This window comes from Paenibacillus sp. EB106-06-01-XG199 (genome assembly GCF_058791575.1).
Genome location: NZ_JBYTDQ010000001.1, coordinates 223,977 through 685,349, shown reverse-complemented (window position 1 = coordinate 685,349; position 461,373 = coordinate 223,977). Strand labels below are relative to the sequence as shown.

Below are 461,373 nucleotides of genomic sequence, written 5' to 3'. Positions count from 1 at the left end.
TCATCTTTAGAGAAATTTTGGAGACCAGGTCCTGTAACTGTTCTGCATTAGCGGAACGGTTAGCTATATTAATGGAATCAGAATAATAAAAGAAAGGATCATTATTGTCTAGCTTGGCAGAGTCCAGCAAATTTTCTAAATTAGCTTTGGGAAAAGTTACGCGAATGGTATACTGCTCATATTTCCTGTACATGGAAAATAATTTTTGAGACTCGTCAAGAATCCATTGTCCCTCTACTACATTCACAGGTGGAGCTGTGCGGTCCTGGAAAGATCCTACCCACTTGCCTAATAATATGGAGTAGATGTCAATTTGTACATTCCATCCTTGAGTGAAGCTTTGTAGCTTCATCTTGTCTGTGAGATTGAGCATTAGCTGATCTTGTTCGTAATTTTCCATCAAATCTACCGATTTCAGTAGACCCATCATAGAATCCGTAGTTAGTGCAACGGAAAGCATATCTAACTGGTCGACGTTATAATCTAAAGAGTTAACCAGGATACGCAGCCGGTTAAGGTTGTTCGTTTGAATATCGTTTTTTACTGTACTTAGGCTTGTCTCCACGGTATACGAGTACATCATTAATACAACAATAGTTGACAAAAAAATGATAATTACCGCGCTGAGGAAGGTCCGGTATTGTTTTAACATGACAACAATCCTTTACGAAGAGGTAATCCAATTATAAGAATTTGTGCTTTAGGTAGCAATGTGAATAGATTGGAATTAAACTTAAACTTTAGAATGAGTTATCAATGTTTAAATACCGACATGCATCGGGTTGTTATCAATGGAGAACATATTTTTGCCTAGAGACACATCACCAGACTATTAATAATGAGATATAGAATGTTGAGAATACGTTATTTATCTAGTGAAAGCGCATTCCTATAATGGAGAGGTAATCACATCAATTTATTCAGGGGGTTTGAATGAACATGAAAAAAAGAGTGCTGGTGACAGCTCTTACTGCAGCGCTGTTAACAACAGGAGTGCTGGGCTGCAGTAATAATAATACCCAGGACAGCGCCGCGAGTAACCAAGGGAACACGGAAACGAAAACACTAAATATCGTAAATGGAAAGATTGAACCGACTGCGTCGTTCTCCACAATAAGGTTGGACAATCCGGCGCTCAAATTCAGAGACGGGGAATCAATTTCAGACAATACATTTACACGCTGGACAGAGAGTTCCCTAGGAGTGAAGATCAAAACATTATGGACCGGTGGAGCTACAGACGGCTCCTTTACTACCAAATTGAAGCTCATGCTTTCATCAGGGGACGAGATGCCGGATGTTATCAGTTTAGGTGATTCCACTTCTATTAATATGTTAATCGATTCAGGCAAGTTTATGGACGTGGAGGAGGCTTTTGAAAAATATGCTTCTCCTATTTACAAAGAGGCAATGGCCGCAAAGGAAGATGCATGGCAGCCATTTATCCGGGATGGTAAAAAAATGGCGCTTCCGACTACCGATGCGGAATTCGGGCAGGGACAGTCGGTAGTGTGGTTCCGTCAGGATTGGCTGGATAAATTGAAGCTGAAGGCACCGACGACGATTGAAGAATTGGAAAACGTCATGGATGCTTTCGTCAATCAGGATCCGGATGGAAATGGGGCCAAGGATACCTTTGCTCTTGATTTTTCAATGAAGGATAAAATGGCGGGAGCGCCGATCGGAGATGTTACCTGGATATTCGGATTATTCGGAGCTGTACCGGAAAGATGGTATCCGGGAGAAGACGGCACACTTCAATACGGTTCTATTCAGCCTGGAATTAAACAGGCGTTGGCAAAGCTGAATGAGTGGAAGACTAAAGGATATGTAGCAAGCGATATCGCTTTACACGACACCAATTCCATTGTTCAGACGGTCGCCTCAGATAAAGTCGGTATTGTATGTGCCCCTTCCTTTTTCTGGGGGTATCCAGGCGCACTTTTACTCGCAAACAACCCGAAAGCTCTTTATGTTCCATATCCCATGCCTGAAGGTGTGAATGGCCAAAATATGCGGACGAATATGAATCTAATGAGTGCAATTTTAATCAATAAAGATATTTCAGATGAATCACTGCAAGCCTTCTTCCATTATATGAACTCGATGTATAGTGTATTTGAATCGGACGATCCATTTTATTTTAGAGGGTATCAAGAAGGTTACGATTATGTTGTCAAAGATGGAAAAATTGTAACGGATGATAAAGAAATCCCCGGTGGAAAGATTAATACCATAGAATATGTCTTTGGGTCGGCTTTAATGCATTCTACTAAGATTAAAGAGCTCTTTGACAAAATTTCCAATCGAATTGAGCTTACAGAGCAAGAAAAGGCATTAGCAATTATTACCGGGACTCAGGATGATTCTACACCGTCGGCAAGATCCGGTTTTGATGCCTATCTGGTTAGTAATAAGCAGGCATCAGCAAATGTCAGACAGTACTATGTGGGACCAATGACATCTACAATGTCGGCCAGAAACGAGCTGCTGCAAAAGATGCAGATGGAAGCTTTTACGAAAATTATTTATGGAGAAGCTCCAGTGGATTCGTTTGACCAGTTTGTGGAGAAATGGAAGTCCTCCGGCGGTGATACTATTACCAAAGAAGTAAATGAGTGGTATGAATCAGTAAAATAGCTTTAACGCAAATACGGCTTGGTGTGATCGAACACACCAAGCCGTATTTTTTTATTAGCCTCGGTTCCGGTAATCCTGTGGCGTTGTGCCGAAATGTTCTTTGAAGATTTTAATGAAATGAGGAGTTGCCTGGAACCCCAACCGATCACTGATTTCAGCTATTTTCAAGTCTGTATTCCGGAGGAGATGAATCGCACGCTCCATACGAAACTTATAAATATAGTCCCCAATCGTTTCATTCATAGCCGTCTTGTATATTTTGGAAAGGTACACAGGATGTAGCCCCACATAATCAGCAATGATTTGCAGTGAAATGCCGTTGGACAAATGTTCATGAATAAATGTTCGGACTTTGGAAGCAATTTGCTGATGCGTATTTTCCATTTGGGTTGACGCATTAGATTTTAGGGTGAAAATGATTTTGTTGGCCCACTCGTGAATACGTTGCCGCGAAAGGTGCCCTTTCTTGTGAAGCAACTCATCGAATTCCGAGCCCATCTGATCATACAGGTTGGTGCTATTTGGCTGTAAGCAGATTGTAAATGAGGAAGAAAGGTACAGCAGTACCGTAAACAATTGGTCCTGAGAAAGTTCAAGCGATTGTTCGTCTGCATTCCCGTTAATAAGAAGGAATTCATCAATTTTGGCAATTGCCTCATCCCAACTGCCTGAATCCAGTAAAGTCGATAGTGCAGGCGGAGCATTTAACTTCTTGATAATGGAGCTCTGGGGCTGATCGCTTGTTTCATTGATAGTCAGGAAGTAACTTTTGTTACTTCCAATTTTCCGGTTTATGGCGTTGATTGAGGCCAGATACAGGTTTTGAAGATCTTCAGGAAACTTTGCGATATTGCTTAGGCAGACCGAGAGGGAGCCTTTCAGGAATTTCTGAACATGGCTCTGAAGCTTCACCGCGAACGAATCGACCAAAAGCAAAGCGTCATCCTGGTTACCTTTGATAAGAAAAACCAGATATCCTTGTTCAGTAACGCAGTGCCATAAACTAAAAAGATTCTCAAATACTTCTTCTGCGATGTTCGTTACTGCATATTCCAGAAGTGATAAGGAGTGGAGATCATACCCCGAGAAATCCTCCTCCATGCGGACAACCATCATCATATAGGGGTCATCCAACCGGAATGGAACGCCAACAAGGGCAAGGCGTTCTTCCAAAACTGCCTTGCGTATACTCTTATTCTTAAGCAAGTCATTAAGCAATTGAGATCTCAGCAAAGGCAAATTAGCTTCAAGTGTTTGTTTAATCCGTTGGAAGGATATCACTTCCTTCCATTCTTCTTCAACCAGTTGGACCGCTTTTTTGACGGAATTGATAAGCTCTCCATAATCAATGGGTTTCAGCAAATAATCCAGTGCCTGATAAGCCATGGCTTTTTTAGCATATTCGAATTCGTCGTGTCCAGAAAGAATGATGCAGCGAATTTTGCGTGAGTAGTGCTGCATGACTTCAATCAATTCTAACCCGGACATTTCCGGCATCTGAATGTCAGTGATCATAATATCAATGGAGTGTTTGGCCGCAATATGCAATGCTTCTTTGGCAGAGTATGCACAGTGCACTTCTTCAATCCCGTAATCCTTCCACGGTACAGTCAGTGCCAGACTGTCTACGACTGAGGTTTCATCGTCAACGATTAGAAGTTGGTACATTATTTTACTCCTCCGGATATTTGGCTTTTTCCATTTTTGCTTTGGGGTAACCCTATTATAAGAATCGGCAGACCAACTGGCAATGTAAGCAGGTCTAAATTTAGCCGTATATTCTGAATGAGATACGTATGTTTGGATTCCTTTATATCAAGTTCTAAAGATAAAAACCAATGGGAGTCCTCGGGCGGTGAACCCATTACTAAAAAATGGTCGAGTGGAATAAAAGCTTTACAATAGGTTTGGAGCAAATAGCGGCTTGTTAATCTAACATGCCAAGCCGCTATTTTTTTGCGGATTCCAATATTTAAAATGCGCTATCGGTCTTTGTATTGCTTTATATCAAGCGAAATAGCCCGTCTCTATAATAAAAGTAGAACATAAAGAATGAAGTGGGAGGATTTATTGTATGGGCATGAATTCGGCTGTACCAGCGGTACCGGTAAAAAAGTCAAAAAAAATATCCAGGCAAAAAGGAGGATGGGGGCTTTATCTTATGCTCCTGCCTGCCGTGGTGCTGACAGCTATTTTTGTCTATGTACCCATGAGCGGCCTGCTAATGGCGTTTCAGGACTACAAACCTTATCTGGGAGTCTCCAAATCGCCTTGGGTCGGGCTGGATCAGTTTAAATTTTTGTTTGAGTATCCTGACAGCATTCAAGTGATCTGGAACACGTTGAAAATTTCGCTCCTCAAATTGGTTGTGGGCATAAGCTGTACACTAACGTTTGCGCTCTTAATCAACGAAGTCAAGAATCGATTTCTGCGCACATCCGTTCAGACCTTTGTATTTCTGCCCCACTTCATCTCATGGGTCGTTCTGGGCGGTGTATTCATTCAGATGCTGAACCCTGAGTATGGACTTGTAAACCAACTAGTGAAAGCCCTAGGCTACGATCCGGTATTCTTCCTGGGTAGCAATCACTGGTTTGTACCAATTGTTATTCTTACGGATGCGTGGAAGGAATTTGGATACGGTTCGATTATTTTTCTGGCGGCTTTGGCCGGAATCAACCCCGCATTGTATGAAGCCGCACAGATAGATGGAGCGGGCAAGCTGAAGCAAATGCTGAACGTTACCCTTCCCGGCCTGATCCCCACGCTGTGCGTGGTATTGACAATTAACCTGGGTTTGGTGCTAAATGCCGGGTTTGACCAAATCTTCAACCTGTACAATCCGCTGGTCTATGAAAGCGGTGATATCATCGATACCTTCGTCTACCGCATCGGGCTCATCGGCGGGAACTTCAGCTTCGGTACGGCAATTGGACTGTTCAAGTCTGTGGTCGGTCTGATCCTGATTTTAGGCGGTTACCGCATTGCTTATAAAGTTGCCGGATACAAGATTTTCTAAGGAGTGTACACATGCAAACAACAAGTAAATTCAATGCTTTCCAGCTGGTTAATAATCTCGTCATGGTTTTACTTGCGGCAATTTGCATCCTGCCGTTTCTTCACATCTTATCCTTATCTTTGAGTTCAAGCGTAGCCGTTTCAGCTAATAAAGTGACCTTTTGGCCGATTGGCTTGAATTTTAATTCCTACGCCAAAGCGATGGAAGACTCTCAGATGCTTCGTTCCGTATGGATTTCGGTGCAGCGGACCTTTTTAAGCGTAACCTTAGGTCTGCTAGTGACCAGTATGGCGGCTTACGTGCTATCGAAAGGCGGAGGACGGAATGGGATTGCGGGCTATCCGTTTTTCGTCGGATTTTTCATCGTGTCCATGCTGTTCAACGGAGGGATGATTCCCACATACCTGTTGGTTACGAAAATCGGTTTGTATAACTCGATATGGGCTCTCGTTCTGCCAACGATGGTAAACGTTTTTAATATTATTTTGATCATGAATTTCTTCAAAGCCTTGCCGAAAGAGCTGGAGGAGGCGGCCTACATCGATGGGGCGGGACACTGGAGAGTATTTCTGAAAGTGATGCTGCCTTTATCCTTGCCGGTCTTGGCAACAGTCGGTTTGTTTGTGGTGGTAGGGGTATGGAACGAATGGTTGAATGGACAAATTTATATGAAACCGGATAACGTGCCGCTAAGCACTTTTTTGAAAGCCGCCATAGCGATGCCAAATATCGATTCCAATAACACGGAGGAGATGGCGAAATATAACTTCCTGTCCATGACTTCGGCGCAAATTTTCATTGGAGCATTGCCTATTTTGTTAATCTATCCATTCCTCCAGAAATTCTTCGCCAAAGGGATTGTTATCGGTGCTGTGAAGGAGTAGTCGAAGCAATACTTAGAAGGGGGAGCGAAGGTGTGAAGAAAAAACTACAGTCCATGGTATCTCTAGCATCTCTAATATTGGTAATGCAGGATCAAGAAAAGGATCCCTTGTTATTGATGCTAAGAAACTTAAAGAAATCAGTATACATGTAACTCATTAAGCATAGGAATCATCGCTGATGAAGGAAGGAGTTTGCTTTGCTTCAAATCTATGACTTAAAAACAGAGTATATGTCTAATCCAATGGGGCTCGATGAGCTGCGACCGCGGTTATCTTGGAAGTTGAAGAGTGACAAGATTGGTGTCATGCAATCTTATTATCAGATTGTGGCTTATTGGAACGGAAAAGTAATTTGGAATAGCGGAATTGTCAAAAGCAGTGATAGTCAGTACATTCGCTATGAAGGAGCAAATTTGGTAAGCAGACAGCAAGTGAGCTGGAAGGTTTCAGTCACGGCAACAGACGAATCCGGTATGAAAGAGACTGCCCACAGCGAAATAGCCCGATTCGAGATGGGGCTTCTTCAACCTGAGGACTGGCAAGCGAAATGGATTGAACCAGAAGCGGATGTAAATGCCGATGAACGGAAGCCCGCCCCCTATTTGCGGAGAACATTCGAAGTAAAGCCTGGACTCCAACATGCACGCATTTATCAGACGGCGCATGGGCTTTATGAGTTCTGGATTAATGGAAGGAATGGAACGGAAGATAAATTCAAGCCCGGATTGACCAGTTATTATGCGAGATTACAATACCAGGTTTATGATATTGCCGCGCTGCTCATGGAAGGCACGAACAGCTGGGCAGTCATGCTGGGTGATGGCTGGTGGCGGGGAGTGACCGGGGGAACGGTTAAGAATAACTTTGGCTATAGGCTGCATTACTTCGGCCAAATTGAATTGACCTATGAGAATGGTGAGAGAGAAGTTATTGGTACAGATGAGTGTTTCAAGCACTCAACAGGCGGGATGCTCGCTTCTGATATGCTGATGGGCGATATCTATGATGCCCGCCAAGAAGTTTTGAAATGGAAGTCTCCTTCGTATGATGATAGTTCTTGGATACAGGTACATTGCACAGCTGAACATGCAGATACACGGTTAATTGCCAGCAGTAGTGTACCAGTCAGAGAGAAAGAACATTTCACTGCCAGACCATTCCGGGATGCAGCCGGACAACTGGTTATAGATTTTGGTCAGAATATTGCCGGATATGTAAAAATGAAGCTCAGAAGCTGCAAAGCTGGTCAGAAAATACGTTTGGTACATGGTGAAGCTCTCAAGGACGGCTGTTTTTCCTTGGATAACATTAAGGATACCCCACTCCTGACTGCTGCATTTCAGGAAGTGGTGTATATCTGTTCCGGAGAACCAGAAGAAGATTATTGTCCTTTATTTTCGATTTTCGGTTTCCGGTATGTGCTTGTTGAGGGCTATGATGAAGAGATCCAGGAAGTCGACTTTACGGCTGTTGCCGTTTATTCGGATATGGAAGAGACAGGATTCTTTAGTTGCTCAAATCCGCTCATAAACAAACTTGTACAGAATAGCTTGTGGAGCCAAAAAGGAAATTTTATGGATGTTCCCGTGGACTGTCCGACTAGGGAGCGGAATGCCTGGACTGGTGATGCCCAGATTTACGTTCGGACGGCCGCCGACTTTATGAATGTGTATTCATTTTTTGAAAAATGGCTGAAAGATCTGACATTGGAGCAATATGCGAGCGGAAAGATTGGCATCACCTTTCCTTCTACAAGCAGCGTTCATAATCCGGAGGAACTGGAACGAAACATCAAAGACAATCCTTTGTGGGCGCTAGCCGGCCCAAGCGGAAACGGAAGCATCGGTGAAGACAGTGCCGGCTGGGGAGATGCTGCGGTGTGGATACCGTACATGATCTATCTATGCTACGGGGACAAGCAGATTCTGGTCAACCAATATGAAACAGCCAGAAAATGGGTAGATTATATGCTTGCATGTGCTAAGGAGCCTAATCCGCTTTATGAACAGGAACCGCAGTATCATAACTATGAAGACGGGGAACTGGATGCCTGTTATATTTTTGATACAAAAATGCATTATGGAGAATGGCTGGAGCCGATTCCTAAGAAAGTAACGGGTGAATCTGTTGCTGATGCCATTATGCGGATGCGGACACATGGAAACCCTCGTGTAGCTACTGCTTATATGTTTCGTTCCGCTGGGAATGTGGCACATATGGCACAGATTTTGAACAACGAAGAGGATTACAGGAAATACAATAAGATTGCAGAGAGAATCCGTAAAGTTTATGACAAGTATCTAATCGGGGATGATGGTGTAATCGAACCGGGACATCAGGCAGCTTATGTCCGCGTACTGGCTATGAATATCTGTTCCGAGGGTAAACGCACTAAAGTTGTAAATCAGCTAATTCAGGAAATTAAAAATAACGATTATCGGTTAAACACAGGGTTTTTGTCAACACCATTCTTGCTTCATGTGCTGGTAGATTGCGGATACCCGGAAGTGGCCTTCCGGATCCTGGAGCAAACCGAGAATCCAAGCTGGCTGCATGCCGTGCTGCTCGGCAGTACAACTATTCTTGAAAGCTGGGACGGCATGGACCGCTACCATGGTTCTTTTAATCACTACAGCTATGGCGCTGTCTGCGACTTTTTATTTAGCAGAGTGGCGGGAATTACTCCGCTATTTGAGGAACCAGGCTATCGGATGTTTGAACTCCGGCCAGTTCCGGGCGGAACGCTGACTTACGCAGAGGCAACTTACGAAAGTCTTTACGGAAACATACGCTCCAGGTGGGAGCATACAGAAAGTGGTCTGAATTATGAATGCAGTATCCCTGTAAATACACAAGCAAAAGTGTATTTACCGGATGGTCAATGTCATTGTGTAGGCAGCGGCGATTACAAATTTACAGTTAATGCATAAGAGAACTGCGCTTATTTGGAGGTATCTGTTTGAAGAATAACTACGAGAAAGAAATTCAAGCATTACTGATGAAAATGACGGTAGAAGAGAAAGTGGGTCAGCTGCAGCAATGCGGACCCTCGCTGGTAGGCGCCTTTGGCGTAAGCTTTGAAGAACTGGTCAACATGGTATTTGACGGGAGAATCAGCAAATCTGAATTCCAGAACATGATGAGCTCAGCCAAACAGGATTTCCATGAAGAAGACCTGCGGGCTGGGAAAATCGGTTCTTATAATGGACTAAATGATGCAAAAACTGCGAACGAACTGCAAAAAATTGCGGTAACGGAAACACGTCTGGGCATTCCGCTATTGTTCGGATACGATGTCGTTCACGGTTATCGCACTGTGACACCGATTCCACTGGCAGAAAGCTGTGCGTGGGAGCCGCAGCTTTGGGAAAGAACAGCCAGAATCGCGGCGGAAGAAGCGACAGCAGGTGGTGTTCATATGACCTTTGCCCCCATGGTGGACGTATCCAGGGATGCCAGATGGGGAAGGGTCAGTGAAGGAGCAGGTGAAGATGTGCTGCTCTCTTCCATCTATGGTGCTGCCAAAGTAAAAGGATTTCAGGGCGATGATTTGACCAAGGAAGATGCTATGGCTGCATGTGTAAAACATTTTGCTGCTTATGGGGCCGCTGAAGCAGGGAAAGATTATAACCGGGTGGATATGTCGATGCAGCGTCTGTTCGAGGAATATCTTCCGCCGTTCGAGGCTTGTGTCAAAGCTGGTGCAAGAGCGTTCATGCCGGCTTTTAATGATATCAACGGAATCCCCTGCACAGTGAGCCCGTGGCTCCTTACGGATGTACTTCGTAACCAGTGGGAATTTGACGGAATGACGATTAGCGATGCCAACGCCATTGCTGAATGTGTCACACATGGCATTTCCGAGAATATTGCAGATGCAGCCAAACAAGCGATTGAGGCCGGACTTGATATGGATATGACGTCGAATGCTTTCAGTGAAACGCTGGCTAAACTGATTGCAGAAGGTGCTGTGGGTGTGGAAGTTCTAGACAGGGCTGTGGCTAATGTGCTGCGAGTTAAGTTTGAACTGGGATTATTCAATCATCCCTACCGAACTTCCGAAGATCGTGAGAAGATGACCATGCTAAAACCAGCCTACCGTTTCCTGGCCAGAGAAGCTGCTGAGAAATCCATCGTTCTGCTGAAAAATGAGGCAGTCCTGCCTTTGAAACAGGGCATCAAGTTGGGGATTGCCGGTGAACTGGCCAATAACCGGGGAGAAATGACTGGTGCATGGGCCATTAAAGCAGACGGGGAAGACTGTGTAAGCCTTGTGGATGCTTGCACGGCTCAAGGCATTGACTATGTTTACCTTGATGGAACCACGGCTACTTCGGAAGAATGCGATGTTTATATTGCTGCAGTTGGTGAGTTGAAAAATCAGAGCGGGGAGGCAGCCAGCCGTGCTTCTATTGAGCTGCCCGCGGAGCAAATAGATCTACTGAAGAAACTAATAGAAACCGGTAAGCCGGTCATTGCGCTTCTTTTTAATGGAAGGCCCTTGGCGATTCCTTGGGTTGCTGAACATGTACCGGCAATTATCGAGGCATGGCACCCTGGTGTCGAAGCCGGAAATGCCATACTGAATATACTGTTCGGAAAGGTAAACCCTTCGGCTAAATTAACCACGACGTTCCCTTATGCTAGCGGGCAATGCCCGGTATATTATGCGCATATTAATACCGGCCGCCCAGGCGGTAAAAGTAAGTTTACTTCCAAATACCTGGATACACCGCTTGTGCCAGTGTTTGCTTTCGGGCATGGATTAAGCTATACAACCTTTGCCTATTCCGAACTTCAAGTGAGTGAAGAGCCAGAGGGCGTTACAGTATCAGTTAAGGTAAGGAATACCGGAAATCGCGAAGGGCTTGAAATTGTCCAGTGCTATATTCGCGATATTGTTGCGAAGCGTGTCCGTCCAGTAAAGCAGCTGGTTGATTTTTTGAAAATCCCACTGCAAGCAGGAGAGGAAAAAGAGGTTTTCTTTGATATTCCATACGATAAAATGGGCTACTATGATCTGAACATGAAGCATGTTGTTGAAGAAGGGGAATTTGAATTTTTTGTTGGCGGAAATTCAGTAGACTGTTTGTCCAAAACATTTAGGCTGTATAACTAGAAAGGGCTCTTATTGCTTGTTTTTATAAGAGGAGGCCAAGTTAATATGGAGATTCAAAAAATTACACTTAATCAAGAACGAAATGTCAGTTTGACTGCCATCCTCCAGGACGTGGGAGGCGAATTCATTAAAATTAAGAAACGCCCGGCGGTGTTAATACTCCCAGGAGGCGGATATAATATTTGCTCGGATACAGAAGCTGAGCCTGTGGCTTTGGCTTATTCAAAAGCGGGATACCAGGCATTTATTCTAAGGTATTCCGTAGGAGTGCATAAACAGTGGCCAAACCCTCTAAATGACTATGAAGAAGCGATGAAACTTATCAAGGCAAACTCAGCGGTGTGGAATATATATGATGACAAAATTGCAGTGGTTGGATTCTCGGCCGGAGGCCATTTAGCTGCCTGTGCTGCTACCATTTCACAGAACCGTCCTTCCGCCGCCATTCTGGGATATGCTGCTTTGGACCAAGATACTTGTGATATGTGCCAGGAAGGGCTTCCACTGCCGGTAGAGACGGTCGATGAATTTACCTGTCCTTGTTTTCTATTTGGAACGCGAGATGATGTCATTGTGCCTATCAAAAATACAATTGACTTTCAGCTTGCGCTTGCCAAATGGAATATTTCCTTTGAATCTCATATATATGCATACGGGCCACACGGATTTTCTGTCGGTGAGTCGTTCCTATTACTCGCTGAAGCTTGCGACCGTGTATCGAATTGGGTAAACGATAGTATCAAATGGCTGAAGGATATGCTGGGAGATTTCGGGGATCAAGAAATGACTAAGCCGGTATGCGAGCCAAAAATAAATGGGGATCTGAAGCCTTATTTGTCCGTTGACTGTACTATCGAGCTGGTGAGAAAACATAATGATTCTCTCGATACCAGATTGACAACCATTATAGGGAAGTTCGATGCCTTTAATAAAGAGCGTAACAAAAAGGGAACCAAACTTACTCCATTCCAGGCGAATATACGAATAAAAGATTGGCTTGCAATGCTACGGATTTCAGAAAAAGAGCAGAGTGAGATAGATATGTTTTTGAATAGAATCTCGAATCAAGCCATTTAATTCTTCTACAAGACCTTGGATCATCTAAACTAGCTGATTCGAGGTTCTTTCTTTAAATCTCACTAAAACACTATATTCGTGAAGGAGATCCTATGAAGATTACTCGTTTAAAAACCAATCGTATATATAATCCGCTGGGCTTTGACCTGGGGAAGCCGAGATTATCCTACACAGTAACCGATACAAAAGGCAAGAGACAGACAGCAGCACGTTATGTTGTTGCGTTAGATGAAGAGTTCCGTAACATCGTATTTGACAGCGGAGTAAGCGAGGATACCAATAGCCGTGCCTTCGAGCTTCCGCTGGAATTAAAGCCGCGGACACGATATTTTTGGCAGGTAGAGGTATGGGCCGACAACGGGGAACATGCTGTGAGCGAACCGTCATGGTTTGAGACAGCCAAGTTGGATGAGCCGTGGAGCGGGAAATGGATTACTCCGTTAATGGATAAGGATATTCATCCTGTACTGAAAAAGACCTTTGAGTTGCATGGTCCCATAGCATCAGCCCGGGTATATATTTGCGGATTAGGTCTTTATGAGATGTACATTAACGGACAAAAGGCAGGGAACGAATTCCTGACACCTAACTTTAATAATTATCATAAATGGCTGCAATACCAAACCTATGATGTAACCGGATTGCTGCAACCTGGTCAAAATGAGGTGGCGGTTAGCCTTGGAAACGGATTATACAAAGGGCGTTTTGGTTTCGACGGCCATTCGAGCGAGCTCTACGGTGATGCATTTAAGCTGCTGTACGAGATGTCAGTGACTTACAGTGAGGGTACAACAGATATCATTGTTTCCGATGATTCCTGGACTGCCGTACAAAGTCAGATTGTATCAGGGAATTTGTACGATGGGGAAATTTACGATGCTACATTCCATCCTTCTGTAAGCTACCCCGTACAAGAAGCTGACCTGAACTATGAACGTCTTAAGGCCAGACTGAGTCTTCCTGTTGTGATCAAGGAGACACTTAAGCCTATCAAGATCATCCATACTCCTGCGGGCGAAACCGTTCTGGATATGGGGCAGAACATGGTGGGCTGGATCGAATATCAGATCAGCGCTCCCAAAGGAAGCGTCATTCGACTTCAATATGGCGAAGTGCTGCAAGAGGGAAACTTTTACCGGGAAAACTTGCGTACCGCTAAAGCGGAGCACCAATATACTGCAGACGGACGGACAACGATAGTACGTCCCCACTTCACCTTCTACGGATTCCGGTATGTAAAAGTAGACGGCTGGATTGGAGAACTGAAGGGAGAGGATTTTACCGGATGTGTTGTGTATTCGGATCTCGAGGATACCGGACATTTTGAAACCGACAATCCTTTAGTCAACCGGTTGTTCCTTAATGCCAAGTGGGGACAAAAAGGCAATTTCCTCGATGTTCCTACAGATTGTCCACAGCGGGATGAACGAATGGGGTGGACTGGAGATGCTCAGATGTTTTCCGGTACGGCCTGCTTCAACATGGATTCTTATGCATTTTTCAATAAATATAGTGTTGACATCGCAAGTGAGCAGGAGCAGCGTCACGGAGAGGTGCCATTCGTTGTTCCTTCCGCAAGTGTCCAGGAGGGCGGGTCTAGCGCCTGGGGCGACGCAGCCGTAATTATCCCATGGAATGTGTATCTTCATTATGGGGATATAGCGATTCTTCGGCAGCAATTTGAAAGTATGAAAGGATGGGCCGACTATATTATTCAAAAAGATACGGAGTCGGGTGGACAAAGACTTTGGACGGTGGGTTTCCACTTCGGGGACTGGCTGGCTCTGGACAGCAGTAATCCAAATTCACCTTTTGGTGGAACAGATAAGGATTTCATCGCTTCTTCCTACTACTGTTACTCAACGAGTATTGTGGCAAAAGCAGCAAAGCTTCTTGGTAAAGAAGCAGAAGCTGAATACTACAGTCGTATCTCTAATGAAGTCAAGGCTGCTATTCAGGATGAGTTTTTCACTAAAAAAGGCCGGTTGGCGATCGACACACAAACTGCATATGCTGTCGCACTGTATATGGATCTGGTTCCAGCGGAGCATATCGACAAAGTCGTTACAGCACTGCGGAAACGCTTAAAATCTGACCGTAATCATCTCAAAACAGGGTTCGTCGGCACCCCTTACCTGAATCACGTTCTGACACGACATGGCTGCAATGATCTAGCTTATACCCTGTTGCTGAATGAAGATTATCCAAGCTGGCTATATGCCGTGAATCTGGGAGCAACAACGATATGGGAGCAGTGGAATTCTATTCTCCAGGATGGAACCATTAGCGGAACAGGTATGAATTCTTTGAATCATTATGCTTACGGTGCCATCGTGGAATGGATGTACCGTAGCATGGCGGGTATTAATCCCCTTGAAGAGGCTCCGGGCTTTCAGCGGGTGCTGCTAGCACCTAAGCCTGATGCACGGCTGAGACGGGTGAACGCTACTTTGGAATCTGTCTCCGGAAACTACCGGAGCGGATGGGAGATTAGTGAGGAAGGGCGACTGGAATTTGAATTTGAAATTCCGTTTAATGCTTCCGCCCATGTCCGGTTACCACATGCCAATTTGGAGGACGTAGAAATCCATGGCCTGAGGTTGAGACTGACTGACATCACCGGCGTGCAGCAGGGAGAAGAAGTCCAATTGGAATTACAGAGCGGCAGCTATTCGATCAGCTATTCGCCATTAAAGAGTTACTTAAAGGAATTAAGTACAAAAACACCCCTGGTTGAACTTTTGCGGCACGAGGAGGCTGCGAACCTAGTCCGTACGATGATGATTGAACAGACTGGAGTGAATCCAGATGATTTAGGTGCTTCGTTAGGCGTTTCCTCACTCCGGGATCTGGCATCTGTCTACCCTAAGCTGGAACAGATTCTAGATCAGATGGATGAACGTTTAGGCTCAATAAAATGATGGCGTGCAGACAATCATTCTGTGGATGATCTTGATTCTGGATACTTGGGAAAAGACTAGGTTACCAATATTATAGATAAAATATACACTTTCCAGTTTATGTCCGAGTATAAATCAGGATATGAACTGGAAGGTGTTTTTGCGTAAAAAGTCGTTTAACCGATACCACAAAGTCGGATAAGCAATGGCGGGCTGACCCGGAATTTTGTAGGATAAATCTATGGATCTTCCGTCTGACTTAAGTTGAGAAGCTTCATCCATTAAACGTATGTGAAAGCGAGTTGACTATAAATTCATGATCTATTTAGAGCATAAAGATTCAGCTGGTTTTTTTGCCGTAGAAGTTAAGCCGGATACTTATTTAATCGGATGCGAAGTTGTAGAGAACGGAAGCCACTGGGGCCGCAGCTTAGAATTTGGGAGTCCTACAGGGAATTCCTGGTTGATTAAGGGGGAAGAAATCTCACTATTAATTGATGCAGCGTTACCGTTGCCGGGCTTTAAAGCATTTGCAGAACGAATTGCACAAACACCGGTACAGTTGGTACTTTCCCATACTCACCCCGATCATATATACCGGCTAACTGAATTTGATGAATGCTGGATTCACCCAGATGATGAGGGCCTGCTTAAGGGAGAGTATGGATTAAATGATTACGAGGGCATTCCAGAAACCCTACATTATCTACGAGAAGGAGATGTTCTGGATATCGGCAATAGCCATGTTATTCACATTTTTCATGTACCGGGTCATACGGACGGAAGTATCTTGCTATTGGATGAAAAGACAAATTCTTTATTCACCAGTGATACTATTGCCAGACGCTTGTTGTATGGACTCGGGAAATGGATTCCAATCGACCAGTTTATCCATGATTTGGAGAGAATCAAAGCTTTGGATTTTACCTCTATTTATACCTGTCATGACCGCACCGCCCTGTCTAGAACGTTTATTGATTTTATGATTGACAGCCTAAAACAACTCCCGCAAGTCCAGCAAAGGATAGAACTCCTTGGGCAGGAGTTTATTCATTTGGTACGGGGAAATCAGAAAGAAGAAGCTTATTTCGATTTCGTAGTTCCTGCAGCCAGGAGAGAAGAGTGCATTGCGGCGCTAAAAAGAGTATAAAACTAGTTTCAGGCTGCCATTGTCTCATATGGAAGGTACACGTTGAGATCTCCTATATTTTCAAGTGAATTTACTAGCCATCGCTTAGTTTGTGGAAAGCTAAAATACAATAACCTGAGGGGTATTATGAAGATATTTCTTTTAAAAATTAAACCGTATGTTAATCCTTTGGGATTTGATCTGGGTAAATCAAGATTCTCATATGTATTAACGGATGCCAAAGGAAAAAAGCATACGGCTGCCCGTTATGTCTTGACACTTTACTAAGAATTCCATCAGACCATTTATGATAGTGGAAGAAGAGAGGGGTCAATTCGCTCGCCTTTGAGCTTCCGCTGGAACTAATGCCCGAAACCGTCACTATTAGTGTGTGGAATTATGGGCGGATAATGGAGAACATGTCAAAAGCGAAACTGCATGGTTTCAGACAGCGAAATCTGGAGAAAGACTTTTTCTTACATTAAACTTTAGAGGTTTACGACGAGTGGTGGTACATTATTCTGCAGTGAACCTACGGCAAGTCCTGCTGGCGAACCGCTCCACAACTCAGTGCTGGCAGTATTGATTCGCATTCAAGACCATAATAAGAGGTTATGGTCTTGATATGGTTATATTTCACTTTAAAAAGTAAAATCCTATCAAATAGCATGACTAAAGTCTCTTGATAGAGCAGAAGACCAAACACAATTAAGCAATTTCATTCGTAGACTGGTCATACCGATTTTGTTTTTTTAATATTTGTATCAAATAAATCATTGAAAAAAACATCATAGCAAATAATGATATGAGAAAATAAGGAAATATACTAATACTCAGGGTTTGGACGAGCAGTCCAAACAGTAGAGGCATTAACGTAATACCGACATAGGAAGCGGCCATTTGAGCGCCCATCATCGACTGTGAAATTTCTCTTCCGAAATTTTTCGGAGTCAAGTGAATAAGGTTGGGGAATATCGGTGCATTACCAAGACCTATCATAAATAAAGCAATAGTCAAAACCGTTACGTGTACAGGAAGCATCAGTACCACTATTGCGGCAAAGAGGACCCCCTGTCCAATATGAATTAATTTCCAACTCGTCAGCTTACCGGCTAATAATCCTGAAATTAGCCTGCCTACAGCTATGCCAACATAATATAAGGTGATACACTTTGCTGCATTATCTGCAGCTAATCCCTTCGTATGTACCAAAAATGTACTCCCCCATATCCCAGCAGTAAATTCAATTGCACAAGAACCGATAAATGTTAACCATACTACTCTTGCTGAAGATATCTTGAACAAATATGCTAAACTGACTGTTTTAAGGGTTGTGTTCTTTACTTCCAAATCATTCTGATTTAATCTTTTCCAAACGGGCAAAGATAACATGGCAATAATTGCAATAGCTCCTTGGATGAAAAAAACGGTTTTGTAGCCTCCCCGCCAGTTGTTTTGCTCAGTAAGGGCGAGCGACATTAAATATGGACTAACTGAAACTCCAACTCCATAAAAGCAATGTAGCAGATTCATATGGCTTGCCTTATAATGAAGCGCTACATAATTGTTGATCCCCGAATCTACAGCCCCGGCCCCCAGTCCGAGTGGAATTGCATACAGGCAAAGCCATACTATATTTTGTGAGTAAGAGAAACCAAGCAAGGCAATCGCAGTCATTGTGACACTAATAGCAGTAACCTTGCCTGTACCATATCTGCTAATTAACCTTGCACTGAATAAACTAGAAATTACCGTACAACCTGAAATGGCAAACGTTACATAACCTGCCGCAGAAATAGGCAAGCCGAACTCCTGGTTAATAGCAGGCCAAGCAGACCCGAATATCGAATCCGGTATTCCAAGACTGATGAATATAATGTAGATAATCACTAAAAGCAGTGTAGCCATAATGCCCTCCTGAGATTGTGATATTGTAGTGAATCCAGCTATAAACATCTAGACAGGAATATAAATATAACATAGGAAAGCATTGTTTTCTTGCAGTATCAACCGGAATTATAGTACAATATCGCCAAAAACAAAGAGGTGTCTAAATTGCAGTCAGTGGTAATCACAGATGAACAGCTGCGGGAAAAGGCAACACATGGTCCCAGGCAGTTCCCGATACAGATCTATCTTGACGACACCGACTATTATCCTAATCACACAATTAATCGCCATTGGCATGAAGAAGTGGAATTTGCCGTTATCCAGGAAGGGCAGGTGGATTATCGGATAGGTGAAGCGATTGTTAGTCTTCGTCAGGGAGATGGGATATTTATAAACGCGAGGAATATTCACGGTTATGAAGCGATGAACAGGGCGCTTGTGCCCAACATAGTCTTTTCCCCAGAACTGATTTCGGGCGGAAACCAGTTGGTGTATCAAAAATTTGTGCAGCCAATTGTGAGCTCTCACATATCGTTTCTTTATTTGAACAGTCAAATCGGTTGGCAAGAGGAAATCTTGCATTCCTTACATAAAGTCTTCCGCTCATTAAGTTCAGAGGAAGAGACTAGGGAGATTGATATACAAATCAACATTTCCTCTATCTGGCGTACGTTATATATGAATCGACACTCCTGTACTGAGTTGCGGCAGAGCACCAGTTTACAATCCACTCAGGCTAGGCTACGAATAATGATGGAGTATATTTATGAGAACTATACGGGAAAGATCCGTCTTGCGGACATAGCTTCTTCGGCCAAGGTAAGTAAGAGTGAAGCACTGCGCTGCTTTAAGGAGGGAACAGCTACTTCTCCCGTAGATTATCTGATTCATTTTCGATTAAACAGAGCCCGAGAATTACTGCAGACAACTGATTATACTGTTACCGAAATTTCAGGAATGGTTGGTTTTGACAACATAGGTTACTTTGGACGGATGTTTAAAAAAGTATTTGGTATTACGCCCCAACAACTACGAATTCTAGAGTGATTATAAAAAGAATATGGTATCTGTGCTCCTAGGATTGCCCATTTGCTAGTTAAGCCACATGACTTGAACCGAATTCCCCTTTCTGATTCGTGAGCGCTTCCGAATGTAGGTTGATACACTTGTCCTTTGCACTTATCTTTGAACGCAGCATTTCATAGTGGAGAATATCATTGAAATCTGTGTCCGCATATTCATCAGACTCAGTTTCACTGTATTTGAGCCTGTACACAGTCACAATAAGTTAATTTAAGTGAGCGTACAGCAATCATTTTAGTGCCGGCGTTATCAAAAGTCGTTTATGAATGTAATTGCTGCATAATGGTTTCAACTGATCCGTTGCGGTCAAATATTGTATAGTAGGAGGAAGTATTACTCCCGAGAGCAGACAAATGATCTCGTATTTCCTGCTCCTGTAAATCAGATAATTGTGCAAAAAGTTAGGAATCAAACAAGCAATTGTAAACGATAGGAGGCTTACTGGTCTGCCCATGAGAACCAGGTCTGAACACATGTGAACACTAATCGGAATAACAAAGGTTTTGCAGCTACTCTTAGACAATTAGACAATTATCAGCAACATTGAGAATGAAGCACGACGTATTATTCAAGAAAATGGAACACACAATCAGGGATATAACTTGCTGCACATTGTGTCACTCCAATTTCTTATTAAATATTAGTTGCTTATGTTAACCTCGTACTTGCACGGGGTTAACTCTGAGGTTTTCATTTTTATAAAAAATAAAAAATTTATTATAGTCGAGCATATTGCTTCGACCGGTAAGCATGCATAAAGTCAAAGTTTTCACGCTGGAAGTGGAATGAAATGAATACACTTTATAGCTGCCCCAAATACCGAAAGCTTTCTTCAATGGGAAAGGATAAATGTAGAGAAATAGCAGGGGAGAAGAAAAAGTATATAAGAAAGTTTTTCTGGCATAAAGAGAGATGTTCTTCAATTGAAGTAATATCTCTCTTTATGCTAAACTCATCTAAAAATCTCTTCCATACGATATGTCAGTCTTTGTGCATTTGACCAACCTGCTTTAACAAATATGTCTAGTACCTTTATTAATGAATGAAGACAATCAGGATTATCACGGAATATCACACGATATTCTGCTAAATACCGTTCAACGAGTTTAACAAGTAGATCAGCTGCCATCGATTCATATTGATATTCTCCATTTTGTCCAGCATTTATTGTGCGAACTATACGCATGAATATATTAACTGGATCCACTGGTATTAAGAACTCTAGTGTTTGAAGTAAGTGGTGAGTTACCGCAGGGATGGAGAAGTCAGCTAATTCATCTATTGTTTTATCAGCTTCCGTAAAGAATACCTTAGTCTTTTCCAGATCAAACGTAATAGTCTGCAGCCCCTTTGTAGCGCGTTTATTATTATGTGCACCAGAAGAAAAGTACACCGCCATATTAGCGGAATCAACGATTTCATTAATATCAGATAGTCTTTGCTGAAGCTCTTCGGACCACTGACCTTCGTTTTGTAACTGATCTAAAACACTCTGCCACTCTACCTTGACTACTTGAAGAATTTGTAACAGGGTATTCCAGCTTCTTGCCCGTATCGCGACATACTCACTTTTTGTATATTGCTGTTCTTGAAATCCTTTATTTAAAGCGTCTCGTAGCTGAACCACAAAGTATCGACATTCTTTAGAGCATTCTAATGGATTCAGAATGAAAGATCTGACCCGTTCCTTAGCTTTGGAATGATCATATAAAAGATATAATTGTTCGAAAATATCAATACATGAGTGCCGAAGACGATTATCTGGAGAGGTTCGGTCATAAATCTTCTCTGCAAGTGCATTGATTCTATCAGGGAATTTTGATGTTAACCGTTTTAGTACACCCTGAACTAGACCATAGAGAACTCCACGATTCATTTCCTCATTAGCTACACGATCAATTAACTCCCACATATAAGAATGAGCAGTACTATAAAGATTTAATAGCCGAATCGTGACTTGAAAACGCACAGCTGGAACTGGATCGGTTATTAAAATTTGCAATTTAGTTAACAAAGTAGGTGTCACAAGCGATTTAAAGCGAGCGAGCTCTGTTAATGCTTCAGCAGCATCAATACGTGCAGCTGGCTTACCCCAACTAGCAGTTTCATTAAACTGATCGTCATGTGTACTACTCATAGGCTCTGGGTTTATTGAAGCTTCTAGTAAAACAGAGAAAATAAATATTCCCATCTCCTCATCATAATTGATATTTTCGCATTTGGAAGCTTTAGCACAAGCTTCAGCCAAATACCCCCAAGTGTGATTCAGTTGTTTAGGATGTACTCCATCAATTTCGGCTCTTGAAAGAGCTGTCCAAAGAGCCTGTAACTGTGGCAATATTAGCTCAACATCTTCTAAAGTTGGTAGCGAGTTGCTATGTTCTTTGCAAAAAAACTCGACTGGTCGTTCTAATGATTGAATTCGAATGTTTGCTGTTTCATCTATCGGGACACCTCCATCAGCGAGGTACTCTCTTGAGCTATACTCCTCTGATTCCCAAACGGGAGAAAATGACTGTTCAGGCACAGCCTTTTCAAGTAAGTCAAGTTCAGTTATGCGCTGTCTAGCTTCTGAAGTACAAACATATTGAAGCGGTAGACATTCAAGAAGGCGATCACGTATACGTTCTCCTTGGCGTAAGTTTTCTGTTTCAAAGGTTAAGGGAATAGAGTCGATAACGTATTCGATTTTCTCCCTGTCTTCAAGTGTCAAATAACGATATACAGCTCCTAGATAATCCCCAGCTGCATTGCTTGTATCTCGATACATTAAAACAGGCAGTGCCCAACCCAAGAAACGAATTTCTATGCCTAGAGTGGAGGGATACTCAGTTCCGCAAATTAGCAACCGCCTCCATAGAGCCGCCATTCGATTATTCTTAATTAGCAGGTTAACAATTTGTTGGAAACCTCCAATCTGACTCGGATTTTTACCTAAATCAGATAAATAGGATTGGAAGGTGTCCAGCATATTGTGAATTTCATCTCCAGGAGAATGGAGCCCAGTGTCCCAAAAATAGCTTTTGTCAGCATGAATACTTGCGTTGAGACCATTTGCATAAAATCTTTCTTGTAATACGTCTACATTACGATCTTTATGTCTTGTTATAACATGATTCTCAACAATTGCAATTAATGCATCGATAGCTTCTATGGGTTTTACTTCAACAAAATTTTTAAACTCCGTGGCAAGTAGATACAATCCGCCTTCATAGTCTTGACTACGGTTTGATCTTAAAGAAACAATTTTACTATTTCCAATTGACGTAGTTTCCTTACTATCCTCAATATAGTTAAATGCGGAAATATATATTTCTTTTACAAAGGCGGGATCATGAATCATGATGGTCTTAACGTTGTCCGCCAATCTGGGCATTTCCAAAAAACCATACTTACTAAGTTGTTCTTTTTGAAGGATACGACTTAATAAATTGCTGGACTCAGGTGTATTGCTATGATAACTCTGACACACCCAGTTAATTGCAAGTGGTATCACACCTACAAATCTAATATCTTGCGACCAAGCAAATTGTAAGTAATTCCTAGATGCTCTACCGACGGATTCAAGTTGTTTTTTCGTCAAAATAATTAAGCGCTCAGATAATAAAGAAAGCAACATACGAACAATGTACTCGTTTTTATCAGAAAGCTGCTTACTCAAATATTCGACTATATCTACCCAGAGCTCTGCGGCTTTTCCTGATATTATACGTGTTAATTCCGCAGGGGGCATTGCAATTAATGCTCCTACCGTATGACGTAATGTTGCTTCTGCAATGTTTTTAGTAGACAAGGATTCAATTCCTTGAATCACTGGTAATATATCAGATATATTTGTGCTGAATTTTGCAGCAGTTACTGGGCCTATTAGTTTAGCGATCTCTGGCACATCACTGTTTTCAATAAAACCAAAAACTATATCCCAAAAAAGATAACGTGAAACGTCTTGGGACCATAAATGTTGGAAATGCATATCGAAGCTCGGCCTGATCGTTATGACAAGCTCAGATTTAGAAGTCAGTATTCTTGTAATATCAACTTGACTACGTAGCAGTATTCGCTCTACCGCGTAGTCAAACAGAACATGGTGTGCAAACGTTAAGTTTGAAGAATCTGGGTATAGTGTAGGCGAAGGCTGCCATTCAATTAACAAATGTTCACTGAGTATATGATCAAGATCTCGGGTTGTCTCCGAAGTAACTGCATAACCTCGTGAAACACGAAGTGTCCGATTCTCCACCATGTAGGAGACAACTCTGTGAATAACAGATTCTCTAGCATCACGGCGCCCATCATGAGGTTGAATGATTCGTTCTTCCCAATAATGATCAAGTAATTCTAGTTGTGTCTTAATGGGAGTGAGGTATTCAATTGTCGTGCCCTGACCGATTAGCTCTCCCATGAGTCGTAAATTAAACGGCACATGCAATAGTCTCTTCATTGATTCGTCCGCAGCCTCGATTAAAGATTTTAGTTCAGGAGATTGCATAGAAATGATACATAATTCTTCATTTGAAAATTCAGGGATTTGCACATGACATGTATTCTTTAATTCAGATTCACTGTACTTCTCGAGAGGAGGTTGACCAAAAAAAGCATTACGGATTTCCCTGCTGTGCCGCAAATCAAATTTGCGAATAGAAGTGAGTACTTTCCAACGATCGTTCCTTCGAACAACTCTAGTTACAAGATTTGTGAGTAGATGTGCTGTCTGTTCAGAACGTGCAGCATCAAGAGCATCAATAACTAGAAATCCAGGTTTATCTCCACTCCAATTTGTAAGCACATCTTCTAGAACATGACTTATCCCTAGTTGTTCCTTGAATTCAGAATGCGTCTGAGCAGTAATGTGATCTACTGCGAGAAATATCGTATCTCTACCTTCTTCTATAAATGAGGTTACCAAGTCGTACAGTACACCAGATTTACCGGTTCCAGGTTCACCAACAACTACTATTGATTGCTTTTCGATTTGATCACGTATTTCTTGAGTGCATCTTCGCTTAACTTTTATTTCATTTTTACCAACGCGTAGGATGGATAACTCACTTAAATCTGCTAGCGTCGCTTTAGTTTGCTTTGTGAGAATTTCGATATCGGATTGATTGCCTTGAACAACTGTAGGACCTATTAATTCAGAGCCTACCAAACACTCTTGTACAAGTATCTTTGCAGCAGCATATACCTGTGAGCTTCGATTAAGTGGTTTAGCGATGGACAAATGATCTTCATCCAGGGGGACAGGGTTAGCTCCAATACCAGGATGAGAAGAAGAAGGGTTAACAATTAACAGAGCGTCTCTTACTCGCCGTGATTCATAATAAGTTCGTGTTTTGAACCCTTCGACTACATGATTGCGATACCAATCAAAAAGATCACGCAAATGTGCATCATGCGCTTTTAAATCTTCAATAGCTAAAGTAGGGAACGCAAGACGGAATTTTGCTACTAATGTTGCGAGTTCCGCGCCTTGATGAGGTGTTGCAAGAAAGAGTACCCCACGAGTATTTTCAAATACTAGCCGTTCTGGAAAGCCTTCACCTGCGTCTGATGCCACTCTTAAGATTTGCTTTGTGAGCAGACCTCCTAAACTATGACAAATGAATACAACTGGTCTTTTGCCAAGGCCGTGTTGTACCAGTAAATCTAAGACTTGACGTGCGCGATCGGGGAGTGCCATAGCATATCCTGATTCCCGTTTTCTTTTTGGTAACCAGTTACAAAGACGAGCCAATTTCAAAATAGAAGCTGCATAACCAAGAGACCATACCCCAACTTCAGGAAAGTCTTGACCGAGCCAACTTGGCCAGAAGTAATCAGCGTTATTACTATAACGCCAAGTATTAAACGCATCCCCGCCAAGACCATGGACGAAGACAACATCGGCTTTGCGTTCTACATTTTCACATCCAGATATTGGGTGTAACTGACTCAAAGTAACTACCTCCTAAATTTATTATGTATATCTGACAGTTATTTGAATATGTATTTTATTTTAATATACTTTTAATTGGAATAATATGTGTATGAGTATGTCATTTGGTTTTCTATGATAAAATAGAGAAATAGTGAAGTACTCACTTTAAAAATGCTGTGGAGATGATAACTTGAATAAACATTTTAATCCGTATTTTACTATTGATGAAACGATATATTTTACTGATAGAGTAGAAGAGGTATCTATCTACAAAGCAAATCAAAGCAAATTAGCTCAGGAAATCAGCACCTTACTAAATGAAGCATATAACGCTGCTTATCAGGACGGTCTTTCAGCATCTTTAAATGATCATAATAAAGAACTGATTCAAAAAACGATGATGTTAACAATCGAGAATTCACGATTAAAGAAACAATTAAATATTAAAGAAAAATAAAACAGAGCACCCATTCCGGGGTGCTCTGTTTTATTAACCCAATTTCTCATTACTTTTAATTTGAGTTGCTTGTTTTGATTTAGATTTTGTACTTTTATTCATTTTAACACTTTTTTGTAATGCCTCTAGTAAATCAACAACAACTTCAGATTCTTGAACTGGTTTAGAAACGATTTGTTGACCACCAATTTGGCCCTGTTGCTTTACCTATGAGAAGAGGGATTATAGAACGGTTTTTCGAAATTCTAGAAGAAACAGGTTTCCATCGGTTACCGAATACAACAGGAAGCAATCCAGATGATCCACGAAGAACTGAACCTGAAAAAAATGCGTTGAAATTTAAAATGACGTTTGAACATTTAAACGAGCTTACTGACGTACTGATTTCTGATTATAATGGTAGACCACATGGAGGGATCTATCACCAGTCACCTCTAGAGCTCATGGGAAAACGCTTAGATTCCGGTTTACTTCCGAGGTTGTTGGAAGAGGATAAACGAAAGGAGGTACTATTTATGCAAATTACAAAGCCATGCACAGTAAGAGGTTCTTTGAAATCGGGAAAGAAACCATACATACAGTATCAAGGTGTTGAGTACAGAAGCGACAAGCTTGCTGAATCCGCTCATCTGATTAATAAAGAGCTAATCATTCACGTAAATGTAGATGATTTACGTACATTAAGAGCATTTTTGCCAGATGGAAGTGAATTTGATTATTTATCTGCTGCAGGAAAATGGTCTTTAAGTCCTCACACATTACAAACACGAAAAGCAATAAATTCTTTAGTTCGCCGGCGATTGATATTTCTTACGACTTGGGATGATCCAATTTTTATTTACACTGACTATCTCATTAAGAGTGCAGCTAAGGGAAACCGGCGTGATGCTAACAAAGTTACTCAAGTAAAAGAATCAGCAAAAAAACAAAGCACGGTAAATGAACCCGATGGCCAATCCATTTCTATAGAGAACGCCCGGGAAAAAAATGCTGCCTTAGAAAGAGCCAGAGAACACGCAAAAAAAACAACAAGTGGATAAAGAATTCACTGAATATAAGGAGTTAATGAAGCTATATAAAACAAAAATTTAGATAGGAGATTTTTATGGATACTCCACAAATAAAGTATGGGACACCTCCGATTGAAACAGGAGATTACATTATTCCAACCAAAGAAGTTATACGGTTAATGGCAGGAATAAAAAAGATAGTCAATAATCGCTTACCTGGAATGATTGTATATGGAAGACCGAGAATCGGGAAGACATGGGCATTACGATTTGCAATGGATCATTTGCCCACAAGCTTTGGTGAACCCTTACCAATTCTTTTTGCAAACTGTAATTCTTACAGAGTTCTGAGTGAGGAGCGATTTTAATCAGACCTCCTTAATGATTTCGATTTCCCATTTGAGGCGAAGCGTAATCCATCAGAGTTACGCAGATAAATTGTCAATTTAATGTGGGAAAAGGCTGATAAAACAAAATTGCGTCGCTTAGTTCTATTAATGGATGAAGCCAATCGACTAACTGTTCTTGTCCTCCGACATATCTTCTTATATTGTATATATTTGAACCGAACTGATAATAATTACGTAAAATTCTGATTTGACGAATAAATAAACCAATAATATAATTTGACTAGTACTTGATTTCGTTCAAGGGGTGTAATATGGATAAACACGTGAAGCTAAATTACATGAAACGGATAGACGAAAAGCTGTTAGAATTACCTTGGTACGTCACTGAATACATAGACAGTCGTAAGCGGAAATTATCCCACACTACACTTTTAAATTATTGTCACGATTTCATTATTTTTTTTGACTGGATGGTTAGTGAAAATCTATCTGCAGATATGCGAATTAATGTAAGCCTATCACAACTTGAAACTTTGACGGTGCGCGAAGTAGAAAATTTCTTGTCTTTCCTAGAGTACAAGTTAGGCAATTCTAAAATAACAATAAATCGAAAGCTCTCCTCTCTAAAATCGTTGTTTGATTATCTCCAGAACAAAGCAGAGACTTCCGAATTGAAACCATATTTACAGCGAAATGTGATGGCCAAAATGGAATTGAATGCTGTTAAAGAAAGTCAGGAAACGATCGCTAACCGAATCGAAGGTAAGATACTACGGGACGACGATTTCGAATCTTTCCGAAAATTTATTGCACATGATTATGGAGAAATATTCAAAGCAAACAAACGAATTTATAATTTCCACCAATTTAATCGTGAACGGGATACTGCGATTGTATCCTTAATTCTGGGTTCTGGTCTTCGGTTATCTGAAGTTGTAGGATGCAATTTAGAAGATCTTGATATTCATAAAGGTCTGGTGAGAGTAATTCGGAAGGGAAACAAAGAGCAGTATGTGTATTTTAGTGAACAGGCTTTAATGGATCTTAATAATTATCTTGAAGTTAGAGAATCAAGGTATAAACCAGACAAAACAGCAACATATCTATTTATGGCTGCACCAGTTGGGCGTAAAGGGACAAACCGTCGCTTAAACCAAAGGTCTATTGAGAAACTCGTTGAAAAATACGCTATCGCTTTTGGCAAGCCAGCACTGACCGTGCATGCGTTAAGGCACTCATTTGCAACACGATATCATAAAGAGAATAATGATGTACCACGGTTAAAAAATCAATTGGGGCACTCATCAATACAGACTACGATGATATATACTCATTTAACTGACGAAGAGATGCGAATTGCAGTTAATAAGATGGATATGTAGAGTTTAGCAGTATAAAATGACACAAAGTCGCATACTCGCTTGGAGGAATGACACAAAGTCGCATACTCGCTTGGAAGAATGACACAAAGTCGCATACCTGCTTGGAGGAATGACACAAAGTTGCATTCTCGCTTGGAGAATGACCATGGGGTTATAGATAAATAATTCAAAAGCAAAAATACTTAGGAGTATTTTTGCTTGAAGAGCGTAAAGTATGCGACTTTGTGTCAAAAGGGTATGCAACTTTGTGTCAATCAACAGAAACAGGCTTCAAAAAGGCTGCTGCACTTTATGAGCTTACTTCTATAGACATATGTACAAAATACGGGTTTTGTGAATAAGTATCAAGTAAATAAACCGGACCAGTCTAATTCAAGCAGTTTTTGCATCTGATCCGGCTTATTTATGCCTGTGGTATTATATAAAGATATTTTACAACTCTTTATCATTTTTTTAGAATATTAATTTCTTTTACCTATGATACTTTTCATTTATTTAATGTGTTCATTCAAGACGATATTCTGTAATTAGACTGTACTTGGTTATGTAACTCGATTCGTCTGAATTATCAAATGAATTTCTCCGGATCTTACTTAATTCTGATCATGCAGTCCCAACTGCACGATTTGTGAATATTTTGAATTCATGTCAGGTATTTTAAATTCTTCATCCTTCTGCTGCCTAAACCAAAATTTCATACTGGTTGTAGCATGAAATATCTGTTTACGCGATCTAATATGCACTCTTATACACGGAATAAAGTAAAACAGGCTGCCTCTTGGGCAGCCTGTCGTAGTTAATGTTATTTCCGAACCGAAAAAATGAACTTCTCCAATGATCCTATATCGGTAATGCTCTGATTACAAGCATCGCTCTCCAGACATACGTACTGGCCAATAGAAGAAATATTATCCGGCGAAGCGTTCGCTGGCTTGGTCTTAACCGTGAGGAATGCAAGCTCTTGATGACGATTACAGAACAAGCAGTACCCTTTCTTGTTAGTGGGCGTGATTCTTCCCTCGATACCAATGAACTGTCCTTCGAACGGATAGACAATAAATAATTTGTTCGTAGCTATGTCTACCCAACTCAGATACGTTACATATCGGAAGTCGATAGATCCTAAGTCAGGCACCTTCAGCTTCTTATTCTTAGGGAATAGTTTCTGAATCTGCTTCAACGTAATCGGTGGAAATGGCTCCAGACAGGGTTCTAATGCGCTCAGGTATCTCTGGAAATCATATGCACTTTCGAAGGTCGTTATTTGTTCGAGCATTTGCTGCTGATCATTTGTAAGATCAGGAATGGCTTCAATAATATTCGCTGCTGCACGATATCTTACAGTCTTCAAGACGTTTCGATCCGCGACGGTTCGCAGCGTTTTCTGCAGAAAATCCGTTTGTTTCTTAATGACGTTATATTGATGGTTTCTAATAAATGGTGTATTCATAGCTCTTCAGCCCCTTATTTTTTATATAAAAAACATAAGGTGCAAAGCCTATTATTAGAAACGATAAAGTTAAGGTTGGGCGATCGTATCCATCCTACCGCCCCCACGCAAAGTATCGCCCCAGATTAGGCTTTGCATGAGGACTTCCTAGCTAATGAGCAATTCTGCTTTGCCATCAGTAAAACCCCCAATCAAATTCACATGTGAAAAGTATATCAAGAAACACCAGGAGGTGCAATTTCTCTGTTTCCCTCTCACCTATTTTATTACTAACACATGTAGCGGTATCAAGATAAAAATACTCCCCGCTCTCTTGAAAATGTACCTGTAAGCTTCAATTCCTCTCCGCTCTGCATGCTCATACCTCAGCTCAAATGGAGATAAGCTCTTTACAATAAAGGGACCGTATAAATTATGCGGTCTTTTTAGCATGTTATCTGTAATAGTCAATGAGTGCGTCACTCAAGCTTAAGCAGTAAGCTCGTTCAGAAGGGATATATTGAACGTGTGGTATCTGAAACTGACAGGCGCCAGGTGCACTTGAAGCTTGGAATTAAGGGGCAAAACGTTGTCTCCGAAGAGGTTGGGCACGGGTCGTTGATGAGACCTTGAAGGCATATGGCCACATCGACATTCTCGTCAACAACGCCGGTGTTTCTGACCCGACTCCATTTATGGAACAAGCCGTGGAACGCTGGGAGAAAACGATGGGCATCAATGTAACCAGCATTTTCCTTGGACAAAACGCAGTCATTCCGCACATGATCGCGCCGGCGGAAGCGGCACAGGTCCATACACTGCCAGTAAAGGTACCGTACGTATGTTGACCAAAGCTACTGCTGTAGATTATGCCAAGCGTAACCTCCGCGCCAATTCTATACATCCAGGCTATATTGAAACTCCAATGACCGAGGATCTGCTCAAGGATGAAAAAATGAAGCAGTGTTTCTTCGCACAGACTCCGCTTATGCGCCTGGGCACAGCTGAGGACATCGCCAAAGGCGTTCTGTTCCTGGCTTCGGATGATTCCTCCTACATTACAAGTGTTGAGCTGCAATTGACGGCGGATACTACGCCAAATAAATAATTATTGGGCGCGATTCTGTCCTCCACGGCTGCAGGTTCCGGCGGCTTACCTTGAGTCGATCAGCGCCAAAGACCGCCAATAAGGTGAAGCTGGAACTGGCCGATGGGAGCATTGTGCTCACCTGTATGTCCCTCTCCCCAAAATGACGGAGAAATCTGTACGGATCAAGGGATGGCATTGAGCAGAACAATACGTTGCCCAGTATCTAATTAAATAATTAAATAGTCACATAGCAAAGTGTCCTCCTGAGACGAGTATCGTCTCCCCTGTAGGACACTTAAATCTTGTGATGCACCGCTATACCGCCAAATGTACTGCACCGTCTTTGTAAATATCTACTCTTTGCGCGCAGAGCAGCATGCCCAGTCCATTAGCTTGACCTTTTTCTCTTAAGTCCCTCTCTCTGCGTTCCCAGATTTCCCTGTCATGGATAATGTCATATAAATAGTAGCTCTCGGATTTAGCACCTTCCATCTCTTCCACGAAGATGAAGCTGCCTGGAAAAAGTGCCTTGAACCACTCAATAGCTTCCGTATGTGAGCTGAATACAGGGAGATCCTGTTCAAACCGCTCCGACAAATAACGTTGCTTCAGCCTGCCGATTCTTACGTAATAGTCATCAAGCGTTTGTGAAGTAATCATATCAAATCCCCCTTATGCTTCACTAAAAACTTTTTCCAAAAATATCATGTTCTTCAGCAGAGGGATATGATATTCTTCATTCTCGGGCACCAACAATCACTGGCACCACACCATTTATAATAGGGAGGCTATCTCTTTGGAAAACACGGATTGGATCTCACTCGCGGCAATGGTATTCACGTTGCTGCTCATGCTCAGGGTAATCAGTCTCAATAAGCGAGTCAACGAATTGCAGTCACAGCTGGAACGGATCGGCAGCCGGTCAGCGATGGATGGAGGTTTTATCAAGACGGGGATCGCTGCCCCGACGCCGCAATTTGTGCAGAATATGGATTTAATGCCGGATTTGGAGAACAGGCTGCGCCTGCTGCTGGCCGAAGGCAAGAAGATACAAGCCATTAAAGTACTTCGTGAAGCGCGGGACTTATCCCTAAAGGATGCCAAAAATTATATTGATGATATGGAGCGGGGGAAATAAGAAAAGCAGTACCCCCTGAATCAGAAACGGCTGCGCCTTCCTTAAAGGAATGGCGCAGCCGTTTCTTTGCAAGTATAAATAATCCTATATATCCTTACTCGAGAAGATACGTAACGAAATCAGATAAGAGCCAAATAGGATAATAATATAGGCCAGACCGCTGATAACCGGGATCAGAATGCTCTCGGTCTTGCCCGTGGTGACCCAGTTCGCCAGATCAGGTAACCATGTCATGAGCTTGGTCAAAGCGGCGAAATTAAGCATAATTAACATGATGAAAATAAAATTGACCACCTGAGTCCCTTTTTGGCCCAGCCAGTAGTGCAGCGGCAAGTACACTGCGGCTAGCAATGGGAAGCTCGCAATGCACAGGGCAAGCTCTCTCCAGGCAATAGGCTCTGTGGCCCGCCCGGCAATGAAAGCAACACCATACAGCAGCAAGGTACAAGCTAAACTGAGCAGGCAAGAAGGAAGCAGCACCAAATATTTGGCCATTACAATCTGCTGCCTCGGCATAGGAAGACTGATCAGGAATTTCTGATTGTTCTGCTGCACATCCACTGTACATGAATTGATTAAAATCAGCATGGCCGGAAACAAGGCGAACATGGTGTAGTTGTCAAAGTTGGTGTAGCCCATAATGATATAGTATGGAACAAGCAACAGCAGGAATTTTTGCAACAACATGAAGTCTTTACGGATTAGATACAGCGAGTTATACATGCACATCACATCCTTTAACAGTAAAATACATGATTTCCTCCAGCGTTGGCGTCTCACAAATTGCATTATCCTTGAAGAAGCGCTCCCCCTCTGCCCGGTTCCCGACCAGACCCTCGAAGCCGAGCGCACTTTCCCGAATCCCAAGGAACAAGCGGCGGACATCGCGGTCAAGCAGCTCCTTGCCGCCTTTGACCAGCAGATATTTCTCAGTCAGCGCTTCCTTCATCTCATTGAAAACTATCTTCCCGTCATTGATAAAGACGATATAATCGGCAATCCGGTCAAGATCTGTTGTGTTATGCGTGGAGAACAGAATCGACTTCTTCTCATCCTGGATATGTTCAGTGAGCAGATCCAGCATTTCTCTGCGGAACACAGGATCTAGACCCGATGTAGGTTCATCCATAATGAGTAAATCGGCTCCATGTGATAAAGCAATTGCCAGCGAGAATTTAATCTTCATTCCTTTGGACAAATCCTTAATCTTCTTGCCTGGCGGAAGCTTGAACAGCTCCTGGTATTTCAAGTATGTATTCTCATCCCAGCGGCTGTAAAAAGGAGCAATAATCTTCTTCATCTGCTTAACGGTAAGCTGCTCGTAGTAAATATTCTCATCTGACACATAACCGATTCTGCTCTTGATGTCCGGTTGATGCTCCTGGTTATCAAGCCCGAATAGGGTGATCTCTCCCTGATCCGGATGAACCATGCCCATGATCATTTTAATCAGCGTTGTTTTGCCTGCTCCGTTCGGGCCGATCAGACCGGTAATATACCCTTCCTTCATCGCCAGTGAAATATCCTGCAGCGCAAAACGGTCATAATGCTTGTGCAGGTGATTCAGCTCTATACAGTTACTCATCCCTTCTCCTCCTCATATAGCAGTTTCAGCATGTCCACAATCTCGGTGTATTGGAGTCCAAGCGCCCTGCTCTCATCAATGACTTCCTTCAGCTTAAGCTCCATAATCCGCAGCCGCTGCTCCTTGATAAATTCCTGATCAGCCCCGGACACAAAGGAACCCTTGCCGACGATGGAATTGATCAGCCCTTCTCTCTCCAGTTCCTCGTATGCCCGCTTCGTCGTGATGACACTGATCTGCAGCTCTTTGGCCAGCAGGCGGATAGACGGCAGCGGTGTCCCGGATACCAATTCACCCTGTAGAATCAGTTGGCGGATCTGCCCCACAATCTGGGCGTATATCGGCTCACCCGAGGTACTCGAAATCAAAATGTTCATGTTGCTGCACCATCATCCTTTTGTAACAATGTAGTTAGTGTATATATGTAATATATACATTATATATAAGCATGTCAATAATATCCTATTATAGGATGCAAACAGGCTGAACCCTCAATTGCTTGCGGGTTCAGCCTGAAGTGAACAGTCTCTTCTCATCATCTTCAACCAATAAATCCGGTTGTTCTTAAGAAATGGCACACGATGTCCAACTGGTACCCTACCCGTAAAGAGAAGTCCAGACTCCAGCAGGTCTCAACGGTGACCGCCTTCGTACCGAGAATTTCCTGAACCGCCTTCCGCGAGGTTCCATTTCGCTCACGCCGCCGGATATTGAAATGATAGGAAGACTTAGTTATGGACCGATTCATTCGTTTAACGATTTGCTTAGCCACTCTAGCTGTACGGCTTCCTGGGCTAATAATTAAAGTCTGGCCAACCCGTTTGGGATTTTTTTGTGAAAGTCCGTTCGCTTCATGCAGATCCAGATACCACGAAGGGCCATGGTGCTGTGCCAGCTGAAATAAGGCTCCTGCCAGCGAATGGCTGGCCTTCGATTTACCACGGTAAGGAAAGGTCCGGTTTAAATCCGGCTTGCCTCTGATCTTCTTACGGTAAGCCTTTTTATTCACCAGAGGGACTATAATAAGTCTGCCTTTTAGGAGGATCAGTTCTCTGCGGGTGAACATTCCCGCCAGATTTTGCGCTGCACGGATGCTGGCCGGTTCATTCCCGTGTATTCCAGACACCACCATAAAGACCGGGCCGGGACGTGGGCCACTTACGATATAATAGGGAGTTGCATAAGACGTATCTGGCGCAAGCATACTTTTCTCGACGAACACCAAATCTCACCTCCGGAGCGGTTCCGTAAATGAATATCTATATATAAGTATTCGTATTGCTGCTTAAAGTTTGGACACTCCGGGAAAAACATCGTCCATTAGCCTCAGCAGGCTCCTGTCTAGACACAAAAAGCCCGGTTTCCCGGGCTCTGTTAGTCATACTTTTATGCTATTGATACTGCGGGAGCCAGTCGCCGTGGGCAGCTATCAATTCATCACACATGTTCACAATATCATCCATCGACAGCTCTGCCGCCGTATGCGGGTCTAGCAGGGCCGCGTGATAGATATGCTCTTTTTTGCCGGTGATTGCCGCCTCGATGGTCAGCAGCTGTGTGCCTATGTTCGTGCGGTTCAGAGCGGCGCATTGCGGAGGCAGATCCCCTACAAAGGTAGGTGTAACCCCGCTGCTGTCCACTAGACATGGAACTTCGACACAGGCCTCCCGTGGCAAGTTGGTGATCAGCCCTGTATTCATTACGTTTCCGCCAATCTTGAACGGTACATTTGTCTCGATTGCTTCCAGAATATAAGAGGCATATTCATGCGAGCGTTCATGCTGAAGCTCGTGGTTGCCGACGAGTTCCTCACGCAGCTGCTGCCAGCGGCCAATCTGCTCCACACAGCGGCGCGGATATTCGTCGAGCGGAATCTGGAAGCGTTCGATCAGCTCCGGGTAGTTCCTTTTTATAAAATAAGGATGGTATTCCGCGTTATGCTCAGACGATTCTGTAATGTAGTAGCCGAACTTCTGCATCATTTCATAACGTACCATATCTGTGTGAGGCTCCAGCTGTTTCTCTGCTGCACGGCGCTTAATCTCCGGATAAAGATCCTTCCCGTCCTTCGTGACCTCCAGCAGCCAGGCCATGTGGTTGATTCCGGCGATCTTCGCCTGCACTCCCGTCTGGTCGATTCCAAGGTGGCCAAATAATCCGGGGATACACTGCTGCACACTATGACACAGTCCTACTGTCTGCACACCGCCATAGGTGTTCATTACATTCGTCAGAACAGCCATTGGATTGGTATAGTTCAGGAACAGCGCATCCGGGCAGACCTCGCGTACATCCGCAGCAAAATCCAGCATCACCGGGATGGTGCGCAGATTGCGGAAAATACCGCCGATGCCCACCGTATCCGCAATTGTCTGCCGCAAACCGTATTTCTTTGGAATTTCAAAATCGGTTATGGTGCAGGGATCGTAACCTCCGACTTGAATCGCGTTAATGACATACTTGGCGCCGCGCAGCGCTTCTTTACGGTCGGAGTAAGCGTTAATCCTGCATGTGCTGCCGCTGCTATTCTTAATGGAGTTAAGCATGTTCTCTGAGTCCTTTAGCCGCTGATGATCAATGTCGAACAAGGCAAGCTCGAAACCCTGCAGCGCCGCTGTCGCTATGCAGTCACCCAGAACGTTTTTGGCGAAAACAGTGCTTCCTGCACCGATAAATGTAATTTTGGACATGAACAATACGCCTCCTGTTGGTTGCGGTAAGAATGCCTGCCTTAAGCAAATAAGGAGTTTATGCAGTGGTGAATAGGGCAGATGATTGCAGTAATGGCAGTCATTATCCGCTGTTTTCTTGCTATATTCACTATAAATTAGAACGCCGGAAATGAGTATGGAGAAATACAAGTGAGATATGGATCTTTGTTGCATTTGGAATCGTGATGTAGTAGCCTGAGATTAATTGCAATATCAATATGACTCAGTCATTTATGTATGGGAGGCCCATCAATGAATCTCGAACATTCGTACTTCACTGCCAGCTTTAATCTCGTACCAGAAGAGCAAGACATGGCCGTATTATTCAGTGGTGAAGGCAGACCCGTACCCGGTCACAAGATCGGCCCCTCAGTGCATGATTATTTTTTGATCCATACCGTGCTGGATGGTGAGGGCTTCTTTCAAAGCGGGAATGTCTCGCTGCACTGCCGGACCGGAGACACGTTTGTTATTTATCCGGGGTCCCTATTCAGTTACCAGGCAGACAAGGACAGCCCTTGGCACTACGTATGGGTAGCCTTACAGGGTGAAGCTGTTGCGGCACTGCTCTCCGATGCCGGGATTACCAAGGAACGTCCGCTGCTGCATTCGGGGAATACCCGTGAGCTGCACAGCCTGTACGAACATATTCGCTTGGCCTTCCAGCAATCCCCTTATCCCCGCCTGGAAAGCCTGGAGGCCTCCGGCTGGACCCGGCTGCTGCTCCACCAGTTTGGTCTGGCCAACCTCAGTGTCCTTCCAGCCCGTCCCAAAGAAATGCCTGAGGTCATTGACCGCCAGATCGACCAGGCGATCCGTTGGATCTCGCTGCAGTTCCACCAGCAGATCAGCATCGACCACATGGCGGCGACGTTGGGCTATCACCGGGTGCATCTGTCCAAGGCATTCAAACAAAAGACCGGTTTGTCTCCCAAGCAGTATCTGCTGAAGATGCGGATGGACAAAGCCAGGGAACTATTGGGGGGAACACTCACCATCGATCAGGTGGCCTCATCCGTCGGATTCAACGACGCCCTCTACTTCTCTAAGCAGTTCCGCAAATACACTGGCATGCCGCCGAGCGAGTATCGCGCCGTTCTCCGTGAGAGTTAAGGGGAAATGCTGAACAACCCTGACGGAATTCACCGGCAGGGTTGTTTTAAAACCTATTACTTTCTTACCGTCTTGTCAACATATTGACCTGTCAATGGATCATAGTGAGGACGTTCCCCGGCGATCTTAAGCTCAATTCGTTGCACCGAATACAGCAGCTCCCCGAAACCGATAAAAAACACGCCAATCAGGCAGGACCAGATGAACAGATAGATACCGGCAGATAATGTACCCATATTCATGGCGACAGGAATCGAAGCAATCAATCCAAGAACAATTATACCGCCGCCTAAATATTTTAAATGTTCGCCTTTCATTGACTTCCTCCTATCTGCAGAACAGACTCATTATAATTTGTTGAAATTCATCCCGATTAGACCTGCGACAAAACTAACCAGCAAGTAGACAATGATCATCACAAGCGAAACTTTAAACAGGTTAACCGAGCTTTTCATTGTTTACTTCACCTCCTGTTAGCCCGCCTAATGGGTTTCTTATTTATCCGATGAAAGAAAATGAAATCCTAAATTATTCCAACGGCTACTCGTGCTAATTGTAGTGTTTCAATACCTTCCCGTCAATGTTGCTCCTTGCAGCGTATTAGTTAATTGATGCAATTAGGGTGATGCGGTATACTGCTGTGTAGACTTTATACTAGTGCAGAAAAGATTAAGGAGGTTGTCTAATTGAAGGAGATTCGTATGCAATCAAAAGACCGCGCCGTAAGCTTCAGACTCATTGAAGAGTCTGGAGAATTTATAGTGTTTGACATGTCATTGTCTGGCCCTGCGCGGGATAGAACAAGCTACAGCGGAACAAGTTTTGAAGCGGCCTGGAAAGCTGTCGAGGCTATAGTAGGGGTAACGGCTATACCGGACGAATTCAAACCATATGCAACATTGAAGTAACAAGCAGAACGCAATTTTTTATGACATGAACATATAAATTTTAAAGAAAGGGTCCCAGGATTGGGACCCTTATTTATGTAGTCGCTTGAATAACATCGTCAATCATAATCCAATCATATTCAAACTCAATCTGTAATTTGACCTGTCGCATTTGCAGGTCCACTGACATGACAACGCCCCTGATCTTATGATCTTTCTCTGGATCGAACAGCGTGATCGTGATCTGTTCGTTGTAACGCTTGGAATAAGCAAGCACTTGATCTATCAGCTCCCATTCCTGAGCATCGAGCACGGGTTTGCTTCGCAGGCGCTGTCTTTCTTCATCCTGGATGATCCGGCGCTTGTGCTCCGGAGTCATCACCCGGCTGCAGTCGAATATGCTGTCAAATTTCTTCATGTTGTCTGACCTCCTCAGTCCCTATAAATAAGAACACTTGTTTGTATTATAACCATCTTAGAGAAATTAAAGCAACGGAAAAATCCGCCAGTTGAACACTGGCGGACTGAGAGCTAAACGTTATTAGATTGAATATTACACCAAGAAAGGTATGCCCGATTCACCGCGACGACCAGGTTATGGGGACAATTATTTCATGTTCTCCACCGGCAGATTCATAACGAAGTACTGAATAGCCAATTCTTTTTCAATCGTCTTCAATACATCTTCTTTCGTACTCTCGTACACAAACGTTTCCTGCTTTAAATAAGTCAATACAATATTGCAGCTATGGTCAAAACTGGCGAGAGCTTTGCTGTCTTTCTCTTCAAGCTCCAACCGCATTTGGGTAACCAGAATCAAATATTCTTCAATCAAAGCCATCCGGTACGCATCTTTCAATACGTCAGCTTGTCCCCAAGCATACATGCCCCCCTCTATTACTTCAGAAGAGTGCTCCACATACTCAAGACTTGAGTTCAATAGCAGCAATTCGATCCGTTCAAGGATTTCATGATAAATCCCTTTGATAACATTCCTTGTATCCACAGCCATTCACCTCTCCAACTCCATTTTTCTGAGAAAATCAACCTATCCGTCCTAACTGGAGGGTGCTTGGGTCTAGATTCACTGTAAACAGTTTCTTTAAGAATAACCCGGTTTCAAACTAATGTATATAATAATAATACAATATTGTAACCAATAGGTCTGTTAAATTCTTCTAATCCTGTTTAATGATAAGTAGAGATCATAATGCCACAGTTTCAAAAGGAAGTGAAACGAATGAGAAAAATAGAAATACAGTCGGCCTTGGAGCAAAGTATGAAGCAGCGTGTTCATCTTGTGAGCGGTGAAACTTTTACCGGCCTTTGTGAAATTGATCATCCTTCGGATTCTTTAAGCATTTCAACAAATAAAGGTATCCTTACGGTACCTTTTTGGACCATAAAACGTTTTGTTCACAGCAGAACATAGTCAAACCAGCCTTGCTTTTTTAAAAAAATCAACCCGCCAAGATACGGACTGGCGGATTGTTTAATGTACGCATTTCATGCAATTATTAGCTGAATTTCAATCCCAAACTTATATCTATAATTTACCATCCAAATGCCATGAATACAAGAAAATTCAACTGTAGCCTGAGCACCACCCGTGTGACGGGCAAGCCCGCCCATATCGGATTTTCACTTCAGCTCTTCGGCCGGTATGACGGCATGAATGACGAAGGTCTCAGCGTGACCATGACCTCCGGCAGAATCCGGCCAGAAATGACAGGTGAGGGTTTTGTGTTCCCGGGAGTGGTTCGGGCCCTGCTCGATGACTGCACTACAACCAGAGAAGCTGTTACCCTGCTGCGCAGCATGCCGATCTCCGATTACAGGAACTTTCTGGTTTCCGACAGGCACGGTTCAATGGCATTGATCGAAGTAGCTGGGGCACATAAAGAAATTAAGGTTTATGATGCCAGAGCGGCGAGCCTTCCCCAGCTTATCGTATCCACCAACCACTATACGCTGCCAGCCATGCAGCAACATAACCTTCAGCTGATGCATAACTCGCAAGCGAGACAAGAGGCGATGTACTCTACTCTCTGGAAAGCAGGAACGGACTACAATCCGCAGGAAGCAATGAAACAACTGGCAGAGCGGCAGCCGGCTGGCCTGTTATTCAGGTCCGGTTGCCGCTCTATTCATACTTTTTTTTCCGCTCACTGCATGGCTTTGTTTAGGATGGAATGTACAAAAGCTGTCTTGCCCTCCGTATAGGCTTCTCTGTCATTGCGGTATTGTTCTGCCAGGGCCAGCTTTACTTCCTCATACGCCCGAACCGCAGCAGGATGACTCCGCAGATAGTCCCGGAAAGCAATATGCTCCAGATAACCTTTACCGTCCTTGGGACATACATAAAGATGATATTGCATCAAACCGTCATCCTTCTCGCACTCAAATACCTCTCTGCCCTCAATCCCAAGATTTCCAAGATGCACATAACCAAATTCCCGGAACCTCTCGACAATACCAGGCAGTGCCTCATAGCTCTCCATCACAAGATCCAGGTCTATAATCGGTTTGGCCGCCAAACCTTCAATTGAGGTGCTGCCCACATGCTCGACAGCAATGACAAGATCTCCAAGGATCTCAAGCATCCGCTTTTTGATTCTGCTGAATTCGGCCTTCCAAGCGGGATTATAAGGAACCACTTCAATAGGAACAGGGCTTACAGCGATGACCGTCACCTTCTTTGCTGGGTTAGTTATTTTATTGTCAGCTTACTCTAAGCCTTCGCTCTTTGTAAATGATCCGGTACACACTCCAGAGAGGCTACGCACCCCCGATTTCAGATGGCTGGGATAAAATGCAAACCAGTTTCTCATACTATCTGTTAGCAGATGGAGGTGAAATCATGCCCAAAAATAGTGCCGATCCCAAACACGACCGTGCAAATAATAAAGCAGATAAGAAAAACAACCAGCAAAACCATGCACATCTTACTGAAGAACCCCAGATGTTAAACACCAATAAGGCTGAAGATTATGTTCCCAGTTTGAATGGTGTCACCAAAAATGAAACTTAAGCTGTAAAATTGTACAGCACACAGGCTGCTCCCCCGTCGCTGAATAACGGGGAGCAGCCTCTTCTTGTCTCCAAGTAAATATTTTTAGTTTTTCATTCAGTTGACTTGTCCCGTGGCTGAATGATAGGCTTTTCTTCTAAGCCTTGTTAAGGAGAATGCCCGATGAAAAAAGCGACCATGAAGGATATTGCCCGTCAGGCGAACGTTTCAGTAGCTACGGTCAGCTATGTGCTGAATAATGTGAAGAACCAGACAATCCCTGACCCGACCCGGCAGATTATACTGCAAATTGCCCGGGAGCTGAATTATGTCCCGAATCTCGCGGCGCGTTCCCTGGTCAAACAACGGACCGGACTGGTCGGCATTCTGATTAACCGGACATCCGCTTTGCCCTATTGGAAACGCCAAAATTACATGTCGCTGGTGGAAAGTCTGGAAGCGATGCTAACAGAAGCCGGTTATCATACTCTGCTTGTCCGTTTAAATCCCCTTAATCCTGCGATGGATGTAATCCGTGAACGCAAGCTGGATGCTGTCTTTGTGCTGGACGTTATGGATGAGATGTTCTACCGGATATCCGCCAATTTTGTGGAAGGCGTTCCTCTGATTCTGCTCGACAGCATCATCGATGACAGTCTTTTTAATCAGGTTAATTATAACTATCCCCAAGCGTTGCAGGCCGCTGTATCTTCCTCCACAGCTCCCTCCTGTCTGGTCATGGAGAGTTATCATAACAAGGCGTTAGCGGAGTGGATCCTTGCTGGATCGGGATTGCCGCGGGAGCAAGTTCATATTGTCAACAATTCCCAAGAGGCACAAAGTGAACTCGTGAGCTTTTTGACCCTTAACCGGGATAAGCATATCATCGCCATCAATGAATATTTGGCAAAAGCTGTTGAAAAAACTGCCTTGGCCTCTTCAATTACAGCCATTTGCACCTGCGGAGTACCGGAAATCCTGCTGGACAGTACGACAGTCATTCAGTTTCAGAACGATAGAGCACTGACCGCCTACGAATTAATGACATCTGTTATTCGCGAACAGTACGATTCCAGTCTGACAGGCAGCAATCAATTTTTGGTTGAAGTTCTCCAATAAATTCTTTATAATAACTTAAACGTTTAAGTTAAGTGATTACGAGGAGGTTTTGTTGATGAATTCTACCAGCGCTGAGATCGTGAATGCCCCTATGCCCCAAGTGAACTATCCGGTTTTACGTAAAAACAAAGTTTTCCTGCTGTTGTTCACAGCCAGTACGCTTACGATACTGGGAAATGCCTTTCACAGTCTCGCTCTTAGTCTATGGGTACTGCAGGAGACTGGCAGTGCAAAAATGATGAGCATCATGACTGTCAGCAACCTTGTCATCTGTTCGTTGCTGGGCAGCGTAGCGGGCACCCTCGCCGATCGCGTCAACCGCAGAACACTGATTGTATGTGCCTATCTGGTACAGAGCATCACTGTACTGGGAATCGCTTACGCCCTTACCAGCCCTAATCTCTCCTTCGTCCTGATTGTTTGTCTTACCGGAATTGTAACCTCTGCCGGACAATTTCAGTCTCCTGCCTTTCAGGCTTCCCTGCTGACTGTTGTCGGCAAAGAACATATCCAGCAGGCAGCAGGCTGGATGACCTTGTCAGAGAACATCTCCCGTACTGTTGGTTACGCGCTCGGCGGAATCTTTGTCGCTGCCTTCGGTGGCGCTTGGGCGATCTTTGTAGATGGGATGACCTTTCTGTTAGCCTTCCTGCTGGTGCTAGCCTCAGGCTCATTCACTGGTGTTACAGCCGCACGTGGACCCAAAAAAACGTTCAAGCAGGATATTTTCAGCGGTTTCCGTTATATTTGGAGTAATCCATTTGCTAGAGCTGTTACCTTACTGCTTCCCGTACTCACACTATTTTTCCTCTCCTGCCTCATGCTGACACAAGTCATGGCCGTGCAGGTATGGAAGGCAAGTCCGTTTCAGTTCGGTCTGATGGAGAGCTGCATCCCGCTCGGGTACATGCTTGGATCGGGCTTGATATTGACTGCCGGGAACAGGATCAGGCACCGTGGTCTGCTGGTCGCTGTCAGTCTCCTGCTGCTGGGTCCGCTGTACGCCCTGCTGTCGGCTATTACCTCAATGATGCTGGCCATCCCGCTCATTCTGCTAATCGGCTTCACCTTCTCATTCAGCACTTTACTAATTAATATCATCCTGAGACTCGAGGTGCCTGAGGACCTGCAAGGGCGGATGTTCGGTGTACTGGGGTCCTTAATGAGTGTAGGTCCCCCTTTGGGACTTGCTGTCTTTTCTTCGTCAGCCGACCATTTTGGAGCCTCTGGAACCATGCTTGCTGCCGGTCTTATCCTTTTTCTGTTCGGCATCGGAGCTGTATCCCGACTTAAAGTAGTTCGTGAATATAAATAAGAACTGGAGTGAAGTTCATTGGGACATACTGAATTGATTATGAAGTACTTGCGTGAAAATCCGCTAAAAAATGTAACCCCGTTAAAGATGATGACCGCTTATCATCAGGTGATAGACAGCTATCTGGTTCAACAGCAGGAACACTGGGGTATTCTGTTGCTTCTGCCTGCAGACGCTTACTCTTTTGATCAACGGATATATCCGGATGCCGAGAAAATAGTGCTGATGGATTACAGTAGCCCCGAAGTGCTGCCCGAGCTGCTACAGCGATTGCCCAGAGAAACGAATCTAGTCTTCAAAATTCAGGAGCAGACACGGATTGCGATTGCCGGTCAATTTCCGCTGCACAAAGTACGATGCTTTTATTCCTATAGTTCTACAGCAGAGCAACGTTTCGATCCGTACGCCGAAGCTGTACTAAACGAACAGATGGATGAACGGCTGCTCCCATTATGGCGGGCGAATGATTACAGCAAGGAAGAAATTGAGCATTGTTTTGCAGACGGCGCTTTTTCCATATCTATATTCATGGGAGACACGCCACTCAGCACCTGCCTCGTATTCCGCAACGAGGAACAAATCTGGGAAATCGGGGCCGTGCGTACGGCCGAAGCCGGCAGAAGAAGCGGACTTGCACAGCGGGTCGTCCGCACTGCGGTATTCCATACGCTGCAGAGAGGTTATATTCCAAGATATCAGGTGGAGGATACCAATATCGCCTCCATTCGTTTGGCCGAATCCGTCGGCCTTACGCTAGCTGTGAAGCTGGAGCATTGGCTAAATTATATAGAACAGCCGAAATGATCAAAAATTAATCACCGTAATATTCTGGAAATTGTTATATAATGCGAGGAGCAGCAATAACAATTTACTTATGAAGGAGTTTGTTCATGAGCTATCAACCGTTTGGACATCAGGACTATTACACGCCGCCACCGCCGCCGGCACAGACAAATGGTAAATCCATTGCCTCATTGGTGCTTGGGATTCTGTCCATTGTGTCACCATATATCGGGATTCTATTTGGGATTATTGCGATTATACTTTCTGCGATTTCCCTGAAAGAGATTCGTACCCGTTATGAAGAGGGAAGAGGTCTAGCCATCGCCGGCCTCGTCTGCGGGATTGTCGGGACGATTATTTACACCTTACTTATTTTACTGTTTTTATTCGCCCTTTTTGCTTTGAATGAAATAGATTCTGGTAGCATATTCCACTTCAGCACCAACAACATCTGATAGGCTGTAAGAAATGCAGGATTTTCGAGTAAATGGACTAAAAAGGAAGCTGAACCGGTTTCGATATTCGGTGTCAGCTTCCTTTTTTATTGCGGCGGGCAGCCTTTGGTCAGATGAATATTGATATTTTGCTGCTGGCGGTATTCAGTCGGAGTCAGTTGGAACCTTTTACGGAACATCTGAGTGAAATGGCGCATGTCCTGATACCCCACACGTTCTGCGATTTCAGCCAGCTTCAGCTTGGGGTTCAGCAGCAGCAGCTTTGCTTGTTCCAGCCGCAGTGAGGTGACGTATTCTTTGTACCCCTGCCCTGTCTTTTGCTTGAACAACTGGCTGAAGTACGCCGGGTTCAGGAACACGACAGAGGCCATCTTCTCCAGCGATAGATCCTCGTTGTAATGCTCCCTGATAAAATGCAGTGCAACGTCAATGGCCTTCTCTCCGCTTCCCTTTAGCGGTTCCGCCTCAAAAGCTTGTGAAGCGGATGCTTCCCTCATCCGTTTCACGACCTGCGGCACGGTATTGAAATCATAACTCAAGCCGGAATGCAGGATTTGAAAAGGCATCTTCAGATAATGGTTGAGATGGGCACGAAGCTCCTCCCGAAACGGTTCAGTCCGCTCGTTCTCCCTCAAGGTAACCAGGCCGAGTAAACTCTGCCGGTCGAAATTGACGACAAAACCGTTCCCATGCAGCTCGATCAGCTCGGAAAGTACATTCTCCACGATAAAATGCTCCAGGCGCGCGCTTTTTTCCCCCGGGTCCAGCTGTACCATCACCAAGTAAAAGTTGTGATAATCTTCGATGAACGGACCAATATCCAAATTGCCGATATCAAGGCCAGAGGCCAGCCGCTGGAATACACCTTCCCGCAGAAATTTGAGGCTAGCCTTCAGCCTTTCCCCCTGCCGTGAAATGTCGTTGTCCTTCTGGATCTCCAGCGTCAGATTATTGATAATCTCCTCCAGCTTGTTTTTGCCGATCGGCTTGAGCAGATAATCCCTCGCTCCAAGACGGATCGCCTCCTGTGCGTAGGAGAACTCACTATGAGCGGAGATCACGATCCATTTCACATAGGGATATCTGCGTCTGGAAATTTTCATAAACTCAAGGCCATTCATACCCGGCATTAGGATGTCAGTCAACACGATGTGGATACGCTGTTCTTCCAGCACCTTGACGGCTTCTTCGGCCCTTTCAGCCACAAAAACCTGATACTCCGGATACAGATGCTTAATCGTGCGTTTGATGCCTTCGCGGATAACCCGTTCATCATCGGCTATGAGAATGTTCACTTGTATGTGTCTCCCTCCACTCTAATCGGAAGCATGATGGCAACCTGTGTCCCTTCTCCGGGTAAACTTTGAATCTGCAGACCGTAACTATCCCCTAACATATACTGCAGCCTGCGGTGGAGATTCTGCAAGCCGATGCCGCCTTTGCCGCCTTCTTTCGGACTGTCTCCGTTTAGCGAATCCTGCAGCCGCTCCAGCTGTTCCGCATTCATGCCATTGCCGTTATCTTCAACGAATAACTTCAGAACATTCCCTTCCTCACGGGTGTACACCTTCAGGATACCCTGACGGTTAAGCGATTCCAATCCATGCTTGACAGCATTCTCGATCACCGGCTGTACCGTCATCTTCGGAACGCGGATATTCAGCCAGCGCTCATCGACTTCGGCGACAATCTGCAGCCTGCCTTCAAGACGGATGGAAATGATCTTTAGATAATGGCCGATCTGCTCCATCTCTTCCTCAAGGGTAACTTCCGCGCCGTCTTCCCACTGGCTGCTGTAACGGAACATGGAGGACAATGAGAGTACAAGCTCTCCCAGTTGCTCATTCCCCTCCTCATCAAGCATCCAGTAAATCATATCCAGTGTGTTGTAGAGAAAATGCGGGTTCACCTGGGACTGCAGCGCATGTAGCTCGGCGTTCTTCTCACTGACGGAAGAGAGCTTGACCCGTTCGATCAATTCCTCAATCCGCCGGACCATCCGGTTGAAAGAAGCGACGAGAATATTGATTTCCTGATAGGAAGACACATTAACCACGCCCCGGAAGTTTCCGATTTCCACCTGTTTCATCTCCCGGATCACTTTCTTGAGCGGTGAGGATATGGTCTGCGACACAATCGAAGCAATCAGGGTGGATACGATAATCAGAATGGAAATAACAATCAGCAGATATCGCTTCATCTCGATCAATTCCACATTGAGATCTTTGTCCGGAGTGATGCTCATTACCCACCACCCGGAGAAAGACAGCTTGGAGGCTACAATTAAGCGGTCTCTTTCCTGCTGCACAATGACATCCTTATCCCCCTGCAGGGACGGCAAATTCTCCACGACTGGTGACGGGTCCGTAGCCGAGGATACAAAACGCCCATCCTGAGACATCAGATAAACCTGGCTGTGCGCTCCCAGCTTCAGATTATCCAGCGCATCAAGAACAGGCTGCGGGTTCGTTTCGTACAGAACGATGCCTATCGGCTTGTGTTCATTGAGATCATAAATTTGCCGCCCGAAAGCGAATACAGGACTGTCCTCGACCTCATCAATGAGCGAATGCTCGTACACGCCGAGCCAGACCATTTTCCCCGTAGAAGCCTTAAGCTCATGGTACCAGTCCTCGGTGTGGTACTCCGGGTCAACCACGTTCATGTAGTTGCCGTAATTATAAATTTTGCCTTTGTCCATGATGACATGGATGCCTACCAGATCGTCCCGCGAATAAAAAATCGAGCCAATGATATTTGTGATAGTCTGTTCATTGATAAAAGCCACTGCCGGTTCATCAGTTGTTTCATTAAGCAGGCGAACCATCTCAAAGTTATTGCTGAGTGATTTGGACAGGGAATCATACCCCTTGTAGAGCAGGGTAAACAGCCCGGCCGTTTGAGCGACGTTCTTCTGCGACAGATCACTGATCTTTTCATGCAGCTGAACAGTAGTCCGGTTATAGTACAGCAGGCTGACAATCAGCAGAATACTGGACATGCAAAAAAGAAACAGCAGAAACAACCGATGGTGGATGGAATGAAAGCCATTTTGCATAGGACTCTCCTCCTTTCAACATCTTGTGTCTGCCGTTCCCTATTATAAATCCAATACAAATTTAATTGCAACGCCCATTAACCCTTAACAGCTCCTGCCACCATCCCTTTTGTAATCCGGTTGGACAGGAAGAAGTAGATCAGGATGACCGGCAGCGCGCCCATGACGAGGAATGCGCCGATATTTCCATAGTTGACTGAATACTGGCTGACAAAAGTGTAGACCCCGAATGGCAAGGTCTTCAGTTTCTCGGAAGAAATGAAGGTTGCCGCCAGAATATATTCGTTCCAGATGTTGATGAAGGTCAGGATGCACACCGTCATCACCGGCGGGATTGAAACCGGAAGAATAATGCTGCGGAAGATGCGGTATACACTGGCTCCATCGATAAATGCAGATTCCTCAATTTCATGCGGAATGTCTCTCATGAACCCGGATAGGATGAACACGGCAATTGGCGTGGAGAATGCAATATAAGGCAGAATCAGTGATAAATGTGTGTTCAGGATATGCATATTTTTGAAAATGATCATCAGCGGCAGCAGAGTCGCCTGCATAGGGATCATCATACCCATCAGAAAGACCATCATTACAATGTTTCCATATTTCCAGCGGAACCGTGAAATCGCATAGGCAACCATGGAGGCCAGCACAATGACGAAAATCATCGTAACCGCCGTAACAAACACACTGTTGGACAAGTATTTCAGATAACTCCCCGAAGTATAAGCTTCGCTGTAGTTATGCCATTGAAACGATTTTGGAAAGGAAAAGAAGCTGCCATCCATAATTTCTTCGTTGGTCTTCAGGGAATACAGCAACAGCCATAACAAGGGATACAGCTGGGTCACTACAGGAATGGCGAAAAGAAGATACACGATTCCTTTTTTGAATTTTCGCATGATCGCGCACTCCTTTTCTAATTGAATTTCCGCTCGATTTTATTGAATACGGTATTGATGAATCCGGTAAAGACCAGGCAGACCACAACCAGGAAGGTGGCAATCGCACTGCCGTATCCATACTTGAAGGACATAAAGGAACTGTTATACATATGGGTAGAGATTACATCGGTAGCATGTGCCGGGCCCCCCGCTGTCATGACCATGACCAGATCGAAGGCCTGCAGTGAACCGATAAACGCCAGTACAATTGATATTTTAAAGATCGGAACGATCAGCGGCAGGGTGATGTAACGGTCCGCCTTAAATCCATCTGCTCCGTCAATTTTAGCCGCTTCATAAAGCTCATCTGGAATATTGGACACCCCGGTATACTGAATCAGCAGATGGTAGCCGAAGAACTGCCAAAGCGATACGAAATAGAGTGCGAACATGGCAATCTTGGGTTCAGTGAGCCAGTTATGTGTCCAGCTGTCCAGTCCCAGGGAGATCAGAACCCCGTTCAGCATACCTCCTGCGGAAGCCGGATTGTAGACCGTTTTCCACAATTGGCCGATAATGACGACGGAAAGAATAACCGGTGTGAAATAGATCGAAACCAGAGTATTTGCTCTTTTCAAATAACGGTTAAGTAAAATAGCCATAAACAGGCACAGTGGAATTTCCAGCATGGAAGCCACCGCATACAGCAGTGTTCTTCTTACTGATGGCCAAAAGACAGGATCATTAAAAAACATATCTTTAAAATTGCCGAAACCGATAAACTCTGCAGAAGTGAGACCGTCCCACTTCAATAAGCCTGTATACAATGAAACCAGTATGGGAACAAACACAAGGCATACATATAAGAGCAGACCTGGCAATACGAAGACGGCTATTGTTCGTCCTGGCACCTTTAGTACTTTCATCTTTCCCGCCTCCTAAACAAGCAGATTTCTTTTTCTATGTCCATCATAGATCGATGCGAAGAAGCTCTGGTCAGCTCGCTTCGCATCGATAGATCATGGGAATGTTTCTATTGCTTCTTATTTATTAGCTTCGAATGCGGTTTGATGTTCCTTGCCCACTGCGGCGGAATCCACTTTTTGCACAAACAGGTTCTGAATGCTGCTCAAGTGAACTTGCGCCGTTGCCGGATTCATCGTATTGTCAAACGCCAGGTCACCGCCTTTGACTTCATTGAACAGGCCTGCAATGTTAATCGCAAGATCGGAGTAACCGGCAGCTTTCAAATCGCCATCTACTTTTTGGCCCAGACCTACGGCATTTTTCAGTTCAAATTGCTTCTTAGGATAGTTGGATGCGAAGAAGTTGAGGAAATCCTTGGTTTCCTGCAAATGCTCGCTGTTTGCGGAAATGGCAAATGCGCTGCCTGGTGCAAGCATAAATTCATTAGGGTCGCCTTTACCGTTAACTGTAGGGAATTGGAAGGCCCCTACTTTGCCGGCTACAGATGAAGCATCAATGGCTCCGGTTTCCCATGAACCGATAGACCACATTGCCGCTTTACCTGTTTTGAAGATATTGCCGCCTGCATTGGCATCAATGGATGTTGCACCATCAGGGAATGCGCCGGCTTGGACCAACTGCTGGAAGGCGTCTACTGCTTCTACGAATGCTGGATCTTCGAACGTTTTCTTGCCGTCAAGCACCTCTTGCAGGAAACCCGGGCCGCCGTTGGTACGGAGCAGAATGTTCATGAACAGGAATGAGCCTGTCCAGGAGTCCTTTTCACCGATCGCTAGGGGTGTGATTCCTTTCTCTTTGAGAATCTTTACATCCTTAAGCATTTCTTCGAATGTGGTTGGCGGGTTTGCAATTCCGGCTTGCTCAAACAGCTCCTTGTTGTAATACACCACCTCGATATTGTTGCCGTCAGGCAGTGCGTACACATTATTATTGAAGCTGTAGTAATCGAGCAATCCAGTTTGATACGTATCCTTCAGTCCGTTCTGCTCCAGCATATCGTTCAGTGGTGCGAACAATCCGGCATCTACAAACGGCTTCATTTGTGCAGCAGGGTTAACAATGGTGATGTCTGGCACTTCTTTGGAGGCCGCTTGTGTTTTAAGCTTTACTTTTTGCTGGTCTGTGTTCAATGTATCCAGTTCAATATGAACGTTCGGTTTTTCTTTTTCATATTCGGCCACCAATTCGCGGATCATTTTGTAGGCAGGTGTTGCAGGGTCAGGATAGATGTTCTGGAAGGTAATCGTTACTTTTTTGCCGCTGTCTTTGGTAGCTTCCGCAGCGCTTTTGGTGCTTTCCGGAGCTGCGTTGTTACCCCCTTTGTCATTGTTGTTGTTGGAGTTGCCGCATGCCGCCAAGGTTAATGCCATAGCAGCAGTTAAACCGATGGAGAATGTCTTTTGCATTTTTCTGTTGACCATTTGTTTGTTGCCCCCTGTCTTCGTGATATGTTCATTATCTTTCGATTAAGCGCTTCCAACAAGGTGGGAACTGCAGAATAAAGGTTTGTTTTTTCTATATATAAAATAAAGCTGTTCAGTGAAAATAAAGTATTAGACTAGAGTTGTTGATTTAGACTGAACAATTAATATAAAGCAGCGGCAGACCAAGACTTGATAAATAAAGCCTTAGACTGCCGCTGTTGTCATTAAACTATCGTTCCCCATTAGTTTAATAAACCACCTATTCAATTATCAGCTATCAATAACTTTTTCGATTCCATCCTCTTGTAAGTGTCGGATTAGACAAATGCACAATCAGCTGGACATCCCAGGTTCTCGAAAACTGTGCGCGCGGCAGAATCTACCGGCAGGAAAACCTCAATTTGCGGATATAAGCGGCCGCCTGCAGAAATCGAAATCTGTCTGTAGCGTACGGGAATAAGGTCTCCGGAGCTTTCCATTCTGGCTAGAATTGTTTGTATTTGATCAACATTTCCCCCTACATCCGGCACACTCAGATATTCGCACGCGTTATATTTCTGAACTCTATCCAGCATTTTTTGATACCACGCATCATAACGCGAGAGTATGTGCTCGCTCTTAAAGGCTTGTATTCCGTTTATAATGTGCTCCTCCCACTGCTTAAACGACGCCTTGTCAAACGTGGAGCGGGACCGGATAGGAAAACCAGTATTAAAATGTAAATCGACCCTATTCATTAAACCGTCATATGAACGGTCGAGAGGGATTTCGAACAATTGATGAAAAGGCTCGTTTAATCCCTTGATGTCCTGAGTATGTGTTACGACCATGGCTGGAAAAGGAATACTCCTCATCGTTTGCTGAGCCCACTCTAATGCACGCTCCAACGACCGTCCATACAATTCGGTCTGAATTGGAAGAAAACCGGCTGCCATAAGCAAATCGTTACGCTCGTCGGATGTACACTCAAGATATTCTGCAATATTTATTATCGTCTGGCGGGTCGGTATGCGGCGGGTACGTCCAACCAGCAGATTTTTATACGAAGGAAAAGCCTCGTCGTTCAGCTCTTGTTGAGTAAATCGTTTCAAGGACGGTTGAGGTCGATCGACAAGCTTTTGCTGGCGTTTTATCCGCAGGGCTTCAATTTCTCCCATTACGATTCTATGTCTGGAATTCTCCGTATCCATCTTCTCTTCCTTTCTCTTATGAAGTGTAGTTCTGCACTTGGGCCGAGCCTTCATTTAAAGTATACTCCTCATTGAAATGAAGGTCATCTAATGACCATAACCAACATGGAGGAAAACCGATATGATTCGTACTATTGTTGTTGATCCGCGTGCCCCGTCTCATTTGGCCTTCAAGGAAGTTGACGCCCCGCAGCCTAAGCCATGGGAAGCGCTTGTGCAAGTGAAGGCCGTCTCACTCAACCGCGGTGAAGTGAGTGACGCTAAAAATCAGGAAATATCTAGCCGTCCTGGCTGGGATCTCGCCGGGATTGTCATCAAGCCGGCAGAGAACGGCGCAGGACCGCAAAAAGGGGCCAGGGTTGTTGGTTTGCTCCCGATGGGAGCCTGGAGCGAGCAAGTGGCTGCTCCCGTATCGTTGTTGACCGAAATCCCAGACAAACTCACTTTCACTATGGCGGCTACCCTCCCCGTAGCAGGGCTCACGGCTCTTTATGCACTTCGAAAAGGCGGCATGCTGCTTGGCAAACGAATTTTCATTACAGGCTCTAGCGGCGGAGTTGGGCTATTCGCCCATCAGCTTGCAGTCCAATCCGGCGCATACGTTGTAGGTACGGCAAGCACGGAAGAGAAGGCTGAGCTTGTTCGGGAGGTTGGATCCGACGAAGTGATCATTGGATATTCCGCAATTTCATCAGCCAGCAAATTTGGGCCGTACGATCTGATCATCGATTCAGTAGGCGGCAATACACTGGCGGCGTTGCTGCCGCAGCTAGCGCCCCAAGGGATTTGCGTTGCAGTAGGATTTTCTTCCTCAAATACCGCAATGATCGATATGAAGAATATGGTGACCAGCGGAGGAAGAACCTTGTACAGCTTCTTTTTAGGTGAGGAACTCACTCGTCAATCAGCCGCGGACGATCTGAGTTTGCTGGCCCGGCTGGTCACAGATGAGCGGTTAATCCCACGAATCCAAGTGGAGGCGCCCTGGACCGAAATTGACACGGTTGCCCGTAATCTTATGGAACGGAAATTCTCGGGCAAAGCCGTGCTTCACTTAGATTGATTATATAAGTTTGCAACTATAATCCCAGGAATCTAAAAACGAATCTGAAAAAGAAACGGCAGTAGTACACCCTTACTCGTTTGAGTGGGAGTACCGCTGCCTTTCAATGAACCCGGCTATTTGACCTTTATATTTCGGTTGGCTTAATGAAGTGCTCACCAGTCTAATACTTTATGTTTCAGTCTGACACTTTATTTCTTCGGACAAAAGCATGCATATTGGGATTTCTCTTCCCTATATTGGCATGCCTTTGCAGAAAAATAGCAGCAGCCCGGGATGGATCATCCGTGGCTGCTGCCGCATCATTAATGCTATGAAGTTTAGATTTCATAGTGCTTCCGCAATACAGATTGTAGTAAACGCTCTAGTTCTCCACCCGCCACTGCTTAATCACATTCAGAAGCCCTGGCACATCCAGCCCATCCAGTGAAAAGGCTTTGCGCAGCAGCTCATGGGGGATGAATTCATCATATTTGCCGAGATATGGCGCTTCATCCTTGCTCAGCAAGGAAAGCGGGTCCGTCGCAGCGGTTGTTTCAGCCATGATCTCTTCCTCCAGCGTATCCGCATCTACACTGCCGGCGACTACCATATAATAAGGCTCCATCGATGTGATGGAACGAAGCCCCAGCCGGCCTTTCAGGTTATTCTTCAGCAGCCGTTCCAAAGTCCGGAACTGCCGGCTTCCCGCCCACGGCAGGATGAACATGGAATCGCCGCCTGCCGGCAGGACGGATCGCGTGAGCAGACCGCTCTCCTTGGCCAGGCGGCGGGCCCGTTCCAACCGGGCCGCTGCGCTTGGCGCCAGATACGGATACAGCGCCGTCGCTCCCAATACCTCACGGATTTTGGCCATGATCCGGGTATGCACATCACCGCCAGCACCAAGCCAGAGGGTATCAACCTTGCCGCGCGAGCCTTTGACATAGACGGCCTTATGTCGGTTGTCTACCTCCTCCACCTTCCACAGCTTGCCCGCCAGCGTGAAACAGTAGCCCGGTGGGGGTACGGTGGTAATGGAGCCGATTTCCTCGGTGCCATTATAGACGACATGCTCCTCATCGTCTTTGAATACAGCAAGAAAACGGAAATTGTTGACGATCTTCTCACCGGCCAGCCCGATCAGCAGTCCGCCTTCCTCCAGTGTCTCAATATGGCCCATGCCCACCATGTACTCCATGAAGGTATCGTAATCCGCCGGGTCAATTCCCCGGAAGGACGGCAGGCTCAGAACAGCTGCTTTCAAATCCTCCGGTTCGGCTTCCCCCATGCTCTTAAGAATGCTCATCGTCTGATGGTACAGGAGCCCAACCGGCAGCTGGCGCACATTCAGCGGCTCTACCCACTTCTCCCGCACATACAGCTCAATGACCGCAATCGCCCGCAGCAGCGTCCAGGGCATCCGCGCGGGCAGCTGCGCCTCCTCATCATCCTCCTCCGGGGTGACGAAGATCATCTCCGAAGCAGAGTCACCGCGTCTGCCGGAGCGTCCCAGCCGCTGGACGAAGCTGGCGCAGCTGTAAGGTGCCCCGAGCTGCAGCACCCGCTCCAGCTCGCCAAGATCTATGCCCAGCTCCAGGGTAAGCGTAGCTGCGGCTACCGCCGGGCCGGGACCTTGCCGGAGCGCGGCTTCCGTCTCTTCGCGCAGCATCGCGGAGATGCTTCCATGATGCACATGGAACACATCCCGCTCGCCGCGTTTGGCTGCCATGCGCCGCATCTCCAGAATCGCCTCCTCGGCGTCCGTGCGGCTGTTGGTGAAGATCAACGCCTTCTTCAGATGCGTATGATCGTAAATGAACCCGTAATAGGCCTGGCGGGCCCGCTCCAGGTGTTCAGCCTGCACCTCATCCCGCGCATCAGGGAAGGAGAAATGCTCCACACTCAGCCGGAGCTTGCGCCCCCCTTGCGGTGCGGATACCTCCACGCTCTCCCGCGTTCCGGCGGCCAGCCACTCGGTCACGGAAGCATAATCGCTCAGTGTGGCCGAAAGGCCGATCCGCCGGGGATGGCAGCCGGCCATCCGCGAGATCCGGGCCAATTGGCTGAGCACCTGGATGCCGCGGTCCGCCCCCATAAAGGCATGCACTTCATCAACAATAATGAAGCGCAGATCATGGAACAAGGCGGGGATCGCATTCGGGCGGTTCATGAGCAGCCCCTCCAGCGATTCAGGGGTAATCTGCAGCACCCCGGAAGGATTCTGCATCAGCTTCGTTTTATCCGCTTGCGGTACATCGCCATGCCAATGCCAAACCGGGATATTGCCTTCCCGCAGCAAATCATTTAACCGTGTGAATTGATCATTGATCAGCGCTTTGAGCGGCGCAATATAGAGAATCCCCACCGAATCGGACGGGCGCTCATAGAGCTCAGTTAATGCGGGGAAGAATGCCGCCTCCGTCTTGCCTGAGGCCGTACCGGAGGCAATCAGCAGGTGGTGCGGGGTATCAAACAACACGCGGCAAGCATCTACCTGAGCCTCGCGAAGCGTCTCCCACCGGTTCTTATAAATAAACTCCTTGATGAAAGGAGCCAGCCTGTAGAACGGATTGTCGCTCATAGGTCAAACTCCGCAAGAAATCCGTCCAGTTCGTTTTGCTCAGTCTCCGCCGGGTTTGCGGTGCGCTCGCCCACCAGCTTCTCGAACGAAATCTCCGGATGCTGGTGAAGGGTGTGTAGCAGATCCATGAAATCACGCACGACCTCGCGCGGGGTCAGCAGTTCGTCAGCGCCCAGTCTGCCCACGGCTTCTTCCATGAAATGCACCAGCTGCTCTTGGGCAAGTCTCGCTTCATAGCCGTAATGCAGTGCGTGGATATCCCGCAGCTTCTGAAGCAGCACCAGAATTTCCTCATGGGACAGCATGTCCAGCGCAATAATCGGTCCGGTGAAATTATTCAGCTCGGCTGAGCCGTAACGGCCCGCCACCAGCCGTGAACGCAAAGCCTCGTAGCTGAACAATCCGCGCCGCCCGTCTTCAACGAACTGCGGGGTACCTCCAATAAAGATGCCCAGCCGTTCCGCTTTGCCCTGCATCGTATCATTGAACATTGTCAGCAGCTTTTCGTAGTTGCTCTGGCGGGAGATACTGTTGGTAATCTTGTAGAGGTTAACACCCTCATCTATAAAGAGCAGCAGACCTTTATAGCCGATGGCACCTGTAAATTCGGCCCATAGCTTCATATAATCGTACCAATTGTCATCATCAATGATGACGCCTACGCCAAGTGCCTTGCGCGCCTCGGTGCGGGTGGCGAATTCACCGCGGAGCCAGCGCAGCGCATCCTGCTTCAGCTCATCATCGGCAAGCTTATGACCGTTCCAGTAAGCCGCCAGCACCTTGGCAAAGTCAAAGCCATGCACAAGACCGCGCATCTCAGAGGCTACTGTATAAATTCGCTGCTCCACCTCTTCGCCAAGCTGCAGAGAGTCAGGTCCATACCCCTTCTCCTGCATCACCGCCTGCTGAAGCGTCATAATCCACTTCTGCAGCATGATTTCGAGTGCTCCACCGTCTGGACGGGTCCGGGTCGACAGGTGGCTCATCAGCTCCCGGTAGGTTGCGAGGCCTTGCCCCTTCGTTCCTACCAGCCGCCGTTCCGGCGAAAGATCGGCATCCGCGACCACAAAGTCCCGGTCCATGGCGTAGTTGCGGATAATTTGCAGCAGAAAGCTTTTGCCGCTGCCGAATTTACCGGTAATCAGCTTGAAAGCCGCTCCGCCTTCAGCAATATTGTCCATATCCCTGAGGATGGCTTCCACCTCGGGACGCCGGCCGACAGCAATATGTTCCAGTCCGATTCGCGGCACTACACCCGCCGTGAGCGAGTTTACGAGTGCGGTTGTCATCCGTTTCGGTATTTTCAGTTCATTCATCTAGGGATTCACCTCTTCAAATATTGCAGCACGGGAATAAATTCCTCAGTCAATTCCTCACCGTCGATCAGCAGATCGCCGAGCATGTCCATGGCAAGTTCGTTAATTTCGTCAAACAGCAGCTCCGGCATCGTCCCCCCGGCAGCGGCCAGCTTCTGCACAGCCTTCATTCCATCCTCATCCGCGAGCGCGGACACCGCTTGCCGCTGCAGAGGTGTCAATACGAAAGCAAATGCCTCCCACTCATTGTCTGTACTGCTCGCGGCAGCGGGCGATACTGGAACACTTAGGGTCTCGGGAACAGCATAAATCTCTTCTATAGGATCCTCTTCTATAAAGGAAGGGACAGCGTAATCAAGCTCCGAATCCCCGGAATTCTCTGAATCCTCCAACTCTGCTGAATCCTCAGGCTCCTCTATAGTGAGCAGCGTCCGGACAATCTCGGAATCGTTCTCCAGCCGTTCAAGCTTCCTCTTGTCAATAACGACAGCCGGACCTTTCCCGGCTTGCTCTGCCTTGCGGAATTCCCGTTTCAGAAAACGGGTCACCAGCTCGTCCATATCCGCATCGACCTTAACGTCTTTCAGCCGTCCGCGGAAGCCCATCAGCTCACGCAGCTTGTTCTCGGTGAGCCGGAAAAGCCGCGTAATCAGGCTGCGCAGCGGCGGAGATTTACTGATCCTTACGACAGGCACAAGTACGGAGTAGCCGTAGAGCGATATATCATAAACTGCACTACGGAACAGGTAACGCTCCCGCAGTACCGGCGGGCCGGGCGGGAACATCTCCACCAGCTTGGACCCATGTTTGCGGGCTACATAGGCGTCTATTAATGCAACCACTTGAGGAATATAACACTCAGCCGCCGCTTTGCCTTCACCGGTGTAGAACTTGGATTTGCTGATATCGTAATCCGACATGACCGTCAGCACTGCAAAGGTCAGCTGCTCCGGTGCAGTAGTCAGGCACCTCATCAGCTCCAGCTCTGCCAGATCTCCGGCAAGTCCGCGCGTACGGGCAACGATGCCTGACAGCGGCACGTCTAATTTATGCACGAAGATGAAATCGGCAATCCAGCCGCCAAGATATTGATCCAACCGCTTGTATTGATCCCTGTAAGCTTCCCATAGCAAGGACAGCTGTCTGTACCCTTCCTGTGGTTCTTCCCAGCCTACTCCGTTAATCAGTTCATAGACATGCAGAAAAATATAAGAGAGATCAGTCTTCGGATATCTGCCATGTCGGACTTCATCCCGCCAGAAGAAATACCATCTGTATTGCGCTCCCGTCATATGCCCGTATGTAGGCCAATAACTCTTAAATGGAACAAACAGTGTCGCGGCTTCCCTTTGTTCCGCCAGTTCACGTGCCCGGTGTACAAATTGGCTTTCCGTAGTAGTTACCGGTTCCTGCTTCTCTTCCATATCCCAGAGCTGAAGCTGTACCGTCTCCTTCGGCGGTTCTTTCTTCTTCATCTTGGCGGCGGCTGACTGCGGCTGCACATTCCCGGCAGCTTCCCGTGGCGGAATCGGCATATTACTCTCCGTGCTTTCCCAGACCAGCTCTGTAAAGTGCGGCAGCTTCCCTTCATTATTCATTCTTCCATCGCTCCAATCCTGAAACGTAATCCGAGAAGACCCTGCTCCTGCTCTTATGAAAAAACGGTCCTGTTCACATGGTGTGAAGGAACCGTTTTGTTCTTCTCGAATTATCCGAAACCGCTGTACATTTCACATCTAATATTAGCATTGTTGCAGGATTAACATCAAGTAGATCCGGCAAGGAATACTCTCTTAGAGCAGCTCAGTTCCTTTCGTTTCCTTACCCAGAAACAACACTGCCAGCGCACCGATAATAATGGTTACGAAGAACAGCATAAAGATTGAACTGATGCCGACCTTATCGCCTACCAGAAAACCTACCAGCAGCGGTGCGATCACACCGCCGATCCGGCCAAAGGAGGTGGCCAGCCCTGCTCCCGTCGAGCGGATTGATGTCGGGTACAATTCAGGGGTATAAGCATACATGCCGCCCCATGCGCCAAGGTTAAAGAATGAGAGGCAGATCCCTGCAGCCATCAGCATGCCCTCGGTTGTCGCATTTCCGAACCAGGCAGCGCTGACTGCTGTGAGCAGCAGGTAGATTACCAGTACAAACTTGCGCCCGAACTTTTCAATGAAATAAGCGGCTGTGAAGTATCCGGGCAGCTGGGCAAGCGTCATAATCAGTACATACTCAAAACTCTTAACAAGGCTGAAGCCCTTAATCACCATTACCGTAGGCAGCCACAGGAACATGCCGTAATAGGAGAACACCACCGTGAACCATAAAATCCACAGCATGATCGTTGATTTACGGTACTCCGGCGACCAGACGATAGCAATGCGTTTACTCAGCGAAACCGGAGCTTTCCTAATTTCCGCAAACCGCGGGGAATCATCTATGGCACGCCGCAAATATAGCGCATAAAGTGCCGGTACGGCACCTATGCCGAAGGCGATACGCCAGCCGTAATCCGGAATAACAAAGTAGGCAATCAAAGCCGACAAGATCCAGCCTACCGCCCAAAAGCTCTCCAGCAGCACAACCGCCCGGCCTCTCTCTTTTGCAGGCATGCTTTCCGACACCAGCGTTGAAGCAACAGGCAGCTCTCCGCCCAGCCCGAACCCGGCTACAAAGCGCAGTACACATAATATCCCGAAGCCTGTAGCAAAAGCCGATAAGCCGCTGGCCGCCGAGAAGATCAACAAGGTCCATAGCAATACTGACTTGCGTCCGAAACGGTCGGCCAAAATCCCCGCCGCTGCCGCCCCTGCTGCCATGCCCACCGAATTAATACTGGTCAAAAATCCAATCTGCTCCGGTTCAAGCGACCACTCCTTGGCGAGCGCTGCAACCACAAAAGAAATCATTCCGACATCCATCGCGTCAAACATCCAGCTTAATCCCGCACTGAACAGCAGCTTCCTTTGCTTCGGATTTCGCAGTAGCGTCATTTGATTCAAGATCAAGCACCTCTTCCCTTACTCCGACTATTCTACCCTGATATTGCTAGTTTCTCTTACACATTCTAAGAGTGCTGCTTCTAAAAATCAAGGAATAAAGCAGCATTAAAGTATTGCCGGGCCAGGGCTTGAAAATAACAGGTTTGTACAGAAATTGCCGAGATCATCAGCATATTTTGCACAGCATCCCTTTGCGGTCTTGTCAGATGGCTCAGCCGGTTCATCAATTTATCCATTGCACTTCTTAGTGAGCTGTCCGTTTTCCAGGAATAATCTCTGTTTGCACTGCGTTCAGCCATCCCTTGAGCCTGCAGCGCAGGGCTGCGCTTAATCTCTTCGAACAGCTCCGCATACCCGTGATACAGCTGCGCCGGTTCAACCAAATCATCATCATCCCGTTCCGGTTTCAGGAAAAGCAGGCGGAATAGCTGACGTATACTTTCGAAATCAAGTGCTGCTTTTAGGTCATCAATGATAAATAGCAGCGCAGCCTGATTAACCGAATACTTTTTCCCTTCCCTCGGTGAGCCGAGATATTCCTTAAAGTCGCGCTTCACCCAATTTTGCATAGCGCTGGCACTCAGTGTGGAATACTCTATGAGATGTCCAAGAGCAGCAATGTCCGAGAGCGAGAACCCTTTGACGTTCCCTCTTTTTATGATCTTTTGCAGGATCGGCGGGATATCCGTAGAGAGGAACGCAGGCAGGGACATCCCCTGTTTCACCTCTTCGTGATGAAATTTCGTCCAGACCTCCTGAAGAATATGCAGCGGTTTTTGCTCTGAGCTTCCGGTCAGCGAGAGCAGCAGTCCAGACATTTCTTTTCGGCTTAAAGTAAAAGCTTCCATAGATGGCACCCCTTCGCCATTTGATATTTTAATGAAAAGTTCGTACAATAGGTTCAAGTGAACTCATAATATGAGTATAACCTATTTTAATAACGAGAGGGATGGTAAAGATTTTATGGGTATAGGACTTAGTTTGATGTTGGTGGCCATTTTGATTATTTTAACCGCTTTTTTTGTAGCCACGGAATTTGCAGTAGTAAGATTGAGAGGCAGCCAAGTAAGTCAAATGGTTCTCGAGGGAAAGAAGAATGCTTTAGCTGTACAAAGAGTTGCAGCGAACCTTGACGGTTACTTGTCTGCTTGTCAGCTTGGGATCACAATCACTGCCCTCGGTATCGGGGCGTTGGCAGAACCTGCATTTGAGCAGCTGCTGATTCCTTTATTCGATTTGGCTGATATCAGTCACAGTGTGAGCGAACCTATTGCCTTTGCATTGGCATTTATTATTGCCACATTCCTGCATGTCGTAGTCGGAGAACTTGCACCGAAGACGGCCGCTATCAACATTCCGGAGAAAATCGGTCAAATTACAGCCCCGCTGATTATTTGGTTCTACAAAATATTGTACCCTCTGATCTGGCTCATGAACGGTTCCGCCAATCTGCTTGTCAGCTTGTTCGGGATGAAGCCAGCCAGCGAGCATGGCGATGCGCACAGTGAAGATGAGATTCGTCTGATTCTGTCCGAAAGCTATGAAAGCGGCAAAATCAACAAAGCCGAATATGGCTACGTGAACCGGATCTTTAATTTTGATGAGATGCTGGCCAAAGAAATTATGGTGCCGCGGACAGACATGGTGTGCTTGTTCACCGACCACTCGCTGGCGGAGAATTTCAACATCATCCGTAAAGAGCAGTACACCCGATTCCCTGTCGCTGACGGCAGCAAAGATAATATTATCGGGATGATCAATACCAAACAGCTGTACCTGCAGTATGACAACAACCCGGATTTCGATTTCAAAAGCCTGATATTGCCGCTTCTGACTGTGTCTGAGGTAACCCCGGTGAAGAACTTGTTAACCCGTATGCAGTTAGAACGTGTGCATATCGCCCTGCTGCTTGATGAATACGGCGGAACATCCGGTCTGATTACGATTGAAGATATTCTCGAGGAGATTGTCGGGGAGATTCGTGACGAATTCGACGGGGATGAACGCAAGAATATCGAGAAGCTCAGCGACGTCAATTACTTGTTCGACGGCAAGGTTTCTCTCCTGGAGATCAAGCAGCTGACAGGTCTTGACTTCCACGATGATGAAGTAACAACCATTGGCGGCTGGTTATACAGTCACCTAAGCGAGCCCACTATCGGCAAAAGCATGAATTACGAACATGTTACGCTTACCGTCCGTGAGATGAACAAAAACCGCATCCGCAAGGTTGAGGTGCTTATCGGGGATAAGGACTCCCTGGAATCTGGGCAGAAAACGGAATAATAGCTAAATATATATCAATAAGGCAAAGGCGCTCTGTCAGGGAGCGCCTTTTGTTGTAGCTGAACTTAGTTAGACAAAATCCTGCTCATATAATATTCGTCCACCCAATCCCCGCTGACCATCAGTGATTTCTTCTTGATGCCTTCAATTTCAAAGCCGCGCTTGGTGTATAATGACACCGCTCGATCATTATGTGTCATAACGGTCAGCTCCAGGCGCACAATGCCGACGCCGGTTGCCCAGCTCTCCATCTCCCGGAATAAGCCGCTGCCGATACCCATTCCCTGATAATCCGCCAAGATGCCAATCACAATATACGCGCTATGCTTATTACGTCTTAGGCTTCCTCCACGGACGGATAAGTAACCCGCCAGCCTGCCATCTGCCACGGCGCCGAGCAGAATCGAAGTTTCGGCTTTGGCGAAGCTCTTAATCATCTCTGTTACTTGCTGCAATCCAGTCTGCCTCTCATCCGGCTCCAGCAGCATAAATGAAGATTCCTCATCCAGCCGGTGCTGCAGACTCAGGAGTTCAGCAGCATCCCCGGGAACCATCTCTTTCAGCGTTATATTCATCATTTCCCCCTGCTCGATCTTGCTCGGCATAATACTAATTGCTGATGTACTTCTTGAACAGCATACTCCCGCTCCCGTCATACCCGAGCGCCTCGTAGAATCGGTGGGCGGCTTCTCTGCTTGAATTGCTGGAGAGCATCACTTTAAGCGCACCTCTGGCAGCCGCAGCTTCTTCGGCAAATCTCATAAGCGCGGTGCCGTAACCCTTACCTCTCAACTGAGGGGCGATGATCACCCGCTCGATGACTGCGAATGGAAGGTCCCCACTCAGCGCATCCATGCAAAAATGCAGATGGACTGTACCAACAACCTGCCCATTATCTTCATACACATACAGAAAACTGTCCGGATTGCCGCCAATCTGTTCAATCCTCCGCGGGGATACATTAACACCCGGATGCTCCGGCAAAAGAATGCGGTATAGCGTTTCTATCGCGGCAGCATCCTGGGGCAATGCCTCTCTAATCATGTCGGAGTTCTCCTTATCATCCATCTAATATAGATGTTAATCTCCTTTAAAGACGGCAAATCATTAATACATTTTCGTCAGGGTCCTTGAAGTTAAACCAGTGATCATTCTCAATGTCAGTCAGGATCTCCGCACCGCTGGCTTTGACAAAATCATAAGCAGCATCGATGTCTTCCGTATTTAAATGAAAGGACGGCACCTTCAGAACCGACTCGGCCGTGAAAATTCTGCTGTCCAGCACAATACCCGGTCCTTGCATCGGCACCACATACAGATGACCGAACAATACCTCACCGTCTAGCGGAAGCCCCAGCAAGCTGCAATACCAGTTCTTTGATCTTTCAATATCACTGACCGGAATGAAGACGGCGCCAATCTGATTCAGAATCGGACTTGTCACAGCAAGTACAGCCTCCTCTATGCTTTCTCAGAATAGGTATTACTTTTTAGTAATTCGATAAAATATGCCAATTTCCTCCCCCCGCAAGTTGATCGATTGGAACTTATGATATAATCTGGACAGATGATATCAAGACGTCAGGAGAATGAATTTGGCTAATCTATTCCTCGGGCACCTAAGGCTGACGCCACCAAAAATACTATCGCTCGGATTCATGCTGCTGATTGCGGCAGGAACAGTACTTTTATGCCTCCCGGCAGCTTCGACAGGAGACCGAATCTCCTTTATCGACGCCCTCTTTATGGCAACTTCAGCGACCTGTGTCACCGGTCTCGCTGTCATCGACACCGGAACACAGCTGACGGTGTTTGGACAAATTGTCCTCCTGGTGCTGTTCCAGTTCGGCGGTCTCGGATTTGTGACCATGGCCACGCTGATTACACTTGTACTCAATAAACGGATCTCACTCAAAGAAAGGCTGCTGCTACAGGAATCCATGAACCAGAACTCCATGCAGGGCATCGTCAAGCTGATCCGCCGGGTACTGATCTATTCCCTGGTCATACAGCTTAGCGGATCAGCCCTGCTTGCCGTAAGATTCATGCTGGATATGCCTTTCGGAAAAGCGGTATATTACGGTTTGTTTCACAGCATTTCTATCTTTAACAACGCCGGATTTGATCTCTTCGGAGATGTGCACGGGCCATTCAGCGGTCTTACCCGCTACGTGGAGGATCCCATTATCAACATCACTTCCATGCTGCTCATTTTCCTAGGCGGTATTGGGTTTATCGTGTTATCCGACGTAATCGACTTCCCCAAACGCAAACGTCTGACCTTGCATTCCAAGGTGGTTCTCTCCACTTCAGCCATCTTGATTCTGGTCGGGGCGGCAATTTTTTTCTGGCTTGAACTGAACACCACGCTAAAACCGCTGCATGCCGGCGGCAAAATAATGGCCTCTTTCCTGCAGGCGATCACCCCCCGCTCCGGCGGGGTGACAACCATTGAGATTCCGCTCTTGCGGGAATCCACTCAGTTTCTGATGATTCTGTTGATGTTCATTGGTGCGGCGCCTGGATCAACCGGTGGTGGGATTAAGATTACTACCTTTGCCATACTGGTAAGTACAGCATATGCCAAACTGCGCGGGAAGGAAGACATCGTCATGTTCCGCCACCGGATCTCCAAAGAAAACGTGTACCGGGCCATCACGATGACACTGCTCTCATTGATGCTGGTAGTCATTGCCACCATGCTGTTGTCCGTGACGGAGAGTGCGGATTTCCTGACCGTGTTGTTTGAGGCGGTGTCCGCTTTTGGGACCTCAGGCATTACAATGGGGCTGACTACGGAGCTGACGACTATAGGGAAGGTTATGGTGATCATTCTGATGTTTGTCGGACGTACCGGACCGCTGACACTTGCCTATGCGCTTAAACCGAAGAACAGCAAGGAGCTCTACCGTTATCCTGAAGGCAATATTACGATCGGGTAGAGCTTTCGAACTTATACCTATATAAATATAAAATGCGACCGTTCACCGGCAGTGGATGCCTTCGTCGGTCGCATTTTTGCGATGCTATTCTTCTTCCTGAATGTCCTGGGTATCCAGTGCGGCATCCAGCAGCTGATTAAACAGATCGTCATCATTCTCCAGCAGCGTGTCAATCTCCAGGAACTGCTCTTCGCTCCCCGGTTCGCCGGCAAAGCTGAAGCTGTAATCCCATTCGCTTCCCCGTTTGCTGAAGAACGTAATTTCATACGGAGACTTATGATTGTCGAGCGTGAACACCGTCCTCCCGACATAGCTCTTATCTTCTTCGCGTTTCAATTCCGCTTTTATAATTTGTACGTTCATGCGCTTTCCTTCCTTTCATCTGATCGTCCACACTCTCCCAGTATAGCATTGAAATGAAAGCAAATCCCTCTCTTTCCGCTGCAATTGACTTTTTTCATCCGGCGGTTAATAATTTAATACAATGCTCATACAGCACTAAAATATAGTAAATGGAGGAAACCCAATGCTCAATTTAGAAGCGAAGCTTAGCAAATATGCAGATCTGGCAGTCGAAATCGGCGTCAACGTTCAACCGGGTCAAATACTGGTCGTCAACGCTCCCGTTTCAGCAGTAGAATTCGTACGGCTTATTACGGCCAAAGCCTATGCCATAGGGGCAAGTCTGGTCAAAGTAAACTGGAGTGACGAGAGCATTACCCGCCAGCAGTTTGAACATGCCGCACCGGAAGTCTTCACGAAGGCTCCAACGTGGTACGCGGGAGAAATGACCGAATTCGCCGAGAATGGAGCCGCTATTCTGACAGTAATCGCCGAAGATCCCGACGCACTAAAAGGCATTGATCCGGAACGTATCGCCAATTACCAAAAAACACGCGGTGCTGCGCTTACGAAATACCGTGATTACCAAATGTCCGATAAAATCAGCTGGAGTATTGTTGCCATCCCTACACAAGCTTGGGCCGACAAAGTGTTCCCTGATGTTCCGGCCGAAGAACGTGTGGATAAACTATGGGAAGCTATCTTCCACACTGTCCGTCTTGACCGCGAAGATCCGGTTGCCGCCTGGCAGGAGCATCTTGATACACTAGAACAGAAGGCTAATGTGCTTAATGCCAAGAAGTATAAAAGCCTGCATTACATAGCACCCGGCACAGACCTGACTATCGAACTGCCAGAAGGTCACATTTGGGCGCAAGGAGACAGCATCAATGCCAAAGGCCACACTTTTGTCGCCAATATGCCAACAGAGGAAGTGTTCACAGCACCGCTTAAGACAGGTGTTAACGGCACGGTCAAAAGCACCAAGCCGCTCAGCTACGGCGGCAACATTATTGATGATTTCTCCATCACCTTCGAGAACGGCCGCATCATCAGTGTAAGCGCCGGTAAAGGCCAGGATTCACTGGAGTATCTGATCAGCCTGGATGAAGGAGCCAAATATCTCGGCGAGGTTGCTCTGGTGCCTCACCAGTCCCCGATCTCCGAATCGAATATTTTATATTTCAATACCTTGTTTGACGAGAATGCTTCCAACCACCTGGCTATCGGTACAGCTTATGCCTTCTGCCTTGAGGGCGGTAAAGAGATGACCCAGGATGAGCTGATCGCCCATGGCCTGAATACCAGTGTCACCCATGTTGATTTCATGATCGGCTCACCTGACATGGATATTTACGGAATTACAGCTGACGGTACACGGGAACCGGTATTCAAAAGTGGAAATTGGGCGTTTTAAACACAGACTACAGATAGCGGAGGAGCAAAATCATGTTGAGTTTCAAGCAAAAGCTGGAGAATTACGCACTGCTGGCTGTAAAGATCGGAGTCAATATACAGCCCGGGCAGACGCTCGTACTGAATGCAGACATCGTTGCCGCAGAGCTTGTCCGCCTGATTGTGCGGAAAGCTTATGAGGCCGGTGCTAAGCTGGTCAAGGTCAATTATACCGACGAGTTCGTCACACGGACCCGCTATGATCTGGCCCCGTCGGCCAGCTTCCTTGAACCGCCGAAATGGCAGGCGGATGAGCTGGAGGATCTGGCACGCAACGGCGCGGCCATCCTGACGGTAATCTCCGCCAATCCGGATCTTCTGAACGGTGTAGAAGCCAGCCGGATATCCGATCATCAGCGCACCGCAGGCCAGGCTATGGCCCCGTACCGTGAAATGATGATGAACAATTACATCAGCTGGAGCGGCATCGCTTTTCCGTCTCCATCCTGGGCGGCCAAGGTGTTTCCCGATGCACCGCCGGAAGAACAGGTTGGCCTGCTCTGGGATGCGATCTTTAAGGCGGTGCGTGCAGACCAAGAGAACCCCGTTGAGGCTTGGAGCCAGCATTTAGGCGGCTTAAAGCAGCGCTGTGATCTTTTGAACGCCAAAAAGTACCGCAAACTGCATTATACCGCTCCCGGAACAGATTTGACTATCGAATTACCCGAAGGCCATATCTGGTGTCAGGCCGGAGCCGTGAATGGACGCGGGGTCTCTTTCCTGGCCAATATTCCGACAGAAGAAGTATTCACTGCCCCGCTCAAGACTGGCGCTAATGGCAAAGTCAGCAGCACGAAGCCGCTCAGCTATGGAGGCAACATCATCGACCGGTTTACGCTTACCCTGAAGAATGGCAAGGTCACTGACTTTACGGCAGAAGTCGGCCAGGATGCACTGGCTTCCCTGCTGGCCATGGATGAAGGAGCCGCTTACTTCGGTGAAGTAGCGCTGGTCCCTTACCACTCTCCAATCTCGGAAAGCGGCATTCTCTATTACACTACACTGTATGATGAGAATGCTTCATGCCATCTGGCACTTGGTGCTGCTTATGCATTTACCTTGCTGGAGGGCATCTCTATGACCAAGGAACAGCTTGCTGACAAAGGGATGAATCAAAGTCTGACCCATGTGGACTTCATGATGGGTTCCCCGGAAATGAATATAGACGGAATTACAGACGATGGAACTGCTGAACCTATCTTCCGCGCAGGTAACTGGGTTTAAGCAAGTTCTTAGGCCATTATGTCCTTTCGATGAATACCTTATTGCTACACCCCATTACTCTCTGTAGAGAGGGTAACGGGGTGTTTTTGCGCTTGCCTGAAGATAGTTAAAGGCATAATTAACCCAAATTTAAAGTTTTGTTCAAATAATATTCACAATATTGTTGAAATTAATTCACAAATATGTCACAATACAATTAAGGATTGTATTTCCAATCCAGTTTAGGTGTTGGATGAAGCCAATCAGTGCTGAATGATACTCACAAAACTTTTAGGAGGTCATCCTGATGAAAGAGTCGATATCCCAAGAGCTGGAACGGCCGGAGCATGAACGTCCAAGTGTTCAAGCCCCTACAGACTCAAGCATTATCGCATCCAATGCAATCAAATACACAGCTTACATCATGCTACTATTCGGTTTCTTATACTTTCTGATTGCATACCTGGCTCCTATGCTATGAGGTTGCTTCATTATATAGCTTTAATAGAAAGCGCTTACGGCTTTTGAGCTCCTGCTGGAGTCCATTAGCCGTTTTTATTTTTGCGTTGTTACATCTTACTGTCATCCAATATGAACCAAGTTCATATGGTTTTAATCTTTTATATTGATATTAATATTTCAATACTACTTGACATGTGAATAAATTATCGGTATGGTGTGAATGAATTCACACTTCACAATAAGGAGTAATCTATGCCAAAAAATACTTTCTTTCGTTTAGATGAAGCAAGGCGCGAGGAAATATCTAATAGTGCTATGCATCTTTTTGTTGATAATCTTTACGAGGATATAACTATGAAGATGGTTTTGGATAGTTTGTCCATGCACCCCGGAACATTTTATCGGTATTTTGAAGACAAAGATGACCTTTATTGTCTCTTAATACGTAATGTGACCCAGAAAAGAGCTGCGTATTTTAATAACAGTAATGAAGATTCCCTTTTCCGGTTTTTCCTTACTGGCTTATTTGGTAACGTTAATGGCATTGTGACCGAGCCACTGAATGAGTTGGAAATCAAACTCACTGCAACACTTTTTTACATTCCCGAGAACATTTTACTTAAAATATATCTGAATGTGCTAAAGGGCGAGTCATTCCCCTTAATCAAGGACATTTTACGCCGAATGAGAGTTGATGGATATCTCCGACCTGATATTGACGACGACCTGATTTCTTTTATGTTTGAGTCAATGCAGTTTAATTTAGTCATGTTTTTTAGGGAATTCGATATTAAGGACTCTATGCTGCAACATAAGATTAGCAAGTACTTTGCTGACTTTATGGGTCATGGGCTGCTTGAAGATCATAAATATTCTGAAATTGTTAGCGATATCAAGAAAGCCAAGGAGTAGATATGATTCACTGAAGATAGGATGTAATAGTTTCACAGTTTTGATAAGCGCTCATAACGCAATGTATGTATTTCACGCTCGCCACTTTTCTTAATTAAGGGGGAACAAGAAATTGAAAACTTATGACGCATTTCCAGAACCAATTGGCGGCTATACTGTCGGTCGAACCCAGATGGATTTTGAGTACACGGCATCAGATCACTCAAAAAGAGAACTGACGGCGTTTGTGTACTATCCGTCCGACAGTAGCGAAGGTAAGACTACATCAACGTACATGTTTCCTGAAGTCTACGAAATGTTTAATGAGCAGCCACTTGTCACTGCGTATCTTAAAGGGAAGGATGTTTTCTCTATAGATATCCAGACCCAGTGTTACGACGACCTTGCTCTCTCCGGGATGGAAAAGCGGTACCCGGTGTTATTCTATGTTTGCGGCGGGGGCGGTTCTCCAGAATGGGGTACAGTGATCTGTACAGACTTGGCAAGCATGGGATATGTTGTGGTAAGCATCGGCCATCCGAATAGCACGATGTATAAGCGTAAAGATGGGCGCCTGTTTAATGTATCAAAGGATTTTTCGGATGTCATTATGGCGTTTTCTGAAGATCCGGAGATGCTGGCGTTGGCTGGTAAGATGGAGATGCGGCCTGACGATGAAACTGCCATTGAGATGTGCCATAACGTGCTTACACTGCCGATACTTGCCAAGTTAACAGAGTATAGTGAATTACAGGCAGAAGATGTAAGGTATGTAGCCGATTATCTTTACAAACTGGACTCTGGAGAGCTGAATTCCATCTTTAAGGGCAGATTGCTCTTTGACATCGGCATGGGCATAGTCGGACATTCTTATGGAGGGCCTACGACGGCGATTGTTTGCCGGGACGACGACCGGTTCGCCTGCGGGATTGGCTTGGATAGCGGTGCGTTTGGCCTTCTCGACAGCGACCTTAAGAAACCCTTCTTGCTACTGTTTTGTGAACCTAACTATAACATGAATGCGATAATTGGCGCTAACAATAGCATGGAAACCTATTACTTCTCTGTTGATTGTGTTGCGCATTTAGATTACTGCGACATCGTGTTTACCAGTGTTAATGAGGAACTCAGAGGCGAACGGCATGCTATGGAGATGCGAAATCTTGTTACAGACTATACGAAGAACTTTTTTGATCATTACTTACTGCAGAAGGCTGCGAGTGTGGAAAGCCTGGCATACGATGGCGTGGACTTGATCAAGAAGACCAGCAACAAGTGACATAACCGGGAGGTTGCTGATAAACGCATCTCAAAGAGCTAGCCGTACAGACACAAAGCCGATAACCCTATTACGCGGGTATCGGCTCTCTCATATTTCAGGCTATGAAAATTTCTGTTCGATAAAAGTTTTAAAATACCACTGCTCACGGTACAGATGTCCTTGCAGTGCTGTCCAATATAGTCCACTACCCGGCGCAGGGATAGGTTGTAATCATTGGCAGAATAAATGTCGCTTATGACTGTTTCCCCTTTGTTTTGCTGAATGAGGCACTCCAACAAAAAACAACGCTTATCATCTCTTTGCAGTTTGCAATAAGTTCTTCCTGCGATTCGCCCAAGGCTTGTTTGAAAACTCCATATAAATGGAGCCGCATCTGTAGATAATGGAAAGGCATTAAAACAAACTTCTCAAGATCACACAGGTGCAATATAAATTACAAATTGACAAGTGATTACCAGGACAAGGCTTTGCTGATCCAGGCTATGGCAGCAGGCGACCAGTTGGCATCCATTCTGGAGCGCAGCCAAGCTATAGCTTCCTCGCGGGAACCTTCATAAGGGGTAAGGCCGTGAATTTCCATCCAGTGGCCTACGGTCTCAAACGAAGTGCTGCTCCAGCCATTTACTTCTCCCAAGTCATTTTGGCGTGCCTGAACTCCGGAGATTACAATATCAAGGGTGCCTTGCAGCTCTGTGACCGCATTGTCAAAAGCAGTCTTCTTTTCCTTTGCTTTCATATCACCCAAAGAACGCAGCTGGCGGGTATCTATACCCTCGTTGGCACGGATCACCTGCAGCAATGTCAATGCTTCTCTGCTGGCCAAGCCGTTATTGTACCGTTCTTCCAGTTCTTTAGCGCTGCCAGCGGCTTTTACAAATGCCGGAAACCAGTCCCGCGAGACGAGAATTGCCTTTTTCTTAATAAATTTGCCGTAGCCGGCCAGTCCCTCACCCGGAAACTGTGCACGCCAGCCCCATGGATCCAGCTCTGAACCGGTATGCCAGTTCTCGGCTTTGGTCAGCCCGTTTAATGACGGATGCTCCGGAATCAGCGAAGCAAGAGGTACAATACCCAGCTTGGCAATGACCTCACTCATCTCCTTATATGTTGTTACACCGCCCTGCACTTCCACGTTTTCCATCTCACTTTCCCCCTAACGGAATGGTTAAATCACTTAATGATGTTGTTCTGGACTGCTTACACTGTCTTCATGCAGCTGATCCCTGCAATAAATGTATCAATCAGCCGGGATAAGGTGATCTCCAAGTCGAGCGGCAGGCCGAAGCCTCCCTTGTTCTCCAGTGCAGTAAAGCCGTGCAGAATACTCCGCAGTCCCCGAACAGCATGCAGTTCTCCTTCTTCCCCAAGCCCGTAACCGGACAGCACATGCAGGATTAAGGATAAAATCTGCTCACTTGTCTCTTCCAGCAATGTGTTCCCTTGATCTGGTGCTCGCAGCGTTGTTTCGTATAGACCCGGATGCTGCCTTGCAAAGTCCACATAAGCCTGCCCTATAGCGTGAACGGCTGCATCACCGGCTATCCCCTCAGAGGCCTTAGTCATCGCAGCGTGAAGCTGTTCCAGGCCGTGGACGGCCAACAGAGTCCGTAGCCCTGCCAGTCCGTTAACGTGATTATACAACGACGGAGAGCGTACGCCCAGCTTGGCCGCGAGTGAAGCCAGAGTGACTTCTCCCATCCCCCGCTCATCCGCTAATTCTGCCGCAGCCAATACCAGCGTACGTGTATCCAGTCCAGCCCTTGGTGACATCTTATCTCCCTTCCTTTCCTAGTTGCAATTGAGCTTTGCTCACAGCTTGTTTCATGGCTTCCCCTGGCGCCTTCAGCAGGTTGCCGTGTCCAACGGCAAGCACCGCTGCAGACGTCCCTGCAAGCTTAATTGCGCTGGCCACAGCCTGCTCCTTATTCCAGGTAGCCATTGCCGGAAATGGAAACCATGGTACAACCGTCCCGGCCACCGCAATTCCCCTAAAGGTCTGAAAAGCATCCCCTACAATCAGGGCCCCGCTTCGCTGATCCAGAAAAGACATTGAGCCTGGTGTATGGCCGGGAGTACTGATTGCGGTTAAAGAGCCGACGGTATCTCCGTCATGGAGCAATATATCCGGTTTGGTGGATATTTTAGGTAAACTCCCTTTAATCGGAGTCTGCGGTTCACCTTGTCTAAGCGAACGGTCCCCGCCCAGTAAAGCTGCATCCCGCTCAGATATATATACTACAGCGTCAGGAAGCCGTTTCTTCAGTTCATCCAGCGCTCCAACATGATCTCCATGAGCATGGGACAGCACGATTCGGGTAAGCGGCAGGTTTAATTTAGCAGCTGTACGGAGGATCCCTTGGACACTAAAAGACATCGCCGCATCAATCAATGTTAATTCCTGCTCTTCTACAACAAGATAGCAATTGACCGGAAACCATCCTGGCATCCACGTAAGCTGCAGCAAATTTCCTTCTTGAGTAATTCTCATAAATACACCCCTTAAAAACTAATGATATTAGTTACAATATAAACTAATGTTATTAGTTTTGCAAGAGACAGCATCTTTAGGAGCTCATCCGTCTATTCCAGGTGCTTATCCGCATTTTGATTGGAGCGTTTAATCATGAACCATTGCATCCAGGTAATCCCGAAGAAAAAGACAACAGAGCCAACCAATGTGCTCATTACACTCGCAACTACATCAACTTCGTCCTTACCCAACAGGTCATAGCTGATCATCAATATTGCCCATATCAGCGCACCTGCAGCTCCACTGATCAAATTGGTTTTCTTGAGCCGCTGTACTTCCCCGGCCTTGCTCGGCAGGAGGAATAGTCCACCACGCATGCTCCGGAGCGTAACATAGAAACAAGCTGCCATCAGGATTAGGAAGCTGTCCAGCCAATACTTCAGATCCAAGTGCAGAACAAATACTTTAACAAAAACACTGGCCGCTATGCCCACAAACACAATCGTAAACCCGTGCGCCATTAACTTATGTACTTCACCTTGAATCCGCTCATCCTTGATCCCCTTACCTTTCATAACTACTCCTCCCAAAATATATCGTTTAAAGTTGTTCCCAGTTCCTTGCAGATGGCAATACATAACCGGATTGTCGGGTTGTAATTTCCCGCTTCAATCAGTCCTATCGTCTGTCTCGTCACGCCCACCGCCTCCGCCAGCTGCTCCTGGGACAGGTCCTTCTGAATCCGCGCCAGTTTCAGTTTGATGTTCTTCTCACTCACCAGAGCCCTCCCGGAGAATAAATTCACTTACCGCTCCATTGTAATCTATAACCGTCATTATGTACAATATATATTGCATCTACATTTCAATCCCATAGAAAAAAAGCATCCCGCAGGATGCTTCAATAAGAGCTAGTCCAGGTGTTAGTCCGGATTTTTGTTCCTAACAGCGGCTTAGGTGTTTATTCCACAACTCCACTCTCCGGATAGCTGTCTACAACTGTAAGTAGCTGAGCGGCTTCCTTGCGTGGACGGCTGGCGGGAATAATCTCCGGATAACCGGCATGGATCATCGCAATCACTTTCTCTCCCGGCTTCACACCAATCTTGCTGCGGAATTCCGGAGCGTAAATATAAGGATCCGTCTTCCAAATCGTACCTACTCCCCGTTCCCATGCCGCCAGCTGGAAGTTCTGCACAAGTGCGGATGCAGCGGCAAAATCCTCATCCCACTCTCTTTGACGCGGGTCCTCAGGGATCACGACGACTACTGTTAAAGGAACCGATGAAAGATATTCTTTGCGTTTGGCTGCAAATTCCGGATCAGCTGCCCCGCGCTTCAAGAATGAATAAGCAGCATCCCCAAGGAATTCCGCCCCTTCCCCCTGAAAAGCAATAAATCTCCACGGCTGCCGAAGTCCGTGATTTGGCGCCCATACCGCGATATCCAGCAGTTCCTCAAGCAGGCCTGCAGGCAGAGGTTCAGACTTAAACTGTTTAATGGAGCGGCGCTCCTTGATCACTTCGGCAATGCTGCCGTAAGCTGCAGACTGGTTCTGATTCATAAGGATTCCCTCCAGCACTAAGTTATGATAACCATTCTCATTGATTGTACATGATTCCAATTGCTTTTTCAAACTTGGGAATGTCCTGATCATGCGCTTCAAGCCTATCCTGTATCTTGGAGGTAAATACGCTTCTTTGCTGTACAGCCAAAAAAAAGCACCACCCGAACGGGCAGTGCCTGTAGCTCTTTTCGATCAGCCGAAACGGCCCATGATATATTCCTGGGTCATTTGATTCTCCGGATTGCTGAAGACTTTCTCTGTCTTGTCGTATTCCACAAGTGAACCTAGGTAAAAGTATGCGGTAAAATCCGAAATCCGCGCAGCTTGCTGCATATTATGCGTAACAATAACAATGCGAAGCTCTTCCTTGAGTTCCTTGATCAGTTCTTCCACTTTACCGGTCGATACAGGGTCGAGTGCCGATGCCGGTTCATCCAGCAGCAGAATCTGCGGATTAACTGACAATGCGCGGGCGATACATAACCGCTGCTGCTGTCCGCCGGACAACGCCAACGCTGAATCCTTCAGGCGGTCCTTGACCTCGTCCCATAATGCCGCACGGCGCAGACTGCTTTCCACAATTTCGTCCAGTGCCTGCTTACCTTTAATGCCATGGTATTTTGGACCAAAAGCAATATTGTCATAAATCGACTTATAGAAAGGATTCGGTTTCTGCCAGACCATGCCGATCTTTTGCCGCAGCTTGATCACATCAGTACCTTGAGCGTTGATGTCCACGCCGTCAATCCAGATGCTCCCTTTCGTTGTCGAACCGGAGATGTCGTCATTCATACGGTTAAGGGAACGAAGGAAAGTCGATTTACCACAGCCCGACGGGCCAATAAGTGCAGTAACAGTATTCTGGCCAAAAGGAAGACTGATTCCCTTCACTGCTTCATATGTGCCGTAAAATATACTTAGGTCCTCTGTTTGAAATGATTCACGCACCACAGGTTCCGCTATCCCCATCTCTTACTCCTCCTAAAATGTTTCTATAATCAAAGTTTTAGTTCATTCTTTTGGAAGCAGTCAGCTTGCGGTAAATATATCTGCCGAAATACCTTGCGGCCAGATTGAAGATCAATACTGTAATAACGAGCACGGCCGAAGCTCCGGCTGCGATTTGTACGGCATCAGGCGCCAGCCCTTCGCTGTTGACTTTCCAGATGTGAACAGCCAGGGTTTCAGCCGGACGGAAAGGATTAAGCGGTGAAGTTTGACTAAGCGGATTCCAGTTGGTGAAATCCAGACGCGGGCTGCTCATGCCAGCCGTGAACATCAGAGCGGCCGCTTCACCGAAGACACGGCCAGCGGAGAGGATCGTACCAGTGATAATCGTCGGCAGTGCCACGGGAAACAGTACAGAGGTAACAATCTTCCACTTGGATAATCCAAGGGCAAACCCTGCCTCTTTCTGCTGCTTGGGCACTGTACGGAACGCCTGCTCCGTAATACGCACCATCAGCGGCAGATTAAATACGGTAAGTGCGAGAGCACCGGATATTAAGGAGAACCCCAGATTGAAGGTGTTTACGATCAATAAGAGACCGAACAAACCTACGACAATGGAAGGGAAGGAAGACAGGACTTCCACGATCAGGCGGATAAAGTTCGTTAGTTTGCCTGGACGTGCATACTCCGCCATAAAAATCCCCGCTCCAAGACCTAGCGGTACAGTTATGATCAGCGTCAGCACCAGCAGGAACAGTGAGTTGAACAGCTGCGGCCCCACACCTCCGCCTGCGCGGATTTTTTGCGGTGCGGAAGTCAGGAAATCCCAACTGATATGGTTTAAGCCACGGATCAGAATATATCCAAGCAATCCAACCAGAATGGCTACAATGAGTAATGCGAAAAAGACGATAACGGTGGTGGCAACCTTGTCTGCTGTTCTCGGCTTCAAATTTTATTTCTCCTTTCGAGCATTCTTACGATGAGGACAAAAGCAAAGGTCATCAGCATAAGAACCAGCGCCATACTCCACAGCGCATTATTGTGCGTTGACCCCATCGTTGTATTCCCCATGCCAAGCGTAATTACGCTGGTCAAGGTTGAAGCCGATTCGAAAAGTGACTTCGGCACGAAAGGTGCATTTCCGATTACCATTTGTACAGCAAGGGCTTCACCGAAAGCACGGGCCATCCCCAGCACTACCCCCGTCATAATTGCAGGGAATGTAGTCGGAAGAATCACCCGGGAGATCGTCTGCCACCGTGTAGCACCGAGCGCAAAGGAGGATTCTTTTAAGTTTTGCGGCAAAGAAGCCAGCGCGTCTGCAGCCACGCTTGTAATCGTCGGCAAAATCATTACCGATAGGACAAGCGCGCCTGCAGCAACCCCGATGCCCTGCCCTGGCAAGGTATTACGCAGAAACGGCACAATGACGCTTAAACCCACAAAGCCGTAAACGACTGACGGGATGCCTGACAGCAGTTCGATAACCGGCTGCAGCAGCTTTTTACCCCAACCCGGTACAATCTCAGTCATGAACAGAGCAGCGCAGATACTGAGTGGACTTGCGATAAGCGCTGCAAGCAGCGTAACCAGAAATGAGCCGGTAATAAAAGGCAATGCTCCGTAAGAGGGATTGTCACCTTCCGGGGACCATTTTTTGCCGAACAAGAAATCAGAAAGCTTAATTTCACCGCTGGTAAAGTTAGCAATCCCTTTGGACGCCACAAAATACACCATCGATACAATGATTACTATCAATAGGAGTACACAGAAGGACATATAAGAACGCCCGATAAAATCTTCGATATGATGTTTTTCAATTTTGGATTTCTTAGGTTTTACACTCAAGCTGCTCCCTCTTTCTAAAGTGAAAAGAGAGGCAGAAGGATTCCGCCTCTAATCACATGAAGTTCTAATGGATGAAGTCTGTAAAGCTTGTCAGCCGGGAATTACTTGGTTGATACTTTGCCTTCTACATCACGGGAAACCTGCATTTTCGAAGCCGGGATATATCCAAGCTCTACTACATCGCCGTTCTGCACTTCATCTGTCATGATGTAGTCAAGGAATGCTTTGACATGTTCAGCAGGCTCACCATTTGTGTACATGTGCTCATAAGCCCACACCGGATATTTACCGGAGATAACATTGTCTACAGAAGGCTCAACACCTTCATAGTTCAGCGTTTTTACAGTTTCATCAAGGTAAGACAATGCCAGATATCCGATAGCCCCTGGAGTTTCACCGATCATTTTCTTAACAGTACCGGAAGAATCTTCTTGAATCGATCCTTCTTGGTCTTCTGTTTTAGTTCCAAGTGCAAAGCTTTCAAAGGTTGCACGTGTACCCGAGCTTGCTGGACGGTTGATGATTTGAATCGCTTGATCCGCTCCGCCAACTTCACTCCAGTTCTTAATTTTTCCTGTGAAAATGTCAACCAGCTGCTGTTTAGTCAGGCTGTCTACTCCAGCTTTGGGGTTGCTTACTGCTGCAATCGCTACAACTGCAACTTGATGGTCAACAAGTGATTTTGCTTTTTCTGCATCTGCATCCTTCAGCTTCTCTTCTGCGAACACATCAGAGTTACCGATATCTACTTGCTTCTCAGCAACCTGAGTTAAGCCCGTGCCGCTTCCTCCGCCTTGCACTTGAATATCAACGCCTGCGTTTGCATCCATAAAGCCTTCAGCTGCCATTTCAACAAGTGGCTGAAGCGCTGTGGAACCCGAAGCCAGAATCGATCCGCTTAATTCTGCGCCGCTGCTTTCTGTAGGTGTATTTGTCGCAGCTGCATTAGTTCCCCCATTATTAGTTGCCGCATTATTTCCTCCGTTACCGCATGCCGAAAGTGCTACTACACTGGTTAAAGCCAAAGCCATGATCCACGATTTTCTGAATTGCATTTTTGTTTGTTCCTCCTAAAGGTTTTGTGTGTGTCTGACCCATTGAATCTGCTTCTTACAAAACTCACTTTGGAAGCATTCCTCTTTGTGTATCTCTTATGACTCTTCCTATTCTAGAGCTCGTTCGTTAGAGAAAAAGCTTATGTTTGTAAAACGAAAGATAAAAATTCTAATAGAAAATGTATAACAGTATAGATATAATCTATACTAAGAAGATGTTTTATTAACTTATTGCCATCCAGACCGGAGGAAATTCATGAATATTGTGAAGCTGCAAATTGTAGTCCTGATTGAAAAATACAAAAAAGTAACGGATGTCGCTGCCGAAATGGGTCTAAAGCAGCCTACCGTTTCCTTTCATATGAAAAGCCTTGAAAATGAGCTTGGAGCCTCCCTCTTTCAATACCGCAGCGGGCGTGTGCTGTTAACCGATGCCGGACGGGCGCTTTTTCAATATGCAGTTCGTATTGTTTCCCTCGCTGCAGAAGCGGAACGGAGCGTCAAACAGTTCTCCTCCCTCACATCGGGGAGCCTTACGCTTGAGGCCGGGTACATGCCTGGTACTTACTTTGTTCCTAATATAATGTCACAATTTATCAATCTTCATCCGGGGATAGATGTGTCGCTTACGATACAATCGGATCACCTTGTGCGTGAACGGCTGAGGGGGCGGGAGATCCAACTGGGGGTACTGCAAGACAGTGATGGTGGAGATGACTCCTTTCATACACAGGTGGTTGCCCGGGATGAGGTTGTTCTTATATTTGCACCCGGTCATTCGTTTGCTCAAATTAAAGTGCTGTCCCCGGAGCTGGTGGCGCAGGAGCCGTGGATTCAGCATGATCCCGCTTCCAGCCTGAGAGCAACAGCCGACCAATGGGCACAGCTGAACAATGTGCGTGTATGGAATAATACTGTTGTGAATTCACCGGAGGCTTTTAAAGGGATGATTAGCGAAGGCGGAAATGTGGGACTATTCTCCAAAACAGGAGTTAAAGACGAGGTGGCCTTGGGCCGTTTAAGTTATGCTCCGCTTCCGGGGGTTTCGCCCGGGCTTGCAACTTATGTACTGGCTTGGCGGAAGGATTATACCTTAACTCCCTTGCAGCAGGCATTTGTGGAAATGGCTGCTGCTGAGAGCGTGTTGGTCTGATAACAGAACAGTTATATTGTAGTTAAGCACTATAGTATCTGGACGAAAACAGCAGCATCCATAACAATCTTAATTTACGCATTTTTTTTCAATCTTCGTCTACGCACTTCTTTTTTATTTAATGTCGTTAACTATATATATTAATTAATGATGTGAATTAAATAAACCGGTGATCCACTCAGGCTGATTGATTCAGCTCAAAGCAGACCACCGGTTCTATGATGAACATTTCTTATTAATTCATGCCGTTAACTATATTTCGATTCTCCGCAGAAACAGCCACCGTCCTTAAAAGGACACCAAAGCTATTCGTCGTAAAGTCAACGTTTCTCTGCTACCAGCGCAAACGTCTTGGGAATTCCTTTGTCGTAAACCTCAGACGACAGGTTGGGCTCCTCCACCAGTTCACGGATGACTAGACCACTAGCAGCGGCTGCCGTAACGATCTCCCCCAAAGTCCAGCGCCGCCAATAAACAACACTATGCTTCTCACCCGTCTGACCGCCTGAAGCAGGCATATACTTCGAGTAAGACACCTTCTTCTGTTCCAGCGCCGTATCAAAATAATCGCCGCTTACCTTGTGCTTCCGTACTTTAGCGGTTGATCCTTTAGAAGAAATCAGTTTGGTCGTCACCGGATGAAAATCACGCAGCACGAAGGTTCCCCCCGGAGCCAGCAAACGGCAGACAATTTCCATAAATGGGCTCAGGTCAGTGAAATAATGGACAATCCCCATTTCAGCAAAAACGATATCATACGTGCTGTCCAGCACTTCTTCGGGCAGCTTCAGCACATCCGAGATGATATAGGACAGCCCGACTCCGGCTTCCTGCGCCAATTCCTCCGCATACCGGGCGTTAGCTTCTGAGAAATCGGCAACAGTCACTTCAGCCCCCAGCAGCCCTAGGGCTACCGCCTTCATGCCGTTCGAGCCCATCAGATTCATCATCTTCTTCCCGCGAACCTCACCGAAATAAGCGTTTAACGGGAACAACCGGGACGCCGGGTCTTTAGTCAGCTTCGCTGCTGCCTCTGACGGAGTGCCGAATCTGCTGGTCCATGCGGCATAGGTATCCTCATTCCAGAGTTCTTCACTGGAAGGCGCAGCTCCCGGATTGTCTTGCGGTTCTTGCTCTAAGTCTTGATCCTTCATACTGTGAAATACCCCTTTATATTGATAAGTTGTCTGTTAGAATGTGTGCTTTAGGAGACGCTGGGCAGAGCCTCACTTCTCTTCGCCGCTTTCCTGCGTCCTGCATACAAATAGACTGCAAGTCCTCCCATTACCAATACTCCACCGGACCATTGGAGGATTGTCAACTGTTCGCCAAGCAGCAGGAAGGCCAGAATACTTGCACCAACCGGCTCTCCCAGAATATTCATCGAGACGGTAGTCGCCGAAGTGTACTGCAGCAGCCAGTTAAACAGAATGTGACCGAAGACGGTCGGGACGACTGCCAGCAAGACGAAGATTCCCCACTCCCTTGGCGGATAATCAAAGAACGGAATGCCCGCCAGCAGATTATAGACCGCAAAAACAATAACCGCTGCGATAAATACAATCAGGCTATACAAATACGGTGGCATGCGGGCAACCAGCTTCTGTCCGATCAGCAAATGAGCGGCAACCGCTGCTGTGCCGCCAATGGACAGCAAATCACCTTTTAAATTGTCAGAGGACAGGCCGATATCTCCCCAGCCAATAAATACAACACCAAAGATCGCAATGGCAAGTCCCGCTATGGCGGCCATACTGCTTTTTTCTTTATACAGCAAATAAGCTCCAAGCATAATAAACACCGGCTCCAGTGCCATGATCATCGTCGAGCTGGCTACAGAGGTGAATTTCAGTGAACCCATCCATAATAAAAAATGCAGGGCAAGCATCGCCCCGGACACAACCAGCAGCAGCCAGTCTTTACGGCGCAGGGCAAAAGCGGCACCGCTGTAAGGCCGGGCAAAGGGCAGCATCAATAGAGAGGTGAACAGCAGCCGGTACATCCCCTGAACCGATACCGGAGCGGATGACCATTTTATAAAAATAGAAGAAAAAGAAATAGCCACAATTCCAATCAGCATCAATAGCGGAATGGGAACAGGCGGTTTTTTTGAAGTCACGGCAGGCATCCTTTCGGCTCAGATAAAAGTCACTTATGTAAATTTACCTCAGAATCCGGAAAAAAGCAGCTTTTTTCATGAAAATCCGCAACAGAGGCTGCAGCTTTCTGAAAAACAACAAAAGCATGGCCTCCCGACCTGCGGCGGAAACCCATGCCTTCGTATGTTCCTCCGGTAACCGATGAACTCCTCTAACGTTAAGGTCTAAGTACGACCTTGATACAATCCTCTTCCTTGTCTCCGAATACCTGGTAGCCATACTCCGCTCTGCTGATTGGCAGCCGGTGAGTAATGATGTCTGTCGGATCGAATTTGTTCTCCTTAATCATCTTATAGAGCATCGGCATGTAATGAATAACTGGAGCCTGACCCATCTTGAGCGTAATGTTGCGTTCAAACAATTGCCCCAGCGGGAACATATTATAATTCAGCCCATACACGCCGACAAGCTGGATCGTTCCGAATTTGCGAACCACCTGGGCGGCCGTCCGAAATGCACTGAGTGATCCGCCTTGCAGCATCAGCGTTGTTTCGATTTTCTCCACTACAGACATCTTCGCATCTAGTCCTACACAATCAATCACCACATCCGCCCCGCCACGGGTAATCTCCTTCAGATGCACCTCTAAGTTCTTTATCTTAGCAAAATTAAAAATCTCGACATTATTCTTCTGCTTGGCATGTTGCAACCGGTATGGGATATGATCTACCGCAATGACCCGCGAGGCTCCCTTCATCCAGGCGAATTTCTGCGTGAGCAGTCCGACAGGCCCGCAGCCTAGTACAATGACCGTGTCTCCAGGTTTTACCCCGGCACTTTCCACGCCCCACCAGGCTGTTGGCACAATGTCCGAAAGGAACAGGAGTTTCTCATCCTCCATCTCGGCATCCTCGGGAATAACAAAAGGACCAAAATTACCGTAAGGAACACGCAGCAGCTCCGCTTGTCCGCCGGCAAAGCCGCCGTACGAATCGGAAAAGCCGAGATAACCTCCGGTATCCTTGGCCTCGTTGGCATGGTCACACTGGCTCTCCATTTCATGCTGGCAGAAATAACATTGTCCACAGGCTACATTAAAAGGAATGATGACGCGGTCGCCTTTTTTGACTCTGGTAACGTCCGGTCCGATATCTTCGACAATCCCCATCGGCTCATGGCCAATAATATAGTCGTCGTGCATGCCGGGGATTTCCCCGTTATAGATGTGAAGGTCCGAACCGCATATCGCTGTCGAGGTGATGCGCACAATGATGTCGTCCTTCTTTTCCAGCTTAGCGTCGGTTACTTCTTTAACTTCGACTTTCTTCTTCCCTTGATAGGTTACTGCCTTCATGTTGAGGACCACTCCTTCGGAAGTAGAGTTAAGAACTTAGCAAGGCTAAACTTGTTAGCAGCATACTATGTTATAACCCCAAAGTCCCGGTGTTTATCCGTTATCCTCCGAAGTCTCTCCTAAATGCCTAAGTACTCAAAGAAATCAAATATTTCTTGTAGCACCAGCCAGCCTGCAAGCGCAGCCGCTGCCAATAGAGCAGTAAGTAACACAGTCCATACCCTAATATTGCGTTTCAGTCTGCTTGAGCGTTCCATCCCCACTTCATCATCTGATTTCCAGTACCAATCACTGTCAAGTTTCATTAACTCATCACCCTTCCGCTAATCCAGTGGGCGGATGCAGCAGCGGAGAGTACATCATCAGGGCATGATTTTCGGCCACCGCTTCATCCCCTGCAAGCTCACCACTGCGCGTAAATACTCTGCGGCGGATGCTGTTGCTGCGGACATAACCGCCCCATGGCTTCAGACGGATTACATGATCAGCCTCGTATATCTCATAATGATAAAGCAGCTTGTCATCGCATCTCCATTCGCCGTACAGATGAGTATCATCCAGGTGCAGCTTCAACTGATATGTCCGGTCTGTATTGTTCTGAAGCTGCAGATCCAAATAATTATATGCACAAGTGGCCCCGCTGCCGAAAGGTTGCGTCCGCTGTTCGTCGGGAAATACATCATAGCTGTGGCGGTGCCGCTCGGTCACGGTCAGCGGGGTGTGCAGCGTCATCCAGTAGATCAGATTGGACAGCTGGCATAATCCGCCTCCTGTGCCGGAACGAAAACCACCGTAATATAGAACCATTCCGTCCAAGTAACCTTTACGCCGGGTTGGCTTACCGATCGTTTGCCAATACGAGAAGGTCTCTCCCGGCGAGATCACCAGACCATCCAGCCTGGCGACGGCCAGACGCAGATTTGTAATCTTATTGTACTGTAGCTGCATGTCCACATTTCGCAGTCTGCGCAGGAGCGGGGTTGAATGCCCGGCTGCCTTATAGGGCAGTGCCTCAGACCGATGTCTTGTTGCCTTGTTACCGCGCTGGATAAACCATGTCCAGTATCTTTTCCAGGTGAAATATCGCTTGCCGGCGAACAATCTCAACCTGGACCGGCGCACTGGCTTCATCGCAGATTTCCCTGCATTCATTGGAATTCTACCTCACGCTCCGGCCGAAGCACAGCGAATCTCCCGCCCAGCACTGAATTATGATGCCTGACAATCTCTTCACCGCTAAAATTGGCGTTGCCGAAAGTGCTATGCGCATCCTGGACCAGTACGCTGGAATACCCCATGCTGTAGGCCCGTCTGGTGGTTGTATCGACACAGAATTCGCTTTGCATCCCGCATATGACAAGATTGGTCACACCCAAACGCTGCAGCTCCTCATGCAGCCGGGTACGGTGAAAAGCATCCCAAGTCGGTTTCTCGACTATGGAGTCTTCCTCCTTCGGTGTAATTCGGCCGCTGATCTGCCAGGTGGGCAAACCCTTCGTATACTCCTCATCCTCGGTGTGCTGGATATAGACAACCGGAGCCCCTGCGGAGCGGGCTTTATTCAATAGCGATATAATCCGGTCCATCACGCCTCCTTCATCATGCAGCTTCACATTATAAGAGAACATGGCCTCTTGGACATCGATAATTAATAAGGCTGTTGTCATGTATGATCCCTCGCTATTCCCTGGTTTTCCAATAATTATACCAGAAGACTGCCTGAAGAATCCCCCTTGAGATTTTACAAATTCATCTTTAAACATTATGAAATTGTCATCCTTTTTATTTCCCGCGCTTATTATGCCAGATGAGTGCATGAAGCTGAGGGAGCACCCGTGCCCGGTTCATCTCTGGATCGGCGATCACCTGATTAAACAGCCATTCCAGCCTACCCAGTAGACGTACGGAAATGTCACCTTCCTCCGTGACATCCTCATTGCCCGGCTGCAGGAACAGTGGCACCTCAGGGTATCGTTTATGCACTGCTTTGGCATATTCATAATCGCCTCCGTTAAAGACAACAACCTTCAGGCTATGGGCAGCTTTGCCTTTATCATGCAGCTTCCCCATAATGCCATCAAGGATCTCCCAATCTGTCTTCATGCCCGAGCTTGGCGGCTTGGGGCTGATTGTCAGCACATCCACGTCGTTGAACCATTCCTGCCAGCGGCTGCCCTGGGTTTCGATTGCTGCTTGAATGCCCCGCTCGTGCAACCCCATGATGAAGGTACCCATCGCCTCACCAATTAGTGCAGGATTGCCACCGGAGATGGTTACACAGTCAAAATTATTTCCGGCTAGTGAGAGCAGTTCGGCCATAATCTCCTCTGGTGTAAGCATCCGCACCTTATCCTTGGCCGAACCATCCCATGTGAATGCGGAATCGCACCAGCTGCAGCGATAGTCACAGCCATAGGTACGGACGAACATGGTTTTCACTCCGATAACTGCGCCTTCCCCCTGAATGGTTGGGCCGAACATTTCTATGACCGGAATCTTACTCACAGTCACAACCCCCATGCATCCGGTAGGAGGGTCCATCCTCCGGAATATCCTCAGCCAGCACTTCCGCCCAGGAAGTGGGCGTCTCCCACAGCTTAACGGAATATAACGGCAACGCCACCTGCTTCAGCTTGTAGGCTATATAACACGCCATGTTCTCCACCGTCGTTCGGAAGGAGAGCATCGCTACCTTCGATCCCGTATTTATCAATGTATCCAGCACAGGCTCGTTACCCATCGCCAGAAAAGCGTGATCCAGCCGGTCGACCAGACTCTGCTGTACCGTGCTTTTAATATCGCTGAAATCAATCACGAAGCCTTCGTCCGAATGCCCCGCCTCCACGGAAGGTTTACCCTTCAGGACCACTTCAAGCTTGTAGGTGTGGCCGTGGAGATTGCTGCATTTCCCCTTATGTCCAATCAGCTGATGTGCAGCGTCAAAAGTGAATATTTTACAGACCGATACTTCGCCCAGCATTATAAGCCAACCTTCTTTCGCTCAGCCACATACTGCTCAAGACCACGCTTGCGAAGCAAACATGCCGGGCAGGTACCGCAGCCGCTGCCAATGATACCGTTGTAGCAAGTCAGTGTGTGCTGACGGATGTAATCAAACTGGCCCAGCTCGTCGGCCATCTTCCAGGTTTCTTTTTTATCCAGCCACATCAGCGGTGTATGAATGACAAACTCATAGTCCATAGACAGATTGAGGGTTACATTCAATGATTTCACAAACACATCGCGGCAGTCAGGATACCCGCTAAAATCGGTCTGGCATACGCCGGTGACGATATTGGCATATCCCAGCTGCTTCGCCAGAATTGCCGCAAAGGACAGGAACAGCAGGTTCCGGCCATCAACAAAGGTGCTGGGCAATTCATCCCCTTCACCGGATACAATTTCTATATCATCACGGGTCAAAGCATTGGGTGCCAGCTGATTCAGCAATCCCAAATCAAGAATATGCTGCTTCACATTGAATTTGGCGGCAATTCCCTTGGCAACCTCAATTTCAGCGGCATGGCGCTGGTTATAGTTAAAGGTAACGACCTGAACTTCCTCAAAGTGCTGGATAGCCCACACGAGGCAGGTTGTACTGTCTTGTCCGCCGCTGAATACGACGAGCGCTTTTTTATTCATTTCACACTCTCTCCTCTCCACGATCTGGGATCATCGGTTATCCACTTTTTCTGGATATAGGTCATGATTGATCAGCCGGTGTTCGGCCATCGCCTCATACTTGGTTCCCGGACGCCCCCAGTTGCAGTAAGGATCAATGGATATTCCGCCACGCGGGGTAAATTTGCCCCATACTTCGATGTAACGCGGCTCCATGAGCGAGATCAAGTCATTCATAATAATGTTGACACAGTCTTCATGAAAGTCACCGTGATTGCGGAAGCTGAACAGATAAAGCTTCAGGGACTTGGACTCGACCATCTTTTGCTCCGGAACGTACGAAATGTACATCACGCCGAAATCCGGCTGTCCGGTTACAGGGCACAGGCTGGTGAACTCGGGGCAATTAAACTTCACAAAATAATCGCGGCCGGGATGTTTGTTGTCAAACACCTCGAGAATTCCCGGATCATAGCCGAATTTGTACTGCGTCCCTTGATTGCCCAGCAGGGTGACCTCTTGCATTTCCTCTTTCAATCTGCCTTCTGACATGACAAAAAACCCCTCTCTTTTCCCCCGGCTTACTGCCGGAACTGGAAAGAAGAACGAGATTTCGAAAACATGGCCCTACTAAGAAATTACGCAGCATAGCAGGAAATAAGTATAGGCATCTCCCTATACTCCCTTAAGCCCCCTTCAACCGGAGACTTTACCTATGCATCAAGATGTCTTAGTTTTTTATAGAGGGAGTTTGCGAACCTCTCCTGCGATGTACACGCAGACTTCTTCTTAAGCTTATTATTAACGTCTTGAACTATAACATGATTGGCAGATGATTGACAACCCATAAGAATTTGCCTGCTAACAGACTTATTGCCATAGCTACTCTTTGCCGGTTCTCAGATCCATAGTACCAGAACGGTCATCCACAGCGGGAGCAGCAGACTCTCGAAAAGTAGCAGGCCATCACCGTTTAGAATACGATTTAAATTTTCCACGATTTCAATGCTTGGCAAAGCGGCGAAGAACGGATAAGTCCAGTCCGGCAGTGCCTGATATACGGAAGCATGCAGGAAAAAGACAAGCGCAGCAGGCTTCTGGCGATTAACACACGCTGCTTCCAGCCTTTGGACAGCTGCCAACCTTGGATTTCTGTCGGCAGGCTGCCAATCACTTCATCCACCCGACCCTTGGACACACCGTATTAATCGGCAAAAAGTTCAAGATTGTCGCGGATGAACTGCGTACATATAGATTTGGCAGCTCAAAGACAACCCCAATCTGAGCGCGAACCTTATTTTTTATATTGTGAAATATTCATGCCATTAATTAATATTTGTCCTTCACTGGGCTGAAGCAGGCCGGTCATCATGCGAATGGCTGTTGTTTTCCCCGCCCCTTTAGGGCCTGGAAAGCCAAATACTTCCCCTTCCCCAACTGAAAAGGACAGCCGGTCTACCGCCCGCTTCTCCTGAAACGATTTCGATACTTCCGTAAGCTGAATCAATGGCCTACCCACCTTTGCCTAAGGTTTGCTTTCCTTCAAGCTTATTCGTAGAAATTGAGAATATCCCAAGGAACTAATTAGATGTTGCAGAAATATGGATTCAATTTCAACAAAAGGGGTAACTTAGAATTTATAATCTCTTAAATAAGGATGGGATCAACTTATGGATCAAACGGTACAGAAGCTTCTAGATTGGCTCGATGCTCACGCAAACCAAACCATTGTAATCAAAAAGCAGGAGCTTGAAGATCTCGATACAGTCCACTTTCAATTGGAAAACGTAGAGTACCGCACCGCTGAGGATAAGATCGATAATTATCTGGATGATGCGCTTATCTTAAGAGGATCAGGCAATACCCTGAATGGTGATGGTGAACTTGTGCCGCTTCCACAGCATAGTTATGAAATTGCCGTCAGCGGACTACATTTGGATAATATTGGTGAAGATAAAGCGGAACTCCAGACAGACAGAGCCAAGTATGCTCTCTCCACAAGCTAATCGGAATACTGAGAGTCCACTGCACATAACTTAATGCAAAAAAATAGGCCGCGGTAATTGCTACCGCGGCCAACAAAATGAAGTTATTCTTCTCCGATAATTTCTACTTCAGTCTCCAGCTCGACTCCGAATTTATCCTTCACTGCAGCCCGCACATGCTGAATAAGTCCGATATAATCGCTCGCAGTGGCATTATCTGCGTTGACAATAAATCCGGCATGTTTACGCGATACTTCAGCACCGCCAATCCGGGTCCCTTGAAGCCCGCTTTCCTGGATCAGCTGTCCGGCATAACGGCCCGGCGGCCGCTTAAAGACACTTCCGCATGACGGATATTCCAATGGCTGCTTGGATTCACGCAAATAGGTCAGTTCATCCATGGAAGCTTTAATTAAAGCAGAATCCCCCGGAATCAGCGCGAATCTGGCTTCCAGCACGATATATTCACCGCTCGCAAAGACACTTTGTCTGTATCCCCACTGAAACTCATCCCCTTGCAGGGTGACCAGCTGCCCTGCCTTATTGATGGCAAGCGCACTTTGCAGCACATCCTTAACTTCGCCTCCATACGCGCCAGCATTCATATAGAGAGCACCGCCAACTGTTCCGGGGATGCCGCAGGCAAACTCAAGACCTGCCAGTTCCTGCTCCAGGGCATACCTGGATACATCAATGATCTTGGCACCGCACTGGGCGTACAGAAGATCTCCATGAATTCCCATACCGCTTAAGCCTGAGGTCTGCAGGACGATCCCGCGGATTCCACCGTCACGGATAATTACATTTGAACCATTTCCCAGTACTGTAAGAGGAATATCATTCTTCCGGGCATATGTAACAATATTTTGAATTTCCTCATAAGTGGCAGGTTCAGCCAGTATATCTGCACAGCCGCCCATTTGGGTGAATACATAATCCTTAAGCACTTCATGGCTTTTTACCGTACCGGCTGGAGCCAGTTGCTGCAGATCCTCTTGAATTTTGCTGATATTCATCCTTCATGCTCCTTTTACGCTATGAAAATAATAAATCTTACCTTCTATAATGTTTATGTTGATTCAGCTTTACTTTGAACTATGGCAACCACAACTTTAACAACGAACAGGCTCCCTTGTCAATGACGGGAGCCTGCTGTGGTATGCCTGCTATTTTAAGTATGAAACAATTCTTACAGTTATATCCTAAACCTGTGACGACGCAGCTTGAATACGGTATTCGGCTCTACGTGCGGCTCGTTCCTCTTCTTTAAGACGGGGGCAGGTATAGCAGACACTTCCACCTTCGGTTCGATAATACAGACAGCAGCGGTTACGCATGTGTACCCTCTGCTCTGGATCGGCAAGGGATTCAATCTTACGTACCTCTACATCAAATGGATTTCTGGGAAGCTGGAACACATCCGCAGCCAGGCCTTTCCTCAGATAACTGTAGTCGTCCTTCACGTGAATCAGAAATTCCTTATTGCTGTTGCCTGCTGCAAGCATTTCAATGTAGTAGTTGAACTTAGACGGGAGCTGACCCCAGATCTCCCCCAGTCTCAAACCGCTGGCGGCAGACATTGTACGCAGCAGCGGGCTTGCTGTGTTCCTGTAGAACTCTGTAAACACTTTATTACGCCAAGTAACCCGACCCTGTTCGTCAGCAGGCGCTGGCTCTATCACCCAGGAATTCAAAGAGAAGGCAATACGGCAATACCCGCTCGCCGGAATGAGATGAATGCGCAAATTAGATAAGTTGATCGCCGGCACATTGGAATATAACGAGACCGAATATTGTACTGCCAGCGCCACGCTAGAGAACCAGCCGCCGAAGTATGCAGCCACAGCCTTATCGTCCAGTGCCTTCATCAGCGGTCTGTAGCAGTCCATAAATGCTCTCATACCCTCTACATTGATCAAATCCTGCGCTGTAAATGAATATCTCGCCTCCTCTGGGGGAGATGGATAAAGATCAAATTTGCTGCCTATGTCCTTTATCTGTGCCTCATTCATTCGGTTTCCTCCTTAATTCCCCTAGCTAATCCTTCAATTGTCAATTACATGCCGACAGCTTTATAAGCAGCAAGCTCGTAAGGAAGGCATAAAGGTACACCTGTACGCGGATCGGGAACGATATCACATTCGATTCCGAATACTTTGCGAAGCACATCTGGTGTCATAACCTCCATCGGGTTCCCTTCGCTGATTACGGTGCCCGACTTGATCGCTACCATATGCTGCGCGTAACGGGAGGCATGGTTCAAATCATGCACCACCATAATGATTGTGCGGCCCTCTTCCTGGTTCAGCTTCTGCAGCAGCTGTAGTACTTCCAGCTGGTGAGCCATGTCAAGGAACGTCGTCGGCTCGTCAAGGAACAGGATATCTGTCTGTTGCGCCAAGGCCATGGCAATCCAGGCACGCTGGCGCTGTCCGCCGGAGAGGCGGTCGATTGGACGATCATGGAACTCTTCCATCCCGGTAACGGAAATCGCATTGGCGATAATCGCACGGTCTTCAGGGGTCATAGTGCCGAAGCCTTTCTGATGCGGGTAACGCCCGTATCCAACCAGTTCGGATACAGTCAGTCCGTCCGGAGCCGTCGGGTTTTGCGGCAGAATGGCCAGTTGACGAGCCACTTCTTTAGTAGATAGGGTATGAATCGATTTACCGTCGAGCATAACATTGCCGCTCTTAGGCTTCATAATCCGTGCCATCGTCTTAAGAATCGTGGATTTCCCGGAGCCGTTCGCTCCTACCAGCGCTGTGATCTTTCCTGTTGGGAGAGACAGGTTCAAACCTTTAACAATCGTAGCCTCCGCATAACCAATACTCAGCTGTTCTGTATTCAAACGTTCCGACATGATCTTCACTCCTTGAAAGTTTTATGGAGCATGAGCTCCTTTTGGATTAGCAATGTAATAAAACTGACTTCGTAAGCATCCGCTTAGTTTTATGGAGCATTTTGCTCCTTTAGATAATCAGGCCTTTGATTTGGCCAGTAAATATAGGAAGTAGGGAGCGCCGATCAGCGCAACTACAATACCTGTCGGTATTTCAGCCGGCTGCAGAATCCAGCGGCCGATAGTATCCGCGGTAAGCAGCAACAACGCGCCGATTAAGGCACAGGCAGGCAGCAGCACCTGATGCTTCGGTCCAACGAGCCTGCGGGCGAGATGGGGCGCAATCAGCCCCACAAAGCCTATGCCGCCGCTTACGGCGACACAGGAGCCAGACAGCGCAACTGCGGCGGCCAGCAGCAGAATGCGTTCCTTCTCCACCGGCATGCCCAGCCCGGCCGAGGTTTGGTCCCCGAGGTTAAGTACATTCAGCACCCGGGCTTTGTAGAACGCAAATGGCAGCAAAATGGCTATCCATGGTGTCAGCGCAAGCACAAATCTCCAGTCACCGCCCCAGATTTTACCGGCCATCCAGATCGCCACAAACTGATAATTCTGCGGATCCAGCCTTAACGACAGGATCAATTGGAAAGCATAGATGCCCGCACCTACAGCGATCCCGATAAGTATCATTCTTGTCGGCGAGAGGCCATCCTCGCGCCGGAAAGACAGGAGATAAATAAGTGCAGCCGTAAGACTTGCTCCGGCCAGCGCCAGCAGCGGAAGAACAAAGATTGGAGCTGCCGAGGTTGCCGGAACAAATGAGATAAAGATAATCACCGCAAACCCGGCACCGGCATTAATCCCCAGTGTGGAAGGCTCTGCCAGCGCATTGCGCGACAAGCTTTGCAGAATGCAGCCGGAAACCGCAAACCCTGTGCCGACAAGCAGCGAGATCACTATGCGCGGCAGCCGGAAATCAAAGAGAATCAGCTTTTGCTGCTGCGTTCCCTCTCCAAGGACTGTGTGTAAGACATCCAGCGGTGATAATCGCATCAACCCGGTGTTCATACTGACAACAAAGATGACCACGATAAGAACCGCAAGTGAGGTTAATATGGCTGCTTCCCGGATACGGCGTTGTTTCCCGGTGGGTGAGTGCAGAGCTCTGCTCATGACAGCTCCCCCTTCCGTCTACTAGCCAAGTAAATAAAAAACGGCACGCCGATCACTGCGATTAAAGCACCTAGCGGTGTTTCATAAGGCGCGTTAATCATTCTGGCTGCAATATCAGCAAATACAATCAGTAGACTGCCGAGTACTGCAGAGCAGGGAATAATCCAGCGGTAATCGACACCAACCAGATAACGTGTAATATGGGGGATGATCAGCCCCACAAAAGCAATCGGTCCAACCGTCGAAACCGCGGAACCGGCGAGAATCACTACAATAATAATCCCGGCTGTTTGCACTAGCCCGGTCCGCTGTCCAAGTCCCGCCGCTACATCGCGTCCGAGACTAAGGAGAGTAATGGATCGGGAGATCAGCAGAGATCCTATCAGAGCTGCCGCAATCCAGGGAAACAAAATACGAAGCTGTGTCCAATTCGTCCCGCCGATCCCGCCTGCCATCCAGAAGGCAATATCCTGGGACAAATGAAACAGAATCGCGATTCCCTGGCTTACCGCCAGCAGCATAGCACTTACGGCGGCTCCGGCAAGAGTCAGACGCAGCGGGGTTAAACCGCTATGGGAGAGTGAGCCAATCCCGAACACAAGAATGGCTGCCGCTGCAGCGCCGATGAAGCAGTACAGCATAATGTAGAGAAAGGAAGCAGATGGCGCAAAAGCAAAAGCTAACGCCAATCCTGCACTAGCACCGGCATTCAGACCCAGTAAGCCGGAATCTGCCAGCGGATTGCGGGTCATGCCCTGCATGATTGCTCCTGCGACGGCGAAACAAGCACCAACCAGCGCTCCCGCCAAAGCACGGGGAATCCGCAGTTCCCGAATAATCTGATGCTGCTGCAGCTCCGGATTAAACCGGAAGACTGCCTCCCATACCGTCGCCAGTCTAATATCCGCGGCACCTACAGAAACGGAAAGTGCCAGACCAAAGACGACAGCGGCAAGGCCCAAAATCAAAATAACTACCGCAGCAACCGGCCTTGTCTTCAGCGGTTGATCTCTTGACGAATTTGTATTGTCAACTATAGAACGTGTGGATGACACCATAAGTTTTCCCCTTAATAGGATGAGTTCAATGTTTTAATGAGAACAAATATCATTCTCATTATCGCAAATATCTGAATTATGTACAAGCTTTCACAGCTCGCACTTTCACTGTGAACGATTAAGTCAATGTCCTAAAAAAAGGTGCAGGCCATTGTATCTCAAGATACAAGAACCTGCACATCCCTCCACCGCTGAAGAGTTCTCTCTACACACAGTTAAGGCTGATTATTTCACGAGAAAACTCAAGACATCATCAATGGTTTTGGAGTTGGCAATGGCTCCGCTGTACAACCAGCTGCTGTCCGCGCTAAGTTCATGAACTTTTCCAGCCTTAACCGCAGGGATACCCTTCCAGATTGCACCGTTAAGAATGTCAGAGGCTTCGGTCTTGTCACTGTTCACCAGGAAGATATGATCTGCGGTCAGTTCAGCCAATTTCTCCAGCGTGATCGGATTCCAGGTCGCTCTGGATGCCGCAGGGATATCAGTAACCAGGTTGGGTTGCTTCAAACCCAGATCCCCGTACAATACAGCACCACTGCTGCGTGTTTCATCTACTATAAAGAAGTTCTTCGACACCAGCCACAGAATGGCGACCGAATCATCACCAATGGAGCTGCTGATTTTGGCTTTTGCATCTGCTGCTTTTAGATCGTAGTCTGCAATGGCTTGTTCAGCCTCAGTGCTCTTGTTCAGGAGCTCACCGATTTTGAGCAGCGATTTGCGCCAGTCTTTGCTAATCTTGTCACCAAGGACATAAGTAGGTGCGATTTTGTTCAACTGGTCATACAGACCGTTCTGCACACTCGACTCAGACTGCACAATGTGGAAATCCGGTGCAAAGCTGGTCACAGCCTCCAGCGGAAGATCATAGCTGATGGTTGGCACATCTTTAAGCTCAGCAATCAGATATTCCTGGGTTCCGTTTGTCACGGACCACTGCGCTACCGGGGTAACGCCCAGTGTTACCAGGTAGTCTTCCATGTAAGAAGCAAGGACGCGCTGCGGATTCGCTGGTACTGTGACTTTATGTCCCATGGCGTCTGTCACCGTTTTCTCTGTGGCCGGTGCCGTTGTTTCCGTTGGCGCTGCCGTTGATTCAGCCGTAGCCGTAGGTGCGGCGGTAGCTTCCGTTCCGGAATTTGCAGCTTTCTCATTATTGCCATTGCCGCAAGCGGACAAGAACAAAGTCATAGCCATACATCCGATCAATGCGAGCTTCATGCTGCCTGATCTCTTATTGTTCATCGAAAACATTAAATACCCCTCCTGTATGCACATGCATTAATGGTCAAAGGTGTCCGAGACCTTCGCCTTACTTTTTAAATGATATTGATTCTCATTATCCCTGTCAACAAAATTATTCGTTCTATAAAAAAAGGTTGCCTCCGCAAGCTACGGAAACAACCTCTGCTAACCATATTTAACTGCCTATTTGTGCAAATGATAGGGTACTGTTGATACAACTATATCTTTTTGATTCATTAGATAAGAGCGAATGAACAAGCTGGTCTGATTATGCAGGATCGCCTGCCACCAATGTTTGGTAATGAACTGTGGAATCAATACGGTAATATGATCTGTAGAAGCGGTCTTCCACTCTACGGTATCGATAAATTTCACCAGTGGGCGGATAATGCTGCGGTAACGGGAACGAAGTACAATCAGGCGTACACCCGGGTTCCATTCCTCCCATTTTTGCTCCATCTTGTGAATTTCCTCTTCATCAAAACCAACGTAGACTGCCACCACATTATCTGTTAATGACTTCGCATAACTGATCGAATGCAGCACAGCGCGTGTCACACCCGCAACCGGAACAACAACGGTACTTCCTTTAATCAGCGGTTTATCCGTAGCAGGACAAATGCGAAGCTGATCGGCTATATTCATATAATGACTATGAATGCGGTGGAATACGAACATGACAACCGGCAGGAAGATGAAGGCCATCCACACGCTGGAAAACTTAGTGATGATAAAGATAAGCGTAATCGTCAGGGTGGTCAGCATACCGATTGTATTGACTACAAATTTATTCTGCCAGCCTTTCGGCTTCGTTTTGAACCAGTGCACCATCATGCCAAGCTGCGACAGCGTAAAAGGGATAAATACGCCGACTGCATACAGCGGAATCAGCCCTTCTGTATTTCCGTGGAAAGCAGCTACAAGCACAGCCGACAATACTCCGAGAAAGATAATACCATTAGAGAAGCCCAGGCGGTCTCCCCGGACCATGAAGGCATGAGGCAAATATTTATCTTTGGCAAACATGAACGCGAGCAGCGGAAACGCCGAGTAAGCTGTATTCGCCGCCAGGAACAAGATGACGGCCGTTATCCCTTGGATGAAAAAGTACAAACCGCCCCGGCCAAACGTAGATTCGGCAATTTGCGACACGACGGTGGATTTCTCATTAGGAGTAATCCCATACCAGTATGCCAGCAGCGTAATGCCGGTGAACATCAAACCGAGGATGCCTCCCATCAGCATCAAGGTTTTGGCGGCGTTTTTTTCCGCTGGAGCTTTGAAGTTCGGAATGGCATTCGATACCGCCTCTACCCCGGTGAGTGCCGAACAACCGGAACTGAAGGCTTTGAGCAATAGGAACAGACTGACGTTGGAAACGGCGGAACCGATCTCCGGGATTTCGGCATGAGCCCCGCCTGTAATATATTTGTACACCCCGGCAATGATGAGTACAAAGATAGAGACCACGAACAGATACACCGGAATGGCAATAAATGAAGCGGACTCCGTCACCCCGCGGAGATTGATAATCGTCAAGATCAGAATGACGGAGACTGCAATAAGGACAGTATGATTATGAAGACTCGGAAAGGCCGATGTGATCGCATCCGTTCCCGCCGAAGCACTAACTGCAACTGTAAGAATGTAATCTACTAATAAAGAGCCGCCAGCCAATAGGCCGGTAGGAACGCCGAGATTGCTTTTTGCCACGATATACGCTCCGCCGCCTTGCGGATAGGCAAAGATAGTCTGGCGATAGGAAAAAATAAGGATGGCCAGCAGGCCCAATACGGCTAATGCAATCGGCAATGAATACCAGATGGCGGTGAAGCCCGCGGCCACCAGTACAATGAGAATTTGCTCCGTTCCGTAGGCCACAGACGAGAGTGCATCGGAAGACAGAACAGCCAGTGCTTTCACCTTGGATAACTTTTCATGATCGAGTTCGTTCGACTTCATCGGACGCCCGATCAATAGTCGTTTTACCTTGCTTACCATTGTAGTAACAGTTCCTCTCTTTGTTGAGTTGAAACGGTAATACCGCGCGCCGTTTTCATTGGCAGGTTTCATAAATGCAGGCACAAAAATAAGCATACGGAAATGATCCGCATGCTTACGCATGCTCATTATCCCACCCTTGCTTACGAGGTTAGCTGGCGGATTCGGGCTGTGGTAGCCCTACGGTTCCGGTCAAATTGACCTGCCTCCGATTCACCCCATTGACGTTGCCGCCAAATTTGGTTCCCCCGTTTTTCCTTGCGGAAAATTCAGCGCATATTCAACTTCTCACAAGGACTAATGATAGTCTACAATAGCTTTTCAGTAAAGCGGTGAAAAAAATGAAAAAAGAATGAAAAAACATCCAAAAAGCTCAAATCCAAGACCCGGGATAAGTGGATCTTTCATTCTCTTTCATTATCCCAGCGTTCCGTGATTTTTGAGTGTTTTGGATGTTAATTGTGACAAAAATTTAGGGAATATTTATGCTCTAAATTCTGCTTAGCCTTTTCTTATTCAGCTGGCTCTTCTTGGCGCCCGGTCCAGAGCAAAATTGCGATTAGAGCAAAAGCAATCAACGCAAGCAGAGGTACTGTAATGAACCCTAAAAAGTTCAAATAATCCTCATTGCAGGGTACACCAATTGTGCATGGCAAGATTTTACTGAGTGCAGGAATTTTCTGCTCTGCGTAATGGTACAGGGAGATACTCCCGCCTATCAGACATAAAGGCAGCACATAAGGAATGATGCGTTTATCTCCCCGGTATGTGGCAATTCCGAGCAGAATCAGCTGAGGATACATAAAGATACGCTGGAACCAGCACAGCCTGCAGGGTTCATAATGCAGCACTTCACTAAGATACAAGCTTCCTGCTACAGCAATTACCGAAACAAACCAGGCCAGATATAGGCAGTGGCGTCTGCAGAAGGTAGAGAATTTCATCATTTGGCATCCGCCGAATCAAGGGCGATTTGCACCTGTGAGTCGATAGCTTCGATATCAAAGGCCTTGTCTACTTTCACTCCATTAACAAATACAGTAGGAGTAGAGGTCACTTTGCTGTCATCGGCTAACTTCATATCTCTCTGTAGTTCACTTTCATAGGTGCCTTCCTCAATGTCTTTACGCAAGAGGTCAAAATCTATCGGCAGGTTCTCCTTCTGCGCCAGGCTTACCAGGAAATCAGCGGTCGCCCACTCTTCGCTCTCCTCGCCCTGATTAGCATAGATTGCGTCAGAATAGGTCCAGAAAGCTTCACTGTTCTGATGATAGACAGACAAAGCTGCTAATGAAGCTGTTTCGGAATCCGGTCCGATAAAGGCCATATTTACGAAGTAAAAGGCCGCTTTGCCCGGAGTTACGTATTTTTCAACAAGCTGAGGTTTGATGGTACCGGTAAAGTCTGAACACGCCGGACATTTATAATCCCCGAATTCAACAATTTTGACTGGAGCATCCTCTTTTCCAAGTCTGTGCATCTCGCTGTAATTAAAGTCAGAGTTCGCTTTTGGAATCAGCATGATAAGAGCGACAAAGATAATGATAACTGCTGCTACAGTGCTGAAGATCAGTATTTTGGTTTTTTGCTTCTGCTTTTCCTGTTCTGCCCTGCGTTTCTCCTGCTTGCTCTGTTGGGGAGCCGCGGCACTGTTTCGTTTGTTTTTGCTCAAAGAGAGTTCCTTTCCGTCCACTCAGGACCCGGGTAATGAAAGTCATATAATTTAAAATTATATAATTAAAGTTCTCTCTTTGGCAAACTTCCATAGCAAACTTCAGCTCACACCATCAATATTATAAAAGGTAAACTTCCTCACAGGATAGAAATGCTATCGCAATGGAAAAGAGGACCAGCAGATCATTATAATTATTCTGATGATTTAGCATTTGGACCTTCCTTTCTCGGATAGATAAGTACAATTACACACAAAAGGCACTGCGCTTATTCTGCGCTAGTGCCTTTTGTGTGTAATGCTTAATAAGTTTATGCTCCAGCTTCCTCCGTCAAAAACTGCAGCTTCAATAGCTTAATCCGGGAAATCCGCTTATTCTCGGTTTCCTCTACCACGAACAGATGGCCGTCGAATTCAACGGTTTGCCCTTTTTGCGGCGGATTGACTTCTAACTTGGAGTATAGCCATCCGCCTATAGTATCATAGTCTTCCGTCTCCATATGAAGCCCCAGTGAGTCGTTGATCTCTTCAATCAGCATGAGGCCGTCTATGGAAAACTCATCCTCCCCCAGTTGCTCAACACCGGGACGCTCTTCATCGAACTCATCCTGAATTTCTCCGACAATCTCCTCCATAATATCCTCAAGCGTAACCATACCTGACGTACCGCCGTATTCGTCAATCAGAATGGCGATTTGAGTCTTCGCCCGCTGCATCACCTTCAGGAGTGCACTGATCTGAATGGACTCTGGAACGGTAAGAATCGGACGAATCAATTCATTGTACTTCGGCGCCTGATCCCGGATGAGATCCTTAATGTGGATAAAGCCAAGAATATGGTCCTTATCGCCATCACAAACCGGATAACGTGTTCTCATTCCGTCAAAGGCAATCTCAAGGTTCTCTTCTGCCGACAGATGACTGTTTAGACAGATCATTTCGGTTCGGGGGATCATAATCTCTCTGGCCATCGTATCGGCAAATTCAAAGATATTGTCCACCAAAGTCATTTCTGTATTGTCGATCAGCCCGCTCTTGTTGCTCTCCTGCATGAGGATGCGGATTTCTTCCTCTGTATGCGCAGTGGCCAGCTCTGAGGCCGGTGCCAGACGGAAGAAACGCAGCAGTCCGCCTGCTAACCCATTGACGAGCCAGATAAATGGATACATGATCCTGTAAAAGACGTTCATCGCACCGGCCGTTAGCAGAAGCACCTTCTCCGCTTTGTTCACCGCAATCGTCTTGGGTGCCAGCTCGCCTAGTACAATATGCAGCACCGTGATGAACATAAAGGCAATAATGAGGGAGATCACATATACGGTTGTTTCACCGAAGCCTAGGCTTGTTACAAGCGGTCCCACAATCGTAGCTATAGCCGGTTCACCCAGCCAGCCGAGTGCGAGCGAGGCAAGCGTAATGCCAAGCTGGCAGGCGGACAGATAAGCATCTAGATTGTGGACAATCTTTCTTGCTGCGGGTGCTCTTTTACTGCCCTCCTCAATCAGTGCTTCAATGCGGCCGCTTCGTACCTTGACCATCGCATATTCAACCGAAACAAAAAAGCCATTAAACAGCACAAGCAAAAGAATAAGACCTACATGTAATATACCGGGTAAAGGGTCGCTCAATTTATACTCCTATCCACCGTTCTTCGTATCAGGTGGATAGGCCCACCTCCTTCGATTTTTCAAAATGTTAGCTAGTGAAACGCCAAACGTTCCTTTCAGTTTCAATTTCCCAATGCCTTCAACTCCTGACTAGAATCACGGATTATAAATATATACATTATTATATTATTACTCACTCCATAAAAACAGGTGTAAACCGGAGTAAAAATATGATCTAGTTTTCCTTCTTATGGACATACTCCGTATAAAAGGTATAAAACAAGGTTAACGAATGCAAAAAAGGTTGTTGATACGCTTTTATATATGTTAAATCTTTCGCACCCGCTCCGTCAAACTTGTTGCCTTCAGCGTGATTATCTAATCCTCCAATTTCACACAAAAAACGGCATCCCCCATTTACAGGCGGGCTGCCGTTTGCAAGTTGTGTTCTATGGATAGTTGTTCAGGTGGATTAACGGAAGTTTCGGGCGACCGGTGGATTTCCGATGACTCCCGGATACTGGTAAGCAAGCGGCTCATCGAAGGTAGCATAATCGAAATAAATCATCAGCAGCACAGTTCTCTGTCCGGTAGCCGGATCACTGATAATGATATGATCCCGCCCGGCTGCTTCCAGCACACCTTTGTAAACCTTGGCATTCCAATCCTTGTTGTTCTCATATGTGAAATAAAAGGTCCCGATCTTGCCCAGGTTGAGGCGGAAAATGTTCTCAATGTAGGATTGTTCAAAGGCCGGGGCTGTGGTAGGCACCACGCTTCCTGTAGGCGTCATGGGGCTCCCGCTGGTGACCTGAGGTGGCATGCTGCCCATGCTCCCCATGCTGCCCATGCTGCCCATACTGCCCATGCTGCCCATGCTGCCCATGTGGCCGCTGGCAGGCATTCCACCTCCGTTCATGCCAGTGGAAGAAGAAGTGCTGCCAATCATATAAGTAACGGGACGGTAAGGTTGACCTATCATTTGTGTAAAACCTCCTAAAAGTTTTGTCAGCATTTGCTTCCTTGATTAACTTCGTGTAGAACATGGTGCGACAGCACAATTTTCGCTTGCCAGTTTCAGCGGGAGAGACAGATTACGGAAGCACGCTGACTCTCCCCGCAGGGCCGGCTGTACTAATATACAGCCGGGCAATCCGCGCTGGTTGGTGTAAAGAAGCAATGGGCTTTGTAGCGGCCGGTGTTCTGCTGGTTATACCAGGTGGCAGGACAATCGCCTACAGGACGAAAGAACCATAAGGCATTAGAGGCCGGCCATCGTCGTTCTCCGGCAATCACTCTTTTGGCCAGGCGAATGTCGGATTCCCGGGCACGCTGATAGAAGTACCCCTTCTGAGGCGCTTCAAAGCCACCTGGACTTTGAAACACCATATCGTTCATATTGCGGATATTGTTGAAGTCCAGGCAATTGCCGAGAATCCGGTTGACGCCGACATTCCCGACCATAAGCATCCCGGCTTCTCCGTCCTCTTCGGCTTCCGCCCGCATCAGCCGCGCAAGCACCTTCACATCTTCCGAGTTCGCTTTGATGACGGCCACACATTCTCCTCCTTTTGCTTCGTAGCAGTTCTGAAGGCATCCGCTCCTTACCGGACTTCTTACCTGCCTCGCAAGCTTCCACATCTCTTGACTGCTCGATGTATTGTATGTGCATTCGCCTAAGAGGTGACAGTTCACGCCTATTTTCTTCCCGTTACCTGGATAGCTTAGTTATGGCTCATAAATCATTTTGCGCGTCATTCCGCCGTCAATGATAAGCTGTGCTCCTGTAACGAATTTATTATCCGAAACCTCATCTCTATTGTAAACCGAACCAAATACATATCACAGACAGTTAAATTAGTCAGCTGTGGAGTAATGCAGGCTGCGCTGAAACCCGTGATACCTTGTGCCTTGGTAAGTCAGCACACCTCTGTCTCCCTCAGCGCTCATGCCGAACTCATTTCCGTCCACTTTAAATTCCATCCTGACACCTTCGTCCGTCTCATAGGTTAAATAGTAGGTTGTACTGGTGCGGCTGCTCTGATTCTCATCCTGAAGCTGCTGCTGGCGGACTTCACTGCGCTTGCTGACGATCCGGGCAGGAACGGTCAACAGGGGTGAGCTGTTGTTCCGGCTCCATTGAAGCAGCCCCCTGCCAGCAGATACAGCGACAATGCCAATCATCAGGGCGAGAAAAATCGGTATTACCGTCCCGGTAAGATCAAACATCCAAGAAGAATCCGGGCCTATCCCCATGACTTATTCCTCCTTAATCCCCATTTTTCAGCTTTCCGCATAACTGCAGTCGCTTCTGTACATGTATATGCCTGTTCCGGTTCATACAGCATCACAAATAGATGAAAACCATATTCGCCGTCAGCTGACGACAGGCTACAAACCAAAAAGACCACCCGGCTCTCAGATTTGAGAACACAAGTGGTCTTTAAAAACGTTCATTCTGCCTATCAATATTAAGCATGTACAAGATCTAAGAGTTGCTTGGTTTCGTTCTCTTCTTCCGGAAGCATTCCGTTGTCCGCCCAGCAGGCTCTGCATTGTTCTTCAGTTTCACAGAGGTGTGCATCATCACAGTTATAGCATAATTGCAGAAGGTTTCTAGTCATATAATCCGTTTCAAAAGTTGTCATTGTAATCTCTCCTATTCGGAATGAAAGTTTGTGAAAAAATGAACTTGCTTTCTATGTGTTAAATATATCACACGGACAGCGCTTTGTCATGTGATTTTTTTCACATTTTTAAAGAAAATTTTAAATACGTTTTTTTGCTTCATTTAAAGCCCAGAGCATCAATACATTCGGTGGGTATAGCTGTCTTGCAGTGAAGCTTTTACTTTTTCTGCGTTCATGCCAGGAAGTTTGGCGTGGTCAGATATCATCTGAGGAACATTCGGCAATTCAGCCTTCGCAATCCAAGAGTCTGGATTCCACAAGCTGGAGCGCTTTAACGATTTTGCACAATGCATATAGCATTCTTCCACTTCAATGACTATGCCTACCAGCGGAGTCCGCCCATGAGATTCCATTCGGACAAGCAGCTCTTCATCACGGACAATATAAGCACGACCATTCACTCTGAGCGTTTCTTCCAGACCCGGAATGAGGAAAATAAGGCCCGCGTTTGGATTGGACAGAATATTCCTTAACGAATCCATTCGGCGGTTACCCGGCCGTTCAGGTATGACAAGATGGTTGTCATCCAGAACAAGCACAAAACCCGGCGCATCCCCTCTGGGTGAGACATCACATAACCCCTCCGCATCGGAAGTGGCCATGATCAACAATGGTGACTTAGCGATAAACTGGCGGCAATGCTCATCCAGGGCATCAATCGCTTTGTTCTTCACCAGTTCGCTTGGATAACCGAGTATAGCACGTAATTCCTCTTCTGACTTGATTGTATTAAAATCATGCATCTTCTTCACTCCATATGTATGAATTTCATAGATTCACCTGCTACTTATTGTAACACAGGGAAATAATGACAAGTGGAAACGGTTGAAGCTAAAATTCTTATATTTTGAAAAAAAGAGACTGCAATCTGCAGCCTCCCCGCTAAATCAACTTACATTACCTTCCAGCTCACGCCCCCATTGGTTGTCTGCAGCAGGATAGATCGCCGAGTTTCTTTTTTCTCAATTAAGAGCCAGCCAACATCCCTTGAAATAAACTGCAGCTTCACAATCTCCGGATATTCCAAGAGCTTGGATTGCAGAACGCTGCTGGCCGGAAGTGTTGTCCAGGTTGCTCCCGCATTAATCGTCTTGTACATCAGATTTCCTTTCAAAGCCCAGCCGAGTTGAGAATTTAAAAAAGCAGGAGCCAGGTGGCGGTTGATCCCTGTCTGGATGCCCAGACCGAACGTAGTAAATGTCCAGCTTGCTCCGCTATTGGCGGTAAAATATCCGTTATATGTGATGGTAGCATCCTTATCTTTCTGGCAGGCCACCGGCAACCACCCGGATGCGCTGTTATTGCCGAAGAATTCCGGTTCTCCGGTGACCACTTTGTCGCAGCCTCTCCACTGTTCATTCACTAGAAACTCCGGTCCCTGACTCCATGTTGCTCCACCGTCTTGAGTCATGTAAATCTTGGGCAGCGCTCCGGTCTGGAGTGTCACGAATCCACGGTCTGTATCCTTAAAGATCATCCCGGTCGTCACGCCCGCCATCGGAATTGCAAGATTTGGCAGCTTCGGATTATATTGCTCGTTCTGCATAACCATATTCCAAGTGGCCCCCCCGTCTGCCGTTGCATACAGCGCTTTGCTTGCTTTAGTGGCATTAATATCCCAGGAGGTCATCAGCCAGCCATGGCTCGGAGAACTGAAGTAGATGGAAGAGATCGTATTCGCATCCGGAAATGAAGAGATTTTCCAGCTCAGTCCCCCATCGGTTGTTCGGAGCACAACGGTTTCCGTCGTTCCAAAAGCACTTCTTACAATCCAGCCGTTCTCTAGATCCGTAAAGAAGATCTCTTGGCTGTACACCGGATTAGACAGAAACTGCACATTTACAGAAGGTGAAATATTCGCCCAGGTTTCCCCGTTATCTTTGGTCATGTAGATCCGAAGTTCATTTTTGGTAACACCCCAGGCCAGTCCTGCAGAATCGGTTAACAATCTGAAATCCGTAAGCCGGGTCTGAATTTGATATTTAGGTGTATCTTTATTGACTAAGTTTTTGGCGTCGGGTGTAATCAGGGTAATCGTCTGCCCTTCTTCCGGCGCTTCCGTCGGCTGAGGTGGCTGAGTGGGCTCAGGAGCAGGAGAAGAAGAGCAAGCCGAGAGTATGAGTAGGCTCAGGAGAACCACCAGTAGCGTTCTCAGAACCTTGAAATCTGCTGTTTGGGATGACAAAGCTCTCTCTCCTCTTCTGTTATCGTTTATTTTTGATTCAGTTTGCTGTTTTTGTATCCGTACAGAAAATAGATCAGTAGTCCGACAGCCAGCCAGATGACAAAGCCGATCCAAGTCTCTCTCCCCAGATTATACATTAAATAAGCGCAGGTTGCCGCACTAAGCAGGGGGATGTATGGCACCCAAGGCACCGTGAACCCTCTTTTCAGATTCGGATGGGTACGGCGCAGCACAATTACACCCAAGGACACCACGAGAAAAGCGAACAGTGTTCCAATGCTGGTCAGGTTAGCCAGCCGGTCCAGTGGAACAAATCCGGTGAGCACGGCGATCAATCCTCCGACCATCCAGGTGCTGCGCACGGGGGTATGCGTTTTGGCGCTTACTTTGGACCAGCTTTTCGGCAGCAGCCCGTCCCGTGAGATCGCGAACAAGAGACGGGTCTGGCCGAAGAGCATAACAAGCAGAACCGTGGTCATCCCGGCAATAGCGCCTACAGAGATTAGACCGGCAATCATATTCTGGTCCACGAATCGCAGGGCGTAGGAAACAGGATCACTGACATTCAGGCTTTGATAAGGTACGATCCCTGTCAGAACCAGCGAGACAGTAATGTACAGCACGGTGCAGATTGCAAGGGATGAAATGATTCCGATAGGCAAATCACGCTGCGGGCGCTTCACCTCTTCCGCAGCAGTCGATATGGCATCAAAGCCGATATAGGCGAAAAAAACGGTAGCCGCCCCATTCACCACCCCATGAAAGCCAAATGGTAAAAATGGCGTCCAGTTCTCCGGTTTCACATAGAAAAATCCCGTAACTATGAAGAGAAGCACTACAGACAGCTTAATCACAACCATAATTGCATTAAAGCGGGCCGTTTCCTTGACTCCGCGAGTCAACAAATAGGAGATCAGCAAAATAATGATCATGGCGGGCAGATTTAGATAAGTGCCTTTGTCCGCATTATAAGCCCCGGAGAGTGCTGTGGGCAAATGCAGGCCGAAACCATCCAGCAGGCCCTGGAAGTAACCGGACCATCCACTGCTTACCGCCGCTGCCGCAACCCCATATTCCAGCACCAGATCCCAGCCCAGAATCCAGGCCAGTAACTCGCCGAAAGCGACATAGCTATAGGCATAAGCGCTGCCGGACACCGGGAGCGTTGAAGCAAATTCTGAATAACACAGTGCGGACAGCACGCAGGCAAACCCGGCGAGAATGAAGGAGAGCACAAGGCCCGGCCCGGCATGCTCCGCGGCTGCGACTCCTGTCATAACAAATATCCCGGTGCCGATAATGGCCCCTACACCAAGTGTTGTAAGATCCAGTGCACCCAGTGTCTTGCTCAGTTTAGCGCCATCGGCGCTTTGAGGCGCGGTCAGCGGTTTTTTGCGGAATAAATCCATTCTTAAATTCTCTCCTGTCGATGATATGAATGTGGAACTCCTAGGGTGCCGTGGTCAGCAGCTTCATGCCCAGTCCGACAAATATAACTCCGGCTGCGATGTTGGCGCCTTCCTGCACACGGGGCTTCTCCAGAAATTTGCTGCTGAAGGCACCGGCAAAATAAGCAAGCGCTCCGAAGATCAGAGCGGTCAGCACAATAAAGATAAGTCCAAGCACAAGCATCTGCAAAGGTACAACACCATAGTCATAATTCACGAATTGCGGCAGAAAGGTCAGAAAGAAGATGGCCACTTTGGGATTGAGAATATTCATAATCAGTCCTCTTCGCAGCAATGCCCTTTCATCCTTCTTCTCGCCATCGTTCACTAAGAGCGTTGCTTTACGGTGCTTCAATGATTTGTAGGCCAGGTTAAATAAATACAGTGCACCGGCAATCTTAAACAGGGTGAACAGCAGCGGAGATGTCTTCACAATGATTGACAATCCCAGTGCTGCAGCCAAAGTATGTACTGTATTCCCCAGTGCCAGTCCAACAGCGGTGTAGACACCTGCTTTCCGGCCATTCGTAATCCCCTGGGTAACAGCGAAAATAAGATCCGGACCCGGAATAAGGATCAGCAGAATGGCAGCCCCAAGGTACATAAATAGTGTAGCAATACTAAACATAGCTACCTCCTCTCTGCGAAAGCACGTTGTTAGCTTGCCCGTTTTCGGGTAATGGATTAAAAACAAGCTGCTTGAAAACACTAACTCCAGAGCTTATGATGGATAGGATTGGACACAAAAAAATCGAAATTCGGAGGAGATGGAACAATGGCCCCCCCATTTAAGCCCAATCGTGTCGTAGTTATCGGTACCGGTGCAGTCGGTACAACAACCGCATATACGCTGCTTCTGCGCAGACGGATGCCTGAATTGGTACTTATCGATGTCAATCACCAGAAAGCGCTGGGTGAAGCACTTGACATGAACCACGGCATGCCGTTTGTCGGCGGTGTAAAACTGTGGGCAGGAACCTATGAAGATTGCCGGGAAGCGGATATTATTATCGTAACCGCCGGCGCCTCCCAGAAGCCGGGTGAGACCCGGATTGATCTTCTGCGAAAGAACATCTCGATTTTTAAAGATATCATCCAAAAGATTACGAAATACAATCAGCATGCCATTCTGCTGATTGCAACGAATCCGGTAGATATCCTGGCTTATGCCACTCTTAAGATCAGCGGCTTCGACCGCAGACGGGTCATCGGTTCCGGTACGGTGCTTGACAGTGCACGGTTCCGCTATTTGATCGGTCTTCATAAAGAAATAGATCCCCGCAGCATTCATGGTCAAATAATCGGTGAACACGGTGACTCCGAGCTTCCGGTATGGAGCCTTGCCAACGTGGCCGGCATCGATTTGGGCTTTGATGAAGCGGAACGCAAGGAGATCTTTGAAGACACCAAGAACGCCGCCTATGAAATTATCGACGCCAAAGGTTCTACCTCATATGCGATTGCTCTTGCCCTGGACCGGATCGTGGTTTCCATTCTGAACAATGAAGGTGCTGTGCTGAATGTCTCCACGCTGCTGAACAACTATAACGGAGTTTCAGATGTGTTCCTCGGTGCTCCATGTGTCGTTGACCGATCCGGCGTTCGCGAAGTGCTGGATCTGCCGCTGAGTGAAGACGAAAAGGCAATGTTCCAGAAATCTGCAGAGAAGCTCAAAGCGGAAATTTCCAAGCTTGAATTGTAACCATTTTACTGGTTAGCACGGGGTTGTCCTGGTCATTTCAATGACTGGGACAGCCTTGTTTTATGCTTCCCGCACGCAAAAGAAACCGCCCTTCAAGCGGATGGAATATTAACCCCGCGAATAGAAGGACGGATTTTCCTTAAGTACTATAACATGAATCTTTTTTGCCTGACAATGATATTAATCTAATGCTTTAAATTTCCAAGAGCGTTCCCGACCCTTGAGACAGAGTTATTTTGTGACTGGCAATTTGTAATACTCTTTCAGCACTTGTTCCGCTTCCTTACCGTAAATATCAAATCCATTGTTGGACGAAGCCTCTTCCAGAGCGTAGAGCTTTGTACTCCAATCCCACCAGAAGAAACCGGCGAACCAAGGCTCATTCCAAAAGGTTTCAAGTGCCGAACGATAAAAGTTAGCCTGCTCGCTTTCCGAATGAGGCAGATCCTTATGCGTAAAGTCCCACGGCATAGTGGCACAGCCGAGTGCGCTGCGGCAGCCAATTTCGATAAAAACAAGCGGCTTGTTGAATCTTTCGGCTAAAGCCTTAAGCCGGGGTTTCTGCTTCTCCCAGACAGTGAGCATATTCGCATAGGAATCACCCGGCACAGAGGCTACAGGATAATATGCGCTGGTTCCGATGAGATCGACCGCATCGAGCCACTGAATCCCTTCTTCTTTGCCATGATTGGCATTGTAAACGATGGGGCCGGTATATAGGCTCTTCACCTCACGGATAACTTCCCGCCATTCTGCTTCCCTATATTCTGTAGCTACCATTTCACAACCTATACAGAACATTTCGCAGCCCAGCTCCTCTGCCAGCTCCGCATAATGCTTCAAGAAATTCGTGTAGGACTCGAACCAGGCTGCCCAATAGGCGTCTCCATCCTCAGGAAATCCGATCCGCGCTCTCCAAATCCCGTCTCTGGAGTTGACTACAGGCTTCAAGCAGACCTTCAGGCCCAGCTCCTTCGCGTTTCGCACCGCATGTTCGATATCCCGATCTGTCGGCGTATAACCGTAATCAAAGTGAATATCTGTTGAGAACACTGTATCCTGCCAGGTCCAGAAGGACAAAGCGATCCACTCACTTCCGGTATCCGCCAGCTTTTTCATCGAATCCGCTGCATAATCTTTCCGGTACTCTCCTCTTTTTGTTTCCCAGCCATAAGTCATTCCTTTAAAAAAAACTTCCTTCATCCCCAAGTCCTCCTATTAGTTAGTAATAACATGTTCTTTCGTGTACCATTTTCCGTAAATCATTGCTACAGAAATTAAACATTAGATGTAGTTCTTTAGTTCAACTAATATAGTTATTATTAAAAACCTTAATAACAGTTAGAATAAATCAAACAATTAATAATAACAAGTTATTTTTGTTATAAAAAAAGGCCCGAACCGCGTGAGTCATTTAGCGGCCGTGCCTATCAGTGAGGATAACAATTATTCTATTTGCTGGTTGACCTCAAGATAGGATGCGAATTCTGCATCCACTTCCAAAATGACCACATATCTGTGTTTAAGCTGGCAATTGTACAAAACAAGATATAATTAACATATTATTAGTTATGTAAACAATTCGAAATAATGATTTTTCTAGTTCTTCTGCGGAAACTGAATCTGCAGCCTGGACATGGCTTCTTCCTTCTCCCGGCTTGTAATATGCGTATAAACCGTTGTAGTCTGTATGGACGAATGTCCCAGCAGCTCCTGCACAGTACGCAAATCCGCCCCCTTGCGCAGCAGCATTGTGGCAAAGGAGTGACGCAGCTTATGGCTGGAGTACGGCCGGCGGTGAACCATCGGCACTTCCTGCTGAAAACGGCTAAAGGTGTCTGCAGCTATGCCCTGTATTCCCCGTATCGAGAGTCTGCGTCCTTTCTGAGAGATAAACATCGCCTCCTCTTTGCTAAGCCAAGGGGTGAGACGTTCGTTCAAGGCTTGCTGCAGAAAAGGGGCGACATCCTCCGGCACTGGCACATTGCGCCATTTGCGTCCTTTGCCAAATACACGCAGTGTACGCCGTTCTGCATTATAATCACTCAAATTCAGCGTATGGACTTCCCCCACCCGCAACCCCATATAGGACATCAGTAAGAAAACAGCCAAATTGCGGCTCCGGTATTTGCCTTCTACAGCAGACAAAAACCGCTGCAGATCCACTTCATCCAGATAGACCGGCTCACGGTTTTTTTCGGTTTTGGATTTCTTGATCCCGGCCGCCGGATTGGCTGTCAGCAATTCCAGCTCGATGAGTGCCTTAAACAAACAATTAACCGAGGCATGCTTGCGGTTACGCGTCGCATCACTTACCCCGCGTTCACGGACCGAGGTCAGATAGGATACTACTTGAAGCTTTTTAACGGATTCCAGACTTCTGCCATTCAGGCTCCCAAGAAACTCCCGCACATCAGCAAGATAGGATTTCTGTGTGTACGCTGTAAATCCGGCATCCTTCATCCAGATCAGAAAGGCCTCAAGCTCTTCTTCATAGTCAGGCCCCAATTTGTTCATGTATGTCCTCCTCCCCCATGATTTCAACAACTTATTGTACCACGGAATTTAATACACCTTCATTTGTATTTGTACTTCTCCACATTGCCGCATGTTTCTCTACCGTCAGCAAAAATTCCTGAAGTGCCGGCGATTTCCATTTCTTTAGATGGTAGACAGTCTGTGTAGCAACCCGCTGCGATTCATCATTCCAGTTCAGCCGGGCCAGCTTGCCGGCGGCCAGCTCGCTTCTTACCGAAATCAGCGGCAGGAATGAGATGCCGAGGCCGGACATGACACACTGCTTGATCGCCTCGATACTCCAGAATTCCAGCTTAGGATCGGGAAACACCCCCTGGCTGTTCAAATGACGCTCAAACAAAATCCGGTAAGTACAGCCTGTTTCTGTAAACAGGATGGTTTCATTCTTAAGGTGCTGCGGTTCGACACTCTCCTGCTGTAGCAAAGGATGATCCGGCGGTGCAATAAGCGTCATCTCTTCATGAATCAATGTTTCACTGCACAAGTCTTTATATTCCGCCTCCGGCTGCAGCAGAAAAGCCAAATCCAGCTCACCGGAGCGGACGGACTCTGCCAGCTCCCAGCAGACGCCTGGTTTCAGTGTGATTTGAACCTGCGGATATTGCCCGCGGAATTCCTTAATGATGCCCGGCAGACGGAAGGCGGCCAGCGATTCTGGCGCACCAATCCGCAGGACTCCCGATACTTCATTCTCTGCACGCAGGGCATTCTGGGCCAAAGAGTGCATCCGGTGAATTTCCTGCGCATAAGGCAGCAGGCGGCGGCCGGCATCGGTCAGAATAATTTTTTTGCTGATGCGGTCAAACAAAGGCTGGCCAAGCTCTGCCTCCAGCGCTTGAATTTGCGCAGTAATACTGGACTGGGCATAGTCCAGCTTTTGAGCAGCACGGGTAAAACTGCCTGCCTCTACGACTACTAGAAACGTAAATAAATGCCGCGATTCCATATGACTCTCACCAACCTTCCCGGAAGGAATGTATCATCGGTTTTTCGAATGGATAATATTCAAATTTCCCGTTTTTCCTATGGATACATTATCTGATACTCTATAACTAAATTCAAGGTAAAAGGAAAGCGGGATCTTATTTATGAAGGAAACTCATACATTGCAACGAAACATCGGTATGCCGCAAGCCATTGCCCTATACATTGGAGCTGTGCTTGGTTCAGGTATATTAATCGTACCCGGACTGGCCGCGGAAATGGCCGGTCCGGCTTCCCTGCTGGCCTGGGGATTCATGACCCTGCTGATTCTGCCTCTGGCTTTGTCTATGGGTCTCCTCTCCGCTAAATTCCCAAATGCCGGAGGTGTGTCCCATTTCGTCACTTTGGCCTTCGGTCCCAAGGCCGGAGCCTTGGTGGGCTGGTTCTTCCTGATGTCGGTGCCCATTGGCGGACCTGTGGCTGCGCTGACAGGAGCCGGGTATATGACGGCCGCCATGGGCTGGGGAGATGGAGCCCGAATCGCTATCGCCGCCGTGATGCTGGCCATTGGCCTGATCACGAACTGGATGGGCATGCAGGTCGCAGGCAAAGTACAAATTGCCGTCGTAATCGCAATCATTGCTGTGCTGGTATTCTCGTTTGCCACCGCACTCCCCCGCATGGAAAGCACGCATTTCACGCCTTTTGTTCCCCGTGGCTGGTTAAGCATCGGGCAGGCGGCAGCTATTCTCTTCTGGTGTTTCATCGGCTGGGAGGCAGTCTCCCATCTTTCAGAAGAGTTCAAGGACCCGCAGCGTGCAGCTGTTAAGGGGGTCACCATCGCCGCTATTATCGTAGGGGTGCTCTATTTCTTATCCGCGCTGGCTACAGTTGGAACCCAAAGCTACCTCCGTGGAGGCGCTGATTCCTCGCTCGTCTGGATCATCAGCCAGCCGCTTGGCGCATGGGGCGGCTTCATCGCCGGTCTTACCGGCCTGTTCATCTGCACCGCGACGATTATCGCCTATTCCAGCGCTGCATCACGGGTGGCCTTTGCCTTGTCCCGTCAGGGCTATGCTCCCAAGTGGATGGGACGCCTGTCCAACCGGTACAAGACGCCCACTGGGGCTATTGGTTTCTTGTTGCTTTGTTTTGCTGCAGTACTGCTCCTTTACGGCAGTGGCCTGCTCTCCATCACCACGCTGATCCAGTTCCCCAATGCCACTTTCATCCTGACGTACATTGGAGGCTGCGCAGCCGGAATCCGGCTGCTCAAAGGCAACAGGCTTGGAGTAACGATCAGCTGGATATCTTTTATCGCCACATTGGCGGTGTTTCCATTTACGGGGTGGGCAATACTGTATCCGCTGCTGATTACGATCGTCTTTATCGTCGTCGCCGTGTTGGGCAATAAACGCAGCTCCGGCAGCGGTTACTCTCAGACACTGGAACATCGTTAGTCGGCGCACAGGACCCTTGAATAGAGCAGGCCGCATCCTCTTTGCTGGGCAAGGAAGGTGCGGCCTGTTTTCTTTTGAAGGGACTGTCCAAATAACGGAAAGGATGCGCAAGCGGGAAGATCAACTGGAATGTAAGCGAATCTCTGCTGACTGAGGCGGTTTCCGGCAGTGGAAGTGCGGCATAATAAATGAAGGGTAACGACTTTACGCTGATTCTAAACAAGCGACCGCCGCCCACAGCAGCTGGTCACTTTCACTCTGCAGGGCAATACTTTCAGCGGAATCGTATGCGGAATGCTCTTCGAACATTTCATTGGCCTGCTGTTCAGTGATCGGATAGTCTTTCAATCGTTCTTCCTCCCCGGTTAGTCAATGAATATACGCTTTATCCCTAGCAAACCGTTCGCTTTTGGGCTAAAAGTTTTAGGGAGGTTAACGGGGACTGCTACGCGTTTCGTTTCAGGAAGGCCGCATACGGTTATGGATTGAAGAGAGATAGAACCCATATTTCATTAAAGGAGACGATAAACATGCCCGAAAATAAAAAGATCGTTCTCGAACCGGCAGCGCAGAAGTTTGCCGATGACAATGCAAAGCCCCCTTTCCTTCCAGACCTCGGTCCTGAAAAGGGCCGAGAAACGGTGGATACCGTTCAATCCGGTGAAATAAAAAAACCGGAGACCGATATCCAGGATCTCTCTGTTCCCGGTGGACCCAAAGGTGAGGTTCCGATCCGAATTGTTCGTCCGGTTAACTCTTCTGCTTCATCACTTCCTGTTATCTTATACATTCACGGTGCCGGTTGGGTATTCGGTAACAGCCATACTCACGACCGGCTCATTCGTGAACTGGCCGCCGGCGCGGATGCGGCCGTTGTTTTTCCGGAATACAGCCTGTCCCCGGAAGCTAAGTATCCTACAGCAATTGAGGAAATTTATGCGGTGCTGGAATGGATCTCCAATCATGGTTCCGAACATGGTCTTGACAGGGGTCGATTAACTGTAGCTGGTGACAGTGTCGGAGGCAATATGACTGCGGCCATCACGCTGATGGCCAAAGAACGCAAAGGCCCGGCAATCAGCAAGCAGCTGCTGTTTTATCCGGTAACCGACGCTTCATTCGATACGGAATCGTATCACCAGTTCGCCGAAGGTTATTTCCTCCAGCGTGAAGGGATGAAGTGGTTTTGGGATCAATATACAACAGATCCGCAGGAACGGGCTCAGATTACCGCTTCCCCGCTGCGGGCCAGCCTAGAGCAGCTCAGCGGTTTGCCGGAAGCCCTGATTATTACGGGAGAAGCCGATGTACTGCGGGATGAAGGCGAGGCCTATGCCGCCAAATTGCGTGAAGCGGGCGTAACGGTAACAGCGGTACGGTTTCAAGGCATCATCCATGACTTTGTCATGCTGAATGCGCTCGCGGACACGAATGCTAATAAAGGAGCACTGCTCTTAGCAACAGCGTGGCTGCGGCAGTAGTGCTGAAAGAAACAAGACAAGATATATGTAACGTGAAATCAGGCCAGCTTCGGGTGTATTCCGAAGCTGGCCTGATGCCTTAAAAACGGCTTAATTTCAGTAAAGTGTGCAGCTGCTCAGCAGTTATTTTTACAAATAAAATATTTAACCGCCTTCCCGCACAAATCCGCTGAAGCTGTAGCCTGGGTTAGTTCCGATTGTTATTTACGCTGACTGTAAAATTCCGCCGCTTTGGTCAGCATGTCCTTCAACGAACTGAAGGAAGTCGTATGACTGACATGCTCATTCAACTGATCCTGGGGCAGGGATTTCAAATCCTCCGCCGAAGATGCAGAGAAACCTCCGCTTTGCAGCAGCTCCTGCAGTGACTCAAAAGGCGTAAACTGTTGCAGAAACGATCCTGACAGCAACTGATCCAAAGGGAGTTTCTCCATCAATTGATCCAGCGGCAGCTGATCTAGTGGCAGCTTTTGCAGCAGATCGCCCACTCCGCCTTCTTTAACCGTATCCACCAGACCTTGTATTTTCTCACCGAATCCTCCAAAATTGAATCCCATAACAAGCCCTCCTGTAAAATCTTAGTTGCCCCTTATTACCCCAATCTGGACCGGTTGAATTACTTATTTACATATTAATTATTATGTTAACTAATAAACAACTTCCTTATTTTAGAAACTTAATGAGCATTTATACGTCTAACTAAATATGAACATTCACAAGGAGATGACTCTTTTGCCACAAGTAAAAACAATTCTCACATCACTTCTCGCTGTTTCCCTATTGTCATCCGGTACCACCCTAACGTTGCAAGGAACGGCCACTGATACCGCCTATGCAGCATCCGCCAGCGCCACTTCTGTGAAACCCGCCAAGGACACCTCACTCCCCTTAAAGTGGTCCACAACAACGGACGGCATTGGCATGTATGACAAACTGCCTATCTTGAACGGTATCCTCTATTACTCCGCCTACCCTACACTGTACGCCAAAAATATAGCTACCGGCCAAGTGAAATGGTCCTACAAAAATGGCGGGGAGCCTCAGATCGTGACGAACAACTCCGTCTTTTTTATTGACAATAACGAACAACTCGTAAAAGTATCCGCTGACACGGGGAAACTGCTGTGGAAGGTGAAAGTGTCAAAGTTCCCCATAGAAATTGGTGCTCAGGTCCGTCTGATTAACGGAAAAATATATTTCTCCAATGAACGTGGCGGTGTAGCTGTCTACCATCCGGTTACAGGAAAGAAAATTTGGGAGAATACGGATATTCCCATGTATGTAGGGACCATTTACGGAGAATATAAAGGCGCACTCGTCGTCTCCAGCACCGTAGATAATATACGCACACAATTTTTCGGACTAGATCTTGCTACTGGCAAGAAGTTATGGAGAACAGAAGGCTTTTACGAATATGTGGGTGTTCAGGATGGACATTTGCTGCTGCGGAAACAAGTAAAAGAACATTATGATGCTGAAACCACCCCTGTTGCGGGTCATGTATTAACACTGGTCCAATTGGACCCGGCAACAGGCAAAATATCAGGCCAAGAAGACTACAAGCCTCTGAATGACATTGACAGAATGAGCAATTACTACACTTCCATTCAGAATCCATATATCTACACGGTAGTTGGAAATCTTGATAAAGATGAATATACGCTAACACGGTTTACACGCAGCCAGGACAAAGAAACAGCGGAAAAAAGCTATGAAAGCTATGGCAGATGGCTGGCCGGCCCTACAAACGGAATGGCATTTTTTCAAAAAGGAACCCAAATCACCGGAGTCAATCTTAAGAATGACCGTGTTGTGAATTTCAACAATCCGGCAAGCAAGGTTGAACGTCTGCAGCGGGTTGGCAAGGCTGTTTTCGCCATTTACGAGAACGGGTACCTCTCCATTAATCATGCGGATACCGGAGCCTTGTACGGGATTATCAAAACCGGAGCCGGCTACCACTATTTTGGCAATGTTACGATCGAAAAAGGAATCGCACTGATCCCGACAGAGCGTAAATTGCTGGCCGTAGCCTTGCCTAAAGAATTGCAGTAAATGATCTTTACGTTTAGCGGTTCCTGCGAAGAAACTCCCCGATTCTCCGGGCAGCTTCCAGGAGCCGCTTTTCTTCTTCAACCAGCGCGATTCTGACGAACCCTTCTCCCTGCGAACCAAAAGCATCCCCCGGGATTACAGCAACACCAGTCTTCAGCAGCAGCTCTTGAGCAAACTTGCGTGATCGGCCAACTTCACCTGGAGTTCCCCAAGCTTCCGGAAGCCGTGCCCAGACAAACATTGTTGCTTTGGGCTTAACAACAGACCAGCCTTCCAAAGACAAAGCTTCAATGAACACATCGCGCCGATGCTCATAGAGCGGAGCCACCTCCAGTTCCCCACCTCCAGCCATCGCCAGCTCCAGCGCACATACCGCAGCCTCCTGTACCGGATTAAATACCCCATAGTCTACATTGCTCTTCAGTTCACGGAGTGCGCCAACAGCTTGGCGGTTGCCGGTCATAAAACCAACGCGGCATCCGGCCATATTAAAACTCTTGGAGAACGAATGAAATTCAACCGCCGTCTCTAGGGCTCCAGGTACTTGCAGGATACTTAACGGACGGTAGCCGTCAAACCCCATCTCCGAATACGCCAAATCATGAATAACCAGCACCTCCCATTTCCCGGCTAATGCAATCAGTTTCTCCATGTAAGCCAGATCGGCCGTAACCGCAATCGGATTGCCGGGAAAGCTGAGCAGGATAAAAACCGCCTGCTGCCATATCTCATCAGGAATGCTGTCCAGATCAGGCAGAAAGTCATTTTGTTCCAGCAAAGGGAGCTGCCAGGCCTTGACCCCTGCAATCGCCAGTGAGCCGGAATAAATTGGATACCCCGGATCAGGGACAATCGCCAAATCTCCGGGGTTGCAAATGGACAAAGCAAGATGGGCCAGCCCGTCCTGTGAACCCATCAGCGCCACCAGCTCTTCCTCATCATCCACTTCAACATCAAACCGCCATTTCATCCAGGCTGCCGCTTGCTTGCGGAACAAGTCACTTCCTTTGGAAGCGGGATAGGAATAACTGTTCTCCCTGAGAACTGCATCACTTAACGTTTGGCGAATCTCAAGAGCAGGTGCCTGATCCGGACTGCCGATCCCAAGGTCGATGACCTCAATGCCCGACCTCCGTGCTTCTGCTTTCCATTCGGATACCTCGGAAAATATGGAGGAACCTAAATTCGATAGTTTATCCGATCGCCATCCCCGTTTGGAACTGCTTTCTGTCAAAATCAAAACCCCCAGCTGTTTTTCCAATTAGTATAGCATGATTTCTTTCACCCGGTTTTACACAAAGCTCACATCAGGAGGTTGCAAACAATTAAACCATAATATAGATTAAAAACCTTGTTAAACCAATACCATCCCTCAAATCGGCACAACCACATGGTTAGATGAACCTATTAAAATGGATCTCAGATGAAACAGCGTATAATTTATGTTATACGCTGTTTTTTTTGGCGTTAAATAGACTATTTGCATATACTCTCTAAATCTCAATTGCGGCAATCATTTGGATTTCTCTGACATCATTTCACAATGCGTGAAGGATAAGAACTTGTACCCTTAGCCGTAATATTTGCGTTAACACTACCAAATACAATAAGCTTTTATTTAGGCACGTTCTTATATTATAAATTTAGATCGTTATCTAATCTGAAATAGCACCATGTTGTTGTCCTTCGACACCTCGGTTCAGCAAATCCCAAAATTGTTCAACCATGACCGATGCCGGATACGGCATCGAACGGATTATCCACCATTCCAATACACCCACTGCCGCTGAAATTAAAAATTGGACCGTAATGTCCCTGTTCAACTCCCCATCGAGTTTGATCGAATCCAGATGCTCGTTCAGTCTTTGCCGAAACATTGTCTCCATTTGGTTTCGAAAAACCGTGTTTCCCTTGCTCGTCAGCATTAAGGAATAGAAAGGAGCATGCTGCTCCAAATATTCAAACGTGCGTAATAGCGTAGTTTTGGAAGGGAGATGAACCATCTTATCATCTTCAGACATACAATTGCGTAGTAACTGGTTAATCTGAGCTTCCATGTGTTGATCGCGCAAATCGTACTTGTCATTGAAATGCAAATACACCGTTCCTCGATTGACATTCGCTTCCTCAGCAATTTGATTGACCGTTATGCTCTCGAATTCCTTTTCTGACATCAGCCTCATAAAAGCATCAAAAATCGCTTGCCTCGATTTTTGAATACGCCTGTCCATATCCTTCTCCCCTTTATCCCATACAGAATGAACACATCGAAGTCCTCTGTTGAAAAATCAACAACCGAGCTTATTTTAACCATTGAACACCATTTATCGCTCTGGTACATTCACTATATAAAACATATGTTATTAATTCAACACATGTTCAATTTAAGAGGAGGTATACAAAAAATCGATATTTTAATTTAAAAGAAATCAGGAGGGTTTACAAAATGAAACTTACAGGAAACACGATTTTCATTACAGGCGGCGGTTCGGGAATTGGACGTGCATTAGCAGAAGCTCTCCACAATCTTGGGAATAAAGTTATTATCGCTGGTCGGAGTAGAGAACGTCTGGAGGAGACAATCAAAGCGAATCCCGGCATATCCGCAGTGGAATTGAATGTACAAGATCCTGCCAGCATAAAGGCGGCCGCTAAGCAGTTAATCGAAGAACACCCGGATTTAAATGTTTTGTTTAACAACGCCGGCATCATCCAGTCCGATGACGCGGCGGGCGTGATTGATGAGGATGTTTTGGTTTCGACTGTCAAGACAAACTTGCTAGGTCCAATTCGTATGACTTCTGCATTGATCGAGCATTTGAAGTCCAAAGAAGAAGCGGTTGTCATCAACACGACTTCGATACTTGGATTTATGCCATTAGCGGCGACTGCTCTATATTCCGCAACGAAGGCAGCACTTCACACCTATACGCTGTCCCAACGGTACATGCTTAAAGACACAACGGTAAAAGTATTAGAAATTGTGCCACCATGGGTTCAAAGCAACAACGATGAACCGCGTGCGATGCCACTTGCATCATTCATTGAAGAAACGATAAAGGTACTTGGTACGGATACGGATGAAGTTCTGGTTGAAGAAGCAAAAATGTTTCGAAATAATCCTGGCCCGAATGAAGGTGTTTTTGTGACCCAGTTTAACGATACGATGAAGTCTAAACCTCCAAAGATTCATTGATCCACCTATAATTCTTTGAATCTGCCAGTAACCCCGGCATCAAGCGCTTTGACTCAGAAATGGCTTGGCTTGCGGCCCGTTCAATTATCGTTTATTTTGATCTCAATAGCGACAGGTCCTTTGCATTAATATTAATAGACACCTCTTTCTCCCTTCGTTCCTTTCACGCTGCCCTCAATTTGGGCATACGATAAGATATCAAGCGCGAAGGTGGAACAGAATATGTCTAAGAACAAACGCGGCAAAGCATTATGGCGGACTCCCTCCCGGAGCAGAGGAACCTGCCCGATCTGTGGCAGTACGCGAATCAAGCTGCTCTATATCGGCAAAGGTGTTACCGGCGAGAAGCTTAATGTCTGCAAGAAATGCGAGGGCAAACAAGCAGGTTGAGAAGATTATGCCGGAGAAAGTAATCTTCTTTCTGAATCATAAGACAGGAAGAACAAAGGGGAGTGCCGGTGTTGCGGCACTCCCCTTTGTTCTTCTAATTAATTCAATTCATGCTGGGGCACCCAATTGCGGACACTGTTATCTTCAAGAATTCCCAGAGTAACATCCGAGATATGCGGGTCGGCCAGCAGCTTGTCCCTTACCTTGAACTTGATATCATCTGCGTCGGCAAGTGTCATTCCCCGTCTCAGCTCAATCAGTCCCTCTACATGGTAATTCCCTTCACCACAGCAATGCATGTATTGCCGATGGCAGCCGAGCCTGAAGATTTATTGTCTTTTTTGATCAAACTCCCGTTTGCACCTCATTCGGCTTTATCTGCCGCAAGTGATTTGATTTGGCCTTTTGCAGTTGGTCTATGGTTCTAATTAACCCGTTGCGGCCAAATTCTATCACTGGCAGGGGAGGCATTGAATTAACCTGTTCTCTTCTGCTACACGCTCATTTCAATACAATCTGATGGTACGCTCCCCGCTTGCCGTATCCAGAATCACTTCCCGCTCATGCTTCCAGGTAGGGCTGCTCAGCCCAAGCACGTTCTCCGGATCCCGATCCTCACCCCGAATCATAACCGAGTAGTCCTGGTTTTTCAGCTTATGCATGAATAATCCAAAATACCGGCTCCGGTAAAATTCTGCGAAATATTGGCTTTCCCCTAGTGTAGCGATCCGGTATTTCACAACCAGCAACTCTTGATTCCGGGGGGAATGCAAATATTCATATTGCCAGCCCATAAACGACGAGCAGAAGTATTTCACCCCGAACAACAACAGGATTAAGGAAACTGTCGGGAACAGGAGCAGCTGTTTTTGGAGCAGAGCCAGAGACACACTTAGCAGGATTACATGATAAAGGACAATATATCCCCCCGATGGGTGAAGCCGCGGTCCAGGCGAATAATCCAACAGTCCAAGAAGGACAAGTAGTACATCGGAAGCAAGTAAGATTCCAAGTAAACGAAATGCTATTTTTTTGCGGGCAGTCAGCTTGGACAATATAAGGCCCTCCCTTTTCCATCAGTAATATGCCTAATGATATAAGCAGGAGCAGATGCAATAAAGAGAAATTACCAGGTTTTTCTTTCCTGTTTTATTGTTTTAATTGCCAGGTTAGTCATGCTTCACATACGGGTCTCGGGGAAACCCGGTTTGATCCACAGCCTGGAGATGTCCAGAAAACCAAAAGATCCCGTATGCAAGCCGAACAGACTCTGATTCAGCTGGGCTCTTTTGTTCATATGACAGCCATAGAGGACCCAACAATTCTCGCGCAGAATCGCTTCCGTCCGCTCCAGAAGTTCGCCTCTGCCTTCTGCAGGCAGTTCTGCAAAATGCTCCAGTTCCCGCTGTAATTGATCCCGCTGACTGTCTTGAAGCAACGCGTGCAGATGGTTGGACTTGTTCACAAAGTAATTAATCATTCCCCACTGCCAATCATCTTCGAGTACCTCTTCCGCAAACAGGAAATCCGCCTGCTGCTTGACTTCCTCCATGTTGTATTCCTTGTAGGATATCAGGCAAATATGCAGACCGATTCGCTCCGCACGCTGCTGCAGCCACTCAGCTTCTTCAAGCTCATCCTTTCTGGGAACATAAGCAAGCGTTATCTCTTCTCCGCTGTACCCGCTGGATTCCAGCAGCTTTGCCGCCTCTTCAAGTGAATGCTCTTTCCAGATTATGCGGCGGCTATTCCAAGGCAGGAAGCTGTCTGCCGGTGTAATCCGGTTACCGCCCAGTTCCCTGATCAGCGCAGAAGGGTCATAAAGAAGACGCATCGCCTGGCGAAAAAGCAGATTGTGCTGAATGCCCTCTTTGCGAAAATTCACGATGATATATCTGCAACCCAGCGCCGGGTAATCAATACTGTTGCCGGAGCAACCATCCGAATAGGAGCCTGAAACGGCGGCATCCGGCAGCTGGTATTGGCGTGTACCGGAGCCCTGATCCGGCAAATACCAGATTTCGACCCGGTCCAACAGCGGACGAATGCTGTAGTAATCATCAAAGGCTGCAAGCACAAGCACATCTTCATTCAAATTCATCAGCCGGTAGGGACCTGTTCCAAGGGGTTCCTGGTCATTATCAGCATCAAAGGGCAGAATCGACATGTGAATGGAGCTTAAGAGATGAAGAAAAAAGAGATTGGGAGATGATAGATTGAAGCGGATCCGGTGATCCCCCTCAAGCTCTACTTCTTCAATCCCCCGAAAGTGCCATAATGCCGAACTGTCCAGCTCCACCAGCCGCTGCAGCGTACTTTTCACATCCCGCGAGGTCATCACCCTGCCGTGATGGAATCGAACACCTTTGCGCAAATAGAAGATATAGCTGGTATGGTCCTCATTCGCTTCCCACATATGGGCCAGAGCCGGATGAAAGGAATCACTGACGGCATCATATGTAACTAAAGTACTGCAGATTTGTCCGATCAGATAGGCTTCAAAAGCTGTGTACACAAAAGCGGGGTCAAGCTTCTCCATGCTGCGGTTGCGGGTAATCCGCAGGACATCAAGTCCTGTAGTCGATTCTGTCTCGCTCTGATAGCCCATTTGTCTATTTAACAAGGTTAATAACCTATCCTTTAGCGGACCTTTGACCTCAGGCAGCCCAATTAACTCGATTGCCTGCTTTATCTTCCCGCTGCTAATCAGCTCCAAAAGATAATTCTCCAATATCTCTTCCACAGTGCGTAAAAAAGTCATCGCCGAGGTGTGGCCTCTTCCCCGTCCTGCCTGCCACTGGATGAACCCCTTCTCCTCGAGCTTGCGCAGAATAAATTTCACGTTGCGTGGCGTGCAGCACAGCACAGATGCCAGCAGCTCAATTGTCACCGGAATAGGCACATGTATAGTAAAGGGATTATTAATCTCTGAGGCAACCCGTAAATAATGTGTAACGTTATTGTCCATGATCCATGCTCCTTTAAAGGTGAAACGGGGAACGCAATCCTTACACTTTTACTTCCCCCTTTTATCATTACAATTATACATAAAGCAGCTTTGATTAGCAGGTTTAAAAATTCAGCAACCAGAGTAGGAGATTCACATTATATGAAACAACATTTGCAGCACATCCATCCCTTAGCCTGGACCATTATTATCGGGACAATGTTTGGACGCCTGGTTACCTCCATGAGCATCCCCTTCTTATCCATCTATCTCACCCAGGTGCTTGGCGCTTCCGCGACCCAGACAGGCTTTACGGTAGCTGTCAGCTCACTGGCTGGCGTGCTGATCAGTTTCTATGGAGGTTATATCTCCGATGTTATCGGGCGTAAAATCGTAATGCTGGTCTCGGTCTTCGGCTGGGCCTGTGTATTCTTCGGCTTCTCTGCCGCCCAGCATTTATGGGTATTCTTCCTGGTTAATACCCTAAACGGCCTATGTCGTGCCGTATTTGAACCTACTTCTCGCGCCTTACTGTCGGATATTACCCCACCGGACCATAAACTGCTCGTGTTCAATTTAAGATACGCCGCCGTCAATCTGGGTGTTGTTTTTGGTCCGATTATTGGCCTGCAGCTGGGATCTGCAAAATCGACCTTCCCGTTTCTGATTGCCGGAATTGTGTATATCGCTTATGGGCTTGTGCTGTTTATGCAGTTCCGCATCCATCATTCCACTCTTCCGCAGCGTTCCGAAGTCCGTGCTCCAAAGCTGCGCGAAGCACTGGCAACGACCACCCGGGACCGGGTATTCCTGCCCGTACTGCTGGGTACAATCTTCTGTGTACTGGGATATGGGCATTTCAGTTCCACACTGGCCCAGTATTTAGCAATGAATACCCATTTCACGAACGGAGGACAGGTCTTCTCCTATATGCTGTCCCTAAATGCCGTAACTGTACTGGTGGTCCAGTACCCGATTGTCCGCACGGCAAGCCGATTCTCACCGATTGTCCCTTTGATTCTGGGGAATCTTTGCGTAGCGCTGAGCCTGCTGCTGTTCGGAATTGCCGGTGGAGTGGCACTGCTGATGTTCAGTGTCGTATTGTTCACCATTGGCGAGGTACTGCTCTTTACAATGATGGACATGCTCATTGACCGGATTGCCAAACCGGAATGGAAAGGTACATATTTCGGAACCATAGGCTTTAATAATCTCGGCAATGTAATAGCTCCTATCCTGGGGGGGCTGCTGCTGGATCAATTCGGCGCCGCAAATGGACCGGCTGTCTTTGTGCCCCTGGCCTTAACCACCGCCTTGGGGCTGCCGTTCCTCATTACAGCCCACAAACGACTCAAGATCAGAGAAATGGGCGCTGGTGATGTAAACGTATAGTAACCAAAAACCCGGATAAGCTTAGAAGCTTGTCCGGGTTTACTAATGATGAACATTGCACACGCAGAGTGGAATTTGTTCGTTTAATCACACATTAAAGACATACTTTGAAAATAGCCCCCAGTAGTCGTAATCATATTCTTGCGGATAGCTTATCAAATGTTTTGAACGATAAATCCTAGTTTTAAGATACTTGCCCATCTCTTAATTTCCTCTTGAGTCGGGTTCCACGCATGTTCAATATCTCTGAACAAAATCCAATCTCCCTCAACTATAGTTTACATAATATTATTTATGTAACCTTATTCTCATAAACTTTCTTTCTGGTAACCAATGTCATCCGGTTCAAGAGTTCCGTTCACATAAGCATATCTCATCAACACATTGCCAATGAACATCCCGGGGGAAATCTGGATAGACAGTTCAGCCGTAAGGACATGATCCTGAATGAAGTATCTGACAATGTTTCCGACAACCGGTTGATCAAACCATATACCTGCATCACTTTCATTGAACTTAAAAGGATAATCCTTGCCAGAAACTGAGATCGTGTATTCCCGCTCGCCGTTTCCCTTTTGCAGCACAGAGGAAATTTCATTTCTTACACTGTCTTTAGGATCGGAAACCGGAATCTCTGTAAAATCAGCAGTCAACACATGAACCTCCGATTCACGTACACCTGTACCAGTAGCTGTCGTAAGTACAACAGCAATTTCATCTCCCTCTACGCCGTTCAAATCACTGAGGATGACCTTCGGATAAAAAGAGGGGTTGGAGGTATTGCTCCATTCATAATCTCTGGACTCATTATCGAGTTGAACAGTCAACGGGGAGTAGCCGCTCTCCGGCTTGCTGACCCCGTACACAGCGATTTTCTGAGCTTTATCTTCCGTCAAAAGAACCTTATGATTACCTGTACTATTATTCTGCTCCGCATTCTGTGACTTGTCCGTTGTACATCCGCTAAGTAAAATAACCCCTGCTGCTACAGCGCTAGCAATCTTGTTCACATTACTCCTCCTCGCACTGCCCCCAATAGGATTGATAAAATGTCAATGCTTAAATTATCGCATAAGCTTTAGAGGATAATGTGTAATTTTAGTTGCAAATCATTTAAATTCCAGTAACTATTTGCAGAGCTTGATCATAGATACTTATGCTGCAAAGCAGTTATTTTCTGCTTAATGTACTCTCTGAGTAGGGGCGGTTCAAGAATCTCGATATCGGTGAGCAGCGCCAGCGCCTTCAGACAGGCATTCTCATAGCTGTACATATTTACAGTCAACAGGAGAAATCCATCCTCTTCACCCTTTTGCATAACCTCAAGCCCGTTAACAAGTTCCTGCTTACCCTGTTCTATGCGAAGGACCACCGGATAGTGTTCTTCAGCCCTCCGGCTTTGTTTAAAGCTCTCCTCCCCGCTGCTCCAATACTTCTCCAAAGAAAACTCCGCCGGAATTCTATATTTTTCCTCCAGTAATTGTACCGCTTCGAACCGCTCGCATTTAAAGGTGCGCATGCCCTCTGCCTCCTCGCAATAAGCGGCCAGATACCAAGCCCCTTGTTTGACTACGAGGCCGTAGGGAAGCAGTAACCGGGAAGAAATTTCGTTATTGACCTTTCGGTATTGAACGCTAATCTTTTGTGATTTCCACAGCGCAGCACGCAGAGTCTCCAGACACGGCACCGCATTCCGTTCCGTCCACCAAGGGGTATCATCGAAATAAAAGACATTTTGGGCTTTGCGGATATCCTCCTGATAAGCGGCTGGCAAGGACTTTTCCAGCTTTAATAACGCGTTCCTCAACTTGAGGCCCGATTCGCTGTTCCTTCCTGATTGAAAGCCCATTCCCGTTAAATAGAGCTGAACCATCTCGTCCCCGTGCAGCTGCCGCAGGTTGACCGTGTAGCCCTCCATTAGCGAAATCCCGCCACTCGGCCCAGGTGCAGATATCATGGGAATTCCAGCCTCCGCCAGAACGTCTATGTCTCTATAAATGGATCGTACCGAGGTTTCTAGTGCGGCCGCCAAGTCACTTGCTTTCATTTTCCCCCTGGATTCTACCAGTAACAATATCCCAATCAAGCGATGCAAGCGCATATATTCACTCCTGTCCTGCCCACGAAATTATTAGGGTTTGAAGCTTCTCGAATTCTTGCCACTCTGTTGTCAACAATAGCAGTGTACTATGAAATATATCAGAGAGAAGGAGCTGCTGCAAATGAATATTGGTATATTAGGAACAGGTTTCGGAGCATATCATGCCGCCATATTAAAGAAACTGGATAGCATTGACCGGGTTGTCATCTTTGGGAGGAACGAAGACAAGCTGCATAAGCTGAAGGAAGAGCTTGGGGTTGAGATCACATCGTCAATAGAGGACATTATGCAAGATTCCAGACTGGATATCATTGATATCTGTCTACCTTCCCCACTACATAAGAAATACACTCTAGAGGCAATGAAAGCCGGCAAACATGTAGTTTGTGAAACTCCGGTTGTGCTAAGTTTAGAAGATGCGACGGCAATGAGAGAGGCTGAGCTTCAATATGGGAAAAGAATTCTCGTCAATCAGTTCATCAAATTTGATCCGGCCTATCAATATCTGTATGAAACCACACAACAGGAGAAGTATGGCAAGCTGCTGCATGTGTCTGTCAAAAGAGAAACCCCACCACTTTGGGGGAATCTGGGGCTTGGCACCCTCCCTACAAATCTGATGATCCATGAGCTGGATTTCATCACCTGGCTGCTGGGTTCAACTGCTCCCTCCTCCGTATGGGGAACAAATGGCGGCAAGGAGGAACAAGCACTGGTCCGTGTATCCTTTGAGGAATCCGGGGTCTCGGCGGAAGTTAGCGTTTCTTCGTTTATGCCTGATTCTTACCCCTTTACAGTTGGATATGAGGCTTACTTTGAACAGGCAAAGCTGGTCTTTCATGAAAGTGATGACATGCAGGGAAACATCGATTCTGCATTGTATGAATACAGCAAGGCCGGCAAGCAAGAGATCGTTCTGGAGAAACAGGATCCATACAAGCTAAGCCTCCAGCATGCGATTCACTGTTTACAAGACGGCTCGGAATCCGTCCTTTCGCTGAATCTAGCACTCCAGTCCATGGAAATAGCGCTTGATTTGAAGCAGCGGTTAACCGGCTCTACAGACTAAGTACGAAATCAGTGAATTAATTTTTAACGATCGGGGCTGTGCCCCGGTCTTTTTCCTGGGTTTAGTATGCAAGTTCGGTGTGTGTAAGGTATGGCTCTGGAGTATCAAAGAAACGCTGTAGTAAAGGGTTTCTGTTGTGAATTTTTCATATGTTGAAATATTATCTAATAAATACAAGCATCAGACCTAAATAAAAGAAACGGCGGCAGCCATGGACGAAATAAAGTCCTAGACTGCCGCTGTTTTTTGAGCTATCGTTTCCCTTTAGATTAATGACCTGTCTGAAATCGGAATAAAATGCTGCCAACTACACAAATGTCAAAACAAATGGACTCCGCCTCTACCGGAAATTTTCTACACGCTCATGCAGAAAGGCGCCTAGCGTGCGTGGCTCTCTGCCGAGCAAGCGCTTCACAGTGTCATTTGGACTTTCTGGAACCACCGTAGACATGGTTTGAATTTCCACAACGTGGTTCGCAAGCCAAGGAGGCATATGACTGTGCTCGATAAGATTACGGAGTAGTACTTGAGGTTCCATGTTGATGTAACTTATCGGCCGATTAAGCAGGGCGGATAGTTGACTCGCGATCTGGGGATAACTGAAAATCTCCGAACCAGTAAGCGTATATATTTGGCCTGATACCTCGCGGTTGGTTAGGACTTCTGCGGCAACATCTGCGATATCGCGACAGTCAATGAAGTTACACGGTGAATCGCCCATGGAGCCAAAGAATACATTTTGGGTTGTGATCGTTGGTGCAAGGCGCATTAAGTTTTGCATGAACGCATAAGGGCGCAACACGGTGTGGATGAGGCCCGATTCCCTCAGCGTTTTCTCAATTTCTTGATGCCAGCCCGCCACAGCCACTGGAGAGCTCTGCTCAAAGGCAGGGCTGGATATTTTTACGATGTGTTTGATTCCAGATTCGGCGGCAATCTGAATGATCGAAGTTTCCAATTCGATTTGTCTTGGACTGTTAGACATAGCAAGGAAGAGCTGGCTAGCACCTGTAAACGCGCGGCGCAGCGATTCTGGGTCGGAAGCCTCCACCCATGCGACCTCGATAGTCAATCGGCCTTTTTCTCCGATCTGATCACGCAACTTCTCTGGCTCTCTGCTCAGCGCCCTGACAGGTACGCCTAGATCAACCAAACGTTCCAAAAGCGCACTGCCTATCGTGCCTGTTGCTCCCATAATAACTATCATTTTTTTCTTCTCCTTTTGGATGAAAAATTAGTTGTGACGGCAAGACGCCACCGCCATGTCACTATCGTGCTTGCTATGAATCCAGACAACGGGAAATCGATCCAGACACGTTCGGCCCAGGCCAAGTGATAGCTTGGAATCATGATTTCTAGTGAAACAGATGTCACCCATGCAGCGTATAGGCCAACCGAGGACCCGGCCAATGCGAACACCCCTACCACAACCAAGTGAGGTGCACCGATGACCCATCGCATATGCCCCACCCGGCTGCGCAACAAAAGGCCAATCATCAAGGCCATCAAGGCCGATGCACCGCCGATTGTGGTCAATGCCCCTATTTGAAGCCCCCTATTGGCACTAACCAATCCCCCGATACCTGCCATGATGGCGGGAGCGGCATAGGCCATTACAACTTCACGCCATAGTACAAAAGTCTTTTTCTTGGAGCCAACAGCCTTGATGCCGTAAACATCATCTGACTGATTCGGGTATTTCATCTGGTTCATTTAGTTGCTCCCTCCTTCTTTGAAATAGTTCAATGATTGCTTTCAGTGAAATATAATTAGGTTCCTAACTATATAAGAGTAAAAATAGGCTAGCATCACTAGCCCATTTTACTCATTACTGATTTTTCCTTTTGGTTTCGGGCCTAGTTCGCCCGTAAGTGCTGAGATGCCTTGTGTAACTCGGCCTAGCAAGTCAAGAAATACGCTGCGCTCCTCGATATTAAGTAAGCCCACCATTGCTTCCAGCCAAGCGAAATGCTCAGGAGCCATTTCACGGAGCTTCTTCGCTCCTTCTTCCGTCAAAATGACCGTTCTCTGACGGCCATCGTCTGAGCTTAATCGCCGGGAAACTAGGCCATCCCGTTCAAGAATGTCGATAAGACCAGTCACTGTAGCACGTGTAACGCCTAGATGCTCCGCTAATTGCGAAGGCAACTCTTCTCCTTCGTTGTCTTCAAGATCTGCCAATAAACGATATCGCCCTGTTGATAAACCGAATCTAGAGAAATGAATCTCCGAGGCATGCCCAAGCTTGGCTCCCGCTGCCATTAGCCTAGACGCGACGAGTATAGCCTGTGCGTCTATGTCTAGGTTATAGCGATCAATCTGACGCTTAGATTGTACAAGTGATGGAATAGCGTCAATGTCATTTATTATTTTATTATTGTTGTTCATATATATAGTATGGTCCCTAATTACTTTTGTGTCAACACATTTTAATAACACATCAACACAATTTCCAGATATGAAGAAAGGCGGGGCCTCATCAACCGAAGATGATACCAAATATAATGGAGTTATACAGTTGTATTTGGTTATGTAGTCCTGCCCGTTAATCCTTTACAATATAACGATAAAATAGAAAAGAGCTGCTAAGACAAAACGGTATAGCGCAAACCATTCCAATCGAAGCCGTTTAATCAGTTTGATAAACGTCACTACTGCAATCATTGCCACAATAAAGGATGTCATAAAGCCAAATAACATTAGAAAAAAATCGTCAGAATTCAGCAAATCGCGACTATCGTACAAATCCAACAAGCTTGCACCAAACATAACAGGCACGGAAATGAGGAACGTGAAATCTGCAGCGGCTTTTTGGCTAGTGCCAAGCAAAAGACCACCCGAAATCGTCGAACCCGATCTCGAAAATCCCGGCCACAATGCCAAACACTGGAACAGGCCAATCCCGAAAGCCTGTTTATAATTAATCCCATCAATCGTATCAGCGGTTTCAGTTCTCCTACTCCGTGCAGCAATGATCATCAATACTCCACCCACAACTAGACCGATCAAGACAGGGGTTGGGCCGAATAATTTGCTTTTTATTGTGTCCTTGAAGAGAAGATATAGGATTAATGCTGGTAACATAGCCAAAATCATATGAATGACATTTAATCCCTTACTTTTGGAAAAGTCCATTCTAATCATATTAGCCCCAATCTTCAAATATCTCCTCCAATAAAGAATTAGAACTGCCATCACTGCACCCAACTGTATAACAATTTTAAATGTTATTGCCGCGTCTCCCTCAAAGCTAAGCAAATTGCCTGCTAAAATAAGATGTCCAGTAGACGATACCGGTAAAAATTCAGTTAAGCCCTCAATTATGCCGAGTATGATTGCTTTAATTACATCACTCATCAGTGGATAGCCCCCTTTCGAAAATAAGCTCGTACAACAATTTCTAGTATAAGGGGGAGCATATCTATATTCCCATCGCTTAACATAACAATATTCAATTTAGTATGACATAATTGTCACATTGCTCATATTCTCTATTGAATAAGTGATCATTAAACAAAGACGACTAGTTAACATAGTATTGATTATGTTAACTAGTCGTCTTCGTCTTCTTTTATTAGTCAATTCATCGCCTGAGCAAAGCTCGTTATCCTGTCCAAAGCTAACCCTGTATTGCCTTTTTCCTTTCCTTTGGCAAGCCGGAGGATTAATTTGTCCGCTGCGGACATTTTATCGGTGTAAATCTCATCTCCGAATACTTCCTTCACAAGGGCTTTGCTGTACAATTCTTCAGGAAAAGCAAGTCGGAGCTCTTGCTCCGCCTGCTCTCCCTTCAAGCCTGCGCAAATGAACAGCCCGAGACGTTTGCTCTTCAACATCTCCTTATTTTCCTGGGAGAATTGCGCCATTTCCTTGCGGATTTTCCCGTAATAGACGGAGCCGCCTAAAATAATATTGTCATACGCAGTAAGCGGCGGAACTTTGACGTACTTAAGATTGATCGCTTCCACTTCGCCCCGCAGCTGGGATTTCAAAAGATAGGCTGCCTTCTCCGTACACCCGTATTTAGTGGCATACAAAATCAATGTCTTCATTATACCCGCTCCTTGTCAGCTTCCAGAATGGAACTATCCTGATGCTATCGCTAGCATCGCCTGCAAATGACGTGAAATCAAGGCTTCCTTCTGTTCCTCCGGGGGATTCTCCACAGTCAGTCTGATAATCAACCCGAAGGCTGCGCTCCAAATAACTTGGGCAGTCAGCTCCAGTTCACGCTCACTTTGTGACCCCAAGCCCTTGAACCTGCGGAGTGTTGCGCACAGCATGCCGATTGCTTTCCGTTCCTGTGAAGCCCCCATATGCAGCACCGCAGTATGCCTGAGGACTGCCGCAGAATCATTAAGCAATATATTGCGGTATTGTGTCCCCTCCGCTATAGCCATATGGATAAACTGCGACAAAGAGCGGCTCAACGCCTCCTCCGGTAATAATTCTTCACTGTTATGTGCCGTGGCAGCGTTCAGTTTCTGAAGCAGATTGCGATACCCTTGCTCCAGCAGTTGCCCGATGATATCCTCTTTCCCCTCAAAATAGTGATAAATAATCCCAGGTGAATACTCCATACGTTCAGCTATTTTGCGGATCGACAGCTTCTGTATTCCATTCTCGGCCACTAATTGGCCTGCCGTTTCCAGAATCAGTATCCGCATAGCTTCCCGCTCACGCTCTTGCCGGCCTTCTTTGCTCATGGTGACTCCTTTCAATAATCCGATTAATTAAACAATGTAATGTTATTAAACAACGTTCAATATGTAATTCAAATATATATCTGTACAACTCGTATTGTCAACATGTATAAAACTTTTGAATGGATCAGCAGCGGTGCATATAATGAAATAGGCTAACTTTACAGCGGCTACAAAACAACCGATGCCAAGCTAGCCCATGTACTGCTCTATGAATTAATCCGCTCCAATACGCTACATCATCCCCGTTATCAGCAAATTTACGCCTGTTACGTTTACAAGCACTCGCATGATCTATAAAGTATGGATCACGCCTCTTGCTCAAGCTATAGTGGATAATGATGCTTCAGACTAATCTCCTTATGAAATAGATGTTTAATTATCGTACCTCTTTTTCCAATCGTCAGACCATTCCTTAAAGGTTAGACCTGTCACTTCTTCAAGCGTCCTTCCGTCCAGCGAATAGGCGCTTCCCATCAGCAACTCGCCTTCTTTAAGCGGAAACGAAGTCCCGCCAATCACTTCTCCATCGGCCATCAGGATGTTAACATTGGTGGTATCCGTCAGATATATTTTTTCGAGCGGATGATTAGATACGGTGAACTTATAAATGGTTATTTTTTTCCCTAGATAATCATCCGGGGAAGCGGCTTGAACACCCCACATCTGCTGATAAGGGGTCGATTCTGGACTTCCATACAGCAGCTTTTTAGTCAACGTGTATTCAAAAGCCTCGTCTTCTGTAGAGATGATCTTATAGCCTTGCGCCTTAACATAGTCATATGCAGTTTGTTCATCCCTTGCAGGTTCTTTACTGCAGCCCATTAGAATCAGTAACATAAAGCCGATCCATATGCCAAAATATCTGTGTGATCTCATTTCACCCCTCCATTTCTTCAGACCAAGCAGGTGCTGGAGTTGCTACAAAGACGCCCTCCGCCGGCATCAACACTCCGAGCGGCAAGGTCCGATGGGCGGAAAAATCAGCAGAGATTTCTTCCCCTTCAATTATGTATGTCCTTCGCAGCTGCCGTTGGCGAGAGTTCAGAAGTTGAGGATACTCCGGTCTGAATCGCTTCTTGCGCTACATCAGAAGGCATATTCGCAAGCTTGTCATCACCATTCTTACAACCCGTAAATAACGCAGACGATAGCGCAATACAGACGATCCACAATTATTGTTTCGTCATATCCATCTAAAACTGCCTCAATTACCAGACGCTGGAAAACAGCAAAAGTTGCGATTTCAAACAGTATCAGATATACCGTTGTGGATGAAAACACTTAGAGTGAAGCGCAATTTATTTTTTAATCTTATTAATACTTAATGTACTGAAGTACTGACTTGGGTTACCTTGCTTTGGATTAAAGCGCTCTTTAAATTCTCCATGCGTATAGCTGCCGATCACCCGGTGCCAAAAGTTGCGGGCAGGCGTATTGGCGCGGATCTGCGACACCTTCCAGTCACCCGGAAACATATCAAACAACCGGTGGGCTGCCCATGTGCCTACACCGCTGCGGCGGTATTTCTGCATCACAAAAAATTCAGTCATGTAGTACTGCCCTTCCGGGTTGCGAAGCAGACGGTCCACCAGTGCGAATCCGGCAATATGCCCATCCACCGTAAACAAATAAGCGAATTTATTGTTGCCGCTGTTCCAGTAAGCTTCAAGTCCGGGATACGCCGGAAAGCCGCCATCACGGTCTACCTCAAGATCCAGGTAACGGGTAAAGTCATACAGATAGAATTGCATGAGTCTGCTGATCGTCTGCTTTTGCTCCTTGGGAACCAGTTCGATTCCAAGCTCCATTAGGTTCACCTCTGCCATTCACGTTTACTTCACATCATATAACTTTGTCACTTCTGGAGCAAGCGCACCGCCCTCTCCGTTTACCGGAATCAGGCCATATGTCGATAGAAGACATTATGTCTGATCCCAGAATGGATGTAATAGATATCTGCCTGCCCTCTCCGCTGCATAAGACTTACACTGTGGAGGCGATGAGATGCGGCAAACATGTATTTTGCGAAACGCCGGTTGCCCTTGAACCGGAAGATGTATAGGCTATGCTCCCGGATGAGCAGCAATACGGCCGCAGAATTCTCGTCAATCAATTCATCATATTCGATTACGTCTATGAGTACTTGTATAAAGCGCTATACTTCCGAGGGCCAAGTAGATATTCCCGCTAATCCCGAACAATTTCTATGAAAAAAGCTTGCTACTTGAATGGAAGTACATCGCGATTGAATCCGTTGACTTTTGCCGCCCGTTATGTGATTTCATCCTTTTTCCTGGTGATTGTGATTAGGTAAAGATATGTGTTGTAGGTGGGCGAATGGGCTAGATGAAGCATTAGGTTTTGATTTTTCTATTGTGAAATATTCATATAATGAATTTTTATAGTAATGTGGAAAAAGGGGACTTATTCGTTGATGCCGACGGCTCGTGATTTATCTCTTTTAGACAAAACCGGAAGATTGTTAACATAATTATTATTATGTGAATTCGTGACCTTCCCAAAATCAATACAGCGGCAGCACTTCAAGCAGAAACCTATACATCCTTATATTTGAACAGAATCATCTGTTCTTGCTGCCGCTCTTTTGCTCTTTCATCGCATCCGTATGATACTCCTTGCCATTGGCTTGCTTCCCCTCAACTCCGGGACATTTTAAGCACGCATTTGTCTAGCTTATCCACCGATAATCCAGCTCCAGCTTCGTGCCCCTTCCCCTTGACCCTGCGCAGAATCCATCTGTCCAATGTTGATGTTTTCTCCGGATCAATCTCATCACCCAGGATCTCCTTGAAGATGCCCTGTTGTACAAAACCTCAGAATGAGCTTGCTTCAGTTCCTCCTCCGCCTTCTCCCCTGTCATTCCTGCATAGACGAACAATCCCCAGCCGCTTGTTTAACAGCTCCTGCTGATATTTGGACGTAAACAACGCCATTTCCTTGCGGATTTTGCCAAAGTAGATGGAGTTGCCCAGAATTACCGTGTCATATGAAGCCAGGGCCGGCACTCTGGCCTATTTTAGATTCATAACCTCAGCCTCTCCAAGCCTGGATTTCAAAAGTATTGCGGCCTTCTCTGTACATCCATATTTACTGGCATACATAATCAATGTTCTATTCCTCATAATATCCGCCCCTATTCTATGGGTAATGAGTTTGAAGACTATCCCGGTTCCTGTACATTGCTCAATACAAGGTACAAACAAACAATAACACCCAAATGAAACGCAGGGAACGCTACCAGCTCTACTGTAGATACACTTACTCCCGCCCTCAGCATCCCAATGATCATGGCTGTGATGGAGGTTAGGAGAGCAGCGGCTTTCACTATGACTACAGAAGCAAGCAGATAACCATAAGGCCGCCTGCGAATGAGCAGTACCCCGGTAATTGCCGTGAGCGGAACAACAATAGCTAAATCGAGTGCCTGAATCACTAATGTGCTGTAATGCTCCAACCCTACAGGGGCTGTCTCTTCCCGTAAAGAACTAGCAAGCCTGCCCAGCCATAACATCATAATCATAAACGCGGTAAACAGCAGGAAAACGCCGATGCTTGTGGCCGGTAAACTGTGTTTAAAATAACGTTCTACCTTCTCCCGCTCTAGGGACAACAGTGTCAGAATAAAAGCAAATAAGCTGGCTGAGAACAACATGACATAGATTAGAAACAGCTGATTGTACATAGACAGGAAGCTGTAAGACGCATAAGTATATGTAAAATATCCCAAGGCTCCAGCTAACAGCAAACGTCCTCTGACCCTCCCTCTGAAGCTCATAACCAGTGACACAACCAGCAAAGGAACCCCCAATACCAGCGTAACTCCATCCTGGGCTATCGCCTGAGCAGCAGCGGAAACTGAATCGTGTTTATATATCCCACTACCATATAATTCGACCTTGTCACCCCAGATAGAGGTAAAAGATTCAGACCTTCTTGCCGCCTCCGGGCCGTGACCTGACAGCAATCCGTACCCCGACGCAATTATCGCAAGGAGAATAATTAAACCCGTTAAAATGCCAACTGATCGTCTATATTCCATTGGCGTCTCCCCCTGGTCGAATAGTCAAGCAGAAACGGCTTTGCCGTCCTTTAAAGGACGGAACCGTTCCAGCCCCCGATTCCTCCGCTGTTGTCACCCGAATGAACTGCGGCAGCGACTGGCTTAGCTTCTCCTCAGCCGATTCTTCATTCTGCGAAGTGTGTAATCGGGCTGTTAGTCCATCAATCAACTTCCTGTACCCCTGCTGTAGAAGCTGCTCCACAATAGCCTCCTTTCCCTGAAAATAGTGATAAATGATTCCGGCGGAATAGTCCATCCGTTTAGCAATCTTGCGGATAGATATCTGCTTCATCCCCTTCTCGGCCACCAGCTCACCGGCTATTCTCAGAATCAAATGACGCATCGCTTCGCGTTCCTGCTCTTGCCTTTGTTCTTTGCTCATGATTTCAAAATTCCTCCATTTGCGTTTAGAGCAGTGAATTTAACACTGCAATGTTTTTGAACGCTGTTCAATATACATTATATGGTACTATACTGCTGCGGGATGTGATTATTTTGATATTCTTAAGGAATCTCATTTCCAAATTGTATAATTTCCTAACAGAAATAGAGCCTGAGATAGCCCCGGCGGGCATCCCAAGCTTTAGATTTATCATTCAGTTGCCGAATTAAGTTAACATAATTATAGGGTAGCATTAGAATGAATTATGAAGATTACACACCCTGCTGATCGTCTGCTTTTGCTCCTTGGGAACCAGTATTCCAAGCTCCATTAGGTTCACCTCTGCCTTTCACGTTTACTTCACATCATATAACTTTGTCACTTCTGGAGTAAGCTGCCTGCCTCTCATTCCCGGTCCAGCACAAAACATGATATGATAGATTTAGACCGCAACACTTCAAACCTAAGCAAACTATGAAAAAGGTGATTGTTATCAGCATCCAAAAAAACAGCGACCGGAAAAATCTCGACCAGAGGCTGCATCTTATGCCATGGTTTGTACAGCAATTCATTGACTATAAACGGCCGGATCTGTCGCCTTCAACCCTACTGGAGTATATCCGTGATTATGAATCTTTTTTTGGGTGGCTGCGTGTGGAAGGTCTGTCAACGGCCGGCAGTAATGCTGAAATCACTCTGCTTGATCTGGAAACACTCCATATGGACAGTATTGTCGGCTACCGGCTGCATTTAACTACCCGCGCCGAAGGAACGAACACCCGGGTGACGGTATCCCGCAAGCTGTCTGCTCTGCGCTCCCTGTTCCATTACCTGAGCCAGATTGCCGAAGATGAGAATTTCTACCCGCTGCTGAAGCGCAATATTATGGCCAAGGTGGAAATCAAACGCATTCATAAACCGAAAGATACCGCAGCCAAGCTAAAGGGGAAAATTCTCGAAGACGAGGAACTGCTGGAATTCGTAGGTTACATCTATGAGGGTTATGGCAGGGACGTTGAGGCTAACAAGCAGGCATATTACTCCTTTCAGTTGAACCGGGAACGGGATGCCTGCATCGCCAGTCTGATCTTGAATTCCGGCCTGCGTGTATCCGAGGTGGTTAATCTCAACGTGGATGATCTGGATGTGAATAACAAGCTGCTTTATGTATACCGTAAGGGCAATAATGACGAGACCTTCAAAACACCTGTGTATTTCCGCGAGCAGGCCAAGGATGATCTCTCGCTCTATCTAAGTCTCCGCCAGGCCCGCTACAAGACGCCAAAGAGGGAAAAGGCGTTGTTCATAGCATTGCCCAATGGCAGCCAGGAAGGGAAACGGATGACAAAACGGGCGATTCAAGAGATGATTATCAAATACGCCAAACGTTTCGGAAAGCCGTATTTGACTGTGCACAAGCTGAGGCACTCTTTCGCCACGGACTATTATCTGCAAAATGATATCTACAAAACCAAGGAGCAGCTTGGACACGCTTCGACCGAAACTACCGAAGTCTATGCCCATCTTACGGACAAAACGATGTCCGAAGCGATTGAACGGCGTGTAGAGAGCTGATGGCATCACTGCTGCTCTGAAGGAAACATGTGAAGCTGCATTCGAGCGGAGTTTTGTTCTAATGCTGAAGAGTATTTAATTTTTATTATTGTAAGGAGCATACCCATGTCAGAGAATTACAATTATTCACCATCCGGCCCGGCCGGAGCTTCTCTCGTTTTGCAATCTGACTGCGAGAACTGTTTTGGCTTGTGCTGTGCGGCGCTGCCCTTCGCGGCTTCGGTAGACTTCGCGATGAACAAGAACGCCGGACAGCCCTGTCCCAATCTGCAGACGGACTTCCGTTGCGGTATTCATACTGCTCTGAGAGACAAGGGCTTTCGGGGCTGCACAGTGTATGACTGTTTCGGGGCAGGCCAAAAGATATCCCAAATCACCTATGGCGGCAAGGACTGGCGGCAGGCTCCCAAAACATCATCACAGATGTTCGAGGTATTCCCGGTAATGCGTCAGCTACATGAACTGCTGTGGTATCTCACCGAAGCACTTCATTTCCAGTCTGCTGCCCCGCTTCATAGTGCGCTGTCTACCGCTCTGGAGAAGACCGAACAACTCACGAACCTGAAGGCCGAGGCGCTGCTGGCACTGGATGTTGCTGCACACCGGGGGGAAGTCAACGAATTGCTCCTGCGTACCAGTGAACTTGTGCGTGATACGGCCCGGAGGGAGCTGAAGTCGGTTCCCAAACGACAAGCAAAATATGGCCGCGGCGCGGATCTGATCGGCGCCAAACTGAAGGGTGCGGATCTGCGGTGCGTAAGCCTGCGGGGAGCCTATCTCATTGCCGCTGATCTCAGCGGTGCAAATCTGCAGGCTGCTGACCTCATTGGCGCAGATTTCCGGGATACTAACCTAAGCGGAGCTGATCTGACCGGCAGCCTGTTTCTTACACAAGCACAGCTTAATGCAGCCAAGGGCAATACCTTAACCAAGCTGCCTCCAGCGCTTGCCCGTCCTGGTCACTGGACATAGGATCTTCAACAATAGCAGCCCCAGTCTTCCGTTACCATGGAGGACTGGGGCTGCTGCTCCTTATGACTTGATTTTGAAGAGACTGTTCAATGAAGCGCGGATAGAATTTTTTGGGTTTTCTATTGTGAATTTTTCATATGTTGAAATTTTGAAAATAATTCCGTTGCTGCCACAAAAAATCAGCGATTGCCGCACTGTCGTTGATGCTGAATTGCCGGATTCCCGGCTCAATCCACACGTTGTCCTTCATTTCCTCCCAAAATGCGGCAGCGACCTTATTCTGCGCATTGTTCAGCAGGCTCAGGTCTTCTTCGTTATGAACCAGTACTATTTTAGGATAAGCTTCGTGTTTGAAGCCCTCAACGAGCACATAATCATAGCTGGAAAAAGCTGAAATCAGCTCTGCCAAACTGCTGCTGCGTTCTTCGATCACCGATGTTTTTCTGCCGCTGGTGATGGCAATTGCGGATGCTCCGGCCTGCCGTTGCTGCCAGGTATCTGTCCCCGGATGATCCATTTCATAGTCATGGGCATCATGTTTAATCACCGCCACAGTGCAGCCGTGCCGCTGCAGCAGCGGAATCAAGCCACAGATCAGCGTAGTTTTGCCGCTGTTTTTATAGCCGACAATCTGGCATACGGCAGGTGGACTCTTGTCGCCACCGCCATTCGATTCCGCACCCGTTCGAAGACTTCCCACGGGAAACCGGCTTGTCCTGCCTGCATTTCTGCTGCAGGTATGGCTGTTCTTGCTTTTTCCATCCCTGCCTCTTCCTAGCCTTGAGTTGCCAATGTTCAGCCGCGCAAAGTCCCGGCCTGTCTCACTTCTTTTCTTGCCCCGCTTCATCATGTTTCTGCTTCACCCCTGATCTCTAATTCACGCACGCTCCCGCATGGCTGGTAGAGTCCATTCAGCCCTGAAGTTCTCCCGGCAGCTTTAGCACCCTTACCTTAGCGCCGGCGCTCAAGCCGCGTTCTTCCGGCGGAACGACAATCAGACAATCGCTGTCCTTGATCGTTACCATGACCGAAGATTCGTCGATTGCTGCCGGATAGGCATACAAGCAGCCGTCACGGAATTCCAGCCTTGCGCGCACATAACGTGTATAATTGTTCACCTTCGAATAATCTGCGCCAAGCACAGCCGTCCATTCCGGCAAAAAAGGCAGCGTAGCCCCCTGCATCAGGGAAATGACCGGCCGCGCAAACAGATGAAAACCTACGAAGCAGGCTCCGGGATTTCCGGACAGTGCCAGCAGCAGCTTGCCTCCGCGAACAGCAGCTGTTGTGACGCTTCCCGGGCGCATCGTAACTTTATTAAATAGCATGTCGCCGCTGTTCTCCCGGACCAGATCACCCATAATATCGTAGTCCCCCACCGATACACCGCCCGTAGTGATCACCATGTCATAGCTGTCCAGAGCCATTTGCACTTTGCTCCGGGCCAGCTCCAAGTCATCTATGATTGCACCCAGCATGAAAGGCTCACCCCCGGTCTCCCGCACCAGCGCTTCCAGCATCGGTGAGTTGCTATTACGGATTTTTCCGGGTTGAAGTGGCTCATCTACCTCCAAAAGCTCAGTACCCGTAGCGAAAATCCCGATCTTAGGCCGTCTCAGTACTTTGACAGTATGTACTCCAAGCGCTGCCAGCGCAGCGATCTCACCCGCAGCAATCTTCCCTCCTGATTGAAGTACAATCGCCCCTTCTTTCAGTTCAAAACCCTGCGGGGTAATATTGCGGCCGGCCTGCTGCGGCTTGCGGAGTCCGACAAAACTTTTGCCATCAGCTTCCCGGGTTTCCGTGATCTCCAGCATCACAACCGCATCCGCACCTTCAGGCACCTGCGCCCCTGTCATAATTCGCGCGGCTGTTCCGGACGTTATACTTACAGCAGGTACAGCTCCGCATGGAATATCATCCACGACTTCCAGCCAGACCACGTGGTCTGGCCCGCAATCCTTAGTATCCCCGGCGACCAGCGCATACCCGTCCATCCCTGACCGGTTAAATGCCGGAAAAGGATGCGGCGCAATCACCGGCTCGGCCAAAAAACGCCCGCAGCTCTGATTCAGCGGTACTTCCTCACCATCCAGCAGTTTTGCATATTCAATCACCCGGGCTTGTGCTTCTTTAACCTGGAGTGCTTTTCGATGAAATTTACGATCCGGCGTATCCTGTCTGCTATTCATAAGAACCCTCCGTCCTCTGTCTCATGTGGCATCATGTGCCTACTGTTTGCTGCTCCGGTACAGAACTATTTTAACATGAGGCCCGGGAAAGTGATATTGGATATGAGTGTCTGTTCTCGGTATTTCCCGCTTAGCTTTACAAGACAAAGAAAAAAGGATACCCGCTATAGAAGCGAAGGTATCCTCTAATCCCCATTTGGGATGCAAAAAAAACAGGTGTTGAATTACGAAGCCCGGATCACTTTGACATCTCCCGGAATTACTTTCTCGCCCTCATAAAGCATAAACCGCCCGTTCTGCCATTCCACCCGCAGCAGCCGGTAATCATCGGACTGGTACTGCCAGACATGCTGCTCTCCGCCATTGGTATACGGCGTCTGTCCTGTTACCGCTGCGAACCCTTCGTATTCTTCCTCAAGGTGGAACGTGTAACCATCCAGCTCCAGCGTAGAGGGTACCTCAGCAGGATCATCCAGCCGGCCGTCAATCGGTTGATACAGACTGTACTGCAGCTGTTCACGCTCCTCGATATAGAGATAGGAGATCTTGCTTCCGTCACGGAGTGTCAAGACAACCGCATTGCGGCCGCTGGTTTTCGTCCGTCCCGTTACTTCATAAGTAACCAGCGACACTTCGCAAATATCTCCCGGGGAGAGATGCAGCATACTTTTTGGTGCAGCCGGTGCTTCTGTTTTGGAAAAAAGATTACCTATACGTTTCCATATACTCAAACTCCATCATCCTCCTGCTATATTTAACCTCGTATATAAGCCGCAATAATTAATGCCCCCGTTACATGCAGCGAGCCAGCCAATAATCCATAACCGATTTTGCCCAGCTGGGTGCCATAATCAAGATTAAGCTTACCCCAGCGGCTCAGCAGCAGGCGGACTGACTTTTCAAGGAAAAACAAAAGAACAAAAGATACTATCGAGACAATAAGCGCATCTCCCAGACCCTTTGAAGTGGAAATGGATGCCGATAATATGTAGGCTTGGGCCAGCAGTTTCAGTACGAAACGCGTTGTGACCGCCATATTACCTGCCTTCAGTTCCTCCAAATCATTATAACGGGTAAACAGCGAATCCACGAACATCAGTACACATAGAAGCACTGCGCCGCTCACCGTCCATACAACCATGGACACCAGTGTTTGGAAATCCATTGCTTTAGCCCCCGCTTATTCAGATTGCTGCTCCTATCCGACCACATAGAGAAGGCGAAGGAGAAACCGCTAGTTCCGTCTCCCCTTCGCCTGTGAACACCGGCTTTAGGACCGGTAAGTCCATATCCTATTGTTTGTCGTATTGCTTCATCAGCGCAGCCAGCTCATCTTCTACAGCTTGGTCCTTGCCCAGCTTCTCGAATTCATCGTCAAGCGATTTGTTCCCCGAGCTCATCTCATTGCTGGCTTCTGCCTGAGCTTCAGCTTGCAGCATTTTTTCTTCCATGCGCTTCAATCCGGCAGAAGCCGAGTCAGAGCTGAAACCGCTCATTGCCTTATTAATTTCTGTTTGCGCCTTTGCGGCATTGAAGCGGGCTACCAGAGTCTCACGTTTGTTCTTCATCTGTGTGAGCTGCTTGCGCATTTCATCCAGCTTGGCACGCAGGTTGTCGGCTGAAGCTTTATTCTGCTCGAAGCTTGTTTTGTACTCCACCAGCTTGACTTCAGCGGATTTCTTCTCTTCCAGCGCGCGGCGGGCCAGATCGGCATTGCCGGCTTGGGCTGCCGTATGCGCCTGCTGGTTGCGCTTGGCTACAAGTGCTTCCTGCTCTTCATACAGCTGTTTGAATTTCTTCTCGATGGCGATCTGGGCAGCTACCGCTTTCTCAGCATCCTCCAAATCCTCGGTCATGTCACGGATATATTGGTCCGTCATTTTGACCGGGTCTTCCGCCTTGTCAATAATCGCATTCACATTGGACATGGTCAAATCACGCAATCTTTTAAATATAGACATCGGTTCATTCCTCCAAAATAAAAGTTAATTTCTCATTTGGTATCTTTTACGCAGAGTGGCGAGAATCGTTTCAAATTTATTGCGTTAAATATTGATCCACCTTGCTGTATACGATTTCTACAACTTTAGTGATGTCCTCTTTGCTCAAATCATCATAATGAATGCCCATAACCACCGTGACCGTCTTACCCAGTGCAGCCGATACCTTGAGCGCGATGGCTTCACTGATTGTATGTTCTTTGTGATGGGGGACGGCAGAGGTGGATACGCTGATGTTATCACCGTCAACATATGCGGTGCTTGCCGCACCGATATGGCGGACTCCTCCGGTAATGAGCAGCAGTAAATCACGGCCTACAGCTATTGCAGACAGTTCAATGTCCTCTGGATGGAACTCATAAGCAACCAACCCGATCTCCCCCTTCCCATTATATTAACCTTGAAGCACGAAGATATCTCAGGTCAGCGGAAAAACAGTACCTGCAAAACTTGGGAGAGCTCACACAATACCGCGGATCTCGTCCAGGGAAGAGATGTTCTCTGTTAGCATGAACTGCTGCAGTTCCTCCACAAGCGTGCTGCCTGCCCGCAGGTTCATGAAATTATAGGTTCCAACCTGGATAACCGTTGCTCCGGCCATAATAAATTCTATAATATCCGTTGCCGAGGTAATTCCGCCCATACCGATTACCGGAATGGACACCCGTTTGGCTACCTGATGCACCATACGCAGCGCCACTGGCTTGATCGCCGGACCGGACAGTCCGGCATACAGATTATTGAACACGCTGCGGCGGCGGCGGACATCGATCTTCATCCCTGAGATCGTGTTGATCAGCGAAACCGCATCCGCTCCCTCTTCCTGGCACATCACAGCCATTTCGGCGATATCCTCGGCGTTGGGTGACAGCTTCACGGCGAGCGGAAGTTTCGTTGCTGCTCTGACCGCACGCACGACCTCCTGTGCAGCAGGAGTCTTGACACCGAAAGCGATGCCTCCTTCTTTTACATTGGGGCAGGAAATATTAAGCTCAATCATGTCCACCGCAGTTGTACCGGCTAGACTCCGGGCTTCGGCATCCCGCTGGATCAGCTCGGCACCGAGCACATAATCATGCAATGTATTGCCGCCAAGATTCACAATCCGCGCAGTATCCAGGGTCTCCCAATAGGGAAGTTCCTTGGCCAGAAACCCTTCCACTCCAGGGTTCTCCAGACCCACACTGTTCAGCATACCGGAAGCCGTCTCATAGACACGAACACCGGGGTTTCCGGCCTTGGCGTTAAGAGTAAGACCTTTGCCGGAGATTCCTCCCAGCATGGACACATCATAAAGCTTGCCATACTCACGGCCGAAGCCGAAGGTACCAGAAGCCATGACGATCGGATTCTTGAAATGTACGCCTGCTATATTGGCAGTTAAATTAATCATGGAAGAGCACCTCCTCCGCCAAAAAGACCGGCCCGTCCGCACATGCCTTACGCTGCCCGTCTCGGCAGGACACACTGCATACAAGACATGCACCTATCCCGCAGGCCATCCGGTTCTCCAGTGAAAGATACACGCCCGGTATTTTGCCTGCAGTCTCGGCTGCGAAGCCTTTTAATTGTGCTGCTTTCAGCATAGGGTGCGGTCCACAGACAAAAATATGATCATAGCTGGTAAAATCAACATTGTCGAGAATCAGGCCGCCGACATTGACCGTCAGCTCCGCCGCCAAGGGACGAAATGCTTCCGTACGGAAGGCTTCCCGGCTGAATCCCAAATAAATGTCGCTGTTCGGAAGCTTCTGCGCACAATAATAAAGCGGAGCAATGCCAATCCCCCCGCCTACCAGAGCAACCTTCCCCTCAACTTCGGGAAAGCCATTGCCAAACGGCCCTTCAAGATCAATGTTATCTCCGGGTGTCAGACCGGCAAAGATTTCAGTGCCTTCCCCGACCACATGATAGAGAAATTCGACACCGTCATCGTTTACTTGATGTATGCTAAGCGGTCTGGACAACAGCGGATAGGCTCCCCATGCCCGCAACATGTAGAATTGACCCATTTCACCGCCGTAATTCCCTTCAACCCGAAGGTGGTACACTCCATCAGCCAGCCGCTCGTTAGTTATAACTGTCGCCACGTTATCAAGCTCCTTCAAATTTAATCTTATTAACCATGCCCTAGAAGGAATTTAAAATCTGTGACATATTTCACATTGGTAGAGTGCTATTTTCTGTGCCATACCCCGCGCTCATAGGGTTTCGGCACATTCGCTTCGTCTACCCCGCCAAGCGCTTCCTCTGCATGCAGCGCCCAGTAAGGGTCACTGAGCATTGCCCGGCCAATAGCTACGAGTTCCGCCTTCTCTTCGGCAACTATGGACTGGGCTTCTGCGTAGTTCTCAAGACGTCCTACCGCTATAACCGGAACCTGCAGTCCGCTTCTGATATATTCAGCGAGATCCACCTGATAAGCCGGACCCGCGTTAGGTCCGCCATTAGAGCCGACCGGTCCTTCTCCGCCAGAAGATACATGGAACATATCTACGCCAGCGTCTTTATACCGGCGGCAAATGTCCAGAGCATAGGCTTCATCATAGCCGCCTTCGACATATTCTCTGGCTGATACTCTCATCAGCAGCGGCATCTCTGCGGGCAGTACTTCTCTAACTGCTTGGACCACCTGTTCGCCGAACAGTGCTAAATCAGCTCCGTACTCATCCTCTCTAATGTTGGTGAGCGGTGAATGGAACTGATGAATCAGGTATCCATGGGCACCGTGAATCTCTACCGTGTCAAAACCGGCTTCCACTGCCCTGCGCGCGCCCTCACGGTAAGCCAAGACAAGCTCTGCGATCTCTTCTTTAGAGAGGGCCTGAGGTGTTTTGGACTTCTCATCGAACGGAATTGCCGACGGAGCAACCGGCGGTTCCGCATCCAGAGCCTTGCGGCCTGCATGACCTAACTGAATAGCAATTTTGGCGCCGTACGCATGGACCCCATCCGTAATCTTACGGTAGGCCGCTATCTGGTCATCGCTCCAGATCCCGGTGTCGTGGTTAGTGATTCGCCCATCTGGATGCACACCGCTCATCTCTACAATAATAAAGCCGGTTCCGCCAACGGCGCGGCTGACATAATGCACGAAATGCCAATCATCCGGTATTCCGTCCTGCTTGTGCACCGCATACTGGCACATTGGGGGCATAACTATCCGATTCTTTAAAACTAAAGCCTTCAATTCATAAGGCTTGAATAAATCAGTCATTTCCGATTCCAACCTTTCCGGTTATCCGATTTATAGTGGAAGCGAATCTCCCATTTCATTAGTATACACGTAAAATTCACGGCAATAAATCTCAAACTGTGAGCATGGAAGTCCAGCATAAATTAGCCTCCGCTTGGGGATAACAAGGGAGAAACAGCAGTGCGCGAAGTTACATAGGAGGTGTGGATGAATGGATAAGCTGCTAAAAGGGCGGAAACTGCTCATTCTCTTAGCAATTACAATGGTTCTGCTTAGCCCCGCGACCTCTGCAGAGCTTGTTTCAGCCTCTTCTCCCCTGCTGCAGCAACCGGAAGAGCACGGAACCCCTCAGCCACAAAATGCTGCCGAAGACGAAGTAGAGGCTATCGCACCCGGTTCTTCTTCTTCCGCAGCGGCTGCCCGGCGGCAAAAACGCAGCAGAACTCTGACTCTAAGCCAGCTGATGCGCAAATATCCGGAGACGATTATGACCAAGGGGCCCCGGAACAGGATGATCGCCCTGACGTTTGATGATGTTCCTGACCCGCGTTTCACACCGCAGCTGCTGGATGTTCTCCGTAAATATCATGTGAAAGCGACCTTTTTTGTCGTCGGAAGCCGGGCGGAGAAACATCCTGCACTGGTGCAGCGGATGATCAGGGAAGGCCATGTTGTCGGCAACCACTCCTATAATCATCCGGAATTCGGGAAGCTTAGTGTAAATGAATTCCGGACACAAATTGTGCGTACCGAAAATATTATTGCTGCTCTTGCCGGGTATAAGCCACGATTAATTCGCCCACCGTATGGAGATATCAGTGAGCAACAACTCAAATGGGCAAAAAGTCACGGCTACAAGCTGATCCATTGGAATGTTGATTCTTTGGACTGGCGGGGGTTGTCAAAATCACAGGTGAGAAACAACATTCTGTCCCATGCGGGCAAGGGGGCGATTGTGCTGCAGCATGGCGGCGGCGGCCAAGGAAGCAATCTTCGGGGGACGATCCAGGCGCTCCCGGAAGTTATTAATATCTTGCGCAAGCGGGGCTACACTTTTGTAACGGTCCCCCAGATGCTTCAGGTGGATAAAAATAAGTAACTATTTAATTGGCTTTAGCCTCTACGTTGTTCATTATTTCAACTGATAATAGCAAAAGCTTCGCCGTCCATTTAGGAACGGTGTTCGTATGAAATTAAAATAAAAAGGAAACGAGCTGCCATGATCTCCGGCATTCATCGTTTCCTTTTGAGTGTGGCTTAATAGCGGCGTGGAGCCTTAAAAGCAGACTATTCAATAATGTACAAATTCACGTACTGAAATCCAAAATCCGATACGAAGCTTTGGCTTCCGGGAATAAAGATATCTATACGGTTGCCTTTGATCGCACTTCCCATATCCGTGGCCGTGGCCAGAAATGCCTGCTTCGGCAGCCCGGGATGCGAATGTCCGGTCACCAGCACCTTCGTGCCGAGCGGAATCACATTCGGGTCTACAGCAATCGTGCCCAGCTTAAGCGCATCGCCGAAATAATCGACCGCCCCCCATTTGCCGTTCTCACTGGCTGCTGAGGAGTAAGCTGTAGCTTTGGCCTGAATAATCTTGGCATAGTTGAATTCTTTCCCCCAGGCTTGTACTATATTGGATTCCTTCTCCACGTTCAGGCTGGTCGAAATGACGGAAGCTGGGAACGAGGTGTCTGCAGCAGCAATAAGTTTATTCTCACGTGGAATGGTGAGCTTAAGCCCCGGATAAATATTCATGCTCGCAACCGACTTGTTGGCGTTCATGAGTTCATCGACACCGATACCGTAGTAGTTCGATAGTGTATAATAGGTGGTAGTTTCTCCTGCAATATGTACGCTGTCCGCCTTGGCGGGGACTGCATGCAGCAATGTACTGATGCCAACAGCAGCAGCAAGGGCTGTAATGGCTCTGAATCTGATCTTCATATTTGCCTCCTTCATTAGTGGGTGCAAGAGGGTTCCCGTGAGGGAATATCTCGCACCAAGATAACTCTGGACGTATGTACCTTCTTCTTATGCCTTATGCCGGCATATCCAGTGCAGTAGTTTGTAAACTAACAGTATTGAATATATCACAATTTTGTAACCAATGCCTAAGAAATTGTTACCATTCTGATAGAATTTACTTTTTCTCCACGCATTCAGAGGAATACTTTTACATAGTAATTATATTTTCCCATTACATTAAGAGGTTTTTTAAGATATTCGGATATTATCCGCGAAAATTTTACACAGATTTAACAATTCCCCCTTCGGCAAATAGTAGAATGGTAGAATACGATAAAGTTATTAAGACATTGAAGCACACTTGGAGGGTCTATGAACGCAGAAGAGAAAAAAAACAACCATAGCAGTCCAGCTACTGCTTACCTCAACCGGGACTTAAGCTGGATCGAATTTAACCGCCGTGTACTGCTTGAAGCGCAGGATCTGGATAATCCGCTGATGGAACGCGCCAAATTCCTCGCGATCGTATCCAGCAATCTGGATGAGTTCATCAGTGTGCGTGTAGCCGGAATTCAGGATCAGATTAGAGCCGGCTATACGAAAAAAGATTTTACCGGCTATACCCCCTCCGGATTGTATAAACGTCTGATCAAGCGGGTCACCAAAATTATTGCCGACCAATACCGCACCTTCCGCGATATCTCCCGGCATTTGCATAAAGAAGGCATTGTCTTTGTTAACTATGAGGATCTGACCCATGCTCAGGAGTTGTCGATTGAGCAGTATTACCGCGACATTATTTTCCCTGTTCTGACTCCGATGGCCGTTGATCAGAGCCGTCCGTTTCCGCTTGTGCACAGCCAGTTCATCTATCTGGCTGTGGTGCTGACCCGTAAGAACAGCCAGGAAGAGGATCCCTATTTCGCCATCCTGCAGATCCCTTCCAACCTGCCGCGGTGTATTCCGCTCCCTCACCGTTCCAACAGCAAAAAACGGCAGTTCGTCTTTATTGAGGATGTTATCCGCCATCATATTCAAACGTTATTCAGCGGTTATGAGCCGGTAGCAGTCAGCGAGTTCCGGCTAACCCGCAACTCTGATCTGACGATTGATGAGGAAGGCGCAGAGGATTTGCTCGAAGAGATTGAAAAGGAGCTGCGCAAACGCCGCCGGGGTGTTCCCGCCCGGCTTGAGGTGCAAAAAGGGATTCATCCTTATGCCCTTGAACAGCTGCAGGCCGAGTTCGAGCTTGAGGATTTTGTCTTTGAAATTGACGGGCCCCTTGACCTAGGGTTCCTGCGGGGATTCGCAGGCAGCCTAAAGGGCTTCAGTTACCTGTTTGATGCTCCGATAGTGCCGCAATATCCGGCGGAATTTGAGGAGAATGAGGATTTCTTCGAAGTGCTGCGCGAGCGCGATGTGCTAGTGTACCATCCATACGAATCCTTTGATGCGATGAGCGACTTTATTATTCAGGCTTCCGAGGATGAGCATGTCATGGCCATCAAGATGACCCTGTACCGGGTCAGCGGCAACTCGCCGCTGATTACCGCCCTGGCCAATGCCGCAGAATCGGGCAAACAGGTTACCGTGGTAGTAGAGCTGAAAGCCCGGTTTGACGAAGAGCGGAACATTGCCTGGGCACGCAAGCTGGAACAATCCGGCTGCCATGTTGTCTATGGCCTGGTCGGGCTCAAAACGCATGCCAAAGTAACGCTGATCGTCCGCCAGGAAGGGAACGAACTGCGCCGCTATGTACATGTCGGTACCGGGAACTACAATGACAGCACAGCCAAAGCCTACACCGACCTCAGCCTGTTCACTGCCAATAATGAAATTGGGCTGGATGCCTCAGAGCTGTTCAACCAAATGACCGGTTATTCCGCCAATTATGACTGGAATGCCTTCATCGTCGCTCCGACCAACATGAGCCTGTCGCTGCAAAAGCTGATTCTCCGCGAAGCCGAGCACGCGGCAGCCGGCAGACCGGCACGGATTATAGCCAAGATGAACTCTTTGTCCAATCAGGAGGTCATCGACAGCCTGTACAGTGCAGCCCAGGCCGGTGTTTCCATCGATTTGATTGTACGCGGCGTCTGCTGCCTGCGCCCGGGCATTGAAGGCCTGAGTGAGCGGATCACAGTCCGCAGCATCGTCGACCGTTTTCTTGAGCATTCACGCATCTATTATTTCGAGAATGGCGGCAAGCCGGAAGTGTATTTATCCAGCGCCGACTGGATGACCCGCAATCTGACCCGGCGGATTGAACTGATGTGTCCGGTGTTAGACAGTGGCATCCGTAAGCAGATCGTCAAGATTCTTGATCTGTCGCTTAAGGATAACGTGAAAGCCAGCTTCCTTCAGCCGAATGGATACTACGAAAGGCCGGACGACAAAAAGGCTCCCTTCCGGAGCCAAGTAGCCGCTTTGGAGGTCAGTCATTGGAAAGGGAGCCGAGCTTTACCTTCACCGACCAAGCATTCTTAAATGCTTTTAGGGCGTTCTCAATGTCTTCCTGTCCGATATGCACCTCACCTACACCTTCAAGCTCCAGATGAAGAGTATTGCCGTGCAGCTCCGCATTCAATCCGCGGATTACACCGATCTCGGTGCTGTCCAGAGCAATGCTCAGCTGTACGAGCGTACCCAGCTTATGAATCCACTCCTCGTCGGAAGCCAGTAAAATGTCCTTATGTGTCTGGGACAATTTCTGCTTCCGGCTTTTTGTGCTGTAGGAAGCAATAAGCGCACTGAGAATCAATTGCCGGTGGGTAAGACCCCGAATCGGTGAATTCATCAGCCAGTAGCGAGTATGCCGTTTCGACTGGTAGTAGTTAATATTCGACCCTGTACGATGCAGCATGATGGAGACATAGATCAGCATCTTCTGCTCTTCGCGGTCACCTTCATGTCCCAATGCGCCAAACAGACTCATCGCAAGCTTGCAGATATGTTCCAGATGCCCTTTAGAAGTGCGGATATCGAAGCGGATTATCGTATCCAGACTGAACTCCAGCGCACTGTCACACACCGGCTGCTCAGGATTTAAGAGGTCATGCAGCATGCCTTCCCGCAAACCTTCCCCGCTGATGAGTGCCTGACTGGCTCGGATATAGTTGTAAACTGTATGGAAAATGACCAGCCCCGACACAATGATGTCCGCCCGGCTCTTGGACAACCCTTCCATATCTTTCCGTTTCTCATAAGGCGTATCAGGCAGTATCTCCATAAACCGGTCTATCATTTCACTGGAGAGTACATAACCATGAGAATTCGGCAAGGAATACTCCCTCATCTTCTGGTCCAGCTTGCCTAATGAACGGAGCGTTCCCCCGAGGCCGTATAACGGCAGACCAGCACTGGTGCCCAGCCACTCATGCTCGACTAGCCTGCCAGTCACATAAGCCTGGAGCTTCTTCACTTGTTCGCTGTTCCAGTTGCCTTGGTGGCTGAACATGAGGTTGGTGTTGACCGCACCGAATGGAAAGGAAATGCTGTGCTGATAGCGCCGTCCGCGGAACAGGGTAACCTCCGTACTGCCGCCGCCAATATCAATCACGAACCCGTCCTGAACATCAAAGGCATTAATGACACCAAGAAATCCAAAGTAAGCTTCCTGATAGCCGCTGATCACCTCAATTGGAATCAAGGAAGCCTCTGAAAGGTATGTAATGATCTCGGAAGAATTTGCGGCGTTGCGGATGGCCGCTGTCGCTCCTGCACGGATCCTATCCACCTCAAAAGCGCTGCAAATCTCCTTGAACTGGCGCAAGACAGGAATAATGGTGTCCATATCTTTCCGCTCGAGCCTGCCCGCTTTTGTAATCTTCTCACTTAGCCTTGCAGAGTATTTGCATTCCTTGATGATTTTGTAACCTCCTTGCCGCGTTGTATCATAAATCACAAGACGAATGGAGTTGGAACCAATATCAATGATGCCTATCCGGCAGAGATCATCGCTCATCTGTATGTACCCCCTTCAAGTTGATCGAGCATATTTATATACTATATCACCCATTTAGGTCTTAACCAAAAGCAAAACGGCCGCCGGAGTTATTTCCAAGGGCCGTTTTGTGCGTTTATAAGACTTTGCTGAGGAAATCGCGGGTCCGGTCATGTTTCGGATGGCCGAAGACTTCCGCGGGTGTCCCCTGTTCTACGATATAGCCGCCATCCATAAAAAGAATCCGGTCACCCACTTCACGGGCAAAGCCCATTTCATGAGTGACAATAACCATCGTCATCCCATCTTCGGCCAGCTTCTTCATCACTTCCAGCACCTCGCCGACCATCTCAGGGTCAAGCGCCGATGTCGGCTCATCGAAGAGCATCACATGCGGCTGCATGGCCAGTGCACGGGCGATGGCGATCCGTTGTTTCTGCCCGCCGGAGAGCTGAGCCGGGTAAGCATCGCGTTTATCTTCAAGCCCAACCGTCCGCAGCAGCTGCATCGCAATTTTTTCAGCTTCCGCCGGCTGTTGCTTTTTTACTTTGAGCGGAGCCAGCATGATATTCTGCAGCACCGATTTGTGCGGGAACAGGTTGAACTGCTGGAACACCATGCCCATTTTTTCACGCGTTACATTAATATCATGTTTCTTCGCTGTGATGGACTCGCCTTCAAAGGTGATTTCTCCCCCAGTGGGCTGCTCCAGCAGATTCAGACACCGCAAAAAGGTGCTTTTGCCGGAGCCGCTGGGTCCGATGACCACCACGACTTCGCCTTTTTGGATTTCTAGGTCAATGCCCTTCAGGATTTCCAGCTTGCCAAAATGTTTTTGCAGGTTGTTAACGGCGATCATCCGTATTCAGCCTCCTTTCGAGAATGCCAAGCAGCTTAGATAAAGTAAATGTAAGGATGAAATACATAATGGAGATAATAATCAGCGGTGTAAGCCCCTCATAAGTAATGGCTGTAATATTTCTGGCCTGGAAAAGAAGATCCGCCACCCCGATCATCGAAACAATTGACGACTCCTTAATGATCGTAATGAACTCATTGCCGATAGCCGGCAGCACATTCTTCAACGCCTGGGGAAGCACGATGTAGCGCATGGTCATCCCTTGTTTCATCCCGAGAGAACGGGCTGCTTCCATTTGGCCGCGGTCCACGCCTTGAATACCGGCACGGAAGATCTCGGCCAGATAAGCGGAACTATTAATCGTGAGTGTAATCGCACCGGACTGAATCGCCGAAAATTCCAGACCTAACTCCACTAAGCCGTAATGGATAAGAAAGAGCTGTACCAGCATTGGCGTACCGCGCAGAAATTCAACCCATGCAGTAGCTATAAACCGCAGCACGCTCCACTTGGACATGCGCAGCAGGGAAACTATAATTCCCAGGACAAAGCCGCAGAATACCCCAATCAATGCCAGGAGCAGGGTATATTTTAAACCGGAGAGAAAAAGATTGCGGTATTCATATGCCATATCGAATAAATTCATTGCAGGTCTAACCTCCTGTCTTCAAGTAGGATTTCAAAAAAATAGAAAACAGCGGATCACCGCCATTTTCTGAATAGTGTAACTGTACTCTGCATAACTGTCTTTACTTCTGAAAGTGCCGGAACCCGAGCTTCCTTTATTTGCTTATGGAAAGGTCACTTGCAGCCGATACGTACTCTTCAATTTTGCCGTCTGCCGTCAAACGTTTCAAGGTTGCATTCACTTGATCCAGCAATTCTGTATTGCCTTTCTTCACTCCGATAACGTATCCGTCATCTTCTACCACAGGTTTGGCGTCAGTAATGACGAGGCCCTTCACGTTCTTCACGAACGATTCGGCAACAGGCCCTTCCATAATAGAAGCATCTACACGGTTAGATTGCAGCTGCATAACAATCTCAGTCATTTTGGTCAGCGAGGTCAGCTTCGCCCCTTCAATTTCTTTGGCGATATCTTCCTGAATCGAACCTGTCTGAATGCCAATCTTGGTATTCTTCAGGGCATCCATAGTAGCAAATTTATCTTTATCAGCTTCACGAACGACAACCGCTTGCTCTGCTTTAAAGTAAACATCAGAGAGGCCGACTGCTTTTGCACGTTTTGGTGTATAGCTCAGTCCGGAGATAACAATATCCACTCTTCCGCTCGACAGCTCATTCAACAGGGAATCAAAAGGAAGATCCCTGATAACCAGTTCAGCACCCATATCAGCAGCGATGTCCTTGGCAATCTCGATGTCAAAGCCTACGATCGTATCCTTGCCATCTATCATTTTATGGAATTCGTAGGGCGGAAATTCTGCGCTGGTTCCCAGCGTCAGTGTTTTGGCTGCAGTTTCGCTGCCCGCGTTGCCATTCGATGCCGCAGTTTTATTATCATCATTGTTATTGGTACCACAGCCGGTCATAAGTCCTACCGCCAGCAGCATGCCTAAAGAAAGTTTACCCCATTTTTTCATCTGTATATCTCCCCTATCCTGTTTTGGTACTCTAAGTTGTGCCTTTGACCGATTTATTATAAATCACTCCGCATGAATATGCAAAGACAAATTTGTGACAAAGCCCCCGTAAATCAAGGTTAGAAGAATATGGTGTAAGCATGCATTACGTTCCCTCATTTTGCACACACCCTGACTTGAAGTATATACTATTTACTATCTCCAGCTACTTCCTGGAATAAACGGAATTGGTTCACAACGACCTCTGGAGTGGTAATAACATGCAAACTGTGTGAAAAGGATGCCTGCGAGGTCAGTTTGTTCGAAGTGGTTTCAATACTGAGAATGCTCACAAACATAAGCTTATGCTTTCGATGTCAGTTTATTCGAAGTGTTTCAATGATGAGAATGCTCACAAACATAAGCTTATGCTTTCGATGTCAGTTTGTTCGAAGTGTTTCAATGATGAGAATGCTCACAAACATTTAGGAGGTGCAGGCCATGCTGTTGGAAGCAATGTACCATGTTCCCCGTGACAAATGGGCTTATGCCTACGATACAAAAACTATACATCTGCGTGTTCGCACCAAACGTGACGATGTGGACTGTGTAGCAGCCCTTACAGGTGATAAATATGATTGGGATCATACTTTTTATGAAATCATGATGGAAAAAGCCGCTTCCGACGACAGATTCGATTATTGGGAGGCTGCGGTCCGGCCTAAATATAAACGGCTCAGCTATACTTTTCGCGTCAGCAAAGGACAGGAAAATGTATATTTGCTTGATAACGGCATCCGTTCGGAATGCCCTCAGCCACCTAACCACTTCTACGAGTTTCCCTATATACATCAAATTGATCTGTTCAAGGTTCCCAACTGGGCCAAGGATGCGGTGTTTTATCAAATTATGACCGAACGTTTCGCCAATGGCGATCCCACCAATGACCCGGAAGGAACCGAAGCCTGGGGCGGAACTCCGAAGCTGGATAATTTTTTCGGCGGAGACTTGCAGGGAGTACTGAATCATCTTGACGATCTGGATGAGCTGGGTATCAATGCTGTATATTTCACTCCGCTCTTCCTCTCCCCTTCCAACCATAAATATGACATCATGGATTATAAAAAAGTCGACCCTCATTTCGGAGATAATGAGCTGCTGAAACATGTAGTCGAGGAATGCCACCGAAGAGGAATACGGGTGATGCTGGACGCCGTCTTCAATCATTGCAGCGACAAGTTCCCGCCTTTTCAGGACGTGCTGGAGAAGGGTGAATATTCGGTTTATAAAGATTGGTTCCATATCAACTCCTTCCCGGCTGAGATAGTCGACGGTATTCCTACGTATGACACTTTCGGCTTTTTTGGCAATATGCCCAAATTCAACACAGCTAACTTCGAGGTCAGAGCCTACCTGCTGGAAGTCGCCGAATATTGGATCAAGGAGATCAAAGTAGACGGGTGGCGGCTGGACGTTGCCAATGAGGTGGATCATCATTTCTGGCGCGACTTCCGCAAAGTAGTGAAATCCGCCAATCCGGAGGCCTATATCGTTGGGGAGGTGTGGAGTGACTCCCTTACGTGGCTGCTGGGCGATCAGTTCGACTCGGTGATGAACTACCCGTTCTCAGGAACGGTGCTGGAATTCTTTAATGGCGGTATGGATGGTATCACCTTCGGACAACGGATCGGCGCTTTGTTGATGAGATATCCGCAGCAGACAAACGAGGTGGTCTTCAATTTGCTCGGCAGCCACGACACTCCCCGTTTGCTGACGGTGGTAGGAGAAGATAAACGGCGCCTCAAGCTGGCGGTTGTTTTCCTCTTCACCTTTATGGGAACACCTTGTATTTACTACGGGGATGAGATCGGCCTGACCGGATCAGAAGATCCCGACTGCCGTAAATGCATGGAGTGGGATGAAAAGAAGCAAGACCGCGAGCTGTATGATTTTTACCGGATGATGATCTTCCTGCGCAAAGAGCACAAAGCCCTTCGGGAAGGCAGATTCCGCATTCTGGTAGCCTGTGAAAATGACCCCTGCATCGTGTACGAACGTGCGGATGAAATCATTCATTTCACGGTCTGGATGAACAATTCCCCGGAGCCTCGCACGCTTAGACATCCGATGGAAACTGATGACTGGCAGGATGCGCTTACCGGCGAACCGGTTGCCCCGAAAGAGGGGATTATGCATATCTCGCTTGACCCTTATGGTTACCGGATTCTGTGCCGTGCGTTAAATTGAAGAAACAGGCGTCAGCCCATAATAAAACCAGTCAAGCACGATAAAGTGTCTGACTGGTTTTGTTATGCTATATCCACTCGAATTTAATTATTGTGTAATTTTGTTGTATATGTCGATATACTGCTGGGCGGAAACATTCCAGCTGTAGTCACCGGCAAAAGCGTTTTTCGTAACTTTTTTCCAGTGTTCCGGCTTGCGGTAGAACGATACAGCCCGGCGCAGTGTATGCATCATGTCATGTGCGTTGTAATCCTTAAATGTGAAGCCGTTGCCTTCGCCAGTTTCCTCGTTATAGGCATGAACGGTATCATTAAGTCCCCCCGTCTCACGGACTACAGGAATACTTCCATAACGCAGCGCCAGCAGTTGGCTGATTCCGCAGGGCTCGAACTTTGATGGCATCAGGAACAGATCGCTGGCCGCATAAATTTTGCGCGATAAAGCGTCATTGAACAGAATCTGCGAAGAAAGCTTGGTCGGGTACCGCCATGCCGCTTCACGGAACCAGCGTTCATAGGATTCGTCCCCTGTGCCAAGCAGTACAAATTGAATATCATCGTAATACAGCAGCTCATCCAGCACGCGTGTCAGGAGATCAAGGCCCTTGGAATCAACCAGCCGCGTAACCATTGCGACCATCGGAATATACGGAGCTACCGGTAGCCCTAACTCCTGCTGCAGGCCCAGCTTATTCTCAGCCTTCTTCGCCAGATTTGAACGGTAACGCGTAAAGATTTGCGGATCGGTGTTGGGATTGTAGCTCTTGGTATCAATGCCGTTAACAATCCCGCTGAGACTGTCTGCCCGGGAAGAGAGCAAGCCATCCAGACCATATCCATAATAGGCCGTACGGATTTCTTCCGCATAAGTCGGACTGACCGTAGTCACATGGTCACTGTGGACAATCCCGCCCTTCATATAGTTCACGTTACCGTAATACTCTACACCGCTGAAGTAGCTGTCATCCAGGCCAAGCAGCTCACCCAGCACGGAATAAGGAAACACGCCTTGGTATAGCAGATTGTGAATGGTAAAGACAGTGCGCATTTCGCTGTAGAACGGAACATGCCGGTAATGGCCCTGAAGCAGCATCGGAATGACTGCAGCATGCCAATCATGGCAATGCAGCACATCCGGCTGAAAATTAATGGCCGGCAGGCATTCCAGAACCGCCCGGTTGTAGAATGCAAACCGTTCACCATCATCCAGATATCCATAGATGCCGTCACGGCCAAAATAATATTCATTGTCGATAAAATAGACCGGAATACCCTCGTAAATAATCTGTTCAATGCCGCAATACTGATTTCGCCAGCCGACAGGAACATCCACTACGGCTACATGCTCCATTTGCGAAGTGAACTTCTCCGGAATTCCCCGGTATTTTGGCAAAATCACCCGTACATCCACTCCTGCGCCCTTTAGCGCCTTGGGCAGAGCTCCAATGACATCAGCCAAACCACCTGTCTTAACAAAAGGATGGGCTTCGGCTGCAGCAAATAAAACTTTCATTCAGATTCCCCCTTAAATGTACGAATTCTCTATTTCAAGCTTGTTTGACCACCTTGCGGCCGGATTTCTTGAGCACCAGAAATCCAAGTGCCGGAATGGTCAGCTCTATGCTGTTCAGCTGGTTATGCCATTCTTGCTTGCTGCTCTTCATAGGCTCATTGCTGGCACCCGAGCCGCCAAACCGAATATCCTCAGAGCTGAATATCTCCTCATAAGTTCCCGGGCGGGGTACGCCAATCCGGTACTGACGCCGTTCCACCGGCTGAAAATTGATAATTACAAGCAAGGTATCAACGGGTCTCTTGCCTCTGCGGATATAGGACACAATACTTTGGCCATTATCGTCGGCATCAATCCACTGATAGCCTTCCATATCATGATCCAGCTCCCACAATGCTTTTTCCGCCAAATACAGCTTGTTCAGCGCAGCGGTATAGGCCAGCATTCCGCGGTGGCTTTCATAATCCAGCAGCAGCCAATCGAGCTGCTCCTGATCCTTCCACTCGATAAATTGTCCGAATTCTCCACCCATGAACAGCAGCTTTTTGCCGGGATGGGTAATCTGGTAGCCCAGCAGTAACCGGAGACCGGCAAATTTCTGTTCATAAGAGCCTGGCATCTTGTCCAGCAGCGATTTCTTGCCGTGGACCACTTCATCATGAGAGAGCGGTAACGTATAGTTCTCGGCATAGGCATAACAAATTGGGAAGGTCAACAAATTATGATGAGCGGGCCGTACCCCGAAATCATGTTCTATGTAGCCCAGTGTGTCATTCATCCAGCCCATATTCCATTTGTAATTGAAACCGAGTCCCCCTTGATGAGCTGGAGACGTAACGCCAGGCCAGGCGCTGGATTCCTCCGCCATCATCAATGCTTTCGGATAATACTGGAAGATTGCTTTATTCAGCTGTTGTATGAAACGTATGGCTTCAAGATTCTCAAGACCCCCGTTTTGATTGCGTCTGAACTGATGGCCTTGCTTCTCAAAATCGAGCCGCAGCATGCTTGTAACCGCATCAACTCTCATGCCATCTATATGATACTGCTCGAACCAGAACAAGGCATTTGAAATCAGAAAGGAGGAAATTTCCGGCTTGCTGAAATCAAAGGAAAGCGTGCCCCAGCCCGGCTTCTCGGCCAGCATAGGGTCCGCATACTCATATAGTGGTGAACCGTCAAACATTCTCAGTCCATGTGCATCCTTCGCAAAATGGGCCGGAACCCAGTCAAGAATAACCCCAATGCCTGCCTGATGCAGCTGATCAATTAAATACATCAGCTCATGCGGCTCTCCGTAACGGCTCGTTGCGGCAAAATATCCGGTTCCCTGATAACCCCAGGATAAATCATAAGGATGTTCAGCCAGCGGCATAAACTCCACATGGGTATAACTCATCTCCTGCAGATAAGGGATCAGCAGATCGCTCATCTCCCGGTAAGTGTAGAATTCTCCGTCTTCCTTCTGACGCCAAGTCCCGAAATGCATTTCGTAAATGTTCATCGGCGCGTTATAGGGTGCTTTATTCCGCCGCCTCCAGGCAGCGTCTCCCCAACTGTAGCCGCTAAGCTCCGCCACCACTGATGCCGTCGCCGGACGCACTTCAGCCTTGAAAGCATAAGGATCAGCTTTAAGGAAGCTTTCGCCATTCGCTGCGACAATCCTGTATTTGTAAAAAGTTCCCGGCTCTATGCCCGGAAAAAAACGACTCCAAAATCCTGAATCGGGTATCTTATATAACGAGTCCACGTCCTGCGTTCCATCCCAGCCGTTATGATTACCAGCCAGTCCTACATATGTCGCATGAGGAGCCCACACGGTAAAGCGTACGCCGGTCATTCCTTCTTCAGCGGCAATGTGCGCGCCCAGCATCGTATAGCTGCGATAATTCGTGCCCTCATGGAACAGGTAAATATCATCAAATGACGGGAGGTTTTCTGCTTCTTGTATGTCAGGCAAATCATCACCACCTTATTATATAGGATGCACCTATAACATTACCCGAATGTTGGGCGTTTGAAAATGATTTTACAAGCAAAATAAGCTTTCACAGAATAAAGAAAATATTCATGTAATCTTTCTTGCGGTAACGCAATATATTTCACCTATGTCGTTTCAAGCGCTTGTGGGGAGTTTATATTACAAGCATTGACAAAAAAATGGGAGGGATAACAAATGAGTAATAAAAAATGTATCGCCATGCTCCTGGCGGGTGGTGAAGGCCGCAGATTGGCCCCCCTGACCAGCACAATGGCAAAGCCTGCAGTCCCTTTCGGAGGACAGTATAGAATCATTGACTTTCCCCTCAGCAACTGTGTGAATTCCAATATCGACACTGTAGGCGTACTGACGCAGTACGAAGCTACTTCCTTGCATCAACATATTGGTGAAGGGGAACCCTGGGGGCTTCACAGCACAACTGATCAGGGGGTCAGACTGCTTCCTTCGGGAGTTGAAGGCCGTGAGAGCTATTCTGGAACAGCTGATGCCATTTATAAGAACATTGAGTTTATTGACAATCAAAATCCTGAGCATGTACTGATCCTCTCGGCAGATCATATTTACCATATGGACTATCGAAAAATGCTGGATTACCATATCGACAAATCCGCCAAAGCCACCATCTCGGTAATGGAAGTGCCTTGGGATGAAGCAAGCCGCTTTGGTGTGATGAACGTAAATGAGAAGCTGCGAATTTCTGAATTTGCCGAAAAACCAAAAGTCCCTAAAAGCAACCTCGCTTCGATGGGGATTTATCTATTCGAGTGGAAATACCTGAAAGAACATCTTCTCCGTGATGCCGCAAATCAGGCTTCCAGCCATGACTTCGGCAAAGATGTGATCCCGACGATGCTGGAGGCCAATGATGAATTGTTTGCCTTCCGTTTTGAAGGCTACTGGAGAGATGTAGGTACAGTAGGCAGCCTCTGGGAAGCGCATATGGATCTTCTGCAAGCCGATAATGGCTTTAAGCTCGACAACTCGAAGTGGCCAATGTACAGCCGGGCCCGCCGGACCAAACCCGCTGCAGTTAAACCACGTATGCCGTCGCAGATCAAAACAGCAGATTGCCTCATAAATGAAACTTGCCTTCTGGAAGGCAGCCTGCAGCGCTCTGTAGTGTTCGGCGGCGTGGAAATCGGCAAAATGACCATGATTAAACAAAGCGTTATTATGCCGGGTGTACGTATCGGCCGGGGCGTAGTAATTGAAAATGCAATTATCGGTGAAGGAGCTGTTATCAAAGACGGTGCTGTAATTAAGGGCAGTGTGGACAACATTGTCGTTGTCGGTCCTAATGAGATTGTGGCCGCCAAACCTGTCATTCGTACTCAGCCTTCCCGCCTATTGCAGGAAGTGTACGAAAAAACCGGACGTCTGCGGGCTGAAGGACTTCCTTCTTAAGTTATCAGCATCCCGTCAGTCTCCAACCTATACAAGAAAAAGCAGCAGTCTCTGATAACCGGAGCTGCTGCTTTTTTCTTGTATATTTACTTCCTGTCGCTTTACACTCATAAAGAGCCTATTACAGTAATTCGGGTCCGGTTCCACCCTCTGCTGCAACTGGAGGCTGTTCCTCGGTCAGCGGCAAAATAACAGTAACCTGCGTTCCTTTGCCCAGCTCACTATCCAATTCCAGCTTTCCGTGATGAAGCTCCACAATTTGCTGGGAAATGGCAAGCCCCAGTCCGGTTCCTCCGTTCAGCGCGTCGACCTGGAAGAAACGATCGCGGACTCTGGAGAGGTGGGCTTCGCTGATGCCAATCCCGCTGTCCCTGACAATGACAGCCAGCTCCTCCTTGGAGAGAATGTGGGTGGACAAAACAATGCTGGAATCTTCGGGGGAGAATTTCACGGCGTTGTCCACCAAATTCAGGAATACCTGTTTCAGCCGGTTGGCATCTCCTTTGATATAGATCGTCCCTTCACATTCCAGCAGCAGATGTATACGTTTCTTCTCCGCTTTGGCCCATACATTCAATATCGTCTCCTGAAGCACCACTTTGATATCGATAAGAGCAATGGATAACTTCATCTCATTCTGCTGCAGCTTGGAGAAGTCGAGGATTTCCTCCACCAACCCGATCAGCCGGTCGCTTTCCTTAGATATAATCCCCATACCCAGCTTAGTTTCCTCCGGGTCGTAGCCACCTGAAACCAGTGTTTCGCTCCAGCCTTTGATACTGGTCAGCGGCGTCCGCAACTCATGGGAAATCGAGGAAATGAAATCATCCTTAATCTGATTGCTGCGGATAATTTCATCTGCCATATAGTTGAGTGTGGTTGCCAAATCACCAATCTCATATTTGTAGTCACCTTTGATCCGGGTCGTAAATCTGCCTTTGGCCATCTGCGCCGATACTGCCGTAATATTATTGAGCGGCTTTACGATGGAATTGGCAAGACCGAAGCTGAAGAGCATAACAATAGCCATTACTGCTCCACCGATACCGATGGATACCAAGGTAAGATTCAGCAAATCTGAGTTGATTCTCTCCATGGACGTAAGGTACCTTACAATAAAAGAATCGCGGCCGTTAATGTGCAGCATTTTGGATACCGCCATAACGCTCTCATTCGTCCCTGCTTGTCTGCCTACCCAGCGTCCGATGCTTCCGCCAACCGCTTCTGATACATCGCTGGTAGTAATCGTACGGTCAGGCTGAAATGGCGTAGATCCGGTAAGGATATCACCGTTTAGGGTCAGTATTTCCAATTCCGTATTATCCATATCGAAATATTCAAGCAGCTTCTGAAAATGAACGGGCGAACCCTCGTTGGAAAATGTAAATTTATAGAAGTTTTCCGATATTCCGATCTGGGTAGTGATTTTATTATAAACACTATCGTAATAATACGTCCGGATGGCCAGCAGAAAAATAACCTCAACGAGGAGGAGCGCCACGAAGACTACAAGAATATAGTGCAGTACAATCTGTCTGCGCATCCCCTTCTTGATCATTGTCCTTGACCCTTCCATTTATAGCCGTGTCCCCATACGGTCTGTAGGTATTCGGGTTCTGAGGGATTATTCTCAATCTTTTGGCGCAGCCGGCGGATATTTACATCAACAATTTTTGGATCGCCCATGTACTCCTTGCCCCAGACATGATCCAAGAGCGAGTCGCGGCTGAGCGGCGTGTTTTCTTTTTCCAGGAAAAATTGTACCAATGAAAACTCAGTTGGCGTCAGTTCGATGCCTTCTCCGCTGCGCTTAAACTGTTTAGAAATCAGATCGAGCGTAAACGGCCCCGAATGAAATGAGACCTTTGCAGACTGCTCCCGGTGAACATTGACACGGCGCAGCAGCGATTGTATACGGGCGATCAGCTCCGTAGGACTGAATGGTTTGCTGACATGGTCATCCGCACCGACTGAAAGGGCGTAAACCTTATCCTGCTCCTGGACTTTTGCCGTAAGAAAGATAATCCCAAGCCGTTCATTCGTTTCCCGGATGCGTCTGCACACCTCAAACCCGTCAATGCCGGGAACCATTACGTCCAGGAGTGCAATATCAATATCAGGAACCGTAGTCAGCTTGTGCAGTGCTTCATTGCCGTCAGCGGCTTCCAGCACCTCAAATCCGTTGCGCTTGAGATTAATAACTATAAAACTGCGGATGGATTCTTCATCCTCCAGGATTAATACCTTACTCATCGATTCCCTTCCTTTCTATAGGCGAGGTGATTTTATTGTTGTCGCCCCCGCTTGTGTTCTGCTCAACTTCTCCCCGGTAGCCGATAAACTTATCAAGATCAAATCCCAATATTTTCCATCCACTGCTCTTTACACGCTCCCACTCCGCCGGAGAAAAGAATGAGATTTCTGCAACCGTCTCACCGGTATTAGACAAAATAAATTTAAGTGATTTGTCCTGAACCGACTTGGTATCCACTGTAACATTCTCATGCCATTCCGGTAAAAGATCAATCCTGAAGCGGTCCGACGGATCACGATATTGCAGCGCGGAAAAGGTTAAGCCGTTTTTGCCGTCCCATTTGTAATAAGAATTAAAATAGGGAATCGTTTCAGGATCAAAATATTCCCAGCCCTTCGGCGGCTCCAGCAATCCGATTTCGATAACACCGTCGCCGTCGATATCCTCGCTGACAATCTTCCTGTCTTTAAAGGTCCGGGCATCTCCGGGGATCACCACACGCAGCTTATTATTCTCCATCACTACCACTGTCGTGTATGCTGAGCGTGAATCCACTGCCGAATCCAGTACTATACCTTCTTTATGCTCTGCCACTTTACCTGAGACAATATTGTAATAATTACTGAAATAAGGATCAAGATCGTCAAGCTCATCCAAAACCTTAAAGCCGTCGTTGTACTGATAGGTAGTAATTGTCGCAAACTCATTGCGTTTAAAATATACAACCGTGATGTCTTCAATCCCGTCTTCATTGAGATCATCGACCATATATTTCGTGTAGGGCTGGGAGAGCACTTCCTCCAGTTCTCCGCCGGAATAGGAGTAGACCACCATCCCTTTCTCTACACCGCGTGAATAACCGGCAATGATATTCTGCTTCCCCTCACCGGTTACATCCCTTAAATCAACGGAATCCAATTCCGTTCCGCCACCGTCAAATACCAGCTTCTTCTCCCAGACATCATCCCGCTTCTCCAGGATCATGCCGTGAATCAGTACGGCCTCGTTCTTCGTCGAATAGAAGACGAGCGTCTCCATCGTTCCGTCCTTGTCCAGATCCTCAGTGAAAATAGAGCTGTCATCGTCACTCACCGGACGGATCAGCGAAGCTCCCGCCGGCATGTGGGACGTGATCGCCGTCATCAGCGAAGCCTTGTCGGCAGACAGCTCCGGCGCCTTCATCCGCAAAACAGGATCGCTGATGAAGGTGCAGCCCGACAGTATGGACAGAGAAAGAGCTACCGCCGCCAGACGTCTCAGAACTCGATTATTCAACTTCATCACTCTTTCCTTGTTTCGTGGTGTAATGTTTACAGATGCAAGCGTTCTTGTGATGTCAGACGGCGGCCCTTTACATCATGTTTGATCCGGCCGTCTTCAAGCACCCACAGCCGTGTAGCATAACGTTCCGCCAGCTCTAGGGGCAACACCGTCACTACCGTCAGCCCTGTCTCTTTGCAGAGCTTGCGCAGGGTTTCCAGCACTCCCTCCGCTGTACGCGGATCAAGACCGGTAACCGGTTCATCTGCCAGAATCACCTTGGCTCCGTGAACCAGTGCCCGGGCAATCGCCACCCGCTGGCGTTCTCCGCCGCTTAGCTGGCTTGTCTTCATCTTGGCCTTATCCAGCAGACCCAATAAATCGAGCTCGTCCATCGCGCCCATGTAGTCGTCTGAACGGACCATTCCTGTTACCATCCGCCAGAGGGGTGTTTGTGAGGACTGGCCTATCAGCACATTCTTAAGCGCAGTCCGGTTCGGATTGAGCTCTGCATTTTGCTCCAGATAAGCCCACTCCCGGCGGATCTTCCGTTTGCCGGTAAAGACATTTCCGAGAATATTGACTCCATCCACCCTGAAGTTCCCTCTGTCCCATTTCTCTTTCAGCGCAAGGCAGCGCAGCAGCGTTGACTTGCCGCTCCCGCTGGCTCCCAGCAGTACAACAAGCTCACCTGGTTCTAATTGAAAGCCAATGTCCTGCAGAACAGGCATTTTTTCTTCCCCGACTGCTTTGGCTAAATGTTCAACTGTGATCATAGTTCAGCCTCTCCCTGTCTTTGACTCTACTCTATAGTGTACTCTGAAAGCGTGATCGATTTCCATGCGAGCATCCGTTCTTATCTTACCTCAATTCAGCTGGCGTGGCGAGAATAATAACCCTGCTAAACCGAACAATATATAAAAAGCGCCCAGCAGGACAAAAACACCGCTTCCCCAGCCAAATTCTAGCAGCAGTCCGCCGATGCCCGGTCCCACAATGCTGCCGATACTAAAATGAAAGGAGGAAACCACATTTGCCGCAGGCAGCAAATTGCGCGGAAGAATATCCGCAGCGTAACTTAGACCCAGCGAGAAGAAAGAACCTACCAGACCGCCTGCCGCCATCAGCACAACCAGCGTCAGCAGGAAATGATTACCGGACAGCGGCAGCAAGGTAAAGGCCAGACCGCCACTCACACCGGAAAAGATCAGAATCTTCTTTCGGCCGTAGCGGTCGCTCCATAACCCCAGCGGCAGTTGAAGCAGCAGACCGCCAATACCGGCGAATGGCAGCAGCGCAGCAATCTGATCCGTGCTGTAGCCAATGCGCAGTCCGTACACAGGGAAATTGCTGTTCAGACTAGCTTCCATATAGCCGTAAAGAAGTGCAGGAATCAGGGCATACCAAGCGAGGCTGTAGCTCCGCCCGAAACGCCGCGCTTGTCCCTCCCCATGCTCCACTTTATCCGGGTGAGAATCCGGCAGCTTGATAAGGACCAGCAGCAGCACCAGTACAAAAAGCACAGCGATGATCAAAAACGGTGCAGCCTGGCCATATCGCAGCAGGCTGATCCCAATCGGGCCGAGACTAAATCCGAGTCCGTAGGACATCCCATACAGCGAGAGATTGCGCCCCCGGTGCTCCGCAGGTGTCATGAGCAGCACCCATAGCTGCGCGGCATAGTTAATGGCTGAGTCTCCAATGCCCACAAACAGGCGCAAGACAAACCAGACCTTGATGCCCGGCAGCAGCGGGAACAAGAGCAGCGCCACCAGCACAAGGCTGAGCCCGGCAGCGATCAGCCTCTTGAAGCCGATGGCGCCAAGAACCCGCTCGGCTACCAGCGTCATCGCAAAAGAGCCTACATATAAAGCAGCGGCATTAAGGCCGTTGAGCGAGGAAGAAACCCCTTTTTGCTCCAGCAGAATGGAGAGCACCGGAAGCAGCAGCCCTTGGCTGAGCCCGGCAGCGATAATAACTGTAATTAGAATCATATAATTCCATTTGTTGTTCAGTTTGCTTGTTGCGCTGAGCCGGTCTGACACGAATGAATCCTCCTAAAGGTTTTGTGAGCATATGCTTCCTTAGTCACTTCGAACAAACCTGGCTTCGGAAGCTCAGGGCTATGTAATACAATAGTTAAGCCAACGGACGTGAAACGGCAAACACCGAACATTATAGTGGACAACCCTCTTCAAAACAAGAGATAATATATAGAAGTGACGGATTTCCCTGGGGGTGTATGCTTCATGAGCTATGAACTAAAAATTGATGTCTCGCCTGTATATGAACTGCTGGACAGTTTCATGATATATGTTACCGGTAAATGGATCTCCAATCTGGATATAGGTCCCGACTGGGTCCGTGATCTCGACGGCCGCATACCGCCGCAGCAGGTATCCGCTCTGAAGCAGGCTGCCGAATGGCCTTTTACTGACTATGATGTGCTGTATGCCTGGGCTTATAACCGCGGGCCAGGCTCCAAAGTGCTGCAGTTCCTGGACGAACTGGAGTCCTCCTCACTGGAGGAGCGCTTCGGGCGCCTGTCTCCCCTGTTCCCCGATTTTACGATTGAAGAATGCAAACGGATCAGGGACAGCTATGCTCCGCTTCTTCGCCTTTGGTATGATCAGTACTTCCGTCATGTGGAGCATAAGATTCTGCCGCTGCTGATCGAGGACGCCTCGGAGAAGAAGCTGCTGGAGAGTAAAATGGACCCTGGAGCGCTGATTGAATACGCCTCAGGCGGAGTGGTAGTCGGAGACATCCCGGATTTGCAGACTATTGTGCTGCTGCCTACAGTGCACAACAGGCCGATTAATACGTATTGCTTCTATAATACCTTAATGATCATTCAGTACCCTGTAGATGTGCCTTCTGAAGACGAGGACGAGCCGCCTACCGTATTGCTGCGCCTGACCAAGGCGCTGTCGGACCCGACGCGTCTAAGACTGCTGCGCTATGTGGCTAATGAGCCCAAGACCCTATGGGACATGCAGTCCGATTTGAGCCAGTCCAGTGAAATGCTTATGCATCATTTGCTTATCCTGCGGGTCGCCGGTCTCCTGCGCGTCCATCTGGGCAGTGAAGGAGAAGGCAATGAACGTTACAGCATCCGCGCGGACGGCGCCTCGGATCTTCAGATGTTCCTGGAATCCTATATTCGTTTATAATAACAGTACCAAACAGAGATAAGCGAATGCTTACGAAGCGAGTTTTGTACGAAGCCCGGCCGATAAGTATCTGCTAACAAAACTTTTAGGAGTGAGCGTTATGAAATATTCAACACAGCAAGTAATTTTCGATTTGGACGACACCCTGGTGCACTGCAACAAATATTTTGACCTCATTCTGGGGCAGTATTTCGAACTCATGTCCGACTGGTTCAGCGGCTTCGGTCCTACTACGGGTGAAGTCCGCACCAAACAGGCCGAGATTGATGTAGAGACGGTAAGCACCAGCGGACTGGCCAGTGAAAATTTCCCCAAGTCCCTCATCGCAACCTACCACTATTTTTGCGCCAAATTTAACCGGCCGACCGATCCCTATCAGGAGCAGCAGCTGATGAAGCTTGGACTCAGTGTCTATGATCAGGAAATCGAAGCCTATCCGGGCATGGTGGAGACGCTTGATTCATTGAAACAGGACGGTCATGATTTATATCTGTATACCGGCGGCGACGATACGATTCAACAGCGCAAGATTGAACAGATGAAGCTGGATGTATATTTCAACGACCGGATTTTTATCCGCCAGCACAAAAATGTAGAATCGCTGGAAAATATTCTGAGCAGTTACCCGTTCGAGCGCCAGCGCACCTGGATGATCGGCAACTCTTTGCGCACCGATGTACTCCCAGCCGTGACCGCAGGCATCAACAGCATTTACCTGAAGCAGCAGAACGAATGGCTCTATAACCTGATCGAGCTTCAACGTGAAATGCAGCAATCTGTAGTAACCATTTCTTCCATTCACGAAGTAACCCCGGTAATCCGGACAGCGGCTCTGCGGCAAAATCACGGGTGACAAAAAGACAAGTCCTTGTTACAAATGACATAGGCAACCTCCTGGCAGTGTGATTATACTGTTTGAGAAGATTTTCATCTCATGCAGGAGGTAGGAATGAACAAGAAGAAGACGAACCCTAAGAACGCTTCGGATAACAGACGCTTACTCCCCATGCTGCTGGCTGTAGTTGTGGTTATCCTCCTTGGTGTGCTTGTCTATATCACGACGGGCAACAAAGACGATGAAGCCATAGTATTCGACAACCTGCCTAACTACACGGATGTAAAAGGCACCATCGTGGTTGACGGGCTGAAGTATGAGAAGCAGCCGCATCTCGGAAGCGAAGATGCCAAGGTCAAGGTCATTGAATTCGCCGATTTCAAATGCCCTGCCTGCAAGAAATGGACGGCAACTTATCTGGATACGTTCATTAAAGATTATGTAGATAGTGGCAAAGTACAATTTTATTTCATGAACTTTGCATTTATTGACCGGGATTCTTATCTTGGCGCAAGTGCCGGCGAAGCCATCTATAAGCAGAGTAACGAGAAATTCTGGGAGTATCTTCACAAGCTATATGAGAATCAGGGTGACGAGAGCAAGATCTGGATTACCCAAAAGTTCATCCTAGACTTCGTGAAGGATAATATCGATGGCCTGGACTATGCTCAATTTGAGCAGGATGTTCAGAATCACACCTACATGTATGATGTGAAGGAAGACTTTAAGATTGCCGGCTCTTATGGAGTGAATGGCACACCTAAATTCATGGTGAACGGCGTTCTCCTGCCGAACTCTTCATATGAAACACTGGCCGCTGCAATCGAAGCCGAACTGGTCAAATAAGAAAGTAATGCGTTTAAAAAGAGGATGCGCTCCGGCCGGAAATCATTAGGCCAGGGTGCATCCTCTTTGATTGCTCGTAAGATTTAAACTTTGCGTTTTATTCTACGGTCAGTTGACCTGTGCTCACATCAGAGAGTACCAGTTTGCCCTCTTGCGGCGAGCCGTCCTCGCCGGCAAGCTTCAGCTTGCCTGTTTTGCCTTTCTCAATCAGCGCCTTGACCTGGGCATCACTAAGGGTGCGGCCGTGATTTTCCTTCCAAATGACAAATTTGCAGCCTTCCTTGTAATGGGAACAGCCATACCCTTTGCGGCCCATAAAAATCGTTCCACCGCAGCCGGGCCGCGGACACTTCCCGATGATTTTTGGTCCGTCATCCCCTTTGGCCGCAGCCGCTTTTCCGGCAGCTTCCGCTCCTGACTCTCCCGCCGCTTTGCGGGGCTTCGCCTCAACCGGTTTGCCTGCCGGCTTGCGTGCCGCACCGGCTCCGCTTCGTCCCTTGGCTCCGCCTTTCAAGGATGGCGTCTCCCCTTCAAAGGAGGTTTTGGCTGCCCGGGACTGTACCCGGACTTTGTCCACAATCATCGAGGCGAAGCGTTTGACGTTCTCCATAAACTGCCCGTCCGCCGCCGTGCCTCTGGCGATTTCATTCAACCGCCGCTCCCACTGGCCGGTCATTTCCGGTGACGTCAGCAGTTCAACACCTGCACCACGAATAAGCTCAATGGCAGTCCTGCCCTTTTGCGTAATGGCGATTTTTTTGCCCTGCATTTCCACATAACCCACGTTCTTAAGCCGTTCAATCGTCGCCGCGCGCGTAGCCGGTGTGCCAAGGCCGGAGTCCTTCATCGCGTCGCGCAGCTCCTCATCCTCAATCTGTTTGCCCGCACTTTCCATTGCTTTCAGCAGCGTGCCCTCCGTGTAGTGCTTAGGCGGCTGGGTGTCCTTCTCTTTGACGATCGCATCACTGCACAGTACCTCATCAGCAGGAACCACTGAGAACGGTTCATTCACTTCAATTTCTTCTTCCTCTTCATCTTCCTTGCCTTTGCCCTTGGACGGCTTGGCCTTGTCCTTCTTCTGATCGCCGTAAATCACTTTCCAGCCGAGGGACAGCAGCTCCTTGACCGTAGTTTTGAAATTTTCGTTCTCCACCTCAGTAAGTACGGTATGAACCTTATATTCAGCAGCCGGATAAAATTGCGAGAGGAAGCGGCGCACAATCAAGTCGTACAGCTTGGCCTCATCTGTGCTAAGTCCCGATGCTTTGCGGTTAGTCGGCAGAATGGCATGGTGATCTTCAACCTTCGAGGGATTGCAGATAAACTTATTGCCTTTATGGACCAGATTCCGGTTGGCGCCTTTGACCCATTCGTCATACGATGTTCCTTGCAGGGCGGAAAGCGTCTTGTGCATCTCCGGGATGTTCTGCTCGGTCACATAGTTGGAGTTGGTCCGGGGATAGGAGATCACCTTATGCTTTTCATATAATGCCTGAGCAATATCGAGCGTTTTTTTGGCGGAAAAAGCATGCTTGCCGTTCGCCTCGCGCTGCAGCAGCGTCAAATCATATAACTTAGTCGGATACTCTTTCGTCTCTTTGACCTCATAAGAAGCTATCCTGCCCGGCTTGCCCTTGACCTTGGCGGCCAGCGCTTCAGCTTTGGTTCCATCCGTCAGGCGTTCCCCTTGCCACATCCCTTTGTAGGTCATCTCGTTCTGAGCGAACTGCCCCTCCACTTCAAAAAATTTAAGCGATGAAAAAGCTTCGATCGTCTTCTGGCGGTCATAGATCAGCGCAAGTACTGGAGTCTGCACCCGCCCGACGGACAGCAGCACATTATGTTTGGTCGTAAACGCCCGTGAGCCGTTCATGCCAATCAGCCAATCCGCCTCGCTGCGTGCTCTGGCGGCTTTGGTTAGGTTTTCGTACTCTGAACCGTCCCTCAGCTCCTGGAACCCTTTACGGATCGTCTCCGGAGTCAAATCGGAAATCCACAGCCGTTTCACTGGCTGATTCAGCTTCAGATGCCGCTGTATCAGCGAAAAGATATGCTGCCCCTCCCGCCCCGCGTCGCAGGAATTGACCAATAAGTCGCTGCGTTTGGCCAGTTCACCAATAACTTTCAACTGGTCAATGGTACGCGCATTGGGTACCAGCTTGAACTGCTCGGGGATGATCGGCAAATCATTGATATTCCATTTTTTATATTTGTCGTCATAGGCTTCAGGCTCGGCCAGCCCGATAAGATGTCCAATCGCCCATGTGATGATGTACTGCTCCCCTTCCAGATAGGAACGGTAATTTTTGGCCTTCGGTTCTATTGCGGCGGCGATATTCCGCCCCATATCCGGTTTCTCCGCAATAATGAGTGTCTTCAAAAAGTATCGCTCCTTAACCTTTCATTCTTCCAAAATACGTCCAGTAGTCTATTATACCATTATGTTTAACGTATTACCTGCTATTAATCAGTATAAATTGAGCACCAAATACATGCGTTCATGGAGAATACCAAGCTTTTTTATCATTAAATACAAAGAGCGGCTCCAGCTTCCTTTGCAACTCCAGTTAACGGTGATGGAACCGGATGTGAATAAAAAATACCCCGCCAGTATAATCACTGACGGGTTGTCGTTTTATTTTTGCAGGTCTCTTAATACTGCCCCAAGGTCAGCGGTATACTTGGTCAACCTTAAGCTTATCTCTGTACGCATAACATCACGAGTTAGTCCAAAGCGTTCCTGGTACCCCCGGCAAAAAATTTTATAATATACCAAAAATTCCTCCTGTTCATCCGCCAGCACCCTGATATTCCGCTGCTTCAGCTCTTTTTGTAACTGATAGGTATCCTCAATAATTCTGCGCTGTATGGCTTGCCCGGCCATTAAAAAGGCGCGTTTAAGGATGTTTCCTGAATGTTCGATCTCCTTCAGGCTCTTGCTAACCATAGTATCTAGGTAAGGGAGCAGTATGAGGTCACGAACCATTGTCCGTTCAGCGACGGTTATCATTTTACTTACCTCATCATCCTGCTTCTGCTCATACTGCTCCACATGTTCGGTCATTAACATTTTGGTTTTCCATCTCTCATTCCCGTTTAATTTACTCATTTATAATGTCCTCCAATCTGTTCGGCCCGTTCCAGGGCAACTCCAGATTCGAGCAACGAAGAAGCACGTATAAGCGCTCGGCTACCGTACCGGGTTTTGATTTGATCAATTGCCCGTTCTCTGTTGTATGTGCGGATACGGTCATCAAATAAGGTAAGCTGCATGACACTGTCATCGCTCAAATGCGATATAGATATAGCTAAACGGCTTATAGGCATACCGGTCCAATTATCACAGAATAAGCGATATGCCGCTGCTGCCACCTCATGAGTTAAAGACGATGGCTCCGGCAGTGTCATTTGTCGGCTGTATGAATTTGATTTATCACCATCGGTTTCTGATACCGCTATAGACACCGTTGCTCCCATATAACGGTATTTCCGCGCTCGTTGGCAAACCTCAATCACCAATTCAAGCAAGACAACCTCAATTTCAGGTAGTCGGGTATACAAATTCCAGCGTAGAGCCTTACCGTGTCCTACTGATTTGATCTGATGGCGTATGCCGGTAACTACCGGGCTGGGATCTATGCCACGGGCAGTCTGCCAGTAATACTCCGCCTGGATATCACTCTGCTTGCCCATGGTCGTGCGCATTCTCCGCTTAAACTCACCCAACTCCATACGGGCGATATCTCCAATTGTGGTAATACCCATGCGGTAAAAATTTTTGCTCATTCGACCAGCCACCATAAACATTTCATGCACTGGCAACGGCCAGAGCTCTTTATCTAAATTGTCGTAATCAAGCCTGAAAATTCCGCCGTCCTTCTTCTTGGCAAAGTTGTTTGCCATCTTAGCAAGTATTTTTGTCGGTCCAATCCCCACTCGGGTCCAAACACCAGTTGATAACATGACATGCTGCTGAATGGAGTGAATTACCTCCTGCAAATCTCCTCCAAAAAAGCTCAATGAGCCTGTCACATCCAAAAATTGCTCGTCGATACTGAAGGCTTCAACAAGGTCGGTATACCCGTGATAGATTTCTGAAATCAGCAGAGAGACCTTTATATACGTACTCATCCGTGGCCGGATGACCACGAGATCCCGGCATTTAGTCATTGCCTCTCCCACTCGTGACGCGGTGGTTACACCATAGGATTTAGCTATGGGGCAGGCCGCTAAGACAATGCCGTTCATCCGCGTTGGATCTCCGACTGCGACAGGCTTATCTTTGTATTCAGGGTGGGCAGCTTTTTCAACGCTTGCGTAAAACGATTGGCAATCTGAAAGTAAAATGATTCGGTCCTTAGGCATATCGCTGCTCCCGTGATGGATGCCACGCGAGGATATTAGAAAGCAGAAAAACTCGTGGACGGCAGACTGTTAAGCAAGTAGCCCGAATGCGCCCATTTCGTATGTCCAATATTTCAATTCGCCTCTGAGTGATCTCTCCCAATTTGTCCAGGTATATAATTTCGATGGTTTGGCCGATGCTCATTTTCATGATTGATCGCCTCCGATAAAATAAGAACATTTGTTTGTATTATAACCAAACATACGTTCCTTATACAATAAGTAAGATATTCTTCGAATGGGATAAAAAAGAAAAAGAATTACTCACTTACCTTATTGCATACAATGAAAAAGATTAAATTACAAAAAAACCCACCGGAGGCAGTGGGCAATATTAAACTATTTTTCTTACTCTATTAAAATACATTGAACCAAATTATCAAATTTATCTTTACTTGTCGAAATTTCTATACACATTCTCTCTAATCTCAGATTCCTTTTCATTCGAGATATTAAAGTTGATTTTAAAATTACTAATAGTACTTACTCATGGTTCGAGGATATTTGAGGGTGAATAGCAATAAAATCTTGAAATCGTGTCAGGAGTTTTTGACTCTCATTTTATTAGGTTAGTAAAATGATCTTGTTCTCCTTAGTAACAAAGTCCGTAAAGATTTTAAGTAAAGAGCACATAGGGGAGTTTCCTTATCACACTCTATGAGGTCGCTCCCAATGTTTTATGTTTTTTATCCATCTATAATAGGCGCAACCTGTATACGTATTACTTTGACAAAGGCCGGACTAACTTCTTTCCTCCTAGGCAATTTCCTTCCGAGTCTTTTTCAGATCCAAACGTTCCTGAAGTAGCTCGGGAAACAGAATCGTTGTGACATCCAATCTCGATGTTGTCATAAACAAGGCAGTTGGTCAGGATAAAGGCTTTCAGCGCTTCCTTACTTACGTCTTCTGAAGTACCATCGCATTCGGTGTCTTGTTCCTCGCCCTGGTTGCCTTCGCTGACATTCCCTCCGGAAACACTTCCACTTTCTTCATCTTTAACTTATTGCCGTCTCCCTCGCCGGTCAGCCATTTCTGCCTCCAGACTCTCTCACTGATCTCTATCCACATGAACGTTGTCAGTCTCAGCCCAATTCTGCTGCCCTTCTTTACCTTGATCGAAATGAACTTGATGAATTTTGAAATGTCTTAGAGGAGTCTGGCATCGACGATGATTTAGAACCCTTTTATTATTTGTTGTTTAGCGGATCTCGTTCAGGAGAATTTTGCGCTTTGGAGTGGCCTGACAAATCCCTTGTTCAATACGAATACCCTTAGAGTTCGCAGAAATGGAACCATTATTATTTTTACCACAACATTCGGGGTGGCGATCAGCAGGGAAAATGAAGCTTTTGGTTTCTCTGCTGCAGATGTCCCCCCTGCTGCCATTGTGGCAACCGGGCAAATTCAGTATACGGTTGAAATCTTCACCAATGCAGCTGCCACAGATACATTAATAACGTTCAGGCGAGAAACTTCAGCGGAATTGCCGCATCAAAACCGCCGCAAGCTGCTATCAAACTTTCAATTCAATTCAAAGTCCCGGCAATCCGCATAACCGCTTCTGTAATATCCAGTACTTCCTTAGTACTGGCTTTGCGGTCCATATATTCAACCTTCTGCGCTGTAGCATCCTTGCCTACAACAATCGCAACCGGAATACCGATCAGGCCGAAATCCTTAAATTTCACCCCGGCACGCTCATCCCTGTCATCATAAAGCGTGTCAATCCCTAGAGAGGTAAGCTGCGCATACAGTTGTTCAGCCACCGCAATCTGCTCTTTGTCCTTTGTTGACATCAGTAGAATATGAACATTGTAAGGCGCGAGCGCTTGGGGCCAGATAAGACCCTGTTCATCATGATTTTGCTCGGCTACGGCAGCCAGCAGCCGCGAGATGCCGATCCCGTAGCAGCCCATAATCATCGGAGCGCTTTTGCCTGAATCGTTCAAATACGTGGCTCCCAGCTTCTCACTATACTTGGTTCCCAGCTTGAAAACATGGCCGATTTCAATTCCCTGATGAAAGTGCAGTACCCCTTTGCCGCAATTCGGACAAGCCTCACCCTCCACGGCATTTCGGAGATCACCCGCATGCTTGAGGCTGAAATCCCGTCCGGGTACGACACCGCGCAGATGGTAGTCTTTCTCTCCGGCACCCGTTATGCCTGACTCCATGGCCGCAACTGCCGAATCAACCAGCACGGTCAGCGAAAGACCGACTGGACCAATATAACCGCTCTCTACTCCCGCGGCATGCTGCACAGCATGATAATCTGCCAGGGAGATGTTGCTAACCCCGATCATTTTGGCCACCTTATGTTCGTTGACCTCATGATCACCGCGAACCAGTACGGCATAAAATTGACCGCCAGCTTCATAAATCAGCGTCTTGATGATTTCCTCAGGCTGGATATGCAATTCGAGCTCGAGTTGTTCAATCGTCCGGATGTCCGGCGTATGGAACTTCTCCACCGCAGGTTGGTCCCCTCTTATCGTGCGTACTTCTTGCACTCCCTCAGGAGACCGAACTTCAGCCAGTTCCAGATTTGCAGCATAGTCGCAGACGGAGCAGACGCCAATGGTGTCCTCTCCGATTTCGGAAAGCGCCATAAACTCGTGGCTCCCGCCTTCACCGCCTATGGCCCCGGAATCGGCATGTACTGCCCGGTACAGCAAACCGCAGCGTTCAAAAATCCTTTGATAGGCGTTATACATTCGCACATAAGATTCGTCCAGCCCATCCCAGCTGGTATCGAACGAATAGGCATCCTTCATCAGGAACTCCCTGCCCCGCAGCAGCCCGGAACGCGGCCGGCGTTCATCACGAAACTTGGTCTGAATCTGGAACACAGTCAGTGGCAGCCTTCGGTAGGAATTGATCTCCCCCCGCACCAATGAAGTTATTACTTCCTCATGGGTTGGCCCCAGTACAAACTCCCGGTCATGACGGTCTTGAAGCTTGATCAGCTCCTTGCCGTAGACCTCATATCGCTCCGACTCTTTCCACAGCTCAGCAGGCTGCATCGCGGGCATCAGGATCTCCTGTGCACCCGCGGCATCCATTTCCTCGTGGACAATTTGTTCAATCTTGCGGAGCACGCGGCGGCCAAGAGGCAAGTAGGTATAGATTCCGGCCGCCAGCTGGCGGATGTATCCTGCACGCAGCAGCAGCTGGTGGTTTGCGGTCTCGGCTTCAGCCGGAGCTTCGCGAAGGGTTGTGGCAAGTAGTTGACTTTGACGCATAAGGTTCAGCCCTCTCTGGTTTGGTTAACGCAATTTCTCAAATCTTCTTAAGAAAACGCAAAAAGACACATTCGTCAGGGACGAATGCGTCGTGATACCACCCTATTTCAACCGCCAATCTGTGCCTGGCAGTCCTCAAATCCGGATAACGGCCGGGGCCGGCAGCACCTTAATGTCTTCCAAAGTGCAGCAGCTTTCAAGGCAGGGTACACTTCTCTCGCTTCATGAAGGACCTTTCAGCCGGTGAGTCCCCTCTCTGATCCAAGCGATTCCAGAAACGTAGATCCTTGATCAACGCTATTACGCTATTAGTATGGTATTCAATTTAAAGGATAATGAAAAATTCGTCAAGCCTGCTGAGAGGTCCATCAGTTTCCAATCTCTCCAATTTCAGTGCAATTAATCCTTTACAATGTAAAATTATATCAGAATGTATGTTAATTCTTTCATATTCAAATATAGACATATGAAATTATTGTGTCAATAAACCGAATATATCATTATAACATTCAAGGAGCAGCTGCTTACGACCTAATCTGCTTCTATGCAATCAAGGGGGAGTCATAACAATGTACACAAATATTAGAAAAATCATCCGCAAACTCACATCCCGTTCACTTCAGAGGAGGATGATGTTAATCTTCACGATTATGCTGGTTATCCCAGTCCTTCTCGTGAGTTACTTCTCCTACTCCAGTGCAAGCAAACAATTGGAGCTGAAGATGCAGGAATCTACACAGGCCAGTGTGAATTTGCTAAAAACTACAATCAATGAAACGGTAAATGCAGCTATGAAAAATGTTCAGCAGCTCAGCCAGCAGCTCACTTCCGCGGACATTGATGCTCAAACACCGGAAGCCCGTGAACTCATTGAATTGTTCATGAAAGAACATCCAGAGCTGGAGATCCTTACGGTGGGTAATGAAAAAGGCTCCTGGATGAAGGCTCCGGATCCCGGCAAGCAGCAGGATTACGATCCACGAACCAGAGAATGGTACAAAGCGGCCATGCAAAATGCCGGCAAAGTTACCATCGTGGATCCATTCGTTTCCGTCACTACAGGCAACTATAACCTGTTCATCTCTGAAACACTAAAAGACGGCAAAGGAGCAGTCACCACCAGCCTTAGCCTTAAGGCGATGAGCGAACGAATCAACCAGGTGAAGCTGGGAGATCACGGCTACTACTATGTCGTTGACCGCAATCATAAATTTGTGTCCCATCCCGTCAAAAAAGCAGGAGAAGATATCGACGACTATGTGGTGAAGCTGCTTACAAATGAGGGTGGAACGCTATCCTATACTAATCCGGATTCGGGTCTTGAAATGCGGGGATATTACACCACTGATCCAATTACCGGCTTCACGATTGTCGGTGTCTTAACCACACAAGAATTCTCGGATGCCTCCCTGCCTATACTCTATACCGGCTTAATGGTTCTTGGAGCAGCCCTGATTGTTGCATTGGTATTGATGTACTTTATTGTCCGGGCAATCTCCCGTCCTATCGCCAACCTCAACAACTCGGCACGCCGTGTAAGCGAGGGTTATCTGAATGAACGAATTGTGATTGACCGTACAGATGAGATCGGTCAATTAGCTGAGAACTACAATCTCATGGTCGACTCCTTACGGAATATCGTGATTGATATCTCGGATACGTCCGGACTCTTGGCTGCTTCGAGCCAGCAGCTGACAGCAACTACCGAGGAGAACTCCAAAGCAACAGCCTATGTAGCCGGGCTGGCAGAGGAGTCTTCGAATGGTGCCGAAACTCAAACCGCTGCGATGATTGAAACGTCGCGGGCGATGGAAGAAATGTCCTCCGGCATTCAAAAAATAGCCGAAGCCGCCTCATCCATCGTTGATTCCTCGACCGATACAGGAGCAGATGTGCTCGTCGGGAGCCGCAAGATCGAGCAGGTCAGCAAGCAGATGAACGCCATCCGGGAATCCACACAACTGTCAGCTGAGTTGATTGGACAATTAAATGGCCTAAACAGCGAGGTCTCGGAAATGAGCAGCGCCATTTCCACTATCGCTGTACAGACTAATCTGCTCTCATTGAATGCAGGAATCGAAGCCGCACGCGCCGGGGAACATGGCAAAGGATTTGCAGTAGTTGCCGCCGAGGTACGCAAGCTGGCTGATCAGTCTAAAATGACTGCTGGCAATATCCAAGACACTATTGTTCAGATGACTGAACTAATCGATCAGACCTATGAAACTATCCAGAATAGAGTGTCGGCAGATGTCGAGCTTGGGATGCAAGTAACCGAAGAAGCCAAAGAAGCCTTCGCGAGCATTGAACATTCCACAGCCAAGATCAACGGACAGATCCATGACATCTCTGCGATCACTGAACAAATGTCAGCAGGTGCAGAAGAAGTCGCAGCATCTGTCCAGGAGATCTCGAACATCTCGCGTTCCGCTTCCGATGCCTTCCAGAATGTAACAGCTGCTACCCAGCAGCAGCTTGCCTCGATGGAAGAGATCACCTCTTCATCGGGTGAGCTGTCCAAAATGGCCGGAGATTTGCAGCAAAAAGTCGAACACTTCAAGCTTGAAGATTAGGCAGCCGCCTAATCTTCACCTGTCAGCTAAATCAGCTCTAATTTAAAGAAGCCGTCTTCCACAGCTTATACTGTGAAAGACGGCTTTTAAGGTTTCATGTTCAGATATTCATTATAGATTAGACGAGAACTGTCGATCCCATCAGATATTTATCGACTTCACGTGCAGCTTCGCGTCCTTCATTGATCGCCCAGACCACAAGACTTTGCCCACGGCGCATATCACCGGCGGCAAATACTTTATCCACGTTCGTGTTGAACTTGCCGTAACGGGCCTTCACATTGCTGCGGCGGTCTGTCTCAAGGTTCAACTCCTCGATCATCTCTTGCTCCGGTCCGTCGAACCCAATCGCAATCAGCGCAAGCTGAGCCGGATATACAGCCTCAGTACCTGGAACCGGCTGATAAATCTTACGTCCGGTCTCATCCACCATCCGGCGGATTTGCACGGTATGAAGTTCCTTAAGGTTGCCTTCTTCATCACCTACGAATTTCGTAGTCATGATGGAGAATTCACGCGGATCATCACCGAAGATTGCCTTGGCTTCCTGCTGTGCATAGTCAAGCGTATACACATTCGGAAACTGCGGCCAAGGATTGGCAATCGGATCTCGCTCAAGCGGGGCTTTGTCATGCGTACCAAACTGGGTAATGCTGTTGCAGCCATGACGGAGCGAAGTTGCCACACAGTCAGAACCGGTGTCACCGCCGCCAAGCACAATAACATCCTTACCTGCAGCAGAGACAAAGTTGCCATCCTGCAGATTGGAGTTCAAGTAGCTCTTAATCGTGCCGTTCAAATAATCCATCGCATACATGACGCCCTTAAGCTCAGCTCCCGGGACGTTGAAACGGCGTGCCTTAGTCGCTCCGCCGCAGAGGACAACCGCATCAAATTCATCGACCAGCTGCTGTGTCGGAATGTCTTTGCCGATCTCTGTATTCACTACGAAGTTCACGCCTTCGGCAGCCAGCAAGTCAACACGGCGCTGCACGACACGTTTGTCCAGCTTCATGGTCGGAATTCCATATGTCAACAGGCCGCCTACACGGTCACTGCGTTCAAATACAGTTACAGTATGTCCTGCCTTGTTAAGCTGGGCCGCTGCAGCCAGACCAGCGGGTCCGGAGCCGACGATGGCTACTGACTTGCCGGTACGCTTCTCCGGCGGACAAGGCACAACCCAGCCTTCCTCAAAGCCCTTATCAATGATGGCAAGCTCTATCGTCTTGATCGTAACCGGCTGGCCGATCAGACCGACGGTACAGGAGCCTTCGCAAGGTGCCGGACAGATGCTGCCCGTAAATTCAGGGAAATTGTTCGTCTTATGCAAGCGTTCGAGTGCTTCCTTCCACAGTCCCCGGTACACCAGATTATTCCATTCGGGAATGAGATTGTGGACAGGGCATCCTGAAGTTCCGCCAGCCATATCAATACCTGTATGACAATAAGGGGTTCCGCAATCCATACAACGGGCGCCTTGTGTCCGAAGCTCGTCCTCGGTTAAATGATGGTGGAATTCTTCCCAGTCTTTCACGCGCTGTTCAGGATCCCGGTCTCCTGGGAGCTGGCGCTTATACTCCATAAATCCAGTAGGTGTAGACATATTTACGTTTCCCCCATCCGTTCTCTTCGTGTTGATGTATAGTACATTGTAACATATTGCGGCAGACTCATGTCGTTTCAGCGCAATGAAGTACCTGCACATTCTATACTACTTTTAAGTTTAGCATTTCTAATTTTAATTATAGTAGCATTCTATACTTTCGCACTGTAATGGATTAATCTGCTGATTATTTGTACTATTTCACATGTTGTGTCAGAGAAAACGCTTTTTCTTCAAACCGTACGTTCATAAACATAGAATCGGTAATCATACGGATTTTTCTCATCGCGAATTCCTGGGGTGTTGGAAATCTCTGTCCACTCACTCCACTCTACCTCAGGAAATTTCGTATCGCCTTCAAACTCATGTTCAATCCGGGTCACAATCAGCTTATCGGCATACGGCAGGAACATCCGGTAGATCTCCGCACCGCCAATAATCATCAGTTCATCACCCTTGCCGCCTTCAGCCAGCGCTTCCTCCACGGTATGCACGACCTTTGCTCCCTCCGGAGCATAGCTGCGGTCCCGGGTAATAATAATACTCGTTCTGTCCTTAAGCGGCTTGCCCCCGAGCGACTCCCATGTCTTACGGCCCATTAGCATTCTTTTGCCAAAAGTTTCGGATTTAAAAAAGGCAAAATCACGCGGCAAATGCCAGGGCATATCATTGTCCTTGCCGATTACACCGTTAGCACCCATTGCCCATATCATGCTGATGCTCATATTTTAGCCCCCTTTTCAAGGAATCATCAGAAATGTATCCAACAAAGACTATATGGCCACTGGTGCTTTAATTCCCGGATGATGAACATAATCTGTAAATTCAAAATCTTCAAAGGTATAATCAAAAATACTGTCCGGCTTTGTGAGAATCTTCAGTGTAGGCAGCGCATAAGGCTCTCTGGACAACTGCTTAGCGACCTGCTCCAGATGATTTGTATAAATGTGCACATCGCCTCCGGACCAGATGAAATCACCAACCTCAAGGCCGGTCTGCTGGGCGACCATATGTGTGAGCAGGGCGTAGCTGGCAATGTTAAAAGGCAATCCCAGGAAAGTGTCCACTGAACGCATCGTCAGCATGCAGGACAACTTGCCGTCCGCAACATAGAATTGGAACACAAAATGGCAAGGCGGCAGCTTCATCTGCTCAATCTCTCCCACATTCCAGGCACTGACGATATGACGGCGGGAATCGGGATTATGTTTGATCGACTCGATCACATTCGAAATCTGATCAATAATCCGGCCGTCGGCGCTCTCCCAGGACCGCCATTGGGACCCGTATACGGGTCCCAGCTCCCCGTTCTCATCTGCCCATTCGTCCCAGATCGAAACACCGTGCTCCTTCAGATAGGAAGTGTTCGTCTCTCCTCTAAGAAACCACAGCAGTTCATAAACTACCGATTTCAAGTGAATGCGCTTGGTTGTCACCAGCGGAAAACCCTCTTGCAGATCAAAGCGGAGCTGGCGCCCAAATACGGATATCGTACCGGTACCTGTCCGGTCGCTTTTTTCCGTGCCATGATCCAATATATCCTGAAGTAAATCCAAATATTTACGCAACAGTCAGCGCTCCTCTCCTCTTTTTCTTTAATCATTTTACCATGAGCTGGCCGCCTTGCAACATGCCAAAAAAAAGGCATTATCATACTCGCCATCTTTGCTGATACATTGGGAATGGACAACATTATTTCCATGAATGAAGAGATCGGATCATCCGCAAAATAAAGACCGACATATATGAAGAACAAATTCTCAACAAGAGGCGGTGAACTGGTATGCAATGGATGCGTTCCTTTCTAGGAATGGTAAATAATCGAAGAACTATTATGTCTTCTTTATTGGCATTAGGTGTTGGAGTTACTGTTTTTGGGATTAGACAGCGGCGCAGATTAAACGGGAATGCCTGGAATCAGATGATTCAGCCTGTGCGAAGAATATTCTAAGTACAAAATTAATAACATCAAAAATAATCAGCCGGGTATCTAATAAACCGGCTGATGATAATATGAAGAAGGTGATATTCAATGCCCCGAAACTATATAAATGGATACAACATGTATTATGGAGATTGCGGAAAAGGAACAGCGATTGTATTCATTCATCCTCCGGTATTGACAAGCTTGAATTTTCAATATCAGGTGAGAAAATTGTCGGCAAATTTTCGAACGGTCGCTTTTGATATTCGGGGCCATGGTCGAAGCGAGGCTTCCAAGAAGGAAATTACCTATCCGTTAATCGTTGAGGATATCAGGCAGTTGATGGATCATTTGAAGATCGAAAAGGCATTTTTGTGCGGATACTCAACCGGCGGCTCGGTTGTACTCGATTTTATGTTAACCTGTCCCGATCGGACATTGGGAGGCATTGTGATTGGCGGAATGTCGGAAGTAAGCGACAATAGGTTAAGAAACAAAATAGCGCGCGGACGCTTCCTCTCTCAAATCGGCGCTGTCATTGCAATTGCCCTCTCCACTGCTTGGACTCAAGCGAAACCCAAGCTGTCTTTGATGCGATCAATATTTAACGATGCTAAAAAAACAAACGCCAGAAACGCTGAACAGTATTATCAATACAGTTTGAATTATAACTGTACGGCACATTTGGGAAAGATACATCAACCCGTATTGTTGATTTATGGAGAAAAGGACACACCCTTCCACCCTTACGCCATGCTGCTGCAAGAACGACTGCCTGTAAGTGAGCTTGTTTTTATCAAAAACACCAAACACCAAATTCCTACAAAAGCAGCGGGTAAATTGAACGTGCTAATCGAGCAGTTTATTCATCGCTGCGGGCAATGATATAGGAAAGCATTTGAAATAACCTGCAGTACATCTACTCCGTTCTCTTTGTCAAAAGGTTAAGCAAATAAGCTTTTAAATCGATAATTCGTAAATAGTCAGGTTTTTGATCCGTTCCGGCGATGATCAAGGGAACAAGCGATTCCATTTTACGAATGGAACCGTGCCCGCCGCCACCCTTATGCGTTGGAGAACTTCTGTCCGCCAATTCATATCCCGGTTTTGCTGTGACCACCAAAAATTCCCCTTGATGTGAATGGAGCGCACCTGACAACCGCTTCAGCACATCGGGATACTCATCATAATTCAGTGAATGAGCAGCAGCGTTTACCTTGATATCCAGTACCTCACTGTTCTGTTCGACCGTCCATGATTGTCCATAAGCATCAGTCAGATTGCCTTTGGCTTTGAACTTGAGCTGTTTGACTGTTGATCCCTGAATTACGTAAATCCAATCCTTTTCTTTCCAAGCAATAAAATCGATACGCGGGTCATTCTTCAGTACATTTGCCACATCTCTAAGGGAACGATCCGCTTTTAATGAATACACATAGGCCATGGTTTCATTGACTGCGAGAATGATTTCGGTCTCCTTTGTTACGGGTTCACCCGGACGTAAAACTTGGGCATCTCCAAACAAAGAAGGCAGATCGATTACCGGATTTTGTTCAGCAGGCAGAATTTGAGTCATTCCACTGTCCCCTACAATGATGATAATCGCATCCTGCAAAGCTTTTTCCGGCGAACCGAATGTTTCCATCAGAGACTGAAGCTGTTGATCCAACTTTCTAACCCCATTTAACTCCGTAGGGCCTTGCTTGTGCAGCTTACGGTCCATATCGGGCAAATATACAAATAAAAAATCCGGCAATGTCTTGTTTTTAATCAAATATTTCACGGCTTCTATAGCGAAATTATTATTAATCCCCATCCGGTTTATCACACTATCGGGCAAATTTTTTATACCTTCAAACGGATTAGACAACGAACCCAAGGAGAAAAAATCCGGACCTTTCACCTGAATTTCTTTCGGCAAAGAGGCAGCGCCTTGAATCCAGCCAGGAATCGACAACTTATGATCGGAAGCCCCCCGGTAAATCAAGCCATTTATCGATCCGGACTTTAAGTCCAGCCGGGCTAAATCTTCATAGATCGTGGGTAAATTCCGGTTTAAGTGACTCCCGTTTAAATGGATTAGCGCATCGGTTAAAACCGGGTGAATTCCGTGTCCGAGCACTTCCAGCGGCCCGGTCCCGTAATTGATTATTTTCTTGTTGTCCGCAGAATACCAGGTCAGACCCGGTACACGGTGAACATCCGGATACTTTCCGGTGAGCAACGAACTGTCGATCGTGACGGACATCGTGGGAAAAGAACTGACGAGGTCTTTATAATATTGCCCGTGATCGATCAGGAATTTAAAGGCGGGAAGCTCTTGCTTTCTGATTCCTTGGTCGATTGCCTGAGCCATTAAAGAGTCCGCAACAAATAAAATGACTTTCTTCGTATTTTCTTCATTTGCTGATTTTATCCTCATTAAATCCGTTTCTTTAGGTTTCGGATTTTGGCATCCAAAAACCAGGATAAAGATAAGCATCGCCGGCAAAATTCGATTCCACTTTTTTCGCATAACAGATCACCTACTTAATATACATTTTGTCGCGGAGATCTAAATGTTATTCAAGGGATATATTGGATTTCAGCTCGCAACCGGAGCAAACTGTTCCATAAAGCTGATCAGATACCGGATCAAACCGTAGATCTCATTTTCATCATTGCGGTACTGCACCATATTCCCGGACGAACTAATTATCGGCTGATCCAGCCAAACTCTATGCTGTACGCCAAGCCTCTATCACGAATCTGACGGCCTCAGAAGAATAGGGCAAGCTATACTTGGGATATCGCAAGGCATTGGAATATACGATATAGTCATGGTTTTGGCCTTTTTTATTCACTAATCCTCAGTTCTACTTTTTGTGACGTTGCCTTTAACACAGCCCTTCCTCCTACTGGAAAAGTAATTATTGGCGAGGTATGCCCAAAGTTCACATCGGCGATGACAGGGAGTTGTGCCAGCTCCTTTTTGGTGTTGATAATTGTACGCAGTGACTCCTGTGTCACTCGTGATGCTCTTTGAAATCTGCCTATCACAATCCCTTTGGCCAGTGCGAAGCCGGGCTGAAGAAGCAGCGACTGCAGATCGCGGTCAAAGTTCCCCGGGCGGGATTCATAGTCATCTTCCACAAAAAGAATCGCGTCCTTCAGGCTGGGCATATACTCTGTCCCCTGCAGCAGATTCAGTGTGCATAGATTACCACCAATTATAATGCCTTCCGCATAACCTTCGTGAATGGCATAAGGCCCGGCGTTTGCTTCGAATACACGATTTTCCTGATCTAAGAACCAGGCATCATCGCTCCACTGCACCGAAGGCAGCACATCCACTTCTTCATCTTCCATCATCATTTTGACAAAATAATCTACAGTGTATTCAATCCCGTGACGCATGGACAGTGTAGAGAAATGAGGACCGGAGTAGGTGATCAGTCCTGTTTTGGCATAAATGGCATTCTGCAGCACCGTAATGTCGGAATAGCCGCATAACCGTTTGGGATTTGCTGCAATCAAGCCGAAATCCAGCCCCCGCAGCAGCTGGTTGCAATTGAAGCCACCAAGCGTCGTCAATATCCCTTTTACCGCAGGGTCGCTGAACGCGCTGTGGAGATCCTCAAGTCTGGAGTCCACCGAAGACGAATCGGAGTCATCTCTTTCATAAGCATGCTTGGAAAAAGAAACGGTAAACCCAAAAGCCTCCAATTTCTTTGTTGCTGCCACGATTTGCTCTTCTGCTATAACCCCTAAGCTCATGGAAGGTGAAATAATCCGGATTTCATCACCGGCTTGCAGTTTTGCTGGCTTCATAGTCTTCACTCCCCTTGTACTTGATTTGCTCCAGCAGCAGATCTGTAAGGTCATTTACAGGCAGCGTACCGTCTGCCACATAGTCGGATGAGGGGAGAACGGTATGAAGCATTGCCAAGTATGCCTCCCGGCCTCCACGCAGGTATCCTTCCATCTCCCGGGTCACATCGCTGCTTGCGGAATCTTTATAATCTCGGATGAATCTTCTGGCCATAGCCACATCAAGCGGAGTGTCGATAAATATAGCAAAATCAATAAGCCGGCTTAGTTCATTATGTACATAGGCGAAAGGATAATCGAGTAAAATATACTCCGGCCGGTCCGCTCGGGCAAGCAGCCCTTTCAGGTCAGCCACCAGGGGCTCAAGCTTCCACTCGTTATAGTCTGCCCCACGTTCCATCCACCGGTCAAACTCATCAGGCCAAGGGAAATCATAGTCATCAAAAAACAAAGCAGCCGAGTTCACCAGCCGCTCCTGCAAGATTCTGACGGCAGTCGTTTTGCCGCCCCCTGAGACGGCTGCTATGGCGATAACACAAGTTCTGTGTGTAATGTTCCTCTCCTCCTTATTTACCCGCTTACGATGAAAGGACAGCTGTATAGGCCCGTTTCTTTCTTGATCTTACCACAAGTAGTTTCGGCTGCCATCTGAATAACTATATGTAATGCGTTAAAAAAAGAGGATGTCTACCAAGCCATTTGCATGGCTCGGCGGACATCCTCTTATTGTTGTCTGCCGAAGCAGTCTATAATTTATAATTTATTATTTAATTACGTGAATTGGGTGGCCTTCCACAAGCTCAGCCGCTTCCATGACGATTTCGCCAAGGGTTGGATGCGCGTGGATTGTCAATGCGATGTCTTCGAGCGTAGCGCCCATTTCAATCGCCAGACCCAGTTCAGCAATCAGGTTGGAAGCTTCGATACCCACAATTTGTGCGCCCAATACGAGGTTGTTCTCGCTGTTTGCCACAATCTTGATAAAGCCATCCGGAGCGTTCAAGGAAACTGCACGGCCATTACCTGCGAACGGGAATTTGCCGGCTTTTACTTTGTAGCCCTTATCCTTCGCTTCTTTCTCGGTCAGACCCACACTGGAGCATTCTGGATCGGTGAACACAACAGCCGGGATGACTTTGTAGTCAACAACGGATTTGTGTCCTGAGATCGCTTCAGCAGCAATTTTGCCTTCGTAAGAAGCTTTGTGTGCCAGAGCAAGGCCTGGAACAATATCGCCGATTGCATAGATGTTAGGAATGTTGGTACGGCCCTGATGGTCAACTTTGATCAAGCCGCGCTCGTCAAGTTCCATACCGATCAGATCCAATCCCAGCTCGCCATCCGTATTTGGACGACGTCCTACAGTTACAAGCAGGTAATCCGCAGTAATTTCCTTGGACTCGCCGCCCACGGAGTATTTCACGGTTACTTCCTTGTCGTTCTGTACAGCACTTTCCGCTTTGGCATTAGTAACAATCTCAATCCCAGTCTTCGCCATGTTCTTGGCAACCAGACGGGTCATATCCTTGTCAAAGCCAGGCAGAACTGTATCCAGACCTTCAATGATGGTTACTTTAGTGCCAAATTTGGAGTACATTTGGCCAAGCTCGGCTCCGATGTAGCCGCCGCCGATAACGATCATGCTCTTCGGAATTTCCGGAAGATCAAGCGCTTCGGTCGAAGACAGAATACGTCCGCCAAATGGGAAAGGCTTCAGTTCGATCGGACGGGAACCTGTAGCAATGATACAGTTGTTGAATTTGTAGCGGGGAGATTCATGTTCATTGAACAAACGGGCTTCGTTTGTATTGATGAACATAGCTTCACCGCTGAATACTTCAATTTTGTTGCCCTTCATCAAACCGGTTACGCCGGTTGTCATTCTTTTGACAACGCCGTTTTTGAATTCCTGTGTTTTTGCCCAGTCCACTTTGACGTTCTCGGCAGTGACACCGAAAACTTCACCGTGCTGTGCAGCTTCGAATTGATGGGCTGCAGAGATCAGAGCCTTGGAAGGAATACATCCGCGGTTCAGACATACACCGCCGAGTTCCGATTTATCCACAATCAGAACCTTCTGGCCGAGCTGGGCGGCACGAATTGCCGCCACATACCCGCCGGGACCTGCACCAATTACCAATGTGTCGATTTCGATTGAAGCGTCTCCGACTACCATTAATTACACCTCCATAACTAACATATCAGGATTTGCGAGCAGGGTCTTAATATAATTCATGAAGTTCTGTGCTGTTGCACCGTCGATGATGCGGTGGTCAAAGCTCAGGGACAGCGCCATAACAGGAGCGGCTACGATTTCGCCGTTCTTCACAACTGGTTTCTCAGTGATACGTCCAGTACCGAGGATCGCCACTTCAGGGAAGTTGATGATCGGTGTAAAGAACATACCGCCAGCGGAACCGATGTTGCTGATGGAGATTGTGCTGCCTCTCATTTCGTTAGCTGCCAACTTACCGTCACGTCCACGCACAGCCAGATCGGTAATGCTGCTGGCAATCATCCAGATGCTCTTACGGTCAGCATCCTTGATAACCGGAACGATCAAACCGTTGTCTGTATCTGTAGCGATACCGATATTGTAGTATTTCTTGTAGACAATTTCATTGGACTCTTCATCAATCATGGCGTTAAGCGCCGGGAATTGACGGGAAGCGGCCACGAGTGCTTTGACGATAAACGGAAGATAGGTCACCTTCACGCCTTTCTTCTCAGCAACTGGTTTCATACGGGCACGGAAAGCTACCAGCTCGGTAACATCCACTTCGTCCATGATGGTAACGTGAGGCGCAGTGTATGCGGATTTAACCATCGCATTGGAGATCGCTTTACGGATACCCTTGAATGGAACGCGTTCTTCTTCAAGGCTTACATTGCCGGATGCTGCTGGTGCAGCTTCTTTGGCCTTGGCTTTTGGTGCTTCCGATGCTGCTGGTGCAGCAGCAGGTGCAACTGCTGCCGGTGCAGCGGAGCCGCCTTTCAGGAAGGCTTCAACATCTTCATGAGTGATCTTGCCGTTCTTGCCGGAGCCGTTCACCTTGGAGATGTCAACACTCTGCTCACGGGCAAACTTGCGCACACTTGGCGTAGCAAGTACATCGCGGTTTGGAGCAGGAACCGCTGCTGGTGCAGCTGCTGCCGGTGCGGATTCTTGAGCAGCCGGAGCTTCAGCGTGGCCGCCTTCCTGCTGTGGAACTTCGCCTTCTGCAGCAATGATCGCTACAACTTCGCCCACACGGCATACCTGTCCGTCCTTCACACGTACTTCAAGCACTGTGCCGTTAACAGGGCAGGGCACTTCTACTACAGCTTTGTCATTCTGTACTTCCATTACGATATCGTCATCGGTTACTTTGTCGCCGACTTTGATATGCATCTTTATAATTTCGCCTTCATGCAGACCTTCGCCCAGTTCAGGGAACCGGTATTCAAAGTTTACAGCGCCGCCAGTTGCAGGGCTGCTGGTTGCCGGAGAAGACTTAGTGTCAGCTCCGCCTTTGGCTGCATCTGCTTCTTGAGTAGCCTGTGCTTCCGTATGGCCGCCCTCCTGCTCAGGAACATCGCCTTCTGCATCAATAATTGCCACTACTTCGCCTACGCGGCAGACTTGACCGTCTTTGGTGAAGACTTCAAGCACTGTACCGTTGACCGGACAAGGAACTTCTACAACTGCCTTGTCATTCTGTACTTCCATTACGATATCGTCATCGGTTACTTTATCGCCGGCTTTGATATGCATTTTGATAATTTCGCCTTCATGCAGACCTTCGCCCAGCTCAGGGAACCGGTACTCAAATTTTGCCACCTTGATAACCTCCTAATAGTTATATAGCCGATGCTTCTTCAACTAACTTCTCAGAAACTCGCTTCAAAAACATCCGCTTAGTTTGTGAATACCTCAAAAGCAAATCAGAAACGGGTGCCGCCCTTTTACAAGGACGGCAAGGACGTTTCTTCTTAGAATTCCATAACTTTCTTAACAGCTGCAACTACGCGTGCTGGTGTAGGAATCCAACTATCCTCGATTTGCGCGAACGGATAAATGGTGTCCGGACCGGCAACACGAAGCACTGGCGCTTCCAGATGAAGAATAGCTTTTTCATTGATTTGTGCGATTACCTCTGCAGCCACACCGGAGCTCTTTTGCGCTTCTTGCACAACGATCGCACGGTTTGTCTTCTTCACAGAAGCAACGATGGTATCAATATCAATCGGGCTAACCGTACGCAGATCGATAATTTCAGCCTTGATGCCTTCCTTTTCCAGCTGATCGGCCGCTTTGGTAGCAGTATGTACCATTAGACCGTAAGAGATAATTGTAACATCCGAACCTTCGCGGACAACATTTGCTTTGCCCAGCTCGACGGTATATTCACCTTCAGGCACTTCTGCACGGAATGCATGGTACAGGTTCAAGTGCTCCATGAAAAATACCGGGTCATTATCACGGATCGAGGCAATCAGAAGTCCCTTTGCATCGTATGGATTGGAAGGAATAACCACTTTGATCCCCGGGCTTTGAGCGATCAGGCCTTCGAGGGAATCGGTATGCAGTTCAGCCGCTTTTACGCCGCCGCCAAATGGAGTACGGAATACTACAGGAGCATTGAATCTGCCCCCCGAACGCCAGCGCAGGCGTGCAGCCTGAACGACGATTTGATCGAGTGCTTCAAAGATGAAACCAACAAACTGGATTTCAGCAATCGGACGGAATCCTTGCACGCCCAGACCAAAAGCCAGACCGCCGATGGCGGATTCAGCAAGCGGAGTATCAAAAACACGATCTTCGCCAAATTCTTTTTGCAGCCCTTCCGTTACACGGAAGACGCCCCCTACATTCCCTACATCCTCACCGAAGATAAGAACGTTAGGGTCACGGTTCAGTTCAACGCGCATTGCGTCACGAATTGCTTCTTTCATATTCATTTGTGCCATTGCCTGATATCCCCCTTATTCAAAATCGGCTTTTTGTTCTTCCAGATGTTTCGGAGTTACCTCGAACATGCTGTCGATCAAGCCAGGAACGGTCATTTTTTCGGTTTGCTCTGCTTTTTTAATCTGCTCGTTAACAGTCGCTTTCGCTTCTTCTCTTACGCGCAGCGTATCTTCTTCGGTCCAGAGGCCTTTCTTCTCCAAATACTTGGCAAGACGGGCAATCGGGTCCTTCTCGTTCCATTGTCCTTCTTCTTCTTTGGAACGGTATTTGCTGGCGTCGTCGGAAAGGGAATGCGGACGGAAACGGTAAGTCACAGCTTCAATCAGCGTAGCTCCTTCGCCTTTGCGTGCGCGTTCTGCAGCTTCCTGCACCGCGGAGATTACTGCAAAGACGTCCATGCCGTCGATCTTAATACCGGGAATACCAGCTGCTACTGCTTTATGTGCGATGGATTTGGCAGCCGTTTGCTTCGCGAACGGAGTCGTAATCGCATAGCCGTTATTTTGAACAAAGAAGATTACCGGCAATTTGAAGCGTCCGGCAAAGTTAAGACCTTCATAGAAGTCGCCTTCAGAAGAACCGCCGTCACCAGTGTAAGTAATAGCAACGTTTTGTTGTTTCTTCAATTTGAAGCCCATTGCAATTCCGGTAGCGTGCAGAATTTGTGCACCGATGATAATCTGAGGCATAAGAACATTTACACCTTCAGGAATCTCACCGCCATGTTGATGGCCGCGGGAATATAGGAAAGCCTGGTATAATGGAAGTCCATGCCATACCAGCTGCGGAATGTCACGGTAGCCAGGGCATACGAAATCTTCTTTCTGCAGGGCGTATTCACTGCCCACCATGGTTGCTTCTTGTCCGGATACCGGCGCGTAGAATCCCAGGCGGCCTTGACGGCCCAAGTTGACCGCACGGTCATCCCAAGTACGGGTAAATACCATACGATACATGATTTCTTTCAATTGATCATCGGTAAGTGTAGGCATCTTATCCTTGTTGATAACTTCTCCATCCGGGGAAAGTACCGAAAGGGCCTCTACGTCCTCTGTATACACTTCATAAGGAACTCTAGTCATCATTTTCACCTCAATAAAAAAATTTGAATACCATTTGAATATCAGCGGCCTCTGTTATAGAATTATTATACACCTGTTTTATCTGTTTCGTCAAAGAAATACGCATAAAATTTATGTTTTCATAAATTTTGTATGTATAACAGGTTGATAAATATCCTATAACAGATTAGGGTTTTTTAAGCAAGTAAATGATTAATGCCACATTTACCGCTTGGGTAATTTTAACGCACCGCTACGTTTAATGCAAAATCCGACAAGAAAGGTGACGATTCAGCTATGAGCGAACCTGTTTTTCTGAAACGTACAATTATTAAGCAAACATTATGGAGCGAATTTCTCCAGGAAGAACGCAGGCTGCGCATTTATCTCCCCCCCGGTTATAACGAAGTCCTCAGTTATCCGGTAGTGTACTGCCAGGATGGGGAGGAGTTCTTCAACTTCGGCCGCATCGCTACTCTTGCCGGGCAGCTGATTGTGGAAGAAGATGTGGAACCTTTCATTATTGTTGGAGTGGAAGTAAATGTCCCCGTGCGAACACAGGAGTACGCCCCCTTTGGCAGCAGGTTTAAGCATTACCTGTCTTGCTTTGCCGAAGAGATTATTCCCTTCATTGAACATAATTATCCGGTTCGCCGCACCCCTGATGAGCGGATCATCGCCGGAGACTCCTTGGGCGGCAGTGTTTCTCTGCATTTGGCACTGGCATATCCCGGGCTTTTCACCCGTGTCCTTAGTCTTTCCGGTGCATATTATCCGGAGTCACGCGAAATCATTGAGCAGGAAGAGGACCTCTCCTGGCTTACTATTAATATGGTAGTAGGACTGCAAGAAACTGAATACCAGACGGATACCGGAGTTTACGATTTCGTGCAGATGAACAGGGATACCAAGGCTTTGCTGGAATCGCGGGGCGCTACAGTATCCTACCGCGAAAAAGACGGGCGTCATCTCTGGGGATTTTGGCAAAAAGAGCTCCCAGAATCATTACTCTATTTCTTTAACTCATGAAACAGGTAAAATGGGCAAAATAGTGAACATACTGCGAACATATGTATGTTTGCCAACTGATTACGCTTTCAAATCATGACGGGCATTACGGTGCCCGTCCTTTTTTTGCAAGGGCGCCAACCGATATTCTGGAATGTGGCGCCCTGTCTAGAGCTTCTCTGCAATAATCCGCTCCAGCAGTACATCACAGCCGGCACTGATCAGATCATAGACCTGCTCGAAGTTACCGGTGAAATAAGGGTCTGGAACCTCGCGAAGCTCTTCATCCGGCAGCAAATCCATGAAGAACAGCAGCTCAGCGTCCTTCCCCCCGGGAAGCTTGCGGACATTCTCCGCATTCGACTTGTCCATGCACACTATATATTGAAACTTTTCAAAATCACCGCTGCTAACCAGGCGAGCTGTCATATTCTCATAGCTGATTCCCCACTGATCGAGAATACGGCGGGTTCCTTCATGCGGTGCTTTGCCAATATGCCAGTCACCAGTACCGGCAGAATCCACCGAGATTCTATCGGATAGCTTGCGTTCACCAATTTTATGGCGGAGCACCGCTTCTGCCATAGGCGAGCGGCAAATATTGCCCAGACAAACGAATAATACACTTACGATTTCTCTCACCTCCTGCAATTGTTTCCTCAGTTATTTAATCTGCACATTTCATAAACGAAACGTACTCTATTCATTTTAGCGTTGTCCGCATCAATTGTACAACTTTTCAATCTGCATTATACTTGGTCAGGATGACAAACTATATAGCAGATTTAAAGGAGGGGATTGTATTGCCATCCAAACGTGTTGTTATCTTTGCCGGCGGCGAGCTGTCAGAGGAGTTTTTACTTCTATTAGATGAAGAAGATTTTATTATCGGCGCTGACCGTGGTGCCTTGTTTCTAATATCCCATGGGTATACACCCGACATTGCCGTTGGCGATTTCGACTCTGTCTCCCCGGAAGCCCTGCAGCAGATTGAGGCAGGAAGCAAAAAAACTATCACTTGTGACCCTGTGGACAAGGATTTGACCGACAGCGAGATGGCACTTGAACTTGCACTCAACACCCAGCCCGAGTCGATTCTGCTGATCGGTGTGACCGGCACACGGATGGACCATACACTGGCCGGGATCCAGATGATGACAAGAGCACTACAGCGCCAGGTAAGCTGCTCTGTGATGGATACTCATAATTATATCACCCTGACCGGTTCACAGGCGCTGGTGCATGAGCGGGGGTATACTTATGTCTCTTTACTTCCTCTGACTCCTGAAGTTACAGGGATTACACTTCAAGGTTTCCAATACCCGCTTACCGATGCCACGCTTAAGCTTGGCCAGTCTCTTGCTGTAAGCAACCGTCTGTTAGAGGGGTGCGGAACAGTTACTATTGAGAGCGGTCTGCTGCTGATTATTCAGAGTAAAGATTGATTTACATATGAATTCGGAGACATCGTTGTAACCTTTGTTTCAAAACGAAAAAGCCGGGATAACCCTTGTCACAACAGGGTTTTCCGGCTTTTTTATATCGAGATAACCGTCAAATATTAATATTTTGTAACTTTTAATGCGATTTTAATAAAACGCTTACAACCCATACCCAGCTTGGTTTTGAACCCTCTGTTCCATATTTTAGGGCATGTATAACCTGCTATACTACGAAACAGAGAAAGACGAATGAAAGATAGATACAAACCTGGGAGGTATTACAACATGAAAAAGCAACAATGGTTTAAGCAAGCAATCGTCGTAGGAATGTGCACCACAATTGGCCTGAGTACACTGATGGTGACAGGAGCCGGTACAGCACCCGTTGCTGCTGCATCCGTGACGTCGTCCTCTACTGGACAAAAGGTTGTTAATTTCGGTAAAAACTATCTGGGTACCCGTTATCAGTTCGGCGCATCCACTTCTACTACCAGATATTTTGACTGCTCTTCCTTTACCAAATACATTTTCGCCAAATATGGCGTCAATCTGCCGCGCACATCTGCAGCGCAATCGAAAGTCGGAACTTATGTTTCCAAAGCTAACCTTCGTCCAGGCGATCTGGTATTTTTCTCCAGCGGCAGCAGAGCTAACGGCAGAAACGTAACTCACGTAGCTGTATATGCAGGAAATGGCAAGATTCTTCACACTTATGGCTCTCCGGGTGTAACGATTTCGGATTTGAACTCCGGAAACTGGAAAAGAACCTACCTCAAAGCCCGTCGCGTACTGTAGTTTTCTATTAAATATTTTTTAGCGCTTACTCTGCACCGGAAGTCACTCCGTCTCTCCCCCTTCCGGTGCGCGCATTACATATCCGGTTCCACGTACGGTATGAATCAGCTTATTCCGATGGCCCTTGTCCACTTTCAACCGGATATGCCGGATGTAGACATCTACTACATTCGTATCCGCTTGAAAATGGTATCCCCAGACATGCTTTAGAATCTCGCCGCGGGGACAGATTTCCCCCAAATGCACGGCGAGGTAATACAGCAGATCAAATTCTTTGGGGGTCAGTGTAAGGGAATTTCCGTCCCGGCTAACCAGCCTGCGGCTGGGGTCCAGCACCAGTCCATCGACCTTAAGCCTTGTCTCATGGCCCCTCCGGTGTCCGGTGAGCCATAACAGATTCATTACCCTGCATTTGAACTCGCCTGCATGAAGCGGCTTCTTCAAGTATTCATTGCCGCCCGCCTCAAAAGCCGCAACTACCTCTCCTTCCGAATTGCCGCTGGATATGACTACTACTGGCAGAAACACGCCGCGTTCTCTAAGATCCGCTATAATTTCCCATCCCTCCCATCCTCGGGCGTCGTACAGCTCCGTTAAGAGCAGTACGGGCTCCACTCTGGACAGCATTAAGCGAAGATCCTCAAGATCTTCGCTTAATGCTGTTTGCAGTCCAAGCTCATGCAGAGTGAGCTCAATGAATTGATGCTCCTCTTCCCTCCTGGTTCTGTCTTCCGCAGATTCTTTACTGCCAAGGATTGCCCCGGGCGCAAACCATACGACTACCTCATTCATGGACATCCCCGCCTCACTCATCGTTCGATAGCGGCCGTGCAGCCGCAGATATTCATTAGAGTTCCCGCAAAGCAAAGAGACCATTCCTAAGAAATGGTCTCTTTGCTGACTTCTATTAACAATTATTTCACAAAATCAATCTCCTGAAAGCCAGCCACCTCAGTGTCCCAGCGTTCACGCACAAAAGCCTGATGACTGGGGTGATTATTATAGGCCTCGTAAGCCTCCTGATTATCAAACTCCATCGAGAAGCCAAAGTCATATTCACATTTGGCACTCACCTGGCGCAGCATCTCAAAATTGCGCACCACCGGAATAGCGCTGAGAATATCCTCTCCGGCTTTCAGAAATGCCGCCGTTTCCTCAGAATTCACCGGATGTTTTAACGTAAAGATTGCCATGTGACGGATCGTTCCATTGTTCATTCTATTCTCTCCCCTTCATTATCCGAAATACCGGTGATAAAAGCTGCGGGCTGCTGCAATATCACTGGTTCCATGAATCAAAGCCCGTCCATCAGTGAAAATGACCATGCGGTAAGGCCCGTCTGTATAGGAAACAAGATAAGGATTGCTCTCTACCTTGCCGGCCCCCAGTCTGGACAGCCGGTCTGCCGTTTCCTGCAGATTAAGCTTCTGCCGCCGTGCCGGACGGATCTGCACGGTGTCCCGGCCACAGAGCACATCGCTCCGTTCCGTATTCGCCGCGGTCAGATAAGGATAAACCGGCTGGCTGCCGCAGGACGGACAATCACTCTTCTTGGCAGCTTTGACACCGATCTCCTGATGTTCATTGCGCCACACATCAAAGGTCAAGAGCTTGTTTCGAAGCTGTTCCTTCCGTCCTCCGAGCAGCTTCAGCGCCTCTGCTGTAGCGTTAGCAGTAACGAGCTGCACTGCCTGCGGCAGAATCCCCGCCGTATCACAGGTATCCCCACCCAGAGGTATAGTCCCCAGCAGGCAGTTCAGACATGGTGTTTCTCCAGGCAAAATCGTATAGGTAATACCATAGCTGCCTACGCAGCCCCCATAGATCCAGGGAATACCGTACTTCATCGCCATATCATTTATAATAAGCCGGGTATCAAAGTTATCAGTGCCATCCATGATGAGGTCCACGCCGTGAAGCAGGCTTTCCAGTTCTTCAGCACGTACATCCAGCACATGCGCTTCAACCTTTATTTCGGAATTGATGTTCTCCAGCCTGGCTTTGGCCGCTTCCGCTTTGGGCATACGCCCGATAGCGTCCTCCTCGGTGTACAGCTGCTGGCGCTGCAGATTGCTCCACTCCACATAATCACGGTCGGCAAGAATCAGGCGTCCCACTCCGCAACGCGCCAGTGTCTCGGCAATCCCCGTGCCAAGTGCGCCAGCTCCAACAATAAGTACACTGGAACGTGCTAGCCCCTGCTGCCCCTCAATCCCGAAAGGTGTAAAGCGTACCTGGCGTGAATATCGTCCATCCCGGCCTGAAGAATGGACAGCAGACTCTTTTTCATGTTCATTATGGCTCATCCCGGAAACAGCCCCCCATATTTAAAAGCCGGGGAACAGCACCAATAACATTGCTCTTCCCCGGACTTTGAAATTCAACTATACAGATTGCGCCGACCACTGCTCAACATCCCAAGTCTTTGTCACCCAATCTTCGTAGAAATCAGGTTCATGAGATACAAGCAGAATGGTACCTTTGTATTCCTGCAGGGCACGCTTCAGCTCTGCCTTGGCGACGATATCAAGGTGATTTGTAGGCTCGTCGAATAGAATCCAATTGCTTTCGCGCATCATCAGCTTACATATACGCACCTTCGCCTGTTCACCACCGCTCAACATGCTCAGCGGACGGGTAATATGCTCATTTTTCAATCCGCAACGGGCCAGATGGGCGCGCACTTCATGCTGGTTGAGACTGGAAAATTCATTCCAGACATCATCAATCGGTGTAATGTTAGCAGCCTTAACCTCCTGCTGGAAGTAGGCGGAACTGAGGTAATCGCCCAAGTACGTTTTTCCGCTGTATGCGGGAATCACGCCGAGAATCGTCTTCAGCAGCGTGGATTTACCTACACCGTTGCAGCCGACAATTGCAATCTTCTCCCCGCGTTCTATCGTCATATTCAGCTTTGGCAGCAGCGGACGGTCATAGCCAATCTCGAAGTCGATGCCTTCGAACACAGTCTTGCCGCTCGCCCGGCTTTCCTTGAACGAAAACGTCGGCTTGGCCGCTTCTTCTGGACGTTCAATCCGTTCCAGACGGTCGAGCTGCTTCTCACGGCTCTTCGCCCGTCCCGAGGTGGAAGCACGCGCCTTGTTTCGCTGAATGAAATCCTCTTGCTTCTTAATGAATTCCTGCTGCTTCTCATAAGCATCAATATGCTGGTTCTTGTTCATGTCAGCCATATCAAGGAATTGCTCATAGTTGGCCGTATAGCGGGTCAGCTTGGCAAATTCAAGATGGTACACGACATTAACAACCTTGTTCATAAATTCTGTATCATGGGAAATCAGCAAAAAGGCATAAGGATACTGCTTCAGGTAGTTAGTAAGCCAGTCAATATGCTCTACGTCCAGATAGTTGGTAGGCTCATCGAGCAGCAGCACATTCGGTTTCTCCAGCAGCAGCTTGGCCAGCAGCACCTTAGTCCGCTGTCCTCCGCTGAGCGAAGCGACATCACGGTCCAGGCCAATTGCCGTCAATCCCAACCCGTTGCCCATTTCCTCAACCTTCACATCAATCAAATAGAAGTCTCCGATATCCAGCTGTTCCTGGATTTCCCCCATCTGTTCCAGAAGCAGTTCCAGCTCTTCCGGAGAGGCATCGCCCATTTTCTCGGTAATCGCCATCATATCATTCTCCAGCTCAAGCAGCGGCAGGAAAGCATCCTTCAGCACATCGCGCACGGTTTTACCCGGCGTAAGATTGGTATGTTGATCCAGATAGCCATAACGCACCTTGGGAGTCCATTCCACTCTCCCGCTGTCCTTCAGCAAAGTTCCGGTCAAAATATTCATCAGCGTCGATTTACCGACGCCATTCGCCCCCACCAGACCAACATGCTCTCCGTCGAGCAGCCGGAAATTCACATTCTTGAAGAGCTGCCGGTCTCCGAAGTTGTGGGAAACGTCTTCTACTGTAAGTAAACTCATAAATTCTCCGTAAGCTCCTATCTATATTTAAAAATAAGCAGTATTCTGTCAATACATACAACGACCATTTTAGCACAAGTAAGCGCAAGCCTGAAATAGGAATTTAACTGAAGGAAAGATATATTGCAATATAATTCCATTCATTTACGTTCTTTTCTGAAAAAAACCATAGCGTTTTTCATAATTCTTCTTCTTCATGCTTTCACTTAGCAGTTCATCCAGAACCTCCAGCAGCTTCCCTTTCCGTTGAAAAGGATCCTGCTGGAGCGGCAAATTGTATACCCTCCCAATACCGAGCGCAGATTCCAGTAACAGTGCTGCTGATTTCCCGGCAAACGGCAGACAAATCCGCCACTTCGGCTGTGGTACAAGCCCGTTGCGGCGCAGCCAGTGAAGAGTATCTTCCAGTCTCCATTCAGCTCCCGATGTAATCAGCATCGGAACCTCGCTGTCCGTGAACGCCTCAAACGCAGCCTCATAACCGCCTGTTCCAAGGTCGAGTACTACAAACTGATATCCCCTCTCCAGTATTTCTTTCATATTCCCATGTTCTGGACGCTGCCAGAAATGCAGCTCTTTCCATTCCAGAGGAAGAACTTTACTGGTGGGGAATCCCCCGGCCACCGGAAAATCAAATAGGCTGCGGATACGATCATAAACGGATGAATCCGGGCTGAAATCCACCCAGGCCGTCATCCCCTTCCTGGAAAGGCTGCTGGCCACTGCCAGAGAGGTATGTGTCGTGCCGAGGCCCGAAGCTGTCCCGAGCAGCGCCACAATGATCATTTCCCGTTTCGTCTCCGGACCGGAAACCTGCATCTCCCGGAATGTGTAATTCTCCACCGCTGCTTCAATCGGCTCCAGCGCACGCAGCACCTCCTCGGCGCATTGATATCTTTCTTCGGGATGATGGCGCAGCAAACGTCTGATGACAGGAATCAGCTTATCTGGAATTACCCGGCGCAGCTTGGCCTCCATGCCCGGTTGCCAGCGGCTGTATTGACCTGCAGAGGCCATATACAACATTAGCGCTCCCAAACCATAGAGGTCTGAGAAAGGCCCGCTCTGCCCGCTGCCGTATTGTTCCGGGGCGGCGAAGCCGACGGTCCCCAGCTTCTCGGTATCTTCACCTGCACCGCTTCTGTAGCTGCGGGCAATGCCAAAATCAATCAGCATCAGCGAATTCGATCCGGTCAGCATAATATTGGAGGGCTTCAAATCACGGTAAATAATCGGCGGTTGATGCCCGTGCAAATAACACAATACCTCCAGCAGCTGTTTGACATAGCTGATCAGCCGTTCAGTCTGTATCGGTACAGGATGCCCGTCCATATATTGGCTAAGGGTCACACCTTCGATATAATCCATAACCAGATAACAATATCCTTCTTCATCCGGAGGGTAGAAGTCGGCAACTCTCGGGAATAGCTTGTGGTTCAGCGAGATGAGCATATCTGCCTCCGCCAGAACGGATCCGTAATTCACTTCGCCTTCAAAGCACATGCTTTCCTTCACGGCCCAGCGTTTGCCAGCCAGCCTTATATCCTCCGCCAGATATACATAACTCATTCCGCCCGTACCGATTAAAGCAGTGATTTGGTACCTGTCTCCAAGAAGCTGCCCCACTACAAGCTTCGATTCATAATTCATCCTTATTTCCTCCTTGTCCTAGCCTGATACAAACAAAAAAAGAGGGAGAGCCACCGTTATACAGCTTAATCCGGCGATTCGCCGGAAGCGTAGATAACGGGATGCTTTCCCTCTAAAACTAAATTATTTATGGAATGAACTACTGCTGTTACCTAAACAAAGATTCACTTAATACTTGATCATATACAGTGTAATCTCGTCACGGTTATGAAACAGCTGCTTCGCCCGCTGAATCTGCATCCGTTCACCTTCAAACATACTGATGATTTCCTTAATCATCGCCAGTGGCTTCTTATGCATTAGCTTCACTGTAACAACCGCCGTTCCACCCGGCGTGAGACTGTGCAGCAGCCCCGTAACCAGCTTCGCCATCAGCTTGGGGCTCCAGCTCATATCGCAGACCAGCAGATCAAACTCGTTCTCGCGGAATTTCACTTCACCCGCATTTTTGCGCAGAATCTTCAGTCCTGGCTGATTGCGCAGCGATTCATGCATCAGTGCCGGGTCAACTGCCGTCACCTTGAGGCCGCGTTCCAGCAGGAATGATGTCCAGCCGCCCGGAGAAGCACCAATATCGACCGCATTGCGAAAGCTGGAGAACGGAATGGCAAATTCCTTCTCCGCCTCCATCAGCTTAAACTTCGCGCGTGAAATTTGTCCATCCTCCTTGCGGAAACGGATCATTCCTCCGTTCCAGCTGGACAGGTTGTCCTCAGGCCGGGACACTCCGGCATACAGCGCTTCTCCGTCTGCATATACAGATATCACCCACGCCGGTTCCTGTACGGTGAATTCCGCACCCAGACTCACGAGCTGCTCCTGCAGCCATTCCCGAAGCTCGCCGGGACTGTCCTGCCAGAAGGAGCTTCCGCCTTTGCGCACATGCAGCGAAACCTTCCCGCCTTCCAATTCTTTGCGCCGGCTCAGATAGGCTACAAGCCGTTCCAGGCCAGACGGGTTGCCCTGATCCTGGAACTGCACGGGTTGAATATGCCGCAGAAAGATCGGCAGATTCTGCGCCAGCAGGCTGGATACCTCTTCCGGCTCCGCTTCCAGTGTCGCCAAGAAGATCTCACCCGGCAGCAGCAGCGTACTCTTCACCGCGCCGAACAGGCGGCGGAGCTCTTCCTGGGCATAAGGTGCAAAGCCGTGATTGGCGGTGCAGATATAACGTGAAAGGGTCTTTTCTTCCGGAGCAGCTGTCTGCTCACCGTTCTCTTGTATACTATCGTTCAAATCATTTGCCTCCAGGTCTGATTTTAATCCAGGGACGACCGCTATCCCATTCAACTTCTACGGGAATATCAAAAGTAGCCAAGATCATTTCTTTGGTTAATACTTCTTCTTTGGGGCCGGAGCCTGCCAGCTTCCCGTCACGGATCAGCGCCACATGAGTAAAGAGCGGCACAATCTCTTCCACATGATGTGTAACGTAAACTACGGATACATCACGCTGCTTCAGCTTGTCGATCTCGGCGAGCATTTTTTCCCGCTCGTATAGATCAAGGCCGGCACAGGGCTCATCCATAATCAGCAGCTTCGGCTCGGCCATCAGGCAGCGGGCCAGCATCGCCTTTTTGCGTTCTCCTTGGGACAAGGTGCCAAACGGATGATAGGCCATTTCTCCGAGATTCATCTCTTCAAGCAGCCTTTTCGCCTGATCCTGAACAGATTGTGGAATCGCCTGATAAAATCGCAGATAAGCATAAGCACCGGTAGCTACCACTTCCCACACAGGGTCGGTGAGCGACAGCTTTTCCATCAGTGACGGGCCGATATAGCCGATTTCCTTGCGCACTTCCCGCAGATCGCACTGGCCGTATTTATAGCCCAGAACCTCAACAGATCCGCTGCTTGGAAACAAATAACCAGTCATCATCTCCAGAATCGTTGTTTTACCGGAACCGTTCCGTCCAAGAATAACCCAGTTTTCGCCTTGCTTCATTTCCAGCGACACATCGTAAAGAATCTGGCTTTGCTCCCGTCTAAGGGTAAGATGTTGTAAAGATATCATTTATGAGGTCACTCTCCTTATGTATTCCAGCACTTGTTCTACAGAACCCACTGCATAATGAATCTCCGGTTCAGAGCAGCGGTCCGCCGGGACCACCAGCAGTGCAGGGACACTTGAAATACGGTAGAGGTTCACGAGCTCCGGAAGCATGTTCACATTCCCGCCAGCCATTATCAAATCCTGGGGCAGCAGATGAGCCGCTACCTCCAGCATCCGCCGGGCAGCCTTACAGGTCCCGCAAAGCGGGGTATACAGAAAAACAACAAGTGGTTCACGCCCCTGCTTCAGCAAATCCAGCAGCCCGGATTGATCCATTTCAGTAATTTCAGTCATATGCATCCCGCTCCTGCAGCAATTCCCACTAGTTTCTCAGCTGTGATCGGGCCATGATGCAATACGCTTCCCTCAGGTCTTGCAGTATACAACAGCTCATACATCTCTTTGCGGCCAGCTGTACTTGAGGTATGCAGATAGATCTCCCGGGGATACAAGCCTTCCAGCACGATTCGTCTGGCCACTTCAGCCCCATTGTAATCTTCCGGCCCCATGTCATAATCCAGCGACAGGATACCGACCTCGCATTCACGCAAGAGCAGCAGACATTCTTCCGTTGTCCGGGCCAGCGTGAAGCCGGTAGGCAGCTTTCTTAGATCATCCATATAAATATTTATCACGGTCTGTCCTCCGCTTCATACCAGTCCAGCACGGCAGCAATCTCCTGACGGTGGGTGCCGTCCGGCCCCTTTCCGGTTTCCAAGGCAACTGCCAGATGACGAAACGGCTCTGAGGTCAGCAGCTTCCGCAGATTCTCTGCACCAATATGGCCTTGTCCGATTTGCGCGTGCCTGTCACGGCGCAGCCCATAGGGATAAAGGGAATCATTCAGATGTACGGCAACGAGATGCGGCCAGTAATGCAGCGCAGCCCCCCGTTCCAGCAGTTCCTCCGTATGCTGCGGATTCCAGATCCCCGATGCAAAAGCATGACAGGTATCAAAACAAAATCCGATCTTCTCCGGAAAGCGGCTAAGCTCGCGTACCTTAACCAGCTCTTCCAGCGTCATGCCTTCATTGCCATGATTCCCGGCCTGATTCTCAATAAGCAGTTTGGTCCGGCCATTCCAGGCGACCAGCGTGTCATTCATACATTGTATAATATTTTGATAGCCTTGTAACGGCTCTATTCCGGCAAAATGTCCGAAATGCACGACTATCCCCAGCGAACCGCAGGCCTCTGCGATTTCCAGATCATTCAACAGCGACGCTACCATGATCTCACGGGGAGCCGCACCTTTGGTACCGGCCGCCATATTCGTCGGGTAAGGGGTATGCGCGATAGACACGATTCCCTTCTCCCTGCAGAAGGCAGCGCAGTCCTCGGCATCCCGCCTGTCCACCGGCTTCAGCTTCAGACTGCGCGGATTCTTCGGAAAATATTGAAAACATGCCGCACCGCTCTCCCAGGCGAACCGGGCCGCACGCCCGTATCCGCCGCGAATGCTGACATGAGCCCCGATTTTGGGGTTATTCTTCATGCTGGCAATCCGGGCAATAGAACACTTTACGCCCGGATTGCTCCGTCTTAATTATCGTTCCCCCGCCGCGCAGGCATGGTTCGCCCTCACGGTCATATACCTTGCACTGGTCATTGTAAGAGCCGGTAACTATATCGCCGGCCATAAACGGCATCTCCATATAACCGCCGATTTCCGTTGCCTCCGCCAGTACCTTGCGGATACTCTCATACAAGCGTGTAATCGCCTCCGGCGATAGATTCTGAACCAATACCGAGGGCAGCAGCCTTGCCTCAAAAGCAATTTCATCGGCATAGCAGTTGCCGATACCGGCCATAACCTGCTGGTTCACGAGCAGGCTCTTAAGTGCGCCACGGCGTCCCTTCAGTAGTCCTGCGAAACGTTCCGCGGTCATTCTGCGGTCCAGAAGCTCAGGGCCCAGCTTGCCCATTGCCGCTTCGCTTTCCTTAACCGACAACAGATGAAGGTATCCGAGCCGCAGACCCATAAAGTACAGGATGTTCTCGCCAAAGGCCAATTCCACCTGTGTACTGCGATCCGGACGTTCTTCCTCTGTTCCATAGTAAAGCAATCCGCCGAGCATTAAATGCAGCAGTAGCCTGCGGCCATCGTGAAGGTGGAACAGAATATGCTTGGCACGGCGTTCTACAAACACAATGCGCGCACCTACCAGTGCATTGACAAAGGCTTCAGTGTCCATATTTATTGTTTTTTCTCTATTCACAGTTACACCCGTGATTGGAACATTTATAAGATGCTGGCTAAGCAGCTTTCGGTAATTCTCCATTTCCGGCAGTTCCGGCATATTCACATCGTCCCTTCTAGGTTGGTAAAGCAATCACAACATTGACATTATACACCGAGCCTTACCATAAATTCAGCTAAATCAGCATAAATTTCATCTGGTGTTACGCCTGTTATCTGTTGATAATGTTCATAATTGTCCGCTGTAGTCAGGCCGGTAAGCACCAATATTGTCCGGCAGCCGGCTTTTACCCCGGCCGAAATGTCAGTCCGCATATTATCCCCGACAACTACAGCCGTCTCCGGTTTAATTCCCAGCAGCGCCGTTGCATAGGTGACCAGGTGCGATTCCGGTTTGCCGATGACTACAGGGGACACACCGCTTGCGGCTTCGATCGCCGCCCCCAGTGATCCCGCTCCCGGCATGATCCCATCATCGGAAGGCAGCATCAAATCCGGGTTCGTCAGCACAAATTTCGCACCTTCCTGAATCCAGCGGGAAGCCTGCGCCAGTGAATCATATGTAAAAGAACGGTAAATCCCTTGCACCACATACTCCGGTTTCTCCGTCACAATTGACAATCCTGCAGCTGTACAAGCTTCAATCAATCCCTCTTCCCCAAGTATCGCCACCCTTGCCTTCGGTGATTCCTCGGCAATATAACGGGCTGCAGCCATTGAGGAAGTGCAGACCTCTTCCGCCTTAGCTTCAATGCCCATCCCGTTCAGATGTGCGGCGACAGCCGCCGCTGTCCGTGACGAATTGTTTGTTACAAACAGAAAGGGGATTCCCGCTGAGCGCAGTCCTGCTATCAGTCTGTCAGCGCCGGGAATCATCATGCCTCCGTGAAATAATGTCCCGTCAAGATCAATCAGCAAACCTCCGATATCTTTCATACCGCTCCCTCCATCCCCAGAATATTAATTAATGCAATTAATAAATCACTCAATTAATTAACATTAAATAAACCACAGCAATAGCAGACAAACCCGCAACGGTTCGGCATTTTCTCTACTGCTTCGTGCTGTTTTAACGAGTCTAATCTTTAAAATTTAACATACATCGTCGAACGATAGCGAACCGCTGTCCTGTTGGTCTTTTTATGGCAGTACAGTGTCATTTCCTGCGCTTTCCCGGAAAATAATTTAATTCCCCGGGCCATTTCCCTCTGGCTTCAGGGAGTTTCGCCGATACACCGGAAAGGTGCAGAACTCTTCTGCAAGCAGTGTATTCGGGAAGATCGCCTGCGCTTCTTCCAGCAGTGGAGCAAGCTGTTCCTGCGAGATATAACGCGAGCTGAAGTGTGTCAGTAACAGTTCCCGTCCTTCCGCTTCATGAGCAAGCATAGCCGCCTGCCGGGCAGTGCTGTGATGATATTGATAGGCCATATCCGCCAGGTCATGGGCGAAGGTTGCCTCATGGACGATAAGATCAGCACCCTGTGCCAGCGGCAGACTTCCCTTACAAGGCCGTGTGTCGCCCAGAATGGTCACGATGCGTCCTTTTTTCGGCTCGTTGACCACATCTGCAGCGCTAATAAGCGTTCCTTCATCGGTAATAACATTTTCACCTTTCTTCAGCTTGCCGTAAAGCGGCCCCGGCTTCAACCCATAGCTTCGGAGCAGTTCGGTATTGAGACTCCCCGGACTGTCTTTCTCTGTTACCCTGTAACCATAGCTGTCAATCCGGTGCTCCAGCAGGCCAGCCTCCACCTTAAAGCTGTCGTCTTCAAACACGAGACCTCCGGTATGCTCTACAATATCAAGCTTATATGGAATACGGGACTGGCTGACGGATAATGAAATATCCAGAAAAGCCTTCAGGCCCGGTGGACCATATACAGTTAGCGGAGCAGTTCCACCCTGATATCCGCGGCTCGACAGCAGACCCGGCAAGCCAAACAGGTGATCACCGTGCAGATGGGTAATAAACAGCTTCTCCAGCTTACCCAGTCGCAATGGAGAACGCAAGACCTGGTGCTGAGTGGCTTCTCCACAGTCAAACATCCAGAAACTGCGCCGTTCCTCAAGCAGCCTTAGGGCAATTGAGGTAACATTGCGCTGTAGGGTCGGCACACCTGCATTAGTGCCCAGAAAATAAACCTCCATAATAATCCTCCTCTCTTTTTTCTGTAAAGACAAAAACATCTTCCTTACACCTATGAAATGCATTCTACCTCTTTTACGATGCGAAATCATCTTTCTCTGCATTTCTTCCGCTCCAGCTTCGTTCCCAGCAAAAAACCTCCCGATTACGGGAGGTTCCGCTTAGAAGGATTTCACCTTCAGACCAGTCCATGGGGAGTGGGAAGCTTACAGCTTCTCTACGTTGAAATACTGCGCTTCTGGATGGGCGAAGACCATCGCTGATACCGACGCTTCCGGCTCCATCATGAAGCCTTCGGTAAGATGGACACCGATATCCTCCGGCATAAGCAGCTTGAACAGCGGCCCTTGATCCTCCAGGTCCGGGCAGGCCGGATATCCGAAGGAAACGCGGATCCCTTGGTACCGCGCACCATGTCTCTGCTTCATCGTCATATCTGCAGGGTCCGGGAAGCCCCAGGTATCCCGCATCATGTGATGAACACGCTCAGCAAGCCCTTCAGCAACCTCAAGCGCCACTGCCTGCAAAGCATGAGAACGGAGGTAATCCCCCTTGTCTTTCAGTTCGGTCGATAATTCACGGACACCATGACCGGCGGTAACGACCAGGAAACCGACATAATCCATAATTCCGCTCTCCACTGGCTTCAGGAAGTCGGCAAGACAGAGAAAAGGCTCGACATTCTGCCGCGGGAAAGTAAAGGTATGCAGAACCTCTGCAGTGTTCTGCGGGTTATAGATCAGTATATCGTTGCCCCGGGACTGTGCCGGGAAAAATTGATACATGGCATGAGGCTTAATGGTGCCCTCCAGCATCGCGTGATGCAGGATGTCATCCACTGTCTCCTTCAATTCCACGGTGCGGGCATCCCCTGCGGCAAGCTGTGCTTCCACCGAACCGCGTAATCCCAGGTGATGGCCCAGCAGCATCTGCATATTCACATATGGAATGATATGACCAAGCGGATAACCCCTTAGCACATGGCGCTCTACGTCCGGCGGAGTAAATACAGGTGCATCTGCTGAAATCTTGGACCGGACGGCCCGGGTCAGCACCGGAAGCTCCTGCTGCGGTGCCACCGCAACCGCCGCCTCCGCTTCAAGGCGGACCTCTTCTTCGATCTTGGCCCGCTCCAGCGGATTCATCAGCCGGTTAGCGATATCCAGACCATCCATCGCATCTTTAGCGTACAGTACCAGGCCGTCATATTCAGGCCGAATACGATTTTTAGTGAATTTACGGGTCAACGCGGCACCGCCTACCATGATCGGCACATCAATACCTGCTGAGCGCAAATCCTGGGCAGTCAGGACCATCTGCTGCGCCGACTTGACGAGCAGGCCGGACAGGCCGATTGCATCGGCCTTCTCCCGGCGGAAAGCCTCAATGATATTTTCAGGTGGTACTTTTATACCCAGATTAACGATCTGGTAACCATTGTTGGAGAGAATGATCTCCACAAGATTCTTACCGATATCATGGACATCCCCTTTGACGGTGGCCAGCATAATCTTGCCTTTCACCGATGTCTCGTCCTTCTGCATAAACTGCTCCAGATGGCCGACAGAGGCCTTCATCACTTCAGCGCTTTGCAGCACTTCAGCGACAATCAGCTCATTGTTGTTAAATAACCGCCCCACCTCGGACATTCCAGCCATAAGCGGCCCGTTGATGATTTCCAATGGACCACTTTTGGTCAGCGCTTCGTTAAGGTCAGGTATCAAACCTTCCTTCGTTCCTTCAACCACATAGGAAGCGAGCCGTTCCTCCAGCGAAAGATTGGAGATCTTCTCTTTCTTCTCAACCTTTTTCTCACGGAAGGCGGCAACGAAGGCAGACAGAGTCTCATCATTCGTATTGTAAATCAGCTGTTCAGCCAGATGACGCTCTTCTTCCGGGATGGAAGCATAACGCTCTACCTTCTCCGTATTCACAATGGCATAATCCAGTCCGGCCTTCGTACATTCATACAGGAAGACCGAGTTCAGCACCTCACGGCCCGCTTCCGGCAGTCCAAAAGAAACGTTACTGATCCCCAGTATCGTATGCACGGAAGGCAGGGCTTCCTTGATCATGCGGATGCCATCAATAGTCTCTTTAGCAGAGCCGATATACTGCTCATCCCCTGTACCAACAGGGAACACCAGTGTATCAAATATCAGATCCTCTGCCGCCAGCCCATATTTGTTCACCAGCAGATCATAGGAGCGTTTGGCAACCTCCAGCTTGTCTTCCGCTTTAATGGCCTGTCCGGATTCGTCAATCGTGCCTACGACAATCGCAGCCCCGTATTTATGAATCAGCGGTGTAACCAGTTCGAATTTTTCTTCACCATCTTCAAGGTTAATGGAGTTAATAATCGCTTTACCCTGGCAATATTGCAGCGCCAGATCAATAACCTTGGGATCGGTTGTATCGATCATCAATGGAACCTTCACCTTTTTGACTACCAGCTCCAGAAACAGCTTGATGTCCTCGATCTCATCGCGGTCCGGATCCTGTACGCAGACGTCAATGACCTGAGCTCCACTTTTGACCTGTGCCCGGGCAATCTCCGAGGCTTCCTCGTATTTTCCTTCCACGATCAGCCGCTTGAATTTCCGTGAGCCGAGTACATTCGTACGTTCACCTACCATATAAGGACGGTTGTCACTCTCAACATAAACAGGCTCAATGCCTGATAATGCGGGCGGATGACATCCCTCCAGCTGGCGCGGCGGATAAGCTGCCAGTGTCTCAGCCATCGCCCGGATATGATCCGGTGTCGTTCCGCAGCACCCGCCGGCAATATTCAGCCAGCCCTTCTCGGCAAAACCGGCCAGCTTGCGGGCAAGTGAATCCGGTGACTCATGATAGTTCCCGTTCTCATCCGGCAGCCCGGCATTGGGATAGCAGCTAACTGCTGCCGAAGAGATTGCCGAGAGTGACCGGATATGATCGCGCATAAACTCGGGTCCGGTTGCACAGTTCAGCCCGATGGAGATCGGCTTCAGATGCTCCAGCGAGATATAGAACGCCTCAATATTCTGTCCAGCAAGCGTCGTGCCCATCGGTTCGATAGTACCCGAGATCATGACCGGCAAAGTGATGCCTGCCTTCTCAAAGGCGTTGCGGATCCCAATGCTTCCGGCTTTCACATTCAAAGTATCCTGGGAAGTTTCCAGCAGCAGGGCATCCACTTTGCCGTCAATCAGCGCTATAGCCTGCTCCTCGTAGCTATCCACCAGCTCCTGGAATGTTACGCCTCCGGTGACCGAAAGCGTTTTTGTTGTCGGGCCCATCGCCCCGATTACGTAACGCGGGTGATCGGGCGTTTCAATCTTTTCAACAGCATTTCTGGCCAGCCTCGCAGCTTCCAGGTTAATCTCCCGGGCCCGCTGAGGGATATCGTATTCGGCAAGCACAACCGAGGTTGCGCCGAAGGTATTCGTCTCGATCAGATCTGCGCCTGCTTCAAGATATTGCTCATGAATAGTCTGTATAACCTCCGGACGGGTGAGCACAAGCATCTCATTACAGCCATCCAGCTCATCCCCGCCAAAATCCTCTCCGGTAAGTGGCACCTGTTGAATCATCGTGCCCATTGCTCCGTCTAAAATCAGTATCCGCTGCTGCAAGCTTTCAGCAAGTGTGTATTTAGCCACTTCATATCCCCCCAGTAAAACATTAGAGTAAGTTTAGCAGAATAAAGCGGAATCGAAAAGCCTTCCTTTCCACTCTGCATAATAGTTTTTCTTTATAGCCAGCCGCTATCTCTATTTCATTATGGCTGCACTGTAAGTTCTTTAGTCGGCATAGAGTGCTGTGTTCTAGCTGTTACATGCGAAGTCACATCATATTTGCCTTCCTTCATCAGGATCGCCTCAGCTTTATATGTACCGTTGCCGGAGAGCTTGCCTTCAAGCTCCTGCTTGTCTTCTTCATTATTCTTATTCACAATCTCAAAAAGCACCGCCTTCGCATCATCCACAGCTTCACTCCCCTGGGAGACCACAGCCTCAAAAACCACCTTTTGATTTACCGATACGTCCACCGGATTCCAGCTCAGTTCGACGTGAATCGGCTCCATAGAGTGCTCTGATCCGTCATGCATATGGCTTGATTTCCCACTATTACCTGAACAGCTTACAATCATTGACATCGTCACAATCGTAAAAAGAGTAATCAGCTTCTTGGGTTTTATCATCCGGAGTCCTCCCGACCAAGGTAGAATTTATAATGATATTTCCAGCTTGTGGTTGCATTCTTTTACTATTATACACAACATATTCGCAATTTTAGAAGATTGCTTAAACTTTCACGCCTTTTTCGTGAAGTTAGTCATATACAGATGGATTATCTCCCTATTATAATTGGCCAACCTCTTTGTTTGAGCGCAAAAAAGCCAGCATCCCATTAGGGATACCGGCTTCTCAAAGGTTACACTATAGCGATTGTACCAGGGGGAGGAGCTCAGAGAGATGGCCGATTCTATAATCCGGCTGAATCTCAGGATTTGGTAATTTGCCGGTACGGTTGATCCAGACAGTAGTCAGACCAGCGGCCAAGCCGCCCTTAATATCCGTCGTGAGTTTGTCGCCGACCATGATCCCTTGTTCAGGGGTTATATCCAGCAGCGAAAGAGCATGCAGGAAGATATCCTTGTCCGGTTTTCCTTTGCCAAAGCTGCCTGAGATAACTACATGATCAAAATAGGGGATAAGCTCAGGCACTCCGTCGAGCTTCTCCTGCTGCAGTGACGGGCAACCATTCGTAAGCAGCAGTAGTTTCACCTTACCACGTAGTGCATCAAGCACCTGTAACGTCTCTTCATACATGTACGGCAGGCTACGGCGCTCGGCAGCAAACCTGTCTGCCAGCGTTTCGGCAAGCACCTCATCTTCGACACCGAGGGAGGCCAGACCACGCCGCCACGATTCTTTACGGTATACAGGAGCCAACTGTTGGAGCTTACGGAACTCCGGCTGTTCTCCAGCTGAGAAATTGGACCAAAGTGCTTCATAAGGATTAATCCCGATCATCTTTGTAAAAGGGAACGTCTCATAAGTTTCATAAAGATTCCTGGCTTCCCTGCGAACAGCAACTTCAAGCTCTTTAGGATCAATGGAGTCACCTGCAGCTTCACATGCATTGCGGAAGGCTTCTTCAACACTCCGTTCATCCCAGAGCAATGTATCGTCAAGATCAAATAGTACGGCGGTAATTGGCATTAGATTTCTCCCTCTCCCTACGCTGTTATATCTTCCTACTCGTGTACTACTTCGATGTTATTGGCTTTGCCGAACTCCTCCAGGCGTACACCCATGGCCTCAGTGTTATAGCGGTTAATCAGCTTGGAGAAAATCCACTGTTTGCGCTTGCCCTTATATTTAAGCACGACCACTCCACGGGACAAAGTGATCTTCTCAATATCTCCAGCTTGCAGCCAGCGTTCACGGTTATACTTAATCGTAGACACTCTGTTGCGCTCAACCTTCAGATACGGACGCCGGAAGAATAGAAGTGCCGCCAGCGCAAAGTAAAGAACGACGCCCAGCCAATTGGCAAGGATGCCGCTGCCTCTGGCCTCGTCGATCGAGCCTACCACCCAGAACATAATTCCAAGCAGCATTAGAACAACAGGAAATGCAATGTTGCGGCCCTTAAAGATATCACTATTTTTCGCAGCTGATTTTGACGAAGAAACATAAATGGAATCCTTGCCCTGCTTCTTTCTTTGCTTGTTGATCTGCTGTGTGTTGCGTTGAACCATTCTTTCCCAAGAACGGGCCATGTCAGTTCCCCCTAGTCATCCTGTAATATCTATGAAAAAGACACACTGGACTAATGTTTGAGTCCCTTGTTGCCTTGTTCATGCTCATCATTATCCACGATTTCAATAGTGTCGAGCTGGGCCCGGAAGTTGCTGCGGATGTTGCCCAGATAAATCTCGCGGAGCTTGGCCCGTTCAGCCAATTCCTCTTCACTCAGGCCGCCATTCTTCTGTTTGCGTGCCAGTTCATTGATGCGTGCGACCAATTCGTCAATATTCAATACTTTCCCCTCCCCTATAAATTCATTCTAACTTTGCCATGAGAAAAAGAGCTTGTCAAGGTCTCCCCCCTGAAAGCTCTTTACGTCAGTCTATACTGCTTATGATGAAGTTAATACACAGGCAATGTCAGTATATCTCCAGCCTGAATGTTCCCGTTCTTCAAACCGCTTGTTTTTTTAATTCCTTCTATATATACGACCGTCTTCATACCCGCTGGTTTGTTCTTTAGGGCGATACTCCAGAGCGTGTCTCCGCGTTCAACTACTACCCGCTTTTCCTGCTTCACTAATGATGCTGAACTCGCAAAAACATTACCAACAACTGTAAATCCCGATACAACAAGCATAAAGACCAGCATTAGCTTCACCAGATACTCTTTCCGGCATAGTCCTATGATCTCCGAAAATAAAGCGGCGGCGGATTGTTTCATTTCATTCATATGATTAGAAGCAGATTGTCCTCTAGTTGAATTAACTTCACCGGCCTCTTCGTAGATGCTGCGGTATGTACTGTATTTTAACATTGTCATCGTCCTCCAAACACTTGTTCTTACTTTCGAAAATAATATAACACGAACATGTGTTTTGATCAATAGATTTTTTAGAACAATTGTTCGCTTTTTTCCGTATCCATAAATGTGTCAGTTTTCAGCACCGGCATTGCCTTTTCCCGCCATTTTCAAACCGTTATTGGATACTAATATGGTAAAAGGCTACTATTTCCACTATTAATCTCAGATTGTTAGAACTTATGTTTGTACGAACGGAAGTTCTATGTTATAATTTTCCCAAACATACTATATGGGGTTGATTCCGATGTCAAAGATTTCGAGTCGTCAGCTGGCGATCCTGGAATTTATACGTAACGAAGTCCGTAGCAAGGGTTATCCTCCGTCCGTCCGGGAAATCGGTGAAGCTGTAGGCTTGGCCTCAAGCTCCACAGTGCACGGCCATCTGGACCGGCTTGAGAAGAAAGGCCTTATCCGCCGCGACCCTACGAAACCGCGTGCAATTGAGCTGCTCGGCCAGGAAGATTCCGAGAATGTACATCAATTCGTACAGACGGTTACCCGTATTCCTGTCGTAGGTAAGGTCACCGCCGGGGTGCCGATTACCGCAACGGAGAATATCGAAGATTACTTCCCACTACCTTCCCACTATGTGGGAGATAACAAGGTATTTATGCTCTCCGTTCTCGGTGACAGCATGGTGGAAGCAGGTATTATGAATGGTGACTATGTAATCGTCCGCCAGCAGCAGACTGCTGACAACGGCGATATCGTCGTTGCCATGACCGAAGAAGACGAAGCTACAGTCAAGACATTCTACAAAGAACGTGACCACATTCGTCTACAGCCGGAGAATCCGGCTTATGAACCCCTCCGTCTTAACCGCGTTACGATTTTGGGACGAGTTATCGGTCTCTTCCGCGATATCCATTAATATTTTTGTTCATATTTAAGGGCTGCTTCACTTGAAAAAGTGAAGCAGCCCTTTCCCCTTTTCAAATGGTCATTTTACTCATCACGAACATTTGTTCTGTTTATCCCATATAACAATTCCTTCGAACAGCAACAGCACTCCGCACATATTCTGATAGCAAAGGAGTGCTGAATCTATGCCTAATTATCGGATTATTGTTGATTTGTCGCAGCGCATGCTTTATTTGCTTGACAATAACATCGTTACCAGAGGGTTCCCTGTCGGTATTGGCACCATGCTTACCGTTACACCGGCGGGAGAATACACTATCATTAACAAACAGCCTAAGCCTGGCGGACCCTTCGGTGCATTCTGGATGGGTCTATCCAAACCACATTACGGCATTCATGGAACGAATGACCCTTCCTCCATCGGACATATGGTCTCCCATGGCTGTATCCGCATGTACAATGAGGATGTGCTGGCCCTTGCAGCAATCGTGCCTATTGGAACACGGGTTACAATAAGGGATTAACAGCATGGTGATCAGACAAAAGCAAAAACACCCTAAGGATCACAAAAAAATGATCGAGGGTGTTTTTCATTGTGCTTAATATGGGTCCTTCCTGTCTGCCGATTCATACCGGTCGCGTATTTCACGATTTTTAGCATATATGTACAAATCCAAAGCTATTATTCCTCTCCGGGCAAGTTTAACCAACAGTACGAATGCGTAAATACAAGCTACAACCGATATGAGCCACATCAATACGCTAAACACGCCAATACCATTAAGGAAAAAAATCTCACGATGCATAGACAACTTTCCTCACTCCCCTGTGTTCATAAATATGAAAATACCCCACCGTTTTGGCAGGGTACAGTTATTCCGTCATTATACTGTTGGGTGGAACAAATTGTATATGATCTTTATTTCAGCAGATTTGGCCTAGGCTCTATCGGAAAGGCTGGTTTGTTGTGTTTCGGCAGCCTCATCAGAGGAACCATGTCCGGGACCCAGCAAATTCAGCACAATCACACCAATGACGATTAAGGTTATTCCTATTACGCTGCCTGTATTTATTTTTTCTTTCCAGATCAGTACCGAGATAAGAACTGTAGCTACCGCCCCGATTCCAGACCAAATTGCATAGGCCGTATTTAATGGAATAGTCTTCAGTGATAACGACAAAAAGAAGAACGAGCAAATAAAACTAATCAGCATTACGATTACAGGAATAATTTTGGTGAATCCTTGCGATGCTTTGAGCATCGAAGTTCCTACAAGTTCGCTGGCAATGGATATCGCCAAAAACAGATACGGCACTTACTTCTCCTCCTTTACTCCGTCCATCAATTCTTTGTAAATGCGTTCTTTTAACTCCTGATCTGGCGGTGCCAGTCCAAACTTTTCTGCAAACCAGAGTCCGTCGGTCACCAGTCGGGCAATGGTTGCACGAAGTGGATCCACACCGTCATTTTCAAAATTGTGTTGCCATTCAGCATATTTCTCCTGCATGTTTGTCAACAACCCTGGATTCGTAAATAAAGCTGCTGCCAGCACCGAGTTCATGTCACTGCCTTCTCCAAAACCATAAAAAGTAGATTCAATGTACGCCCTGCTCCATTTACCAGCTTCTCGCTGGTCATGCTCTACACGGCTCTGAACATCTTCCGTAAAGTTTCGGGTCAGCTCATCCACCATACCGGAAACCAGTTGTTCCTTGTTAGGAAAGTGATACAGTAAACCGCCTTTGCTCACGTTGGCCGCTTTGGCCACAGCTTCCAGAGTTAAGTGCTCCACCCCTTGATCACGAACAATGGAGGAAGCCGCTTGCAAAATCATTTTTTTCTTAGAGCTGTTGTTATGTACAGTCACCTTATCACCCCCATTTGAACTGTACCGTCTGGACGGTTTTTTGTCAAACCAATATAAGTATAAATAACCTGACTACTCCGCAAGCAAAAATATATTGTGAATACGCTATCCGCTTGCAATGCCCACAAAATGGGTAATAACTACCATATAGTTTGAAGATCAGCTATTCGTTCCGCTATTGGCCGTTCTCTTTAAGTTTGGTTACGCGCATATGTCTTATCCATACTTATGTAAGGTGAATGAATGGGCTATCCTAGAGTTATACAGGAATTCAACCTTACAGGCGGGAGGAAAAAGATGAAAAAGAACAAACCATTCTATACAATTTGGTGGTTCTGGGTGGTCTTAGTAGCCGCCGGCATCATAGGGTTGGTTACCCTCGGGAACGATGACAAGTCAGATGATCATACTTCTTCGATTACGGCGCTAGCAACACCGATGGTTACTGCCAAGCCAACAACTGAATCAAGTCCATCTCCAGCAACAAAACCAACGACTAAGCCTACAGCAGAACCTACAACTGCCCCACCCCTTTCACCTTCAGCCGAACGAACTGTCAACGCCACTCAAGCAACGTCTGCTGATCAAGTACCTTTATCTGCTGACGAGGTGCTGGCTTTTACTGCCAATCTTACAGGTAAAACTTTTATAAAAGACGTAAACGTCGGGACAGACAATATAACGGTTACTTTTTTTGAGACTTACCAAGCATATAAAGAAGCGAACCCAACCTCCGGCATTACAAAAGAAGATTACATCGATTACTTTTCTACAGGCGACCAAATAAACAAACTGCTCATGGAAGAAACAAGCCGATTATTTGCGCAATTCCCCGGAGCTGCTTCGATTGACATGGTGATTCCCTACGATGGGAAAATCTATTCCGTAGCTCTCACGCAAGGAGAAATCGAGCGATTTTATAACGTGGACTTCAGTACACTGGCTTCCAATGAGATATGGAGAGAGAAAGTAAGCAATCCACACTTCAACAAAAGAGACCGGCAACAATTCGTTGAGCAGTTCATCCAAGTAAATTAATAAGTAGTTTGTGATGTACACCGATTAATTGTATAATCTACTAAATATTAACTAGGAGTGACCGCAATGAGTAAACTCACGCGTTCAGACAAAGCTATCGTTTCCTTTTTACTTGGTTTCGCCTCCGTGTTCATTATTGCATTCTTCGTAATTCGATATATTGTGCAAAATGTTTCATTTGCTCCATAAAATCCATAATCACTTTCGGCACCTGTATGGGAAAAGCTTAAACATAGACATCAATACCCCGTCATTATAAACACTGACGGGGTATTGTTCGTCAAAGGATGGTGAACTATTTTCCAGTTACAGTAGCCGTAAAGACTAAAGGTCCGGAGACAAAAGCAGTAGTTGCCGGAGTCTGATTCTCAATGATCAATTGATAGTTTTGTACACCCAGTGGCGCTGTTTCTACAAACAATTCTTCAAGTGTTATATTATTATCAAAGACATTAGTTACCAGATTATAGTAAATTTCAGTACCAGCCCGCCAAATACGCACAAGAAGTCTAATATTTCCGGCTCCGACTAATCTAACACCAATTAAGGCCCTTAATTCCACCCTATGGTTAAATGACTTGGGATTTGCAGGGTCAATAAACACCGACAACGATGCAATCTGTACGCCTCCACCATTATTAGGAATAGGCAAACTGATACCATTAGTAATAGGAGTTACAACATTATCACTATACGCAATAACCGTTTCTGCCATTTCATCATCTCCTCCCAGTTCTGCTTTATACTATTCTTGGGAGATGTTAATGCGTAGATTAATAACACCCGGCTAAACATCTTTTTTAGTTATTGCGCTAAGTAAAACTGACAGGATCGGAGAAAAATAATGAATAACATATTAATAGTTGAAGATGATATCGCTTTGAGCGATGGTATTGTAAAGAATGAAATCACAGGTATGCAAAATACAGTAGTAGTGATTGGCGGAACACTTAGCTTGATTATTGGTTTAATTGGTGTACTGATTTGCAAATGCGATATTAACTAGTATTTTGACCCGTCGCCAGGAATTTGCCATATTGCAAAGCATTGGTATGACCAATAAACAATTGAAAACAATGCTTATCTATGAAGGGCTGTACTTTGTACTTGGTACCAGAGTATGCTCAAGCTTATTAGGAAGTCTATCCTTACTCTTGATTGCAAAACCCTTTACTGATTTAATGTGGTTTATGAGTTATAAATTCATTATCTGGCCCTTGCTCGGTGTACTGCCTATTCTATTATTACTTGGAATCTGTATTCCACTAGCCAGCTATTCTCTAAGCGGCAGAAAAAGTATTTTGGAACGGCTTCGGACAGCTGAATAAATAGCTAATTTCTCTTACTTTTTTTATCTTAATACAAACAATCTATCATTCACTCTCATAAGCTGTATTAGCTACATGAGAGGATAGGTGAAATATATGAGTATTCAATTTTTAGATATGCGTATTGCCCAAGATAGTACATCTGATACACCAGCGTTAGGGCTAAGTTCATCTTCTTTTCCCTACACGTTTGGAGATATAGGATTACAGACAACAAGTGTTTCCCCTGAAAATGTTGGCTTGGTCCGGGTGACACTAAATGCGTATGCCCGGCTAACGTTATCCGCTTCTTCAAGTTCAACTGTCGTCCCTAATGCTACCTTTACCATACTGCGAAACGGTACTCAGATCTTTTCCACCGTCTACCAAAAGCCAGCTACGCAATTTGAGTCTATCTATGAAATGAGCGGACTGACCGCCGTTGACTACCCTCCTGCTGCAGATGTACTTTCAGGTCAACTCAGATATACCATTTATGTAGTTACTAATTATGGCATTACTTTAGGAGCAAGATGCTTCAGTGGGAGCGCAGTAGCAGGTAATGGGTAATGATCTTTTTAGTTTGTATCCCCGGAGACTACGGGGATTTTTTATTTAGTCACTCTCATCTAACTTGATCCAATCCCAATCATCCTCTGAGGCCCGCAGTTTTATACCTCGGCGCTCCTTGTCTACACTTATAAATCTCATAACAATCCCCCGGTACATTTGCAGCATACTTCTCCTAAGAATAATCGTCTAATACGAGTAGCTTCTGCACAGCATGGTCCAAATGTGCAAAAAAAGAACGTCCACCAAGGACGTTCCCTAATTTTCTTTATTCATTTTCAACATTCCAGCTAATTACGCATTACTTTCTGTTTTACGCTCTTGACTTGCATGTAATGTTTTCATTGCAAATCTTGCTATTGGCTGCGCAACCAACAGTTCAATCCAAAAAGCTATCCCAAAGTTTCTTGGCCAGATGTGAAGGAAGTTTTTAAACGGTTCTAGGCTTATTTGTTTGGTCCCAACCCATGTACCGATAATCCGATAATAAAATAGATAACACTGTGACATTCAATAAAGTATTCAATAGAACCCTGGCGTTAAAACCGTCGGTTTGTCCCATGAATTTTGGCATTACTTTCCCAACCACTGGTCCTGCAAGTAATCTTACCAATAAAACTACGATTATCCACATGAATGGAATAATCTTTAGTGTATCTATATACACTTCCTTACTGAAACCAAGTTCCAACCCCACAATAATAGGAGCAATAGTATTTACTGAAAGAATTGAAATAATCAATAAAAATAATATACCTTCTTTTGCGTTTCTAGGCAGTCTTGTGTCTCCATGCATGTTTGTCATCTCCGTGAATAATATTTCAGATGGCAGACGTATCATGAGACATATATTTTCGGTCAATAAAAAGACCGTACTGAAACTTATTAGATTCCCCTGTTGGTTACTTCAATAATAAATATTCGTAGTATGGTCCAGACATGCATCTCTACAAAGGAGATCAAATGCGTTTGCTCCACGCGCAGTATTTCGGTTGCCCGCTCATACCAATCATGCCTCTTCTTATAAAATAAAGCACATGTTACATAATCTTAAGATAGTAGTATTTGGAGTATGGAGGTGTATACTTGACTACTAGTACGTGGTTATCCATTATGATAATAATCATCATAGCTGCTGCACCCTTGATTCTAAAGCAGAGTAAGAAAAAATGAATCACTGATAAAGGGGATTGGGCGGTTAACCTCCTCTGTGTGTTATTATGAAAACAAAGGGGGAATTACCTTGAAAATACTAAATAAACTGTACACCGAGTATTTAATTATCCCTCGTACCTTTCGTCTGTTGATGTTGTGGGAATGGATCATTTTATTTTTTATTGCCGGGTATAAATTTGGCTGGTTTAATTGGAGTTAATAAATAGTCCGGTAATTTTTGAATCAAATACGACCTTCGTACCGTCAAATGAATTAATTTATACCCTATTCCTTTTTTTGCACAGCAGATGGGATTCGGATAGGAATCGAGAGTTTAATGCCTTTACCTACTCAGAGTAAGCACTTAGACTTTAATTAATGGGCTATGACAGCCCCTTAAACCTAATTATACAAAATCTATACGATAGACCTTTTTTCACTCATGGATAAAATTTTCCCTCAAACAAAAAAACCTCAATAATTACGCGTTAAGGGCTCCTTTATTTCAGTAATGAGTCATGTACTGATCTCTTTCCCTCTCGTAAACTTAGGTGTCTTTGATATCTCCTCTGTAATATTCGCCCTCTTGGAATATCCGTGGTTGTTTTTTATCCATTCTTTACATCGCATACGTATAAGTGGAATAAACACTGCCTTCATTTGCCATAGTTGCAAACCTAACGCCTTCCGTTTTTTCAGGAATAACTTCGTTGCATCCGAAACATTTGAGGCTTCCGTGTTTTAACTACCTTGTCAAGTAGAACGTCCATCTTACTTATCCTCCCTTGGAGGCAGAGAAGGGCTGTAACCTACTCTATCCCCTTATGTCATGTATCTTCGCACTGTGCATTAACCTCAACGCAATCAGATTTGTTATAAGTGCTTTAGTCATAACATTATTGGATTCATGCTGCCTTGGATATTTGGACTTATATTTCCTGCTGCTCGGAGAAACAAATCCTAGCCTTAGGTCTGGTACAACTCCATTCCCAAGACTGTTTTGAGCCTTCTCTTCACCACGTATAATGAAAGTAATTGAAAAACGTGAGAGGAAGGACAGGGAAAATGAATGATAAAGTGTATACTAGGCCGATTGGAGTGCTGGATTCCATACAAGTTCCTGTAGAATCACAATCTAAACCTCGCAAACGTGGAGGAAGTCCCAAGACATATCGGAGTATTTTGTATTTCTTAATATCATTGCCGATCACGATTGTCTATTTCGTGTTTATGGTGACAGGGCTAGCGTTATCCATTGGATTAACACCAATTTTCATCGGCATTCCCTTGTTTTTTGCAGTAGCTAAGGGATTAGATTACATCGTAAATTTTGAACAAGAGCTAGTAAGATCATTGCTGGATATTCCTAGATCGACCGAGGAACACAGATCAGATATGCAGAAGGAGGTAGCAAGCTTCCTTCAACGAATAAAATTGGGTTTTCATGGTGCGGATTTTGCACGTAACATCATGTTGATTATGGGGCGGTTCGTTTCCAGTATTGTCTTCTTTTCACTTACGGTAGCGATGGTAGCGACTGCATTGAGTCTGATTACACTACCTGTGCTTCATCAGATTTTTCTGCAAACGATGGATTTGAACATTCTTGAGAATAGTGTGTTTGCTTTGTTTAATATCCACTGGACATTACCTCAACAGTATATTTCTTATGTTGTAGCTGGATTGGTCGTTGCCGTGATCGCATCTTGGGCGATTCGGTTGCTTATGGATGTACAGCGTAGAATGCTGCTTGTACCCTACGAGGAAGTACAGCAGTATTAATAGTAATGAAGAGGGTTGTCCCTAAGCCATGAAATGGCTGTCTGGGACAGCTCATTTTTTTAGTGCGCCCAGTATTAGCGCTATCTCTTGCATTAAAGTCCCGAATGGCGAAGGCAGTTTCACAGTTTGCGTCTACTGCGACACTGATCTACTCTTTAACACTACTAAGCGTGTTATATGCCGCCTCTGCCATCTCTCTATGGCTGGCGGTGAGCAAATCCGACACGGCAACAATGCCTTCCAGTGATCTTCCAAATACGTAGACATAAGAGTGGCAAATACAGCAATATCCTTATCTTCAAATGATTGAAGCAAGCGCAACTCCTTAGCCTTTAGGCTCCGGCCAGCAGCCGTGCTGAGTAGGTCAACAACTGGCTTAATCTGACTCTGGCGTTCTTGTTTCTCGTGTTCTTTCTGTTGTAGGATTGCTTGTTTCCGGGGAAGCTCTTCACAAGCGTTACTGAGAACTCCACGTCAACCTCTTCCGCGAACCAAAACATGATGAGTCGTCGCAAAAGATCTTTCTTACAATACTGGAACTGCCTTTTGATCGTCAATAGCTGCTTTTACGATATCTCCAGTAAATTCCCCTCTGTTTGCTTTAGTTGGATTTGATTTTGTGATGAGCAAGGAGATCCTTCTTCCAATCTGGAATTTCCTTTTGGCCTTCGGTTTATTTGATCCCAGACTACTATAGGTCTTTTTTCTCCTTAATCTGCTTTTCGGGCTTCCAGAATGTTTTATGTGCTTCCTGCCTGCTGTCGAGCTACTTTAATCTTGGATCACCCCCTATTCCGGGGCTGAAATGATGTGCAAATAACTTCTTTATGCCCGCATCTATTTGTGGTGAGTTTGTGGTAACCCATCTCCTCGAAGACAAATCGCCCTTCCTTCCCACACAAAGAAAAGCCCCCAACGCTTACGCGTCAAGGGCTGCTGTATTCTAGTAAAGAGTCATGTACTGATCTCTTTCCCACTCGTGAACCTGGGTGCGGTAGATATCCCACTCGATTTCTTTCAGCTCGTAGAAGTGAGCCAGTGCATGTTCGCCGAGGGCTTCGGTGATGACATGGCTGCGAATCATTTCGTTCAGCGCTTCCTTCAGATCGGATGGCAGGCTAGGGATGCCTTCTTCAATCCGCTCTTCTTCGGACATCACATAGATGTTACGGTCGATTGGAGCCGGAAGATCCAGTTGGCGCTTGATGCCGTCAAGACCTGCCTTCAACATTACAGCAAGTGCAAGGTAAGGGTTAGCTGCCGGATCCGGATTGCGGACCTCGATGCGAGTGCTCAGCCCTCTGGAAGCAGGGATACGGATCATCGGGCTGCGGTTGCTGGCGGACCATGCTACGTAGCAAGGGGCTTCATAACCGGGAACCAGACGTTTGTAAGAGTTCACTGTCGGGTTCGTGATTGCAGCAAACGCACGGGCATGCTTCAGAATACCTGCCATGTAGTAACGGGCTGTCTTGCTCAGGCCAAGTGTGTCGCTCTCATCGTAGAACACATTCTCTTTGCCTTTGAACAGGGATTGGTGAGCGTGCATACCGGATCCGTTCATTCCAAAAAGTGGTTTAGGCATAAAAGTAGCATGCAGGCCGTGCTGGCGGGCTACCGTCTTCACGACAAGCTTAAAGGTTTGAATTTGGTCAGCAGCTTTGATGGCATCAGCATATTTGAAGTCAATTTCATGCTGGCCGGAAGCAACTTCATGGTGGGAAGCTTCAATTTCAAAGCCCATCTCTTCAAGAGTCAAAACGATTTCGCGGCGGCAGTTCTCTCCAAGATCCATCGGCGCCAAATCGAAATATCCGCCTTGGTCATTCAATTCCGTAGTCGGGTTCCCTCTCTCATCAGTTTTGAAGAGGAAAAACTCAGGTTCAGGTCCAACGTTCATCGCGGTATAACCCATTTCTTCGGCTTCTTCCAGACAACGCTTCAGAATACCACGCGGGTCTCCGGCAAACGGTGTTCCGTCAGGCATGTACACATCACAAATCAGACGGGCAACCCGGCTGTCCGTCACCCAAGGGAAGATTACCCATGTGCTGAGGTCAGGATAGAGATACATGTCGGATTCTTCAATCCGTACATAACCTTCAATGGAGGATCCATCGAACATCATTTTATTGTCGAGCGCCTTTTCGAGCTGGCTAACAGGAATCTCTACATTTTTGATCGTTCCGAGCAAGTCGGTAAATTGCAGGCGAATAAAACGGACGTTTTCTTCCTTGGCGATGCGCATAATATCCTCTTTAGAAAAGCTCACTATACCCTCTCCCTTTCATGTCTCTTTATGTTATTTATTAAAAAACCGGGAAAGTTCGCCTTGAATAAGAGAGACTTGTCCCGGTCTTTTACCGGAAACCAGTTCCTGCTTCAGCAAACGATGAAGCTGTGAATCGGACAACTCTCTACGTCTAACCTCTGTATCAGGGGTAATAACCGTAGCTTCTTCGGATTCCTTCGTGACTGGGTTCATCACCTGCTTGATGCCGGCAATGTTAACACCCTTCTCGATTAATGCTTTGATTTCCAACAGGCGTTCCACATCATTAAATGAGAACAAACGCTGATTGCCGGAGGTACGAGCGGGCACTATCAGACTGTGCTGCTCATAATAACGAATTTGTCTGGCAGATAAATCGGTTAGCTTCATTACAATACCTATAGGAAATAGTGCCATATTTCTGCGGATTTCATCACCCATGACTCATCCAACCTTCCAATGATCTTTTTCTCATCTCATTGTACATTTCCTGGTTTCGCGTGTCAATGGTGTGTGAGTTTTTCTTACAGAAGATTTCTATCCCGCATACTTTGCAGTGCCATCAACACACCGTACTTCACATGAGAATAGGTTAATCCGCCTTGCATATAGCCAATATAGGGCGCCCGGATCGGCGCATCCGCAGATAACTCCAAGCTGCCACCCTGAATAAACGTTCCTGCCGCCATAATGACAGGATGTTCATAACCGGGCATATCCCAAGGCTCAGGCACAACATGGCTGTCAACGGCTGCAGCACGTTGAATCCCCTGCACAAAGGCAATCAGATGCTCCGGCCCGTCAAAAGCAACCGCCTGGATCAGGTCCGTACGCGGTTCATCCCAGGCTGGTTTGGTCGTAAACCCGCAGCGCTGAAAGACAGCAGCTGCAAAGATACTCCCTTTGAGCGCTTGCCCCACCGTGTGTGGAGCCATAAAGAGCCCTTGGTAGAGTCCGCGTGTTGTTCCCAGCATCGCGCCCACTTCTCCGCCTATCCCCGGTGCTGTGAGCCTGTAGGCCGCCAGCTCAACAAGATCGCTGCGTCCGCAAATATATCCGCCTGTCTCAGCGATTCCCCCACCCGGATTCTTGATCAGTGAACCTGCGACGAGGTCGGCTCCCACCTGGGGAGGCTCAAGCTCTTCCGTAAATTCTCCATAACAGTTGTCTACGAATACAATGACATCCGGTTTCAACGTTTTCACTTTTGTTACCATATCGCCGATTTCAGCGACCGTAAAGGAAGAACGCCAATCATAGCCCCGCGATCTTTGGATTCCGATAACTTTTGTATGGTCATTTATAGTAAGTGCTACTTCGTCCCAATCAGCTTTCCCCTCGGCAGTTAAAGCGGTCTCACGGTAGCCGATACCAAAATCGGCCAAAGAGCCTGTCCCGTCACCGGGCTTGCCAACTACTTTATGCAACGTATCGTATGGGCGTCCTGTGATGTACAGCAATTCGTCTCCTGGACGCAGGACGCCAAAAAGCGCCGTAGAGATGGTATGCGTACCAGAAGCAAAATGAGGCCGAACCAGCGCTGCCTCCGCACCAAATACCTCAGCATATACAAGATCCAGTACTTCACGGCCCCGGTCATTATAGGCATAGCCGGTAGAACCGGCAAAATGAAAATCGCTCACCTGCTGCCGCTGGAACGCCTCAATAACCTTCCATTGATTGTGATCCACTATCCGGTCGAGCTTTTTTACCGCACTTTCAATTTCAAGTTCTGCAGCCTCCGCCGCATGTAAAATATCCTCTGCAAAAACAGCCATTTCCCCTTGTTCTCCCCTTACATTACATTTACTTAACATCAAGAATTAGCCCCACACAGTAGGATTCGGCTTCGAAAACAGAAGGAGATATCCATGCTTTGTGGGGACACTCAATGCATTCCTTAATTTATTTGAGACTTGCTCAAAATGATGGTTTATTCCTGCACTACGAACTCCGTTAACTTGTAGCCCCATTTCTCATAATCCTCTTTGTTTAAGCGGACATTGTAGAGCACATCATTCTCCTCGTACTGCTGCTCGAGCACCTCTCCTACACGGTAGAGCAATGAAGACAGGTCGCCACGGTCACCCGGAATCCGGAAGGTCAGAGTATCCCCTGCCAGCGAATCTTCGATGATCTCCCGGATCAGGGTTAGATCCTGAGGGTTAAAAGCGCTGATCTTTAAATATCCCGGGCCCGCAGGAAGCATTTCCAGCTGTTCCGGCTGACAGATATCGCTTTTGTTGAACAATGTAATTTGCGGCTTTCCGGCAGCTCCCAGATCCGTGAGAATCGCTTGGACAACCTCCATTTGTTCCTCACGCATTGGAGAAGAGGCGTCGACTACATGCAGCACCAGATTCGCTTCATTCACTTCCTCCAGAGTGGCACGGAAGGATGCCACCAGATCATGCGGCAGATTCTGTATGAATCCAACCGTATCTGTTAACACAACCTCTTTGCCTGAAGGGAGCTGCAGTACACGTGAAGTCGGGTCAAGTGTGGCGAATAGCTGATTCTCAATATATACATCCGCATCCGTAAGCTGCTTCAACAGTGTCGATTTGCCAGCATTTGTGTATCCGACAAGGGCCACCTGTACGGCACCGCTCTTGCGGCGGCGTTCACGATGCAGCTCACGGGTCTTCACCACTTCGTCGAGCTGGCGTTTCAGTTCATCAATCCGGTTGCGGATGTGCCGGCGGTCCGTCTCCAGCTTGCTTTCCCCTGGTCCTCTTGTACCGATACCGCCGCCGAGCCTGGACAGGTTCTTGCCCTGCCCGGAGAGGCGCGGCAGCAGATAGGAGAGCTGTGCCAGCTCTACCTGAATAATACCTTCCCGCGTCTTCGCCCGTCCGGCAAAGATATCCAGGATCAGCTGGGTGCGGTCGATAATTTTCAGATCCAGAGCTTCCTCCAGATTGCGCACCTGCGCTCCGGACAGCTCCTGGTCAAAGATTGCCGTATTCGCACCGAAACCATCTGCAGCCATCCGCAGCTCTTCTACCTTCCCCTTGCCGATGAACCATTTGGAATCAGGAGTTTCCTTGTTCTGGCGCAGCACGTCCAGCACTTCGACACCGGCTGTCTCTGCCAGCTGCACCAATTCCTGCAGGGAAAGCTCCGGGTCGATGCCGGTGCGCTTAATTTTGTCCGTCACCAAACTGACTAATATTGCCCGGTCCTGGATATCTGTTTGTGTATCATGTGTTGTCGCCATGCATTCAATGCTCCTTATCTCCATACCCCACTGAGGTATATCATCCGTTAATCGTATTTTGTTTTACAGCTTAAAATCTTCAGTCCGCAGTGTCATCAGCTCCTGCTTGCCGGGGCTGTTGCTCTCGTACTGGTTCAGCAAACGTACTGCTTGTGCACGCACGGCTTTCTCAATCGAATTGCGCACAAAGCGCGCATTGCTAAAGGCATGAAGGCTTTCCGTCTTCTCCACCAGCAAATGCTGCTTTAACTTGAGTATCGCCTGCGGCATCAAAATATAATCGCGCTCTTTGGCCATAAGTTCGGCAATCTGCAGCAGCTGATCAATTGTATAGTCGGGAAATTCAACCTGTATAGGAAATCTTGAAGGCAGCCCCGGATTGCTCATCAGAAAATAATCGATCTCGCCGGAATACCCGGCCAGGATCAGCACAAACTGGCTGCGGTGATCCTCCATGGATTTTACCAGCGTATCAATGGCTTCTTTTCCAAAATCCTTATCCCCGCCGCGGGCAAGACTGTAGGCTTCATCAATAAATAGGATGCCTCCGAGCGCCTTTTTCACCAGGTCACGTGTCTTCTGGGCGGTATGTCCAATATATTCGCCGACGAGATCTGCTCTCTCTACCTCGATCAGATGCCCCTTGCTTAATACACCCATTCGCTGGAACAGCTTAGCGACAATTCTCGCTACCGTCGTTTTACCGGTTCCGGGATTGCCCTTGAAGACCATATGGTAAGCCTGGCCGCCACTGGCAAGCCCTGCCTCGCTGCGCATCTGGGTGATCTGCAGAAGCGCATATATCTCAAATACAAGCTCCTTGATATTATCCAAGCCAACAAGACCATCAAGTTCCCGGCTTAACTCCTGGAACAGTCCGCTATGGCCGTGATTTTTGGGGAGCGCGGTTCCACTGCTGCTGTCGATCACCGCACTGCTCATCGGAGGGGGATCTTGATTCCGCAGCACAATATTGATTTGCCTTGACGGTCTGCCTTCCTCCCGCCCGCTTGCTGCCGCTACGCGTCCGTTCACCTTATTCACCTCATTATCCAGGGCTGACTGCTCTAAGTAAGTCTATTCCGGTACATGAGGTCTTATTAGCAGTTTCAGGATTTTTATACTTAGCAAATGATTTACAGAAATAACTGCTGCAGCTTCCATTTGGTGTAGGCCAGGATTTCACGGGATTTATACTTGGCCATCGACATTACCTCTGACTCTGTAAGCCCCAGCTCAGGTGCAGCATAGCCCAATTCTCTGGCAATTTCCTGCGCCCGCCGTCCATGAAAATTATGCGTAATAATAACCGAAGACGTCATCCCCTCACGCTTCATGATTTCCTGGCTGAACAGCAGATTCTCGTACGTGCTGGTAGACTTGTTCTCCATAAGAATATCTTCTTCCGGCACACCTTGCTCCACCAGATAATTCCGCATTCCTTGACCTTCAGTAAATTTGTAGTCTGGATCATCCAGCCCCCCCGAAACAATAAAGGTGCTGAACATTCCCTCCCGGTAGAGCTTTAGCCCGCAATCCAGCCGCTCCTTTAGGCCCGGGCTTGGCTTATCCCCCCACATGGACATGCCGAGAATAATACCTGCATCCGCTTTCGCCATAGGCGATGTTGTAGCTGCACTGTTAATGTTATTAAACACAACCGCACACCATAGGAGGCCTGCTGCCACAATCGTTATACCTGCAATAAGCAGGTTGCGCTTACGCCGGGAGCGGCGTTTTCTGGACACTTTGCGTATTGGGGATGAACCTCTTTGGTAAACGTACCATTCCATTTTTTATTTCCTCCTGAATTCTCCGTGATGGAATAATTCGGCACGATGCTTCAGTGAGAGAGAGAAATAAGGAAAGGCATGTGCGTCAATACTGCGTAGAATGCTCTTGGCTGTTGCCCAGGCCAAATTATAGTCGCTGTCCGTAATGTCTTCCCTTTCTAGCGCTTCCTCAAGCTCATCCTCATCCAGCAAAAACACCTCTCCGTTCCAAAGCACCACAACGTCCAGGTACAAATCATCAAACCATGGAACGCCTTGATCCGTGACGCCTTGAACTTTGCAGGTGTCAATGTACCATTGTACGATATTCTGTCGTTCGTCGAACATAGCCGTCACAATATAGTGGCTATCCTTGGGAAAATATTGCAGCCAAGAATACCCTTTGTCCGCTATGCGGTATGTATGCCTTCCATAGCTCTTCCACAGTGGTTCCTTCAGCCCGTAAATCGTATAAAGAGTGATATAACCGCTGAATTCCCGGGTTTCCACATAGCGGCAGGCGAAATGTCGGCGCGTAATCCGGCGCCAGTTGGCCCGGTCTCCGAATTTACGTTTCATATGAATTACCCTCTCAAGAAATGGTGTCTTCAGCTTAACACATTTAAGAGACACACTCAAAACATCCCGTAAAAAAACAGAACTGCCGGTAACGTAATCAAAGGTTACTGCTTCTGGATTAAAGGAAATATTTAAAGGTCCATTCAAAAAAAAGGACTATCCTTCCCCATCTTGGAGGGGTAAAGGATAGTCCTTTGGATGTTATTGAGGAGATTGACCCTCATTTGAAAATCCGTTCTCCGGAACTGTTCCCGCCTCAGTACTGTTATCCGTACCAGCATTTCCTGAACCGGAGGTTTCAACAGGTGTAATAGTTGGCAGCGGGGTTGGTGGAAGCGGAGTAGCCGTTGCTTCCGGCGGGGTTACAACTCCACCCCCGTTACCGTTGCCACCTCCATTGCCATTGCCGTTCCCATTGCCATTTCCATTCCCGTTACCATCGCCGTTGCCATTCCCGTTACCATCGCCGTTGCCATTCCCATTGTTTCCACCGGGATTGCCGTTGCCTTCGCCGTTTCCGTTACCCTGTCCGTTGCCTTGATCATCTGTCGGAAGATTCGGATCAGGCGTTGCTTCCGGTTCCGGTGTCTGCAGTTCATCCTGAACCATTACGGTAACGGTGCCCGATGGCTCGCTCTCCACATCCAGTTCGGGATAATAAGCTGTTACATAATATTCGTAAGTCAGTCCAGGCATGGCACTAATATCACCCATTGTGAGAGACTTTGTACTGAGAAGTGAAGTGAATTCCGTCTCCGAGGTTTCCCGGCGGTAAATCCGGTATTCCACTCCTGCAACCTGAGCCGCTTCCCAGCCAAGGTTCACAGTCAATGTTGAAGGATCATATTCAGCGGATAGACCCGTGACAGGCTGTACCGTTTCCGGAGTAGCCGTTGGTTCGGGCGCACTCGCACCTTCCGGTTTAGGGAAAGATTTTTCCGGAATCCCCTCCAGAGCCTTCTCCATAACTTTACCCCAGAAGGCCGCTGCAAGCGGACTGCTGTTCTTGAGCAGATGTGTCTTGCTCGGCTTGTCATAACCCATCCACACTGCTGCGGTCCATTCCGGTGTATAACCGACAAACCACACGTCACGGTTGGATTTGATCCCGTCGTACCCGCTCTGGGTAGTACCGGTCTTGCCGGCAACCGGACGGTTGATTTTCGCTTTTTTACCTGTACCGTCCTGTACAACTTCCTGCATCATTTGGGTCATTTGGTAAGCTGTATCCTTACTCATCACCCGCTCAGGCTTTGTATTGGCCTTATAGACCGTGTCCCCGTCACTGTTGGCAATCGATTTAATCGAATACGCCTCACGCAGTTCACCGCCGCTGGCAAAAGCACTGTAAGCCTGAGCCATTTCCAGCGTATTGGTTCCTTTGCTCATCCCGCCGAGGGCGAGTGACAGGTTCTTGTCTTCATCGCTGAGGCTGATCCCCAGCTTCTTCGCAAACTGGAAGCCGGTATCCACACCAATCTCATTCAGCAGCCAGACCGCCGGGATGTTCTCCGACTTCGTTATCGCCTGACTCATGCTGATCGTTGATGAGTAGCCATGCAGGTTTCTCGGACAGTATTTGCCGAAGCACTGCTTTTCATTGCTGAGCATTGAGGAGCTTGAGAATTTCCCCGACTCCAGAGCAGGAGCGTAAGAAACCAAGGGTTTGAAGGAAGAGCCCGGAGAACGACGGCTGCCATTAACACGGCTGTAGCCCTTCTTCTCATAATTCCGTCCGCCCATCAGCGCAACGATGCTGCCATTCTCCTGGTTGATGATGGTCATCGAACCCTGTACCAGCTCCTCATCCACACTTTTTTCGAAATTGTCGCTGTCGGCAAATGCATCTTCTACCGTCTGCTGGGCGTTTTTATCCATCGTTGTATAAATTTTGTATCCGCCGATGTTGAGATCATCTTCGGTTAATCCAAACTTATCTTCCGCCTCGTCTATAGCATAATCAATAAAGGCCTGATAACGCTGTTTGCTTTCGGGCGGTTTGTAGTTGTAATTGACCGCTGCGGCTTCAGCCCGCTCCTGTTCAGTAATTTTCCCCTGTTCATACATCAGCTGGAGCACTACACCGCGGCGTTCCTTGGACAAATCCGGATTGCGCAGCGGATTGTAACGGGACGGCCCCTTCGGCATAGCAGCCAATGTGGCGATTTGCCACAACTTAAGTTCGTTAAGATTGCTTTGACCAAAATAACGGATAGATGCTGCCTTGATGCCGTAGATTGTGCCACCAAAGTTAATCCGGTTCAGGTATAACGTAATAATCTCATTTTTGGTCTTCTCATTCTCAAGCGCTACAGCAATGGAAACCTCAGTCGCTTTGCGGAAAAATGTCTTATCACGTGTCAGAAAGATATTCTTCGCAAGCTGCTGGGTGATCGTACTGCCGCCTTCCACCATGCTGCGTGCAGCGATATCCTTGACGGCTGCTCGGCCGATCGACCATAAATCCACACCCTTGTGTTCAAAAAAACGTTTGTCTTCTGTAGCAACAAAAGCCTCGATCAGCTGTTTCGGAATATCTTCATACTCTACCGGATCACTTTTTTCCAGTGACAGTTCACCGATCAAATTTGCATTGCGGTCAAAAATCTGTGTCGGCGGGTTCACGCTTAATTTATCCTCGTTCTCATTCAGCAGTTTCTGCCCGTTCAGCATAATAAACAGGTAACCGCCAAGCGCACAAAAAATCGCCAGCGCCGTTGCAAAAAATAAACTCCACAGTACGCGTTTCTTGGTTAGAAACTTCTTCTTTTTCTTAGGCTTCCCTTTGGGACTCGCAGGGGTGGTGCCCCTGTCTCTATTGCGGTTCGTCCTGGAAAAATCGTCTCTAGACATGCTGCCTCCTGACTCCCTTTCGGAAACATCTTGAAATTGTATACACGAATGAAAAGAACAACCTTCACAGGTTGCTCTCTCGCACTCTCTATTCAAACGCTTTATAAACAAAAAGGTTTCACTACAAGGTTGTAAAAAATGTTATTCTTCGCTTCCGCTGTCCTGCATCAGCGATACGCTGCGCTGTGGCGTGAAGGTGGAAATGGCATGCTTGTACACCATTTGCTGGCGTCCGTCACTGTCGATGACAATTGTAAAATTGTCAAATGCTTTGATGATTCCCCGGATTTGAAAGCCGTTGGTCAAATATACTGTAGCAGGGATATTCTCTTTACGCAGCTGGTTCAAGAACGTATCTTGGATGTTAATGGACTTGTTCATATGACGTACCCCCAATGGTTCAATTAGATTGTTCAGAAGTATATTCAAGACCTGAGAGAAACTTTCCTGCTATTATAGCACGTATTTTTGCAAAATTCTCTGAAAAGTTTTGCTCGTTGAAATCGTCGATCCACTGGATTTCCTTCATGTGGCGAAACCATGACAATTGTCGTTTGGCGAATCGGCGGGTATCGCGTTTCAGCAGTGTCACAGCCTCGTCCAGCGTCGTTTCTCCCGCGAGATAAGCGGCAATTTCCTTGTAGCCCAATCCCTGCATGGACACAAGAGTTCTGCTGTAGCCGTGATCCAGCAGTCCTTTCACCTCGGCGACGAGACCTTCCGCCAGCATCTGATCGATTCGGTCTTCAATACGTTTATATAGTATTTTCCGGTCCATTGTCAAACCTATGAGGCATAACTCATATGGAGACTCCTTCTTCTGAGCCTCATGGGACGCCGAAAGCGTAACCTTTGTCTGGTGATGAATTTCCAGTGCACGGATGATTCTGCGGCGGTCATTCGGATGCAATCTGGAAGCGCTGGAAGGGTCTACAGCCGCCAGTCTGGCGTGCAGGGCTTCTGCTCCATGCTCCTCGGCAAAGGCGTCCTGCTCGCTGCGGAACGCCTCATCCGCCACGGCCTCAGAGAAGCGGAAACCGTAACACAGGGATTCAATATACAGTCCCGTTCCACCCACAATAAAAGGAAGCTTGCCCCTGGCGCTGATCTCCTCGATCAGCCGGACGCCCTGCACCTGAAATTCTGCGGCGGAATAGGCTTCTTGCGGATCATGGATATCAATTAAATGATGCGGAATCCCCTTCATCTCCGCTGGTGTGATCTTGGCTGTGCCGATATCCATTCCGCGGTAGACCTGCATGGAATCACCGGAGATGATCTCTGCACTGTATGTCTCCGCGAGCTCCAGGCTTAGCCTTGTTTTGCCGACTGCAGTCGGCCCCAGCAGTACCAGAACCTTAGGTTTAGTCTCAGTTGTCAATGTGTATCACCCCGTACGATGTTTTGGAGCTGCTGCGCAGCTGTTCGGTAAAGCCCAGCCGTGAGAATTCACCGCTTAAGGCCTTCTCTTTGAGCAGGACAGCCTTACGTGCTACTCTGACTGCCTCAGCGACACTCTCCCCGGTCAAGGCCGCTGTGTTAGCGAAACGGCGCAAGGGGGATATCGCCGCAGAATCCGTCAAGGGAACCCGGAACATCGGGTCGAAGTAGACGATATCGACACTATTGTCCGGCTGTTCCCGCAGGTACCCCAGATGTTCACTGTGCACAACCTGGATGCGGCGCAGCGCTTCGTTTACTTTCTGCTGGCCGGAAATGTACTGGCTCATGCCTTCAAGCAGCAGCGCATACAGCGGCAAGGAGCTTTCCAGCGCAGTCACCACGGAATCTTCTCCGCCGTGGACGGCAAACAGCAGAGAATCGCTGCCAAGCCCCGCCGTACAATCCAGCACGCTGTCTCCCGGCAGCATTCCGGCAGCTTCCAGCATGGGATCAGATTCGCCCTTCAGGATGCGTTTCGCCCGGACAAAGCCCATACTGGGATGAAACTCCATCGGTGGCAGACCCGGCGAGATCAGCCGTACCGCCTCCTGCAGAACTACCAGAATCTCCTCGTCCCCGTAACGTTCCGCCAGCTTTGGCATGGAGAACCTAGCCCTAAGCACATAAGGTGCGCCCGTGCGCCCGGCAAGCTGCTTAGCCCGCAGCTCAATTTCCGGTATCGGGTCAAAGCCCGTTGTTATAATCATGATGCCTCCGATCTGGTACGCATTAGAGCGTTAAAATAGAAATGAACAGAGATTGCAGATCAAGAGCTGTAAGTGAGCTGGCTTACCTCATATGCAGTGCAGCTGCACTTACATGACACGTTTGAACAGCTTCTCCAGGTCATAGGAAGAGAAAGAAACCACAATCGGCCGTCCATGCGGACATGTATATGGCTGGCGGCAAGCTGCCAGCCTGGACAGCAGAGCCTCTACCTCCTGCTCTGTAAGCTTTTGATTGGCCTTGATGGACGCCTTGCAGGAGCAGAGAATGGAGGATTTCTCACGCAGTTTGGCCAGGTCGATGTAACGTTCGCTCAGCACCCATTCCGCCATTTCCTCAATGACCGCCTTCTCATCTCCCTCAGGGAACCAGTACGGCAAGGAACGGACCAGAAAAGTCTGTCCTCCGAAATGCTCAAGAAATACACCTGCCTGTTCGAACCAATGCAGCCTTTCACTGAGCTGGCGGCTCTCCGAAGGGGTGAATTCCAGGGTGATCGGCAGGAGAAGCTCCTGCGAAGCATCCTCGGGACGCCCGAATTTCTCATAATAATATTCATAATTAATCCGTTCATGTGCCGCATGCTGGTCAATCAGATAAAGCCCGATGTCATTCTGGGCAATAAGATATGTCCCATGATGCTGGCCGATATAATTCAGCTCAGGGAACTGAGGAAGCGCAGGATCTTCACTGCCGGCTGGAGCATACAGCTCCTCTGCTGATGGCATCCCTCCCCGGGTCGGCATTGCCCCGGCAGGCTCGCGGTAGCTGCCGCCAGTCCCTTCACGCGGCAATGAAGAAGTACTGCCGCTGTATAACGCAGCAGTCTCCCGGGCCACCGGCATTGCGCTCTGAGGCTCTCCTGTCCGCTGCTGTGTGTTGCCCGAGTAGCGTTCTCCTCCTGCAGCACCGCTACCGAAGGAGGAAGCACCGCTGATTCCGCTGTTCCAGGAGCCCGGTCTCTCTGCAGGATGGTTAGCATCCAATGTACCCGCTTGCTGCAGATCACTCTGCGGAGCAACACCGGAGGGCATATCACTTCGCGGACCAGCGGTCCGCGGGTCTTGACTGTCTTGGTCATTACGGGCCATTCCTGGCAGGCCATCGGCTGGCTGAGGAATGGCTCCTTTCGGAAAGGCAAACTGCTCCTGGATAAAGGAGCTGCTGCCCTTGGCGCCTATTATTTCTTTGCCCGGCCGCGGAATCAGACTCTGGCCCAGCAGAACCTTGCGGATCTCCTGTTCAACAAATGCGTACAGTTCGATCTCCTTGCTGAAACGCACCTCCAATTTCGCCGGGTGTACATTGACGTCGACGAGAGACGGATGCATGTCCAGCTGCAATACGAGCAGCGGATAGCGGTTAATCGGCAGCAGCGTGTGATAAGCCCGCATAATAGCCGCATTCAGCCCGTTACTGCGGATGTATCTTCCGCCTACAATCGTGGTGACCGCATTGCGGTTGGAGCGGGTCCACTCCGGCCTGCTGACAAAGCCGGCAATCCGGTAATCCGGATCTTCTGCTGAGATCGGCAGCATCGCCTTGGCCGCTGATGTACCGTAAACGGCAGCAATCACCTGTAACAGATCGCCATTGCCAAGTGTATGCAGCAGCTGATTACCGTTGTGATGCAACGTAAAGGAGATGGACGGATGAGCCAAAGCCATCCGGTACATCGCATCCGAAATATGCCCCAGCTCGGTTTGGATGCTCTTCATATATTTCAGCCTTGCCGGTGTGTTGAAAAATAATTCCCTTACTGCAAGATCACTTCCCTTGCCGGAAGGTGTATCCTCGTTGCGGATCAGCTTCCCGCCTTCGATATCAATCAATCTGCCTTTACCATCATCACTGCTGGCAGTCAGAAGGGACACCTTCGAGACAGCGGCGATACTGGGCAAAGCCTCGCCGCGGAAGCCAAGGCTCGTGATCAGGAACAGATCGCGTCCATTCGCAATCTTGCTGGTCGCATGGCGGTAGAAGGCGGTCTCGCAGTCCTCTGGCTCAATACCTGAGCCGTTGTCTTTGACGCGGATGCTCTGCAATCCGCCCTCTTCAACAGAAACCTCAATTCGGGTGCTGCCGGCATCAATCGCGTTCTCCACCAGCTCCTTCACAACGGAAGCCGGCCGCTCCACAACCTCACCCGCTGCAATCTGGTTGGCAATATGCTCGTCCAGTACATGAATTTTAGCCATTTTGTATTCACCTCGCCAATAGTGATGTTTGTTCTTCGCTAGAATTACGCTTACTTGGAAAAACCCTAAGTTACAGCTCCTTGGCTTTTTGCTTAAGCTCATTCAACAGGCCCATTGCCTGCAGAGGGGTCATATTCATCAGATCTGCACCCTGAACAGCGGCAACCAGCTCTTTCAGTAGCGGATTTTCTTTAACAGGTGCAGGTGCGGAAGCCGCTCCACCTTTACGGTTCCTGCGCGGCTCTTCTTCCCCAAAGATCGACAGTTGTACGACTTCAGCGTCTTCTGCATCCGGCAAGGAGGCCAGCGAGACGGCAGCTTCGGTGTAAGCTGATCCGCCTGATTTGCTCACGGCGGCTGCATTGCCCGCATGCATGAAGGCAGCATCCTCTCCTGATGGCAATACATCCGTGTCTTGCGTCCGGCTTGCAGATAGTCCACTTGCCTGTTCCTTCACACTGTGACGACTCTCATAGGCAGTTCCGTATTGCAGCGCAGGCGAGCCCGGAGGTGCCGACTGCTCAATGCTCTGGAGCAGACCATATGCCCGGTCAATAATACCTTCCGGCAATCCGGCCAACCGGGCACAATAGATGCCATAGCTGCTGTCGGCAGCTCCCGGCACAAGCTTGCGCAGGAAGTTCACTTTGTCTCCGCTTTCTTGCACGGCCATAGAATAATTCTTCAGCCCTTGCAGGCTCTGCTCCAAATGGGCCAGCTCATGAAAATGCGTCGAGACCAGTGCTTTGCAGGCAATGGTATCATGCACGTATTCAATAACCGCCTGGGCAATAGCCATGCCCTCGCTTGTTGAGGTGCCCCGGCCCAGCTCGTCAATAATAATAAGGCTGCGCGATGTTGCTTTCTCAGTCATGACCTGAATATCGGCCATCTCCACCATAAAGGTGCTCTGCCCGCCGATCAGGTCATCCGCCGCTCCAATCCGTGTAAAGATCCGGTCTATCAGCGGAACCTCCGCGCTTTCTGCCGGAACAAAGCAGCCGATTTGGGCCAGAATGCAGATCAGGGCCACCTGGCGCATGTATGTGCTTTTGCCAGCCATGTTAGGGCCGGTGATAAGCAATATATTGCCTTCATTCTTGCTCAGTGTGCTGCCGTTTGCTATAAATGCAGAATCTTTCAGCACCGCTTCTACTACCGGATGCCGTCCACCTGTAAGACTCATGTCATAACCGTCGGATAGCTTGGGTTTTACAAACCGGTGCTCGGCGCTGACCGCAGCAAGACATTGATACACATCTATTTCCGCAACCTTCTCCGCCAAGGCCTGCAGCCGGGGAATTTGTGCGCCAATACGGTCCCGCAGCTCGGTAAACAGGCTGTATTCGAGATCAGTCATTTTGTCCTGGGCTTCGAGAATCAGCGCTTCTTTCTCTTTCAGCTCAGGGGTAACATAACGCTCTGCATTCGCCAGGGTCTGCTTGCGTTCATATCTTCCTTCCGGCAAGGAAGCAAGATTGGAGCGGGTAATTTCTATATAATAGCCGAAAATTTTGTTGTAGCCGATCTTCAGCGACTTGATGCCTGTAGCCTGGCGCTCCTTCGCCTCCAGCTCGGCGATCCAGCGTTTACCGCTGCTGCTCGCTTCCCGCAGCTCGTCCAGGCGCTCATGATAGCCTGTCCGGATAATTCCCCCGTCCCGCACAGACACCGGCGCATCTTCGGTAATTGCCCGCTCGATATCCTCACGCAGCTCTGCACATTCATCCATGGTGGAACCGATCTCTCTCAGCGTCTCTGAACCTGAAGTCAGACACATATCTTTCAGGGCCGGTATTTGTGCCAGTGACTGCTTCAGGGCATTCATATCGCGTCCGTTGGCACTGCCGAAGGCGATGCGCCCGACGAGCCGCTCCAGATCATAGATTTCTTTCAGCGCCCCGCGCAAATCCTCACGGACAATGAACTGGTTATAGAGATAATCTACTGCCTCCAGTCGACGCTCAATCGGAGCCCGCTGCAGGAGCGGCTTGTCAATTCTGCGGCGCAAAAGACGCCCGCCCATCGAAGTTTCGGTGCGGTCCAGCAGCCAGAGCAGTGAACCTTTTTTGGAGCGCTCGCGCACCGTTTCAGTGAGTTCCAGATTGCGGCGTGTGAACGGATCCAGAATCATATAGTTGCCAGGCTCATACGGCGAAATCTGGCTAAGCTGTCCCAGGGAACGCCGCTGGGTTTCACTCAAATAGGAAATGAGCATCGCCAGACATTTGCCCCGTTCACTCTCCAGACGCACCCAGGCCGCTTCGCCGAACTGGCGGCGGGCCAATTCCTCTTCGCGTTTCTCCCAAGGTGTGTACACGACCGGCTTCGCCAGAAGTGAGGCCTCACTGCGCAGACTCTCGAGCAGGTTAGCATCTCCGATAATCTCGGCTGGCTCATAAATGCCGATCTCGTCACGCAGCCATTCCGAACCTGAAAGAACGGAAGTGACATACAGCTCACCCGTAGTCAAATCGCAGGCAGCCAGAGCCATCATCCCGTCCTGCTCGGTCACGCAAACGAGGTAGTTGTTGCTTTTGTCCGTAATAATTTTGCCGTCCATTACTGTACCTGGTGTGACTACGCGGACAATATCCCGGCGCACCATGCCCTTTGTTACAGAGGGATCATCCAGCTGCTCGCAAATCGCAACCTTGTATCCCTTTTCGATCAAACGCTGTATGTAACCTTCCGCGGCATGGTATGGCACTCCACACATCGGAATGCGCTCTTCGCCCCCACCCTCACGGCCGGTTAAAGTAATCTCAAGCTCTTTCGAAGCGAGAACCGCATCCTCGAAGAACATTTCATAAAAATCGCCCAGCCGGAAAAAAAGGAAAGCGTCCTTTGCCCCTTCCTTTACCTTTAAATACTGTTCTATCATCGGCGTATATTTTGCCATCATTGACCTCCATACCTATCTTCTGTGTTCTCTATTATAACAGAAACATGCAAGGCAAAGTCACCCCGGGAAGTCACAATAAGAGAACACCAAGAGAACACCAGAGCTGGAACGCTGCCTGCATCGGGTGCATTACAGATATTGTTAATTATAGCCATTGAAGATCAGCATGACCATATGATGTGCTTTTTCAATAATTTGCTGTAAAATTATAAAGGAATTATTATACATTACTGAAACTGAAGGAGGTACAAGCTTGATACGCAAACTGAATGAAGCCGACCGGGAAAATTTGATGGAACTGGTAGGCAAAAATCCGGCTATCAATTTATACATTATCGGAGACGTGGAAAATTTCGGGTTCGAGCAGGATTTCATGGAGCTTTGGGGAGAAAGTGACTCTGTAGACGGGCCGTTAAAAGCAGTGATACTGCGTTTCTACGGAAGTTATTTGCCATATTCAGAGGGGCCTTTTGATGCGGAGGGTTTTGCGGAACTGCTGGGCAGAAACAAAAACGCCGAAATGATCTCCGGCTCTTTAGAGGTCGTGCGGACACTCAGTAAATGGTTGAATATCCGGCAGGAAAAAGAGATGCTTTTCGCCGAGCTGACAGAGATGAATGAGGAAATCCGTACAGCGGCATCCGCTCCTGTGCCCATCCGAAAAGCCACGACACAGGATGTGGATGCTATTTGTGCATTGACGGATGTTATTTCAGAGTTCACCAGCAGTCCGGAGGACGCGCGTAAAACCCTGCATAAAACGCTGGAAAGCGGAACCGGACGCACCTACTTCGTCGAACAGAACGGGGAGGTAATTGCTACTGCGTCAACCGCAGCGGAAAATTCGCGGTCGGCGATGATAGTCGCCGTAGCCACCCACCCGGAATACAGGGGACAAAAATTAGCTTCACGGGTAGTCGCACAGCTTTGTGCCGATATTCTGGCCGAGGGAAAATCACTATGCCTTTTTTATAACAATCCTCAAGCAGGCTTAATCTACAAAAAACTCGGTTTCCGTGATATCGACAAATGGTCCATGACTTATTTACATAAAGAAAATCAACTTACAGGCGCAGGTATATAAGCCTCAGGGCGACAGAATTTCCAACACGATTACCGCTGATTCCTCATGGACTCTTTCCCGGTCCACAGCGGACGGATATCCCGCGATTCATCCCAGGTCTGTTCCGCGGAGATGCAGCGGAACAGCGGTTCTACGTAAGGGGCTGCGCGTGCGTAGCCGTCCAGTGCGCGAAGCTGGTCCTGCAATGGAGCCCAGGCGGGGCGCAGCGGATCTTTGCTGCCGCTGTAATAGGCGGCATGCAGCTCTTCCCGGTCCAGCGGGCGCAAGGTCAGGTCTTCATAGCGGCTCACGATCAGGTGAGCCAGGAAGACCGCGCCTTTGGCGATGACCGGGGCCACCAGGAAGCTCGGCAAGGTCCGGTATTCAAAGCCGCCATGCGGCTGAATACGGAAATCGCCGAGCACCCCGTAACGCGGACGCCGCGCCGCAGCCCGGGCGTCCTCCAGCAGCAGCAGCGGCAACGCCAGATAGTTGTCGAGCGCACGCAGCAGCGGCGCCGTCAGCCGGACGCCGCTGAAGTGCAGGTGGCCGCCTAGGGCCCAGCCCTGCAGCGGCATGCCTCCCGCCCGCCAGCGGAGCGAGCGGTCGGATACCATCCGGTCCGCCGTGGCTGCGGCGGACATCAGCTGCGCCAGCAGTGCGCGCGGTTCCCCGCGCGGCGCAGGGCGCAGCTCGGCGACCGGGAACATGCCGCGCGTTCCCGGAGGTCCGGCGTCGCAGCCCGCGACGCCGTCTACGGGCAGGAACCGCGATGCGGGCACGACGCGGCCGGAGGTTTCCCGGAGCAGAAGAAACTCCGGGTCCATGCCCATCAGCATGCCTGGACGGCCAGGCAGCTCCCGGGCCAGGTCGCGGTCCAGTGCCAGCGACGCTGTACGGTAAGGCTCCGGCAGCGGCTTGCCGGCAGGTTCCGCAAGCGGGAGGATCTGTTCCACAAGGTATCGCCTTCCCCGCATAGCCTTTAGCCGGACTTCACCACTGTCCAGGCCCAGGCTGTATAAAGCTCTAACAGCAATTCCCCTCACCAGTCCGGCAGTTCCGCGCCGCTCCGGGACGGGACTGTAATGCGCCTGTTCACCGAGTATTCCGTAATCTCCGGGATTTCCAGGGTCTCCATGATCTTCATGGCTATCAATTTCACCCTCATCTAGCAAGCTAACACCGGTGCCCCCGGACACACTATCCCTACCGATTGAGGCAGCTGGGCGGGTATTCCCCGCTGCAGCACTCATGGCCCGGCCGGTACCCAGCGGTGTGATCACAAGCACCGCCAAATTGAATACTTTAACCAAGTATTGCTGTTTGTGTCTGTCCATATCGGGACCCTTCTTATATGTATGGCCATTTGCAACAGCTATTCTTCCGGCTTGCCCTGCATCCCTCTCCAAGCGATTCCCGCCGGCAGACAGAGCAGCCTCCAGTCCACAGCGCCGCAGCCGGAGCTCTTGTTGCTCCGGAGTTAGCTGCAGGTACTCCTTTAATCCTTCATTCACGCTGGCTCCTCCCTAGTGGTTCGTTCCCCTAACTTTAGAAATAAATAAAAAATAAAAAGGAGGGCATTCGCCCTCTCGCCGCCGCCCCCACTACATATAATGGATTATAACCCACCCGATATTCAGTTGGCGGCGGCGCATTCCTTCCTTACAGCTCATCATCCAGGGCGTCAGGATCCAGATCATCGAAATCAAAGCTTTCACCGTCGAAATCGTAATCCTTGTCTTCCGGATCATCCGTTTGGTCAGTGACAAACACGCGAACCTTGGTCTCAGCCACCAGTTCCGCTTCGAATTCCCGCTCTACGCGAAGTGTCACACTGCCGCCGCCCGGAGAGACACCGGCTTCCACACAATTGGGTTCCTGCGTTGCCTCCGCAGAGACCTCTACCGTGGAAGCACGGTGTCTCGGATCCAGATACGACAGCGGAATGAGCTCCACATAGGAGACCGTTTCCTTGGCTACCTCGGTCTGCTTGTTTTTGTCGTACGAATACCAGATGTTCACATCGTAAGTACCGATTACTTCGATTCCGTTTCCGGCGGCAACCGCTTCGTACTGGTGGTTAATAATCCAAGCCCCCAGAATACTTGTCGGATGATGTGGCGGAGTCACGGTATGAGTTGCGGTAGAGAACTTACGACCTTTGCCGCAAATTGCCTTCGTAATGATCTCCCTTGTTTGACGTTTATGACTTAATGACATCTTTAAACCTCCTCCATACAATCATTCACTATCAAGTGTATGCACGTTCTGGGCATTTGTTGATTGTTAGAGTAGAAATAAATTTGGGTAAGCCCTCCATGCGCCCCGTTATAAGATTCATAGTTCATTTTATTGCAAAAATCCCCCGGTTATGAGTACATAGCAAAAAAACGGACAGCCCATAGGGCAACCGTAGAACTTCCGTTAAGCCGCGACTCCACTCCCGCTATTGTAGCCGTTATTCTTAATATCAGAACAGCAAAGACACCCGCAGCAACCGCCTGCGGGTGTCTTCATACGGGGTTTTATAGCGGTATTACCCGCATAATCCCCAAATCCCGGTGCCTGCTGAGATCAATGAAATCCTCATCAATATTAACCAATGGCCGCAGCGGATCATGCGCGAGAATCATGATGATTTTGCCTATCCGCCCATCCGAGAGCACTACTTCGTTGCCTATCATTGACTGCATCAGCTTATTGATAAAGACACTGCAAATATAAGGGTCAAGCTTGCCGTAGACATTATCCTCCATCTGCCTCAAAACCTCATATAAAGGCGAGGCCTTCCGGTAGTAGCGGTCAGAAGTCATCGCATGGAAAATATCCACCACGGCAACTATTTTACTGAAATCCGTAATCCGGTGACCCAGAACACCGAAAGGGTATCCGCTGCCATCCATGCGTTCATGATGCTGCAGCGCAACGAGTGCCTGCATATGATTGGTGCCGACCGTGTCCCTGATCATCTCGTATCCAATAGTGGTATGCTTTTTCATCATCGCAAGCTCTTCTTCATTCAGGGGTCCGGGCTTGGACAAAATTTCAGCAGGTATCATAATTTTCCCGATATCATGAAGCGTTGCGGCAATGGTCAGCATACTTAGTTCTTCCGGTTTCAGCTTGAGCCACTTCCCCAGAAGTGTAGACAAAATTCCGACTGCAACATTATGTCTGTATGTATAATCATCCTTAGACTGCAACGCAGCCAATATTCCGTAAAAATCGTTTTTCTCACTAACCCGCTGGATAAAGGGAATGACTTCATTGCGCAGCTCAATCATGGGCAGCCGTTTGCTCTTGTTAAAACGTAGTTGCTCAAAGATACTCTCCATCGCAGACGTGCACTCGTCAACCGCAATCTGATAGAAAGCTGCACTGTCCACTTGAACCACATCATGCGGCTCGAGAAAGATTTTGTGCTGACTGATCAGACGGATATGATCACTGCTTAACAAAGTCAGTGCGGGCAGAACAAACACGCCATTATGATTGAAGAGATTCTCAACAAGCTGTTTACCGATATATTGTTCATTGCTGTTGTTCAACAGTCCTCACCTACCTGCGCAGAAATTCACCTATGCGAACTGTCTGCAGTAATTGGAACTTTCACTGCCCCATCTTCTAATGAATAACACGTTAATCCTGTTGCCTGAACAAAAACTGAATGACGGGACAATTACCAGCTCACTTTTAGTTCTTACATTTCTTATCGTTATTTTACGCGGCAATGTTAATACCTCACCGACATTTACATTTTTTAGATTACGAGGATCACCGGAAAGTGGCCGGTCGTTTCAGCGGTTTGGCTTCAACCGGAACCTTATGGCGTTTGGCAATTTTCAGATAAAGCGCCAGCTCCCGGCAGAGCTGCAGAATCGCAGAACGGACCTCGAACTCTTCACGGGTTTCCGGCAGCTCCATCCGCTCGAACTCCTGCTCAAGCGCATCCAACAGCTTCTCCGTCCGTCCAGTGTATTCCTCTGCCAGTACATCATTAGAGAGCTGATCGAACAATTCGGCAACCATATCTCCATGCGGCAGCTGCCGGTACACCTGGGAGAGTAATTGCATCATATTCTGGATCGACTCCAGTTGCTCCTTTCGCATATAGAAATAAATATTCCAGGCCTCATCCGGATGAATCACATGGTTTTCCATTTCCCTGGACGCAGCCGTCAGCCCCCGCTGTACGGCCTCGTTCGCACCGATAAGCTCCTTACCGTCCCAGATATAACCCGGGTCCCGCAGCGTCCTTGCCATTTGTACAAATATAATCGAAAAGTACTTGTCGACCTCCTTGCGGATACCCGCAATTACCCCGCCGGTCTGCGGCATATAGATCAGATTGACCAGCCCCGCCGATCCCAGGCCCACAACCAGCAGCTCAATCTGCTGCAGCAGAACATGAAGTGACAGTTCAGCTTGTCCGAACACGCGGAACACGATTACCGAGCTGGTAACGATGCCCTCCTTAAAGCCCGATTTAACGATCAGCGGGAAACCGAACAGCACATACAAGCCAAGTACCCAATAATGAAAGCCCAGGATGAAAAACAGAATACAGCCTAAAAAGAGTCCCACAAGCGAGGCTGAGAAACGTGCCATTATCGTTCGGAGACTCCTTTTACGCGTAGTTTCCACTCCGAGGATCGCAAGCAGGCCTGCGCTCTGCGCGTTAGGTATGCCTATTGCGGCTGCCAGCAGAATGGACAGCAGCGTCGCCGCCGCTGTTTTGATAATTCGAAATCCCATGTAAATACCTCTCCTTGGCGTTTCATCATTCAGGTAAAGATATAAACATGGTACAAGATTTTCCGGGGAGACACAATATGACATGTTTCTCACCGTCTCGACAATAACAGCTTCTCCACATAGACAACCATCTGGTACATCGCCGTAGCCACCGCTGCAATAATCAGCAGACTGGACATGACAAGAGTGAAATTGAACACCTGAAAACCATATATAATCAGATATCCAAGCCCCGACCTCGCTACCAAAAATTCACCGACAATTACACCCACCCAGGACATGCCAACGTTTACCTTCAAGGTAGAAACAACCGTAGGGAAGGATGCCGGCAGGATAACCTTGAAAAACTCCTGTACTCTTGTCGCCCCAAACGACCTGACCACCTTCACAAGATTCGGGTCTACGTTGCAAAAACTGTTATACACAACAAGAGTCGTAATGAGAACAGTGATGGATAAAGTAGTGATGACGATTGCAGTAAATCCGGCACCGAACATCACGATAAAGATAGGCCCCAGCGCCACCTTAGGCATACTGTTGAAAACGACCATGTACGGGTCAAGCACCGCTGATAAAAAAGGCGACCACCAGATGATCACTGCCAGCAATGTTCCAAGCAGCGTTCCGAGTACAAAGCCGACCACGGTCTCCCCTACGGTTATGCCCAAATGCGGCCAGAGGCTTCCGCTGATCATGTCTTCCCAGATCTGACGGAAGACCTTCGTCGGATAGCTGAACAGCAGTTCGTCAATCCAGCCCAGCCGGGCCCCTGCTTCCCATAGCAGAAAAAACAGCAGCAGCAGACTGCCACGCACGGCCATGACCCTGCTCTGCCAGCGCCGTTTTTTCTTCCTGTAATCGTTATGTTTCTGCTCCAGCCATTGTGCGCGGGAAGCCGTTATTTCGCTTTGCTGACTTGATTTCATACGTCTTCCCTCCCAGCCAACTCCATTTCCTTCCAGACGCCATGAAAAAGCTCCGCGAAACCGGGCAAGTCCCTCGCATACAGCGGGGGCGTATTGCGGATTTCCTCCGGAACGGTAAATATCTTACGTATTCTCCCCGGGTTCCGCTGCAGCAGTATCACCCTGCTGCTGACGGCGATCGCCTCTGACAGATCATGGGTAACCAGTACCGCAGTGGTCCCGCGGCGGCGCAGCGTCTCAGATACCAGATCCTCGAGCTGCAGCTTGATTTGATAATCAAGCGCAGAGAACGGTTCATCCAGCAGCAGCAGGCCCGGGTCGGTAGCCAGTGTCCGTACCAGTGCCACACGCTGGCGCATACCGCCGGACAGCTGTGACGGATAGGCTTGCTCTTTGCCCTCCAGCCCCATATCCTTCAGCAGCTCCAGCGTCTTTTGACGTGTGTTTTCGTTCAGATTTCCGGTGAGCTCCAGTCCAAGCAGAGCGTTGTCCAGGATCGTCCGCCAAGGAAAAAGGTAATCTTGCTGGAGCATATACCCTACCTCCGGGGAGGGACCCTTGAGACGATGTCCGTTAACGAACACTTCGCCGCGGGATGGACTGAGCAGCCCGGCTATGATCGACAACAGTGTCGTCTTGCCGCAGCCGCTCGGCCCGACGAGACTGACGAACTCTCCTTGTTCTACACTGAGGCTGAGGTCCTCAATGGCCAGAGAAGCCTCGCGGTCACCCAGATAGGCATGCGTCACTTCCTCCAATTGCACTACTGGCAGCATATCAGCCCCTCCTAACCCTTAGTCTGAAGACAACGCTACTTGACGTTGTCTTTCGCATTTTCCGCAAAGCTGTTGTTCACAATTTTCTCCGCCGGAACCCGTTCTTTCAGCTCTCCGGCATTATCCATAACATCCAGCAGATTGTTCCACTCTTCGCCTTCCACGACCGGATCGACGGCATAGGTGTCCTGCTCTTTATAGCGCTTGATCGCGGAGATCACAATCTCACGCTCCGTTTTATCAAAATACGGAAGTACCGCATCGGCAATCTCTTCTGGACTATGCTCTTTCACCCATAGCTGTGCACGCTGGATTGCATTGGTAAATTTTTGCACAGTATCACTATTTTTCTTGATATAACTACCCTTGGACATAAAAGCCGTATAAGGTAGGTAACCGCTCTCCACCCCAAAGGATGCCACCACCTGGCCCCGGTCTTCCCTCTCAAAAATGGAAGCCTGTGGCTCAAACAGTTGTACATAATCACCTGTCCCGGAGGCAAAGGCACCGGCAATATTGGCAAAGTCGATATTTTGAATCAGCGTGAGGTCCTTTTCGGCATCAATCCCTTTGTTAAACAAAGTAAAGGCACCCGCCATTTGCGGCATACCCCCTTTTCTTTGTCCGAGGAAGGTCGACCCCTTTACTTTATCCCAGTTAAAGTCCGCATCCGGTTTGCGGGCGAACAGGAATGTACCGTCCCGCTGGGTCAGCTGGGCAAAAGTGATAACGGGATCATCCGCTCCCTGCTGATAAACATAAATTGAAGTCTCCGGACCAACAAGCGCCACGTCAATGGCTCCTGAGAGCAATGCGGTCATTGTTTTGTCACCGCCGGGTATAGTCTGAAGCTCCACATCCAGCCCCTCTTCCTTGAAGAAGTTCTGGGATAATGCCACATATTCGGGCGCATAAAAGACGGATCGGGTTACTTCGCCGATCTTCACTTTTACCGCAGCCGAGTCTCCGCCGCAGCCGGCGAGCACTGAAAAACACAAGGCGAGAATCATGAGCGACAGTGACAGCTTTTTCTTGTTTTTCATTCTTCATTCTCCTTTCTTCCCGGGTCTTTTTGCCCTTGTTTACAGCATATGCGAATACCAAAAGAAAGGTTAAAGAGAGTAACTTTCAAGTGAAAGAACTGGCGCGATTCGACTAAGATATCAATAAAGCGCTTACTATATTTTCATATTAATGAAGCTATTTATTGGAGGGGTCCGCAACAGATGAAATACAAGCCTTTGACCTTGCCTAATCGCTCATGCTGCGCACTTTGACCATTTGCAGGAATATCACTACCATGCTTGCCGGATGCTCTGACAACAACACAAACGCCGTCCAGGCTACCGCTTCTACGGCACCAGAACTTTCACCTGCGCCTTCAAGCGGCGGATTACTTGAATGATTCCGGTTAGCGGCAGCAGGCAAAGCATATCTACGAAGATCAGGTATCGGATAGAAGCGAGGCAACAACTGCCAAAAACGTGGCATGGTGGCAGGAATTCCGCAAAGCGATAATCGAGGTAAACCGCTAGCTTATATCGTGTGGGAGGTATGGGAGAATTCAGCTGTTTCCGTAGGGGGCCTATCTGGATCATGCCTTTGATTCGGGGTTTAATTTCAGCCTGGCCGAAGCAGTGCTGAATTCTGCCAATACAGAAAAAGACAGTGGGATTGCCTTTTACTCTGGAGCGAACTTATAAGCTATATTCGCAGATTTCAGGGGGGAGCCTTAGCCAACTGGCGAACAATCCGGATCATGCCAGAATGGCGCAGCTATTCTGCTGACCTTGCCGGACAACCCGTTTATTTATTATGGGGAAGAGATAGGAATGCTTGCAGTGAAGCCCGATGAAGGCCTACGTGAGCCTATGAAATGGACTGCCGATGGTCAAGGAGATGGCCAGACCACCTGGGAGCAGGCGATGAATAACACCGCTAATTCCGGTGCTGATGTGGAGAGTCAGCTGCAGAACAGAGGTTCTCTGCTGGAGCATTACCGTCAGCTTATTTCCTTGCGCAATGAAGTACCTGCACTGAGAGACGGTGGAATTCGCGAATATTCTTCCGGAAACAGAGGCATTATGGCCTTCGAACGGATCACTGCCGGAAAGCAGGTATTGGTGGTTCACAATTTAACTGGCGGGACACAGAACATTTCGCTACATCCCGGCACGAACACCGTTACTTATTCTTCAATAATCAAGACGTTCCGGGGAAAAGCGGGTCAGGCGGACAACATGCTTACACTGCCTGCTTATTCCACAATTATTCTGGAGTAAACACTGGAGATGTTTGCAGCACCCACTCATAGAGAGCAGAGCATATCTGCGCTTTCGTAACCGGAATGGCAACCATCCAGTCCTCCGCGGCTTCGCAGCTCATACGCAGCAGCCAGCCGCTGGAGGTATCTTCAATAAAAAAGGCATGCTGGAGCTTACACTCCTCTTTGCTGCGTGAACACAGCTTAAGCTCTCCTTCAGCCGTTTTGTTCTTCATGACCTTCGCAAGCTGTGCGGATTGCAGCAAATCCCCTGTTTCCGCTGTCAGACATTCTGCCAAAAAACACAAGCTGTAGGTTGCGGCGCTTTCTTTTAGCTCCTCATATCTCCGTCTGGACAGATGCAGACATGGTACATCCTCTACGGTAAACTCTGCAGGCTCAAAGCAATTAAACAGATAATAACAAGCACGCTGCACCTTCTGTGGATCGCTCAGTCTATAGACGAAGGAATCTGAGGGCTCAATGCCTGCGATCAATGTTACATCCTTATGTACCTGCAGGCAGATATCCTGTACTTGCTCACCTTCACAGTATTTTAACCGGCATATTCGGTCCGCGGATGCTGCCATTTGCATCAGATCCGAAATTTCCTTCCCCGCTGGCTTATCTGGGAACAGAAAATTAGCTAAATATACCTTATCCTTTTTATTCACATTGATATATCCTTCCCGGATCCCGCTAACCTTGGAATCACACTGCAATAAAAAAGTCCCAAACTATAAAACTTGTAATCTTTATGTTATCATAAGCTAATTTTAAGGTAAAATTAAGAAACGAGGGGTATGATCTATATCATGAAATACTTGTAGCGAGGTGATTTCAAAATGAGAATGCTCATCACATTTCAGAACAAGCTTGTACCTGTATACTTCACTACAGAAAACAAACAGCCCACCCAGAAGGTTATCCGGTTGCTGAACAGCACGCTGGAGCTCAAAATCCAGAAGGGCAAAAGTGCTCTTCAGAAATGCTTAAATTCTCTGATTAGTATCGAAATTAAAGGCTCTGAAGCTATATTGCACAGTTATAGTGAAAATGATTCATTGGCTCTATCCCTCTATTAATTAGAGGGGTATTTTTTTATGCAATAAAAAAGCACACCCCTTCATTAAGATGGGATGAGCTCCGCTCGTTCTATATGTTGGCCGGGTATCTGTACGTCAGCGGCATATCTCAACTAATCCGGTGATTTCTGTTCTCTTCCTTTTCTGCCTTCTGAATCCGCAGTTTGAACAACTTCACTAAGTTGCGACGAGTCTGCTCTTCGTGACAGTTGTCCAGTTTTTTAATGATAAAACGGTCAATGGACATATCAATCGCTCCTTCTTCAATAAGTTGTATTGCCAACCTGAGGTGAGGAAATCTTTTCCTATAATCCTTGTAACACCTATATAACCGGGTCCTGTATTCCTTAAACTTTGCCCAAAAATGAAAAAGAAGCTGAGTCAGAGCGCTTTTACTACATATTGATGTTCTGCCAAAAAAACAATTCGTTTATAAAGAGATGTAGTAGCCCTGCAAAGAAAAGGCCTTTGCTGTCGAGCGAATAAAAATTTATTTCGACTGTTATTTACAAACTAATTATTAAATGCTATATTATTGATAGTAAGTATTAAATATATATTTAAGGAGAAATCATATGTCTAATGTACTTTTCATCAAAGCCAATAACCGCCCTGCAGATCAATCCGTAAGCGTTCAGCTTTACAACGAATTCCTGGCAAGCTACAAGGAGTCCCACCCGCAAGACGAAATCACTGAACTGGATTTGTTCGCGGAGCAACTTCCTTATTATGACAACACGCTGATTACCGGTGTTTATAAAGCTGCACAAGGCTACGAAGCTACTCCTGAAGAAGCTGCCGGTGCTGCACTGGTTAAGAAATACCTGGATCAGTTCCTTGCCGCTGACAAAGTAGTATTTGCTTTCCCGCTCTGGAACATGACCGTTCCGGCTGTACTTCACACTTACATCGACTACCTGAACCAGGCTGGCACTACATTCAAATACACTGCTGAAGGTCCAGTTGGCTTGCTGACTGGCAAAAAAGCAGCTGTACTCAATGCCAGAGGCGGCATCTATTCCGAAGGACCGGCAGCAAGCGCTGAAATGGCCGTCAACTTCATCATGGGCAACCTGAACTTCTGGGGCTTCAAAGATACTACTCAAGTGATCATCGAAGGCCACAACCAGAACCCTGCACAATCCGCAGAAATCATCGCAAGCGGATTGCAACTGGCCAAGACTGCTGCTGCATCGTTCTAAGAACACGCCAGCATTAAAGGTCCGGTTCTAAAGATAGACATCTGCACTTTAATTAGATATATGCATTGCAATTAGCCGGACTTTTATTTATATATAGCAAGGGCGCAGCTTCTCTGGAGCTGCGCCCTTGCGTTACAAGAGGGGCTCCTTACAGCCATTCTAAGGCTTCAAGGGACCCTCTTGTTCAGGTTACTGTAGCTTAATTATACTGTTCCTCAATATTCCTCCAGCTCCCGGCGCCAGCCGGAATTTCTGGAACGGGAAGGCGCTGCCTTGGTCGCAGCGGCTGCTGTTTTGCGCTTCTGCTTCACTTCTTTGCTGCTCTGGTACAGCAGCTCCTTCTGGGTTTTGCGGTAATTCAGCAGCCGTTTTTCTTCCAGCTCTCCGGTCGATACTGCCGCGAGGACTGCGCAGCCCTCTTCTCGTTCATGTCTGCAATCGCTAAAGCGGCAATCTGCTGCCAGACTGCTGATATCCCCGAATGCGAGATCAAGTCCGCCTTCATCCTCCCACAGCTGCAGTTCACGCATTCCCGGGGTATCGACAATGATACCGCCGTCCGGGAGGATGAACAGTTCCCGGTGAGTGGTCGTGTGCCGCCCCCGGCTGTCCCCTTCCCTGACATCCTGGGTGAGCTGCAGGGTTGCTCCGCTAAGCCAGTTAACCAACGTTGACTTCCCGCAGCCCGAGGAGCCGGTCAGGGCCACTGTCTGACCGCTGCCAATATAGGGCAGCAGTTTATCCCGCCCGTCTCCGAGCAAGGCGCTGACTGCGTACACGGCCACTCCGTGTGCTGCCCGCTCCATCTCTGCAATTTTGCTCTCTGCATCATCACACAAATCCGCTTTGGTCAGCAGGATCACCGGGTTTGCCCCGCTGTTCCAGGCCATGATCAGATATCTTTCCATCCGCCGGACATTAAAATCGTCATTTAACGCACTGACAAGGAATAAAGTGTCTACGTTGGAGGCCACAATCTGTTCCTCATTTGTATTTCCCGCTACCTTCCGCGAAATCACACTTTGCCGGGGCAGCACGCCATGAACAACGGCATGTTCTCCGCCATCCATCATCACCAGCGACACCCAGTCACCGATTGCCGGATAATCCCCGGAATCGTTTAAGGTATGTCTGAGCCTGCCTGCCAGCTCCCCCCAGGTTTCTCCCGTTTCTGTCATAACCCTGTACTTGCTGCCGAAATCGCCGACAATTCTGCCGGGTACAAATGTTTTGTTTTCCAGACTTTGATGCAATTCGTTCCACTTGTTCATCCAGGTTTCATTCCAGCCATATTGTTCTATTGTCATCTAAATCCTCCTGATTGTTTAGTTCGTACACTCCCGGCCCGGCTTCGAAAGAAGCCGGCGGCGGAAATAAATCACTTCGTTTCTTCTGACTAACGTGTATTACGGGAACACAAAAAGCCGCCGGAATCCTCATTCCGGCGGCGGACTTCACAGAAACTCTCCCCTGCACTATGGCAAGGGACAATTTCTGTGAAGTCAAGATCAGAGCATGCCGGTCCCCACCACGAAGAGGAGGATCAGCACATTTCTGTGCGTGAATCCGGTATGCACGAATACAATAACCGTATCCGTACTTACCGATCCACACAAAAAAGCCGCCGGAACACATACGGTTCCCGGCGGCTCTAAAAGGCATCGTAGAGCTTACCCGCAAAGCTGCGTGTTACTTACACTGCAGCTGCTGTTCCCGGAAGACACGTATCCACAACAGTTGTTACCAATCGCGCAATTGCAATATAAACTGTCATATAACATCGTCTCCTTCCGAACTAATATGCTGTAATAATAAACTTGCCGGCAGCATATTGTCAACATCAAAGCTAAAGAATCCCCTTCAACTCATCAAGCTCATGGATGGTTTTCCATGGATGCACATCCAGCTTGTCATCCCATTCATGATTACGCTTCAGCCAGATTGTTTCCATACCCGCCTTGCCTGCACCCCAGATATCGTTCACCGGATGATCGCCGATGAACAGCGTCTGTTCCGCTGTTGTGCCCAGACGCTCCAGTGCAAGACGGTAAATAGCCGGATCCGGCTTGCTGATTCCGGCTTCGCCGGAAATGACTATCGTCTTAAAGAAGCCGCGCAGTCCAAGAAGATCGATTTTGCCATATTGGATCTGTTTCTTGCCGTTCGTAACCAGACCCAGAATATACCCCTGCTCCCGGCAGTAGTTCAAAATATCTTCGGCGTACTTCATAAGCGCTCCGTGCCCGGTGTAGGTCTCATCATAATAGGCCCGGATGTCCGCAGCCGACACTGCCTTCGCCCACGGCAGCACCTCGCTGAGCTCGGCAAAAAAACCATCCTTGTCCCGGTACCCGTCGGCATCCCGCACAATAATATCCTCTACTACCCGCCGTGCTTCTTCCGGCTGCAAATGCCCGAGGAAATCACTTACAAATTGTTCGCTGAAACTGCGGAAGGTTGAATCACGGTCCATGAGCGTGTTATCCAGATCAAACAGTAGTGCTTGTACTTTGTTCATGCAATAATTCTCCTAATCTATAAATTCTTCCGGAACGTGTTACCAGTAATTCATTGTACTATGCCAGCATGAACAAAGAAAAGACCGTTCTGCTGACAGGCACCTCAGTGCCCCTCAACTGAACAGTCTTCCTCGTGTTAAGTGTAAATCGTTCATTCATTCAAAATGCTCCGGGCGATGGGTCAGCATCATCTCTTCCTCCGTGATGTACAGCGGAAATGGCGGTGTTTCTTTCAGATAACGTTCAGTGTGCAGCAGGCGGTAATGAACCTCCGGCAGCCAGGTATCCTCAAGCAGCGGTAGCTTGCCGGTGTCGTTAATATAATTATCCACAGCCGACTGAACCATATCAATATAATAAGGCACCATCTTGTCAGCTTCCTCAAAAATTTCGAAGGTTTCCCGCGACATGTAAAACTTCTGATGAGGCACTCCGCCCAAATATCTCTTGAGCCGGATAAGGTCAATGCTCTTATCCTCCAGAATCAGTGCGGTACGGTTGATCGGAGCAGGCATATCTTCTTCAAATTGCCTAACAGCTTGCTTGATCTGCGGCAAAGTAACAGTGAGATGAACGGGAGGTGTATTTTTTTTCGCGCGTTTGAATATCATACTGAAAGTCTCCTTTCGAAGTATATGTCAGATAACGCTTACAATTCCAGTTTATTCGTTATTCGGACATTTAATCAGTCGAACCTTCAATTGTCACAAAAAATCCCCATATATTAGATCATTATTTGACATTTTCCCAGTGAGTCCACATCTCAGGAGGGTTAAGCTCGTATTTGTCATTTTCCCGGTACATAAACTGGTGCATGATGAACTCCCGGCGGATCGTGGCATAATCTTCATGGAATGGTTTGATAAACTCGTTGATTTCTTTTTCCGTATACATCACACCGGGTTCAAGCTTCTCAACCATATATTGCAGTGCAATCAGCTTCTTCTTGTATTGTGCGGGAATCTGGCGCAGCCGGCCGTCTTTGGCAAAAAAGTTGCGCAGCACTGAGTCCTTCAGACTCTTGTCTGTAGATAACTCGTCCATATCGTCTGCCCCCTTGGCAAAAATAAATTTAAGCGATGCCTCTGAACCCGCCTTGATAAACTCGGGGTTCAGCGAAAAGTAAACCGTATTCTTGTCTCTGCGCTCCTTGATCATTGCGGCCTCACGAAGCTTGGCAGCATGATGGGTTACGGTAGGCTGTGATAAATTAAGTTTCTCTGCCAGCGCCTGTCCGTGCACCTCCCCCTTGGACAGCAGCAGCAGCATGCGCAGGCGTGTCGGGTCGGATAAAGCTTTATGGTAATTCACAATTTTCTCCAGCTGCATCGGGGTCACTCTCCTATAACATTTGCAAGCAATTTTCACAATCAAACTATGTTTAGATATATATCTAATTATACTCTAATCCAAACTCCAGAGCAATAACGATTAGCTGAATATGCTGCACAGATAGCAAAAACATTAAATTTAAGGTACGATTTAGAGAAAAGAAAGTATACACCAGGAGGTTGCCATCCATATGAAAGACGTCATTATTATCGGGGCAGGTCCGTGCGGGCTTTCGGCCGCAATGGAATGCCAGCGCCAAGGGCTGTCCAGCCTGATTATTGAAAAAAACTTTATTGTCCACTCCATTTATCTGTATCCGACCAGCATGCAGTTCTTCAGTACAACCTCTTTATTGGAGATTGGTAATGTACCTTTTACCTCACCCAATGACAAGCCTTACCGCCATGAAGCACTCGTCTATTACCGCCGCGCCGCCGAGCAGCATGGGCTCGATATTGCCGCTTACGAAGAAGCGCTCACAGTCGAACGTCTGGAGGACGGAAGCTTCGCAGTACATACGATCACTAAACGGGGGGAACAGCTAACCCATGCAGCCTCAAACGTGGTGATCTCCACCGGTTACTTCGACCAGCCCAATATGATCGGCATCCCCGGGGAGGAGCTCCCTAAGGTCACGCACTATTTCGGTGAAGCCCATCCCTATACGGGGATGAAGGTTACTGTCATCGGCGGCAGCAATTCAGCTGTGGATGCGGCACTTGAGTTAATGCGGGTGGGCGCTTCCGTAGATATGGTTTACCGGGGAGCCAGCATTTCGCAGAACATCAAACCGTGGGTACGGCCAATCTTTGAAAGCATGGTGGCTAAAGAAAAGATAACGCTCCATCTGGAGTCACGGGTAACCGAAATCACCCCCGGTTCAGTCATTGTTACTAAATCAAACGGTGAGACACTTGAACTCGACAATGATTTTGTACTCGCCTTAACCGGCTTCCGCCCCAGCAGGACACTTTTGTCTTCCGCAGGGGCAATCATGGACGACGAACAGGATAAACCTGCCTATAACCCGTCCACGATGGAAACTAACATCCCGGGACTTTATGTAGCCGGAGTTATCGCCTCCGGACGTAATGCAAATGAGGTATTCATCGAAACCGGACGGGGTCACGGGAAGCTGATTGCGGATCACATCATTTCAAAACGGCTTATTTAGGATAAGGAGTGTTTCGTTACGATGGATATCACCTCGCTCCTCCTGCTGGGCCTCGCAGCCCTCGGCATTATCAGCAGCAATTCGCCGGTAACGATCGCAATGGTTGTGCTGCTGCTGCTGAGGGTGCTTAGACTGCAGCAGGCTTTTCCGTGGCTCGAAAAGTATGGCCTGACTGTCGGGATCATCATCCTTACCATTGGCGTGATGACCCCGCTGGCGAGCGGTAAAATATCGCTGCAAATGATCTGGCATTCCTTTTACCACTGGAAATCGCTGCTTGCCATTGGGATCGGTATCCTTGTTGCCTATTTGGGCGGGCGTGGAGCAGTGCTTATGGGCAGCCAGCCTACGATCGTTGCCGGCCTGCTGATCGGCACGGTTATCGGTGTCGCTTTCTTCAAGGGCGTACCCGTAGGTCCGCTGATCGCGGCAGGTATCCTCTCCCTGCTGATTGGACGTGGATAATAGTTTAAAGATGGAGACAGGCAGGCCACTCTACTCACTGTGAGCGGAGTGGCCTGCCTGTTTGGCATGTCCAGATGGGGATGAAGCTTATAAACCTGTTCCCTCAACCCGGTATTTCTCCTCGAGTTCTGAGCGGTAATGGGGGTCATAGCGAATGAGCTTGGGAAGTGAGCAATCGGGCATTCCGCTGTCGCTGCCGTCCGGATGAGTGCCCGTTGGCTCAGTTAGGGCCTGTTCCTTGACTCTTCTGACAACCTCCTCGTCTATTTCTACCGTTTCCTCATCCAAAACTTCTGCATCAACAATGCTAAGCGGGACGAGCACTGTTTTACAGATCTCCATGCCACTGTGATCTGTGAATGACACATGAATGCTCAAGCTGACTAAACCGCAATCCATAGGCTGGATTGTATAGATCCTCAATAAAAGGTCATTTGGTATTTCGGGCTGCTCAATAATGACTCTGCCACTGGTATCCTGTGGATAACCCTTTGCTTTCCCGTCCCAATGGATCCCTGCTGGAAGCTGCAGTTCAAGTACCGCTTGCTTCCCCCCGCCAAGTGGCTCCAAATGGACCCAGAGGTGATTCATTCCCTCTTCATTCTCCAGCACAGACTTTGCAAGACGCACCTCGATCGTGATTGCCGCTCCAGTCATGGGGTGTTGCCTCCCTTCAGCAGCCGGTTCACCGTTTCTACCAGCTCGGACTTTAGTTCTGCAGATATGCGCGGACTAACCGTAAGCATCACATCTTCATTAATGACTAGGGTCTCATTGCGGAAAATATGCTCCGTTTGGTAGAAACGCAGACGGTCGCCAATCTTAGCCACTTCCTCCGCAGGCAATTCCGCAAGCTTCTCTTGAATATCTGCCAGACTCTCCCCGCTTTTGGACAAGGTGAGGATCGCCCGCAAATATTCCAGATGCCGGCCGGTATAGACCCGTTTGTTGCCGGATAATTCCAGCGGTGGCAGAAGCCCAATTTGCGTATAGTACCGTATCGTTCTTAGATTCATATCCGGCTCTTCCCGCTGAAGAAGATCGGCAAGCTGTTTGCCGGTATAGGTATTCATCCAACCATCCTCCACTTCGCAAAAATGATTTAAACTTCCGACATTAGTTACACTTCACTGTTATAGTTACAGTATACTGTAACTTAAATTCAAATGCAAAGAAAAAGCGGCTCCCGAAGGAACCGCATGGCAGTACACTCTATTCATGCATCCAGCCGCTGCACATTGAACAGCCGGGCGTAACTTCCGTCAAGCGCCATAAGCCCTTCGTGGGTACCCCGCTCGGTGATCTCTCCATTCTCCAGCACAACAATCTGGTCTGCATGGGTAATCGTGGACAGTCTGTGGGCGACAATCAGCGTTGTGCGCTCGGATGAAAGCGACTGGAGCGCCTGCTGGATCAGATGCTCCGATTCCAGGTCCAGTGCCGAGGTAGCCTCGTCAAGAATAAGCACCTTCGGGTCCTTGAGAAATACCCGCGCAATCGCCACGCGCTGTTTCTGGCCTCCTGACAGCTTCACCCCCCGCTCTCCTACCTCAGTTTCATAGCCATCAGGAAGCTGCATGATGAAATCATGCGCGTTCGCCGCCTGCGCTGCAGAGACAATTTCCGCCTCACCAGCCGCCGGATTGCCGAAGAGAATATTCTCACGTACCGAACCGCTGAACAGGAAATTATCCTGCAGTACCATGCCGACAGTCCGCCGCAGACTCTCCTGTGTCAGCCCCCGGATATCATGTCCATCCATTCGCAGATTGCCTTCACTGATATCATAGAACCGCGGGATCAGACTGATTAGGGAGGACTTTCCCCCGCCGCTCATCCCTACAAAGGCCACCGTCTGTCCGGGGTTTATCCGCAGATTAATATCCTTCAGCACATATTCGTTCTCATCGCCATATTTGAACCATACCTGATCGAACTCTATATCTCCTGTCGGATTGTTCAGCGGCTTTGCTCCAGGCTGATCGACGATATCGTAAGGTTCGTCCAATAGCTCCATGACCCGCTCCAGCGATGCAGAGGCTTGAGTCAACACGGTGGAAGAATTGATCAGCCGCCGCAGCGGGGCATACATCCGGTCCAGGTAACCGAAGAAGGCAACAAAGGTACCCAGCGTCAGATTGCCGTGTATCACCTGATATCCCCCATAACCGATCACAAGCAGCGGGGCGATGTCCGTTAAGGTATTGATAATAGCAAAAGTAACGGCGTTCCAGCGCGTTTGGGCCATCGCCTTTTCCAGAAACTTGCCGTTGATAGCCTCAAATTGCTTCTGGTCCACCCGCTCCATCGTGAAGCTGCGGATAATCGCTATGCCCTGAATCCGCTCATGCAAATAGCCTTGAATCGCTGCCAGCGCCTGGGAACGGTCCTTGGTCAGCAGCTTGAGCCGCTTATAAAGTGTGTTCACGGCAATGCCGTACAGCGGCAGGATGGCTATGGATACAAGCGCCAGCACCGGATTGAGGTAGAACATGAAACCTAGTGCAAACACGAGCGTGAACATATCCAGCCACACGTTCATCATCCCGACTTCCACGAGATTCTTTGACTGCTCCACATCATTGATGAATCTGGATATAGCCTCGCCAACCTTAGTATTCTGATAGTAACGCAGTGACAGGCGCTGCAAGTGGCTGTACAGCTTGTTGCGCATGTCGAACAGCACTTTGCTTGTGATCAGCTGGGCAAAATACTGACGGAAATACTCAACAGGACCTCTAACAATGACGAATAGGAATAATGCGCCTCCGAGGACATACATCAGCTTCGAGACACGTTCCGCGACAGTCAGTGCGGAGTTGCTCAGAAGATCATCCACCACATATTTCAGAATCAGCGGCAGTGTCAACGGAATGCTAAATTTGATCATACCGATAATAAGCGTCAGCACAATCCATTTCATATAAGGCCGGACAAAAACAAAATAAGATTTCCATTGTTTCACAGATGGTTACGCCCTTTCTCTTCACCTTGTTGACTGGGTACTGTTGACATTTGCGCTCCACAGTGTTTTTATAATTTTAAGTCCATCAGTACGATTGCAGTACCTGAACTTCAGGAGGATAACGATGTCTAGACAATTTGTGACAGAAGCGGTCATGATGGCAATTTATGGCCAGCTTCTCATCCCGCAAAGCCCTGTAGAATATATAGTGCCCTATACAACCATCATGGAATTGTATGAACTGCGGGACAGTGACGAGCCGTTAATGAACCGGGCGGATGATGATCAGCACGTCAAATTGAAGATCCGTGAACTGATCGCCTATTTCGAGGAACCGCTCAATTCCAAGAAGATCAACCGCTGTCTGGCTGTTCCATGGGCCAAGAGCTCCGGCATTCTGCTAGGAGGGCAGGCACAGATCACCATCATCAACAGCATTGATAATGCTACATACGGAGAACTGTTTGATCCGATTGAAACTGAGCTGCTGCTCTCTTCCCAGCGTGAGAAAGTACCGATTCTGACCGACCAATTCGAGCTCATTCAGCGCATCATCGAAGGCGGAGTCCCCGTCCAGGTGTATGACATTGATGACTTTGATTTCGCTATGGAGGAAGAGACTTTCCGCAGCTCGCACTAATGACGTTTTAGAATTTATAGGCCCAACCTTATAGATTCTTGTATCCGTAAATTCTCTATCTGAAAAAGCCCCTGCCTTTTGGCAAGGGCTTTTTCAGACAGCAACCTGTGCTGTAGCATAGCCAGACTGCACTGGGCAGAATTACTCCTGCACTCCACCGGCCACCGGCAGAAGCTCATACTGGTAGTCGATATCATCCTCAGCCTCCACATAGACAATGGATAGGCTGTATCCCTCCATATACCACAAGTCCTGCTCTTCCATATAAAAAATCAGGCCTCCCTGCTCAGTCTTCACAGCAGGACGTCCCGGCAGTTCGGTGGCGATCCCCAGTGAAAACCCGGGATGCAGGCCTCCTCCTGAACTGTAACGGGGAAATAACCGAATGTGCGCCCCTGTCTGCAGATCTAATTCCCGCTTAAACCAGGTGGCGGCTTCTGGGCTGATTACCATCTTCATGTCTTTTAGCTCCTCCCGTTTTTACTTATCATACTGAAAAAAAGTCCATATTCCAAATTATCGCAACGTATTTTATCATACTGCTAATTCGAAATTTGTTCAAAATTACATTTGACAATTCTTAACTGCGGATGATAAACTCTGAACATAACGAAGCGTCTTCAAGTTATTACCAAAACTAAGGAAAGGGTGAGCGCGGTGTTTAACCTTGTTAAAGTTGATTTTTATACTATTGTCGGCAACTGTACACAACTGAATACCAAAGCAGCCCAAGTAGTGGAAAGCACCTGAAGAATCATGTATGTAACGCGTACATCTTGATTTCAGGTTATGCAAGTCTCTTCCATGTCTCAGTGCTGTCTTAGCACCGTTGACATGATAACTGCTGTATATCACAGGCATATCATCCGTTTTCGGATGATATGCCTTTTTGTATGCTGTTAAGGGCTGAACCACTATTGACACCATTCCAACAGCCGACAATACTTCAATACGAAAGGAAGGGATTTCCCTTGTTCTCCGTTCTCCGAAATCTCGGTTGGTTCTTCCGCCGGGAGAAAAGGCGCTACACTGTAGGCCTGATTTTATTAATTGTAGTTGGTGTGCTTGAACTGCTGCCTCCTCGTCTGCTCGGCAATGCCATTGACGAAATCGTACGCGGCTCGATAACCTCCGGTTCCCTCATGAAGTATATTGGCCTGATCGTCCTCATGCTTCTAATTATTTATTGGATCACCTACATATGGATGCATAAACTGTTCGGGGGTTCCAACCTTGTGGAGCGTCTGCTCCGCTCCCGCTTTATGAATCATCTCATGACGATGACTCCTTCCTTCTTCGAGCGCAACCGTACCGGTGACCTTATGGCCCGGGCAACCAATGATATCCGGGCCGTATCGGCAACCGTAGGCTTCGGGATGCTGACTCTGGTAGATTCAACGGTTTACCTTACTGTTGTGCTGCTGGCCATGGGCTTTCTGGTCAGCTGGAAGCTGACACTCGCGGCAGTGCTGCCGCTTCCGCTGATCGCCATCGCCATGATTTACTATGGTAAGGCCATTCATGACCGGTACAGTCTGGCACAGGATGCCTTCGGAGATATGAACGACCAGGTACTGGAATCCGTATCCGGTATTCGTGTGATCCGGGCCTACGTACAGGAACGTATGGACGAGAAACGATTCTCCGACATTACGGAGGATGTATACCGCAAAAATATGGCGGTAGCCCGTGTTGATGCCTTTTTCGAACCAACGATCCGCTTTTGTGTGGGACTAAGCTATATTATCGCGCTTACCTACGGTATTTATCTTGTATTCCGCAATCAAATTACACTCGGAGATTTAGTCTCCTTCAATATGTATCTGGGGATGATCGTGTGGCCGATGTTTGCGATCGGTGAGCTGATCAATATTATGCAGCGCGGCGGAGCATCCCTTGAACGGATCGATGAGACGCTGAATTCCCGTCCCGATGTTGAGGATATTGCTCATCCGGTTCCGGTTGAACACCCGACGCGTATTGAGCTGAAGGATGTAACGTTCCGTTACCCCACTTCGACCATCGACAATTTGAGCGGCGTCAGCTTCTCCCTCTCCCAGGGACAGACGCTCGGGGTAGTCGGACGCACAGGCAGCGGCAAATCGACATTGCTGAAACAGCTGCTTCACGAATATCCGTCCGGTAAAGGCGACATCCTGATCTCCGGTGTGCCGATTGGGCAAATTGCCCTCGACCGCCTGCACGGCTGGATGGGTTATGTGCCGCAGGAGCAAATTCTGTTCTCCAAATCGGTTCGCGAGAACATCCAGTTCGGCTACAATAACGCCAGCGACGAACGGATTATGGAAGCCATCACGGCAGCAGCTTTCCAGAATGACCTCGGTACCTTGTCTGACGGCCTGGATACCTTAGTGGGTGAACGCGGTGTCTCTCTTTCCGGAGGCCAGAAACAACGTGTCTCGATCTCCAGAGCCTTTATCTCAAATCCCGATATTCTGATCCTGGATGATGCGCTTTCTGCCGTTGACGCACGTACAGAAGCCAAAATAATCGAGAACATCCGCTCGGAGCGGGCCGGCAAAACCACGCTGATCTCCACTCACCGTCTCTCTGCTATTGAGCATGCCGATCTGATCGTTGTGCTGGATAACGGACATATAACAGAGCGGGGCACCCATGAGGAGCTGCTGAACATGAACGGCTGGTATCGTGAGCAGTTTGACCGCCAGCAGGTGGAGAACAATTTAACGAATGAATAAATGATGAGCATAGGCTTTTTGAAGCTCCCTAAAAACGTTTAGGAGGTGTCCCTGTTGACACAAAGTACGGGCAAACGCCTGCTGCAGTACGCATTAACTGCCAAAAAAACATTTATCGCAGCACTACTGCTGCTTACTATTGGAGTGGGAGCCGAGCTGGCAGGGCCTTTTATCGCCAAGAGCATGATCGACAATCATCTGCTGGCCATAGAGAAGCCCTACTTCCAGACAGACTCTTCCAAGGATGCCGCTGAATATAATAATTCCTTCTACAAACGCGGGGACCGGTTTGCCGAAGGCGAAGCCAAGGGCCAGGAAATCCGCCTGCTACAGGTTGGAAAAAGCTTCTACTTTATCAATGAAGCCGTAGCGCAGCCTGAAGGCGAGCGGACCTTCCGTGACGGAGAGATGCATATCCAATACGGAGACACTCTGAGTGTCTATCCTGCCGAGAAGCTCTCGGCAAATGAATTATTCGCTTTTTACAAGCCTGAATTCCCCGGCATTTATAAACTGGTAGGACTGTACGCGATATTCCTGGTCATCTCGATCATAGCGGAATTCGGTAAAACCTACTGGCTGCAATCGTCGGCCAATCAGGTCATCCGCAAGCTGCGGACCGATGTATACGCCCATATCCAGCGGCTGCCGGTTTATTTCTTCGACAATCTGCCTGCGGGTAAGGTCGTCTCCCGGGTTACGAATGATACGGAAGCGGTCAAGGATCTGTTTATTGCCGTATTATCCAACTTCAGCACAGGGATTATCAATATCATCGGCGTTTATGTCGCCCTGTTCCTGCTGGATATTCACCTCGGACTGGTCAGTCTGTTCATTGTCCCGATTGTGATCCTCTGGATCGTGCTGTACCGCAAAGTTGCCACCAAATATAATACCATCATCCGTTCGCGGCTTAGTGAGATCAACGCCATCATCAATGAATCGATTCAAGGGATGTCAATCATCCGCATTTTCCGCCGCCAGAAGCAGAGCAGTGAAGAATTCGAGCGCCTGAACGATGATTATCTGAAATATCAGAATAAAATGCTTAACCTGAATGCCTTCACTTCGCACAACCTGGTGAACTCACTGCGCAGTCTCTCCTTTGTACTGGTATTATGGTACTTTGGATTCGGCAGCCTGGATGGCTCTACCTTTGTGTCGCTGGGTGTGCTGTACGCCTTCGTCGACGTGCTCGGACGGATGTTCCAGCCGATTACCGGGATGGTCAACCAACTGGCCAATCTGGATTCCTCGATGGTCTCTGCCGGCCGCGTATTTACACTTATGGACGAACCCGGCGAGCCGGTAACCGATGGTTCCATGCCGCGCTACAAGGGAGATGTGGTGTTTAAAGACGTTTCCTTTGCTTACAAAAAAGACTTCGTCCTGCGCGACATTTCCTTTGAGGCCCGCTCTGGTGAAACTGTCGCTCTGGTGGGACATACCGGCTCCGGTAAAAGCTCGATCATCAATCTCCTGTTCCGCTTCTATGATCCGCAGCGCGGAAGCATTACCATTGATGGTCAAGAAGTTAAAGATCTGCCGAAGCAGTGGCTTCGAAGCCATATGGGTATTGTGCTTCAGGATCCTTACTTGTTCACAGGGACCATCGCTTCCAATGTCAGTCTCGGAGACGAGCGGATCACACGGGAGCGGGTGGAACGGGCACTGCGGGAAGTCGGTGCGGATAAGCTGCTGGCTCATCTGCCCAAGGGCTTCGACGAGCCGGTGGTGGAGAAAGGCAGCACGCTTTCAGCCGGCCAGCGTCAGCTGATTTCATTTGCCCGGGCGTTGTCCTTTGATCCGGCCATTCTTATCCTGGATGAAGCGACCTCCAACATCGATACGGAGACAGAGAGCATCATACAGGAAGCGCTGGAGGTGCTGAAGAAAGGCCGCACCACCTTCATCATCGCTCACCGCTTATCCACGATCCGCAGTGCGGATCAGATTCTTGTCCTGCATCACGGTGAAATCGTTGAGCGCGGCAGCCATGATGAGCTCATGGCGCTGGGTGGACGCTACTTCCGCATGTACCAGCTTCAACTCGGTGCCGGTGCCGAAGCAGTAGCCAACTCGGCTTCCGCATCTTCTTCCGCCTCTGCCGCAGTCCTGCAGCCTTCGTTCAAGCAGGGCTAGTGATTCAACAGCTTCTCCCCAAAAAGAGACAGTTCCTCATGTATTGAGGAGCCTGTCTCTTTTTAATTTACTTAATAGTAATACTTCCTGTAAGTTTGTAATCGGATCTGCTGCGAGATATCCTAAAAATGAATTCATGACCAAGGCATACGCACCGTAAAACACACCTAAAGAGGTAAACGTTTTTTGATTTTTAAAATAAGACATGCCCACAAAACAGAAAAATAGAGCAACGGCCCCCCATACTCCGATAAAATATGTAGAACCAACTCCAATGCTTATGAATATCATTAGCCAAATTATTATTTCTTTGACACTAAAGTGATAGCGGGAAACGGATTGATAAATAAAAAAGAAGCTTATTATTTGAATTATCATTATTAAATGGATCATTTTAAACACCACCAGTCTTCACACGAAAAATCCCCTTTACCACCAATTGTCATATTAACTTAATGACACTTTCCAGTCTATCACTAAACTTCCCATAGTCCTGCTAAATTGTATTTGTATACAGAACATTTGTTCTATATAATGGAAACTAATACATGTGATTGGAGTGATTGATAATGATTACTTACAATATAAGCAAGCGGCAGGCTAGGCTTTTTTTATTACAGCATCAGGGGCTAATCTCCGGCGGTCTTCCTGGCAGCAAGACGGGGATTTATGAATTCGTGCGCCATGTAGGCTGTATTCAGTATGATCCGCTGAATATTGCCGGGCATAATCATGAGCTTGTGCTTCAGGCACGGATTCCCGGCTTTATTCCCGCTCAAGCCAATGAGCTTCTATACCAGGACAGGCTGCTGATCGACGGCTGGGACAAGAACATGTCGATCTATTGCACAGAGGACTGGCCCTGCTTTCAGCGGCTGAGGGAAGCAGCCTCCGGGCGTCACCAGGGAAATGAACCTTTGGAAGCAACGGTGCTGCAAGTCCGTGATGCGCTAAGTCAGCGCGACCCCCTCTCTTCTCTGGACCTGGAAGGCAAAGAGAAGATTAACTGGGCCTGGGCCCCTGCCAGATTGTCTCGGGCAGCTCTGGAAACCATGTACTTCCGGGGTGAAGTGTCCATTCATCACCGTGTGCACACACGCCGCTACTACGATTTCACGTCACGACTGCTGCCGGAGCAGGTCGTTGCAGCAGCCGATCCCAATCCCACGACTGAACAATACCATGACTGGTACGTGCTGCGGCGCATTGGCAGCATCGGACTCCAGTGGAATAAGTCGGGGGACGGATGGCTTGGCATATCCGGTCTGAAGAGCAAAGAGCGGACCGCGGCAGTGCAGCGTCTGCTGCAGAAGGACAGCCTGCGTGAGGTGCAGGTGGAGGGTATTAAGCTGCCGCTTTACATGCGGACAATGGATGCGCCCGAGCTTGAAGCTGTGCTGCAGCTGGGGGAAGAGGCAGAAGATTCCGCAAGTAGATTTTCTCCGGGAAGTTTCGCCGCTGCTCTGGCTCCCTTGGACAATCTGTTGTGGGACAGAGAACTGATCCGGCAGCTGTTCGGATTTCATTACCGCTGGGAGGTATACAAACCTGTGGCGGAACGGGAATATGGTTACTACGTGCTTCCGCTCCTGTACGGTGACCGTTTTATCGGCCGGTTTGAGCCGGTCATGAACAGAAAAAGCGGCATCCTTACCATTACCCGCTGGTGGTGGGAGCCTGAAGAGGTGCTTACTGCAGAGAGGGTGCCCGCACTGCGGCAAGCTTTGTCCTCCCTAGCGCGCTGCACTGGAGCATCCGCTATTCAATTTGCCCCGGAGGTAATCAAGGCATGTGGACTTGAAGCGCTGGAGACAGCAAATCTGTAGCACAGCTCCTCATTAAACACAAAAGAACTCTCCTATGAACAGCATTTCTGCTATCTGGGAGAGTCTTTTTGCCCTTCTATGTATACACGTTAGCGAAGCGGTTTCTGCACGATATAATCTACGAAGCCCTGAGTGATCAGTTGACCGTCATATATTCGCTCCAGCACCCTGTCTTCCTTATACAGCAACTTCATCCCGCTGAACAATTCATCCGGTTCTGTAGCGGTATAGTAAGAGTGGATCACCGGCAGATCATCGTCAAACTGCTCGTACTGGTTCTGTCCAAGATCGCCGCCTTCACCGCAGCGGAAATCATTCACCGTCAAAAAGTTAACAAACATGATCCCACCAGGCTTCAGCACTCTCTTCATCTCTTCTATGGATTGGACGACCTCCAATTTCCTCATATGAAAGATAGAATTATAGGAGTAGACGAAGCTGAATGACTCATCATCAAAGGCAAGCTGCCGCATATCCCCTCGCTGTATATCCAGTTCATAGCCCTTTTCTGCAGCCCAGGTCTGAGCTATATCTATTTGCTCCGGATTACAGTCTATGCCGCTGGCCACATACCCATACTGGGCGAATAAGCCAAGTGGAGGACTGTCTCCACCTGCTCCGCAATCCAGCACAGTCCGCTCAAGATCACTTTCATTACAGAAACTAAGGTATCTGTACAGTGGAATTTGCTTATAAACTTCATTCACATTAAATCCTCCTCCTCAAGACCCAATTTCGTGTACATCTCCGTGCAGTAGCCCTGCAGCTTGATTTCCAATCTTCTGGCCTTGTTCTTGAAACGCTTCAGCTCACGGATCATGTGGGCCCTGCCAGCCGGAGTGAAGGTCTCCTGAATGCGCTCCTTGAAATAGTCATGGACAATATGGTTGCGCTGCTTCCAGACTGCTTGCAGCTGCACCGTCTCCTCTTCCGAGAATGGAAAATGATGCTGGATTTCTTTGATGAGCTGGCCGAGTGAATTGCTGAGTTTGCGCTGATACAGATCTGCGAGATCCGCTTCAGTAGGTGTCTTCCCCTGAGACAGCTTCGTAAGCAGCAGCAAATTGGTCAACTGCTGCTCCAGAGCCTGACAATAATAGACTGCCAGCCCGAAATAAGCAAATAGCTCTTTGGATTGTTCACTCTCCGGTATTTGTGTATCCTTCATCTTTCCTCCCGTTTCTCTCTCTTCATTTTTTCATAAAATGAATTCTAATGGCTTCACGCCAAGTCTGTTTCTCACAAGTTTTTGTTAACATCCATTCGGCTGGTGCGGTACAAATAAAAGCAGATCAGCACGGAAATATAGGCCAGCGCGTGGGCGAAGGAACCCAGCAGTGATGAAGCAGGCAAATCATCCGCGTTCATCAAAGCATCCATAACCGGTGACACCGGCGGCAGCAGGATAGGCATGACAGGACCCGGGACAAGCTCCTGCAGTTTGGTACCGCCTATAGACAGCGTGATGATGATCAGCATTGATCCCGCAGCATAGCTGTTTTTGGAAACCCAGGAGGACTGCAAATAGAGCGAGATTGCAATTCCCAGGAACCCCAGCAGCGCATGTCCGGCTAAAGCAAGAAATAAACGGTACCCTCCCACGGGATCGCTAAAATTCCCCGTAACTATAGGATACAGCACAATCACGAGGCTGAGCAGCAGAGTAAGCACCCCCATTGTCAGCATTTCCCCAATGCTGTGCTTAACCGCACTTCGCAGATGAACCACAGCTACCTGCCGCTGCACCGCCTGCTGATGATTCAGAAAGCTCAGTCCCAGCCAGGAGCAACCGACGAATAACATCACTGCCGACGCCGCATAGCTGTTCATCACCGGGTTAGGCTTATAGGAGTAGAGAATCAGCACAGCGATCAGAGTTCCGGCAACGGGAGCGAAATACCGCTGAGAAAAGGTATAACTGCGGAGAAAATACGCGATCAGCGATCTCATAAAGGTTGTTCCTCCTGGACAGTCTTCGGATCCATCCATTGCATAAGCCCCGATAAGCCGCGGCGCCGTTCTACAGAAATCACCGATCCGCCCGCATCAAGCACATACCTGAGACATTGATCTGTCCATTCCCTTTCCACAGTTAAACCGGAACATTCCATCCCGTACTCATCCCGAACCGCTTCTATACAGATCACCCCGGGCATCTCCGCCAAAGCCGATTTTTGTTGAGGAGCAATAGCTGTGCACATTATGTATGTGGAAGGCTTATCCTGCAGATCCGCTGTTTCTGATACCTTCATGACCGTTTGGCCTGCTTGAAGCACATGTACGCCATCGGCAAGGGTTTCCACACAAAGCGGCTCATGAACGGAGAATACCATCGCTGTACCGCCTTGCTTCAACTCTTGAAGAAGTTCAATCAGCGTATGCTGTGCCGGAAGATCCAGGCCGGACATAGGCTCGTCAAGCAGCAGCAATTCTGGCTTCGGAAGCAGACTTTGAATCAGATTCACCTTTTGCAGCATACCTTTCGAATAGCTGGTCATGGGATACGTCCGGAACTGCTCCAGATGAAAAGCCTCCAGTAGCGCTGTTATGCGCTCTTTCAGTCCCGCCTCCGGCATCCCGCCGATCCGGCCCATACTGCGTAAGTACTGTTCAGCAGAAAATTTAAGACCCGGGAAAGCCTCGGGTGCATAACCAATCGAAATCGTCCCCTTGCTGCGCTCAATTGCCCCGGATGTAAGCTGGGTAAGTCCAGCTAAAATGGAGAGCAGCGTACTTTTGCCGGAACCGTTACGTCCGATCAAAGCCAGAGCCGTTCCACTTTCCACCGCGAGTGAGACTTCACGTAAAACTGGGCGTCCTCCATAAACCTTGGTAGCCCGGGTAAGTTCAATCAAAGGGCCGCTGCAGTCCGTCAATCGGTGTTCACTAATACTTCGAAACGCCATTCGGCTGTCTTCCCCCTTAGCCAGAAGCCAAGCTTGCTTAACGCATCTAATGGACAACTGGTTCTTCCACTCTATAATTCGCCGGAACTGCACTGAATTCCTTTGAGAAAGAACAGATTGAAGATCCATTCCATACAAAAAAACCAGAACCGTCAGTATAATTACTGCGTTGGTCTGGTCTTGTATAGTCTGCTGCAAAACAGCAATTTTAAATTTATGCGTACACCTCAACGACATCGCTGATTAGACGGCAAGCTAATGCGGCATTGCGGCAGGAATCGATGCATTCCTGGCAATGAGTATGCTCATGTCTGCTGCTCTCGTCGGCACAACGTTCGCAGATTTCAGCACATAAGCGAAGGATTTCCGCTACAAATGGACTTTGACGGGTCATTGCCTGAACGGCGAAAGAGCAAATGTCCGCGCATTCCCGGTCAAGCCGGATGCTCTCCCGAAGTGATGCTAGATCATATTCTTTCAGGCTTGAGACATAGCTGTAGTTACAGGCGTTCATACATTTTATACAAGCGTCAATGCACTCCTGATATTGAATTCGGGTCATAGCCTAATACCTCCTGCAATTATTATAGGGTATGCCTATCTATTAACCTGCAAGAAAAGGAACGAACCAATTCCCCTGTCAAAGGAAGCTTGATTAAAGGCTCCTCTTCACTGTACCCGGCCGGATCAAAGTACGCTTCTCCAGCTGAAGCAGCCTGCTGCGCAGCTCGCTTGAAGAGAAGTGCTCACCGATAAATACTGCAACATCAGGGACATCGCCCTGAGGAGTTATTTTCATGAAATCAGCTTCCCTGTAGGCATATTGGAACAGAAAGCGGCTCGCAGTGTCATTAAAAGTTACGATCCCCTTAGCCCGGTATACATCCCGTGGAAGCTCCTTAACGAACTGCTCGAACTCCTCACTGTTCACCGCATGTTTAAAATAATGGGTATATGCCATTACATGGTCATGGGTATGATGGGATTCTCCCCCAGTCTCCGTACTTAAACCGCCGTCTGCCGGACCGGCTGCTTCATCCTCTGCATCCGCCTCTGGACGGGCCTCCGCATGAACTCCGCCGACGCTGCCAAGCAGCACTTCCGGCTCCAATTCACAGCGCACCGCAGGCATGATCTGTGCGTAGGCATTCCATTTGCGCAGCACGGCGGATATCTCTTCCGCTTCCTCTGTGGTTACGCGGTCGGTTTTGTTCAGTATCAGCACGGACGCGCAGCGGATCTGCTCCTGCATCAGCCTGTAGGTAGCGCCCTGCTGGGACCGGTACAGCTCCAGCAAATGTGCAGTATCCACAACGGTAATCAGCCCTTTAAGCTCTACCAGCTGATACAGCGAGGTTTCGGTTACGGCATCTACGATTTCCAGCGGGTTCGCCGCACCTGTCGCTTCAATGATAACAACATCGGGTGATTCTTTCTTCACCAGCGTAGTCAGTTCCGTACTGAGATCACCGCGGCTTGTGCAGCAGATGCAGCCACCCAGCATTTCTGCCATCGGTACGGATTGTTCAACCAGCAGCCCGTCGAGGTTCACCTCGCCAAGCTCGTTCATGATAACTGCCGGTCTGAGTCCCTGTGTCTTCCAGTGAGCCAGCAGCCTTTGCAGCAGAGTCGTCTTGCCGCTCCCCAGAAATCCTGACAATATGTAAACTGGCAATGCCTGTTCCAAGTTTCATCTCTCCCTACAAAATTCCGTTATGGTAGCGAGTGTACTACAAGTGCCCATATGCATGCAAGGAGGCCGGAGTCGAGGGGGGATTCCGCCTTCTGTCAAGGCCGCAGCTTGTCTTTGACTAATCCTTCCTCTAATATGGGTTAAAGAAGGATTAGGCTGAGCGCATGCCGTCCGGTTGGACAGCTGTCAGCCATAATGAATGATGAAGGAGCTGGTCTGCATGTCATCTGTAGAGGAACACCGGCGTGAAGCGCCCCAAACGGTGGCCTGCCATATTATAACGGTCTCGGACACGCGTACCCTGGAGACCGACACCGGAGGCGCCCTGATAGAATCTATGCTTAAAGAGGCTGGATTTGTAGTCACAGGCCGCGACATCGTCAAGGACGATTACAAAGATATCCGCGAGCTGATCTACAAAAGCTCCGTGCACTCCGGCATCGAAGCCGTACTGCTGACCGGGGGAACAGGGATTTCACCGCGGGATACCACCTACGAAGCCGTCGCTTCCCTGCTTGACAAGTCGCTGCCGGGCTTCGGGGAGATTTTCCGGCTGCTGAGCTTCACGGAAGATATCGGCTCCGCTGCGATCCTCAGCCGGGCTATAGCCGGGACGATCGGCAATACGGCTATCTTCTCCATGCCCGGTTCCACCGGTGCAATTAAGCTGGCCATGGGACGGCTGATTATTCCTGAGCTGCGCCATGTCATGCGTGAAATATATAAACAGCCGTAACTGGAATATAGGACAGAGTAATGGAATGCCCATTTTTACTGGAGGATGAACAAATGAGCAATCCCATAAAGAGATAACAGATCTTGCAGATCACAATAATGCTGCCCTTAAAGGCGAAAGAACAAATGCGTGTACTTTATTCACGCGGTGTTCTTTCGCCTTTTTCAGCTGTGGAAAAATCCGTTGACAACCGGGGCTGTGAAATTTATACTATTGAACACTTTACGCGAAAGTGGTTTTTGATTAACCAAATGGTTAATCGGAAAGGAACGAGATGAGCTCACTCTTAACCTTGCAACGCAAGATCAAAACCGTCATTAGTCCGTATCATGAACTGCTGTGCAGTCTGCATGTGCTGCATCAGCCTCAGCATCATCCGAAACGGCTGCATTGGGCCAGGGAACTTACAGCGCAAATGCCGCACTTGTTGTGCGAGGAGATTCAGACTATCGGGAAGATATCGGACGGATGGCTGTCCCTGATGACACCAGAACGTCCCGGCTCCTCCTTGACATGCTCAGAAGGCATCGCACTGCTCAAGAGTCTGCCCGATGCAGAATTTATGCACCTTTTGCTGAACAGCAAGGTCTCGCTTGGAACGATTCTTGAATGGCAGCAGGGCAAGTTAGCAAACCCTCACGGAGAACAGCCGGATGAAGCCGGGCTGTTTCTGCTGAAGAATCTGAAAGACGTCCGCCACCTGCTGCTTGTTGTGCTGGAGACCTACGAGAGGGATTATTTCCGCAAGGAATGGGATTACATCGCTCCGTGGATTAGCACAGCCGCCACACAGTTTCAGGCAGATGTAATCCGCTCGGCCGAGAAGGCACTGAATTCGCTGCACCCGCGCCTGCTCGCCGGGAACGGAACCTTTACCGCCCAGAAGGCAGTCACCTACTATTTTCCCTATGAGCGTCTGCAGCAGGTGTATGTATTGCCTTCAACCTTCATCCACCCGCATCTGCTAATGGACTGGAGCGAGGATACACTGACCCTTCCGCTGGCCGTGGATATCCCTGGCCTGCCTTACAGCGAAGCACCTCCGGAGGATCTGCTGCGCCAGTTGAAGGCGCTCGGTGATGGAAGCCGCCTGCGAATTCTAAAGCTGCTGTGGCAGGCTCCGCATTGCACGAAACAGCTGGCCCCGCTTCTCGGCATCTCAGAAGCGGCTGTATCGAAGCAGTTGAAGCAATTGGTTGAGGCCGGACTGGCGGGTTCCGAGAGGAAAGGCAATTACTTGTTCTACTTCTGCAACAAGGAAGCCTTTGACAGTCTGATCAACCTGCAAAGGCAATTTTTCGAACAATAACGTTGATTACTGAAAAAGGAGTTGTTTCTTTGTGTGGCAAACCGCAATCGCAACCGCAGTCAGGAACCAGAGATCCAATCTGAGAGCTTACCCCTGGACCTTTACCTTCGGTCATATTATTGAAGGAGGCTATCTTGTCCTCATTTCTTATTTCTCGTATTACTATTTGATCCGGGGCGAACTGGATACGCAGTTCTCTGTTTTTGCAGGCAGCAGCAACTATCTGGCCTATGTAATCATTGGAGGAGCACTAAGCATTTTCTCCACCAGCATGATCATGAATGTCTCCCGTGCGCTGATGACAGAATGGCGGGAAGGAACTCTGGAAGCGCTGCTGCTCTCCCCTTCCAGGCGGAACGGATATTTTCTGGGCAACGCCGCCCAGCAGCTGTACCGCAGCGGTTTTGAACTGATCACGATCCTGTTGTTCGGATATCTGGCAGGCCTTCGGCTCCCCACCCCCCATCTGTTGTCGGTATTGACCAGCGGACTGCTTTTCTTGCTGTCCTGCTATGCGATGGCTCTGGTGCTGGGAAGCATCATGCTGTACACAAGAGATACATACATCGTACAAAACACTTTTTTTGCGGTAACTACGCTGCTCTGCGGATTTCAGTTCCCGCGGCAATATTTGCCCGGTTATCTGCAGCAGGCAGCCGAGATTTTTCCGCTGACCTCTGCACTTGAGCTTCTGCGCAGCAGTCTGCTTACCGGGGAGGAAGTTGGACTGCGTGATGTTCCCCTGGTCCTGCTGCTGTCGTTCCTTTACATCGCAGTAGGCTTATGGTGCAACCGGCGCGTTGAGCGTGGAATGTTTGAACGATTTTAGCCAGTGAAGGAGTGAATAGCAAATGATTCAAATGAATGAGGTTACCAAAACGTACGAAACGAGGAACAGAACCGGCTTATTCCGCTCCGAGCTAAAAAGAGTGACTGCCGTTAAAAACCTGTCGCTGAACATTGATAAAGGGGAAATTGTCGGATTGCTGGGCCTGAATGGTGCTGGCAAAACGACAACCATCCGTATGTTATCCACCCTGCTTGATCCCACCTCAGGGAATATTCAGATTGACGGCGTCTCTTTGGCCGGAAACCGGCGTGATGTGCAGCAGAAGGTCAACATGATAGCCGGTGGAGAACGCATGCTCTACTGGAGACTCACAGGAAGAGAAAACCTGCAATATTTCGGCAAATTATACGGTCTCAGTGCTTCCAAAATTCGTGTGGAAAGTGATCGACTGCTTACTGAAGTCGGCCTGACTGAAGCCGCAGACCAGCCTGTGGAGCAATATTCCAAAGGAATGAAGCAGCGCCTGCAGATTGCCCGCGGTCTAATCAATGACCCGCAATATTTATTTCTCGATGAGCCGACACTCGGGCTGGATGCGCCTATTGCCAGGCAGCTGCGCAGCACTGTGCGGCAGCTCGCCAAAGAGCAAGGCAAAGGCATCCTCCTGACCAGCCATTATTTGCAGGAGGTTGAAGAGCTCTGCGACCGGGTGTATGTACTGAATCGCGGCGAGCTGCTGCTGTGCGACAAGCCGGAAGCGATTGTCCGGCAGGTTGCCGGATCGCAGACCGCCCATCTCGATGTCACCGGTTGGGATGAAGCCTTGCGCCCGCAACTGCTGGAGCATCTGGGCCAGCTGGGCCATCCGGCAGAGCTGGCGGGCAGCTGCCGAAGCGATGAATCCTCATTCGGGAGCGATGCCTTCTACCGCATCTCCGTGCAGACCCCTTCCGCCGACAGGCTGATTACGGAGCTGCTGCCCTGGACCGCAGCCAACGGTCTGGTGATCACCGGTTTTTCCTGCGACAAGCCCAATCTGGAGGATGCGATCATTTTGCTCTCAGAAGGACGGGTGTCATGAGGCCCGGCGGTTTATGGCTGACGGTTGCAGCCGAGCTGCGCAAGCAGCACCAGAACCGAACGAAGGGCCGGACTGTGTTTTTCTCCCTGCTGTTTTGGCCGGCGCTCGCCTTTTTGACTTCCTATTATTCGATGAAGCCTTATCGCAGCGGAGAGGGCTCCACGCTCTCGCAGGTTATCCCTGACGGCAGAATCCCCCTTTTTTTGCTGAGCGGTTATCTAGTCTTTCAGCTGTTCTGGACAGCTGTAGAATCGGCATGGCTGTTCGAATTGGAGCGCAAAGGCGGAACGGTGGAGACCGTCTTCCTGACCCCGTCCTCGAAGATGGGTTTTCTGTATGGGCGTTCTCTGTATTCTCTGCTTCACGGCATCTGGATGTTCGCCTCCTTTTCACTGCTCACCTTCATCTTTGTAGCGGATATGTCCTCTGTAAACTGGCTAGCGCTGCTGATGGTCCTCCTGGTAACGCTGGCAGCGGCCATAGTCTGGGGAGCCTTGCTCTGCGCGGTATCCTTGTTCTCCAGGGAATCTTCGTTTCTGTACTATATCTTCCAGGCACCGATGCAGCTGTTCGGGGGCGTACGCATACCTCCGGCGGTCTTCCCGGCTTGGGCTACAGGATTATCTGCACTGTTCCCGGTCACCTACAGCTTGATTCTGGTACGCGGGGCACTATATAACAACATCGGCACAGACTGGTGGTGGTCTCTCGTCATCCTGATTATCGGCAGCCTCGCGCTGATCGGCTGCACCCGCTACACGCTCCACCGGGCAGAAAGACATGCCAGAATGAAAGGCAACTGGACTTTATTTTGATACTATCACAGCATTACGCTTGGATAAGATTTAGCTCACCTTATACCACAAGAAATACAGATAGAAACAGGCCAGCCGGGAATCGGGCTGGCCTGTTTCTATCCGTTGCGGGATCTCCCTCAGTTTGCTGGTTCTTTGCATTTTACCACCATTCAATGGGCACCCATATGTCCCCAAAGTCCGTTAAAGAACGCTTTTACCTTTTTAGAATATTTGCCCCTCTCTTTATCCATCGAGGTGTACACAATTGGAATCCCGGCTTTGTTGCCCGTTTCTGATTCTGTCACAGACGTTTCTCCTGGTGCGACCGCTCCATATACGTCCGGAATATTGCCTCTTAGCTCTGCCCGGATGGTGAATAATTGATCTGCATCATGTTGTGAAGGCTGGTAAGAGCCTGTCAGCATAGTTCCTACAGTCCAAACGGCAGCAAGCCAACCAGCAATATAGCGCTTCATATCCGATACCCCCTAAGCCAAGTATTCTTAGATCCTGTTAACTATAGGATGGCTGGGGGTTCAAAATATATACAGCAGGATTAGAGTAGCGGGGGATCCGTATGTACGTCTTTATCGGGATCCGTGGTTATCCAGCGTGTGAAGACAACCTTTAATCCCGCTCTTGTAGGAGCACAGACATGAGGACCCGCCTGTACACCGGACTCATAAGGAAAACGGGCGACCCGCAGGGTCCGCCAGGGATGCGACTGCGTTCTGGCTCTGATGATGACTGCATCCTTCATGCGCGAAGCGCGGAAAGTTACGGTCTCTCCGGCCCATTCTGCCACGGGAGACAACGACCAGTCGGAGTATCCGTCAGTTACAACCGCACCGGCATGAGGCACGCCATCATTCATCTCTATGCCTGCTTTAATCCAGACTGTAGGGCTATGCCACAGCATAATTCCCGCCTGATCATATAGTTCCGTGATGTCCTGCAATGAAAAGCTGATCTCAACAGCTTCTCCCTCCTTCCATGGAGCCAGCAGTGCATGCCCGTTGTCATGCTGAAATTCATACATCGTTTTTTGCCAATAATCGCTGCCCTCTACTGCTTCGACAATCAATTGATCTCCCTGTACGGTACAGCTCTTCGGTTCATTGGTCCATATCCCGTCCTGCCAGTTGTTCGTCTTTACCATTTAGGCACCTCCACATTCCGTTTTCACATCAGCCATTAACTTAGCTAGGCACAAATTACCATAACAACAATATAACCTAACATTGCGTCGGGATGAAGCTTATAAATGCTGTCCGCTTAAGTTAAACACGGTGTGGAGGCAAAATAATACCTGATTTATGCGGGAACGCTAATGAATTTTCTATCAACAGCTCTGCCTGATCCGAACTATGGAGAAGCATTATTGCCAAGTGTAAGCTTGATTCTGTGCAAATAAACCCGGCAGAAGAATCCGCCGGGCTTTGTGCTTATATTCTTTTAAATAGTGAAAAATAATATATATAATGGCTTACAGGTTGACTTTGATCTTACAAGTCTGGATGCTCATGTTTCGCTTTCAGACGGTTCCAGCGGCGTTGTACTTCGTTCTCAAAGCTGCGTAGCGCAGGCTCGTTCTCAGGCTTCAGCAGATGGCGGGTTTTGCCCATCGTCTTCAGCCATGCGGAGACCTCCACCCGTTTATTCTTGTCTTCCGGATTATACGTAATGTTCGTCGATCCTTGCTCTACTTCATAGAGCGGGAAGAAACAAGACTCGACAGCCAGGGATACGATGTCGGTTCCATCCTTGTCTTCAGACATCCAGTTCAGCGGGCAGGCAATCAGAATCTTGCCATAGACCAGACCTTCATTCTGAGCATACCATTGTGCTTTGGCCGCTTTCTTCAGCAGATCCTGCGGGTAAGCCTCACAGCCGGTGAACACATAAGGAATGTTCGTAGCCGCCATAATTTGCGCGGTGTCTTTATGCTGTGTTACTTTGCCCTGCTGGGTTTTCCCGATGCTGGATGTCGAAGTACGGTGTCCGAGCGGTGTAGAATACGATTGCTGTGCGCCTGTATTCATATAACCTTCGTTATCGTACTCCACGATGATCATCTTGTGGCCGCGCAGCGCTGCACCAATGGCCGGTCCCATACCGATATCCATCCCGCCATCGCCGGTAACCATGACAAAGGTAAAGTCCTCTTGCAGGCCCAGTCCATCCAGCTCACCGCGGCGTTTGCGTTCCCAGAACATTTCCACCACACCGGACAGCGTAGCTGCACCGTTCTGGAAGAGGTTATGGATAAACGTCGATTTGTGGGACGAGTACGGATAACCTGTTGTGGTTACCATTGCGCAGCCCGTATGATAAAGCGCTACGATATCTCCTTCAATCCCTTTGAAGAACAGCTCCAGGCCCGAGAAAATACCGCAGCCCGGACAAGCGCCATGACCCGGTGACAACCGTCTAGGTTTCTTCATCAGGCTACGGACCGGAGGCACCTTCACACTCAGCTTGCCGGTCACTTCATCCTGCTTCACCGTAATCAGGCCGGTCTTGAGCGACTCGAAATTCATCGGTTTCAGCAAACGTTTCGGGGCTTTTTCAGCTTCACCAGGATTATGTCCATAATAATCGAACGGCACCTCTACACGATCCGCGACCACAGCGTCCATGGCGAGCTGGAAGAAATGATGTCCATCTTCAGCGAAGAAATCCTTACCGCCCAGTCCATAAATGCGGCTGATTACCTTGGTAGTGGTGTTGCCGTAAGTGAACAGGGCCGCCTTGATTTCGTTGACCATATTGCCGCCGTGTCCGCCAACAGAGTCAGCGCGGTCCCCGACAGTGATCGCTTTAACATTCTTCAACGCTTCGGCAATTTGCTTCTGCGGGAAAGGACGAATCATATTTGGCGAGATCGCACCGGCTTTGATGCCTTGCAGGCGAAGCTGATCTACCACATCCTTGATAATTTCGGAAGCGGAGTTCATCAGAAATACCGCTACGTCCGCATCCTCCATCCGGTATTCCTCAATCATAGGGTAATGGCGTCCGGTCAGCTCAGCAAATTCCTGGGCGATTTCCTCGAACACTTCACCGGCATTGTACATCGCTACCGATTGCTGGTAACGGTTGTTGATATAATCCGGTTCATTCATATAAGGACCTACCGTAACCGGATTATTGCGGTCCAACGTATCGGTAAAACCGGTTGGCGGCTGTTCGCCTACGAACTTCTGAACATCCTCGCGGTGGGCGAAAGCCTGCACACGACGTTTCTGGTGGGAGGTGAAATAGCCGTCAGAAGCAACCATAACCGGAAGACGGACCTTGGCATGCTCTGCCAGCTTCAGCGCCATCAGGTTCATGTCGTAGACGGACTGCGGATCACGGCACATCAGGATTGGCCATCCGGTGTTCAGGGCAAAATACAAATCCGAATGGTCGCCATGAATATTCAGCGGACCGGAAATGGAGCGGCAGACCAGGTTCATGACCATAGGCATCCGCGTACCGGCTTGTACAGGCAATTGCTCCAGCATGAACATATAGCCTTGAGCACTGGTCGCGTTGAATACGCGTCCGCCTGCTGTAGAAGCACCATAACAAATCCCTGCCGAGCTGTGCTCGCCATCCGAAGGAACCAGCATAATATCATGCTGTCCGCTAGCTTTCATCGTATCAAGGAACTGGGCAACCTCCGTCGACGGGGAGATCGGGAAATAACCCATGACATGGTAATTAATCTGATGTGCGGCATATGCCGCCATTTCATTTCCTGATTCATACAGGAATTTCTGTTCCACCTTGGCGGAACCTACTTCTTTTTCATAATCAATAGCCACTGTTCATTCCACCTTTCTTCAGAAGATTAAGACTGCGATATAAGATCGAATTGATGATGCACCGTATGACTGTCCGCATAGCCTTCCTTCTCACGCAGAATGGACAGCGCAGAGGTCGGACAGGCGCCTACACATTTCAGGCAGCCCTTGCAATATTGATAGTCAATGCCCAGCAGGAACATTTGCGAGCGGCCCTTGCGGTCGAGCCGTTCTTCCCAGACAAAACACTGATCGGGGCAAACAGTATCGCACTGTGCACAGTGGATGCAGGATTCATTCTCATATGCAGGAATCATTCCGGAACGGGAAATACTCAGATTCTTGAGGAAGCTGCTGCCCGGGTTAATGATGGTACCGCCCATCGGCTGGGTCTCATAGCCCAGCGCTGAAATGTCGGAACGTACATATTCCGGCATGCTGTCGCCCTCAGGCAGCTCAAAGTCCATAAACTTCACTTCATTGAAGCCCCGTTCAAAGGTGGTAATCGCCGATTGTACAGCTTGCGGATATTTTTTGCCAAGAGATTTCTCAATTACGCCCTTCATGGTTTCGGTATCCAGGAAAGGACAAAGCCGGAACAACGCACCCAGCATCGCCATATTGACCCGGTTCTTTTCTTTCAGGGCAATGCTTGTCGCATCGATCACCGCGATCGTGCCTGCCTTCATCTTGAGCAGCTCTTTCAGCTCCTCCGGCGTCTTGGCCGAATTCACAAGAACGGTACTGTGCTCATAAATGCCGCTGGTCACATTGACGGTTTTGGCCAGTGCTTCATGGAAAACCCCAACGACGTGTGGACGCTCAACCGGCGAAGTATCGCGGATATGTGTGTCCAAATCACAGAAACGGATATGGGCCTTTACTGCTGACCCCTTCTTCTCCGAGCCGTAAGACGAAAAACTGACGCCGTTCAGACCCGCGCCCACCACGCCCGCTTCCGCGAGCATCTTACCGGCCAGATTCGCTCCCAGCCCTCCAATGGACTCCAGACGAATCTCAAAGAAACCGAGATCGTTCAATTTTGGTAATTGTACCACCGACATAACCCCTTCCTTAGTGTCAAGTAGAATAACATCCTTTTGACTTTTTCAACGATTGTAACTTGAATTTGCAAGTCGCGAAGTGACATATCTTGCATTTTCCACGCTTTGGGAATCACATTTATTTATGGATTTTAGATGATTTCTTTATACGCGACAGAGTGGCGTTACTTTAATAGAAGGTAATCTGCCATACAAGCAACAATATATGAAAATTGTGTGAAAAATCCGTGTTTCCCAAGGTTTTTGTGGATACAAGGTCACCCTTAATTTAGCAATAAAATTAAAAATTAAGATGTTAAATTTATCACATTAATCATGATAAATATCACAGTTAGCATACACTTCCCAGCAAAAAACGGGTCTGAAAATCGCAAAAGCCCATCCGGAGATGGGCTAGGATTGCTGTAATTCTCAAAGGTTTAGTAAGTCCACCAGTTACCCGACATCACAATCATCGAGAACAGCTTGATGCTGTCTTCATAGTAATCTTCCGCTGCGCTGCCTGCCGTATGGCTCCAAAGTGAATTCAGCCAGCTCTGGTTAGCCGAAGAGGTCATGGCACTCACCCCGAACGGAGCATAAAAAGCACCGCTGTTGTAGCTTCCGAAGGTGGTCCCATTGAGCTTGTAGCCATCCTTAATATTGCCCGGCGTATTGCTGGCTTTAGTCTTGATCCAGCTGCTCAGCTGGTTAAGCTGGGATAAGGCCCGGTTGTCTCCTGAGATCAGGTAATCGGTTGTAATCCGCCATGGGGTACGGCAGGAATTATAATTATAGTGCCCGTCGTTGGCATCCTCAAGGAAATTGGCTGGCGCCGGTTTGTAGACCCCTCCGGAATAGACCACGAAGTCGGGCAGCAAACCGGTGGTAGCGCTATAGCCTGTATACAGGCTGTTGATGATCGTATAGGTTTTATCTGTAACATTTTGCCAGCGGGTATCCCCGGTTGCCGCTTGAAATGCCTTTAAATGACTCAGCATAAAGTCCGATGGCCGGGTAGCGGTATTGTAAGAGCCGCTGTTCGCCCAATCGCCGAGACGGATGGTCCACTGCGTCTGATTGATTTCATCGTCCATAATTGCATTAATAATATGATTGGCTGCCTGCAGATAGTTAACTGTGCCGCTGCTGCCCCACTGCTTGTCTGCGAGCAGGAGCGAGTAGGCGATATCCATATCACCGTCCGTAGCAGAATCTTCCCCCTCGATATTCTCAAAGCTGCTGTTCTGCTTCCACGACATCAGGTAAGGATTAAGAGAGCTGGGATGTGCAGTGTAATAATTATACAGTCCATCGAAATAAGTCTGTGCGTTGCTGTCATAACCACCCATAAGTACCGTGAACAGCATACCGTAGCCATGGGCTTCGGAAACGGTTTCGCCAGCCGAATTATATTTAACGTAATATTTGCCTGTGCCTGCCGGTTTCAGATAAGCCGCTTTCCAGGCATTCCATTTTGTTTTTACAGAGTTGTCCATACTTGTCTGTGTGACATGGTTAGGCTTGATTGTGCCGCTCGTATAAGTCGTATGCTGAGGGAAAGGTTTGTTTACAGCAGCAAATGCCGAACCAGCCGGTAGGAGAAGTAGCGCCAGACAGAGTAACAAGAAGCTTTTCCAGCCAAGTTTATGCTTGCCTCGACTTTTCATAAATGATTCACTCCTCAATAGTAGAATAAGAATCAATTGCGAAAATAAACCGGCGAAACCAGAACTCCCCCCTCTCAATTGGATCAATGAAACTTTCCGGCAGCAGAAATGAAAGTTAAAGCGTTTTAACTTTCATGACAAAAAAGATAATTCAGTTTCCTGAATTCGTCATGAAAGTAAGAACATCTTTAATATATAATCTCTGTTATTTTCTGTCAATCCGTATTGTGTCTTGCACACCGAATTGAAGGTAAAAAGCTGCCCCATCCGCAGATTGCCTGCAGGGGACAGCTTGTCTATCACATTCTATTAAAAAGCCTCTTCTACTCGATATCCTGCTGCATATGCTCTGCAATCAGTTGCTGCTTGCGGTCCCACACCTGCTCGCTGAGATTCACGCGGTACACCTCAGGATTAAGTATGCGCAGATACTCAGGCCAGAACAGGTCGAGCTGCTCCTGATGGTAGCGGCGGATCTCATCCAGCTCCGGTAATTTATAAACCTGGAAACCATTGACGTAGATTGGCTCCAGCATCGGCAGCGCCTCGTAACGTTCCACATGCTTCTTCATATAGGGGTGCAGCGGATTGAACAGCTTCAGCCGGGCACCACTGCGCGGGCCCGTTTCTTCAGGGAAGCTGATATAATCGGCCAGCGCCTTGCCATTGGTGCCGACAATCCGGAACACTTCCTTCTTCCCTGGCGTAGATACTTTCTCGGGGTTGGAGGAGATTTTGATCGTTGGTACCATTTCACCGGAAGGGGACTCCATCTCCACCAGCTTGTACACTCCGCCTAGGGAAGGCTGATCAGATGCCGTAATCAGCTGTGTTCCCACACCCCAGGTATCTATGGCAGCTCCCTGCGACTTCAAGTTCATGATCGTGTTCTCATCAAGATCATTGGAAGCGACGATCTTCACATACTGCAGTCCAGCTTCATCGAGCATCTTGCGTGCCTGGCGTGACAAATAGGCCAAGTCTCCGCTGTCGAGCCTGATGCCGTTCATGCGTTTACCCTCCGCCTCTAGCTTCTTCGCGGTGTTAATCGCATGCGGCACACCGCTGCGCAGCGTGTCAAATGTATCCACCAGCAGCGTAACGCCATCCGGCAGCACCTTGGCATAAGCATCAAACGCCTCCTGTTCGCTGGCGAAGCTCTGTACCCAGGAATGGGCATGTGTGCCCTTCGTGGGTATGCCGAACATTTTACCGGCCAGCATATTGGAGGTGGCATGGAAGCCGCCGATATAAGCCGCACGTGCTCCCCACACCGCCGCGTCGGCTTCCTGAGCACGCCGCGTGCCAAACTCCAGCAGAATATCATTCGGTGCCACCTGCTTGATACGGGAAGCTTTGGTGGCGATCAGCGTCTGATAGTTCATGAAGTTCAGGATGGCTGTCTCCACAAGCTGAGCCTCCATGATCGTTCCTTCCACTCGGATCAGCGGCTCATCGGGAAAGACAAGCGCTCCTTCCTTCATGGAATGGATACTGCCCTGGAAATGAAACTGCAGCAGCTCCTCCAGAAAAGCAGGTGCATAATTCTCTTCCTGCTCGGACAAGTAACGGATGTCTTCCTCAGTGAAACGCAGTTCACTGATGTACTGAGCGATCCGCTCCAGGCCTGCGAACACAGCAAAGCCGTTCCCGAAGGGAAGCTTGCGGAAATAGGCTTCGAATACGGCCTTGCGTTTGTGGCTCCCGTTGACCCAATGGGCGTACATCATATTAATCTGATATTTGTCCGTATGTAGAGCAAGCTCTCTCCTCATATCCTCATCTCCTAGTATCTTCACTGCTGCATCTGCAGGTCTATAGTTTTCTCTATTTTGCAGTAACCACTTTTGCTCCGAGGCTGCCCCGGAAATGACCCAGCGCCCAGACATGCCCATCGGCATTGAAGCTCGCTACAGCATCTTCGTGTATGATGATTTCAAAACCTTTGTTATATGCATCCACTGCAGTATGCAGCACACAAATATCTGTACATACCCCTATCAGATGCAGCTCGGCAATCCCGCGTTCACGCAGTTTCAGCTCCAATTCCGTGCCGCTAAAGGCGCTGTAACGGGTTTTGTCCATCCAATAGATGTCTTTCTGGTTCGCTTCATATACGTTATGCAGCTCCCCATACAGCTCACGCCCCCGGCTGCCGCGCAGATTATGCGGTGGAAACAGTCTGCTCTCCGGATGATAGGAATCATTGGCTTCATGTAAATCAACCGCCATCACCACGAAATCGCCACTCTTCACAAATTGCTCCGTCAACTGGTTCACTCTGGACGCAATGTCTATGCCGGGCTGTCCAACAGGCAGGCTGCCGTCAATAAAATCATTGGTGAAATCGATCACGATTAATGCCTTCATCTAGTGACCTCCTAAAAGTTTTGTGAGCATCTACTCCATTGAATAGCTTCGTACAAAACTGCTTCGAAAGCATACGCTAAGTTTTGTGAGCATCTACTCCATTGAATAGCTTCGTACAAAACTGCTTCGAAAGCATCCGCCTGGTCTTGTAAGTATCTGCTTTAAGTATAAATTGATAATAATGGCTCGTGGTCCGTAAACATATAGAGCTGGGCAGGGCGCTGGGAGTATTGGTTGGAGCTGAGCGGATTGCCTGCTTCATCGCTTACTTCCTTTAATATACCCTGCCTGCTGCGGGTTGACGTAATTTTGCGGATAAAGTTCGGTTCCTTAAATTCCGGCACTACGGTCTGAATGACCTGATACAACTCGCTCAGCGTAAAATGCCGCGGTAAAAACTGTCTGGCTATCGTCGTCTGCAGCATTTGCTGCTGAATCCGCAGATAGGCGTCGTTAATAATATCACGGTGGTCAAAAGCCAGCTCCAGCTCTTCGAGCGCTTCCTGCAGCGTAAACAGCCCTACCTCACCCGCGTCATCGGAGGCTTGTCTCTGCTCCAGCATCCACTCCTCCACCAGTGCGAAAAAGGCGTGGCTGATAATCCAGCCGCGCGGATCCCGGCCCGGTGTACTGTAGACACCAAGGTATTCCAAATGTCCGCCGTCCACACCGGTTTCTTCCTTCAGTTCACGTGTGGCTGCATCATATATAGATTCATCTTCCTGGCAGAAGCCACCCGGCAAGGCCCACATGCCCTCGCAAGGCCATTTCTTCCGACGGATCAGCATGACTTTCAGTTCGCGCAGCGGAAGCGTCTTCGTGACCGTCTTCCGTTCCCGTTTGGTCAAGGTAAACATGACAATATCGGCCGGAACTCCGTCCGGTGTACGGTACTTTTTGGCGTTATAGTTTTGTTCCGCGTTCTCGCTCACTCTAGATCATCCTTTGCTGCAGCTTTAATTTAACTGTTCGTATCTTTTAATGTACCAAACCTGAACTTCTAAAATCAATTAATTATGATGTCCTACCTGAACAAAGGGACGGATCTGCATCCGCCCCCAGAAACTTATTTAATCGCCGCATGTGGACGGAGGCGCTTCAGTGCCGGCTTCCACATTGATTTTTTCCGACACGGTGTCTCGGATTACAGAAATAACGAGCTGCAGCAGATAGTTAATATCGCTCTGGCTCTGCTGAAATTCGTTCACGACCGGTATGCCGTCAATTTCATCCTGCAGCACTTCAATTTCACGCTCAATCTTGGCCACCATCTCTTTATTCTTGAAGCTCTCAAAGGCCACAATCTCCTTCTGCTTCTTCTTGATCGTGGCGATCAGTCCCTGCACCCGCTCATGATTCAGAATCTTTTGCTCGGCCTGCTGGAAATGCTGCACCTCTTCGCTGGTCGAAATGAGTGAAGCGAGCTCCTTGGCTTTGCCCATAATATCCTCGCGCACGATCAGATCGCGGGTATTGTAGGTCGGCATGCCGTATTCGTTCAAACGCGGTTCTTCCTGGGTCACTGACATCGCTCCATTCCTCTATAATTAGAGGACAGCCGCGGCTTCCGCCACATAGTCCCCTTTAATGTACCATGTTTTCGTATCGGTAATTCTGACTTGCACCAAACTGCCGATGAGATCCTTCGAACCTTCAAAATGCACCAGTTTGTTGGCACTGGAACGGCCCGAAAGCACCTGAGCGTTATTCTTGCTCTCCCCTTCCACCAGCACCTCGACCAGTTCGCCCAGCATCCGGTCATTGCTGATCCGGCTCTGCTCTTTAATGAGGTCATTCAGCCGCTGCAGGCGCTCGCTCTTCACCTCAGCAGGTACATTGTCCTCCATCGCAGCTGCAGGCGTACCCTCGCGTGGTGAATAAATGAAGGTATAAGCCATATCATATCCTACTTCACGCACCAGCGACAGTGTTTCTTCGAACTGTTCCTCGGTTTCACCGGGGAACCCCACGATGATATCTGTCGTCAGCACGGCAGCCGGCACACTGGCCTTAATCTTGCGGACAAGCTCCAGGTAAGCCTCGCGTGTGTATTTGCGGCTCATTTTCTTCAGAACGGCAGTACTTCCGGACTGTACCGGCAGATGAATATGCTCTGCAAGATTGCCGCCTTTTCCCAGTACTTCAATCAATTTATCGTCAAAATCGCGGGGATGCGAAGTCATGAAGCGGATGCGTGGAATGTCGATCTTGCGCATATCGTCCATGAGGTCCCCGAATGTATAATCCAAATCCGTAAAATCCTTGCCGTATGCATTCACATTCTGCCCCAGCAAAGTCACTTCCTTAAAGCCCTGACGGGCCAGCTCCCGAACCTCGGCGATGACATCCTCCGGACGGCGGCTGCGCTCCTTGCCCCGCGTAAACGGTACGATGCAGTAGGTACAGAACTTATCACAGCCGTACATGATATTCACCCAGGCACGCATCCCCTCCCGTTTCTTCGGCAGGTTCTCTATGATGTCGCCTTCCTTGGACCAGACTTCAACTACAAGCTCCTTGCTGTAAACCGCTTCCTTAACAAGCTGCGGCAGCCGGTGAATATTGTGCGTGCCAAAGATCATGTCAACGAAGCCATATTTGGACATGATGCGGTTAACCACGCCTTCCTCCTGTGACATGCAGCCACAGACCCCAAGCAGCAGACCCGGTTTCTCTAGCTTCAGCGTCTTGAGATGGCCCAGCTCCCCGAACACCTTATCTTCGGCATTCTCGCGGATCGCACAGGTATTCAGCAGAATAATATCAGCCTCATTGCGGTCTTCGGCAGCGAGATAACCCATTTGCTCCAGCATACCTTTCATCGTTTCCGTATCATGCTCGTTCATCTGGCAGCCGTAGGTGGCGATGAAATAATAATGTTGTTTGTGGCGGTTTATCTCCCGGAACTGCTCCATGGCCTGATTTGTATCGGTATCTTCAAAGTTTATAACTTCTATTTCCTGCTTGCCCCTGCGCTTGCCCTCTTTGTAGTCCGGGTTGGAATTGATCTGTACGGTACGTCCTTTGATTCTATACGTAGTTTTGCCTTCTTCTTCACTGATGACTTTGGCATCAGAAAAATCAAAATACTTCGAGTAATCTTTCGAACCACCCTTGCCGAATTTTAAGTCCGGTGAGTTATTCCCCATTGTCATTATTCCACGTCCTTTATATTGAAGCTTTGTAAAATAAACTCTAGAATTTTATTCTTGCTAATAAAAAATTATAGCATAAGGATAAAATGCAATCCAAGTTTTACAATTTTAAAAGACAATCTGGTAGAATAAATTAAATCCCCTGATACAATTAGAATTCTACATACTAATAAACCCTCCTACATAATAAGTAAGAAGGTTCGTCTAAAATTATTATTCCGTACATTTATTATCTGCTATTATCTGCGGATATACATCCGTAAATAGACCAAATCGAACTTGGAATCCTTGACGCAAATACAGTAAAACATCTTCATAGCTGCACATCATCTCCCCTGAAAAGTATTGCTTGTTCCAAGTTTAACAAAGCACCGCTACACATACGTTACACATTTCTACAAAAAACCACATATTACGATAAAATATTATATATTTTTCAGATATAATCATTCTATAACGCAACGTAGAGGGGTACAGCAATGGCTTATATTTCAAGGGATGACACCGACATCCATTATGAATACGAGACGGCAAAAAACACCAGTGACCGCACAGAAACCTTGGTACTTATCCATGGTCTGGGCTTTAATCTGAGTAGCTGGGACTTTATGGTTCCATATATGACTGACAACTACCATATTGTAAGATATGATCTCCGGGGACATGGATTGAGCGGAAGCTCTAAGACTACCCTTGATAAACTGGCCGCATTATTTGTCGAAAATTTGCGAATGCTGCTGGATGATCTCCAGATTCAATCCTTCCATATCATCGCCCATGGGGCAGGGAGCATTATTGCCCTTTATTTTGCCAAAGCGTATCCGGATCGAGTAAGAAGCACTGTTCTTTTGTCGCTTCCCTTGTTCAATTCGTCTGGGACAGCCAATAAATATAAGGATTACCGCAAAAAGCTGATGACTTATCAATCCATGCTGGCGCTTGCGGATCACGTGATTCCTAACGCCACCCTTTATCCGCGCTATAGCGCTGAAACGGAAGCGCTGTATAGCGCTTTTGCCAAAGTCACCTTTGACGTTTATCTGGAACTGCTGGATTTCTTTGCGTATGCACATAACGAGATTATGGATCTGTTCAAACAGCATACCCATCCGACATTAATGTTGACTGGGGAACAGGACCCGATGTATCCTCCCTATCTGTCCAGCCTGATTGCATCGGCCAATCCGAATTGCCGGTTTATGACCTTGTACAATGCATCCAACATGGTTTTTTATGATCAGCCGGAGGAAACCTTTAAACAGATTGAAGTCTTTCTGAAGAGTAAGTGGATGAACAGGGCTCCTTTGGACCCTTTGCTGTTAAATTTGCATTCCGAATTACTGGACATGGTTAACAATAATCCGGACGATAACGCCCCATCCGTACAATTGAAGATCAATTTACTCAACAGATTTACGGTTGCCGTAGATGATATTCCGATTATTAGTGGCTGGGGAAGGAGAAGCGCCAAGGATTTGCTGATTTATTTGCTGCTGAATCCCGTCGTCACCAGAGACCGGCTCTGTGAAGAATTATGGCGGGATATGGATCTTGTCAAAGCCAGAGGTCAGCTTCGGGTATGCCTCACCCATCTGAAGCAGCTGCTGAACAATGAGGTCACGAAGCTGATCTACAGCGATAAACAGCAAATTTCCCTGCAGACTGCTGTGGACTCCGATGTGCTGACTCTGCTGGCGGAGATTAACCGGGCTAATGAGGAAACTAATCCTGAACTGAAGGAACCACTGATTCATTCTGTTTTTGCGCAGATCCAGCCTGACCTATTCAGAAATCTAAACCAGGAATGGAACCTGCACCTGAGAGTCAAAATGGAGATTCAACTGGTTACACTTGCCCATCAGCAATCAGATTATCTCGCGTCTCAAGGCAAGTTCACTGCGGCTATAGCGTTTTTAAAATATGTACTTTTATTTAATGCGGAAGAGTTCGATGCCTACGAGCGAATCGCTAACCTGTATGAACAAAATCAGCAAAAGCATGAAGCGAAGAAATGGCGGCTCAAGGCGGAACAGCTGCAGCACACCAAAAGTATGTAAATTGTTAAATCATCATTGCTTCGTTAAATAGACACAGGCATTATTGCCTCCGTACCCATGGCTTGTAATCAGTACTTCGGATGTGGCTTTCTGGAGAGTCTTTGTGATTAATGGAAGATGCTCATAGCCATGTTGATCTGTCCGGATGGTTCCGGGAATAAAATGATGCTGAAAGCCGAGCAAGGAGGCAATAATCTGCGCCAGGCCGCTGACACTGAACGGATGGCCGATCAGCCCTTTGATCGAGGTCAGCGGTACTTCATGCTGAAAGATATCCCTGGAGACTATATCCTCGATTCTGTCATTAGCGTCGTAGCCCAAGGCCTGGCTGTTAAAATAGTCAGGTCTTTTGTTGCCCAGCACATCATTTACCGCCTGCTTCATATTCCTTCCGGTTTTGTCCTGGCCATTCACCGATTCAGCGTCATTATTCGTAGACACGGCATCTATATACCCATAAATAGTTGCATTGCGGCTAAGCGCATGTTCCTCGGTTTCCAGAATCAGGCTGGCTGCCCCCTCCGACAATATGAAGCCTTTGCTTTTTTTGTTGAACGGCGAGCCGGAGTTCCAGATTTCCTGATTGAATGGCAGCGCTCTTATTTTTCCGAACCCGTACACTGTCACTTTATTGTTGCTGCTATCCGCTGCCCCTACAATTGCCGTGTTTATCTTTCCACTTTGCAGATACAGCATGGCGTCCTCCAGCGCTTCAAGTCCGGCAGTGCAGCCGGTCGTTACCGTCTTCGAGATTCCTGTCAGATGAAAAAAGCTGGAGATGGAGGAAGCCAGACTGTGATAATGCACCAACCCGCAGCAGTAAACAGGCATTTCTCTGAACTTGCCGGCAGATGCGTAATGGACCATATCCTCCAGCGGAGTTGTACCGCCCATGGTGGTCCCAAAGAACACCCCCGTCTTATTGCCAGGGTCCGTCAAATCTAGTCCAGCCATCACTAGTGCTTCGGCGCTTGTACTAATGGCCAGCTTGGAGATTCTCGGCAGAACCCGGTACTGCTTATCCTCCAGCGTCCCCAAATCCCCAAGAACTTCACCAACCCATAAAGGCTCCTGATTCGGTGTAATATCATTTCTGGCTGTGAAATCATACTCGCCGCTGATCAGATGATCCAACAAATCGTTGTTGTTCTCTCCGTTAGGAACCTTCACGCCAAAACCGGTAATTGCTATTCGCTTATTCATCGTTCTCCACCCTTTTCCTGATAATTAATAAAAAGAAAACACAAAGAGGACTTCTCCCACTTGCGCGTTTTGGATGCTCCATCCAAAACTCTCCCATGCGGTTGAAGCCCTCTCTCTCATGATTGCCTTCCTCCTAAAGTTAGTCGGCTTCCGTTCAGTTCAGTGTCTTTGTAGACTCGAACGTAAACGGAATGATCTCGTCCATTCTGCCGCTTTGCACTTTGGCCGGCCACTGCGGATCACTTAGCAGCGCTCTGCCGACCGCCACCAGATCAAATTCCGCTTGTTGCAGCTTCTCCAGCAGGCGTTCGATGTTATCTTCCTCATTTTCCTCCTTCACCGTACTGGTGAACTCGCTGTTGAGACCTACAGAACCTACCGTGATGGTTGGTTTGCCGGTAATTTTCTTCGTCCAGCCGGCCAGATTCAGCTCGGAGCCTTCGAACTCCGGCAGCCAGAAGCGGCGTGTGGAGCAGTGGAAGATATCGACTCCGGCATTGCTGAGCGGTGTCAGGAAACGGGACAGCTCTTCCGGTGTTTGGGCAAGCTTGGCAGAGTAGTCTCCGCTCTTCCATTGCGAGAAGCGCAGCACAATCGGGAAATCCGGTCCAACCGCACGGCGGCAGGCATCAATAACCTCGACCGCAAAGGTAGTCCGCGCTTCAAGATCACCGCCATATTGATCGGTGCGCTGATTGGTCTTCTCCCAGAAGAACTGGTCGATCAGATAACCATGTGCCCCATGCAGCTCAATACCGTCAAAACCGATCCGTTTGGCGTCAACGGCCGCCTGGGCAAAAGCAGCGATGATACCGTCGATCTCCTGCTGCGTCATCGGCTCTGTAATCTGCTGGCCGGCCAAATTCAGCCCGGATGGACCAATCGGCAGCGCTTCGGCATTCGGTAGCTCGCCAATGCTGCGGGCCATGCCGACATGCCAGAGCTGCGGAATGATTTTGCCGCCGGCGGCGTGAACTTCTTCCACAACCTTAGCCCAGCCGGCCAAAGCAGCCTCCCCGTGAATATTCGGAATATTCGGATGGCTGACGGCTGACGGATGGTTGATCGCTGTGCCTTCGGTTACAATCAGGCCCACTCCACCCTCTGTGCGTTTGCGGTAATACTCGGCAACTGCTTCGGTTGCTACCCCGTTCGGTGAATATGCCCGGGTCATTGGCGCCATTACGATCCGGTTTTGAAGGGAAAGCGTTCCAACCTGAAAAGGTGTAAACAATTTATCGGTATTCATATACTACCTCCATTTAATAATATAATTACTTTAAGTAAGGATATTATGACGCTAGTTGAAGGCAATTGCAAATCCTGACAGCAGATCTTCAGGACAGCCGCTGCTGCGAAAAAAACCGGACAAAGGCAGATAATCTGCCCATGTCCGGTTGCCCTTCGCAATGAAGTGTATTTTATAACTCCAGGATGCCGGCTTTGGGTGTAACATGGAAAGCCGCCGCCAGATCCGCCAGCTGGCGGTCGGTAATTTTCTGTTTGATTTCTCTGCCAGCGATCAGGTTATAGACAATCGCCGCTTTCTCAATCGTTTCCACCAGACCAAAGGTAGCATCCATCGTACCACCGGTCACAAAAATGCCATGCTGCGGCCAGATAACTACCCGGTATTCCTTCATTTTATCGGCTGTGGCGCGGCCGATTTCACTGCTGCCGGGAACGATCCAAGGAATAACACCCACGCCGTCCGGGAAAACCACCAGACATTCGGTGCACATTTCCCATAAGGTTTTGGTGAATTTCAGCTCATCCAGATCATGCGTGAAGGTCATGGCAATGACATTGGTAGCGTGGGTATGCAGTACGATCCGGTGGTTGGGGTCCACCTTCAGGCGCTCAATATGGCTCATGAAATGGGAAGCCAGCTCGCTCGTCGGCACGGCGTTGTTGCGCAGACCCCAGAGCACTTCTACACTCTCGCCGCTGTCCGTGACACGCAGCACACCGAGATTGGCTTCCGGGTCTTTGATTACATTCCTGAAATATTTGCCGGAGCCGGTGACGATGAAATATTTGCCGGCCAGCTCAGTGACCGGGAAAGTCAGGTTAATCGTCCGCAGCGGCTCCCGTACGTTAATGTATTTAGCAACCTCATCCTCTTCCAGCAAATAGCTGACGTTACCGCCGTTCAGCTCATCCCAGCCGAGCGACCACATGTGATGGGTAATCTCCGACATTTCCTGAATAAATGGCGCCTCGATGCCGGCAATGTATCCTTTGGACTTCATTACGGATGTACTCATATGTCTTCTCTCCTTTATATACACTGCTTAATTAGTCACGTCTTGGTTAGCCGTTGCCTATCTTGCCGCCAGCACTTCCTGCTCGTAGCTCTTGACCTCAGCCAGCCATTGTTCACGGACCGGTGTATTCTGCGAAGCGCAGTAATAATCCCAAACCGCGCCAAATGGATAAGACTTAAATTCTTCGACAAGTGCGAGCCGGGAAGTGTAATCACCGGCCAGTTCAACAGCCTTCAGCTCCGCTACTGGTTCCAGCATCGCACGCAGCAAGGCTTTGAGCGTGTTGCGTGTGCCGATAACCCATGCCGCAATATGATTGATACTGCCGTCGAAGAAATCCAGACCAATATTCGTGCGCGGCAGCAAATCTCCGCGGACCAGCTCCCGGGCAATCTCCAGCAGTTCATCATCCATGGTCACCACATGGTCACTGTCCCAGCGGACCGGTCTGCTGACATGCAGCAGCAGCTGCTCGCTGAACATCAGAATGGAGGACAGCTTATTCGAAATCACTTCAGTCGGATGGAAGTGACCGGCATCGAGGCAAATCGCTTTGCCCCGGGTCAGCCCGTAGCCCATATAAAATTCATGCGATCCGACCACATAGCTCTCCGAACCGATGCCGAACAGCTTGCTCTCCACGGCATCAATATTATACTGTGGATCAATCTCTTCGCTGAACACTTCATCCAGCGACTCTTTCAGCCGTATCCGCGGCGCCAGCCGGTCCACCGGGGTATCCTTATAACCGTCAGGCACCCAAAAGTTGGTGACGCAGGGTTGTCCAAGCTCACGCCCAAAATGTTCGGCGATCCGCCGGGAAGCCTTGCAATGCTTAATCCAGAAGCTGCGGATGGCTTCGTCTGCATGGCTCAAAGTGAATCCGTCTGCCGCATTCGGATGGGAGAAGCAGGTCGGATTAAAATCAAGTCCAAGCCCCTGCTCCTTGGCCCAGTCTACCCACGATGCAAAGTGGCGCGGTTCCAGTTCGTCCAGATCCACCTTTTCATCTGTGTCGGCATAAATCGCATGCAGGTTGACCTTGTGTTTGCCCGGAATCAGCGATAAGGCCTTCTCCAAATCCTGACGCAGCTCCTCTGGTGTGCCGGCGCGGCCGGGATAACTTCCGGTTACGGCAATCCCGCCGCTAAGCTCCTTATCCTTAAACAGAAAACCTCTAACGTCATCTCCCTGCCAGCAGTGCAGTGAAATCTTGATCTGTGCCAGCTTCTCCAGTACTTCATCCACATTAATGCCATGAGCGGCGTACAGTATCTTGGCTTCGTTAAAGCTGTTCATGATGCTCTGATCCATGGTGCATCCTCCTAAAAGTTTTGTGAGCATCTGCTCCATCGGTTTACTTCGGGCAAAACTCGCTTCGAAAGCATAGGCTTAGTTTTGTGAGCGATACTTCCGGGAATACTCTTCGAGCAAACTTGCTCCGGAAGCATACGATTTAGTTTTGTGAGCATCTGCTCCATCGGTTTACTTCGGGCAAAACCCGCTTCGAAAGCGGAGCTTATGCGCTTTCACCTGCAGCCGTTTCCGCTGCATTCAGCTCCTCCCAGCGGACCAGCAGCCCGCCAAGCTGCGGCATAGGCCGGGGTAGATAGGATTTGATCTCAAACGATTGCCCGATCAGTGCTCTGGCCTCGTGGATGTCCGAGACCTTGCCCGACTGGATCAGCTGTACCGCAATATTTCCCAGTGCGGTAGCTTCAGCGGGTCCTGCAAGGACCTCCTTGCCGATTACGTCTGCGGTCAGCTGGCACAGCAGCTCGTTGTTTGCTCCACCGCCGACGATTTGCAGCACTTCGATGGCTGTGCCAGTAAGCGCTTCGAGCTCTTTCAAATAGCTGCGATAGGACAACGCCAGACTGTCAAAGATGCAGCGTGCCAGTTCACCCGGCGACTGCGGAACAGGCTGGCCGCTCTCGGCACAGAATAGGCGGATTTCTTCTATCATATCGTCCGGATTCAAAAAACGCGGATCATTGCAGCCAATCAGGCTGCGGAAGCCTTCAGCGGCAGCGGCCTGTTCAGCCAGCTCAGCGAAGCTGTAGCGGTTGCCGTCCAGCCTGCGTACCTCCTGGATCAGCCACAGTCCCATAATGTTTTTGAGGAACCGGTATGTGCCATAAGCACCCCATTCATTGGTATAGTTGGCTTCTCTTGCACTCCGGTTATTAATCGGCTGATCCAGTTGAGCGCCAAGCAGCGACCAGGTGCCGCTGCTGATATATGCTGACGAACGCCCGCTTTGCGCCGGGATGCCAAGGACGGCGGAAGCCGTATCATGGGTTGCCACGCAAATGAGCCGGCATTCCGGCAGATCATACTGCTGCATCAGTGAATCACTGATGCTGCCTAGATCTTCACCGGGCTCGGTCAGCCCGGCGAACTGCGCTCTTTCAAGCTGAAGCAATGCAAGCAGCTCAGGATCGAAATCACGGCTTGCGAGATTGAGCAGCTGAGTGGTCGAAGCATTGGTGACCTCGTTGATCTTCCGGCCGCACAATCTATAGTAGAGATAATCGGGCACCAGCAAAATCTGATCCGCCTTAGCCAGCTCTTCACGGTCATGGACATACAGCTGGTATAACGTATTAAATGTTAACTGCTGAATCCCCGTCTTGGCATAAACAGCTTCCGGAGAAATGAGCTTCGCCACCTCTTCCATGACCCCATCCGTCCTGCGGTCCCGGTAAGCATATACCTCCTGGATTCGGTTTCCCTCAGCATCCAGCAGGACGTAATCTACAGCCCAAGTGTCAATCCCTAGGGTGCATTTCGTCACGCCTCCGGCTTTTGCTTTTTGCAGCCCGATAAGGATCTGCTCCAGTAAGTAATCCACATCCCAGAAGCAGGAATCGTTGCGCTCGGTGAATCCATTGCTGAAGCGGTGAATCTCCTCCAGGGTGAGACTCCCGTCCACGATGGTTCCGAGCACTAGCCGCCCGCTGGAGGCGCCGATATCGACGGCGATATGATTGTTCATAGGGAATCTCCTTATTAAAAGATGTTCTAGAGGATTTTGCGGAATAGGGCAATGACTTCTTCTTTGGTAGGAATGAATGGATTTCCTGGTGCACAGGCATCCTTCATCGCATTTTCAGCGAGCAGGTCAAGATCAACCTCATCTACACCCAGCTCGGATAATTTGGCCGGTATGCCGACTTCCTTGGACAGCGCTTTAATTGATTCGATTACGAAATCGGCGCATTCCTTGTCGCTTTTGCCGTTCACCTGCAGGCCGATCGCCTTGGCGATACTTCTGAATTTCTCCGGTACATATTTGGCGTTTTCTTCTTCTACATATGGCAGCAGCATCGCATTGCACACCCCATGCGGCAAATCATATACTCCGCCAAGCTGATGCGCCATGGCATGCACATATCCGAGTCCGGCATTGTTGAAAGCCAAGCCTCCAAGAAAAATTGCGTAAACCATCTGCTCACGCGCTTCAATATCATGGCCGTCTTTCACCGTGCGGGCCAGATTGGCAAAAATAAGCTCCACCGCAGCTAATGCCGTTGCATCGGTGACCGGATAAGCTCCTGGCGTCACTAATGCTTCAATAGCATGAGTCAGGGCATCCATTCCTGTTGCCGCAGTAAGCGCGGCCGGCTTGTCGACCATCAGCTCAGGGTCATTCACCGAGATGGTGGCAATGCTGTTCTTATCCACCATAACCATCTTCACCTTGCGTTCCTCATCCGTAATGACATAGTTGATCGTCACTTCGCTTGAAGTTCCGGCGGTAGTGTTCACCGCAATAATAGGCAGCGATTTATGCTGTGACTTGTGTACACCTTCGTACTCTGCGATATGTCCGCCATTGGTAGCAACGATGCCAATGGCTTTGGCTGTATCCTGCGGCGAACCACCGCCGATAGACACCAGATAGTCGCATTCATGCTGCTTCAGGAAATCAACGCCGTCATGGACATTTTTACAGGTCGGGTTAGGCTTGACTTCATCATATACAACATAATTAATTCCCGCTTCATCCAGAACAGCCAGCAGCTTGCCGGCGATTCCGCTCTTGACCAGAAACTTATCGGTGACCACAAGCGCTTTCTGCAAATTCAGCTCTTGAATGTACGGGCCGATTTCCTTCAGACAGCCTTTTCCCATAATGTTGATAGAAGGAACATAATAAACATGAGTACTCATTGATTGACCAGCCTCCCAGGCAATTTATATACAGCGTTTACAAGTTAACACTCTTTCCTCTGCAAGCTTGGTTTCATTCGGCTGTGGCACTTCAGGCTGGTCTCTGAAGATTCGCAGCGGACCGGCTCTGGCGCTCCTCTAAGAGGCATGCGCTTTCAAAGGAATAATGATATCCTCATCGTATCGCCCCCGATCTTTGTTGTCAACATTTAAAATAATAATTATGTTGTTTTTATTTGTTTATTGTCTGTTTCACGAAGGTTATAATAGAATTAATGTTGTTTCTCCTTAGTTTATTGCAAAACACAGATCGTTAGGTCTATATTTATAAAATAGTTCTAACTCCGGAAAGGTGATTATATGCTCGCAGCTGAAAGACGCAAAAAAATAATAGATTTGGTGCATCAGGATAAAAGAGTTCTGGTCTCTGATTTAAGCCGCATGTTTGAAGTAACGGAAGAAACGATCCGCAGGGATCTGGAGAAGCTGGAAAAGGACGGCATTTTAAGCCGCACATACGGGGGGGCTATGCTGAACAGGCATACCAATGAGGATCTGCCGTTTGTCACCCGGGGCGCTATCAATACTGATATCAAACGCAACATCGCGCTTAAGGCGCTTGAGCTGATTAATGACGGTGACACGTTGATGGTCGATCCCAGCTCGACATCCTTTGAATTCCTCAAGCTGCTGGGCAACAAAAACAATCTGACGGTCATTACAAACTCCATCAATATTTTGCATGAGTTCGCCAGCTCCGGTATGAATATTATTTCCTCCGGCGGATCTTTGCGCCATCGTTCACTCTCTCTTGTGGGCCCAGTCGCCCATGACACAATCCAGCGCTACAATGTCGACACTGCCGTGATCAGCTGCAAGGGTATTGATATGGAACGCGGTATCACCGATTCCAACGAACCGGAGTGCGAGCTTAAGAAATACATGCTGCGGCAGGCCGAAAAGGTTGTGCTGCTCGCCGACCATACCAAATTCGACAAAACCGCCTTTACACAGCTTGTTCAGCTTAGCCGAATCGACGTGCTGATCACGGACCGCAAACCGTCAGAAGCCTGGCTCAAGCGGCTCGCGAAGGAGCATGTTGAGGTGCTGTACTGACCTCTGCGGGAAGGCCTGGACGCCCAGGAAGATAGTTGTGGCAATAGGAGACGTATGAAAGCAATGGAAGAGTAAAAAGTGGCAATACGAGGATATTACTGGGGCAATAACAGGGCTACAATAGGGGTGTTATAAAAAATAAGAGCGGCACTTCCCTCCTTTAAGGATGAGAAAGGCTGCTCTTATTGGGATAGTTCATGCTTAGAGTCGGTAGTCTGTACACGGTAGGGTTTAGACACGACAGAGCGGAGCTTCATTTGCCGCATGTACACACTCACGGTGCGTTCGGTAACGGTATAGCCCTCTTGGTGCAGCAGACGGGTGATCTTCGGACTTCCATAACGCTTTTTATGATCGGCAAAATGATACTGGATTCGCTCCATGATCGCTGCTTTGCGGAGTTTCTGTGTGCTGGTTTCTCCCGTCCGCCACTTGTAGTAACCGCTCCTTGAAACGTGTAGGGTGTCGCACATCTTCTCCAAGCGAAACTCGGAGCGATGGTCCTCCATAAACTGGAATCTTAGTTCCTTGGTTTGCTGAAGATGTGCACCGCTTTTTTTACAATCGCCAGTCTTCTTCTGTATCGGCAAGTTTGAGTGCTTTCTCCTGGAGCTGACGGGTCGCCTCTTTCAACTGTGCCTCGAGTTCCCGTACCCGGTCCATACTCGCCACCGGTTCATTCTTTAGCTACCGATATTGACCCATCCACTGATGCAGCGTACTTTTCGGGATGTTAAGCTCTTCCGCTAAGTCACCCAAGGTCTTCGTCTGTTCTTGAATGAACTTCACGGTTTGCTTTTTGAATTCTTCGTTATACCGTTGTCTTTGTTCTCCCATGTGAACACACCTCCGTTGCTATCATTATCGGTCCGTCCGTTAACGGGTATCCACTATTTATTCTAATTGCAGCGCAATATGTGCATGGCGGCGGTTCTATACAATGCGTACCGGACTCCAGTGACGTTATTTCGGAAAATACCTTGTTTCCGGTCACATAGCGGACTCCAGAGATGTTATTTTTCATTCCCAGCGCCATTTCGCCGTTTTTTCCGGGAATAACGGCTATACGGTCCGTAAGAAAGACATTACGGCCTATTATTATAGAATAGCGGCTTTACGGTCCGTTAGCCGGTCTGGTAACGCAGAATGCTGTATCGTTTGAGCTTAGACAACAGTTGCATGAGTTGCGTCAGTCGTATCAGTCGCATCAATTCACGTTAATCACGCCTTTCACATCAGTCACACTTCTCACATCAGTCACATCAGCCACCCATTCACAGCATCTAAAACGTCAAAACAGCAGCCTCGTCTCACTACCTACCCAATCTGCCTGATTACATTACCTCTCCCTTAGACAGCATGATGTTAAGAATTGTCGTATCCGTTGCGGCAAGGCCTTCCTGGACCAGCCTCTCCATGTTGCGGATCGTATCTTCCACCTCTTCAAAAATCACCCCATCCCTATCGGTGGGCGAAATATTGTTCATGGCCAGTGTAGCTGCCTGAATTGCTGCATTGGTAGCTGTGGAGATTTTCAGCGCGCAGGTGGATTTCGCACCGTCGCATATCATGCCTGACAATGAGGCTATCGTATTCTGTATCCCGTGCTTAATCTGCTCCAGGCTCCCGCCCATCAGATAGATGATCCCGCTGTTGGCCCCTACTCCGCCTGCGATGCCCGATCCGCATAGCGGGGACAGACGCCCGATATAATGTTTGACATGGACGGTGATCAGATTGCTGAGGGCCAGTGCCCGCGCCAGCGTCTCCTCGTCTTTGTTCATGAGCCGGGCGAGCTCAATCACCGGCAGCGTACACGCTATGCCCTGATTCCCGCTGCCTGCCGTTGTCATCACCGGCATTGCACTGCCGTCCATCCGCGCATCGGAGGCTGCAGCCGTAGCAGCGATAACCTTGTTGGCCACATCATTGCCAAACAGATTGACCGCCGATTGCTGCAACATTTTTTTACCCACCTGCAGTCCGTAATCTCCCCGTAATCCCTCATCGGAGATGGCCTTGTTCATTACCGCACCTTCCAAAAGAAACTGAAGGCTGGAAAAATCGGCGGTCCGGACGAACTCAAAAATCCCGTCCAGGGAAACCGCATAAACCTCAGGGTCCAATTCCTCGGATCCCTCACAATCCGCCTTGTCTTTTGGCAGATCAAGTGCGATCCCGTCCTTGGACAGAAAGATCACATGCGTATGCTCTTTGGCAATAATCGCTGTAGCTGTGTGGCTCTCACTGTGTACCCGCGCCTCAATATACAGTTTCTCGGGCGTGTTTTTCAGCTCCACTTCAAGCAGCTTCCGGTCAATGATCTCGTTGGCTTTACTAAGCTCTGCCTGGGACAGCCCTGACAATATCTCGAGCTTCTTATGGGACCGGTGAATCACCGCCCCCAAGGCAGCTGCAATGGGCAGACCGTTTTGTCCGGTACCGGGGATACCTACCCCCATAGCATTTTTAATAATATTCCCGCTAAGAAACAGCTGAATCGACGTGATTTCTTCCTGAACCAGCTCCGCTGCTAAGGAGACTGCATAAGCGACGGCGATCGGCTCCGTACATCCCTCCGCCGGAACTACTTCCTTTTTCAAAACATCCAATAAATTAACCATGTTCGATATCACCATTTCCTCTTGTTGTCGGAGCATTTCTTATATAGTACAGGAATATTGCCGAGAGATCGACCCTTCTTCTCTGGAAATTGTCCGTTCATGCCATTTCTCTGGCGGTCTTAACCTGTTTGCATTGCAAAAAAGCAGCAAGCCCCAATACCGCGATGGTATTAAGTCTTGCTGCCTATTGTTATCCTATGTGCTTCCAGAACTTCTTATTTGCTCTCCACTGCATGGCCGCCGAATTCGTTGCGCAGTGCGGCGACCACCTTGCCGGTGAACGTATCGGTTTCAAGCGACCGGTAGCGCATCAGCAGCGCCATGGCGATGACCGGTGTCGCTGCCTGCAGGTCAAATGCCGTTTCCAGCGTCCATTTGCCCTCACCCGAGGAGTGCATAATCCCTTTGATCTCGTCCAGCTTGGCGTCTTTGGAGAAGGCGCGTTCTATCAGCTCCATCAGCCATGAGCGGATGACGGAACCGTTGTTCCACACGCGGGCAACTTCTTCAAAGTTGAAGTCATAACCGCTTTTCTCCAGCACCTCAAAACCTTCGCCGATTGCAGCCATCATGCCGTATTCAATCCCGTTGTGCACCATCTTCAGGAAGTGGCCGCTGCCGGACTTTCCGGCGTACAAATACCCGTTCTCCACAGACGTATCACGGAACAGCGGTTCGACCACTGCCCAGGCTTCCTCGTCTCCGCCAATCATATAGCAAGCGCCATTGCGGGCGCCTTCCATCCCTCCGGAGGTTCCTGCATCCAGGAAATAGATTCCCTCCTTGCTCAACGCCTCATGGCGGCGGATCGATTCCTTGTAATGTGAATTTCCGGCCTCGATAATGATATCGCCTTTAGACAGCAGCGGTGTAAGCTCAGCAATAACAGAATCGACAAACTGATGCGGAACCATAATCCAGGCAACCCGCGGGGTTTCCAGCTTATTAACAAGCTCGGCGAGACTTTTCGCCATAGCTGCACCTTTAGAACCCATCTCCTCCACCGCAGCGGCATTCACATCAAACGCTACAACTTCATGATCATGCTCCAGCAGGTTCTGGCCCAGATTGAAGCCCATTTTCCCTAAACCGACTAATCCTACTTTCATTAGATATCCCTCCGAAAATTATTAATTGGATTTTATAAAACCAAGTGCGCAATTAGTTACAAAGGGCTTAATCAAGCACCCGGCCGGATGGCCACAGGATCGGTCTCATGAACATCATTCGGCTCTTGCTGCTCCGCAGGGAGCTCTTCATCCAACCACCAATGATCCTCTCCAAGCAGCTCATCGGCCGCATCCGGTCCGTAGGAACCCGCTGCATACGAATGAAGCGGCAGAGTGCCTTCCTCAGCGGCTTCAATAATCGGCTGAACCCACTGCCAGGACAGCTCGACTTCCTCCCAATGGGCAAAGAAAGTAGCATCTCCAAGCAAAGCATCGTAAATCAGGTTCTCGTAAGCTTCCGGCAGATCCGGATTGCCGGATTCATGCTTGATGCTGACCGGCTCCAGCTGCCCGTGCTGGCGCGGATTTTTGGTGTTCAGCTGCAGTGAGATACCTTCGCCGGGACCGATTTCGATCACCAGCAGGTTAGGATCAAGATCCAGCTTCCCTCTGTTTTTGTTATGCAAATCATTAAACGGTTCTTTGAACTCTATAACGATTCTTGTTGATTTCTCTTTCATCCGTTTACCGGTACGGATATAAAACGGCACCTCACTCCATAATGGATCATCAATCCAAAGGCGGGCCGCGATATAAGTCTCATTCTGCGAAGAACCTTCAATACCCGGTTCGGAAGTATAGCCGGCTACCTCGTTGCCCCGGATTTCACCAGCAGCATATTGTCCACGGACCACATGCCGGTCCACATCTTCTTTCAGCAAGGGACGCACCGAGCGGATCACATGCCGCTTCTTGCTGCGGACATCTTCCGGCGTACTGCCCTTGGGAAGCTGCATCGCCATCATCATCAGCAGCTGCAGCATATGGTTCTGGAACATATCGCGCAGAGCGCCGGCTTTGTCATAATAACCTGCCCGTTCCTCTACCCCAACCGTCTCAGCGGCTGTAATCTGAACATTAGCGATATAGCGGTTCTGCCACAACGCTCTCAGCACCGGATTCGAATATTTCAGCACTTCAAGATTCTGAACCATCGGTTTACCCAGGAAGTGGTCGATCCGGAAGATTTCCTCTTCTGTAAAAGCTGCATTCAGGCTGTCATTCAGCTCCCGCGCCGATTTCAAATCTCTGCCGAACGGTTTCTCGATGATCAGGCGTTTCCAGCCTTTGGTGTCACCGAGTCCGCTTGTGTTAATGTTGCCGGCAATCGGCCCGAAAAATTCAGGACCTACAGACAAATAAAACATCCGGTTCTCCGGAATGTTCAGCAGTTCCTCACGGCGCTGCACATGCGCCAGCAATTTTTTATAATCCTCCGGACGTCCAACGTCCAGCACGCTATATTCAAAAGCCAGCAGGAAATCCTGCAGCTCCGCCGATTCTTCTACCTTCCGCCGGGAAAAGGTGCGCAGCGAATCCAGCACTTGCGCCTGGAAGGTTTCGTTACTGAGCTCTCTTCTGCCGAGACCAATGACCGAGAGAGGACCGGAAAGCTTGCCATCTGCGAACAAGTTATATAATGCAGGGTATATTTTACGTTTTGCCAAATCTCCTGTGGCGCCAAAAAGTACAAAGGTTGATGATTCCACTTTCATTCCTCCCGTTGTTGTCAAATGTTTATTAGGTTACTTATTATTACTCGCAAACTTTTATAACACCCATCATACGACTGCAAAAAGTATTCGTCAACCTCATTCTGACATTTACGAAAAGTACTTATTTTCACGAACTTTTTACTATGCTATAGTAAGGAGGATATTAATAATAACTGTGAGGGGTGGGAAAGGCAATGAAGCAGGATTTCAAACCGTTGCTCGCCAAGGTGGAACAAGCCTATCATATCATCGGGAAGAAATGGGTTAATCTTATCATCCACGTTTTAATGGAGGGGCCCAAGCGCTTCAGCGAGCTGCATGCCATCATCCCTGATTTAAGCAAACGAATGCTGAATGAACGCTTGAAGGAGCTTGAAGAGTGCGGGTTGCTAAATCGTGTGGTCATCCCGGACCGCCCCGTAAAAACGGAGTATTCGTTAACGGAAAAAGGGCAGGAGCTTGGAGCAGCACTCTGCCATGTGGAGGTATGGGCAATGAAATGGTTATAGCTCCAGCCCCTTACCGTAAAAAAGAGGGAGTACCCAAGCCTTAACGGCTTCCGGTTCTCCCTCTTTTCGGGTTACTATTATTTGCAAATGTCTGTTAATTGTTAATTACTGTTCCGATTGTACTCTGCCAGCACATCTTCCGCCGAAAGCGTATTGCTATAGACCTTCAGTTCGTCGATTAATCCTTTGAACGGTGGATTCCAGTAATTAATGCCCAAAGTAAACACGGCATTCTTATTGGTAAACACATCCGGGAAACCCGTGCCGGAGAATTTCTCCGATCCGTTGATGTACACTTTGACTTCACCTTCACGCACTGTAAAAGCGACATGTGTCCACTCATTCAGCGGGATTAGCAGACCGGTCAAAGCATCATACCAGGCCGTTCCTGACCACAGCAGCGTCTGTCCGCCGGCATTTTGCAAGACCAGGCTGATCCAGCTGTCCGTGGTGCTTGCACCGAAAAAGGCGGTAGTGAAATCCGTCAGCTGCGCAGGATTTAACCACATGGAGACAGAGTAGGTGCTGCTGTTCAAAAGCCCGTCAGGCAGCCGGATCCCGGATGCACCATCGAAGACAGCCGCCTGTCCGGCAACACCTGTCCCATAGGTAATACTGCCGACCGTTGCACTGTCCACTTTGTCACCAGTTACCTTGCCCGCCGCAGACAGCTGCAGCGAATCCTGCAAATTGCCGTCAAACGCATAATATGCTATTTTCCCGTCTGTAACCTTCACTTGATAGCTGGACGTAACCGTGCTGCCATCTGTCGCCTTTGCAGTAATACTTGCATCCCCGACCTTCAGAGCCGTTACTACACCTGTAACTGCATCGACAACTGCGACTTCGGGAGTGCTTGAGCTCCACTCCAGCTGCTGGTTGCCGGCATTGGCAGGCAGTATGCTGACCACCGGGGTATAACTGTTGCCTACAGCTACTTGTTGAACTGCTGTACCGAAGGATATCGAGGTCACCTTCGTATCCGTTTCCGGCTCACCATTCACCAGCCAGCCCACGGCTTCCTCTGACAATGCTTTTTCATAGACCCGGAACTTGTCAACCAGACCTTTGTACGGGATATCCCAATAGTTGACGCCGAGGGCAAACACGCCGGAATCATCTGTAAATACGTTGGTAAATCCGCTTTTCGTCGATTTCAGCACACCATTCACATACATTTTGACTGTACCGGCATCGTTGGTAAAGGCCACGTGAGACCATTCACCCGCCTTAATCTGCAGGCCTGTATCCGCATCCATCCAGGCCTCACTGCCAAACCACAGCCGGGTGGTTGCGACACCGTTACCGTAAGGAAGCAGACTGATCCAGTTCGTATCGGACTCCGCTCCGAAGAACGCAGTCGTAAAGGCCGTCAATTCATCCGGATTCAGCCACATGCCCACGGTATAAGAGCTTCCGGAAATCAGACCGTTTGGCAAACGGATGCCGGAGCTGCCATCTAATTGAGCTGCCTGTCCGTCTTCACCGCTTACATAAGTGACCGTACCGCCGGTGTTGTTCACCCGCTTCCCCGTTACCGTCCCCGCTTCAAGCCGTCCGCCGCTTTCCTTGAGATTGCCCTCAAAGTCATAGGCGCCAACTAAACCATCCTCCAGTTGACTGCCGCTAAGTGCTACAACACCTACTGTGAAGGTTTTGGTAGCAGTCGCATTGCCAAGCCGAATCGTAGCTGTCAATTCCACAGACGTGTCACCGCTGCCGGCCTCCGGCCGTGTTACCTTCCCGTCATTTCCAACAATGGCTTCATTGGACGAAGACCAGGAAATCACAATACCGCGTACACCTTCGCTCGGCAGGGTTAGATCCTTGTACACTTTACTTGTGTTACCAAGTGTCAGGCCGCTTGTAGCATTAGCCACCAGTTGCTCATCGCTTAGTGTTTCCAGCGCACTGCCCCAGACGGCAACACCTTGATCTGACATGGCGGTGAAGGACATGACATGATCTTGGCGCGTGGAATCCCACAGCTTGACGAATACACCTTTGTACAGCCGTTTAACCGCAGTGCCGTTCTGTGTCTCGTTGATGAGCAGATCAGCATAATAATCGTCTTTCAGTTTCCAGGTCCCGGTCACCGGTCCTGTAATGGTTCCGTCTGCCAGGAGTTCAATACCAACGCTTGATTTAATTTTGGCACTGATATCCTTGCCATGGTTGATAAACTGGTAGGCACCGGCAATGTCTTCCGCCGCTACTTTGCCGATAGTTTCGCCGGAGTAACGGTGCGGCGCGACCACCGGCCAGCCGTCCTCGTTCATAAACATCTGATGTACGCGAAGCTCATGAGCTTCGCCCCGGTAAGGGAACCGGGTATGGAAGAAGTTAAACGTCTTCCCGCTGTCTTCATCGTAATATACCGAATTGTGGCCGGATGAGACATAGCCATAGACCGGGAATTCCGGATCGCCATTCACGTTGGTGAACAGGAAGTTGCCCAGCAGCTTGTTGCCGTATGCCGAGTGGTCACCATCTGTGGTGAGCACAGCATCCTGCCCTGCTGCATCCTTGTAAGGTCCGCTTGGGCTGCTCGAACGGAACTGCCGCATACTGTAGCCGCCATCTGCCGCAAGACCGCCATAGGTTACATACAGATAGTAGTAGTCAGTCTTTTTGTCGAACATTACATACGGGCCTTCACCGGATTTATAATTGCCTCCCGAGATTTTGGTTCCAAAATAGCGGTCGATGATTCTGCCGTCCGCTGTCATCCCGTCTTCTCCGGGATACTTTGGCCCCCCGGTTGCAGGATCAACCTCCAGCACGAAAATCCCGCCCGACCATGATCCGTAGGTCATCCACAGCTTGCCGTCCTTGTCATAGAACAGCGTAGGGTCAATGGCGTTTGTGTACATTTTATTGTTATACGTACCGTCGGTATTAAACCAGGCCGGATTCATTGCCTCCAGTGTTCCATCATCTATCAGCGCCTGAATGTTGGTATTCGTCCATTTTTTGTTAACATCACTGTTCGCATCATAAGCTTCGCCTGCCGTGAAGCCGGAATACAGCACGGTTCCCCCGTAGGTGTAAGGTCCTTTAATATTTTGCGAAACGGCGTAGCCAATGGCTGAACGAATATAGGTGGAGGAAGTGGAATAATACATCATATAAGCGCCCTTGGTTCCATCCTCGTTTACATAGTCCGTATTCCAGAAAACATCAGGTGCCCAAACGGAGAAACCGCCTTTGCTGTCGGAATCGTTCTCCCCGGCCCAGGCGAAGGATTCCGCCAGATTCGCGGAAAGATCACCGTAGAGTACATTATCCGGCGTTTTATAGCCGTTGGTGAAAGTGCTCCAATTCATCAAATCTTGCGACTCAGCCGCCTCGATATGCGAACCGAAGACATAATACGTATCGCCGTCCTTCACAACTGAGGGATCATGCACAGATACATTGCTGAACACCGGCGCGGTCACCAACGGCGAAACCACCGGTGTCGCCGTTGGTGACGGCGTTGGTGTCACACTTGGTGTCGCACTTGGCATCGGACTTGGTGTCGCTGTCGGTGATATCGGGGTCCCTCCCCAGCTGCCCGCAGTCGCCGTAGCCGTTGCCGTTGCCGCTGGTGTTTCCAGCTTGATCAGGGAACTGTAGGCCGGGTCAAAAATCACTTTGCCGCTGCCTTGGACAGTAATCTGCTCCTTCACGCCGACCTTCAGATTTTTGATCTCTGTGCCCGCTTCCACACGCAGTCCCGTCTTACCGTTAAGCGTCATGTCCGTGATGCTGCCTCTGTTTAATACCAATGTCGGCTCACCCAGTGCATTCACGACTACCGAGTCGAAGCTGCCGCTAAGCTGTACCACCGAATTTTTGGACAACGTCTGTTCCACTGTAATTTTACTGAAGCCCGTCCCGGTTGCAGCTGCATCCTCCTCAAGCTTGACGCCGGACTGAACAATGACGTCCGTTACAGAGCTGCTGCCTTTGGCTATGACGCGCAGCTTCCCGTTCTTTTTGTTCACCACCAGCCTGGAAGCCGTTGAATTGCTCATGACAACGCTGTTTTCACCGCCGCCAGTGACAACTATTTTGCCTTCGACCTTTACGTTGTCGAGGGTAATGTCCCCTTCAGCAATGCCTTCGGTGAGATACAAGTTGCCCGCAATGCTGGCGTTCTTGAGCTCCACTCCGGCGGTGCTGACAATAACATTCCGGGCAGTCAAATCGCTGTAGGTTCCGCTCTTAAGGATGATTTTCCCGGACAGCTTACTGATTAACCGTAGTGCCTCAGCTCTCGTTACCGCTCGTTTCCCCTTAATGCTGCCATCCTCATACCCGCTGAGGAAACCGTCTCCCAGCAAAGTAAGTACAGCTTCCCTGCTCCACTCCGGCAGCTCCGCGGCATCCTTCGGCGCTGTAGCAGCGGCCGAAGCATCAAGCTGGAACAACCGGTACAGCATCACGGCCGCTTCCTGACGGCTGACCGTTTGGTTGGGACGGAAGGTTCCGTCGCTGTAACCCGACAAAAAACCGGCTGATACCGCTTTCATAACATCGTTATAATAAACGCTTCCTTCCGCAACATCACTAAACCTGCTCTCGCTCAGAGTCTGCAGATTAAATACTCTGCCTACAAGTGAAACCCACTCTGCGCGGGTGATGTTCTGCTCCGGTTTATAAACACCGTTCCCATAACCCGTGAGCAGACCATTATCTACCCATGTCTGAAAATCATCCTGTGCCCAGTGGCCTGTATAGTCAGGCGCTGAGATTTTGGCGGTAAGCTGCCCCGCCTTGCTGTTATCGTTCACAGTCCCGGAAGCCGCCATGATCGGCGAAGGTACAAGCAGCAGCAGCGCAAGAAACGAAGACGTTAGCTTGCCAGTCATCTTGTTCAAATGTGAGATCCTCCGATTCTAAAAAATAGTCATGCCTGGCCTTGCGATTACAATATCAGGAAATTAGCGGACTACTTTCTGGTATGCGGCACCTCCCCTTTTATCACCTACAAATAAAACGCTTTCATGTAGTCATTAAAAAAATGTTCTGCCGTAAGGTTTAGTTTATTTTAGATAAATTAAAACTAAAATATCATAAGTCGGCTTGAACGGTTTTATTTTAACTGTACAATCGACAATTAGTCAATTAGAATTTTATATTAAAATAAATCGTTTTATATTTATGTTGATTATAAACTTCAGCAAAATAAAAAATATGAAATGAAACGCTGTGATAAGCTTCAGGCTAGCAAACGAATGTATATCACTGCTACAGGAGTCGTTGACGAGGGAGTGCTTATGATACAATAAGAACACTAACGAAAGCCAAAATGTGGAGGTGGAAGTTCGTGTCAAAGTTTGAAACAACCGGGGTCATCACGGCGAATGTGTACAAGGTAAGCCCGGAGCAGAAAGAACAGCTGGAGCTTCTGGCAGAGGAACGGCTTCAAAAGGCACGTGAGGAGGCAATACCGAATATTCTCAAGCGGTACGAACAGCGGCAGAAAGAGATCCGGCAGTTAAAGGATTCATCGAAGAAATAAGCAAAAACCGATGACTATTATAGATCGAGTCGGCATTAAATGATAACGGGATCATTTATATTGTCACTACAAGTGGAAACGGCTTCGCCGTCCTCAAAAGGACGGTATCCGTTTCAGCGAGAAATAGAAGGATAATTTATAGCGTGAAGCATATAAATTCTTATCTTTTAAAAAAACCTGCAAGCACAAATGCGCATGCAGGCTTCTTTGATAACTATCCATGTACAGAATCCAAAAAATGCGAAGACTGCACTCCGCTTACTTACCGCAAGCAATGGAGGTCCTTGGGCTAATTCACTACAGTAATCCGTAAGGCCATATATTGCTTATTAGGCAGCTCGATGCGGTAGTCTCCTCTTACTAGCTCCTGCACAGCAGTGATGGTCATATTCCACGTATCGATAATTTCAAGCCGGTAATCATGATCGGGTGGCAAAATCAGCTTCTTATAAGCCGGCCGCTGATTGCCGTAATAATAGAGATAATATTCGCCTGCCTTCCCTGCACCTCCATCCAGCATGGGCATGGGGAGCGGGTCGATACCCTCTTCAGGTCCCTCCTCCATGATACTGCGGAGGAAGGAGATCCGCTCGGCACTGTCCCCGTGAAGTTCTCCCCCATGAGACCACCATAAAATATCGCCGGGATGCACATAGGTTTCGCCATGTCCGGCATATCCGCCCCGCACCGCCGCCTCCCAAAAACGCCGCACTAGCTCCTGGGCTGTGATATTGCCCCAGTCATGGTTGATATTGCCCTCATAACAACATTCATCAACAAGTACCGGCTTGCGGTAGGTATTGCGCCATTCCTTGACCCGCAGAAGATCAGGATGCTGAATACTGCAATGAGTCACCCACGGTTTGCCGTGATCATAGAAGCCCTGCCAGTTATGATTGGAACGCAAATGCTGGTATGGATCAAGCTCCTGCACCAGCTGAAAATAATGATCCCAGTCTTCCGTTTTTTTCGCCCGCATCAGATCATGTTCATTGGCCATCGACCACCAAATATTCCGGAAAGCCGCCAGCCGTGCAACGACATAACGCAAATAGAAGTCATCACTTTCACGGTCCATTGAGGAGAAACCCCAGCGGTCATACGGATGGAAAAGAATAATATCCGCCTCAATCCCCAGCTGCTGCAAATCCAGAATACGCCGCTCCAGATTGGCAAAAAAGACGTGATTAAATCTGCGGAAGTCCCAGCCCCCGGATACAGAGCCCTGAAAAGCATAGTCCGCTGGATCAACCAGATTATAGTCATAATGCTTGGGGAAAATGCACATGCGGATTTTATTGAACGGCCCGGACTTCAGCGTTGCCAGGGTCTGTTCCTGCAGTTCTTCCCTCTGATGAGTCCAGGCATAGCAAGTGGTGCCGAAGGAAAAATGTGGTGAGCCATCCGCATAGGCAAAATGATATTGATTGCTCACACGTACCGGCCCATGGTTACCTTCTCCAGCTTCCACGCAGACAAATTCTCCACTGATACCATCCAGCTCCGCGATGTTGCAGCGGGTTATATATGTCCAAGTCCCCACGGTGTCAGGCATGAAACGGACTTTATAGCGTCCTTCGCCATCATAGAAACCATCTGGCCGGAGCACGCGGTTGTTGTATTTAAACTCGGCGGTCAGGTCAACATCCACAAATGGATTGCCGCTGCAAGGCCCGTTCAGCTCCAATTCAAACAAACCCCAGCGTTCAGCTTCCTGTTTCATTCACAAGCCCCATTTCCTCTTATTACCTGCGCCATTATCCTTCCAGTGCTTTATATTCAAAAAAGTCAAAATACGCCTTTTTACTCTGCTGGTCCAGGTCCTGAGCGCAGACTCCTGCATAGGAGCCGGTGAACCCGAGTTTGCCGCCATATTCATCGGAAAGTGTGCCGAAATCAAGCGGTGTGCACATCGCTGTCCAAACCTCCCCGTCCGGGGAAGCATAGAACACGATATCCCGCCCGTTGATCTCTGCCTTGAGATAATAGCGCTCCCAATCCTTCACCGAGATTTGCATGGAGGAGATTTCATCGTATTTACCGGCTCTGCACAGCACAACGCCAAGGCTCACGCCGCGGATCTCATCGGCCGTCACCCGCAAATAATAATAGTCACTGTCATCGTAATAAAGTACCAGTCCCGCCATTTCCATCATGCTAACAGGACTAAACTCCATACAAGTGGACACCCTGCAGGCAAAATGCTGGATCGGGCGGGCGACTAGACTCTGATTATGCAGGGAAGCCAGCGATTCTCTGCCAGTCAGACGCAGAAAACCCGGACGCTCCGTCAAGCTGACCCATGAAGGATCAAAAGGAATACGAAGTCCCTGATAGGGATACCCTAGCTCTTCGCTATCGAACTCATCACGTTCCGGCAACGATTCAAAGGGATGCGGCGGCAGATCCGGCGCCTCTGTCACAAGAGCAGGCAGCTTCCCGCCATGCGCCAGCCGCAGCCAACCGTCTTCGGTCCATACACAGTGCTGGATCGCCGTCTCCCTGCCGAGCGGATTCATCGTCCCCGTCCCGGGAATCGGCCGTGTGCACAAATGGGCCATATACCATTCGCCATTTTGTGTTTCCACCAGTGACCCATGACCGGCCTGCTGGAAGGGATAGGTCAGATCATGGGCGGTCGTCATTATCGGATAATCGGGATCTGTTTCATAGGGTCCGGTCAAGCAGCGGCTTCTCGCCATGGTGACCATATGGTTCACACCTGTGCCGCCTTCAGCAACAAGCAGATAGTAATAACCATTACGTTTGTACAATTGTGGACCTTCCGTAACACCGGTCGGTGTCCCATTATAGATTTCGTGCACCGGACCGGTCAGCTTACCGGTTGAGAGATCATATTCCTGCATAATAATGCCGGAGAAATTGCTGTGGCTCTTGCGGAAATCCCAGCGCATATTAAGCAGCCATTTCCGGCCGTCTGTATCATGGAACAGAAAGGGATCAAATCCGCTGCCGTTCAGCCGGACCGGCTCACTCCATGGCCCCCTAATATCGGGCGCTGTAATGAGGTAGTTATGCAGATCCTTATACACGCTCTTGCGGGATTTCACATCCGTAAACAGCAGATAATACAACCCGTTATCAAATGAAAGCGCCGGTGCCCAAATGGAACCAGAACTTACGTTGCCGCGCAGATCAACCTGCGAAGACTCCGTCAGCACACGGGTAAGCGAGTGCCAGTGAATCAGATCACGTGAATGGTGGATCTCAACACCCGGGAACCATTCAAAGGTGGATGTAGCAATATAATAATCATCCCCAACCCGTAAAAAGGACGGATCGGGATGAAAACCGGTCAATACCGGATTCACAATCGGTTGCGCCATAAATTCTAAACCTCCAGGGATGATAGAATTGTCTATTTAAATTTTGGATTTACAGTTAATATCGTAGCGCTTGCAGCGGTTGAAAGTTATAATGAGTTATTATAAAATGTTTGTATTTTGTCATGATGGAGGAACTATGAAGCAGCTATTCGAACCTGTTATTTTCACGGATCACAAGTCGCTAATCTGGGACTATCAGCTATACACTGATGACTATTACAAGGGCTACTACCACTGGCACCAGTGCTGCGAGATCATGTATATCCACAGCGGTCAGGGCAATGTTGTCGTCAATCAGCAAATGTACGATATCCGCTCCGGCATGCTGTTTTTTTTCCAGCCTTATCAGCTGCACCGGATTTATTCGGAGGTCTCTGCGGAATACCCATTTGTGCGCAGCATTTTCTATGTGGATCCGCATACCGCCGAGAATCTGCTGAAGTACTTCCCCAAGCGCAAGGCGCTCTTCTCTGCCTTATGGCAGGGCAAGAACACCTATTGCGGATTTGATCTCGGCAGTCAGAATGAGGCCATACAATGGATTTATAACCAGTATGATCAGTGCCGGACCCATTCCCCAGTGGAAGATTCCGAGGATATTACAATGCTGATTACGCAATTACTGAGCTGCCTGGGAACCGGCGGCAACATGTTGATCCAACCGGAGGAACGGCGGAATCTCCGCTATTCCGAGCAGATCATGAACTGGATCGAGGAGCATTACCAGGAAGAGGTGAACCTCGAGCAGCTCGCAGCGGAGACCCATTTGTCGAAGTCTTATGTCTCGCGGATCTTCCACCAGGAAACGGGAAGCCGCCTGGTCGACTATCTGACCGCCCGGCGGATCAAGCAAGCCTGCCGCCTGCTCAGCACAACGGACATGCCTGTGGAGCAGATCGGTATCACGGTCGGTTTCCCGAATGCCTCCTATTTCAACCAGCTGTTCAAAAGAGTCCTCGGCACCACTCCCCTAAAATACCGGAAGAGTAACTAACGGGTATCTTCGCTCACAAAAACAATATTGCGCGCATATTCATTGATCAGCATTAGGTCTGTGCGCGCCTCTCCTATCACTTCGCCATTGATCTGCAAATTGATAAATGATACACCGTCTACGCCCCGTTTTCCATCGTATCCATAAATACGGGAAGGTTGGATGTCAGCGCCGTCGAAGCGTACATTGCGGAACGTAATATTTTCGATGCCCGAGCCCGGTTCCGGATTGTAATCCTTGTTCATCACCACACGCAGATCCAGCAGCTGACCCTGCTCAATCCGCTCCACCCTGATATCGCTATACAGGATATTCCGCACCGTATTGCGGTCCCCGGCATTAATAGCCAATGCTCCCCAATAATTCTCCTGAGGTTCATGATGCTCCAGAATATCGATATTCTCGAACACAATGTTCTCGATCAAATCCCCGCTCCGCCGGTGATCTCCATGGGTGCCAATCATCAGCGGATGAGCCACATCGGCCCATAGAATGGAGTCCCGTACACTAATGTCCCGGCTGTCTCCATAGAAATCCCATCTGGAGCCGTAAATGGCGATGCAGTCGTCGGAATTCCGCATGAAGACATCACGGATGTCAATATCGCTGCTCGCCATGATGTCGATTCCGTCGCTCCAGCCCCGTGTGCTGAATGACTTCAGGTTGTTGATCGAAATCTTAGCAGACTGCCCGATAAACACACTGTAATGCGGCGGATCAATGACGGTAATTCCTTCCACATTCACCCGTTGCGAGAAGACAATTCGCACACCGCGAAAAGCCGAAAACCGGTGGAAGTCCGCCAAATAAATGACACCCCGCCCGTGGATGGTTACATCCTCTACTCCTTCACACACCAGTGAACCTACTAGGACTGACCCTCCGGCAAGATATACGGTCGTTCCTGAGGGTACCGGAAATACCGTTTCTTCGATGTAATGGGTGCCTGATGCAAAATAGAGTGTTTGCGGCATTCCGCCTTCGGCCTCTCTGGCCGTTGCGAGCAGGCTTAACAGATCGGGGGTCCGGTGAATGCCAGGCTGAATCAGGTGCACGTTGGCATACCCAGGCTGAGGCACATTTTCCTCCTGCTCATTCGCGAACAGATGCAGATTACGGAAACGGTCGCCGTTAATTTCCACCGAAAGCTTTTGCGGGCCGTTCAACAGGAAAGAGAGTTTGCGGCCATCCTGCTCAAATTTGATATTTCTTGCTGCCGGAGCAATGTTCACATGAGTAATTTCTGTATAGAGGCATGTGATTTCCACTTCAGCCATACCCTGCAGATCAAAAAAAGCGAGCGATGTCGGGCGGACCTGATGCATGTCCACTTTGACCTCGTAAATCAAAAGCGGCTGCCATTCCCCTCCAACCGGACGAACCTTAACCCTGAAATCCTCCCTGAGCGGTATGTTATTGGGAGCGTTATAGATTTGCACTTGGTTCATTGACCTGAGTCCCCCCTGTAATTTTCCTATTTATATTATAAAGTTCAGGGACTGCACAAAAGTTTGGCAACGTTATAAGAAAATGTTTGTATTTTGTCGCTTTAGCAGTAGTTGTGGAATTAGCGAGTGATCTTTATCCAGCTATGATCATGACAATATTTCGATATTTTCGAATATCAAATCACAACTTTGACCGTACGGATAGCGATATACTGGGGGCACATCTAATCCAATGGAGGAATCGCAATGAGTAAAACGTATTGGCAGGAAGTCATGGACAGACTCGATACTAAGGTAACGCGCATGGTGGAGCAAATCGGCGGCAAATGTCCGCATTTCGCCGGAGCAGGCGGCAAATTTGACGATATCGGCTCAGACTGGTGGACGACGGGCTTTTGGCCGGGCCTCCTGTGGATTATGCATGATATGACCGGAAAGGACCTGTACAAGGAAGCCGCCTGGCATTGGGACGCCACACTTGAGGAATGGTTTGTTAAACCGACCGTTGAATTACATCATGATGTAGGTTTTCAATTTCTGCCGACAGCCGTAATTAAGCATACTTTGACCGGAGATGAGGATGGGCTGCGCAGAGGACTTGAAGCTGCCAATTTCCTCGCTGCACGCTACAATCCGGTGGGCAAATTCATCCGTGCGTGGAATGAAGATAAATACGGCTGGGTGATTATCGACTGCATGCTGAATATCTCTCTGCTGTTCTGGGCGAGCAAGGTCAGCGGCGATCCGCGGTACAAGCATACTGCTGTGAGCCATGCCGAAACGGCGATGAAATATGGCGTCAATGAAGACGGATCGACCAAACATATTCTTTCCTTCGATGCGGAAACCGGAGAATACATCGGGAACTTTGGCGGGCAGGGCTATTCCGCCGAATCCTGCTGGAGCCGCGGGGCAGCCTGGGGACTTTATGGCTTCATCAACACTTACCGCCACACCGGGGATGAGCGTTTTCTGGATACGGCCAAGCGGATTGCCCATTATTTCATCGCGGCATTGCCTGAGGATCACGTGCCGTATTGGGATTTCCGTCTGGAGGATGACAAGCGGATGTTCAGAGACAGCTCGGCTGCATCCATCGCTGCCTCCGGATTGCTGGAACTCGCTGAAGTTGTTCCACCCGGTGAGAAGAGACTTTACGCTAATGCTGCAGAACGGATCTTGCGCTCGCTGACAGAGAACTACGCCACCTGGGACCAGCCGGAGCATGAAGCCATTTTGCTGCACGGTACGGGCAGCGGAACCTCCTTCATCGACGTGTCACTGATTTATGGAGACTACTACTATGTGGAAGCTGTCTCGAAATTGAACGGATGGCAACATCGCATTTTCTAAGCTTGAGAATGAATGATGTGACAATAAGAAACGCCTTGCTCTCCAAAGAGGACAAGGCGTTTTGTATTGACACTTATAGATTATTGTTGCTGTGCAGTAGCTTCGCTGATCAGTTTTTCCGCTTCCATCTGGGTTAACTTTCCAGCTTTCACCTGTCTCTCGCAATAAAGCTTTATTGCAGCCAGCAATTCTTCTTTGGTGTCATAGGGACCGATGTCTGATGTATTCCCGTTGTCATCAGAAATTGTCATTTCGTGAGCTGTAGATACTTCTATTTCTCCAGGGTTATACGACAATATCATGTCATCTTTTCCATCCACCGATTTTGAAACCTTTACACCCTTCTTAATATCCTCCAATATCCCCTCATACATAGCTATGGCCTTATTAACCTTCTCAGGTGTCCATTCATACCAGCCATCGGTCGGATTCCAGCCTTTTCCGCCAATGATGGATTTCAGCGCTTTCTTTTCTTCCGCAAGCCATGCTTTATATTCTTCATAGGTCCACCATACAACCTTTGGCTGTGGATTTGCTTGTTCATAGGCTTCTTCACTCGTCCACGTTTTCCCGTCATCGGTGCTGATTTGAACTGCCCCAGTTTCATCGCTATAGGAATAAGCAGTACCAGACGACTGACCCGCTGCACCTGCCTGACCCTCAGAATCATCCGAATAGGCGAAGTCTTCATTGTCTGCAATACCGAGTTCCTTTCTTTTCTCTGCGAATTCCTTCTGCAATGCTTCCTTCTCGGCTGTTGTCTTGCTGAACTCTTCCGTGCTCCGCTTTTTGATTCCGGCCAGTTTGCCATTCTTATAGACTGCATATACATCTACAGTTCCATCCATCATAGACTGGCCGACTCCCGCCTGTTCATCAAAGAAATCACGGACTTCTTCATTTTGATACATTAACTCATGGCTTTTGGCATCATAGACCAGGCCGTAGGGTTCATAAACTGCCATCGAATTCTCTTCAAAACCACTGCCGGAAACAGGCTTAGCCGCACTGGTTGCAAAAGCAGTAACGGTACCCGCAATCAGCAGCAATGCCGCAGCAGATCCAAAGACTGTCGTTTTTTTCATTTTCATAATCGCGATAATCCTCTCTTCAATTGAATTTTTACTGAAGCTGTTAAATAACGGAGTCGCCTTGCTTTTCTTCTCCTCCATCCCAATCAGCGTCATGGCATACGCCGCTTTTATGGGTTCTCCGAATGTCCTCACAACGGTTTCATCACAGGAGAGTTCAATATCACGATTGACCAGGATATACATCACCCACACCATAGGATTGAACCAGTGCAGACACAGGGCAAATGTCAACACCAGCTTTGTCAGAGCATCAAAACGCCGGATATGCACAAATTCATGGGTAAAAATATACCGCAACCGCGTTTCATCGGTCCAATCCATATCTTTAGGCATGAGAATTACAGGCTGAAAAACCCCATAGGTCAATGGCGCTTTGATTTTATCAGATTGTCTGATTTGTACCTGCCGGCGCAGGGGATGTTCCTGCAGCCATCGAGCGGCGAAATCATTCTCGACCGGCAAAGAGGTTTGAAATTCTCTGCGGCATTTAATATAGGTCACGATAAAAAACAGGGCAAAGGCACACATTCCCAGCAGCCCAATGACCGCAAGGAGTGGAATGGATGCTGGTGCTGGTGCCGAAGCTGGTACTGAAGACGCGACATTTCCAATGGACTCCGCTGTCCCAGAAAAATTCACATTATGTAAGATTCTTGTTGCTTCTGCAGGAGGCGGGGTTGATGATGTTGTCTTCAATACCCGTTCCAGCCTATCTAAGCCTGTGTAGAAACTGAAGGTAGACGGGATCGAGAACGGAATAAGCAAGCGGCAGAGCACCACACCCCAAAGTACAAGAAACGTTTTCTTCGGCAGCTTATGCAAGGTCAATGCACGAACAACCACGATCGCAATAATGAGTACAGCCGCAGTAAGGCTCATTTGAAAAACATCCATAAGCCAGCTCATTTCAGTTGCTCCACTAGCTGCTTGAGTCTGGCAATTTCATTAGCGGATAGTTTTTTCGTGTTCAAAAGAGAAGCAAACAGCAGCTCTGTGGAGCCGTCAAAGACCTTGTTAATCAATTCAGCCGTTTCTTGTTCCTGTACCTGTTCTTTAGGAAGAATAGCCCGGCAGAGGAAATTAGGTTCAAGCCGTTCTATGGCGCCCTTGTCGATACATTTTTTGATTACGGTGTAGGTGGTGTTCTTGTTCCAGCCCACCTGCTCACTCAGGATTTCAGCAAGCTTCTTGGCGGTTATGGTGCCTTCCTTCCATAAAACATCCATGACTTTGAGCTCAGAGTCAAAAAGTTTAATTTGAATGTGGATCATCTCCTTTCAGACTATTGCAATAGTTTGTAACACCATACTACTACGATCGTCTACAATAATCAAGACTATTACAGTAGTTTCTAAATTTTTTTTCTCTTACAGGATTTCCAAATCTCAAAATAACAAAAACGGTTCCCCGGTCATGATCTAACCGGAGAAACCGCTTATTCTGGTGTTTCTCTATATCAGGTACCCGCTTGTTGCTGGAGCCCTCTGCTTATTGTTCATCCAGCCACAGGATAGCTGTTACCCCGCGAGGGTAATATTTGCTGCCGGTAATTTCCCCGGAGATAATCTGGTCGCTCCAGCTCCAGATGGAAAGCTGCGGATGTGTGAGCCATTCCACATGCGCCCGGTCCGCTTCCCGGCCGGCTTCACTCCATTCCAGCCCAAGAATTTGTCTGGCGATGAATTGGCAGAGATACACTTTGCTCAGCCAGCTGTTGTTGCTGGTGGAGGAGATTTTCCAGCCGCCGTTCTCGAACAGGCAGACACCCTGCACAAGAACCGCCTCCAGATGCCGCTCCAATGCCGCGATATAAGCGCCGAACCGGCCTCCGCGTTCCAGTGCTTCCTTGCAGCCTGTGAAATACGGGAAGACCAGACCTTCAATAGCCGGGATGATCTTCGAATCATTCCCTTCCCCAATCACTGCCGGGATATAACCGTCTTCCGTTACGCTGGCAACAATCGTTGCTGCGCAGCGTTCCGCCTGAGCTCCGGCTGTTTCTGACAGTTCTGTGTTTCCATTCTCCCGGAAAATCTTCTCCATGGCCAGGTAAGCCGCCCAGCACTTCCCGGCAAGATAGATGTTGTTGCGGGCCTGGCCAAGCGAAACATCCAGGCTGTCATAGGTGGTAATTTCGGCACCGCCCATTGTGCGCGAGCTGTCGAGGCCCATAACTCCGTTTCTCTGCTCCGGGTCCGGATGATCGCGGTTCAGCATACTTTGCAGGCAGCTCTCCAGCACGGTCAGATTCCGCTCCATCCAGGAAAGATCGCCTGTATGCTCCAGATAGACGGCCGACGTAAGAACCCAGTTGACCAGCTGTTCATGGGTCATATGCGAGAAGCAGCCGTCAATGCCGTACATCTCATAGGCGGAATAACCGGGACGTGATACAGTATTTGCCACTCCCATATCATGGGTAAAGCTGAGACCTCCAGGGTATTCCGTTTGGTCGCCAGGGAAGCGGACCGTGTCGGTGTAGCTGAATCTGTCTACGAACATATTAAGCTCGTTGCGGACCGTCCATGGATTCATCTTCAGTTCATAGAACAGCTGATCGACGGTAAGGTCGAAGGTGTTCATCATCCGGTATTCGCCTTCATTTACGATCCAGAACGGCTTGCCCTTGTAGTCCAGCAACTGCGTCGAGCCGTAATAGCTGCGGATAGCATGGGCCAGCATAAAGGTCTGATCCCTACTAAGGCCTGTGTTTTCCAGGAGGCTGTTCGCCTGCAGCGCCTGCTGCTTCAATTCATCAAAATGCGACAACGCATATTCAGCCACGGACTCCACATTGTTGAAATAGCGGTTGTAGTAATAGGAAGCATCCATACCGGAGGTAACGTAACCTGACCGGTGGAAGCTGACAGCGAAACGGTAGGTCTTCCGGACGCCAGGCGGAACATCCATGACAAGAGCTCCTACCCGGCCAAGGCCAAAGGTCCAGTTCTCCTCCAGCTCCGACAGCAGAATATCCTCCAATTTGAAATGCATGGCCGACCTTGCCGTTCCCTGCTCTGCGGCAATCGCCACAAATCTTCCTTGCCCGACACCGGCAAGCTCTGCGGAGCAGTCATCCAGTCTTCTCATCGCACTATAGGGATCGTTGCCCTGGAAGCCAAAGAATGCACGCCGCTCAACTTCACCGGCAGTGTTATCTACTTCAAATTCCACCAGCAGCGCCGGCAGCAAAATCCCCTTCAACTCTTCTTCTGAGGCCGTCTCGGGGTCCGGCACGGACCGCACCGGCGAATAAATGCGGAAGGTCAAATCACCGACCTGCCAGCTGTCTGTAGTCAGCTTGAAATCCCGGACAATTTCCCCGTCCGCAAACGGAAAGAGGATCCGCGGTTTAGACGGTTTAGGATCAGGATTCTCGATATCGTAGCGCTTGCTCTCATCCTCCCCGTCATGCTCGTGAAACGGCAGTGTATCAAAGCCGCTGCCATCCTTCCGCTGCAGTCCGATAAATATATTCTGTCTGGGCGGCTTCCCGGCTTCCAGATCAAAGCCGCCTCCCGCACCCTTAAATCCTAATGTAAAGCTGGCAAAAGAGCCGATCGGTGAATGATGGGCGTTGAAAAACTGATTCTGCGGCATATCGTAAAAACACTCCCTCCAGGCTGATTCCCGGCGGCGGCCGGGCTCTATCTCTATGTTATCTATGCCGCCCTGGGTGCGACAGGGCCAAAGCCGCCTATTATTTGGGCAAATCAATCGCCTGGAGCAAGCTATGCTATAATAAACCCATATTCTATTCGAAAATGAGGATGGCAATGAAGTCAAATGATCCCGGCATTCAGCATTCCCTGGACGGCCGGATGTCTCCGGACATCCAGGCAGCTTTTCATATTTTTGCCGCCCACTGGCGCAAAGTAAATACGCAGTGGCAGTATCCAGTACATACCCACCCAATGTTTGAAATCAATATAGTTCTGCAGGGCAGGCAGCAAATGACGGTCGGCGGCCGCTCTTATGTTCAGGAAAGCGGAGATATTCTATTCATCCGCCCCGGTGTACAGCATTCCAGCCTCGGCGCGGATTCCGGCAATGAAATGACTTATTTCTGCCTGCATTTTGATATTGATGATCTGATTCTGCGGCGTTCCCTAATGACGATGGATACGGTCAGTCTCAGCGGGAGCAGCCCGGAGCTGCGGTCTATCCGTTCCGCGCTGGACATTATCATCAGCAGGGTGATTCTCTCCGAAGCCAGCGATTCGCAGTTGAACCGGTTAATGATACTGAACGCCTCATTGCAGCTATTCACCGCACTCAGCGGCTGGGTCTTGGCCGAAATGCCTGTTGCTTCTGGAAGCGCACTTCCGGGAGTCACGGAGAATACCGTTGCCCTGGCGAATGCCATCGAAGGCCTGTTGCAGGAATCCGTCTTCACGGCAGAAGCTACAGGCAGCCGTGGCGACGGTATTGAAGGCATCGCAGCACAGCTGGGTTATAGCCCGAATCACTGCAACCGGGCCTTCCGCCAGATCTACGGGATGTCTCCGAGACAATATCTCTCCGATCTGATTATCCGCCATGCCAAGCTGCTGCTGCTTGACAACAGCCTGTCCGTCGAAGCGATTGCCCATCGGCTCGGTTATCGCGACGTCTCCCATTTCAGCAAACAATTTAAGCGCTGGACCGGTCTGCCTCCAATGGGCTACCGCAGGCTTACAGCTGATCCTAAGCTGTCAAACGATAAATCAAGCTAAACATCAGGGAACCGGGAGGATCATATGAAGATATACAGCTTTGCCAAAGAGAGCGGTAAGTCCATTACGGCTTTCAATTCAAATTTTATAATGTCGCGTATTGTACAAACCGAACAGGCTGCCCATATCGGATGTATGCATCTACAAGAGAATGGCGTAATCGGTTATCACCAAGCCGTTGTGCCGCAGCTGCTGCTGATCATAGAAGGAGAAGGATATGTCCGGGGAGAAGCAGCAGAATATGTCCCGGTGCAGGCCTGGGATGCAGTATTCTGGGAGAAAGACGAATGGCATGAAACCAGAACAGATACCGGATTAACCGCGATTGTTATTGAAAGTGAGACGTTAAATCCGGAAGCATTTATGAAAATGCAGCAAGGCCGCCCCCTGTGATCTAGGGGCAGCCTCAACAATATATTTATGCTTAACCTTTGGTAGCGCCTGCGGCGATACCTTTAACAAAATACTTTTGCAGCGATACAAAAACAATCAGCACAGGCACAACGGACATCGCCGTTCCGGCAAAAATCATATCCCAGCGGGAGGAAAATTCACCGATATAGCGGTAGATTTCCACGACCATCGTTTTGGCTTCGCCTGAAGGAAGCACGAGCATCGGCAGCAGAAAATCATTCCAGATCCCCAGACCGTTAAGCACAACCATGCTTGCCGTAACCGGTCCCATAAGCGGGAAGACAATTTTCCAAAAAATCCCGTAACGGGAGCAGCCGTCAATCTCTGCCGCTTCCTCAATTTCCTGCGGAATGCCTTTGACGAAGCTGGTGTAGAGCAGGCAGCCAAAGCCGACGGCCCCGGCCACATAGACCAGAATCGGACCGGCAAGACTTCCGTACAACCCGAACATTCTCAGCTCTTTGAACAAAGGGATCATGTATGCCTGAAACGGAATCATCATCCCGGCCAGGAAATACAGGAACATAAATTTGGTCCAGCGGACATTTCTGCGTTCGATGGCGTAACCTGCCATAGGAATGATCAAGACCTGAGCAACGATCGAAACCAGTGTTAGAATCAGACTGTTCAGGATCGCCCGGGGAAATTCGGTTTCTGTGAGCAGATATTTAAAGCTGTCCAGATATAATCCCTTAGGGAACGCAATGGCATCCTTCATGATTTCAGCGTTGCTTTTAAAGGCAGACATCAGGTTAAAGAAGATCGGGAAAAAGAAAATGATCGCCAGCAGCAGCGTTACAATAAACAGGGAAATCTCCCAGAGTCTTTTTTTCGTATGAATCGTCATATTACATCTGCACCTCACGTTTCCGGAGGAATTTAACCTGGATGACCGTAATAATCATAATGATCAGGAACAGCACCATTGCCAGCGCCGTACCAAAGCCCTGCCTTAGTTCGCCAAAGCCGACTTTATAAATAATATAGGTCAATGTCTCGGTATCAAAGCCGGGGCCCCCATCGGTCATTACTGCAATCTGATCAAAAATCTTCAGCGCACTGATCATGGAGAGCACCATACATACGGTCATCGATCCGGCTAACAGCGGGAAGGTAATGTGGCGGAATTGCTGCCAGCCGTTCGCACCGTCAATGCTTGCCGCTTCATTCAGCTCAGCAGGAATGCCTTGCAGCCCTGCCAGATAGATGATCATGTAATACCCCGCGCCTTTCCACACCGTGGACAAAATGATCGAAATCATCGCATACTTCGGATTCCCGAGCCAGTCTACCATCCAGCTTCCCAGCCCGACACTATCCAGAATCTGATTAAACACACCAAAGTTGTAATTCAAAATCATGGCCCAGACAAACCCCATTACAATCCCGCTGAGCAGAGTAGGGAAATAAAAAATACTTCTGAACAGATTGCGGAACCAGCGCACTTTATCTACGAGAATGGCCAAGGCAATAGCGGCGATATTCTCCAGCACGACCAGGCTGACCGTCATAAGCAAAGTATTCTTCAGCGCGTTGTGAACGCGGGGGCTATGCCAGATTTCCACAAAGTTAGCGAACCCGATGTACCTCACATCTTCGCTGATGCCATCCCATGAGGTGAAGCTTAAATATATACTTCCTACAGTAGGAACAATAACGAACAATGTATAAATCAAAAATGATGGCAAAATAAACATGAATGCGTAGGACTGCCACTTCTTCTTTTTCTTCGGAACGGCTGCCGCCAGCGGCTTGTCTGCTCTCTCTATTGCTGTAGCCATAGTTACTCTCCCTCCCGGAGATGCGCCGGTGAAGAGGAGTGGTTCACCTTATACGAAGGCACTCCTCTTCCGGACGCTCTTTCTTTACTGTTGGTTAGCCTTCACTTGTGCATCGTATTCTGTATCGGCTTGTTTCATATAACTAGCTACATCTTCATCATTCACAACCAAATCCTGCAGCAATTTATAGTACCAGTTGCGGAACTGCGGCGGAATCTGGTTATCCCCCCACCAGTTGTTGATCGCCAGGGATTTGGTAACGTTAGGATCAGCAATCAAATCCAGGGCTATCTTCATTTGCTCGCCCGTCTCGTAGGTTACCTTCTCTTTAGTGGATGGAATGGCATTGACGCTGGCCAGATACGGTGAATATTGTTCAGGTGCAAAGAAGAAACGGATAAAGTCTTTAATGGCTTGTGTTTTGTCGGCGTCTTTGGCGGCTTCAGCGGACAGAGACCAGCCGGCAGGTGACGGAAGGCCAATTACGTTCACTTTGCCTTCGCGGTCAGGAATCGCATAGAACCCGAAATCGAAGTTTGGATCGGCCTCTTTAATTTGTGAGAACATCCATGTGCCGGAGTAGAGCTGAGCGGCTTTGCCGGAGACCAGAATAGATGCCGTCTGGTTGTCACCGGTGCTTAGCCAGCCCTTGTCGACGTAATTCTTGAACAGGTCTTTAAAATCTGTCATGGCCTTAACCACATTGGCATCTGTAAAGCTGACTGTTTTGGCCGTACGTTTGGAGTTCCAATCCGGATCCTTTGAATACACATCGTCGATCAGGAATTTATTCACCCAGAAGCCCATGTGGAAAATATCCTTACCGCCAACCACCAGCGGGGTGATTCCGCCAGATTTCAGCTTTTCCTGGATCGCCAGGAACTCATCATAGGTTTTGGGGAGTTCAGTAATTCCGGCATCGGTATAAGCTTTTTTGCTGTAAATAATGCCTTGTGGCACGTTGACGGACAGAGGAGCGTTCCAGACCTTGCCTTCTACTTGCGGAGGATTATCGAATAAATCCAGCAGGTCGGTTGGCAGCTCGACAATTTTTCCGGCATCGGCAAATACCTCGGTATCACGCATTTCCACCAAATCCGGGAATTCGCCTACCGCATCTTTGGTTTTCAGCCAATCGAGATAAGCGGCGGAGGTCGTTTCGCTGAGATCTTTAATCTTCACATTCGGATTAGCTGCCATAAAGGCTTTGACCGAATTGGCAATCGCCTGTTTCGTTGCAGGATCACCGGCGGCGTATCCGATGGTGAAACTAACCTCTTTCTTCGTATCCGTCGCTGCCGCGCTCGGAGCATTGGATGCCGCCGACTTATCACCGGTATTGGCATTCCCGTTATTATTGTTGTTGCTGCCGCAAGCCGACAGGATAGCCGTTGCAGCGAGCAGCGTCACAGACAGCTTTGTCATTGTTTTTGTAATCATCTGTAGGACAACCCCCTAATATTTTGTTAGCATCATTACAGGAAAACACTTCGTACCTTCGTACAAAACTGACTATGAATTTTGGAACCTGCTGTGGAACCGGAAGTAGGCTTCAGACTGGAAACTGGGGTTTGATGTGCGCATCATCTTTTCGAAAGCGTTTCCTTGCTACTAGCATAGCACCCGCCGATTCGGGTTAGAATGAAGTTTCTTAAGGCTCATGTGCGGTAAATTTAAGAGAAATAACCAAGCAGCAATGGCTGGTCCATTCCCAAAAAACTCAAAAAAACAGAGGTCCGGGGACCTCCGTCTGTATAAATAGGCTACTTTATAATCAAGTTTCTTCAAGATACTTGCCCTTATTAAGGCTGGTTTTCCTTTACCTGCCTGTCGTATTCTGCATCCGCTAGCTTCATATAATCTCTTACGCTGCCCCCCTTCACTACCATCTCCTGCAGCAGCTTGTAGTACCAGTTGCGGAACTGCTGAGGGATAAGATTGCTGCCCCACCAGTTGTTGATCTTCAGTGATTTGATCACCTTCGGATCCTTGATCAGGTCCAGAGCTGCCTTCATTTGTTCACCCGTATTATAGGTAATCTTGTCTGTGGTTGAGGGAATCACGTTCAGCCGGGCCAGGAAGGAGGAATATTGTTCGGGGGCAAAGAAAAACCGGATAAAGTCTTTAATCGCCTCTCTTTTGTCAGGGTCACCTGCGGCTTCCGCCGACAAGGACCAGCCTGAGGGAGACGGCAGTCCCACAATATTTATGTTGCCTTTACGGTCTGGTACAGCATAAAAGCCATATTCGAAGCTTGGATCAGCCTCCTCTATCTGCGAGAACATCCAGGTTCCGGAGAAGAGCTGTGCCGCCTTGCCGGATACGAGAATGGAAGCCGTCTCGTTATCTCCGGTGCTGAGCCAGTCTTTATTCACATAATTAGTGAACAGATCCTTAAAATCACTCATCGCCTGAATCACATTATCATCTGTGAAGCTGACGATTCCCGCAGTACGCTTGGAGTTCCAGTCCGGGTCCTTGGCGTACACCTCATCAATCAGAAATTTATTCACCCAGAAGCCCATGTGGAATATATCCTTACCGCCGACAACCAGGGGAGTAATGCCGCTCGATTTCAGCTTTTCCTGGATGTCCAGGAATTCATCGTAAGTTGCCGGCAGCCCGGTAATCCCGGCAGCGGCATAGGCTTTTTTACTATAGATAATCCCTTCTGGCATGTTTATGAAAAGCGGTGCGTTCCAGACCTTGCCCTCTACCTGCGGCGGGTGATCGAACAGTTCCACTAAATCGGACGGCAGCGGGACAATTTTGTCGGCAGCAGCAAAGGCTTCGGTATCACGCATTTCAACCAAATCCGGAAACTCGCCCACCGCATCCTTGATTTTCAGCCAATCCAGGTAAGCGTTTGAGGACATCTCGGCAACATCGTTGATCATCACATGGGGATAGAGCTGCATGTAGCTTTTGATCGCCGCCGCAATAGCCTGTCTGGTTGCCGGGTCACCGGCTGCATAAGCGATGCTGAATTGAACCTTTCTCCCGCTCTCTGCTTCAGCATCGTCAGCTCCTGTAACGTCAGCCCCATGATTCGCAGAATTACCGTTATAGCCATGATTACTTTCACAAGCTGTCAGAATGCCGGTGGTCATTAGCAGCAGTAAAGACAGCAGGTTAAACATTTTTTTACAGAACATAAGCAGGGACCTCCCGGATGTAATGTGGGATTATTCGCTAATCGGAAACAGCAGTGTAATGGAGGTCCCTATATGCTCACGGCTGCTGACGGACAATCCGTACGCCTCACCGAAGCTGGATCGGATACGCTCATGCACATTTTTCAAACCAACATTTTTGCTGGGGGCTTCGGCGTCATTCAATGATTGGGTAATACGCGCCAGTTCTTCCCTGTTCATGCCGATACCATCATCGTACACGGTGACCGCAAGGACATTCCCCCGACGTTCCACCGTGATGCCTACCTTACCTTTTCCTTTTAGCCGCAGGCCGTGCTGAACCGCATTCTCCACAATGGGCTGCAGCGAAAGTTTCAGAATCTGCCAATCCATCTGAATGTCAGCAGCAATGTCCAGATGAAGCTCATACCGGTTCTCAAAACGGACGGAAATAATATAAAAGTAATTCTGCAAATGCTCCAGCTCACTGCCAAGGCTTACACGGTCTTCCCCGTAATCAATGACATATTTCAGCTGGTTGGAGAGGGCAAGAATCATATCGGCTACTTCCCCGGCTTCCTTGTCCACCGCATTCATACGGATAACTTCAAGCGTATTATATAGATAATGGGGGCGGATCTGGCTTTTCAGCGCATTCAGCTCTGTTTGCTTCTGCTTGATCTGGGCCACGTACGCCTCATCAATATAGACCTGCAGCCGCTCCACCATCCGGTTGAATCCATGCGCCAGCCGGCCCATTTCATCATTGGTGTTCACGCTGACCTGAATGTCCAGTTTGCCCGATTCCACCACCGTCATCTGCTTTATGAGTTCACGGATCGGAGCGGCAAGCCTGCGGGAAAACCAGACCCCCATAATAATCATTACAAAGGCACAGATCAGAATGGCGATGTATACGGTGGTTCTGGCAGACAGAAGCTGCTCGAACAAGCTGCCCCGGTGGATCTTGGCGATTAACTTTCCCTGCAAGAAAGGGATATCCTCACTGAGGATAATCATTTCATTGTTCTGCTGAACTGGCTGTGCGATGACGTCTGAAGTCTCTTTTTGATTGCTGAAATAGACTCTGCCTTCACCGTCCAGCAAATACAGTTCATCCTTCTCCCCAAGATTCAGCTCTCTGAAGAACTGCTGGAACAAAGCGGTATCGATATCGAGAAAAAGTGTTCCTACAACCTTCGGTTCTTTAGTCACACGCCCTGAGGTATCAATCAGACTGCGCCCGATGGTGAACACTTGTCTTTGCGACTGGAAGAAATAGTTATCTATATGTGTAGGAAAGATTTCTACCTTCGAGGGGTTCTCTTCCATCTTCGCCAGCCATGCCGGGATTGGGACCGGTTCACCGGACAACGACCGGTTCTCTTTCTCCTGGGAATATATCTTGCCGTCAGACTGGCGGACAAATTGCACTCCTGTAATATAAGGATCGCTGAATAGCAGCGTCTTCAGAAAGGAGTCGATCGGAATGGTGTTGATCTGCTCCCGCTCATTGACATTGGTCGCCTGGTTCTGTGTATAGCTCTCAATAAAACCTTCATAACGGCCGGTATACATCAGCTTAGAGGTTTCATTATATTGATTAAATGCGGTATTCAGATTGTAGCTCATATACAGTACCATCTGCTGCAAATTACTGGTAGTATAGCGCTCCACATAGCCGGAGAAGGTCTTCACGGAGAAGAAGCTGAGTGCAAGCAGCGGTATCAGCCCGACCAATAAAAAGGAAGCGGAAAACTTCACGAAAATGCTCTTGGATCTGCGTCCCCAGATCAACACGAACACCCCTCTTTTCTCTAAGAAAAATATCTGTTAATTTCTGACTGAATGTTTATATTCCTGCGGCAGCTTGCCATATTTCTTCTTGAACATATCACTGAAATGCCGGGCATTATTATAACCCACCAGTTCGGCAATTTCATACACCATCAGGTCGCTCTGCAGCAGCAGGCGCAGCGCATGGCCCATTCTGACTTCTGTGAGATAGGATTTGAAATTTTGCCCGGTATGCTTTTTGAAGAAACTGCTGAAATAATATGGATTCATATAAACCAGTGACGCTGTTGACTCCAGAGTAATGTTCTCCGCATAATGCTCTTCCACATAAGCCTTCACCTGCATGAGCTGCGGCATCTCTTTCCCGCCAGCCTTACAGGCCAGCTGGTCATACATCTTATTGACGACATCCTCAAATGACTGCTGCAGCTCAGCATAGGTTGGCGCATCGGTCAATATCTCCAGCAGAGGCTTGTCGTCCTGAACCAGCAGCCCGGCGTCCACACCATAGCCGACAAGCTCCTGCTCCAGCTGAATAATGGCATTGTAGATATGGGAAACCGCCTGATTCCGGCTGTCTCCTGACAGAAGCTGTACCGCTTCCTGCAGTTTCCCGGAGCTCTCAGCAAGCTGCTCCTTATCCAGCGATTTAAGCGCTTCCGAAAGTGAAGCTTGTAGGGAGACCAATTCGGATAATGGGAACGAGGCTTCCTGGCGCTCCGCAATATCCGGGATAACCCGGTTTAATCCGGCAAAATATCGGGCCTTGAGGCCTTTGAGCGCACTGCGGTAAGATTCCACCGCCTCTTCGATGCCACTCACGGACTTGCCGACACCGATAGACACCTGCAGCTTCAGAAAGCTGTTGATTTTGTGGTGAAGATCTTCCATCAAGCGCTGCGGCTCCCCTTCATGCTCGTGTTGAAGCAGTATCCCGAAGCGCTCTCCTTTGCGGAACACATAACCGCTGCCCGCCTCTTCTACGGCTTCCTTGATAATGTTGGACAAAGCGAATTCTACCAGCTTGCGTTCGCGTTCCTCCCAGCGGGTGGGCATCCCGCTGTATTCGTCAATCTCCACGACACATACGGTGGCATAACGGCTGATGGCTATATTGCCCATTCGTGCCAGTGCCGCCGCCGCTCCTTTGCTGCCGTCGGTAATCTGTTCGAGCAATTCTTCAATGGTTACGGAATGATTCTTCCGTTCATAGGATTTGAGCATTTCCTTGTTCCGCTCTTCTTCCGTTTCCTGGCGGATTACGGCGACGGCTCTGCTCACGACCTGCTCCAGCTGACCGGTGTTCACCGGCTTCACCAGATAATCAAGAGCCCCGTACTGCAGGGCTTGCCGGGCGTACGAAAACTCCTGATAGGCGCTGATAAACACCACCTTGATCGGAAGCCCCGACTCATGAATATCGCGTATAATATCAATTCCGGTAAATCCCGGCATGCTGATGTCGCTAATTACAAGGTCGGGATTGCAGGCAGCTATCATTGATTTCAGCTCAATGCCGTCACACGCTTCTCCGACAATATCCAGACCAAGCGCATCCCAGGAAATAAGCTTCTTGAGCCCGCGCAGGATTACCGGTTCATCATCCGCCAGCAGCACCCGAATATTTCTGTTCATCGCTTTCCCTCCGCTTGTATGTTCGTTCATTAGTTCCCATCTTAGCAGACTAGCTTCCCCTATTGTACAGTGTCATTATAACCAGATTGCTCCACCTATACTTTACCACGGAAGAAAGGAATGCCGGGTGCAGCTTTTTTAACAGATAAGCGCAGTTTTTTAAGATGTCTTAAGCATCTATATGGGGAGCTTACGTGGTACAATACGGCTATAGAGTATACATATAAAGGGAACGGAGGTTGATCCTGCTGATCTATATTATTAAATTCGTCTACAGCTTCATTCTGCCGCCGGGCCTGTTTGTACTGTTGTTCGCCGCGGTAGCCGTGTGGTTATGGCGAAAAAACCGCCGCCCCGCCCTGGTGCTGCTGGGCATCACGCTGTTACTCTACCTGTCCATGACCAGCCTGATTGCCGATCCGCTAATCGGCAGTCTGGAGCGGAAATATGACCAGCCAAACACCATTGACGGCGATGTTATTGTGGTGCTAGGCGGCGGCGCTTCCTCCGGCAACCGGGATCTGGACGGTGAAGGCAACCTGCTGGGACCGGCGGCGAACCGGCTGCTGACTGCTGCGCGGCTGTACCGCGAGACCGGGCTGCCGATTCTATTCTCCGGCGGACAGGTCTATGCCGATAGCGGGAATGAAGCTGACATCGCCAAACGCCAGTTCATCGGGTTAGGAATCCCCGAGGCTGATGTACTGGCGGAGAACCAGTCGCTGAACACAGAGCAAAATGCCGTAAATACGGCTGCGCTGATGAAGGCTCACGGCTTTAGCCGTCCCGTGCTTGTAACCTCAGGCTTTCATATGGCGCGTGCCATGCTGGAGTTTGAACATGCCGGGCTATCTCCGCTGGCCTTTCCCACTGATTACATTGCCAGCCGGGAATCTTCCTTCTATCCCGGCAAGTTCTCCCCTTCCCCCGGTTCAGCGGAGAACACCGGAATCGCACTGAAGGAATATCTGGGGATTCTGGCAGCACATTTTTAAGAGCAGACACAAAAAGACAGCGGCCCAAGCTTCCCCGGGCCGCTGCTTTTTCTGCTTCATTCTATTTAATCAGATCGCAATACTTCGCATTGACCATTCCGGCGAGTTCATCCGGTGCAAGCTCAATCTGCATACCGATCTTACCGCCACTAACCGCTATGCTCCCCAGCTCCTCCGCGCTTTGCTCGATATAGGTCGGATACAGCTTTTTCATCCCGACTGGCGAACAGCCGCCCCGGACATAACCGGTCCATTTCAACAGATCCTTCAGCGGGAGCATTTCAATCTTCTTCTCACCCGCAGCTCTCGCGGCTTTCTTCAGATCGAGCTCTTCGGCAACCGGAATGACAAACACATACAGGTTTGCTCCGCTATGCGAGACCAGCGTCTTAAAGACGGTTTCCGGCGGTCTGCCAATCTTCCCGGCTACCGCAGTTCCGTGGATGGCCCCATCCTCATTATCATAGCTATGTATTTCATAGCCAATTCCCTTGGCATCCAGCATCCGCATGGCATTCGTTTTGGTTATTTGCATCCTTCATCAACCTTTCCGGCAGCCCCTCTTAGCTACCGATTTTTTGCACGTAATTGCTTCTATCTATTATATCATGGACATTTACTTCATCAATAACATCAATCTTAACAAGTTCATGAATGACTTCAAACATTAACAACACCAATTATCAAAAACACCAAAACAGATAAGGTCCAACCTGTAAAAATCATCCACCGCCTAATCAAAAATGCTTAAACATTTGTAGCGGGAATATCACCCGCTAATTATGAATATATCCTTCTTTTGAACTATGTAGCGGGAATCCGTACCGTTAATATTGATGAATATTAAAATTCTATTGTTATAAGAATTATTAGCAGGCGAAATTCCCGCTAGTTACTCCAATCAGATTGTTCAGTTTTACCTAGCGGTAACTTTTCCCGTTAAAAAAGATCGGTGTTATGAGACAGTAGTTTGATGTTATACAACCGCTCATTGCATGCCTTCCTCCTAACCGCCTCCGTGTGGCAAAAAACCGCTGCCGAAATGTGCCAGCGGCTTCTACACTCTTTCCACTAGATCTGTTGGATCAAGGCAACCACACTCATTCCACCACTCCAGCTGGATCACAACATCCGCGCTCATTCCACCACATCGACTGGATCGGCAGCATCTATGCTCATTCCTGATTCAATCAGCGGTTATAATACGATTCTATCCCTATGGACGTACTGGTTTACTTGCTCGTCACTCCGCCAGAACAGCACGAATCGTGATAACCCCCGCCGGCGGAACCTCCATGGCGTAAACCCCGCTGTTCCAAGCCATTGACTGTATCGAAACCACGTTTCCCTGGCAATCCCGGACAATGACCTCCCGTTGACCGGATTCCCGGTCCAGTTCCACTACGATACGGGAGAGCAAGGTACCGTTTATAATCAAAACCAGATCTGGCAGGTCCCCGCTCAAGGGAATAACCGTATCCTGATAGGCAGCCATTGCCCACTTCTGAGACGTGCGGGCAATGACCAGCGGATACAGCAGTTCGGGATGATACGGTTCTAGAGATCCGTCTAACAGCACATCCCGATGCTGGCGCCAGAATGACAGCCAAAAGGCCAGCATCTCCAAATGCGGCCGCGGGAGCCGGTCCAGCCGGACCGAAATCTGCGGAACGGAGAACAACACATTGATAAACTGCAGCGCGGCATTAGCCGCAGACTCCTTCGGATGCCACATCAGCATATCGGCATGAGCCGCAGTGCCGCCGCAGATCAGGCGGATATCCAGTGTTTTGATCCGGTTCTGCAGAGCATCATTCGGGCAGTCGCCGGCACGGAACATATTGCCGTATTTGCGCATCAGCGGTCCGATGTAATTTTGGCGGAATTCGATCAAAATCTCCGGTTTCAGCTGCCGCAGACGGGAGATCACGCCGCTGAGCAGCATATCAACAGCTTCCGGCACGGAATGGGTATCGCGTCCGCTCCCATTCTGCGCTTGAGCATCCAGGGTCTGTACCTCATAAAAGCTGTCTACAAAGTCGAGCTTAAAGCCGTCAAGATCCCACTCCACCAGCGCCTGTTCATAGATGGAGGTCAGGTAAGCCCGCACTTCCGGATAACGCGGATCGACAACTCCAGCTCCAACCCCATCGTCGTAATACAGCAGCTTGTCACCGAAGGTCTGCCAAACCTCACTGTGCTTACCGATGAATGGCACGGCATACCAGAGCAAATATTTCAGTCCCAGCTCATGGACCACGGCCACATGGGCCTTCATATCCGGTATTTTACCGGGACTGATCCGCCAGTCTCCGCAGTAGGCATAACCTCTTGCCTCATCCTCGGTCTGCCATCCATCGTCTACGATAACCGCCTTGCAGCCCAGCTCTGCCGCAATTCTACACTCGGCTTCTATCTCTTCTGCCGTCAGCTGCTGATGAAAGCTGTACCAGGTGGAGTACATTGGCTCCCTGGCAGCATCCGGCACCGCTGATGGCTTGTTTCCTTGAAGGCCAGCCCACCACTCTGCCACCATCGCCAGCGATTCATAATAGGGGATGTTGCGGGAATCCAGACGCAGGACAACCTCATAATCTGTAAACGGAGAGCATGGCTCCGTGAACAGCGTCACAGCGCAATGAAAGGTGGCCGTCTCCTCATGAAGACCTGCATGCAGCCGCAGCGGATGCAGGACATCTGAGCAGGCGAAGCTCAGGACATTGTTACCCGTGTTGCCGTACAGACATACAACTGGTGCAGAGGAGGTGGACCTCGAAGCGAAACCTTCGAACCAGTCGGGAATCAGTTCTCTGCTGCGTCCGGCTGCCGGATGCCATAAGCCTTGAACATCCAGCGCGGGGCAGCTCCAGCGCAGTGAAAGAGCAGCAGGAACTGCCTGAACGGGAGATTTAAGCGTTAGCCGGACATATTGCAAGCTGTCTTCCCCGCTCTCAAGAGCAAGCGAAGTATCGAATCCGTCAGCATGGCCTTCCAGTGTGATTTCATAACAATCCGTGGTTAAGGTCTTCAATGAAATCCGAACTCCTTTAAAGCGGATGAGGCCAGTAACGGGCTACATCCGGCAGGGGATGGTGATCTGTATACAGGTACCTATTCCGGATCGGCTGGCGATAGCTACGCCGTACCCGTTCCCTCCATGCAGTTTGATCCGGGAATCGACATTGCGGATGCCGTAGCCGATCCGGGGTCCTTCCGGTGCCAGAATCTGCTCTATGGTGTCAGCGTTCATGCCCACACCATTATCAATAATTTTGAATATAATGTCCGTTTCCCGCTTCTCCACGACAAGCCGGATTCCGATCGTACTTCCGAACCAGGCATGCTCTAGCGCATTCTCAAGCATCGGCTGCAAAATCAGCTTGACGGTCATATAATCAAGCGCCGCAGGATCAATATCATAATAGACGGACAGCCGGTTGCCATATTTGATGCACTGAATGGCAATATAGGCTTTGGCATGTTCAATTTCCTTGCCGACTGTAGTGAGAATTTCCCCGCGGTTCAAGGAGAGCCGGTAGAATTTCGCCAATTCCTGAACGAGAATGTGCAGCTTCTGAATATCTCCGAATTGTGCCAGACGGTTGATCGAGGACAGGGTATTATATAGAAAATGGGGATTGATCTGCGCCTGGAGCGATTCCAGCTCCGCTTCTTTTTTCTGGAGACCGGCAACATAGTTTTTGTGGATCAGCTCTTCGATATTGCTGCCCATCCGGTTAAACGCTGCAGCAATCTGTGCCAGTTCATCGTTTCCTTTATAGTGGATTCTTTTCTGGAAGTCGCCATCGCGAAAAGCATTCAGTGAACCAACAATTTTTTGGATTCGGCGGGAAAAATAACTGGAGACTCCAATACCCAGGAAAGCCAGCACAAAAGCGCTGATCAGGCAGACGATCAATGTCATCCTCCGCACGTTATTCGCACTTTCGTCGAACAGGCTGTTCGGAATGTAGGCCCGCAGCTCCCAGCCCAGGCCGTTCAGGGGTTCACTCAGCAGCAGCCGGTTTCCGGTCCGGGAACCCTTCAGTTCCTCCGCTACCGGGGCTGATTCCAGCACCACATTTCCGCTGCCGTCCAGCACTTCAAGAGTCGTGTGCTCTCCAATCTTGTGATAATCCACGGAGTCCAGCAGGTCGCTTATTTGGACAGTCACGCGAACCAGCCCGATGTTCTGCCCCCGATGGACATCGTACAACTGTTGCAGCAGCGAAATATTGCCGTAGCTCTCATCACGCAGAATCTGGCGCCAGAGTCTTTGGTCCGCCATGCTTCCTTGGAACTCCAATTCACGGTACCAGTCTGTCTCCTGTATCCGTTTCAGATGATAAATCTCATAACGTTTAATCGAAAGCAGCGGATTCTGATCAATATCTGTGTAGTATAATTCCGGAAGGGTATCGTTCTGGAGGTAAAGGGACAAGCCGATATTGCTGGCTGTGTAATTCAGAAGATTTTCAAGCGTCGGCATCAATGTCTTCGTCATCGTCTCATAGCTGTACCATCCCTGCTCGTAGCGGCGCAGAGCGCTCTGCAGACTGTAATTGTAATACAGCATTTTGGAAATCCGTTCAACATCATCCGTACGGTAACGAATGTTGTCCCGTATCTGCTGCAGCGTGCCTTGTATATTTTCCCGTGTCTTCTCTCTAAGTGAGTTCACGGAATGCGCATAGGCGAACATGCCGACGGTAAGGACGGCAACCAGCAGACAGAGTACATAAGGTACAATCAGCTTATATCCAAAAGGCACATTCAGCATGCGGCGCATGTTATAGATGCCTCCGGTAATCGCCCGGACTGACGCCATAATAATCCTTGAACTGCTTGCTGAAATGAGACAGATTCTTATATCCGACCTGGTGTGCAGCTTCATAGACCTTCAGCTTCGGATCTCCGAGCAGCAGCTTGACGCGTTCCAGCCGCCTTATGGAGACATAATCGGAGAAATAAATGCCTGTCTCATCGTAGAAGATTTGACCCAGGTGATTGGGGGAGAACGAGAAATGGATCGCCGCATCCCGCAGCATGACGTTATTTTCCAGCTCCACCTCAATGTAGGCTTTAATTTCTTCGATAAGCTTGTATTTCTTGCCCTGCCGTTTCCGCTGAAGCCGTTCAGAGAGCTCAAACATCCGGCGGCGGAGCCAGGATTTCATATCCTGGGTTGTCTCAAATTGATATAAAATACTGAGATGTTTTCTGTCCAGCCCCAGCAGAATATAAAAGTCTTCGTTAATCGTATGCAAAAAAGCATCCAGTTTGGAGACAATGTGCAGAAACAGCTGGTAGATTTCCAGCTTGGTTTCCATTTTGCCGACCCATACGAACAGTTCCTCATTGCAATCGTCGACAGCGACTAGGCGGTAAGAAGATACCGCCAGAAATAAAGACTGCAGAATATCATCCAGATCCTTCGCCGTGGCCGAGATCGGACCTTTGGCATCGGTATAGAGAATCAGCTTGCCCTTGCCCAGAAACAGCTTCAGTCCCAGCGCCTCTTTGGCCCGCCGGAAGGAGAGATGCAGCTTTGTAAGACTTGTCACAGGCGGACCAACCCCAATAGTCACCGTTAGCGGTGTCCCGCTGACCGCCATAGTAATCAGTCCCTGCAGCCGGCTGCTGTCCACCCGTTCTTCCACGATGAGGGCAAACCGGAACCGGTCCAGCCGGCAGAACTGAATCCGTTCCTGTGCACAAAATTGCCCGACTGCCGTCTCCAGTCTTCTCTCCATCTCGGCCTTGGCCTCTTCCACAAAGCCGTTCAGTTTCCAGGATAAATCATCCGGTTCCAGCAGCGCGGTGTACAGAGTGGTCCGGTGCCAGGTAATTCCAACCTGCTGCAGCAGAGGCAGCATCTTGTCTGCATCCGGCATGCCGTCGTCCAGCAGCTGCATGAACAGCTCCCGCTTCAACAGGGGTTCCGAATCCGAGAAGCAGCGTTGCAAATGGGAATGCGCCTGTTCCCGGTCTAGCATTCCCCGCACCTCTTCAAGCGTCCTGCGCATATCTGCATCATCTACTGGCTTCAGGACATAGCCGGAAGCACTCATCGAAATCGCTTGCTTGGCATACTGAAAATCCTCATGACCGCTAACAAAGATGATCTTCGGCTTTGGGTTAAGCTCCAAGGCAAGTGCTCTGCGAGCCAGCTCCATCCCCGACATAATCGGCATTCTGATATCGGTGACGATGATATCCACGGTTTGTGACCTCAGCACCTCCAGAGCTTCAAAGCCGCTGCTCGCGGCTGCGCAAACGTCCATGCCCAGGCTCTCCCAGTTCATGAAGCGCTGCAGTCCTTCCAAATCCAGCAGTTCATCGTCAACCAGCAGCACCTTGTACATATCATCCCATCCTTCAAATCTGTATAGATGAGCTTAACCCATACTCTGTCTCGCAGTTCCTCATACAACCTTACATTTTTTAGCAAAAGGGTATACTTGGTTACAGTATACCCCACAGGTACAGTAGACTCTAGCGTTATTTATTTCATCTTGCTGAGGTTGTTTTGCCATCTTTCCGTCTGGAATTTAAGCAGCTTGTCATAGCCGGCTCGTTTAGCATCCTCATTGGCTTTGCTTAAGAGGGAGCGCACTTCGTCATCGCTTTTGGCATACAGCGCTTTAGCAAAAACCTCCTGATAGATATCGTTGACAGCCGTCGCAATCGTTCCCTCTTCCGAATCCGGCAGCGGGTCCAGATTCGCAAACTCTGTAAAGTTCTTCGAAGTATTCCATGTGACTTTTTTCTGGGCCAATGTCGTCCAATTTTGTTTCTCTTCCGGCAGCTGCGCATCCATCAAAGCCTTGGTCTGATCAATGAAGGTGGTGTTGCCCACCCAATTGAAACGGCCGATTCTTTCCTTGTCTTTATCAGCCTGTGGCGTATTCAGCCCGGCCTCATTCTGAATCGGCACCCCATCTGCATCCGATTCATCCCAGTAAAGGCCCTGGCGTCCAAAATTCAGGATACGCTGTCCCTCTTCACCCGTTGCCCAGTCCAAATAGGAGAAAATCGCTTCAGGGTCCTTCGCTTTCTTCGTTATCACAAGCACATTCCAGCCGAGCGAGCTGTAATTGTTCGGAGTGATCTTCTTCGCGTCAAGCCCTGCCTTATGAATCGGCCAGATGATGTCGTACCCGGACTCCGGATCAAGGGTCCGCAGCGCGTTGTTCGCATCCCGGCCCGGATTGACCACATCACCCTCCACGAATACAGCAACCCTGCCCGTCACAAGCTTCTCTGTTACTTGATTGCCCGTTTGTGTGAACGCATCCTGGGTGATCAGCTTCTCACGGAACAGCTTGCTGGCGTACAGCATGTTCTCGGTGAATATCGGATCCTCAAAAATTGACTCCAGCGCATTTCCCACCGGATTCGCCTTGGGCAGATAAGGCTTATTCTCGGCAAAACCGCCATACATCGTATCAATGCCCCGGCCCTTAGCCCCAATCTCCAGCGGAATCACATCACTGTACTTTTCCTTGACCTGCTTCAGGTAGGTATACAGGTCATCATAGGTTTCCAGCTTCGGGGAACCCAGCTCTTTATAAATCTTCCGGTTGATAATCCACCCGCCATTGCCATTGGGACTTGAGGTGTACCAGTTCGGGAACTGGTACAGCTTGCCGTCGTCGGAGCGGAGCATGCCCAGCGTGGCTTCACCGGCATTATTTTTCAGATTCGGATATTGATCAAGGTATTCATCCAGCGCCACAAGCATTCCTGCCTGCCGCAAACGCTCCACATTGGCACCACGGTCCATCATAATAACATCCGGAAGACTGCCCGAGGCAATCATCGTGCTGAACTTGGTTTCTGCGGCACCGCTGGACTGGATGGGTGTCATATTTACCTTAAGGGTATCTCTAATCCAGGCGGTTGTGGAATCCTTGCCCCACGGCTCTGTAGTGTCCCAATCGTAATTGCTGTAGTAACTGAAAGTGACCGGCTTTACGGTGCTTCCTACCGCTATGGCAGGCGCAGTATCAGTAGCTTTGGCAGTTTCCGCAGCAACAGGTTCTTTTGTCGGTTCAGCGGTGCTTTGAACGGTTGCATTGTTCGCTCCGCCACAACCCGACATCAGCAGCACCGAACACAATACAGCCGTCATTACTGGCAAGCTCTTGTTACGCTTCAAATGAGTAACCCCTCTCTAATGCTTACTATACGCACGCAAACTCTGAATCATAAGCAAACCATTCACTTCAAGTGAAGCCGCCTATTCCTTTAATGAACCGATCAGCACACCTTTGACAAAATATTTCTGCAGGAACGGATAGACCATAATAATCGGCAAGGTAGCCACCATGGTTGTGGCCATGATCAGTGATTTGGATGTGACCGATTTCATCAGCGCCAGCCGGTCCTGAGCCGCCGCATTGGCACCGATGGACTGCAGCTGATCCGTTACGATATTGGAATTCAAAATCTGCTTCAGCAGAGTCTGGATCGGAATGAGATTCGGATTATTGATATAAATACTGGCCGAGAACCAGTCATTCCAGTGCCATACCGCAGTAAACAGTGACAGGGTCGCCACAACAGGTCCGGAAATCGGTAAAATAATCCGGATCAGTACACCGATGTGATTGCAGCCGTCAATCCGTGCCGACTCGGCCAGACCTGCGGGCAGCCCCAGAAAAAACGTCCGGAAAATAATCATGTTATATACGCTGATTAATCCGGGAATCACCAGCACCCAGAAGGTGTCCATCATGCCAAACTCGCGCAGCAGCAAGTAAGTTGGAATCAGTCCGCCGCTGAAATACATTGTAATGACGCAGAACACCATGAAAAATTTCCGGCCCATCAGCTCCTGTCTGGATAACCCATAAGCCAGAATGGCTGTGAACAGCACCGACAGAATCGTCCCGGCTATTGTCCGCAGAACGGAGACCAGGAACGCCTGACTGATCCGGCTGTCATGGAACACCACTTCATAATTGTCGAGCGTCGGGCTGCGTGGCCAGAATGTAATGCCGCCAAACGCCGTATCCGCGCCCGTATTGAAGGAGATCACCAGTGAATTCCAGAAGGGATACAGGGTGACGAAACCCAGCAGGATCAGCAGGAAATAGATGATCACTTGCAGTACTTTATCTCCCCGCGACAGCTTCATCATAACCTGTTCCCCGCTTTCCGATAGACTGTACCCACACTAGACCAAGTTTCCAAAAACCCATTCGACGTCCCTTTGCTTACCATAGGCTTGAGCCCATTTTCCTGGCCGCTTTGTTGGCGATAGCCAGCAAGCTGACGCTGACAACCGCTTTGAACAATCCTGCTGCCGCCGCATAAGAGAAACGGCTGTTCAGAATCCCCATGCGGTACACATAGGTGTCGATGACATCCGAGACGTCCCGCAGGATCGGATTGGTAGCCAGAATCAGAATGTCCTCAAAACCGGCATTCAGAATGTTGCCCACTGCCAGAATCATAAAGATGATAATAACCGGCCGGATACAGGGCAGCGTGATTAGCCCAATCTGCTGGAAGCGGCCCGCCCCGTCAATGGAAGCGGCTTCATACAAATGCGGGTCAATGCCGGCAATGGCTGCCAGATAGACAATCGCCGCAAAACCGATTTCTTTCCACACCCCCGTTCCAACGAGTATGCCCCAGAAGTATTCCGGCACTGACAGAAAGCTGATCGGCTCTGAGGTAAGATCCAGGCTCATCAGCAGCATGTTTACGCTTCCATTATCCGTCGAAAGCATCGACCCTACGAACCCGCCGACTATGACCCAGGAGAGAAAATGCGGCAAATAGCTGACAGTCTGAATGATCCGCTTGAACGCCATCCTCCGCACCTCATTCAGCATCAGTGCCAGCAGGATGGGTGCCGGGAATCCGAAGCATAGTTTCATCAGGCTGATGACAATCGTGTTGCGCATCACCGTCCAGAAGTCGGGCGAATTGAAGAATGCCTCAAAGTGCTTCAGCCCGACCCAAGGACTTTGAAAAAAACCGCCGAACAGCTGATAATCCTGAAAGGCCATCAGCACCCCATACATCGGCAGATAGCTGAATACGAAGATAAAGATCATTGCCGGTACAACCATCAGCTGAAGATCCCACTGCCTGATCCATCTGGACCAGGAAGAAACAGAATTCCCTTTCTTGTAAGATAAGGCCCTTGGTTCAATTTCCACATTTGTCATCCTTCCTGTGTCTTTGCTTTACACCTTAATCTTATGTCGCACAGGAAGGACGTACCAGTACCGTAGTCAACGAAAAATGTGGTCTGGCAATGATGACAATCAGCAGCTTGAATGCGGCCCAATTATCTATTCCTCTTCCTCCGGCAGCTTGATGGCCTTCACGTTGTCAATGTACAACGTACCACTGCCTTGGGTTCCGCTGCCTTGGGCCACATAGAAAGCAAATTCCTTGATAGAGCCCAGATCAATCACACCGTTGCCGCTGGTGGCCCACCCCGGTTTGGCAAAACCGGTAAATGGAAGAGTGACCAGCACTGGTGCAGTACCTTGGATCTTGAAGCCGGCTTCCCACACTTCACCGTTCGTCTCATGGAACTGGACAGCCAGCTGGCGGTTCGAGCCATCCGGCTGCAGCCAGAAGGATATCGCTTCCATCCCCGGCCATTCCTTGCCCATGCTGCGGTAGACCCCCGCGTAGCCGGGATTCCCGATCGTGTAATCCAGCTTCAGGCCGTAGGTGCCGCTGTTCGTATGGTAGGTGTCGAGTGTTACCGTCGCTGCGTTGCCTGAGATGTTGCGCTGCCATTTCGCACGCAGACTGCTGTTCGAACCGCCATACTCCTCAAAATCATCGATCATATAGCTGTCCACCGGCGGAGGGACAAACGGACCGTTTCCGGTTTCACCGTTGTTTAATGCGCGGGGATGGCTGTAAAGAGATTGAATGCCGCTGAGTGAATTTTTATCGGTCAAATATCCGGACCAGGTCATGAAATATACGTACCTCGGCTGTTTCTCCTGCAGCATCTCCATATCCGGCAGCTCCCCGTTCTCTCCGATCGCAATGGGTCTGCCGCCGCTCAGCTGCACCAGCTTGTTGTAATACGTATCACGGTAATCGTTGTTGTAAATATCCATCGCCAGCACATCCACCTCATCATGTCCAGGATAATAAGGGGCTGAATCATAGGCCCAGGAGCTTTCCGCATTCGGGCTCCACACCCAGATTAAATTGTCCAGCCCATGCAGGTTGGTGAAGCGGTCGTACATATTGTGCCACAGCTGCCGGAACAGCTCGGGACGCGCCCCCCACCAGAAGAATTCAGCGTTCATCTCGTGATAAGGCCGCCACAGCACCGGGATTCCTTCATCCCTTAGCTGCTGCAGATAACAGGCTACTTCGTCCATTTGTGCCGCCCACTGGTCATACAAGGCTGTACCGGGAGTTACGATATCCGTCATCTGGGCAACCGTAACATCGCCCGTGACACTTTCCCAGCCAGCCGTCGGCGCATCCATCGGCCTAGGCTCATGATAGGTCAGCGTCACCATGGCTCCCTCTTCGCTTTTCACAATGGCCTCGTCGATCATCGCCTGGCGCAATGCCCCGAAGTCCCCGCCGGTGTAATAGGCGAAATCCGAGCCCCACAATGCCGGGTAATACCCGGTCAGCTCTGCTGCCGTGTCATACCACAGGCTGGGTTGTTCGTAATAATTATGCTGCCCTGTATAAACGGCATTGCCCACCGTGGCATACAGTCGGTCCAGCAGCTCCACCGCCTCTTCTGAAGCATTCGGATTCACCGGATACATCTTCTCTGTGGTCACCTGGAGCGCACTCGCAGCTGACACCGCAGCGCCTTCGCTGACCGCCTTCACCTCGATGTCATACAAACCTTCCGGGGACAAGCCCTCCAGTTTGTACGCATACAGTGCTTGACCGGGAACATACGGCACCGTTACATGTTGCCACTCGGTATCGGCTGCTTTTTTATACGAAATCTGGTAAGACTTTACGCCAAAAGGACCTGTAGAAGCTTCCCATTCCAGATCGGCGGATACACCATCCTTACCCGTCACTGAGAATCCCTCGGGTGCCCCGGGTGCAAGCTCCAGCGGAAGCTGCGGAAGTTTGCCGACAACAACCTGATCAAGGAACAGCTCCGCACCCGTAGTGTTACTCACTGCAAGATGCATGGACTGGGCTGCTGCGCCGGTGAGTACCTGCTGCTCCAGCCGTTTCCAGCCTAAAGACGCCTCCGCTGGCAGCGGGTGCGTAATTATGTCGTTGTCCTGATAGACGGCAAGACTTACTGTAGCAGGCGGGACAGACGTGGCAGCTGAAGATCTGCTCCAGTACGAAACCAGATAAGAAGCATCACCTTCGGCGGCCATCTCAGAGGTCTTAATTCCTGATGGGTTCAGGAGCTTTAGCGCATACCCTCCCGAGTACGTGTCATAAGTTACTGTCTGCACGGTCCCCGTGGTTTCCCAAGGTTCTGTACTTCCGCTCTCGAAACCGCTATTAGAGACAAGGTTCGTCCCCGGAGTTGCTTCCAGTCCCATCACCGCATCTGAAATGTTACCTGACGCATCCTTGGAGCGCAGCATAATAGCGTACACTGAAAATGGATCCAGCTGACTTAGCGTATAAGTGTGCATTGTGACTGTCTCCTGATGGGGTATGGTCACTGTGCTCCAGTCCGGCGCGTCTGTTTTTTTGTACGACAGCTGGTAGGATGCTACGCCCATATCATCCGTTGATCCCGCCCAAGTCAGCTTTAACGCTTCCGGCTCATGCTCGGCCTGCCAGACACCGGGCGTTGTCGGCCGTTCGATATCCACATTTTCACGAATGACTGCATCGTCAATATAGTAATCCTTGCTGGTGCTGTTCCAGAACGATAGACGGACATGCTGATCCCCGGGAGCGGGGGTATACAGCAGCTGACGGTATTCCCAACTCGTCGAACCCGAGAACTGAAGACTTTGTTTGCCCTGCTGCGTGCCGAATGAATCCATATCAATTACAGCATGAGTCACTCCTGCTCCGGCGAATTTGACCCATAAACCGACACGATAGGTTTTGCCTTGCTGCACCGCCACAGACGCCGAGGCTCCCCCGGTATTCCGTTTCACCTGAAGACTTTTATCCCCTCCATGCTTTTCACTGGCAGTCACTACAGGGCTACCCCACTTCTCCCAGCCGACATCACCTGACTCAAAACCCGGATTACCGAGCAGATTCTCTCCTGCCGCACGCGATGGAGCAGGAAACACAGCGATCGATGCAATAAACAGAGCGACGGCCAGCCAACCATGGAACCATTTTTTGCCCGTTTGTGCAACCACTTTGTTCAGGCCTCCATTTGAAAAAGCCGGTTTATATTCGATATTGACATCGTCCGGCCCCTTCAATGTAAGCGTTACCATTTAACTGAACAAGAATCATTTGCAACGAAAAGTTTGTTTTAGCAACGACTAATTTGAAAAGGTCCCCCTTGCTGCTGTTTATCCCTGTCCGCAACTGCCGATGTACGAAAAGCTCCGTTGCCGCAGGAGACGGCGAGCACCTGTCCGCCTGCACAATCGACAGCAATCCCCTTCCAGCGGGGGGCGCCAAGAGATAGATTCTCCCACTCCTCCCAGGACAAACCTCCATCCCGGCTGCAGACGACCCGGGCCTCCGTTCCGGTACGAACCATCGGCTCACAGGCCAGAATCAGCAGGTCCTTGCCCGAGTTCCCCTTCCCCACAGCAAGCGCCGACACATTGAACCGTTCTCCCTCCCCGGCCGGGAACAGCTTGCTCCAGCTTTGCCCGTTATCCTCGCTGCGCCATAACCCTTCCGAGATAAATCCCGCATATAGGGTGCCTGCATGAGTGGGTGAAAATGCCACTGCATTTAATACAGAGGACGGGCTGCTGTACTGAAAAGGAAGTCCCGCACCGATGGATTGCCAAGTGTCCCCGCTATCCTTCGAGCTCCAGATCCCCTCCGTCCATTCCCCGAGCATAAGATGTCCTGCCTGATGGTAATCCGTGTCCAGCAGTTGATTGGCTCCACAGGCATTTTTGACCTGATAGACAACTACCGGCAGCAGCTCAGCTTCAATCCACTTTTTCTGATGCGGCAAAGTTGTTATATGCACCGGAGGACGGAATGCCGTCCGTTCCCAGGATTCTCCCCCATCTCTGGAGCGGTAGATTCCAGCTCCGGAGGCCATCTCACCGTCCACAAAAGCATAGAATGTCCCTGGCTTGCCCCTATCTTCACGCAGTGCCTGGACGAACAGACCCGGACCAAGGGAAAGTACGGCTGCCGCACTGCCGCCTCCGTCACGGCTCCGTGCAATGCAGGCCGTTCGCCCATGTCCGACAAGCCCGTACAGATAATGCTTGTCGTCTGTTCCGGACATGACGGCAGCAGTACTGCCTGAGTAGCCATCCAGACCCGGTAAATTGCGGAAGGTCTGCCCGCCATCCTCCGTGATCTTGGGCGGATGGTCTGCCATCGTGACGCAGAACTTCCCCGGCTGCACCGTGTCAGCGATCACCGCTTCCATGCAGGTCGTTTCCAGCCCCCGGAAATGATTCGCCCGCCAGCTCTTCCCCCCATCCTCGCTGATTGCAACTCCATACCAGTTGCATAGATAGAGGCGGTCCTTGCTGAAGCGGTCTACGATGATTTTGGAGATCGCCCAGCCTGTTGCCGCCGCCCGGGATCCTCCGCTGAAATGATCCATATACGCTGGAAAGCCGCTGAGGTCTTCATCGGAATAAGGATGGAGCAGTTGCCAATGTCCACCCCCGTCACAGGAAACATACAGTGGAATCGGCGGACACTCCTTCATATGCGGCCGCAGATCCGGGGCCGTGTACCATCTTTCCGTCCGATGGCAGTCCTGCACAACGGTCCCGTATCTCTGTCTGCCGGGCAGCAGACCTTCTTCCGTGGAAGACCAAGTCCTGCCGCCATCGGTGCTGCTCCGGATTCCACCCCAGATCGTAGCCGCCAGCAGATGCTGGTTATCAAGGCTGTCGAATGACAGCTCGGCAAAGCTGGGCCCTTCCTGCAGCAGCTCCCAGGATTCTCCCAGATCAGAGCTGACATACAGCTTGCCTGACCTGCCACGGGGCTGATCCTGAAGCAGACCCAATACACCGCCTTCGCCGACTTCTACATAATCCATGTTCAAATCGTCATCGCTTATTGTTCCGGCATACAAGACACCGGGAACAGAGGGGTGAAACGCAACGCAGCCAAACCGTTCCTCTGGAAGCCCCGTGCGTCTCCAGGTCTCGCCTTCATCCCGGCTGATCCAGAAGCCGCCGGTATACCCTCCGGCGGCCATTATGTCCGGGTGGTGAGGGTCTGCCGCGATCACCTCACCGTACATCCTGGTAGGACCATTGCCGTAGAATCCCATACCCGTGCAGACTTCCCGCCAGCTATGCCCGCCATCGGCGGATTTATGGACCGATCCGTAGAACTTCCGGCTCCTGACCTCCCCGGAGCAGCGAAACAGCACCTCCGGGTGATGCGGACTGATCGCAAAGCTCTGCACCTGATGGTGATACGCCTTCGTCAGCCCGCCATTCAGCGTTTCCCAGGTCTCCCCGCCATCGGAGCTGCGGAAGACACCCGCGACATCGCAGCGGGCGTACACAATCCCGCTTATGCCCGGGTGCTGAATAAGCCCCGTGATATACCCGCCTCCACCCAGTGTAGCCGGAGTCCAGACATGCGCGGTATTTTCGATATTATCCATAATGCTTAATACCTCCTCTACATCTCTTCAAGCTTACACCCGGGCTTCAGTTATGGGCATCCCTGCGAACAACGAATTGTGCCGCTGGGCAAGGAAGATATTTTCATCAAAAAGTTATAAAACTACCCATTCACACAAACAGAAATGGTAGTCATTGCATCTCTTATACTATCCAACCGGAAAGAGGTGTTAACTATGACAGAACGTGCAAGAATTCGCAGGGCCATTGCTGCACTGCGTGCGCAAAGAGCCATTCTGCGCGAACAGCTGGAAGAAATTAATGAGAATTTACGCAGAGTGCCTAATCCAAGCCGGGCCAGACGGGAACTTTTGGCAGCGAGGGTAGCTATCAGAGAAGCATTGCGTTTAAATGCCATCGCCATTCGGCTTTTGCGCAGTGTGCTGTAACCGGATTATGCTGAAGTTAGTGCAGTAGCAGGTATCCTGTGAAATAGTTTATCGGGCATCCTTTGGGATGCCCTTTTTTTGTAGGCTGATCCTTTATATCCGAAAAAAAAAGAGCACCGGGACTCTCCCCGAATGCTCTGTTCTCTGTTGCCAAGACGGCTTAAGCACGGCTTTCCTGCTCTTCCGGCTGTAGCCGGAGTGCCAGTTCTGGAAATCTATCTTCGCATGCTTTAATCTCTTGGATAATCCATTGCCATTATATCCATAAAAGGCACCTTGACCAGCTCTTCCTTACAGCTGAGATGCACCTTACCCGTGCGCGGGTCCATGCCGACAATCTGCCCCCGGACCTGATCTTCCTTGCCCCAAACCGTCAATAGCACTTCAGAGGCCTCCTGCATCGCTTCCGTCAGTTGATTGCCGATTTCCTCCAGCACAAATTCATCTCTTGTCGGCCGTTTGGCCACCTTTGCTTTTGCCACACTATTCCTCCGTTAAATTAAAACTGTTTCCACTCTACGTAGCTTAACATTTCCTGCAGGTCTGAACAAGGTAATCGTGATTTGCTCCTTCTGCTGTAGAGAGTAGTTCCACTCATGTCACGAATCTCAGAATCGACCTGGGAAGCTGATCGGTGCAACTCATCAGCTCCAGTTCGCGCTCAAATAAAAGGAGTCGCTGGCGCTTCCCTGCCAACAACTCCTTTTGTTATTTTCTTTTATAGCTCTTAGCCCAACTTAATGTCATTTCTTGAAAACTCACCTGTCTGCGCCAAGTCCTATGAGTGGTTTCCCACTCGTTAACAGCTTGCTTATAAGGTGTGTAAAATCGCCAATCACTAATATCCCAGGAACAATAAACTTTTCGATAAAATTTTCCGAATGGAATGTCTTGAGAGTATCTTCGTACGGCCTTACTTGCCTGTCGTTTTATCCAACGACTTGCCTGGTCTTTACTTACGGGTGTTTTCTTAATGCTTCTACTCAAATCAACTCTAACCTCCTTCAGGGAAGCTAGAGTCCGTCTAGTAATTTCATTGATTCACCCCTTATTTTTCCATATCCAGATAATAAACCGATTAACTCACTGAAGCAACTATTCTTTTAGCATGTAATCCAGAAACTGCTCGATGAAATCAAAATCATTTACGGATCTTTAATTCGCTCTGATTCTGCATGCTGATTGCTCCAAAGAAAAAAGCCGCTGATTAATCAGCGACCTCCTCTCAAAACATTAAAATATATTTGTGGGGCTACAAGTGCTAAGAACCAAAATAAAATAAATATCGCACCAAGAATATTTCTAAGCCGACCCTTTTTCATACGGTTGATGAAATACCCAGGAATAATGAAGCTTGCCCCTAAAATTAGAAACGGCATGATCAGTAAACATAGTTCACGAATGGATAACATGCCAAAAACCCCTCCTGCTCAATAGTTCTGCAAAAGAGATTCCATACCTCGAAAGTATGAAGAACGGCTCCTCTGGCGAATGCGAAAACGTGTTGGACTCAATTCCGGAACTTGTCCACAAGCGCACTATACACCTCATATCTGTTCTCCCATACTATTTTGCGGTTACCGAATGGCTTACCGTCCAGCAGCGCTGCGATCACTTCCAGACAGACATGCCACCCGGAGAGGTCTTTGGCTGTATGGTCCGTAATTTTGCCCATGGTTTCGATTAATTGCAGGCGGCAGCCTTCCCGTTCGGGAAACAGTTCAAAACGAACCTTGTCCTCTCCCCAAATAAATTCCAATACGGAGTTCCGCTCAAAATCAGTAATCTCCAATTCCAAAAAGGTACCGTCCTGCATATCAAATTCGATGATCCCGCCAGTCCGTAAATCCTTTACCCTCAGCTCGGAGAACCATTCCTTCAGCAGTTCATTTTGAGTCAACATCGCCCAAACGCGATCCGCAGAATGCTTGTAATGGAATTCAAAGGTGGCTGTGAAGCCTTTCGGAACCGCTATAATCTCAGCAATCATTGATAGTCCCCCTTTTCTGTGAGTAATAGTATGCTTATCCTTTAAACTGTAAAGTGATCCGCAAGAAGAAGTGATGCCTAAAGTTCAATAAATATAATTTTGAAAAAACCCAGATATTTCTTTTTTTCTTGAATATCACCTATAAAATGAGTATTGTCTTTTACATCAGGAACGCTGTAGACGGAGAACAAGATAAAATTTTCTCTTACCGTCAGTGAATCCAGCAATGATTTTGCGATCAGGTTCGTAATTGCCCCTGACTCCCCGACTTTAAATATCTCATCTGGCCGATTCATTGCATAATCCACAAAATCAGCTCTAGTCGGATTTGAGACTGCCAGTAGGATCAGAATGATTATCAATCCGAGCACCATACCCGTCTTTTTCTTAGTGGATCTGCGAGTAGTTCTTACTGGGTTTACATCATAAGTCTGCTCCATTTCATCCCCTCCTGTGAAAACTTTAAACCATTTGGATCTTTATGTAAATTACAAACCCCTCCTTCAGTTTATGGTGCAGCGTACACGCAAACGGACAACCGCAAGGTTGCCCGTTCATTTAACCCGTATTTAGGATAGAAACTTATTAAACAACATAGTCTTCCAGTGAAATCCGGCTGCCGCCCAGACTGGCTTGAGGGCCCGCACCCACCCCAAGGGTCAGCTGTACCTGATCGCCGCTTAAAGTCCGGTATTGGACCGACAGGTCATCTCCGGTGCTAAACTCCGGCGCTTTATTCGTCATTGCCTCAGCAAAAGCAGGCAAGTCGCCAAATCCCAGCTCTGTTGCCTCTTTCACCGGAACAGCCTCCACGACGGCTCCTCCCGGCATTCCTGTAGCCGTAACCTCCAGGTAGTCCTGCCGTTCTTTCAACTCGTAGCCCTGGGACAAGTAGACAGCAAAGTAGACTTTGCCTGCCTTCCCGAACAGCGCCTCCTGCGACTTGATCCATTCCCCTTTGGGCAGAACCCCTACGATGGAGTCTTTCTCTCCTTCCGGAACGGGATATAAGGAAAGGACCGTACTCCTGTGAAACAGCACCTCCATATGCGGACTCTGATGGCGGGGATCGCCTTCCCGATAGCCTTGACCGGGATGGAAGAAATACAGCCGGTTGCTCCCTCCCTGTACGCCAATTGGCAGTGAGAAGGCCCAGCGCAGCTGTTCGTTGTCAAATTCCTCTACCCGCTCCCACATACCTCCAGCCGCATAATCCTCCGTGATATAAGCGTATGAATGCAGCAGCGGCTGAGGATCCGGGTCACTTGGCACAACCTTCCGGGTCAGCTTCTTGACTTCGGCAGGTACGCTCCGGTCCAAAGCAGCGGACCGTACCTGCTCCGGCGCTTCATAGAATAATAATCCGGCATATTCGGTTCGCGGCATCTCCGCAGGCAATTTGAAGTCTCCAAACTGCACATAATCATGCAGCACATTGCCGTCCGCCGGAACATCATGCGGCCACCCCCGGGAATGTGCGCCTACCCAGGCGCCCTGCAGGTAGAAGTGCCCCCGTTCCTTCCACAGATAATCCAGCATTTCTGCCAGAATGTCTTTGATTTTAGGGTCCTCTTCCAGCTCCCAGGCACAGGTAAATGCCTGCACCCAATGCCAGAACCACGGCAGGCTGCCATACTCCGGCATGCCATTCCCGCGGATATAGGCCAGTGTATTCTGCAGGCTGAGCAGTCCGTCTTCGCATAACTCCTCATCATCAAACAGCTTGCCGAAGATCAGCTTCGCTGCAGTATATTTAGCTTCATGATGCCCGAAGGTCACCACCGGTTTGCGGTAAAATCCGCTACGGTAGATATGGCCGATGGCCGTATGAAAAGCAATTCGGAGTCCTGCACTGAACTCGCTGGAATACCGCTTGCAGAACCAAGCCATCAGGCTGCCCATAATTTCCACCGGAAGCTCATGCGGCAAGGCCTCCCGCGGCACCGGGTTCAGGCCAAGCGGCCAGTGTCCGTATAGCGCAGTCCCGGGCTGTCTGTTCTGCAGCAGAACGGTTTCCAGCAGCACGGCTTCTGCTTTCTGCTTCGCTGCTACACGGTCAAAGGGCAGCTCGCGAGACGGGTCTGCGGCAGCTGCGAACAGGTAAGAGGCATAATAAAAATTATTACGCACATCATCGTGGAACCAAAGACCGCTCTCCAGCAGCGGACGGCTCTCCGCTTCCAGCGCTACATTATATATAATTTCATCCTGTCGAATTTTATAAGGACTCTGAGTATGATTGAAATCCACCATTACCGGCTTCACCCTCCATATTTTAAGTTTCTTTTTATCGATCCTTGCCCACTCTCAGGAATCACGACTTCAACAACATCCCCTTCACTCTCCCTGAACCTTGTATTTCAGTCTATTGTGCACGCTTTCGGTTCATATGGCAATCTCTAAAACGACAAACAAACTAAATTAAACGCACTAAAAAAGATTATCACTTGCCAAATGAACGTAAATGGATTAAATTGTACCTATACGAACGAAAATACGTTTTTGAAGGAGATTGAATATCCAATGGAAAGACGTTTCGCCTCACATCCCAACGAAGTTAAGCAGTTTGATACTGAGCGCCTGCGCAAAGAGTTCCACATTCCCGTTATTTTTGCTCCGAATGAACTGAAGCTCGTGCTTACCCATGAAGACCGCATGATCGTCGGCGGTGCCAATCCCGTAACCGAAGATGTTGTGCTTACCACGGATCTGAAGGAACTGGGAGTCACTTACTTCCTGGAACGCCGTGAACTGGGTATCATCAATGTCGGCGGCAAAGGTTCAGTTGTTGTAGACGGAACAGAATATGAAATAGATTTCAAAGAATGCCTGTATGTCGGCCAAGGTTCCAAAGATGTGGTGTTCAAAAGCGCAGACAGCGCCAAACCGGCGAAATTCTACCTGAACTCCGCTCCGGCTCACCAGTCCTATCCTACAACCAAAACTACACTCGCCGAATCCGAATCCGGAGCAATGGGTGGTTTGGAGAACTCCAACGAGCGTACGATTCACCGCTTCATTCATACCAATGGCGTACAAAGCGCACAACTCGTCATGGGTATGACGCAGCTCAAACCGGGCAGCATGTGGAATACAATGCCTTCGCATACTCATCCGCGCCGGATGGAAGCCTACTTCTATTTCGATCTTCCAGATGACTCTATCGTGTTCCACCTGATGGGCGAACCTACCGAAACCCGCCATATCGTGATGCACAATGAACAGGCCGTCATTTCCCCAAGCTGGTCAATCCACAGCGGTGTAGGCACACATAACTATACCTTCATCTGGAGCATGGCCGGGGACAACAAACGTTATGATGATATGGACCCCGTAGGTATGAAAGAATTACAATAGAAAGAAATCAACTACGGAAAGATGAGGCAGGCGGATGAACCCGATACGGAGACACGAGATGATTATGGAAGTTATGCTGAACCAGAAGGACGTAACGGTAAACGAATTGAGCGACAAGCTCCAGGTGACGGGAAAAACAATCCGCGAGGACTTAAGCAAGCTGGAGGAACAGGGATTGATCGTGCGTGTACACGGCGGTGCTGTATTGGCCCAAAGTGATCAGTTCGGCATTCTGCCTTCCAAGAACCCGCTGGATAAATATTCCGACGAGAAAACGGAGATTGCGCTGCGCGCGCTTGCCCATATCGAAGAGGATGACATCATTGCGCTGGACGGCGGGAGCACCACGCTTGAAATTGCCCGGCGGCTGGACAATATGCCTCTGACGGTCGTCACCAATGATGTGTACATCATCAGCGAACTGGTTCCCAAAGACAACATACGTCTGGTCGTTCCCGGAGGCTACCGCGTCCGCAACATGCTCGCAGGTCCCGAAGCTGTCTCATACGTGCAAAAGCTAAATATAGAAAAAGCATTTCTGTCGGCTACAGCCGTGCATATCGAGCATGGGCTGTCTATTTACACCGGTGATTTAATTGATTTCAAACAGGCCCTGGTCTCCACGGCCCGCAAAGTATTCGCCGCCTGCGATCATCATAAATTCGGGCATACCGCTTTGCGCACCTTCGCTTCACTGCAGGAAGTGGATGTGCTGCTTACGGACAGCGGCCTTGCACCCGAAACGGTGGAACAGTTCCGCAGTGCGGGCGTCAATATTGAATGCGGATAATAAATTGCACTTTATTTAAAAAACTTAAGTACAAATTCCACAATCCCCACTCAAAGGAGAGAATATTAATATGTCATCATTATTCAGTCTGGCTGGTAAAACAGCCATCGTAACGGGCGCTGCCCAAGGTCTTGGACAAGGTATTGCCCTTGCTTTTGCGGAAGCTGGCGCAGACGTTGTTTCTGCCTCCCTGAACACAAGTGCGGAAACCGTTGAAGCCGCCAAAGCTTTCGGCGTGAAAGCTCTCAGCATCGAAGCTGACCTGAGTGACCACACTACCCTGCAGGGCATGTTCGACAAAGCGCTAGAATTGACCGGCCACGTTGACATTCTGGTCAACTGTGCAGGCATGATCCGTCGTACTCCGGCCAAAGACCATAGCGAAAAAGACTGGTTCGATGTCATCAACCTGAACCAGAATACTGTATTCCTGCTGTCGCAAATTGCCGGCCGCCACTTCCTGGAAAGAGGGTCCGGTAAAATTATCAACATCTGCTCCATGCTTTCCTACCAGGGCGGGATCAATGTTCCGGGCTATACTGCAAGCAAACATGCTGTTGCCGGTTTGACCAAAGCCTTCGCCAACGAATGGGCCGGTTCCGGTCTGAACATCAACGCAATCGCACCAGGCTACATGGCTACAGAAAACACAGCTCCAATCCGTGCTGACCAGAACCGTTCCGACTCCATATTGGACCGCATTCCTGCTGGACGCTGGGGAACTGCTGAAGATGTTAAGGGACCTGCCGTATTCCTGGCTTCCGCTGCTTCCGACTACCTGAACGGTCATATCCTGAATGTAGACGGCGGATGGCTGGCCAGATAAGTATTTTACTGAACTCAATAATAGAAACAGCAGCAGTCAGGGATGAGAAAGTAAAGTCCCAGATTGCTGCTGTTTTTTTGACAATCGTTCTCCGACAACTTCATTCTGCCCCTTATTCACCATAGTTCAAGAATGGCTGTACTCCATCCGACTTCTATATAAATTCAAGATTCGGACCTGCTCCTCGCTTAGCTCTTTAGCATTCCAATACATATGCATTAAATTATATTCGAACAATTCTTTTAATTTCATGAACAGCGGTAGTTTCGTAAGCATCTCGGAAGAGAGCTCATTCTCCTCTTTATATCCATCTACTAACGCCCTGGTAATGGATCTTTCATAATCTCTAAGGTTCTCTCCCCCTGAGAAGGAGAACTCCAGTGCAGAATAGATAGGAACGGCTAAATCGTATACATAATAATGTTTTTCACAATCTTGAAAATCAATCATCGTTAGCTTGGAGTCACTGTCTACAAGGATATTTTCCAGCCACAGGTCTCCGTGTATTAAGCCATAATTTGAATACTCCTGCGGTAGTTCCTTAATTTTATTTACAACATCGAATGCAATTTCCCGTATGGTCTTCTCTTCTGTAGGAATGTACTTGAGAAAATCGTATTCTTTACACTCATGCCAATGATTGATATGTGCAGTAGTCTCAGAATTCATATATCCTTTACTGACTCGATGCATTCTGCCTATTTGTTGTCCAAGATCTCTAAATACTTTTTTGTTCCATTTTGAACGTGGCAGATGGATTCCTGATGCAGCCTGAAATACAACGACCCGCTTCTCTTCCTCTAACATTATTTTCCCAATGAATGAATTATTAATAGTGCCTATAACCTGGGGAACCCCTATGCCTTGGTTAAAAAGATAATTCGTCCAATTCACTTCATCTAATTGTTCTTGATAGGACTTATAATTCGTTATCCGAACAAAAAAAACACCTTTTTGAGATTGGCAACGGTACATTTCATTTGTTACGGCTTTAACATCATAAAAATTAATAGGATATGTATTATTTAGAAATCGCAAAATTCTTTCTTCCATTCGTTGTTTACCTCAACTTTCTAAATGCTGCTTCATCATTCAACAAGATTATAACAAGCAGACTCCCTCTATGGCAGGTAAAGTTTCTTTATAAATAATTGTGCGTTAATTTCAAGCTGAATCGTCAATCTAAGCACGTACGAAAAAACACCCCGGTATCACAGGCAAGTGAGTTTGCACAGGTTACCGGAGCGTGGAGATTGATGCAGTATGAATCTTATCACACTGCCGGCGTTACGATTGGTAAGGTGACAATGAATGTTGTTCCCCTGCCAGGTTCGCTTTCTAACCGGATGTCACCTTGATGAAGCGATACGATCTGTTTAACGATGGCAAGCCCCATACCGCTGCCCTCATACTTACGGCTGTGGGAACGATCTGCCTTAAAAAACCGCTCAAATATACGTTTCTGGTCCTCGGGGGAAATACCAATGCCAGTATCGGATATTGTAACTGTCACGTTAGTGTTATCCTGTGTAATGCTGACGGTAATAACGCCGCCATCTTTGGAAAATTTAATGCTATTGCCGAGAATGTTGGTCCATACCTGATTTAGCTGGTCATGATCTCCCGTTAGCATAACTGCCTTCAAATCGAGCTCGAAGGTGATGTTGCGAGCCGACCATTGCGGCTGAATCGCGACAATGACCCGCCTGATCTGTTCATCAAGACTGAGTGTTGACAGAGTCAATTGCTGTGACTGCGATTCAAGCAAACTCAGCTTAAGCAGGCTAGCGCTCATCTTGGACATCCGATCCGCTTCATTGATGATAATATCGAGATAACGTATTCGCTCATGAACCCCGATGTTTTCTTGTTTGAGCGCTATAGCATAACCGGATATCGAGGTGAGCGGTGATTGGATTTCGTGCGACACGTTCGATACGAATTCCCTGCGCAGCTGCTCCAGCTGCTGCAGGTCGTGCGTCATTTCTTCAAAGCTGCGAGCCAGAGTACCTAGCTCATCCTTTTGCTTAATATTCAGCTTCACACTGAAATCTCCATCAGCGATACGCCTAGTCGCTATGGTCAGCTTTTTGATCGGTCTGACTAAGAACATGGCTGCAACCAGAATCAATAGGCTACCTGCAATCAACGAATAAGTTATAAAATTCAAAATCCACTTTCGGGTGAAAGCGGCAGAAGGGGGGCCGATTGATTCTAAAAACATCGCTTTCGTACCCGTTTCAGTTGTCAAAGGCAGCCCTAAGAGAACAGTAGCATAACCACTAGGATTTACTTGAACTATCTCTCCATCTATTACTTTTTTCAGTTGTTCCATACTCACAGTGACAGGTTTGTCTCCGTTAAGCGATCCAAAAGACTTGAATTTACCCGTTTCTTCGTAAATTCGAACATAAAAAGATTTGAGCTGATACATTCCACTTACGAACTCGTCCGCTTCAGTCAATGGAAGGGTTTCGTAAAGCCGGGCGACATCCTGGCCAAAGTGAAGTAAAGGCATTAGCATGTTTTCGTTCAATTTATCTTTATATACCCAAACGGCCACATACAGGGCAAGGACTGTGCCCCCGATGACGGAGACTAGAAATGTCAGGACGATACGTGTATATAAGGATCTGATCATTCGTAAACCTCAAGCCGGTAGCCAAGCCCGCGCACCGTCTCGATGCGAAACTGTGGTGTAGTCGCGAACCGTTCGCGCAGCCGTTTAATATGTACGTCGACCGTTCGGTCATCTCCAGCGTAATCGATCCCCCAAATTTGATCAATCAGCTGCTCACGGGTATACACTTGCCCCGGTGTTCCAGCAAGCTTATACAACAGCTCGAATTCCTTGAGCGGCAACGTGAGCGACTCCGTCCCTCTCATCACCTTATAGGTTTGCCGGTCAAGGATGACGTTGCCGAACTGGATCGGTTGCGTAGAGCCAATCCGGTATCGTTTCAGCAATGCCCTGACACGAGCGGTCAACTCTAACGGATCGAATGGTTTCGTCAAATAATCGTCCGTCCCAAGTTCGAACCCTTTCACTTTCTCCCAGGTTTCACCTCTCGCAGTCAGCATAAGTAATGGAAGATCAGGATTGGCTCTTCTGAGCTCCTTGCATAACGTCCATCCATCCATAATTGGCATCATTATATCGAGCACGACAAGATCAACATGCGTTGCGGCGTAGACGTTCAGTGCTTCTTTGCCGTCCACAGCTTCAACTGTCTCAAATCCGTCGTTGCGCAGAAACAAGCAAACAAGTTCGCGAATGTTCGCATCGTCGTCAGCAACCAGTATAGTAGGCATTCGTTCCCTCTTTTCCTGTTGTAGATCCTAGCATTATACTTTGAATCAACCCAAAATAAACGTTCAACTAAAGGAACCGTCTGTTAAATGCAATAACACAAACTCCTCGGGACGGGAACGAATATATTTCGCAATAATGGAGTGGGTCATCGGGGCAACCTGCTCAAATCGGTCAAACAGGGATTTTATCATTTGCATCAGTTCGTCATCCCGCTCCAGATCCATAAGCGTTGCATCTCCCCAGTTGACCTTTAACCTGCTGTTTCTCGCTTCAAGCTGCCCCCTGGTTTCCTCCAACAGCGCTCCCATTCCCGGCTCGTCAAAAAACCGCACCCCCTCCATCATCCGGTCCCAATACCCCGGTATACTCAGCATGTAAGAGATCCAGGCATAATACTCGGCCGCCGATTTATAACTGTGACCATACATCACCCGGAACATGCAGAGTGCCTGTTGTCCCCTTGTCAGCTGCGAGATCACCTCTGCCTTAACCGCCGGCGATTTACCGCGTATCTGCATAAAAGTCGGCTCCATACACGCACTCCCAAGTTTTTCATCACCTAAGCTATAAAAGGATTCCCGATTCATCGTCACTAAACTCATTACATTCCCCTTTTCTCATTTAATAAAACCGAGAGCGAATAATTATCATACACTCCACAAGTCCGGCTGTTCACTATTTTATTTTACTGCCGATAGCTGCCAGTTCAACTTTGATTTTCTCTGCCGCTTCATTGTCCATTGCATTAAGGGGATTCAGCACAAGCTTATCCGAGATGATAATCAATCCCCGATGATAATACGTTTTCTTGCTAAACACATCCATTATCACTCTCAGGGGGACAAACGTCCGTCCGTTTTTTGTCACGATCATTGTGTTTTTTGCTGGGGAACGATCATTGACTGAAATGGTGGAATCCGCTTCATTGATTATGATCTTATGATTTCTGTATTGAATCGTGACCTCATACTTCTTGGAATCAAACTGTACTGCGGCACCGAACTGATCTGATATAAAACGCAGTGGAACCATTGTTGTCCCTTTCCGCAGATAAGGGGTGATCTTTGAATTCGTATCATCTATCATTGTCTGCTTTCCTTTGGCAAGCACGTTACCCTGGCCGATAGACAGAACGATGGCGTCTCTCTTAATATCATCCACCAAGGAATTGATTGCTGCCTGCTGCTGGCCACCGTTTTGACATCGTTCACCCTTATACAGTTCCATATACTTAACGATAATGTCGATAGCTTCTGGTCGAATATCCTGTTTCAGACTTTTATCGGCAAGGACCGCCTCCGTATTATTCCAGCTGCACATTAAGCTCTCTTGGGACACGGCAAGCGCATGGATCAGGGCTACCGTCATACTGTCCGGCGACGCCTTCTTGGCCTCAGTGATCCAATACAAATCAGGATCAAGATAATGATCCAGAACCTTCATATAGCCAAGGACAAAAATCTCCTGCGGTGTCAGCTTCGCTTTATCCAGCGAATCTGCTTTCTTTCCATAAACAGATAGTGAATACTCCTCTGTCAGATCTCTATCCTCCCATCCTTGAACTGAATACAGCGCATTTATTACTGCCGCTTTTTGATCCAGCGGTGTGGTTCCCGACGATAAAAAATCGTTAACTTTCACACCTAATCCGTTCTTCAAGGCCTCAGTAACCATATCTACATCAAGATAAGCTTCATAAATTGCCGTCGAGGTTATGGGCGAGTCTGCATGCACAGTCTCCTGTTTATTTCCAAAAAAACAACCAAAAAAAACTATTGAAGCTACCAGAAACAATTTGCCTAGCCTTGAATGTAACGAGTTGCTCATAAAAATTCCTCCTTGGGATGATGGGATATTCTTACTCGTTCATATCGGGATTCTATGTGGACAAGCCGTTGCCTGTGCGGCAAATGCTATGATATATTTAGCCGACGAAGCAGGATCGGCATCACCAGATGTTAACATTAATAAAGGAGCCTTCGCATGAATGACGAGCTACTGACCACTTTTGATGACAATGGCAATATTACCGGGACCGCACCCCGTGATGAAGTTCACCGTTTGGGACTCTGGCACGAAACCTTCCACTGCTGGTTCGTCAGCAAGGAACAGGACATGCTCCATATTTATCTTCAGCTGCGCAGCGAACTCAAAAAAGATTATGCCGGTCTGCTGGATATCACGGCCGCCGGACATTTATTATCTGATGAGGTTCCGGAGGATGGCGTCCGTGAGGTGCAGGAGGAGCTTGGAATCTGCGTTGCTTTTGAGCAGCTGATCCCCCTTGGGATCATCCCTTACAGCATGGACAAGGAGGGTTTTCTCGACAGAGAGCGGGCGCATGTCTTTTTGTACACAAACACCACCCCTTTAAGTGACTTTAAGCTGCAACAGGAAGAGGTTGCGGGAATTGTAACAGCCGATTTCACCGGCTTTCGAAGTTTGTGGCTGGGAGACAGCGCTACACTGCAAATCCAAGGATTTAGTGTGGAAAGCAGCGGTACGCGGATTCCAATCAGCCAGACTGTGGACAGGAGCCACTTTGTGCCGCATGAGATCAATTATTATCGGCGCATCATTGAGGGCATTGAGGCAGCCTTTGGCTGATTAGCCTTCTTCAATCATTACCTATTTTACCATTCCCTTATGGCATAGCAAGATTCTACCCTGCACCCGCAGGCTGCTTCCGTTTCCACAATGAAAAGGCAGGACCCTGATGACCGGGTCCTGCCTTTTGTAATTCTATCTATTTCTGTGCTACTTTCCGTTTCAGCATTACTAGCCCGTTCACAGGAAGTGCAACAACTCCCGGGGCTGGCTCGCCTGATTCCAGGTCTGTATAAACCAAACCATCCAGTGTCACTGACGCTTCAGTACCGCTAAAGTTCTGCAGGAAAATATAGTCATGTTCACCGTCTGTACGAAGCTGCGCCGTTACACCTGCTGGCAGTTCGCTTTCCAGCACGCGGCCAATTCCCGCCTTAGCGGTAATTGCAGCATACAGCTCTACGTAAAACGCCGCGTCTTTGACGCGGGTAGCCAAATGGTACGCTCTGCCTGCTCCGAGCTTGTTGAGTGTCAATGCCGGCTGCCCGGCGTAGAAATCGCTGCGGTAATGGCCTAGCGCCTCCGCCCCCTCCAGATGGATCAGCTCGGCAATTTCATGCGCATCGTAATCGCCCGAGAGCTTCAAGGCGTTGCCTGCCTGCAATACAAGACCGTTCACATCCCGGCTGTGCAAGCCTTCCGTCTCTTCAGCCCAAATGCCGAGCGTTCTGCGCAGCGGTCCCGGGAACCCGCCAAGGTGACACAAATCTGTTTCGCCTACTACTCCAGACCAGTAGGTTGCCAGGAAGGTTCCTCCCTGCTCCACATATTTCTCGATTCTTTGACCGTTCTCTTCACTGATCAGGTACAGCATCGGAGCGATGACCAGCTTGTAGCGTGTGAGGTCATCTCCTGAACCAATCACGTCAACTGGAATGCCCAGCTCCCAGAGGGCACGGTAATGCTGCAGCACGGTCTCTTCATATTTCAGTCCGGAATTACGGATCCCTTGGGCATCCTTGATTGCCCAGCGGTTATCCCAATCGAACAGGATCGCCGTCTCCGCCGGTGTGACGGTGCCCACTACTTCGGTTAATCCCGCCAGAGTTTTACCAACCTCGGCGACATCCCTGAATACACGGGTTTCTGCATGGCCGCTGTGATCGACCACAGCACCGTGGAACTTCTCGCTGGAGCCGCGGCTCTTGCGCCACTGGAAGTACTGCACAGAATCAGAGCCATGAGCGACCGCCTGCAGGGAAGACAGCTTATGCATGCCCGGCCGTTTCAGCTTGCTGACTGACTGCCAGTTCGTGAGCGAAGGCGTACTCTCCATCAGCAGGAACGGCTTTTGCTTGAAGCTGCGGAACATATCATGGTTCAGAGCTGTCCAAGCCGCCAGCCGGACATCATCATCGTCCTCGGTGTAATGCCATTCCGGGTATGCATCCCAGGAGACGACATCCAGAATTTTGGCCAGCTCACGGTAATCAATACCGTCGATCATATGCATGTTGGTGGTCACGGGCAGATCCGGGTTAAAATCTCGTACGGCTGCAATTTCATGCCGGCAGAAATCAATCGTCCGCTCACTGACAAACCGCCGCCAGTCCAGGTTCAGGCCATGGACCTGTGTCTCCCCATGCGGTGCCGGTGAATCAATCTGCTCCCACGAAGTGTAGGTATGGCTCCAAAAAGCGGCCCACCAGGCATGATTCAGTTCGTCGAGGCTGCCCTTATATTTGGCCTTCAGCCATTCCCGAAAGGCGGTCTGGCACAAATCACAATGGCACTCGCCGCCGAACTCATTCGAAATATGCCAGCCGATGACCGCCGGATGATGAGCATACCGTTCAGCCAGCTTGGCATTCAGCGTTGCCGTTTTGTCCCGGTAGACCGGGGAAGTGTAGCAATGGTTATGCCTGAATCCATGCAGATTTCGCACACGGTTTCGTTCCACGCGCAGCACCTCAGGGTAGTTCTCGGACATCCAGGCTGGCCGTGCTCCGCTTGGAGTAGCCAGGAAAGCATATATACCATTATCAGCAAAAGTGTTCAGCACATGATCCAGCCAATCGAATGTAAATACGCCCTCTTCAGGCTCCAGCGATACCCAGGAAAAAATCCCGACAGACATCGCATTGCAGCCCGCCAGCTTCATCAGGCGGATGTCCTCGCGGAGAACTTCAGGATATCTCAGCCATTGCTCGGGATTATAGTCGGCCCCATGAAGCATCACGGGAGCCTTGCTGCTGACCGCAGGGAGTTTTTTGCTCATCATTGTATATTCATCCTCTCATTTTTGATCCGTGTCAGAATGAGACTTTTCTCTGATTCAAGTCATTCTGTGTCTCTGTCTTTTTCACGGACAAACGTTTATACTATTTATAATATAGGATAACCGCAGATTCACAGTAGGATTATACTCGCGATTAGATAGCACAAAATGAATATGAGGTGAACAGCTTTGCTGCCCTTTTCTTTGGTTGAAATGCCGCGTAACCTGGAGGACTTTCCCCTGTACCCTTATTCTGTCGGCAGGCACATTCAGTACCATCATGTCCGCCCGGCTGGATTCCCTGTCCATCAGCTCTTCCTGATCCGCAGTGGAAAGGGAATATTCCGTGATCTCACGGACGGAACAGAAACGGTGCTGGCACCCGGAATGGCTTTCGTTTTCCCGCCTGACCGCGGACATGAATATTACCCGTTGTCTCATGAGCCGTGGCATGTAGCTTTTACCGGCATCTACGGCAGCCAGACAGGGCCAATGCTTCACAGCCTCGGCTTATTGCCGCCCTCCGCCTATCATCTTGCGCGCTTCGAGGAATGCTGGGAAGCCATCGGCGGAATCTGGCAGACCGTAAATGGAGGGAATGTCAGCCGCCAGGAGGAACAGGCCACGCAGGAACTGTCCGTCAGCCTCTACCGGCTGATCCTTATGATGCGCCGGGGCGATCCTTCTGCCGGTACAGCCAGCCGCCTGGAAAATGAGCATGTCCGCAACGAGGCACTGCAAAAAGCGGTGAGACTAATCAATGAGCATTTCACCGAACCGTTACTGGTCGCTAATCTGGCTGCCGCCGTCGGCTATTCCGTGCAGCATTTCCAGCGACTGTTCTTGCAGGAGTATGGCGTAACCCCGCATAAATACCTCCAGAACCTGAGGCTGGAGCGGGGGCTTCAAATGATGACTGAAAGTCCCGGCATCCCTGTGCAGGATATCGCTTTGAATCTCGGGATGGAAACAAACTATTTCATCCGGGTATTCCGCAAGACTTACGGCTGCACGCCGGGTGTAATGAGGGAACGGCTGCAGCGAAGCCAGAGTCAAGCAGCGAACCGGCAGAAGCAATAAGTGCTTTTGCTCCAGATACTAGGCTCTAGGGCTATTTTTAAAATAACAGGTAAGATAATATAAAAAAACTCGTTGGAGCTGCCCCCTTTTTTATGGTATATTTTCTAGATCCAAATTTTAGGATGTCGAAGTCAACTAAGGGGGATGCAATTTGTTTTACCACAATCTCAGAAGAATGGGTCTCATTTTTGGGGTTCTGATTCTCTTGTCAAGCTGTTCCGCAAAGGAACCATCGAACTTATCAAAGGAAGTAAATGGCAATAAGGGTGTAAGCCCGGCAAATCCGGTCAGGGAATACATCATAAAGGACAGTAACAAGGTATTGCTGAGTGCCGACAACGTTAGTAATATGGATAGTCATATCATGGAATTGGCGCGTAATGAGATTTATGCCCGGCATGGATATATATTCAAACGTAAGGATTTGACTGACTACTTTTCTTCAAAGAAATGGTACAGAAAGAACCAAAACTATAGGGAAACTTTCACGGACATAGAAAAGAAAAATATCGAATTATTACATACCTATGAAGCAAAGTACGCAGCTTATCAGTTAATCGCAACACATACGGATGATTATCGTGTCAAAAATTACGAGGGTTCCAATACCTTTAAACAGCAACATATGGTTATTGATCTTAATGGAGATGGAATTAGTGATAATGTTGAGCTAAAGATCCCTGCTGCGAAAGGCGATACAACATGGACGCTTAAAGTAAATGGAGCATCTCTTCAATTTGACGGTGAAGACATGTTTCCTTATTTTGAAATTGTCGATCTTAATATGAATGATCCTTACTTTGAAATCGCTTTTCAATTTGATAGTCAGTATGATTTTTTTAGAGAGACTTATTTTTATTACTATGACGGTCACAAAATCAGATCCGTTGGTACCGTTCCCGATTTCGCCGCACATTCTTCTATGATTGACGGGCTTGGCACTGTTAAAGGGATTGACCGAGCGAAGGAGCTGCAGACATGGTATCGTGAACTCGTATTCCGGTTAGATGCAGAGCATCAGCTTCGTGAAGAAGAACAAGATTTCTACTCTATGTCTCCCCCTACTGTGTTAACCGCCAAAAAAGAACTAAAATTGCAAAAACTAAGAAACTCAGATGAAGAATTTCTTCAAATCAACCCTGGTGATCAAGTGAGTTTCTTAGGAGAAGACAACCGGGGTTATATTAAGTTTGAGCTCTCCACAGGATTAACTGGTTGGTTTCAGGTAGGGGATAAGTATGATTTCACGGATTATTTCGAAGGGCTGATATTATATGATTGAAGCAGCTTAAACTAACGAAGAACTAACTCTCAATAAAACAGCGGCAGTCCAGGACGTTTCTTTACCGTCCATGAACTGCCGCTGTTTGTATATATGGGGTCAATAAAAGAGCGTAAGCTCTGCCAAAGTAGCAACTCCTCCTCCATAACCTGCCACGTTAAGCCGTTACACCACCGCAAACTGGCTGTTGTACAACCGGGCATAGTGACCCCCGCTGTCCAGGAGTCCCTCATGTGTGCCGCTCTCGACGATGTCTCCATCCTTCATGTAGAGAATGAGATCGGACTCGCGGATCGTGGACAGCCGGTGGGCAATGACGAAGCTGGTGCGCCCTGAGATCATGGCGAGAAAAGCCTTCTGAATCCGAATCTCCGTCAATGTATCAATGCTGCTGGTTGCTTCGTCCAAGATGAGCATCGGCGGATCCACGAGCATAACGCGGGCGATGGTAAGCAGCTGCTTCTGTCCCTGGGACAGATTGTCTCCAGAACCGCTGATCTTCGTAGCGTACCCTTCCGGCAGCCGTTTGATGAAGCTGTGCGCATTCGCTGCTTTGGCTGCTGCTATGACCTCTTCCTCTGTCGCATCCGGTTTGCCATAAGCAATATTATCGCGGATGGAGCCTCCGAACAGCCATGTATCCTGCAGCACCATTCCGAAATTCCGCCGCAGACTGTCCCTGGTGATCTTATTAATGTCTATTCCGTCAATTTGGATTGTCCCGCTGTCTACGTCATAGAAACGCATAAGCAGGTTGACCAGCGTCGTCTTCCCTGCCCCAGTCTGTCCTACAATCGCTATACGGGTACCCGGCTTCACTTCCAGGCTGAAATTCTTGATTAGCGGACGCCCGGGATCATATGCAAAACTTACTTTATCGAAGGTGATTGTGCCCTGGCTGGTGTCCATGACGTGAGCCCCTGCAGCATCCGGCGTCTCCGCCGGGAGGTCTAGAATGGCAAAGATCCGCTGTGCCGAAGCCGTCGCTGACTGCAGCTGGGTGATGACACCGGTAATCTCATTAAACGGCTTTGCGAACAGGTTCGAATAAATCAGGAAACTGGACAAATCCCCGACCGAAAAATGCCCACCAATTACAAGCGCGCTGCCGATCATCGCAATGACCGAGAAGGTAATATTATTGACCAGCCGTGTTGTCGGATTAGCCAATGAACCGTAAAACTGGGATTTGACGCCTGTCTGGTACAGTTCATTATTACGGTCCGAGAAACGGGCGAATGAACGGTCCTCGTAGTGGTAAGCCTGCACCACCTTTTGCCCGCCGATAATTTCTTCCACATATCCGTTTAATCCGCCGAGGATCTTTGCCTGCTCACGAAACAGCTTCTGGGAACGCGTAGTGATGAACCGGGCGACAAAATAGGTTGCCGGAGCCGACAGCAGCACGACTACCGTCATCACCGGACTAATGTACAGCATCAGCCCGATTGCACCGGCAATGGTCACAATACCGGTCAGCAGCGTGGAGAAACCCTGCAGCAGCCCGTCCGAAACAGCGTCCATATCATTAACAAAACGGCTGATGCTGTCGCCCTGCGGATGATTGTCATGGAATTTCAGCGGCAGCACATTTAGCTTGTCAAACAACTCACGGCGCATATCGTAGACCGTCTTATAAGCTATCCGATTGGTGTAATAAGTCAGTAGCCAGCCAAAAAAGCTGCCCACAATATATACTGCAGCCAGGATCAGCAGCAGCCGGAGGATTCCGGCGAAATCAACATCGCCCGGACCCGCCATATGATCGACAGCCCGGCCGATCAGCAGCGGCCCGATCAGACTGGCAATCACGCTGATGATGGCGCAGATTACCGCGGTTATGGTCATGCCTCTAAAATGACTTGTATAGCCAAACAATCTCTTCCAGGTATTATTGCCCCTCATTGTCCCGCCTCCTCGCTGGAAAGCTGGGACTGGCAGATTTCCTGATAAACCCCGCAGCTCTCCAGCAGTTCCTGATGACTGCCTTTCCCAACAATCCGTCCTTCGTCAAATACGATAATCTGATCCGCCTGCCGCACCGTGCTGACCCGCTGGGATACCAGCAGCACGGTCGTATCCCTGCTGCTCTCCTTCAGTGCCCTGCGCAGTGCCGCATCAGTCGCAAAGTCGAGCGCACTGGAGGAATCATCAAGGATAAGGATCGGAGGGGTACCCACGACAGCGCGGGCAATGGTAAGCCGTTGCTTTTGTCCGCCGGATAAGTTCAACCCTCCACGCGCGACTGGTGTATCCAGACCTTCCGGCAGCTTGCGGATGAATTCATCGGCCTGGGCTACAACGGCTGCCTGCATCATTTCCTCCTTCGTCGCATTCTGCTTGCCCCAGCGGAGGTTATCGGCAATCGTCCCGGTGAACAGGAGCGCCTTCTGCGGCACAATGCCGATCAGGCTCCGCAGCTGATCCAGCCGGTATTCTTTGACGTTGACGCCGCCTACTCTGACTTCCCCCTCCACCGCATCATAGAAACGCTGAATGAGATTCACGAAGGTGGACTTGCCGGAGCCGGTGCTACCGATAAGCCCCACCGTTTCTCCGCGGTTGATCACCACTGAGATATCCTGCAGTGCAAGCTCTCCAGTCTTGTTGTAACCGAAGGATACATGCTCGAAAGAAATAGCAGGAGCTGCCGCTTCCATCACTGGCAGGGCGCTGTTCCCTTCATCCGAGATTGAGGTTTCAGCCGCCAGCACTTCATTCACACGATTCGCAGAGGACGCAGCCTTGGTAAAGAGAATTACCAGATTCGATACAACAATCAGCGCCAGCAGAATCTGGGTTACATAGTTGATAAACGCAATGATTTCACCCTGTGATAAACGGCCGGCATCAATGTGTATGCCGCCAACCCACAGAATGGCAATAATCGCTGCGTTCACCACCAGAGTAGTCATCGGGCCAAGCCAGGCAGAGATGCGTCCAACCCGGATCGCCGTTGCCGTCAAATCATCCGAAGCTTCATTGAAGCGCTGCTTCTCCCGCCGTGCTTCGGCAAAGGCGCGGATGACGCGGATACCGGAAAGATTCTCGCTCAGCACCAGTGCCAGATGATCCAGCTTCTGCTGATATTTGCGGTAGAGCGGCGAGCTGCGGGTAATGATAAAGTACAGGATGACGCCAAAAACAGGTGTGGCCGCGAGCAGAATCAGCGATAGCCGGAAATCGAGAATCATCGACATTATGATGGCCCCGATACAGATAAACGGCGCACGGACTACGAGACGGATCAGCATGGCCACAGCAACCTGCAGCTGATTCACATCACTCGTGATCCGGTTGATTAGTGACGGTGTACCGAAGGTATCCAGCTCGGCATAGGACAAGGAAGAAATATGCTTGAACATCTTGTTGCGCAGCGAAGTGCCAAAGCCTTGGGATGCCCGGGCGGCATAATATTGGCAGACCATCGAGCAGCCGAAACCGAGAAGCGACATCAGCAGCATAAGCCCGCCCATCCGGTACACATAGGCACTATCCTGCCCGCCGATTCCGTTGTTCACGATCAGCGCAACGATGGTCGGCAGCAGCAGCTCCAGGATCGCCTCCAGCAGCTTAAAGATCGGCCCGAGTATAACTTCTTTTCTGTACGGTTTAAGAAAAACGGCAATTTTGAACACAGTAACCCTCACCTAACTTATGTAGTATGTAATCACTATGAAATAGCGTTAAGACCCGTTATGATTATGTCATACCTGTTTACATATTAATAATATTGGTTTCGTATCAATGCCATACTTAATTCATATGCCAAATCCGGAGGTTTAACAAATGGATATCCGACAGCTTAAATACTTCTTGGCGATTGCTGAGGAAGGACAGATTACTTCCGCTGCACGGAAGCTGCAAATGGCCCAGCCCCCGCTCAGTCAGCAGCTGAAGCTGCTGGAGGAGGAGCTTGGCGTAAAATTGGTGGAGCGCGGACCGCGCAGTATACAGCTGACCGATGCCGGAGTAATTCTGCGGGGCCGGGCACAGCAGATTCTGGAGCTGGCCGATGCCACCACGCGTGAGATTAGTGATTTTGCAAGCGGGCTGCGGGGAACGCTCTCCATTGGGACAGTATCCTCCTCCGCGGCAACTCTGCTGCAGGATCGGCTCTTTGATTTTCACAAAATCTATTCCGGCGTCAAATTCGAAATCCATGAAGGCAACACCTATAAGGTGATTGATCTGCTCAGCAAAGGAATCATCGAGGTCGGCATTGTTCGAACGCCCTTTAACAGCACAAGTCTCGAATGTGTATATGCCGGGGCTGAACCTATGATTGCCGTGATGACTCAGGGTTATGACTGGACGGGCGGAGAGTCCTCCATTGATATCGGGGAACTCAAGGATAGGCCGCTGATTATTTACCGCCGCTTCGAGCAGCTGATCCGTGAAACCTGCCTGGAGCACGGATTCAATCCGGATGTGTTCTGCATGAACGACGATGCCCGCACCACGCTGCTCTGGGCCAATGCCGGTCTCGGCATCGGCATTCTTCCAAAATCAGCCTTCGGCCTCATGAGAAGCGACAATCTGCGTTATAAAGAAATCCGTGGCGAATCGCTCCGCACCCGGGTCGCCGCTGTCTGGATGAAGGATAAATATTTGTCGTCGCTGGCCGAGAAATTCATTGAATGCTTCAGAGCGGAGTAGGCATGGGTATGGATACACAAAATGAAAAAAGCGCTGAACCGGCATTACCCGGAACAGCGCTGGCATTTCGCTTAAGCTTATTGGCTTGCCGGCCTATCAGCCAGATGAACCTCATCTCCAACGCAGACGCGCCCGGTTTGGATAACGGAAGCGTACACGCCGAAATGAAGCCCCAGCTCTTTGTTGACAATTTTCAGAAGCGAGGGGGTTTTCTCTGCAGTATCCGGGTCCATCGTCGTCATGACGCATCGCTCGCACAGCTCATTCACCTGCAGCTCTACCCCGCCAATCCGCAGCCTCCGCCCGGTCCAGTCTCCCTCAAACAGCGACTCATCGCTTAATGCAATCACAAAATTCCCGCGGAACCGGCGCTGATCGACCTCGCGTCCCCAGAGCGCCTCCAGTTTTCTCAGACTGCCATCGGTAACAAGCAGAATACTGGCCTCATCCACCGACAGCAAATGCGGATTCTCCGGGTGCGGTTGCTTCAGGCCGGACATGCTGACCGGGATTTTTGTCTGGCTTTGAATCTCCACAAGCAGCTGCTCGTCCCAGCGAAAGGTCCGCCCGTCCGCTGCAGTGACAGCCACCTCCCCCTCCCGGTAACGCGCTTGATAAGTGAGCATATCCGGTATATTGCGGGCCGTAACGAATCGCTTCCAGCCCTGCTTCCCTTCATCATAAAAAGAGCAAACCCGATCGCCTACGACGCCGTAGGATTCAATGTCGCAAGCCTCCAGCTGCTCTCCCGCGAACGATTTGACCGGATACCGGTTGATTTCACGGATCACACCAACAGTCAATGTCAAAGTCTGTTCCTCCATTTGTTCTAGAAATTACATAAGCTTATTGTACGCGATTTCGCTTTAAATTGTAGCTCTCTTGAAGCAGGCCCTCAGGCCCCCACAAAAAAAGGAAGCCTCATCTTTACGATGAGACGTCCTCTCTCCGGGCAGCCGTTGGGCGAAGCATTTTAGTGATGCTCCAGTTCGGCAAATGCCGCCATTCTATACCATGATTTTGCAAATATCATTAGTGAACTGTACAGGATCATTAACCTGCAACCCCTCGATCAGCAGCGCCTGATTGTAGAGCAGGTTCGTGTAAAGGCCCAGCTTCTCCTGATCCCCTTCGGCAGCAGCCTTCAAGGACTTGAAGACATCGTGGTTAATATTGATTTCCAGTACCTTATCCGCCTGCACCTCTTGTCCGTTCGGCATCGCTTTGAGGATTTTTTCCATCTCGATGGTCAGCTCGCCTTCCGTGGACAGGCAGACCGGATGACTTTTCAGCCGTTTGGAGGCTTTGACTGCCTTCACTTTGCCTGACAGAATACCCTGCATCGCGTCGAACAGCCCTTTGTTCTCGTTCTCCTCTTCTTCCGAAGGCTTGTCAGCGGCATCCGCTTCAATCCCCAGATCACCGCTGGATACATTTTTGAATTCTTTTTCCTTATAGTTCATGATCATCTTGATGGCGAACTCATCAATATCATCAGTGAAGTAGAGCATTTCATAACCCTTGTCCAATACCATTTCAGTCTGTGGCAGCTTCTCGATCCGCTCTACCGATTCCCCGGAAGCATAATAGATATACTTCTGGTCTTCCGGCATTCTTTCCACGTATTCAGCCAGCGTAACCAGCTTCTTCTCCTTGGAGGAGTGGAACATCAGCAGGTCCTGGAGGGTTTCCTTTTCCATGCCATAGTCATTGTAGACTCCGAATTTAAGCTGTCTGCCAAAAGACTTGTAGAATGTCTCATATTTCTCTCTTTCATCCTTCAGCAGGCTCAGGAGCTGGCTCTTAATCTTGCTCTTGATGTTCTTGGCAATCAGGGTCAGCTGGCGGTCATGCTGCAGCAGCTCTCTGGAGATATTGAGCGACAGATCCTCGGAATCGACCATCCCTTTGACAAAGCTGAAGTAATCCGGCAGCAGATCCCCGCATTTGTTCATAATCAGCACACCGTTGGAGTACAGCTCAAGACCTTTTTCATACTCCTTGGTGTAATAATCAAACGGTGTATTTTCCGGAATGAACAGGATCGCATTATAGACTACAGCACCATCGGCACTGATATGGATATGCTTCAGCGGTTTATCGAAGCCGTAGCGTTTCTCGGCATAGAAGTTGTCATAGTCCTCTGTGGTCAGCTCGTTTTTGTTCTTGCGCCAGATCGGCACCATGCTGTTCACAGTCTGCTCTTCTTTGGTTTCCTCGAACTCGCCTTCGCTGCCTTCCTTAGGCTGTCTGCCGGTAATATCCATCTTGATCGGGAAACGGATAAAGTCAGAATATTTCTTGATGATGGATTTCAGGCGGTATTCTTCCAGGAACTCATCGTAATTGTCTTCTTCACTGTTCTCTTTAATCTTCAAAATAATCTCGGTGCCGACGGCATCCTTCTCGTACGGTTCGATTGTATATCCATCCGCGCCCTGGGACTCCCATTTGTACGCCTGGTCGCTGCCCAGCGCCTTGCTGATTACAGTAACATCGTCCGCTACCATAAATGCAGAGTAGAACCCGACACCGAACTGGCCGATAATATTGTGGCCGTCCTTCGACTCGTTGTCCTTTTTGAATGCAAAAGAGCCGCTGTTCGCGATAATCCCCAGGTTGTTCTCCAATTCTTCCTGTGTCATCCCGATCCCTGTATCAGAGATGGTCAACGTGCGGCTGTCCTTGTCGGCAGTGACTTTAATGAAATAATCCTCTTTATTGAACACCAGCGCATCGTCTGCCAGCGCTTTGTAATAGATTTTATCAATGGCATCGCTTGCGTTGGAGATCAGCTCCCGCAGGAAAATTTCCCGCTGTGTATAAATGGAGTTAATCATCATCTCTAGTAGTCTCTTCGATTCGGCTTTAAACTCTTTTTTGGCCATGAATAAAATAATCTCCTTTCAAAAATAACTCTTCTGTTTGCTCTCTGGAAATTAGCACTCCACTCGAATGAGTGCTAACACTTCCTTTTATATACCATATTCTCGTTTTTGATGTCAATATCTTGCTGCATACTATTTAGATTGAACTTATATTCTTTTATTTTGGGATTGGCCGTGACTCCAGAGAATGTTTGGACTTCCGGCCGCTGTTAGGTTTGGATTTCTTGAATTAACCACGAATCGCAGTAGAAATCCAAACCTAAAGGCGGACGCTGTCGCTCCTCCAGTTCCAAAATTCCCCTCCGCCACTTTTCCCTACATGTAATTCTCAAGTTCAATCTATATAGCCCATTAAAAATCCACTTAACTGTCGTTCATCCGAGCATTTCACAGCGCCACCGTCTTCGCCTTTGCATCTGCCAGCAGCATCTGAATCAGCGATTGCAGCGGCAGTGATTTCCACTTCTTGGGATGGAGCAGCAGCTGCAGATCAAAATGAATTTCCGGATGGGCAAAAGACAGCTCCGCCAGGTTCCCCCGCTCGATCTCCTCCTCGGCGACGATTCTTGGCAGCAAGGCTATGCCCAGCCCGTTGCGTACGCAACGCTTGATCGCCTCCAGATTCGACAGCTCAAAGCCGATGCGGAAAATAATCCCGTGCTCCCGCAGCAGATTCTCGAACAGGCTGCGGTAAATGCAGCTCTCCTCGGAAACGATCAGCTCACAGTTGTTCAGATCCTGCAGTGTCACGTCCGCAAGTTGGGCCAGCGGATGGGTGGCAGGTGCAACCAGCACCAGGGGCTCATCTCTGATGATCGTCCGCTCAAGCACGGAGTCATTGGCATTCCGGTCCAGCATTAAGCCGATGTCCACTTCACCGTCCCGGATCTTCGCCACCAGATTGGCTTCCTGCTCGGTCTGCAGATGAATGTTCAGTCCGGGAAAAGTCGTGCGCAGCTGCTGCAGGAACGGCGGCAAATAAAACGCAGCCAAGGAATCAATGGTCCCGATCGTCAGCGTCCCGCCAATTTGCTGGGCGATCGTTTCCTTGGAACGGTCATACAAATCCAGAATCTCCACAAACAGCTTCAACAGCTCTTCTCCAGGTGGAGTCAGGCGCAACGCACGTCCATGCCGCTCTATCAGTGGAACCCCGTATTCCTTCTCAATCTTCTGAATCTGCATCGTCACACTGGACTGCGCATAGCCCAGCTCTTCAGCCGCGCGGGTAAAGCTCTGCCGTTTCGCGACTTCGCGGAAGGTCCGCATATATGTTAAATCCATAACCTCACCCTAACATCAATATTATTGATAACCCACATCATTTATTATAGCTAACGCCGATGGAATATTCCATGCTACAGTAAGATAAAAGGATTTCAACATTTTGGAGGACGATATTCATGTTAACAGAAGAACAGATTTATGGAATCTATGTTCCCGTGGTAACCCCGTTCAATACAGCTGGCGAGATTGATCTGGAATCATATCAGCGTTATGTGAACAACATCATCAAGAACAATATTCATGGTCTGGTCGTCAATGGAACCACTGGAGAATCGCCGACAGTCAACATACAGGAATTACAGACTCTCGTGGATGCATCACGGGAATTATTGAAATCGAGCCCGGTTCCGCTGGTGGTCGGCACAGGCACTAATGATACGGCCTCCACTATAGCCCGCACAGAGCTGGCTGCCGATTCAGGTGCTGATGCTGTACTCGTGGTTGTCCCTTATTACAGCCGCCCTTCCCAGCAAGGCATTATTGAGCATTTCCGCAAAGCCGCCGAAGTGGGCATTCCGGTCATCGCCTATGATATCCCGGGCCGCGCCGGAGTCGGCATGTCGGTTGATACCGCACGCACCATCCTTGAGATGAATAACGTAGTAGGTTTAAAAGACTGCTCCGGCTCTCCGCTGCTAGTCTCCGAGCTGTCCCGGCTGGGATCGAAGCCGGTGCTGTGCGGCGACGACCTGCAGTTCCTGCATATGCTGGGCTGCGGAGCCGCCGGGGGCATGCTGGCCTCGGCCAACGTGCATACCGCGAAGTTCCTCGGTATCTACGAGCAGTTCAAAGCCGGGCAGACCGCTGAAGCTACAGCAGCGTTCGACCAGCTGCTGCCGCTGATGAAGCTGCTCTTCAAGGAGTCCAATCCGGCTCCGATCAAATGGCTGCTTAGCGCCTACGGAGAGATTTCCTCTGATACGCTCCGCTTGCCGATGACCTCGATCAGCTCTGAGCTGCGTGAGGAACTGGGGGCTTATCTGGCCGGATAACACCTGAATCCATAACCGGATATTTACGCATAACAACAACCGCTACGGTGCAGTCACAGACTGTCCAAGGCGGTTGTTGTTATGACTACCATTTTCAGCGTAATCTAGGTATTATTGATTATCCGCTGCAACCGGATTCACCGCAAAAATAGAATGAATGTTGTCTTCCGGATCTGCGAAGAAGCCCGTGGTATGCCCCCAAGACATCGGCTTCGGTGCAGTGATCCCTGTAGCCCCTTTTGAAATAAGCTCCTCATACATCGTGTGAACAGCCTCCGGTGAATCACATTCGAAGTTAAGCTCGAAGGCTTGCCCTTTACGCTCTTCTATAAAGGAATAATGACCGTTTGTGTTATCCGCCATCAATGGTGTTGAACAAATCGCAAGGCGAATGCCGCCATTTACAAATTCAGCATAATGGTTTTCTTCAACAACGGTCTTAAATCCGAGTACATCACGATAAAAGCTAGTCAATCTAGGAACATCATGCGCCAAAACCGTAATTCCTTCTAATTTCAATCTCATACTCCCAATTCCACCTTTTCAGAGATATCAACTGTTTTATAATCTTTAACCATAATCTTCAATCAATGCTATTTTTCCATTTTTAATTTCAAATACCGACTTCCCTTTTAGTTGAAGTGTATCTCCAGTCTTTAATCCATTTGGTAAATCAACAGCCAGTATTGCTTCATAATCAACTTGTATTTCTATTCTGTCATCTACAGCGCTGTAATGGGTAATGGTCTGACGACGATTAGAGAAAACCTGTGAAGACTTTTCTGCCAGTTCTTTAAACTCTTGAATTCCCCTGGTCTCTGTCGTGATTTCACCATTGGAAACATCTTTAAACAAAATATCAGCATCTACAAGTCTAACCATGCCCTCGACATCAAACGCATTGTAGGCCTCAACATAATTATCAATGATTGCTTGGTTTTCTCCACTAATCATAGTCATACTCCTCTCTTAGATTGTACTCTAATCCATATTCTTCAGATTGGGTAGTTTTCCCTTTATTTGCTGTGTCGTGAAGCTTTCGAACCGGATAGCTAGCTGCCTGTACTCCTGCGATACCAATATAAAAGCTGTTCGGAGAAAATAAAGTATTAGACTGCCGCTGTTTTTGTGTAACTGACGAGACTCGCAAGCTTAGCAACAAATTTACTCAGCTTCACTTAGAACCATCTTTAAAATGAAAATGTTCATGGTGGATCCCGTCCATACCAACCAATTCACCACTCTTTTTATGATAGTATGCGAAGCTATTATTTATCGGCATTCGAAGTAATTGATAATTATCAGACGACGAAAATTCCCCAAACAAATTCATTTATCACATTGCTCACCTCATTACACTTGATACTACCCCTTACTTTTCTCTATATCAGGAGCTCCTCTTTTATTCCAGTTTAGCTTACAGCTTCGAAAAGCAGAACTCATAACGCACAAAAAACAGCCTCCCGCTCAGGGAAGGCTGCTGTCTAATCTATGAGCATCCGTTTATTGCGATCTGCCCGCTTTGGCTGCAGGTCTGCCGCCTGGGCGGTTGCTGTGGTTGTTACCGGGTCTGCCGCCTGGGCGGCTGCTAGCACTTGCTCCGCTGCCGTTCCCTCCGCTTACTCTGCCGCTAGAACCAGCTCCACTGGCCGAAGCGCTCCCGGGTCTTGCACCCGCTCCTGCTTGATGAGCCGTTTCTCCGTTCGGTCTGCCGCCCTGGCCGCTGTTCTTGCTTCCGCCGGAAGTGCTGCCTGAACGGTTGCCCTGTGTGAACCATTCCGACTTTGGCTTGCGTGCCGGATTGGTCTTCGCCTTGGCTGCCGGCTTCGCAGGAGCTTTTGCCGGGCGTTCATTCAGCAGAGCCTGTGCGCTCTTAGACATCGGATACGCATGGTCCTTAACTTCAGGGATCGTCTTGCCGATCAGCTTCTGAATATCCTTGAGGTACGGGATCTCTTCGGCCTCACAGAGAGAGATGGCGATTCCGCTCATACCGGCACGGCCCGTACGGCCGATCCGGTGGACATAAGTTTCCGGAATGTTCGGCAGATTGAAGTTGATGACATGCGACAGCTCGTCAATATCAATCCCCCGGGCTGCAATGTCTGTAGCAACAAGCACGCGGGTAGCTCCGCTTTTGAAGTTGCGCAGCGCATTTTGCCGGTCATTCTGGGATTTGTTGCCGTGAATCGCTTGAGCAGTTATATTAATCCGCGTCAAATCACGGGTAACCCGGTCAGCACCGCGTTTGGTGCGGGTAAAGACCAGTGCCGAGACAATCGATTTGTCCTGAAGAAGGCGGTTTAATTGATTCTGCTTGTTGCCGTTCTCCAGCAGATAGATCGACTGCTCAATTCTGTCCACGGTGGAGGAAACTGGCGTAATCTCGATTTTCACGGGGTTTACCAGCAGTGTTTTGATCAAATTCGAAATTTCTGTCGGCATCGTAGCCGAGAAAAATAATGTTTGTTTTTTGCTTGGCATTTTGGCGATAATCCGCTTCACATCATGAATGAAGCCCATGTCCAGCATGCGGTCCGCTTCATCTAGTACAAGAATCTGCACATACTGCAGATCAACATGCTTCTGGGTAATCAGGTCGATGAGCCGGCCTGGCGTGGCAATCAGGATATCCGCACCCTGGCTTAATGCCCGCTCCTGAGCTTTTTGCGATACACCGCCAACAATAGCTGTTGAACGGATAGTGGTGAATTTGCTGTAGGCCTGAATATTTTCCGAGATTTGCAGTGCAAGCTCTCTTGTCGGTGTGAGAATCAGCGAACGAATCCGGCGTCTGCCGCCGGTTGCAGAAGGCTGCTGGCTTAGCAGCTGAATAATCGGCAAGGAAAAAGCGGCTGTTTTGCCTGTTCCGGTCTGTGCGCAGCCGAGAACGTCTCTGCCGGCCAAAGCCGCGGGAATGGACTCCTCCTGGATAGGGGTGGGTGATGTATAATTTTCTTGGCTTAACGCCTTGAGGATCGCTGGGATCAAATTCAAATCATTAAAAGTCATGTTGTCTCCTTAATTTTAAATACATATATTATCAATCAGGTAACTGCTGTACCTTGTTTGCAGCGTCTCCACATAGCGCTCATCAAAGTCATAACACATAATGATAACACAAATTGAACAATAAGAGAAACATCATCGGAAATTTTTTACGTTAGTCCTAGTGTAACCGTCGTCCATTCCTTTCACGCCTCCTATTCCATCAGCAAAGCAGGGTTGTTCAGATTTGGTTTAGATTGCTGGTGTACAGTAATTATGCAAATCACAAATGACGCAAAGGAGCGCTTTGAATCATGGGTAAAAAAAGAACAGCAAATCCATCATTATGCACAATCCCCAACTGTTCAGCGAGACATTATGCCAAGGGCTATTGCAAGAAGCACTATAGCTATATGTGGTACAAAAACCGCGCCGCTGCCAAACTCAGCAAGACTTTGCTCGAAGAACGCAGCCCGTAGGAACCATCGTAAGCACTGCAGCTATATCAAAATAACCACTTTCTCATCTCACTACCCTCAACTCCAGGCATCATCCTAAACCCATAAGATAACAGAACATAAAAAAGCGGAGGATGGCTCCTCCGCGTCTTGACCTACTTATAAATAAATACTAATCTACAATTTCAGCTGTGTCGCCGTTGTTAGCACCTGCAGCATTGGCTTCGTCGGTGTCGATATGCATATCAAGCGCAAATTTGTCCGATACGCGGGCAAGAACATTTTCCAGTACCAGGCCGCGTTCGCCGCCCAAACGTACTTTTAGAAGCTGCTTGTCGGCGATGCCCCAAGCTTCTGCTTCAGAAGTGTGGAAGTGAATGTGACGTGCAGCAATAATTACGCCAGTCTCCAGTTCTACTTCACCGGCTGGTCCCTTAAGGGTAATGCCCGGTGTGCCTTCGATATGTCCGGATTCACGGACAGGTGCTTTCACGCCGAGGCTGAAAGAATCTGTGCGGGAAATCTCCAGCTGTGATGCCGGACGGACAGGTCCTAGAATTCTTACTTTGTCGAATTTACCTTTGGTGCCGATTACTGCTACTTGCTCGTTAGCTGCAAATTGTCCGTGTTGGGAGAGTGGTTTGAACTCAGTCAGTTGATAACCTGCGCCAAATAACGCTTCCACATGCTCTTGCGTAAGGTGAATATGTCTAGCCGACACACCTACGGGTACAGTCTTGCTCATTGTAAAGTCACTCCTTGTATTTTCTCTAGTATCTGTACAAGCCATTGAACATTATACCTCTTATTACCCAAAAATAAAAAGACCCTCTGCACAATGAGAGTCCCTTTTTCGACATTTTGAGCTTTCGAAGCTGGATTGTCACGATTTTGTCATGTTCTGCTACTTTATGGTATTTTATGGTCGTTTAGTTTTGGCGGCAAATGCAGGCTTAAAAAACTCCAAGCATTTTCGTACAGCCACCCCTTCACTTGATCCTCCGGATAGTAGCGGAGCAGCAGCTCAGCAAACTCGGCGTATTTCCCAGGATGCTCCAGTCCCTCTACCCAGACATCAATCCCGTCAAAATCGGAACCAAACATCAGCTGCCTTGTCCCCCCCAGGCTGCAGACATGATCGATATGCCTTAGAAGATCATCAGCTTTGGCGCCGCCTCCATTTTTAACAAACCATGGAACAAAGGTAAGTCCCATCCGGCCGTCCATGGCAATCAACGCTTTGATCTGTTCATCGCTCAGATTACGCGGATGGCCGCACACAGCTGCGGCGTTGGAGTGGGAGGCGATAAACGGACGCTTGCTCCGCTCAGCCAACTCCCAGAAGCCTGCCGGGGCCAAATGAGACACATCCAGCAGCATACCGCTGCTGTTACACCACTCGATCAGCTCCCGGCCTTTTTCGGTAAATCCTCCATTCCGCTGTTCCAGTACGCCATCCGCTGCCCAGTTCGCATAGTTCCAGGTGACTCCAAGGAAGCGCACACCGAGATCGAAACACAACTGAGCATAGAATAGATTCCCCTCCAGACCGTCTACGCCTTCCAGAGACAGCAGCCCCCATCTGGGGGGCACTCTAACCAGTTCCACTGCTTCCTCCTTCCAGCGCAGCCACTGTAGGCCTCCTGAGCCTAGTACTTTGCCCTGGAATAGCTCAATTTGTCCCAGCACACTTTCAAAACTAGGTCTCCCTCTAACCATAGACAGATAAATCGCAAAAACTTGCAGGCCGACGCCACCCGCTGCAAGCCGTTCTGCAGTTACATCAAGCCGGCTGTCCTTGTCGAAATTAAGATGGGGGGAAGCCTGCAGTTTGCTCAGAACATCACAATGAAAATCCGCCACCCGTAGTTGCTCCGCTCTTCCCATGAGATCGGCCTCACTTTCTTACTTGTCATCCAGTTGCCGCGCCACTTCGCATCCAGCGCTCCTGCTTATAGTTTATGCAGAGGATGACCCGCACTTCACCTGCACAGCAAAAAACCTGTTTACATAGGTAAACAGGTTCATCCCGTAAGTTCTGGCATTCATTAATTATCTAGGCTCTACAATGAGTTTAATCGCCGTCCGATCCTCTCCATCAATCACTATGTCAGTAAATGCTGGAATGCAGATCAAGTCGACACCGCTTGGCGCGACAAATCCCCGGGCGATGGCAACTGCTTTGACTGCTTGGTTCAGTGCTCCTGCTCCAATAGCTTGTAGCTCGGCCGATCCACGTTCACGAAGAACACCCGCTAGTGCGCCGGCAACGGAATTCGGATTGGATTTAGCTGATACTTTTAATACATCCATAGTAAGTACCTCCCCTGGGAAAATGATGGTGTTCTTCCACTACTGTAGATGTTATTCGCGAGAGAAGAAATAATTCCTTCTTTTTGCGGACTACTCCGGAGAAAATGGTACAAAAGATACTCTTTTCCGATATAAAAAATATCACACTTTACCCAAAATCAGCGATTATTCCCGAAAAGCCTAATTCCTTGATGCCCTCATTAACTCATTACCCATTCATCTTCACGCAGCCGAATCTTCTCCAGACGTGTTGCCTTGCCCGTAGCCTCGTCAATCTCTGCGAATAAACCGTGCAACTGCCATTTACCTTCGTCAACCACAAATCTGGCCGGAAGCTGGGTAGTAAACTTATAGAGGACCGCATCCTTTTCCATACCCAAAATCCCTTCTCTTGAACCAACCATGCCGGCATCCGTCAGATAAGCAGTGCCTCCCGGCAGGATAACATCGTCATTGCTCTGCACATGTGTATGGGTTCCTACAACAATGGAAGCATGCCCGTCCATAAAATAGCCCATGGCGATCTTCTCGGATGTAGCCTCAGCGTGAAAATCCACCAGAATACACTTGTGATTCCGGCGCAGCTCGTCCACAATCTCTTCGCCCACCCGAAACGGATCATCAATTGCCGGCAAAAAGGTCCGTCCTTGCAAATTGACAATCGCCAGCTCTTTGCCATTGCCTTTAATAATCGTATATCCTCTGCCAGGTGTTCCTGCAGGGAAATTAGCCGGGCGGATGATCCGGGGCTCGTCGTCGATAAATTCGAAGATGTCCTTGTTATCCCATGTATGATTGCCCATTGTAATGCCATGAACGCCCCAGTTGAAAAATTCATTGGCAATAGCGGATGTAATACCCCTTCCCGCTGCGGCATTTTCTCCGTTCGCAATGATTATATGCGGCTGGTATTTGTTCTTCAGCGAAGGCAGCATTTCGCGCAGCGCTTTTCTGCCAGTATTGCCTACAATATCACCTATAAATAAAACTTTAATGTTGTTCTCCTCCTAAAAGTTTTAATGGGTTAATCCGTGCTGAATGTTCTTCGTACACATCCGGCTTCGTAAGCATATATTCTGTATGAAAGAAAAAAGGCCCCGCAGGGGGGCCGATTTCCTTGCTTATTTAGCGTATTCAACAGCCCGTGTCTCGCGGATAACGGTAACCTTGATATGACCCGGATAATCCAGTTCACTCTCGATCATCTTCGTAATATCGCGGGCCAGACGGAATGCTTCCGCATCGTCGATCTTCTCAGGCTGCACCATCACACGAACCTCGCGGCCCGCTTGAATGGCGTAGGACTTCTCGACGCCGTCGAAGCTTTCGGAGATTTCCTCCAGCTTTTCCAGACGTTTGATATACGTTTCCAGTGTCTCACGGCGTGCGCCAGGGCGTGCAGCCGACAAGGCGTCAGCAGCTCCAACCAGCATGGCAATAACCGAAGTAGCTTCGCAGTCACCGTGATGAGACGCGATACTGTTGATAACAACCGGATGCTCCTTGTATTTCTTCGCCAGTTCGACGCCAATCTCGACGTGCGAACCTTCCACTTCATGATCCAGCGCTTTGCCGATATCATGCAGCAGACCAGCACGTTTAGCAAGCACGATGTCTTCCCCAAGCTCACCGGCCATAAGTCCAGTCAAATAAGCAACCTCCATGGAGTGCTTGAGTACATTTTGACCGTAGCTCGTACGGAATTTCAGACGGCCCAGAATTTTGATCAGATCCGGATGCAATCCGTGAACGCCAACCTCGAAGGTAGCCTGTTCACCGTATTCGCGAATCCGCTCATCCACTTCTTTGCGGGATTTCTCCACCATCTCTTCAATCCGTGCCGGATGGATACGTCCATCAGCGACCAGCTTCTCAAGTGCCGTACGGGCCACTTCGCGGCGAATTGGATCAAAGCCCGACAAAATAACAGCTTCCGGCGTATCATCAATAATGAGATCAATACCAGTTAGAGTTTCCAGTGCACGGATGTTGCGGCCTTCACGGCCGATAATCCGGCCCTTCATTTCTTCATTCGGCAATGTAACTACTGACACGGTTGTTTCCGCCACATGATCAGCTGCACAGCGCTGAATAGCCAGTGTAATGATTTCGCGGGCTTTCTTGTCCGCTTCCTCTTTGGCCTGCTGTTCAATTTCCTTAATCATCTGAGCGGTCTCGTGGCGAACTTCCTGTTCTACATTGCTAAGAATGATACTTCTGGCATCATCGATGCTCAAATTGGAAATGCGTTCCAGTTCAGTGACCTGGTTCTTGTAAATTACATCAATTTGCTGTTGTGTTTCGTCAATTCGTTTCTCTTTGTTAGCTACTTGTTCTTCTTTTCGTTCAAGCGATTCCATTTTTTTATCCAGTGATTCTTCCTTTTGCAGCAAACGTCTCTCTTGCCGTTGGATTTCATTCCGACGTTCACGAGTTTCTTTCTCAGCTTCAGTACGGATTCTGTGGACTTCGTCCTTAGCTTCGAGTACCGTTTCCTTCTTCAGCGCCTCCGCCTCTTTCTTCGCGTTCTCCACGATGACTACGGCTTCTTTCTCTGCGCTTGAAATCTTAGCTTCTGCAAGGGATTTACGAATAAAATAACCGAATCCAAAGAATAATGCAGCTACAACGAGAACGATTATGACCCAGATTGCAGTTACCATCTGTTCACCTCCTCGTTGGTTCCTCCAAGGGAAATGCCTTGGGAATTGTGCAGTTGTTAAACTATCCGTTCATCACCATACAAAAAACCGGTAATACACCGATTGCCATACTGCACATGCTGCACATGCACACTGCCCGCCTTATCCGGCGATTACATTTCATATGAGTTGTACGCGAACCGGTACATAAGAGTCTGCTTTTTGGGAAGGAAAAAGGATTCTTAGTTTATGCCGATTCATGTTATATTTTATTATTTATAAAAAGACCTTGTCAAGAGAGTCGATAACCGCATTTAAGTCAAGAGAATCAGTCAGGGAAGTAAATCTCCTCTTCTTCACCCTCAAAATCCTCTTCCTGGCGTAAAACATTCAGTACCTGCCGTACCATTTCACCGGAATATCCGCGCCGCATGAGGAAGGCTCCGGTCTTTCTGCGCTTGTCATTAACGTCTCCGCGAATCAGATTCCATTTCTTGCGCCCTGTCTGCAGAGCACTCTCCAGTTCCTGTTCCGGAGAGATATTCTCCAGCGCTTCCGAGATCAGCGACTTGTCGATTCCTTTCTCCCGCAGCTCCTGACGGATCCATAGCTTGCCCTTACGCTGGTTTGCAATGCGTTGTTCCGCCCACTGCTTGGCATACAAGGGATCATCAAGGAAACGCTCTTGCTGCAACCGCAGCAGCACCTCGGCAATAATAGTCTCTCCTATTTCTTTCTCACGTAAACGACGGGCCATTTCCTGAGACGTCCGAGGCTTTCGTTCCAAATACCGCAGTCCCTCTACATAAGCACGCTGCCGTTCATCCGCAACAACAATTTCCACCAGATCTTCCTTCATGAACGAACTGCCGGTGATCATCCGATATTTAATCATGACATCTTCATGAACAGTCATGTTATATGCGCCGAAATGAATAATGTAACGGTGATCGGACTTCTTCTGCCGCTCAACCCGTGTGATGACAAGCAGCTCGCCTTCAGGGAAATTGTCCAGCGGTTGTTCTTCCTGTTCTTCCGGTTCAGGGTTCAATTGTATTACCATGGCTGTCTGTCACCTCATAGCTATTGATTCTTATACTCTTCTGATCTTATGAAAAAGCACCCTGTTAAGATCATTCACAGGGCGCCTAATACCTTATATATTATTCACTTAAATTTATTCGATTTCGAGCAGCAAGTTTTCTTCTTCCTCTTGCTCTGCAGCAACCTCAGATTCACTCGGAGCCGCTACAATCGTCGACAAATTGCTGGCTTCACGAATCTTATTCTCGATCACCAGAGCAATGTCCTGATGCTCTTTCAGGAACTGCTTGGAATTCTCACGACCTTGGCCTAAACGTTCACCCTCGTAGGAATACCAGGCACCGCTCTTGTTAACGATATCCATTTCAGTACCGATATCAACAAGGCTTCCCTCTCTGGAAATACCCTCACCGTACATAATATCAACATCAGCCTGCTTGAACGGAGGTGCAACCTTGTTCTTCACGACCTTGATCTTCGTACGGTTACCGACAACATCATTTCCCATCTTAATGCTCTCTACGCGGCGCACATCAAGCCGAACGGAAGAGTAGAATTTCAATGCCCGGCCGCCTGGAGTTGTTTCCGGGTTACCGAACATAACGCCAATTTTCTCACGGAGCTGGTTAATGAAGATGGCAATTGTATTCGACTTGTTGATCGCTCCGGACAGCTTACGTAAAGCTTGAGACATCAGACGTGCCTGCAAGCCAACGTGGGAATCTCCCATATCGCCTTCAATTTCCGCTTTCGGCACCAGTGCCGCTACGGAGTCCACGACGATAATGTCTACTGCGCCACTGCGGACGAGCGCTTCGGCGATTTCCAGTGCCTGTTCGCCTGTATCCGGCTGGGAGAGCAGCAGCTCATCAATGTTTACGCCGAGAGCATTAGCATACTTAGGGTCAAGCGCATGCTCTGCATCGATGAAAGCAGCTTGTCCACCAAGCTTCTGAACTTCTGCAATCGCATGTAGAGCAACAGTCGTCTTACCGGAAGATTCCGGTCCGTATACTTCAATAATGCGTCCTTTAGGAAGTCCGCCAATACCTAAAGCAATATCAAGTGCTAAGGAGCCGCTAGGTACGACTTCGACTTTCATATGCGAGGATTCTCCCAGTTTCATGATCGAACCTTTACCGAATTGTTTTTCTATTTGACGAAGCGCCATATCAAGCGCTGCACGACGATCTGACAATCAGACCACTTCCTTCACTGTTTATAGTAATATAATAACGTGTTTTGGAGGTCTTGCCAAGCTTTTTTTCGAACATACATTCGTTTTTTTTGTCTTCCGGGAGAATACTCCCTTTTATTGTAAGCCTCCTTCCGGATGTTGAATTCAATACAAATCCTTCAGTCACCGGAAATCAACGGCCTATGCTCGCAGGAGCTCCGCTGTAGTCCACGGCGCCGCATAAAACAAAAAACCGCAGCAGAGAGTTCTCAGTGCTACGGTTCTTCCGTATATACAATTATATACCGTCTTAGCAGGTTATTGCAAGGCTGATCCATCCGGCGGAGTAGCCACCTTGCGCTCCTCGAGCCTGCGCCAGAGACGGTATAATAGCGCTTTGACTGAACGCAGCCGGATGTTCTCACGCGTCCCTTTGAGATTGAGCTCATACACCTCAGTCTTTTGCCCCCGTTCGGCTAAGCCGACATAGACAAGCCCTACCGGCTTGCGTTCGGAATAGCCGGGACCGGCAACGCCTGTAACTGATAACCCGAAATCACTGTCCCCTATCATTCTTACCTGTTCCGCCAGCACCTCAGCCACTTCGCGGCTGACCGCTCCGGCAGCATCAGGACCCTCAAGAAGAGCAGCAGGCACATTCAGCAGCTTCTTCTTCATGTCATTGGAATAGCAAATTATACCCCCATTGAACATGGTTGCGCTGCCCGGAATATTCGTGATGCTCTCCATCAGCAAACCGCCTGTACAGCTCTCTGCGGCGCTTAAGGTCAGTCCGGCATCTGCCATCCAATCGACAATAAGCTGTTCCAGCGGCACATCTATATTGGCATACATATGCTCCGGCAGAATATCCTTGATTGTCTTCTCCAACACATCCAGCTTCTCCATGGCACTGTGTTCAGAAGTCGCTTTGGTAGAGATGCGGACCGTCACTTCCCCTTCCTTGGCATAAGGAGCGATAGTTGGATCAGTCTGACTCCGGATCAAATCGATCAATTTGTCCTCCAGCAGCGACTCGCCGATGCCGGCAAATTTGAGCATTTTGGAGTAAATCGGCATTTCGTCTGTCAGTGCGTGCTGCAGCAGCCATGGTTTAGCCTTGTCCGTAAACATTGGCTTCATCTCACGCGGCGGGCCTGGAAGCACGATATAATACTTCTCTTCATGGGCGAACGCGATCCCGACAGCAAGGCCGATTTCATTGGAAAGCGGCGTAGTTCCTTCAATAATAAGTGCCTGCTTACGGTTGTTCTCTGTCATCACAATTTTTCGGTCATCAAAAAAACGCTGTACATGATCCATCGCAAGCGGGTCGATATAAAGCGAACGGCCCAGCGTTAACGCCAGTGCGTCTTTGGTCAGGTCATCTTCGGTCGGACCGATTCCACCAGTGAACAAAATGACATCTGCACGGCTCTTTGCAATCTCTGTTGCTTCCTGAATACGGCCGCTGTTATCCCCGACCACAGTTTGAAAATATACATCAATTCCCATCGCGGCCAGCTCTACAGATAAGAACTGGGCATTGCTGTTCACGATTTGTCCAAGTAAAAGCTCCGTCCCGACGGCAATTATTTCTGCTTTCATAGCTGGCTTTCTCCTCCTGGTTATAAAGTGGATGGGTGATTAAGTTCTAAGCATCATGAAGTTGGAGCAGATCCTTGTTCTTCACGAAATAATCAATCCCCGAATAAATAGTGATGAGCGCAGCGGCCCAAATGGCAATATCATCAAGAGGGATACTGACGAACTGGAAGGGAAAGTTGTTGAGCAGCAGAAGGGAAATGGCGACAATCTGCACGACTGTCTTTATCTTGCCCCATTTGCTGGCGGCAACCACTTTGCCTTCGAGCAGCGCTACCTGGCGCAGCCCGGTTACGGCGAACTCACGGCTGATAATCACAATGGCGATCCATGAATCGCATCTTCCCAGCTCAACCAGAGAAATCAGCACCGCAGAAACCAGCAGCTTGTCCGCCAGCGGGTCGAGCAGCTTGCCGAGATTAGTGACCATGTTATATTTCCGGGCTATATAGCCGTCTATACCGTCCGTGCTGGCCGCGAGCAGGAAGATTACAGCCGCGATCAGATGATTAATTGAAAGCTGGAACGAGCCCCAATGTAAAGGCTCCGGATAAAATCTGAAATCCACCAGCAAAAAAAACATCATAATCGGGATAAGGCAAATGCGGGCTAGCGTGATGCGGTTGGGCAAATTCACTGAAGTTCCTCCCCTGATCGTTACGAATCCGAAATTCCACTATTTTCTTCAAAACTGCTTAAGCAAGTATATTATAGCTATATGTACGTGTCAAAAAAACAGAAAGCACCCCGCAAAAACCGGTGCGTAAGCACTGCGGGGTACAAAAGCTTACTTTAAATTGTTAAACTGCAAATCCAGCGGCAAATCGGCTTTGCGCAAAATCTGAATAATTTGCTGCAAATCATCGCGGCTTTTGCCGGTAACGCGGATTTGATCTCCCTGAATCTGACTCTTCACCTTCAGCTTGGAATCCCGGATCAGAATATTGATTTTCTTGGCGTTCTCCTGATCGATTCCCTGCTTAAGGCCAAGACGCTGGCGCACTGTCCCAAGGGAAGCCGGTTCGACTTTTCCGAAATCCAGATTCTTGAGGGTAATCCCACGTTTGACCATCTTGGATTGCAAAATATCAATGACTGCGCCCAGCTTATACTCGTCCTCTGAGGCGATCATAAGCGCATCCTTTTCCAGCTTCAGGCTGCTTTTGCTGTTCTTGAAGTCAAACCGGTTATCAATCTCCTTCTCGGTCTGGTGAACAGCATTGGTCAATTCCTGCATATCCATTTTGGATACAATGTCAAATGAACTTTCTGAACTCATGAATCCACGTCCTTTGCTAACAATTATTCTGCTCCTATTATATGAGAAAGGGCTTCTTAAGTCTAATTATGGCAAGAATAAGGCACCCGCACCCCCGCATGCAAAACAGCCCCACAGATGTGGAGCCAAGTGCAAGCCTTTGATAATCAAAGGCTAAAAACACGCCCCCCGGCAATAACTACTGCCGGGAGACGTTCATACAGCGGCTTTATCTGCTGCGAGCGGGAGACCGAAACATATCCAGAATCCCCAGCACAATATGTGCCAGTCCGAAGCCAAGAATTCCATAGCCCCAGGCGCTCGGCGTCAAGTAATAACCGAGGAGACTGACGATAATGCCCAGCCCTGTTACAATCCAGCTAACGGTCATGAGAGTATACACCTCACTTTGGCGTAAGAACTGTAAATCACTCTTATATTCTCCAAAAAGCCAAAGTCTATACGTGGTTACCTTTATTGACCTGAATTGCTATTCTGGCTAGTAACGCTGTCCTGTGACTCATCTGTGTTTCCGGATTCACTGTCGGCTGAAGTGCCCTCATCCAGTTCAAGCAGAATGCGGGAGGAGGTTTTGCCGTCAGTGATCACTTGTCCGTTAACAGTAATATTTGTAGCTGGCGAGTAACCGGATTTAATATAGATCCCTTCACTGCCGAGTGTAAAGCTCTTATTCTCACCGGCAGCAGTGTTGCCAAAGCTGAGCTTCTCACCTTTGGAATTTTCACCCTTGTAAACTTCAAGCCAGCTTACACCGGTTGCTGCAATCTCAACCTGCACAGCGCTTCCGGAAGGAGCAGAAACTTTGTAAATCGTCGTTTTGCCCGATTTACGGTCCTGTGTGACCGTAACCGCCTGAGAGCTTGGTGAAGGAACTGGTGTAGCCGTCGGAGCCACAGTAGCCGTTGCAGTCGCTTCAGGGCTGCCTGCTGATTCCGAAGGAGACACCACTCCGCCCCCGACCGCTGTCGGGGAAGGCTGATTCTTAGAAGGATCCTTTTGTTCGTTGGTCAAATTCTCGGGAGCAGCATTTTCAGGATCAGCTTTGTTCATATTCGAAGAAGCGTACAAATAAATTACTACAATAATCAATATAGGGAAGGTCCACATCAGGACTGTCGGAAGCCACTTCGCATTCCGTTCCGTTTCAGGTCTGCGGCTGCGCTTCTGAATCACGGTCTCCATCGTTGTTGTTTCTACCGGGGCAGCCGGGACATTGCCATGCTCTTCCATGAGCTCGTCCGGGTTCACACCCACTGCCTCAGCGTAGGTTTTGATAAACGCCCGAACATAGAAGCTCCCGGGAAGCACTTTATAGTCACCCGCCTCGATGGCTTCTAAATATTTTTTTCGAATCTTTGTTACTTCCTGGACATCGTCAAGACTCATCCCTTTTTGCAGACGAGCCTCCTTCAAATGCCGGCCCAGTTCCGACATGCCATCACCTCCTAAAAGTTTTGTCAGCATTTGCTTTCTTGAAGAGCATCGTACAAAACCCGCTTCGAAAGCATCCGCTTTGTTTTATATTCTAAAGATCATCACTGTAGCTTGTCGTAAACGACTCGTACAATATCTCTTCGTTCGGCATATTGCGCAGCTCAATAATGATATCAAAATCATCAAAGGTATATTCGGATTCCCGCACAAAAATATCCGGATGCTCAATTACTTTTGTGCTGGGCATACTCATCACATTCTGAAGCAGATTATAATGCTTCTCATTGGAGCGGATCGTGCTTACAATCCCGTCAATAATAAAGACATTATGAGGGTTCATCTCATCCTCAGCCAGCTGGCTGCGGACCGTTTGCCGCAAAAGCGTCGAAGAAACAAATGTCCAGCGCTTCATGGCGCAGACACTACCGGCGATAATAGACTCCGTCTTGCCGACGCGGGGCATTCCCCGTAGTCCTATAACCTGATTCCCTTCCCTTTTAAACAGTTCGCCGAGGAAATCCACGAGCAGTCCCAGTTCATCCCGGGTAAAACGGAACGTCTTGCGGTCATCCGAATCGCGGTCAATATATCGTCCATGCCGGACAGCCAGCTTATCCACAAGCCGTGGAGAACGCAGCGCCGTAACCGTAATATTATCTACTTTTTTGAGCATTTCACCCATCAGCATAATCTTCTCGTCATCGTTTGTTTCCAGGAGCATTCCGCGCGTCTTGCCTTCCACACCGTTGATAGTCAGGATGTTGACTTCAAGCATTCCGAGCATAGAAGCGATATCTCCAAGCAGACCAGGTCTGTTCTTATGTATCTTGTACTCCATATACCATTGTTTATATTCCACTTGTTACACCTCATAGATTCCTTTTCCCTGCACTTTGCCATACATTAAAAAAACCTGCTTCGGCAAGCGTTCTGAAACACGGGTCATGTTAATGATATATAAAATGAAATTGAAAGGCAAGGACACTACTGTAATAATTGCAGAAAAGCTCCCGCGAGGGGAGCTTGTTCCGCATGCCTATGCGTTTTTCTTCGCCAGCTTGACCATGAGGGAAGCAATGGTATGCTTCTCATCGTCTGTACCGACATCCCACAGCTCTTTGATTGCCCGGTTGGAATAGTTTCCCGGATCGACTTTCTTATCAAGGAATTCCCCGATTTCGAAAGCCAGCTTGGAAATGGTATCTTCGCTCATCCCCATTTTTTCAGCCTGAATGACCCGTTCACCCAAAAAGCTTTTCCAGGTATCAAAGTTTTTCACTACGGTTTCTGTTGACATCTTAAATCCTCCTTCATGTTTACGGTCCGCCCGCCTTGTTCAGGTGACAGCCGCCTTACGTGAGATTTAAAAGCAACAGTTATAATATGTCTCGGGCGGTACGTTTTTATGCTGGAGCATTTCTCCAAGCCTCCACGCCAGTAACCGGATTCATCAGGTGATCCATCCGCCGTTCGGACTGATTACCTGGCCGGTAATGTACCCGGATTCAGGCAAGGCGAGAAAATAAACAAGCGAGGCGATTTCATGAGGGGAAGCCAGTCGTCCCGCAGGAATCTCTTCCTCAAGCATCCGCATCTCATCCTCCTGCAGATTGGCCAGCATGGCCGTATGGACAGCACCGGGAGCCACGGCATTCACCGTGACTCCTGAGGGTGCCAGCTCTTTGGATAATGCCTTAGTGAAGGCATTCACCCCACCCTTGCTGGCGGAGTAGGCAACCTCGCAGGAAGCGCCTGAGATGCCCCAAACGGAGGAGACATTAATAATCCGCCCATACCGCTGGCTGACCATATAAGGCATAAAAATCTGGCTGCACAAAAAAGTGCCTTTCAGATTCACCGCCATAATATCGTCCCACTCTTCCTCCGTCACATCAGCCAGCATGCCATAATGTGCTTTTCCGGCGTTATTAACCAGAATATCCGGCTGCATTCCGCTGCTTTCCAGCTTTTCTGCCATGCGGACAAGCTGGCTGCGGTCCTTCATATCAGCGGTCACAGTCAACACCTTGGACCCCAGCGCCATACAGCGCCGAGCCACATCATTCGCCGCTTCGTGCGAGTTCATATAATGAATAACAATGTTCATCCCCACGGAAGCAAAACGTTCGGCGATGGCCCCGCCAATTCCTCCGCTGCCTCCAGTGACAAGCACGGTCATTTCTCCTATAGGCTTGCTGCCCTCTCCCGATAACGCCATTAAGGACTCACCACAAGCGACACAGCGAGTTGTTCCCAGTCTACATGATCACGCAAGCGGGCATTGACCTCATCCAGCGTAATGGATTCATAAAGCGGCAGCACTTCAAACAAATCGCCGCCTCTAAACTGGTAGCGTGTGAATTCGTGAGCAATGCTCTCCGGCGAGTTCAGCATGCGCAGATAGCCGCCGATTTTCTTTTTGCGCGCCCGCTCGAAATCCTTCTCGGCGAAGCCAGTCTTCAGAATAACACTGATTTCTTCCTTCAACCTGCTGATGAGCCGATCCGGATCCTTCGTATCGCCGCCAATCGCCGAGAACGCGTACTGCGGTGAGCTGTTGAATTCATGTCCGAAGCTGTCGGAGATCAGTTCCTCGTCATAGAGCTTCTGGTACAGCGTCGTACTGCTGCCCAGCAACAGATCCAGCATTAGCTTAGTGGTCAGATCACGGCGGACTGCCGCTTCACCGGTGAGGCCTTCTACCTTCTCTTTAAAGCCGAAGAGACATTTCGGCATAGATACGGCGAGACGGCTTTCCTTATGTTTCTCTGCAACATGAACGGGCTCCTCTTCAAAAATACGCGAGATTTCACCCTGCTTTTCGTATGATTTACCGGCCTGGTTGCTGCGGATCAGCTCGAATACCTTCTCCGGTTCTACGCCGCCGACTACAAACAGCAGCATATTGCTGGGATGATAAAAGGAATTGTAGCAGGTGTACAGTGTTTCTTTGGTAATGGTGGCAATTGATTCGATCGTTCCGGCGATATCGATATGTACCGGATGTTTGGCGTACATGGCCTCAATCAAACCAAAATAGACGCGCCAATCCGGATTATCCGCGTACATATTGATTTCCTGGCCGATAATTCCTTTTTCCTTTTCGACATTCTCGTCGGTGAAATAAGGCCGCTGTACAAAATCAACGAGGGTACTGAGATTGGTCTCAATATTTTCTGTGGCCGAAAAAAGATACACTGTCTGGTCAAAGCTCGTGAAAGCATTTGCCGACGCACCGTTAGAAGCAAAGGTGGCAAAAATGTCACCTTCCGGCTCTTCGAACATTTTATGCTCCAGAAAGTGGGCAATACCGTCAGGGACAGTGGTTTCTTCACCGCCGGCAACTTTGAAGTGATTGTCCACAGAGCCATATTTAGTGGCGAAGGTGGCATAGGTTTTCTGGAAAGCGGGCTTAGGCAGCACATAGACCTGCAGACCGTTATCCATAACCTCGTGGTACAGTGTTTCTTGAAGTCTTTCGTAATGAATCTGTTTCACCGCTATTCCTCCTTCCCTGTCAGGAAATAAATCGTATCCAGCTGGAACGTGTCGGCAGCCGCCTTCACATCTTCCACTCCGGTGCCATCGACTTGAGCCAGCAGCTCCAGTGCGGAACGGTCTTTTCCGGACAACTGACGGTTGAAATCAAACGAGATCAGTTCAAACGCCGAATCTTGAATTTCGGAAAGCAGATTGCGGATCATTGCCTTGGTCTGGTTCAGCTCCAAGTCACTGATATTTCCAGCCTTCAATTCCTCCAGCTGTTTGCGGATAATATCGACGGCCTTGCCGTAATTTTGGGTTTCGATCCCCGATTGAATGGTTCCAATGCCTTTATGTCCGTCATAGCGGGAGGACGCATAATAGGCAAGGCTCTCCTTCTCACGAACGTTGACGAACAGCTTCGAGTGAGGATAACCGCCTAATATTCCGTTATACATCAGCGCGGAGGCGTATTTGTCATCCTTGTAAGTTATGGAAGTGCGGAGCCCCATGTTAAGCTTGCCCTGATTAACATCCAGCTTCTCTTCCACAGTCCGGACCTCTGTAACGGCTACCGGTGAAAAGTTGGAGGAATACGCTGTGGTCTCCTTGTGTGCACGGCCAAAATGGCGAACGACCAGCTTTTCAACTTCCTCAGGTGTAGTGTCACCAACGACGTAAAGATCGAGGATCGCTCCGTTCAACCAGGAATTGTAGGATTTATACAGGTTTTCTGGAGTAATGCTGTCAAGGTCGGCTCTTTGGCCAAGGGGATGCAGACGGTAAGGCTCCTTACGGCACATTTCTTCAATACAGCGTTCAGCCGCATAGCGGATCTTATCGTTAACAATCGCTTCCAGCTTTTTGCGTACCGTCTCACGTTCTGTTGCGACATACGATGCACGGAAGCTTCCGTCCTCCAGCAAAGGCCGGGTCAGTACTTCTCCTAGGAAAGCAAAAGACTCCCCGAGAAGGCTCTCTTTGCTCTGCACAAAGGAGTCGTTGATCGTATCCATCCGGAACTGGACAATCTGATAATCGCCTCTTTTGTAGATATCAAAACCAAATCCGGCACCATAAAGTTCCTCCAGACGTTCACGGAACTGGGTTGTTTCCGGATAGTTGGCTGTACCTCTGCGAAGCACAAAAGGAACCAGCGCTGTGGAAGTGACCGTACTTTCGTCCAGCGGAACCCCAGCATAAAGTGAAATGGCGAAGGTCTTGAACGCCTTGGTCGGCAATACATGAATGCGCATGCCTGCGGCGTTGCCATGTTGAAATCCATTATTTGTCAAGTCTAAAACTCCTTTACGGCGTGGATAGATGCTCTACAACAAGTTTATGAAGTATTATCCATTCTAAACCATTCCAAAGTAAGGAAGCAACCGGAAGAAAAGCTTACCGGTTGCTCTGGGTCGGTTTTATACAGGGGGTTAAATTGCGGCAAGTACAGGTCTGCTGCTACATGCAGAAAATATGCTCCCCGATTGTTTTCACCTGCGGACGGGTCCAAATCCATTTGGAAGTAGCCGTCTTCGGATTAAAATAATAAAGGCAGCCGCCTGAAGGATCCCAGCCATTAAGCGCCTGCTGAACAGCTTTGCGTGCCTGCTCATTGGGTTCTAGGTAGATCTGCCCGTCAGCTACGGCCGTAAACGCCCCTGGCTGAAAAATAACGCCGGAAGGTGTATTCGGAAAGCTTGGGGATTTCACACGGTTCAGAATAACCGCAGCAACGGCAACCTGTCCTTCAAACGGCTCACCCCGCGACTCCCCATAAACGGCATTGGCCATGATTTTCAAATCATTTTCGGTCAGGCCCATTGTATTCCCTGAGGACAGTTCCGCTGTATTCGACTTGCCGGAATCGGCAGTTTTACTTTTGTTTCCGGTATTTTTATTTGCTGTGCTGGTTGAAGGCTCTGTCGGCTTCCAAGCCTTGGTGGCATTGTACAGTTTCAACTTTGTTTTGGCACCGACGATACCGTCAGATTTTATGCCGAATTTCCACTGGAACCAGGTTACCGCATTTTTCGTTTTAGATCCAAATTGGCTGTCTATTTTGCCCGAGAAATACCCCAGATGCTTCAATCTTCCCTGCAGTTCGTAAACATCTTGTCCGGAAGAGCCGACCTTAAGCGGTGTTGTTCCAAAAGCAGGCAACGCCTCACCATCGGGAGCAGCAGTTTCCGACAGATCAGACGAAGCATGATACGGACTGGCGTAGACCGCACTCTGATCCTCAAAGAATAGACCTGCAAGCGGCAAGGTGGCCAGTGCAAGGGTTAAGCCGGCAAAAATCCATTGCTTATGTTTTTTCATTGGGTTCGCTCTACCTTTCTCTTGTAAGTTCAACATTGATGGCTAAAGTTATTATGACGACTGACAGGTGATCCTATGCATTGCAACCCGGAGAAGGCAAAAGATGAACCGACAGGAGTTGAGATACGGCCATGAATTTGCAAGATCATATTTTGCTGCGGAATAAAGCACTTATAAAAATTATAGAAATTATAGATATCCGGCAGAGTTCCTTCTGGATCATCCTATGACGGCATGGCTGATCTGACCGAAGATCCGCTGTGGAACAGCATTACCGCGGTAAAAGCGGGCCGCTTAATGGAAATAGACTTTGGACTGGCGTACTACAGCGACATCTTTTCGCTTAATGCTCAGCTCGAATACATCGTTGAACGTCTCCTTGCAGCGCCAAAAGCAAACTAAATATCACATGCAAAAAAGAGCTGATCCCGGGTAAGGGGACAGCTCTTTTGGCTATATTATGAGCTTATTCTGTTCTGTTGATATTGCTCCAGTGACATAAGTACTTCCCGCGGCTTGCTGCCTTCGTACGGCCCGATAACCGCTCTGGCTTCCATGGCATCTATCAGCCGCGCAGCACGGGTATAACCTACGCGCATCCGCCGCTGGAGCAGCGATACAGAGGCCTGCTTCGCTTCCAGTACAATTTGTACCGCCTGCTCATAGAGCTCGTCCTGCGGCTCCTGGTCCTCTGTGACCATGTCATCTACTTCAGGCACCAGGGTCTCGTCATAATTGGCTTCCCCTTGGCTGCTGACATACTGCACGATGGTCTCGACTTCCTGATCGCTCATGAATGCCCCCTGCACACGGATTGGCTTAGATGCGCCCATCGGCAGGAAGAGCATATCTCCGCGTCCAAGCAGCTTCTCGGCCCCCGGCATGTCCAGGATCGTCCGGGAATCCACATTTGACGACACACCGAATGCGATACGGGAGGGAATATTTGCCTTAATAAGTCCAGTAATAACATCCACCGATGGACGCTGGGTGGCAATAATCAAATGAATGCCTGCCGCCCGGGCCATCTGCGCCAGCCGGCAAATGGCATCCTCAACATCATTCGCTGCAACCATCATTAGGTCGGCAAGCTCGTCCACAATAACAACAATATAAGGCAGAACTGCAGCAGGATTATCCTTCATCAGTGTATTGTAGCCTTCCACATTGCGTGTGCCCGATTTGGAGAAGAGCTCATATCTCTTTTCCATTTCCACGACAATCTTTTTCAGCGCCAGACTTGCCCGTTTAGGATCCGTAACTACCGGGGCAAGTAAATGGGGAATCCCGTTATATACATTCAATTCAACCATCTTCGGGTCAACCATCAGAAATTTGACCTCATTTGGTTTCGCTTTGTAAAGGATACTTGTGATGATACCGTTGATACAGACAGATTTACCCGATCCGGTAGCACCGGCTACGAGCAGATGGGGCATCTTGGCTAAATTGCCGACAATCGTCTGGCCGGAGATATCACGTCCGAACGCGATCGACAACCGGGACTCGGCATCTTGGAACACCTGTGTTTCCATAACCTCCCGCATGGTTACGACGGATACCTCAGAATTAGGCACCTCAATCCCGATTGCTGATTTGCCCGGTATTGGCGCCTCCATACGGATATCCTTCGCTGCAAGCGCAAGCGCGATATCATCCGTAAGATTGACGATCCGGCTTACCTTCACACCGATATCCGGCTGAATTTCGTAACGGGTAACGGCCGGGCCTCTTACCACCTCAAGTACCTTCGCCCGGACACCAAAGCTCTCTAGTGTAGCTTCCAGCTTGCGGGCAGTCTGCATGTAATCATTCTGGTCTCCCGCCTTGGCTCCATTGTTAGGCTTGGCCAGAAGCCGGAAGGAAGGTAGCTTATACGGTTTGGGCGGCGGAGGAAGCGGGGCAGCAGGCACAGGGACTCCGTCTTCGCCAGCAGCCAGCAGCCCGTCCAGCTCCACAACCACAGGATCTTCCGGCGCATCCCCATCAGTAGCTTGGGTATCTGCCGGAACTCCGTCTAACACAGAACCTCTCAAGCCGTTCCCGCTTCGCGCCGCAGGAGAGAATTCGCTCCAGTCCTCACGGTCTTCTTCATTCAGTCCTTCTGAACGGATATGCTCGAAGAAATCGCGGATAATCGGTGTAACGGGCTCCAGCTCTTCTCCAGCGAAATCATCCTCCAGATTATCGAGGGAAGCACGCCCCCTCCCGGCATCGAGTCCGCTAATAATCGGGCTATTGGGCGGACCGTTAAGCAAATCTGCTGTGAGATCTTCCTCCCGGTCTTCTTCGCCTTGCCCTTCTGTCCGTGAAGTCCCGCTCAGCCAACCCCCAATCCGCCGGAAAAACAGCGGTTGACTTCGTCTTGGCAAAGCCTGCTCGTCCTCCTCCTCTTCATCCTCCTCAAGCTCTTGAACAGGATGTGGTGCTGGTGTTCTGCCTGTTCTGGAGGAACGGGCCGCAACGGGAACTGCAGCTGGACGGTTGGCCGCTTTCAGGCGAATCCCTTCCAGCAGCTTCCCAGCACGGACCCGCAGCAGCGAGAACAGCTCTACATATGACAGATTCGTGACCAGCATGAAGCTGATGGCCATCATTACAATCATTAGCAGCTTGGCACCAAGCGTGCCGAAAAGCCACAACAGGGCTGCGAACTCCAGCGCCCCGATATAGCCTCCGCTAATATCTTTGCCAAGCATATATACGCTGCTGTTGCTGGAACCGGGCGAAAGTGCACCGGAAAGATCAGTATGTATTTGCGCCATAACATTGCCAGGATGCAGCATCGACAATGGACCGAGCTTCTGCTCCATCGCTGAGATCGAACTCATCAGACACAAGGACAGCACAAGCAGCAGCACGCCGGAATGGCGGCTGTTCCAACTCGAAGGCCATCTTCTGTGAATCATCACCATCAGCCCGTAAAAAATACCGGCCAACGGCAGCACAAAATAAAAACGGCCTAATAAATAACCTGCCATACTCGAAAGAGAACGTCCAACCGCAGCCTCGCCGGACAATGCAATGACGGAAATCGTTATCAGCATAATGCCGTAAATTTCATATTTTAGAACACTGCCGAGCAGCGCTTTTTTCTTCTTCTTTTTTCGTTTAGCCACAACAGCCACCCCCGGAACAACATTATACCATATAATGCGTGGCGTACCTATGTTCTGTTTTGTCAGAAAATGCATCTTTATGTTCTCTGTTCGCATTTCCCTTAAGGATTCCGGGGGTAGTTGTCATCTATCGTAAAACACGACGGCTCCCGGAGCGAATGCCGGGTCCAAATATTTGTCCAGCGGGCATTGAAGCAGCCTTACAATCCGTGCTTGTCCCCCCTCCAGCGGTTCAACCTGCATCAACATTCCCTGAATGCTGACCTCCCGCAAGGGCTGTGAAAAGTGGATCGCCCCTTCAAAAACTTGTTCCATCGGAAGCACCGTATAGAAGGTCATTGAGTCAGCCCCCCCGGCAGCAACACATCTGTTCTTTGGAGATCATCCTTGGCAATCAGCCTATTCAGATGCGCCAGCGCTGCTCCGATACCTCCTACCTCATCCATCAGACCATATTTGACGGCATCAGAGCCGCCAACAGCTGTACCGATATCACGATTAAGCTCCCCTGTCTTAAACATTAAATCTTTAAATTGCTGTTCTGAAATATGTGAATGGGAAGTGACGAATCTGACCATCCTCTCCTGCATGCGCTCCATGTATTCAAAGGTCTGGGGCACACCTATAACAAGGCCGTTCATGCGGATTGGATGAATCGTCATAGTTGCGCTCTCCGCAATAATGGAATAGCTGGAAGACACGGCAATCGGAACTCCGATGCTGTGGCCCCCGCCAATGACTACGGTCACCGTCGGTTTCGACAAAGACGCGATCATTTCTGCAATCGCCAGCCCTGCCTCCACATCACCGCCGACCGTATTCAGAATTATCAGCAGCCCTTTTATATTTTTGTTCTGTTCGGCAGCCACCAGCTGCGGAATTATATGTTCATATTTAGTCGTTTTGTTGTGCGGAGGCAGTACGAAATGCCCCTCAATCTGCCCAATAATCGTTATACAGAAAATATCGGGTTCTCCCGTTGGAACTACCGTCTGCCCCAGCTCCTTCAGAACCCCCACAGTACCCGGTGGGATGGGTTCACTCGTTACGGGCTTTATTTCTCCCGGAAGGATCTCTTCATTCTTGCCAGTATCAGTATCTGCTGTAAAGTCCATTATGCACAGTTCACCCTTTCCGCTTACAGCGCTAATCTGCTGCAGCCGTACTATCTTTCAATAGTATGACATTCCAGGGGACTCCCTTATGCAATGAACTTCTACAAAAAATAGCTTGGTTCCTCCTATCTTAATAGTTATCCGCAACGGCTCCCAGCACAACACCGCGGATATAGGACTGCCCATTCAGGTTCTTCAGACCGGCTGCGGAGCCGGTGACCACGACACCCAGAATGCGGACATCTCCGGCTTCAGGTTCATTTTTGTCTTTTTTTAGGTATTGATGGATCCGCTTGTATTCACTGTGGTAATTGTCCTTTAGTTTAAGCCCGCTCTTGATGTGCTCAAGAAAATCATCCGGTGACGCCTCATCCCGGTTAGGCCCGATCCCAAAACCGTATACACCAGATGAAGATGCCATAGGCTCTGGGTCTATCATCCCGCCGTTCCCGTCTTCATGGGGTTCCAAATTGAACCGTGAGGTTTCATCATACGTATCGACCCAATACCATACAGGTCTCACTCCTTCAGGCAGCATCTTCTTCACTTCATCAAAGGAATAAGGCTTATCGAAAGATAAAGCCATCTCCATCAGTTCGTCAGGCTCCATCTTCGTAAGCAAGGAAAGGTCATTCAGGATTTTACCGTAATTCACTTCTGGAATATAATAAGCCATCTCCCTCTGTCCGTTGTAGGGATTGTACTGCCTGTTGTATTTATAGCCCTCCACTTTCATCTGCGGGTCAGTCCCACTAAGATGGGTTGTACCTCCATATGCACCGGTAGCAAACGGAAACCACCACTCGTTGTAATTGAACCATTTCTCATTCCACGGAACAGGTACACCTTCAATGATTTTGTACGTATTCACTTCCATGACACCCGACAGAAATCCACGGTTGTCTCTAAATCCGGACGGAAATTCATTGGGACTGCTGATCCTCATATACATCCATTCGCTGTAGCGGGACTCAGCCGATCTCCGCTCCACCAGCTGTGCAGCACCGAAGAAAATAGCTACCAGTGTAAGAATACTAACAAGCAGCGAAATGACAATGCTGCGGAACAGGCTTTTGCGTTTGGCTTGTTTCAGTGTATATACCAGATTCTGATCCTCTTGTTCTTCCCATGGAGCAGTCATTCAGCCTCACCTCCGTAAATTTGTTGAAACTGCTGTCTGGCGCGGTATAGTGAAGCCTTTACCGTCCCTTCCGTTATGCCTAGAAGCGCCGCGATTTGTTTATAGGAGAATTCCATCTCATATTTCAGCAATATCAGCTGGCGGTTCGCCGGATTCAGCTTTCCAAGAACCTTTTCGATAAGCACCTTTTGCTCCTGCTGCAGCAGCATTGATTCGGGCAGCTCATTTGCAGGTGCCTCAAGATCGATTTCTTCGGAATACTGGAACCGTGTTTGCCTTCGGCATAAATCATAGTAGCTGTTAATTGCCACCTTGTAGAGCCACGCGCTGATCTTATGTTCGTCAATCCCGTCAAGATACAGCAGTGCCTTGTACACAGTGTCCTGCACGATATCTTCCGCATCGGCGGTGCCAGCGCCCAAGCGGATTAAATACTTGCGGATTTCTGCCATTTTGGATTGAAGCTGCTGCTCCTTCAGTTTCGGGCCCATCTTGCACCTCCTTGGCTATATAACGATTGAAGGGCCTAAATGTTGTCCCTGCCAATAAATTATTTGGGCACATCGGCATCGGAGCCGGACCTGCCATTCAAATTTTGCATAGACACAGGGGATAATGCTGCACAACACAAAGACCCCTCCTCCCCAAGAAACCGTCCAATATTTCCGGGGAGAAGGGGCCTTTGGCCCTGCATATTTATATTATAAGAAGCTAGTTGCTTCTTACACTTCCATAATGATCGGGAGGATCATCGGTCTGCGGCGTGTTTGCTCATAGAGGAAACGGCCGAGTGAATCTTTGACGCTTGTTTTGAGCGAAGCCCATTCATTGACCTTCTCGCTCATCAGGCGCTGCAGCGTACTGGAGACAATCCGGTTCGCTTCATCCAGAAGTCCTTCGGACTCGCGCACGTAGACAAAGCCGCGGGAGATAATATCCGGTCCGGATACGATTGCTCCGTTCTGCTTGCTCAGTGTCACAACGACAACAAGGATACCATCCTGGGACAGCAGCTTGCGGTCTCGCAGTACAATATTGCCGACATCGCCAACGCCAAGACCGTCAATCAGCACGTTGCCTGCAGTAACCTTGCCGGCTTTGCGGGCTGATCCGCCCTGAATTTCAACAATTTCACCGATTTCGGTAATGAAAATGTTGCTTGGTTCCACTCCGACTGATTCTGCCAGAAGCGCATGTTTGCGCTGCATCCGGAATTCACCATGGATAGGAATAAAGTATTTAGGCTTCATCAGGTTGAGCATCAGCTTCAGCTCTTCCTGGCTGCCGTGACCGGAGACGTGAACGCCGGAATTGGAACCGCTGTAAATCACGTTAGCGCCAAGACGGAACAATTCATCAATCGTACGGCCTACATATTTCTCGTTACCCGGTACCGGCGTTGCCGCAATGATAACGGTGTCGCCCGGAAGAATATCCACTTTGCGGTGGCTGGAGCGCGCCATGCGTGTAAGAGCTGACATCGGTTCGCCCTGGCTGCCTGTGCACAGCACAACTACACGGTTGCCGGCCATTCTATTCATTTCCTCCGGTTCAATCAGCATGCCGTCCGGCACATGCAGATAACCCAGCTCGGAAGCGATGGATACCACATTCACCATACTGCGGCCAATAACCGTAATCTTGCGGCCAGTGGATTCAGCGGCGTTAACCACCTGCTGAATACGGTGCACGTTGGAAGCAAAGGTTGCCACAACAACACGCTGTTCAGCCTTGCGGAAGATATCTTCCAGTACGATGCCGACATTCTTCTCCGAAGGCGTGAAGCCTGGCTTCTCTGCGTTCGTGCTGTCAGACATAAGCGCCAGTACGCCTTTCTGGCCGATTTCAGCCATACGGTGGAGATTGGCAAATTGACCATTGACTGGGGTGTGGTCAAATTTGAAGTCACCTGTATGGACAACATTGCCTTCCGGTGTTTCGATGCATACTCCGACGGAGTCAGGAATACTGTGATTGGTTCTGAAGAAGGTTGCTTTCAATGAAGTTCCCAGTTCAATTTCCGAATCTTCGTTAATTAGAATCCGTTTCGTTTCTCCGAGCAGATTAGCTTCCTTAAGCTTGTTCTCCACAAGTCCAAGGGTAAGTCTTGTTCCATAAACCGGAACATTCAGGTTCTTAAGCACATAAGACAATCCGCCGATGTGATCCTCGTGTCCGTGGGTAAGCACAATACCTCTTACCTTGTCGCGGTTTTCTGTCAGGTACGAAATGTCAGGTATTACAATATCAATACCGAGCATATCTTCCTCCGGGAACTTCAGACCGGCATCCACGACTACAATGTCGTTTCCGTATTGAACGACATACATGTTTTTCCCGATTTCTCCGACTCCGCCCAATGCGAATATCAGCAATTTATCGTTGTTGTTTTTTTTGGACAAATGAATCTAACCCTCCTATGATGTTGGACGTCATACTTTTTATTTGTAAACAATGAGCTTCATTATTTCAGCGGCGCTGAACACATTCTTCAAATTGCCGATAGTTTCCACGATGAACAAGAAATTCCGTAAGTCTGCATAATTACGCAAAGCGAAAAACCCCCGAATTCGGGCAGTGAGCACCTTCTTGAAGCGGACAAACACCGTCAAACTTCACCGCCGCGCCCCTCGCGCGTAAATCTGGCAGCAATTGCACAGACTTATACAAGGACCTATCCTGTCACACAATGTAAAATTACATTGACGGAAGATTACCGCATATTTAATTTTTGCCGCACCCAGTCACTTAAGAACATTATACATGATTTTTTTGGCAAAAGACAAGTCATCGGCTTCGTAAGCCTATTCTTTCCTTAAAGAACCTGCATTATTTGAGGAAAAGACAAGCAGAAACTATGTTGCAATCCTTAACATTTGCGCTTATTTCACAACATTTCGACTGTTTGAGAATTAACCGTCAGCTTACAGTTTTAATACAAAAAGCAAGAAGCCGGTTCCCCACGCGGGAAGCCGGCTTCTTGCTGCAATGCTTATTCAAGAGATTTGACCTTCTAATTCAGCAGCGCTTTAATGAACTCGGCTTCATCATCGCTCGGTCCCACCAGTGGCAGACGCACGGATCCGACAGGAATACCCCGCAGTTCCAATGCATACTTAACAGCCGAAGGGTTCGGCAGCGGCTGCGGGCACTCAAACAACCCTTTGAACACAGGGAACAGTTGGCGGTGAAGCTCGCCGGCCCGGTGCACATTGCCGGAGATAAAGGCTTCGATCATTTCCGACATCTCAACTCCCACCACATGGCTGGCAACGCTAATAATACCGTGACCGCCGACGGCAAGTGTTGCCAGTCCCGCAGAATCATCCCCCGAATATACGTGGAAATCATCCGCACAAGCTGAAGCGATCAGAGTAATCTGATCGACTGAGGCACATTCCTTGGTCGCCACAATATTGGGAATTTCAGCAAGTCTTAATGTCGTCGCCACACTCATGCTTACGCTGGTACGGCTTGGAACATTGTAAAGAATACAGGGCAAGCTTGTTTCCGCAGCGATCGCCGAAAAGTGCCGGTATAGCCCCTCCTGGTTCGGCTTATTATAATAAGGAACGACGAGAAGAACACCATCTACTCCGATTTTCTCCGCTTCCTTCGTAAGATGAATCGAATTCTTCGTGCTGTTGCTACCCGTTCCGGCAATGATTTTACAGCGTCCGTCCGCTTTCTCCAGAACGTAGGAAAAAAGCCGGAGCTTCTCCTCTTCGCTTAGTGTGGGTGATTCTCCAGTGGTACCACAGACTACCAGCGCTTCGGATTTCTGTTCCTCAATCAAATAGTCAACAAGGCGTGAAGTTGCTTCCCAGTTGATTTCTCCATCCCCGTCAAAAGGGGTTACCATCGCGGTTATTAATCTTCCGAAATCCACTTTGAATTCCTCCTTGTCAGCGGTGCAATTCAAACTTGGCATGCAGTGCGCGCAGCGACTGTACCATATCTTCCTTCTTCACCAGTACCCAGATTGTTGTATTGGAATCGGCAGACTGTAAAATCTGAATGTTCTGCAAGGTTAACGCCTCGACAATGCGGGCCATAATCCCCGGAACGCCGTTAATGCCTCCGCCGATTACCGAGACCTTGGCACAGCCGGACAAGCTCTTGGGACGAAGCCCCAACTCTTGCAGCGCAGCGATAGCCTGCTCCGATTTGTCATCGTTCACAGTATACAGCGCCTCCGAAGGCGTTACATTGATAAAGTCCACACTGATTTCATTGTCGGCCATGCTTTTGAAGATTTGCAGCTGTACTCCGGTACCGTTGCCGTCCGGACATTCCACGGAGATCTGTGTAATGTTACTGACATAAGCAATCCCTGTCACATAACGGTCCACTACCCCATGTGAAACATCGCTGAACCCTTCAGGATGAGTGACAAGTGTACCTTCGGCTTCCGAGAACGTTGAACGCACACGTACAGGAATCTGGGCCTGCATGGCAATTTCCACCGCACGGGGATGTATAACTTTAGCCCCTTGATAGGCCATGTTGCAGATTTCTGTATAGCTGACATAGGTCAGTTGCTTCGCATCCTCGACAATCCGCGGATCGGCTGTAAGAATCCCGTCCACATCGGTGTAAATATCGACCATATCCGCACGGAGCGCTGCACCAAGCGCAGTTGCTGAGGTATCGCTTCCTCCGCGTCCAAGGGTCGTAAAATCACCGGCTTCGGTCTGACCCTGAAACCCGGTTACTATAACTACTTTATGCTCTCGCAATTCCCGTAGAATGCGTTCGGTCTGCACATCAAGAATTCTTGCGTTGCCGTAGTTGTTGTCGGTAAGGAAGCCAGCCTGTGCGCCTGTAAGCACAGTAGAGCGGATGCCCTCCTGCTCCAGCAGACCACACAGTGTAGTGGCGGAGATTATTTCTCCGCAGCACATCAAGAGATCTTTCTCCCGGTCCGGCAGGGAATTCCCGTTCTGCACTGCCCAGTCAAGCAGCGTATCGGTTGCGTAAGGCTCCCCTTTGCGTCCCATAGCGGAGACGACAATAACCAGATCAAAGCCGCTGGCCATCTCCCGTTTGACGTGGCGGATGACATGCTCCCTCGCTGCCGGTGTGGACAATGAGGTTCCGCCGAACTTTTGCACCAAAATACCCATTTATAATTCCTCCATTACTTCTCTAAGCAAGCATGCGTTATATGCACTGAAGAACTGTCTCTATCCAAGGAACGGCTCATGTGCGCAAGATCTTTACTTTGAAATGCTGAATAATAATATAACCTACTCATTTATAAGCCAATTCATTTATTGTCCGCTGTGCGCAATGTCTCGTCAGATATCGACTGCACCAACGCATTAGCCATAATCATCCCTGCGCTTTTTGGGGCAAACCTTCCAGGCAGACCTGGAGCCAGCAACGCCTTGATTCCATGCTTCTCCGCATAGCGGAAATCGCATCCGCCCGGGGCGGATGCCAGATCGATAATTACACAGTGCTTCTGAAGACGTGAAAGTACCTGCGCGGTTATAATCATGCCCGGTACGGTATTAAAGATGAGATCAGCCTCCGGCACATGCAGCAGCAGTTCTCCGGTCATAAATGGCTTCCAGCCCATCTCCTCCGCACGTGCGTAATGCTCTTGCCTCCTGACGCCTATCTTTACACTGGCACCGAGTCCCTGCAATACCTTCGCCATTGTAAATCCGGTTCTGCCCATGCCGAGCACCATCGAAGAGGAGCCGTGAATTGTAAAATCGGTATTCTGGATGGCCATAACCAGTGCACCCTCTGCTGTTGGAATGGAGTTGTAAATCGCCACATCGTCCCGGTTCAGCAGTTCCACGAGCTTAATCGAATGTCTGGCGCACAGGTTGCGCAAATAACTTTTGGCTACACCGGCATACACTGTGCAATTTGGCGGCAACGCCGCGATATGTTCGTCAAGCAACTGTAGGCGATCCGAGGAAAATACGGCATTAATATTTCCTTCCTCGTCACACCCCACCGTAGGCAGCACCAGCACATCCGCGCTGCTGAGCAGTCCGGCCGAAAGCTGACTCATGTTCACTTCCGGACTTGGAGTTTCCCACTTATCAAACCCGGCGGCGCTTACCGTCGCTTCCATCTCTACGCATTTACGAATAACCTCCAGCTGTCTTGCGTCCCCGCCCAGGAACACGATCCTGATGCCAGTAAACATAAGGATGACGCTCCTTTCTAATTACACGGGACCTGCCCAAATCAAGTAATGACAATAGACGCGGCCAGGTCCAACCTTTGAAAGCTAAAAAAGAGCTGAACCGCCCTCAGAATGAGGGCGGCAAAAGTGAAGCCTATGTTCGAGCATGATTAATGTATCGAAACATGCTAATTATGCTGAATGAAACCGTTCGATAATCATCGGCTGCAGCTGATTGCCCTGCAAAGCTGCGTAGCAGGCCTCGGGTATGAGATCCATACGTGCTACAAGCGAGTTGGGCTTGCCTACAGGATTATCCTGGCCGAACGGCACAAAATAAATATGTTTGGCTACCAAAAGCTTTGCAATATTCGCCGCATTCAGGCCAAGGCCGTCATTCGTGGAGATGGCCAGCACTAGCGGCCGACCGTTACGCATCTGGGACTTTGCTGCCATCAGTACAGGGCTGTCTGTCATGGCGTTCGCCAATTTGCTCGTCGTATTCCCCGTGCAAGGGGCGATCGTCAGAACGTCCAGCAGCTTGGAAGGACCCAGCGGTTCCGCTTCAACAATTGTAGAAATGATATCATTCCCTGTTATATCTTTCAACTGTTTTAACCAATTTTCCGATGTGCCGAAGCGGGTATCCGTGTTCAGCACCGATGCGGAAACAATCGGCACCACATTTGCACCGTCGTCCATAAAGCGCTGAATCTGCGGCATCACTTCGGCAAACGTGCAATGTGAACCGGTAATTGCATAACCTACTGTTTTACCATGCCAATCCATTTAATCGTCCCCCCTGATTGTAGTCTCGTCAGATATCGACTGTACCAGCGCACTACCCATAATAATTCCGGCGCTCTTGGGGGCAACGATCCCGGGCAATCCCGGAGCCAGCATCGCTTTAATCCCGCGCTTCTCCGCATAGCGGAAATCACATCCGCCCGGTGCGGAGGCCAAATCAATAATTACGCAGTGCCTCTGAAGGCGGGATAACACCTGCGCGGTAATAATCATGCTTGGGATGGTATTGAAGATTAGATCAACATCCGGCACATGAAGCAGCAGCTCACCTGTCATAAAAGGCTTCCAGCCCATCTCTTCCGCCCGCGCATAATGCTCCTGTCTTCTTACCCCCACCTTTACGCTGGAACCGAGCCCTTGAAGCGCCCGCGCCATCGTAAACCCGGTTCTTCCCATCCCGAGTACCATCGATGTGGAACCATGAATAGTAAAATCGGTATTCTGAATGGCCATAACCAGCGCGCCTTCTGCTGTAGGGATGGAGTTGTATATCGCCACATCGTCCCGGTTTAGCAGTTCCACCAGCTTTAGCGAATGTCTGGCGCACAGGCTGCGCAAGTAGCTTTTGGCCATACCGGTATACACCGTGGATCGGGACGGCATCGCAGCGATGTGCTCATCCAGCAGCTGCAGACGGTGAGAGGAGAACAGCGCATTAATATTCCCTTCATCATCACAACCAACGGTTGGCAGTACCAGCACATCCGCATTGCCTAAGAGCTCTGCCGACAGCTCTGCCAGGTTCACCCCCGGGCTAGGGGATTCCCACTTATCGAATCCGGCAGCACTTACCGTCGCATCCATTTCCACACATTTCCGAATCACTTCAATCTGTCTCGCGTCCCCGCCCAGGAACACGATCCTGATGCCAGTAAGCATAGGGATGACGCTCCTTTCCACATACACTATCGACTATAAATCATCTTATGCCGGGGGCCGCCCATGGGTGAAGAGCAGAGAAGAAATACAGGGGAAACTGATAAATGGATTGACTCAAATCAAGGTCAATTCAACAAAAAAAGCCTGCGAAGAAGGCCTTTACAGGCTACATCCGCAAGCTCCAGGTATGAATAAAACAAAAATTCCGTCTGCTATTTGCCCGTATGGCCAAAGCCTCCGGCGCCGCGTTGTGTCTCGGACAGCTCGTCCACCTCCACCATGTTCACGGACGGCACGGCCTGGAACACCATTTGGGCAATCCGCTCATTGCGTGCGATGGCAAAAGGCTCCTGACCCAGGTTAATCAGTAAAACTTTAATTTCACCACGGTAATCGGCATCAATCGTTCCCGGAGTATTCAGACAGGTAATGCCGTGCTTTAGAGCAAGGCCGCTGCGCGGACGGATCTGCGCCTCCAGCCCGTCCGGCATCGCCAGCGAAATTCCCGTAGGGATCAGGGCCCGCTCGCCCGGAGCAAGCACAACCTCACCGTCCACAGACGCATACAGATCATAGCCGGAAGCCTGTTCTGACATTTTGCGGGGCAGCAGCACATCTTCGTTGCCGGGCAGTTTGTTAATTTGAACGTAATAAGACAAGATCATCTCTCCTAACATTGGCAATAGCTTTATCAGAGGAGCCGACCATCGCTAATGCGAGGGGCTCAGCAAACATGTGGTCCAGTAATCGATTGATATCATCCATAGTGACGAGTCCGATTTTGGTGATCATATCGTCAAGTGTATCATGCCTTCCAAGCATCAGCTCATTTTTGCCAATCCGGTTCATCCGGCTGCTGGTGCTCTCCAGGCTGAGGATCAGGCTTCCCTTGAGCTGCTCTTTGCCTTTTCTCAGTTCATCTTCGCTAAGACCGTTAACGGCAAGATCATGCATCATTTCCTTGATCAGCTCCGTCACCTCTTTGGTCTGCTTCGGCGCAGTGCCGGCATAGACGGTAAACAGGCCGCTGTCTGCCTGGGAGCTGTGATAGGAGTATACGGAATAGGCTAAACCGCGTTTTTCGCGAATCTCTTGGAACATTCTGGAGCTCATCCCGCCGCCGATGGCATTATTCAGCAGCACCATGGCATATTGCAGCGGCCCGCCGCCCTCTACGCCCGGGAGGGAAAGGCAAATATGGTTTTGCTCCGTCTTTTTGCGGTGAAACAGCAGTTCGCCATGGAAATCAGGAGCTGTCAAAGGCGCGGATTCACCATGATTATCGAATGATCCGAAATGGGCCTCCAACAGTTCAACCAGTCCGTCATTGATATTGCCTGCTACGCTGATTACCGTATTCTCAATGGTATACTGCTGTTTAATATACGCGTGGAGATCATCGGCCGTCATGTCCGCCAGCCGTTCCTTCAGGCCCAGAATGGAATAAGCCAGCGGATGCTCGCCGTACGCCGCAGCGCACATCAGATCATGTACCAGATCATCCGGCGTATCCTCGCACATGGCGATTTCCTCCAGGATGACATTTTTCTCCTTGGCCAGCTCTTCGGCATCAATCCGCGAGCGGAAAAACATATCGGACAGCACATCCACGGCGATCGGCAGATGCTCATCCAATACTTTTGCATAATAACATGTATATTCCTTCGAGGTAAATGCGTTGACGTTGCCGCCAATCGCATCAAACTGCTCGGCAATATCCTTGGCACTGAACCGGTCGGTGCCTTTAAAAAGCATGTGTTCGATAAAATGTGAAATCCCGTTATTCAGCGGGTTCTCATTGCGGGAGCCATTCTTGACCCAGATTCCAAAGGAAACGGAGCGTCCGGTAGGAATTTTCTCCGTAACCACCCGCAGGCCGTTCGACAATACTATTTTTTCCACTTCTACGTCCTCCTGGCATAGCCCTGTATCTATCTTTGTATTTGTTACGCGCGACTCTTATCCTACCAGAAATTAACCGCTCACTCAACTTCTGAAGGGGCCAGCCGCTCCGCTGACAGTGTTTCACTGACCGTACCCAGCTGAAGACCTTTAGCTTTAATCCCCCGGATCATGCCTCTCAGCGCTTTGGAGGAGGAAGCTGTCGGATGCATCAATATCAATGTGCCCGGCTCGGACTGGCTGCTGATTTTAACGACAACGGATTCTGGAGAAGGGTTACGCCAATCGACGGTATCCAGTGTCCACAGCACCGTTTTCAGCCCCAATGAGGCGGCGATATCCACTGTTTCCTGATCAAAATCACCGGACGGAGGCGCAAACCAGGTATTGGTTACTCCAAGACTCTCTTTCAGCAGACTCTTTGTTTTCTCAATCTCGGCGGTCGCCCGGGCCCGGCTTAAAGTGCTCATATTGGGATGGGTATACGCATGATTCTCCATCTCATGCCCGCGTTTCAGCATCTCGGCCGCAAGCTCCCGGTTATGGCTAAGCCAGCTTCCATCCAGAAAAAAGGTCACCTTTACCTTTTCCTCATCCAAAATGTTAAGCATCGGTACAATGAATTGATTGCCCCATGCTACATTGATCATCAGCGAGACCATCGGCTTAGCCGGATTCCCCCGGTAAATCGGGTGAGCACCCAGATCATTCAGCGACACCTTTGGCGGGATTTGCCGGTACACCCATTTCAGACCCTCTCCCGCCCCCTGCAGCAGTGTACTGCGGTACGTGGCCTCTACATCCACTTCAAGGCCATTATAACCTGGAATTGCCTTCCACACCCGGTCTACAACAGCATCCACCGGTGCGGCATTCAGCTTGGCCGCTTTGCTTTCAATCAAAGAACGCAGCTCCTGATCACGCTCTTTCGGAATATTACTCCACACAGCCAGTCCATCCTGCGGCTTAAGCTCGGCCAGCATTTCCTTCACCGGTCCAAATGTACTGCCAAGGCCGATTACTACAGCAATACAGGCAAGCACAAGCGCAGCTTTTTCCGTCTTCATGACGTCTTTCCTCCCCGGCAGAAACGTCTCACGCTCGTCCCCGCACAGGGTGCAAGGACGCTTTGTCCCAGCCTATGTATGGTTGGAGAAGAATATGCATACAACCTGCGCCTTACGCAAATTAAAATAACCCCACAAAGTGGGGCCCGAGAAATATAAGGATAATTTATAGTGTGAAGCCTATAAATTCTTATATTTTTAAAAAAGAGCCAGAATGCATAAGCTTCTGTCTCTTCTCAATTATACAATTGACACTGTTTCCAAAAGGGAGAGGCCGGCTTACGCCTTTGCTCCGCTTTCCGAAGTCAATACCGCTTTGCGCGACAGATTCACACGGCCCTGCTGGTCAATTTCGGTAACTTTTACAGTGATAGTGTCGCCGATGGCAACAACATCTTCTACCTTAGCTACGCGCTCAGTGGAGAGCTGGGAAATATGCACCAATCCATCTTTACCCGGAATCAGTTCAACAAATGCGCCGAACTTCTCGATGCGTCTAACGGTACCCACATAAATTTCGCCGACCTGCACTTCACGCACAATGCCTTCGATAATGCCGCGGGCTTTCTGAATCATTTCTTCATCCGAAGATCCGATAAAGACACGGCCATCCTGTTCGATGTCGATCTTCACGCCGGTTTCTTCAATGATTTTATTGATAATCTTACCACCTGCACCGATAACATCACGGATCTTGTCCGGATTGATATTGATGATAATGATCTTAGGAGCGTATTTCGACAAGCTTGGTCTAGGCTCGGAGATAGCTTCCATCATTTTGCCCAAGATGAACATACGTCCTTCTTTAGCCTGCTGCAAAGCATCCTGCAGGATTTTACGGTCGATGCCGTCGATTTTGATATCCATCTGGATCGCCGTTACACCTTCAGCCGTACCTGCTACCTTGAAGTCCATATCGCCAAGATGATCTTCCATACCTTGAATATCTGTCAGGATTGACACATGCTCTCCATCCTTGATCAGACCCATCGCTACTCCCGCTACAGGGGCTTTGATCGGCACACCCGCATCCATCATTGCCAGAATGCTTGCGCAGATACTTGCCTGGGAAGTAGATCCGTTGGATTCAATCGCTTCAGATACCAAACGGATGGTGTACGGGAATTCGGTTTCACTAGGAATGACTTTGGACAACGCGCGTTCTCCAAGGGCTCCGTGGCCAATCTCGCGGCGTCCCGGTGCTCTAAGCGGACGTGCCTCCCCTACGCTGAACGGAGGGAAATTGTAGTGATGCATAAACCGTTTGGTTTCTGCCGGATCAATACCGTCAAGAATCTGTACATCACCCAGTGCACCCAGTGTACATACGCTAAGGATTTGTGTTTGTCCACGGGTGAACAGTCCGGAACCGTGCGTACGCGGAAGCAGGGAAGTATCACATTCAATCGGACGGATTTCATCCAGCTTACGGCCATCCGGGCGAATCTTATCATGTGTAATCAAACGTCTGACTTCATCCTTCACGATATCGTGCAGGACTTCCTTCACATCTTTAAGAAGTTCAGGTGTCTCTATGTATTTCTCAACGAAATACTCCACCGTTTCATTGTTGACCAAGTCGATGGCATCCTGACGGGCGTGCTTCTCGGCAATTTTCACGGCATCTACCAGACGGCTTTCAGCATAAGCGCGAACCTCTGTGTTGACATCAGCGTTAACCGCATGCAGCTTCACAGCCATCTTCTCTTTGCCGGCAACCGCTACCAGCTGCTCAATTGTTGCTACGATCTTACGGACTTCATCATGACCGAACATGATGGCTTCCAGCATTACATCTTCCGGCACTTCGTTGGCTTCCGCTTCCACCATCATGATGGCGTCTTTAGTTCCTGCTACCACCACGTAGATGTCACTTGCAGCCTGCTGTGCAACGTCAGGATTAATGATGAATTGACCGTCAATGCGGCCGACAGCCACACCGCCGATAGGACCATTGAAAGGAACATCGGAAATACTGAGTGCTGCGGAAGTACCGATCATAGCAGCAATATCCGGCGCACAATCCTGATCCACGCTCATAACCATATTCAATACTTGCACGTCATTGCGGAATCCTTCCGGAAACAGCGGACGAATCGGACGGTCAGTCAGACGGCTGGACAAAATAGCCTTCTCACTCGGTCTGCCTTCGCGTTTAATAAATCCGCCCGGGATTTTACCCACTGCGTATAATCTTTCTTCATAGTTAACCGTAAGCGGGAAAAAATCCAGATCTTTAGGTTCGTTAGACGCTGTAACCGTACACAATACAGCAGTATCTCCGTAACGAACCATTACGGCTGCGTTCGCTTGTTTGGCCAGTCGGCCTGTTTCCAGCACAAGGCGTCTTCCGCCAAGCTGCATTTCTACACGTTGTTCCATAAAATCCCTCCTTGAATGGTAGTAGACCCGCTGTACATTATCGCAGGTTCAGTGAATTGTCATTGTTGAAACGGATGTCTTGATCACTTTGGGGTCAAGGGCCGGTTCTCTATGTTTTATACAAGCAAAAACGGCTTGTCCTCCATAAGAGGTAAAATAGCCGTTTTTGCGAATAAGTTAAGCTTGCCTAATTGTAAAAGTTTTCCCTAAATTTTCAAAAAGCAACCCGGCTGTCCCGCTGTCGCTCCGAGAAGGACATACGGTATACAACCAGGCTGCTTTAAGGGTAATCTTATGGAAAATTAACGACGCAATCCCAGTTTTTCGATCAGGGCGCTGTAACGTCTGATGTCTTTGTTCTTCAAATACGCCAGCAGTTTACGACGTTGTCCAACCATCTTCAGCAATCCGCGACGGGAATGATGATCCTTCTTGTGCGTACGCAAGTGGTCAGTCAAATTAACGATGTTCTCCGTAAGGATAGCAACTTGCACCTCAGGGGATCCAGTATCGGATTCATGAGTTTTGTGCTCGTCGATCAATTGGTGTTTACGTTCTTGAGTCAATGCCATCCTGTTCACCTCCTTCATTATAATCGCCAGTAGCCTCGTCACCGTCGGTGAGAACGCGCAACCAAGCTATGGTTATGATGCTGTTTTTCCAGCAACGTTAATCAGTATAGCATTATCGGAAAGAAAAGTAAACGGCTTGTCCCGTGCAGATTAAGAATGATAGCCCAGCAGCTCTTTAGCCGTTTCGGCATCTGCAGCAATCTGTGAAATCAGGGCATCAATCGACTCAAATTTACGCTCAGGCCGGATAAAGGAGACCAGTTCTACCCTAAGTTCCTCTTCATAGATGTCTCCTGCAAAATCAAACAGATGCACCTCAAAGCTCGGGGCAATCATCCCCTCATGGAACGTTGGCTTCACGCCGACATTCATTACGCCGTACAGAACGTCTTCCTTATAAAAGACCCGCACTGCATACACCCCTTTAGCCGGGATGACATAAAGGTCTTCAAGCTGAAGATTTGCAGTCGGAAAACCAATCGTGCGGCCTCTCTTCTCGCCGTGCCCTACAACTCCGCGCAGATGATAGCAGCGCCCAAACCATGCGTTGGCCAGAGTTAGATCTCCGTTCTGAAGGCTCTTCCGAATGCCGGAGCTGCTTACCTTCTCTCCTTCAAGCAGAAAAGGAGGCACCGTCTCCACATTCATCACACCGTCCCCCAGCTCACGGAGCATATCGGCATCCCCTTCGCCCATGTAGCCAAAGCGGAAATCGAAGCCGATAACTGCAGTTACAATATGCAGCGGCAGCAGCATTACAGAGACAAAATCCTGCGGGCTAACCCGGGACAGCTGCTCATTAAATTCAATTACATACAAAATATCGACCCCCATGCCGGCAAGCAGTTCCTGCTTGTCCTTCGCTGGGGTCAAATATCCATCATAGTCACCTTTGCCCATTACATCCTTGGGATGAGGATGAAAGGTCATGACTGCTGCCGGTACGCCTTGTTTACGGGCCAGAGCTACAGCGGAAGTAATGACGCTGGCATGTCCGCGGTGCAGTCCGTCAAACTGGCCAAGGGCAGTCACTTGCGGCTGCGCCCACTGCGCTGCGGTCTCCGCTGGCATTGGATAACTTAAGGTTACGGTTCTCACGCTGTTTCTCACCTACAATTCACTAATAAAATTAATATTATGCTTGTGCGAATACCTTTACAGGGGCTATAGCTCCTGTGTCATCCAATTCATAAATGCCCAGGAACTCTCCCTGTAGATCATAAAGCCGAAAATGGCCGGCCTGCTTTACTTCAGGTGCTACGTAACGTGTTGAAAGGCGCTGCCCCTGCAGGGCGGCCTTCCTCTTCTCATCCATTACCGAATGCCGGGACAGATGGGAAATCGCTTCATCCGCCGCGATCAGATGTTCATCGAGTGTGCCTGCTTCTTTATGCTCGGCAATTTGCTCAAGAGTTAGACAGTGACTGGCAGATATCCCTGCGGACATCGTCCGTTCCAGCTTGACCATCACACCGGGCACTCCAAGCGCCCGGCCGATATCTACGCAAAGCGTACGGATGTATGTACCCTTGGAACACAGCACACGGAAGGTAATATCGGGATAATTGCCGCTGTACACCATATCCGTCATCTCAATTTCGTAAATCTCCACTTCACGGCTCTTTCGCTCTACAGTCTTGCCTTCTCTAGCCAGCTCATAGAGGCGTTTGCCTTCCACTTTCACCGCCGAGTACATCGGGGGAATCTGAGAGATTACTCCTTTAAAGGAGTTCAGTACCGCCAGAACTTCTTCCTCGGTAACTTTCACTTCATCCACACTTTCCGTAATGGTCCCGGTTAAGTCTTCGGTATCGCTTGCCATACCTAGTCTCAGTGTGGCTACATATTCCTTAGGCAGCTCCTGGATATACTCCACAACCCGGGTTGCCCTTCCAAGACAAAGCGGCAATACGCCTGTCACTTGAGGATCCAGAGTTCCGGTGTGTCCGATGCGCTTCATACCAAGAATCCGCCGGGCTTTGGCCACAACATCATGTGAAGTGTACCCTGCTGGCTTAAAAACAGCCAAAACACCTGTAAGCTCACTCATAAAAGACGTCTGACCTCCTCCAGCACCCGTGGTATTGCCTGCTCCAGCGTCCCCTCAACCCGGGCACCTGCTGCGCGGGTATGTCCTCCGCCTCCGAAGACTTGAGCCAGCGCCGCGACATCGACCTTGCCGGCCGAACGCAGGCTGACCTTCACAGCAGTCTCATCGATGACCTTGAACAGCATACCGACCTCTACACCGCGGATATTACGCGGATAATTAACAATGCCTTCAAGATCCTCATTGGCGGCATTACATTCGAGCATATCCTGTGGTGTTACATAAACCCAGGCAACATCGCCCTGCGGAGTTAATTGCAAAGTGTTCAGTGCCCGGTTCAGCACCTTCACCTGAGCTAATGTCATTTCCTCCAGCAACGTCTCCGCCAGCTCGGGACCGTTAACTCCCAGTGCCAGCAGCTCAGAGACAGCCGCCATCACTTTAGGTGAGGTATTGGTGTAGCGGAAGCCGCCGGTATCGGTCAGCAATCCTGTATAGATTGCTGTAGCAATATCTATATCCCATTCCACCTCAAACGTCTTCAGCAGGTCGAACAAAATTTCAGCAGTGGCAGCAGCATCCGGCTTAATCAGCGTAACGAATCCGTAACCGTTGTTGGTGGGATGATGATCAATGTTTGCGATAAGGGCATCCTGAGCAAAAAAGCGCTGGGTCAGCCCCACACGCTGAAAATCTGCACAATCGACGCAAATGACGTTACTGTACGTCCGGGGCAATTCACCGTCCGCCAGATTGACAATCTCATCGGCATGCCATAAGTATTCCATCCGTTTGGGAATCGGGCCTTCATTCAGCATAGTATATTTTTTGCCCAGACATGAGAGAAGCCAGCCCACCGCGAGGGTGGAGCTGACTGCATCTCCGTCCGGCTGAACATGCGACACTACAAGATAATCGTCGTGTTCCAGCAGAAACTTACGGGTCTGCTGGAGACTTTGTTCATAGCTCTGCATTCGCCGTCTCCTTTATTTTCCTAACTTTCTTGGTTCTTGCCGATCTCGCCGAGCAGCTTCTCAATATGGCTTCCGTAAGCAACGGATTCGTCCATCTTGAAGATCAGCTCAGGCGTGTGGCGCAGGCGGATTGCCTTGCCAAGCTCGGAGCGGAGAAAGCCATTGGCTTTCTCAATCGCTTTTAGCGAATCGCTCTTCTGCTCTTCGTCTCCGAACACGCTCAGGTATACCTTGGCCTGCGAGAGATCGTTCGTTACATCTACCCCTGTTACTGTTACGAACCCGATGCGCGGGTCCTTCAGTCCGCTTTGGATAAGCTGGCTCAGTTCTTTCTTGATCTGTTCGCCAACCCGTCCCGCTCTGATTTTAGACATCTATATTCACCTCTTCGCTTAGCGCTCTACCGTTTCCATAATGAACGCTTCGATAATGTCGCCCTCTTGGACGTCATTATAGCGTTCCAAAGTTATGCCGCATTCATAACCCTGCGCCACTTCTTTGGCATCATCTTTGAAACGTTTTAAGGTGTCGATCTTGCCTTGGAAGACAACGATACCGCTGCGGATCAAGCGCATTTCGGCATTGCGGGCAATTTTGCCGGAAGTAACCATACAACCTGCAATGGTACCCACTTTGCTGATTTTGAAGACGTTGCGCACTTCTGCATGACCGATAACGTTCTCTTTATAGATCGGATCAAGCATCCCTTTCATCGCACTTTCAATTTCCTCAATTACGTTGTAGATGATGTTGTGCAGACGAACATCCACTTTTTCTTGCTCGGCAGCCGCTTTCGTCTGGGCATCCGGACGAACATTGAAGCCGATAACAATAGCATTGGATGCAGCAGCGAGTGTAATATCAGATTCCGTAATGGCACCTGCACCGCTGTGAATGATCTTCACGCGTACACCTTCGACTTCGATCTTGGCCAAAGAGCCTTTCAGCGCTTCAACCGATCCCTGCACGTCCGCTTTAATGATTACGTTCAGGTCTTTGATCTCGCCATCCTTGATGTGCTTGAACAGGTCATCCAAGGTTACACGGGTATTCGTGTTCAGCTCGGACTGACGCTGGGTTGTAGAACGTCTGTCTGCGATAGCACGGGCTTTACGCTCATCTTCAAAGGCCATAAACGGATCGCCTGCCTGAGGCACCTCAGTCAAACCGGTAATTTCCACAGGTGTGGAAGGACCTGCTTCCTTGATCTTGCGTCCTTTGTCATTAACCATGGCGCGTACGCGTCCGAAGCAGTTACCTGCTACAAAAGCGTCCCCGACTTTCAACGTACCGTTCTGCACGAGAATACGGGCAACCGGTCCACGGTTCTTGTCAAGCTCAGCTTCGATTACAGTACCGCGTGCCCGTTTGTCCGGGTTAGCCTTGTACTCATTCACTTCAGCAACGAGCAGGATCATTTCCAGCAGTTCTTCCAGGTTGAAGCGCTGTTTGGCCGACAGGTTAACGAAGATGGTGTCTCCGCCCCACTCTTCCGGAACCAGCTCATAGCTTGTAAGCTCTTGCTTTACCTTATCAGGGTCTGCACCCGGCTTGTCGATTTTGTTGACTGCAACGATAATCGGAAGACCTGCAGCTTTTGCATGGTTGATGGCTTCAACCGTCTGAGGCATTACACCGTCATCGGCAGCTACTACGATAATCGTCATATCTGTTACTTGGGCACCACGAGCACGCATCGCGGTAAACGCTTCGTGACCCGGTGTATCCAGGAATGTGATTTTCTTGTGGTTGATTTCAACTTGATAAGCACCGATATGCTGAGTAATTCCGCCAGCTTCGCCGCCAGTTACGTTCGTGGAACGAATGGCATCAAGCAGTGTTGTTTTACCATGGTCAACGTGACCCATGATCGTTACTACCGGAGGACGAGCCTGAAGATCCTCTTCGGAGTCATTCTCTTCAACGGTCTCGAAGCTGTCTTCATCCACTGGAATCTTCACTTCTACTTCTACGCCGAACTCACCGGCCAGCAGCAGAATGGTGTCAATATCAAGTTCCTGGTTGATGGTTGCCATAACACCCATCGAGATCAGCTTCTTGATCACTTCAGAAGCATCCTTATGAAGCAGCTTGGCAGTTTCACCAACGGTCATGCTGCCGCGTACGATAATTTTCTTCGGTGTGTTGTCAATCTTTTCGCGGCGTTCCATTGACTGGTTTCTGCCACGGTTGTTCTTGCCGCCACGGCCGCGGTAGTTGCCGCCTTTGCCGTCTTCAAAGCGCTTTTGGCCGCTGTTGTTGTTCGGTCTGCCGCCTGTAGTGTTTCTCTTAGCGCCTCTGTCACCGCCACCGCCACGTGAGAAGTCTCCGCCGGTGCCGCCGCCTTGAGCTTGCGGACGGTTATCGCCAGTGCGTGGTGCGCCGCCTTGAGCTTGCGGACGGGTGCCAGTCGAGCCGCCTTGCGGACGGTTGCCGCCAGTCGAGCTGCCTTGCGGACGGCTGCCGCCAGTCGAGCTGCCCTGCGGGCGGCTGCCGCCAGTCGAGCTGCCCTGCGGACGGTTGCCGCCGGTCGAACTGCCTTGCGGACGGCTGCTGCTAGTGGAGCTGCCTTGCGGGCGGCTGCTGCTAGTCGAGCTGCCTTGCGGACGGCTGCCGCTAGTGGAGCTGCCTTGCGGACGGCTGCTGCTAGTGGAGCTGCCTTGCGGACGGCTGCCGCTAGTGGAGCTGCCCTGAGGGCGGGAATTTTGAGTGGAGCCTGTTGTTGTTCTGCGGGAATCTTGTCCGCTTTGGGGCCTTGGGGACGTCGTCGATTGGTTGTTGTTTTGGTTACTGTTCATACCTACCTGCTTTTCCGGTTGATTTTTGTTGGCATTCTGAGCACTTTGAGGTTCGGCTGTTACCGAGCCGGTAGTTACCGGCCGGCTGCTGGTGCCGGGATCCCGCTTGGCTGCAGCGTTTGACTTAATATCCTTGAAGAACTGTTCTACTTTGGTCACAGAGCCATTCTCCATGACACTCATATGATTATTCACAGGGACATCCAAACGCTTCAGAATTGTAATAATTTCTTTACTGCTCATGTTCAAAGATTTCGCGTATTCATAAACGCGCAGCTTATCTTTATTGTCTTCTTTAGTCAATAACTCCACCTCCGACAGTATCTCCGAGTTGCTTGGAGATCATTTCCGCGAATCCTTTATCCGTAACGGCCAGCACAACGCGCTGGTCTTTACCAATACTTGCACCGAGTTCATCCCGGTGAAATGCGATTACTAGTGGAATATCGTAGGTTCCGCATTTATCACGGAACTTTTTTTGGGTATTATCTGAAGCGTCACCCGCCAGAACGACCAGCTTCGCCTCTGAAGACCGTACCGCTTTAAGCACGGCCTCGTCGCCGGTGACAATCTTGCCTGCTCTCATCGCAAGCCCTAAATAAGAAAGTGCCTTACTCATCGTCCTCACTATCCTTTGCTGCCAAAAATTGCTCCTCCACGGATGCAAAATCCCGGGCAAGCTGGGCATAGATTTCAGGACTCACTTGACATTTTAACGCACGGTCAAGTGCTTTATTCTTTTGTGCCAGTTTAAAGCATTCAAGCTTGCCGCAGATATAAGCGCCCCGGCCTGACTTTTTGCCTGTCAGGTCGATCAGCACTTCGCCCTCGGGCGTTCTAACCACGCGAATCAGCTCTTTTTTGGGCATCATCTCCTGGCTTGCAACGCACTTGCGCAGCGGCACCTTTCTTTGCTTCATCATAAACGCCTCCCCTCTAGTGAGCAGGTTAATTAATCAATGGAGACGGAATCCTGATGCATTTCATCGCTTACCGTTCTAGGTCTGCCGTATTCCTGCTCTGCCTGGGTCTCGCTCTTGATATCAATTTTCCAGCCGGTCAGTTTGGCAGCAAGACGGGCATTCTGCCCCTTGATGCCGATCGCCAGTGACAATTGATAATCAGGCACGATGACACGGGCCATTTTTTCCGCTTCAAAGACTTGAACTTCAAGAACTTTGGACGGGCTGAGCGCGTTGGCCACATATTCCTGTACAGCCTCAGAATAACGGACAATGTCAATTTTCTCGCCTCGCAGCTCTGTGACGATGGTCTGCACGCGTGTGCCTCTTGGGCCTACGCAGGAGCCAACCGGATCCACTTCGGAATTACGCGAGAAGACGGCAATTTTCGAACGGAAGCCTGCTTCGCGGGCAACAGAACGAATTTCAACCACGCCGTCAAAAATTTCCGGAACCTCCAGCTCGAATAGACGCTTCAACAATCCGGGATGACTGCGGGACAACATAATCTGCGGCCCTTTGGTCGTATTCTCCACCTTGGTGATATAAGCCTTGATGCGCTCGCTTTGCTTGAACTTTTCTCCAGGCATCAGCTCGCTAAGCGGCAGAACCGCTTCGATTTTGCCAAGGTCAACATAGATGTTGCGCATATCCTGGCGCTGTACAAGCCCGGTAACGATATCATCTTCCTTGTCGATAAAAGCGTTATAGATAAGTCCGCGCTCCGCTTCACGAATACGCTGGGTGACTACCTGCTTGGCAGTCTGTGCAGCAATACGGCCGAAATCGCGCGGCGTTACTTCAAGCTCGGCGATATCCTCAAGCTGGAAGTGCGGGTTGATTTCCCGTGCAGCCGGCAGTGAGATTTCGGTCCGGGTATCCAGAACCTCTTCAACAATCAGCTTGCGGGCAAATACCTTGATTACGCCAGTGTTGCGGTTCATGTCCACACGCACGTTTTGCGCCGCATTAAAATTGCGTTTATAGCTGGAGATCAGCGCAGCTTCGATGGCTTCAAACAGCACATCCTTGCTGATGCCTTTCTCCCTCTCCAGTTCATTCATAGCTTCGATAAAATCCATACTCATGAAAATCCGGTCCCCCTTTCAAGACGTTAAAAAATAATGGCCAATCTCGCGCTGGCGACTTTGGCATACGGTACTACATGTTCTTTTTTGCCCGCGGAGATGAGCAGTTCCTCGTTCTCGAATGAGAGCAAACGACCTTCGAATTCTTTGAGTCCCTGAATCGGCTCATAAACTGTCACATACACGTCCTTGCCTACCGCTTTGGCAACATCCGCCGCTTTCTTAAGCGGGCGCTCAGCACCCGGCGAGGAAACCTCAAGAAAATAAGCCTCAGGTATAGGATCATTCTCGTCCAGCTTTGAGCTGAAATATTCGCTGATGGCACCGCAGTCGTCAATATCTATGCCGCCTTCTTTATCTACGAATATGCGCAAAAACCAGTTGGAGCCTTCCTTCACGTATTCAACGTCCACCAGTTCGAAACCATTGTCCTCGAGATAGGACCCGAGCATCTGCTCTACCGTTTGTTTAATTTTGGATTTGGGTGTGCTCAAAAGAAATTAACCTCCACGAACTTGTCTTTTGCTATATACCAAAGATAAAGAGTGGGTTTCCCCACTCTTTACACAACGGACTTATCTCATTATTACCAAAAAAATTATACCATAGTGCATCAGCACTGACAAGTGCTAGCCCTTGACTGCCACTTTTCAGGCATCCAATTTCACTTGTTTTTACCCATTAGCCCCGCAAAGCACTCGCAGCTTCCCCCCTACTAGGGGGTAGTTTAAAACAGGGATAGCTGGTTGCTTTCCGGCAGGCCGCGGAAGCAGCCCATCCCGGTCAGCAGCTCAATTACCGTCTTGCTCGCCTTGGATTTCTGCTGGAAATCCTCGATGGAGAGGAACTCTCCGGCATCCTTGGCGGCGGCAATGTTATAGGCGGCATTCTCACCGATTCCCGCAAGTGCTGAGAACGGTGGAATGAGGCTTTTGCCGTCAACGGTAAATTTGTTGGCATCGGAACGGTACAAATCAATATTTTTGAAAGTAAAACCTCGGGCTGTCATCTCAAGCGCCATTTCAAGAATCGGCAGCATCGCTTTTTCCTTTGGAAGCGCCTGGAAGCCCTTCTGTTCAATATCTACAATCTGGCGGGCGATGGCTTCATAACCCTGGCAGCAAAGTTCAATATCAAAATCAGCCGCCCGCACCGTGAAGTATGTCGCATAATATTCAATAGGATGATACAACTTGAAGTAGGCGGTACGAACCGCAGAAATAACATAGGCGGCGGCGTGCGCCTTCGGGAACATGTACTGGATTTTCAGGCAGGAATCAATGTACCACTGAGGAACCTTGCACTTTTTCATTTCCTCGATCCATTCAGCAGACAGCCCTTTCCCTTTACGCACGCTCTCGGTAATTTTGAAGGCCAGTCCCGCATCCATTCCAGCCTTGTAAATCAGGAACAGCATAATATCATCGCGGCAGCCGATAACTGTCTTGATGTTGCAGGTGTTGTTCTTGATCAGTTCCTGGGCATTGCCAAGCCAAACTCCCGTACCATGCGACAGCCCGGAGATTTGCAGTAAATCGGCAAAGCTGGAAGGCTTCGACTCTACCAGCATCTGGCGGACAAATTTTGTACCCATTTCCGGAACTCCGTAGGTAGCCACAGGGGTCCGGATCTGGTCAGGCCTTACTCCAAGTGCATCAGTAGAGTTGAACATGCTCATGACCTTCGGATCGTTCATCGGGATGGTTGTAGGGTCCACTCCTGTTAAATCCTGCAGCATCCGCATCATTGTCGGATCATCGTGGCCCAGAATATCGAGCTTTAGCAGGTTGGCATCAAAGGCGTGATAGTCAAAGTGGGTGGTCTTCCATTCCGCATTGACATCATCTGCCGGGAATTGCACCGGTGTAATATCCTCTATCTCCATATAATCCGGCAAAACGACAATACCGCCGGGATGCTGGCCAGTGCTTCGCTTGACCCCGGTGCAGCCTGCGGCCAGACGTCCCACTTCCGCTCCCCGCCAGCGCTTCTGATGATGTTCCTCATATTTCTTCGTGAATCCAAAGGCAGTTTTCTCCGCTACCGTACCGATGGTGCCGGCACGGAATACGTTGTCCGGACCAAACATTGTTTTGGTAAAGTTATGGGCGTTCGGCTGATATTCACCCGAAAAGTTAAGGTCGATATCGGGAACCTTATCACCCTTAAAGCCCAGAAACGTTTCAAAGGGGATATCCTGGCCTTCACCCTTGAGCTTGCCGCCACAGTCCGGGCATACCTTGTCCGGCAGGTCAAAGCCGCTTGGCACGCTGCCGTCGAGGAACCATTCACTATGCCGGCATTCCGGATTTACACATATATAATGAGCAGGCAGCGGATTTACCTCGGAGATTCCGAGGAAGGTGGCAACTACAGACGAACCTACCGAACCACGGGAACCCACGAGGTAGCCATCCTTGTTCGATTTTTTCACAAGACGCTCAGAAATCAGATAGTTGGCAGAGAACCCAAATTTGATAATCGGCGCCAGCTCTTTTTCCAGCCGGGCAACGACGACCTCAGGCAATTCCTCACCATAGATTGATTTTGCCGTCTCATAGCAGGTGTTGCGGATTTCGTCATCAGCGCCTTCGATAATCGGCGTAAACAGCTGGTCCGGAAACAGGTCATATTCCTCAAAGCGGTCAGCCAGCTCCACCGTATTGGTGACGACAACTTCCATTGCTTTTTCCGCGCCCAGGAATTCGAATTCGGCCAGCATTTCTTCCGTAGTGCGGAAATGGGCATCCGGCTTGCGCTGGTCTTTCAGCGGGCTGAATCCTGTAATCCCGTGAATCGTAATATCGCGGAACAGCTTGTCCCGCGGCTCCAGATAATGCACATTGCCTGTTGCAATAACAGGCTTGTTCAGCTGTTCGCCGATTTCACAAACCTTGCGCACTACGCCCCGCAAATCCTCTGCGCTGGCCACGAATCCCTTGTCTACCAAATGCATGTACATCGTCAGCGGCTGAATCTCCAGAATATCGTAGAACTGGGCAACCTCCATCGCTTCTTCAGTAGACTTATTGAGCACAGCCTCAAAGAACTCTCCCCGTTCGCAGCCGGAAATGACCAGCAGACCGTCCCTGTGCTCTTCGAGCTTGGACTTAGGAATGCAGGGAACGCGCTTGTAATACTCCGTATGCGACATGGATATCAGCTTGTAAAGGTTCTTCTTGCCAGTCGGGTTGAGTGCATAGATGCCGCAGTGAAACGGCCGGGTGTTCGACAGGTCATTGCCTACATAATCATTCAGCCGGTCAAGCCGGGTCATCCCCTTCATCTTCTCGGCATCAGCCAGCAGACCGTTCAGAATACCTCCCAGGGCAATGGTATCATCCACCGCACGGTGATGGCTTTCCAGCAGAACCTTATATTTGTCGGCGAGTGTATTCAGCCGGTGGTTCTTCATGCTCGGATACAACAGACGTGCCAGTTCCAGCGTATCCAGGGAAGGATTGGGCAGCACAGGCAGACCCAGTTTCACCAGGGAAGCCTGAATGAACCCCATATCAAATCTGGCATTATGGGCAACCAGGATACTGTCGCCTATGAACTCTACGAATTTCTTCAGCACCGGCTCCAAATCAGGAGCGTCCTTAACCATCTCATCAGTAATATTGGTCAGCTGCTGAATATGGTATGGAATTTTCTCATGCGGATTCACGAACGTTGAGTAGCGGTCTATCTCCTGGCCGCCGGTCATTTTAATCGCAGCAAGTTCGGTAATATTATTCCGGGTGATCGACAAACCGGTGGTTTCTATATCGAATACGACATAGGTGGCAGTCTTCAGGTCCAGCGGCTGAGCATTCTCCACAATATTTACCGAGTCATTTACCACATTGGCTTCGACGCCGTAGATCATTTTGATCTTATGCTTATGTGCAGCATGGTTGGCGTCCGGAAAGCTCTGCACAACCCCGTGGTCAGAGACGGCAATTGCCGGATGCCCCCACTTCGCTGCGGTCTTGACATACGCGTCAATTGGCGCCACTGCGTCCATCGTGCTCATAGTCGTGTGCAGATGGAATTCTACCCGCTTCTGCTTCGCATTATCCTTACGTGCCGGCGGTGCCGATACTTCGTTCAGATCCGATGGAATCATTACGAGCTCCGGAATCTGCATAAAGCGGTCATATTCAACCTTGCCGCGCGCTCTAACCCATTTGCCGTTGGCCAGCTGGCCCATAACCTTCAGATCTTCTTTGGTCTTCGCAAACATCTTCATTTGCAGAGAATCAGTAAAGTCTGTGATACAGAAGGTGAACAAGGTATTACCGTTCCGCAGCTCCTTGCTGTCCAGTCCGAAGATCGTACCCTGAATTGTGATTTTCTTCTCTTCATCCTGAATTTCCAGAATAGGTACAGCCTGCTCCTTGATTTCATATCCGACCTGAAGCTTAATGACTTCATTCGGATCTCCCTCATCAACCGGTTCATCCGGCTCGCTGGCCATCATCATCATTTCAACGAGTTCGCGCTGCTCCTGCTGAAGCTTCTGCTGGAACTCTTCATAAGCATCCGCTTTGCTGTTTTCGTTCTCGGCAATCTGCAGCTTCACTTTCAGGGGCAGGCCAAAATATTTATCGTAAAATTTAATTATGGCGCCTTCGATTCCCTTTTTACGGGCCAGCTCTAACGACATCGAATCATTTAGGCTGAGCAGAAGTGTACTGTCTTGAAGCTCCTGAGTGGAGCGGGTCAGCCAACCATTCACTGAAGGGATCTCGCGCTGCGCCCATTCCAGAAATAAACCCCAGTATTCCTGTACAAGCTCTGCTCTGCTTACTTTTTCATCATATAGAAACAAGAAGCTGACTTTGGCGATATGCTGTAGCTTCTCACGCATTCTCAAACAAAATGTCCGGTAGGTTTGTGCCGGAACAAGAGTATCTTTGGCAATGACGATGTGCCAGTCCCGGTTACCGCGGCTGATTTCCACACGTTCGATATGCCCGTCCAAAAAGTAGGGATCAATGAGTGCAGGCGGAATCTCTCCCTGCTTCATCAACAGCTCGAATCTTTTTCTTCTTTCCACGTTCTGTTCCATGCTTCCCCCACCTAACTTTTAAACAGATAATAAAATCTCCCCGCAAGTAGAAAGGGCTTCGCCGTCCTCAAAAGGACGGAAACCGTTTCAGCGAGAAATAGAAGGATAATTTATAGCGTGCAGCATATAAATTCATATATTTTGAAAAACCTAATTTCCAAAACCAAAGAAGACATAAGGAAGCCTTGAGTCCACTATTTTAAAAAGCTCCCGGGAGGTGAAAGCATTGGGTTCTTTCGGCCCGCCGACTCCTCTCCCAGAAGCTACATTCAGATACTGAAGAATTATATAGTATTGGGCAAAGAATTAATACGCCTTGGCAAAAACAACCGTATGCGCAGCGGGCTTCCCGCAGCAAATACAGGTATCCTTATTCACCGCAGGCTCAAACGGAATATTACGGCTGCCTGCACCCGTTTCTTCCTTGACTTTAGACTCGCATTCTTCGGAACCGCACCAGCCTGCCAATGCAAAACCACGCTGTTCTTCCATCGAATCCTTCATTTCTGCTAACGTATCCACTGAATAGAAATGGTCCTCACGGAATTTCAACGCGCGTTCAAACATTTCATTGTGTACTTGCTCCAGCATGGTATTAACCTCTGCGACAAGGTTCTCCTGCTGAATGATTTTCTTCTCGCCTGTAATACGCGATACCAGAACACAAACCCCGTTTTCCATATCACGAGGACCTAATTCAAGACGGACTGGCACTCCACGCATTTCGTATTCATTGAATTTCCAGCCTGGAGTAACATCAGCACGGTCGTCTACACGCACACGGATGCCTGCGTCTTTCAGATCCTTGAACAGCTCGTCCGTCCGTCCAATGACCGCTTCACGGGTCTTAGGAGGTCCGATTGGAATCATGATTACCTGTGTTGGAGCGACCTTAGGCGGCAAAGCCAAGCCGCGGTCATCCCCGTGCACCATAATAAGCGAGCCGATTAAGCGTGTTGTGGAGCCCCATGAGGTTGTATGAACATATTCCAGCACATTGTCACGGCTTAAATATTGAATATCAAATGCTGCAGCAAACTTGGTTCCCAGATAATGTGAGGTTGCCGCCTGTACAGCTCGTCCATCCTTCATCATGGCTTCTATAGAATACGTGTCAACCGCCCCGGCAAAACGCTCGGAAGGTGTCTTCTGTCCAGTGATGACTGGAATTGCCAAATAGGTCTCGACAAAATCACGGTAATTCTCAAGCATCCGCATCGTTTCCTCACGTGCCTCAGCTTCATTCTCATGCGCCGTATGGCCTTCCTGCCACAGGAACTCTGTGGTACGGATAAACGGCAGCGTACGCTTCTCCCAGCGGACTACGTTGGCCCATTGGTTGATCAATACCGGAAGATCGCGGTAGGATTGAATCCATTTGGAATACATATGCCCGAACATGGTTTCGGAGGTCGGGCGAATCGCCAGACGTTCTTCCAGCACATCACCGCCAGCTTCCGTAACCCAAGGCAGCTCAGGGTTAAAGCCCTCGATATGATCCTTCTCCTTCTGGAAGAAGCTTTCCGGAATAAAGACCGGGAAATAAGCATTACGGTGACCCGTTGCCTTAAGGCGGCGGTTCATTTCCTCCTGAATATGCTCCCAAATCTCGTATCCCTCCGGTTTGAAAACAATACAGCCGCGAACCGGAGAGTAATCCATCAGATCCGCTTTCTTAATTACATCAATATACCAGCGCGAGAAATCCTCGCTCTGTGGGGTGATTTCCGTAACAAACTGCTTATCTTTTGCCATATGATGGAACTCCTCCTAATGCCCTGCAAAGTGTGGCTTTGGTTTCACAACATCGTTCAAGTCCTTTGCGGGGACTGCCAAAGCTCATATTCATTCAAGTAAAAATCAACCGGTGATTAGCCGCAGGATATCATTATAGGTAACGGCGATCATAACCAGAAATAGCAAGGCAAATCCGACAAAATGAACCATCCCTTCACGGCTTGGATCTACCGGCTTGCCGCGAAGTGCTTCTACGCCCAGGAAGACGAGACGGCTTCCGTCAAGTGCAGGGATCGGCAGCAGGTTAAAAATACCCAGGTACAGACTTAGAATAGCCGCCCAATAGGTCAGGTATTGAATGCCTTGCTGAGCGATTTGCCCCGTCATCTTCGCTGTTCCGACCGGACCTGAAATATCATCCATATTAAAGTTATTAATCAGTGTTTTAAAACTTACAAAAATCGTTTTGGTCCAATCCACCATGGCAGTTCCTGATTTAGTAATGGTCTCGCCAAAACCTGGCTGCCTTGTAGGCAACTCAGGAGTGATCCCCACTTTGCCGCCTTCTTCACCCTCCATACTGCGGGGAATCATGGCCACATTTAAGGTTTCATCGCCACGCTGAAGTGTCCACTGCATCTCTTTACCTTTGGAAGCGGAAGTTAATGAGATCATCTTCTGGTAGTCTCCGCCAATCTGTTCTCCATTAATAGAGACGACAATGTCACCTTTTTGCACTCCGGCTTCCTGAGCAGGCATACCTTCGCTGAGATCTCCAATCTTCACAAAGGTTGGATTCTCAATGACGATACCGGCCATCTGCAGATGTACTGCAAATAGCACAAAAGCAAGCAGAAAGTTCATCACCGGCCCGGCAACGATGGCCAAAGCACGCTGACCTACAGTTTTACTGCCGAATTGACGGTCTTTGGGCGCAATCTGTGTCTGCTGACCCCGTTTGATCATCATTGCCTGTGGATGAACATCATAAGTGGTTACATCTCCATCGACATCAAGGCGGATCTTCAGCTCGTTCTCAAGGTCGGTATATTGCGCTTCCCCACGGATTACATTTCTGCGGGTATCGAGCGCGTCTAGAAAGATGCTTTTAACTTTGTTATCCTGCCCCAGTCTTACGGCAATCGTCTGCCCTGGACCGATCTCAATAATTTCGGGATCTTCACCGGCCATCCGTGCATAACCGCCAAAAGGCAGCAGGCGAAGCGTGAACTGGGTTTCATTGCGTTTATAAGAAAACAGTTTCGGACCGAAACCGATAGCAAATTCTCTTACAAGGATACCCGCGCGTTTGGCAAAGTAATAATGCCCCCATTCATGCACGGTCACCAAAACAAAGAACATGAACACCGTTAAAAAGACGACTCTTACCATTTCCATGCGTTACATTCCCCCTTAAGGTGTAAGACCGAAGTATGTCCTCTTAATTTATCATTATTCCAAGGCCTTGCACAAGAGAATCAACTGTCCCACCCAATTTTTCAGGGCAAAGCATATATTTCCATTTTTTAAGTACATAAAGTGATTTATTTAAAGTTTAGCTGCAAGCTCCCGGGTCATCTCATCGCAATGCTGAATCTGCTGTAAATCCGGTTGATTGACATTCACCAGGCGCTGGAGCACTTCTTCAATAATCTCTTCAATACGCAGGAAGGGAATCTCATGCCGGAGAAAACGGGCAACTGCAATTTCATTAGCCGCGTTGAAGGCTGTGGTTGCCGTCCCTCCCGCTTTCCCGCATTCAATCGCCAGCTTCAAGGCTGGAAACCGTACAAAATCCATTTCCCGGAAAGTCAGGCGTCCTATTGCGGCAAGAGACAGCCGCGCGGCAGGCGACTCCCAACGTTCCGGATAGGTCAGTGCATATTGGATCGGGACCCGCATATCCGGATTTCCGAGCTGGGCGACAATACTGCTGTCCCGGAATTCTACATAGGAGTGAATGATACTCTCCGGATGCAGCAGGACATTTATCTGCTCATAGGGCAGATCGAACAGCCAATGCGCTTCAATGACCTCAAGTCCTTTGTTAACCATGGTTGCCGAATCAATTGTTATTTTGGCTCCCATACTCCAGTTGGGGTGGCGAAGCGCATCCTCTACGGAAACCTTCTTCAGCTGCTCGCGGTTGTAATCACGGAAGGACCCTCCGGAGGCGGTGATGGTAATACTGGAAACATCCTCGCGGTTCTCACCGTTCAGACATTGAAAAATTGCAGAGTGTTCACTGTCGATGGGCAGCAGCCTAACACCTTTACGGTTGGCAAGCTCGGTAACCAAATGTCCTGCCGTGACAAGCGTTTCCTTATTGGCTAACCCAATATGCCGTCCGGCTTCGATCGCGGCAAGCGTTGACTGCAAGCCCACGCTGCCCACCACTGCCGTGACGACCGTATCAGCGTCCCCCCCTGCAGCAATTTCTACCAATCCCTCACTTCCGTAAAAAAGCTCAATACCGGAAGGCAGCTCCGGTCTGATCTGCTCAGCGAGTTCTTTCGTGGACACTGATACTCGGCGAGGCTGGAAGCGGCGGACCTGCTCCAGAAGCAGGGCGGTATTGCTACCTGCAGCCAAACCATCAACATCGAAAGAGTCAGGATGCATTGCAACTACATCCAGTGTTTGAGTGCCGATCGAGCCGGTAGATCCGAGAACACTTATTTTCTTCACATGTGAACCTTCTTTCCCGTCGTTTAATAGTAAGGCATAAGCATTACGATATGTACGAAAGGAAATACGATAATCCAGCTGTCGCAGCGGTCAAGAATTCCTCCATGACCTGGCAGCAGCGAGCCTGAATCCTTAATACCGTACACCCGTTTATAGGCAGATTGTACAAGATCTCCAAGCTGACCGAGCACAGCGCAGGACAAACCGATAAGCAGCGCGCGTCCGTAAGTCAGCAGATCAGGAACAAATATCGCGAAAATAATGGAAATTACGATAGAGATCAGTACCCCGCCAAGGGCTCCCTCTACCGTTTTATTGGGACTGATTGCCGGCCAGAGCTTATTTCTCCCAAAGCTTCTCCCTACAAAATAAGCACCTGCGTCACTGCCCCAAATGCAGCACAACAAAAGGAAGGTCCAGAAGAGCCCATGACCGTCGCCCGCAGCCCGGGCCGCAGCCATATAGGAAAAGCCCATTCCTATGTATACAATCCCTGTGAACAGGAGTGAAGTAATCTTAATATCCTGCTTATTCTTACTGAACACCGTCACCAGCAGGAACAGCAGCAACAGAAGCCATATGCCTTGTTCCCAGGACAGCCATGGATTCGCTCCGAGCAGGCTCCAAGGAATCATGTAGAAGGCTACAGCAGCATAACCAAGTATCGCAGTACCACCAAACCCCCGGACACCTGTCATTTTAACAAATTCATAAAACCCGATGAGCGCCATACCGGCAAGCAAAAGCTGATAAGCCCAGCCGCCTAAAAAACACAATCCCAAAAACACTGCTCCGGCAACAATTCCGGTGATCAATCGCTGCTTCAAAGATTCCCATCTCCCATCAGGCTACTTCAGTCCACCATAACGGCGTGTGCGTCTCTGGTACTCCGCCACAGCCTGCAGCAAATGCGTTTTATCAAACTCCGGCCAGAATACATCTGTAAACCAGAGCTCGCTGTAAGCGACCTGCCAGAGCATAAAGTTGCTGAGCCGCATCTCTCCACTGGTCCGGATCAGCAGATCCGGATCCGGCAGCCCGCCTGATAACAGTCGGCTGTCGATCAGCTCCGATGTAATCTCCTCCGGGGACAGCAGCCCTGCTTGGATATCCTGACCCAATCTGCGCATGCAATCCTCGATTTCTTTACGTCCTCCATAATTCAGGGCAAAATTTAATATAAGTCCAGTATTCCCTTGTGTCCGGGCAACGGCTTCTTCCATCGCCTTCCGGGTATGTGTAGGCAAAGCATCGGTATCACCCATCACGCGCACTTGTACGTTTTTCTCAATCAGCTCGTCCAGTTCAAGGGCCAGGAACTCCACAGGCAAACGCATCAGGAAATCAACTTCATCCTTAGGACGTTTCCAGTTCTCTGTAGAAAAAGCGTACATGGTCAAAAACTCAACGCCTAGGTCGTTCGCGGCAATCGTTGCACGTTTTACAGCTTTCATCCCATTCTGATGGCCGACAATGCGTGGCAAACCACGCCGTTTAGCCCAGCGTCCATTGCCGTCCATAATTACAGCCACATGCCGGGGAATGTTGTCCGGTGAAATCTCGACTGGCTGTGGCTCCTGCCTGTCTTTACGGCTCAGCCATGCTTGAATCCGTTTGATCATTTCCGTTTCCTCCAAGCTCTTATCAGAAAGAGACAAACCCCACCATAAACGGAGGGGCCCTGAAGTCTCTTGATTGTCATTATACTTCCATAATCTCTTTTTCTTTGGACAAGAGCACCTTATCAACTTCAGCTATGAACTTATCCGTTGATTTCTGAATATCTTCTTGGTGTCCGTGTGATTCATCTTCGGAGATGCCGTTCTTCTCCATTTTCTTGATATCATCGTTGGCATCGCGGCGGATATTGCGGATGGCTACCTTTGCTTCCTCACCGAACTTTTTGGTGAACTTCACAAGCTCAGTACGACGTTCCTCGGTTAGCGCAGGGATGGACAAACGGATGATTGTACCGTCGTTAGCCGGTGTAAGTCCCAGATCGGACTTCATAATTGCCCGTTCAATGTCGGAAAGCGATGATCTGTCCCAAGGCTGAATCAGCAGCGTCCGTGAATCCGGTGTACTGATGTTGGCCAGCTGGTTGACAGGGGTAGGTGCACCATAATATTCAACTTGAATGCGATCCAGCAGCGCTGTCGAAGCGCGTCCCGCCCGCAATGAGGCCAAATCACGTTTCAGCGATAAAATCGCTTTTTCCATACGCTCTTCGGCATTTTTCTTGACCGCTTGTGGCATTAATCTACACTCCCTTTAACAATCGTCCCGATCTTCTCACCGAGAACGACACGTTTGATATTGCCTTGCTCTGTAATAGCAAACACAATGAGCGGTATATTATTGTCCATGCACAGAGAGGATGCAGTGGAATCCATGACGCCAAGATTTTTGTTCAGCACGTCCATATAGGTCAGCTGCTCGTATTTCTCAGCAGTACTGTCTTTGAAAGGATCTGCTGAGTAGACACCGTCCACTTTATTCTTCGCCATCAGGATAACTTCCGCTTCAATCTCAGCTGCTCTGAGAGCTGCTGTCGTATCCGTCGAGAAGAAGGGGTTGCCCGTTCCTGCGGCAAAGATTACCACGCGGCCTTTCTCCAAATGGCGAATGGCGCGGCGGCGGATGTAAGGCTCAGCAATCTGCTGCATCGAAATGGAGGTCTGTACCCGGGTAGGAACATCGATTTGCTCCAATGCATCCTGCAGTGCAAGTGAGTTCATCACTGTTGCCAGCATCCCCATGTAGTCGGCTGTTGCACGGTCTATACCGCTTGCGCTTCCTGCGATTCCGCGCCAGATATTGCCTCCGCCGCAAACAATAGCGACTTGAACTCCAAGCTCAACAACTTCCTTGACCTGCTCTGCGATGGAAATAATCGTCTCGGCATCAATGCCATATCCGTTTTGTCCTGATAGTGACTCACCGCTTACCTTAAGGACTACTCTTTTAAATACCGGCTGTTCCAAATGTATACCCTCACTTTCTTACAAAAGACGGAACACGATTGTGCCTGTGTTCCGTTCATTTGATGCTTGCATTATTCAGTTCAATGAAGTTGTAATCAGTCTTGCTTCTTATTGATTAACTTGCGCCATTACTTCTTCAACAAAGTTGTCGACTTTCTTTTCCAGGCCTTCGCCCAGTTCAAAACGAACAAAACGACGGATGGAGATGTTTTCGCCAATGGTGCTGATTTTTTCGTTCAGCAGCTGGGAAATAGTTTTGTCCGGATCTTTAACGAAGGATTGCTCAAGCAAACAATATTCTTCGTAGAACTTGCTGATACGGCCTTCAACCATTTTTTCAACGATTTTCTCAGGCTTGCCTTCATTAAGTGCTTGTGCCTTCAGAATTTCTTTTTCTTTCTCTACAGCTTCTGCCGGAACTTCTTCACGACGAACATACAGCGGGTTAGCTGCAGCAATTTGCATTGCGATATCGCGTGCAAATTCTTTGAAGGAATCCGTTTTACCTACGAAGTCAGTTTCGCAGTTGATTTCTACAAGTACGCCAATACGTCCGCCAGCATGGATGTAAGATTCTACTGTACCTTCAGTAGCAATACGTCCAGCTTTGTTTGCTGCTGCGGAAAGACCTTTTTCGCGAAGCAATTCAGCGGCTTTGGTGATGTCATTATTAGCTTCTTCAAGCGCCTTTTTGCAATCCAGCATCCCTGCGCCTGTTCTTTCACGAAGTTCCTTTACTGCTTTTGCATCTACTGCCATTGTTATTCCCTCCAGATAATTGTCGTTTTATACCATTTTGGTCCATTATCCTAAAAAAAGGGCAGTGAGAGGTTATCCACCTGCCAACCACCCTTTTCATTTAAGTTCTTGTTTGATTCCGGCTGCTATTTAAGCAGTAGTTGTGTCTTCGCCCTGATGAGCTTCGACAACGGCATCAGCCATTTTACCAGTAAGCAATTTCACGGCGCGAATTGCGTCGTCGTTGCCCGGGATAACATAGTCGATTTCGTCCGGATCACAGTTAGTATCAACGATAGCCACGATAGGAATACCCAATTTGCGAGCTTCCGCAACAGCGATGCGCTCTTTACGCGGGTCGATGATGAACAGCGCGCTTGGCAGACCTTTCATGTTCTTGATGCCGCCCAGGAATTTTTCAAGACGATCTTTCTCTTTGCGGAGAAGGATTACTTCTTTCTTAGGCAGAACTGCGAAGGTACCGTCTTCTTCCCAAGCTTCCAGTTTCTTCAGGCGATCAATACGCTTCTGAATAGTTTGGAAGTTAGTCAGGGTACCACCCAGCCAACGTTGGTTAATGAAGAACATACCCGAACGTTCAGCTTCTTCTTTTACGGAATCTTGAGCTTGTTTCTTTGTTCCTACGAACAGGATTGTGCCGTTGTCGCCAGCGACGCTTTTCACAAAGTTGTAAGCTTCCTCTACCTTTTTAACCGTTTTTTGCAGGTCAATAATGTAAATTCCGTTTCTTTCAGTGAAGATATAACGATCCATCTTTGGATTCCAACGACGAGTCTGATGACCGAAGTGTACCCCAGCTTCGAGAAGCTGCTTCATGGAAATTACTGCCATCTTCACACACCTCCTAGTTTTGGTTTATTGTGTGTCTCCTCCGCCGTGCGTCATTTTTCTACAAGACTTTCTTCTGAAGAAAGCACCCCTTGTCGAAATCAACCGGCGTGTGTTTTAACACCGTCAATTACTATACCATAATAAAATAATGTATGCAACGATTCATGAAAAGTTTTGTGAATTCCAAAGTTCTAAGATAAATTATTTCACTGTAATCAGCTTATCAATGATAACATTATTACTCTCGCCTTTAGTAAAGCTGTACCGTCCATTTTGAATTTTTGTGTTGGCTTTACGGCTTACTGCCGTCTGAAGAAACTTGTTCTTATCCGTAATCACACCTGCTTTGACCAGCAAATCGGCAGTTTCCGTAAGTGTGCTGCCGGTAGGAATTGTAACAGATATCGAGCCGTTTACAGCAACCTCCGGAGTGGCTGGCGCAACTGGGGCACTTGATGGTTTCTTCTCGCTTGCAGGCTTTGACGGGGTAGCCGGCTTAGAAGGAGCAGCGGCAGCGCTTGGCTCCACCGCTGCTTGCGGCGTAGAAGCAGGCGAAGCTGGAGCGGCGGATTCAGTTGCTGACGGAACAACCGCAGCTGTCCCCTCTTTCCCTGATCCTTCTGTTCCCTCTCCTGTGTTACCTGTATTACTAGTGGCAGTAGGTGTTGCACTCGGATCGGTTACGGTAAGGTTCAGCTTCGCAGCTTCCTTGATTAGCTTCTCCTTGGACAAGGGAGCGGCTCCCCCGGTGATCATCACTTGCAGCAGTAATGCTCCGGCAATCAGGCCTGTACCTAGTCCGAACATGAAGGAACGATTCTTGATCATACCGTTTCCTCCTGCTTGGCCAGCTGCAGAATCAGTTGAACCTCTCCACGCTGAAGTCCTGCTGTCTTAGCGATAGCGTCAATAGACTTTCCTTGCTCATGCAGCTCGAACAATCGCGGATAACGCAATTTGATCGAGTTGACCGGCTTTGGTTTCGGCTCCGGCTGTTCTGCAGCGTGCTCTGTTGAAGGCGGTCTCACAGCTTCTGAAGCGCGGCTGGCTGAAGATTCCTTGGCAAATGAAGCTGTTAGCTGCAGCAGGCCCTTTTCTTCAGCCGTCAGACGCGTTTCAAGCAGCATTGAGTTCTTCTGCAGATCGGCAACTTGCTCCCGAAGTGAATTGATCTCCTCCTGCATTGCTGTTCTGTTGTTCTGGGATTGCTGTTTGATGCCGCTGACAAGCTGCAGCATTTTATCATTTTCCCGCTCGATGTCCGCCATATATAGTTCAAGCGCCGCTTCTGTTTCCTTTAGACTCTGCTTATCGGCTGAGTCTTCTTTTGCACGCGCCGGCAGTCTCAGGGCATAAACGATAGCGACAGCGCCTACCAGCACGATATATACCCATGGTTGCAAGTGCCCTATCTCCTTTTACATATCAAATTATATCCTCTCAGAGACTGAGATCGATCCGTCGGCCCTTATAGGGATGTTCAGCGTCGTGAGACGTCTGCTGTTTCTCTTGTTGATGGGAAGAGGACTGACTTCCCGCATGATTTCCCTGGCTATCATCATTGCGCAGCGCAGCTTCCGCAGATTCGTCAACCTCAGTGCTGCGATGGGCCAGCTCCGAGCTCTGCTTGACATTCTGTCCTGCGAGCTGCTGCTGATCCACAGCAGGACGATGCTGCAGCCCATGCTGGACTTTGCCCGCGTCAGTTGTCCGGGGCAGGGCAATCTGCAATTCCACCGGTTTCAGACTCATAGCAACCCTCTTCTCATAAATAGAAACGGACGGGCCGTCCCAAGATTCGCAAATCCTTCCGAAGCCTGCTGTACTTAGACATCAAGGATGGCCGGCCGCCTGTCGCTGCCCGCCTGATTAAACGTACGGCGCCAATGTGATATCGCCTTCACTATAAATAAATACAACCCGTTCCGTAGGATCCTTGACAAAACGTGTATATCTGCCAATTACGATTTTGGAACCTCCGTAAATGGTCTTAACTACTTCCACCCTTGCTCTAACCGTATCCTCGAGCATTCTTTCAATTTCTAGTACACGCTCTTTAATGCGCTTCTCCTCACGCATATGCGATTGCTTAGTGGCGTTCAGTTTAACGCGCAAAGCCACCTTATCAGGAGCAAGCTGACCATTGTTCGCCAATTGATTCAGCAGGTACAGCGCTTTGTTGGTTTTATCCTCATTTTCAAGCAGCTGCCGCAGCTCATGGCGCAGATCGTTAATCTCATTCCGGAGTTCTGGTACAACGCCAACCTCAATAGCCGTCGCCGTAGACATCGTATTTCCGATGGTTCTTGCTACAACTCTTTCACCGGCTTGTACAACTCCACCTACTATAAGTCCCTTTGATCCATTACAAAGCACATCCCGGCCTGCCCGGATATTAGAGTGCATAATACTTTGCGAAACGATAACATCCTCTCCGGCGACAACATTTCCATCCTGGATGAACGATACTTTTACATTTTTGCCTGCACTGACGAGTCCCTTGTTGTATCCGATAATTCCGCCGGCAATCTCGATCGATCCCCCGGAAATCAGTTCAGCACCTTCCACTCCGCCAACCACACGGATATCTCCGGCAGATTTAACCGTAAACCCGGTCAAGACATTGCCACGAATAACAACTGTCCCTACAAAATCAATATTTCCCGTACTGTAATCAACATCACCGTTGACTTCATAAACCGGGAAAACATTGACCTTTCCCTTCTCCGTCAGAGTAACGAGTCCGTCCATCGCGGCATACATCGAAGTTTCATCTTGATCGATCAGAACATTTTTGCCGACTTTAAAGTGTGCGTCTTTTCCCGCCCGATACGGAATTTCCTCACCGGTAACCGTATTGCCGCTTTTGCCGGGCATCGGCGGAATTTTTCTGGCAATCAACTGGCCTTTCTTAACATTGTGAAGCCGGACCAGGTCCTTATAATCGACCTTTCCATCAGCTTTTTCGAGCGGTTTGCGGTCCTCCTCCATATCAATAGTAAGGACCACCCGCCCATCAGTACCATTCTCCGCGGGATCACCAATCGCAATTGGTACCCTGTTGAAGAAATACTCTTCTGGATTACTGCTGATTCGCTGTACAATATCCCGCTGAATACCGTAACGAATATTGTGACTGTTTAGGAAGCTTTCGAGATCTTCACTCGAACAGGAGAAGTTTTCATCCCTTTTGGAAAATTGGAGGTACGCAATCCCTTTATCCTCCGAAAACGTGATACTCACGTACTGGTTCAAAGCATAATTACCGATCAATTTTGCTCCCCCTTGTCACCGTCGCCCGGTTAATCGTTTTGCATGAGAAGATCGCGATTTTTCTCAAGCGTTCCTCTCAGCCGCAAAATAGCTTTTGAATGAAGCTGCGAAATCCGTGAAGGCGACAGTGACATCACCTCGGCGATCTCGCTTAATGATAAATCTTCATAATATAAAAGGGACACAACGGTCCTTTCTTTCACCGTTAGTTTCTCGATGCCTTTAGTCAGCGTATCGCGCAAATAAAACTCATTTACTTTGCGATCCGGATTTTTGGCTTTGTCATCCACCAGGATGGACAAGCGTGTCTCTGATTCTTCCTCGCGAATAGGATCCTCTAGTGAGCAGAGCGACATTACTGCTACGTCCTGCAGCATATTCTGAAATTCCGTCTCCGAAACATTCAGATATTCGCTCATTTCCTCGTCACTGACTGATCTTAGGTATTTCTGCTCCAGCTGCTGGTAAGCATCTTCGATTTTTTTGGCTTTCTCCCTCACGGACCTGGGAACCCAGTCGCTCTGGCGCAATGAATCAAGAATCGCTCCACGCACACGCCAGGAAGCATAAGTCTGAAACTGGAGTCCCCGCTTATAGTCGAATTTCTCGATGGCATCAATCAAACCCATGACACCGTTGCTGGCCAAATCATCTTTAGATACATTTTTGGGTAATCCGACTGCTAAGCGGCTGGACACGTAATCTACAATATGGAGGTAATTCTCAATCAGCTTTTTTTTGGCTTCGGGATTACCTTGCTCTTTCCACTGTTCCCAGAGCCCGTCAGTTTCCGATTGAGAAGCTTTATGCTCGTTCAACGGCTTTCACCCTTCCCAAAGTTTAGTCAGCGGGCATAACACGGAACAGGTGAGCCACTTCCGCAATAGCACACGCTTATTCTTCTTTCAGGTGACGAACGGCCTTGGCCAATTCTTCAGGATCTTTCATAGAGACCAGCTTAGGCGGCTGCAGCGGTGTAAAACCTTCTGTGCTTCCGCTTTCTTCGGCCGGCTTCGGTTTCAGCAGGTTTATTAATTCTTCATCCTCATCCGGAGTAATGACATCGAAATTGCCACCCAGCGCCTCATTGCCCTCTAAGCTTGTCTCATCCTCTTCTGGCTGTACAGACTGTCCAGCAATAAAACCCAATACCCAACTTAAGAGGAATGCAAGCACAAACCAAATAATAAATCCAAAACTGGCCCGAATTAAACTTGTTCCAAGTAAATTATGCCCATAGTTCACAAAAAAGGTAAACAAAAATCCTATCGCTCCGACGATGGTGTTCACTACTATTTTTCTGCTCATGGTTATATTTCCCTAGTGCCTTTTTGCACGCTGCGGATATAGAGTATACCGGTACTGCAGGAAATTTCAATGGTGCGGCCAAAATTGCCGCCTGTGTCCTCGGCAATCAAAGGGATCTTTAGCGCCTCCAAAGCAAGCTTACAGGATTCCACATTACGAGGCCCGATCCTCATGGTGTCATTCCCCCCGGCAAAGGCAAACATTTGAGAGCCTCCGGCCATCTTGGCCACGATCCTGCTGCGCATTGCTCCAAGTGCAAGCAAGCGGTTCAGAAGCTCCGGCACTGCGGTATCTGCAAATTTGGCAATGTTCATTTGTCCCTCACGTGCGATATCCGACGAAGGCAGCATCACATGCGCCATCCCCGCCAGCTTCTTCCCAGGATCAAACAATGTAAGCCCCACGCAGGAACCAAGACCTGTTGTACGCACAAGGCTGTCTTGGCTTCCTACATTAAGATCTGCCATACCTACTTTAATAATGCTTTGTTCTTCAATCATTATCAAACGGTACTCCTAGTGATTTAAAGATCTTCGGGAATGATTCTGGATCGGGAATAAGAAAGAACTGTCCTTCAATTTCGTCCTTGCCTTCCAGGAAAGTTGTGTCGATCAGCAAAGCATCATCGCCCATCTGACCGAACTGCAGCAGACCGTATCCCAGAATGGCCCCGGCCATGTCCATGGCCAGTGCAGGCACTGTAGGGTACATGGAAAGCGATGTGAAGTCGGCAAGTGAAGAAAGGTAAGACCCGGCAAGAATGTTACCAATTTCATTCAAAGCCGAAAGCTCCATTTCACCCAGCTCCTGCTCGGGAGAAATCTCAATACCGGCAACCCGGTTAAGCAGGCTTATAGCCGCTTCCGGAGTAAGAATGAAAAAGAGATTGCCCGGTGCTTCACCTTCGACCCGCAGGAAAACCGCATATACCAGTTCTTCTGCTCCTCCGACCTTTTCAGTGATTTCTTCAAAGCTCAGCAGCTGCACTTTCGGAACAGCCATGTCGATCGGTTTGCCAAGAAGCTGAGATAACGCGGTGGCGGCGTTACCAGCTCCAATGTTGCCCACTTCCTTAAGGACATCCATTTTAAAATCCTTGAAGTTTTTGAAAAGCTCCATATGTTAGCCCTCTAGGCTTTCCAATTGCACGATTTCGCCCTTGTTCAGCACCTCGTTCAAATTGAGCATGATCAGCAAACGTTCTTCTCCAATTTTGGCCACCCCGTCCAGATACTTCGCTCTGATGCCCCCCACAACCTCCGGTGGTGTATCGATGGAATCGCGGTTCAAGTCAATAACATCATTGGCCGAGTCCACAATAAAGCCAACTTCCATTGCATTTACATTGACGATAATGATACGGGTCTGATCAGTATGATCAGCTTCCTCAATTCCGAAACGGCCCCGCAAATCAATTACCGGAATAACCACTCCGCGCAAATTGATAACTCCCTTAATAAAGGAGTAGGTCTTCGGCACACGGGTAATTGGCATCATGCGTTCAATCGTTTGGACTTTCTCCACTTCGATGCCGTACTCTTCAGCGCCTAGTTTAAATACGATTACTTTGATATCTTCAGCCATGGAATGAACCTCCCTGTTCTATCCTGATTATTTAATAAAAGCGTTCGGATCAATAATAAGTGCGACCTGACCGTCACCAAGTATGGTCGCCCCGGAGATGCCTTGAACCTCAGGCAGATACTTGCCAAGATTCTTGATGACGATTTCGTTCTGCCCAATAAAATCCTGAACGGCCAGGGCTACGAGGCGTTCCCCTTTGCGGACTACTACTATTTCCGTTTCCTCTTCAGTACTTTCATCAAAATCAGGTACCGAGAAGAATTTGCTCAGAGAAAGCAGAGGGATATGACCGTTACGGAATTCAATCATTTTGTTGCTATGAATCGTGCGGATCTGAGTTTTCTTCACAATTCCAGTCTCCACGATGGAAGAAAGCGGGATGGCATATTTCTCAGAACCAAGCCGCACCAGCATGGCCGCGATAATCGATAAGGTTAGTGGAAGCTGTACTGAAAAGTTAGTTCCTTTACCAAAGGTGGAATAAACAACCACGTTGCCGCCAAGAGAAGTAATCTTGGATTTCACGACATCGAGTCCGACTCCGCGCCCTGATACGTCAGAGATAACCTCTGCGGTACTGAAGCCCGGTGAGAACAAAAGTTGAATGGCTTCATCATCCGAATAGCCAGCAGCCTGATCCTGAGTAAGAATTCCCTTTTTAACGGCAGATTTCAGGATTTTCTGCGGATTTATTCCGGCTCCGTCCTCCTCAATTTCGATAAAGACGTGATTGCCGCTATGGAAAGCTCGCAGATTTATCGTACCCGTCTCCGGTTTGCCGGCAGCAATACGCTCCTGTACGCCTTCAACCCCATGGTCAACGGCATTACGGAGCAAATGCACCAGCGGATCACCGATCTCATCAATAACAGTACGGTCAAGCTCTGTTTCAGCACCCGTAACGATCAGATCGATTTTTTTGTCCAGAGATTTGGCAAGGTCACGAACCATGCGGGGGAATCGGTTAAATACCGTGTCGACCGGTACCATGCGCAGCTTCATGACAATGTTCTGCAAATCGCCGCTGACCCGTCCCATATGTTCAACAGTCTCAGTAAGGTCACTATTCTGCACTTCTGTAGCCAGCTGTTCCAGACGGACACGGTCGATCAGCAGTTCACTAAACAGGTTCATCAGCACATCCAGGCGTTCGATATCTACGCGGATCGTCCGGGAAGGCGCTGCAACTGTTTTGGCAGCTGCCGCTTTGATTGCTTCTTCTCTGACCGGTGCTGCAGCCGATGCCGCTACGGGAGCAGTTTCCTCTTGAACCGGTGCTTCCACAGTAGCGGCAGCCATATCCTGCACCATCTGTTCCAGTGTCTCTTGATCAAGGGCTAAAGCCGTAACCTTATCAATTTCCGATAAGTTTAGGATCATGGATTGAATTTCACTTGCGTCCTTTTGGGTTATGTAATAGAGGGAAAAGCCGTAATCGAATTTTTCCTGCTCTATATCCTGAACCGAAGGGAAGGATTTGACCACCTCTCCTGAACGTTCAAGGAGATCGAAAACCATATATGCCCGCACTGCTTTAAGCTGACAATCCTGACGGATCGCTACATCCACATACAGCACCTGATGGCCTTCCTGCAGCGACTGCTGCAGAACCGAGTATTGGAATTCATCTAAAAACACCGGAGCGTCTCCAGTCTTTTGAGCTGCAGCTGTAACCTCGGCAGCGGCACCGGCTGCAGTAGGAACTTCACCTCGAACAATGGCCTGAAGAGAAGTCACAATTGCCGAGACATCTGCCTTACCTTCGCCCCCAGCCGTAATATCCTCAACCATTGATTCCAGGGCATCCAGACTTTTGAACAGTGTGTCAAAAATGAAATCCTGCATCCGCAGCTTGTTATTGCGCACTAAATCCAGAACATTTTCCATCTGGTGGGTAAGAGAAGCCAAATCCTCAAAACCCATCGTAGCCGCCATACCTTTTAAGGTATGCGCAGAGCGGAATATTACCTGTACAATACTTAGATCATCAGGATTTGCTTCCAACCCCATCATACTTTCGTTCAATGACTGCAGATGATCATTTGACTCATCAATAAACATGGATAAATATTGGTTCATGTCCACTAACGAGCACCTCCCCTTCAAGTTCGCTTTTCCATTATTTAACGGCTTGCACCAGCCTTGGAGCAATTTCATGCAAAGGCAGGATATGTTTAACGCAATTCAATTCCACCGCAGATCGCGGCATTCCATATACAACGCAGGTTTCTTCACTTTCAGCGAAGGTTGAGGTTACACCCGAATCATATAGGGACTTCATCATCCTGGCACCATCGCTGCCCATGCCCGTCATAATCACCGCATGCCGTTCCAGCGTGGTAAGCGGCAATAGTGATTCGAACATCATGTCCACGGATGGACGATGCCCGTTGCGGGCATCCTCACTCGTAAGTTCAATCGCATATTGTCCGCCTGCTGCTGGAACAACCTTCAGATGATAACCTCCGGGAGCAATATAAGCCGCTCCTTGGCGAAGGATCATGCCATGCTCCGCTTCTGCAACCTCAAGCGGGCTGAAGGTATTAAGCCGCTGGGCCAATGATTTGGTGAAATTGGGCGGCATATGCTGGACAATGACTATCGGTGCCGGAAATTCAGCCGGGATATTCTCCAAAAACGCTTTGAGCGCACGTGGCCCGCCTGTAGAGCAGCCTACAGCAACGAGCTTACGCAGCCCTTTAATACTGCCGGACTTCCGGTCAGCCGAAGCTGCAGGAGGTTCGGCGAACGTACCGGGGACACCCTCCAGTTGCAGACGTACATCAGGTGTGACTGGAGTAGAGTTCGCTTTGGAGCGGTTTTTTGCTTTTTCAGAAGATGCCGGGCTTGCCGGAGCTGCAGCAGGATTGACAGGATTTCGCGGGGATCCGCTATTCCCTGGCTGCTTATCAAGCAAATTCTTGCCCGTTTCCTTAGGGGACGCGGTCTTTGCCTCCGGCTTCAACTTGTTTTGTGCTGGTGTGCCGGGAACTTCCGCAGCTTTTGCTTTCTTGGGAAGTTCCTGCTTGCGTACAGGAGGATCCGCCAGAGGTTTTGGAGTAACCGCAGCTGGCGGCTTGTCCTCACTCTTGGAGGCGGATGCCCGAGCTTCACGCTGCTCACGGGCCATCATCGCTTCTTTCATTTGCTCCCGGAGAGATTCTCCTACAGCAATAATATCCTGGGAGTTGGAAATGGATGGCTTACGTATGAAATCAAATGCTCCTGACTCCAGCGCCATAATCGTTTCCTTCATGCCCTGCTCATTGATTCCTGAAAGCATGATCACCGGCAGCGGACGCTGGGCCATTATTATTTTCAGCGCCTCCAGGCCGTTCATTTCCGGCATCTCCACATCCATCGTTACCAGATCCGGAGAAAGCTGATTCACTTTCTCAATAGCTTCACGGCCGTTTGAAGCCGTAGCGGTAACCTGGAAGTTCGCGTCATTTTCAATCAAATCGGAAATGATCTTGCGCATAAATGCAGAATCATCAACAACCAAAACTTTATATGGCTTCATATCATTTCCACCTCTGCTCCTCTAATTCAGAACAATTATTATTTACGCTTCAACCACCTGTTGATAAATCCCTTTATGCCCTCTACCTTGATTGGTTCCGCTGAATCCGCGGCCAAATAGTTTTGGGCAAGCCGCTGTACGTCCTTGGCTGCTGCACTGTTCGGAAAAGCCACTGAGAATGGAACTTGTTTCTTAACTGCCTGAACAACATGTGCATCACTACTCATATACCCGAGAAACGGAATATCTAATTGTAAAAAGCGGCTTGCCGCCATGCGGATTTTGTCGCTGGTTGCTTTCGCTTCCCTCTCGTCTCCTGCTTGGTTCACAATCAGTCTAAAAGAAGTTTCGGGAAAAGAATTGTGCACTACCTTCATCAATGCATATGCATCAGTTATAGCTGTAGGCTCAGGGGTTGTTACCACAAGGCAATCATCCGCCGAGCTAATAAATTTGAGCGTTTCTTTGGAAAGTCCTGCCCCCGTATCGAACAGGATAAAATCCATAGTATCAGCAATTTGCGCAATCTGTGTTGTAAAGTAATTCAAATCTGATTCCGAGAGAGAAAACAGCTCATCCATACCCGATCCGCCTGCAATGAATTGTAGACCTCCTGGGCCCGTCTGAATAATTTGTCCGATATCCGCCTCTCTTTTCAGCAGGTGGTACAAATTATATTTAGAAGAGACACCCATTAACACGTCTATATTGGCCATTCCGATATCGGCGTCGAACAATAGCACCTTACGGCCCATTGCCTTCAGCGCTAAAGCAAAGTTCAGCGTGAAATTCGACTTTCCGACACCGCCTTTTCCACTGCATACGGTGATGATTCTGGCGGATACCCCGTCTTTGGGCACGAGTTTGGTGTCCTTGTTGGACACCAGCTGTCTCAAGGACTGCGCCTGATCCATTACGCCCCTCCTGTTCCCAGCAACATCCCTGATAGCTGCTCTTTGGTAGCCATTAGCAGGTCATCTGGCACATTCTGGCCATTAGTTATATAAGACAGCATAAGAGGGAAGTCATTCAGAACATTAAATAACGGACCATAGCTTCCTGTCTCGTCCAGCTTTGTGAAGATAACCTTATCAAGCTGATAACGGCCGAAATGCTCGGCGATCGTCTTCATATCGCGGCTTTTGGAGGTCAGGCTGAGTACAAGGAAAGTTTCACTCTTAAGTTCCTTGGCCAGCAGGCTCTGAAGTTCAGCGACGAGCATCTCATTACGGTAATTCCGGCCTGCCGTATCCATCAAAACGAGGTCACAGCTCTCCAGGCGGAACAACGCTCTTTGCAAATCTCCCGGGGACTGAACAACCTCCAGCGGAATATTCAGTATCGATGCATACGTGCGCAGCTGCTCCACCGCGGAAATCCGGTAAGTATCGGAGGTAATGAGGCCTACCTTCCTGCCTTGTTTAAACAGCTGCTCTGCCGCCAGCTTGGCGATTGTTGTTGTTTTGCCCACTCCGGTTGGCCCGGCAATGTAAACAATCCGCGTATCCGCCGCAATTCCTTTTGCAATTCGGCCTGACAAAAATTCATCCACCTGAGCTTTCAGCATTTCACCGAATTGATCAGGAGCTCCGGTACGCCCCTCATCATTCCAGCGGGTAAACACATTGCTGATCCATTCCTCCACCAGCACCGGGTCAGTCTCCTGGTCCAGTAAACGGATCTTAAGCTGTTCCAGCTGTTCGGGCAATTCCACTCCGCTTGAAGAGTAGCGGGCGATACGTTCCATCCAGTGCTTCATGTCCCTGATTTCGCGAAGGACATCACTTTCAGCTACCGAGACTGCGGGAGGATTGGGTTCAGCACCAAAGTTCTCGTGAAGTGCCGCGACCGATCCAGGCTGTTCCTTCGGAGCAGAAACCTGCATTGCATATGCAAGCTCTCTATCCAATTCCTCTTTCTGTTCCTCAACAGCAGTTACGGTTGCGGTTGCAGTTGAAGGTAGAACGGCTACATTCCCTCCTGCCTCAGCAATCCCGGTGGCTTCCGATATGGCAGCGGCAATTTCAGCAAAGCTCCGGCCAGCCGCAGGCTCCTTCGTGAGCGATGCTGACGGCGATGATGCTGTGGCGGCTTTCTGATAGGCCTGCGGCACTGCACTACGCGGAATATTCAGCGATTGTACAGGGGCCTTATCAGGTACAGCCGGCTTCCGCACCTCTTCTACTGCGGCTACAACTTCAATTTTTTTCTTTTTAAACATGCCCATAAATCCGCCGACTTTAACTTCCTTGGTGCTTAGGATGACGGCATCGCTTCCTAGCTCGCTGCGGATGGAATGCATGGCGTCAGGCATCGTATCGACCACATAACGCTTCACTCTCATAAGTTCACCACTCCAACGCTTTGAATTTCGATATTAGGTTCCAGTTCGCTGTAGGACAACACTGGAATATCCTGCATCGTCCGCTCAATAACCTGCCGCAAATACATACGAATGGTCGGTGAAGTCAGTACGATAGGCTGCTGCCCGGACTGAAGCAGACGGTTGATCTGTTCTGTAAGCCGCTGATACACGGTTTGTGTCGAAACCGGATCCAGTGCCAGATAGCTGCCCTGTTCCGTTTGCTGCACACTTTCGGAAATTTTCTTCTCCAAATTAGGCCCGACAGTAATTACACGCAGCGTCTCTCCCACTTGGGAAAATTGCTGTGTAATCTGTCTCGACAACGACTGGCGGACATACTCGGTCAGGATATCAGGATCTTTGGTGTAAGTACCATAGTCCGCCAGCGTTTCGAAGATCGTCACCAAATCGCGGATCGAGATCTTTTCGCGCAGCAGCTTACCGAGCACCTTCTGAACATCACCAATTGCCAGTACCGAAGGAATAAGTTCATCAACCAGCACGGGGTAATTCTCCCGGAGATTGTCAACCAGCTGTTTGGTTTCCTGACGTCCTAGCAGCTCATGCCCATGACGTTTGATCAGCTCCGTCAAATGCGTAGCAACCACGGAAGGCGGATCAACTACGGTGTAGCCGGATAATTCCGCCCGTTCTTTCACCGATTCGTCAATCCAAAGTGCCGGAAGTCCAAAAGATGGTTCAACAGTCTCAATACCGTTTATAGATTCATCATCATAACCGGGACTCATGGCAAGATAGTGATTAAGTAATAATTCACCACCGCCGACATTATTCCCTTTAATTTTTATGACATATTCATTCGGTTTTAGCTGAATATTGTCGCGAATACGAATAACGGGCACCACAAGTCCCATTTCTAGGGCACATTGCCGTCTAATCATGATAATTCTGTCGAGTAAATCTCCACCCTGACCTGTATCGGCCAGAGGAATAAGTCCGTAACCGAACTCAAATTCAATGGGATCCACTGTAAGCAAGTTTATGACGCTCTCTGGACTCCGCACCTCTTCAATCTGCTTCTCCTCGACCAGTTGTTCCTCGGCCATTTGTTTTTGGTTTGCCTTCTGGCCCATGCTGTAAGCCGCATATCCCATGAGTGCTGCCAGGGGCAAGGTAGACATTATTGTAATCGGAGTGAAGAATCCAAGGAAGGCAATTGTCGCCGCAACGATATACAAGAGCTTCGGATAGGACAATAATTGGCCTGTCAAATCCTCTGCCAGGTTTCCTTCTGACGCCGCCCGTGTAACGATCAAACCGGAAGCGGTTGAAATGAGCAAAGCAGGAATTTGGCTGACCAGTCCATCACCAATTGTCAGTACGGAATATGTCGAAAGTGCCTCCTGAAACGACAGTCCATGAATAGTCATCCCGATGACGAAACCGCCGATCAGGTTGATCAGCAGGATGATGATACTGGCAATTGCGTCACCTTTGACGAATTTACTCGCACCATCCATTGCTCCGAAGAAGTCAGCTTCGCGTTCCACATTCCGGCGGCGTTCCCGTGCCTGCTGTTCATTAATCATCCCTGCATTCAAATCAGCATCAATACTCATTTGTTTACCGGGCATCGCGTCCAATGTAAACCGGGCGCCTACTTCAGCAACACGTTCCGAACCTTTGGTAATAACAATGAACTGCACAACAACCAGAATTAGAAAGACGATGAATCCGATAGCGATTTGTCCCCCGGCAATCCAGCTGCCGAACGTGGCAACAACTTCACCCGCATGACCATCCTTAAGGATCAGCTTAGTTGTGGAAATATTGAGTGCGAGACGGAATAAAGTTGTGATCAACAGCAAAGAAGGGAAAATCGAAAATTGCAGCGGATCCTTTGTATTCATTGCGACCAAAATAATGGTTAGTGCTATCGAAATATTGACAATCAGCAGTACATCCAGAAGCCAGACCGGGATGGGCAGAATCATCATAAGCACAATACCGATAACGCCCAGTAGAACTGTTAGATCTTTAGCTTTCAATGTCCTTTACCTCCCCCGGCTTATCTCCTCTTACCTTTAAGCTTGTATACATAGGCCAGCACTTCGGCAACCGCCTGGAACAGATCGGCAGGAACGACATCGCCAATTTCTGCTCTTTGGAATAATGCCCGTGCCAGCGGCTTGTTCTCCATAGTCACAACACCATGCTCCTTAGCCAGCTCTCGAATGCGGAGCGCCACATAATCCTGGCCTTTGGCTATAATCTGCGGAGCCTCCATTTTGGAACCGTCATATTTAAGGGCAACGGCAAAGTGCGTAGGATTCGTAATGATCACATCCGCCTTTGGCACTTCCTGCATCATCCGCTGCATTGCCATTCGGCGTTGGCGCTCCCTGATCTTTCCTTTAATTAAGGGATCGCCCTCCATCTTTTTGTATTCATCTTTAATGTCCTGCTTGGACATTTTCAGACTTTTTTCATGTTCGTACTTCTGGTACATATAATCAAGAACTGCCATAATAAACAATACAGCTGCTATTTTGATGCCAAGGTTCATGGTCATCTTTGCAGTGAAACGGTATACACCCTCCGCATTCACATGTGAAAGAGCAGCAAAACTCTCTTTCTCTCCCCAAAGCGTGCTGTAAACCAGATAGGCAATCAGCACCAGTTTAAAAACCGATTTCAGGAATTCCACAAACGAACGCATGGAAAATATATTTTTGAACCCCTTGATTGGATTAATCTTGCTGAACTTAGGCGTAATCCCCTCACCTGAGGCCATAAAGCCAACCTGTGCAAAATTTACGACTAGTGCGAGTAAGAAGGTAATCCCGAGCAGCGGGGCCAGCAGAATCAGTATCTGCAGACCATACTCGTTGAACATCTTGGACACATTTTCCGCTGTTACTTCCATCATCATGCGATTCTGAAAAACATCCATATACAAACTCATAAAACGTTCTTTCATGAAACTTCCGAACATCGTCAGACTAAGCAGCGCCGAAAATAATACAACCGCACCGGAAAGTTCGGCACTTTTGGCTACCTGACCCTTTTTACGGGCATCCTGACGTTTTTTCGGGGTGGCTTTCTCTGTCTTGTCCCCCCCAAAATGCTGAAGATCCAGTTTATATCGTTTCGGCTTCGGCATTACACTCTCTCCTTACAGTCACCTAAGGACTCTTCCCCATAAGCCCCAGCAAATTTTGCATGGACTCAAACATAATGTCGAAGAGATTCTGGAACAAGGCAGCCAGACTCGGCATCAGAATAAGAAGCAGCGCGAGACCTATAATAATTTTGAGCGGTACCCCGATGACGAATACATTATATTGCGGAGCGGTTCTTGCCAGAAAGGCTAAACCGATATCCGTAAGAAACAGCGCGGTAACCAAAGGTGCCGACATTTGAAAGGCCAGCATAAAAGATTGGGCAAAAGAGCGGACCAGAAATTCTGAAAGGCTGCCATTGATCATTTTGACAAACAAATCGTTGTCTAGAGGTACCCAGTTATAGCTGTATACGATCGCATTCAGCAAGTAATGATGTCCATTCATGCTCAGAAACAGCAGCAGGGCGATCATGTACTTAAAGTTACCTATGATTGGGGCCGATGCTCCAGTCATTGGGTCAATGACGTTGGCGATCCCAAATCCGATTTGAATATCAATGAAGGAGCCGGCCGTCTGAATCGTCATAAACATCAGATAGCCGATGAACCCGAGCAGCAAACCTATCAACGCTTCCCTGGCCACTAGCAGAATGTAGGTGAGGTCCTGCGGAACAACAATGCCGGTCCCCCTTGAGCTGAAGACAACTAAGGCGACAAAAAAGGACAATCCGATTTTGAAAGTTGCCGGCAGACTCTGAGAAGAAAACACTGGTATTACAACAAAAAAAGCGGAAATTCGACAAAAAATCAACAGAAAGACGGGAAAACTTTGCAGAAGGGTCTCCATATCCATAGTCTTAACCGATATACATGTAGAGACTGCCCAAAATTTGACTGGTGAAGTCTACCAGCTTCGTAATGATCCAAGGGCCGAACAGCAGTAATGCAAGCAGTACGGCGACGATTTTGGGAACGAACGCAAGCGTCTGCTCCTGAATCTGGGTTGTAGCTTGGAAAATACTGACTATCAGTCCTACCACCAGACCAAGAATCAGCATGGGAGCGCTTGTTTCCAGCACCAAATATACGGCTTGGCCGGCTAGACCGATAATAAACTCCGTATTCATCCCTTATGCCTCCTCTTATACGTCAGGTGTTAAAACTCATCAGCAGTGATTTTACAACTAAGTACCAGCCGTCTACCAGTACGAAGAGCATTATTTTGAACGGTAATGAAATCATGACCGGAGGCAACATCATCATCCCCATGGCCATCAGTGTACTCGAAACTACAATATCAATGATCAGAAAAGGTATAAAAATCATGAAGCCCATTGTAAACGCCTTTTTCATTTCACCAATGGCAAAAGCCGGCACCATCACTGTCAACGGAATATCATTGTACGTGGCGGGTTTGACCGTGGCATTGTTGCCCGTGTAATTCATAAACAAAAGCAGATCTTTGGTGTTCGTCTGTTTGAACATGAATTCCTTCATCGGTTCGGCTGCTTTATTAAGCGCTTCGGACTGAGTTAAGGTACCTTTCATGTACGGCTGCAGCGCCGTTTCATTCACCTGTGCAAGTGTAGGCGACATTATGAAGAGAGTAAGAAAAAGCGCCAATCCTACAAGCACTTGGTTCGGAGGCATCTGCTGTGTACCGAGTGAGGTTCTGACGAAACCCAATACGATGACGATCCGTGTGAAGCTGGTCATTAGAACAAGAAAAGCCGGGGCTACACTCAGAACTGTCACAAGTAGCAGAATAGAGATGGAACTGGTCCCCCCGCTGCTTGAGCCGTTACTGTCGCCTACTTGAATATTAATGTTCGGTATAGGATCTGCGTGTATCGGATGCAAAAGCAAAACACTGAACATACCGAGCAGCAGAAATGAAAGAATCAGCTTTTTTTTCATAAATCCCTCGACTCATCTTTAAGTGCATCATCCCGGAGAAGCTCTTCCATCTTTTCGTTGCGCTCAGGTGCAAGTGCAAGCTTGGATTGCAGGGTCTCATAAAAAGAGGATGTTTCACTAAGTTCGATTTCCTGAGATGGAACCTCACCGCGCACCTTGGCTTTGATTTTGGAAATGAGCGGCACCAGAAAGTTGTTCTGTCCTGACGACTCTTCTTCAAACGTAGAAATGATAAGTGCCACTTCCGCCGGGTCCGTGATTTTATCCAGCATGGATATATTCTCACCGACCCCAATCATGTAAAGGCTGCCGCCGATTTCAATAATCTGCACAGACTTATTGGGGCCCAGTCCGAGCGCACCCAGCGTTCGGATGGAGCGCCCGCTCATTAACGTCTGATTGCGGCGGCCAAGAAAACGGATCAGCAGCACTATTAGAATGACGATTGCCGCAAGGACAAAAATAACGTTGAGTAAACTCAGCAGGGGGTTACTGTTTCCCAGCGGTTCGCTGTTAGCCGGCATGTCTGATTCCTACACGCCCAGCGTTTTGTTGATCGCTTCAATAACACGGTCAGCCTGGAACGGTTTAACAATAAAGTCCTTGGCACCCGCTTGAATCGCGTCAATGACCATAGCCTGCTGACCCATGGCTGAACACATGATGACCTTGGCATTGGCATCTACTTTTTTAATTTCTTTAAGGGCGGCAATTCCGTCCATTTCAGGCATGGTAATATCCATCGTGATCAGATCCGGACGCAGTTCTTTAAACTTCTCAATAGCCTGCGAACCGTCCTGGGCTTCACCCACTACCTCAAATCCGTTCTTTGACAAAATATCCCGGATCATCATTCTCATAAATGCTGCATCGTCCACGATTAGAATTCGGTTAGCCATTTTTAAAAAATCCTCC

Annotated in this window: 419 protein-coding genes, 6 pseudogenes and 2 riboswitches (1 of these 427 cut by a window edge); of the genes and pseudogenes, 98 read left to right on the top strand and 327 right to left on the bottom strand. The window is 48.7% G+C overall.

Going from position 1 to position 461,373, the window contains the following annotated elements:
* Positions 1-652, bottom strand: partial view of a sensor histidine kinase gene (locus tag AC3WT9_RS03440; RefSeq protein WP_492407284.1) — the 5' end (the start) only. 1,025 nt of this gene lie to the left of the window's left edge; the window shows 652 of its 1,677 coding nt (coding positions 1-652); it begins with the start codon at positions 650-652; its stop codon lies off the left edge, out of view.
* Between the two features lie 287 nt (positions 653-939).
* Between AC3WT9_RS03440 and AC3WT9_RS03435 the strand changes: the two genes are divergently transcribed.
* A complete protein-coding gene (locus tag AC3WT9_RS03435) occupies positions 940-2,640 on the top strand; it encodes a type 2 periplasmic-binding domain-containing protein (protein WP_492407283.1) in 1,701 nt (566 codons plus the stop codon).
* Between the two features lie 54 nt (positions 2,641-2,694).
* On the opposite strand, the gene AC3WT9_RS03430 is transcribed toward AC3WT9_RS03435, so the two are convergent.
* A complete protein-coding gene (locus AC3WT9_RS03430; protein WP_492407282.1) occupies positions 2,695-4,308 on the bottom strand; it encodes a response regulator in 1,614 nt (537 codons plus the stop codon).
* A gap of 406 nt (positions 4,309-4,714) precedes the next feature.
* Here AC3WT9_RS03430 and AC3WT9_RS03425 point away from each other — a divergent pair, with 406 nt between their 5' ends.
* From AC3WT9_RS03425 to AC3WT9_RS03395, 7 genes are all read left to right on the top strand, one after another.
* Positions 4,715-5,659, top strand: coding sequence for an ABC transporter permease (locus AC3WT9_RS03425; protein ID WP_492407281.1), 945 nt, complete (start codon positions 4,715-4,717; stop codon positions 5,657-5,659).
* An 11-nt stretch (positions 5,660-5,670) separates the two neighbouring features.
* Complete coding sequence (locus AC3WT9_RS03420) at positions 5,671-6,543, top strand: carbohydrate ABC transporter permease (RefSeq protein WP_492407280.1); 873 nt, start codon at positions 5,671-5,673, stop codon at positions 6,541-6,543.
* A gap of 197 nt (positions 6,544-6,740) precedes the next feature.
* Positions 6,741-9,473: a family 78 glycoside hydrolase catalytic domain gene (locus AC3WT9_RS03415; protein ID WP_492407279.1), complete on the top strand. Its 2,733-nt coding sequence runs from the start codon at positions 6,741-6,743 to the stop codon at positions 9,471-9,473.
* Between the two features lie 29 nt (positions 9,474-9,502).
* Positions 9,503-11,662, top strand: coding sequence for a glycoside hydrolase family 3 N-terminal domain-containing protein (locus tag AC3WT9_RS03410; RefSeq protein WP_492407278.1), 2,160 nt, complete (start codon positions 9,503-9,505; stop codon positions 11,660-11,662).
* 45 nt (positions 11,663-11,707) lie between these two features.
* Positions 11,708-12,739 carry an alpha/beta hydrolase gene (locus AC3WT9_RS03405; protein WP_492407277.1) on the top strand — a complete coding sequence of 344 codons (1,032 nt, stop codon included), beginning with the start codon at positions 11,708-11,710 and terminating at the stop codon, positions 12,737-12,739.
* A 92-nt stretch (positions 12,740-12,831) separates the two neighbouring features.
* Positions 12,832-15,660: an alpha-L-rhamnosidase gene (locus AC3WT9_RS03400; RefSeq protein ID WP_492407276.1), complete on the top strand. Its 2,829-nt coding sequence runs from the start codon at positions 12,832-12,834 to the stop codon at positions 15,658-15,660.
* Positions 15,661-15,955: 295 nt separating this feature from the next.
* Positions 15,956-16,789, top strand: a complete 834-nt coding sequence (locus tag AC3WT9_RS03395) for an MBL fold metallo-hydrolase (protein ID WP_492407275.1) — start codon at positions 15,956-15,958, stop codon at positions 16,787-16,789.
* Positions 16,790-17,476: 687 nt separating this feature from the next.
* On the opposite strand, the gene AC3WT9_RS03390 is transcribed toward AC3WT9_RS03395, so the two are convergent.
* The gene (locus tag AC3WT9_RS03390) at positions 17,477-18,676 is read right to left on the bottom strand and encodes an MFS transporter (RefSeq protein ID WP_492407274.1); all 1,200 of its coding nucleotides are present in this window, start codon (positions 18,674-18,676) and stop codon (positions 17,477-17,479) included.
* Positions 18,677-18,832: 156 nt separating this feature from the next.
* Between AC3WT9_RS03390 and AC3WT9_RS03385 the strand changes: the two genes are divergently transcribed.
* Positions 18,833-19,705: a helix-turn-helix transcriptional regulator gene (locus tag AC3WT9_RS03385; RefSeq protein ID WP_492407482.1), complete on the top strand. Its 873-nt coding sequence runs from the start codon at positions 18,833-18,835 to the stop codon at positions 19,703-19,705.
* Between the two features lie 988 nt (positions 19,706-20,693).
* On the opposite strand, the gene AC3WT9_RS03380 is transcribed toward AC3WT9_RS03385, so the two are convergent.
* Positions 20,694-25,676, bottom strand: a complete 4,983-nt coding sequence (locus AC3WT9_RS03380) for a hypothetical protein (protein ID WP_492407273.1) — start codon at positions 25,674-25,676, stop codon at positions 20,694-20,696.
* A gap of 172 nt (positions 25,677-25,848) precedes the next feature.
* Here AC3WT9_RS03380 and AC3WT9_RS03375 point away from each other — a divergent pair, with 172 nt between their 5' ends.
* The 4 genes from AC3WT9_RS03375 (at position 25,849) to xerS (AC3WT9_RS03360) (ending at position 28,857) form a co-directional block, all read left to right on the top strand.
* A complete protein-coding gene (locus AC3WT9_RS03375; RefSeq protein ID WP_492407272.1) occupies positions 25,849-26,115 on the top strand; it encodes a hypothetical protein in 267 nt (88 codons plus the stop codon).
* 515 nt (positions 26,116-26,630) lie between these two features.
* Complete coding sequence (locus AC3WT9_RS03370; RefSeq protein ID WP_492407271.1) at positions 26,631-27,155, top strand: hypothetical protein; 525 nt, start codon at positions 26,631-26,633, stop codon at positions 27,153-27,155.
* 65 nt (positions 27,156-27,220) lie between these two features.
* Complete coding sequence (locus AC3WT9_RS03365; protein ID WP_492407270.1) at positions 27,221-27,493, top strand: hypothetical protein; 273 nt, start codon at positions 27,221-27,223, stop codon at positions 27,491-27,493.
* Between the two features lie 293 nt (positions 27,494-27,786).
* Positions 27,787-28,857: a tyrosine recombinase XerS gene (gene xerS / locus AC3WT9_RS03360; RefSeq protein ID WP_492407269.1), complete on the top strand. Its 1,071-nt coding sequence runs from the start codon at positions 27,787-27,789 to the stop codon at positions 28,855-28,857.
* 802 nt (positions 28,858-29,659) lie between these two features.
* On the opposite strand, the gene AC3WT9_RS03355 is transcribed toward xerS (AC3WT9_RS03360), so the two are convergent.
* Complete coding sequence (locus AC3WT9_RS03355; protein WP_341093530.1) at positions 29,660-30,307, bottom strand: FusB/FusC family EF-G-binding protein; 648 nt, start codon at positions 30,305-30,307, stop codon at positions 29,660-29,662.
* Between the two features lie 608 nt (positions 30,308-30,915).
* Between AC3WT9_RS03355 and AC3WT9_RS03350 the strand changes: the two are divergent.
* Positions 30,916-31,394: pseudogene (locus AC3WT9_RS03350) on the top strand (SDR family NAD(P)-dependent oxidoreductase).
* A 297-nt stretch (positions 31,395-31,691) separates the two neighbouring features.
* On the opposite strand, the gene AC3WT9_RS03345 reads toward AC3WT9_RS03350, so the two are convergent.
* Entirely contained in the window at positions 31,692-32,036 is a 345-nt protein-coding gene (locus AC3WT9_RS03345) for a hypothetical protein (protein ID WP_341378781.1), read from the bottom strand.
* A gap of 136 nt (positions 32,037-32,172) precedes the next feature.
* Between AC3WT9_RS03345 and AC3WT9_RS03340 the strand changes: the two genes are divergently transcribed.
* A complete protein-coding gene (locus AC3WT9_RS03340) occupies positions 32,173-32,514 on the top strand; it encodes a ribosomal protein L7/L12 (protein ID WP_341378783.1) in 342 nt (113 codons plus the stop codon).
* A gap of 84 nt (positions 32,515-32,598) precedes the next feature.
* Here AC3WT9_RS03340 and AC3WT9_RS03335 read toward each other — a convergent pair whose 3' ends face one another.
* The 5 genes from AC3WT9_RS03335 to AC3WT9_RS03315 form a co-directional block, all read right to left on the bottom strand.
* Positions 32,599-33,237 (bottom strand): ABC-2 transporter permease, encoded by a 639-nt coding sequence (locus tag AC3WT9_RS03335; protein ID WP_341093536.1) that lies wholly within the window; start codon positions 33,235-33,237, stop codon positions 32,599-32,601.
* Positions 33,230-34,099 (bottom strand): ABC transporter ATP-binding protein, encoded by an 870-nt coding sequence (locus AC3WT9_RS03330; protein WP_341093537.1) that lies wholly within the window; start codon positions 34,097-34,099, stop codon positions 33,230-33,232. The genes AC3WT9_RS03335 and AC3WT9_RS03330 overlap by 8 nt, the downstream gene beginning before the upstream one ends.
* Positions 34,096-34,476 (bottom strand): GntR family transcriptional regulator, encoded by a 381-nt coding sequence (locus tag AC3WT9_RS03325; protein WP_038592576.1) that lies wholly within the window; start codon positions 34,474-34,476, stop codon positions 34,096-34,098. The genes AC3WT9_RS03330 and AC3WT9_RS03325 overlap by 4 nt, the downstream gene beginning before the upstream one ends.
* 164 nt (positions 34,477-34,640) lie before the next feature.
* Positions 34,641-35,321 carry a M14 family metallopeptidase gene (locus AC3WT9_RS03320; RefSeq protein WP_341378784.1) on the bottom strand — a complete coding sequence of 227 codons (681 nt, stop codon included), beginning with the start codon at positions 35,319-35,321 and terminating at the stop codon, positions 34,641-34,643.
* Positions 35,322-35,490: 169 nt separating this feature from the next.
* Positions 35,491-36,789 (bottom strand): alpha-glucosidase/alpha-galactosidase, encoded by a 1,299-nt coding sequence (locus AC3WT9_RS03315; RefSeq protein WP_341378786.1) that lies wholly within the window; start codon positions 36,787-36,789, stop codon positions 35,491-35,493.
* Positions 36,790-37,062: 273 nt separating this feature from the next.
* Between AC3WT9_RS03315 and AC3WT9_RS03310 the strand changes: the two genes are divergently transcribed.
* Positions 37,063-37,923 carry an AraC family transcriptional regulator gene (locus AC3WT9_RS03310; RefSeq protein WP_341378788.1) on the top strand — a complete coding sequence of 287 codons (861 nt, stop codon included), beginning with the start codon at positions 37,063-37,065 and terminating at the stop codon, positions 37,921-37,923.
* A 56-nt stretch (positions 37,924-37,979) separates the two neighbouring features.
* Here AC3WT9_RS03310 and AC3WT9_RS03305 read toward each other — a convergent pair whose 3' ends face one another.
* On the bottom strand, positions 37,980-38,240 hold the full coding sequence (locus AC3WT9_RS03305) for a hypothetical protein (protein WP_341093545.1): 261 nt from the start codon (positions 38,238-38,240) through the stop codon (positions 37,980-37,982).
* Between the two features lie 369 nt (positions 38,241-38,609).
* On the opposite strand from AC3WT9_RS03305, the gene AC3WT9_RS03300 reads away from it, so the two are divergent.
* Positions 38,610-38,831 carry a hypothetical protein gene (locus tag AC3WT9_RS03300; RefSeq protein WP_341378790.1) on the top strand — a complete coding sequence of 74 codons (222 nt, stop codon included), beginning with the start codon at positions 38,610-38,612 and terminating at the stop codon, positions 38,829-38,831.
* 73 nt (positions 38,832-38,904) lie between these two features.
* Here the strand turns inward: AC3WT9_RS03300 and AC3WT9_RS03295 are convergent, their stop codons facing one another.
* Both AC3WT9_RS03295 and AC3WT9_RS03290 read right to left on the bottom strand, forming a co-directional pair.
* Positions 38,905-39,228, bottom strand: coding sequence for a YolD-like family protein (locus tag AC3WT9_RS03295; protein WP_341378791.1), 324 nt, complete (start codon positions 39,226-39,228; stop codon positions 38,905-38,907).
* A 189-nt stretch (positions 39,229-39,417) separates the two neighbouring features.
* Positions 39,418-39,816 carry a hypothetical protein gene (locus AC3WT9_RS03290; RefSeq protein ID WP_341093551.1) on the bottom strand — a complete coding sequence of 133 codons (399 nt, stop codon included), beginning with the start codon at positions 39,814-39,816 and terminating at the stop codon, positions 39,418-39,420.
* A 234-nt stretch (positions 39,817-40,050) separates the two neighbouring features.
* Here AC3WT9_RS03290 and AC3WT9_RS03285 point away from each other — a divergent pair, with 234 nt between their 5' ends.
* Together AC3WT9_RS03285 and AC3WT9_RS03280 are read left to right on the top strand one after the other, a co-directional pair.
* The gene (locus tag AC3WT9_RS03285; protein ID WP_341093553.1) at positions 40,051-40,242 is read left to right on the top strand and encodes a hypothetical protein; all 192 of its coding nucleotides are present in this window, start codon (positions 40,051-40,053) and stop codon (positions 40,240-40,242) included.
* A 137-nt stretch (positions 40,243-40,379) separates the two neighbouring features.
* Positions 40,380-41,033 (top strand): C45 family autoproteolytic acyltransferase/hydrolase, encoded by a 654-nt coding sequence (locus AC3WT9_RS03280; protein WP_341378792.1) that lies wholly within the window; start codon positions 40,380-40,382, stop codon positions 41,031-41,033.
* Here the strand turns inward: AC3WT9_RS03280 and AC3WT9_RS03275 are convergent.
* On the bottom strand, positions 40,976-41,503 hold the full coding sequence (locus AC3WT9_RS03275) for a GrpB family protein (protein WP_341093555.1): 528 nt from the start codon (positions 41,501-41,503) through the stop codon (positions 40,976-40,978). The genes AC3WT9_RS03280 and AC3WT9_RS03275 overlap by 58 nt on opposite strands.
* A gap of 167 nt (positions 41,504-41,670) precedes the next feature.
* Between AC3WT9_RS03275 and AC3WT9_RS03270 the strand changes: the two genes are divergently transcribed.
* The 5 genes from AC3WT9_RS03270 to AC3WT9_RS03250 all read left to right on the top strand — a co-directional run bounded on the left by AC3WT9_RS03270 (position 41,671) and on the right by AC3WT9_RS03250 (position 45,492).
* Complete coding sequence (locus AC3WT9_RS03270) at positions 41,671-41,841, top strand: hypothetical protein (protein WP_341093556.1); 171 nt, start codon at positions 41,671-41,673, stop codon at positions 41,839-41,841.
* Positions 41,842-42,003: 162 nt separating this feature from the next.
* Positions 42,004-42,939 (top strand): LacI family DNA-binding transcriptional regulator, encoded by a 936-nt coding sequence (locus AC3WT9_RS03265; protein WP_341093558.1) that lies wholly within the window; start codon positions 42,004-42,006, stop codon positions 42,937-42,939.
* 55 nt (positions 42,940-42,994) lie between these two features.
* Positions 42,995-44,254, top strand: a complete 1,260-nt coding sequence (locus AC3WT9_RS03260) for an MFS transporter (RefSeq protein ID WP_341093559.1) — start codon at positions 42,995-42,997, stop codon at positions 44,252-44,254.
* Between the two features lie 18 nt (positions 44,255-44,272).
* A complete protein-coding gene (locus AC3WT9_RS03255; RefSeq protein WP_341378793.1) occupies positions 44,273-45,058 on the top strand; it encodes a GNAT family N-acetyltransferase in 786 nt (261 codons plus the stop codon).
* 86 nt (positions 45,059-45,144) lie between these two features.
* Complete coding sequence (locus tag AC3WT9_RS03250; protein WP_341378794.1) at positions 45,145-45,492, top strand: DUF4190 domain-containing protein; 348 nt, start codon at positions 45,145-45,147, stop codon at positions 45,490-45,492.
* 86 nt (positions 45,493-45,578) lie between these two features.
* Here the strand turns inward: AC3WT9_RS03250 and AC3WT9_RS03245 are convergent, their stop codons facing one another.
* The 6 genes from AC3WT9_RS03245 to AC3WT9_RS03220 all read right to left on the bottom strand — a co-directional run bounded on the left by AC3WT9_RS03245 (position 45,579) and on the right by AC3WT9_RS03220 (position 53,035).
* On the bottom strand, positions 45,579-46,787 hold the full coding sequence (locus AC3WT9_RS03245; RefSeq protein ID WP_341093563.1) for a response regulator: 1,209 nt from the start codon (positions 46,785-46,787) through the stop codon (positions 45,579-45,581).
* Positions 46,784-48,550, bottom strand: coding sequence for a cache domain-containing sensor histidine kinase (locus AC3WT9_RS03240; protein WP_492407268.1), 1,767 nt, complete (start codon positions 48,548-48,550; stop codon positions 46,784-46,786). Before AC3WT9_RS03240 ends, AC3WT9_RS03245 begins: the two co-directional genes overlap by 4 nt.
* 77 nt (positions 48,551-48,627) lie before the next feature.
* Complete coding sequence (locus tag AC3WT9_RS03235; protein ID WP_340898057.1) at positions 48,628-49,452, bottom strand: carbohydrate ABC transporter permease; 825 nt, start codon at positions 49,450-49,452, stop codon at positions 48,628-48,630.
* 17 nt (positions 49,453-49,469) lie between these two features.
* Positions 49,470-50,360 (bottom strand): carbohydrate ABC transporter permease, encoded by an 891-nt coding sequence (locus AC3WT9_RS03230; protein ID WP_038592609.1) that lies wholly within the window; start codon positions 50,358-50,360, stop codon positions 49,470-49,472.
* 117 nt (positions 50,361-50,477) lie between these two features.
* Entirely contained in the window at positions 50,478-51,842 is a 1,365-nt protein-coding gene (locus AC3WT9_RS03225; RefSeq protein WP_341093566.1) for an extracellular solute-binding protein, read from the bottom strand.
* A gap of 320 nt (positions 51,843-52,162) precedes the next feature.
* Positions 52,163-53,035, bottom strand: a complete 873-nt coding sequence (locus tag AC3WT9_RS03220) for a hypothetical protein (RefSeq protein ID WP_341378796.1) — start codon at positions 53,033-53,035, stop codon at positions 52,163-52,165.
* A gap of 121 nt (positions 53,036-53,156) precedes the next feature.
* On the opposite strand from AC3WT9_RS03220, the gene AC3WT9_RS03215 reads away from it, so the two are divergent.
* Positions 53,157-54,098, top strand: coding sequence for a zinc-binding dehydrogenase (locus AC3WT9_RS03215; RefSeq protein WP_341093568.1), 942 nt, complete (start codon positions 53,157-53,159; stop codon positions 54,096-54,098).
* Positions 54,099-54,462: 364 nt separating this feature from the next.
* Here AC3WT9_RS03215 and AC3WT9_RS03210 read toward each other — a convergent pair whose 3' ends face one another.
* The 5 genes from AC3WT9_RS03210 to AC3WT9_RS03190 all read right to left on the bottom strand — a co-directional run bounded on the left by AC3WT9_RS03210 (position 54,463) and on the right by AC3WT9_RS03190 (position 61,830).
* Positions 54,463-56,661, bottom strand: a complete 2,199-nt coding sequence (locus tag AC3WT9_RS03210; protein ID WP_492407267.1) for a DEAD/DEAH box helicase — start codon at positions 56,659-56,661, stop codon at positions 54,463-54,465.
* Complete coding sequence (locus AC3WT9_RS03205) at positions 56,658-57,977, bottom strand: ATP-binding protein (RefSeq protein ID WP_341093571.1); 1,320 nt, start codon at positions 57,975-57,977, stop codon at positions 56,658-56,660. The genes AC3WT9_RS03210 and AC3WT9_RS03205 overlap by 4 nt, the downstream gene beginning before the upstream one ends.
* 8 nt (positions 57,978-57,985) lie before the next feature.
* Positions 57,986-59,575 (bottom strand): TerB N-terminal domain-containing protein, encoded by a 1,590-nt coding sequence (locus AC3WT9_RS03200; protein WP_492407266.1) that lies wholly within the window; start codon positions 59,573-59,575, stop codon positions 57,986-57,988.
* 195 nt (positions 59,576-59,770) lie between these two features.
* Positions 59,771-60,973: an MFS transporter gene (locus AC3WT9_RS03195; RefSeq protein WP_445745035.1), complete on the bottom strand. Its 1,203-nt coding sequence runs from the start codon at positions 60,971-60,973 to the stop codon at positions 59,771-59,773.
* Positions 60,974-61,062: 89 nt separating this feature from the next.
* Positions 61,063-61,830, bottom strand: a complete 768-nt coding sequence (locus AC3WT9_RS03190) for a DUF1836 domain-containing protein (RefSeq protein WP_341093577.1) — start codon at positions 61,828-61,830, stop codon at positions 61,063-61,065.
* A gap of 115 nt (positions 61,831-61,945) precedes the next feature.
* Here AC3WT9_RS03190 and AC3WT9_RS03185 point away from each other — a divergent pair, with 115 nt between their 5' ends.
* Positions 61,946-63,268, top strand: a complete 1,323-nt coding sequence (locus tag AC3WT9_RS03185; RefSeq protein ID WP_492407265.1) for a hemolysin family protein — start codon at positions 61,946-61,948, stop codon at positions 63,266-63,268.
* 65 nt (positions 63,269-63,333) lie between these two features.
* On the opposite strand, the gene AC3WT9_RS03180 is transcribed toward AC3WT9_RS03185, so the two are convergent.
* Genes AC3WT9_RS03180 through AC3WT9_RS03170 form a run of 3 tightly spaced genes read right to left on the bottom strand, consistent with a single transcriptional unit; the run spans position 63,334 to position 64,712 of the window.
* Entirely contained in the window at positions 63,334-63,846 is a 513-nt protein-coding gene (locus AC3WT9_RS03180; RefSeq protein ID WP_492407264.1) for a GNAT family N-acetyltransferase, read from the bottom strand.
* A gap of 31 nt (positions 63,847-63,877) precedes the next feature.
* Positions 63,878-64,312, bottom strand: a complete 435-nt coding sequence (locus tag AC3WT9_RS03175; RefSeq protein ID WP_492407263.1) for a GNAT family N-acetyltransferase — start codon at positions 64,310-64,312, stop codon at positions 63,878-63,880.
* A gap of 46 nt (positions 64,313-64,358) precedes the next feature.
* The gene (locus AC3WT9_RS03170; protein ID WP_492407262.1) at positions 64,359-64,712 is read right to left on the bottom strand and encodes a VOC family protein; all 354 of its coding nucleotides are present in this window, start codon (positions 64,710-64,712) and stop codon (positions 64,359-64,361) included.
* Positions 64,713-64,863: 151 nt separating this feature from the next.
* Here AC3WT9_RS03170 and AC3WT9_RS03165 point away from each other — a divergent pair, with 151 nt between their 5' ends.
* Positions 64,864-66,210: a TrkH family potassium uptake protein gene (locus AC3WT9_RS03165; protein WP_492407261.1), complete on the top strand. Its 1,347-nt coding sequence runs from the start codon at positions 64,864-64,866 to the stop codon at positions 66,208-66,210.
* A gap of 84 nt (positions 66,211-66,294) precedes the next feature.
* On the opposite strand, the gene AC3WT9_RS03160 is transcribed toward AC3WT9_RS03165, so the two are convergent.
* Positions 66,295-66,573: a hypothetical protein gene (locus tag AC3WT9_RS03160; RefSeq protein ID WP_038592629.1), complete on the bottom strand. Its 279-nt coding sequence runs from the start codon at positions 66,571-66,573 to the stop codon at positions 66,295-66,297.
* A gap of 163 nt (positions 66,574-66,736) precedes the next feature.
* On the opposite strand from AC3WT9_RS03160, the gene AC3WT9_RS03155 reads away from it, so the two are divergent.
* The 5 genes from AC3WT9_RS03155 to AC3WT9_RS03135 all read left to right on the top strand — a co-directional run bounded on the left by AC3WT9_RS03155 (position 66,737) and on the right by AC3WT9_RS03135 (position 71,842).
* On the top strand, positions 66,737-67,969 hold the full coding sequence (locus AC3WT9_RS03155) for an aminopeptidase (RefSeq protein WP_341093585.1): 1,233 nt from the start codon (positions 66,737-66,739) through the stop codon (positions 67,967-67,969).
* A gap of 32 nt (positions 67,970-68,001) precedes the next feature.
* A complete protein-coding gene (locus AC3WT9_RS03150; protein WP_492407260.1) occupies positions 68,002-69,231 on the top strand; it encodes an aminopeptidase in 1,230 nt (409 codons plus the stop codon).
* A 286-nt stretch (positions 69,232-69,517) separates the two neighbouring features.
* Positions 69,518-69,691: a hypothetical protein gene (locus tag AC3WT9_RS03145; protein WP_156130888.1), complete on the top strand. Its 174-nt coding sequence runs from the start codon at positions 69,518-69,520 to the stop codon at positions 69,689-69,691.
* A 233-nt stretch (positions 69,692-69,924) separates the two neighbouring features.
* Positions 69,925-70,584: a TetR/AcrR family transcriptional regulator gene (locus AC3WT9_RS03140; protein WP_341093589.1), complete on the top strand. Its 660-nt coding sequence runs from the start codon at positions 69,925-69,927 to the stop codon at positions 70,582-70,584.
* A gap of 112 nt (positions 70,585-70,696) precedes the next feature.
* Positions 70,697-71,842 (top strand): alpha/beta hydrolase, encoded by a 1,146-nt coding sequence (locus AC3WT9_RS03135; RefSeq protein ID WP_342479915.1) that lies wholly within the window; start codon positions 70,697-70,699, stop codon positions 71,840-71,842.
* Between the two features lie 454 nt (positions 71,843-72,296).
* Here the strand turns inward: AC3WT9_RS03135 and AC3WT9_RS03130 are convergent, their stop codons facing one another.
* The 10 genes from AC3WT9_RS03130 to AC3WT9_RS03085 all read right to left on the bottom strand — a co-directional run bounded on the left by AC3WT9_RS03130 (position 72,297) and on the right by AC3WT9_RS03085 (position 79,738).
* On the bottom strand, positions 72,297-72,986 hold the full coding sequence (locus AC3WT9_RS03130; protein WP_341093592.1) for an AlkZ-related protein: 690 nt from the start codon (positions 72,984-72,986) through the stop codon (positions 72,297-72,299).
* Between the two features lie 56 nt (positions 72,987-73,042).
* Positions 73,043-73,615 carry a TetR/AcrR family transcriptional regulator gene (locus AC3WT9_RS03125; RefSeq protein ID WP_341093594.1) on the bottom strand — a complete coding sequence of 191 codons (573 nt, stop codon included), beginning with the start codon at positions 73,613-73,615 and terminating at the stop codon, positions 73,043-73,045.
* 1 nt (position 73,616) lies between these two features.
* Entirely contained in the window at positions 73,617-74,333 is a 717-nt protein-coding gene (locus AC3WT9_RS03120) for an MBL fold metallo-hydrolase (protein ID WP_341093596.1), read from the bottom strand.
* A 92-nt stretch (positions 74,334-74,425) separates the two neighbouring features.
* Entirely contained in the window at positions 74,426-74,890 is a 465-nt protein-coding gene (locus tag AC3WT9_RS03115) for a DUF6773 family protein (protein ID WP_341093597.1), read from the bottom strand.
* Between the two features lie 2 nt (positions 74,891-74,892).
* Positions 74,893-75,093: a helix-turn-helix transcriptional regulator gene (locus tag AC3WT9_RS03110; protein ID WP_340898044.1), complete on the bottom strand. Its 201-nt coding sequence runs from the start codon at positions 75,091-75,093 to the stop codon at positions 74,893-74,895.
* Positions 75,094-75,275: 182 nt separating this feature from the next.
* Positions 75,276-75,878 carry a nitroreductase family protein gene (locus AC3WT9_RS03105; protein ID WP_341093598.1) on the bottom strand — a complete coding sequence of 201 codons (603 nt, stop codon included), beginning with the start codon at positions 75,876-75,878 and terminating at the stop codon, positions 75,276-75,278.
* A 195-nt stretch (positions 75,879-76,073) separates the two neighbouring features.
* Positions 76,074-76,850 carry a phosphate ABC transporter ATP-binding protein PstB gene (gene pstB, locus AC3WT9_RS03100; RefSeq protein WP_341093600.1) on the bottom strand — a complete coding sequence of 259 codons (777 nt, stop codon included), beginning with the start codon at positions 76,848-76,850 and terminating at the stop codon, positions 76,074-76,076.
* Positions 76,851-76,887: 37 nt separating this feature from the next.
* On the bottom strand, positions 76,888-77,784 hold the full coding sequence (gene pstA, locus AC3WT9_RS03095) for a phosphate ABC transporter permease PstA (RefSeq protein ID WP_341093602.1): 897 nt from the start codon (positions 77,782-77,784) through the stop codon (positions 76,888-76,890).
* Positions 77,781-78,683, bottom strand: coding sequence for a phosphate ABC transporter permease subunit PstC (pstC, locus tag AC3WT9_RS03090; RefSeq protein ID WP_341093603.1), 903 nt, complete (start codon positions 78,681-78,683; stop codon positions 77,781-77,783). Before pstC ends, pstA begins: the two co-directional genes overlap by 4 nt.
* A 101-nt stretch (positions 78,684-78,784) precedes the next feature.
* Complete coding sequence (locus AC3WT9_RS03085; protein WP_340898041.1) at positions 78,785-79,738, bottom strand: phosphate ABC transporter substrate-binding protein PstS family protein; 954 nt, start codon at positions 79,736-79,738, stop codon at positions 78,785-78,787.
* Positions 79,739-79,994: 256 nt separating this feature from the next.
* Between AC3WT9_RS03085 and AC3WT9_RS03080 the strand changes: the two genes are divergently transcribed.
* A complete protein-coding gene (locus AC3WT9_RS03080) occupies positions 79,995-80,891 on the top strand; it encodes a LysR family transcriptional regulator (protein WP_341093606.1) in 897 nt (298 codons plus the stop codon).
* A 320-nt stretch (positions 80,892-81,211) separates the two neighbouring features.
* Here the strand turns inward: AC3WT9_RS03080 and AC3WT9_RS03075 are convergent, their stop codons facing one another.
* The 12 genes from AC3WT9_RS03075 to AC3WT9_RS03020 all read right to left on the bottom strand — a co-directional run bounded on the left by AC3WT9_RS03075 (position 81,212) and on the right by AC3WT9_RS03020 (position 89,472).
* Positions 81,212-82,045 carry a class I SAM-dependent methyltransferase gene (locus tag AC3WT9_RS03075; protein WP_341093607.1) on the bottom strand — a complete coding sequence of 278 codons (834 nt, stop codon included), beginning with the start codon at positions 82,043-82,045 and terminating at the stop codon, positions 81,212-81,214.
* Positions 82,046-82,095: 50 nt separating this feature from the next.
* Positions 82,096-83,019, bottom strand: coding sequence for a DMT family transporter (locus tag AC3WT9_RS03070; protein ID WP_341093609.1), 924 nt, complete (start codon positions 83,017-83,019; stop codon positions 82,096-82,098).
* 188 nt (positions 83,020-83,207) lie between these two features.
* Positions 83,208-84,344: a zinc-dependent alcohol dehydrogenase gene (locus AC3WT9_RS03065; RefSeq protein WP_341093611.1), complete on the bottom strand. Its 1,137-nt coding sequence runs from the start codon at positions 84,342-84,344 to the stop codon at positions 83,208-83,210.
* Positions 84,345-84,463: 119 nt separating this feature from the next.
* Entirely contained in the window at positions 84,464-84,649 is a 186-nt protein-coding gene (locus AC3WT9_RS03060) for a hypothetical protein (RefSeq protein WP_342479919.1), read from the bottom strand.
* A gap of 7 nt (positions 84,650-84,656) precedes the next feature.
* The gene (locus AC3WT9_RS03055) at positions 84,657-85,496 is read right to left on the bottom strand and encodes a VanW family protein (protein WP_341093613.1); all 840 of its coding nucleotides are present in this window, start codon (positions 85,494-85,496) and stop codon (positions 84,657-84,659) included.
* Positions 85,493-86,011: a cysteine hydrolase family protein gene (locus AC3WT9_RS03050; RefSeq protein ID WP_341093614.1), complete on the bottom strand. Its 519-nt coding sequence runs from the start codon at positions 86,009-86,011 to the stop codon at positions 85,493-85,495. Before AC3WT9_RS03050 ends, AC3WT9_RS03055 begins: the two co-directional genes overlap by 4 nt.
* 115 nt (positions 86,012-86,126) lie before the next feature.
* Positions 86,127-86,849: a 7-carboxy-7-deazaguanine synthase QueE gene (queE, locus tag AC3WT9_RS03045; protein WP_492407258.1), complete on the bottom strand. Its 723-nt coding sequence runs from the start codon at positions 86,847-86,849 to the stop codon at positions 86,127-86,129.
* Positions 86,842-87,324 carry a 6-pyruvoyl trahydropterin synthase family protein gene (locus AC3WT9_RS03040; protein ID WP_341093619.1) on the bottom strand — a complete coding sequence of 161 codons (483 nt, stop codon included), beginning with the start codon at positions 87,322-87,324 and terminating at the stop codon, positions 86,842-86,844. Before AC3WT9_RS03040 ends, queE begins: the two co-directional genes overlap by 8 nt.
* Positions 87,324-87,986 carry a 7-cyano-7-deazaguanine synthase QueC gene (gene queC / locus AC3WT9_RS03035; protein WP_341093621.1) on the bottom strand — a complete coding sequence of 221 codons (663 nt, stop codon included), beginning with the start codon at positions 87,984-87,986 and terminating at the stop codon, positions 87,324-87,326. The genes AC3WT9_RS03040 and queC overlap by 1 nt, the downstream gene beginning before the upstream one ends.
* Before the next feature lie 30 nt (positions 87,987-88,016).
* Positions 88,017-88,517, bottom strand: a complete 501-nt coding sequence (gene queF, locus AC3WT9_RS03030) for a preQ(1) synthase (RefSeq protein ID WP_341093623.1) — start codon at positions 88,515-88,517, stop codon at positions 88,017-88,019.
* 172 nt (positions 88,518-88,689) lie between these two features.
* Positions 88,690-88,733: riboswitch (PreQ1 riboswitch) on the bottom strand.
* Positions 88,734-88,864: 131 nt separating this feature from the next.
* On the bottom strand, positions 88,865-89,107 hold the full coding sequence (locus tag AC3WT9_RS03025) for a hypothetical protein (RefSeq protein WP_341093626.1): 243 nt from the start codon (positions 89,105-89,107) through the stop codon (positions 88,865-88,867).
* A 152-nt stretch (positions 89,108-89,259) separates the two neighbouring features.
* Positions 89,260-89,472, bottom strand: coding sequence for an ATP-binding cassette domain-containing protein (locus tag AC3WT9_RS03020; RefSeq protein WP_341093628.1), 213 nt, complete (start codon positions 89,470-89,472; stop codon positions 89,260-89,262).
* A gap of 163 nt (positions 89,473-89,635) precedes the next feature.
* On the opposite strand from AC3WT9_RS03020, the gene ymzB reads away from it, so the two are divergent.
* Entirely contained in the window at positions 89,636-89,971 is a 336-nt protein-coding gene (gene ymzB, locus AC3WT9_RS03015; RefSeq protein ID WP_341378802.1) for a protein YmzB, read from the top strand.
* A gap of 83 nt (positions 89,972-90,054) precedes the next feature.
* Here ymzB and murB read toward each other — a convergent pair whose 3' ends face one another.
* The 18 genes from murB to AC3WT9_RS02925 form a co-directional block, all read right to left on the bottom strand.
* Entirely contained in the window at positions 90,055-90,966 is a 912-nt protein-coding gene (gene murB / locus AC3WT9_RS03010; protein ID WP_341378803.1) for a UDP-N-acetylmuramate dehydrogenase, read from the bottom strand.
* 186 nt (positions 90,967-91,152) lie between these two features.
* Positions 91,153-91,962, bottom strand: a complete 810-nt coding sequence (locus AC3WT9_RS03005; protein WP_341093633.1) for a (2Fe-2S)-binding protein — start codon at positions 91,960-91,962, stop codon at positions 91,153-91,155.
* Between the two features lie 44 nt (positions 91,963-92,006).
* Entirely contained in the window at positions 92,007-92,813 is an 807-nt protein-coding gene (locus AC3WT9_RS03000) for an ABC transporter ATP-binding protein (protein WP_038592689.1), read from the bottom strand.
* Positions 92,814-92,930: 117 nt separating this feature from the next.
* A complete protein-coding gene (locus AC3WT9_RS02995) occupies positions 92,931-93,965 on the bottom strand; it encodes a FecCD family ABC transporter permease (protein ID WP_341378804.1) in 1,035 nt (344 codons plus the stop codon).
* Positions 93,962-95,023 (bottom strand): FecCD family ABC transporter permease, encoded by a 1,062-nt coding sequence (locus tag AC3WT9_RS02990; protein WP_341378805.1) that lies wholly within the window; start codon positions 95,021-95,023, stop codon positions 93,962-93,964. Before AC3WT9_RS02990 ends, AC3WT9_RS02995 begins: the two co-directional genes overlap by 4 nt.
* 225 nt (positions 95,024-95,248) lie before the next feature.
* Positions 95,249-96,280, bottom strand: a complete 1,032-nt coding sequence (locus tag AC3WT9_RS02985; protein WP_341378807.1) for an iron-hydroxamate ABC transporter substrate-binding protein — start codon at positions 96,278-96,280, stop codon at positions 95,249-95,251.
* A gap of 174 nt (positions 96,281-96,454) precedes the next feature.
* Positions 96,455-98,272, bottom strand: a complete 1,818-nt coding sequence (locus AC3WT9_RS02980; protein ID WP_341380379.1) for an APC family permease — start codon at positions 98,270-98,272, stop codon at positions 96,455-96,457.
* 125 nt (positions 98,273-98,397) lie between these two features.
* Positions 98,398-98,557, bottom strand: a riboswitch (cyclic di-AMP (ydaO/yuaA leader).
* Between the two features lie 227 nt (positions 98,558-98,784).
* On the bottom strand, positions 98,785-99,216 hold the full coding sequence (locus tag AC3WT9_RS02975) for a disulfide oxidoreductase (protein WP_341097689.1): 432 nt from the start codon (positions 99,214-99,216) through the stop codon (positions 98,785-98,787).
* Positions 99,216-99,944 (bottom strand): DsbA family protein, encoded by a 729-nt coding sequence (locus tag AC3WT9_RS02970; RefSeq protein ID WP_492407257.1) that lies wholly within the window; start codon positions 99,942-99,944, stop codon positions 99,216-99,218. Before AC3WT9_RS02970 ends, AC3WT9_RS02975 begins: the two co-directional genes overlap by 1 nt.
* A gap of 311 nt (positions 99,945-100,255) precedes the next feature.
* Positions 100,256-101,572, bottom strand: a complete 1,317-nt coding sequence (locus AC3WT9_RS02965; RefSeq protein WP_341093642.1) for a hemolysin family protein — start codon at positions 101,570-101,572, stop codon at positions 100,256-100,258.
* Positions 101,573-102,023: 451 nt separating this feature from the next.
* Entirely contained in the window at positions 102,024-102,533 is a 510-nt protein-coding gene (gerQ, locus tag AC3WT9_RS02960; RefSeq protein WP_445744975.1) for a spore coat protein GerQ, read from the bottom strand.
* 152 nt (positions 102,534-102,685) lie between these two features.
* Positions 102,686-103,108 carry a cell wall hydrolase gene (locus tag AC3WT9_RS02955; protein WP_341093643.1) on the bottom strand — a complete coding sequence of 141 codons (423 nt, stop codon included), beginning with the start codon at positions 103,106-103,108 and terminating at the stop codon, positions 102,686-102,688.
* A gap of 300 nt (positions 103,109-103,408) precedes the next feature.
* The gene (locus AC3WT9_RS02950; RefSeq protein ID WP_341097691.1) at positions 103,409-103,801 is read right to left on the bottom strand and encodes a DUF2500 domain-containing protein; all 393 of its coding nucleotides are present in this window, start codon (positions 103,799-103,801) and stop codon (positions 103,409-103,411) included.
* Positions 103,802-104,022: 221 nt separating this feature from the next.
* A complete protein-coding gene (locus AC3WT9_RS02945) occupies positions 104,023-104,199 on the bottom strand; it encodes a hypothetical protein (RefSeq protein WP_179091757.1) in 177 nt (58 codons plus the stop codon).
* Positions 104,200-104,357: 158 nt separating this feature from the next.
* Complete coding sequence (locus AC3WT9_RS02940) at positions 104,358-104,984, bottom strand: pyridoxamine 5'-phosphate oxidase family protein (protein WP_341093645.1); 627 nt, start codon at positions 104,982-104,984, stop codon at positions 104,358-104,360.
* 149 nt (positions 104,985-105,133) lie between these two features.
* Positions 105,134-106,426, bottom strand: a complete 1,293-nt coding sequence (locus tag AC3WT9_RS02935) for a WD40/YVTN/BNR-like repeat-containing protein (protein WP_341093647.1) — start codon at positions 106,424-106,426, stop codon at positions 105,134-105,136.
* 26 nt (positions 106,427-106,452) lie between these two features.
* Positions 106,453-107,835 (bottom strand): branched-chain amino acid transporter BcaP, encoded by a 1,383-nt coding sequence (gene bcaP, locus AC3WT9_RS02930; RefSeq protein WP_341093649.1) that lies wholly within the window; start codon positions 107,833-107,835, stop codon positions 106,453-106,455.
* A gap of 40 nt (positions 107,836-107,875) precedes the next feature.
* On the bottom strand, positions 107,876-108,502 hold the full coding sequence (locus AC3WT9_RS02925; RefSeq protein ID WP_341093650.1) for a LysE family translocator: 627 nt from the start codon (positions 108,500-108,502) through the stop codon (positions 107,876-107,878).
* A 147-nt stretch (positions 108,503-108,649) separates the two neighbouring features.
* Here AC3WT9_RS02925 and AC3WT9_RS02920 point away from each other — a divergent pair, with 147 nt between their 5' ends.
* A complete protein-coding gene (locus AC3WT9_RS02920) occupies positions 108,650-109,576 on the top strand; it encodes an L-lactate dehydrogenase (RefSeq protein ID WP_341093652.1) in 927 nt (308 codons plus the stop codon).
* A 231-nt stretch (positions 109,577-109,807) separates the two neighbouring features.
* On the opposite strand, the gene AC3WT9_RS02915 is transcribed toward AC3WT9_RS02920, so the two are convergent.
* From AC3WT9_RS02915 to AC3WT9_RS02905, 3 genes are all read right to left on the bottom strand, one after another.
* A complete protein-coding gene (locus AC3WT9_RS02915; protein WP_341378809.1) occupies positions 109,808-110,779 on the bottom strand; it encodes a glycoside hydrolase family 113 in 972 nt (323 codons plus the stop codon).
* A gap of 396 nt (positions 110,780-111,175) precedes the next feature.
* Entirely contained in the window at positions 111,176-112,093 is a 918-nt protein-coding gene (locus AC3WT9_RS02910) for a tyrosine-type recombinase/integrase (RefSeq protein ID WP_341093656.1), read from the bottom strand.
* A 31-nt stretch (positions 112,094-112,124) separates the two neighbouring features.
* The gene (locus AC3WT9_RS02905; RefSeq protein ID WP_341093657.1) at positions 112,125-113,060 is read right to left on the bottom strand and encodes a LysR family transcriptional regulator; all 936 of its coding nucleotides are present in this window, start codon (positions 113,058-113,060) and stop codon (positions 112,125-112,127) included.
* A gap of 142 nt (positions 113,061-113,202) precedes the next feature.
* On the opposite strand from AC3WT9_RS02905, the gene AC3WT9_RS02900 reads away from it, so the two are divergent.
* Positions 113,203-114,498: an APC family permease gene (locus AC3WT9_RS02900; RefSeq protein ID WP_341093658.1), complete on the top strand. Its 1,296-nt coding sequence runs from the start codon at positions 113,203-113,205 to the stop codon at positions 114,496-114,498.
* Between the two features lie 204 nt (positions 114,499-114,702).
* Here AC3WT9_RS02900 and AC3WT9_RS02895 read toward each other — a convergent pair whose 3' ends face one another.
* On the bottom strand, positions 114,703-114,846 hold the full coding sequence (locus AC3WT9_RS02895; RefSeq protein ID WP_341093660.1) for a hypothetical protein: 144 nt from the start codon (positions 114,844-114,846) through the stop codon (positions 114,703-114,705).
* Between the two features lie 182 nt (positions 114,847-115,028).
* On the opposite strand from AC3WT9_RS02895, the gene AC3WT9_RS02890 reads away from it, so the two are divergent.
* Positions 115,029-115,979 (top strand): alpha/beta hydrolase, encoded by a 951-nt coding sequence (locus AC3WT9_RS02890; RefSeq protein WP_341093662.1) that lies wholly within the window; start codon positions 115,029-115,031, stop codon positions 115,977-115,979.
* 200 nt (positions 115,980-116,179) lie between these two features.
* On the opposite strand, the gene AC3WT9_RS02885 is transcribed toward AC3WT9_RS02890, so the two are convergent.
* Positions 116,180-116,536: a hypothetical protein gene (locus AC3WT9_RS02885; RefSeq protein ID WP_341093663.1), complete on the bottom strand. Its 357-nt coding sequence runs from the start codon at positions 116,534-116,536 to the stop codon at positions 116,180-116,182.
* A gap of 175 nt (positions 116,537-116,711) precedes the next feature.
* On the opposite strand from AC3WT9_RS02885, the gene AC3WT9_RS02880 reads away from it, so the two are divergent.
* Complete coding sequence (locus AC3WT9_RS02880; protein WP_341093665.1) at positions 116,712-118,034, top strand: outer membrane protein assembly factor BamB family protein; 1,323 nt, start codon at positions 116,712-116,714, stop codon at positions 118,032-118,034.
* A gap of 13 nt (positions 118,035-118,047) precedes the next feature.
* On the opposite strand, the gene AC3WT9_RS02875 is transcribed toward AC3WT9_RS02880, so the two are convergent.
* Positions 118,048-119,268 (bottom strand): aminotransferase class I/II-fold pyridoxal phosphate-dependent enzyme, encoded by a 1,221-nt coding sequence (locus AC3WT9_RS02875; protein ID WP_341378810.1) that lies wholly within the window; start codon positions 119,266-119,268, stop codon positions 118,048-118,050.
* Positions 119,269-119,689: 421 nt separating this feature from the next.
* Positions 119,690-120,265, bottom strand: coding sequence for a TetR/AcrR family transcriptional regulator (locus tag AC3WT9_RS02870; RefSeq protein ID WP_341093668.1), 576 nt, complete (start codon positions 120,263-120,265; stop codon positions 119,690-119,692).
* 215 nt (positions 120,266-120,480) lie between these two features.
* Here AC3WT9_RS02870 and AC3WT9_RS02865 point away from each other — a divergent pair, with 215 nt between their 5' ends.
* Both AC3WT9_RS02865 and AC3WT9_RS02860 read left to right on the top strand, forming a co-directional pair.
* On the top strand, positions 120,481-121,230 hold the full coding sequence (locus AC3WT9_RS02865; protein ID WP_341378811.1) for an SDR family oxidoreductase: 750 nt from the start codon (positions 120,481-120,483) through the stop codon (positions 121,228-121,230).
* 222 nt (positions 121,231-121,452) lie between these two features.
* Complete coding sequence (locus tag AC3WT9_RS02860) at positions 121,453-121,620, top strand: hypothetical protein (RefSeq protein ID WP_341093670.1); 168 nt, start codon at positions 121,453-121,455, stop codon at positions 121,618-121,620.
* A gap of 98 nt (positions 121,621-121,718) precedes the next feature.
* On the opposite strand, the pseudogene AC3WT9_RS02855 reads toward AC3WT9_RS02860, so the two are convergent.
* The 3 genes and pseudogenes from AC3WT9_RS02855 to AC3WT9_RS02845 form a co-directional block, all read right to left on the bottom strand.
* Positions 121,719-121,895, bottom strand: a pseudogene (locus AC3WT9_RS02855) (cation diffusion facilitator family transporter); the annotation flags it as partial.
* Positions 121,896-122,126: 231 nt separating this feature from the next.
* Complete coding sequence (locus tag AC3WT9_RS02850) at positions 122,127-122,675, bottom strand: hypothetical protein (RefSeq protein WP_341378813.1); 549 nt, start codon at positions 122,673-122,675, stop codon at positions 122,127-122,129.
* A gap of 125 nt (positions 122,676-122,800) precedes the next feature.
* The gene (locus AC3WT9_RS02845) at positions 122,801-124,588 is read right to left on the bottom strand and encodes an ABC transporter substrate-binding protein (RefSeq protein WP_341378814.1); all 1,788 of its coding nucleotides are present in this window, start codon (positions 124,586-124,588) and stop codon (positions 122,801-122,803) included.
* Positions 124,589-124,729: 141 nt separating this feature from the next.
* Between AC3WT9_RS02845 and AC3WT9_RS02840 the strand changes: the two genes are divergently transcribed.
* Positions 124,730-125,959 (top strand): MDR family MFS transporter, encoded by a 1,230-nt coding sequence (locus AC3WT9_RS02840; protein ID WP_341378815.1) that lies wholly within the window; start codon positions 124,730-124,732, stop codon positions 125,957-125,959.
* A gap of 308 nt (positions 125,960-126,267) precedes the next feature.
* On the opposite strand, the gene AC3WT9_RS02835 is transcribed toward AC3WT9_RS02840, so the two are convergent.
* Both AC3WT9_RS02835 and AC3WT9_RS02830 read right to left on the bottom strand, forming a co-directional pair.
* Positions 126,268-126,969, bottom strand: coding sequence for a hypothetical protein (locus AC3WT9_RS02835; RefSeq protein WP_341093676.1), 702 nt, complete (start codon positions 126,967-126,969; stop codon positions 126,268-126,270).
* 134 nt (positions 126,970-127,103) lie between these two features.
* Positions 127,104-128,060 (bottom strand): helix-turn-helix transcriptional regulator, encoded by a 957-nt coding sequence (locus tag AC3WT9_RS02830; protein ID WP_445935340.1) that lies wholly within the window; start codon positions 128,058-128,060, stop codon positions 127,104-127,106.
* A gap of 121 nt (positions 128,061-128,181) precedes the next feature.
* Here AC3WT9_RS02830 and AC3WT9_RS02825 point away from each other — a divergent pair, with 121 nt between their 5' ends.
* Positions 128,182-129,129, top strand: a complete 948-nt coding sequence (locus tag AC3WT9_RS02825; RefSeq protein ID WP_341097693.1) for a Gfo/Idh/MocA family protein — start codon at positions 128,182-128,184, stop codon at positions 129,127-129,129.
* A gap of 340 nt (positions 129,130-129,469) precedes the next feature.
* Here AC3WT9_RS02825 and AC3WT9_RS02820 read toward each other — a convergent pair whose 3' ends face one another.
* From AC3WT9_RS02820 to AC3WT9_RS02785, 8 genes are all read right to left on the bottom strand, one after another.
* Entirely contained in the window at positions 129,470-130,336 is an 867-nt protein-coding gene (locus tag AC3WT9_RS02820; RefSeq protein ID WP_341378817.1) for an SDR family oxidoreductase, read from the bottom strand.
* Positions 130,333-130,842, bottom strand: a complete 510-nt coding sequence (locus AC3WT9_RS02815) for a hypothetical protein (protein WP_341093680.1) — start codon at positions 130,840-130,842, stop codon at positions 130,333-130,335. Before AC3WT9_RS02815 ends, AC3WT9_RS02820 begins: the two co-directional genes overlap by 4 nt.
* A gap of 108 nt (positions 130,843-130,950) precedes the next feature.
* Complete coding sequence (locus tag AC3WT9_RS02810) at positions 130,951-131,517, bottom strand: MarR family winged helix-turn-helix transcriptional regulator (protein WP_341093681.1); 567 nt, start codon at positions 131,515-131,517, stop codon at positions 130,951-130,953.
* 165 nt (positions 131,518-131,682) lie between these two features.
* Positions 131,683-132,486 (bottom strand): undecaprenyl-diphosphate phosphatase, encoded by an 804-nt coding sequence (locus AC3WT9_RS02805; RefSeq protein WP_341378818.1) that lies wholly within the window; start codon positions 132,484-132,486, stop codon positions 131,683-131,685.
* 221 nt (positions 132,487-132,707) lie between these two features.
* Positions 132,708-133,181, bottom strand: coding sequence for a flavodoxin domain-containing protein (locus AC3WT9_RS02800; protein ID WP_341378819.1), 474 nt, complete (start codon positions 133,179-133,181; stop codon positions 132,708-132,710).
* 33 nt (positions 133,182-133,214) lie between these two features.
* On the bottom strand, positions 133,215-133,835 hold the full coding sequence (locus AC3WT9_RS02795; protein WP_341378820.1) for a TetR/AcrR family transcriptional regulator: 621 nt from the start codon (positions 133,833-133,835) through the stop codon (positions 133,215-133,217).
* Positions 133,836-134,207: 372 nt separating this feature from the next.
* Positions 134,208-134,711, bottom strand: a complete 504-nt coding sequence (locus AC3WT9_RS02790) for a hypothetical protein (RefSeq protein ID WP_342479933.1) — start codon at positions 134,709-134,711, stop codon at positions 134,208-134,210.
* 422 nt (positions 134,712-135,133) lie between these two features.
* Complete coding sequence (locus AC3WT9_RS02785; RefSeq protein WP_341093688.1) at positions 135,134-135,661, bottom strand: GNAT family N-acetyltransferase; 528 nt, start codon at positions 135,659-135,661, stop codon at positions 135,134-135,136.
* Between the two features lie 80 nt (positions 135,662-135,741).
* Here AC3WT9_RS02785 and AC3WT9_RS02780 point away from each other — a divergent pair, with 80 nt between their 5' ends.
* Positions 135,742-135,897, top strand: coding sequence for a Gfo/Idh/MocA family oxidoreductase (locus AC3WT9_RS02780; protein WP_341093689.1), 156 nt, complete (start codon positions 135,742-135,744; stop codon positions 135,895-135,897).
* 772 nt (positions 135,898-136,669) lie between these two features.
* Here the strand turns inward: AC3WT9_RS02780 and AC3WT9_RS02775 are convergent.
* The 3 genes from AC3WT9_RS02775 to AC3WT9_RS02765 all read right to left on the bottom strand — a co-directional run bounded on the left by AC3WT9_RS02775 (position 136,670) and on the right by AC3WT9_RS02765 (position 138,298).
* Positions 136,670-136,861 (bottom strand): flavodoxin domain-containing protein, encoded by a 192-nt coding sequence (locus AC3WT9_RS02775; RefSeq protein ID WP_341093690.1) that lies wholly within the window; start codon positions 136,859-136,861, stop codon positions 136,670-136,672.
* A 155-nt stretch (positions 136,862-137,016) separates the two neighbouring features.
* Positions 137,017-137,895 carry a hypothetical protein gene (locus AC3WT9_RS02770; protein WP_341378822.1) on the bottom strand — a complete coding sequence of 293 codons (879 nt, stop codon included), beginning with the start codon at positions 137,893-137,895 and terminating at the stop codon, positions 137,017-137,019.
* Positions 137,885-138,298 (bottom strand): TetR/AcrR family transcriptional regulator, encoded by a 414-nt coding sequence (locus AC3WT9_RS02765; protein ID WP_341093692.1) that lies wholly within the window; start codon positions 138,296-138,298, stop codon positions 137,885-137,887. The genes AC3WT9_RS02770 and AC3WT9_RS02765 overlap by 11 nt, the downstream gene beginning before the upstream one ends.
* Before the next feature lie 492 nt (positions 138,299-138,790).
* Between AC3WT9_RS02765 and xerS (AC3WT9_RS02760) the strand changes: the two genes are divergently transcribed.
* Together xerS (AC3WT9_RS02760) and AC3WT9_RS02755 are read left to right on the top strand one after the other, a co-directional pair.
* A complete protein-coding gene (gene xerS, locus AC3WT9_RS02760; protein WP_340899802.1) occupies positions 138,791-139,873 on the top strand; it encodes a tyrosine recombinase XerS in 1,083 nt (360 codons plus the stop codon).
* Positions 139,874-139,978: 105 nt separating this feature from the next.
* Entirely contained in the window at positions 139,979-140,845 is an 867-nt protein-coding gene (locus tag AC3WT9_RS02755; RefSeq protein ID WP_341093693.1) for a pentapeptide repeat-containing protein, read from the top strand.
* Positions 140,846-140,978: 133 nt separating this feature from the next.
* On the opposite strand, the gene mobB is transcribed toward AC3WT9_RS02755, so the two are convergent.
* The 9 genes from mobB to AC3WT9_RS02710 form a co-directional block, all read right to left on the bottom strand.
* Complete coding sequence (mobB, locus tag AC3WT9_RS02750; RefSeq protein ID WP_341093695.1) at positions 140,979-141,695, bottom strand: molybdopterin-guanine dinucleotide biosynthesis protein B; 717 nt, start codon at positions 141,693-141,695, stop codon at positions 140,979-140,981.
* A gap of 61 nt (positions 141,696-141,756) precedes the next feature.
* A complete protein-coding gene (locus AC3WT9_RS02745; RefSeq protein ID WP_341378823.1) occupies positions 141,757-143,037 on the bottom strand; it encodes a molybdopterin molybdotransferase MoeA in 1,281 nt (426 codons plus the stop codon).
* A 224-nt stretch (positions 143,038-143,261) separates the two neighbouring features.
* Positions 143,262-143,768: a DUF4178 domain-containing protein gene (locus AC3WT9_RS02740; protein WP_341378824.1), complete on the bottom strand. Its 507-nt coding sequence runs from the start codon at positions 143,766-143,768 to the stop codon at positions 143,262-143,264.
* Between the two features lie 23 nt (positions 143,769-143,791).
* Positions 143,792-144,202: a DUF350 domain-containing protein gene (locus tag AC3WT9_RS02735; RefSeq protein ID WP_341093700.1), complete on the bottom strand. Its 411-nt coding sequence runs from the start codon at positions 144,200-144,202 to the stop codon at positions 143,792-143,794.
* 127 nt (positions 144,203-144,329) lie between these two features.
* Positions 144,330-144,998, bottom strand: coding sequence for a PspA/IM30 family protein (locus AC3WT9_RS02730; protein ID WP_341093703.1), 669 nt, complete (start codon positions 144,996-144,998; stop codon positions 144,330-144,332).
* 76 nt (positions 144,999-145,074) lie between these two features.
* Complete coding sequence (lpdD, locus tag AC3WT9_RS02725; protein ID WP_341093704.1) at positions 145,075-145,407, bottom strand: prenylated flavin chaperone LpdD; 333 nt, start codon at positions 145,405-145,407, stop codon at positions 145,075-145,077.
* Between the two features lie 90 nt (positions 145,408-145,497).
* Entirely contained in the window at positions 145,498-146,430 is a 933-nt protein-coding gene (locus tag AC3WT9_RS02720) for a dihydroorotate dehydrogenase (RefSeq protein ID WP_341093705.1), read from the bottom strand.
* Entirely contained in the window at positions 146,423-147,127 is a 705-nt protein-coding gene (locus AC3WT9_RS02715) for a dihydroorotate dehydrogenase electron transfer subunit (protein ID WP_341378825.1), read from the bottom strand. Before AC3WT9_RS02715 ends, AC3WT9_RS02720 begins: the two co-directional genes overlap by 8 nt.
* 86 nt (positions 147,128-147,213) lie before the next feature.
* Positions 147,214-148,254, bottom strand: a complete 1,041-nt coding sequence (locus tag AC3WT9_RS02710) for an NADH:flavin oxidoreductase/NADH oxidase (RefSeq protein ID WP_341093708.1) — start codon at positions 148,252-148,254, stop codon at positions 147,214-147,216.
* A gap of 190 nt (positions 148,255-148,444) precedes the next feature.
* On the opposite strand from AC3WT9_RS02710, the gene AC3WT9_RS02705 reads away from it, so the two are divergent.
* Positions 148,445-149,332 carry a polysaccharide deacetylase family protein gene (locus AC3WT9_RS02705; RefSeq protein ID WP_341093710.1) on the top strand — a complete coding sequence of 296 codons (888 nt, stop codon included), beginning with the start codon at positions 148,445-148,447 and terminating at the stop codon, positions 149,330-149,332.
* 188 nt (positions 149,333-149,520) lie between these two features.
* Here the strand turns inward: AC3WT9_RS02705 and AC3WT9_RS02700 are convergent, their stop codons facing one another.
* Positions 149,521-150,183, bottom strand: a complete 663-nt coding sequence (locus AC3WT9_RS02700) for a 3D domain-containing protein (protein WP_341093712.1) — start codon at positions 150,181-150,183, stop codon at positions 149,521-149,523.
* 393 nt (positions 150,184-150,576) lie between these two features.
* On the opposite strand from AC3WT9_RS02700, the gene ppk1 reads away from it, so the two are divergent.
* A complete protein-coding gene (gene ppk1, locus AC3WT9_RS02695) occupies positions 150,577-152,691 on the top strand; it encodes a polyphosphate kinase 1 (RefSeq protein ID WP_341093713.1) in 2,115 nt (704 codons plus the stop codon).
* On the opposite strand, the gene AC3WT9_RS02690 is transcribed toward ppk1, so the two are convergent.
* From AC3WT9_RS02690 to AC3WT9_RS02675, 4 genes are all read right to left on the bottom strand, one after another.
* Complete coding sequence (locus AC3WT9_RS02690) at positions 152,639-154,168, bottom strand: Ppx/GppA phosphatase family protein (protein ID WP_341378826.1); 1,530 nt, start codon at positions 154,166-154,168, stop codon at positions 152,639-152,641. The two genes, ppk1 and AC3WT9_RS02690, sit on opposite strands and share 53 nt — an antisense overlap.
* A gap of 115 nt (positions 154,169-154,283) precedes the next feature.
* Positions 154,284-155,006, bottom strand: coding sequence for an amino acid ABC transporter ATP-binding protein (locus AC3WT9_RS02685; RefSeq protein ID WP_341093715.1), 723 nt, complete (start codon positions 155,004-155,006; stop codon positions 154,284-154,286).
* On the bottom strand, positions 154,993-155,652 hold the full coding sequence (locus AC3WT9_RS02680; RefSeq protein WP_341093716.1) for an amino acid ABC transporter permease: 660 nt from the start codon (positions 155,650-155,652) through the stop codon (positions 154,993-154,995). Before AC3WT9_RS02680 ends, AC3WT9_RS02685 begins: the two co-directional genes overlap by 14 nt.
* Before the next feature lie 136 nt (positions 155,653-155,788).
* Positions 155,789-156,610: a transporter substrate-binding domain-containing protein gene (locus AC3WT9_RS02675; protein ID WP_341093717.1), complete on the bottom strand. Its 822-nt coding sequence runs from the start codon at positions 156,608-156,610 to the stop codon at positions 155,789-155,791.
* A gap of 480 nt (positions 156,611-157,090) precedes the next feature.
* On the opposite strand from AC3WT9_RS02675, the gene AC3WT9_RS02670 reads away from it, so the two are divergent.
* Entirely contained in the window at positions 157,091-158,836 is a 1,746-nt protein-coding gene (locus AC3WT9_RS02670) for an alpha-glycosidase (RefSeq protein WP_341093719.1), read from the top strand.
* Positions 158,837-158,923: 87 nt separating this feature from the next.
* Here AC3WT9_RS02670 and glgA read toward each other — a convergent pair whose 3' ends face one another.
* Positions 158,924-160,348 (bottom strand): glycogen synthase GlgA, encoded by a 1,425-nt coding sequence (gene glgA, locus AC3WT9_RS02665; RefSeq protein ID WP_341093720.1) that lies wholly within the window; start codon positions 160,346-160,348, stop codon positions 158,924-158,926.
* A 34-nt stretch (positions 160,349-160,382) separates the two neighbouring features.
* Positions 160,383-162,221 (bottom strand): 1,4-alpha-glucan branching protein GlgB, encoded by a 1,839-nt coding sequence (gene glgB, locus AC3WT9_RS02660; RefSeq protein ID WP_445935389.1) that lies wholly within the window; start codon positions 162,219-162,221, stop codon positions 160,383-160,385.
* A 303-nt stretch (positions 162,222-162,524) separates the two neighbouring features.
* Here glgB and AC3WT9_RS02655 point away from each other — a divergent pair, with 303 nt between their 5' ends.
* Positions 162,525-163,754 (top strand): glucose-1-phosphate adenylyltransferase, encoded by a 1,230-nt coding sequence (locus tag AC3WT9_RS02655; protein WP_341378830.1) that lies wholly within the window; start codon positions 162,525-162,527, stop codon positions 163,752-163,754.
* 121 nt (positions 163,755-163,875) lie between these two features.
* Here AC3WT9_RS02655 and AC3WT9_RS02650 read toward each other — a convergent pair whose 3' ends face one another.
* From AC3WT9_RS02650 to AC3WT9_RS02630, 5 genes are all read right to left on the bottom strand, one after another.
* The gene (locus AC3WT9_RS02650; RefSeq protein ID WP_341097694.1) at positions 163,876-165,312 is read right to left on the bottom strand and encodes a sensor histidine kinase; all 1,437 of its coding nucleotides are present in this window, start codon (positions 165,310-165,312) and stop codon (positions 163,876-163,878) included.
* Entirely contained in the window at positions 165,309-166,007 is a 699-nt protein-coding gene (locus AC3WT9_RS02645) for a response regulator transcription factor (protein WP_038592865.1), read from the bottom strand. The genes AC3WT9_RS02650 and AC3WT9_RS02645 overlap by 4 nt, the downstream gene beginning before the upstream one ends.
* A complete protein-coding gene (locus AC3WT9_RS02640; protein ID WP_341093725.1) occupies positions 166,000-167,283 on the bottom strand; it encodes a hypothetical protein in 1,284 nt (427 codons plus the stop codon). The genes AC3WT9_RS02645 and AC3WT9_RS02640 overlap by 8 nt, the downstream gene beginning before the upstream one ends.
* Before the next feature lie 35 nt (positions 167,284-167,318).
* Positions 167,319-168,044, bottom strand: coding sequence for a phosphonate ABC transporter ATP-binding protein (locus AC3WT9_RS02635; RefSeq protein ID WP_341093726.1), 726 nt, complete (start codon positions 168,042-168,044; stop codon positions 167,319-167,321).
* 90 nt (positions 168,045-168,134) lie between these two features.
* Entirely contained in the window at positions 168,135-169,313 is a 1,179-nt protein-coding gene (locus tag AC3WT9_RS02630; RefSeq protein ID WP_492407256.1) for an MFS transporter, read from the bottom strand.
* A gap of 204 nt (positions 169,314-169,517) precedes the next feature.
* Here AC3WT9_RS02630 and AC3WT9_RS02625 point away from each other — a divergent pair, with 204 nt between their 5' ends.
* From AC3WT9_RS02625 to AC3WT9_RS02615, 3 genes are all read left to right on the top strand, one after another.
* Positions 169,518-170,441 (top strand): ArsR/SmtB family transcription factor, encoded by a 924-nt coding sequence (locus tag AC3WT9_RS02625; RefSeq protein WP_341093728.1) that lies wholly within the window; start codon positions 169,518-169,520, stop codon positions 170,439-170,441.
* Between the two features lie 100 nt (positions 170,442-170,541).
* Positions 170,542-171,294 carry an HAD family hydrolase gene (locus AC3WT9_RS02620; RefSeq protein ID WP_341093730.1) on the top strand — a complete coding sequence of 251 codons (753 nt, stop codon included), beginning with the start codon at positions 170,542-170,544 and terminating at the stop codon, positions 171,292-171,294.
* Positions 171,295-171,390: 96 nt separating this feature from the next.
* On the top strand, positions 171,391-172,122 hold the full coding sequence (locus AC3WT9_RS02615; protein WP_341378832.1) for a DsbA family protein: 732 nt from the start codon (positions 171,391-171,393) through the stop codon (positions 172,120-172,122).
* A gap of 97 nt (positions 172,123-172,219) precedes the next feature.
* On the opposite strand, the gene AC3WT9_RS02610 is transcribed toward AC3WT9_RS02615, so the two are convergent.
* The 5 genes from AC3WT9_RS02610 to AC3WT9_RS02590 form a co-directional block, all read right to left on the bottom strand.
* Complete coding sequence (locus tag AC3WT9_RS02610) at positions 172,220-174,502, bottom strand: type IA DNA topoisomerase (protein WP_341093733.1); 2,283 nt, start codon at positions 174,500-174,502, stop codon at positions 172,220-172,222.
* A 255-nt stretch (positions 174,503-174,757) separates the two neighbouring features.
* A complete protein-coding gene (locus AC3WT9_RS02605) occupies positions 174,758-175,231 on the bottom strand; it encodes a YhjD family protein (RefSeq protein WP_341093735.1) in 474 nt (157 codons plus the stop codon).
* Entirely contained in the window at positions 175,228-176,487 is a 1,260-nt protein-coding gene (locus AC3WT9_RS02600; RefSeq protein WP_341093736.1) for a DNA polymerase IV, read from the bottom strand. The genes AC3WT9_RS02605 and AC3WT9_RS02600 overlap by 4 nt, the downstream gene beginning before the upstream one ends.
* A gap of 936 nt (positions 176,488-177,423) precedes the next feature.
* Positions 177,424-177,594, bottom strand: coding sequence for a hypothetical protein (locus AC3WT9_RS02595; protein WP_341378833.1), 171 nt, complete (start codon positions 177,592-177,594; stop codon positions 177,424-177,426).
* Between the two features lie 458 nt (positions 177,595-178,052).
* Positions 178,053-179,768, bottom strand: coding sequence for a proline--tRNA ligase (locus AC3WT9_RS02590; RefSeq protein WP_341093738.1), 1,716 nt, complete (start codon positions 179,766-179,768; stop codon positions 178,053-178,055).
* 629 nt (positions 179,769-180,397) lie between these two features.
* Here AC3WT9_RS02590 and AC3WT9_RS02585 point away from each other — a divergent pair.
* Positions 180,398-182,341: a methyl-accepting chemotaxis protein gene (locus tag AC3WT9_RS02585; protein WP_492407255.1), complete on the top strand. Its 1,944-nt coding sequence runs from the start codon at positions 180,398-180,400 to the stop codon at positions 182,339-182,341.
* A 118-nt stretch (positions 182,342-182,459) separates the two neighbouring features.
* Here AC3WT9_RS02585 and AC3WT9_RS02580 read toward each other — a convergent pair whose 3' ends face one another.
* The 3 genes from AC3WT9_RS02580 to AC3WT9_RS02570 all read right to left on the bottom strand — a co-directional run bounded on the left by AC3WT9_RS02580 (position 182,460) and on the right by AC3WT9_RS02570 (position 185,515).
* Complete coding sequence (locus AC3WT9_RS02580; RefSeq protein WP_341093740.1) at positions 182,460-183,947, bottom strand: glutamate synthase subunit beta; 1,488 nt, start codon at positions 183,945-183,947, stop codon at positions 182,460-182,462.
* Positions 183,948-184,180: 233 nt separating this feature from the next.
* Complete coding sequence (locus AC3WT9_RS02575; protein ID WP_038592908.1) at positions 184,181-184,672, bottom strand: dihydrofolate reductase; 492 nt, start codon at positions 184,670-184,672, stop codon at positions 184,181-184,183.
* A gap of 48 nt (positions 184,673-184,720) precedes the next feature.
* Positions 184,721-185,515, bottom strand: a complete 795-nt coding sequence (locus AC3WT9_RS02570) for a thymidylate synthase (protein ID WP_341093741.1) — start codon at positions 185,513-185,515, stop codon at positions 184,721-184,723.
* 464 nt (positions 185,516-185,979) lie between these two features.
* Between AC3WT9_RS02570 and AC3WT9_RS02565 the strand changes: the two genes are divergently transcribed.
* A complete protein-coding gene (locus AC3WT9_RS02565) occupies positions 185,980-186,756 on the top strand; it encodes an alpha/beta fold hydrolase (protein ID WP_341378835.1) in 777 nt (258 codons plus the stop codon).
* Positions 186,757-186,790: 34 nt separating this feature from the next.
* Here AC3WT9_RS02565 and AC3WT9_RS02560 read toward each other — a convergent pair whose 3' ends face one another.
* The 7 genes from AC3WT9_RS02560 to pdhA all read right to left on the bottom strand — a co-directional run bounded on the left by AC3WT9_RS02560 (position 186,791) and on the right by pdhA (position 195,714).
* A complete protein-coding gene (locus AC3WT9_RS02560) occupies positions 186,791-188,293 on the bottom strand; it encodes an alkaline phosphatase family protein (RefSeq protein ID WP_341093743.1) in 1,503 nt (500 codons plus the stop codon).
* A gap of 413 nt (positions 188,294-188,706) precedes the next feature.
* Entirely contained in the window at positions 188,707-189,681 is a 975-nt protein-coding gene (locus AC3WT9_RS02555) for a S66 peptidase family protein (protein ID WP_341093744.1), read from the bottom strand.
* Positions 189,653-190,147 (bottom strand): nucleoside/nucleotide kinase family protein, encoded by a 495-nt coding sequence (locus tag AC3WT9_RS02550; protein WP_341378837.1) that lies wholly within the window; start codon positions 190,145-190,147, stop codon positions 189,653-189,655. Before AC3WT9_RS02550 ends, AC3WT9_RS02555 begins: the two co-directional genes overlap by 29 nt.
* A gap of 297 nt (positions 190,148-190,444) precedes the next feature.
* Positions 190,445-191,857 carry a dihydrolipoyl dehydrogenase gene (lpdA, locus tag AC3WT9_RS02545; protein ID WP_038592917.1) on the bottom strand — a complete coding sequence of 471 codons (1,413 nt, stop codon included), beginning with the start codon at positions 191,855-191,857 and terminating at the stop codon, positions 190,445-190,447.
* Between the two features lie 3 nt (positions 191,858-191,860).
* Positions 191,861-193,501 (bottom strand): 2-oxo acid dehydrogenase subunit E2, encoded by a 1,641-nt coding sequence (locus AC3WT9_RS02540; RefSeq protein ID WP_341093747.1) that lies wholly within the window; start codon positions 193,499-193,501, stop codon positions 191,861-191,863.
* A gap of 152 nt (positions 193,502-193,653) precedes the next feature.
* Positions 193,654-194,631, bottom strand: coding sequence for an alpha-ketoacid dehydrogenase subunit beta (locus tag AC3WT9_RS02535; protein ID WP_038592923.1), 978 nt, complete (start codon positions 194,629-194,631; stop codon positions 193,654-193,656).
* Positions 194,632-194,646: 15 nt separating this feature from the next.
* On the bottom strand, positions 194,647-195,714 hold the full coding sequence (gene pdhA, locus AC3WT9_RS02530) for a pyruvate dehydrogenase (acetyl-transferring) E1 component subunit alpha (protein WP_038592926.1): 1,068 nt from the start codon (positions 195,712-195,714) through the stop codon (positions 194,647-194,649).
* A 276-nt stretch (positions 195,715-195,990) separates the two neighbouring features.
* Here pdhA and AC3WT9_RS02525 point away from each other — a divergent pair, with 276 nt between their 5' ends.
* Positions 195,991-196,722 carry an alpha/beta hydrolase gene (locus AC3WT9_RS02525; protein WP_341378838.1) on the top strand — a complete coding sequence of 244 codons (732 nt, stop codon included), beginning with the start codon at positions 195,991-195,993 and terminating at the stop codon, positions 196,720-196,722.
* 147 nt (positions 196,723-196,869) lie between these two features.
* On the opposite strand, the gene AC3WT9_RS02520 is transcribed toward AC3WT9_RS02525, so the two are convergent.
* Positions 196,870-197,334 carry a low molecular weight protein-tyrosine-phosphatase gene (locus AC3WT9_RS02520; protein WP_341097696.1) on the bottom strand — a complete coding sequence of 155 codons (465 nt, stop codon included), beginning with the start codon at positions 197,332-197,334 and terminating at the stop codon, positions 196,870-196,872.
* Positions 197,335-197,504: 170 nt separating this feature from the next.
* On the opposite strand from AC3WT9_RS02520, the gene AC3WT9_RS02515 reads away from it, so the two are divergent.
* On the top strand, positions 197,505-198,146 hold the full coding sequence (locus AC3WT9_RS02515; RefSeq protein WP_341093750.1) for a thiamine diphosphokinase: 642 nt from the start codon (positions 197,505-197,507) through the stop codon (positions 198,144-198,146).
* A gap of 282 nt (positions 198,147-198,428) precedes the next feature.
* Positions 198,429-198,938 (top strand): C40 family peptidase, encoded by a 510-nt coding sequence (locus AC3WT9_RS02510; protein WP_341093751.1) that lies wholly within the window; start codon positions 198,429-198,431, stop codon positions 198,936-198,938.
* A gap of 42 nt (positions 198,939-198,980) precedes the next feature.
* Here AC3WT9_RS02510 and AC3WT9_RS02505 read toward each other — a convergent pair whose 3' ends face one another.
* The 19 genes from AC3WT9_RS02505 to AC3WT9_RS02415 all read right to left on the bottom strand — a co-directional run bounded on the left by AC3WT9_RS02505 (position 198,981) and on the right by AC3WT9_RS02415 (position 217,482).
* Complete coding sequence (locus AC3WT9_RS02505; protein ID WP_341093752.1) at positions 198,981-199,730, bottom strand: winged helix-turn-helix domain-containing protein; 750 nt, start codon at positions 199,728-199,730, stop codon at positions 198,981-198,983.
* Positions 199,731-199,852: 122 nt separating this feature from the next.
* Positions 199,853-200,155: a Dabb family protein gene (locus tag AC3WT9_RS02500; protein WP_341093753.1), complete on the bottom strand. Its 303-nt coding sequence runs from the start codon at positions 200,153-200,155 to the stop codon at positions 199,853-199,855.
* An 18-nt stretch (positions 200,156-200,173) separates the two neighbouring features.
* Positions 200,174-201,244: a ThiF family adenylyltransferase gene (locus tag AC3WT9_RS02495; protein ID WP_038592940.1), complete on the bottom strand. Its 1,071-nt coding sequence runs from the start codon at positions 201,242-201,244 to the stop codon at positions 200,174-200,176.
* 78 nt (positions 201,245-201,322) lie between these two features.
* Positions 201,323-202,876 (bottom strand): ABC-F family ATP-binding cassette domain-containing protein, encoded by a 1,554-nt coding sequence (locus AC3WT9_RS02490; protein WP_341378840.1) that lies wholly within the window; start codon positions 202,874-202,876, stop codon positions 201,323-201,325.
* Between the two features lie 144 nt (positions 202,877-203,020).
* The gene (locus AC3WT9_RS02485) at positions 203,021-204,526 is read right to left on the bottom strand and encodes a protein kinase domain-containing protein (protein ID WP_341378841.1); all 1,506 of its coding nucleotides are present in this window, start codon (positions 204,524-204,526) and stop codon (positions 203,021-203,023) included.
* Between the two features lie 168 nt (positions 204,527-204,694).
* Complete coding sequence (locus AC3WT9_RS02480; RefSeq protein ID WP_341093757.1) at positions 204,695-205,762, bottom strand: SAM-dependent methyltransferase; 1,068 nt, start codon at positions 205,760-205,762, stop codon at positions 204,695-204,697.
* 1 nt (position 205,763) lies between these two features.
* A complete protein-coding gene (locus tag AC3WT9_RS02475; protein WP_341093758.1) occupies positions 205,764-206,540 on the bottom strand; it encodes an ABC transporter ATP-binding protein in 777 nt (258 codons plus the stop codon).
* Positions 206,541-206,873, bottom strand: coding sequence for a thioredoxin family protein (locus AC3WT9_RS02470; RefSeq protein WP_341093760.1), 333 nt, complete (start codon positions 206,871-206,873; stop codon positions 206,541-206,543).
* Complete coding sequence (locus AC3WT9_RS02465; protein WP_341378842.1) at positions 206,870-207,214, bottom strand: cyclic-phosphate processing receiver domain-containing protein; 345 nt, start codon at positions 207,212-207,214, stop codon at positions 206,870-206,872. Before AC3WT9_RS02465 ends, AC3WT9_RS02470 begins: the two co-directional genes overlap by 4 nt.
* The gene (locus AC3WT9_RS02460) at positions 207,211-208,074 is read right to left on the bottom strand and encodes a deoxyribonuclease IV (protein ID WP_341093763.1); all 864 of its coding nucleotides are present in this window, start codon (positions 208,072-208,074) and stop codon (positions 207,211-207,213) included. The genes AC3WT9_RS02465 and AC3WT9_RS02460 overlap by 4 nt, the downstream gene beginning before the upstream one ends.
* Positions 208,064-208,879, bottom strand: coding sequence for an Fpg/Nei family DNA glycosylase (locus AC3WT9_RS02455; RefSeq protein ID WP_341097697.1), 816 nt, complete (start codon positions 208,877-208,879; stop codon positions 208,064-208,066). Before AC3WT9_RS02455 ends, AC3WT9_RS02460 begins: the two co-directional genes overlap by 11 nt.
* 47 nt (positions 208,880-208,926) lie before the next feature.
* A complete protein-coding gene (locus AC3WT9_RS02450) occupies positions 208,927-209,715 on the bottom strand; it encodes an HAD-IIA family hydrolase (protein ID WP_341093765.1) in 789 nt (262 codons plus the stop codon).
* Between the two features lie 249 nt (positions 209,716-209,964).
* The gene (gene rnz, locus AC3WT9_RS02445; protein WP_341093767.1) at positions 209,965-210,927 is read right to left on the bottom strand and encodes a ribonuclease Z; all 963 of its coding nucleotides are present in this window, start codon (positions 210,925-210,927) and stop codon (positions 209,965-209,967) included.
* Positions 210,928-211,131: 204 nt separating this feature from the next.
* Complete coding sequence (gene metH, locus AC3WT9_RS02440) at positions 211,132-214,509, bottom strand: methionine synthase (protein ID WP_445935390.1); 3,378 nt, start codon at positions 214,507-214,509, stop codon at positions 211,132-211,134.
* A 179-nt stretch (positions 214,510-214,688) separates the two neighbouring features.
* The gene (locus AC3WT9_RS02435; protein WP_341093770.1) at positions 214,689-215,111 is read right to left on the bottom strand and encodes a FixH family protein; all 423 of its coding nucleotides are present in this window, start codon (positions 215,109-215,111) and stop codon (positions 214,689-214,691) included.
* Between the two features lie 238 nt (positions 215,112-215,349).
* Complete coding sequence (locus AC3WT9_RS02430; RefSeq protein ID WP_341093772.1) at positions 215,350-216,135, bottom strand: HAD family hydrolase; 786 nt, start codon at positions 216,133-216,135, stop codon at positions 215,350-215,352.
* Between the two features lie 35 nt (positions 216,136-216,170).
* Complete coding sequence (locus tag AC3WT9_RS02425; protein WP_341378845.1) at positions 216,171-216,698, bottom strand: hypothetical protein; 528 nt, start codon at positions 216,696-216,698, stop codon at positions 216,171-216,173.
* Positions 216,699-216,748: 50 nt separating this feature from the next.
* On the bottom strand, positions 216,749-216,958 hold the full coding sequence (locus tag AC3WT9_RS02420) for a DUF896 domain-containing protein (RefSeq protein ID WP_038592973.1): 210 nt from the start codon (positions 216,956-216,958) through the stop codon (positions 216,749-216,751).
* Positions 216,959-217,068: 110 nt separating this feature from the next.
* On the bottom strand, positions 217,069-217,482 hold the full coding sequence (locus AC3WT9_RS02415) for a LysM peptidoglycan-binding domain-containing protein (RefSeq protein ID WP_341378848.1): 414 nt from the start codon (positions 217,480-217,482) through the stop codon (positions 217,069-217,071).
* 292 nt (positions 217,483-217,774) lie between these two features.
* Between AC3WT9_RS02415 and lexA the strand changes: the two genes are divergently transcribed.
* Both lexA and AC3WT9_RS02405 read left to right on the top strand, forming a co-directional pair.
* The gene (gene lexA / locus AC3WT9_RS02410) at positions 217,775-218,401 is read left to right on the top strand and encodes a transcriptional repressor LexA (protein WP_038592979.1); all 627 of its coding nucleotides are present in this window, start codon (positions 217,775-217,777) and stop codon (positions 218,399-218,401) included.
* A gap of 175 nt (positions 218,402-218,576) precedes the next feature.
* The gene (locus tag AC3WT9_RS02405) at positions 218,577-218,915 is read left to right on the top strand and encodes a L,D-transpeptidase (RefSeq protein ID WP_341093776.1); all 339 of its coding nucleotides are present in this window, start codon (positions 218,577-218,579) and stop codon (positions 218,913-218,915) included.
* A 414-nt stretch (positions 218,916-219,329) separates the two neighbouring features.
* Here the strand turns inward: AC3WT9_RS02405 and AC3WT9_RS02400 are convergent, their stop codons facing one another.
* Together AC3WT9_RS02400 and AC3WT9_RS02395 are read right to left on the bottom strand one after the other, a co-directional pair.
* A complete protein-coding gene (locus AC3WT9_RS02400; protein ID WP_341093779.1) occupies positions 219,330-219,707 on the bottom strand; it encodes a DMT family transporter in 378 nt (125 codons plus the stop codon).
* The gene (locus AC3WT9_RS02395) at positions 219,708-220,259 is read right to left on the bottom strand and encodes a TetR/AcrR family transcriptional regulator (RefSeq protein ID WP_341093780.1); all 552 of its coding nucleotides are present in this window, start codon (positions 220,257-220,259) and stop codon (positions 219,708-219,710) included.
* A 297-nt stretch (positions 220,260-220,556) separates the two neighbouring features.
* Between AC3WT9_RS02395 and AC3WT9_RS02390 the strand changes: the two genes are divergently transcribed.
* Positions 220,557-221,297, top strand: a complete 741-nt coding sequence (locus AC3WT9_RS02390; protein ID WP_341378849.1) for a hypothetical protein — start codon at positions 220,557-220,559, stop codon at positions 221,295-221,297.
* A gap of 295 nt (positions 221,298-221,592) precedes the next feature.
* Here AC3WT9_RS02390 and AC3WT9_RS02385 read toward each other — a convergent pair whose 3' ends face one another.
* Positions 221,593-222,012 (bottom strand): hypothetical protein, encoded by a 420-nt coding sequence (locus tag AC3WT9_RS02385; protein WP_341378850.1) that lies wholly within the window; start codon positions 222,010-222,012, stop codon positions 221,593-221,595.
* A gap of 189 nt (positions 222,013-222,201) precedes the next feature.
* Here AC3WT9_RS02385 and AC3WT9_RS02380 point away from each other — a divergent pair.
* A pseudogene (locus AC3WT9_RS02380) lies at positions 222,202-222,625 on the top strand (FtsX-like permease family protein); the annotation flags it as partial.
* 96 nt (positions 222,626-222,721) lie between these two features.
* Entirely contained in the window at positions 222,722-223,174 is a 453-nt protein-coding gene (locus AC3WT9_RS02375; protein ID WP_341093786.1) for a hypothetical protein, read from the top strand.
* A gap of 294 nt (positions 223,175-223,468) precedes the next feature.
* On the opposite strand, the pseudogene AC3WT9_RS02370 reads toward AC3WT9_RS02375, so the two are convergent.
* Positions 223,469-223,970: pseudogene (locus AC3WT9_RS02370) on the bottom strand (DUF2798 domain-containing protein).
* A gap of 1,424 nt (positions 223,971-225,394) precedes the next feature.
* Between AC3WT9_RS02370 and AC3WT9_RS02365 the strand changes: the two are divergent.
* The gene (locus AC3WT9_RS02365) at positions 225,395-226,111 is read left to right on the top strand and encodes a sensor domain-containing protein (RefSeq protein ID WP_341093788.1); all 717 of its coding nucleotides are present in this window, start codon (positions 225,395-225,397) and stop codon (positions 226,109-226,111) included.
* 332 nt (positions 226,112-226,443) lie between these two features.
* Here the strand turns inward: AC3WT9_RS02365 and AC3WT9_RS02360 are convergent, their stop codons facing one another.
* From AC3WT9_RS02360 to mutS, 14 genes are all read right to left on the bottom strand, one after another.
* The gene (locus tag AC3WT9_RS02360; RefSeq protein ID WP_341093792.1) at positions 226,444-226,611 is read right to left on the bottom strand and encodes a hypothetical protein; all 168 of its coding nucleotides are present in this window, start codon (positions 226,609-226,611) and stop codon (positions 226,444-226,446) included.
* A gap of 443 nt (positions 226,612-227,054) precedes the next feature.
* Positions 227,055-228,383, bottom strand: a complete 1,329-nt coding sequence (glnA, locus tag AC3WT9_RS02355) for a type I glutamate--ammonia ligase (RefSeq protein ID WP_038593006.1) — start codon at positions 228,381-228,383, stop codon at positions 227,055-227,057.
* 30 nt (positions 228,384-228,413) lie between these two features.
* Positions 228,414-228,824 carry a MerR family transcriptional regulator gene (locus AC3WT9_RS02350; RefSeq protein WP_036656080.1) on the bottom strand — a complete coding sequence of 137 codons (411 nt, stop codon included), beginning with the start codon at positions 228,822-228,824 and terminating at the stop codon, positions 228,414-228,416.
* Between the two features lie 83 nt (positions 228,825-228,907).
* Positions 228,908-230,161 carry a methionine gamma-lyase family protein gene (locus AC3WT9_RS02345; protein WP_492407254.1) on the bottom strand — a complete coding sequence of 418 codons (1,254 nt, stop codon included), beginning with the start codon at positions 230,159-230,161 and terminating at the stop codon, positions 228,908-228,910.
* Positions 230,162-230,316: 155 nt separating this feature from the next.
* Positions 230,317-231,603 carry a GTPase HflX gene (gene hflX / locus AC3WT9_RS02340; RefSeq protein ID WP_341093796.1) on the bottom strand — a complete coding sequence of 429 codons (1,287 nt, stop codon included), beginning with the start codon at positions 231,601-231,603 and terminating at the stop codon, positions 230,317-230,319.
* A gap of 63 nt (positions 231,604-231,666) precedes the next feature.
* Complete coding sequence (locus AC3WT9_RS02335; protein WP_341093797.1) at positions 231,667-232,638, bottom strand: AAA family ATPase; 972 nt, start codon at positions 232,636-232,638, stop codon at positions 231,667-231,669.
* A gap of 101 nt (positions 232,639-232,739) precedes the next feature.
* Positions 232,740-233,396, bottom strand: a complete 657-nt coding sequence (locus AC3WT9_RS02330; RefSeq protein ID WP_341093798.1) for a YdcF family protein — start codon at positions 233,394-233,396, stop codon at positions 232,740-232,742.
* Positions 233,397-233,399: 3 nt separating this feature from the next.
* Positions 233,400-233,954, bottom strand: a complete 555-nt coding sequence (locus tag AC3WT9_RS02325; RefSeq protein ID WP_038593019.1) for a ribonuclease FAU-1 family protein — start codon at positions 233,952-233,954, stop codon at positions 233,400-233,402.
* A 201-nt stretch (positions 233,955-234,155) separates the two neighbouring features.
* Positions 234,156-236,807 (bottom strand): transglycosylase domain-containing protein, encoded by a 2,652-nt coding sequence (locus AC3WT9_RS02320; RefSeq protein ID WP_341378852.1) that lies wholly within the window; start codon positions 236,805-236,807, stop codon positions 234,156-234,158.
* Positions 236,808-236,948: 141 nt separating this feature from the next.
* Positions 236,949-237,188 (bottom strand): RNA chaperone Hfq, encoded by a 240-nt coding sequence (gene hfq / locus AC3WT9_RS02315; RefSeq protein ID WP_019910673.1) that lies wholly within the window; start codon positions 237,186-237,188, stop codon positions 236,949-236,951.
* 19 nt (positions 237,189-237,207) lie between these two features.
* Complete coding sequence (gene miaA / locus AC3WT9_RS02310) at positions 237,208-238,188, bottom strand: tRNA (adenosine(37)-N6)-dimethylallyltransferase MiaA (protein ID WP_341093803.1); 981 nt, start codon at positions 238,186-238,188, stop codon at positions 237,208-237,210.
* Positions 238,178-238,957 (bottom strand): class I SAM-dependent methyltransferase, encoded by a 780-nt coding sequence (locus AC3WT9_RS02305; protein ID WP_341093805.1) that lies wholly within the window; start codon positions 238,955-238,957, stop codon positions 238,178-238,180. The genes miaA and AC3WT9_RS02305 overlap by 11 nt, the downstream gene beginning before the upstream one ends.
* A gap of 108 nt (positions 238,958-239,065) precedes the next feature.
* On the bottom strand, positions 239,066-241,174 hold the full coding sequence (gene mutL, locus AC3WT9_RS02300; RefSeq protein WP_341378853.1) for a DNA mismatch repair endonuclease MutL: 2,109 nt from the start codon (positions 241,172-241,174) through the stop codon (positions 239,066-239,068).
* A gap of 70 nt (positions 241,175-241,244) precedes the next feature.
* A complete protein-coding gene (gene mutS, locus AC3WT9_RS02295) occupies positions 241,245-244,076 on the bottom strand; it encodes a DNA mismatch repair protein MutS (protein ID WP_341093810.1) in 2,832 nt (943 codons plus the stop codon).
* Between the two features lie 256 nt (positions 244,077-244,332).
* Between mutS and AC3WT9_RS02290 the strand changes: the two genes are divergently transcribed.
* The gene (locus tag AC3WT9_RS02290) at positions 244,333-245,163 is read left to right on the top strand and encodes a GNAT family N-acetyltransferase (protein WP_341093811.1); all 831 of its coding nucleotides are present in this window, start codon (positions 244,333-244,335) and stop codon (positions 245,161-245,163) included.
* A 29-nt stretch (positions 245,164-245,192) separates the two neighbouring features.
* Here the strand turns inward: AC3WT9_RS02290 and AC3WT9_RS02285 are convergent, their stop codons facing one another.
* The 8 genes from AC3WT9_RS02285 to AC3WT9_RS02250 all read right to left on the bottom strand — a co-directional run bounded on the left by AC3WT9_RS02285 (position 245,193) and on the right by AC3WT9_RS02250 (position 253,090).
* Positions 245,193-246,656 (bottom strand): putative amidoligase domain-containing protein, encoded by a 1,464-nt coding sequence (locus AC3WT9_RS02285; RefSeq protein WP_492407253.1) that lies wholly within the window; start codon positions 246,654-246,656, stop codon positions 245,193-245,195.
* 148 nt (positions 246,657-246,804) lie between these two features.
* Positions 246,805-247,362, bottom strand: coding sequence for an outer spore coat protein CotE (locus tag AC3WT9_RS02280; protein ID WP_038593037.1), 558 nt, complete (start codon positions 247,360-247,362; stop codon positions 246,805-246,807).
* A gap of 305 nt (positions 247,363-247,667) precedes the next feature.
* On the bottom strand, positions 247,668-248,690 hold the full coding sequence (locus AC3WT9_RS02275; RefSeq protein WP_038593039.1) for an HD-GYP domain-containing protein: 1,023 nt from the start codon (positions 248,688-248,690) through the stop codon (positions 247,668-247,670).
* 226 nt (positions 248,691-248,916) lie between these two features.
* Complete coding sequence (locus tag AC3WT9_RS02270) at positions 248,917-249,897, bottom strand: aromatic acid exporter family protein (RefSeq protein ID WP_341093813.1); 981 nt, start codon at positions 249,895-249,897, stop codon at positions 248,917-248,919.
* 89 nt (positions 249,898-249,986) lie between these two features.
* Positions 249,987-250,823, bottom strand: coding sequence for an ABC transporter permease (locus AC3WT9_RS02265; RefSeq protein ID WP_492407252.1), 837 nt, complete (start codon positions 250,821-250,823; stop codon positions 249,987-249,989).
* Entirely contained in the window at positions 250,820-251,599 is a 780-nt protein-coding gene (locus AC3WT9_RS02260) for an ABC transporter ATP-binding protein (protein ID WP_341378855.1), read from the bottom strand. The genes AC3WT9_RS02265 and AC3WT9_RS02260 overlap by 4 nt, the downstream gene beginning before the upstream one ends.
* A 35-nt stretch (positions 251,600-251,634) precedes the next feature.
* Entirely contained in the window at positions 251,635-252,642 is a 1,008-nt protein-coding gene (locus tag AC3WT9_RS02255) for an ABC transporter substrate-binding protein (protein ID WP_341093818.1), read from the bottom strand.
* Positions 252,643-252,850: 208 nt separating this feature from the next.
* The gene (locus AC3WT9_RS02250) at positions 252,851-253,090 is read right to left on the bottom strand and encodes a hypothetical protein (RefSeq protein ID WP_341093819.1); all 240 of its coding nucleotides are present in this window, start codon (positions 253,088-253,090) and stop codon (positions 252,851-252,853) included.
* Between the two features lie 281 nt (positions 253,091-253,371).
* On the opposite strand from AC3WT9_RS02250, the pseudogene AC3WT9_RS02245 reads away from it, so the two are divergent.
* Together AC3WT9_RS02245 and AC3WT9_RS02240 are read left to right on the top strand one after the other, a co-directional pair.
* A pseudogene (locus AC3WT9_RS02245) lies at positions 253,372-253,635 on the top strand (alpha-amylase family glycosyl hydrolase); the annotation flags it as partial.
* Positions 253,636-253,683: 48 nt separating this feature from the next.
* On the top strand, positions 253,684-253,881 hold the full coding sequence (locus tag AC3WT9_RS02240; RefSeq protein WP_492407480.1) for an alpha amylase C-terminal domain-containing protein: 198 nt from the start codon (positions 253,684-253,686) through the stop codon (positions 253,879-253,881).
* On the opposite strand, the gene AC3WT9_RS02235 is transcribed toward AC3WT9_RS02240, so the two are convergent.
* Complete coding sequence (locus AC3WT9_RS02235) at positions 253,868-254,536, bottom strand: hypothetical protein (RefSeq protein WP_341378857.1); 669 nt, start codon at positions 254,534-254,536, stop codon at positions 253,868-253,870. The two genes, AC3WT9_RS02240 and AC3WT9_RS02235, sit on opposite strands and share 14 nt — an antisense overlap.
* 171 nt (positions 254,537-254,707) lie before the next feature.
* Between AC3WT9_RS02235 and AC3WT9_RS02230 the strand changes: the two genes are divergently transcribed.
* On the top strand, positions 254,708-254,947 hold the full coding sequence (locus AC3WT9_RS02230; protein WP_038593052.1) for a hypothetical protein: 240 nt from the start codon (positions 254,708-254,710) through the stop codon (positions 254,945-254,947).
* A 109-nt stretch (positions 254,948-255,056) separates the two neighbouring features.
* Here AC3WT9_RS02230 and AC3WT9_RS02225 read toward each other — a convergent pair whose 3' ends face one another.
* Positions 255,057-255,194 carry a hypothetical protein gene (locus tag AC3WT9_RS02225; RefSeq protein ID WP_179091687.1) on the bottom strand — a complete coding sequence of 46 codons (138 nt, stop codon included), beginning with the start codon at positions 255,192-255,194 and terminating at the stop codon, positions 255,057-255,059.
* A gap of 328 nt (positions 255,195-255,522) precedes the next feature.
* On the opposite strand from AC3WT9_RS02225, the gene AC3WT9_RS02220 reads away from it, so the two are divergent.
* Positions 255,523-256,149, top strand: a complete 627-nt coding sequence (locus tag AC3WT9_RS02220; protein WP_341093824.1) for an FMN-dependent NADH-azoreductase — start codon at positions 255,523-255,525, stop codon at positions 256,147-256,149.
* Positions 256,150-256,364: 215 nt separating this feature from the next.
* On the opposite strand, the gene rsgA is transcribed toward AC3WT9_RS02220, so the two are convergent.
* The 4 genes from rsgA to AC3WT9_RS02200 all read right to left on the bottom strand — a co-directional run bounded on the left by rsgA (position 256,365) and on the right by AC3WT9_RS02200 (position 259,997).
* Positions 256,365-257,456 carry a ribosome small subunit-dependent GTPase A gene (rsgA, locus tag AC3WT9_RS02215; protein ID WP_341378859.1) on the bottom strand — a complete coding sequence of 364 codons (1,092 nt, stop codon included), beginning with the start codon at positions 257,454-257,456 and terminating at the stop codon, positions 256,365-256,367.
* A gap of 539 nt (positions 257,457-257,995) precedes the next feature.
* Positions 257,996-258,667, bottom strand: a complete 672-nt coding sequence (locus AC3WT9_RS02210) for an HAD family hydrolase (protein ID WP_341093827.1) — start codon at positions 258,665-258,667, stop codon at positions 257,996-257,998.
* A gap of 156 nt (positions 258,668-258,823) precedes the next feature.
* Entirely contained in the window at positions 258,824-259,279 is a 456-nt protein-coding gene (locus AC3WT9_RS02205) for a DUF3939 domain-containing protein (protein WP_038593064.1), read from the bottom strand.
* A 121-nt stretch (positions 259,280-259,400) separates the two neighbouring features.
* The gene (locus AC3WT9_RS02200) at positions 259,401-259,997 is read right to left on the bottom strand and encodes a DUF2087 domain-containing protein (RefSeq protein ID WP_341093830.1); all 597 of its coding nucleotides are present in this window, start codon (positions 259,995-259,997) and stop codon (positions 259,401-259,403) included.
* Positions 259,998-260,190: 193 nt separating this feature from the next.
* On the opposite strand from AC3WT9_RS02200, the gene AC3WT9_RS02195 reads away from it, so the two are divergent.
* Both AC3WT9_RS02195 and AC3WT9_RS02190 read left to right on the top strand, forming a co-directional pair.
* Positions 260,191-261,174 (top strand): YpdA family putative bacillithiol disulfide reductase, encoded by a 984-nt coding sequence (locus tag AC3WT9_RS02195; protein ID WP_341378860.1) that lies wholly within the window; start codon positions 260,191-260,193, stop codon positions 261,172-261,174.
* A 21-nt stretch (positions 261,175-261,195) separates the two neighbouring features.
* The gene (locus tag AC3WT9_RS02190) at positions 261,196-261,639 is read left to right on the top strand and encodes a DUF441 domain-containing protein (protein WP_341093833.1); all 444 of its coding nucleotides are present in this window, start codon (positions 261,196-261,198) and stop codon (positions 261,637-261,639) included.
* Positions 261,640-261,726: 87 nt separating this feature from the next.
* On the opposite strand, the gene AC3WT9_RS02185 is transcribed toward AC3WT9_RS02190, so the two are convergent.
* From AC3WT9_RS02185 to AC3WT9_RS02175, 3 genes are all read right to left on the bottom strand, one after another.
* Entirely contained in the window at positions 261,727-262,296 is a 570-nt protein-coding gene (locus AC3WT9_RS02185) for a hypothetical protein (protein WP_341378862.1), read from the bottom strand.
* Positions 262,293-262,712: a MerR family transcriptional regulator gene (locus AC3WT9_RS02180; RefSeq protein WP_341378864.1), complete on the bottom strand. Its 420-nt coding sequence runs from the start codon at positions 262,710-262,712 to the stop codon at positions 262,293-262,295. Before AC3WT9_RS02180 ends, AC3WT9_RS02185 begins: the two co-directional genes overlap by 4 nt.
* A gap of 143 nt (positions 262,713-262,855) precedes the next feature.
* Positions 262,856-264,604, bottom strand: a complete 1,749-nt coding sequence (locus tag AC3WT9_RS02175) for an ABC transporter ATP-binding protein (RefSeq protein ID WP_341093839.1) — start codon at positions 264,602-264,604, stop codon at positions 262,856-262,858.
* Between the two features lie 124 nt (positions 264,605-264,728).
* Here AC3WT9_RS02175 and AC3WT9_RS02170 point away from each other — a divergent pair, with 124 nt between their 5' ends.
* Positions 264,729-265,244 carry an ADP-heptose synthase gene (locus AC3WT9_RS02170; RefSeq protein WP_076109478.1) on the top strand — a complete coding sequence of 172 codons (516 nt, stop codon included), beginning with the start codon at positions 264,729-264,731 and terminating at the stop codon, positions 265,242-265,244.
* Between the two features lie 141 nt (positions 265,245-265,385).
* Here the strand turns inward: AC3WT9_RS02170 and AC3WT9_RS02165 are convergent, their stop codons facing one another.
* The gene (locus AC3WT9_RS02165; RefSeq protein ID WP_341093840.1) at positions 265,386-265,703 is read right to left on the bottom strand and encodes a HesB/YadR/YfhF family protein; all 318 of its coding nucleotides are present in this window, start codon (positions 265,701-265,703) and stop codon (positions 265,386-265,388) included.
* Positions 265,704-266,215: 512 nt separating this feature from the next.
* Between AC3WT9_RS02165 and AC3WT9_RS02160 the strand changes: the two genes are divergently transcribed.
* Both AC3WT9_RS02160 and AC3WT9_RS02155 read left to right on the top strand, forming a co-directional pair.
* Positions 266,216-267,964 (top strand): ABC transporter ATP-binding protein, encoded by a 1,749-nt coding sequence (locus AC3WT9_RS02160; protein WP_341378865.1) that lies wholly within the window; start codon positions 266,216-266,218, stop codon positions 267,962-267,964.
* Between the two features lie 54 nt (positions 267,965-268,018).
* On the top strand, positions 268,019-270,106 hold the full coding sequence (locus AC3WT9_RS02155; RefSeq protein WP_341093842.1) for an ABC transporter ATP-binding protein: 2,088 nt from the start codon (positions 268,019-268,021) through the stop codon (positions 270,104-270,106).
* Between the two features lie 36 nt (positions 270,107-270,142).
* Here AC3WT9_RS02155 and AC3WT9_RS02150 read toward each other — a convergent pair whose 3' ends face one another.
* Positions 270,143-270,499, bottom strand: a complete 357-nt coding sequence (locus AC3WT9_RS02150; RefSeq protein WP_492407251.1) for a hypothetical protein — start codon at positions 270,497-270,499, stop codon at positions 270,143-270,145.
* A gap of 176 nt (positions 270,500-270,675) precedes the next feature.
* On the opposite strand from AC3WT9_RS02150, the gene AC3WT9_RS02145 reads away from it, so the two are divergent.
* The gene (locus AC3WT9_RS02145; RefSeq protein ID WP_492407250.1) at positions 270,676-271,932 is read left to right on the top strand and encodes a winged helix-turn-helix domain-containing protein; all 1,257 of its coding nucleotides are present in this window, start codon (positions 270,676-270,678) and stop codon (positions 271,930-271,932) included.
* A gap of 89 nt (positions 271,933-272,021) precedes the next feature.
* On the opposite strand, the gene AC3WT9_RS02140 is transcribed toward AC3WT9_RS02145, so the two are convergent.
* From AC3WT9_RS02140 to AC3WT9_RS02115, 6 genes are all read right to left on the bottom strand, one after another.
* Positions 272,022-272,639: a class I SAM-dependent methyltransferase gene (locus AC3WT9_RS02140; RefSeq protein ID WP_341093848.1), complete on the bottom strand. Its 618-nt coding sequence runs from the start codon at positions 272,637-272,639 to the stop codon at positions 272,022-272,024.
* Entirely contained in the window at positions 272,636-273,100 is a 465-nt protein-coding gene (locus AC3WT9_RS02135; RefSeq protein WP_038593114.1) for a hypothetical protein, read from the bottom strand. Before AC3WT9_RS02135 ends, AC3WT9_RS02140 begins: the two co-directional genes overlap by 4 nt.
* A gap of 71 nt (positions 273,101-273,171) precedes the next feature.
* Positions 273,172-273,882: a hypothetical protein gene (locus AC3WT9_RS02130; protein ID WP_341378869.1), complete on the bottom strand. Its 711-nt coding sequence runs from the start codon at positions 273,880-273,882 to the stop codon at positions 273,172-273,174.
* On the bottom strand, positions 273,879-274,838 hold the full coding sequence (locus tag AC3WT9_RS02125) for an ATP-binding cassette domain-containing protein (protein WP_341378870.1): 960 nt from the start codon (positions 274,836-274,838) through the stop codon (positions 273,879-273,881). Before AC3WT9_RS02125 ends, AC3WT9_RS02130 begins: the two co-directional genes overlap by 4 nt.
* 214 nt (positions 274,839-275,052) lie before the next feature.
* The gene (locus tag AC3WT9_RS02120; RefSeq protein ID WP_038593119.1) at positions 275,053-275,400 is read right to left on the bottom strand and encodes a four-helix bundle copper-binding protein; all 348 of its coding nucleotides are present in this window, start codon (positions 275,398-275,400) and stop codon (positions 275,053-275,055) included.
* Between the two features lie 93 nt (positions 275,401-275,493).
* Positions 275,494-276,525 carry a CobW family GTP-binding protein gene (locus AC3WT9_RS02115; protein WP_341378872.1) on the bottom strand — a complete coding sequence of 344 codons (1,032 nt, stop codon included), beginning with the start codon at positions 276,523-276,525 and terminating at the stop codon, positions 275,494-275,496.
* A gap of 226 nt (positions 276,526-276,751) precedes the next feature.
* Between AC3WT9_RS02115 and AC3WT9_RS02110 the strand changes: the two genes are divergently transcribed.
* From AC3WT9_RS02110 to AC3WT9_RS02090, 5 genes are all read left to right on the top strand, one after another.
* A complete protein-coding gene (locus AC3WT9_RS02110; RefSeq protein ID WP_492407249.1) occupies positions 276,752-277,267 on the top strand; it encodes a MogA/MoaB family molybdenum cofactor biosynthesis protein in 516 nt (171 codons plus the stop codon).
* A 274-nt stretch (positions 277,268-277,541) separates the two neighbouring features.
* Positions 277,542-278,576 carry an ArsR/SmtB family transcription factor gene (locus AC3WT9_RS02105; protein WP_341378873.1) on the top strand — a complete coding sequence of 345 codons (1,035 nt, stop codon included), beginning with the start codon at positions 277,542-277,544 and terminating at the stop codon, positions 278,574-278,576.
* A gap of 31 nt (positions 278,577-278,607) precedes the next feature.
* Positions 278,608-279,405 (top strand): ABC transporter permease, encoded by a 798-nt coding sequence (locus AC3WT9_RS02100; RefSeq protein ID WP_341093855.1) that lies wholly within the window; start codon positions 278,608-278,610, stop codon positions 279,403-279,405.
* 22 nt (positions 279,406-279,427) lie between these two features.
* Positions 279,428-280,447 carry an ABC transporter ATP-binding protein gene (locus AC3WT9_RS02095; RefSeq protein WP_341093857.1) on the top strand — a complete coding sequence of 340 codons (1,020 nt, stop codon included), beginning with the start codon at positions 279,428-279,430 and terminating at the stop codon, positions 280,445-280,447.
* Entirely contained in the window at positions 280,444-281,262 is an 819-nt protein-coding gene (locus tag AC3WT9_RS02090) for an ABC transporter permease (protein WP_341378874.1), read from the top strand. The genes AC3WT9_RS02095 and AC3WT9_RS02090 overlap by 4 nt, the downstream gene beginning before the upstream one ends.
* 152 nt (positions 281,263-281,414) lie before the next feature.
* Here AC3WT9_RS02090 and AC3WT9_RS02085 read toward each other — a convergent pair whose 3' ends face one another.
* The 10 genes from AC3WT9_RS02085 to miaB all read right to left on the bottom strand — a co-directional run bounded on the left by AC3WT9_RS02085 (position 281,415) and on the right by miaB (position 293,273).
* Positions 281,415-281,720 carry a hypothetical protein gene (locus tag AC3WT9_RS02085; RefSeq protein WP_341093860.1) on the bottom strand — a complete coding sequence of 102 codons (306 nt, stop codon included), beginning with the start codon at positions 281,718-281,720 and terminating at the stop codon, positions 281,415-281,417.
* An 80-nt stretch (positions 281,721-281,800) separates the two neighbouring features.
* Positions 281,801-282,403, bottom strand: a complete 603-nt coding sequence (locus tag AC3WT9_RS02080; protein WP_341093863.1) for a DUF1349 domain-containing protein — start codon at positions 282,401-282,403, stop codon at positions 281,801-281,803.
* A gap of 346 nt (positions 282,404-282,749) precedes the next feature.
* On the bottom strand, positions 282,750-285,056 hold the full coding sequence (locus tag AC3WT9_RS02075; RefSeq protein WP_341378875.1) for a thiamine pyrophosphate-dependent enzyme: 2,307 nt from the start codon (positions 285,054-285,056) through the stop codon (positions 282,750-282,752).
* A 26-nt stretch (positions 285,057-285,082) separates the two neighbouring features.
* Positions 285,083-286,093 (bottom strand): 2-oxoacid:acceptor oxidoreductase family protein, encoded by a 1,011-nt coding sequence (locus tag AC3WT9_RS02070; protein ID WP_341093867.1) that lies wholly within the window; start codon positions 286,091-286,093, stop codon positions 285,083-285,085.
* A 425-nt stretch (positions 286,094-286,518) separates the two neighbouring features.
* Entirely contained in the window at positions 286,519-287,748 is a 1,230-nt protein-coding gene (locus AC3WT9_RS02065) for a family 8 glycosyl hydrolase (RefSeq protein ID WP_341378876.1), read from the bottom strand.
* A 323-nt stretch (positions 287,749-288,071) separates the two neighbouring features.
* On the bottom strand, positions 288,072-289,523 hold the full coding sequence (locus AC3WT9_RS02060) for a nicotinate phosphoribosyltransferase (RefSeq protein WP_341093870.1): 1,452 nt from the start codon (positions 289,521-289,523) through the stop codon (positions 288,072-288,074).
* A 52-nt stretch (positions 289,524-289,575) separates the two neighbouring features.
* A complete protein-coding gene (locus AC3WT9_RS02055) occupies positions 289,576-290,118 on the bottom strand; it encodes a cysteine hydrolase family protein (protein WP_341093871.1) in 543 nt (180 codons plus the stop codon).
* Positions 290,119-290,279: 161 nt separating this feature from the next.
* Entirely contained in the window at positions 290,280-291,050 is a 771-nt protein-coding gene (locus AC3WT9_RS02050) for an NUDIX domain-containing protein (RefSeq protein ID WP_038593164.1), read from the bottom strand.
* A gap of 138 nt (positions 291,051-291,188) precedes the next feature.
* Positions 291,189-291,647, bottom strand: coding sequence for a YlbF/YmcA family competence regulator (locus AC3WT9_RS02045; protein WP_341093872.1), 459 nt, complete (start codon positions 291,645-291,647; stop codon positions 291,189-291,191).
* A gap of 18 nt (positions 291,648-291,665) precedes the next feature.
* Positions 291,666-293,273: a tRNA (N6-isopentenyl adenosine(37)-C2)-methylthiotransferase MiaB gene (miaB, locus tag AC3WT9_RS02040; RefSeq protein WP_341378877.1), complete on the bottom strand. Its 1,608-nt coding sequence runs from the start codon at positions 293,271-293,273 to the stop codon at positions 291,666-291,668.
* 479 nt (positions 293,274-293,752) lie between these two features.
* Between miaB and AC3WT9_RS02035 the strand changes: the two genes are divergently transcribed.
* Positions 293,753-295,330 (top strand): alpha/beta hydrolase, encoded by a 1,578-nt coding sequence (locus AC3WT9_RS02035; protein WP_341378878.1) that lies wholly within the window; start codon positions 293,753-293,755, stop codon positions 295,328-295,330.
* Between the two features lie 12 nt (positions 295,331-295,342).
* On the opposite strand, the gene AC3WT9_RS02030 is transcribed toward AC3WT9_RS02035, so the two are convergent.
* The 6 genes from AC3WT9_RS02030 to AC3WT9_RS02005 form a co-directional block, all read right to left on the bottom strand.
* Positions 295,343-296,533, bottom strand: a complete 1,191-nt coding sequence (locus AC3WT9_RS02030) for a beta-ketoacyl-[acyl-carrier-protein] synthase family protein (protein ID WP_341378880.1) — start codon at positions 296,531-296,533, stop codon at positions 295,343-295,345.
* Positions 296,534-296,687: 154 nt separating this feature from the next.
* Positions 296,688-297,782: an NADH:flavin oxidoreductase gene (locus tag AC3WT9_RS02025; RefSeq protein WP_341378881.1), complete on the bottom strand. Its 1,095-nt coding sequence runs from the start codon at positions 297,780-297,782 to the stop codon at positions 296,688-296,690.
* 172 nt (positions 297,783-297,954) lie between these two features.
* Positions 297,955-298,800, bottom strand: coding sequence for a rhamnulose-1-phosphate aldolase (rhaD, locus tag AC3WT9_RS02020; RefSeq protein ID WP_341378882.1), 846 nt, complete (start codon positions 298,798-298,800; stop codon positions 297,955-297,957).
* 57 nt (positions 298,801-298,857) lie between these two features.
* On the bottom strand, positions 298,858-300,114 hold the full coding sequence (gene rhaA / locus AC3WT9_RS02015; protein WP_341378883.1) for an L-rhamnose isomerase: 1,257 nt from the start codon (positions 300,112-300,114) through the stop codon (positions 298,858-298,860).
* Positions 300,115-300,319: 205 nt separating this feature from the next.
* Positions 300,320-301,798 carry a rhamnulokinase gene (gene rhaB / locus AC3WT9_RS02010; RefSeq protein WP_341378884.1) on the bottom strand — a complete coding sequence of 493 codons (1,479 nt, stop codon included), beginning with the start codon at positions 301,796-301,798 and terminating at the stop codon, positions 300,320-300,322.
* Positions 301,799-301,824: 26 nt separating this feature from the next.
* On the bottom strand, positions 301,825-302,976 hold the full coding sequence (locus AC3WT9_RS02005) for an iron-containing alcohol dehydrogenase (protein WP_076109447.1): 1,152 nt from the start codon (positions 302,974-302,976) through the stop codon (positions 301,825-301,827).
* Positions 302,977-303,336: 360 nt separating this feature from the next.
* Between AC3WT9_RS02005 and AC3WT9_RS02000 the strand changes: the two genes are divergently transcribed.
* Complete coding sequence (locus AC3WT9_RS02000) at positions 303,337-304,092, top strand: DeoR/GlpR family DNA-binding transcription regulator (protein WP_341093881.1); 756 nt, start codon at positions 303,337-303,339, stop codon at positions 304,090-304,092.
* Positions 304,093-304,274: 182 nt separating this feature from the next.
* Here AC3WT9_RS02000 and AC3WT9_RS01995 read toward each other — a convergent pair whose 3' ends face one another.
* The 5 genes from AC3WT9_RS01995 to zwf form a co-directional block, all read right to left on the bottom strand.
* Complete coding sequence (locus AC3WT9_RS01995; RefSeq protein ID WP_341378885.1) at positions 304,275-304,682, bottom strand: IS3 family transposase; 408 nt, start codon at positions 304,680-304,682, stop codon at positions 304,275-304,277.
* Positions 304,683-304,779: 97 nt separating this feature from the next.
* Positions 304,780-304,929, bottom strand: coding sequence for a transposase (locus AC3WT9_RS01990; RefSeq protein WP_341378886.1), 150 nt, complete (start codon positions 304,927-304,929; stop codon positions 304,780-304,782).
* Between the two features lie 497 nt (positions 304,930-305,426).
* Positions 305,427-306,716, bottom strand: coding sequence for an L-cysteine desulfidase family protein (locus AC3WT9_RS01985; protein WP_341378887.1), 1,290 nt, complete (start codon positions 306,714-306,716; stop codon positions 305,427-305,429).
* A gap of 215 nt (positions 306,717-306,931) precedes the next feature.
* Complete coding sequence (gene gnd, locus AC3WT9_RS01980) at positions 306,932-307,825, bottom strand: phosphogluconate dehydrogenase (NAD(+)-dependent, decarboxylating) (protein ID WP_038593194.1); 894 nt, start codon at positions 307,823-307,825, stop codon at positions 306,932-306,934.
* A gap of 71 nt (positions 307,826-307,896) precedes the next feature.
* On the bottom strand, positions 307,897-309,435 hold the full coding sequence (gene zwf, locus AC3WT9_RS01975) for a glucose-6-phosphate dehydrogenase (RefSeq protein WP_341378889.1): 1,539 nt from the start codon (positions 309,433-309,435) through the stop codon (positions 307,897-307,899).
* A 200-nt stretch (positions 309,436-309,635) separates the two neighbouring features.
* Here zwf and AC3WT9_RS01970 point away from each other — a divergent pair, with 200 nt between their 5' ends.
* Complete coding sequence (locus AC3WT9_RS01970) at positions 309,636-309,950, top strand: winged helix-turn-helix transcriptional regulator (RefSeq protein WP_341378890.1); 315 nt, start codon at positions 309,636-309,638, stop codon at positions 309,948-309,950.
* Between the two features lie 101 nt (positions 309,951-310,051).
* Here the strand turns inward: AC3WT9_RS01970 and AC3WT9_RS01965 are convergent, their stop codons facing one another.
* Complete coding sequence (locus AC3WT9_RS01965; protein WP_492407479.1) at positions 310,052-314,806, bottom strand: LamG-like jellyroll fold domain-containing protein; 4,755 nt, start codon at positions 314,804-314,806, stop codon at positions 310,052-310,054.
* 458 nt (positions 314,807-315,264) lie between these two features.
* On the opposite strand from AC3WT9_RS01965, the gene AC3WT9_RS01960 reads away from it, so the two are divergent.
* Complete coding sequence (locus tag AC3WT9_RS01960) at positions 315,265-315,459, top strand: hypothetical protein (protein WP_341093886.1); 195 nt, start codon at positions 315,265-315,267, stop codon at positions 315,457-315,459.
* A 289-nt stretch (positions 315,460-315,748) separates the two neighbouring features.
* Here AC3WT9_RS01960 and AC3WT9_RS01955 read toward each other — a convergent pair whose 3' ends face one another.
* Both AC3WT9_RS01955 and AC3WT9_RS01950 read right to left on the bottom strand, forming a co-directional pair.
* On the bottom strand, positions 315,749-317,182 hold the full coding sequence (locus AC3WT9_RS01955) for a DUF5605 domain-containing protein (protein WP_341093887.1): 1,434 nt from the start codon (positions 317,180-317,182) through the stop codon (positions 315,749-315,751).
* Positions 317,183-317,216: 34 nt separating this feature from the next.
* A complete protein-coding gene (locus tag AC3WT9_RS01950) occupies positions 317,217-318,806 on the bottom strand; it encodes a glycoside hydrolase family 43 protein (RefSeq protein WP_341093888.1) in 1,590 nt (529 codons plus the stop codon).
* Positions 318,807-318,942: 136 nt separating this feature from the next.
* Between AC3WT9_RS01950 and AC3WT9_RS01945 the strand changes: the two genes are divergently transcribed.
* Complete coding sequence (locus tag AC3WT9_RS01945) at positions 318,943-319,800, top strand: helix-turn-helix domain-containing protein (protein ID WP_341378891.1); 858 nt, start codon at positions 318,943-318,945, stop codon at positions 319,798-319,800.
* Here the strand turns inward: AC3WT9_RS01945 and AC3WT9_RS01940 are convergent.
* Positions 319,797-321,248 carry a glycosyl hydrolase family 28 protein gene (locus AC3WT9_RS01940; protein WP_341378892.1) on the bottom strand — a complete coding sequence of 484 codons (1,452 nt, stop codon included), beginning with the start codon at positions 321,246-321,248 and terminating at the stop codon, positions 319,797-319,799. The two genes, AC3WT9_RS01945 and AC3WT9_RS01940, sit on opposite strands and share 4 nt — an antisense overlap.
* 246 nt (positions 321,249-321,494) lie before the next feature.
* Between AC3WT9_RS01940 and AC3WT9_RS01935 the strand changes: the two genes are divergently transcribed.
* Positions 321,495-322,601 carry a glycoside hydrolase family 88 protein gene (locus AC3WT9_RS01935; RefSeq protein ID WP_341378893.1) on the top strand — a complete coding sequence of 369 codons (1,107 nt, stop codon included), beginning with the start codon at positions 321,495-321,497 and terminating at the stop codon, positions 322,599-322,601.
* A gap of 80 nt (positions 322,602-322,681) precedes the next feature.
* On the opposite strand, the gene AC3WT9_RS01930 is transcribed toward AC3WT9_RS01935, so the two are convergent.
* The 3 genes from AC3WT9_RS01930 to AC3WT9_RS01920 form a co-directional block, all read right to left on the bottom strand.
* Positions 322,682-324,601, bottom strand: coding sequence for a M56 family metallopeptidase (locus AC3WT9_RS01930; protein ID WP_341378894.1), 1,920 nt, complete (start codon positions 324,599-324,601; stop codon positions 322,682-322,684).
* The gene (locus tag AC3WT9_RS01925) at positions 324,598-324,966 is read right to left on the bottom strand and encodes a BlaI/MecI/CopY family transcriptional regulator (RefSeq protein ID WP_445744976.1); all 369 of its coding nucleotides are present in this window, start codon (positions 324,964-324,966) and stop codon (positions 324,598-324,600) included. Before AC3WT9_RS01925 ends, AC3WT9_RS01930 begins: the two co-directional genes overlap by 4 nt.
* Positions 324,967-325,183: 217 nt before the next feature.
* On the bottom strand, positions 325,184-327,295 hold the full coding sequence (locus tag AC3WT9_RS01920; protein WP_341378895.1) for a glycoside hydrolase family 52 protein: 2,112 nt from the start codon (positions 327,293-327,295) through the stop codon (positions 325,184-325,186).
* Between the two features lie 176 nt (positions 327,296-327,471).
* Here AC3WT9_RS01920 and AC3WT9_RS01915 point away from each other — a divergent pair, with 176 nt between their 5' ends.
* Both AC3WT9_RS01915 and AC3WT9_RS01910 read left to right on the top strand, forming a co-directional pair.
* Entirely contained in the window at positions 327,472-328,410 is a 939-nt protein-coding gene (locus tag AC3WT9_RS01915; protein WP_341093895.1) for an AraC family transcriptional regulator, read from the top strand.
* A gap of 24 nt (positions 328,411-328,434) precedes the next feature.
* On the top strand, positions 328,435-328,803 hold the full coding sequence (locus AC3WT9_RS01910; protein WP_341093896.1) for a cupin: 369 nt from the start codon (positions 328,435-328,437) through the stop codon (positions 328,801-328,803).
* 31 nt (positions 328,804-328,834) lie between these two features.
* Here AC3WT9_RS01910 and AC3WT9_RS01905 read toward each other — a convergent pair whose 3' ends face one another.
* The 6 genes from AC3WT9_RS01905 to AC3WT9_RS01880 all read right to left on the bottom strand — a co-directional run bounded on the left by AC3WT9_RS01905 (position 328,835) and on the right by AC3WT9_RS01880 (position 337,171).
* Positions 328,835-329,671, bottom strand: a complete 837-nt coding sequence (locus tag AC3WT9_RS01905) for a carbohydrate ABC transporter permease (RefSeq protein ID WP_341093897.1) — start codon at positions 329,669-329,671, stop codon at positions 328,835-328,837.
* Between the two features lies 1 nt (position 329,672).
* A complete protein-coding gene (locus AC3WT9_RS01900; protein ID WP_052092152.1) occupies positions 329,673-330,605 on the bottom strand; it encodes a carbohydrate ABC transporter permease in 933 nt (310 codons plus the stop codon).
* 84 nt (positions 330,606-330,689) lie between these two features.
* Entirely contained in the window at positions 330,690-332,045 is a 1,356-nt protein-coding gene (locus AC3WT9_RS01895) for an ABC transporter substrate-binding protein (protein WP_341093899.1), read from the bottom strand.
* Positions 332,046-332,407: 362 nt separating this feature from the next.
* Positions 332,408-333,760, bottom strand: coding sequence for an ABC transporter substrate-binding protein (locus AC3WT9_RS01890; protein ID WP_341093900.1), 1,353 nt, complete (start codon positions 333,758-333,760; stop codon positions 332,408-332,410).
* A 30-nt stretch (positions 333,761-333,790) separates the two neighbouring features.
* Positions 333,791-335,539 carry a cache domain-containing sensor histidine kinase gene (locus tag AC3WT9_RS01885; RefSeq protein WP_341093901.1) on the bottom strand — a complete coding sequence of 583 codons (1,749 nt, stop codon included), beginning with the start codon at positions 335,537-335,539 and terminating at the stop codon, positions 333,791-333,793.
* A 33-nt stretch (positions 335,540-335,572) separates the two neighbouring features.
* A complete protein-coding gene (locus tag AC3WT9_RS01880) occupies positions 335,573-337,171 on the bottom strand; it encodes a response regulator (protein WP_341093902.1) in 1,599 nt (532 codons plus the stop codon).
* A 248-nt stretch (positions 337,172-337,419) separates the two neighbouring features.
* Here AC3WT9_RS01880 and AC3WT9_RS01875 point away from each other — a divergent pair, with 248 nt between their 5' ends.
* Complete coding sequence (locus tag AC3WT9_RS01875; protein WP_341097702.1) at positions 337,420-338,166, top strand: YdcF family protein; 747 nt, start codon at positions 337,420-337,422, stop codon at positions 338,164-338,166.
* Between the two features lie 61 nt (positions 338,167-338,227).
* Here the strand turns inward: AC3WT9_RS01875 and ybaK are convergent, their stop codons facing one another.
* From ybaK to AC3WT9_RS01830, 9 genes are all read right to left on the bottom strand, one after another.
* Positions 338,228-338,701 (bottom strand): Cys-tRNA(Pro) deacylase, encoded by a 474-nt coding sequence (gene ybaK, locus AC3WT9_RS01870; protein ID WP_341378897.1) that lies wholly within the window; start codon positions 338,699-338,701, stop codon positions 338,228-338,230.
* Positions 338,702-339,409: 708 nt separating this feature from the next.
* Positions 339,410-341,197, bottom strand: a complete 1,788-nt coding sequence (locus tag AC3WT9_RS01865; protein WP_341378898.1) for a glycoside hydrolase family 36 protein — start codon at positions 341,195-341,197, stop codon at positions 339,410-339,412.
* A 42-nt stretch (positions 341,198-341,239) separates the two neighbouring features.
* Entirely contained in the window at positions 341,240-342,994 is a 1,755-nt protein-coding gene (locus tag AC3WT9_RS01860; protein ID WP_341093904.1) for a sensor histidine kinase, read from the bottom strand.
* Positions 342,957-344,531: a response regulator gene (locus AC3WT9_RS01855; protein ID WP_341378899.1), complete on the bottom strand. Its 1,575-nt coding sequence runs from the start codon at positions 344,529-344,531 to the stop codon at positions 342,957-342,959. Before AC3WT9_RS01855 ends, AC3WT9_RS01860 begins: the two co-directional genes overlap by 38 nt.
* Before the next feature lie 140 nt (positions 344,532-344,671).
* Positions 344,672-346,300, bottom strand: a complete 1,629-nt coding sequence (locus AC3WT9_RS01850) for an extracellular solute-binding protein (RefSeq protein ID WP_445935391.1) — start codon at positions 346,298-346,300, stop codon at positions 344,672-344,674.
* A gap of 108 nt (positions 346,301-346,408) precedes the next feature.
* Positions 346,409-347,311: a carbohydrate ABC transporter permease gene (locus AC3WT9_RS01845; RefSeq protein ID WP_341378902.1), complete on the bottom strand. Its 903-nt coding sequence runs from the start codon at positions 347,309-347,311 to the stop codon at positions 346,409-346,411.
* 76 nt (positions 347,312-347,387) lie between these two features.
* Complete coding sequence (locus AC3WT9_RS01840) at positions 347,388-348,251, bottom strand: ABC transporter permease (protein ID WP_445745038.1); 864 nt, start codon at positions 348,249-348,251, stop codon at positions 347,388-347,390.
* Positions 348,252-348,476: 225 nt separating this feature from the next.
* The gene (locus AC3WT9_RS01835; protein WP_492407248.1) at positions 348,477-351,482 is read right to left on the bottom strand and encodes a glycosyl hydrolase; all 3,006 of its coding nucleotides are present in this window, start codon (positions 351,480-351,482) and stop codon (positions 348,477-348,479) included.
* 119 nt (positions 351,483-351,601) lie between these two features.
* Positions 351,602-353,902, bottom strand: coding sequence for a hypothetical protein (locus AC3WT9_RS01830; protein ID WP_341093910.1), 2,301 nt, complete (start codon positions 353,900-353,902; stop codon positions 351,602-351,604).
* Positions 353,903-354,097: 195 nt separating this feature from the next.
* Between AC3WT9_RS01830 and AC3WT9_RS01825 the strand changes: the two genes are divergently transcribed.
* Positions 354,098-354,310, top strand: a complete 213-nt coding sequence (locus AC3WT9_RS01825) for a hypothetical protein (RefSeq protein WP_076109421.1) — start codon at positions 354,098-354,100, stop codon at positions 354,308-354,310.
* A 230-nt stretch (positions 354,311-354,540) separates the two neighbouring features.
* Here the strand turns inward: AC3WT9_RS01825 and AC3WT9_RS01820 are convergent, their stop codons facing one another.
* The 5 genes from AC3WT9_RS01820 to AC3WT9_RS01800 all read right to left on the bottom strand — a co-directional run bounded on the left by AC3WT9_RS01820 (position 354,541) and on the right by AC3WT9_RS01800 (position 358,565).
* The gene (locus tag AC3WT9_RS01820) at positions 354,541-354,792 is read right to left on the bottom strand and encodes a YolD-like family protein (RefSeq protein WP_341093911.1); all 252 of its coding nucleotides are present in this window, start codon (positions 354,790-354,792) and stop codon (positions 354,541-354,543) included.
* A 729-nt stretch (positions 354,793-355,521) separates the two neighbouring features.
* Complete coding sequence (locus AC3WT9_RS01815) at positions 355,522-355,722, bottom strand: hypothetical protein (RefSeq protein ID WP_341378904.1); 201 nt, start codon at positions 355,720-355,722, stop codon at positions 355,522-355,524.
* A 98-nt stretch (positions 355,723-355,820) separates the two neighbouring features.
* Positions 355,821-356,300: an SRPBCC family protein gene (locus tag AC3WT9_RS01810; protein WP_341378905.1), complete on the bottom strand. Its 480-nt coding sequence runs from the start codon at positions 356,298-356,300 to the stop codon at positions 355,821-355,823.
* 77 nt (positions 356,301-356,377) lie between these two features.
* Positions 356,378-356,740, bottom strand: a complete 363-nt coding sequence (locus AC3WT9_RS01805; protein ID WP_341378907.1) for a hypothetical protein — start codon at positions 356,738-356,740, stop codon at positions 356,378-356,380.
* A 145-nt stretch (positions 356,741-356,885) separates the two neighbouring features.
* On the bottom strand, positions 356,886-358,565 hold the full coding sequence (locus AC3WT9_RS01800) for a hypothetical protein (protein ID WP_341378908.1): 1,680 nt from the start codon (positions 358,563-358,565) through the stop codon (positions 356,886-356,888).
* 258 nt (positions 358,566-358,823) lie between these two features.
* Here AC3WT9_RS01800 and kduI point away from each other — a divergent pair, with 258 nt between their 5' ends.
* From kduI to kduD, 3 genes are all read left to right on the top strand, one after another.
* Entirely contained in the window at positions 358,824-359,657 is an 834-nt protein-coding gene (gene kduI / locus AC3WT9_RS01795; protein WP_038593270.1) for a 5-dehydro-4-deoxy-D-glucuronate isomerase, read from the top strand.
* 34 nt (positions 359,658-359,691) lie between these two features.
* Positions 359,692-360,447 carry a DeoR/GlpR family DNA-binding transcription regulator gene (locus tag AC3WT9_RS01790; protein ID WP_076110042.1) on the top strand — a complete coding sequence of 252 codons (756 nt, stop codon included), beginning with the start codon at positions 359,692-359,694 and terminating at the stop codon, positions 360,445-360,447.
* 70 nt (positions 360,448-360,517) lie between these two features.
* A complete protein-coding gene (gene kduD / locus AC3WT9_RS01785; RefSeq protein WP_341378909.1) occupies positions 360,518-361,273 on the top strand; it encodes a 2-dehydro-3-deoxy-D-gluconate 5-dehydrogenase KduD in 756 nt (251 codons plus the stop codon).
* Positions 361,274-361,399: 126 nt separating this feature from the next.
* Here the strand turns inward: kduD and AC3WT9_RS01780 are convergent, their stop codons facing one another.
* The 5 genes from AC3WT9_RS01780 to AC3WT9_RS01760 form a co-directional block, all read right to left on the bottom strand.
* A complete protein-coding gene (locus AC3WT9_RS01780) occupies positions 361,400-362,326 on the bottom strand; it encodes a phosphotransferase enzyme family protein (RefSeq protein WP_341378910.1) in 927 nt (308 codons plus the stop codon).
* A 220-nt stretch (positions 362,327-362,546) separates the two neighbouring features.
* Positions 362,547-363,914: a sensor histidine kinase gene (locus AC3WT9_RS01775; protein WP_342479980.1), complete on the bottom strand. Its 1,368-nt coding sequence runs from the start codon at positions 363,912-363,914 to the stop codon at positions 362,547-362,549.
* Positions 363,911-364,585: a response regulator transcription factor gene (locus AC3WT9_RS01770; protein WP_341093919.1), complete on the bottom strand. Its 675-nt coding sequence runs from the start codon at positions 364,583-364,585 to the stop codon at positions 363,911-363,913. The genes AC3WT9_RS01775 and AC3WT9_RS01770 overlap by 4 nt, the downstream gene beginning before the upstream one ends.
* Positions 364,586-364,648: 63 nt before the next feature.
* On the bottom strand, positions 364,649-365,119 hold the full coding sequence (locus AC3WT9_RS01765; protein WP_341093920.1) for a hypothetical protein: 471 nt from the start codon (positions 365,117-365,119) through the stop codon (positions 364,649-364,651).
* 142 nt (positions 365,120-365,261) lie between these two features.
* Positions 365,262-366,413, bottom strand: a complete 1,152-nt coding sequence (locus AC3WT9_RS01760; RefSeq protein WP_492407247.1) for a stalk domain-containing protein — start codon at positions 366,411-366,413, stop codon at positions 365,262-365,264.
* A gap of 156 nt (positions 366,414-366,569) precedes the next feature.
* Here AC3WT9_RS01760 and AC3WT9_RS01755 point away from each other — a divergent pair, with 156 nt between their 5' ends.
* Entirely contained in the window at positions 366,570-367,193 is a 624-nt protein-coding gene (locus AC3WT9_RS01755; RefSeq protein WP_341378914.1) for an NUDIX hydrolase, read from the top strand.
* A gap of 139 nt (positions 367,194-367,332) precedes the next feature.
* Here AC3WT9_RS01755 and AC3WT9_RS01750 read toward each other — a convergent pair whose 3' ends face one another.
* Positions 367,333-369,411: a beta-galactosidase gene (locus tag AC3WT9_RS01750; RefSeq protein ID WP_492407478.1), complete on the bottom strand. Its 2,079-nt coding sequence runs from the start codon at positions 369,409-369,411 to the stop codon at positions 367,333-367,335.
* 189 nt (positions 369,412-369,600) lie between these two features.
* On the opposite strand from AC3WT9_RS01750, the gene AC3WT9_RS01745 reads away from it, so the two are divergent.
* Together AC3WT9_RS01745 and AC3WT9_RS01740 are read left to right on the top strand one after the other, a co-directional pair.
* Positions 369,601-370,491, top strand: a complete 891-nt coding sequence (locus AC3WT9_RS01745; protein ID WP_492407246.1) for a helix-turn-helix domain-containing protein — start codon at positions 369,601-369,603, stop codon at positions 370,489-370,491.
* Positions 370,492-370,642: 151 nt separating this feature from the next.
* Positions 370,643-371,773, top strand: a complete 1,131-nt coding sequence (locus AC3WT9_RS01740; protein WP_341093924.1) for a YARHG domain-containing protein — start codon at positions 370,643-370,645, stop codon at positions 371,771-371,773.
* A 165-nt stretch (positions 371,774-371,938) separates the two neighbouring features.
* On the opposite strand, the gene AC3WT9_RS01735 is transcribed toward AC3WT9_RS01740, so the two are convergent.
* Positions 371,939-373,678 carry an ABC transporter ATP-binding protein gene (locus AC3WT9_RS01735; RefSeq protein WP_341093926.1) on the bottom strand — a complete coding sequence of 580 codons (1,740 nt, stop codon included), beginning with the start codon at positions 373,676-373,678 and terminating at the stop codon, positions 371,939-371,941.
* Positions 373,675-375,411: an ABC transporter ATP-binding protein gene (locus tag AC3WT9_RS01730; protein ID WP_341093927.1), complete on the bottom strand. Its 1,737-nt coding sequence runs from the start codon at positions 375,409-375,411 to the stop codon at positions 373,675-373,677. The genes AC3WT9_RS01735 and AC3WT9_RS01730 overlap by 4 nt, the downstream gene beginning before the upstream one ends.
* Before the next feature lie 151 nt (positions 375,412-375,562).
* On the opposite strand from AC3WT9_RS01730, the gene AC3WT9_RS01725 reads away from it, so the two are divergent.
* Positions 375,563-376,432 (top strand): LysR family transcriptional regulator, encoded by an 870-nt coding sequence (locus AC3WT9_RS01725; protein ID WP_341093928.1) that lies wholly within the window; start codon positions 375,563-375,565, stop codon positions 376,430-376,432.
* Between the two features lie 77 nt (positions 376,433-376,509).
* On the opposite strand, the gene AC3WT9_RS01720 is transcribed toward AC3WT9_RS01725, so the two are convergent.
* The 3 genes from AC3WT9_RS01720 to AC3WT9_RS01710 all read right to left on the bottom strand — a co-directional run bounded on the left by AC3WT9_RS01720 (position 376,510) and on the right by AC3WT9_RS01710 (position 380,604).
* Entirely contained in the window at positions 376,510-377,241 is a 732-nt protein-coding gene (locus AC3WT9_RS01720; RefSeq protein ID WP_341378922.1) for an MOSC domain-containing protein, read from the bottom strand.
* 198 nt (positions 377,242-377,439) lie between these two features.
* On the bottom strand, positions 377,440-379,320 hold the full coding sequence (htpG, locus tag AC3WT9_RS01715; RefSeq protein ID WP_341093930.1) for a molecular chaperone HtpG: 1,881 nt from the start codon (positions 379,318-379,320) through the stop codon (positions 377,440-377,442).
* 387 nt (positions 379,321-379,707) lie between these two features.
* Complete coding sequence (locus tag AC3WT9_RS01710; RefSeq protein ID WP_341093931.1) at positions 379,708-380,604, bottom strand: LysR family transcriptional regulator; 897 nt, start codon at positions 380,602-380,604, stop codon at positions 379,708-379,710.
* 119 nt (positions 380,605-380,723) lie between these two features.
* Here AC3WT9_RS01710 and dapA (AC3WT9_RS01705) point away from each other — a divergent pair, with 119 nt between their 5' ends.
* On the top strand, positions 380,724-381,599 hold the full coding sequence (dapA, locus tag AC3WT9_RS01705; RefSeq protein WP_341093933.1) for a 4-hydroxy-tetrahydrodipicolinate synthase: 876 nt from the start codon (positions 380,724-380,726) through the stop codon (positions 381,597-381,599).
* A 111-nt stretch (positions 381,600-381,710) separates the two neighbouring features.
* On the opposite strand, the gene AC3WT9_RS01700 is transcribed toward dapA (AC3WT9_RS01705), so the two are convergent.
* From AC3WT9_RS01700 to sleB, 21 genes are all read right to left on the bottom strand, one after another.
* A complete protein-coding gene (locus tag AC3WT9_RS01700) occupies positions 381,711-382,124 on the bottom strand; it encodes a VOC family protein (RefSeq protein WP_341093934.1) in 414 nt (137 codons plus the stop codon).
* 45 nt (positions 382,125-382,169) lie between these two features.
* Positions 382,170-382,553: a nuclear transport factor 2 family protein gene (locus AC3WT9_RS01695; RefSeq protein WP_341378925.1), complete on the bottom strand. Its 384-nt coding sequence runs from the start codon at positions 382,551-382,553 to the stop codon at positions 382,170-382,172.
* 549 nt (positions 382,554-383,102) lie between these two features.
* Positions 383,103-384,611, bottom strand: coding sequence for a DEAD/DEAH box helicase (locus tag AC3WT9_RS01690; protein ID WP_341378926.1), 1,509 nt, complete (start codon positions 384,609-384,611; stop codon positions 383,103-383,105).
* A 606-nt stretch (positions 384,612-385,217) separates the two neighbouring features.
* The gene (pduL, locus tag AC3WT9_RS01685; protein ID WP_341093937.1) at positions 385,218-385,790 is read right to left on the bottom strand and encodes a phosphate propanoyltransferase; all 573 of its coding nucleotides are present in this window, start codon (positions 385,788-385,790) and stop codon (positions 385,218-385,220) included.
* A gap of 164 nt (positions 385,791-385,954) precedes the next feature.
* A complete protein-coding gene (locus tag AC3WT9_RS01680) occupies positions 385,955-386,932 on the bottom strand; it encodes a dipeptidase (protein ID WP_341093938.1) in 978 nt (325 codons plus the stop codon).
* Positions 386,933-387,097: 165 nt separating this feature from the next.
* Positions 387,098-387,358 carry a stage V sporulation protein S gene (locus AC3WT9_RS01675; protein WP_019910496.1) on the bottom strand — a complete coding sequence of 87 codons (261 nt, stop codon included), beginning with the start codon at positions 387,356-387,358 and terminating at the stop codon, positions 387,098-387,100.
* Positions 387,359-387,558: 200 nt separating this feature from the next.
* Positions 387,559-388,353 (bottom strand): TIGR00282 family metallophosphoesterase, encoded by a 795-nt coding sequence (locus AC3WT9_RS01670; RefSeq protein ID WP_038593324.1) that lies wholly within the window; start codon positions 388,351-388,353, stop codon positions 387,559-387,561.
* Between the two features lie 126 nt (positions 388,354-388,479).
* Positions 388,480-390,021, bottom strand: coding sequence for a ribonuclease Y (gene rny / locus AC3WT9_RS01665; protein WP_038593326.1), 1,542 nt, complete (start codon positions 390,019-390,021; stop codon positions 388,480-388,482).
* Between the two features lie 307 nt (positions 390,022-390,328).
* A complete protein-coding gene (locus AC3WT9_RS01660; protein ID WP_038593328.1) occupies positions 390,329-391,063 on the bottom strand; it encodes a regulatory protein RecX in 735 nt (244 codons plus the stop codon).
* A 114-nt stretch (positions 391,064-391,177) separates the two neighbouring features.
* Positions 391,178-392,242: a recombinase RecA gene (gene recA / locus AC3WT9_RS01655; protein WP_341093939.1), complete on the bottom strand. Its 1,065-nt coding sequence runs from the start codon at positions 392,240-392,242 to the stop codon at positions 391,178-391,180.
* Between the two features lie 297 nt (positions 392,243-392,539).
* Positions 392,540-393,829 (bottom strand): competence/damage-inducible protein A, encoded by a 1,290-nt coding sequence (locus tag AC3WT9_RS01650; RefSeq protein ID WP_341378928.1) that lies wholly within the window; start codon positions 393,827-393,829, stop codon positions 392,540-392,542.
* A 46-nt stretch (positions 393,830-393,875) separates the two neighbouring features.
* A complete protein-coding gene (gene pgsA / locus AC3WT9_RS01645) occupies positions 393,876-394,463 on the bottom strand; it encodes a CDP-diacylglycerol--glycerol-3-phosphate 3-phosphatidyltransferase (RefSeq protein WP_038593337.1) in 588 nt (195 codons plus the stop codon).
* A 150-nt stretch (positions 394,464-394,613) separates the two neighbouring features.
* Entirely contained in the window at positions 394,614-395,105 is a 492-nt protein-coding gene (locus tag AC3WT9_RS01640) for a YajQ family cyclic di-GMP-binding protein (protein ID WP_038593340.1), read from the bottom strand.
* Positions 395,106-395,313: 208 nt separating this feature from the next.
* Positions 395,314-395,475: a hypothetical protein gene (locus AC3WT9_RS01635; protein WP_341093941.1), complete on the bottom strand. Its 162-nt coding sequence runs from the start codon at positions 395,473-395,475 to the stop codon at positions 395,314-395,316.
* 83 nt (positions 395,476-395,558) lie between these two features.
* On the bottom strand, positions 395,559-396,539 hold the full coding sequence (locus AC3WT9_RS01630) for a RodZ domain-containing protein (RefSeq protein WP_341093942.1): 981 nt from the start codon (positions 396,537-396,539) through the stop codon (positions 395,559-395,561).
* Between the two features lie 91 nt (positions 396,540-396,630).
* On the bottom strand, positions 396,631-397,398 hold the full coding sequence (locus AC3WT9_RS01625) for a DUF3388 domain-containing protein (RefSeq protein ID WP_038593346.1): 768 nt from the start codon (positions 397,396-397,398) through the stop codon (positions 396,631-396,633).
* Positions 397,399-397,575: 177 nt separating this feature from the next.
* Positions 397,576-397,836, bottom strand: coding sequence for a DUF3243 domain-containing protein (locus tag AC3WT9_RS01620; RefSeq protein ID WP_341093943.1), 261 nt, complete (start codon positions 397,834-397,836; stop codon positions 397,576-397,578).
* 153 nt (positions 397,837-397,989) lie between these two features.
* Positions 397,990-398,757, bottom strand: a complete 768-nt coding sequence (gene ymfI / locus AC3WT9_RS01615) for an elongation factor P 5-aminopentanone reductase (protein ID WP_038593352.1) — start codon at positions 398,755-398,757, stop codon at positions 397,990-397,992.
* Positions 398,757-400,037 carry an EF-P 5-aminopentanol modification-associated protein YfmH gene (yfmH, locus tag AC3WT9_RS01610; protein WP_341093944.1) on the bottom strand — a complete coding sequence of 427 codons (1,281 nt, stop codon included), beginning with the start codon at positions 400,035-400,037 and terminating at the stop codon, positions 398,757-398,759. Before yfmH ends, ymfI begins: the two co-directional genes overlap by 1 nt.
* 2 nt (positions 400,038-400,039) lie before the next feature.
* Positions 400,040-401,278, bottom strand: a complete 1,239-nt coding sequence (gene yfmF / locus AC3WT9_RS01605) for an EF-P 5-aminopentanol modification-associated protein YfmF (RefSeq protein WP_341380383.1) — start codon at positions 401,276-401,278, stop codon at positions 400,040-400,042.
* 205 nt (positions 401,279-401,483) lie between these two features.
* Complete coding sequence (gene sleB / locus AC3WT9_RS01600) at positions 401,484-402,344, bottom strand: spore cortex-lytic enzyme (protein ID WP_341093945.1); 861 nt, start codon at positions 402,342-402,344, stop codon at positions 401,484-401,486.
* A 234-nt stretch (positions 402,345-402,578) separates the two neighbouring features.
* On the opposite strand from sleB, the gene AC3WT9_RS01595 reads away from it, so the two are divergent.
* Positions 402,579-402,746: a hypothetical protein gene (locus tag AC3WT9_RS01595; RefSeq protein ID WP_341093946.1), complete on the top strand. Its 168-nt coding sequence runs from the start codon at positions 402,579-402,581 to the stop codon at positions 402,744-402,746.
* Positions 402,747-402,802: 56 nt separating this feature from the next.
* Here the strand turns inward: AC3WT9_RS01595 and AC3WT9_RS01590 are convergent, their stop codons facing one another.
* From AC3WT9_RS01590 to AC3WT9_RS01320, 55 genes and pseudogenes are all read right to left on the bottom strand, one after another.
* A complete protein-coding gene (locus AC3WT9_RS01590; protein ID WP_341093947.1) occupies positions 402,803-405,463 on the bottom strand; it encodes an FtsK/SpoIIIE family DNA translocase in 2,661 nt (886 codons plus the stop codon).
* Between the two features lie 123 nt (positions 405,464-405,586).
* Positions 405,587-405,802 (bottom strand): YlzJ-like family protein, encoded by a 216-nt coding sequence (locus tag AC3WT9_RS01585; protein ID WP_341093949.1) that lies wholly within the window; start codon positions 405,800-405,802, stop codon positions 405,587-405,589.
* Positions 405,799-406,578 carry a ClpP family protease gene (locus AC3WT9_RS01580; RefSeq protein WP_341093950.1) on the bottom strand — a complete coding sequence of 260 codons (780 nt, stop codon included), beginning with the start codon at positions 406,576-406,578 and terminating at the stop codon, positions 405,799-405,801. The genes AC3WT9_RS01585 and AC3WT9_RS01580 overlap by 4 nt, the downstream gene beginning before the upstream one ends.
* A gap of 130 nt (positions 406,579-406,708) precedes the next feature.
* Complete coding sequence (locus AC3WT9_RS01575; RefSeq protein ID WP_341093951.1) at positions 406,709-407,719, bottom strand: anti-sigma factor; 1,011 nt, start codon at positions 407,717-407,719, stop codon at positions 406,709-406,711.
* Positions 407,716-408,210, bottom strand: coding sequence for an RNA polymerase sigma factor (locus tag AC3WT9_RS01570; protein WP_038593373.1), 495 nt, complete (start codon positions 408,208-408,210; stop codon positions 407,716-407,718). The genes AC3WT9_RS01575 and AC3WT9_RS01570 overlap by 4 nt, the downstream gene beginning before the upstream one ends.
* A gap of 231 nt (positions 408,211-408,441) precedes the next feature.
* A complete protein-coding gene (locus AC3WT9_RS01565; protein WP_038593375.1) occupies positions 408,442-410,121 on the bottom strand; it encodes a ribonuclease J in 1,680 nt (559 codons plus the stop codon).
* Between the two features lie 611 nt (positions 410,122-410,732).
* Positions 410,733-411,608 (bottom strand): 4-hydroxy-tetrahydrodipicolinate synthase, encoded by an 876-nt coding sequence (dapA, locus tag AC3WT9_RS01560; protein WP_341093953.1) that lies wholly within the window; start codon positions 411,606-411,608, stop codon positions 410,733-410,735.
* Positions 411,609-411,624: 16 nt separating this feature from the next.
* The gene (gene dapG, locus AC3WT9_RS01555) at positions 411,625-412,845 is read right to left on the bottom strand and encodes an aspartate kinase (RefSeq protein WP_341093954.1); all 1,221 of its coding nucleotides are present in this window, start codon (positions 412,843-412,845) and stop codon (positions 411,625-411,627) included.
* A 143-nt stretch (positions 412,846-412,988) separates the two neighbouring features.
* A complete protein-coding gene (gene dpsA, locus AC3WT9_RS01550) occupies positions 412,989-413,888 on the bottom strand; it encodes a dipicolinate synthase subunit DpsA (RefSeq protein ID WP_341093955.1) in 900 nt (299 codons plus the stop codon).
* Positions 413,889-414,059: 171 nt separating this feature from the next.
* On the bottom strand, positions 414,060-414,656 hold the full coding sequence (locus AC3WT9_RS01545; RefSeq protein ID WP_038593383.1) for a dipicolinate synthase subunit B: 597 nt from the start codon (positions 414,654-414,656) through the stop codon (positions 414,060-414,062).
* The gene (gene dpsA / locus AC3WT9_RS01540; protein ID WP_341093956.1) at positions 414,657-415,553 is read right to left on the bottom strand and encodes a dipicolinate synthase subunit DpsA; all 897 of its coding nucleotides are present in this window, start codon (positions 415,551-415,553) and stop codon (positions 414,657-414,659) included.
* 212 nt (positions 415,554-415,765) lie between these two features.
* The gene (dut, locus tag AC3WT9_RS01535) at positions 415,766-416,212 is read right to left on the bottom strand and encodes a dUTP diphosphatase (RefSeq protein ID WP_197073606.1); all 447 of its coding nucleotides are present in this window, start codon (positions 416,210-416,212) and stop codon (positions 415,766-415,768) included.
* Positions 416,190-417,455 carry a M16 family metallopeptidase gene (locus tag AC3WT9_RS01530; protein WP_341378932.1) on the bottom strand — a complete coding sequence of 422 codons (1,266 nt, stop codon included), beginning with the start codon at positions 417,453-417,455 and terminating at the stop codon, positions 416,190-416,192. Before AC3WT9_RS01530 ends, dut begins: the two co-directional genes overlap by 23 nt.
* An 80-nt stretch (positions 417,456-417,535) precedes the next feature.
* Positions 417,536-418,522 (bottom strand): polysaccharide deacetylase family protein, encoded by a 987-nt coding sequence (locus AC3WT9_RS01525; protein ID WP_492407245.1) that lies wholly within the window; start codon positions 418,520-418,522, stop codon positions 417,536-417,538.
* Positions 418,523-418,801: 279 nt separating this feature from the next.
* Positions 418,802-420,904, bottom strand: a complete 2,103-nt coding sequence (pnp, locus tag AC3WT9_RS01520) for a polyribonucleotide nucleotidyltransferase (RefSeq protein WP_341093959.1) — start codon at positions 420,902-420,904, stop codon at positions 418,802-418,804.
* 302 nt (positions 420,905-421,206) lie between these two features.
* Complete coding sequence (rpsO, locus tag AC3WT9_RS01515; protein ID WP_019910460.1) at positions 421,207-421,476, bottom strand: 30S ribosomal protein S15; 270 nt, start codon at positions 421,474-421,476, stop codon at positions 421,207-421,209.
* Positions 421,477-421,626: 150 nt separating this feature from the next.
* Positions 421,627-422,574, bottom strand: a complete 948-nt coding sequence (locus tag AC3WT9_RS01510; protein ID WP_341093960.1) for a bifunctional riboflavin kinase/FAD synthetase — start codon at positions 422,572-422,574, stop codon at positions 421,627-421,629.
* A gap of 37 nt (positions 422,575-422,611) precedes the next feature.
* Positions 422,612-423,526 carry a tRNA pseudouridine(55) synthase TruB gene (gene truB, locus AC3WT9_RS01505; protein ID WP_341093961.1) on the bottom strand — a complete coding sequence of 305 codons (915 nt, stop codon included), beginning with the start codon at positions 423,524-423,526 and terminating at the stop codon, positions 422,612-422,614.
* Positions 423,523-424,500, bottom strand: coding sequence for a DHH family phosphoesterase (locus AC3WT9_RS01500; protein ID WP_038593408.1), 978 nt, complete (start codon positions 424,498-424,500; stop codon positions 423,523-423,525). Before AC3WT9_RS01500 ends, truB begins: the two co-directional genes overlap by 4 nt.
* A gap of 20 nt (positions 424,501-424,520) precedes the next feature.
* Positions 424,521-424,874 (bottom strand): 30S ribosome-binding factor RbfA, encoded by a 354-nt coding sequence (gene rbfA, locus AC3WT9_RS01495; RefSeq protein WP_341093963.1) that lies wholly within the window; start codon positions 424,872-424,874, stop codon positions 424,521-424,523.
* 18 nt (positions 424,875-424,892) lie between these two features.
* Positions 424,893-427,601, bottom strand: a complete 2,709-nt coding sequence (gene infB, locus AC3WT9_RS01490; RefSeq protein ID WP_492407477.1) for a translation initiation factor IF-2 — start codon at positions 427,599-427,601, stop codon at positions 424,893-424,895.
* Positions 427,599-427,917, bottom strand: a pseudogene (locus tag AC3WT9_RS01485) (YlxQ family RNA-binding protein); the annotation flags it as partial. The pseudogene AC3WT9_RS01485 and the gene infB, both read right to left, overlap by 3 nt.
* Complete coding sequence (rnpM, locus tag AC3WT9_RS01480; RefSeq protein WP_038593419.1) at positions 427,910-428,218, bottom strand: RNase P modulator RnpM; 309 nt, start codon at positions 428,216-428,218, stop codon at positions 427,910-427,912. The pseudogene AC3WT9_RS01485 and the gene rnpM, both read right to left, overlap by 8 nt.
* 32 nt (positions 428,219-428,250) lie before the next feature.
* Positions 428,251-429,348: a transcription termination factor NusA gene (nusA, locus tag AC3WT9_RS01475; protein WP_341093964.1), complete on the bottom strand. Its 1,098-nt coding sequence runs from the start codon at positions 429,346-429,348 to the stop codon at positions 428,251-428,253.
* Positions 429,349-429,374: 26 nt separating this feature from the next.
* Entirely contained in the window at positions 429,375-429,842 is a 468-nt protein-coding gene (rimP, locus tag AC3WT9_RS01470) for a ribosome maturation factor RimP (RefSeq protein ID WP_038593427.1), read from the bottom strand.
* A gap of 233 nt (positions 429,843-430,075) precedes the next feature.
* Positions 430,076-434,404, bottom strand: coding sequence for a PolC-type DNA polymerase III (locus AC3WT9_RS01465; RefSeq protein ID WP_341093965.1), 4,329 nt, complete (start codon positions 434,402-434,404; stop codon positions 430,076-430,078).
* Positions 434,405-434,710: 306 nt separating this feature from the next.
* Entirely contained in the window at positions 434,711-436,159 is a 1,449-nt protein-coding gene (gene proS, locus AC3WT9_RS01460) for a proline--tRNA ligase (protein WP_341093966.1), read from the bottom strand.
* A gap of 105 nt (positions 436,160-436,264) precedes the next feature.
* Positions 436,265-437,539, bottom strand: coding sequence for an RIP metalloprotease RseP (rseP, locus tag AC3WT9_RS01455; protein WP_341093967.1), 1,275 nt, complete (start codon positions 437,537-437,539; stop codon positions 436,265-436,267).
* A 150-nt stretch (positions 437,540-437,689) separates the two neighbouring features.
* Positions 437,690-438,829, bottom strand: coding sequence for a 1-deoxy-D-xylulose-5-phosphate reductoisomerase (locus AC3WT9_RS01450; protein WP_341093968.1), 1,140 nt, complete (start codon positions 438,827-438,829; stop codon positions 437,690-437,692).
* 23 nt (positions 438,830-438,852) lie between these two features.
* Positions 438,853-439,656 carry a phosphatidate cytidylyltransferase gene (locus AC3WT9_RS01445; protein ID WP_341093969.1) on the bottom strand — a complete coding sequence of 268 codons (804 nt, stop codon included), beginning with the start codon at positions 439,654-439,656 and terminating at the stop codon, positions 438,853-438,855.
* Positions 439,657-439,677: 21 nt separating this feature from the next.
* A complete protein-coding gene (gene uppS, locus AC3WT9_RS01440; RefSeq protein ID WP_341093970.1) occupies positions 439,678-440,451 on the bottom strand; it encodes an undecaprenyl pyrophosphate synthase in 774 nt (257 codons plus the stop codon).
* Positions 440,452-440,530: 79 nt separating this feature from the next.
* The gene (gene frr / locus AC3WT9_RS01435) at positions 440,531-441,085 is read right to left on the bottom strand and encodes a ribosome recycling factor (RefSeq protein ID WP_038593444.1); all 555 of its coding nucleotides are present in this window, start codon (positions 441,083-441,085) and stop codon (positions 440,531-440,533) included.
* Positions 441,085-441,813 (bottom strand): UMP kinase, encoded by a 729-nt coding sequence (gene pyrH, locus AC3WT9_RS01430; protein WP_038593446.1) that lies wholly within the window; start codon positions 441,811-441,813, stop codon positions 441,085-441,087. The genes frr and pyrH overlap by 1 nt, the downstream gene beginning before the upstream one ends.
* Positions 441,814-441,921: 108 nt before the next feature.
* Positions 441,922-442,572 (bottom strand): translation elongation factor Ts, encoded by a 651-nt coding sequence (gene tsf / locus AC3WT9_RS01425; protein WP_341093971.1) that lies wholly within the window; start codon positions 442,570-442,572, stop codon positions 441,922-441,924.
* A 129-nt stretch (positions 442,573-442,701) separates the two neighbouring features.
* Complete coding sequence (rpsB, locus tag AC3WT9_RS01420) at positions 442,702-443,403, bottom strand: 30S ribosomal protein S2 (protein WP_036692565.1); 702 nt, start codon at positions 443,401-443,403, stop codon at positions 442,702-442,704.
* A gap of 201 nt (positions 443,404-443,604) precedes the next feature.
* Entirely contained in the window at positions 443,605-444,231 is a 627-nt protein-coding gene (locus AC3WT9_RS01415; RefSeq protein ID WP_341093972.1) for a hypothetical protein, read from the bottom strand.
* On the bottom strand, positions 444,228-444,806 hold the full coding sequence (locus tag AC3WT9_RS01410; protein ID WP_341093973.1) for a hypothetical protein: 579 nt from the start codon (positions 444,804-444,806) through the stop codon (positions 444,228-444,230). The genes AC3WT9_RS01415 and AC3WT9_RS01410 overlap by 4 nt, the downstream gene beginning before the upstream one ends.
* A gap of 37 nt (positions 444,807-444,843) precedes the next feature.
* Positions 444,844-445,155: a hypothetical protein gene (locus tag AC3WT9_RS01405; protein WP_341093974.1), complete on the bottom strand. Its 312-nt coding sequence runs from the start codon at positions 445,153-445,155 to the stop codon at positions 444,844-444,846.
* A gap of 117 nt (positions 445,156-445,272) precedes the next feature.
* Entirely contained in the window at positions 445,273-446,676 is a 1,404-nt protein-coding gene (locus AC3WT9_RS01400) for a flagellar assembly protein A (RefSeq protein ID WP_341378938.1), read from the bottom strand.
* 29 nt (positions 446,677-446,705) lie between these two features.
* Positions 446,706-447,494: a FliA/WhiG family RNA polymerase sigma factor gene (locus AC3WT9_RS01395; protein WP_076110092.1), complete on the bottom strand. Its 789-nt coding sequence runs from the start codon at positions 447,492-447,494 to the stop codon at positions 446,706-446,708.
* Positions 447,495-447,570: 76 nt separating this feature from the next.
* On the bottom strand, positions 447,571-447,966 hold the full coding sequence (locus AC3WT9_RS01390) for a hypothetical protein (RefSeq protein WP_492407244.1): 396 nt from the start codon (positions 447,964-447,966) through the stop codon (positions 447,571-447,573).
* 20 nt (positions 447,967-447,986) lie between these two features.
* A complete protein-coding gene (locus AC3WT9_RS01385) occupies positions 447,987-448,484 on the bottom strand; it encodes a chemotaxis protein CheD (protein ID WP_038593467.1) in 498 nt (165 codons plus the stop codon).
* Positions 448,477-449,103 carry a chemotaxis protein CheC gene (locus tag AC3WT9_RS01380; RefSeq protein WP_038593470.1) on the bottom strand — a complete coding sequence of 209 codons (627 nt, stop codon included), beginning with the start codon at positions 449,101-449,103 and terminating at the stop codon, positions 448,477-448,479. Before AC3WT9_RS01380 ends, AC3WT9_RS01385 begins: the two co-directional genes overlap by 8 nt.
* A gap of 3 nt (positions 449,104-449,106) precedes the next feature.
* Entirely contained in the window at positions 449,107-449,568 is a 462-nt protein-coding gene (locus AC3WT9_RS01375) for a chemotaxis protein CheW (protein WP_341093977.1), read from the bottom strand.
* A gap of 27 nt (positions 449,569-449,595) precedes the next feature.
* Positions 449,596-451,653 (bottom strand): chemotaxis protein CheW, encoded by a 2,058-nt coding sequence (locus AC3WT9_RS01370; RefSeq protein ID WP_341378940.1) that lies wholly within the window; start codon positions 451,651-451,653, stop codon positions 449,596-449,598.
* Between the two features lie 34 nt (positions 451,654-451,687).
* The gene (locus tag AC3WT9_RS01365) at positions 451,688-453,091 is read right to left on the bottom strand and encodes a protein-glutamate methylesterase/protein-glutamine glutaminase (RefSeq protein WP_341378941.1); all 1,404 of its coding nucleotides are present in this window, start codon (positions 453,089-453,091) and stop codon (positions 451,688-451,690) included.
* 38 nt (positions 453,092-453,129) lie between these two features.
* On the bottom strand, positions 453,130-454,005 hold the full coding sequence (locus AC3WT9_RS01360) for a MinD/ParA family protein (protein ID WP_341093981.1): 876 nt from the start codon (positions 454,003-454,005) through the stop codon (positions 453,130-453,132).
* Positions 454,005-455,435: a flagellar biosynthesis GTPase FlhF gene (gene flhF, locus AC3WT9_RS01355; protein ID WP_341378942.1), complete on the bottom strand. Its 1,431-nt coding sequence runs from the start codon at positions 455,433-455,435 to the stop codon at positions 454,005-454,007. The genes AC3WT9_RS01360 and flhF overlap by 1 nt, the downstream gene beginning before the upstream one ends.
* Positions 455,432-457,465: a flagellar biosynthesis protein FlhA gene (gene flhA, locus AC3WT9_RS01350; RefSeq protein WP_341093984.1), complete on the bottom strand. Its 2,034-nt coding sequence runs from the start codon at positions 457,463-457,465 to the stop codon at positions 455,432-455,434. Before flhA ends, flhF begins: the two co-directional genes overlap by 4 nt.
* Before the next feature lie 20 nt (positions 457,466-457,485).
* Positions 457,486-458,580 carry a flagellar biosynthesis protein FlhB gene (gene flhB, locus AC3WT9_RS01345; RefSeq protein WP_341093985.1) on the bottom strand — a complete coding sequence of 365 codons (1,095 nt, stop codon included), beginning with the start codon at positions 458,578-458,580 and terminating at the stop codon, positions 457,486-457,488.
* 22 nt (positions 458,581-458,602) lie between these two features.
* A complete protein-coding gene (fliR, locus tag AC3WT9_RS01340) occupies positions 458,603-459,388 on the bottom strand; it encodes a flagellar biosynthetic protein FliR (RefSeq protein WP_038600090.1) in 786 nt (261 codons plus the stop codon).
* 10 nt (positions 459,389-459,398) lie between these two features.
* A complete protein-coding gene (gene fliQ, locus AC3WT9_RS01335; protein ID WP_038593488.1) occupies positions 459,399-459,668 on the bottom strand; it encodes a flagellar biosynthesis protein FliQ in 270 nt (89 codons plus the stop codon).
* Positions 459,669-459,690: 22 nt separating this feature from the next.
* Positions 459,691-460,458: a flagellar type III secretion system pore protein FliP gene (fliP, locus tag AC3WT9_RS01330; RefSeq protein ID WP_076110099.1), complete on the bottom strand. Its 768-nt coding sequence runs from the start codon at positions 460,456-460,458 to the stop codon at positions 459,691-459,693.
* Positions 460,455-460,982 (bottom strand): flagellar biosynthetic protein FliO, encoded by a 528-nt coding sequence (locus tag AC3WT9_RS01325; protein WP_341093986.1) that lies wholly within the window; start codon positions 460,980-460,982, stop codon positions 460,455-460,457. The genes fliP and AC3WT9_RS01325 overlap by 4 nt, the downstream gene beginning before the upstream one ends.
* 9 nt (positions 460,983-460,991) lie before the next feature.
* Entirely contained in the window at positions 460,992-461,357 is a 366-nt protein-coding gene (locus AC3WT9_RS01320; RefSeq protein WP_019910416.1) for a response regulator, read from the bottom strand.
* Between the last annotated feature and the right edge of the window lie 16 nt (positions 461,358-461,373).

Coding starts and splice junctions, on each gene's coding strand:
- AC3WT9_RS01770 (WP_341093919.1), bottom strand. CDS start 364,585: ATGCCTACTATACTGGTTGCTGACGACGATGCGAACATTCGCGAACTT.
- AC3WT9_RS03435 (WP_492407283.1), top strand. CDS start 940: ATGAAAAAAAGAGTGCTGGTGACAGCTCTTACTGCAGCGCTGTTAACA.
- AC3WT9_RS03265 (WP_341093558.1), top strand. CDS start 42,004: ATGAAAAAAGCGACCATGAAGGATATTGCCCGTCAGGCGAACGTTTCA.
- AC3WT9_RS02770 (WP_341378822.1), bottom strand. CDS start 137,895: ATGGAATATAGACGATCAGTTGGCATTTTAACGGGTTTAATTATTCTC.
- AC3WT9_RS02180 (WP_341378864.1), bottom strand. CDS start 262,712: ATGAATACCTATACCGGCAAACAGCTTGCCGATCTTCTTCAGCGGGAA.
- frr (WP_038593444.1), bottom strand. CDS start 441,085: ATGCCACAAGCGGTCAAGAAAAATGCCGAAGAGCGTATGGAAAAAGCG.
- AC3WT9_RS03130 (WP_341093592.1), bottom strand. CDS start 72,986: ATGGAAAACGTGGAAGTGCAGGGCGGTGTAACAACATATAAGGAGATG.
- dapG (WP_341093954.1), bottom strand. CDS start 412,845: ATGGGTATTTTGGTGCAAAAGTTCGGCGGAACCTCATTGTCCACACCG.
- AC3WT9_RS02185 (WP_341378862.1), bottom strand. CDS start 262,296: ATGACTGGAGCGGCAATCACGATCGAGGTGCGTCTTGCAAAGTCTGTG.
- fliP (WP_076110099.1), bottom strand. CDS start 460,458: ATGAAAAAAAAGCTGATTCTTTCATTTCTGCTGCTCGGTATGTTCAGT.
- AC3WT9_RS02975 (WP_341097689.1), bottom strand. CDS start 99,216: ATGAAATTCTCTACCTTCTGCAGACGCCACTGCCTATATCTGGCCTGG.
- AC3WT9_RS02720 (WP_341093705.1), bottom strand. CDS start 146,430: ATGATTAATTTAACTGCCAATATAGCAGGCGTACATTTCAAGAATCCG.
- AC3WT9_RS02170 (WP_076109478.1), top strand. CDS start 264,729: ATGTCTAGACAATTTGTGACAGAAGCGGTCATGATGGCAATTTATGGC.
- lexA (WP_038592979.1), top strand. CDS start 217,775: ATGTCAAAGATTTCGAGTCGTCAGCTGGCGATCCTGGAATTTATACGT.
- murB (WP_341378803.1), bottom strand. CDS start 90,966: ATGAATATCAGCAAAATTCAAGAGGATCTGCAGCAACTGGCTCCAGCC.
- AC3WT9_RS02485 (WP_341378841.1), bottom strand. CDS start 204,526: ATGAATTATGAATCGAAGCTTGTAGTGGGGCAGCTTCTTGGAGACAGG.
- AC3WT9_RS02820 (WP_341378817.1), bottom strand. CDS start 130,336: ATGATAGTTATTATGGGAGCAACAGGCACGATAGGCAGTGCGCTTTTG.
- AC3WT9_RS02670 (WP_341093719.1), top strand. CDS start 157,091: ATGCTGTTGGAAGCAATGTACCATGTTCCCCGTGACAAATGGGCTTAT.
- mobB (WP_341093695.1), bottom strand. CDS start 141,695: ATGATGAAGCGGGGCAAGAAAAGAAGTGAGACAGGCCGGGACTTTGCG.
- AC3WT9_RS03085 (WP_340898041.1), bottom strand. CDS start 79,738: ATGCAATTCAGAAAATCGTGGATCATGGCTTTGGCTTTAACCAGTGTA.
- rhaA (WP_341378883.1), bottom strand. CDS start 300,114: ATGGATCAGAGCATCATGAACAGCTTTAACGAAGCCAAGATACTGTAC.
- AC3WT9_RS01850 (WP_445935391.1), bottom strand. CDS start 346,300: ATGACGGCTGTATTGTGTTCGGTGCTGCTGATGTCGGGTTGTGGCGGA.
- AC3WT9_RS01570 (WP_038593373.1), bottom strand. CDS start 408,210: ATGGGCCCGAAACTGAAGGAGCAGCAGCTTCAATCCAAAATGGCAGAA.
- AC3WT9_RS02765 (WP_341093692.1), bottom strand. CDS start 138,298: ATGAGCAAAGAACAAAGGCAAGAGCAGGAACGCGAAGCGATGCGTCAT.
- AC3WT9_RS03190 (WP_341093577.1), bottom strand. CDS start 61,830: ATGGAAGCTTTTACTTTAAGCCGAAAAGAAATGTCTGGACTGCTGCTC.
- AC3WT9_RS03315 (WP_341378786.1), bottom strand. CDS start 36,789: ATGTCCAAAATTACATTTATCGGTGCAGGAAGCACTGTTTTCGCCAAA.
- AC3WT9_RS01840 (WP_445745038.1), bottom strand. CDS start 348,251: ATGGTTGTACCGGCAATGATCTTTATCTTCGTATTCAGCTATCTGCCG.
- lpdA (WP_038592917.1), bottom strand. CDS start 191,857: ATGGTAGTCGGAGACGCTTCAATCGAAATCGACACATTGGTAATTGGT.
- AC3WT9_RS01830 (WP_341093910.1), bottom strand. CDS start 353,902: ATGGATAATATCGAAAATACCGCGCATGTCTGGACTCCGGCTACACTG.
- dpsA (WP_341093956.1), bottom strand. CDS start 415,553: ATGCTTACTGGCATCAGGATCGTGTTCCTGGGCGGGGACGCGAGACAG.
- AC3WT9_RS02650 (WP_341097694.1), bottom strand. CDS start 165,312: ATGATCAAGAAGGGGATGCGCAGACAGATTGTACTGCACTATATTCTT.
- AC3WT9_RS03205 (WP_341093571.1), bottom strand. CDS start 57,977: ATGAATGAACTGAAAATACCGAAACGGATGACAACCGCACTCGTAAAC.
- AC3WT9_RS02830 (WP_445935340.1), bottom strand. CDS start 128,060: ATGCGCTTGCATCGCTTGATTGGGATATTGTTACTGGTAGAATCCAGG.
- AC3WT9_RS01860 (WP_341093904.1), bottom strand. CDS start 342,994: ATGGCGTCAGTCCGGGCGATTACCGGAGGCATCTATAACATGCGCCGC.
- AC3WT9_RS03210 (WP_492407267.1), bottom strand. CDS start 56,661: ATGAGCGACAATCCGTTCTACAGGCTGGCTCCTTTCATCAAGGAGTTT.
- AC3WT9_RS02780 (WP_341093689.1), top strand. CDS start 135,742: ATGTCGATAGAAGACATTATGTCTGATCCCAGAATGGATGTAATAGAT.
- AC3WT9_RS02840 (WP_341378815.1), top strand. CDS start 124,730: ATGAAACAACATTTGCAGCACATCCATCCCTTAGCCTGGACCATTATT.
- fliQ (WP_038593488.1), bottom strand. CDS start 459,668: ATGAATACGGAGTTTATTATCGGTCTAGCCGGCCAAGCCGTATATTTG.
- AC3WT9_RS02195 (WP_341378860.1), top strand. CDS start 260,191: ATGAAAGACGTCATTATTATCGGGGCAGGTCCGTGCGGGCTTTCGGCC.
- AC3WT9_RS02105 (WP_341378873.1), top strand. CDS start 277,542: ATGAGCTCACTCTTAACCTTGCAACGCAAGATCAAAACCGTCATTAGT.
- AC3WT9_RS03200 (WP_492407266.1), bottom strand. CDS start 59,575: ATGAATAATGAAGGGAAGCTGCCGCACTTTACAGAGCTGGTCTGGGAA.
- AC3WT9_RS02430 (WP_341093772.1), bottom strand. CDS start 216,135: ATGCCAATTACCGCCGTACTATTTGATCTTGACGATACATTGCTCTGG.
- AC3WT9_RS02925 (WP_341093650.1), bottom strand. CDS start 108,502: ATGTTTAGTATTGCTACACTATTTATGTACCTTGGGGCTGCCATTCTG.
- AC3WT9_RS02495 (WP_038592940.1), bottom strand. CDS start 201,244: ATGAGCCATAATGAACATGAAAAAGAGTCTGCTGTCCATTCTTCAGGC.
- AC3WT9_RS02505 (WP_341093752.1), bottom strand. CDS start 199,730: ATGAATGAGGTAGTCGTATGGTTTGCGCCCGGGGCAATCCTTGGCAGT.
- AC3WT9_RS02265 (WP_492407252.1), bottom strand. CDS start 250,823: ATGAAATCAAGTCAGCAAAGCGAAATAACGGCTTCCCGCGCACAATGG.
- AC3WT9_RS02470 (WP_341093760.1), bottom strand. CDS start 206,873: ATGACTGAAATTACTGAAATGGATCAATCCGGGCTGCTGGATTTGCTG.
- AC3WT9_RS02700 (WP_341093712.1), bottom strand. CDS start 150,183: ATGAAGATCAGATTCAGAGCCATTACAGCCCTTGCTGCTGCTGTTGGC.
- AC3WT9_RS02645 (WP_038592865.1), bottom strand. CDS start 166,007: ATGAGTAAGGTATTAATCCTGGAGGATGAAGAATCCATCCGCAGTTTT.
- AC3WT9_RS03345 (WP_341378781.1), bottom strand. CDS start 32,036: ATGATTACTTCACAAACGCTTGATGACTATTACGTAAGAATCGGCAGG.
- AC3WT9_RS02575 (WP_038592908.1), bottom strand. CDS start 184,672: ATGAGCATCAGCATGATATGGGCAATGGGTGCTAACGGTGTAATCGGC.
- AC3WT9_RS02580 (WP_341093740.1), bottom strand. CDS start 183,947: ATGTCTACACCTACTGGATTTATGGAGTATAAGCGCCAGCTCCCAGGA.
- AC3WT9_RS01405 (WP_341093974.1), bottom strand. CDS start 445,155: ATGAGTCTGAAACCGGTGGAATTGCAGATTGCCCTGCCCCGGACAACT.
- AC3WT9_RS02555 (WP_341093744.1), bottom strand. CDS start 189,681: ATGAAGCCAGCAAAACTGCAAGCCGGTGATGAAATCCGGATTATTTCA.
- AC3WT9_RS02525 (WP_341378838.1), top strand. CDS start 195,991: ATGAGCGAACCTGTTTTTCTGAAACGTACAATTATTAAGCAAACATTA.
- AC3WT9_RS03040 (WP_341093619.1), bottom strand. CDS start 87,324: ATGCTGGGCGAAGTATCGGTCTGTAAAATATTCACTTTTGACGCTGCA.
- AC3WT9_RS02260 (WP_341378855.1), bottom strand. CDS start 251,599: ATGCTGCCAGTAGTGCAATTGGAGGAAGTGACGCATGCCTATCTGGGT.
- AC3WT9_RS03330 (WP_341093537.1), bottom strand. CDS start 34,099: ATGAGTAACTGTATAGAGCTGAATCACCTGCACAAGCATTATGACCGT.
- AC3WT9_RS03400 (WP_492407276.1), top strand. CDS start 12,832: ATGAAGATTACTCGTTTAAAAACCAATCGTATATATAATCCGCTGGGC.
- AC3WT9_RS02280 (WP_038593037.1), bottom strand. CDS start 247,362: ATGTCATTAAGTCATAAACGTCAAACAAGGGAGATCATTACGAAGGCA.
- AC3WT9_RS02560 (WP_341093743.1), bottom strand. CDS start 188,293: ATGAGGATAAAATCAGCAAATGAAGAAAATACGAAGAAAGTCATTTTA.
- AC3WT9_RS02625 (WP_341093728.1), top strand. CDS start 169,518: ATGAGCTATGAACTAAAAATTGATGTCTCGCCTGTATATGAACTGCTG.
- AC3WT9_RS02250 (WP_341093819.1), bottom strand. CDS start 253,090: ATGCCACGTTTTTGGCAGTTGTTGCCTCGCTTCTATCCGATACCTGAT.
- rpsB (WP_036692565.1), bottom strand. CDS start 443,403: ATGGCAGTAATTTCCATGAAGCAGCTTCTCGAAGCTGGGGTACACTTC.
- pstB (WP_341093600.1), bottom strand. CDS start 76,850: ATGGGGATAGCGGAACCTGTGGTGCGTGAATCATTTCAAACAGAGGAC.
- AC3WT9_RS02270 (WP_341093813.1), bottom strand. CDS start 249,897: ATGGGATTTCGAATTATCAAAACAGCGGCGGCGACGCTGCTGTCCATT.
- sleB (WP_341093945.1), bottom strand. CDS start 402,344: ATGAAAAAACATAAGCAATGGATTTTTGCCGGCTTAACCCTTGCACTG.
- AC3WT9_RS02225 (WP_179091687.1), bottom strand. CDS start 255,194: ATGTCCATTGACCGTTTTATCATTAAAAAACTGGACAACTGTCACGAA.
- gnd (WP_038593194.1), bottom strand. CDS start 307,825: ATGAAAGTAGGATTAGTCGGTTTAGGGAAAATGGGCTTCAATCTGGGC.
- AC3WT9_RS02800 (WP_341378819.1), bottom strand. CDS start 133,181: ATGAAGACATTGATTTTGTATGCCACTAAATACGGGTGTACGGAGAAG.
- AC3WT9_RS03295 (WP_341378791.1), bottom strand. CDS start 39,228: ATGAAGAAATTTGACAGCATATTCGACTGCAGCCGGGTGATGACTCCG.
- AC3WT9_RS01935 (WP_341378893.1), top strand. CDS start 321,495: ATGAGTAAAACGTATTGGCAGGAAGTCATGGACAGACTCGATACTAAG.
- AC3WT9_RS01825 (WP_076109421.1), top strand. CDS start 354,098: ATGACAGAACGTGCAAGAATTCGCAGGGCCATTGCTGCACTGCGTGCG.
- AC3WT9_RS01585 (WP_341093949.1), bottom strand. CDS start 405,802: ATGACCTTCTATACGGTGCTTCCGATGGAACAAGTTTTTGAAGGGGCG.
- rny (WP_038593326.1), bottom strand. CDS start 390,021: ATGGTAACTGCAATCTGGGTCATAATCGTTCTCGTTGTAGCTGCATTA.
- AC3WT9_RS03175 (WP_492407263.1), bottom strand. CDS start 64,312: ATGATTAGAGAGGCATTGCCCCAGGATGCTGCCGCGATAGAAACGCTA.
- AC3WT9_RS02745 (WP_341378823.1), bottom strand. CDS start 143,037: ATGAATAGCAGACAGGATACGCCGGATCGTAAATTTCATCGAAAAGCA.
- AC3WT9_RS02890 (WP_341093662.1), top strand. CDS start 115,029: ATGCCCGAAAATAAAAAGATCGTTCTCGAACCGGCAGCGCAGAAGTTT.
- AC3WT9_RS01545 (WP_038593383.1), bottom strand. CDS start 414,656: ATGGATTGGCATGGTAAAACAGTAGGTTATGCAATTACCGGTTCACAT.
- AC3WT9_RS01675 (WP_019910496.1), bottom strand. CDS start 387,358: ATGGATGTATTAAAAGTATCAGCTAAATCCAATCCGAATTCCGTTGCC.
- AC3WT9_RS01320 (WP_019910416.1), bottom strand. CDS start 461,357: ATGGCTAACCGAATTCTAATCGTGGACGATGCAGCATTTATGAGAATG.
- tsf (WP_341093971.1), bottom strand. CDS start 442,572: ATGGCAGTAGATGCAAAAGCAGTAAAGGAACTTCGTGAAAGAACAGGC.
- AC3WT9_RS02590 (WP_341093738.1), bottom strand. CDS start 179,768: ATGCGTCAAAGTCAACTACTTGCCACAACCCTTCGCGAAGCTCCGGCT.
- flhF (WP_341378942.1), bottom strand. CDS start 455,435: ATGAGAGTGAAGCGTTATGTGGTCGATACGATGCCTGACGCCATGCAT.
- AC3WT9_RS02090 (WP_341378874.1), top strand. CDS start 280,444: ATGAGGCCCGGCGGTTTATGGCTGACGGTTGCAGCCGAGCTGCGCAAG.
- AC3WT9_RS02375 (WP_341093786.1), top strand. CDS start 222,722: ATGAGTATTCAATTTTTAGATATGCGTATTGCCCAAGATAGTACATCT.
- AC3WT9_RS02150 (WP_492407251.1), bottom strand. CDS start 270,499: ATGATCCATTTAATAATGATAATTCAAATAATAAGCTTCTTTTTTATT.
- AC3WT9_RS03425 (WP_492407281.1), top strand. CDS start 4,715: ATGGGCATGAATTCGGCTGTACCAGCGGTACCGGTAAAAAAGTCAAAA.
- AC3WT9_RS03370 (WP_492407271.1), top strand. CDS start 26,631: ATGCAAATTACAAAGCCATGCACAGTAAGAGGTTCTTTGAAATCGGGA.
- AC3WT9_RS01805 (WP_341378907.1), bottom strand. CDS start 356,740: ATGGAGCAGACTTATGATGTAAACCCAGTAAGAACTACTCGCAGATCC.
- AC3WT9_RS01690 (WP_341378926.1), bottom strand. CDS start 384,611: ATGACTTTTAATGATTTGAATTTGATCCCAGCGATCCTCAAGGCGTTA.
- pdhA (WP_038592926.1), bottom strand. CDS start 195,714: ATGACTAGAGTTCCTTATGAAGTGTATACAGAGGACGTAGAGGCCCTT.
- AC3WT9_RS02165 (WP_341093840.1), bottom strand. CDS start 265,703: ATGAAGATGGTAATCAGCCCAGAAGCCGCCACCTGGTTTAAGCGGGAA.
- pduL (WP_341093937.1), bottom strand. CDS start 385,790: ATGAGCAAGACTGTACCCGTAGGTGTGTCGGCTAGACATATTCACCTT.
- AC3WT9_RS02330 (WP_341093798.1), bottom strand. CDS start 233,396: ATGGAATGGTACGTTTACCAAAGAGGTTCATCCCCAATACGCAAAGTG.
- rseP (WP_341093967.1), bottom strand. CDS start 437,539: ATGGAAATGGTAAGAGTCGTCTTTTTAACGGTGTTCATGTTCTTTGTT.
- AC3WT9_RS03430 (WP_492407282.1), bottom strand. CDS start 4,308: ATGTACCAACTTCTAATCGTTGACGATGAAACCTCAGTCGTAGACAGT.
- AC3WT9_RS02110 (WP_492407249.1), top strand. CDS start 276,752: ATGTCATCTGTAGAGGAACACCGGCGTGAAGCGCCCCAAACGGTGGCC.
- bcaP (WP_341093649.1), bottom strand. CDS start 107,835: ATGGATTTATTCCGCAAAAAACCGCTGACCGCGCCTCAAAGCGCCGAT.
- AC3WT9_RS02785 (WP_341093688.1), bottom strand. CDS start 135,661: ATGGCAGAGGTGAACCTAATGGAGCTTGGAATCGAACTGGTTCCCAAG.
- AC3WT9_RS01815 (WP_341378904.1), bottom strand. CDS start 355,722: ATGTTATCCATTCGTGAACTATGTTTACTGATCATGCCGTTTCTAATT.
- AC3WT9_RS01905 (WP_341093897.1), bottom strand. CDS start 329,671: ATGACGATTCATACGAAAAAAAGACTCTGGGAGATTTCCCTGTTTATT.
- AC3WT9_RS03335 (WP_341093536.1), bottom strand. CDS start 33,237: ATGTATAACTCGCTGTATCTAATCCGTAAAGACTTCATGTTGTTGCAA.
- AC3WT9_RS01385 (WP_038593467.1), bottom strand. CDS start 448,484: ATGATTGAAGAACAAAGCATTATTAAAGTAGGTATGGCAGATCTTAAT.
- AC3WT9_RS01660 (WP_038593328.1), bottom strand. CDS start 391,063: ATGGTAATACAATTGAACCCTGAACCGGAAGAACAGGAAGAACAACCG.
- AC3WT9_RS02320 (WP_341378852.1), bottom strand. CDS start 236,807: ATGTCTAGAGACGATTTTTCCAGGACGAACCGCAATAGAGACAGGGGC.
- AC3WT9_RS02910 (WP_341093656.1), bottom strand. CDS start 112,093: ATGAACAAATTGGGGCCTGACTATGAAGAAGAGCTTGAGGCCTTTCTG.
- AC3WT9_RS01500 (WP_038593408.1), bottom strand. CDS start 424,500: ATGCAGAGCTATGAACAAAGTCTCCAGCAGACCCGTAAGTTTCTGCTG.
- AC3WT9_RS02365 (WP_341093788.1), top strand. CDS start 225,395: ATGAATGATAAAGTGTATACTAGGCCGATTGGAGTGCTGGATTCCATA.
- AC3WT9_RS02125 (WP_341378870.1), bottom strand. CDS start 274,838: ATGGCGTTTCGAAGTATTAGTGAACACCGATTGACGGACTGCAGCGGC.
- AC3WT9_RS02000 (WP_341093881.1), top strand. CDS start 303,337: ATGCTCGCAGCTGAAAGACGCAAAAAAATAATAGATTTGGTGCATCAG.
- AC3WT9_RS02990 (WP_341378805.1), bottom strand. CDS start 95,023: ATGGTGTCATCCACACGTTCTATAGTTGACAATACAAATTCGTCAAGA.
- AC3WT9_RS02345 (WP_492407254.1), bottom strand. CDS start 230,161: ATGGCTGTTTTTGCAGAGGATATTTTACATGCGGCGGAGGCTGCAGAA.
- proS (WP_341093966.1), bottom strand. CDS start 436,159: ATGGCAAAAGATAAGCAGTTTGTTACGGAAATCACCCCACAGAGCGAG.
- AC3WT9_RS02455 (WP_341097697.1), bottom strand. CDS start 208,879: ATGCCGGAACTGCCGGAAATGGAGAATTACCGAAAGCTGCTTAGCCAG.
- AC3WT9_RS02190 (WP_341093833.1), top strand. CDS start 261,196: ATGGATATCACCTCGCTCCTCCTGCTGGGCCTCGCAGCCCTCGGCATT.
- AC3WT9_RS02585 (WP_492407255.1), top strand. CDS start 180,398: ATGATGTTAATCTTCACGATTATGCTGGTTATCCCAGTCCTTCTCGTG.
- AC3WT9_RS03225 (WP_341093566.1), bottom strand. CDS start 51,842: ATGGTCAACAGAAAAATGCAAAAGACATTCTCCATCGGTTTAACTGCT.
- AC3WT9_RS03080 (WP_341093606.1), top strand. CDS start 79,995: ATGAATATTGTGAAGCTGCAAATTGTAGTCCTGATTGAAAAATACAAA.
- AC3WT9_RS03185 (WP_492407265.1), top strand. CDS start 61,946: ATGGGTATAGGACTTAGTTTGATGTTGGTGGCCATTTTGATTATTTTA.
- AC3WT9_RS02360 (WP_341093792.1), bottom strand. CDS start 226,611: ATGTTTTGGTTCGCGGAAGAGGTTGACGTGGAGTTCTCAGTAACGCTT.
- gerQ (WP_445744975.1), bottom strand. CDS start 102,533: ATGATAGGTCAACCTTACCGTCCCGTTACTTATATGATTGGCAGCACT.
- AC3WT9_RS03260 (WP_341093559.1), top strand. CDS start 42,995: ATGAATTCTACCAGCGCTGAGATCGTGAATGCCCCTATGCCCCAAGTG.
- AC3WT9_RS01900 (WP_052092152.1), bottom strand. CDS start 330,605: ATGGCTACAGCAATAGAGAGAGCAGACAAGCCGCTGGCGGCAGCCGTT.
- AC3WT9_RS01650 (WP_341378928.1), bottom strand. CDS start 393,829: ATGAAAGCAGAAATAATTGCCGTCGGGACGGAGCTTTTACTTGGACAA.
- AC3WT9_RS03250 (WP_341378794.1), top strand. CDS start 45,145: ATGAGCTATCAACCGTTTGGACATCAGGACTATTACACGCCGCCACCG.
- AC3WT9_RS02615 (WP_341378832.1), top strand. CDS start 171,391: ATGAACAAGAAGAAGACGAACCCTAAGAACGCTTCGGATAACAGACGC.
- AC3WT9_RS03160 (WP_038592629.1), bottom strand. CDS start 66,573: ATGAACGTACAAATTATAAAAGCGGAATTGAAACGCGAAGAAGATAAG.
- AC3WT9_RS02995 (WP_341378804.1), bottom strand. CDS start 93,965: ATGAGCAGAGCTCTGCACTCACCCACCGGGAAACAACGCCGTATCCGG.
- queF (WP_341093623.1), bottom strand. CDS start 88,517: ATGTCAGAAGGCAGATTGAAAGAGGAAATGCAAGAGGTCACCCTGCTG.
- AC3WT9_RS03220 (WP_341378796.1), bottom strand. CDS start 53,035: ATGGATACGGAGAATTCCAGACATAGAATCGTAATGGGAGAAATTGAA.
- AC3WT9_RS02755 (WP_341093693.1), top strand. CDS start 139,979: ATGTCAGAGAATTACAATTATTCACCATCCGGCCCGGCCGGAGCTTCT.
- rhaB (WP_341378884.1), bottom strand. CDS start 301,798: ATGAACAATCATATCGCCGTCGATATCGGCGCCTCCAGCGGGCGGCTA.
- yfmF (WP_341380383.1), bottom strand. CDS start 401,278: ATGCGCATTCATGTATTGCCGACCAAGGCGTTCAAGACCTTCGCCATT.
- AC3WT9_RS01775 (WP_342479980.1), bottom strand. CDS start 363,914: ATGATCAGATCCTTATATACACGTATCGTCCTGACATTTCTAGTCTCC.
- AC3WT9_RS02690 (WP_341378826.1), bottom strand. CDS start 154,168: ATGAGCGATGATCTCTGCCGGATAGGCATCATTGATATTGGTTCCAAC.
- AC3WT9_RS02790 (WP_342479933.1), bottom strand. CDS start 134,711: ATGAGATCACACAGATATTTTGGCATATGGATCGGCTTTATGTTACTG.
- AC3WT9_RS02945 (WP_179091757.1), bottom strand. CDS start 104,199: ATGACAACTTTTGAAACGGATTATATGACTAGAAACCTTCTGCAATTA.
- AC3WT9_RS03060 (WP_342479919.1), bottom strand. CDS start 84,649: ATGAAACTTGACAGTGATTGGTACTGGAAATCAGATGATGAAGTGGGG.
- AC3WT9_RS01595 (WP_341093946.1), top strand. CDS start 402,579: ATGGCTGATCTGACCGAAGATCCGCTGTGGAACAGCATTACCGCGGTA.
- fliR (WP_038600090.1), bottom strand. CDS start 459,388: ATGGAGACCCTTCTGCAAAGTTTTCCCGTCTTTCTGTTGATTTTTTGT.
- AC3WT9_RS02815 (WP_341093680.1), bottom strand. CDS start 130,842: ATGAACCAGATGAAATACCCGAATCAGTCAGATGATGTTTACGGCATC.
- rhaD (WP_341378882.1), bottom strand. CDS start 298,800: ATGAGTACATCCGTAATGAAGTCCAAAGGATACATTGCCGGCATCGAG.
- dpsA (WP_341093955.1), bottom strand. CDS start 413,888: ATGTTTACTGGCATCAGGATCGTGTTCCTGGGCGGGGACGCAAGACAG.
- pnp (WP_341093959.1), bottom strand. CDS start 420,904: ATGGAACAACGTGTAGAAATGCAGCTTGGCGGAAGACGCCTTGTGCTG.
- truB (WP_341093961.1), bottom strand. CDS start 423,526: ATGAGTGAGCTTACAGGTGTTTTGGCTGTTTTTAAGCCAGCAGGGTAC.
- AC3WT9_RS02035 (WP_341378878.1), top strand. CDS start 293,753: ATGGCTTATATTTCAAGGGATGACACCGACATCCATTATGAATACGAG.
- rsgA (WP_341378859.1), bottom strand. CDS start 257,456: ATGACAATAGAACAATATGGCTGGAATGAAACCTGGATGAACAAGTGG.
- AC3WT9_RS02475 (WP_341093758.1), bottom strand. CDS start 206,540: ATGATATCTTTACAACATCTTACCCTTAGACGGGAGCAAAGCCAGATT.
- AC3WT9_RS02885 (WP_341093663.1), bottom strand. CDS start 116,536: ATGGGATTCAATTTTGGAGGATTCGGTGAGAAAATACAAGGTCTGGTG.
- AC3WT9_RS02710 (WP_341093708.1), bottom strand. CDS start 148,254: ATGACTGATTTATTCAAGCCTTATGAATTGAAGGCTTTAGTTTTAAAG.
- AC3WT9_RS01380 (WP_038593470.1), bottom strand. CDS start 449,103: ATGGAGCTTTTCAAAAACTTCAAGGATTTTAAAATGGATGTCCTTAAG.
- AC3WT9_RS01930 (WP_341378894.1), bottom strand. CDS start 324,601: ATGAGCTGGCTTATGGATGTTTTTCAAATGAGCCTTACTGCGGCTGTA.
- AC3WT9_RS02985 (WP_341378807.1), bottom strand. CDS start 96,280: ATGTTTTCGATGAACAATAAGAGATCAGGCAGCATGAAGCTCGCATTG.
- glgA (WP_341093720.1), bottom strand. CDS start 160,348: ATGAAAGTTTTATTTGCTGCAGCCGAAGCCCATCCTTTTGTTAAGACA.
- AC3WT9_RS03390 (WP_492407274.1), bottom strand. CDS start 18,676: ATGGCTACACTGCTTTTAGTGATTATCTACATTATATTCATCAGTCTT.
- AC3WT9_RS02450 (WP_341093765.1), bottom strand. CDS start 209,715: ATGAAAGATATCGGAGGTTTGCTGATTGATCTTGACGGGACATTATTT.
- ymzB (WP_341378802.1), top strand. CDS start 89,636: ATGGATCAAACGGTACAGAAGCTTCTAGATTGGCTCGATGCTCACGCA.
- AC3WT9_RS03285 (WP_341093553.1), top strand. CDS start 40,051: ATGAGAAAAATAGAAATACAGTCGGCCTTGGAGCAAAGTATGAAGCAG.
- AC3WT9_RS03105 (WP_341093598.1), bottom strand. CDS start 75,878: ATGAATCAGAACCAGTCTGCAGCTTACGGCAGCATTGCCGAAGTGATC.
- AC3WT9_RS02065 (WP_341378876.1), bottom strand. CDS start 287,748: ATGAAAAGTCGAGGCAAGCATAAACTTGGCTGGAAAAGCTTCTTGTTA.
- AC3WT9_RS01415 (WP_341093972.1), bottom strand. CDS start 444,231: ATGATCAAGAATCGTTCCTTCATGTTCGGACTAGGTACAGGCCTGATT.
- AC3WT9_RS03125 (WP_341093594.1), bottom strand. CDS start 73,615: ATGTCACCAAGGGCTGGACTGGATACACGTACGCTGGTATTGGCTGCG.
- AC3WT9_RS03325 (WP_038592576.1), bottom strand. CDS start 34,476: ATGAACATTTTGATTTCGAGTACCTCGGGTGAGCCGATATACGCCCAG.
- AC3WT9_RS02095 (WP_341093857.1), top strand. CDS start 279,428: ATGATTCAAATGAATGAGGTTACCAAAACGTACGAAACGAGGAACAGA.
- AC3WT9_RS01635 (WP_341093941.1), bottom strand. CDS start 395,475: ATGACCGTTAGCTGGATTGTAACAGGGCTGGGCATTATCGTCAGTCTC.
- AC3WT9_RS02870 (WP_341093668.1), bottom strand. CDS start 120,265: ATGGACAGGCGTATTCAAAAATCGAGGCAAGCGATTTTTGATGCTTTT.
- AC3WT9_RS02920 (WP_341093652.1), top strand. CDS start 108,650: ATGGCCCCCCCATTTAAGCCCAATCGTGTCGTAGTTATCGGTACCGGT.
- AC3WT9_RS03280 (WP_341378792.1), top strand. CDS start 40,380: ATGAATACAAGAAAATTCAACTGTAGCCTGAGCACCACCCGTGTGACG.
- queC (WP_341093621.1), bottom strand. CDS start 87,986: ATGAATAAAAAAGCGCTCGTCGTATTCAGCGGCGGACAAGACAGTACA.
- AC3WT9_RS01990 (WP_341378886.1), bottom strand. CDS start 304,929: ATGGGAGAACAAAGACAACGGTATAACGAAGAATTCAAAAAGCAAACC.
- AC3WT9_RS03145 (WP_156130888.1), top strand. CDS start 69,518: ATGAAAGAGTCGATATCCCAAGAGCTGGAACGGCCGGAGCATGAACGT.
- AC3WT9_RS03270 (WP_341093556.1), top strand. CDS start 41,671: ATGCCCAAAAATAGTGCCGATCCCAAACACGACCGTGCAAATAATAAA.
- AC3WT9_RS02350 (WP_036656080.1), bottom strand. CDS start 228,824: ATGGGTGATGAAATCCGCAGAAATATGGCACTATTTCCTATAGGTATT.
- AC3WT9_RS01880 (WP_341093902.1), bottom strand. CDS start 337,171: ATGAACAGAAATATTCGGGTGCTGCTGGCGGATGATGAACCGGTAATC.
- AC3WT9_RS03075 (WP_341093607.1), bottom strand. CDS start 82,045: ATGAAGGATCAAGACTTAGAGCAAGAACCGCAAGACAATCCGGGAGCT.
- AC3WT9_RS02845 (WP_341378814.1), bottom strand. CDS start 124,588: ATGGACAATAACGTTACACATTATTTACGGGTTGCCTCAGAGATTAAT.
- AC3WT9_RS01365 (WP_341378941.1), bottom strand. CDS start 453,091: ATGAAGCCATATAAAGTTTTGGTTGTTGATGATTCTGCATTTATGCGC.
- AC3WT9_RS02005 (WP_076109447.1), bottom strand. CDS start 302,976: ATGAGTACTCATGTTTATTATGTTCCTTCTATCAACATTATGGGAAAA.
- AC3WT9_RS02655 (WP_341378830.1), top strand. CDS start 162,525: ATGAGTAATAAAAAATGTATCGCCATGCTCCTGGCGGGTGGTGAAGGC.
- AC3WT9_RS03140 (WP_341093589.1), top strand. CDS start 69,925: ATGCCAAAAAATACTTTCTTTCGTTTAGATGAAGCAAGGCGCGAGGAA.
- AC3WT9_RS02030 (WP_341378880.1), bottom strand. CDS start 296,533: ATGAATAAGCGAATAGCAATTACCGGTTTTGGCGTGAAGGTTCCTAAC.
- AC3WT9_RS03050 (WP_341093614.1), bottom strand. CDS start 86,011: ATGACAACAGCCTTATTAATTATCGATGTCCAAGAGGCCATGTTCTCT.
- AC3WT9_RS02045 (WP_341093872.1), bottom strand. CDS start 291,647: ATGTCAGTGACCCAGGAAGAACCGCGTTTGAACGAATACGGCATGCCG.
- glgB (WP_445935389.1), bottom strand. CDS start 162,221: ATGCTGGGCGCGCACATTGCCGCTGAAGAAGGAATGACCGGCGTACGC.
- AC3WT9_RS02490 (WP_341378840.1), bottom strand. CDS start 202,876: ATGAGTTTACTTACAGTAGAAGACGTTTCCCACAACTTCGGAGACCGG.
- AC3WT9_RS01725 (WP_341093928.1), top strand. CDS start 375,563: ATGGATATCCGACAGCTTAAATACTTCTTGGCGATTGCTGAGGAAGGA.
- AC3WT9_RS02500 (WP_341093753.1), bottom strand. CDS start 200,155: ATGAACAATGGAACGATCCGTCACATGGCAATCTTTACGTTAAAACAT.
- AC3WT9_RS03355 (WP_341093530.1), bottom strand. CDS start 30,307: ATGAATACACCATTTATTAGAAACCATCAATATAACGTCATTAAGAAA.
- ybaK (WP_341378897.1), bottom strand. CDS start 338,701: ATGCAAATAACCAAAACGAATGCCATGCGGATGCTGGATGCCAAGGGA.
- AC3WT9_RS02900 (WP_341093658.1), top strand. CDS start 113,203: ATGAAGGAAACTCATACATTGCAACGAAACATCGGTATGCCGCAAGCC.
- AC3WT9_RS02055 (WP_341093871.1), bottom strand. CDS start 290,118: ATGAAGGCATTAATCGTGATCGATTTCACCAATGATTTTATTGACGGC.
- AC3WT9_RS03005 (WP_341093633.1), bottom strand. CDS start 91,962: ATGAATGAGGCACAGATAAAGGACATAGGCAGCAAATTTGATCTTTAT.
- AC3WT9_RS02220 (WP_341093824.1), top strand. CDS start 255,523: ATGTCTAATGTACTTTTCATCAAAGCCAATAACCGCCCTGCAGATCAA.
- AC3WT9_RS02635 (WP_341093726.1), bottom strand. CDS start 168,044: ATGATCACAGTTGAACATTTAGCCAAAGCAGTCGGGGAAGAAAAAATG.
- AC3WT9_RS02255 (WP_341093818.1), bottom strand. CDS start 252,642: ATGAAAAACAAGAAAAAGCTGTCACTGTCGCTCATGATTCTCGCCTTG.
- AC3WT9_RS01465 (WP_341093965.1), bottom strand. CDS start 434,404: ATGGAACAGAACGTGGAAAGAAGAAAAAGATTCGAGCTGTTGATGAAG.
- AC3WT9_RS03070 (WP_341093609.1), bottom strand. CDS start 83,019: ATGCCTGCCGTGACTTCAAAAAAACCGCCTGTTCCCATTCCGCTATTG.
- AC3WT9_RS02805 (WP_341378818.1), bottom strand. CDS start 132,486: ATGAGTGATGTAATTAAAGCAATCATACTCGGCATAATTGAGGGCTTA.
- AC3WT9_RS02060 (WP_341093870.1), bottom strand. CDS start 289,523: ATGAGGAGAGAGCTTGCTCTACATACGGACAAATATCAGATTAATATG.
- AC3WT9_RS03115 (WP_341093597.1), bottom strand. CDS start 74,890: ATGAAAGGTAAGGGGATCAAGGATGAGCGGATTCAAGGTGAAGTACAT.
- AC3WT9_RS03055 (WP_341093613.1), bottom strand. CDS start 85,496: ATGAATGCAGGGAAATCTGCGATGAAGCCAGTGCGCCGGTCCAGGTTG.
- AC3WT9_RS01945 (WP_341378891.1), top strand. CDS start 318,943: ATGAAGCAGCTATTCGAACCTGTTATTTTCACGGATCACAAGTCGCTA.
- AC3WT9_RS01525 (WP_492407245.1), bottom strand. CDS start 418,522: ATGAAGACGGAAAAAGCTGCGCTTGTGCTTGCCTGTATTGCTGTAGTA.
- AC3WT9_RS02510 (WP_341093751.1), top strand. CDS start 198,429: ATGAAAAAGCAACAATGGTTTAAGCAAGCAATCGTCGTAGGAATGTGC.
- AC3WT9_RS01360 (WP_341093981.1), bottom strand. CDS start 454,005: ATGGATCAGGCGCAGTCCTTGAGACAGCTGGTGTCCAACAAGGACACC.
- AC3WT9_RS02120 (WP_038593119.1), bottom strand. CDS start 275,400: ATGACCCGAATTCAATATCAGGAGTGCATTGACGCTTGTATAAAATGT.
- AC3WT9_RS01750 (WP_492407478.1), bottom strand. CDS start 369,411: ATGAGCAAAAAACTCCCTGCGGTCAGCAGCAAGGCTCCCGTGATGCTT.
- AC3WT9_RS01710 (WP_341093931.1), bottom strand. CDS start 380,604: ATGGATTTAACATATATGCGGACCTTCCGCGAAGTCGCGAAACGGCAG.
- AC3WT9_RS02460 (WP_341093763.1), bottom strand. CDS start 208,074: ATGAAGAATAACCCCAAAATCGGGGCTCATGTCAGCATTCGCGGCGGA.
- AC3WT9_RS01895 (WP_341093899.1), bottom strand. CDS start 332,045: ATGATTACAAAAACAATGACAAAGCTGTCTGTGACGCTGCTCGCTGCA.
- AC3WT9_RS02865 (WP_341378811.1), top strand. CDS start 120,481: ATGAAACTTACAGGAAACACGATTTTCATTACAGGCGGCGGTTCGGGA.
- AC3WT9_RS03150 (WP_492407260.1), top strand. CDS start 68,002: ATGTTGAGTTTCAAGCAAAAGCTGGAGAATTACGCACTGCTGGCTGTA.
- AC3WT9_RS02205 (WP_038593064.1), bottom strand. CDS start 259,279: ATGATATTCAAACGCGCGAAAAAAAATACACCTCCCGTTCATCTCACT.
- AC3WT9_RS03395 (WP_492407275.1), top strand. CDS start 15,956: ATGATCTATTTAGAGCATAAAGATTCAGCTGGTTTTTTTGCCGTAGAA.
- AC3WT9_RS03310 (WP_341378788.1), top strand. CDS start 37,063: ATGAATCTCGAACATTCGTACTTCACTGCCAGCTTTAATCTCGTACCA.
- AC3WT9_RS03195 (WP_445745035.1), bottom strand. CDS start 60,973: ATGACGCTACTGCGAAATCCGAAGCAAAGGAAGCTGCTGTTCAGTGCG.
- AC3WT9_RS02230 (WP_038593052.1), top strand. CDS start 254,708: ATGAGAATGCTCATCACATTTCAGAACAAGCTTGTACCTGTATACTTC.
- AC3WT9_RS02415 (WP_341378848.1), bottom strand. CDS start 217,482: ATGTTAAAATACAGTACATACCGCAGCATCTACGAAGAGGCCGGTGAA.
- rnpM (WP_038593419.1), bottom strand. CDS start 428,218: ATGAAGCAAAGAAAGGTGCCGCTGCGCAAGTGCGTTGCAAGCCAGGAG.
- AC3WT9_RS02980 (WP_341380379.1), bottom strand. CDS start 98,272: ATGGTAAGCAAGGTAAAACGACTATTGATCGGGCGTCCGATGAAGTCG.
- AC3WT9_RS02305 (WP_341093805.1), bottom strand. CDS start 238,957: ATGATTATAACAACGGGCTTTGACCCGATACCGGAAATTGAGCTGCGG.
- AC3WT9_RS01790 (WP_076110042.1), top strand. CDS start 359,692: ATGAACCCGATACGGAGACACGAGATGATTATGGAAGTTATGCTGAAC.
- AC3WT9_RS02795 (WP_341378820.1), bottom strand. CDS start 133,835: ATGAGCAAAGAAGGCCGGCAAGAGCGTGAGCGGGAAGCTATGCGGATA.
- uppS (WP_341093970.1), bottom strand. CDS start 440,451: ATGATCAAACGGATTCAAGCATGGCTGAGCCGTAAAGACAGGCAGGAG.
- AC3WT9_RS02595 (WP_341378833.1), bottom strand. CDS start 177,594: ATGTGGATAGAGATCAGTGAGAGAGTCTGGAGGCAGAAATGGCTGACC.
- AC3WT9_RS02385 (WP_341378850.1), bottom strand. CDS start 222,012: ATGGCAGAAACGGTTATTGCGTATAGTGATAATGTTGTAACTCCTATT.
- AC3WT9_RS03305 (WP_341093545.1), bottom strand. CDS start 38,240: ATGAAAGGCGAACATTTAAAATATTTAGGCGGCGGTATAATTGTTCTT.
- AC3WT9_RS01970 (WP_341378890.1), top strand. CDS start 309,636: ATGAAGCAGGATTTCAAACCGTTGCTCGCCAAGGTGGAACAAGCCTAT.
- AC3WT9_RS02735 (WP_341093700.1), bottom strand. CDS start 144,202: ATGGATTTCCAAACACTGGTGTCCATGGTTGTATGGACGGTGAGCGGC.
- AC3WT9_RS01375 (WP_341093977.1), bottom strand. CDS start 449,568: ATGGCTGAAGATATCAAAGTAATCGTATTTAAACTAGGCGCTGAAGAG.
- AC3WT9_RS01640 (WP_038593340.1), bottom strand. CDS start 395,105: ATGAGTTCAGAAAGTTCATTTGACATTGTATCCAAAATGGATATGCAG.
- AC3WT9_RS02535 (WP_038592923.1), bottom strand. CDS start 194,631: ATGGCACAAATGAATATGAAAGAAGCAATTCGTGACGCAATGCGCGTT.
- AC3WT9_RS01855 (WP_341378899.1), bottom strand. CDS start 344,531: ATGTACAAGGTGCTGCTGGTTGACGATGAACTGCTGGATTTGGAAGGA.
- nusA (WP_341093964.1), bottom strand. CDS start 429,348: ATGAGTATGGATTTTATCGAAGCTATGAATGAACTGGAGAGGGAGAAA.
- miaB (WP_341378877.1), bottom strand. CDS start 293,273: ATGACAATGGGGAATAACTCACCGGACTTAAAATTCGGCAAGGGTGGT.
- AC3WT9_RS01765 (WP_341093920.1), bottom strand. CDS start 365,119: ATGGAGCCGACTTTTATGCAGATACGCGGTAAATCGCCGGCGGTTAAG.
- AC3WT9_RS03420 (WP_492407280.1), top strand. CDS start 5,671: ATGCAAACAACAAGTAAATTCAATGCTTTCCAGCTGGTTAATAATCTC.
- AC3WT9_RS01580 (WP_341093950.1), bottom strand. CDS start 406,578: ATGGACTTTACAGCAGATACTGATACTGGCAAGAATGAAGAGATCCTT.
- hflX (WP_341093796.1), bottom strand. CDS start 231,603: ATGGCGACAACACATGATACACAAACAGATATCCAGGACCGGGCAATA.
- AC3WT9_RS02905 (WP_341093657.1), bottom strand. CDS start 113,060: ATGGAATCGCGGCATTTATTTACGTTTCTAGTAGTCGTAGAGGCAGGC.
- xerS (WP_492407269.1), top strand. CDS start 27,787: ATGGATAAACACGTGAAGCTAAATTACATGAAACGGATAGACGAAAAG.
- AC3WT9_RS02240 (WP_492407480.1), top strand. CDS start 253,684: ATGGCCTTCGAACGGATCACTGCCGGAAAGCAGGTATTGGTGGTTCAC.
- AC3WT9_RS03405 (WP_492407277.1), top strand. CDS start 11,708: ATGGAGATTCAAAAAATTACACTTAATCAAGAACGAAATGTCAGTTTG.
- AC3WT9_RS01695 (WP_341378925.1), bottom strand. CDS start 382,553: ATGATTAGTGGAGAAAACCAAGCAATCATTGATAATTATGTTGAGGCC.
- AC3WT9_RS02200 (WP_341093830.1), bottom strand. CDS start 259,997: ATGCAGCTGGAGAAAATTGTGAATTACCATAAAGCTTTATCCGACCCG.
- AC3WT9_RS01845 (WP_341378902.1), bottom strand. CDS start 347,311: ATGATGAAGCTGTCGCGGGGAGATAAAGTACTGCAAGTGATCATCTAT.
- AC3WT9_RS01780 (WP_341378910.1), bottom strand. CDS start 362,326: ATGGAAGAAAGAATTTTGCGATTTCTAAATAATACATATCCTATTAAT.
- AC3WT9_RS02675 (WP_341093717.1), bottom strand. CDS start 156,610: ATGAAAAAATGGGGTAAACTTTCTTTAGGCATGCTGCTGGCGGTAGGA.
- ppk1 (WP_341093713.1), top strand. CDS start 150,577: ATGAACGCAGAAGAGAAAAAAAACAACCATAGCAGTCCAGCTACTGCT.
- AC3WT9_RS03235 (WP_340898057.1), bottom strand. CDS start 49,452: ATGCGAAAATTCAAAAAAGGAATCGTGTATCTTCTTTTCGCCATTCCT.
- AC3WT9_RS03215 (WP_341093568.1), top strand. CDS start 53,157: ATGATTCGTACTATTGTTGTTGATCCGCGTGCCCCGTCTCATTTGGCC.
- AC3WT9_RS02325 (WP_038593019.1), bottom strand. CDS start 233,954: ATGAAACGTAAATTCGGAGACCGGGCCAACTGGCGCCGGATTACGCGC.
- metH (WP_445935390.1), bottom strand. CDS start 214,509: ATGGGCACGATGATTCAACAGGTGCCACTTACCGGAGAGGATTTTGGC.
- AC3WT9_RS02915 (WP_341378809.1), bottom strand. CDS start 110,779: ATGAAGGAAGTTTTTTTTAAAGGAATGACTTATGGCTGGGAAACAAAA.
- AC3WT9_RS01890 (WP_341093900.1), bottom strand. CDS start 333,760: ATGTTCTGTAAAAAAATGTTTAACCTGCTGTCTTTACTGCTGCTAATG.
- hfq (WP_019910673.1), bottom strand. CDS start 237,188: ATGAACAAGTCCATTAACATCCAAGATACGTTCTTGAACCAGCTGCGT.
- AC3WT9_RS03365 (WP_492407270.1), top strand. CDS start 27,221: ATGGATACTCCACAAATAAAGTATGGGACACCTCCGATTGAAACAGGA.
- AC3WT9_RS02425 (WP_341378845.1), bottom strand. CDS start 216,698: ATGGCCCGTTCTTGGGAAAGAATGGTTCAACGCAACACACAGCAGATC.
- AC3WT9_RS02860 (WP_341093670.1), top strand. CDS start 121,453: ATGTCTAAGAACAAACGCGGCAAAGCATTATGGCGGACTCCCTCCCGG.
- AC3WT9_RS01950 (WP_341093888.1), bottom strand. CDS start 318,806: ATGGCGCAACCGATTGTGAATCCGGTATTGACCGGTTTTCATCCCGAT.
- AC3WT9_RS01925 (WP_445744976.1), bottom strand. CDS start 324,966: ATGATCCACATTCAAATTAAACTTTTTGACTCTGAGCTCAAAGTCATG.
- AC3WT9_RS03155 (WP_341093585.1), top strand. CDS start 66,737: ATGCTCAATTTAGAAGCGAAGCTTAGCAAATATGCAGATCTGGCAGTC.
- htpG (WP_341093930.1), bottom strand. CDS start 379,320: ATGGCCAAAAAAGAGTTTAAAGCCGAATCGAAGAGACTACTAGAGATG.
- AC3WT9_RS02080 (WP_341093863.1), bottom strand. CDS start 282,403: ATGGTAAAGACGAACAACTGGCAGGACGGGATATGGACCAATGAACCG.
- AC3WT9_RS03240 (WP_492407268.1), bottom strand. CDS start 48,550: ATGCAAAATGGCTTTCATTCCATCCACCATCGGTTGTTTCTGCTGTTT.
- AC3WT9_RS02565 (WP_341378835.1), top strand. CDS start 185,980: ATGCCCCGAAACTATATAAATGGATACAACATGTATTATGGAGATTGC.
- AC3WT9_RS01760 (WP_492407247.1), bottom strand. CDS start 366,413: ATGAGCAACTCGTTACATTCAAGGCTAGGCAAATTGTTTCTGGTAGCT.
- AC3WT9_RS02210 (WP_341093827.1), bottom strand. CDS start 258,667: ATGAACAAAGTACAAGCACTACTGTTTGATCTGGATAACACGCTCATG.
- AC3WT9_RS01630 (WP_341093942.1), bottom strand. CDS start 396,539: ATGTCGGAACTGGGCCGGCATTTGAAGGAGGCTCGTCTGCAAAAAGGG.
- AC3WT9_RS02405 (WP_341093776.1), top strand. CDS start 218,577: ATGCCTAATTATCGGATTATTGTTGATTTGTCGCAGCGCATGCTTTAT.
- flhB (WP_341093985.1), bottom strand. CDS start 458,580: ATGCCGAAGCCGAAACGATATAAACTGGATCTTCAGCATTTTGGGGGG.
- mutS (WP_341093810.1), bottom strand. CDS start 244,076: ATGGCAAAATATACGCCGATGATAGAACAGTATTTAAAGGTAAAGGAA.
- AC3WT9_RS02600 (WP_341093736.1), bottom strand. CDS start 176,487: ATGCCTAAGGACCGAATCATTTTACTTTCAGATTGCCAATCGTTTTAC.
- rbfA (WP_341093963.1), bottom strand. CDS start 424,874: ATGTCTAAAATCAGAGCGGGACGGGTTGGCGAACAGATCAAGAAAGAA.
- dapA (WP_341093933.1), top strand. CDS start 380,724: ATGTTAACAGAAGAACAGATTTATGGAATCTATGTTCCCGTGGTAACC.
- AC3WT9_RS01810 (WP_341378905.1), bottom strand. CDS start 356,300: ATGATTGCTGAGATTATAGCGGTTCCGAAAGGCTTCACAGCCACCTTT.
- AC3WT9_RS01755 (WP_341378914.1), top strand. CDS start 366,570: ATGAATGACGAGCTACTGACCACTTTTGATGACAATGGCAATATTACC.
- AC3WT9_RS01575 (WP_341093951.1), bottom strand. CDS start 407,719: ATGACTGCTCCATGGGAAGAACAAGAGGATCAGAATCTGGTATATACA.
- AC3WT9_RS01940 (WP_341378892.1), bottom strand. CDS start 321,248: ATGAACCAAGTGCAAATCTATAACGCTCCCAATAACATACCGCTCAGG.
- AC3WT9_RS01735 (WP_341093926.1), bottom strand. CDS start 373,678: ATGAGGGGCAATAATACCTGGAAGAGATTGTTTGGCTATACAAGTCAT.
- AC3WT9_RS01955 (WP_341093887.1), bottom strand. CDS start 317,182: ATGAAACAGGAAGCTGAACGCTGGGGTTTGTTTGAATTGGAGCTGAAC.
- AC3WT9_RS02940 (WP_341093645.1), bottom strand. CDS start 104,984: ATGCATGATTTTAATACAATCAAGTCAGAAGAGGAATTACGTGCTATA.
- AC3WT9_RS03230 (WP_038592609.1), bottom strand. CDS start 50,360: ATGAAAGTACTAAAGGTGCCAGGACGAACAATAGCCGTCTTCGTATTG.
- AC3WT9_RS02685 (WP_341093715.1), bottom strand. CDS start 155,006: ATGATCGCCGTTAACAACCTGCAAAAACATTTTGGCAAGCTGGAAATC.
- AC3WT9_RS03000 (WP_038592689.1), bottom strand. CDS start 92,813: ATGTCGGAACGTTTGAATACAGAACAGCTGAGTATTGGTTATGCGGAG.
- mutL (WP_341378853.1), bottom strand. CDS start 241,174: ATGGCTAAAATTCATGTACTGGACGAGCATATTGCCAACCAGATTGCA.
- AC3WT9_RS02825 (WP_341097693.1), top strand. CDS start 128,182: ATGAATATTGGTATATTAGGAACAGGTTTCGGAGCATATCATGCCGCC.
- kduI (WP_038593270.1), top strand. CDS start 358,824: ATGGAAAGACGTTTCGCCTCACATCCCAACGAAGTTAAGCAGTTTGAT.
- AC3WT9_RS02390 (WP_341378849.1), top strand. CDS start 220,557: ATGAAAAAGAACAAACCATTCTATACAATTTGGTGGTTCTGGGTGGTC.
- AC3WT9_RS01910 (WP_341093896.1), top strand. CDS start 328,435: ATGAAGATATACAGCTTTGCCAAAGAGAGCGGTAAGTCCATTACGGCT.
- kduD (WP_341378909.1), top strand. CDS start 360,518: ATGTCATCATTATTCAGTCTGGCTGGTAAAACAGCCATCGTAACGGGC.
- AC3WT9_RS02130 (WP_341378869.1), bottom strand. CDS start 273,882: ATGAGATCGCTGATCGCGTATTTTCTCCGCAGTTATACCTTTTCTCAG.
- AC3WT9_RS01325 (WP_341093986.1), bottom strand. CDS start 460,982: ATGCCGGCTAACAGCGAACCGCTGGGAAACAGTAACCCCCTGCTGAGT.
- AC3WT9_RS02025 (WP_341378881.1), bottom strand. CDS start 297,782: ATGAATACCGATAAATTGTTTACACCTTTTCAGGTTGGAACGCTTTCC.
- AC3WT9_RS02680 (WP_341093716.1), bottom strand. CDS start 155,652: ATGAATTTATTCGATATGGCATATGAATACCGCAATCTTTTTCTCTCC.
- rpsO (WP_019910460.1), bottom strand. CDS start 421,476: ATGGCATTGACTCAAGAACGTAAACACCAATTGATCGACGAGCACAAA.
- ymfI (WP_038593352.1), bottom strand. CDS start 398,757: ATGGCGTTATCGGGAGAGGGCAGCAAGCCTATAGGAGAAATGACCGTG.
- AC3WT9_RS02810 (WP_341093681.1), bottom strand. CDS start 131,517: ATGAACAACAATAATAAAATAATAAATGACATTGACGCTATTCCATCA.
- AC3WT9_RS02620 (WP_341093730.1), top strand. CDS start 170,542: ATGAAATATTCAACACAGCAAGTAATTTTCGATTTGGACGACACCCTG.
- AC3WT9_RS01920 (WP_341378895.1), bottom strand. CDS start 327,295: ATGCCGCAGAATCAGTTTTTCAACGCCCATCATTCACCGATCGGCTCT.
- AC3WT9_RS03065 (WP_341093611.1), bottom strand. CDS start 84,344: ATGAAGGCAGTAACCTATCAAGGGAAGAAGAAAGTCGAAGTTAAAGAA.
- rnz (WP_341093767.1), bottom strand. CDS start 210,927: ATGGAGGTTTATTTTCTGGGCACTAATGCAGGTGTGCCGACCCTACAG.
- AC3WT9_RS03180 (WP_492407264.1), bottom strand. CDS start 63,846: ATGATGAATATAACGCTGAAAGAGATGGTTCCCGGGGATGCTGCTGAA.
- AC3WT9_RS01915 (WP_341093895.1), top strand. CDS start 327,472: ATGAAGTCAAATGATCCCGGCATTCAGCATTCCCTGGACGGCCGGATG.
- AC3WT9_RS02730 (WP_341093703.1), bottom strand. CDS start 144,998: ATGTCTATATTTAAAAGATTGCGTGATTTGACCATGTCCAATGTGAAT.
- AC3WT9_RS01620 (WP_341093943.1), bottom strand. CDS start 397,836: ATGTCAACAGAAACCGTAGTGAAAAACTTTGATACCTGGAAAAGCTTT.
- AC3WT9_RS02705 (WP_341093710.1), top strand. CDS start 148,445: ATGGATAAGCTGCTAAAAGGGCGGAAACTGCTCATTCTCTTAGCAATT.
- AC3WT9_RS03120 (WP_341093596.1), bottom strand. CDS start 74,333: ATGAGAATTACTCAAGAAGGAAATTTGCTGCAGCTTACGTGGATGCCA.
- AC3WT9_RS01700 (WP_341093934.1), bottom strand. CDS start 382,124: ATGAGATTGAAATTAGAAGGAATTACGGTTTTGGCGCATGATGTTCCT.
- AC3WT9_RS02085 (WP_341093860.1), bottom strand. CDS start 281,720: ATGAAGCGCTATATTGCTGGTTGGCTTGCTGCCGTTTGGACTGTAGGA.
- AC3WT9_RS02605 (WP_341093735.1), bottom strand. CDS start 175,231: ATGAGTAAATTAAACGGGAATGAGAGATGGAAAACCAAAATGTTAATG.
- AC3WT9_RS01965 (WP_492407479.1), bottom strand. CDS start 314,806: ATGACTGGCAAGCTAACGTCTTCGTTTCTTGCGCTGCTGCTGCTTGTA.
- AC3WT9_RS02135 (WP_038593114.1), bottom strand. CDS start 273,100: ATGAAGGATACACAAATACCGGAGAGTGAACAATCCAAAGAGCTATTT.
- AC3WT9_RS01680 (WP_341093938.1), bottom strand. CDS start 386,932: ATGGGAAGAGCGGAGCAACTACGGGTGGCGGATTTTCATTGTGATGTT.
- AC3WT9_RS02145 (WP_492407250.1), top strand. CDS start 270,676: ATGATTACTTACAATATAAGCAAGCGGCAGGCTAGGCTTTTTTTATTA.
- AC3WT9_RS01985 (WP_341378887.1), bottom strand. CDS start 306,716: ATGGTTAATTTATTGGATGTTTTGAAAAAGGAAGTAGTTCCGGCGGAG.
- AC3WT9_RS02435 (WP_341093770.1), bottom strand. CDS start 215,111: ATGATAAAACCCAAGAAGCTGATTACTCTTTTTACGATTGTGACGATG.